At 53.6% G+C, this 461,373-nt stretch carries 384 protein-coding genes, 2 tRNA genes, 1 other RNA gene and 6 pseudogenes; 297 read left to right on the forward strand and 96 right to left on the reverse strand.

Going from position 1 to position 461,373, the window contains the following annotated elements; translation table 11 throughout:
• Positions 1 to 121 precede the first annotated feature (121 nt).
• From MHI24_RS27085 to MHI24_RS27095, 3 genes are all read left to right on the forward strand, one after another.
• Complete coding sequence (locus MHI24_RS27085; RefSeq protein WP_340022644.1) at positions 122 to 985, forward strand: DUF624 domain-containing protein; 864 nt, start codon at positions 122 to 124, stop codon at positions 983 to 985.
• 104 nt (positions 986 to 1,089) lie between these two features.
• Positions 1,090 to 1,281, forward strand: a non-coding RNA gene (gene ssrS, locus MHI24_RS27090) — 6S RNA.
• Between the two features lie 175 nt (positions 1,282 to 1,456).
• Positions 1,457 to 1,846 (forward strand): DUF1499 domain-containing protein, encoded by a 390-nt coding sequence (locus tag MHI24_RS27095; protein WP_340022645.1) that lies wholly within the window; start codon positions 1,457 to 1,459, stop codon positions 1,844 to 1,846.
• A gap of 66 nt (positions 1,847 to 1,912) precedes the next feature.
• Here MHI24_RS27095 and tpx read toward each other — a convergent pair whose 3' ends face one another.
• Positions 1,913 to 2,431 (reverse strand): thiol peroxidase, encoded by a 519-nt coding sequence (gene tpx / locus MHI24_RS27100; protein ID WP_340022646.1) that lies wholly within the window; start codon positions 2,429 to 2,431, stop codon positions 1,913 to 1,915.
• A 112-nt stretch (positions 2,432 to 2,543) separates the two neighbouring features.
• Here tpx and MHI24_RS27105 point away from each other — a divergent pair, with 112 nt between their 5' ends.
• Positions 2,544 to 3,164, forward strand: coding sequence for a rhomboid family intramembrane serine protease (locus MHI24_RS27105; RefSeq protein WP_340022647.1), 621 nt, complete (start codon positions 2,544 to 2,546; stop codon positions 3,162 to 3,164).
• A 14-nt stretch (positions 3,165 to 3,178) separates the two neighbouring features.
• Entirely contained in the window at positions 3,179 to 4,096 is a 918-nt protein-coding gene (locus tag MHI24_RS27110; protein ID WP_340022648.1) for a LysR family transcriptional regulator, read from the forward strand.
• A gap of 34 nt (positions 4,097 to 4,130) precedes the next feature.
• Here the strand turns inward: MHI24_RS27110 and MHI24_RS27115 are convergent, their stop codons facing one another.
• Together MHI24_RS27115 and MHI24_RS27120 are read right to left on the reverse strand one after the other, a co-directional pair.
• Positions 4,131 to 4,805 carry a zinc metallopeptidase gene (locus MHI24_RS27115; RefSeq protein WP_340026811.1) on the reverse strand — a complete coding sequence of 225 codons (675 nt, stop codon included), beginning with the start codon at positions 4,803 to 4,805 and terminating at the stop codon, positions 4,131 to 4,133.
• Between the two features lie 37 nt (positions 4,806 to 4,842).
• On the reverse strand, positions 4,843 to 5,274 hold the full coding sequence (locus MHI24_RS27120; RefSeq protein WP_340022649.1) for a MerR family transcriptional regulator: 432 nt from the start codon (positions 5,272 to 5,274) through the stop codon (positions 4,843 to 4,845).
• 498 nt (positions 5,275 to 5,772) lie between these two features.
• On the opposite strand from MHI24_RS27120, the gene MHI24_RS27125 reads away from it, so the two are divergent.
• The 4 genes from MHI24_RS27125 to MHI24_RS27140 all read left to right on the forward strand — a co-directional run bounded on the left by MHI24_RS27125 (position 5,773) and on the right by MHI24_RS27140 (position 9,950).
• Positions 5,773 to 7,167 carry an ammonium transporter gene (locus MHI24_RS27125; RefSeq protein WP_340022650.1) on the forward strand — a complete coding sequence of 465 codons (1,395 nt, stop codon included), beginning with the start codon at positions 5,773 to 5,775 and terminating at the stop codon, positions 7,165 to 7,167.
• A gap of 35 nt (positions 7,168 to 7,202) precedes the next feature.
• Complete coding sequence (locus MHI24_RS27130) at positions 7,203 to 8,294, forward strand: DUF294 nucleotidyltransferase-like domain-containing protein (protein ID WP_340022651.1); 1,092 nt, start codon at positions 7,203 to 7,205, stop codon at positions 8,292 to 8,294.
• Entirely contained in the window at positions 8,291 to 9,040 is a 750-nt protein-coding gene (locus MHI24_RS27135) for an exonuclease domain-containing protein (protein ID WP_340022652.1), read from the forward strand. Before MHI24_RS27130 ends, MHI24_RS27135 begins: the two co-directional genes overlap by 4 nt.
• Before the next feature lie 346 nt (positions 9,041 to 9,386).
• A complete protein-coding gene (locus tag MHI24_RS27140) occupies positions 9,387 to 9,950 on the forward strand; it encodes a TlpA disulfide reductase family protein (RefSeq protein ID WP_340022653.1) in 564 nt (187 codons plus the stop codon).
• A gap of 97 nt (positions 9,951 to 10,047) precedes the next feature.
• On the opposite strand, the gene cimA is transcribed toward MHI24_RS27140, so the two are convergent.
• Positions 10,048 to 11,667 (reverse strand): citramalate synthase, encoded by a 1,620-nt coding sequence (gene cimA, locus MHI24_RS27145; RefSeq protein WP_340022654.1) that lies wholly within the window; start codon positions 11,665 to 11,667, stop codon positions 10,048 to 10,050.
• A 213-nt stretch (positions 11,668 to 11,880) separates the two neighbouring features.
• Here cimA and MHI24_RS27150 point away from each other — a divergent pair, with 213 nt between their 5' ends.
• From MHI24_RS27150 to MHI24_RS27160, 3 genes are all read left to right on the forward strand, one after another.
• Positions 11,881 to 13,176, forward strand: a complete 1,296-nt coding sequence (locus MHI24_RS27150; RefSeq protein WP_340022655.1) for a DNA polymerase IV — start codon at positions 11,881 to 11,883, stop codon at positions 13,174 to 13,176.
• A 118-nt stretch (positions 13,177 to 13,294) separates the two neighbouring features.
• Positions 13,295 to 13,537 carry a ferredoxin gene (locus MHI24_RS27155; RefSeq protein WP_238649370.1) on the forward strand — a complete coding sequence of 81 codons (243 nt, stop codon included), beginning with the start codon at positions 13,295 to 13,297 and terminating at the stop codon, positions 13,535 to 13,537.
• A 193-nt stretch (positions 13,538 to 13,730) separates the two neighbouring features.
• Positions 13,731 to 15,164, forward strand: a complete 1,434-nt coding sequence (locus MHI24_RS27160; RefSeq protein WP_340022656.1) for a L,D-transpeptidase — start codon at positions 13,731 to 13,733, stop codon at positions 15,162 to 15,164.
• Here MHI24_RS27160 and MHI24_RS27165 read toward each other — a convergent pair.
• On the reverse strand, positions 15,161 to 15,298 hold the full coding sequence (locus MHI24_RS27165; RefSeq protein WP_238649372.1) for a hypothetical protein: 138 nt from the start codon (positions 15,296 to 15,298) through the stop codon (positions 15,161 to 15,163). The two genes, MHI24_RS27160 and MHI24_RS27165, sit on opposite strands and share 4 nt — an antisense overlap.
• A gap of 138 nt (positions 15,299 to 15,436) precedes the next feature.
• Between MHI24_RS27165 and MHI24_RS27170 the strand changes: the two genes are divergently transcribed.
• The 7 genes from MHI24_RS27170 to MHI24_RS27200 all read left to right on the forward strand — a co-directional run bounded on the left by MHI24_RS27170 (position 15,437) and on the right by MHI24_RS27200 (position 21,630).
• Positions 15,437 to 15,841 carry a hypothetical protein gene (locus tag MHI24_RS27170; protein WP_340022657.1) on the forward strand — a complete coding sequence of 135 codons (405 nt, stop codon included), beginning with the start codon at positions 15,437 to 15,439 and terminating at the stop codon, positions 15,839 to 15,841.
• 107 nt (positions 15,842 to 15,948) lie between these two features.
• Positions 15,949 to 17,043: a quinone-dependent dihydroorotate dehydrogenase gene (locus MHI24_RS27175; protein ID WP_340026812.1), complete on the forward strand. Its 1,095-nt coding sequence runs from the start codon at positions 15,949 to 15,951 to the stop codon at positions 17,041 to 17,043.
• 27 nt (positions 17,044 to 17,070) lie between these two features.
• On the forward strand, positions 17,071 to 17,883 hold the full coding sequence (locus tag MHI24_RS27180; RefSeq protein WP_238649374.1) for a GTP pyrophosphokinase family protein: 813 nt from the start codon (positions 17,071 to 17,073) through the stop codon (positions 17,881 to 17,883).
• A complete protein-coding gene (locus MHI24_RS27185; protein ID WP_340022658.1) occupies positions 17,873 to 18,322 on the forward strand; it encodes a DUF309 domain-containing protein in 450 nt (149 codons plus the stop codon). Before MHI24_RS27180 ends, MHI24_RS27185 begins: the two co-directional genes overlap by 11 nt.
• A gap of 74 nt (positions 18,323 to 18,396) precedes the next feature.
• Complete coding sequence (locus MHI24_RS27190) at positions 18,397 to 20,001, forward strand: RsmB/NOP family class I SAM-dependent RNA methyltransferase (protein ID WP_340022659.1); 1,605 nt, start codon at positions 18,397 to 18,399, stop codon at positions 19,999 to 20,001.
• 3 nt (positions 20,002 to 20,004) lie between these two features.
• Positions 20,005 to 20,766, forward strand: a complete 762-nt coding sequence (locus MHI24_RS27195; RefSeq protein WP_340022660.1) for a pseudouridine synthase — start codon at positions 20,005 to 20,007, stop codon at positions 20,764 to 20,766.
• A 63-nt stretch (positions 20,767 to 20,829) separates the two neighbouring features.
• Complete coding sequence (locus MHI24_RS27200) at positions 20,830 to 21,630, forward strand: Cof-type HAD-IIB family hydrolase (protein ID WP_340022661.1); 801 nt, start codon at positions 20,830 to 20,832, stop codon at positions 21,628 to 21,630.
• 525 nt (positions 21,631 to 22,155) lie between these two features.
• Here the strand turns inward: MHI24_RS27200 and MHI24_RS27205 are convergent.
• Entirely contained in the window at positions 22,156 to 22,245 is a 90-nt protein-coding gene (locus MHI24_RS27205; RefSeq protein WP_143803672.1) for a sporulation protein YjcZ, read from the reverse strand.
• Between the two features lie 116 nt (positions 22,246 to 22,361).
• Entirely contained in the window at positions 22,362 to 23,762 is a 1,401-nt protein-coding gene (locus tag MHI24_RS27210) for an RsmF rRNA methyltransferase first C-terminal domain-containing protein (RefSeq protein ID WP_340022662.1), read from the reverse strand.
• Between the two features lie 198 nt (positions 23,763 to 23,960).
• Here MHI24_RS27210 and MHI24_RS27215 point away from each other — a divergent pair, with 198 nt between their 5' ends.
• Genes MHI24_RS27215 through MHI24_RS27225 form a run of 3 tightly spaced genes read left to right on the forward strand, consistent with a single transcriptional unit; the run spans position 23,961 to position 29,919 of the window.
• On the forward strand, positions 23,961 to 25,097 hold the full coding sequence (locus MHI24_RS27215; protein ID WP_340022663.1) for a glycosyltransferase family 4 protein: 1,137 nt from the start codon (positions 23,961 to 23,963) through the stop codon (positions 25,095 to 25,097).
• A 5-nt stretch (positions 25,098 to 25,102) separates the two neighbouring features.
• Entirely contained in the window at positions 25,103 to 26,494 is a 1,392-nt protein-coding gene (locus MHI24_RS27220) for a DNA repair exonuclease (protein ID WP_340022664.1), read from the forward strand.
• Positions 26,491 to 29,919 carry an AAA family ATPase gene (locus MHI24_RS27225; protein WP_340022665.1) on the forward strand — a complete coding sequence of 1,143 codons (3,429 nt, stop codon included), beginning with the start codon at positions 26,491 to 26,493 and terminating at the stop codon, positions 29,917 to 29,919. The genes MHI24_RS27220 and MHI24_RS27225 overlap by 4 nt, the downstream gene beginning before the upstream one ends.
• Here MHI24_RS27225 and MHI24_RS27230 read toward each other — a convergent pair.
• Positions 29,906 to 31,039 carry a hypothetical protein gene (locus MHI24_RS27230; protein WP_340022666.1) on the reverse strand — a complete coding sequence of 378 codons (1,134 nt, stop codon included), beginning with the start codon at positions 31,037 to 31,039 and terminating at the stop codon, positions 29,906 to 29,908. The two genes, MHI24_RS27225 and MHI24_RS27230, sit on opposite strands and share 14 nt — an antisense overlap.
• Before the next feature lie 178 nt (positions 31,040 to 31,217).
• On the opposite strand from MHI24_RS27230, the gene MHI24_RS27235 reads away from it, so the two are divergent.
• From MHI24_RS27235 to MHI24_RS27260, 6 genes are all read left to right on the forward strand, one after another.
• Positions 31,218 to 31,787 (forward strand): xanthine phosphoribosyltransferase, encoded by a 570-nt coding sequence (locus MHI24_RS27235; protein WP_340022667.1) that lies wholly within the window; start codon positions 31,218 to 31,220, stop codon positions 31,785 to 31,787.
• 89 nt (positions 31,788 to 31,876) lie between these two features.
• Positions 31,877 to 32,194, forward strand: a complete 318-nt coding sequence (locus MHI24_RS27240) for a hypothetical protein (protein WP_340022668.1) — start codon at positions 31,877 to 31,879, stop codon at positions 32,192 to 32,194.
• Positions 32,195 to 32,306: 112 nt separating this feature from the next.
• Entirely contained in the window at positions 32,307 to 32,528 is a 222-nt protein-coding gene (locus MHI24_RS27245) for a hypothetical protein (protein ID WP_036725081.1), read from the forward strand.
• 19 nt (positions 32,529 to 32,547) lie between these two features.
• Entirely contained in the window at positions 32,548 to 33,339 is a 792-nt protein-coding gene (locus MHI24_RS27250; protein ID WP_340022669.1) for an SDR family oxidoreductase, read from the forward strand.
• Positions 33,336 to 33,770, forward strand: coding sequence for a hypothetical protein (locus tag MHI24_RS27255; protein WP_340022670.1), 435 nt, complete (start codon positions 33,336 to 33,338; stop codon positions 33,768 to 33,770). The genes MHI24_RS27250 and MHI24_RS27255 overlap by 4 nt, the downstream gene beginning before the upstream one ends.
• Positions 33,771 to 33,772: 2 nt before the next feature.
• Positions 33,773 to 34,012, forward strand: a complete 240-nt coding sequence (locus tag MHI24_RS27260; RefSeq protein ID WP_340022671.1) for a hypothetical protein — start codon at positions 33,773 to 33,775, stop codon at positions 34,010 to 34,012.
• 256 nt (positions 34,013 to 34,268) lie between these two features.
• Here MHI24_RS27260 and MHI24_RS27265 read toward each other — a convergent pair.
• Both MHI24_RS27265 and MHI24_RS27270 read right to left on the reverse strand, forming a co-directional pair.
• Positions 34,269 to 35,460, reverse strand: a pseudogene (locus MHI24_RS27265) (IS256 family transposase).
• 555 nt (positions 35,461 to 36,015) lie between these two features.
• Positions 36,016 to 36,474, reverse strand: coding sequence for a hypothetical protein (locus MHI24_RS27270; RefSeq protein ID WP_340022672.1), 459 nt, complete (start codon positions 36,472 to 36,474; stop codon positions 36,016 to 36,018).
• A gap of 180 nt (positions 36,475 to 36,654) precedes the next feature.
• Here MHI24_RS27270 and MHI24_RS27275 point away from each other — a divergent pair.
• From MHI24_RS27275 to MHI24_RS27330, 12 genes are all read left to right on the forward strand, one after another.
• Positions 36,655 to 36,738, forward strand: a tRNA-Leu gene (locus MHI24_RS27275).
• A 185-nt stretch (positions 36,739 to 36,923) separates the two neighbouring features.
• Positions 36,924 to 37,787, forward strand: coding sequence for a MurR/RpiR family transcriptional regulator (locus tag MHI24_RS27280; protein WP_340022673.1), 864 nt, complete (start codon positions 36,924 to 36,926; stop codon positions 37,785 to 37,787).
• A gap of 389 nt (positions 37,788 to 38,176) precedes the next feature.
• Positions 38,177 to 39,082 carry an N-acetylmuramic acid 6-phosphate etherase gene (gene murQ / locus MHI24_RS27285; protein ID WP_340022674.1) on the forward strand — a complete coding sequence of 302 codons (906 nt, stop codon included), beginning with the start codon at positions 38,177 to 38,179 and terminating at the stop codon, positions 39,080 to 39,082.
• 58 nt (positions 39,083 to 39,140) lie between these two features.
• On the forward strand, positions 39,141 to 40,580 hold the full coding sequence (locus MHI24_RS27290) for an extracellular solute-binding protein (RefSeq protein WP_340022675.1): 1,440 nt from the start codon (positions 39,141 to 39,143) through the stop codon (positions 40,578 to 40,580).
• 116 nt (positions 40,581 to 40,696) lie between these two features.
• Complete coding sequence (locus tag MHI24_RS27295; protein ID WP_340022676.1) at positions 40,697 to 41,599, forward strand: sugar ABC transporter permease; 903 nt, start codon at positions 40,697 to 40,699, stop codon at positions 41,597 to 41,599.
• A 17-nt stretch (positions 41,600 to 41,616) separates the two neighbouring features.
• Positions 41,617 to 42,477, forward strand: a complete 861-nt coding sequence (locus tag MHI24_RS27300; RefSeq protein ID WP_340022677.1) for a carbohydrate ABC transporter permease — start codon at positions 41,617 to 41,619, stop codon at positions 42,475 to 42,477.
• The gene (locus MHI24_RS27305; RefSeq protein WP_340022678.1) at positions 42,477 to 43,697 is read left to right on the forward strand and encodes an anhydro-N-acetylmuramic acid kinase; all 1,221 of its coding nucleotides are present in this window, start codon (positions 42,477 to 42,479) and stop codon (positions 43,695 to 43,697) included. The genes MHI24_RS27300 and MHI24_RS27305 overlap by 1 nt, the downstream gene beginning before the upstream one ends.
• A complete protein-coding gene (locus MHI24_RS27310; protein ID WP_340022679.1) occupies positions 43,694 to 44,665 on the forward strand; it encodes a GNAT family N-acetyltransferase in 972 nt (323 codons plus the stop codon). Before MHI24_RS27305 ends, MHI24_RS27310 begins: the two co-directional genes overlap by 4 nt.
• Positions 44,666 to 44,667: 2 nt before the next feature.
• Positions 44,668 to 45,372, forward strand: coding sequence for a PIG-L family deacetylase (locus tag MHI24_RS27315; protein ID WP_340022680.1), 705 nt, complete (start codon positions 44,668 to 44,670; stop codon positions 45,370 to 45,372).
• A gap of 1 nt (position 45,373) precedes the next feature.
• The gene (locus MHI24_RS27320; protein ID WP_340022681.1) at positions 45,374 to 46,516 is read left to right on the forward strand and encodes a DUF1343 domain-containing protein; all 1,143 of its coding nucleotides are present in this window, start codon (positions 45,374 to 45,376) and stop codon (positions 46,514 to 46,516) included.
• Positions 46,517 to 46,533: 17 nt separating this feature from the next.
• A complete protein-coding gene (locus tag MHI24_RS27325) occupies positions 46,534 to 48,096 on the forward strand; it encodes a glycoside hydrolase family 3 protein (RefSeq protein ID WP_340022682.1) in 1,563 nt (520 codons plus the stop codon).
• Between the two features lie 12 nt (positions 48,097 to 48,108).
• Positions 48,109 to 49,029, forward strand: a complete 921-nt coding sequence (locus MHI24_RS27330; protein ID WP_340022683.1) for a BadF/BadG/BcrA/BcrD ATPase family protein — start codon at positions 48,109 to 48,111, stop codon at positions 49,027 to 49,029.
• Positions 49,030 to 49,096: 67 nt separating this feature from the next.
• Here the strand turns inward: MHI24_RS27330 and MHI24_RS27335 are convergent, their stop codons facing one another.
• A complete protein-coding gene (locus tag MHI24_RS27335) occupies positions 49,097 to 50,311 on the reverse strand; it encodes a GNAT family N-acetyltransferase (protein WP_340022684.1) in 1,215 nt (404 codons plus the stop codon).
• A gap of 222 nt (positions 50,312 to 50,533) precedes the next feature.
• On the opposite strand from MHI24_RS27335, the gene MHI24_RS27340 reads away from it, so the two are divergent.
• From MHI24_RS27340 to MHI24_RS27365, 6 genes are all read left to right on the forward strand, one after another.
• On the forward strand, positions 50,534 to 51,424 hold the full coding sequence (locus MHI24_RS27340; RefSeq protein WP_340022685.1) for a 2-dehydropantoate 2-reductase N-terminal domain-containing protein: 891 nt from the start codon (positions 50,534 to 50,536) through the stop codon (positions 51,422 to 51,424).
• Positions 51,425 to 51,518: 94 nt separating this feature from the next.
• Positions 51,519 to 52,127 carry a hypothetical protein gene (locus MHI24_RS27345; RefSeq protein ID WP_340022686.1) on the forward strand — a complete coding sequence of 203 codons (609 nt, stop codon included), beginning with the start codon at positions 51,519 to 51,521 and terminating at the stop codon, positions 52,125 to 52,127.
• A 260-nt stretch (positions 52,128 to 52,387) separates the two neighbouring features.
• Positions 52,388 to 53,734, forward strand: a complete 1,347-nt coding sequence (locus tag MHI24_RS27350) for a citrate transporter (RefSeq protein WP_340022687.1) — start codon at positions 52,388 to 52,390, stop codon at positions 53,732 to 53,734.
• 33 nt (positions 53,735 to 53,767) lie between these two features.
• The gene (locus MHI24_RS27355) at positions 53,768 to 55,900 is read left to right on the forward strand and encodes a hydantoinase/oxoprolinase family protein (RefSeq protein WP_340022688.1); all 2,133 of its coding nucleotides are present in this window, start codon (positions 53,768 to 53,770) and stop codon (positions 55,898 to 55,900) included.
• A 41-nt stretch (positions 55,901 to 55,941) separates the two neighbouring features.
• On the forward strand, positions 55,942 to 56,619 hold the full coding sequence (locus MHI24_RS27360) for a hypothetical protein (RefSeq protein ID WP_340022689.1): 678 nt from the start codon (positions 55,942 to 55,944) through the stop codon (positions 56,617 to 56,619).
• A gap of 80 nt (positions 56,620 to 56,699) precedes the next feature.
• On the forward strand, positions 56,700 to 57,296 hold the full coding sequence (locus MHI24_RS27365) for a GntR family transcriptional regulator (RefSeq protein ID WP_340022690.1): 597 nt from the start codon (positions 56,700 to 56,702) through the stop codon (positions 57,294 to 57,296).
• Positions 57,297 to 57,384: 88 nt separating this feature from the next.
• On the opposite strand, the gene MHI24_RS27370 is transcribed toward MHI24_RS27365, so the two are convergent.
• The 4 genes from MHI24_RS27370 to MHI24_RS27385 form a co-directional block, all read right to left on the reverse strand.
• The gene (locus tag MHI24_RS27370) at positions 57,385 to 58,542 is read right to left on the reverse strand and encodes a DUF2812 domain-containing protein (RefSeq protein ID WP_340022691.1); all 1,158 of its coding nucleotides are present in this window, start codon (positions 58,540 to 58,542) and stop codon (positions 57,385 to 57,387) included.
• Positions 58,539 to 58,832: a helix-turn-helix transcriptional regulator gene (locus tag MHI24_RS27375; protein WP_340026813.1), complete on the reverse strand. Its 294-nt coding sequence runs from the start codon at positions 58,830 to 58,832 to the stop codon at positions 58,539 to 58,541. Before MHI24_RS27375 ends, MHI24_RS27370 begins: the two co-directional genes overlap by 4 nt.
• A 144-nt stretch (positions 58,833 to 58,976) precedes the next feature.
• On the reverse strand, positions 58,977 to 59,663 hold the full coding sequence (locus tag MHI24_RS27380; protein WP_340022692.1) for a hypothetical protein: 687 nt from the start codon (positions 59,661 to 59,663) through the stop codon (positions 58,977 to 58,979).
• Entirely contained in the window at positions 59,660 to 60,538 is an 879-nt protein-coding gene (locus MHI24_RS27385) for a YihY/virulence factor BrkB family protein (RefSeq protein WP_340022694.1), read from the reverse strand. Before MHI24_RS27385 ends, MHI24_RS27380 begins: the two co-directional genes overlap by 4 nt.
• A 196-nt stretch (positions 60,539 to 60,734) precedes the next feature.
• Between MHI24_RS27385 and MHI24_RS27390 the strand changes: the two genes are divergently transcribed.
• The 10 genes from MHI24_RS27390 (at position 60,735) to MHI24_RS27435 (ending at position 77,471) form a co-directional block, all read left to right on the forward strand.
• The gene (locus tag MHI24_RS27390; protein WP_340022695.1) at positions 60,735 to 63,200 is read left to right on the forward strand and encodes an ATP-binding protein; all 2,466 of its coding nucleotides are present in this window, start codon (positions 60,735 to 60,737) and stop codon (positions 63,198 to 63,200) included.
• Between the two features lie 289 nt (positions 63,201 to 63,489).
• Entirely contained in the window at positions 63,490 to 64,647 is a 1,158-nt protein-coding gene (locus MHI24_RS27395) for a cellulase family glycosylhydrolase (protein ID WP_340022696.1), read from the forward strand.
• 61 nt (positions 64,648 to 64,708) lie between these two features.
• Positions 64,709 to 65,629: a sugar ABC transporter permease gene (locus MHI24_RS27400; RefSeq protein WP_340026814.1), complete on the forward strand. Its 921-nt coding sequence runs from the start codon at positions 64,709 to 64,711 to the stop codon at positions 65,627 to 65,629.
• A gap of 27 nt (positions 65,630 to 65,656) precedes the next feature.
• Positions 65,657 to 66,538, forward strand: coding sequence for a carbohydrate ABC transporter permease (locus MHI24_RS27405; protein WP_340022697.1), 882 nt, complete (start codon positions 65,657 to 65,659; stop codon positions 66,536 to 66,538).
• Positions 66,539 to 66,979: 441 nt separating this feature from the next.
• Complete coding sequence (locus MHI24_RS27410) at positions 66,980 to 68,509, forward strand: extracellular solute-binding protein (RefSeq protein ID WP_340022698.1); 1,530 nt, start codon at positions 66,980 to 66,982, stop codon at positions 68,507 to 68,509.
• 65 nt (positions 68,510 to 68,574) lie between these two features.
• Positions 68,575 to 70,869, forward strand: coding sequence for an AraC family transcriptional regulator (locus MHI24_RS27415; RefSeq protein ID WP_340022699.1), 2,295 nt, complete (start codon positions 68,575 to 68,577; stop codon positions 70,867 to 70,869).
• Positions 70,870 to 70,919: 50 nt separating this feature from the next.
• Positions 70,920 to 73,244 carry a hypothetical protein gene (locus MHI24_RS27420; RefSeq protein ID WP_340022700.1) on the forward strand — a complete coding sequence of 775 codons (2,325 nt, stop codon included), beginning with the start codon at positions 70,920 to 70,922 and terminating at the stop codon, positions 73,242 to 73,244.
• Between the two features lie 81 nt (positions 73,245 to 73,325).
• A complete protein-coding gene (gene uidA / locus MHI24_RS27425) occupies positions 73,326 to 75,116 on the forward strand; it encodes a beta-glucuronidase (protein ID WP_340022701.1) in 1,791 nt (596 codons plus the stop codon).
• Positions 75,117 to 75,581: 465 nt separating this feature from the next.
• Positions 75,582 to 76,460 (forward strand): PhzF family phenazine biosynthesis protein, encoded by an 879-nt coding sequence (locus MHI24_RS27430; RefSeq protein WP_340022702.1) that lies wholly within the window; start codon positions 75,582 to 75,584, stop codon positions 76,458 to 76,460.
• A gap of 75 nt (positions 76,461 to 76,535) precedes the next feature.
• Positions 76,536 to 77,471 (forward strand): hypothetical protein, encoded by a 936-nt coding sequence (locus MHI24_RS27435; RefSeq protein ID WP_340022703.1) that lies wholly within the window; start codon positions 76,536 to 76,538, stop codon positions 77,469 to 77,471.
• Positions 77,472 to 77,572: 101 nt separating this feature from the next.
• Here the strand turns inward: MHI24_RS27435 and MHI24_RS27440 are convergent, their stop codons facing one another.
• Entirely contained in the window at positions 77,573 to 78,433 is an 861-nt protein-coding gene (locus MHI24_RS27440; RefSeq protein WP_340022704.1) for an SDR family NAD(P)-dependent oxidoreductase, read from the reverse strand.
• Between the two features lie 160 nt (positions 78,434 to 78,593).
• On the opposite strand from MHI24_RS27440, the gene MHI24_RS27445 reads away from it, so the two are divergent.
• The 3 genes from MHI24_RS27445 (at position 78,594) to MHI24_RS27455 (ending at position 81,166) form a co-directional block, all read left to right on the forward strand.
• The gene (locus MHI24_RS27445; RefSeq protein WP_340022705.1) at positions 78,594 to 79,046 is read left to right on the forward strand and encodes a MerR family transcriptional regulator; all 453 of its coding nucleotides are present in this window, start codon (positions 78,594 to 78,596) and stop codon (positions 79,044 to 79,046) included.
• A 30-nt stretch (positions 79,047 to 79,076) separates the two neighbouring features.
• Positions 79,077 to 80,180: a glycerol dehydrogenase gene (locus tag MHI24_RS27450; protein WP_340022706.1), complete on the forward strand. Its 1,104-nt coding sequence runs from the start codon at positions 79,077 to 79,079 to the stop codon at positions 80,178 to 80,180.
• A 122-nt stretch (positions 80,181 to 80,302) separates the two neighbouring features.
• A complete protein-coding gene (locus MHI24_RS27455; RefSeq protein ID WP_340022707.1) occupies positions 80,303 to 81,166 on the forward strand; it encodes a divergent polysaccharide deacetylase family protein in 864 nt (287 codons plus the stop codon).
• On the opposite strand, the gene MHI24_RS27460 is transcribed toward MHI24_RS27455, so the two are convergent.
• A complete protein-coding gene (locus MHI24_RS27460) occupies positions 81,153 to 81,971 on the reverse strand; it encodes an N-acetylmuramoyl-L-alanine amidase (protein WP_340022708.1) in 819 nt (272 codons plus the stop codon). The two genes, MHI24_RS27455 and MHI24_RS27460, sit on opposite strands and share 14 nt — an antisense overlap.
• 235 nt (positions 81,972 to 82,206) lie before the next feature.
• On the opposite strand from MHI24_RS27460, the gene MHI24_RS27465 reads away from it, so the two are divergent.
• The gene (locus MHI24_RS27465; protein ID WP_340022709.1) at positions 82,207 to 82,401 is read left to right on the forward strand and encodes a YqzE family protein; all 195 of its coding nucleotides are present in this window, start codon (positions 82,207 to 82,209) and stop codon (positions 82,399 to 82,401) included.
• 143 nt (positions 82,402 to 82,544) lie between these two features.
• Here MHI24_RS27465 and MHI24_RS27470 read toward each other — a convergent pair whose 3' ends face one another.
• The 3 genes from MHI24_RS27470 to MHI24_RS27480 all read right to left on the reverse strand — a co-directional run bounded on the left by MHI24_RS27470 (position 82,545) and on the right by MHI24_RS27480 (position 86,599).
• Positions 82,545 to 83,624, reverse strand: coding sequence for a hypothetical protein (locus tag MHI24_RS27470; protein WP_340022710.1), 1,080 nt, complete (start codon positions 83,622 to 83,624; stop codon positions 82,545 to 82,547).
• Positions 83,625 to 83,822: 198 nt separating this feature from the next.
• A complete protein-coding gene (locus MHI24_RS27475; RefSeq protein WP_340026815.1) occupies positions 83,823 to 84,857 on the reverse strand; it encodes a YqhG family protein in 1,035 nt (344 codons plus the stop codon).
• Complete coding sequence (locus MHI24_RS27480) at positions 84,854 to 86,599, reverse strand: SNF2-related protein (protein ID WP_340022711.1); 1,746 nt, start codon at positions 86,597 to 86,599, stop codon at positions 84,854 to 84,856. The genes MHI24_RS27475 and MHI24_RS27480 overlap by 4 nt, the downstream gene beginning before the upstream one ends.
• Positions 86,600 to 86,971: 372 nt before the next feature.
• Between MHI24_RS27480 and MHI24_RS27485 the strand changes: the two genes are divergently transcribed.
• Complete coding sequence (locus tag MHI24_RS27485) at positions 86,972 to 90,514, forward strand: LAGLIDADG family homing endonuclease (RefSeq protein ID WP_340022712.1); 3,543 nt, start codon at positions 86,972 to 86,974, stop codon at positions 90,512 to 90,514.
• Positions 90,515 to 90,737: 223 nt separating this feature from the next.
• Entirely contained in the window at positions 90,738 to 91,124 is a 387-nt protein-coding gene (locus MHI24_RS27490) for a class I SAM-dependent methyltransferase (protein ID WP_340022713.1), read from the forward strand.
• A 239-nt stretch (positions 91,125 to 91,363) separates the two neighbouring features.
• Here MHI24_RS27490 and MHI24_RS27495 read toward each other — a convergent pair whose 3' ends face one another.
• The 3 genes from MHI24_RS27495 to MHI24_RS27505 all read right to left on the reverse strand — a co-directional run bounded on the left by MHI24_RS27495 (position 91,364) and on the right by MHI24_RS27505 (position 93,212).
• A complete protein-coding gene (locus MHI24_RS27495; RefSeq protein ID WP_340026816.1) occupies positions 91,364 to 91,858 on the reverse strand; it encodes an arsinothricin resistance N-acetyltransferase ArsN1 family A in 495 nt (164 codons plus the stop codon).
• Positions 91,859 to 91,880: 22 nt separating this feature from the next.
• Positions 91,881 to 92,687: an arsenite methyltransferase gene (locus MHI24_RS27500; RefSeq protein WP_340022714.1), complete on the reverse strand. Its 807-nt coding sequence runs from the start codon at positions 92,685 to 92,687 to the stop codon at positions 91,881 to 91,883.
• 75 nt (positions 92,688 to 92,762) lie between these two features.
• Positions 92,763 to 93,212, reverse strand: a complete 450-nt coding sequence (locus tag MHI24_RS27505) for a MarR family winged helix-turn-helix transcriptional regulator (RefSeq protein WP_340022716.1) — start codon at positions 93,210 to 93,212, stop codon at positions 92,763 to 92,765.
• A gap of 224 nt (positions 93,213 to 93,436) precedes the next feature.
• Between MHI24_RS27505 and MHI24_RS27510 the strand changes: the two genes are divergently transcribed.
• Entirely contained in the window at positions 93,437 to 94,726 is a 1,290-nt protein-coding gene (locus MHI24_RS27510) for an arsenic transporter (protein ID WP_340022717.1), read from the forward strand.
• A gap of 21 nt (positions 94,727 to 94,747) precedes the next feature.
• The gene (arsC, locus tag MHI24_RS27515; RefSeq protein WP_340022718.1) at positions 94,748 to 95,167 is read left to right on the forward strand and encodes an arsenate reductase (thioredoxin); all 420 of its coding nucleotides are present in this window, start codon (positions 94,748 to 94,750) and stop codon (positions 95,165 to 95,167) included.
• 214 nt (positions 95,168 to 95,381) lie between these two features.
• On the opposite strand, the gene MHI24_RS27520 is transcribed toward arsC, so the two are convergent.
• From MHI24_RS27520 to MHI24_RS27535, 4 genes are all read right to left on the reverse strand, one after another.
• Positions 95,382 to 96,761: a sugar porter family MFS transporter gene (locus MHI24_RS27520; protein WP_340022719.1), complete on the reverse strand. Its 1,380-nt coding sequence runs from the start codon at positions 96,759 to 96,761 to the stop codon at positions 95,382 to 95,384.
• Positions 96,762 to 96,972: 211 nt separating this feature from the next.
• Positions 96,973 to 98,310 carry an AraC family transcriptional regulator gene (locus MHI24_RS27525; protein WP_340022720.1) on the reverse strand — a complete coding sequence of 446 codons (1,338 nt, stop codon included), beginning with the start codon at positions 98,308 to 98,310 and terminating at the stop codon, positions 96,973 to 96,975.
• Positions 98,285 to 99,751 carry a sensor histidine kinase gene (locus MHI24_RS27530; RefSeq protein ID WP_340022721.1) on the reverse strand — a complete coding sequence of 489 codons (1,467 nt, stop codon included), beginning with the start codon at positions 99,749 to 99,751 and terminating at the stop codon, positions 98,285 to 98,287. The genes MHI24_RS27525 and MHI24_RS27530 overlap by 26 nt, the downstream gene beginning before the upstream one ends.
• Positions 99,748 to 100,743 (reverse strand): substrate-binding domain-containing protein, encoded by a 996-nt coding sequence (locus tag MHI24_RS27535; protein WP_340022722.1) that lies wholly within the window; start codon positions 100,741 to 100,743, stop codon positions 99,748 to 99,750. The genes MHI24_RS27530 and MHI24_RS27535 overlap by 4 nt, the downstream gene beginning before the upstream one ends.
• Before the next feature lie 287 nt (positions 100,744 to 101,030).
• On the opposite strand from MHI24_RS27535, the gene MHI24_RS27540 reads away from it, so the two are divergent.
• Genes MHI24_RS27540 through cydC form a run of 4 tightly spaced genes read left to right on the forward strand, consistent with a single transcriptional unit; the run spans position 101,031 to position 106,878 of the window.
• Complete coding sequence (locus MHI24_RS27540) at positions 101,031 to 102,398, forward strand: cytochrome ubiquinol oxidase subunit I (RefSeq protein WP_340022723.1); 1,368 nt, start codon at positions 101,031 to 101,033, stop codon at positions 102,396 to 102,398.
• A complete protein-coding gene (locus MHI24_RS27545) occupies positions 102,395 to 103,408 on the forward strand; it encodes a cytochrome d ubiquinol oxidase subunit II (RefSeq protein WP_340022724.1) in 1,014 nt (337 codons plus the stop codon). Before MHI24_RS27540 ends, MHI24_RS27545 begins: the two co-directional genes overlap by 4 nt.
• A complete protein-coding gene (gene cydD / locus MHI24_RS27550; protein ID WP_340022725.1) occupies positions 103,409 to 105,169 on the forward strand; it encodes a thiol reductant ABC exporter subunit CydD in 1,761 nt (586 codons plus the stop codon).
• Complete coding sequence (cydC, locus tag MHI24_RS27555; RefSeq protein WP_340022726.1) at positions 105,166 to 106,878, forward strand: thiol reductant ABC exporter subunit CydC; 1,713 nt, start codon at positions 105,166 to 105,168, stop codon at positions 106,876 to 106,878. The genes cydD and cydC overlap by 4 nt, the downstream gene beginning before the upstream one ends.
• A gap of 157 nt (positions 106,879 to 107,035) precedes the next feature.
• On the opposite strand, the gene MHI24_RS27560 is transcribed toward cydC, so the two are convergent.
• Positions 107,036 to 108,025: a hypothetical protein gene (locus MHI24_RS27560; RefSeq protein ID WP_340022727.1), complete on the reverse strand. Its 990-nt coding sequence runs from the start codon at positions 108,023 to 108,025 to the stop codon at positions 107,036 to 107,038.
• A 292-nt stretch (positions 108,026 to 108,317) separates the two neighbouring features.
• On the opposite strand from MHI24_RS27560, the gene MHI24_RS27565 reads away from it, so the two are divergent.
• The 21 genes and pseudogenes from MHI24_RS27565 to MHI24_RS27665 all read left to right on the forward strand — a co-directional run bounded on the left by MHI24_RS27565 (position 108,318) and on the right by MHI24_RS27665 (position 133,819).
• Complete coding sequence (locus MHI24_RS27565; RefSeq protein ID WP_340022728.1) at positions 108,318 to 109,217, forward strand: glycosyltransferase; 900 nt, start codon at positions 108,318 to 108,320, stop codon at positions 109,215 to 109,217.
• Positions 109,218 to 109,251: 34 nt separating this feature from the next.
• Complete coding sequence (locus MHI24_RS27570) at positions 109,252 to 110,385, forward strand: radical SAM protein (RefSeq protein WP_340022729.1); 1,134 nt, start codon at positions 109,252 to 109,254, stop codon at positions 110,383 to 110,385.
• 22 nt (positions 110,386 to 110,407) lie between these two features.
• The gene (locus MHI24_RS27575; RefSeq protein ID WP_340022730.1) at positions 110,408 to 111,145 is read left to right on the forward strand and encodes a PIG-L family deacetylase; all 738 of its coding nucleotides are present in this window, start codon (positions 110,408 to 110,410) and stop codon (positions 111,143 to 111,145) included.
• Between the two features lie 26 nt (positions 111,146 to 111,171).
• Positions 111,172 to 113,046 carry a radical SAM protein gene (locus MHI24_RS27580; RefSeq protein WP_340022731.1) on the forward strand — a complete coding sequence of 625 codons (1,875 nt, stop codon included), beginning with the start codon at positions 111,172 to 111,174 and terminating at the stop codon, positions 113,044 to 113,046.
• Positions 113,047 to 113,107: 61 nt separating this feature from the next.
• Positions 113,108 to 114,052, forward strand: coding sequence for a hypothetical protein (locus MHI24_RS27585; protein ID WP_340022732.1), 945 nt, complete (start codon positions 113,108 to 113,110; stop codon positions 114,050 to 114,052).
• Positions 114,045 to 115,019 (forward strand): ATP-binding cassette domain-containing protein, encoded by a 975-nt coding sequence (locus MHI24_RS27590; RefSeq protein ID WP_340022733.1) that lies wholly within the window; start codon positions 114,045 to 114,047, stop codon positions 115,017 to 115,019. Before MHI24_RS27585 ends, MHI24_RS27590 begins: the two co-directional genes overlap by 8 nt.
• Positions 115,020 to 115,035: 16 nt before the next feature.
• Positions 115,036 to 115,839 (forward strand): ABC-2 family transporter protein, encoded by an 804-nt coding sequence (locus MHI24_RS27595; RefSeq protein WP_340022734.1) that lies wholly within the window; start codon positions 115,036 to 115,038, stop codon positions 115,837 to 115,839.
• 43 nt (positions 115,840 to 115,882) lie between these two features.
• The gene (locus tag MHI24_RS27600; protein ID WP_340022735.1) at positions 115,883 to 116,668 is read left to right on the forward strand and encodes an ABC-2 family transporter protein; all 786 of its coding nucleotides are present in this window, start codon (positions 115,883 to 115,885) and stop codon (positions 116,666 to 116,668) included.
• A 16-nt stretch (positions 116,669 to 116,684) separates the two neighbouring features.
• The gene (locus MHI24_RS27605; RefSeq protein WP_340022737.1) at positions 116,685 to 118,316 is read left to right on the forward strand and encodes a radical SAM protein; all 1,632 of its coding nucleotides are present in this window, start codon (positions 116,685 to 116,687) and stop codon (positions 118,314 to 118,316) included.
• A gap of 9 nt (positions 118,317 to 118,325) precedes the next feature.
• Entirely contained in the window at positions 118,326 to 119,534 is a 1,209-nt protein-coding gene (locus MHI24_RS27610) for a glycosyltransferase family 4 protein (RefSeq protein ID WP_340022738.1), read from the forward strand.
• Positions 119,535 to 119,548: 14 nt separating this feature from the next.
• The gene (locus MHI24_RS27615) at positions 119,549 to 120,472 is read left to right on the forward strand and encodes a glycosyltransferase (RefSeq protein ID WP_340022739.1); all 924 of its coding nucleotides are present in this window, start codon (positions 119,549 to 119,551) and stop codon (positions 120,470 to 120,472) included.
• 30 nt (positions 120,473 to 120,502) lie between these two features.
• Positions 120,503 to 120,760, forward strand: coding sequence for an acyl carrier protein (locus tag MHI24_RS27620; RefSeq protein ID WP_340022740.1), 258 nt, complete (start codon positions 120,503 to 120,505; stop codon positions 120,758 to 120,760).
• A 21-nt stretch (positions 120,761 to 120,781) separates the two neighbouring features.
• Positions 120,782 to 121,841, forward strand: a pseudogene (locus MHI24_RS27625) (GDP-mannose 4,6-dehydratase).
• Positions 121,834 to 122,574: an SDR family oxidoreductase gene (locus tag MHI24_RS27630; RefSeq protein WP_340022741.1), complete on the forward strand. Its 741-nt coding sequence runs from the start codon at positions 121,834 to 121,836 to the stop codon at positions 122,572 to 122,574. Before MHI24_RS27625 ends, MHI24_RS27630 begins: the two are co-directional and overlap by 8 nt.
• Before the next feature lie 92 nt (positions 122,575 to 122,666).
• Positions 122,667 to 124,025 (forward strand): aspartate aminotransferase family protein, encoded by a 1,359-nt coding sequence (locus tag MHI24_RS27635; protein ID WP_340022742.1) that lies wholly within the window; start codon positions 122,667 to 122,669, stop codon positions 124,023 to 124,025.
• A 30-nt stretch (positions 124,026 to 124,055) separates the two neighbouring features.
• Positions 124,056 to 125,543, forward strand: coding sequence for a class I adenylate-forming enzyme family protein (locus tag MHI24_RS27640; RefSeq protein WP_340022743.1), 1,488 nt, complete (start codon positions 124,056 to 124,058; stop codon positions 125,541 to 125,543).
• 365 nt (positions 125,544 to 125,908) lie between these two features.
• Entirely contained in the window at positions 125,909 to 127,573 is a 1,665-nt protein-coding gene (locus MHI24_RS27645; protein ID WP_340022744.1) for a cobalamin-dependent protein, read from the forward strand.
• Positions 127,574 to 128,671: 1,098 nt separating this feature from the next.
• Positions 128,672 to 129,427, forward strand: a complete 756-nt coding sequence (locus MHI24_RS27650; RefSeq protein ID WP_340026817.1) for a radical SAM protein — start codon at positions 128,672 to 128,674, stop codon at positions 129,425 to 129,427.
• Positions 129,428 to 129,790: 363 nt separating this feature from the next.
• A pseudogene (locus MHI24_RS27655) lies at positions 129,791 to 130,117 on the forward strand (ATP-binding cassette domain-containing protein); the annotation flags it as partial.
• Between the two features lie 143 nt (positions 130,118 to 130,260).
• Positions 130,261 to 132,060 (forward strand): ABC transporter ATP-binding protein, encoded by a 1,800-nt coding sequence (locus MHI24_RS27660; RefSeq protein ID WP_340022745.1) that lies wholly within the window; start codon positions 130,261 to 130,263, stop codon positions 132,058 to 132,060.
• Complete coding sequence (locus MHI24_RS27665) at positions 131,999 to 133,819, forward strand: ABC transporter ATP-binding protein (protein ID WP_340022746.1); 1,821 nt, start codon at positions 131,999 to 132,001, stop codon at positions 133,817 to 133,819. Before MHI24_RS27660 ends, MHI24_RS27665 begins: the two co-directional genes overlap by 62 nt.
• On the opposite strand, the gene MHI24_RS27670 is transcribed toward MHI24_RS27665, so the two are convergent.
• Positions 133,816 to 134,700, reverse strand: coding sequence for an AraC family transcriptional regulator (locus tag MHI24_RS27670; RefSeq protein ID WP_340022748.1), 885 nt, complete (start codon positions 134,698 to 134,700; stop codon positions 133,816 to 133,818). The genes MHI24_RS27665 and MHI24_RS27670 overlap by 4 nt on opposite strands.
• Before the next feature lie 155 nt (positions 134,701 to 134,855).
• On the opposite strand from MHI24_RS27670, the gene MHI24_RS27675 reads away from it, so the two are divergent.
• The 3 genes from MHI24_RS27675 (at position 134,856) to MHI24_RS27685 (ending at position 138,616) form a co-directional block, all read left to right on the forward strand.
• The gene (locus MHI24_RS27675; protein WP_340022749.1) at positions 134,856 to 137,573 is read left to right on the forward strand and encodes a glycoside hydrolase N-terminal domain-containing protein; all 2,718 of its coding nucleotides are present in this window, start codon (positions 134,856 to 134,858) and stop codon (positions 137,571 to 137,573) included.
• Between the two features lie 41 nt (positions 137,574 to 137,614).
• Positions 137,615 to 138,052, forward strand: coding sequence for an oxidoreductase (locus tag MHI24_RS27680; RefSeq protein ID WP_340022750.1), 438 nt, complete (start codon positions 137,615 to 137,617; stop codon positions 138,050 to 138,052).
• Between the two features lie 75 nt (positions 138,053 to 138,127).
• Positions 138,128 to 138,616, forward strand: coding sequence for an LURP-one-related family protein (locus MHI24_RS27685; protein ID WP_340022751.1), 489 nt, complete (start codon positions 138,128 to 138,130; stop codon positions 138,614 to 138,616).
• 3 nt (positions 138,617 to 138,619) lie between these two features.
• Here the strand turns inward: MHI24_RS27685 and MHI24_RS27690 are convergent, their stop codons facing one another.
• Genes MHI24_RS27690 through MHI24_RS27700 form a run of 3 tightly spaced genes read right to left on the reverse strand, consistent with a single transcriptional unit; the run spans position 138,620 to position 140,898 of the window.
• Complete coding sequence (locus MHI24_RS27690; RefSeq protein WP_340022752.1) at positions 138,620 to 139,660, reverse strand: M56 family metallopeptidase; 1,041 nt, start codon at positions 139,658 to 139,660, stop codon at positions 138,620 to 138,622.
• Positions 139,661 to 140,032 carry a BlaI/MecI/CopY family transcriptional regulator gene (locus MHI24_RS27695; RefSeq protein WP_340022753.1) on the reverse strand — a complete coding sequence of 124 codons (372 nt, stop codon included), beginning with the start codon at positions 140,030 to 140,032 and terminating at the stop codon, positions 139,661 to 139,663. It lies immediately after the preceding gene.
• A gap of 38 nt (positions 140,033 to 140,070) precedes the next feature.
• Positions 140,071 to 140,898, reverse strand: coding sequence for a TraX family protein (locus MHI24_RS27700; RefSeq protein WP_340022754.1), 828 nt, complete (start codon positions 140,896 to 140,898; stop codon positions 140,071 to 140,073).
• Between the two features lie 173 nt (positions 140,899 to 141,071).
• On the opposite strand from MHI24_RS27700, the gene MHI24_RS27705 reads away from it, so the two are divergent.
• Complete coding sequence (locus tag MHI24_RS27705; protein WP_340022756.1) at positions 141,072 to 142,583, forward strand: WG repeat-containing protein; 1,512 nt, start codon at positions 141,072 to 141,074, stop codon at positions 142,581 to 142,583.
• Positions 142,584 to 142,779: 196 nt separating this feature from the next.
• Positions 142,780 to 144,318 carry a carboxylesterase family protein gene (locus tag MHI24_RS27710; protein ID WP_340022757.1) on the forward strand — a complete coding sequence of 513 codons (1,539 nt, stop codon included), beginning with the start codon at positions 142,780 to 142,782 and terminating at the stop codon, positions 144,316 to 144,318.
• A gap of 66 nt (positions 144,319 to 144,384) precedes the next feature.
• On the opposite strand, the gene MHI24_RS27715 is transcribed toward MHI24_RS27710, so the two are convergent.
• Positions 144,385 to 145,158, reverse strand: coding sequence for an AraC family transcriptional regulator (locus MHI24_RS27715; RefSeq protein WP_340022759.1), 774 nt, complete (start codon positions 145,156 to 145,158; stop codon positions 144,385 to 144,387).
• Between the two features lie 41 nt (positions 145,159 to 145,199).
• Positions 145,200 to 145,931 (reverse strand): helix-turn-helix domain-containing protein, encoded by a 732-nt coding sequence (locus tag MHI24_RS27720; RefSeq protein WP_340022760.1) that lies wholly within the window; start codon positions 145,929 to 145,931, stop codon positions 145,200 to 145,202.
• A 322-nt stretch (positions 145,932 to 146,253) separates the two neighbouring features.
• Between MHI24_RS27720 and MHI24_RS27725 the strand changes: the two genes are divergently transcribed.
• The 10 genes from MHI24_RS27725 (at position 146,254) to MHI24_RS27770 (ending at position 160,270) form a co-directional block, all read left to right on the forward strand.
• The gene (locus MHI24_RS27725; protein ID WP_340022761.1) at positions 146,254 to 147,228 is read left to right on the forward strand and encodes an ABC transporter permease subunit; all 975 of its coding nucleotides are present in this window, start codon (positions 146,254 to 146,256) and stop codon (positions 147,226 to 147,228) included.
• 50 nt (positions 147,229 to 147,278) lie between these two features.
• A complete protein-coding gene (locus MHI24_RS27730) occupies positions 147,279 to 148,127 on the forward strand; it encodes a carbohydrate ABC transporter permease (protein ID WP_340026818.1) in 849 nt (282 codons plus the stop codon).
• A gap of 36 nt (positions 148,128 to 148,163) precedes the next feature.
• Positions 148,164 to 150,605 carry a glycoside hydrolase family 2 TIM barrel-domain containing protein gene (locus tag MHI24_RS27735; RefSeq protein WP_340022762.1) on the forward strand — a complete coding sequence of 814 codons (2,442 nt, stop codon included), beginning with the start codon at positions 148,164 to 148,166 and terminating at the stop codon, positions 150,603 to 150,605.
• A gap of 18 nt (positions 150,606 to 150,623) precedes the next feature.
• Complete coding sequence (locus MHI24_RS27740) at positions 150,624 to 152,180, forward strand: ABC transporter substrate-binding protein (protein ID WP_340022763.1); 1,557 nt, start codon at positions 150,624 to 150,626, stop codon at positions 152,178 to 152,180.
• Positions 152,181 to 152,262: 82 nt separating this feature from the next.
• Complete coding sequence (locus MHI24_RS27745) at positions 152,263 to 153,009, forward strand: helix-turn-helix domain-containing protein (RefSeq protein ID WP_340022764.1); 747 nt, start codon at positions 152,263 to 152,265, stop codon at positions 153,007 to 153,009.
• Between the two features lie 133 nt (positions 153,010 to 153,142).
• Complete coding sequence (locus tag MHI24_RS27750; protein ID WP_340022766.1) at positions 153,143 to 154,873, forward strand: extracellular solute-binding protein; 1,731 nt, start codon at positions 153,143 to 153,145, stop codon at positions 154,871 to 154,873.
• 72 nt (positions 154,874 to 154,945) lie between these two features.
• A complete protein-coding gene (locus MHI24_RS27755) occupies positions 154,946 to 155,845 on the forward strand; it encodes an ABC transporter permease subunit (protein WP_340022768.1) in 900 nt (299 codons plus the stop codon).
• Positions 155,846 to 155,859: 14 nt separating this feature from the next.
• Positions 155,860 to 156,780, forward strand: a complete 921-nt coding sequence (locus tag MHI24_RS27760; protein WP_340022769.1) for a carbohydrate ABC transporter permease — start codon at positions 155,860 to 155,862, stop codon at positions 156,778 to 156,780.
• 81 nt (positions 156,781 to 156,861) lie between these two features.
• Positions 156,862 to 158,628, forward strand: coding sequence for a histidine kinase (locus MHI24_RS27765; RefSeq protein WP_340022770.1), 1,767 nt, complete (start codon positions 156,862 to 156,864; stop codon positions 158,626 to 158,628).
• A complete protein-coding gene (locus tag MHI24_RS27770; protein ID WP_340022771.1) occupies positions 158,606 to 160,270 on the forward strand; it encodes a response regulator in 1,665 nt (554 codons plus the stop codon). Before MHI24_RS27765 ends, MHI24_RS27770 begins: the two co-directional genes overlap by 23 nt.
• Positions 160,271 to 160,378: 108 nt before the next feature.
• Here the strand turns inward: MHI24_RS27770 and MHI24_RS27775 are convergent, their stop codons facing one another.
• The gene (locus MHI24_RS27775) at positions 160,379 to 161,527 is read right to left on the reverse strand and encodes a glycosyl hydrolase family 8 (protein WP_340022772.1); all 1,149 of its coding nucleotides are present in this window, start codon (positions 161,525 to 161,527) and stop codon (positions 160,379 to 160,381) included.
• 223 nt (positions 161,528 to 161,750) lie between these two features.
• On the opposite strand from MHI24_RS27775, the gene MHI24_RS27780 reads away from it, so the two are divergent.
• Together MHI24_RS27780 and MHI24_RS27785 are read left to right on the forward strand one after the other, a co-directional pair.
• Entirely contained in the window at positions 161,751 to 163,607 is a 1,857-nt protein-coding gene (locus MHI24_RS27780) for a family 43 glycosylhydrolase (protein WP_340022773.1), read from the forward strand.
• 15 nt (positions 163,608 to 163,622) lie between these two features.
• Complete coding sequence (locus MHI24_RS27785) at positions 163,623 to 165,050, forward strand: family 43 glycosylhydrolase (RefSeq protein WP_340022774.1); 1,428 nt, start codon at positions 163,623 to 163,625, stop codon at positions 165,048 to 165,050.
• A gap of 71 nt (positions 165,051 to 165,121) precedes the next feature.
• On the opposite strand, the gene MHI24_RS27790 is transcribed toward MHI24_RS27785, so the two are convergent.
• Positions 165,122 to 166,015: an AraC family transcriptional regulator gene (locus MHI24_RS27790; protein WP_340022775.1), complete on the reverse strand. Its 894-nt coding sequence runs from the start codon at positions 166,013 to 166,015 to the stop codon at positions 165,122 to 165,124.
• Positions 166,016 to 166,134: 119 nt separating this feature from the next.
• Between MHI24_RS27790 and MHI24_RS27795 the strand changes: the two genes are divergently transcribed.
• The gene (locus MHI24_RS27795; RefSeq protein ID WP_340022777.1) at positions 166,135 to 168,561 is read left to right on the forward strand and encodes a TIM-barrel domain-containing protein; all 2,427 of its coding nucleotides are present in this window, start codon (positions 166,135 to 166,137) and stop codon (positions 168,559 to 168,561) included.
• Positions 168,562 to 168,590: 29 nt separating this feature from the next.
• Here the strand turns inward: MHI24_RS27795 and MHI24_RS27800 are convergent, their stop codons facing one another.
• Positions 168,591 to 169,505, reverse strand: coding sequence for an AraC family transcriptional regulator (locus tag MHI24_RS27800; RefSeq protein ID WP_340022778.1), 915 nt, complete (start codon positions 169,503 to 169,505; stop codon positions 168,591 to 168,593).
• An 87-nt stretch (positions 169,506 to 169,592) separates the two neighbouring features.
• Between MHI24_RS27800 and MHI24_RS27805 the strand changes: the two genes are divergently transcribed.
• The 13 genes from MHI24_RS27805 to MHI24_RS27865 all read left to right on the forward strand — a co-directional run bounded on the left by MHI24_RS27805 (position 169,593) and on the right by MHI24_RS27865 (position 187,896).
• Positions 169,593 to 170,429, forward strand: a complete 837-nt coding sequence (locus MHI24_RS27805; RefSeq protein WP_340022779.1) for an amidohydrolase family protein — start codon at positions 169,593 to 169,595, stop codon at positions 170,427 to 170,429.
• A 20-nt stretch (positions 170,430 to 170,449) separates the two neighbouring features.
• Positions 170,450 to 171,409 carry an aldo/keto reductase gene (locus tag MHI24_RS27810; RefSeq protein ID WP_340022780.1) on the forward strand — a complete coding sequence of 320 codons (960 nt, stop codon included), beginning with the start codon at positions 170,450 to 170,452 and terminating at the stop codon, positions 171,407 to 171,409.
• Positions 171,409 to 172,428 (forward strand): zinc-binding alcohol dehydrogenase family protein, encoded by a 1,020-nt coding sequence (locus tag MHI24_RS27815; RefSeq protein ID WP_340022781.1) that lies wholly within the window; start codon positions 171,409 to 171,411, stop codon positions 172,426 to 172,428. Before MHI24_RS27810 ends, MHI24_RS27815 begins: the two co-directional genes overlap by 1 nt.
• Before the next feature lie 21 nt (positions 172,429 to 172,449).
• Positions 172,450 to 174,702: a glycoside hydrolase family 95 protein gene (locus MHI24_RS27820; protein ID WP_340022782.1), complete on the forward strand. Its 2,253-nt coding sequence runs from the start codon at positions 172,450 to 172,452 to the stop codon at positions 174,700 to 174,702.
• Positions 174,703 to 175,027: 325 nt separating this feature from the next.
• A complete protein-coding gene (locus MHI24_RS27825; protein ID WP_340022783.1) occupies positions 175,028 to 176,722 on the forward strand; it encodes an extracellular solute-binding protein in 1,695 nt (564 codons plus the stop codon).
• A gap of 92 nt (positions 176,723 to 176,814) precedes the next feature.
• A complete protein-coding gene (locus MHI24_RS27830; protein WP_340022784.1) occupies positions 176,815 to 177,801 on the forward strand; it encodes an ABC transporter permease subunit in 987 nt (328 codons plus the stop codon).
• A 16-nt stretch (positions 177,802 to 177,817) separates the two neighbouring features.
• Positions 177,818 to 178,729, forward strand: a complete 912-nt coding sequence (locus MHI24_RS27835; RefSeq protein ID WP_340022785.1) for a carbohydrate ABC transporter permease — start codon at positions 177,818 to 177,820, stop codon at positions 178,727 to 178,729.
• A 147-nt stretch (positions 178,730 to 178,876) separates the two neighbouring features.
• Entirely contained in the window at positions 178,877 to 180,418 is a 1,542-nt protein-coding gene (locus MHI24_RS27840; RefSeq protein ID WP_340022786.1) for a response regulator transcription factor, read from the forward strand.
• A gap of 20 nt (positions 180,419 to 180,438) precedes the next feature.
• On the forward strand, positions 180,439 to 182,247 hold the full coding sequence (locus tag MHI24_RS27845; RefSeq protein ID WP_340022787.1) for a sensor histidine kinase: 1,809 nt from the start codon (positions 180,439 to 180,441) through the stop codon (positions 182,245 to 182,247).
• A complete protein-coding gene (locus MHI24_RS27850) occupies positions 182,240 to 183,760 on the forward strand; it encodes a response regulator (RefSeq protein ID WP_340022788.1) in 1,521 nt (506 codons plus the stop codon). Before MHI24_RS27845 ends, MHI24_RS27850 begins: the two co-directional genes overlap by 8 nt.
• Positions 183,761 to 183,876: 116 nt before the next feature.
• The gene (locus tag MHI24_RS27855) at positions 183,877 to 184,896 is read left to right on the forward strand and encodes an endo-1,4-beta-xylanase (protein ID WP_340022790.1); all 1,020 of its coding nucleotides are present in this window, start codon (positions 183,877 to 183,879) and stop codon (positions 184,894 to 184,896) included.
• A 36-nt stretch (positions 184,897 to 184,932) separates the two neighbouring features.
• Positions 184,933 to 186,366 (forward strand): glycoside hydrolase family 43 protein, encoded by a 1,434-nt coding sequence (locus MHI24_RS27860; RefSeq protein WP_340022791.1) that lies wholly within the window; start codon positions 184,933 to 184,935, stop codon positions 186,364 to 186,366.
• An 18-nt stretch (positions 186,367 to 186,384) separates the two neighbouring features.
• On the forward strand, positions 186,385 to 187,896 hold the full coding sequence (locus tag MHI24_RS27865) for a glycoside hydrolase 43 family protein (RefSeq protein ID WP_340022792.1): 1,512 nt from the start codon (positions 186,385 to 186,387) through the stop codon (positions 187,894 to 187,896).
• On the opposite strand, the gene MHI24_RS27870 is transcribed toward MHI24_RS27865, so the two are convergent.
• Positions 187,893 to 188,783 carry an AraC family transcriptional regulator gene (locus MHI24_RS27870; RefSeq protein WP_340022793.1) on the reverse strand — a complete coding sequence of 297 codons (891 nt, stop codon included), beginning with the start codon at positions 188,781 to 188,783 and terminating at the stop codon, positions 187,893 to 187,895. The two genes, MHI24_RS27865 and MHI24_RS27870, sit on opposite strands and share 4 nt — an antisense overlap.
• A gap of 125 nt (positions 188,784 to 188,908) precedes the next feature.
• Here MHI24_RS27870 and MHI24_RS27875 point away from each other — a divergent pair, with 125 nt between their 5' ends.
• Complete coding sequence (locus MHI24_RS27875) at positions 188,909 to 190,891, forward strand: glycoside hydrolase family 31 protein (RefSeq protein ID WP_340022794.1); 1,983 nt, start codon at positions 188,909 to 188,911, stop codon at positions 190,889 to 190,891.
• A gap of 500 nt (positions 190,892 to 191,391) precedes the next feature.
• Here the strand turns inward: MHI24_RS27875 and MHI24_RS27880 are convergent, their stop codons facing one another.
• Complete coding sequence (locus MHI24_RS27880) at positions 191,392 to 192,183, reverse strand: AraC family transcriptional regulator (RefSeq protein WP_340022795.1); 792 nt, start codon at positions 192,181 to 192,183, stop codon at positions 191,392 to 191,394.
• A 171-nt stretch (positions 192,184 to 192,354) separates the two neighbouring features.
• Between MHI24_RS27880 and MHI24_RS27885 the strand changes: the two genes are divergently transcribed.
• The 9 genes from MHI24_RS27885 to MHI24_RS27925 all read left to right on the forward strand — a co-directional run bounded on the left by MHI24_RS27885 (position 192,355) and on the right by MHI24_RS27925 (position 205,773).
• Positions 192,355 to 194,169, forward strand: coding sequence for a family 43 glycosylhydrolase (locus tag MHI24_RS27885; RefSeq protein ID WP_340022796.1), 1,815 nt, complete (start codon positions 192,355 to 192,357; stop codon positions 194,167 to 194,169).
• A gap of 167 nt (positions 194,170 to 194,336) precedes the next feature.
• Positions 194,337 to 195,902 (forward strand): response regulator, encoded by a 1,566-nt coding sequence (locus MHI24_RS27890; protein WP_340022797.1) that lies wholly within the window; start codon positions 194,337 to 194,339, stop codon positions 195,900 to 195,902.
• An 18-nt stretch (positions 195,903 to 195,920) separates the two neighbouring features.
• Entirely contained in the window at positions 195,921 to 197,663 is a 1,743-nt protein-coding gene (locus MHI24_RS27895; RefSeq protein ID WP_340022798.1) for a sensor histidine kinase, read from the forward strand.
• A 101-nt stretch (positions 197,664 to 197,764) separates the two neighbouring features.
• The gene (locus MHI24_RS27900) at positions 197,765 to 199,483 is read left to right on the forward strand and encodes an ABC transporter substrate-binding protein (RefSeq protein ID WP_340022799.1); all 1,719 of its coding nucleotides are present in this window, start codon (positions 197,765 to 197,767) and stop codon (positions 199,481 to 199,483) included.
• Positions 199,484 to 199,600: 117 nt separating this feature from the next.
• Positions 199,601 to 200,554 carry an ABC transporter permease subunit gene (locus tag MHI24_RS27905; RefSeq protein ID WP_340026819.1) on the forward strand — a complete coding sequence of 318 codons (954 nt, stop codon included), beginning with the start codon at positions 199,601 to 199,603 and terminating at the stop codon, positions 200,552 to 200,554.
• A gap of 16 nt (positions 200,555 to 200,570) precedes the next feature.
• Complete coding sequence (locus MHI24_RS27910) at positions 200,571 to 201,479, forward strand: carbohydrate ABC transporter permease (protein ID WP_340022800.1); 909 nt, start codon at positions 200,571 to 200,573, stop codon at positions 201,477 to 201,479.
• Positions 201,480 to 201,658: 179 nt separating this feature from the next.
• Positions 201,659 to 203,683, forward strand: a complete 2,025-nt coding sequence (locus MHI24_RS27915; protein WP_340022801.1) for a right-handed parallel beta-helix repeat-containing protein — start codon at positions 201,659 to 201,661, stop codon at positions 203,681 to 203,683.
• A 261-nt stretch (positions 203,684 to 203,944) separates the two neighbouring features.
• Entirely contained in the window at positions 203,945 to 204,850 is a 906-nt protein-coding gene (locus MHI24_RS27920) for a GNAT family N-acetyltransferase (protein ID WP_340022802.1), read from the forward strand.
• 140 nt (positions 204,851 to 204,990) lie between these two features.
• A complete protein-coding gene (locus MHI24_RS27925) occupies positions 204,991 to 205,773 on the forward strand; it encodes an alpha/beta hydrolase-fold protein (protein ID WP_340022803.1) in 783 nt (260 codons plus the stop codon).
• 438 nt (positions 205,774 to 206,211) lie between these two features.
• On the opposite strand, the gene MHI24_RS27930 is transcribed toward MHI24_RS27925, so the two are convergent.
• The 4 genes from MHI24_RS27930 to MHI24_RS27945 all read right to left on the reverse strand — a co-directional run bounded on the left by MHI24_RS27930 (position 206,212) and on the right by MHI24_RS27945 (position 211,230).
• The gene (locus tag MHI24_RS27930; protein ID WP_340022804.1) at positions 206,212 to 208,008 is read right to left on the reverse strand and encodes a hypothetical protein; all 1,797 of its coding nucleotides are present in this window, start codon (positions 208,006 to 208,008) and stop codon (positions 206,212 to 206,214) included.
• Between the two features lie 46 nt (positions 208,009 to 208,054).
• Positions 208,055 to 209,020 carry a carbohydrate ABC transporter permease gene (locus tag MHI24_RS27935; protein ID WP_340022805.1) on the reverse strand — a complete coding sequence of 322 codons (966 nt, stop codon included), beginning with the start codon at positions 209,018 to 209,020 and terminating at the stop codon, positions 208,055 to 208,057.
• On the reverse strand, positions 209,017 to 209,856 hold the full coding sequence (locus MHI24_RS27940) for an ABC transporter permease subunit (RefSeq protein ID WP_340022806.1): 840 nt from the start codon (positions 209,854 to 209,856) through the stop codon (positions 209,017 to 209,019). The genes MHI24_RS27935 and MHI24_RS27940 overlap by 4 nt, the downstream gene beginning before the upstream one ends.
• Positions 209,857 to 210,459: 603 nt before the next feature.
• Positions 210,460 to 211,230, reverse strand: coding sequence for a helix-turn-helix domain-containing protein (locus MHI24_RS27945; RefSeq protein ID WP_340022807.1), 771 nt, complete (start codon positions 211,228 to 211,230; stop codon positions 210,460 to 210,462).
• A gap of 253 nt (positions 211,231 to 211,483) precedes the next feature.
• On the opposite strand from MHI24_RS27945, the gene MHI24_RS27950 reads away from it, so the two are divergent.
• The 14 genes from MHI24_RS27950 (at position 211,484) to MHI24_RS28015 (ending at position 232,686) form a co-directional block, all read left to right on the forward strand.
• The gene (locus tag MHI24_RS27950; RefSeq protein WP_340022808.1) at positions 211,484 to 212,875 is read left to right on the forward strand and encodes an extracellular solute-binding protein; all 1,392 of its coding nucleotides are present in this window, start codon (positions 211,484 to 211,486) and stop codon (positions 212,873 to 212,875) included.
• 103 nt (positions 212,876 to 212,978) lie between these two features.
• Positions 212,979 to 215,873, forward strand: a complete 2,895-nt coding sequence (locus MHI24_RS27955; RefSeq protein WP_340022809.1) for an extracellular solute-binding protein — start codon at positions 212,979 to 212,981, stop codon at positions 215,871 to 215,873.
• Positions 215,874 to 215,891: 18 nt separating this feature from the next.
• Entirely contained in the window at positions 215,892 to 216,857 is a 966-nt protein-coding gene (locus MHI24_RS27960) for a sugar ABC transporter permease (RefSeq protein WP_340022810.1), read from the forward strand.
• Positions 216,854 to 217,735 (forward strand): carbohydrate ABC transporter permease, encoded by an 882-nt coding sequence (locus MHI24_RS27965; RefSeq protein WP_340022811.1) that lies wholly within the window; start codon positions 216,854 to 216,856, stop codon positions 217,733 to 217,735. Before MHI24_RS27960 ends, MHI24_RS27965 begins: the two co-directional genes overlap by 4 nt.
• A gap of 18 nt (positions 217,736 to 217,753) precedes the next feature.
• Positions 217,754 to 219,214, forward strand: a complete 1,461-nt coding sequence (locus MHI24_RS27970) for an NHL repeat-containing protein (RefSeq protein ID WP_340022812.1) — start codon at positions 217,754 to 217,756, stop codon at positions 219,212 to 219,214.
• On the forward strand, positions 219,211 to 219,837 hold the full coding sequence (locus MHI24_RS27975; protein WP_340022813.1) for a YIP1 family protein: 627 nt from the start codon (positions 219,211 to 219,213) through the stop codon (positions 219,835 to 219,837). The genes MHI24_RS27970 and MHI24_RS27975 overlap by 4 nt, the downstream gene beginning before the upstream one ends.
• Before the next feature lie 15 nt (positions 219,838 to 219,852).
• Positions 219,853 to 222,417, forward strand: coding sequence for a DUF5696 domain-containing protein (locus tag MHI24_RS27980; RefSeq protein WP_340022814.1), 2,565 nt, complete (start codon positions 219,853 to 219,855; stop codon positions 222,415 to 222,417).
• Entirely contained in the window at positions 222,414 to 223,319 is a 906-nt protein-coding gene (locus tag MHI24_RS27985; RefSeq protein ID WP_340022815.1) for a sugar ABC transporter permease, read from the forward strand. Before MHI24_RS27980 ends, MHI24_RS27985 begins: the two co-directional genes overlap by 4 nt.
• A 16-nt stretch (positions 223,320 to 223,335) precedes the next feature.
• Positions 223,336 to 224,286: a carbohydrate ABC transporter permease gene (locus MHI24_RS27990; RefSeq protein ID WP_340022816.1), complete on the forward strand. Its 951-nt coding sequence runs from the start codon at positions 223,336 to 223,338 to the stop codon at positions 224,284 to 224,286.
• A 33-nt stretch (positions 224,287 to 224,319) separates the two neighbouring features.
• Entirely contained in the window at positions 224,320 to 225,585 is a 1,266-nt protein-coding gene (locus MHI24_RS27995; RefSeq protein WP_340022817.1) for an endo-1,4-beta-xylanase, read from the forward strand.
• A gap of 172 nt (positions 225,586 to 225,757) precedes the next feature.
• A complete protein-coding gene (locus MHI24_RS28000; protein WP_340022819.1) occupies positions 225,758 to 227,455 on the forward strand; it encodes an extracellular solute-binding protein in 1,698 nt (565 codons plus the stop codon).
• A gap of 33 nt (positions 227,456 to 227,488) precedes the next feature.
• A complete protein-coding gene (locus MHI24_RS28005; RefSeq protein WP_340022820.1) occupies positions 227,489 to 229,231 on the forward strand; it encodes a histidine kinase in 1,743 nt (580 codons plus the stop codon).
• Positions 229,224 to 230,864 carry a response regulator gene (locus MHI24_RS28010; protein ID WP_340022821.1) on the forward strand — a complete coding sequence of 547 codons (1,641 nt, stop codon included), beginning with the start codon at positions 229,224 to 229,226 and terminating at the stop codon, positions 230,862 to 230,864. Before MHI24_RS28005 ends, MHI24_RS28010 begins: the two co-directional genes overlap by 8 nt.
• 115 nt (positions 230,865 to 230,979) lie before the next feature.
• Complete coding sequence (locus MHI24_RS28015) at positions 230,980 to 232,686, forward strand: RICIN domain-containing protein (RefSeq protein WP_340022823.1); 1,707 nt, start codon at positions 230,980 to 230,982, stop codon at positions 232,684 to 232,686.
• A 571-nt stretch (positions 232,687 to 233,257) separates the two neighbouring features.
• Here MHI24_RS28015 and MHI24_RS28020 read toward each other — a convergent pair.
• Positions 233,258 to 234,451: an IS256 family transposase gene (locus MHI24_RS28020; protein WP_340022824.1), complete on the reverse strand. Its 1,194-nt coding sequence runs from the start codon at positions 234,449 to 234,451 to the stop codon at positions 233,258 to 233,260.
• A 423-nt stretch (positions 234,452 to 234,874) separates the two neighbouring features.
• On the opposite strand from MHI24_RS28020, the gene MHI24_RS28025 reads away from it, so the two are divergent.
• Both MHI24_RS28025 and MHI24_RS28030 read left to right on the forward strand, forming a co-directional pair.
• On the forward strand, positions 234,875 to 236,038 hold the full coding sequence (locus MHI24_RS28025) for a glycoside hydrolase family 27 protein (protein ID WP_340022825.1): 1,164 nt from the start codon (positions 234,875 to 234,877) through the stop codon (positions 236,036 to 236,038).
• A gap of 14 nt (positions 236,039 to 236,052) precedes the next feature.
• Positions 236,053 to 236,250, forward strand: a complete 198-nt coding sequence (locus MHI24_RS28030; protein WP_340022826.1) for a hypothetical protein — start codon at positions 236,053 to 236,055, stop codon at positions 236,248 to 236,250.
• 57 nt (positions 236,251 to 236,307) lie between these two features.
• Here MHI24_RS28030 and MHI24_RS28035 read toward each other — a convergent pair whose 3' ends face one another.
• Positions 236,308 to 236,907, reverse strand: a complete 600-nt coding sequence (locus tag MHI24_RS28035; RefSeq protein WP_340022827.1) for a TetR-like C-terminal domain-containing protein — start codon at positions 236,905 to 236,907, stop codon at positions 236,308 to 236,310.
• A gap of 211 nt (positions 236,908 to 237,118) precedes the next feature.
• Here MHI24_RS28035 and MHI24_RS28040 point away from each other — a divergent pair, with 211 nt between their 5' ends.
• The gene (locus tag MHI24_RS28040) at positions 237,119 to 238,147 is read left to right on the forward strand and encodes an aldo/keto reductase (RefSeq protein ID WP_340022828.1); all 1,029 of its coding nucleotides are present in this window, start codon (positions 237,119 to 237,121) and stop codon (positions 238,145 to 238,147) included.
• A gap of 100 nt (positions 238,148 to 238,247) precedes the next feature.
• Here the strand turns inward: MHI24_RS28040 and MHI24_RS28045 are convergent, their stop codons facing one another.
• Complete coding sequence (locus tag MHI24_RS28045) at positions 238,248 to 243,491, reverse strand: S-layer homology domain-containing protein (protein WP_340022829.1); 5,244 nt, start codon at positions 243,489 to 243,491, stop codon at positions 238,248 to 238,250.
• Between the two features lie 488 nt (positions 243,492 to 243,979).
• On the opposite strand from MHI24_RS28045, the gene MHI24_RS28050 reads away from it, so the two are divergent.
• From MHI24_RS28050 to MHI24_RS28075, 6 genes are all read left to right on the forward strand, one after another.
• Positions 243,980 to 245,800, forward strand: a complete 1,821-nt coding sequence (locus tag MHI24_RS28050) for a sensor histidine kinase (RefSeq protein WP_340022830.1) — start codon at positions 243,980 to 243,982, stop codon at positions 245,798 to 245,800.
• 4 nt (positions 245,801 to 245,804) lie between these two features.
• Positions 245,805 to 247,391, forward strand: a complete 1,587-nt coding sequence (locus MHI24_RS28055; RefSeq protein ID WP_340022831.1) for a response regulator — start codon at positions 245,805 to 245,807, stop codon at positions 247,389 to 247,391.
• A gap of 199 nt (positions 247,392 to 247,590) precedes the next feature.
• Complete coding sequence (locus MHI24_RS28060; RefSeq protein ID WP_340022832.1) at positions 247,591 to 248,910, forward strand: sugar ABC transporter substrate-binding protein; 1,320 nt, start codon at positions 247,591 to 247,593, stop codon at positions 248,908 to 248,910.
• 59 nt (positions 248,911 to 248,969) lie between these two features.
• Complete coding sequence (locus tag MHI24_RS28065; RefSeq protein WP_340022833.1) at positions 248,970 to 249,881, forward strand: sugar ABC transporter permease; 912 nt, start codon at positions 248,970 to 248,972, stop codon at positions 249,879 to 249,881.
• A gap of 11 nt (positions 249,882 to 249,892) precedes the next feature.
• Positions 249,893 to 250,723, forward strand: a complete 831-nt coding sequence (locus tag MHI24_RS28070) for a carbohydrate ABC transporter permease (protein ID WP_340022834.1) — start codon at positions 249,893 to 249,895, stop codon at positions 250,721 to 250,723.
• A 69-nt stretch (positions 250,724 to 250,792) separates the two neighbouring features.
• Entirely contained in the window at positions 250,793 to 252,094 is a 1,302-nt protein-coding gene (locus tag MHI24_RS28075) for a sugar ABC transporter substrate-binding protein (RefSeq protein ID WP_340022835.1), read from the forward strand.
• A 468-nt stretch (positions 252,095 to 252,562) separates the two neighbouring features.
• Here MHI24_RS28075 and MHI24_RS28080 read toward each other — a convergent pair whose 3' ends face one another.
• Together MHI24_RS28080 and MHI24_RS28085 are read right to left on the reverse strand one after the other, a co-directional pair.
• Positions 252,563 to 254,170, reverse strand: coding sequence for a helix-turn-helix domain-containing protein (locus MHI24_RS28080; RefSeq protein WP_340022836.1), 1,608 nt, complete (start codon positions 254,168 to 254,170; stop codon positions 252,563 to 252,565).
• Positions 254,160 to 255,962: a histidine kinase gene (locus tag MHI24_RS28085; protein ID WP_340022837.1), complete on the reverse strand. Its 1,803-nt coding sequence runs from the start codon at positions 255,960 to 255,962 to the stop codon at positions 254,160 to 254,162. Before MHI24_RS28085 ends, MHI24_RS28080 begins: the two co-directional genes overlap by 11 nt.
• Positions 255,963 to 256,153: 191 nt before the next feature.
• On the opposite strand from MHI24_RS28085, the gene MHI24_RS28090 reads away from it, so the two are divergent.
• From MHI24_RS28090 to uidA (MHI24_RS28105), 4 genes are read left to right on the forward strand one after another with little or no spacing between them, the layout of a single operon-like run.
• Positions 256,154 to 257,098 carry a sugar ABC transporter permease gene (locus tag MHI24_RS28090; protein WP_340022838.1) on the forward strand — a complete coding sequence of 315 codons (945 nt, stop codon included), beginning with the start codon at positions 256,154 to 256,156 and terminating at the stop codon, positions 257,096 to 257,098.
• A gap of 11 nt (positions 257,099 to 257,109) precedes the next feature.
• Complete coding sequence (locus MHI24_RS28095; protein ID WP_340022839.1) at positions 257,110 to 257,940, forward strand: carbohydrate ABC transporter permease; 831 nt, start codon at positions 257,110 to 257,112, stop codon at positions 257,938 to 257,940.
• A 27-nt stretch (positions 257,941 to 257,967) separates the two neighbouring features.
• Positions 257,968 to 259,317 carry a sugar ABC transporter substrate-binding protein gene (locus tag MHI24_RS28100; RefSeq protein ID WP_340022841.1) on the forward strand — a complete coding sequence of 450 codons (1,350 nt, stop codon included), beginning with the start codon at positions 257,968 to 257,970 and terminating at the stop codon, positions 259,315 to 259,317.
• 33 nt (positions 259,318 to 259,350) lie between these two features.
• Entirely contained in the window at positions 259,351 to 261,147 is a 1,797-nt protein-coding gene (uidA, locus tag MHI24_RS28105) for a beta-glucuronidase (RefSeq protein ID WP_340022842.1), read from the forward strand.
• Positions 261,148 to 261,897: 750 nt separating this feature from the next.
• Here the strand turns inward: uidA (MHI24_RS28105) and MHI24_RS28110 are convergent.
• Complete coding sequence (locus MHI24_RS28110) at positions 261,898 to 262,410, reverse strand: GNAT family N-acetyltransferase (RefSeq protein WP_340022843.1); 513 nt, start codon at positions 262,408 to 262,410, stop codon at positions 261,898 to 261,900.
• 100 nt (positions 262,411 to 262,510) lie between these two features.
• Positions 262,511 to 263,368, reverse strand: coding sequence for an AraC family transcriptional regulator (locus MHI24_RS28115; protein ID WP_340022844.1), 858 nt, complete (start codon positions 263,366 to 263,368; stop codon positions 262,511 to 262,513).
• Positions 263,369 to 263,616: 248 nt separating this feature from the next.
• On the opposite strand from MHI24_RS28115, the gene MHI24_RS28120 reads away from it, so the two are divergent.
• Together MHI24_RS28120 and MHI24_RS28125 are read left to right on the forward strand one after the other, a co-directional pair.
• A complete protein-coding gene (locus MHI24_RS28120) occupies positions 263,617 to 265,293 on the forward strand; it encodes a carbohydrate-binding protein (protein WP_340022845.1) in 1,677 nt (558 codons plus the stop codon).
• Positions 265,294 to 265,574: 281 nt separating this feature from the next.
• Positions 265,575 to 271,325 (forward strand): S-layer homology domain-containing protein, encoded by a 5,751-nt coding sequence (locus MHI24_RS28125; protein ID WP_340022846.1) that lies wholly within the window; start codon positions 265,575 to 265,577, stop codon positions 271,323 to 271,325.
• Between the two features lie 410 nt (positions 271,326 to 271,735).
• Here MHI24_RS28125 and MHI24_RS28130 read toward each other — a convergent pair whose 3' ends face one another.
• Both MHI24_RS28130 and MHI24_RS28135 read right to left on the reverse strand, forming a co-directional pair.
• A complete protein-coding gene (locus MHI24_RS28130) occupies positions 271,736 to 272,722 on the reverse strand; it encodes an IS3 family transposase (RefSeq protein WP_340026820.1) in 987 nt (328 codons plus the stop codon).
• Positions 272,608 to 272,925, reverse strand: coding sequence for a transposase (locus tag MHI24_RS28135; protein ID WP_340022847.1), 318 nt, complete (start codon positions 272,923 to 272,925; stop codon positions 272,608 to 272,610). The genes MHI24_RS28130 and MHI24_RS28135 overlap by 115 nt, the downstream gene beginning before the upstream one ends.
• Positions 272,926 to 273,327: 402 nt before the next feature.
• Between MHI24_RS28135 and MHI24_RS28140 the strand changes: the two genes are divergently transcribed.
• Complete coding sequence (locus MHI24_RS28140; protein WP_340020563.1) at positions 273,328 to 274,431, forward strand: IS4 family transposase; 1,104 nt, start codon at positions 273,328 to 273,330, stop codon at positions 274,429 to 274,431.
• A 155-nt stretch (positions 274,432 to 274,586) separates the two neighbouring features.
• Here the strand turns inward: MHI24_RS28140 and MHI24_RS28145 are convergent, their stop codons facing one another.
• Genes MHI24_RS28145 through MHI24_RS28155 form a run of 3 tightly spaced genes read right to left on the reverse strand, consistent with a single transcriptional unit; the run spans position 274,587 to position 278,954 of the window.
• Positions 274,587 to 275,555, reverse strand: coding sequence for a substrate-binding domain-containing protein (locus MHI24_RS28145; RefSeq protein WP_340022849.1), 969 nt, complete (start codon positions 275,553 to 275,555; stop codon positions 274,587 to 274,589).
• Positions 275,552 to 277,150, reverse strand: coding sequence for a response regulator (locus MHI24_RS28150; RefSeq protein WP_340022850.1), 1,599 nt, complete (start codon positions 277,148 to 277,150; stop codon positions 275,552 to 275,554). Before MHI24_RS28150 ends, MHI24_RS28145 begins: the two co-directional genes overlap by 4 nt.
• The gene (locus MHI24_RS28155) at positions 277,125 to 278,954 is read right to left on the reverse strand and encodes a sensor histidine kinase (protein WP_340022851.1); all 1,830 of its coding nucleotides are present in this window, start codon (positions 278,952 to 278,954) and stop codon (positions 277,125 to 277,127) included. The genes MHI24_RS28150 and MHI24_RS28155 overlap by 26 nt, the downstream gene beginning before the upstream one ends.
• A 273-nt stretch (positions 278,955 to 279,227) precedes the next feature.
• Between MHI24_RS28155 and MHI24_RS28160 the strand changes: the two genes are divergently transcribed.
• The 10 genes and pseudogenes from MHI24_RS28160 to MHI24_RS28205 all read left to right on the forward strand — a co-directional run bounded on the left by MHI24_RS28160 (position 279,228) and on the right by MHI24_RS28205 (position 291,159).
• A complete protein-coding gene (locus tag MHI24_RS28160) occupies positions 279,228 to 280,274 on the forward strand; it encodes an ABC transporter substrate-binding protein (RefSeq protein WP_340022852.1) in 1,047 nt (348 codons plus the stop codon).
• An 84-nt stretch (positions 280,275 to 280,358) separates the two neighbouring features.
• Positions 280,359 to 281,870: a sugar ABC transporter ATP-binding protein gene (locus MHI24_RS28165; RefSeq protein ID WP_340022853.1), complete on the forward strand. Its 1,512-nt coding sequence runs from the start codon at positions 280,359 to 280,361 to the stop codon at positions 281,868 to 281,870.
• A 3-nt stretch (positions 281,871 to 281,873) separates the two neighbouring features.
• A complete protein-coding gene (locus MHI24_RS28170) occupies positions 281,874 to 282,917 on the forward strand; it encodes an ABC transporter permease (protein ID WP_340022855.1) in 1,044 nt (347 codons plus the stop codon).
• Positions 282,907 to 283,875 carry a galactofuranose ABC transporter, permease protein YjfF gene (gene yjfF, locus MHI24_RS28175; protein WP_340022857.1) on the forward strand — a complete coding sequence of 323 codons (969 nt, stop codon included), beginning with the start codon at positions 282,907 to 282,909 and terminating at the stop codon, positions 283,873 to 283,875. Before MHI24_RS28170 ends, yjfF begins: the two co-directional genes overlap by 11 nt.
• Before the next feature lie 106 nt (positions 283,876 to 283,981).
• Complete coding sequence (locus tag MHI24_RS28180; RefSeq protein WP_340022859.1) at positions 283,982 to 285,049, forward strand: ABC transporter substrate-binding protein; 1,068 nt, start codon at positions 283,982 to 283,984, stop codon at positions 285,047 to 285,049.
• A gap of 204 nt (positions 285,050 to 285,253) precedes the next feature.
• Positions 285,254 to 286,777, forward strand: a pseudogene (locus tag MHI24_RS28185) (glycoside hydrolase family 43 protein); the annotation flags it as partial.
• Positions 286,778 to 286,834: 57 nt separating this feature from the next.
• Positions 286,835 to 287,173 carry a hypothetical protein gene (locus MHI24_RS28190; protein WP_340026821.1) on the forward strand — a complete coding sequence of 113 codons (339 nt, stop codon included), beginning with the start codon at positions 286,835 to 286,837 and terminating at the stop codon, positions 287,171 to 287,173.
• A 28-nt stretch (positions 287,174 to 287,201) separates the two neighbouring features.
• On the forward strand, positions 287,202 to 288,764 hold the full coding sequence (locus MHI24_RS28195; RefSeq protein ID WP_340022860.1) for a glycoside hydrolase 43 family protein: 1,563 nt from the start codon (positions 287,202 to 287,204) through the stop codon (positions 288,762 to 288,764).
• 45 nt (positions 288,765 to 288,809) lie between these two features.
• The gene (locus MHI24_RS28200; protein ID WP_340022861.1) at positions 288,810 to 289,871 is read left to right on the forward strand and encodes an endo-1,4-beta-xylanase; all 1,062 of its coding nucleotides are present in this window, start codon (positions 288,810 to 288,812) and stop codon (positions 289,869 to 289,871) included.
• Positions 289,872 to 290,478: 607 nt separating this feature from the next.
• On the forward strand, positions 290,479 to 291,159 hold the full coding sequence (locus MHI24_RS28205; protein ID WP_340022862.1) for a hypothetical protein: 681 nt from the start codon (positions 290,479 to 290,481) through the stop codon (positions 291,157 to 291,159).
• 484 nt (positions 291,160 to 291,643) lie between these two features.
• Here the strand turns inward: MHI24_RS28205 and MHI24_RS28210 are convergent, their stop codons facing one another.
• Positions 291,644 to 292,477: an AraC family transcriptional regulator gene (locus MHI24_RS28210; protein ID WP_340022863.1), complete on the reverse strand. Its 834-nt coding sequence runs from the start codon at positions 292,475 to 292,477 to the stop codon at positions 291,644 to 291,646.
• 163 nt (positions 292,478 to 292,640) lie between these two features.
• Between MHI24_RS28210 and MHI24_RS28215 the strand changes: the two genes are divergently transcribed.
• The 9 genes from MHI24_RS28215 (at position 292,641) to MHI24_RS28255 (ending at position 302,784) form a co-directional block, all read left to right on the forward strand.
• Entirely contained in the window at positions 292,641 to 293,624 is a 984-nt protein-coding gene (locus MHI24_RS28215) for an ABC transporter permease subunit (protein ID WP_340022864.1), read from the forward strand.
• 17 nt (positions 293,625 to 293,641) lie between these two features.
• Positions 293,642 to 294,523: a carbohydrate ABC transporter permease gene (locus tag MHI24_RS28220; RefSeq protein ID WP_340022865.1), complete on the forward strand. Its 882-nt coding sequence runs from the start codon at positions 293,642 to 293,644 to the stop codon at positions 294,521 to 294,523.
• Positions 294,524 to 294,562: 39 nt separating this feature from the next.
• Entirely contained in the window at positions 294,563 to 296,134 is a 1,572-nt protein-coding gene (locus MHI24_RS28225) for an extracellular solute-binding protein (RefSeq protein ID WP_340022866.1), read from the forward strand.
• A 111-nt stretch (positions 296,135 to 296,245) separates the two neighbouring features.
• Entirely contained in the window at positions 296,246 to 297,988 is a 1,743-nt protein-coding gene (locus MHI24_RS28230; protein WP_340022867.1) for a histidine kinase, read from the forward strand.
• On the forward strand, positions 297,988 to 298,758 hold the full coding sequence (locus tag MHI24_RS28235) for a response regulator (protein ID WP_340022868.1): 771 nt from the start codon (positions 297,988 to 297,990) through the stop codon (positions 298,756 to 298,758). Before MHI24_RS28230 ends, MHI24_RS28235 begins: the two co-directional genes overlap by 1 nt.
• 60 nt (positions 298,759 to 298,818) lie before the next feature.
• A complete protein-coding gene (locus MHI24_RS28240; RefSeq protein ID WP_340022869.1) occupies positions 298,819 to 300,045 on the forward strand; it encodes an MFS transporter in 1,227 nt (408 codons plus the stop codon).
• Positions 300,046 to 300,264: 219 nt separating this feature from the next.
• Positions 300,265 to 301,008 carry a metal ABC transporter ATP-binding protein gene (locus tag MHI24_RS28245; RefSeq protein ID WP_340026822.1) on the forward strand — a complete coding sequence of 248 codons (744 nt, stop codon included), beginning with the start codon at positions 300,265 to 300,267 and terminating at the stop codon, positions 301,006 to 301,008.
• Positions 301,001 to 301,843, forward strand: coding sequence for a metal ABC transporter permease (locus MHI24_RS28250; RefSeq protein WP_340022870.1), 843 nt, complete (start codon positions 301,001 to 301,003; stop codon positions 301,841 to 301,843). Before MHI24_RS28245 ends, MHI24_RS28250 begins: the two co-directional genes overlap by 8 nt.
• A 20-nt stretch (positions 301,844 to 301,863) precedes the next feature.
• Positions 301,864 to 302,784, forward strand: coding sequence for a metal ABC transporter substrate-binding protein (locus tag MHI24_RS28255; RefSeq protein ID WP_340026823.1), 921 nt, complete (start codon positions 301,864 to 301,866; stop codon positions 302,782 to 302,784).
• A gap of 77 nt (positions 302,785 to 302,861) precedes the next feature.
• Here the strand turns inward: MHI24_RS28255 and MHI24_RS28260 are convergent, their stop codons facing one another.
• Positions 302,862 to 303,533 carry an O-methyltransferase gene (locus MHI24_RS28260; RefSeq protein ID WP_340022872.1) on the reverse strand — a complete coding sequence of 224 codons (672 nt, stop codon included), beginning with the start codon at positions 303,531 to 303,533 and terminating at the stop codon, positions 302,862 to 302,864.
• A gap of 125 nt (positions 303,534 to 303,658) precedes the next feature.
• Between MHI24_RS28260 and MHI24_RS28265 the strand changes: the two genes are divergently transcribed.
• The 4 genes and pseudogenes from MHI24_RS28265 (at position 303,659) to MHI24_RS28280 (ending at position 305,854) form a co-directional block, all read left to right on the forward strand.
• Positions 303,659 to 304,543 (forward strand): LysR family transcriptional regulator, encoded by an 885-nt coding sequence (locus tag MHI24_RS28265; RefSeq protein WP_340022873.1) that lies wholly within the window; start codon positions 303,659 to 303,661, stop codon positions 304,541 to 304,543.
• Positions 304,544 to 304,637: 94 nt separating this feature from the next.
• Complete coding sequence (locus MHI24_RS28270; RefSeq protein WP_340022874.1) at positions 304,638 to 305,126, forward strand: DUF2975 domain-containing protein; 489 nt, start codon at positions 304,638 to 304,640, stop codon at positions 305,124 to 305,126.
• Positions 305,127 to 305,136: 10 nt separating this feature from the next.
• Entirely contained in the window at positions 305,137 to 305,385 is a 249-nt protein-coding gene (locus MHI24_RS28275; RefSeq protein WP_340022875.1) for a helix-turn-helix transcriptional regulator, read from the forward strand.
• A pseudogene (locus tag MHI24_RS28280) lies at positions 305,382 to 305,854 on the forward strand (DUF817 family protein). The gene MHI24_RS28275 and the pseudogene MHI24_RS28280 overlap by 4 nt, the downstream one beginning before the upstream one ends.
• Here the strand turns inward: MHI24_RS28280 and MHI24_RS28285 are convergent.
• Positions 305,826 to 306,953 (reverse strand): saccharopine dehydrogenase NADP-binding domain-containing protein, encoded by a 1,128-nt coding sequence (locus MHI24_RS28285; RefSeq protein ID WP_340022876.1) that lies wholly within the window; start codon positions 306,951 to 306,953, stop codon positions 305,826 to 305,828. The pseudogene MHI24_RS28280 and the gene MHI24_RS28285 sit on opposite strands and share 29 nt — an antisense overlap.
• Positions 306,954 to 307,164: 211 nt before the next feature.
• Between MHI24_RS28285 and MHI24_RS28290 the strand changes: the two genes are divergently transcribed.
• A complete protein-coding gene (locus tag MHI24_RS28290; protein WP_340022878.1) occupies positions 307,165 to 308,232 on the forward strand; it encodes a helix-turn-helix transcriptional regulator in 1,068 nt (355 codons plus the stop codon).
• Between the two features lie 92 nt (positions 308,233 to 308,324).
• Here the strand turns inward: MHI24_RS28290 and MHI24_RS28295 are convergent, their stop codons facing one another.
• On the reverse strand, positions 308,325 to 308,867 hold the full coding sequence (locus MHI24_RS28295) for an NADPH-dependent FMN reductase (RefSeq protein WP_340022879.1): 543 nt from the start codon (positions 308,865 to 308,867) through the stop codon (positions 308,325 to 308,327).
• A gap of 688 nt (positions 308,868 to 309,555) precedes the next feature.
• Between MHI24_RS28295 and MHI24_RS28300 the strand changes: the two genes are divergently transcribed.
• A complete protein-coding gene (locus tag MHI24_RS28300) occupies positions 309,556 to 310,602 on the forward strand; it encodes an aromatic ring-hydroxylating dioxygenase subunit alpha (RefSeq protein WP_340022880.1) in 1,047 nt (348 codons plus the stop codon).
• A 535-nt stretch (positions 310,603 to 311,137) separates the two neighbouring features.
• On the opposite strand, the gene MHI24_RS28305 is transcribed toward MHI24_RS28300, so the two are convergent.
• On the reverse strand, positions 311,138 to 311,743 hold the full coding sequence (locus MHI24_RS28305; protein WP_340022881.1) for a histidine phosphatase family protein: 606 nt from the start codon (positions 311,741 to 311,743) through the stop codon (positions 311,138 to 311,140).
• A gap of 209 nt (positions 311,744 to 311,952) precedes the next feature.
• Between MHI24_RS28305 and MHI24_RS28310 the strand changes: the two genes are divergently transcribed.
• The 17 genes from MHI24_RS28310 to MHI24_RS28390 all read left to right on the forward strand — a co-directional run bounded on the left by MHI24_RS28310 (position 311,953) and on the right by MHI24_RS28390 (position 329,932).
• Complete coding sequence (locus MHI24_RS28310) at positions 311,953 to 312,621, forward strand: TetR/AcrR family transcriptional regulator (RefSeq protein ID WP_340022882.1); 669 nt, start codon at positions 311,953 to 311,955, stop codon at positions 312,619 to 312,621.
• Positions 312,614 to 313,912 (forward strand): MFS transporter, encoded by a 1,299-nt coding sequence (locus MHI24_RS28315; protein ID WP_340022884.1) that lies wholly within the window; start codon positions 312,614 to 312,616, stop codon positions 313,910 to 313,912. The genes MHI24_RS28310 and MHI24_RS28315 overlap by 8 nt, the downstream gene beginning before the upstream one ends.
• Positions 313,897 to 316,215 carry an ABC transporter permease gene (locus MHI24_RS28320; RefSeq protein WP_340022886.1) on the forward strand — a complete coding sequence of 773 codons (2,319 nt, stop codon included), beginning with the start codon at positions 313,897 to 313,899 and terminating at the stop codon, positions 316,213 to 316,215. The genes MHI24_RS28315 and MHI24_RS28320 overlap by 16 nt, the downstream gene beginning before the upstream one ends.
• A gap of 9 nt (positions 316,216 to 316,224) precedes the next feature.
• Complete coding sequence (locus tag MHI24_RS28325; RefSeq protein WP_340022888.1) at positions 316,225 to 316,977, forward strand: ABC transporter ATP-binding protein; 753 nt, start codon at positions 316,225 to 316,227, stop codon at positions 316,975 to 316,977.
• Between the two features lie 72 nt (positions 316,978 to 317,049).
• Complete coding sequence (locus MHI24_RS28330; RefSeq protein ID WP_340022889.1) at positions 317,050 to 317,763, forward strand: ABC transporter ATP-binding protein; 714 nt, start codon at positions 317,050 to 317,052, stop codon at positions 317,761 to 317,763.
• Complete coding sequence (locus MHI24_RS28335; RefSeq protein ID WP_340022890.1) at positions 317,756 to 319,354, forward strand: hypothetical protein; 1,599 nt, start codon at positions 317,756 to 317,758, stop codon at positions 319,352 to 319,354. The genes MHI24_RS28330 and MHI24_RS28335 overlap by 8 nt, the downstream gene beginning before the upstream one ends.
• Before the next feature lie 36 nt (positions 319,355 to 319,390).
• Entirely contained in the window at positions 319,391 to 320,656 is a 1,266-nt protein-coding gene (locus tag MHI24_RS28340; protein WP_340022891.1) for a serine hydrolase domain-containing protein, read from the forward strand.
• Positions 320,657 to 320,710: 54 nt separating this feature from the next.
• Positions 320,711 to 321,589, forward strand: coding sequence for a MerR family transcriptional regulator (locus tag MHI24_RS28345; RefSeq protein WP_340022892.1), 879 nt, complete (start codon positions 320,711 to 320,713; stop codon positions 321,587 to 321,589).
• Between the two features lie 93 nt (positions 321,590 to 321,682).
• The gene (locus tag MHI24_RS28350; RefSeq protein WP_340022894.1) at positions 321,683 to 322,165 is read left to right on the forward strand and encodes a GNAT family N-acetyltransferase; all 483 of its coding nucleotides are present in this window, start codon (positions 321,683 to 321,685) and stop codon (positions 322,163 to 322,165) included.
• A gap of 2 nt (positions 322,166 to 322,167) precedes the next feature.
• Positions 322,168 to 322,764: a hypothetical protein gene (locus tag MHI24_RS28355; RefSeq protein WP_340022895.1), complete on the forward strand. Its 597-nt coding sequence runs from the start codon at positions 322,168 to 322,170 to the stop codon at positions 322,762 to 322,764.
• A 220-nt stretch (positions 322,765 to 322,984) separates the two neighbouring features.
• Positions 322,985 to 323,923, forward strand: a complete 939-nt coding sequence (locus MHI24_RS28360) for a ring-cleaving dioxygenase (protein ID WP_340022896.1) — start codon at positions 322,985 to 322,987, stop codon at positions 323,921 to 323,923.
• Between the two features lie 30 nt (positions 323,924 to 323,953).
• Positions 323,954 to 324,547: a flavin reductase family protein gene (locus tag MHI24_RS28365; protein ID WP_340022897.1), complete on the forward strand. Its 594-nt coding sequence runs from the start codon at positions 323,954 to 323,956 to the stop codon at positions 324,545 to 324,547.
• A gap of 500 nt (positions 324,548 to 325,047) precedes the next feature.
• Positions 325,048 to 327,474: an RNA polymerase recycling motor HelD gene (gene helD, locus MHI24_RS28370; protein ID WP_340022898.1), complete on the forward strand. Its 2,427-nt coding sequence runs from the start codon at positions 325,048 to 325,050 to the stop codon at positions 327,472 to 327,474.
• 10 nt (positions 327,475 to 327,484) lie between these two features.
• Positions 327,485 to 328,234: a hypothetical protein gene (locus MHI24_RS28375; protein WP_340022900.1), complete on the forward strand. Its 750-nt coding sequence runs from the start codon at positions 327,485 to 327,487 to the stop codon at positions 328,232 to 328,234.
• A gap of 79 nt (positions 328,235 to 328,313) precedes the next feature.
• Entirely contained in the window at positions 328,314 to 328,733 is a 420-nt protein-coding gene (locus MHI24_RS28380; protein WP_340022901.1) for a MerR family transcriptional regulator, read from the forward strand.
• Positions 328,730 to 329,263: a hypothetical protein gene (locus MHI24_RS28385; protein WP_340022902.1), complete on the forward strand. Its 534-nt coding sequence runs from the start codon at positions 328,730 to 328,732 to the stop codon at positions 329,261 to 329,263. The genes MHI24_RS28380 and MHI24_RS28385 overlap by 4 nt, the downstream gene beginning before the upstream one ends.
• Positions 329,264 to 329,383: 120 nt before the next feature.
• Positions 329,384 to 329,932: an AAA family ATPase gene (locus MHI24_RS28390; RefSeq protein ID WP_340022903.1), complete on the forward strand. Its 549-nt coding sequence runs from the start codon at positions 329,384 to 329,386 to the stop codon at positions 329,930 to 329,932.
• Positions 329,933 to 330,204: 272 nt separating this feature from the next.
• Here MHI24_RS28390 and MHI24_RS28395 read toward each other — a convergent pair whose 3' ends face one another.
• From MHI24_RS28395 to MHI24_RS28430, 8 genes are all read right to left on the reverse strand, one after another.
• Positions 330,205 to 331,170, reverse strand: a complete 966-nt coding sequence (locus MHI24_RS28395) for a hypothetical protein (protein WP_340022905.1) — start codon at positions 331,168 to 331,170, stop codon at positions 330,205 to 330,207.
• A complete protein-coding gene (locus MHI24_RS28400; RefSeq protein WP_340022906.1) occupies positions 331,167 to 331,664 on the reverse strand; it encodes an RNA polymerase sigma factor in 498 nt (165 codons plus the stop codon). Before MHI24_RS28400 ends, MHI24_RS28395 begins: the two co-directional genes overlap by 4 nt.
• A 167-nt stretch (positions 331,665 to 331,831) precedes the next feature.
• Complete coding sequence (locus tag MHI24_RS28405; protein ID WP_340022908.1) at positions 331,832 to 334,483, reverse strand: family 16 glycosylhydrolase; 2,652 nt, start codon at positions 334,481 to 334,483, stop codon at positions 331,832 to 331,834.
• Positions 334,484 to 334,622: 139 nt separating this feature from the next.
• Positions 334,623 to 336,200 carry a response regulator gene (locus tag MHI24_RS28410; protein ID WP_340022909.1) on the reverse strand — a complete coding sequence of 526 codons (1,578 nt, stop codon included), beginning with the start codon at positions 336,198 to 336,200 and terminating at the stop codon, positions 334,623 to 334,625.
• 1 nt (position 336,201) lies between these two features.
• Complete coding sequence (locus MHI24_RS28415; RefSeq protein ID WP_340022910.1) at positions 336,202 to 338,040, reverse strand: histidine kinase; 1,839 nt, start codon at positions 338,038 to 338,040, stop codon at positions 336,202 to 336,204.
• A gap of 110 nt (positions 338,041 to 338,150) precedes the next feature.
• Positions 338,151 to 339,821 (reverse strand): extracellular solute-binding protein, encoded by a 1,671-nt coding sequence (locus MHI24_RS28420; protein WP_340022912.1) that lies wholly within the window; start codon positions 339,819 to 339,821, stop codon positions 338,151 to 338,153.
• Between the two features lie 44 nt (positions 339,822 to 339,865).
• Positions 339,866 to 340,750, reverse strand: coding sequence for a carbohydrate ABC transporter permease (locus MHI24_RS28425; RefSeq protein ID WP_340022913.1), 885 nt, complete (start codon positions 340,748 to 340,750; stop codon positions 339,866 to 339,868).
• 43 nt (positions 340,751 to 340,793) lie between these two features.
• Positions 340,794 to 341,714: an ABC transporter permease subunit gene (locus MHI24_RS28430; RefSeq protein WP_340022914.1), complete on the reverse strand. Its 921-nt coding sequence runs from the start codon at positions 341,712 to 341,714 to the stop codon at positions 340,794 to 340,796.
• Positions 341,715 to 341,862: 148 nt separating this feature from the next.
• Here MHI24_RS28430 and MHI24_RS28435 point away from each other — a divergent pair, with 148 nt between their 5' ends.
• Positions 341,863 to 342,606, forward strand: coding sequence for a glycoside hydrolase family 16 protein (locus MHI24_RS28435; protein WP_340022915.1), 744 nt, complete (start codon positions 341,863 to 341,865; stop codon positions 342,604 to 342,606).
• A 67-nt stretch (positions 342,607 to 342,673) separates the two neighbouring features.
• Here the strand turns inward: MHI24_RS28435 and MHI24_RS28440 are convergent, their stop codons facing one another.
• Positions 342,674 to 345,787, reverse strand: a complete 3,114-nt coding sequence (locus MHI24_RS28440; protein WP_340022916.1) for a glycoside hydrolase family 2 TIM barrel-domain containing protein — start codon at positions 345,785 to 345,787, stop codon at positions 342,674 to 342,676.
• A gap of 134 nt (positions 345,788 to 345,921) precedes the next feature.
• On the opposite strand from MHI24_RS28440, the gene MHI24_RS28445 reads away from it, so the two are divergent.
• The 3 genes from MHI24_RS28445 to MHI24_RS28455 all read left to right on the forward strand — a co-directional run bounded on the left by MHI24_RS28445 (position 345,922) and on the right by MHI24_RS28455 (position 348,303).
• Positions 345,922 to 346,743 carry an AraC family transcriptional regulator gene (locus tag MHI24_RS28445; protein WP_340022918.1) on the forward strand — a complete coding sequence of 274 codons (822 nt, stop codon included), beginning with the start codon at positions 345,922 to 345,924 and terminating at the stop codon, positions 346,741 to 346,743.
• A 49-nt stretch (positions 346,744 to 346,792) separates the two neighbouring features.
• On the forward strand, positions 346,793 to 347,323 hold the full coding sequence (locus MHI24_RS28450; protein WP_340022920.1) for a GNAT family N-acetyltransferase: 531 nt from the start codon (positions 346,793 to 346,795) through the stop codon (positions 347,321 to 347,323).
• Positions 347,324 to 347,397: 74 nt separating this feature from the next.
• On the forward strand, positions 347,398 to 348,303 hold the full coding sequence (locus tag MHI24_RS28455; protein ID WP_340022922.1) for a hypothetical protein: 906 nt from the start codon (positions 347,398 to 347,400) through the stop codon (positions 348,301 to 348,303).
• A 401-nt stretch (positions 348,304 to 348,704) separates the two neighbouring features.
• On the opposite strand, the gene thiD is transcribed toward MHI24_RS28455, so the two are convergent.
• Positions 348,705 to 349,517, reverse strand: coding sequence for a bifunctional hydroxymethylpyrimidine kinase/phosphomethylpyrimidine kinase (gene thiD, locus MHI24_RS28460; protein WP_340022923.1), 813 nt, complete (start codon positions 349,515 to 349,517; stop codon positions 348,705 to 348,707).
• Between the two features lie 182 nt (positions 349,518 to 349,699).
• On the opposite strand from thiD, the gene MHI24_RS28465 reads away from it, so the two are divergent.
• Entirely contained in the window at positions 349,700 to 350,794 is a 1,095-nt protein-coding gene (locus tag MHI24_RS28465; protein ID WP_340022924.1) for a glycosyltransferase family 2 protein, read from the forward strand.
• On the opposite strand, the gene MHI24_RS28470 is transcribed toward MHI24_RS28465, so the two are convergent.
• The gene (locus tag MHI24_RS28470; protein ID WP_340022925.1) at positions 350,785 to 351,546 is read right to left on the reverse strand and encodes an SGNH/GDSL hydrolase family protein; all 762 of its coding nucleotides are present in this window, start codon (positions 351,544 to 351,546) and stop codon (positions 350,785 to 350,787) included. The genes MHI24_RS28465 and MHI24_RS28470 overlap by 10 nt on opposite strands.
• 192 nt (positions 351,547 to 351,738) lie before the next feature.
• Here MHI24_RS28470 and MHI24_RS28475 point away from each other — a divergent pair, with 192 nt between their 5' ends.
• From MHI24_RS28475 to MHI24_RS28490, 4 genes are all read left to right on the forward strand, one after another.
• Positions 351,739 to 352,143, forward strand: a complete 405-nt coding sequence (locus MHI24_RS28475) for a hypothetical protein (protein ID WP_340022926.1) — start codon at positions 351,739 to 351,741, stop codon at positions 352,141 to 352,143.
• 3 nt (positions 352,144 to 352,146) lie between these two features.
• A complete protein-coding gene (locus MHI24_RS28480; protein ID WP_340022927.1) occupies positions 352,147 to 352,548 on the forward strand; it encodes a hypothetical protein in 402 nt (133 codons plus the stop codon).
• Positions 352,549 to 352,734: 186 nt separating this feature from the next.
• Positions 352,735 to 353,106 carry a hypothetical protein gene (locus MHI24_RS28485; RefSeq protein WP_340022929.1) on the forward strand — a complete coding sequence of 124 codons (372 nt, stop codon included), beginning with the start codon at positions 352,735 to 352,737 and terminating at the stop codon, positions 353,104 to 353,106.
• 16 nt (positions 353,107 to 353,122) lie between these two features.
• Positions 353,123 to 354,358, forward strand: coding sequence for an exo-alpha-sialidase (locus tag MHI24_RS28490; RefSeq protein WP_340022930.1), 1,236 nt, complete (start codon positions 353,123 to 353,125; stop codon positions 354,356 to 354,358).
• A gap of 91 nt (positions 354,359 to 354,449) precedes the next feature.
• Here MHI24_RS28490 and MHI24_RS28495 read toward each other — a convergent pair whose 3' ends face one another.
• Positions 354,450 to 355,550: a glycosyltransferase family 4 protein gene (locus MHI24_RS28495; RefSeq protein ID WP_340022932.1), complete on the reverse strand. Its 1,101-nt coding sequence runs from the start codon at positions 355,548 to 355,550 to the stop codon at positions 354,450 to 354,452.
• Positions 355,551 to 355,747: 197 nt separating this feature from the next.
• Between MHI24_RS28495 and MHI24_RS28500 the strand changes: the two genes are divergently transcribed.
• Together MHI24_RS28500 and MHI24_RS28505 are read left to right on the forward strand one after the other, a co-directional pair.
• Positions 355,748 to 356,713 (forward strand): acetylxylan esterase, encoded by a 966-nt coding sequence (locus MHI24_RS28500; RefSeq protein ID WP_340022934.1) that lies wholly within the window; start codon positions 355,748 to 355,750, stop codon positions 356,711 to 356,713.
• Positions 356,714 to 356,807: 94 nt separating this feature from the next.
• On the forward strand, positions 356,808 to 357,182 hold the full coding sequence (locus MHI24_RS28505; RefSeq protein ID WP_340022935.1) for a YkvA family protein: 375 nt from the start codon (positions 356,808 to 356,810) through the stop codon (positions 357,180 to 357,182).
• Between the two features lie 59 nt (positions 357,183 to 357,241).
• Here MHI24_RS28505 and MHI24_RS28510 read toward each other — a convergent pair whose 3' ends face one another.
• Positions 357,242 to 357,628: a helix-turn-helix domain-containing protein gene (locus MHI24_RS28510; RefSeq protein ID WP_340022936.1), complete on the reverse strand. Its 387-nt coding sequence runs from the start codon at positions 357,626 to 357,628 to the stop codon at positions 357,242 to 357,244.
• 148 nt (positions 357,629 to 357,776) lie between these two features.
• Between MHI24_RS28510 and MHI24_RS28515 the strand changes: the two genes are divergently transcribed.
• The 3 genes from MHI24_RS28515 to MHI24_RS28525 all read left to right on the forward strand — a co-directional run bounded on the left by MHI24_RS28515 (position 357,777) and on the right by MHI24_RS28525 (position 359,726).
• Positions 357,777 to 358,472 carry an NAD(P)H-dependent oxidoreductase gene (locus MHI24_RS28515; RefSeq protein ID WP_340022937.1) on the forward strand — a complete coding sequence of 232 codons (696 nt, stop codon included), beginning with the start codon at positions 357,777 to 357,779 and terminating at the stop codon, positions 358,470 to 358,472.
• 151 nt (positions 358,473 to 358,623) lie between these two features.
• Positions 358,624 to 359,040, forward strand: a complete 417-nt coding sequence (locus MHI24_RS28520; RefSeq protein ID WP_340022938.1) for a CidA/LrgA family holin-like protein — start codon at positions 358,624 to 358,626, stop codon at positions 359,038 to 359,040.
• The gene (locus tag MHI24_RS28525) at positions 359,037 to 359,726 is read left to right on the forward strand and encodes an LrgB family protein (RefSeq protein ID WP_340022939.1); all 690 of its coding nucleotides are present in this window, start codon (positions 359,037 to 359,039) and stop codon (positions 359,724 to 359,726) included. Before MHI24_RS28520 ends, MHI24_RS28525 begins: the two co-directional genes overlap by 4 nt.
• Positions 359,727 to 359,740: 14 nt before the next feature.
• On the opposite strand, the gene MHI24_RS28530 is transcribed toward MHI24_RS28525, so the two are convergent.
• A complete protein-coding gene (locus MHI24_RS28530) occupies positions 359,741 to 361,249 on the reverse strand; it encodes an alpha-N-arabinofuranosidase (RefSeq protein ID WP_340022940.1) in 1,509 nt (502 codons plus the stop codon).
• 149 nt (positions 361,250 to 361,398) lie between these two features.
• Between MHI24_RS28530 and MHI24_RS28535 the strand changes: the two genes are divergently transcribed.
• The 3 genes from MHI24_RS28535 (at position 361,399) to MHI24_RS28545 (ending at position 364,048) form a co-directional block, all read left to right on the forward strand.
• Positions 361,399 to 362,301 (forward strand): ArsR family transcriptional regulator, encoded by a 903-nt coding sequence (locus tag MHI24_RS28535; protein ID WP_340022941.1) that lies wholly within the window; start codon positions 361,399 to 361,401, stop codon positions 362,299 to 362,301.
• 94 nt (positions 362,302 to 362,395) lie between these two features.
• Positions 362,396 to 362,569 carry a hypothetical protein gene (locus tag MHI24_RS28540; protein WP_340022942.1) on the forward strand — a complete coding sequence of 58 codons (174 nt, stop codon included), beginning with the start codon at positions 362,396 to 362,398 and terminating at the stop codon, positions 362,567 to 362,569.
• A 909-nt stretch (positions 362,570 to 363,478) separates the two neighbouring features.
• Entirely contained in the window at positions 363,479 to 364,048 is a 570-nt protein-coding gene (locus tag MHI24_RS28545; RefSeq protein ID WP_340022943.1) for a putative ABC transporter permease, read from the forward strand.
• Positions 364,049 to 364,068: 20 nt separating this feature from the next.
• On the opposite strand, the gene MHI24_RS28550 is transcribed toward MHI24_RS28545, so the two are convergent.
• Entirely contained in the window at positions 364,069 to 364,857 is a 789-nt protein-coding gene (locus MHI24_RS28550; protein WP_340022944.1) for an SDR family oxidoreductase, read from the reverse strand.
• 203 nt (positions 364,858 to 365,060) lie between these two features.
• Here MHI24_RS28550 and MHI24_RS28555 point away from each other — a divergent pair, with 203 nt between their 5' ends.
• The 4 genes from MHI24_RS28555 to MHI24_RS28570 all read left to right on the forward strand — a co-directional run bounded on the left by MHI24_RS28555 (position 365,061) and on the right by MHI24_RS28570 (position 368,068).
• Entirely contained in the window at positions 365,061 to 365,963 is a 903-nt protein-coding gene (locus tag MHI24_RS28555; RefSeq protein ID WP_340022945.1) for an AraC family transcriptional regulator, read from the forward strand.
• 279 nt (positions 365,964 to 366,242) lie between these two features.
• Positions 366,243 to 366,719: an NUDIX domain-containing protein gene (locus tag MHI24_RS28560; RefSeq protein WP_340022946.1), complete on the forward strand. Its 477-nt coding sequence runs from the start codon at positions 366,243 to 366,245 to the stop codon at positions 366,717 to 366,719.
• Between the two features lie 45 nt (positions 366,720 to 366,764).
• Positions 366,765 to 367,154 carry a DUF2809 domain-containing protein gene (locus MHI24_RS28565; RefSeq protein WP_340026824.1) on the forward strand — a complete coding sequence of 130 codons (390 nt, stop codon included), beginning with the start codon at positions 366,765 to 366,767 and terminating at the stop codon, positions 367,152 to 367,154.
• 122 nt (positions 367,155 to 367,276) lie between these two features.
• Positions 367,277 to 368,068, forward strand: coding sequence for a lipid II flippase Amj family protein (locus tag MHI24_RS28570; protein WP_340022947.1), 792 nt, complete (start codon positions 367,277 to 367,279; stop codon positions 368,066 to 368,068).
• A 13-nt stretch (positions 368,069 to 368,081) separates the two neighbouring features.
• Here the strand turns inward: MHI24_RS28570 and MHI24_RS28575 are convergent, their stop codons facing one another.
• Positions 368,082 to 368,822: a hypothetical protein gene (locus tag MHI24_RS28575; protein WP_340022948.1), complete on the reverse strand. Its 741-nt coding sequence runs from the start codon at positions 368,820 to 368,822 to the stop codon at positions 368,082 to 368,084.
• Between the two features lie 672 nt (positions 368,823 to 369,494).
• Between MHI24_RS28575 and MHI24_RS28580 the strand changes: the two genes are divergently transcribed.
• The 10 genes from MHI24_RS28580 to lepB all read left to right on the forward strand — a co-directional run bounded on the left by MHI24_RS28580 (position 369,495) and on the right by lepB (position 378,469).
• The gene (locus MHI24_RS28580; protein ID WP_340022949.1) at positions 369,495 to 370,496 is read left to right on the forward strand and encodes a beta-ketoacyl-ACP synthase III; all 1,002 of its coding nucleotides are present in this window, start codon (positions 369,495 to 369,497) and stop codon (positions 370,494 to 370,496) included.
• Positions 370,486 to 371,664, forward strand: a complete 1,179-nt coding sequence (locus MHI24_RS28585) for an ATP-grasp domain-containing protein (RefSeq protein WP_340022950.1) — start codon at positions 370,486 to 370,488, stop codon at positions 371,662 to 371,664. Before MHI24_RS28580 ends, MHI24_RS28585 begins: the two co-directional genes overlap by 11 nt.
• Entirely contained in the window at positions 371,661 to 372,653 is a 993-nt protein-coding gene (locus tag MHI24_RS28590; protein ID WP_340022951.1) for an NAD(P)-dependent oxidoreductase, read from the forward strand. Before MHI24_RS28585 ends, MHI24_RS28590 begins: the two co-directional genes overlap by 4 nt.
• On the forward strand, positions 372,650 to 373,504 hold the full coding sequence (locus tag MHI24_RS28595) for an MBL fold metallo-hydrolase (protein WP_340022952.1): 855 nt from the start codon (positions 372,650 to 372,652) through the stop codon (positions 373,502 to 373,504). The genes MHI24_RS28590 and MHI24_RS28595 overlap by 4 nt, the downstream gene beginning before the upstream one ends.
• Complete coding sequence (locus MHI24_RS28600) at positions 373,501 to 374,817, forward strand: F390 synthetase-related protein (protein WP_340022953.1); 1,317 nt, start codon at positions 373,501 to 373,503, stop codon at positions 374,815 to 374,817. Before MHI24_RS28595 ends, MHI24_RS28600 begins: the two co-directional genes overlap by 4 nt.
• Positions 374,814 to 375,959, forward strand: coding sequence for a GNAT family N-acetyltransferase (locus MHI24_RS28605; protein WP_340022954.1), 1,146 nt, complete (start codon positions 374,814 to 374,816; stop codon positions 375,957 to 375,959). The genes MHI24_RS28600 and MHI24_RS28605 overlap by 4 nt, the downstream gene beginning before the upstream one ends.
• Positions 375,960 to 375,992: 33 nt before the next feature.
• Entirely contained in the window at positions 375,993 to 376,595 is a 603-nt protein-coding gene (gene pgsA / locus MHI24_RS28610; protein WP_340022955.1) for a CDP-diacylglycerol--glycerol-3-phosphate 3-phosphatidyltransferase, read from the forward strand.
• 15 nt (positions 376,596 to 376,610) lie between these two features.
• Positions 376,611 to 377,483 (forward strand): SDR family oxidoreductase, encoded by an 873-nt coding sequence (locus MHI24_RS28615; RefSeq protein WP_340022956.1) that lies wholly within the window; start codon positions 376,611 to 376,613, stop codon positions 377,481 to 377,483.
• A 61-nt stretch (positions 377,484 to 377,544) separates the two neighbouring features.
• Entirely contained in the window at positions 377,545 to 377,946 is a 402-nt protein-coding gene (locus MHI24_RS28620; RefSeq protein WP_340022957.1) for a DUF4265 domain-containing protein, read from the forward strand.
• Between the two features lie 25 nt (positions 377,947 to 377,971).
• The gene (gene lepB / locus MHI24_RS28625) at positions 377,972 to 378,469 is read left to right on the forward strand and encodes a signal peptidase I (protein WP_340022958.1); all 498 of its coding nucleotides are present in this window, start codon (positions 377,972 to 377,974) and stop codon (positions 378,467 to 378,469) included.
• On the opposite strand, the gene MHI24_RS28630 is transcribed toward lepB, so the two are convergent.
• Positions 378,466 to 378,765: a Dabb family protein gene (locus tag MHI24_RS28630; RefSeq protein ID WP_340022959.1), complete on the reverse strand. Its 300-nt coding sequence runs from the start codon at positions 378,763 to 378,765 to the stop codon at positions 378,466 to 378,468. The genes lepB and MHI24_RS28630 overlap by 4 nt on opposite strands.
• Before the next feature lie 503 nt (positions 378,766 to 379,268).
• Here MHI24_RS28630 and MHI24_RS28635 point away from each other — a divergent pair.
• From MHI24_RS28635 to MHI24_RS28655, 5 genes are all read left to right on the forward strand, one after another.
• The gene (locus MHI24_RS28635) at positions 379,269 to 380,303 is read left to right on the forward strand and encodes an HD domain-containing phosphohydrolase (protein WP_340022960.1); all 1,035 of its coding nucleotides are present in this window, start codon (positions 379,269 to 379,271) and stop codon (positions 380,301 to 380,303) included.
• 185 nt (positions 380,304 to 380,488) lie between these two features.
• On the forward strand, positions 380,489 to 381,229 hold the full coding sequence (locus MHI24_RS28640; RefSeq protein ID WP_340022961.1) for a GTP pyrophosphokinase family protein: 741 nt from the start codon (positions 380,489 to 380,491) through the stop codon (positions 381,227 to 381,229).
• Between the two features lie 30 nt (positions 381,230 to 381,259).
• Complete coding sequence (locus MHI24_RS28645) at positions 381,260 to 381,958, forward strand: HAD family hydrolase (RefSeq protein WP_340022962.1); 699 nt, start codon at positions 381,260 to 381,262, stop codon at positions 381,956 to 381,958.
• A gap of 26 nt (positions 381,959 to 381,984) precedes the next feature.
• A complete protein-coding gene (locus MHI24_RS28650; protein WP_340026825.1) occupies positions 381,985 to 382,548 on the forward strand; it encodes a YfiT family bacillithiol transferase in 564 nt (187 codons plus the stop codon).
• 166 nt (positions 382,549 to 382,714) lie between these two features.
• Positions 382,715 to 383,500: a cupin domain-containing protein gene (locus MHI24_RS28655; protein ID WP_340026826.1), complete on the forward strand. Its 786-nt coding sequence runs from the start codon at positions 382,715 to 382,717 to the stop codon at positions 383,498 to 383,500.
• 85 nt (positions 383,501 to 383,585) lie between these two features.
• Here the strand turns inward: MHI24_RS28655 and MHI24_RS28660 are convergent, their stop codons facing one another.
• The 3 genes from MHI24_RS28660 to MHI24_RS28670 form a co-directional block, all read right to left on the reverse strand.
• Positions 383,586 to 383,993 (reverse strand): MerR family transcriptional regulator, encoded by a 408-nt coding sequence (locus MHI24_RS28660; protein ID WP_340022963.1) that lies wholly within the window; start codon positions 383,991 to 383,993, stop codon positions 383,586 to 383,588.
• Positions 383,994 to 384,029: 36 nt separating this feature from the next.
• On the reverse strand, positions 384,030 to 385,478 hold the full coding sequence (locus MHI24_RS28665; RefSeq protein ID WP_340022964.1) for a prolyl oligopeptidase family serine peptidase: 1,449 nt from the start codon (positions 385,476 to 385,478) through the stop codon (positions 384,030 to 384,032).
• 155 nt (positions 385,479 to 385,633) lie between these two features.
• The gene (locus MHI24_RS28670; protein ID WP_340022965.1) at positions 385,634 to 386,626 is read right to left on the reverse strand and encodes an acryloyl-CoA reductase; all 993 of its coding nucleotides are present in this window, start codon (positions 386,624 to 386,626) and stop codon (positions 385,634 to 385,636) included.
• Positions 386,627 to 386,760: 134 nt separating this feature from the next.
• On the opposite strand from MHI24_RS28670, the gene MHI24_RS28675 reads away from it, so the two are divergent.
• The 12 genes from MHI24_RS28675 to MHI24_RS28730 all read left to right on the forward strand — a co-directional run bounded on the left by MHI24_RS28675 (position 386,761) and on the right by MHI24_RS28730 (position 399,533).
• The gene (locus MHI24_RS28675; RefSeq protein ID WP_340022966.1) at positions 386,761 to 387,252 is read left to right on the forward strand and encodes a hypothetical protein; all 492 of its coding nucleotides are present in this window, start codon (positions 386,761 to 386,763) and stop codon (positions 387,250 to 387,252) included.
• Between the two features lie 79 nt (positions 387,253 to 387,331).
• On the forward strand, positions 387,332 to 388,738 hold the full coding sequence (locus MHI24_RS28680) for an NAD-dependent malic enzyme (RefSeq protein ID WP_340022967.1): 1,407 nt from the start codon (positions 387,332 to 387,334) through the stop codon (positions 388,736 to 388,738).
• Between the two features lie 153 nt (positions 388,739 to 388,891).
• The gene (locus MHI24_RS28685) at positions 388,892 to 389,425 is read left to right on the forward strand and encodes an AAA family ATPase (RefSeq protein WP_340022968.1); all 534 of its coding nucleotides are present in this window, start codon (positions 388,892 to 388,894) and stop codon (positions 389,423 to 389,425) included.
• 35 nt (positions 389,426 to 389,460) lie between these two features.
• Positions 389,461 to 389,898 carry a hypothetical protein gene (locus MHI24_RS28690; RefSeq protein WP_340022969.1) on the forward strand — a complete coding sequence of 146 codons (438 nt, stop codon included), beginning with the start codon at positions 389,461 to 389,463 and terminating at the stop codon, positions 389,896 to 389,898.
• Between the two features lie 12 nt (positions 389,899 to 389,910).
• Positions 389,911 to 390,354 (forward strand): GNAT family N-acetyltransferase, encoded by a 444-nt coding sequence (locus MHI24_RS28695; protein WP_340022970.1) that lies wholly within the window; start codon positions 389,911 to 389,913, stop codon positions 390,352 to 390,354.
• A 404-nt stretch (positions 390,355 to 390,758) separates the two neighbouring features.
• A complete protein-coding gene (locus MHI24_RS28700; protein ID WP_340022971.1) occupies positions 390,759 to 392,303 on the forward strand; it encodes a response regulator transcription factor in 1,545 nt (514 codons plus the stop codon).
• A 5-nt stretch (positions 392,304 to 392,308) separates the two neighbouring features.
• Positions 392,309 to 394,084: a sensor histidine kinase gene (locus MHI24_RS28705; protein WP_340022972.1), complete on the forward strand. Its 1,776-nt coding sequence runs from the start codon at positions 392,309 to 392,311 to the stop codon at positions 394,082 to 394,084.
• Between the two features lie 191 nt (positions 394,085 to 394,275).
• Positions 394,276 to 395,601 carry an extracellular solute-binding protein gene (locus MHI24_RS28710; protein WP_340022973.1) on the forward strand — a complete coding sequence of 442 codons (1,326 nt, stop codon included), beginning with the start codon at positions 394,276 to 394,278 and terminating at the stop codon, positions 395,599 to 395,601.
• Between the two features lie 110 nt (positions 395,602 to 395,711).
• On the forward strand, positions 395,712 to 396,608 hold the full coding sequence (locus tag MHI24_RS28715; protein WP_340022974.1) for a sugar ABC transporter permease: 897 nt from the start codon (positions 395,712 to 395,714) through the stop codon (positions 396,606 to 396,608).
• A complete protein-coding gene (locus MHI24_RS28720; protein ID WP_340022975.1) occupies positions 396,601 to 397,425 on the forward strand; it encodes a carbohydrate ABC transporter permease in 825 nt (274 codons plus the stop codon). Before MHI24_RS28715 ends, MHI24_RS28720 begins: the two co-directional genes overlap by 8 nt.
• 493 nt (positions 397,426 to 397,918) lie before the next feature.
• Positions 397,919 to 398,221: a metalloregulator ArsR/SmtB family transcription factor gene (locus MHI24_RS28725; protein WP_340026827.1), complete on the forward strand. Its 303-nt coding sequence runs from the start codon at positions 397,919 to 397,921 to the stop codon at positions 398,219 to 398,221.
• Between the two features lie 142 nt (positions 398,222 to 398,363).
• Positions 398,364 to 399,533: an MFS transporter gene (locus MHI24_RS28730; RefSeq protein ID WP_340022976.1), complete on the forward strand. Its 1,170-nt coding sequence runs from the start codon at positions 398,364 to 398,366 to the stop codon at positions 399,531 to 399,533.
• Positions 399,534 to 399,587: 54 nt separating this feature from the next.
• Here the strand turns inward: MHI24_RS28730 and MHI24_RS28735 are convergent, their stop codons facing one another.
• Together MHI24_RS28735 and MHI24_RS28740 are read right to left on the reverse strand one after the other, a co-directional pair.
• Positions 399,588 to 400,493 carry a helix-turn-helix domain-containing protein gene (locus tag MHI24_RS28735; protein ID WP_340022977.1) on the reverse strand — a complete coding sequence of 302 codons (906 nt, stop codon included), beginning with the start codon at positions 400,491 to 400,493 and terminating at the stop codon, positions 399,588 to 399,590.
• Positions 400,494 to 400,575: 82 nt separating this feature from the next.
• Positions 400,576 to 400,884, reverse strand: a complete 309-nt coding sequence (locus MHI24_RS28740; protein ID WP_340022978.1) for a DUF4440 domain-containing protein — start codon at positions 400,882 to 400,884, stop codon at positions 400,576 to 400,578.
• 116 nt (positions 400,885 to 401,000) lie between these two features.
• Here MHI24_RS28740 and MHI24_RS28745 point away from each other — a divergent pair, with 116 nt between their 5' ends.
• Positions 401,001 to 402,065, forward strand: a complete 1,065-nt coding sequence (locus MHI24_RS28745) for a DUF1835 domain-containing protein (RefSeq protein WP_340026828.1) — start codon at positions 401,001 to 401,003, stop codon at positions 402,063 to 402,065.
• Positions 402,066 to 402,091: 26 nt separating this feature from the next.
• Entirely contained in the window at positions 402,092 to 402,583 is a 492-nt protein-coding gene (locus tag MHI24_RS28750) for a DinB family protein (protein ID WP_340022979.1), read from the forward strand.
• Between the two features lie 52 nt (positions 402,584 to 402,635).
• On the opposite strand, the gene MHI24_RS28755 is transcribed toward MHI24_RS28750, so the two are convergent.
• Complete coding sequence (locus MHI24_RS28755) at positions 402,636 to 404,321, reverse strand: ABC transporter substrate-binding protein (RefSeq protein ID WP_340022980.1); 1,686 nt, start codon at positions 404,319 to 404,321, stop codon at positions 402,636 to 402,638.
• 114 nt (positions 404,322 to 404,435) lie between these two features.
• Here MHI24_RS28755 and MHI24_RS28760 point away from each other — a divergent pair, with 114 nt between their 5' ends.
• On the forward strand, positions 404,436 to 405,953 hold the full coding sequence (locus tag MHI24_RS28760; protein ID WP_340022981.1) for a DUF4173 domain-containing protein: 1,518 nt from the start codon (positions 404,436 to 404,438) through the stop codon (positions 405,951 to 405,953).
• A 77-nt stretch (positions 405,954 to 406,030) separates the two neighbouring features.
• A complete protein-coding gene (locus MHI24_RS28765; RefSeq protein WP_340022982.1) occupies positions 406,031 to 406,729 on the forward strand; it encodes a cyclic nucleotide-binding domain-containing protein in 699 nt (232 codons plus the stop codon).
• Between the two features lie 9 nt (positions 406,730 to 406,738).
• Here MHI24_RS28765 and MHI24_RS28770 read toward each other — a convergent pair whose 3' ends face one another.
• Positions 406,739 to 407,821 (reverse strand): nucleotidyltransferase domain-containing protein, encoded by a 1,083-nt coding sequence (locus tag MHI24_RS28770; RefSeq protein ID WP_340022983.1) that lies wholly within the window; start codon positions 407,819 to 407,821, stop codon positions 406,739 to 406,741.
• A 187-nt stretch (positions 407,822 to 408,008) separates the two neighbouring features.
• Here MHI24_RS28770 and cysK point away from each other — a divergent pair, with 187 nt between their 5' ends.
• Positions 408,009 to 408,932, forward strand: coding sequence for a cysteine synthase A (gene cysK / locus MHI24_RS28775; RefSeq protein WP_340022984.1), 924 nt, complete (start codon positions 408,009 to 408,011; stop codon positions 408,930 to 408,932).
• 7 nt (positions 408,933 to 408,939) lie between these two features.
• Here cysK and MHI24_RS28780 read toward each other — a convergent pair whose 3' ends face one another.
• From MHI24_RS28780 to MHI24_RS28795, 4 genes are all read right to left on the reverse strand, one after another.
• Positions 408,940 to 409,476, reverse strand: a complete 537-nt coding sequence (locus tag MHI24_RS28780) for a VanZ family protein (protein ID WP_340022985.1) — start codon at positions 409,474 to 409,476, stop codon at positions 408,940 to 408,942.
• Positions 409,473 to 410,345: a M15 family metallopeptidase gene (locus tag MHI24_RS28785; RefSeq protein ID WP_340022986.1), complete on the reverse strand. Its 873-nt coding sequence runs from the start codon at positions 410,343 to 410,345 to the stop codon at positions 409,473 to 409,475. The genes MHI24_RS28780 and MHI24_RS28785 overlap by 4 nt, the downstream gene beginning before the upstream one ends.
• A 146-nt stretch (positions 410,346 to 410,491) precedes the next feature.
• Positions 410,492 to 411,598: a HAMP domain-containing sensor histidine kinase gene (locus MHI24_RS28790; protein WP_340022987.1), complete on the reverse strand. Its 1,107-nt coding sequence runs from the start codon at positions 411,596 to 411,598 to the stop codon at positions 410,492 to 410,494.
• The gene (locus MHI24_RS28795; protein ID WP_340022988.1) at positions 411,591 to 412,286 is read right to left on the reverse strand and encodes a response regulator transcription factor; all 696 of its coding nucleotides are present in this window, start codon (positions 412,284 to 412,286) and stop codon (positions 411,591 to 411,593) included. The genes MHI24_RS28790 and MHI24_RS28795 overlap by 8 nt, the downstream gene beginning before the upstream one ends.
• A gap of 307 nt (positions 412,287 to 412,593) precedes the next feature.
• On the opposite strand from MHI24_RS28795, the gene MHI24_RS28800 reads away from it, so the two are divergent.
• From MHI24_RS28800 to MHI24_RS28840, 9 genes are all read left to right on the forward strand, one after another.
• Complete coding sequence (locus MHI24_RS28800) at positions 412,594 to 413,445, forward strand: histidine kinase (protein ID WP_340022989.1); 852 nt, start codon at positions 412,594 to 412,596, stop codon at positions 413,443 to 413,445.
• The gene (locus MHI24_RS28805) at positions 413,414 to 414,082 is read left to right on the forward strand and encodes a response regulator transcription factor (protein WP_340022990.1); all 669 of its coding nucleotides are present in this window, start codon (positions 413,414 to 413,416) and stop codon (positions 414,080 to 414,082) included. Before MHI24_RS28800 ends, MHI24_RS28805 begins: the two co-directional genes overlap by 32 nt.
• A 104-nt stretch (positions 414,083 to 414,186) precedes the next feature.
• Positions 414,187 to 414,843 (forward strand): DUF1775 domain-containing protein, encoded by a 657-nt coding sequence (locus MHI24_RS28810; protein WP_340022991.1) that lies wholly within the window; start codon positions 414,187 to 414,189, stop codon positions 414,841 to 414,843.
• Between the two features lie 697 nt (positions 414,844 to 415,540).
• Entirely contained in the window at positions 415,541 to 415,891 is a 351-nt protein-coding gene (locus MHI24_RS28815; protein WP_340022992.1) for a hypothetical protein, read from the forward strand.
• A 40-nt stretch (positions 415,892 to 415,931) separates the two neighbouring features.
• A complete protein-coding gene (locus tag MHI24_RS28820) occupies positions 415,932 to 416,159 on the forward strand; it encodes a bacteriocin immunity protein (RefSeq protein ID WP_340022993.1) in 228 nt (75 codons plus the stop codon).
• A 195-nt stretch (positions 416,160 to 416,354) separates the two neighbouring features.
• Positions 416,355 to 419,732 carry a X2-like carbohydrate binding domain-containing protein gene (locus MHI24_RS28825; RefSeq protein WP_340026829.1) on the forward strand — a complete coding sequence of 1,126 codons (3,378 nt, stop codon included), beginning with the start codon at positions 416,355 to 416,357 and terminating at the stop codon, positions 419,730 to 419,732.
• Between the two features lie 157 nt (positions 419,733 to 419,889).
• The gene (locus tag MHI24_RS28830) at positions 419,890 to 420,483 is read left to right on the forward strand and encodes a sigma-70 family RNA polymerase sigma factor (RefSeq protein WP_340022994.1); all 594 of its coding nucleotides are present in this window, start codon (positions 419,890 to 419,892) and stop codon (positions 420,481 to 420,483) included.
• Positions 420,462 to 421,448, forward strand: a complete 987-nt coding sequence (locus tag MHI24_RS28835) for a hypothetical protein (protein ID WP_340022995.1) — start codon at positions 420,462 to 420,464, stop codon at positions 421,446 to 421,448. The genes MHI24_RS28830 and MHI24_RS28835 overlap by 22 nt, the downstream gene beginning before the upstream one ends.
• Positions 421,449 to 422,055: 607 nt before the next feature.
• Complete coding sequence (locus tag MHI24_RS28840) at positions 422,056 to 422,685, forward strand: hypothetical protein (RefSeq protein WP_340022996.1); 630 nt, start codon at positions 422,056 to 422,058, stop codon at positions 422,683 to 422,685.
• A 68-nt stretch (positions 422,686 to 422,753) separates the two neighbouring features.
• Here MHI24_RS28840 and MHI24_RS28845 read toward each other — a convergent pair whose 3' ends face one another.
• Positions 422,754 to 423,371, reverse strand: a complete 618-nt coding sequence (locus MHI24_RS28845) for a nitroreductase family protein (RefSeq protein ID WP_340022997.1) — start codon at positions 423,369 to 423,371, stop codon at positions 422,754 to 422,756.
• Between the two features lie 326 nt (positions 423,372 to 423,697).
• Here MHI24_RS28845 and MHI24_RS28850 point away from each other — a divergent pair, with 326 nt between their 5' ends.
• The 12 genes from MHI24_RS28850 (at position 423,698) to MHI24_RS28905 (ending at position 434,580) form a co-directional block, all read left to right on the forward strand.
• A complete protein-coding gene (locus tag MHI24_RS28850) occupies positions 423,698 to 424,141 on the forward strand; it encodes a DUF1641 domain-containing protein (protein ID WP_340022998.1) in 444 nt (147 codons plus the stop codon).
• Between the two features lie 39 nt (positions 424,142 to 424,180).
• Complete coding sequence (locus tag MHI24_RS28855; RefSeq protein WP_340022999.1) at positions 424,181 to 425,359, forward strand: NAD(P)/FAD-dependent oxidoreductase; 1,179 nt, start codon at positions 424,181 to 424,183, stop codon at positions 425,357 to 425,359.
• Between the two features lie 168 nt (positions 425,360 to 425,527).
• Entirely contained in the window at positions 425,528 to 426,157 is a 630-nt protein-coding gene (locus tag MHI24_RS28860; protein ID WP_340023000.1) for an SGNH/GDSL hydrolase family protein, read from the forward strand.
• Between the two features lie 158 nt (positions 426,158 to 426,315).
• Positions 426,316 to 427,341 carry a hypothetical protein gene (locus MHI24_RS28865; RefSeq protein WP_340023001.1) on the forward strand — a complete coding sequence of 342 codons (1,026 nt, stop codon included), beginning with the start codon at positions 426,316 to 426,318 and terminating at the stop codon, positions 427,339 to 427,341.
• Between the two features lie 128 nt (positions 427,342 to 427,469).
• Positions 427,470 to 428,216: a type I methionyl aminopeptidase gene (gene map / locus MHI24_RS28870; protein WP_340023002.1), complete on the forward strand. Its 747-nt coding sequence runs from the start codon at positions 427,470 to 427,472 to the stop codon at positions 428,214 to 428,216.
• Positions 428,217 to 428,345: 129 nt separating this feature from the next.
• Positions 428,346 to 428,666, forward strand: coding sequence for a carboxymuconolactone decarboxylase family protein (locus MHI24_RS28875; RefSeq protein ID WP_340023003.1), 321 nt, complete (start codon positions 428,346 to 428,348; stop codon positions 428,664 to 428,666).
• Positions 428,667 to 428,780: 114 nt separating this feature from the next.
• A complete protein-coding gene (locus tag MHI24_RS28880; RefSeq protein ID WP_340023004.1) occupies positions 428,781 to 429,203 on the forward strand; it encodes an Rrf2 family transcriptional regulator in 423 nt (140 codons plus the stop codon).
• 418 nt (positions 429,204 to 429,621) lie between these two features.
• A complete protein-coding gene (locus MHI24_RS28885) occupies positions 429,622 to 430,167 on the forward strand; it encodes a GNAT family N-acetyltransferase (RefSeq protein WP_340023005.1) in 546 nt (181 codons plus the stop codon).
• Between the two features lie 35 nt (positions 430,168 to 430,202).
• Entirely contained in the window at positions 430,203 to 430,571 is a 369-nt protein-coding gene (locus tag MHI24_RS28890) for a hypothetical protein (RefSeq protein ID WP_340023006.1), read from the forward strand.
• Positions 430,572 to 430,598: 27 nt separating this feature from the next.
• On the forward strand, positions 430,599 to 431,279 hold the full coding sequence (locus MHI24_RS28895; protein WP_340023007.1) for a DUF4085 family protein: 681 nt from the start codon (positions 430,599 to 430,601) through the stop codon (positions 431,277 to 431,279).
• 243 nt (positions 431,280 to 431,522) lie between these two features.
• Positions 431,523 to 432,389 carry a VOC family protein gene (locus MHI24_RS28900; RefSeq protein ID WP_340023008.1) on the forward strand — a complete coding sequence of 289 codons (867 nt, stop codon included), beginning with the start codon at positions 431,523 to 431,525 and terminating at the stop codon, positions 432,387 to 432,389.
• A gap of 148 nt (positions 432,390 to 432,537) precedes the next feature.
• Positions 432,538 to 434,580: a Na+/H+ antiporter gene (locus MHI24_RS28905; RefSeq protein ID WP_340023009.1), complete on the forward strand. Its 2,043-nt coding sequence runs from the start codon at positions 432,538 to 432,540 to the stop codon at positions 434,578 to 434,580.
• 116 nt (positions 434,581 to 434,696) lie between these two features.
• On the opposite strand, the gene MHI24_RS28910 is transcribed toward MHI24_RS28905, so the two are convergent.
• The 4 genes from MHI24_RS28910 to MHI24_RS28925 form a co-directional block, all read right to left on the reverse strand.
• Positions 434,697 to 435,137: a threonine/serine exporter family protein gene (locus tag MHI24_RS28910; protein WP_340023010.1), complete on the reverse strand. Its 441-nt coding sequence runs from the start codon at positions 435,135 to 435,137 to the stop codon at positions 434,697 to 434,699.
• Between the two features lie 27 nt (positions 435,138 to 435,164).
• The gene (locus tag MHI24_RS28915) at positions 435,165 to 435,932 is read right to left on the reverse strand and encodes a threonine/serine exporter family protein (RefSeq protein WP_340023011.1); all 768 of its coding nucleotides are present in this window, start codon (positions 435,930 to 435,932) and stop codon (positions 435,165 to 435,167) included.
• Between the two features lie 111 nt (positions 435,933 to 436,043).
• Entirely contained in the window at positions 436,044 to 436,625 is a 582-nt protein-coding gene (locus tag MHI24_RS28920; RefSeq protein WP_340023012.1) for a YitT family protein, read from the reverse strand.
• Positions 436,626 to 436,698: 73 nt separating this feature from the next.
• Positions 436,699 to 437,571, reverse strand: a complete 873-nt coding sequence (locus MHI24_RS28925; protein ID WP_340023013.1) for an AraC family transcriptional regulator — start codon at positions 437,569 to 437,571, stop codon at positions 436,699 to 436,701.
• A 157-nt stretch (positions 437,572 to 437,728) separates the two neighbouring features.
• Here MHI24_RS28925 and MHI24_RS28930 point away from each other — a divergent pair, with 157 nt between their 5' ends.
• Positions 437,729 to 439,669 (forward strand): beta-L-arabinofuranosidase domain-containing protein, encoded by a 1,941-nt coding sequence (locus tag MHI24_RS28930; RefSeq protein WP_340023014.1) that lies wholly within the window; start codon positions 437,729 to 437,731, stop codon positions 439,667 to 439,669.
• A gap of 92 nt (positions 439,670 to 439,761) precedes the next feature.
• Here the strand turns inward: MHI24_RS28930 and MHI24_RS28935 are convergent, their stop codons facing one another.
• Complete coding sequence (locus tag MHI24_RS28935; RefSeq protein ID WP_340023015.1) at positions 439,762 to 442,197, reverse strand: glycosyl transferase; 2,436 nt, start codon at positions 442,195 to 442,197, stop codon at positions 439,762 to 439,764.
• A 113-nt stretch (positions 442,198 to 442,310) separates the two neighbouring features.
• Positions 442,311 to 443,366, reverse strand: coding sequence for a LacI family DNA-binding transcriptional regulator (locus MHI24_RS28940; protein ID WP_340023016.1), 1,056 nt, complete (start codon positions 443,364 to 443,366; stop codon positions 442,311 to 442,313).
• A 231-nt stretch (positions 443,367 to 443,597) separates the two neighbouring features.
• On the opposite strand from MHI24_RS28940, the gene MHI24_RS28945 reads away from it, so the two are divergent.
• The 15 genes from MHI24_RS28945 (at position 443,598) to MHI24_RS29015 (ending at position 457,487) form a co-directional block, all read left to right on the forward strand.
• On the forward strand, positions 443,598 to 445,424 hold the full coding sequence (locus tag MHI24_RS28945) for a sensor histidine kinase (protein WP_340023017.1): 1,827 nt from the start codon (positions 443,598 to 443,600) through the stop codon (positions 445,422 to 445,424).
• Positions 445,399 to 447,039 carry a response regulator gene (locus MHI24_RS28950; RefSeq protein WP_340023018.1) on the forward strand — a complete coding sequence of 547 codons (1,641 nt, stop codon included), beginning with the start codon at positions 445,399 to 445,401 and terminating at the stop codon, positions 447,037 to 447,039. The genes MHI24_RS28945 and MHI24_RS28950 overlap by 26 nt, the downstream gene beginning before the upstream one ends.
• 64 nt (positions 447,040 to 447,103) lie before the next feature.
• Complete coding sequence (locus MHI24_RS28955; protein ID WP_340023019.1) at positions 447,104 to 448,018, forward strand: sugar ABC transporter permease; 915 nt, start codon at positions 447,104 to 447,106, stop codon at positions 448,016 to 448,018.
• A gap of 3 nt (positions 448,019 to 448,021) precedes the next feature.
• Complete coding sequence (locus tag MHI24_RS28960; RefSeq protein ID WP_340023020.1) at positions 448,022 to 448,861, forward strand: carbohydrate ABC transporter permease; 840 nt, start codon at positions 448,022 to 448,024, stop codon at positions 448,859 to 448,861.
• A gap of 53 nt (positions 448,862 to 448,914) precedes the next feature.
• A complete protein-coding gene (locus MHI24_RS28965; RefSeq protein WP_340023021.1) occupies positions 448,915 to 450,231 on the forward strand; it encodes an extracellular solute-binding protein in 1,317 nt (438 codons plus the stop codon).
• Between the two features lie 79 nt (positions 450,232 to 450,310).
• Positions 450,311 to 451,987, forward strand: coding sequence for a hypothetical protein (locus tag MHI24_RS28970; protein ID WP_340023022.1), 1,677 nt, complete (start codon positions 450,311 to 450,313; stop codon positions 451,985 to 451,987).
• A 56-nt stretch (positions 451,988 to 452,043) separates the two neighbouring features.
• Positions 452,044 to 452,961 (forward strand): glycoside hydrolase family 43 protein, encoded by a 918-nt coding sequence (locus MHI24_RS28975; RefSeq protein ID WP_340023023.1) that lies wholly within the window; start codon positions 452,044 to 452,046, stop codon positions 452,959 to 452,961.
• Positions 452,962 to 453,377: 416 nt separating this feature from the next.
• Positions 453,378 to 453,812, forward strand: coding sequence for a VOC family protein (locus MHI24_RS28980; protein WP_340023024.1), 435 nt, complete (start codon positions 453,378 to 453,380; stop codon positions 453,810 to 453,812).
• A 116-nt stretch (positions 453,813 to 453,928) separates the two neighbouring features.
• On the forward strand, positions 453,929 to 454,120 hold the full coding sequence (locus tag MHI24_RS28985; protein WP_340023025.1) for a hypothetical protein: 192 nt from the start codon (positions 453,929 to 453,931) through the stop codon (positions 454,118 to 454,120).
• Between the two features lie 82 nt (positions 454,121 to 454,202).
• Positions 454,203 to 454,874, forward strand: coding sequence for a stalk domain-containing protein (locus MHI24_RS28990; protein ID WP_340023026.1), 672 nt, complete (start codon positions 454,203 to 454,205; stop codon positions 454,872 to 454,874).
• Positions 454,875 to 455,033: 159 nt separating this feature from the next.
• Entirely contained in the window at positions 455,034 to 455,612 is a 579-nt protein-coding gene (locus MHI24_RS28995; protein ID WP_340023027.1) for a hypothetical protein, read from the forward strand.
• Positions 455,613 to 455,793: 181 nt separating this feature from the next.
• Positions 455,794 to 456,417, forward strand: coding sequence for a hypothetical protein (locus MHI24_RS29000; RefSeq protein WP_340023028.1), 624 nt, complete (start codon positions 455,794 to 455,796; stop codon positions 456,415 to 456,417).
• Positions 456,410 to 456,937, forward strand: coding sequence for an accessory gene regulator B family protein (locus MHI24_RS29005; protein ID WP_340023029.1), 528 nt, complete (start codon positions 456,410 to 456,412; stop codon positions 456,935 to 456,937). The genes MHI24_RS29000 and MHI24_RS29005 overlap by 8 nt, the downstream gene beginning before the upstream one ends.
• Positions 456,937 to 457,074: a cyclic lactone autoinducer peptide gene (locus MHI24_RS29010; protein WP_083677765.1), complete on the forward strand. Its 138-nt coding sequence runs from the start codon at positions 456,937 to 456,939 to the stop codon at positions 457,072 to 457,074. The genes MHI24_RS29005 and MHI24_RS29010 overlap by 1 nt, the downstream gene beginning before the upstream one ends.
• Before the next feature lie 17 nt (positions 457,075 to 457,091).
• On the forward strand, positions 457,092 to 457,487 hold the full coding sequence (locus MHI24_RS29015; RefSeq protein ID WP_340023030.1) for a LytTR family transcriptional regulator DNA-binding domain-containing protein: 396 nt from the start codon (positions 457,092 to 457,094) through the stop codon (positions 457,485 to 457,487).
• A gap of 91 nt (positions 457,488 to 457,578) precedes the next feature.
• On the opposite strand, the gene MHI24_RS29020 is transcribed toward MHI24_RS29015, so the two are convergent.
• A complete protein-coding gene (locus MHI24_RS29020; RefSeq protein ID WP_340023031.1) occupies positions 457,579 to 458,121 on the reverse strand; it encodes a GNAT family protein in 543 nt (180 codons plus the stop codon).
• A 245-nt stretch (positions 458,122 to 458,366) separates the two neighbouring features.
• Here MHI24_RS29020 and MHI24_RS29025 point away from each other — a divergent pair, with 245 nt between their 5' ends.
• The 5 genes and pseudogenes from MHI24_RS29025 (at position 458,367) to MHI24_RS29045 (ending at position 461,348) form a co-directional block, all read left to right on the forward strand.
• On the forward strand, positions 458,367 to 458,909 hold the full coding sequence (locus MHI24_RS29025) for a lipoprotein (RefSeq protein WP_340023032.1): 543 nt from the start codon (positions 458,367 to 458,369) through the stop codon (positions 458,907 to 458,909).
• A 34-nt stretch (positions 458,910 to 458,943) separates the two neighbouring features.
• Positions 458,944 to 459,681, forward strand: a pseudogene (locus tag MHI24_RS29030) (Rpn family recombination-promoting nuclease/putative transposase); the annotation flags it as partial.
• Between the two features lie 88 nt (positions 459,682 to 459,769).
• Positions 459,770 to 459,841 (forward strand) — tRNA-Val (locus MHI24_RS29035).
• A 247-nt stretch (positions 459,842 to 460,088) separates the two neighbouring features.
• Complete coding sequence (locus MHI24_RS29040) at positions 460,089 to 460,514, forward strand: NUDIX domain-containing protein (protein ID WP_340023033.1); 426 nt, start codon at positions 460,089 to 460,091, stop codon at positions 460,512 to 460,514.
• 15 nt (positions 460,515 to 460,529) lie between these two features.
• Positions 460,530 to 461,348: a helix-turn-helix transcriptional regulator gene (locus tag MHI24_RS29045; RefSeq protein WP_340023034.1), complete on the forward strand. Its 819-nt coding sequence runs from the start codon at positions 460,530 to 460,532 to the stop codon at positions 461,346 to 461,348.
• Positions 461,349 to 461,373 lie beyond the last annotated feature (25 nt).

The following is a 461,373-nucleotide window of genomic DNA, read 5'->3' on the forward strand; positions in this document are numbered from 1 at the left end:
GGATAACGGAGCTTGCGTAGACACTAACCTAGAAGCTGTAAACTTGGGCGCTGGAAAAGTCCGGACCAAACAGGTATAGTTAAGATATGCATAATGCACCAGATAGACAGGAGGAAGGGAATTGGAGTTTAAAGGAGCAATGGGCGGTTTATACCGCATCACAGAATGGATCTCACGCATCGCCTTCAGCAATATTTTGTGGGCGCTGTGTTCGATTCCGTTCCTGTTCGCGGGAATTTTGAAGATTATTATGCTGGGGTCTGAGGTAGGCGGTGCGAACGAGCAGATTATGCTGAACTGGATCCTTGGCGTATTCGCACCCTTCACGGTATTTCCCGCAACATCGGCACTATTTACCGTAGTCCGCAAATGGGTAATGGGCAATACGGATGTAAGCACATTCCGCACTTTTTTTCAGGGGTACAAAGAGAATTATCTCAAAAGCATGATAGGAGGGCTGATCTACACCCTGCTATTTGTCGTTATGTACGTTGATGTGACCGTATACATGACACAAATGCCCAATTTCAAAATCGTCGGCATCCTGATGCTTGTGCTGATGATTATTCTGTTTGTGTCCATGTTTAATTTCTTCTCCATTGTGGTTCATTACCAGATGACCTTCAAGGAAGTGATGACCAATTCCATTCTGCTCACTATTGCCCGGCCGATCCGTGTGTTCTCCACATTAATCGGGGCAGGTGTGCTTCTCTATATCGGTCTGCGGTACCCGGTGCTCTACGTGCTGTGTATTCCTACGCTGATTGCGATGCTCGCGTTCTTCAACTTCTTCGCAACGTATAATAAGCTGCAGCTCCAGGTGGAGAAGAAGAAGCTGGCGGAGGAGCAGGCAGCTCTTGAAGCGGCTGAGCAGGAAGATGATGACTACGATGATGACGATTATGATGACGACGATGAGGAAGAAGACGAGAAAAAGAAGGTTAATCTGGACAAGCAAGAGGATACAGACCCGAAACGCTTTTAACAATGCCATTACAGTTGGCAGCTAAGTGAACACGAATTAGAACTCCAGTATGAATTAAAGCGTATACAGGTTTACTTTTTCGTCAAAACGCAATATAATGTTAATAAATCCTGCGATGTACGTTATGGTTGCTCGTTGTTTTGAACCAATGATAATGTCTTGGGAGATCTACATGAAGCGCAGCTGAACAGCCCTGTCTATACGACTTGGGGAATTCAAAAACGACTTCTGCGGTCACCCACCTGCTCTAGCAGGTTCAGAAGACACTGCAGCCGGACGGCATAGGCGGGTTTTCCAATGTTATCGACAAGGCACCCTGTATACTGCTTAGCGGCAGGCACAGGGTGCCTTTTTGAATAGAGCCTCAAATTGAGTAATTGCCCGGTGAAAGTGAGCAATGCCCTTTTGTTCCGGGGACAAGAGTGTTACACTTAAGGTAGTGAACTTGGGATTTGAAGAGGGGGAAGAATTTTGTCGTTGAAAAGAACCTTGGTCGGTTTATTCCGCAGCCATGACGGGACAAGCGACCGCGCAAAAGATCCGGCACTGAAAACGCGTTACTACAGCCTTTCCAAAGACAAGGCGTGGGATGAAGTTTCCGCAACGCTGAAGAAGATTCCTGGGTACAAGGTCTTACACGAAGTGCAGTCTGTGGGAGAGATCACCCTGGAGAAACGGACCGGACTTGGGCGGACGCTGGATATTACAGTATCCGTGCTGAGCACCACGCCTGTACGCTGTGCCGTAGACATATATTCAGCATCCAGAGGCTCGCTTGGCGACCTGGGCGCTAATTACCGCGTCATTCAGCGTTTATATCAGTCCCTGGACAAGAAACTCGGCAAATATAAGGTGGATTAGACATACAAAAAGCGGAGAAGGATGACCTTCTGCCGCTTTTTTCAAAATATAAGCCGGGATAATACCCTAGAGCAGCGCCTTCACTGCTGCAATGGCAGCTTCGTAATCCGGGTGCTCAGCCATCTCGCTGAGATATTCCACATAAGCCAGCTTGTCGTTCTTGTCCACCACGAAGATGGAGCGCATATCAAGACGGAATTCCTTGATCAGCACGCCATAGGCTTGTCCGAAAGAGGCTGCTTTGTGATCGGACAACGTAATGACACTGTCAATGCCGGCGGCGCCGCACCAGCGGGCCTGGGCGAAAGGCAGGTCCATGCTGATCGTGAGGATCACCACATTGTCGCCGAGCCCGGCGGCTTCGCTGTTGAAGCGGCGGGTCTGGGCATCGCACACACCGGTGTCCAGAGAAGGTACAACGCTGATGAGCTTGATTTTGCCGGCGTAATCGGCTAGCGTAGCTTCTTCCAGCAGATTCTTGCTTACTGTGAATGGCGGTGCGGAATCTCCGGCCTTAAGTTCCGGTCCTAAGAGAGTAATGGGGCTGCCCTTAAACGTAGCTGCGCCTGTTCGTTCTTGCGTCATGTCCTTGTATCCTCCTTGAATTGCAATATTGGCGAATTGGTGCCAGAATAAATTATAAAGCTTTTGCAAGCTCCATGTCGAGCCGGACAACATACATAAAAGGATGGGTGTTATGATTTTCATACGATATGAGAAGTGGAGAAGCTACCTCCGGTATTACCCGGTAACCTGTGCGCTGATCCTGGCCAATGTGATCATGTTCATCGTGCTGACGTTCAACGGCGGCTCCACGAATCTGTACACGCTTGTTGATTACGGAGCAACGGTCAATGTCGGTCCTGAGAAAGAGGAGCTGTGGCGTTATGCCACCGCTATGTTCCTGCATAACGGCTTCGCCCATCTATTCTTCAACTGCTTCGCCCTGCTGGTATTCGCCCCTCCGCTCGAGAGGTTGATGGGCTGGTGGCGTTATGCGCTGCTATACCTGGCTGGAGGCTTCCTGGCGAATCTGCTTGGTGTAGCGGTCAGCAGCCGCGGGGACCTTGGAATTGTCTCTGTAGGGGCCTCTGGAGCGATTTACGCCGTATATGGAGCCTTCTTCTATATTGCTGTGCTGCAAAGAGAGATGATGGATGAGAGTTCGCGCAAGACGCTCTACGGGGTTCTGGTTATGGGGATTATTATGTCCTTTGCCACGCCGCATGTAGATTATGTCGTCCATATTGGCGGCCTGATCGCCGGATTCTTCCTGTATGGGCTGATGATCCGTGTATTCAAAAGAAACAGACGATAAGGAAGGGTGTAGACGTGGAGCTTAGACAGCTGCAGTATTTTCTCAAGGTTGCCCAGAAAGAGCATGTCACCAAAGCCGCAGAGGAGCTGCATGTTGCCCAATCTGCTGTCAGCCGCCAGATCCATCAGCTTGAGCAGGAGCTGGGTGTGGAGCTGTTCATGCAGAAAGGAAGGAATCTGCAGCTGACCCCGGTCGGACAATTGTTCTGCAAAAGAGTGGAGTCGCTGCTTAACGAGCTGGACCGTTCGGTGGCAGAGGTACATGAATTCCTTGATCCGGAGCGCGGCGAGATCCGCATCGGCTTCCCGCACAGTCTGGGAACGCATCTTATTCCTTCGATCGTTGCGGAATTCCGCCGCCATTATCCCCATGTACGCTTCCGGTTCAAGCAGGGGACCTACCCCTCCTTAATCAAGGATGTGATCTCAGGAGAGGTGGATCTGGCGTTCATCTCCCCGTTCCCGGAGAATGTCGGCCATGTAGCCGGAGATGTTGTAATGACGGAAGAGCTGTTCGCGATTCTTCCTCAGAATCATCCGCTGGCGGATGAGGAAGTGATCCGTCTCGCACAGCTGCGGGATGAGAAATTCGTGTTATTCAGCCAGGGCTACTCGCTCCGGCCGATTGTGTGGCAGGCCTGCCAGCAGGCCGGATTCAAGCCGCAGATTGCCTTCGAGGGCGGCGAGACCGATACGATCCGCGGCCTGGTTGCCGCCGGAATGGGCGTCAGCCTGCTGCCGGAGATGGCGCTGTACCAGACCAATCCGATGCAGCCGGCCCAGGTCAGGGTCGTGGAGCCGAAGGTTACCCGGACCGTCGGACTGATTCACCGGGCAGAAGGGAAGCTTCCGCTGGTAGCCCAGTCATTCCGCAACTTCCTGCTTACCTATTTCAAAGACAGACACACAGAGAATACCCCGGTCGGCTCATAGCCAACCGGGGTATTCTCTGTGATGATATCTTCGGTTAGTCGCGGTTACCCACGAACATCAGGATCAGACGGATCAGCTCAAGCAGCGAGACGAGTGCTGCTGCCACGTAAGTGAGGGCGGCGGCATTCAGTACCTTGGCGACCCCGCGTTCCTCTTCATGGCGGATGAAGCCCTGCTGAACCATAACCTTGCGTGCGCGGCTGCTGGCATTGAACTCAACCGGCAGGGTGACCAGCTGGAAGGCCACGGCTGCGGAGAAGAAGATGATTCCCAGCCCGATCAGGTTAAATGAACTGAAGATGAAGCCGGCCAGCAGCATGAAAGGCGCGACGCCGGAGGCGAAGTTGACCGCCGGGAACATCCGGTGGCGGAGCGTCAGCATCGGGTAATGCTCCTTGTGCTGGATGGCGTGGCCAATCTCATGACAAGCTACAGATACTGCTGCAATCGAGCTGTCATAATAGACGGGCTCGGACAGGCGGACTACCCGGTTAATCGGGTCGTAGTGATCGGTAAGTGTGCCCTGCACCGGTTCGATCGGGACATCATAGAGTCCGTTCGCATCCAGCATCCGGCGGGCGGCTTCATAACCGGTCAGCCCGTTCAGGTTCGGCACCTTCGACCATTTCTTGAAGTTGCCTTTGACCCTGAACTGGGCCCATACAGATAAGATGAAAGCGGCAGCTAACAGTACATACATTAAGGCCATCATATACTCTCATTCCTCCATTATTAGATACAAGCTGTTACATTGGCGGCCCCTGCATCAGCAGGAGGCGGATCGCTTCCATGCAGGCAACGCCCTGGGGAAGCAGCGCGGCCAGCGCCCGGTTGGCCTGTCCCGGCTTCAGCCTGTGGATCACAGGCTCCAGCGCCCGGACCTCCCGCTCAAGCTGCTGCATCTGCAGCTCCAGCTGGACCAGCTTGCCGGAGACTTCCGCTTCGGGTGTGGCTGAATTCCATTTGCCCATCAGGGATTTGATTTCTTCCAATGTATATTTCTCTTGCTTAAGCTGATTAATACGTTCCAGAGTGGCTAAGGTTTCATGACTGTACAGACGATAATTCTTCATGCTTCTGGATTCGGGCGAGATCAGCCCGAGCTTCGTATAATAATCAATTGTGCGCTCACTGATGCCGGCCGCTTTGGCCAGCTCTCCGATCCGGTATAGGGTCATATCTCCAAGTTGCCTCACCTCGCTACATAAGTCTGGCTGAACTACTGGCCGCTTACTATTATTAAGGATATAACTAATGATAGCAAATCGGAAACCGTACAGTCAAACGTCACACTTACTTAAAGTATATGTTGGGAATTCTGAAAAGATGCGGTATGGTGCTTCGAATTACTACATGACATATCGTGTTATGTATTTCTCCGGAATTCATCATTTGGTAAAGAGTGGAGTGCGGAAACGCTAGGTGAAAAGATTATGGTTAACGATAGCATGTTTACTAAGCCGGATTAATAAAAATACAATAAACCGTGATTAACCAGGCTGTATTCGCTGTATGCGCTTGCATAAGCAGGACGAAACCGGCTGGAAAGCCCACACAGAATATAAATTGAAATATTCAAAAAAATAGTCTTGTCAATTTACCTGACTTCTGATTATAATGACATTAAGAGTTTCACGCTTTGTTAGAAAATATAACATTGGGGAGTGGGGTACAATATGAAAAAAAAGATGTTGATGATGTTCCTGGCCATGATTACGCTCATGATCTATCCGGTCAGCGCCTTCGCAGCTGAGGGCCCGGCCGCACCGGATCTGCAAATCGGACTTGACACTGCGTTCACGTTCCTGGCATTTATCCTTGTATTCTTCATGCAGTCCGGCTTCGCCTTGCTGGAAGCAGGCTCGGTCCGGATGAAGAATGCCGGCCACGTTGCCGGTAAGACAGTACTGACACTGGCAATTGCGAGCTTATGCTTCTGGGCCATTGGCTTCGGTCTTGGCTTCGGTAACGGCAACGGCTTCATCGGAACGACTGGCTTCTTCTACGGCGGTGATTCAACAGCCTCCGCCTTTGAATCCCTGGCCTTCTCCGATGTAACGCTGAATACGAAATTCCTGTTCCAGATGGCGTTTGCCGCTGTATCCCTGGCGATTGTATCCGGCGGTATGGCAGAACGTGCTAAACTAAGTGTATACATTATCTTCGGTATTCTCTTCTCGGTTGTGATTTATCCGGTTGTAGCTCACTGGGTATGGGGCGGCGGCTGGCTGGCTGAGCTGAGCATGCAGGATTATGCAGGTTCGACGGTAGTCCATCTCACCGGTGCGACGGCGGCAGTCGTGGCGACCATCCTATTGAAGCCTCGTCTTGGCAAGTTCAACAAAGAAGGCAAGCCGGTCATTATTCCTGGTCATAACCAGGTGTTCACGGTACTCGGTGTAATCATTCTCTGGTTTGGCTGGTTCGGCTTCAACCCGGGCAGTGCGCTCTCTCCGATGGGCGGATTCTTCGGACACGTCGCACTCACTACGAACATTGCAGCAGCAGCAGGTGGTCTGGCAGCGCTGGTAGCTTCCTGGCTGTACTTCGGCAAATCGGATATTCCCGCTATGCTTAACGGCGTACTGGCAGCACTCGTAGCCATTACCGGTGCCTGCGCATTCGTAGAGCCTTGGGCAGCAATCATTATCGGTCTTGTTGCCGGTGCCTTCACCTTCATGACTTCCCAGTGGCTGGAGCGTGCAGGACTGGATGATCCGATCTATGCCTTCTCCGTACACGGTATCGCCGGGATGTGGGGAGCATTGTCAACAGGTCTCTTCGCAGCACCGGATCTGATCGAGCAAGGCGGACTTGTAGGTGAAGCCGGTCTGTTCTACGGCGGCGGCTTCCATCAGCTCGGCGTTCAGGCGCTTGGTGTAGTCGGAACCTTTGTCTTCGTGGCTGTGGCCTCCTTCATCATCCTGTATGTCATGAAGCTGGTTATCGGTATCCGCGTAACAGAGGAAGAAGAATTGATGGGTCTGGATATCAGTGAGCACGGTACGTACGGCTATCCTGAGCAGATGAAGCTGATCACGGATTCCGAATCCAAAACCCTGAAACAATAATAATCATCGTTCATACAGGTTGGGAGGCGGACCGAGTGGCTTCGTTGGAGACAGCAGATTGGAACGAAGAGGAAGCATATCAATCCATCGTAACAGCCGGTTCGCCAGAGGAGCTTAAAGCGAGGCGTACCGCCTGCCAGCAGGTGCTTCTGAAGCAGTTGAATGTAATCCCGGTGGAGGAATGGATGTACCGGGTGAACGCAATGCACGATCAGCTGGCAAGAACGGCGGTACGCATATGTGAAGCGCAGATGAAGGAGGCAGGCTACGGCCTGCCTCCCTGTGCTTATTCCTTCATCGTATTCGGCAGCGCAGGCCGGCAGGAGGCGACGCTGTGGAGTGATCAGGATAACGGGCTGATTACACAGGAGGAGCTTGAAGGGGACCGGCAGGTTTATTTTGAGGAGTTTGGCACCAGGCTCTCCGGGATGCTTGAAGTCATCGGGTATGAGAAATGTGACGGCAGGGTGATGTGCTCCGAGCCTATGTGGCGGAAGTCGCTGGCTGAGTGGAAGCGGCAGCTGGCGGATTGGGGAGAACAGCTGGAGTGGGAGCCTGTGCGTTACCTGATTATCGCCTCGGATATGCGTCATGTGGCAGGAAGTACAGAGCTGTCTATGGAGTGGAAGAAGGCGCTGCACGCCGGATTTGCAGGCAGCAGCCAGCTCATGACGGCAGTGCTGCGCAATACGGTCCGCCATAAGGCGACGCTTAATCTGCTTGGACAGGTGCTCACGGAGCGCTTCGGCGATAATGCCGGCGGCTTCGATGTGAAATACGGGCTCTATATTCCGCTGGTGAATATTGTGCGGCACTGGTCGCTGCTCCACGGAATCGGGGATACATCAACCTTGAAACGGCTTGAGCAGCTTGAACGGCTCGCTGAGCCGGGCCAATACAAGCATCTGGAGGAGATCAGGCAGGCCTGTCTGACCGCCTTAAGAATGCGGGTGAATACGCCGTACACCTGGACGGACGGCTTATTGTCGAGCAGTGATTACTATGCCGAGCAAGACCTGAAGAACAAGCAGCTCAGAGCCGAGCTGCGGGAGAGTCTGCTGCTGATCAGACGTCTGCATAAGGCGCTGCAGCGTCAGCTCCGGTCAGCGGAAAGGAGACAGCCATGAAGGAGCCGAACAAGGGCGGAGGATTCTGGAACAATCTGAGACAAGGCGGAATGCCGTCTGCCATTGCCTCGATAAGGGGCGGGGAATCGGCGCAGCAGACTGCCCAGCAGATGGCCTTCATCCGTTCGCTGATGCGCGAGAAGCGGCGCCCGGAAGTGCTGCATACTCCGCTCTCGGAGCTTGAGACGGTGATCTTCGATCTGGAGACCACCGGCTTCTCCCATCAGGGCGGCGATGAGATTATGTCCTTCGGAGCGGTCCGGGTGGTCGGGGAAGAGATCAAGGAAGAGGAATGCTTCTATACGCTGGTGAACTGCGCGGCCGCCATTCCCGATCATATTACCCGGCTGACCGGGATTTCGGCAGAGATGACCTCGGCGGCACCGCCGCTCATGGATGGACTTCATAACTTCATGTCTTTTGTCGGCCAGCGGGTGCTGGTGGCCCACGGCAGCGCTCATGACAAGGCCTTCCTGAATGCAGCCTTATGGAAGACCTCGAAGGTCCAGTTGACCCACCGGGTGCTGGATACGATGATGCTGGCCCGCTGGCTGGAGCCGCACCGCAGCAATTACACGCTGGATGAGCTGCTGGCCATCCATGAGATTCCGATTGTCGGCCGTCACCATGCGCTGGAGGATGCCAAAATGACCGCGAAGCTGTGGGTGGCGTATATCCGCCAGATCCTGCAGAAGGGCCAGGTAGATACGCTTGGAGACTTATATGCTTACCTGAGCAGAACATAAAGAAGGGTGTAAAGGCAGCGGGTCAGGCGCTACGTTGTGCGTTGGCCTTAGGGACAAAGCAATGCCGCCCGCTGCGGCAGCGCCAGCAGTGATTCGCAGGACAACCTGCGGGTACTGGTGGGCAGAGGCTTCCCCAGCTTCTGCTGCATGGAGCTCTCCAGGTTAACCGGCCGGGTGATTTCCCTGGTATGCTGTCAGCTTTACCCCTCTCTCTTCATGGGATTTCGTCTATGACGGAATCCTCTTTTTTTTGCTCCAAGCTGAATGTCTGTAAATCGAACGTTTGAAACTGGAGGCGGCGGGGGTACAATAGAGAGAAATCCCCCAAGCAAAGGAACTGACTCCGATGAAAGCAGTCCATACAAGGAACATAGTTGTCCTGGTCCTGATTGCCGGTCTGGCCGTCTTCGCTATAGCGCATGCAATCAAGTCTGAGCCGCAGGCCGTACCTGTGATGCAGCAGCAGTCGGCAGAATTGCAGAGCGGGGCTTATACAGGCCAGCAGGCTCCGTCCTTCACGCTGGCGGAAGGCGGCAAAGAGTATAAGGTGGATGGGCCGAGGGAGAAGGCGGTCATCCTCAATTTCTGGGCCTCCTGGTGTGACCCCTGCAAGCAGGAAGCGCCGGAGCTGAACAAGCTGGCGATGAAATACAGCGAGGTGCTGGAGATCTACGGAATCAATGTGACCAGCCAGGATTACAAGCCCAATGCAGAACGGTTCGTGAAGAAGTATATGCTGACTTTTCCGGTGATGTATGACCTGAAGGGCCAGATCTTCGACAAGTATAACGGAGCCGTATTTCCGACTAACGTCCTGATTGATAAGAACGGCGTGGTCAGCGAGGTTATTCTGGGTGTTCTAAGCAGCGAGGAGCTGGAGAAAAAGATCATCGCCCTGACCGGCTCTTAGCCGGGAGCCATGGGCCATGACAAGCTAAAAGCCCTCCAAAGGCGGATCACGTCCGCTTCTGGAGGGCTTTCATTATTATCTAAGGGGCACAATACGCTTAATGATTCACCAGTCCTCTTGGTTCATTGCTGGTGTCGCTCTCCTGATCCAGTGAGATCTGCCCGAGCAGGGCATACCGCATGGAATCAACCAGGGCCTCCCAGCTCGCTTCAATTACATTGCTGGATACGCCGACCGTATTCCAGGTATCGCCGTAGTCCTTGGATTCAATCAGCACGCGGACCTTCGCTGCGGTCTGATCCTGCTCGTCAAGGACACGGACCTTATAGTCGGAGAGATGCATGTCTTTGAGCTGCGGAAAATAGGTCTGGAGCGCCTTGCGCAGCGCATTATCCAGAGCGTTGACCGGTCCGTTGCCTTCTGCCGCCGTGTAGAGGCTCTGGCCGCCGACCTTCAGCTTGACGAAGGCTTCGGAGACTACGGAGCGGCCGGCGGTTTTCTCCACCAGCATCTTGAAGGACTCGAAGGTGAACAATTCGTTCATCTCCCCGGTCGCTTCCCGCAGCAGCAGTTCAAGTGAAGCGTCTGCACCCTCGAACTGGTAGCCCTGATGCTCAAGATCCTTGATCTTGTCGATCACCTTGCGGGCCTGCTCGCTGCTCGGATCAAGATTCAGCCCCATTTCCTGGGCCTTGGACAGCACATTGCTCTGTCCGGCCAGCTCGGAGACCAGCACGCGCTGCTTGTTGCCGACCAGCTCAGGGACGATGTGCTCATAGGTGCGCGAATCGCGCAGGATGGCCGAGACATGGATGCCGCCCTTATGGGCGAAGGCTGCCGCTCCGACATAAGGCTGATTCACCGGCATGTTTACATTGGCAACCTCACTGATGTAGCGGGCTGTGTTGGTGAGCTGCGGCAAGGAATCGCCCGGGATACAGTGGTAGCCCATCTTAAGCTGCAGCGTCGGGATGATGGAGCACAGGTTGGCATTGCCGCAGCGCTCGCCGTAGCCGTTGATCGTTCCCTGAACCTGGCGGGCACCGGCCCCGATCGCGCTCAGGGTGTTGGCGACCGCAAGCTCGCAATCGTTGTGGGTATGAATGCCAAGGGCTGCTCCCGGCAGGGCGACGCCCACCGCCGATACGATGTCATGGATCTCCTGCGGCAGGGTTCCGCCGTTCGTATCACACATGACGAGCCAGTCTGCCCCTGCTTCACGCGCACGGGTGAGTACAGCAGCCGCATAATCGGGGTTGTTCTTGAAGCCGTCGAAGAAATGCTCCGCGTCAAAGATAACCTCAAGTCCCTTACGCTTCAGGAAAGCTATCGAGTCGCCGATCATGGCGAGGTTCTCCTCCAGCGTGGTTTGCAGTGCGGTATGCACATGGAAGTCCCAGGACTTGCCGACCAGCGTAGCCGCCGGGACACCGGCAGCGATCAGCCGCTGCAGTCCCTCGTCATGCTCGGTCACCGTGTTCTTGCGCCGGGTGCTGCCGAAGGCGGTGATTTTGGCGTTCAGATGGAGCTCCTGGACTCTTGAGAAGAATTCGATGTCCTTGTTATTGCTTCCCGGATTGCCGCCTTCAATATAATGGACACCCAGATCATCCAGTTTCCTGGCAATCTTCAGCTTGTCATCCGCCGACAGACTGATCCCTTCGCCTTGAGTGCCGTCGCGCAGGGTAGTATCGAAGATAGAGATAGACTTAGACATGAGTGTCCTCCTAAAAAAGTTTGTGGTTACACGTATATGAAATTAATTTTTATATTATAGCATTTTTGCGCGGGAAAGTAACAAAGAACTTTTCGGCCCGTTTCCTGCCTGTTCCCCTGGAGCCGGTTGACCGTCTGCGCGGAGAGAGGTATGCTGAAAATAATCATGGATGAAACCAGGGGCTGAAGCCCTCAAGATAAGAAGGTAAATACCATGCAGAATGTGGATCAATATTATCCGGCAAGCGGCAGGGTGATCCTGCATGTGGACATGAATGCGTTCTACTGCTCGGTGCACGAAGCGGAAGATCCGGAGCAGTATAAAGGCAAGGCGACAGCCGTAGCAGGCAGCGTGGAAGCCAGGCGGGGAATCATTGTAACCTGCTCCTATGCAGCGCGGAGGCTGGGTATCTCGACCGGGATGCAGGTGCAGAGGGCGCTGCGGATCTGCCCGGATTTAATTGTGATTAAGCCGGACTTCAATCTGTACCGCAAGTACTCGAAGGCCTTCATGCAGATCGCCTACAGTTATACTCCGCAGCTTGAAGCGGTCTCGATTGACGAATGTTATCTGGACATCACCGGTTCCCGCCAGTTCGGAACACCTCTTGAGATTGCCGAGGCGATACAGAGGCGGATCATGGAGGAATTGGGCCTGCCCTGCTCCATCGGTATCGCACCTAACAAGCTGCTCGCGAAGATCGCTTCCGATCTGAAGAAGCCGAGCGGCATCTCGGTGCTGCGGCTGCGCGATGTACCGTCCGTTCTATGGGAGAAGCCCTGCAATGAGATGTTCGGCATCGGGGCCAAGACGGCGGAGAAGCTGCGGAAGCTTGGCATCTACAGCATCGGGCAGCTTGCAGCCGCGGATGAGGCCATGCTGACCGGGCACTTCGGGGTGCTGGGCTCCTGGCTGAAACGGGCGGGCAACGGGATCGACCACGGGGCAGTGAACCCTGAGCGCGAACAGAGCAAATCCATAGGCCATACGACCACGCTGCCGCATGATGTGGTGGGGCTGGCGGAGGCGCGTCCGATCCTGCTGAATCTGAGCGATCAGGTGGCCCGGCGGCTGCGGAAGCAGGGATTGGTTGCTGCAGGGGTGCAGCTGACCATCCGCACCCCTGATATGAAGACGATCACCCGCTCCCGCCAGCTGAAGGCGCCTACCGAGAGCGCGGAGGACATCTACAAGGCGGCCTGCGACCAGTTCGCGCGCCACTGGAGAGGCGATAAGCCGGTGCGGCTGCTGGGAGTTACGCTCCAGGGGCTGACCCCCAAGGAGGATTCCGCGATCCAGCTCGATCTGTTCGACTATGAGCGGCAGCCGAAGAAGGAATCGCTGAATAAGGCGATGGACATGCTGCGCAACAAGTTCGGCGAGAATGCAGTGCTGACCGCCGGCATGCTCAGTGACAGCCATTCGGCACGGCTGCGGAATCATAAGGAGCGGGGCACCTCGCTGCAGAAGGACAATCTTGGCGGCGCTGACCAGGGGGACTTAGATTAAGGCAATAATGTCAACACATTCAAAATGCATTGAAATTGTGCTCTATTTATATTAATATGAGACAAATAACAGGCTGCTGGTGCAGGCTGTATTGTTCAAGCGGGAGGCAAAGATAATAATGGCTAAGTACACCTGGGTCGAGAAGGACACTTGCATCGCATGTGGTGCCTGTGGCGCGACGGCCCCTGATATTTTTGATTACGATGATGAAGGTTTGGCTGAAGTGATCTATGAGAATGACTGCAACCACGGCAATGTAGCGATCCCGGACGATCTGTTCGACGACCTGCAGGATTCGGCTGACGGCTGCCCGACAGACTCGATCAAGATTGCAGATACGCCGTTCAACAAAGAAGGGTAACACCAGCTTCCAATCATCCGAACCGGAATGCCAGGATCGTGCATAGGCTCGTTTCAAGCTGTGCAGGTTCCTTGCATCTACATAAAGACATCTCCTGACCGCAAGAAATGCGGCTTGAGGTGTCTTTTTTTGCCGCTTGTGCCGATATAAAATAGGAATGAATCCGAATCATAATTCCATTGTGGAGGCCAATGTGAAAAATTCTCAGCATCTCAAAGCCTATGTACAGATGCATCCGGACAATAAGATGGCATGGTACTTGCTGGGCAAGGAATATTATAAGAACGGCCAGTTCGGAAAAGCGAACTACTGCTTTAATCAGGCAGGCGAAGTGTACGAGGCCTTCGAGCGCAGCAAGGTGCCTGCGGAGATGCTGCGTGAGTATGAGGACGGACTGCTGGAATCCGCCCGGGAACGGCAGCAGTCCGGACTCAGGCGGCGGCGCGTGCTGCTGGCCCTGATGGTGCTGCTCCTGATGCTGATTCCCGCCGCTGTAGCACCGGGCTTCGGGCAGGGCAGCACCGCGCAGCCTGCTGCTGAGGAGGCGGCTTCGCGCCCGGAGGGACTGCCGCAGGCTGCCGGAGAGCAGCAGGAGAGTCCGCCGGAGCCGGCAAGTCTGGCCTTTACTGCGGTCGGCGCGGACACTGTGGCCGGGGGGCAGGGACTGGCAGCACTGCTGCGCGGAGAGAAGACGCCCTCGGCTACCGCGCTGCTCGGCATGAAGCGCGCAGGCAAGTGGCTGCTCTGGAACAAGAGACTTCCTCTGGCAGCCACGGTATCCAGACAGGGTAACGGGCGGGCCGTCTACCAGTCGTATGATCCCGCAGCCTGTGAATGTCAGCCGCCGGATGCGGCAGACATTCAGAAGGAAGCCGGCAGGTGGCAGGATCGGCAGGAGGAGCTGGCGGTGCTCTGGAGCGCACTGCGTGCGTACAAGAGCGCCAAGGGGACGCTTCCGGGCTCGCCGGCGGACCTTGTCAAGCCGTTCCCGGCGAACGTGCTGGGCGGGGTGACACCACGGATGAAGGAGGCGTTCCCTGCGCTGCGCGCAGCCGCTTTGGCGGGAACGGCGCAGCCCGCTGCGTCCCCGCCGCCGTCTGCGGCTCCGGGAAGCGGTGCTCCGGGCCAAGGGGCCAGCGGCGGCGGTGCGGGGGCTGACGGGGCGGAGCTGCCTTTTTTCCGGGAGCCGCTCGTAATTATTGTGGATAAACAAAAACACCGCCTGGCGTTGGCCAGCGGCAATATCATCCTGCGGAACTATGCGGTAGGGCTTGGCGGAGACAAGACCCCAGAGGGTGAATTCGCGATTAGTGACAAGGTGGTGAACCCGAACGGGCGCGATAACGGGGAGTTCGGCAGCCGCGGGATGCAGCTCTCGGACAGCAATTATGCGATTCACGGGACAAATGAACCGGATAGTATAGGCAAGGATGAGTCGCTGGGGTGCATACGGATGAGCCGGAAGGATATCGAGGAGCTGTTCGCTATGGTGCCCATGGGCACGAAGGTGACGATTACCGGGAAAGGGAGTCTGCCTGAGGAGCTGATCGTACCGGAGGAACGTTATCCTTCGGATTCACCCCGGAATCAGACCAACCCCCATAAAGTGTACCATTGGCTTAACTAATTCCCGGCGAAGATAAATAATACGACGATGAGCGCAATCAGCAGCACCAGACTGACACTGATCCACAGGATGGCTTTGCGGTTCACTTCTTCCTTCTTCTGCTGGAGTGTGGGAGGCTTGCGTTTCGTTGACATCTTGGTCACCCTACTTTCTCTCTTTATCTTCATTGCAGCACGCATCTCTATTTTAGTCTGGATGAAAAGACAAGTCTAGCAGCAATCTCCCGCATGCCGGGGGAATGGAATACATAACATGGAAGGGAAGCGATTCTTATGTCCAGAAAATCTAAAAGTGCGGTTCCGGTGCTCCGCTACAGGTATGATGGCCCGCAGCGGAATATTGGCTTCACCTTCTCGCCGCTGTATTTGAATGAAGCAAAGAGCGGAGGTAAGCCGGAAGAGATGCTGTTCATCTATGACGAGGACTTCGTGTACATCCGTCCTGCCGTCAGCAGAGCCTTCCCTTTCAGAGATCCTGTAACCGGAGAAGAGCTGGATGCCCTGGACCCGTGCTGGGAGAATCCGATTCCCAAGGGCCGGTGGGGAGCGGTTCTGGCTGAACTGGACCAGCTGGGGGGAGCAGATTCTGAGCTGCGGAGGTTCGTACAGCAATTCACAGACTGGGCAAGGCATCAGCTTGAGCATGCGGACGGTATCGAAATTACAGGCAATCTGTAATCGCCAAAAAACTTTTCTTTTCCCCCGGAAACGGATAAAATTAAAAAGAAACCTATAGCTACGGGAGTCGTTATGTGAATTGTGCTTCCCTTGAAGGAGTGAGAATGGTGCTGTATCGGCATTTAGGCAAACCAATTTTCTTCAAAATGGACCCGGAGACAGCGCACCATCTCGTCATAAGCGGACTAAATAAGGCGGACCTGGTTCCCGGCGGAAGCGCGGCCATGCGCCTGATGTATGGTGTACCTGAGACGGCGGACCTGGCCGTTGACCTGTTCGGGGTGCATTTCCCTACACCGGTCGGCCTGGCGGCCGGGCTTGATAAGAACGCCGCAGCGGTTGGCGGCTTCTCTTCCATCGGCTTCGGCTTCATGGAAGTCGGTACGGTGACACCGGTCGGCCAGCCCGGCAATGACAGCCCCCGGCTGTTCCGGCTGCTGCCGGACAAGGCGCTCATCAACCGGATGGGCTTCAATAATGAAGGCGCCGAGGCGATGGCGCAGCGGCTGAAGAAGCTGAAGAAGCGCAGAATCCCGGTTGCGGTCAATATCGGGCGCAACAAGGTGACTCCCAATGAATTGGCGCATGAGGATTACCGCCAGTGTATCCGTACGCTATATCCGTACGGTGATTTTTTTGTGGTCAATATCAGCTCGCCCAATACCCCGGACCTCCGCAGCCTCCAGCATGGCAGCGAGCTTGCCCATCTGCTGGCTCAGGTGAAGGAAGAAATGGGACTGCAGCGTGAGAAGACCGGCGTGGCGAAGGGGCTGCTGGTCAAGATTGCCCCCGATGTCAGTGACGCCGAGCTGGAATATATGGTACATACCATTACGGAAGCCGGCATGGACGGCATTATTGCGACCAATACGACCCTCTCCCGTGAAGGGCTGCAGAGCGATAAGGCCGGGGAGACGGGCGGACTGAGCGGCCAGCCGCTGCGCGAGCGTTCGACGGAGATTATCCGCAGCATCTACAGACAGACCGGCGGCAAGCTGCCGATTATCGGGTCTGGCGGTATTTTTACAGCCCAGGAGGCTTATGACAAAATACGGGCCGGCGCCAGCCTGGTCGAAATTTATACAGCACTCATCTATGAAGGGCCGGAGGTTAACCGCAGAATTCATGCCGGATTACGGCAGCTGCTGCGGCGGGACGGCTTCCGTCATCTCCTGGAAGCGGTGGGCGCTGATCATCATTGAAGGATGAATGGACAGGAGGACAAGGCGATGGACGTGAGAGATTGGGGAACTTTTCTGCTTCCTTATGAACAAACGGTGGAGGAACTGAAGGTCAAATTTAAAACGATGCGCTCGGAACTGAAAAAAAGGGAAGAATATACTCCGATTGAGTTCGTCACCGGACGTGTAAAGCGGCTGTCGAGCATACTCGAAAAGGCCAAACGCCTGAACGTGAAGATGGAGGACCTGGAGACGGGCATAGAGGACATCGCCGGCATCCGCATTATGTGCCAGTTCGTGGAGGATATCCGCAGAGTGGCGGAATATATCCGCGCCCGCAAGGACCTTGAAGTGCTGTATGAGAAGGACTACATCACCAATTATAAGGAGAGCGGCTACCGCAGCTTCCATATGATTATCAGATACCCGGTGCAGACCGCGCTCGGCCAAAAGATTGTATTGGCTGAAATCCAGATCCGTACTCTGGCCATGAACTTCTGGGCTACCATCGAGCATTCGCTGAACTATAAATACCGCGAGAGCCTGCCGGATGAAATGCGGCTGCGGCTGAAGACGGCGGCTGAAGCGGCGGCGATTCTGGACAGTGAGATGTCGAGTATCCGCGATGAGATTCTGGATGCCCAGAAGACCTTCGAGGAGAACTCGAATATGACCACGCAATTGCTGAAGGCGATCCACCAGCTGTACTTCTATCATCTGGTCAATGAGGCGATCGAGAGCCAGGAGCGGTTCAATGCGATCTGGCAGGCACAGGATATGGATGCGATGAAAGAGCTGCTGGACCATGTGCGCGAGCTGCTCTCGAAGGCGAAGAAGGGCAGCGAGCCGGATGGCTTATGAGCCGCTGTATGTGGCGTACCTCATTTATTTTAACCGGGACCGGGATTATTTTGAGTGCCACGAAGTGCTTGAGGAATTATGGCTGAAGCTGGACCGTGATCCGCTCTACAAGGCGCTGCTGCAGGTGGCGGTGGGGCTGTATCATTTCCGTAATGGTAATGTACGCGGCGGCCGGATCATGCTGATGCAGTCCGGTGAAGTGCTGGGCCGGTATCCGGCGGATACGCTGGGCATCGATTTGGCGAAGCTGGCCCGGGAGGCGGCGGAATACGCTGAGCGGCTTGAAGGCTATGACCTTCAGCCGTTTGCCTATTATGATCTGACGATCCGCATCACAGACCCCGGACTGGAGGAGGAGATTCTTGCGGCCGCGCAGTCTCTTCCGCCGAATGTTCCCCAGCGGCGCGGACCGCAGCGGCCGGACCAGGCCAGGCATTAGAGGGAAAGCAATCTATTAGTGAACAACAGGAGCACCCGCAGGGGTGTTCCTTCATTTGAGCAGGGGGACGATATATGGCGGCACAACTGCCCGGAGTATTCATGGAACGCATGAAGGAACTGCTGGGACCCGAATATGAGCAATTTGTTGAGACTTATAAGCAGCATCCCTACGGCGGCATCCGAGCCAACACGTTAAAAATTACGGTAGACGAGCTTCAGCAGCGCATCCCGTTTGAGCTTGAGCCGATTCCCTGGTGCCCGTCCGGGTTCTACACCGGGGAAGGGGCCCGGCCCGGCAAGCATCCGTATTATCATGCCGGGCTGTACTATATTCAGGAGCCGAGCGCCATGGCCCCGGTTGAGCTGCTGGACGTTCAGCCGGGGGACCGCGTGCTTGATCTATGCGCAGCACCGGGCGGCAAGTCTACGCAGATTGCCGCTAAGCTGCAAGGCGAAGGCCTGCTGGTGACCAACGACCTGCATCCCGAGCGGACGAAGGCGCTCGCCAAGAATCTGGAGCTGTACGGCGTGCGTAACGGCATCGTTCTGAATGAGAGCCCGGAACGGATTGCAGCGGCCTTCCCCCGGTTCTTCGACCGGATTCTGATCGATGCGCCATGTTCGGGCGAAGGCATGTTCCGCAAGGACGAGGATATGGTCAGACAGTGGGAGCCGGAAACCCCGGACAAATATGCGGAGATGCAGCGGGAGATTCTGCAGACGGCCGCCACGGCGCTGAAGCCGGGCGGAACGATGGTCTACTCGACGTGCACCTTCGCGCCCGAGGAGGACGAGGAGCTGGTGGCCGGATTCCTGGCCAGCCATCCGCAGTTCACGCTCGTTCCCGTAGGCGGAACCGGACCGTTCGCCGCCGGGCTTGCCCCGCTTACAGGGGCTGCCCGGCTGTGGCCGCATAAGGTCAAGGGAGAAGGGCATTTCATGGCGGTGCTGCGCCATGTTGGAAGTGCAGGAGCGGAAAGAGAGGCAGAGACTTATGAGACAGGGGCAGCAGAGAATGTAGAGGTACGAAATGACCTGCGAGAGAGAAGTTTGTCTGTCTCGCCCCGCAGCAAGTCAGCCAAAACAGACTTTCCCGGTAAGACAGCTCCCGGCAGGGCGGATCACGGCCGGGGAGGCAAAGGAGGACGCGGATCTGGACACGGCTCCGGCTCTGGCTCTGGCAGAGCCGGAACGGGTCCAGGTTCGCCGTCACAGCGAACCGGCGGGGGCGGGGAAGCAACAGCGTTCGCGGTCTATGCGGACTTCATTCAGGAGCTGCTGGGGACGCAGCCGCCCGGATATCCGGTATGGTTCGGGGATCATCTGTATCTCTCCCCGCTGCCCCGGGAAGCGCTGAATGGACTGAAGACCATTCGTCCCGGCTGGTACATCGGACAGCTGAAGAGCGGACGGTTCGTTCCCGGCCATCCGCTGGCGACTGCCCTGCAGCCTGCTGAATGCAGCCGCTCTGTGTCCCTGTCCAGCACCAGTGGTGAAGCCGTCTCCTACCTGAAGGGGGAGACGTTATCGCTCCCGCTGGAACGCCTGTCCATTAAGGACGGACATTCCGCCAAGGGTTATACGCTCGTCTGCATTGACGGCTTCAGTGCGGGCTGGGGCAAATGGCAGGACGGGATGCTGAAGAATGAATATCCCGCAGGCTGGAGGTGGACTTAAGTTATGAGTACCGCAGGACAAGAGAATAAGAAGCAGCGCCTGGATAAGGTGCTGTCCCATATGGGAGTCGGCTCCCGCAGCGAGATCCGCAAGCAGGCTAAGCAAGGGTTAATTACTGTGAACGGTGCTGTCGTTAAGGACAGCGGGGCGCATGTTGATCCGGTGCAGGACAGGATTGAAGTGGGCGGTGAGCCGGTCCTCTACCGGGAGCATATCTACCTGATGCTGAACAAGCCGCCGGGCGTTCTGTCGGCAACGGAGGATAAGCGGGACCGGACGGTGCTGGATCTGCTGAAGCAGGAGCACGCGCTGTTCGAGCCGTTCCCGGTGGGCCGGCTGGATAAGGATACGGTCGGGCTGCTATTGCTGACGAATGACGGCCAGCTGGCCCATGAGCTGCTGTCCCCGCGTAAGCATGTGCCCAAGACCTACGAGGCTACCGTCGAGGGTGAGGTGGATGCGGCGGATGTGGCTGCTTTTGCCGCGGGAGTGAAGCTGGAGGACGGCTATGTCACGCTGCCCGCAGAGCTGCGCATTCTGAGCCGGGAGCGGGGCCGCCAGGTACTGTCATATATCTCACTCACCATCACGGAAGGGAAGTTCCATCAGGTGAAGCGGATGTTCCTGGCTGTCGGGAAGAAGGTGGTGTTCCTGAAGCGGGTGGCGATGGGCGGACTTAAGCTGGACGAGAGCCTGCCGCAGGGGGCTTGCCGCGAGCTGACCGCCAGGGAGCTGGAGCTGCTGCAAGGCAGTAGCGTTGAGTAGGCGGATACGACTGATTATAGGGGATCATCTGAGAGTATGATACAGAGAGAAGGACGGTGGGGTATGAAATTCAGACTGATAGCATTGGATGTAGACGGGACGCTATTGAATGACGATCATCAGTTAAGTGAAGAGAACAAAGCGGCGGTGGCCGAGGTTACACGCCAGGGCGGGCAAATCGTATTATGCACAGGACGCAGCCCGCAGAATTCGATTCCGTTCATGGAAGAGATGGGCTTGTCCGGTTATGTGCTGGGCCACAATGGGGCGGCCACGGTCAGTGTCCAGGACCGTAAGGTGCTGCATCAGTACGGGCTGGACGCGAGAGGTCTCGACCCGTATATTGATTATTGCCGCAAGCACGGGATTCATTTCGATGTGAATACGGCATTTGATATGTATGTGGACAATGTGGAGAATCTGACCGAGGAAGCGCACTTCATGTATGAGCATTTCCGCATTATGCCGGTGACGCTGCCGGCGTGGGAGGATTTCCGTGAGCCGATTGTGAAGTTCACCGTATTCTCCAAGGCGGATATTCTGGATGAAGCCCAGCGCGAGTGGGCGACCTGGGGAGAGCAATACAACATTCTGCGCAGCGGGGAGTTCTTCGTGGACTTCATGCACCCGGAAGCCTCCAAGGGCAACGCCCTGAAGCATCTGGCCACAGAGCTGGGCATCCCGCAGGAGCAGGTGCTGTCCATCGGCAATTATTATAATGATATTTCCATGCTGACTTACGCCGGGCTTGGGGTAGCGATGGACAATTCCCCGCTGGAGGTCAAAGCTGCGGCAGATGCCGTCACCGGCACCAATAACGGGAACGGTGTGCGCGATGCGCTGGTGAAGTATTGCCTGTCCTGATTGCGGGCTGAGGGATGGGGCATAAGGGATGGAGTAAAAGTATAAAACATAGATATATTGAGCATAGAGTGGAAGCTGAAGATAGGGGCATAATTATGAAGCATAGCTCGGGGCCTATGGCCTCCGGGGTATGCTTTTTTGTGTTGTAACAGGTGCAAACTACCTTAACAGGTAAGGCTTACTCTGCTTGAAGTGCGGCTGTACAATGTGATCGTTTTTTCGATTACATTGGGTTCGCGCGCCTCCGTCACGCCGAATGTGATCGTTTTTTCGATTACATTTGGTCCGCACGCCCACACACCGCCGAATGTGATCGGTTTTTCGACTACATTGGGTTCGCACGCCTCCGCCACGCTGAATGTGATCGGTTTTTCAACTACATTCGGAGCATTGAGTCCGCACGCCTCCGTCACGCCGAATGTGATCGTTTTTTCGCGTGCGAAGCTTCTGAAATAGTGAAAAAGCGGCCGGCCCCCCGGATGGGGAGCAGGCCGCAAGATGCCCGTGTGTGTTGCTAAAGCGGAATTAGACAAACAGCGAACGGGAAATGATGACGAGCAATATGAAAAGTACCAAGATCGCACCGGTCGAAGTGAAGCCTACACCTGCACCCATGTCTGATTCCTCCCTCGATTCATGTCTGTTCCCACCTGCCGCCGCTTAAGTCCGGCGGACCTCCATGGGATAATGACATCATATGCTTATGAAGGATTCGTGAACTGGTCAGCAGCCTAAACCTCGTCAATATGGGCAACTCTGATCCGCAGGCCTTTGGGCAGATGGTTCTTAAGCTGGCCGGAGCTGGCTTTGCCCCAGCCTACAGGCAAGCCGTCCACAGTGACCAGTGTCCAGCCGTGCAGGCTGGCCGGGACAGGCAGGCTCCCGCCGCGCAGCCAGTTCTGAATGTCCGGCCCGTCCGCAGGCATGTCATAGGTTCGCGCAGCCTGGTCCGGCCGGAGGGCCATGGCGAGGGCGTGGGCGGGCTCGATCCGGTTTTTTTTGAGCTGGGCAATATGGAGTCCGGCCCGGGGAACCCGGAGGCCGTCAAGCAGCCCGGTATGCAGCCGGTCCTGGAAGGCCTCAGGCAGCAGATACAGGGACTCCCCGAAGAGCAGCGGCACGCCCTCAGCTGCCAATCCGGGAAGCTCCGCCGCCGCCCAGCTGGTGAACTGCTGGTAAGCCTCGCGGAGCTGGGCGCTGGTCTTCGGGCCGCTGCTGCGTCCGCGTTTGCTGCGCCCCCGGCGCGGATCGGAAGCGCCCCCTTCCCCGGACGCCGCCTTCTGCAGCAGAGCTACGAAGTGCCCTTCGCCCTTCTCCAAATGCGGCCACAGCCGCTTCGTGGCGATCAGCTCCATATCGGGGTACTCCAGGGTAAAGCGCTGGATCGTCTCCTCGTTCTCCCGGCGGTTGAAGGTACAGGTCGAATAGACCATGCTGCCGCCCGGCTTCAGCATCAGATACGCATCCTGGAGAATATCCCACTGTCTGGATGCACACATCTCTACATGCTTCGGCGACCATTCGTCTACTGCCGCAGGGTCTTTGCGGAACATGCCTTCCCCGGAGCAGGGGGCATCCAGCATAATGCGGTCGAAGACTTCCGGGAATCTGGCTGAGAGCTCCCCCGGGCTTGCCGAGGTGACCAGGGTGTTGGCGAGGCCGAGGCGTTCTACATTTTCTGCCAGAATCTTGGCCCGTTCCGGGTGAATTTCGTTGGAGACCAGCAGCCCCTGCCCCTGCATCAGCGCGGCAATATGGGTCGTCTTGCCGCCGGGAGCGGCGGCGAGATCGAGCACCGTCTCTCCGGGAAGCGGCTGAAGCAATTCTGCTGCGGACATTGCGGAGGGCTCCTGAATATAATATAGTCCGGCGGCATGATAAGGATGCCTTCCCGGCCGGGCAGGCTCTTCGTGGTAGAAGCCGTCCGGGCACCAGGGCACCGGCGTCAGGCTGAATTGTGTAATGGCTTGGTCCGCTGCGCTGCGTCCGGGCCCCGTAAGGCTTTTTAAAGTATTGAACCGCAGACCCTGGGTCCGCCTTGCCTCATAGCTGTGCAGAAAAGCGTCCGCCGTCTCTCCCAGCATCTCTCTGATCTGTGCGGTGTAAGCGGCAGGCAGCCGTTCTTCATTCATACAACATTCTCCTCTGGCTAGAAATTCAAGATAAGTAAAACTGTCATGCCGGTTGCTGTTTCTGGCGGATACCGATAAAATTAAGGTATGGAACCTTAGCGTACCTGAACCTGCATCTGTAATCGTACATATATACAACTATATCATAATTGCCGGGCTTCACCGTAAACGGGGCAATTGTAAAGGGAGATGTACCTTATGAACTTGCTGCAAGCGCTATTCTTCCCGCCGGAGCAGCCCGGTGGTGTATCTTCTATGGTTCCTTATCTCCAGGAGCGCTTCCGGTCCAGCCGCTGGGAGATGGATTTGTTCTGGCTGCCCAAGCGCATCCGGGGAAAGGGCCGGGAGGACATCGTCTTCAAGACCTTCGACTGGACACCGTACGGCGAAAGTCCGGTTGTGCAAAAATACATTCAGACCTACCGGGATTACATCTGGTGGACCAAGCTGCGCATGAGCAAAAATTATGATCTGATCCATGCCCATCATCCGATTGCGGGGCTGGCCATGAAGAATATCTATCCTGACATTCCCTTAATTCAGACGCTGCATTCCAGCTATGAACGCGAATTAATTCTGAACGGGGTGATCCGCGAAGGGGGGCTGGAGCATCAGTTCCTGGTCTCCATCTACCGCGAGCTGGAGCTGGTGAGCGACCGTCTGATGACGGTGTCGCGGGCTTTTGCCGATTACCTGGTCCCTTATATTGACCGTCCGGCCGACGTCGGCGTAATTCCCAACGGCTTCGATGAGAAAAGATTCAAGCCGGTGCCCCACGAGAATGACATTCCGCAGCTGGTGACGGTCACCCGTCTGGTGCCGGCCAAAGGCCTGGATACTCTTTTCAAATCCTGTGCTGAGCTGAAAAAGCGGGGCCATGAATATGTGCTGCATATCATCGGCGACGGACCGAGCCGCGGAGAGCTGGAGCGGCTGGCGCAGGAGCTGGGCATCTATAATGAGACGATTTTTTACGGATATACGCTGCATCCTGAGGAATTCATGCCCTTCTTCGATATCTTTGTCCTGCCTTCGCGGGCCGAAGCGTTCGGGTCGGTATTCGCGGAGGCGGCTCTCAGCTGCCTGGCGCTGGTCGGGACCAATGTCGGCGGTATTCCCGAGCAGATTGAGGACGGGGTGAACGGGCTGCTGGTCAATCCCGATGATGAGCTGGCGCTGGCGGATGCGCTGGAGAAGGTTATCAGTGATCCCGGCTACCGCTATGAGCTGTCGCGCTCCGCTTGGGACAAAGCCAAAAGCAGCTACTCGCTGACCCGGGTGGCGAATGAGCTGAAGAAGACCTACCTGCAGTTTCAGCCGGGAGTGAAGGGGTGAGCAGGGTGATTCCGTTTCGTTTCCTTCATGCTGCGGATCTGCATCTGGACAGCCGGTTTGCCGGGCTTGCCCATCTTCCGCAGGATATACGCTCCTATCTCCGGGAGTCCACCTTCGCCGCCCTCGGGCGGCTTGTTGGCGTAGCTATAGCGCAGCAGGTTGATTTTGTCGTCATCAGCGGTGATGTCTATGATGTCGCGGATGCCTCGCTCCAGGCTCAGCTCCGTTTCCGCGAGGCACTGGAGGAGCTGGGAAGCCAAGGGATTCAGGTGTTCGTGATCCACGGCAATCATGATCCGCTGGACGGGCCGCGCTTAGCCTCCGCGCCGCCTGAGCATGTTACAGTGTTCGGCGGCAGCGGGCCGGGATTCGGCATGGCCCGCCGCAGATCAGACGGGCAGGAGGTGGCTGTGGTCAGCGGCATCTCCTATCCGACCGCGAAGGTGACGGAGAATACAGCCTTGACCTTCAGCCGCCAGCCGGGAAGCCAATTGTTCCATATCGCGATGCTGCACGGGAATGTGGACGGGGATCTCCAGCATGAGACGTACTCGCCCTGTACCCGCAGGGATCTCATCGGCAGAGGCTTTGATTACTGGGCACTCGGACATATCCACAAGCGCAGTATTCTGCATGAGCAGCCCCCGGTCGTCTATCCGGGCAATATTCAAGGAAGAAGCATTAAGGAGACCGGGGCCAAAGGCTGTTATATCGCAGATGTCAATGAGGATGGTGCGGTGGCGCTTCACTTCCACGAGCTGGATGGTATCCGGTGGCAGGTCTGTGAGCTGCCCATTGACGGGCTGGCCGATGAAGCGGCATGGACGAGGGCTGTAGAACTTGCGGTGGAAGAGATCCGCGAGAGTACTCCGCAGCTGATGTCGGTGGTCCGGTTCCGTCTGACCGGGCGGGGCGACGTACATAAGGTGCTGGCGGAGAAGGGGGCTGCAGACGATCTGCTCTCCGAGCTGCAGCGGCGGGAAGCGGTCCGCGCAGCGCGTAAGGAGTATGCGGGTCTGGTCTGGACAGAGGGCTTCTCAGTCGAGACCGGGCTTGCGGTTGACCGGGAACGCCTGCTGCTGGAGGACAGCTTCCTGGGCGAACTGCTGCGGCTGGCCGGACGGTCTATGGAGAACGCCGATGAGCTGGACGGGCTGATGTCAGCAGCCCTGCGGCCGCTGCTGGAGAACCAGGAGCTGCGCCGCCTGCTCGCGGCAACCGGCAGCGGGGAGAAGCTGGAGTGGCTGAGAGCAGCAGCAGAGCTGGGCATTACGCTGCTTAGCGGAATGGAGGAACCGGAGGGCAGCCAAGAGAGAGCAATGCCGGGTACACCGCCGGTGATTGACGATATAGCGGCCGGAGAGAACCGCCGGCTGGAGCGGGGGGACGCCGGATGAAGATTGAAGCGGTACGGATCGGCGGGTATGGCCGTCTGGCCCGGCGGGAGCTTGAGCTGAATGAAGGGGTGACCGTGCTGTTCGGGCGCAATGAGGCCGGAAAGAGTACGACCCTGCAGTTCATCCGGGCCATGCTGTATGGTATTCCCGGCAGAGCGAATTCTGCCGAGCGGTATGAGCCGCTGCAAGGGGGAACCCATGGCGGGGTGCTAACGGCCCGTGATGATAACGGTGCACTATGGACGATCCGCCGGTATGCTTCGGGCGGTGAGGGGCCGGGCCGGGTGGAGAAGCTGCATATCGCGGTCAGCCATGCGGATGGCAAGGCGGAGGAGCTGAATCAGGCGGAGTTGGAACGCCGTCTGCTGGGCGGGCTCTCCGCCGGCATGTTCCGCCAGCTGTTTGCCGTCTCCCTGGACGAGCTGCAGGAGCTGGGGGCGCTGCAGTCCGGGGAGATGAGCAGCTATCTGTTCCATGCCGGCATGGGCGGCGGCGGAGAGATTATGCGGGCCGAGAAGCGCCTGCAGCAGGAGGCGGAGAAGCTCTACAAGCCGCGCGGCAGGGTGCAGGAGGCCGCCAGAATTCTGCAATCGATCGAGAAGCTGGAGGGTGAGGTCGCGGAGAGCCGCTCCTACCTGCCCCGCTATAATGCGAATACGCTGGCGCTGGAGACGGTGGAGCAGAAGCTGTCGCAGATGAAGGCAGCGGGTGAGCTTGCCGCAGCGAGGCTCTCGAAGCTGCGCAAGGCGCAGGAGATCCGGGAGCTGTGGCTGAAGTGGTCTGAAGGCCGGCTGGAGCTTAAGGAGCTGCCGGTGATCCCGGCGTTCCCCGAGAATGGTGCGGAACGCTGGAGGGCGCTGGAAGCGGAGCGGCACAGCCTGCAGAGCACGGTGTTCCGCTTGGAACGGCTGCAGGCGGAGCTGGAAGCCGGGCTGTCCGCGAATCCGCCGGACCCCTTGCTGATGCAGCAGGGACCGCTGCTTGAAGCGCTGGATCGCAGGCGGAGCAGCTATGAGGACAAGCGTGCCGAGCGGCAGCAGATCCAGGCGGAGCTGGCAGCGCTGCATGGGCAGCTGGAGCGCGTCCTGCGCGGCATCGGCGCCGGCTGGAACCGTGCGAAGCTGGCCGGCTTCACCGCAGCGGCGGCGGACCGGGAGGCCGCGCGCCGCTATGCGGCTTCTTTTGCCGGGTATGACCGGCAAATGGAGACCCGGGGCGCGGAGCTGCTGAGCCTCCGCGCGCGTGCCGCCGCCGCCGATGCTGCGCTGCAGGCGGCGGAGCGCCAGCTTGCGCGTGAGCACGCAAGCGGCGAAGCGGACTTCGCGGGCCTGGCGCCGCGAAGCCCGCGTGAACTGCTGCAGCTGTGGGACGAGCTGCAGCAGGCTGCCGAGCGGTGGCGCGAGGCGCTGCTCGGCACGGGAGGCGGCGCGTCAGCCCCGCGCCGCAGTGATACCGCCGGGGGCAGCCGCCCCGGCGGGGACCAGCGCCGGGCGGCACGCTACCGGCGCCTCCTGCAGGCGGGCGCAGCGCTGACGCTGCTGCTGCCTCCTGCGCTGTGGCTGACCGGTGCGCCGCCGGTCAGCGTATGGTCCGCGCTCGGCCTGCTGGCCGCCGCGGACCTGTGGCTGTGGTCCGCCCTGCGCGCCGCAGGGGCGGACCAGGCCCCGCCGCCTGCGCCAAGCGGCGGGGAAGCGGGCAAGGCCGCAGCGGAGATGCTGCGGCTGCGCGGGCTGCTGCTCTCCGGCGCGGAGCGGGAGAGCGGGGGCCGGGCGGCCAGCCCTGACGCCGGCGGGCTGGAGGCGGGCATGAAGGAGCTGCGCCGCCTGATGGAGGGCTGGAACGCCTGGCGTCAGCGCCTGGAGCGGAGCAGCGCCGAGGTTGAGAGCTGCCGGACCGCACTAGCTGTGCTGACCGGGCAGGAGCGGGTGCTGGCCGGGGAGATGGAGCAGGCGGAAGCCGGCTTCACGGAGCTGGCCGCGCGTTACGAAGAATGGCTGCGCGGGCGGGGACTGCCTGAAGGGCTGTCGCCGGACAGCCTGCCGGATCTTTTCGCGCTGGCTGAGCAAGGCCATGAGCTGCTGCGCCAGGAGAGCAAATGGACGCAGCGGCTGCGCGGGCTGGAGGCGGAATGCACCGCCTATGAGCAGGAAGGCATGAAGCTGCTGGCAGAGGCTGAGGCTGCCCGGGCGGAACAGGAAGTTTCAGCGGACGCGGCTGATTCCAACGGAAGGCTAAGCCAACCGGTAGCCGATTCCCCCGTGCCTCTGCCTGATCCCGCAAACGCCGTTTCAGCAATTTCCTCCGCCGTTCCGGCTAATCCCGCAAACGCCGTTTCAGCCGATTCCTCCGCCGTCCCAGCTGATCCCGCAAACGCCGTTTCAGCAATTTCCTCCGCCGTCCCGGCTAATCCCGCAAACGCCGTTTCAGCCGATTCCTCCGAATCTCTCCTAACGCGGCTTGCGCTGCGCAAGCGGGAGTGGGAGGAGCTGAAGGCGGAGCTGCTTCGCAGGGAGAGCATGGAGGCGCGGCTGGCAGAGGTCCGGGAGGAGCTTGCAGCGGCCCGCAGAGAACAAGCGGACTGGAACGAACGCTCGGTTAAGCTGCTGGAGGAGGGCGGTGCGGAGGATGGCGAAGACTTCCTGCGCCGTTCTGCCGCCTGGCTGAGGCGGGCTGAACTGACGCGGTCTATCCGCCAGTGGGAGCTGGCGATGTTCGGCGGATGGGAGGAGCAGGGCAGAGCGGAGCTGCTGGACTTGCTTGCGCATCACGATGCCCGCGGGCTGGCCCAGGAGCATCTTGCCGCAGAAGAAGCGGCGGCCGATCTTGAGGAAGAACGCAGCGCCCTGCTCCAGCAGCGCGGCAAGCTGCTTCAGGAGCGGGAAGAGCTGGCTGAACGCTGCAGGGAGGACATGGCGCTCCAGCAGCTGGAGGAGCAGCGGGCGGCGCTGCGCCAGCTGGCCGGGCAGTATGCGGTAACTGCGCTGGCGGCGGAGCTGATCGGACGGACGCGGCGGATCTATGAGCAGGAGAAGCAGCCGCAGGTACTGCAGCTGGCTTCTGTTTATTTTGCCAAGCTGACCCATGGGGAATACCGCCGGATCGTCATGACTCTGGGCCACAAGGAGCTGAAGGCCGAGCATAAGGATGCCGGACTGCTGGACAGCGGTCTGCTCAGCCGGGGGACGGCGGAGCAGCTATATCTGGCGATCCGTCTGGCTCTGGCCGAGACGATGGGCAGCAAGGTGAAGCTGCCGCTGTTCTTCGATGACCTGTTCGTCAACTTCGACGAACACCGGCTGCGCGCCGCGCTTGCCCTGCTGGGTGAGCTGTCGGCAACCCGGCAGATCGTCATGATGACCTGCCACCGGCATGTGGCGGAGGCCGTGGCGAATATTCTTCCGGCGGCTGATATTATTTCCGTGTAGTCCGGATCACCGGCTTCACACTGACGATTGTAATTCCGTGCTTCTTGCCGCCTGCGCCTCCTGCGGGCGGTTTGCCGTGCCCAGGCGGCGCAGATACGGGCGTGCGCAGCAGCATGACCACCCAGACCATACACAGGGCGCCGAAGATCGGGTAGAAGGTCCCCAGCAATGAGCTGAAGCCGAATTGGCTGACCACATAGCAGATCAGCATCAGCAGCGGGGAGACCAGGACCGGAGCCACCGGGAGGCGCTGCTGCAGCTGTACGCTGACTCCGTAGATTCCGGCGATGAAGGTGCTGAAGATCTCCATGAAGATCAGCACCAGGAAAATCATCTGCACGGTAGGACCAAGCCGGAAAGCGATGCTGCCCATCGGGATCTCATATTGCAGAATGCCCGGCATTTGCGAGCTCATGGCGAAATGGGCCGCCAGCAGCATGAAGCCGATGCCGGCTCCGCCCAGAATGCCGCCGCGGATCAGCGCGCGCTCATCATCGGTATGCCGGGCCAGCGGAACCAGCACCGCCTGGGCCATGCCGAGGTTGAAGGAAGTATAGAGCAGCGGAGACATCCAGGCGGTGAAGGCGGTGTGATCCGTCGGCAGGAACAGGAAGCGCTCGGCCCCCGGCACGCCCACTGTATTGAAGACAAGAATCAGGGACAGCGTAAGCATCAGAGGCACCACCAGGCTGTTAAGCTGCAGGATGCCGGAGATGCCGCGTCTCAGCAGTACATAAGAGCCCATTATCGTCAGGAGCAGTCCTAACTGGTAGGGCAGGCCGAGATGCTCCTTAAAGATAGCTCCCGCCCCTGCGAGCATAATGCTGTTGACCCCGATCAGAATAATCATGGTGAACAGGCTGATGGCGGACCCGGTCCGCGCACCGAACAGATGGCGGTTGAAATCCTCGAAGGAGTCCGCAGTGATCCGCCGGGCGATGAGCATCATTTTGGTGCCGAGCCATATGAACAGGATGGCAGAGAACAGAATCGTCAGCAGGGCCCAGTGCCCGTATCTGGTGAAAAAACGGAGGATTTCCTGGCCGGTGGCGAATCCGGCGCCAACAATCGTGCCAATATAAGTGAAAGCGATCTGCAATGTGCGGACATGTGACTTCATGCTTACCCTCCTCTGAATGCTGCGAAGATTAAATCGCGGGGTCTGTAGGTCAAGAGCCTTGTGCAGTCCGCATAGTACAGGTTATGATGGGGAACAGAGGGACATGACTTCCGCCTGTGGGAATAGGAGTTATTCATGTGGAACGTCTGCAATAATAAGGTAATGGAGGCTCAAAGTCATGGAATTATTGAAACAGCGGATTTTGGAGGAAGGGGTCGTCGTTTCGGATCAGGTGCTGAAGCTGGACGGTCTGCTCAATCACCAGGTCGATCCGGCGCTGACGATGGAAATGGGACGGGAGTTTGCCCGCAGATTTGCTGAGGCCGGGGTTACGCGTGTAGTAACCGTGGAATCCTCGGGAATTGCCGTGGCATTTGCCACCGCATATGAGATGAACGTGCCGCTGGTGTTTGCCCGCCGCAAAAAAACGCTGCTAGCCGATCCCGACGCTTTATGCGAACGGGTGCCTTCTTTTACCAAAGGGATTGTTACGGACATTATGCTGTCCCGCCAGTACATCTCTGCGGATGACCGCGTTCTGTTCATTGATGATATCATCGCCAACGGCGACGCTGCCCGCGGCCTGATCAAGATCATTCAGCGCTCCGGCGCCGAGCTGGTGGGCCTTGGTGTAGTTGTCGAAAAAAGCTTCCAGGCCGGCGCACGCACCATCCGCGAACAGGGAATCCGGCTGGAGTCACTGGTCAATATTACCTCGCTCAGCGAGGGAACGATTGTATTTGGATAAGACTGGCGCGCCTAATTTGAAACATCTGCTTTTCACCCTATAAGTTTTCCTTTATAATAAAAGTCAGACATGAGAGAGGAGGCGTCACAATGGGGAAAGAACCGGTGACAGAGCAATTTTTTATTGATAAACTAGCCGAGGCTAAGGATCATTTCGAACGTGCGCTGGATTGCAAACACACGGAGTTCGACGATTTGTATCCCTATATGATCGAACATCCTCAGTTTTTCTGGTACAAACGTTACGTCGCTTGGTCGGAGCTTCTGACAATCACAAGTTTGTGTGAGGAACTGTCGTTTAACTGGAGACAGACCTTCACTGAGCATCAGGTAGAATATCTGGAAGAACGAGTGATGTCCGCTAAAGTTCTTGACTTCTGGTTTGAGAAGAATGAGGCGCTGATATAATACAGGTTGAACTGGCAGTACCGGACCCGGATGATTATCATTTGGGTCTTTTTTTTGACCGGATGTCTGCATAATCGGACAAGCTAATAACAGAGAGGGGAGCAGTATACTTATGATCAGTGATGAGCAACTGGATGCCTACCGGATTTCCGGTGAGCGGATCAGAGTCGTGCGCGACGGACTGGCGAGCAATGATATCAGGGGAATCGTGCTGGCCTGGGACGAGACCCAGGTGATGATCCGGCGTCCGAACAAGCATGTGGTGAAGCTGGACCGGAGATACCTGTATCAGCCGGTGAGCGAGCCCAGACCGGAAGCCTATACCCCGGAATGAGCGGAGAATGGAGGTCAAGATGAGTCATCATAATCAAATAGCGATAGTCACCGGCGGTGCGGGCGGAATCGGGCGCTGTATTACCGAAGAGTTCCTGAAGGCCGGGGCCACGGTTGCCTGTATCGATACGGATGCCGCAGCCGGACGCTGGCTGGAGGAACGGCACGGGATCGAGAAGCTGTTCTTCTATGCCGGAGACATCGCGGAGCAGTCTGTGCTGGACGAATTCACTGCACAGGTGGTCAGCCGGTTCGGACAGGTGAATTATCTTATAAACAATGCCTGTATCAGCAAAAAAGGCCTGCAATCAGAATGCAGCTATGAGGACTTCGAGTACGTGCAGCGGATCGGGGTTACTGCGCCGTATTATCTGACGCTGCGGCTGAAGCCGCACTTTGCCCAGGGGGCTGCAATCGTCAACATTTCCTCCAGCAGACAGTTTATGTCCCAGGCGGATACGGAGAGTTATACGGCAGCCAAAGGCGGCATCGGCGCCTTGACCCACAGCTTGAGCGTAAGCCTGGCCGGTAAGGTCCGCGTAAATGCGGTCAGCCCGGGCTGGATCGATACGACAGCCTACCACGGCACGGAAGAGGTTGCGGAGCCGGTTCATTCTCTGCCGGACCGCCTGCAGCATCCGGCCGGGCGGGTCGGAACCCCGCAGGATATTGCGGCGATGGTGCTGTTCCTCTGCAGCGATGCAGCAGGCTTCATCACCGGGGAGAATATAAGCATTGACGGCGGGATGGGCCGGCTGATGATCTACCACGGGGACGAGGGCTGGACCTATAATCCTGGAGGTCAATCATGAAGCTGCCTGTTATTAAGAATGCGCAGCAATTAGCTGAACTGGTGAGGGAGATCGGCTTCCTGCCTATGTTCCGCTCTGAGATTGCAGGCTTTTCTCTGGAGGAATGCACTCCTGCGGGCTACTGGTTTGTCAAAGGGGTAGCGGGACCGTGGGAATGGCGCGAGGAGATTGCCGCAGCGGGCGAGATCGCGTATGCGAAGCTCTTCAACCGCAAGGCCGGATTCATCAGCAGAGCATGGTACCCGGACTTCGCCAATTACCGACGGGACGGATATGACTTCGATGCCAGATATGATGACGGGCTGGCCTCGATGCCAAGCAAACGGATCATGGACGTGCTTCTGGAGCATGAGCAGGGTCTGCTCACTACTGAGCTGAAGGGACTCGCCGGCTTCGGCGGCCGGGGGCTAAGGGCTTCGATACAGCCCTGACATTGCTGCAGATGCAGACGTACATTACAGCCAGTAAATTCGAGTATAAGCTGGACAAGCATGGCCATCCCTACGGCTGGGGTATCGGGCGTTATGCCGTCAGCGAGCATGTATTCGGAGCAGACTGGGTGACTTCGCGATACAGCGATCAGCCTGAGGCCTCGAAGGCGCGGATTGTGGAGCATACGGCCAAGCTGTTCCCGGAGGCCGGAACGAAGCAGCTGGAGAAGGTCTTGAAGTAAGGTTAGTCGTCACAAAACCCAAACACCATCGCTCACACGCAGGCCCCTGGGCCAAATGTATGCGAAAAACCGATTACAATCGCTCACGCGCAGGCCCCTGGACCAAATGTATGCGAAAAACCGAACACAATCGTTCACACAGGTAGCGTCAAGAAGTTTGTGTAAGAGAGTAGAAGTACCTCACCGGGGTTACGGGTTGGGGTGTAGTGTTTCTGGGGGAGGGGGAACCCCGACCCCCAGAAACTGGATTTCTCTGCTACGCCTCTTCCGGTGCGGGCAAAGAAGGGTAGCGTGTTTCAAATAGCTCTTTTAGCTTCTTTTTAACGGCATCCACGCCAAAGCCTTGGGTGACCCGCCCTGCATGACGTTCATTGTATTCCAGCATCTCCAGGTACACGATTTTCTCTGCCGCATCCATGTTCGTCAGACTGTTCATCGGTTTCAGACGCTTGCGGATTTCCTTGTTCATGCGCTCGATAGGGTTCGACGTGTAGATCGCTTTACGGATCGACTCCGGATACTTGTAGAACGTCAGGAGTGTGGATAACTGTTCCTCCCAGGACCTCATTTCCTTCGGATACAGCTTGTTCCACTTCGCTTTGACCGTATCAAAGTTCGCCCGGGCGACCACTTCATCCGGTGCGGTATATACGGTTTTCAACGCTTCAATGACATCGGTTTTGTGCTCCATCCGGATTTTAGGGAACGTGGCCCGCACTTTGTGCACTACGCAATGCTGTACATCGGCCTGAGGATAGGTCTCTTTAAACGCCGCATCCAGACCTGGTAGCCCGTCAAACACACCCAGCAGGACTTCCTGCGCTCCGCGGTCGTACAGGTCTTTGAGTACCTCCCGCCAGCCATTCACTCTCTTGGCCGCCGACGTAGAACCCGAGAATTTGACGCTGTCCCTCCTCGTCAATTCCCATCGCAAAGTAGACCACTTCGCCACGAACCGTACCCCGTTTCAGCTTCACGTACAGCCCATCCAAGTAGATGACGGAGTACCGTTTGCTCAGGGGACGTTTCTGCCACTGGTGGATATCGTCCAGCACCGTAGCCGTAATATTGCTGACCGTGGTGGGGGAGTAGTGGCTGCCAAACATACTTTCAATGAACCGGGCCACATCCCGCGTACCCATGCCTGATTTGTACATTTGGATGACGGCCTCTTCTAACCATCCGTCCCGCCGCTGGTACGGCTCAAACAGCTGCGTCTGGAAAAGGCTTTGGCGGTCCCGGGGCACCTGAAGATCCTCAATATGGCCGTATCTCGTGTGCAGATCCCGTGTATAGTATCCGTTACGACTATTATTGGCACCGGCTTCTTCACTGTCCATAAACCCCTGAATTTCGGCACGCAGGAGTGATTCCATGTTCTCTTTCATGAAGTCTTTAACAAGTTTTTCAAATAGATTATTCAGAGAACTTTCGGGTAAAATATTCATTGGTAGGGTTCCTCCTTGGTGGTTTCGCAATCCCGAGGATACCCTACTTTTTTGGTGCCTGACTAGGCTCCAAATTCTGGTACACAACTTACTTTACGCCATCTTCACACATAGGCACCTGAGCCAAATGTATGCGAAAAAGCGAACACAATCGCTCACACGAAGGCCCCTGGACCAAATGTATGCGAAAAACCGAACACAATCGCTCACCCGCAGGCACCTGGGCCCAATGTATGCGAAAAACCGAACACAATCGCTCACACGCAGGCACCTGAGCCAAATGTATGCGAAAAACCGAATACAATCGTTCACGCGAAGGCACCTGAGCCAAATGTATGCGAAAAACCGAATACAATCGTTCACACGCAGGCATCTGGGCCCAATGAATGTATGCGAAAAACCGAACACAATCGCTCACGCGCAGGCACCTGAGCCAGATGTATGCGAAAAACCGAACACATTCGCTCACACCGCCACCACCGTATCATAAATTGACCTGCACTCGCACCAAGAGCCTCGTCCGCAAAAGGACGAGGCTCTTCATGTCAGCAATACTTAAATGGACATCGCCATCTGTTCAGCATGTTCCTCGCCGGGAAGTACGGAGGCGAGCTCGGCGCCCAATCCGAGATAAGCGCGCATACGCTGCATCATCTCAGCCCGGAAGCCGGGCCACAGGATGTGAATCTCGCCTACGTATCCGCGGCAGTTATACTCAGCGGTCACGCCGCGCTGGTCCTGGCGCACGGTGTTGATCTTCAACTGGCTCACGGTCAGCTCGCGGGTAACCTCCTTAAGCATCAGGGACGTCTTCTTCGTGGCGCTGGATACCAGCTCCATGTAGAGCTGAGGAGTCTTGAACAGGCCGCTCTTGCCGATCGCACGGCAGTCACGCTCGAAGACTTTATGAATAAACGTTAGCAGCAGATAGCTTCTCACCAGGGACAATTCATCTTTGGTTATATTCTCAGGAAGTGTTGGTATAGTTAGGGGAGTTCTCTTGGTAATCGCCATTATAAATCACCTCATTTATAGTATGCGAACCTTTGTTCTCATTATACATCGAACAGTCCATGAAATGCAATATTTAACATGAAATTTATGGATTGCAGCAAAAAATAAATTATTCTTGACTCATTCTTAGCGGCATGGTAAGATCTATCTTGTGGCTGCGGAAGTTAGCCAACTGAATATGCGGTCATGGCGGAATTGGCAGACGCGCTGGCTTCAGGTGCCAGTGGTAGCAATATCGTGGAGGTTCGAGTCCTCTTGACCGCATTATCCTAAAATGAATCAGCTCTTGAATCAGTCCTTTTGACGGTTCAGGAGCTTTTTGTTTGATTGGTTAGATCTGATTGATAATAGGAATTAAGTGTGCCAATATAGTTTTGCTATTGAAATAGGCCGCCTGTATTGTTTATGATAATATCTATGATATTCAATAAATCTTGAGTAGGTAGATTATGAATTTAAATGACAATATATTAATTAAGATTCGTGAAATGAGGGAAAGCTTTACTCCGGTTGAACGGCTCGTCGGAGATTATATTCTGGAGAACAAAGAAGAGATCCCCCATTTATCCATTAAGGAATTGGCCCAATCGAGTAAGACTAGTGATGCCTCGGTCCTGCGGTTCTGTAAAACAATGGGCTACAGCGGATACCGCAATTTTATTGTGAGTATATCAGCTTCTTTGGGTTCCCGTGATGAGGATGCAAAGGCCCAATATACAGATATTCAGCCGGGTGATGATCTCCCGACCATTATTTCAAACATTTCGCTCAACAACATGAAATCCATTGAGGACACACTTAGTGTGGTTGACCGGAAAGAGATCGCAAGAGCAGTAGAAGTGCTGTGTCATAGCAAAAGAATTGTTTTCTTTGGCATAGGGGCATCCGGAATCGTGTGTATGGACGGGGAACAGAAATTCTCACGCATTAACAAGATGTGTCATGCTTATACGGATGGTCATAGCCAGCTTACTGCAGCAACCTTACTCGGACAAGATGATGTTGCCATTTTTATTTCTAACTCTGGTGCAACCAGTGACATTATTGACGCTCTGATCATTGCCCAGAAGAATAAAGCGACATGTATTGCGGTTACCCGGTACAACAAAAGTGAGCTTGCGGTGCGGGCAGATATTGTTCTTAGCATATCTACCCCTGAAATAACGATCCGCAGTGGTGCCATGGGCTCGCGTATTGCTATGCTGACAATCGTCGACATCCTGTTTGCCGGTGTGGCAAGTGCAGAATACGAGCAGGTAAAAACCTCTTTAACCAATACCCATAATATTTTGAAGAAAAAGCTCAGATATTAAGTACTCGAAATGGATTTGGAGAAGCATTGATCGGTCATCGGTCAATGCTTTTTTTATTTCTTCTTAGCGATGTCAGATTATCTACACCATAAAATGTTTGATTGTGGCGAATCTAATGATTCGTTTTTCGAGAATACGGCAGAAGAAGTGACAGAAACGTTTGACAAAAGTGAGAATTGTTTATTGTAAGCGCTTTATAAATGTGGTATAACTGATTATACGAGATACTGAAATAAAAAATCGGAATAATACTCATAAATAAAATTTTATTTCAAAATCTATTGACGGCTTTGGGGATATAGATTAGTATAAAAATTAATAAATGTATGATATTCTAACATGAATTGTTAGATATACGTAATTTATATTTAACAAGAAGGAGGATGACTATGAATGACTACCTTGCGGGATTAACCACAGAAGCCGTGAATCCGGACACCCTGATGATTGATGAATGTACCACTGAACAAATGGTTCAGTTAATGAATCAGCAGGATGCTCTGGTCTCCGCAGCCATCGCTAACGAAATCCCGCAGATTGCAAGAGCGGTAGATATTCTGCACCACAGGCTGTCTGCTGGCGGGAGAATGTTTTATATAGGAGCCGGCACATCCGGAAGATTGGGTGTTTTGGACGCTTCTGAATGTCCTCCTACCTTTGGTACAGATCCTTCCATGGTACAAGGATATATCGCTGGGGGTGATATTGCTTTACGGAGTGCGGTTGAAGGCTGTGAAGACGATGAGGAGGCAGGGATCGCATTAGTCGATAGCATCGGGGTGACAGACCGGGATGTAGTGATCGGCATTTCGGCAAGCGGGAGTGCCAAGTTTGTGATTGCAGCTTTAGTGAAGGCGAAGGAGCTTGGGGCAGCTACCATCGGTGTATGCAACAACAAGGGCTCGAAGTTTGAACCCATTGCAGATATTTGTATATCACCTGTTGTAGGGCCGGAGGTCATTAGCGGCTCGACCCGGTTAAAGGCGGGAACGGCTCAAAAGCTGGTGCTTAATATGCTGACAACATGTACTATGGTCAAGTTAGGGAAAACCTATAACAACTTAATGGTTGATCTCAGAGCCAGTAATTTCAAGCTGGTCGACCGCTCCCTCCGCATTATTATGAGTACGACGGGTGTTGACACCCAGACCGCCTCAGAGACACTTGAGCAGGCAGGAATGAATTGTAAGCTGGCCATCATGATGATTAAAACGGGGTTAGATGTAGTGGCGGCAGAAGAAGCGCTTGAAGCAAATGGAGGACGCCTGAAGCAAGCGATCCTGTCAGTGAATTAAGACGCAGGAACAGGAATCGCCGGATGGATGCTTGTGAAAATTAAGGAGGCTGCTATCGATGAAAAAAAGAAAAGGTTTAACGCTGTTGTTGTCGGCAATCATGATGATGTCGCTGTTATCCGCCTGTGGAGGGAAAGGAAATAACACTGCGGGTTCTGCAAATTCCGGAAACACAGGCAGCAGCGGTGCGGGAAAAGATACGATAACCGCATTATTGCCTCCGGTATCAGCTAATTACCAGGCCCGTTTTGCGGATATGGAAAAAGAATTTAATGCACTGCATCCTAATTTGACACTGAAAATCGAACCGGCGAGCTGGGAGGATATGACACAAAAGCTGGATACACAAGTCAATGCAGGCTCCCCTCCGGATATTGCCTGGATCGGTGCCTCCGGACTTTCGAAATATGCGGCACTGGATGTACTAATCGACCTGAACACCGTCCTGTCTGACGAAGTTAAGGCGGATTATGACGAAGTTCCAATGAAGTATTTTCAATTGGGTGACGCCCAGTACGGCCTGCCGGCGTATATGGAAATCCACACGATCGGCGGTAATAAACAATTCCTCGAAGAAGCCGGAATTGACTGGAAGAGTATTCAGCAAAACGGCTGGACCTATGATGAGTTCCGGAAAGCTATTTCCAAGGGTGTAGTCAAAAATGATAAAGGTGAAACCAGCCGTTACGGTTTCGTATTCGCGACCTCCGGTGTAGCTTCTAAGGACTACCTGGCTATTCTTGCGAAAACAGCAGGTCTGCCGGATTACTTCGATAAAGACCTCAAGTACACGTATACCAGCAAAAAATTCCTGGGTCTGCTGACAGCGATCCGTGAAATGATCGACGATGGTTCGATGCCTAAAGAGTTAAGCTCCATCGATGCCGGCAAACGCTGGAATATGTTCCTGACCGGCCAAACGATGATCACGGGTAAAGGCTTGTCAGCATTTGAAAACTCCGCCCGTCTGAACAATGAGAAAATTAAAGCGAACGATGGATCAGCGGTTGCGGATTCGATCGAAGTGGATTACATTTCCCTTCCGGTTCCAACCTTCAACGGTGCCGATTATATCCCTACTTCTATTGTGGATGGTTATATCGCACTCCGTGGTAAGAAAGAGCCTTCAGAAGAGCATATCAAAAATATTGCCCTGGCGATGAACTTCCTGTCTTCCGGTTCGATTGCTGCCAACTATAGTAATGAGCTGTTCTTAACACCAATTACCGAGTCTGCACGGAATGCAGAAGTGCTTGAACAGTTCCCGCGTAATGAAGACAACGTTGCTGCAGGTCAAGCTATGATGGCCAAAGCACTCCCGGCCCGTACAGATATTCCTACGGAGCAGGCTGCTGAAGCGCTGAAAATCGAAACAGAAGTGATCATTCCTAAACTGCAGGCATTGCTTGCCAATGAGATCTCCCCGCAAGAGATGTACGATGCAGTGAAAGCAGCCGCCGTCAAATCCTTCGGTGAAGATGGTGTGGTCGCTGACTAGATTGTCATATAGGCCGGCATGTGAAGTGAAAGCTGTACGAGGCTTAAACGTACAGCTTTCCTTCTGAATTTTGGCAAGCAGAAGGTACTTTTTTTGAAGAAGAGAGGTGCGGCCCAATGAATCAAATGTTGACCAAACGAAAAAAGCTGAAGCTCGAAAGTGACACCGGTTGGGGATACGCGTTTATCGCAGTAGCACTTATTGCATTTTCTTTATTTACTGCCTATCCGGTAATCAATGCTTTTATAATCAGCCTGCAGAAATATCGTCCGCTAGGGTCCACTTATGTCGGCCTGGAGAACTTCGTCAATTCCTTTTCGGATGAGCTGTTCTGGAAAGCACTGAAGAATACATTAGTCTATACGCTGTTAACTGTCCCGTTTAATATTTTTCTGTCCTTCCTTGTGGCCATTCTGATTATGCCTTTTAAGAAAAGAACACAAACGATATTTAAAGCGGTCTATTATTTGCCGGCTGTAGCTTCAGGTGTATCGCTTGCTGTCGTATGGCTGTGGATCTTTGATCCGTTAAAATCAGGTATTGCCAATCAGGTGGTTGGTTTGTTTGGAATCAGCAATCAGAACTGGCTTGGTTCCAGTGCAACGGCCATGTTCTCACTTGTATTAATGTCCTGGCTGTCAAGTCATGGTACAGCGATCATTATCTATCTGGCTGCATTGCTTAGTATTGATAACAGTTATTATGAAGCAGCTGACATTGATGGAGCGACTTTTTTGCAAAAGCTGCGGTATATTGTCATCCCTTTCCTTAAGCCAACAACGCTATTCCTGCTGGTTACAGGGGTCATTGGTTCCTTCCAGGTGTTCCAGAACGCTTATCTGATGACAGGCGGCGGACCGGACCATGCCACAACCATGGTAGGATTGTTAATCTTTAACAATGCGTTCACATACTTCGAGTTTGGTGAGGCAGCGGCCCAATCCTTACTTCTGGCAGCGGTAATTGCCTTGATCTCATTCTTCCAATTTAAATTTTTAGGTAAAGACATAGAATACTAGGAAAGGGGCAGAAGCATATGGGGTTGTTCAACAATAGTATCAAAAGCAAAGGGTCTGTGTTCGCCCGTAATGGTCTGATCATTACATGTCTGCTCCTGTTTGCTGCAGCGACCATTTTCCCGATCTACTTTATGATCATTTCCTCGTTCGGTGATCCGGTAGAAGCGGGCGCAATGAGCTATTCGCTGATCCCGGCGAAGATTTCCTTTGAGTCTTATAAATTCTTTTTTAACTTCAGCGCCCATTCCTGGGATTGGTTAATAAATTCTTTTATAGTAGCAGCCTGTGTTACGGTATCGAACGTATTTTTCGCCACGCTTGCAGGATACGCTTTTGCCAAAATGAAATTTAGAGGAAAAGGCATCCTGTTCGCGATTTTGCTGGGGTCCATGATGATCCCTACTCAAGTCACCCAGGTTCCGCTGTATATATTGATCGTAAATATTTTTGAACTGCAAAATACGTATACAGCGCTGATTATGCCAAGCATTGTCACGGTGTATAACATTTTCTTGGTCAAGCAGTTCATGTCCTCCATTCCGGTTGAAATTATTGAAGCTGCCAAAATTGAAGGCTGCTCCCAGCCTAAAATCTTCTGGTATATCATTATGCCGCTGTCCAAAACGGTGATGGCGGTACTGGCGATCCTGACGTTTATGGCAGCATGGAATGACTTCTTCTGGCCGTTCCTGGTGACCAACACCATGGATATGCAGACGATTCAGGTGGGGCTCAAAAACTTCCGTTTTGCGAATACCACTTACTTTGCACCTATGATGGCCGGCGCAACCATTTCTGCGGTTCCGATGTTTATTTTGTTCTTCAGCTTACAAAAGTATTTCCTTGAAGGCGTAGCCGTCGGAGCGGTGAAAGGCTAATGGGCGGCCCATCGGAAGTAAATGTTACCTATCTGGTTGGCTTGATGTCCGGCACATCGGTAGACGGTATTGATGCCGCGGTAATTAAACTTTCTTCTACGCCGGATAAAGAGTACGGAATAGAGACGGAATTACTGGCTTTTGAGAACACTCCGTTTCCAGTGCATGTCAGAAGCTCGATATTCGAGCTGTTTGATCCTTCCAAGGCTACGGTGGATAAAGTAGGCGCAATGAACATGTGGCTGGGGGAATTATACGCCCGGGCTGCCATGTCGGTGATCCGCAAAAGCGGACTTATGCCTTCCCAAATACTCGCGATAGGATCACACGGCCAAACGATCTATCATGCACCGGAGGAGAAGAGGATGGACGGCTATAACCTGCACTGTACGGTGCAGATCGGGGAAGGTGCAGTGATAGCCAACCGGACGGGCATTCCCTGCATATCCGATTTTCGGGTTGCTGACCTGGCAATGGATGGACAGGGGGCGCCACTCGTGCCTTTTACTGAATATTTATTGTTTAACCATCCGGAGACAACCTCACTTCTGCAGAACATTGGAGGAATAGGGAATGTAACGGTTCTTCCGGCAGATGCTTCTCCCGAAGAGGTGTATGCTTTCGATACAGGGCCCGGAAATATGATTATTGATGGTCTTGTAGCCCATTTATTTGCGCCAATGACGATGGATGCCGGGGGGGCAATTGCTGCGGGCGGTGAGGTGATTGATCAGCTTTTGAAGTGGATGCAGCAGGATGAATATTATACGCTGCCTTTACCGAAATCGACGGGCAGAGAGCGGTTCGGACAACCATATGTTGCACGAATACTTCAGATGATGGAGGAGCATCACTGGAAGGCTGAGGATGTGATTGCCACAGCTACACGCTTGACAGCATGGAGTATTGTGGACAGCTATGAACGGTATATTGCACCCCGGCATCAGGCTCAGCAATTGCTGATTGGCGGCGGGGGGAGTTATAACCTGACGTTAATGCGTGAGTTGCAGCAGTTATTTGCCCCCTTTGGAGTGCAGGTGCTGACACAGGAGGATATTGGCGGCAATAGCGATGCCAAGGAAGCCGTCGCATTTGCTGTGCTGGCTTATTATACGATGAACCGTCTGCCGAATAATATCCCCCAGGTAACCGAAGCTTCCCGGCCGGTAGTTATGGGCAAAATTTCTTGGCCCCATCCGGAATTTAGGAGGGTTGAATGATGCAAATCAGACTCTTCTCCATGGAGGATCTTTCTGCAGTGGTGGCACTCTGGAACCGGGAGGCTACCAAATATGACTACAAGCCGTTTACGGAGCAGGAATTTCAGGACACCTTCATCAATCATGCTTATTTCGATGCGGAGTGTATGTGGGTAGGCTGTAATGAACAAGGGATTGCCGGTTTTGCAGCCGGCTGCAGCGGGGATGATCTTCCGCTCGGCGATGTGGCCGGCTATATTACGTGCGTAATTATCGATCCGGGAGCCGCTTCTTTAGAGCTGTATGATGCCTTTGTGCTGCGCATGGAAACAAGATTCCGGCAGCTTGGCAAAAGTCAGGCAGAGGTGTTGTTCTTCAACCCTGTTAAGCTGAAATGGACGATTCCAAGCGCACCGCAACATGAACACAATAATGCACCGGGAATTAGTAAAGACCAGCCGTTATATGATGCTTTAATCGCCAGAGGGTATGCGGACCGGGCGACACAATGCGGCATGTACCTGAGGCTGGGCAGCTTTAGTGTGCCTGAAGATATTGCAGTCAAAGAATATAAGGCCAACCGTAAAGGCTATCAGGTTACTCATTATGCCCCCGCTGTTCATACAGGGCTTGAAGCCATGCTTGCTGCCCTGCAGAATCCGCAGTGGGAGAAGGATGTCGCTGCGCATGTAAAGAATGGTGAGCCTCTTGTGGTGGCTGTTCATGGCAGTGAGGTTGTGGGTTTTGCAGGGCCAATTATGACAGAACCGGATGGCCGGGCATTTTTTTGCGGGATCGGGGTACACCCGGAGTATGAGGGGCATGGTCTCGGCAGTGTCCTATTTTTCCGGATGGTTGAAACTTTTCAGCAGGCAGGCTGTCAATATATTTCTTTGTTCACTGGCAGCAATAACCCGGCTCTTCAAATCTACCATAAAGCAGGATTTCAGAATGAAAAACAATTTTCTATATTGCGGAGGGAGCTGTAAGGATGAGCGGAAAGTTGACAGTTTTAGCGATTGGAGCGCATGTTGGGGATGTGGAATTGGCGTCCGGCGGTGTACTGGCCAGCCATAGCTTAAAAGGAGACCGGATCGTAACCCTGGCTTTAACTCCAGGTGAAAGAGGCGTGCCGGCCGGGCAGGAGTTGCAGGAGTACCGTCAGCAAAAAATCAAAGAGGCGGGAGTATTTGCTGATATGCTGGGCGGTGAAGCCGTTGTTTTTGATTATTGTGACGGAGAGCTGCCTGATAATCAGCAGATCCGGCTGGAGGTCTGCGATGTGATCCGCCGCGTGAAGCCGGACATTATCATCACCCATTGGAAGAACAGCATGCATAAGGATCATGCACTGACCCATTATATCGTGAACGATGCAAGGTTTTTTGCAAGTCTGTCTTCTTTCGAGCGTGAGCTTCCTGCTCATTTTGCGGCAAAGCTGTATTATTCGGAAAACTGGGAAGATGCTGTGGACTATGTTCCTTACGTATACGTGGATTTTGATCAGGCAGCCTTTGATTTATGGATTGAGGCTTTGAGCCAGCATTGGTTTGTGACGAACAGCAAGTCTTTTAAATACATGGATTACTATAAAGCGTTGGCCGTTGTCCGGGGCTGTGAAGCAAGAAAGACCTATGCCGAAGCCTTCATGGTACCTGCCGAGACGATGAAGCTCAGACAATCGGGTCTTGCGTGATATGGTGTTGAACGGAATTGACTCTATCGCAAAGTATATTCATCTGTTTAAAGGTAAACGTGTGGGGTTAATTACAGCGCCGACAGGGCTTGCCAAAGATTTCAGATCAACCATTACGATCTTACACGAACATTGTAATCTTACGGCTATGTTCTCGCCGGAGCATGGTGTCCGCGGAGATTTGGATGCCGGGGCATTAGTGGAGACGTATACGGACCCCTACACCAATGTTCCGGTCTACAGCCTGTACCGCAAAGATTCCAAGCGTTTAACAAAGGAAATGCTGGAGAAGGTAGATATCCTTGTGTATGACATCCAGGATGTTGGTGTACGGTATTATACCTTCATTTATACGATGCTGTATGCTCTTGAGGATTGTGCGGCGGCGGGGGTGGAATTTGTTGTTCTCGACCGGGTGAATCCGCTGAACGGGGTGAACGTGGAAGGGAATATCTTACAGCCCGGCTTCAAATCCTTTGTCGGGAATTATGAGCTGGCTGTCCGGTACGGCCTGACCGCAGGTGAAGTGGCTGTCATGGCCAATGATCAAATGAACTGGAAGGCAGCGCTTCATGTCGTCCGTCTGGAAGGCTGGGAACGGAGCATGTCCTTCCCGGATACTGGCTTAACCTGGGTTCATCCTTCACTGGGCATCCCCCGGTATGAGACAGCGTTGTTATATACAGGCACCTGTTTATTTGAGGGAACCAACTGCTCCGAAGGAAGGGGCACAACCTTCCCCTTTGAAATGATTGGTGCTCCCTTTATTGAGGCGCAGCAGCTGGCAGATGAGATGAACGCATTGCGGCTTCCAGGCGTGTATTTCCGTCCCGTTCATTTCAAGCCAACGGCATCCAAGCATGCTGGAGAGCTGTGCGGCGGCGTTCAACTATATATTACAGACCGCCAGGTGATCAAGCCGTTAGAGGTTGGCGTAACCTTATTATTTACGATAAGAGATTTGTTTGAGCTCTTTGCCTTTCTGCCTCCCGTGAAGGAGGGCTCACGTCCTTTTATTGATTTGCTGGGCGGAAGCAGCATCTACCGTACGAAGGATATTCAGGCCAAGCAGCTGCTCGAACAGTTTGCAGAGGATAGCAGGCAATTTGCAGAAATGAAACAGCAGTATCACTTATATCACTAGCGGATGGTGAATAGCGGATGAGAACGATAGAACAAATGAGCTTGCGTGAGAAAATCGGGCAAATGTTCGTAACAGGCTTTCCCTCAACGGAGATGTCCCCGGAGCTGAAGGAGGTCATTGAGCAGTACAAGATCGGGAATATTATTTTATTCTCCCATAATATCAGCAATAAATATCAATTAGGCGGGCTTGTAACAGAGCTGCAGCAATGGTTCACCACCCATACAGGCATTCCGGGCTTTATTACCATTGACCAGGAAGGCGGCCGGGTGACCCGAATGCCCAAGGACGCGACGAATGTAGCCGGAGCCATGGCCATTGCCTCTTCTGGACGCCCTGAAAATGCTTATGCAGCAGGCAGAATAACGGCCCGGGAGCTACAAGCATTAGGCATTAATTTCAACCTGGCGCCCGTGATGGACGTTAATAGTAATGCACTCAATCCGGTAATCAACGTCCGCTCTTACGGCGATTCCGTTGAGACAGTATCGCAGTACGGGATTCAAATGATGAAGGGCCTGCTTGATGGCGGCGTAATGTCCTCGCTGAAGCATTTTCCCGGTCATGGGGATACGGATGTCGACTCACATGTTGGCTTGCCTGTCATTAACAAAACGGTGGAAGAGTTAGAACAGCTTGAGCTGCTGCCCTTTAAGGCTGCCATCGGGCAGGGTGCCCAGGCCATCATGAGCGCACATATTTTATTCCCGCAAATTGAAACGTCCGGTGTGCCGGGAACGATGTCTTATACGATTATTACAGAGCTGCTCAAAGAGAAATTGGGATTTACCGGGCTGGTTGTATCCGATTGCTTGGAAATGGATGCGATCAAGCGCTATTACGGGACGGCCAAAGGTGCATTGGAAGCCATTAAAGCAGGGATCGATCTGGTGTTCATCAGTCACACGCCTGCAACGGTTAAAGAAGCGGTTCATTTAATAGAAGAAGCTGTAGCAGCCGGTGATCTGGATGAAGCGGTTATTGATGCAGCCGTCGCCAAAATTTTAGCCTACAAAGCCCGCTATGCGGATATTGGGGAACCGGATTACGGGATCGTGGGCTGCGGGGTACACCGCCGGGCGAACGAGCTGATGCGTACGGAAACGATCTGTCTGATTAAAGGTGAGATCGAGCCCGTTCAGGCAGGTGACGGGGAGGTGTTGTTTATGGGCTCCTATGCCTACCGGACCGATCTGGCCGCCAGCAGTGTAAATCAGGAGCTTAGCTTCCCGCAGTATATGGGTGAGCATTTCACTGCAGCGTACGAGCTGATCAGCATTGATCCGGACGAGGAGCAGATTAACGCAGTGCTGCAAAAGGCTGAAGGGTACAAGCATGTGGTTATCGGGCTGTTTAATGCGCGTGAAAATACAGGCCAGCTGGCGCTTGTGCAGAAGCTTGTGGCGGCAAACTGTAAAGTAACGGCAATTGCACTCGGCCGGCCTTATGATTTAGCTTTAATCGAAGGCGAATATTGCGGCATTGCCGCCTTTGAATATACACCGGATGCGTTCAAGTCCCTTATTCCCATCCTGAATGGTGAGGTCACACCAGCTGCCAGCATTACGATTCAGCTATAGGGGGACATAAGCATGGCATTTATTGTTGGCATTGACGGGGGCGGTACCAAGACAGCTGTCATTGTTACTCATGATGATCAGGAAGAGCCTTTACTCTCCTTTACCGTAGGGCCTATTAATTATAACGGCGGTGATGCCGGGGCTATTGCTGCCGCTTTCGGGGAGGTTTTTGATCAGATCAGGTCCTGCTGCACAAGCCTCGCGGAAGTTACTCATGTATGTATAGGAGCGGCAGGCGTAAGCAATCCGGCAGTAGCCCGTTTTTTGGAGGAGCAGGTGAGAGCTAACGGTTATAAGGGGCCGCTAACGATTACCGGTGATCAGGAAACCGCACTATATGGGGCCCAGAATGCGATGCAGGGCATTATTCTCATTGCCGGTACAGGCTCCATTTGCTTCGGGGTTAATGAACAGAGAGAGCGGCACCGCACAGGAGGCTTCGGCCATCTGATTGATGATGAGGGAAGCGGCTATTATATCGGGCGTGAGCTCTTGTCTGTGCTGGTTCAGGCAGAGGACGGAAGAATAGCGGATACAGTTATTCCTGCGCTGGTATATAAGCAGCTTGGACTTAGTACGGTGCAAGAGGTGATAGGTTTTGTCTACGACAAAAACACAACGAAGAAAGAGATTGCAGCGCTCGCCCCGGTCATGACGGCAGCATGCGGGCTCGGGGACGCCCGGGCGCTACAACTGGCGGAGCAATGTGCAGCCGGTCTGTTTGAGCTTGTGGTGCCTGTTATTGAGCGGCTGAAATTATATGAGAGCAAGGTTGCAGCTGCGGGAAGTGTGCTGCAGAAATCCCGTTTTGTAAGAGAGGCCTTAGAGCGGAAGCTTGCCCGCAGCTACCCGCAGACCAAGCTGATTATGCCTGTTCATAATGCAGCCTACGGTGCTGTACTGCTCGGAAAATCAAAAATGGGTAACGGGTAATCCTATGAAGGAAGCAAAAGAAGGGTGTGCCATAAGTCCGGCAGTTGTGGACTTGCGGCACACCCTTTTAAAATTTGTCGGTCAAATAAAACACGGACTGCTGTTTCGGGAACAGGGCCTGCAGAATATCAGCATGTTCTACAGGGGCTTTAGCTTCAACTGCGCCTTCCGCAGAATAGCCGAAGATGATATAAGAGATCAGATCCCGCTCATCCACTTCTATGGTTATCCGGGACCCGGCCTGACTGCTCCCGGAAACGGAAAGCCGCTTCTGACGGTAGTCGAGGTAGATGATGTCCTCCCCGCATTGCAGCGTTAGGAACAGCTCCTGATCTGCCATCAAGTCATTGCCGTTAAGGCGATGCTCCAATTCAGGCTGAAGCTTGTGGAAGGTAGAATACAGGTTGATCATTTTCCACATCGCCATATGGATGGGAACGGGCTCTGCCTGATGCTGCTGATAATAGGAATATAACTTGTGATCCTCAGGAAGCATCGCCATGATTTGCTTGGCATTCGGCCGGAGACGGCATAATTCATGAAATAAGTACTGGACGCCGTCCGCTGCCTCATCCAGATAGTTGAGTTCGTTGATAAATACCTGTTCGGTGTCCTTTTTTTCGATAATGCCATAAGCGACAATTTTATGATTGTGCTGAAGCAGCAGACAGTCCGATTTCTTCCATTCCGGCCAGCGGATCAGATCCTTCCAGTAGGTTTCATTACGGACTACGGTATAGGTGCGGTTCTGATTGAATTGTTCATAAATACGACGGATATCATCCAGATAACGGGGCTCAAAAGGTATGATCTCATAACCGTCCGGCTGCCCGCTCCACACCTGATTCTCAACAGCGTAAGCGGTCTCGGGAATCAGTCTCCAGCCGGCCTTCTCATAGAAGGCATGCTTGCTGGCCAGAAGTACACTTATATCATAATCGGCTTCTCTCATGTAGTCTGTTTGTGCAGCAAGAATTTTGTGGGTCAGCCCCATGCCGCGATAATGGGGATCTGCAGCGACGCTGCCCATGGCACCTGTGTGCAAGACCGCTTGGCCGACTCTGATGGAAAGCGGAAAGATTTGAACATTGGCAGCAACCTGGCCGCCGACCGTCGCAAACCAGGTCGTATCCGGGTCATAGGAGGTGTCGAGGTCTAATCTTTCCTGGAAATACTCCCGGCCTACAGAGAAACATTCATCTAAAATATCGTAAATCTGTTCAAGCTGTTCTCTGTCCGGCCGGTTGGTTACGCTGATATTTTGTTCTGGTGTTGTCGTCATCTGTTCTTTCCTCCCGGGTCGCCAATCTGAAAATTATTGTCATAGTTAGATCTTAATATTGAAAATAATTTTCGTCAATACATCTGCTGGAGTATAGGGCTATCATCCGACACTTCGCAAGATATTGATGATTGATCAGGGAATCCTGAAGCTTTATGATCATATCATGCAACACGCTGTTGGATGATTTAAAGGAAATATGAGGAGCCAGGGGGAATTGGAATGGCAGCACAACCCGTCAGGATTTTAATTTTCGGTGCAGGTGTCATCGGGAGTATCTATGCAATGAAGCTTATGGAAGCAGGTATTGATGTGACCCTGTTGGCACGCTCAGACAGATTTAGATCTTTACAAGACAAAGGTCTGCAATATAATGACAAAGGTATCGTCCGATCCGTTCCGGTGAAGGTCATTGATTCGCTCGAAAATGATGATGTATACGATTATATTTTCGTTACCGTCCGTTACGACAAGGCCGAATCCGCGTTGTTAGCGCTGAAGGATAATCAAAGTCCGAATATCGTTACGATGACCAATAGCTCCAATGGATTTTCTTCTTGGCGGGATATTGTCGGGGATCGGCTGCTACCGGCTTTTCCCGGCTTCGGCGGACAGATTAAAGAGGGGGTCCTGTACGCCCGGTTCATGCCCAAGTTTCTAGTGGCCACCTCATTTGGCGAAGTGAACGGCGCAGTAACGCAGCGCGTTTTAAAGCTCGCACAAGTATTTCAAGCCGCCAAGCTTCCCTACGTTATCAAAAAGGATATGCAGGCGTTTCTAATCACTCACTCCATATCCGACATTGCTCTGCTGGGCAGTTTGTACGGCGGAAACGCAGACCCGGCCCGAACCCGAAGGACGGCGCGCCACATCACAGTCACTCTTAAAGCGTACCTCAGGAAAATTAAACAAGCGGATGTTGCCGTTGATCCGCCACTTTTCACAATAGTCTCAAAGCTCCCAAGCTTCATGCTGGATGTTCTCTTCATTGCTTGGCTGCGCACGAAAATGGTTAAAGATATGCTGCTGCCGGATTATGCAAGTGCTGCGAATCAGGAGGTAGTGCAGCTGGAGAAGGATCTGACGAAATTTTTATCTGTGCAGAGCGGCTGATGAATCGATTGTTCCGGTATTGTAACCTGTCTGTTTATTCTTCACTTCCAGCGGATGGTAAGGTTGAAGGACTGAAGCAGGCAGGAGGCTTACCATGAAGACAAGAATAGGAATGCTACTGAATATAACCATATTAGCGGGCAGCCTGGCCGGATGCAGTCAGGCCACAGAGCCGGCAGGCGCACAGCACATCCCGGTCACTCCAGCACCAGAACAGGCAGCGCAAGAGGAGAATCTGATTCCGCGCAACACCTCCGAACCTTTTATCGGGCGAATGGAGCTGGATCAGGCGACGGAGGAATTCATCTATGGAACCTGGAAGGTGGACAAGCTGCTGGGCTTCGCGAATTCCTATAATGACGCATCTGAATATCCGACAGGTCAGGACATCATTGGTGATGAGCTTGTGATTCATCAGGATTACTTCTCCTCGATGGGGCTAGAGGGCTATGAAGCATACCAATACGAGTTAACCAATCCCCGCTACAGCATAACCCAGAGACATTATAACAGGGATTCCTTTTACAGAGTGAATAAACTGGATCTGCCCATGATCGGGACCAACGATATAACGACCGGCATAGACGTAACTGAGCCTTCGCCGGGGCTGGGTGTACCGCTGAGCTTCATCGATGTGAATCATAACAAGCTGATCCTGTGGATCGAAGCCGCAACGTTTGAGTTGATAAGAGTGGACGAATAGGGTAATAAGTAGTGTGACCAAGTGTTGAATCAGGACAACTGAAGAGTTTGGAAAAGAACAGAGGCGCAGGATGGATTCCATCGGCACCTCTGTTTTTGATTTTTAGCCCCTTTCCAAATCCCCTGAAATAACGTGCAGAATGGTATTGACGCCTGGAGAATGAACATGTTAATATTTTCCCGTAACATACTAACATGTCAGTTAGGCTATATAGCATGTTAGCATGTTAACTCATTGATCCTATTTCAGGAGGTTATTTTGTGGATGTGGCTAATGTTGTAATCGGTTTCATTATGGTTTTATCATTTTTTGGACTGGTATGGTATTGCGTCAAGGGGTATAACCTCATGGTCGGCTTCTTCGTGATGTCGGTGCTATGGACTACCATTGCCCTGATCGGCAATAGCATTCATCCCACCTCAGTGATGGAGGGCAAGACGTTCATTGACGTCCTGACGAATGTGTTCCAGACGGGGCCGGAGAACTATGGTAAGGCGATATTGGTTAACATTTTCTTCGGCGCCTTCTTCGGCAGAGTCCTGATCGACACCGGCATTGCCGCCACTCTGATCCGCAAGGTCGTTGAGCTTGGGGGAGACAAACCACGCATCACCATGTCCCTGCTATGTATTGTCACCGCTGTCATCTTCACCTCCATGACCGGTATTGGCCCGGTAATCTCCATTGCGGTCATCGTGCTGCCGATTATGCTGTCGCTCGGAATTCCTTCACCGATCGCCTTGTTCTCCTTCATGGGCTCGATCATGGCCGGAATCTTCGGGAATATCGTGAATTTTACGCAATATCAGGCGATTTTTGCAACAGCCAATGAAAGCTATGCCAGCTATGACTATAATACATATTTCAAATTCGGCATGATTGCGATGGCTGTGTCACTGATCGTGGTGCTGGTGGTATCCAACCTGATGATGAACCGCAAGCTGTCCCGGGCCTGGGCGGCCACGCCGGATAGCGGAGCTACTGTAGATGCACCTGCCATCTCGTGGATTTCCATTATTCTGCCGGTCATCGGTGTAGTGCTGTTCAAGGTTCCGATTATTTTCGGATTTATCTTCGCAGCCCTGTTCGCCTTGTTGACCTGCGGCAAGCTGAAGGGCGGTTTTGCAAGCGTTTGCAGAATGGTGTCGAAGCAGTTCGCGGACGGAGCGATCGATGTAGCGCCGATGATCGGCTTCCTGCTCACGCTGTCGATGTTCAACAATGCGGCGACCTATGCTTCCCCTTATTTCAAAACCCTGCTGGACGGCGCAATGCCTCAGACCGCGCTGCTCCTGTGTATTGTCTTTGCCATCCTGACACCGCTCGGCTTCTTCCGCGGCCCGATGAACCTTGTCGGTTCGGGTTCGGCCATCCTGGCCGTCGTGGTGGCAACCGCAGCCTGGCCGGTGCAATTCCTCTACCCGCTGTTCGCCATCACTACTGTTGCACCGCAGCATTTGGACGTTACACAGTCCTGGGTTGCCTGGGGCTTCGGCTACACGAAGGTTCCGGCTAAGGAATATATGAAGATGTCGATTCCCACCGGCTGGATCATCGGGATTATCCTCTGTGCGGTTGTGTTCTTTATGTACGGAAATCTGGTGTAGTCCACTATTAATGAAGAGAAACGGAGAAATCATATGAGTAAAATGGTTAGAATGGGTATCGACGTGGGGGGAACCCATACCAAGGCAGTTGCCATTGATAATGCGACACATGAGATTATCGGGAAATCATCTGTGAAGACGACGCATGACCATCCCACCGGTGTAGCCGCAGGGGTAGTGAAATGCTTCCAGAACTGCCTGGAGGAGAATAACATCCGGCCGGAGGACGTTGTGTTCGTAGCCCACAGTACCACGCAGGCTACCAATGCGCTGATCGAGGGCGATATTGCCCAGGTGGGCATCATCGGTCTGGCGAAGGGCGGTCTGGAGGGCTGGCTGGCCAAGCGGCAGACCAGGCTTCAGAATATCGATCTGGGCAACAGCAAGGAGATCAAGATCTACAACAGCTTCCTGAATGTGCGCAAAATGTCCGAAGCCTCCGTGGTGACGGTCATCGACGAGCTGAAGCGCCAGGGGGCACAGGTGATTGTGCCTTCGATGGCTTTTGGCGTAGATAACGGGCGGCCGGAGGAGCTGGTTTATATCGAAGCGGAGAAAAAAGGCATGCCGACCACGATGGCCTCCGACATTACGAAGCTGTACGGACTGACCCGGAGAACGCGGACGGCCGCAATCAATGCAAGCATTCTGCCGAAGATGCTGGATACCGCCAATTCCACCGAGAACTCCGTGCGCGATGCCGGGGTCCATGTTCCGCTGATGATTATGAGAGGCGACGGCGGCGTCATGGAGATCAGTGAGATGAAGAAGCGGCCGGTGCTGACGATGCTGTCGGGTCCGGCGGCATCCGTCATGGGCTCGCTGATGTATCTCAGAGCGTCGAACGGGGTGTACTTCGAGGTCGGCGGCACAACTACCAATATCGGGGTGATCAAAAATGGCCGTCCGGCCATCGACTATTCCATCGTCGGCGGTCATCCGACCTATGTCAATTCACTGGATGTCCGGGTGCTCGGTGTGGCCGGCGGGTCGATGATCCGGGCGAACAAAAGCGGAGTGGTCGATGTCGGACCGAGATCGGCGCATATCGGCGGTCTGGATTACTCCGTATTCACCGACCCGGACAAGATCAAGGGAGCGCAGGTCGAATTCTTCTCGCCGAAGCCCGGTGATCCGGATGATTATGTAGCGATCCGGCTGGATAGCGGGGAGCGGGTGACGATTACGAACTCCTGCGCGGCGAATGTGCTGGGACTGGTGAAGCCGGAGCATTTCTCCTACGGAAATGTGGAGGCGGCTCGAAGAGCGATGCAGGCGCTGGCGGATTACTGCGGAACGACCGTGGAGGATATCGCCAAGCAAATTATGGAGAAGGCCTATGCCAAGATCGAGCCGATCATTCTGGCGCTGGCCGAGAAATACAAGCTGGAGAAGGATCAGATCTCGCTGGTCGGCGTGGGCGGCGGAGCGGCTTCGCTGATTGTCTATTTCTCCGAGAAAATGGGCCTCAAATACAGCATCCCGGAGAATGCGGAGGTTATCTCTTCGATTGGAGTTGCCTTGTCGATGGTCCGCGATGTTGTAGAGCGGATTATTCCGTCCCCGTCCAAGGAGGTAATCGCAGCGCTCAAAATGGAAGCCATGAACAAGGCCATCCAGAGCGGGGCCACACCGGAGAGCATCGAAATTCATATCGATATTGACCCGCAGACCTCCAAGGTGACGGCAATCGCTACCGGTTCGACCGAGGTGAAGACGACCGAGCTGCTGAAGGAATGCGATGAGGCGGAGCTGCGTGAGCTGGCTGCCCAGGATATGCGCATCCCTGTAGAGCGGACGGAGCTGCTGCAGAAGACGCGGTATGTCAGTATTTTCGGCGAGAAAATGGATAAAGCCGGAGAAGCCGGTGCAGTCCGCATCCTCGACACCAAGGGCTTCATCAAGGTGCAGAGAGGCCGGGCCATGGCGCTGAAGACCACAGCCGGGGACTATCTCAGCGCGGTCAAGCAGCTATGGGAGGCTATGGCGGTCTATCAGACGGAGCTGATCGCAAGGCCCGACTTCTACCTATGCATCGGCGCGCGGGTCATGGATTTTACCGCCTCGGATTTCGAACAGCTGGAGCTGCTGATGGACATTGAAGTATCCACGTTCGAGCCGGACACGGAGGTTATTGTGGTGGCGGCCAATATTAAGCAGAGCTAAGGGCCATGCGGGAGAAAGCATAGACAGGAGGACGTATGCAAGTGGGGTCGAAGCTTGGAGAGCTGCTGTATCCATTGCTGGAGGTTGAGCATGAGGCTTGGGGAATGTATGCCTTCCGGAGAGACATTCTGAACCGGCGGATTCCGCCGGAGACGAAGCGGGAGATGCTGAAGCGGGCCAGGGCCTGCGGCACAGCATATGCACAGCGGATGATGCTTGAATATGGAACCCGTGATGCCCGGGAGCTTGCCGGGAGGATGAATCTGAAGGTCGAAATGAAGGGTGCGCTCATGACCGGCAAGCGTGTGCTGTTCGCCTCCTACACCCCTCCGGACCGGATCGAAATCATGGAAGAACCCTTGCGCAGAGCGGCGGAGCAGGTGCGGGAGGCGGGGGCTGGTCTAGTTGAACTTTTTCCGCAAGCTGGTATAATGAATACTATCCTTGGCCACGAAATTTATCATTTTGTAGAAGACAGGTTTGCACAGGAAATATACACCCGGACCGAGCGCATTCTGTTATGGAAGCTGCTGGGTCTGAAGAATTATTCTACAATACGCACCTTAAGTGAAGTTGGAGCCATGGCTTTTACACAGGAGCTGAACAGACTGCGGTATTCGCCGTTTATTCTGGATGTTCTGTTGTATTACGTCTACGACTCTGCCAGTGCGGAGACAATAACCCGTGATGTACTAGGAGTGAGTTCAGGGAAGGTGTAGGGAAGCCGTTGAAGATTATGAATAACAGTAATTCATTGAATGATGTAACTTATAATCGAATAAAAGAAGACATCATGAATATGACGCTTGAGCCAGGAATGGATGTCAGTGTACAGAAGCTCTCTGAACGCTATGGCGTCAGCCGCACACCGGTGCGGGAAGCTGTCGTCCGTCTTCAACAATCAGGACTGGTGGAAATATATCCTCAGCGCAAAACTGTAGTCTCTAAGATCGATCTGCAGCGAGTCCGTGAGGAGTGGTTCATCCGCACCTCGCTTGAGTCAGCAGTCATCGATGAGTTCATCCGCAAGTGCAGTGAGCTGGTAGCAGATACGATGCAGGAACTGATTAATAAGCAGAAGAAATACATGGACAAGAAATACTTCCGGGAATTCTATATTAAGGACAACCGCTTCCATCAGCTGATCTTCCAGACGGCCGGGGAGGAATTATCCTGGTTCACCATCGAAGAGGTGGCGTCCCATTACAACCGTATCCGTCTGCTTTACGGCAAGATGGAGGGGGTACAGCCGTCTGACATCGATAAGCATGTGAAGATGGTAGCGGTTACCCGCAAGCGCGATGTCGAAGGAATGCGCAAGGTGGTCATGGAGCATTCCAATACGCTGCTGGACCGCGTGCAGAGCATGTCCAAGCAATACCCGCAATTCTTCTAATTAAACACATGATTAAAGGCGTATCCGAAAGCTCCTCTCTATGGGGAATTCCGGGATACGCCTTTTTGTTTGCCATATAATCAGGCTCTTATTGCTTCTTGAGCCGGCGGTAATAGAGCCAGGATCTTCCGGTCAGCAGGCCGAAGAGCAGAATACAGAGGAACAGAAGGGACGTGTTCCATACCCGGAATGAGGTGAGACCGTCACGCACCAGCCCGTCCACAAAGGCCATTATATTCACACTATAGAGCAGCATAAGGGGTAGGAACAGCGCGGTATAGCTCACGGCAATCTTCCGGGCGTGCTTCAGGCGGTGGAACGGGTCACTGTAGATTTCCGGCTGCTCCGGGTGTCCGGCGGGATTCTCAGCCTCCCGGCCCCACAAGGTCCACTTTTGCAAGGAGAAGGGAGAGCTGTAGAGCTTGGTCCAGCCCGCCTCCTGATGCAGCTCGGCATATCCTTCGCCCGCAATGACCTGATAATCCGCGTGATAGTGCATGGTCCGCGAACGGCCTTTGCTGAAGTGGAACAGCGCACCTCCCAGGCTCACCTTGTAGAGATTCCAGCCCAGCAGCTCCTGCTCCTCCAGCCATTGCTCCAGCCGGTCAGGGGCATACATCCAGCCTAATTTCATGCGCGCCATTGTAGTGCCTGTAGGCTTATGTGATGCAGGGGACTTCTTCATGTCCGTGTGCCCATGGAGTAGTACCTTATTGGCCGCTCTGAGCTTGTTAAGCGAATAGACGGCAAGCACCAGCAGTAGTACTGCTAAGGCAGCGGCTGTCCAGGTTACCGCCCACATCGGGCTTGGCTGCATGCGGACAGGAGCATCGTTGGCGTAGGTTAGGCCTAGAGCAATCAGGGGAATCAGTGCAATGAGCAGCAGATACACTAGGATTCCCGTGAAAACGTAGGAGATGATGCGGTTCCGCCGCAGGATATCCTTGCGGGAAGGATAGACCTTAATCTGTGATAGCGGCTGAGTGTTCTCAAAGAGAGACCACTTTCCCTGCGGGAGCCGCTTGCTCCAGCCCTCAGCGGCGAGGGAGGATGCGAGCGGGGAGCGGGAGGACGGGCCGTAATCCAGTTGATACGTCAGCCGGACCGGCTCAGCCTGCTGGAACGTAAAGCGCCGGAGCAGCAAGCTCCATTCCTCCAGACGCCACCCCTTGCCGGCCATATCGGTTAGCCATGCCTCAGTTCCCGGCAGGTCGTAGCTCCAGAAGGGCCGAAATACAGTCTTCATTGAAATTCCTCCTCACTGGCGGCAGCATTGCGGTGAAGCTCCTTTAATCTGCCGATTTCTGCGCGCATGACGACCTTACCCAGATCAGATACCTCGTATACCGTCTTCCGCTCTTCATCGGCAAAAACAGTAATCAGTCCATCCTTGTTCATCTTGGTCAAGGTTCCATAGACCGTACCGGAGCCCAGCCGGAGCCGTCCCTCCGACAGCTCCTCCACATGCTTGATAATTCCATACCCGTGGCGCGGCTTCGTTAAGGACAGCAGAATATAGAAGGCCGTCTCGGTCATAGGGACATACTTGTTTAGAACCTTTTGCGTAAGGGACACTGTGTTCACCTGCTTCGATATTCATATGTCATGCTGCGACTATGTCATGCTGCGACTATGTCATGGTGTGACTATATCACGATGCGACATATTAATCAAGGTGAACTACACCGGTGGTAGAATCAGAGGCTGACCTATCGGCTGCCAGAGCTTGGGCACAAGCTGGGGCTGTGAACAGTAGACGGTCTGTAAATAACGGCTGATAGGGGCCAGACTGTCCTCAACCAGCACCTCCTTAATCTCTGAAGGTTTGGCGGGTATAGCTTGTCCGGTGGCGGACATGAATTGGGCGAGGGGAAGCAGCATGGCGCAGCTTTTGCGGTACAGCATCCGGTGCGGGAATCTGGGCGAGCTGCCGGAATCATATTTGGACAGCCTGATGCGGGAGAAGTGGGCAGCCAGCACCTGGCGGGCATCGAGCTTGAGCACGGCGAAGGGTTCGCCCGGTTCCCGGCGCGAATACATCGCAGCCATCGCCAGGCAGTCGCGCCAGGTCGGCCACAGGAACACATGGCGGTCCAGGCAGCGGCGGAACTCCTCTACGGTTGTACCGGGTGCCATCGCTTCAGGCCTGATGCGCAGATGGGAATTCAGCACCGCGCTTTGCCCGGCATAGCTTATCCGGTGCGCGGCCGTCCGGCGCTCCCCGTCTGCATGGGCAGGACTGAGCGCCGCAGAGGAATAAATGGCGTCAAGGGCAGCCATGGCGGGCAGATTCACTGCCCGGGTGAAGTGATAGAGGGAGGTGCGCAGCGGGCTTTTGGTTATGGCGTCAATCAGGGACGGGTTCATGGCAGCTTCTTGCCTTTGAGCGAGCTGAGGGGCATAGTCTTCACCTTGCGGTTCAGCAGCACCGCATTGATCTCGCCTCCGGCCAGGATGATGAACGAGCTGATATACAGCCAGATGAGCAGCACCGTCACGCCGCCGAGACTGCCGTAGGTTTTAGAGAAGTCGCTGAACTGATTGACATAGACGGAGAACAGGATGGAGGTCGTAATCCAGCCGATGGTGGTGAACAGCGCGCCGGGCATAACCTCGCGCAAGGCCAGTCTGCGGCTGGGAGCGATCCAGTAGAGCAGGGTGAAGACGATGAACAACACCAGCAGCGGAATCAGATATTGCAGCAGGTCCCATAGCCTCTGGAAGCCGTAAGGAAGGTCAAACAGCAGGAAGACCTGCGTCTTAAGCCAGGTTCCAAGCACAAGCAGCAGAATGCTGAGCAGCACGACTAAGCCGATCGTCAAAGTGGCGAGCAGGGCGATCCCGCGGATTTTCCAGAAGACTCTGCTCTCATCGATCTCATAGGCACGGTTCAGCCCCTTGATGATGGCATTGATCCCCTTAGAGGCGGCCCACAGTGTAGCCAGCATCCCAAAGGACAACAGCGTCTGGCTGCGCCCGGCGGATACATCGTGCAGAATCTCTTCTATGATAGAGATGGCTTCAGCGGGCATAATCTGTTCGAGCTGATGGATCTTATCCTCCAGGGAGATGTTCGCATACCCGATCAGGGTCATGACGAAGATCAGAAAAGGAAACAGGGACAGAATCAGATAATAAGTCAGCTGCGCGGCAATTCCCTGGACATCGTCGGCATTGATTTTGACCCATAGCTGCTTGATAAAAGTGTAAGTGCCTCTGGCACCGGCGGAGCTGCTGTTCATAGAATCCTCCTTGAGCGATAGATGAGTAGGCTACCATGTTAGCCAAATCCTTCAATATATATGTATACCCGGCAAAATATCCTTCCACCCGCTAACCTGTACATTTGGCAGCACACTGAAAATTTCCGGTATCGTGTCTGTACAGATTCTGTTATTCTAGCTTCAGTCAGATTATAAATGCCGGGAGAGTGCTGGAGTGCCGCTGCTATATTATGTTCAGACCGCTACGATCGGGTTAGTGATTACCCTCATTATCAGCTTCCATATGTTCATCCGCAACAAGCAGAAATCGGAGCTGAGAAGTATCTTCCTCGGCCTGTTATTGGCCAATACGCTGCTATTGCTGCTGGAGATGACCATTAACATCGTTACCGGCACGGAATCGGCCGTTACCGGCAGGCTGCTGCCTTATATCATCTGTCTATTCTATATTCTCAACCCGCTCCCGGAGGCGTTATGGATCTTCTATCTGGATGCGGTCATCCGCAGGAATGAACAGCGGGGGATGAGCCGGATTACCGCTGTATTAGTCTGCCTGCCGCTGGCGGTGAATACGCTGCTGTCCGTTGCCAGCTTATCCGGGGGTTATCTATTCTATGTAGACGGGGACCATGTGTATCACCGCGGGGATTATTTTCTGCTGATGCCCGGGATGTGTTATATCTATCTGCTGTATTATCTGGTGCTGATCGTGCTGAAGCGCAAGCATATCTCGCCGCAGGAATTCCGCGCCCTGCTGTTCGCAGCGCTTCCGGCCATTGTCGCCGGTCTGCTGCAGAGCATGTTCTACGGCATAAGCGTGGTGTGGATCGCCCTGGCGTTCTCCCTGCTGATTGTCTATATTAACCTGCAGAACGAGCAGGTCTACAAAGAGCTGGTTGAGCTGGACCGGCTGAAGGATCAGCTGCTGGCGAATACCTCGCATGAGCTGCGGACGCCGCTGAACGGTATAATTAATATTACCAGCTCCGTACTGGACAGCGGCGAGGATGAGCTGGATGAGGCCCGGCGGTATAATCTTCAGACGGTTGTGTCTGAAGCGAGGAGACTTGACAGTCTAATCAATGATATTCTCGATGCGGCTGTCATGAGAAGCGGCAAGCTGAAGCTGAAGCAGCGTCCGATCGACCTGCACTCCGTTGCCGAGGCCTCCCTGAATATGATCCGGCAGCTTCATAACGGCGGAGAGATTGCCTTCCGTAATCAGATCCCCGAATCTCTGCCGCCCGTCTATGCTGACGAGGACCGGCTGTACCAAATTATGTACAATCTGATCGGCAATGCCGCCAAGTTCACCCGGCAGGGCTCAATTACGACTGGAGCTGTGCTGGGGCAGAACCGGATCGAAATCTGGGTAGAGGATACGGGCAGCGGGATTGCGGAGAATCGGCTGGAGGACATCTTCAAGCCCTTCTACCAGATTGATTCCACCGAGACCCGGGAAGCCGGAGGCACAGGACTTGGACTGTCTGTCACCAGGACACTGATTGAGCTTCACGGCGGAGAGATAAGTGCCAGCTCGGAGCAGGGCAAGGGCAGCCGGTTCAGCTTCACCCTTCCGGTCAGCAGGCTGCCTGCTGAGAAGGGCCGCAGAAAGGGGATAGCAGCTCTGCCGGTCCTGTCCCGCAGGAATGCGCCTATAGCGGAGAACGGGGGCGGGAGCGGTCCGGCCCGTTCGATTCTGGCCGTGGAGGATGATCCGGCGAGCCTGGCGGCGTTAACCGGTATTTTGAAGCATGACGGATATTCAGTAACCGCCGTCACGGACGGGGTATCGGCACTGGAAGCGCTGGAGCAGCACGGCCGGTATGATCTGATTATTCTGGATGTGATGATGCCGCGAATGTCCGGTTATGAGGTACTCAGGAGGCTGCGGGCCAGATACGGAATGCTGGACATGCCGGTGCTGATGCTGACCGCCAAGGCCCGGCCGGAGGATCTGCAGGCAGGATTTGCGGCGGGAGCGAATGATTATCTGGCGAAGCCATTTGAGGCGCTGGAGCTGAAGTCACGGGTCAAGACACTCGTACAGCTGAAGGAGTCGGTCAGTAACCGGATTGCAGCGGAGCTGTCTTTTTTGCAGGCACAGATTAAGCCGCATTTCCTGTTCAATTCCCTTAGTACGATTATTGCCCTCAGCACGAAGCAGCCCCAGCGCTCCAAGGAGCTGCTGTACCATCTGTCCGATTATTTGCGCGGCAGCTTCAATTTCGAGCAGAGTGACGGGCTTACGCCGCTGGCCAGCGAGCTGTCCACGGTAAGAGCTTATGTGGCGATTGAGCAGGAGCGGTTCAGGGACAGGCTGCGTGTGGAATATGAGATTGATGAGCGGATAGAGCTGATGGTGCCGGTGCTCGTCATCCAGCCGCTGGTGGAGAATGCGATCCGTCATGGCCTTATGTGCAAGATGGAGGGCGGAACCGTCCGCCTAAGCATTAAGCAGGACAGTGGCCAGGCAGTCATCCGTGTGGAGGATAACGGAGCCGGCATAGTGCCTGAGCAGCTATCCGGTCTCTTGGAGCAGCAGGGTCCGCAGACCGGCGTCGGGCTGGCTAATATTCAGCGGCGGCTGATGATCCATTACGGGTATGGGCTGCAGGTAGAGAGTGTGCCGGATCAGGGGACAGCCGTCACGCTGGCCATTCCGCTGACCAATATATAAGAAGTGAGAAGCGTCTTCCGGGCTGTTTGCGGCCGGGAGGCGCTTTTTGCGCTGCTGGTGAGAGGGCAGATCATGACTAGGGCGAGGTTGCGGAATGAATGAGCGGAGCTGCTAAACCCAGCAGCAGCAAGGTTTTGCACAGTGGTACTAAGATGACTATAGACGGCAATTCGCGGACTCCTCTATATTGGGGGCAGAGCAAGCAGCTGCTGCCTTACCCTGCTGTGCCGGAGCAGAAGCTCCCAGGCCGGCAGTGAAATGAATACGCTTTCCAGAGGAGGCAAGAGATTTGAACACGAAAAAAATGGGAACGGTGAACCGGATGAAACTGGTGCGGATGAGAGCGGTATGGCTCTGTGCGTTGTGTATCCTGCTATGTGTTCCATTGCTGGCAGGCGGAGGCTATGCCAAGGCTGATCCTGCTGAAACGGGCGGACCTGCCGGGCCTGCTCCGCTCACCGCGAAGCAAATGGCCGCTCTAATGGGCAGAGGCACGAACCTCGGCAACACCTTCGAAGGGAACTGGAACAGCCAGAGCTTCACGGATGTGAAGGCAGCGGTGGATGCTTACATCGCGGCAGGCTTCACCAGCATCCGCATTCCGGTCAACTGGGGCGGACGGGGTAGCAAATATGCTTCGACTGCCGATGCAGCCGGTAATTTCTCAGCCAGCGCACCGAATGTGGCGACTGTGAAGCAACTGGTGGACTATGTGCTGGAGGATGTGAATGTCCAGCGGGCCTGTGAAGGCAAGCCCCCGGTCATCCTGATTATCAATACTCATCATGAGGAATGGGCGATGAATGCGGTGCAGGGGGAGCCGGCTTTTGAAGCGAATATGCAGCGGCTGGAGACGATCTGGTCGGGCATTGCCGCCTTATTCAAGGACGCGCCGGACACGCTGGTGTTCGAGCTGTTCAATGAGCCGCATCTGAGCCTGAACACGGGTGCTGCCGCCAAGGCGAGTGTGATTGAGCTGAACAAAAGGGCCTACGCCGCCATCCGCAGCTACACCTGGAACGGCAGCCAGCCTCATGCCAGCCGTGTGGTGATCTTCGGCGGGTACAATTACAACAGCGGCTGGGGCCTGTACGACACGTACCGTAATCCGCTGGATCTGCCGGGCGAAGGCAACGATCCGTATGTGATGGGCACCTACCATTCGTATTTTCAGAATCTGGCCGATCATCTGAAGCGGGTGGACGATGTGAAGCGGGAATTCGCAGATGTGCATGACATTCCTGTATATCTGGGTGAATTCGGGTACGAGCACCGGGGCGTGATTACGGATACACTGCTTGACGCTTACCGCCAGATTCCGAATAAAGCGATATCGGCACAGTTTGCTGTATCGGTATGGGATGATAATGGCTGGTATCAGGTCTACAACCGGGCGACCGGGCAATTCAATGCACTTAAGGATCAGGTCCTAGACATAGATAACTGATCTCAGGTGCCGGAAATGGGGAAGGAAGATGGGAAATCCGTTAGCGGCCTCCCGGCCGTCAATGTCTGCTGTCCACCGGAAGCAGAGACTGAAGCGTCTGGTCCGCAACCGCTGGCTGTATATCATGCTGCTGCCCGGACTGCTGTACTTTATTATTTTCAAATATATCCCGATGTACGGGGTACTGCTCGCCTTCAAGAACTACCAGCCGTTCCTCGGCTTTCTGGATAGCGAATGGGTCGGGATGAAGCATTTCGACCGCTTCTTCGGCGACCCGCTATTCTGGAAGCTGCTGAAGAATACGTTCGTGCTGGCGGCCTACAATATTCTGTTCTTTTTTCCGCTGCCGATTATTCTGGCCCTGATGCTTAATGAGCTCAGATCGCAGGCGTACAAGAAGACGATTCAGACGCTGGTCTACATCCCGCACTTCATGTCTTGGGTCGTCATTGTCTCGATTGCCTACCTGTTCTTCACCACCGAGGGCGGGCTGGTCAATGAAGCGATTGCGTCCATGGGCGGCGAGAAAATCCAGTTCCTGCTCAGTCCAAGCTGGTTCCGCACCTTCATTACCGGTGAAGTGATGTGGAAGGAGACCGGCTGGGGAACGATTATCTTCCTGGCGGCGCTGGCCGGCGTAGACACACAGCTCTATGAGGCTGCCAAAATCGACGGGGCCGGGCGGGCGCGCCAGCTATGGCATATTACGCTCCCGGCTATCCGTTCCACCATCGTTATTCTGCTGATCCTGCGGCTGGGCAACTTCCTGGATACCGGGTTCGAGCAAATCTTCCTGATGCTGAATCCGCTCAACCGGGAGGTCGGGGAAGTCTTCGACACCTATGTCTACACCACCGGGATCTCCCAGGGAGAGTATAGCTACAGTACCGCTGTCGGATTGTTCAAGTCCGTGGTCGGGCTGGTGCTGGTGTTCGGCTCGAACTTCCTGGCCAAGCGCTTCGGTGAGGAAGGCATTCTCTAAGGCTCACAGCGAAAGGAGGAAGTACCCGTGTTAAAAGAAACATCAATCCCCAGCCGGCTATTCGATCTGTTCAATATCATCGTGCTGGCGGTCATTGCAATCATTACGATTGTTCCGTTCATCTATGTCGTGGCCGGCTCGTTCGCGACCCAGCGGGAGCTGCTGGAAAAAGGGTTTATTCTCTTCCCTACAGAATTCTCACTGGACGCGTACCAATATATTTTCTCCACCAGCACACTGATGCGGAGTCTGGGTATCACTATCTTCATCACTGTGACTGGTACACTGATCAATATTGTCTTGACCTGCCTGATGGCCTATCCGTTATCGCGCAGGGATATGGATTTCCGCTCGCCGATTCAGCTGCTGGTGATCTTCACCATGCTGTTCAGCGGCGGGATGATCCCGACCTTCCTGGTCGTCAAGGAGCTGGGCATGATCGATACGTACTGGTCGCTTCTGCTCCCCGGCGCGATCAGCGCCTTTAATCTGATTATCGTGCGCAGCTTCTTCCAGCAGCTTCCGCCGGATCTGGAGGAGTCGGCCAAAATCGACGGCGCCAGCGACCCCGGCATCCTCATGCGGATCGTCATTCCGCTGTCGCTGCCGGTGCTGGCTACGTTCTCGCTGTTCTACGCGGTCGGACACTGGAACACCTATTTCAGCTCGATTCTCTATATTAATGATTCCACGATGTGGCCTATTCAGGTGCTGCTGCGCCAGATCGTGATGCTGTCACAGGGCGGCAGCCTGGGCGACACCTCTTCGCTGGAGAGCAACTTCGTCCCGCCGGACCAGGCGGTGAAGATGGCTGTGATCGTCGTATCCACCATTCCGATTCTGATCGTCTACCCGTTCCTGCAGAAGCATTTCGCCAAAGGCGCGCTGCTGGGATCGGTGAAGGGCTGAGGTGTGGGAGCTTTAGCACAGCTAAATTGGCTAGGCCTTGGGCTTGAGCTTGAACTTGGGTGAAATGTTGCAATTTTTGCAAAGTTGACTCCTGGACAGTCAGGCGTATAGCAGGAATGTTGCACAAAAGACAACATTATTCCCGCGAAACCGCCGGATAGAGGTGAGATGTTGCCTTTTATGCAACAAATTTGGATTTAGCACGATCTTGTGTGTGAAATGTTGCATTTTGAGCAGGATTTCAAGAAAGTTACTAATTCACAATCAAAGAAGGAGAACTTGAGAAAAACTATAAAAGGCCAGCGTGCGGAGGGGAATTTTGGAACTGTAGGAGCGGTAGCGGCCGGAAGTCCAAACATTCTCTGGAGTCACGCCCTCGCCTTTTATCAGACTCCCAAGTTCGACGTACTCACACCACCACATAGAAGGAGAACAACAAACATGACAACAACCAAAGGGGCAAAAAGCTTCAACAGACTGGCAGCTGCTGCGCTCTCCACAGCGCTGGTGCTGGGCGTATTAGCCGGATGCGGCAGCAACAACAAGGCGGCGGAGAGCGCCACGGGAACAGACAGTGCCGCAGCGCCTGCCGGACCCTACAAAATGTCCATGATGCTGACCAGCTACAACCCGGAGCCGATGGACCCGGAAGGTGAAATCTATAAGAAGCTCGAAGAGCGGACGAACACCGATCTCAAAATCACCTGGGTCCCTTCCACGACCTATTCCGATAAACTCAGCGCGACCATTGCCTCCGGCGAGATGCCAAGTGCGGTGCTTGTGCTGGACCAGAAGCTGCCCTATATCGTCAATTCGGTCCGCTCCGGCATGTTCTGGGAGCTGGGACCTTACCTGAAGGATTATCCGAACCTGAGCCGGATGAACGAGGTTGCGCTGAACGCCATCTCCATTGACGGCAAGGTGTACGGCATCTACAGGGCCCGCGATCTGGCCCGCGACGGTCTGATGCTGCGCAAGGACTGGCTGGACAATCTGGGGCTGCAGGAGCCGAAGACTGTGGATGACTTTTACAAGGTGCTTCAGGCCTTCGTGAAGGATGACCCGGACAAAAACGGCAAGGCGGATACCATCGGTCTGGCCGAGCAGCAGGTGGCTGCGGGCTGGCGGGCGATGCTGACCTGGATGGGCGGGCCGGCGGACTGGGAGATCAAGGACGGCAAGGCGAGCCCGGCGCATCTGAACCCGGCTTTTCTGGAGACGATGAAGTTCTATAAGAAGCTGTACGATGAGAAGCTGATTAACCTCGATTTCGCGGTGGTCAAGGACGGCAAGCAGATGATCAACGCAGGTAAGGCCGGAGCATGGATCGCCAACCTCAATGATGCCAACGGGATTGAAGAAAGTGTACAGAAGGTGACGCCAACCGGTTCAATTACGATGGTTAACGCGCTGGAAGGCCCGGAAGGGCTGCGCAGTCCCGGCGGCTCCGGCTCCTACGGTCTCTTCATGATTCCCAAGACTTCCGTGAAGACGGAGGAGGAACTGAAGGCGGTGCTGAACTTTTTTGACAAGGTGTCGGATGAAGATATGCAGAATATGCTGGTCAACGGTCTGGAAGGCCGCCAGTTCACGCTGGAGAACGGAAATTATGTCAAAACAGCCGATCCCAAGCTGCTGGCGGAATACGGGATGGGCGACTCCTCGCAGCTCGCTGTTCTGAGGGATAAAGTGGTGACCTACGGCAAGCCGCTGGTGCATCTGCGTGATGAGATGTGGACAAAGAATGCGGAGATCGCCGTGGTGAATCCGGTGCAGCCTTTCATTTCCGATACGTACAGCGAACGTGGCTCTGAGCTTAGCAAAATCATTGACGACGCCCGGGTCCGCTTCATTATGGGCGATCTGGACGAGAACGGCTGGAACCAGGCCGTGGCAAAATGGGAGCAGGACGGCGGCGCCAAGGTGATTGAAGAATACACAGCGGCTTACAACAACGCCAACGCCAAATAAGCAGGAATGGAATTCCCCATATGCTAGAATAAAATCAACAACGCAGATTGCGGGGGGAGTTAGTGATGCGGATACGGATATCCAGCTATTTATTGAAGTTAATCCTGTTTACTCTGGTGATCGGTGCCTTTCCGGTGCTGATCCTGGGATGGTATTCCTATCACTACTCCTCCCGGTCAGTGCTGCAGCAGGTGGAGGAACGCAACTCCCAGGTGCTCAGGCAGAGCCAGCTGCGGGTGGAGCAGACGCTGAAGATGATCGATTTCTCCACCACGCAGCTGCTGGGGCTGCCCACGGTAACCAAGGCGATTGCTACGAAGCTGGATATTAAGGATATGGACATGATTCATGAGCTGTACAAAAATCTCTCCTCGATCCAGACCTTCGAGCTCGGCATTAAGGATGTCTATCTGTTCAGTCTGGAACAGGATTGGCTGATTACCAACTCCGGCATGGATGCTTACAGCCAGCCGGGGCTGAAGGAGAAGCTGCGCCCGTTCGCCGGCATGCCAAGCGGCTCGATGTGGCTCAGCGGCAATTCAGCCAGCATCCAGGGAGCGGACGGAATGGTTGAACTGAATCACGCCGTGATGAATATCAAAAAATGGCCGATCAACGCCAGCCGCCCGCGCGGCTTAATCGCGGTGGTGCTGTCGTCCCAGCAGCTCGCTGACCTGATCGGCAATGAGCCCGGGCCGGGCAGTGTGTTCATTCTGGATGAGGATGGCCGGGCGATCACCCATTCCAATCCTTCGCTGCTGGGCAGAGACCTGTCGGCTGAAGGGTATATTGCTGCGATCCGGGAGCGGGAGGACACAGCCGGTGTGTTCAACGGGATGGCCGGGGAGCGTAAAGCCTCCATCTCCTTCCGCAAGTCTGCCTATAACGGCTGGACCTATGTGTCGGTGATTCCGACAGAAGCCGTGACCCGCCAGGCCACCGCCATCGGCCGGACCTCGATCCTGATCAGCCTCGGGGTGCTGGCTGCTACGATGCTGGCGGCGCTGGTCGGCTCACGCCGGATGTACAGTCCGGTGCGACATATCTACCGTTCCCTGCTGCCTGACACCAAAGACCCGCGTCCCAAAAAAGATGAATTCATTGCCATCTCCGACCGCATTCAAGGCATTCTGTCCGACCAGTCCAAGCTCCAGGTGGAGCTGGCGGGCCAGCAGCAGCAGCTGGCAGAGTTCCTGGTCCGCAAGCTGATGCTGGGGGAAGCCAGATTTCAGGGCCTCCCGGAACGCCTGCAGGATTACGGCTACGGGTTCACCGGCCAATGGAGTGTGATGCGGGTACTGCTGGTACAGATAGACCGGCTGGATCACGGCAGGTTTACGGAAGAGGACCGCGATCTGCTGCTGTTCGCGATCAGCAATATTGCCCAGGAGGTCATCCCGGAAGGAGACCGGCTGCCGCCGATTGTCATCCGTGAATCAGTGGTTCTGCTGACCGGCACCAGCTCGCAGTCCGAGGAAGCCTTCAAGGAGGCTGTGTATGCCCGGGCCGCTGAGGTGCAGGCCTCTGTCAAGAGCTATCTGCAATTGCAGACGAGTATCGGCATCAGCCGTTCCTGCCGGGCCTGGACTGAGGTGGGGCGGGGCTATGAGGAGGGCGGGAATGCGCTGAAGTACCGGGCCCGGCTCGGGGAAGAGGTCATTCTGTTCATAGAGGATGTGCAGCCTGCCAGCCGCAAGGAGATCGTCTATCCCAAGCAGCTCGAAGATGAGCTGTCCGAAGCGATCAAGTCGCATGACCGGGAGCAGGCCGGGGTGCTGCTGTCGAGGATCATGAATGCGCTGGCCGGCGAGGAGGCGGACCACCAGGAATATCAGATGTCGCTGGTCCGCTTGCTGATGGACCTGATCCGGCTGCTCCAGGATGCAGGCATCTCCCATCATCTGCTGAATGCCGGGGAGAACTCGCTGTTCGAGGAGCTGCTGGCGATGCACAGCCCCGGCGATATTGAGGCCTGGTTCGGGGAGACCATGGTGTATCCGGCCATAGAGCTGTTGAAGCAGCGGCAGGAGACCCAGTTCACCAGCATCTCGGAAGAGGTGAAGCAATTGATTGCCGAAGCGTTCGATACGGATCTGACGCTGGAGAAATGCTCGGCCCGGCTGAACTATCATCCGCAGTATATCGGCCGGGTGTTCCGCCAGGAGACCGGGATCAGCTTCACCGATTATCTGGCGCAATACCGGCTTACCGTAGCCAAGAGATGGCTGAAGGATACCGATCTGACGATTACCGAAATTGCCATGAAGCTGAAATATAATAACCCGGCGAACTTCATCCGTTATTTCCGCAAAATGGAGGGGATGACACCAGGCCAGTACCGGGCGGGTCTGACGGAATAAAGGGACGGCCGCTGGTAGCGGAAGCCGAACAGGAAAGGTGTGCTTTTCACTTGAATTCAATTACTGCAAGTCAGGACAAGTCTTATGGTGCGTTCCGAAACGGGGGCAGGCAGTATGTCATTACAACGCCCCGGACACCGGCAAGATGGTTTAATTATCTGTTCAACGACACGTATTACACGGAGGTATCCCAGACCGGCCAGGGAGACAGTGTGGCCTTCCGGCCCCGTCACCGTACGATAACAAGGGGCTTCCGCTACTTTTATCTGAAGGATCAGGTTACAGGTGAGGTCTGGTCTCCGCTATATCAGCCGCTTAGGACAGAGCCTGAATTCTATGAATGTATTCATAGTCTGGGAACGACCGAGATCCTCTCGGAAGCGCAGGGGATCAGGTCGTCTGTGCATGTGTTTGTCCCGCGCACAGGACAGCAGGAGATTTGGACGGTTACGCTGCGCAATACCGGCACTGCTCCGAGAGAGCTGTCGCTGTTCAGTGCGTTTGCACTGGAGAATGGGGGTGTGATGGGCAGCCGCTGCCACTTCGATGAAGCCTCGCAGACGGTCTCCAGCTATTCCTTCCCTTATCACGTAACCTATGAGCAGAAAGCCGGATGCGACGACCATACGCACACGGTCTATGTCTACCCGGATGCTCCTGCGGCTTCCTATGATTGCAGCCAGCGGGCCTTCTTCGGCGGCGATGATCTGAATGAGCTGCCCGAAGCAGTGCGCAGGGAAGTGTGCTCGGGCCGGGTGGCCGAGGCGGAGCATCCGCTGGGTGCGTTCCAGCATGCGATGATTCTCCAGCCCGGGGAACAGGCAGTGCGCCATTTCGTGCTGGGCTGTGCCCATTCACTGGAGGATGTCCGCCGCAGCAAGGAGGAGCTTATGAATCAAGGGATTGCGTCCCTGCTCCAGGAGACGGAAGACTATTGGGAGCAGACCTGTGGCAGCTTCCGGGTGGAGACGCCGGATGCGGATGTGAATGCTTTTATGAACCGCTGGCTGCAAAAACAGATCATCATGCAGACCCGCACCAACCGCATGTCCAATTACTGCCCGGTCCGCAACCAGCTTCAGGATGCGCTGGGTTATGCCCTGGTTGATCCGCAAGGCGCGGCCGGGTACATGATCTCGGTGCTGGAAGGGCAGGAGAAGAGCGGCTTCATTCAGCAGTGGATTATGACGGACGGCTCGCCGCCCAAGAATCTGTGTCTGCTGAAGCATACGGACGGGCCGGTGTGGCTGATTATCTGTTTCACCGCACTGCTGAACCAGTCCGGTGACCCGGAGCTGCTGCATCGTAAGATCGGCTTCAAGGACTCTGATGATAGCGCTACCATCTATAAGCATCTGCTGCTGGCTGCGGATTACATGGCCGGTGCAACCGGCGCCCACGGGCTGTGCCTGATGGGTGACGGGGATTGGAATGACCCGATCAACGGGCCGGGCCGGCTGGGACGCGGGGAATCTGCCTGGAATACGATGGCGCTGGTCTACGCGATCCGGGCATTGCTTCCGTTCTGTGAACGGCTGGCCGATACGGCGGCCGTGCAGCGGCTGAATGCCGCCGCTGAGCGGTTGACGGCAGCGGTGAACAGCACCTGCTGGGACGGCGGCTGGTATGTCGCCGGCTTCGACGATGAAGGCCGGGCGTTCGGCACTGCCCGGGATGAAGAGGGCAAGCTGTTCCTGAACACCCAGACCTGGGCGATTATGAGCGGCATTGCCGAGGGGGAGCGGCTGGAGCAGTGTCTGGCGGCCATTGATAGCCTGAACACGCCGTTCGGACCCCGGCTGCTGGAGCCACCGCTTCGCGGCTGGAACCCGCGTTGGGGCCGGATCAGCCTCAAGCTGGCCGGAACGACCGAGAATGGCTCCGTCTATTGCCATGCCTCGATGTTCAAGGCGTTCGCCGACTGCATCGCCGGGCGCGGGCAGGAAGCCTGGGAGACGCTCCGCCGCACGCTGCCGACGAACCCGGATAACCCGCCGGAGCAGAATGGCCAGGTGCCGATTTACGTGCCGAATTATTATTTCGGCCTCGCCGATTCCCCGAACTACGGCAAATCCAGCCATCATGTATCCACCGGAACGGTAGGCTGGATGCTCTGGACCACGCTCGAATATGCGCTGGGGATTCGCGCAACTTTAGACGGACTGGTCATCGATCCCTGCATTCCTGCGGAGTGGCCGGAGTACCGGGTCGAGCGCCGGTTCCGGGAGGCCGTCTACCGGGTTCATGTGCTGAACCCTGAACGGATCAGGCGCGGGACGGTGAAGCTCACGGTAAATGGAGAGGAATGGACCGGGCCAGCGCTTCCTTATGAGGCGGGGAGGGTGTATGAGGTTACGGCTTGCCTGGGGGCATAACGGAGCAGCGGCCGGAAGTCCAAATGTTCACCGGAGTGACGATTGCGCTTTAAGAATACTAGAGATCGGAGTGGAGAAGACATGCTGTTCCCCAAAGATACATTAACGCGCGAAATCAAGGACCTGTCCGGCATCTGGCGCTTCAAGCCGGACCCGGACAACCGGGGCAGGGAGGAGAACTGGCAGACGCAGCCGCTCCGGGACACGATCCCGATGCCGGTTCCGGCCAGCTATAACGATATCACCCAGGATGCGGCGCTGCGTGACCATATCGGTGACGTCTGGTATGAGCAGACGTTTATCGTGCCGCGCTCCTGGTCCGGGGAGCGGATCATGCTTTGGACCGGCAGCGCCTGCCACCATGCCGTGATCTGGGTGAATGGGGAGAAGGTAGCCGCTCATAAGGGCGGGTTCCTGCCTTTTGAAGCAGATATAACTGATAACGTACTGCCCGGACAGGAGAACCGGGTGACGATGGTGGTCAACAATGTGCTGGACTGGCAGACCCTGCCGCCGGGGCGTATCCGCACCTTTGACGATGAGAAGCATCCTGAGGGGTATCGGGTGCAGGAGTATTTCCATGATTTTTTCAACTATGCAGGGATTCACCGGCCTGTGAAGCTGTACCGGACCGCTGCAGCGTATATCCAGGACATTACTGTTACTCCAGATGTGCAGGGGCAGACGGGACTCCTCGGCTATGCAGTTGAAGTCTCTGCGGCTGAAGGTGAGGTCCGGGTGCGGCTGGTGGATGAAGAGGGAATGGAGGTTGCCGCCGGGACGGGACGCTCGGGCACCTTGCGGGTGGAGAATGCGAGATTGTGGAAGCCGCTGAATGCTTATCTGTATACCTTGCATGTCGAGCTTGTTGATGCGGACGGGCAGCTTACGGACCATTATCCGCTCCAGACCGGAATACGCACCGTGAAGGTGGAAGGGACACGGTTCCTGATCAACGGCGAGCCGTTCTACTTCAAGGGGTTCGGGAAGCACGAAGACAGCGATATCCGCGGCAAAGGGCTGGACCATGCGGTCAACGTGAAGGATTTCAACCTGCTCCGCTGGATCAACGCCAACTCCTTCCGCACCTCCCACTATCCGTATGCCGAAGAGCTGCTGGAACTGGCGGACCGTGAGGGCATCGTGGTCATTGGGGAAGTACCCGCCGTGGGCTTCACGTTCTTCAATTATAACGACAAGGTGTATACGCCGGATCAGGCGAATGACGAGACACTGGCTCATCATCAGGATGTTCTCAGTGACCTGATTGCCCGGGACAAAAACCATCCTTCCGTGGTCATGTGGAGCCTGGCCAATGAAGCATCCACCTTCCAGGACGAGGCGGTGCCGTATTTCCGGCAGTTAGCCGACACCACCCGCCGGCTGGACCCGCAGCGCCCGATCACCATCGTGCAGTGGCCGCTGCCGGACAAGTGTAAGGTGGCGCAGTTTTTTGACGTCATCTGTGTGAACCGTTATTACTCCTGGTATCAGGACCCGGGTGCGCTGGAGCTGGTGGAGCATCAGGTGGAGTGGGAGCTGACGAACTGGTACCGCCGCTTCGGCAAGCCGGTAATCATGACGGAGTACGGGGCGGACGCCATCGCCGGCTTCCATCAGGACCCGCCGGTCATGTTCACCGAGGAGTATCAGCAGGAGCTGCTGACCCGGTATCACAATGTGTTTGACCGGCTGGATTTTGTGATTGGGGAGCATGTATGGGCCTTTGCCGATTTTGCCACCAAGCAGGGGATTACCCGCATTAACGGTAACAAAAAAGGCGTATTCACCCGCCAACGCCAGCCCAAAGCCGCCGCCCGGATGCTCCGCAGCCGCTGGGGAGCGATGGGGGAGTATCCGGGGAAGGGATGAGACAGTACCCGCCAGGGGGGCTGGGTGAGACGCATACTAGAACTCCCGGGAGCCAAGGAAATGGCGGGAAGCTTGGTGCTAAGGAATTGTGCGTTGGAAGGTAAGAGTTGGATTTTGGGCACTTGCTGATGAACGAACGCCCCTTACAGGAACAGTAGTTGGATAAACAACACTTAAATTAGCTCATATTGCCAAAAGGAGCGAGAAGTAATAGTAGTAGTTGCTCTTTTTCCACTTGCTTCGGGAGATTCCCGGGTATGTGAGAAATTAAGATACGTTTGTCCAATTGTTTGTTGCAGTGGGGGTTATCACCTGCTGTCTCCTTTTCGCGAGAGCAACCTGACAGAATCATTCAGGTTGCTCTCTTTTTATATTATGGAGAGAATAATAGTAATAGACTGGAAATACTTTATTAAGCTAACATATGGATAAAAGGAAGATCGTGGAGACATGGAGGAGTGGAACATGAATGTGGAAGTGTATACGCTAAATGCGTTTGCCAAAGGGGAGCGTGGCGGTAATCCGGCAGGCGTTGTTTTGGAGGATGGCCTTTCTCTGGATGCTGCCCAAATGCAGCTCATAGCGAAGGAATTGGGCTTTTCGGAGACAGCCTTTATGGAAAAATCCCTGCTTGCGGATTACAAAATCCGTTATTTCACCCCCGCGAGCGAGGTTGATCTGTGTGGTCACGCCACGATTGCTGCGTTTGGACTACTGCATTCGCTGGGTTTTTCAAAAGAAGGGACCTCCTATTCAATAGAAACCAAGGCAGGGATTCTGGATGTCGAGATTAGCTCCGGGGGTCTGGTGTACTTGTCACAGGCTTTACCACAATTTCTTGATAAGTTATCCTGTGAGGAAATCGCCCCATCTTTGAGGCTGGATGCCGGGGAACTACAAACCGGGTTGCCCATCCAGATTGTTTCGACAGGCCTGCGGGACATTATGATCCCGATCCGCAGCAGGAAGCTCTTGAATGAGATTCAGCCGGATTTTGAGGCCATAACCGCCATCAGCGAAAAATATGCTGTGGTTGGATATCATCTGTTCACGATGGATACTCCAGACGATGCTGCTGCGGAATGCCGGAATTTTGCGCCGCTGTACGATATTCCCGAGGAGAGCGCGACAGGAACATCCAACGGTGCCCTGCTCAGCTATCTGTACCAACACGGCCAACGATCTTTGCGCGAAGTAGAGAATGTTGTGTTCAGGCAAGGGTATTCGATGGATTGTCCCTCAGAAATTAAGGCAGGATTGCGCCTCAGCGAGAGCGGTGAAATCAATCAGGTTCGGGTCGGTGGTGCAGTGGCTGGAATCGAACGAAGACTTATCCTGATATAAACGGAATCCAAAACTTATTAGCCAGCAATTTGTGTTTATCATGACTATCAAATCTACTCTAAAAGGAGATTACCCATGAAGCTGCTGCTGGAGGATTACGAGGGAATCAGACGCTGGATGTACCGCAATGCCCGTCCGCTGGACCTGGCGCGGTGGAGATTTCATTTGGAGGGCGGCGAGGCTGCGCCGGTACTGGAAGCGCTATCCGCTTACCAGAATGAGGACGGCGGCTTCGGCCATGCGCTGGAGGCGGACGCCTGGAATCCGCATTCCACGCCCATCCAGACCGCTACGGCGGTGGAGCGGCTGCTGGAGCTGGAATTCACAGATGCTGAGCATCCGCTGGTGCAGGGAATCCTGACCTACCTGGATAGCGGGGCGGATATGGATGGCCGCACGTGGAGGAATGTCGTAGCTTCCAATAACGATTACCCCCATGCACCCTGGTGGCATACGGAGGCGGATAGTACGTCCCGCAGCATATACAATCCGACAGCCATTCTGGCCGGATTCATCCTGAAGTATGCTCAGAGAGATAGCGGACTGTATGGGGCCGGGATGGGGATTGCCCGTGAGCTGACGGAGCTTTTCCTGCATGATCCTAATCTTGAGATGCATCCGCTGAAATGCGTGGCCACCCTGCTGGAATGTATCGCCTGGGCGAAATTGCAGGAGGAGTTCCCTTATGCTGCGCTGAGAGAAGCGCTTAAGGTACAGAGTGTGCAGTTAATCAGCCGGGATGCGGGAGCATGGAACGGGTATAGCTGCAGGCCGTCCGTGTTCATTCATTCGCCGCACAGTCCCGAATACGCGGAGCTTGGCGGGCTGCTGCATCAGGAGCTGGATTATCTGCTGGAGACCCGGAATTCCGCTGGAATCTGGAACCTGACCTGGAGCTGGGCGGGGTTTGAACAGGAATTTGCCGTCAGTGAGAACTGGTGGAAAGCGCATATTGTCATTGAGAACCTGCGTCTGCTGCGGGCGTTCGGGCGGATGGCGGAGCTGTCATAGGAACGATTTTACCGTTACAAAAGCTGATGCAGCGCATAGTCAAGCCACAGCTCTCCGGATAGAGGGGCTGTGGCTTGATTGCGTGCACCCGGCTGAGGCCGTTACTGTGCGCTGTCCTTCTGAATGTATTCCCGTTCATATATCGTCCGGACATTCTTCAGAATGGTGCTGCTGTGCTCAGAGAACTTGAGCGGCGTGACCCGGTTCTTGTGCAGGAACACCCCGGATTTGCCGCTGTGTTCACCGAGGGCCGCCTGATACAGCAAGCCTGCACCATGGGCAGGACCCGGGAAGAACATGCGTGTAATCGGCCGCAGCCAGAAGGGGATGCCCGATTTTTTGCCGCTGCGCAGGGTGTTATTGCCTCCGGGATCGGCACTTCGGATCAGAATGCCTTCGGCTGCAAGCGCCGGGGCCACCGCCTCCGTCCACAGGGACATGGCGCGCTTGGTGTCGGCATACGGGCCGGTCAGCATCTGGAATTTCGCCGGGTGCTCCAGAGAAGCCGGGTCGAAGCTGCGCTTCATCATAAACGCGTTGGAGGACGTATTCACCACCGTGCGCAGAGTACCGTTCAGCAGCAGCGGCTTCAGCTCCAGTGTAATGATGTATGGAACAACCGTCTGCAGCTCATAATGCAGCTCACGCCCTTGCTTGGACAGGAGCAGCTCGGGGAAGCTGCCGCCGGCATTATTAAACAGGATGTCAAGCTGCGCTTCATGGCTCTTGATGTCCCGCAGGGCACTCCTTAATTGGCCAAAATCGCTTAAATCCGCCTTATAGATCCGCAGCTGTCGGCTGCCGAGCGCCTTATGGACGAGCGAATCATCTTCAGCAAAAGCAGAGCGGATCAGGGCAATAACCTCCCAGCCTTCGTCCAGAAGTCTATGGGTCAGGGCCAGCCCAATGCCGTGATTGGCTCCGGTGATTAGCGCGGTGTGCGGGGGATGTGACAGTTTCATTTGGATAGCTCCTTTACATATGAATGTGTGAATGGTGCTCATTGTATAACTTGGAGCCGACTCCAAGTCAAGTGCTGAAATGTGTCATTGACTTGGAGCTGGCTCCAAGTTGTACAATGGAATGGAGGATATTGATGAGACAATCAAAGGGAGTGATTCTATGAGTCTGGCGGAAGCGGATCTCCAGCAGGGATATTCGATCAAGGAAACGGCGGAGCGGACCGGTATGTCGGAGGATACGATACGGTATTACGAGAAGATCGGGCTGCTGCCCCGGGCGAAGCGCAAGGGAAACAGCCACCGCATCTATAGCGATTCGGACTTGAACCGGATGCTGCTGATTACATGCCTCAAAAAAACAGGAATGTCACTGGACGACATGCGGCCGTATTTGCACTTGTCCATGGATGCTGATCTGTCGGATTATCCAGAGCTGCAAGAGATGATTCTGAATCACCGGAAGAAGATTATCGAGCAGATCGCTTCGCTGCAGCAGATTGTTGACTTCATAGATGTCAAAATCGATCAGGGTAATCTGGGCCCGCAGGCCTGTGAGCTGACCGGAGACCGCAAGCAGATGCCAAAGGGACGTAAAGTCAAAGCTACAGTGTGAGATTCAATGAGAGGCAGGGGGAATTCAGCTATGCCGCAGATCATTTATTCACCGTCCAAATATATCCAAGGCAACGGAGAGATCGCGAGACTGGGCGCTTATTGCCGGGAGACGGGTGCCAGAGGGGCCTATGTTCTGGTAGACCCGTATATTCTCTCCAACTATGAGCAGGAGATCAGAAGCAGCTTCGAAGCGGAGCAGGTTATGCTGAGTCTGCGGGAATTCCGGGGCGAATGCACTCAGGTGCAGGCGGAGCAGATAGCGGCGGAGATGGACCGGGCCGGCACCGACATGATTGTAGGCATCGGCGGCGGCAAAACACTGGATATGGCTAAGGCGGCCAGCCATTTCAGCAGCCTGCCGGTGATGCTAGTGCCGACCGTTGCTTCAACAGACGCCCCGTGCAGCGCTCTGGCCGTTCTCTATCAGGATTCGGGCAGCTTCGACCGGTATTTGCTGCTGCGGCGCAGCCCGGATCTGGTCGTCGCCGATGTGGCGGTGATTGCCGGTGCGCCGGTAAGATTGCTGGCTGCCGGAATGGGCGACGCCCTGTCCACCTATTATGAGGCGCGGGCCTGCCGCAGAGCGGGAGCGGTGACTAGCAGCGGAGGGACGGGAACGCTGGCCGCCCTGGCCTTGGCCCGCACTTGCCTGGATACGCTGCTGACGGACGGTCAGCAGGCGCTGGAGGATGTCAGGGCAGGGCGTGTCACCGCCGCCGTGGAGCATATCGTTGAAGCCAATATCTATCTCAGCGGCATCGGCTTCGAGAGCGGTGGTCTGGCGGCGGCCCACGCCATTCACAACGGCCTGACGCTGCTGGAGGAATGCCGGGGTGTGCTGCACGGGGAGAAGGTGGCTTTTGCCACAATGGTGCAGTTGATTCTGGAAGGCGCGCCAGAGGAGGAGATCTGTGAAGCGGCGGAATTCTGCCGGATGGCCGGACTTCCGGTGACACTGGGAGAGCTGGGGCTGGACGGTGCGGATCATCAGCGGCTGATGGTTGCCGCCGAAGCCAGCTGCACCCTGGATGACACTCCCATGAATAATATGCCGTTTCCGGTGACACCGCAGCAGGTGCTGGCGGCCATGCTTGAAGCGGACCGCCGGGGAGCCGGGCTGGCTTCCTGCTAAGAATGGCGGGCGAAGCCGCTCTGCCCGTCATTGTTAATTTTTGAGAAACCACATCGTACATATTTCACCTTCGGGAGCCAAACAATGAGAACAATTGTTGAATCGCGAAGGAGGTCCTATAAATGGAGAGACGTAGTCCCAGATGGAAGCTTATACTTCTGTATCCGCTAACGGCGATGATAATGCTTACTGTGCTGATCCCGTCAGCCCCGCAAACGGTTCATGCCGTACCTGCGGACGGCAACGGTCCGGTCACCCGGGAAGAAGGGGAGCAGAAGCAGCCCGCCCGTGTGGCGGTCATTATCGATGATTTCGGCAATGACATGCGCGGGACCGATGAGATGTTCAAGCTGCCGGTCAAGATTACCGTGGCGGTGATGCCGTTCCTGCGCTCCAGCGAGCAGGATGCCCGGCGTGCGCATGAGCTTGGCTTCGATGTGCTGGTCCATCTGCCGATGGAGCCGCGGCAGGGCAAGCCGGAATGGCTGGGACCGGGCGCGGTGCTGACGAGTATGAGTGATGCCGAGATCCGCAAGCGGGTAGAGGAAGCGCTGGATAACGTGCCTTTCGCGATCGGGATCAACAATCACATGGGCTCGAAGGTGACCGGTGACGAGCGTGTTATGGGCATTGTGCTTACCGTCTGTAAGGAGCGCGGGCTGTTCTTTGTAGACAGCCACACCAACTACCGATCAGTTGCTGGCCGGATGGCCCGGGAGCTGGGTCTGCCGCCGGTGGAGAACCATATTTTCCTGGATGATGTGCATTCGGCTGGCCATGTCGCCAAGCAGATGAAGCTGGTGCAGGAACGCGCGCTGAACCAGCGGTATTGCGTAACCATCGGCCATGTCGGCATCCAGGGCAAAGAGACCGCAGCGGGTATCCGCAGCGGCATTGCCGGAATGAAGGACAAGGTGCAATTTGTCGGCATCTCTGACCTGGTAAGGGACGAATGGAAATGGAACTCCCGGCTTACACTTCCATAAGATAAGCGGCAATGCCGTTCGCCACCGCTTCGGCAATCTCCTCCTGGCCCTTCGGTGTACAGAGCTTCGCCCGGTCAGCCGGACTGCTGATGAATCCCGCCTCAACGATTACTGTTGTGGCGGTTATTTTGTTGAGCAGATAGAAGGGCTTGCCCGGCACCGGAGCGGTCTTCATCCCGTAGAGCCGGTTCAACTGGTCCTGAATCGTCTTCGCCAGCAGGAAGCTGCGTCCTTCCTGGCGGTACAGGACGAGCGGACCATGCTTGGCCGGGGACTTCGCCCAATTGATATGAATGCTGACCACGACATTCGCCGGAAGCGTCTCGGCCAGCTCCTTGCGCTGGGCCAGATCGCGCAGATGCCGTGATCTGCTGCGCAGCCACAGGTTCTCATCGCTGGGCGCATAGTCGCCGGTCCGGTTCAGGATCGCGTCGAAGCCGTCAGCACGCAGCAGCAGAAAGAGGCGGCGGGAGATGGCCAGGGTGATGTCCTTCTCCAGAATATCCCCGTATGACGTCCCGCCGTCAATGCCCCCGTGTCCGGCATCGATCAGAATAATCCGCTGGTCATGTCCGAGCATATGCTGGCGGTCATGGGGCTGACCTGCGGGTAAGTTTGCTCCTGGTGTGGCTGCGTAACTGTTCCCGGCGGCACCTGTCAGCAACAGGAGAATCAGTGCTGACGAGGCAATAATCCGCTGTGCTCGGGGCAGCCTCTGCCGGAGAAGGGCTCTGGTCTGCCCGCTTGGGCCGGGCTGCTCTAAGCGTTCTGCAATATGCTGATCTGATATATCCATGGTTCTCATGTGAAATCCTCCCTGGCAGTTGTCAACAGCTTCTTATTAGGGGTGGCCTGCACTCCGTTGGCAGCATAGCAATGACCGCCCATCGGATACGGGTAATCTCTGTTAGATTGTGCCTTAACAGCCAAACCTATACGAAGGGTAGGGCAACGGTTTAGAGAATGGGAGTTTGGCACACACTATAGGCATAAGGGCAGCAGCGGGAGCCCGCTGTACGCTGACATGGGAGGTGTTCATTATGGCATCCGGCGGAGATGATCTGGTGAAGTACATTACGGAGAAGGTTGTCGTGTATATTGAGAACCCGCGTGCTGTGCACGCCAGACGGAAGGCAGAGAAGCAGCCATGGGCGGAAAAATGGTTCGGCACCCTGCCGCTCGCCTGGTCCGTCTGGCGCAGCAAGTGGAGCCGGGACGGAGACAGCAAGGAGTGAGCAGGGCTTCAGTTTCACTAAACAGCAAACAGCCTTCCCAAGCGCCGATTAAACGGCACCCGGGAAGGCTGTTTCAGTATGCGGCGGTTCAACTTGCCAATCTGCCGGCTGGCCGCTGGCCGGAGAGCGGCAACCCTGCGCGTCTACCGGCTTGAACCGGGCGAAGGAGCCGAGCCCAGCACGGCTTCTCCCGGCAGCGGCGCAGGCGGTTCATGGAAGGTTCCGGCGTGCTGGAGTGCGCCCAGCGGCAGGAAGCGCAGCCCGCCTGGACCGGCGGCGGCATAGACCACGGCGGGTTCATTGCCGGCTGAGCCTCCGGCCGCATCGGCCTTCAGCCAGCGCTGGCTGCCGGTAATCATGAACGGTGCACCCAGCGCATCGTTGTGTCCGGCTGACTGGAAGGCGAGGCTGCCCCGCTGCTGAAGCAAGGCGGTCAGGCTTGCTTCATTTATATTCTTCAGTGCAGGTGCAGTCAGCCACAGCAGATCGGCATACGGATCATCCTGTCCGCCGCCGAGAAGGGCGGGCAGGGGAGCGCGTAACTGATCCGCCTTGGAGGATAGTACGGCTGTGCTGTCGGGCAGCACGCTCAGAATCCGTTCAGCCTCCTTGGAGGTCCAGGGCAGCACCTCCGGGACAGAGGCATTAAGATACACTGTTTGGTGCCCAATTGTCAGTTCCCAGACCGGCAACAATGGAGCATAGAGCGCTTTAAGCTTGATTGTACCTGAAGAAGTAGCTGGAATAAGTCCTTGCTGCACCAGATACTGGCGCAGTTCGTTCATACTGTAGGGAAGGCCGTCTGTTCCGGCTCCATATTCACTGAGCAGATAGCTGCCATTGTCCGCCGCAGAAATAATGAGATAGCCGATCCGTTGTCCGCCGTCCATCACATTAACCAGCCAGCTGCGCGTCCCCGGACCCAGCGGATAGACCTCGGTTGCGGCATCCTTCCATTCCTTAAAAGGAGCATTAGCCGACAACTGCCCGATCATCTGCTGTGTAAAAGCCTTCAGCGTCTCCGGCGCCGGAACCGGCTTCATGGCCAGTGCCGGAAGCGCCTCCTGCATGACAGCCTGGGTCACAGTAGCACGGCCTGCCTGAGAGGCGTGCACAGCGGGAGAGGCGGTGCTTGCAGCCAGCAGAGACAGTGCGGGCGCCAGGCAGAGGAGCAGGCGGCCCAGCCGCCGGAGCGCCCTCTGCTGCCTTGCATAGTTCTTCATAGATTCGTTCACCTTTCCTGTTCCAAAGGTTAGCGGAAAGCGCCAAGCCCGGAGTTCCCTGCTGCAGAATCCGGCCCGGCTTCCGTTTCATACTGTAATTGTAGGGGACAAGCCCTGAAAAGGCTGTTGCTTGCTGTCGCGGCGGGCGGCGGGAATTTCCTTGTTTTTTTGCCTGCTTTTAGCGGACGGGGTCGCATTCTATGTGCTGCGCAGATGGAACAGTCCGTACGTGACGGCAGAAACTGCAATCTGCGGCTCGTACTGCCACGCAGTCTCCTGACGGCGGCGGTTGTATTGCTCCTCTATGCTGAGCCGCTTCTCCTCGTCCTGCTCTTTGAGCAGCTCCGCATAATAAAGATCCACGATGCTAAGCTCCAGCTCCAGCCGCTCGCGGGCTTCTTCAGCCCAGGTATAATCCATCAGCGCCAGCTTGGAGGTGAGATACCCTTCCAGCCTGTCGGCTCCGGCGGCAAGGCTCAGCTCCGAGGGCTGGACATGGATATTCTCCGGCAGGCGCGGCGTAAGCTCCCTGGACTCCAGCCGGGCGTGGAAATCCGGCACGATCAGGCCGGAGGTCAGCGACACACCGATGAAATGCAGCTCCTCGCGCTTCAGATCACAGGTCATCTCCACCTTGTAGCAGACCGCCAGCCACGGCTCGTAAGCTGCCGAGAACAGCGTGGTCCGCTGCCGCTGCCCCGGGTCCTCGAACAGCTGCAGACATCTGCCTTCTTCCCGCGCCGCCGACCAAATCTGGCGCAGACGCTTGCTGCCGTAGGTCACATCCTCCCGGCGGATCATGCCGGGCCCGAGGCGCGGCAGCGCCGGAACGATGCCGAAGTACCGGGCCAGAATGCTGTCCTCCGGGGCCGCGGACACCCCGGGCGGCAGTGCGCCGCCAGCAGGCTGGGCTGTGCCTGGCTCCGCACCGGCTTCGGCCTCCGCAGCACGGCGGACGGCCGTGCTGCGCTGGCGGGCCGCAGGTGCAGCGGCCTGCGCTGCCAAGGCATCGTACTTCTCCGGGTCGAAGACGAAGCTGAAGCTCAGCGTCTCCGGCTCCGCGCCGGTACGCTCCACGAAGCCCCAATAATAGGGGCGGTCTGTCAGCATCCGGTCGGCGCGGGGGGAGAGCTTCACCGTCACATGCAGCGGGGAGGCCTCCAGAATGGTGCATTCAGTCACCTCCAGATAATCCATGACCTGCTTACGTATTTCCGCAGGGGACAGCATCAGGAGTTCACCCCGCTCTCATCCAGTCCGGACTGGGCCAGTCCGCTGAGCGTATCGCCGATGCCGTCCAGCCCGCTGCGCAGCTCCTCGTCGCTGCGGGCTTCGAGGACGATTTTGTACAGGCTTTTCTCCAGCGACCCGTTCTGCTCGAAGCGCTCCAGGATTACGTCCAGCCCGCCGATGACCATCTCGAACATGTTGATTTTCTCATGCAGCAGGTGGAGGATATGCTCTTCGATAGTCCCATGTGTGGAGAGGTTGTAAATCACTACATCATTCTCCTGGCCCAGCCGGTGCACCCGGCCGATCCGCTGCTCGACCCGCATCGGGTTCCAGGGCAGATCGAAATTGATCATATGGTGGCAGAACTGCAGGTTAATGCCCTCGCCGCCCGCTTCCGTAGCAATCATCACCTGGGCGCGGCCGCGGAAGAGGTCCATCATCCAGTCTTTTTTGCCGCGGTTCATCCCGCCCGAGTAGGTCACACACTGCAGCCCGTGGTCACGGAAATATTGCAGCAGATACTCCTGTGTGGCGCGGTATTCGGTGAACACAATGACCTTCTCGTCCATCTCCCGGATCAGTTCAATCGTTTTCTCGGCCTTCGTATTGGTCTTGACCGTGCGGATTGTCTGGAGCAGCCCCATCATCCGCTCGCGCTTAGGCGAGTCCTCCGGCAGCTTCTTGATCAGATTAACCAGCGTGACGAACACGGCATCGCGGCTGCTGCACACCTCGCGCTGAAGCGTAACCAGGGAGAGCATGCTGCTGAGATTGCCGCCCGCCTCCTGATACTGGTCCTTGACGAAGGCGGTCACGCCGTCATACAGAGCCTTCTCCTCCGCAGAGAGGGTGAGCGGGATGTTGCGCACCTTGCGCTTGGTGAAATTCACCGGACCCTCGCCCCGGCGGTTGCGGATCATCACCTTGGACAGCTCGCCCCGGAGCTGGACCTCATTCTTAGGCTGGCGTTTATCCACAACGAAATTGGCGGCAAAATCCCCCTGATTCCCAAGCTGCCCCGGCTTCAGAATGGTAATCAGATTGAACAGCTCGCCGAGGTCGTTCTGCACGGGGGTGGCGGTGAGCAGGAGGCAGTATTTTTTGCGCAGCTGCTGGACGAACTGGTAATTGGTCGATTTCTTGTTCTTCAGCTTATGGGCTTCATCGATGATCAGCATGTCGTACTCCTGGCTCAGCAGCATCTCCTTGTGCGGGTCGCGCTTGGCGGTATCCATCGAGGCGACCACGATATCGTTGCCCCAGGAGTAGGTCTTCTTCTGCGCCACGGCAGCAATGCCGAATTTGGTATTCAGCTCGCGCACCCACTGCAGGACGAGCGAAGCGGGCACCAGAATCAGCACCCGGCTGACGAGGCCGCGCACCAGGTATTCTTTTAACACCAGTCCGGCTTCAATTGTCTTGCCCAGGCCTACTTCATCGGCGAGAATCGCCCGTCCCGACATCTCGAACAGCACCTTATGCGCGGTATCAAGCTGATGCGGCAGCGGCGACAGCCCGGACAGATGCTTCATGCACTGCAGCTCATCGAAGCTCGTGACCAGGCCCGACTGCTCTCCCTGAACGGCCAGACGGGATAACCGCCAGTCTCCCCAGGGGCCGCCTTTGTCGAGTCTGGATTCCAGATCCTGCAGCCAATTTCGCTCAAAAGAAAGAGGAACAGGCAGCAGCGGCGCAGCCGTTACGGTCTCATGGGGCAGGGAATTGCGGAATAATTGCGTCATGATGCAGCCTCCTCCGGTGCGGTTTCATATCGAATGCGTACCAGTAGTATGCGCGTTTCAGAGAGATTTCATAACCCCGCTTCACCGGGCTGACGCCTGCGGGACCTGCATTTTCCCTGTAAAGCTTTCAGGATCACCGCCGGCAAAAAAACGAGAAAGACGGAGGAAACAAGCGTTCTTTTCCTGATTTCTGGGCATTCCCGCCCGGGGCTGGTTTTTTCAAAAAAGACCTTAAGGCACAATATGTGGTATAGTTTTGAAGTTAAAGTACACCATATATTGTTACAGAAGTGTGAAGTGTGGTCCGTCCGCGGGCCTCTCACCTCAAGTGTCCGGAAGCATCACCTATTAATCAACCGGGAGGTTTTGCTATTGAGTACAGTAGAGCGTGGCAATCGTCTGGAAGGTCTGAGCGAGAAAATTTTCCTGGACCGTTATGCCTGGAAGGATGCAGACAGCAATCATGCGAAGGTGGGCGATGTCGTCCTTGTGCTGACGAAGGATGATCCGAAGTTCCCGACCAAGGAGGTCGGTGAGATTGTCGAGCGTACCGGCCGGACCGTTACGGTCAGGACCCGCAGCGGCGAGCTGGTGCAGTCCGATGTGGAGAAGCTGACGCTGAATATAGAGAAGACACCGGAGGAGATGTGGGACCGCCTCGCCGCCGCGATGGCCTCTGTGGAGAAGACACCTGAGCTTCAGGAGGAGTGGACAAGCCGGTTCCGCTCGATTCTGGATGACTGGAAGCTGGTTCCGGGCGGACGGATTGCGGCAGGCGCCGGGGCGAGCGAAGAGCTTACGCTGTTCAACTGCTATGTCATTCCATCGCCAAAAGACAGCCGGGGCGGCATCATGGAGACCCTCTCCGAGATGACCGAGATTATGGCCCGCGGCGGCGGGGTCGGCATTAACCTGTCCTCGCTGCGTCCGCGCCGCGCTATTGTGCGTGGGGTGAACGGTTCCTCCAGCGGCTCCGTGTCCTGGGGCGGCCTGTTCAGCTATACGACCGGACTGATTGAACAAGGCGGCAGCCGCCGCGGTGCGCTGATGCTGATGATCAACGACTGGCACCCGGATGTGCTGGACTTCATCACCGTGAAGCAGACGATGGGCCAGGTCACGAACGCCAACCTGTCGGTATGCGTCAGCAACGGCTTCATGAAGGCAGTGAAGGAGGATCTGGACTGGGAGCTGGTCTTCCCCGACACCACCGATCCGGATTACGACACGCTCTGGGACGGCGATCTGGATAAATGGAAGGCCGACAACCGCCGCGTCATCCCGTACCGCACCGTCAAAGCCCGCGATGTCTGGCACACGATTATCGAATCGGCCTGGAAATCAGCGGAGCCGGGCGTTGTTTTCATGGAATATTATAATCAGATGTCGAATAGCTGGTATTTCAATCCGATTATTTGTACTAATCCGTGCTTCCACCCGGACACCAGAATTGCCACGGAATACGGCCTTTTAACCATCGAGGAGCTATATAAGAAGGTCGGAACGGAATCCTTCCTGGTTGGAACCGATCTGAGACTAGTGGAGCAGGCCAAAGTGGTCGGCGGCAGAAGCTATGAAATTCCGGGCCTGCAGATGAGACGGGCTACAGTATTCCCGACCGGGACGAGAGAGACCCTGAAGATCTCTCTGCAAAATGGAGTCGAGCTGTCCGTAACCCCTGAGCACCGCCTATTTACCGATTCCGGCTGGAAAGAGGCCCGGAACCTGAGTGCTGAAGATAGTGTGTACCTGCAGTCCGGTGAGGGCGGCTTTGCGGCTGAGGATGAGCTTGGTGAGGATTGGGTCAAAGAAGAGCTGGAGAAACTCGGAGTCAATGATGTTAGAGCCGCCGAGAAAGAGATTCCGGCTGCGCTATATACCGCTTCACGCGAGAAAGTCGTAGCCTTCCTGCAAGGATTATTCTCGGCAGATGGAACTGTGTATGACCGTGACGAAATGCGCTCTACTGTAGGGCTGACCTCAGCGTCCAAGAAGCTGCTCCAAGGCGTTCAATTGCTGCTGCTTAATTTCGGAATTAATAGCTCCATTAATAACGATGAACACAGTGGATTCTATGAGCTGATCTTAAGCGGCAACAACATCCTGGAGTTCAAGAATAAGATCGGCTTCAAGCTGCTTACCAGAAAACAAGAGGCGCTGGAGCGCATTGCCAGACCTTCCCGCAAAAATGAAAAGTTTATCTCCAAAGTCGTTGGCATCGAAGCAGGCGAGGTAGTGACAGTATACGATATTACCGAGCCTGTAACGCATTCGCTGATCGCTGGCGGTGTTGTAGCTCATAACTGTGGTGAACAAGGACTGCCCGGCTGGGGCGTGTGCAACCTGTCCGCCGTCAATCTTTCCAAGTTCTACGATGCCGAGAAGCATGATGTGGACTGGGCAGACCTGGCGAGAACCACCCGGTATTCCGTGCGCTTCCTGGACAATGTTATCGACAAGACACCGTATCATTTCCCGGAAAATGAAGCCAACCAGAAGCTTGAACGCCGCGTAGGATTAGGCACAATGGGACTGGCTGAGCTGATGATCAAGCTGAATATCCGCTATGGCAGCCCGGAATCGCTGGAGTTCCTGGACAAGCTCTACGGCTTCATGGCCCGCGAGGCCTATCTGGCTTCGGCCGAGATTGCCGGAGAGAAGGGCTCGTTCCAGGCGTTCGACACCGACAAATATTTGCAGAGCGGATTTATGCGGAATATCACTGAGGTCTACCCGGAGGTCGGCGAAGCCATCCGCAAGCAGGGAATGCGCAACGTCACTGTAATCACCCAGGCTCCTACGGGCAGCACAGGAACTATGGTTGGTACATCTACAGGAATCGAGCCGTATTTCGCCTTCAAATATTTCCGCCAGAGCCGTCTCGGCTATGACGAGCAATTCGTGCCAATTGCCCAGGAATGGTTGGAAGCTCATCCGGGAGAAGAACTGCCGGACTACTTCGTCACCTCGATGGACCTGTCCGCCAAGGATCATATCCGCGCACAGGCCGCCATCCAGCGCTGGGTGGACAGCTCGATCTCCAAGACTGCGAACTGCCCGTCTGACTTCACGGTGGAGGAGACCGCCGAGCTGTATGAAATGGCCTTCGATCTGGGCTGCAAAGGCGTGACCATCTACCGTGACGGCAGCCGTGACGTGCAAGTACTGGAAACGGCGAAGAAGGAAGACAAGAAGGACGCTGCGGCAAAAGTCGAACCGGTGGAAGCAAAAGCTACTGAACCAGCAGCTCCTCATAATTATACTGTAGTTGCAGAGCCAATCACTATGAAAGCATCGGAGGGTCTGCCGGGGACCGGCGGAGTGGACAAGCAATACAAGAAGCGCCCGCAGGTGCTGCGCGGAGCAACCTATAAGATCAACACGCCGTTCGGCATGGCGTATATCACGATCAACGATCTAGACGGAATCCCGGCCGAAATCTTCCTGAACGTCGGTAAGGCTGGCTCTGACGTCTTCGCCATGGCCGAAGCCCTCGGCCGCGTCTGCTCGCTATTCCTGCGCTACGGCGACCACGGCGAGAAGGTCGGCCTGCTGATCAAGCATCTTAAGGGCATCGGCGGCTCCGGCGCCATCGGTTTTGGCGCAAACCGCGTCGAGTCCATTGCCGACGCAGTAGCCAAGGCTCTGGAGACCCATGTGCAGACCAACGCCCATGACGACCACATCCCGGCGCCCATCGCCGCAACACTGGAGCTTGATTTCAACGAGGCGCTGAGCGCCGAGCTGAAATCCAACGTCCCAGCCGCATCCGCGGATGATGGTCACGGCAGCCACGGCGCGCATAATCACGCTACCGCCTCGCGCGACCTCTGCCCTTCCTGCGGCAGCGCCTCGCTGATTAATATTGAGGGTTGTAAGACTTGCGGAAATTGCGGGTATAGCCGGTGCGGGTGAGGGGAGATAACAAACAAGTTTTGTTCTAAAATGTAAAATAACGTGGGAAGCGATAGTTGCTCCCACGTTATTTTTTTATTATAAAAGTAAATTGTCAACGTTTCATTAAGCTAACGGGCAGGTTAGTAATAAAAGAACTATACATTGATAATACAATTTGTTCCAGCTACAATCATAGAGAATATAGCTTGTTTTCTTTTAACAGCTTCTTGTTAATGGACAGATGGTTTTCGTTTATGTTTATCCCGATCTTATGAACCAAAACTGCGATTATATTTACGATTGGGATAAACAGTTACTATTTGAACTTGCAGATTTTACGGATAAGGTAGTTCTCGACCTGGGAAGCGGTACAGGAAGGCTTGCATTTGCCGCAGCAGAAAAGGCGAAAAGGGTTTATGCGTGCGAACCCACCGATATGCTAAGGGAGTACATGCGCGATAAAATCAAACGTGAGAATATTAATAATGTTGTAGTCGTAGACGATACGATCGAGAACATCCCTTATGAGGATAATTCCTTCGATATTGTGATGTCGGGGCATGTAGTGGGCGACAATTATGACGCTCAGATTGCTGAACTGTCCAGGGCTGTTAAAAACGGTGGTTGATTGCATCGGGGAAGATAATAGGAAGAGGGAACACGATGAAGAATTAATAAAAAGAGGTTTTGAGTCGTTTTAGTTCGTAAATAAATGCGTGTCATTAATAACGTGTTAGAAGGCTCTGTATATATTGACAGAGCCTGTGTTAGTTGAACGACAACAGCGGCAGCCTAAGACAGTATTCATCCAGTCTTGGCTCGCCGCTGTTTTTAGTTCATTATTTTCGCCAAACATCTATACTAAACTCAAAGCAACTTCTCCATAATCATCACATCTATAAATTCTCCATCCATAACCCCTTGTTTCTCAAATACTCCGACTTGCCGATACCCCATCTTCCGGTACAGCCCTTGACCGTTTTCATTGAATGGAAAGGTAAAGAGAACGATTTTATAAAAGCTGTTTTCTTTTGCCACCTTGTGTAAGGACTCCAGGAGAGAGCTGCCTGCACCCTGCCCACGAAAGCTGCGGTCAATGTAGACTGATAGGTCTGCGACCCCATTATAAGCGCAGCGGTGGGAGTAAGGATTCAAAGAGGCCCAGCCAATAACTTTACCTTCGGTTTCTGCCACCAAAACACTAAAGCGGCCTTGGCGATCGTTGAACCATGCTTCCATATAGGAGGAGTCTTTTGTCTCTGTTTCAAGTGTAGCGATCCGGTCCTCGATCCCCTGATTGTAGATGCGAAGGATACTTTCGATATCCTCTGGACTAGCCTGTCGAACAGTTAACGTAGTAATCATATAACAATCCCCCTATAGCTTACTTTTTAGCTTTAATCACAGCTGAAACAATGTATTGGTCAACGTTCGCACCAGGAACCCAATCTTTGATAAATGTTCTGGATTCGTCTTTTGGTTCAATACGGATCTCTGTAAAGCCACTTTCCCGAAGCATCTGCTCTACATCAGCGATGGAAGAGGCTCCGGAGATACAACCGGAATACAATTCGTCCAGGTCATTTTTGATCTCAGGGGGAAGCTCAGCTGTAGTTACGATGTCAGATATGGCCAGACGGCCACCAGATTGAAGAACACGGTAGGCTTCGCGGAATACTTGTTGTTTATCCGGTGAAAGGTTAATTACGCAGTTGGAGATAATGACATTAACCGAATTGTCAGCAACGGGAAGATATTCAATTTCGCCCAATCTGAATTCGGTGTTGTTGAACTTTCCTTTTATAGCATTATCCCTTGCACGGCTGATCATCTCAGGCGTCATATCCACTCCAATTACACGGCCCTGGTTACCTACCTGACGGGAGGCCAGGAAGCAATCAAATCCCCCGCCGCTCCCGAGGTCCAGAACATGTTCACCAGCTTGCAGTTCAGCGATTGCCTGGGGATTGCCGCAACCAAGCCCTAAGTTGGCGCCTACAGGAGCTGCGGCCAGATCCTCACTGGAATATCCCAACTTAGCGGAGATAGCATCGAAATCAGTTGGGGAGTCACAGCAACTGCTGTCAGCAGGTGTGCAGCAGGAAGAAGAGGTTTCGACCTTTTTAACAGCAATTTTTTGATAGCGCCCCCGTACATTTTGGCGGATTTGATCATTTGTAAGTTTGCTCATAATTAAACACTCCTCTTTTAACATTTGTTTTGGCAAAAGGATAACTTGCAAAATGCAAGTGTTGGTGAAGAGAAATCACCCTTTTACAGGTGCACAGCAGTTGCTGGATTTCCCCATGGCTTCGTTGAAAAGCTTAATGGACCGTAGTAAAGTTTCCACTTCAAACTCACTCATATGCGAGAAGGCTTCATTCAGGTATTCATTCATTTGCTGATCAATAGTTGTAGCCACCATTTTTCCTTGAGGCGTAAGTGACAGGTTATAAATTCTTCGGTCTGTAGGATCAGGGGTCTTCTTAACCAAGTTCAATTTGACCAAAGACTGGACTTGTCTGCTGAAGGTTGTAATATCAGTGCCAAGTGTTTCTGCGACTTGTTGCATGGAAGGGTTACGGCTCCGGTCTATCTCATATAGCAGGTGGCTTTGGGTCGCGGAAAGATTACATCCTCCTACGCTGCAGCAGTCCTTATTGAGCAATCCTAAACGCCGGGTCATGATTTGGAGTAGTTCTCGTGGGGTTTCCATTATTCTCACCTCTTGACTTAGTTATACCGTAATTAATTGCAATATGCAAATAATAAATTTACTTGTCTTATATAGTTTGACATCTCTCAGCCAGCCGTTAGCCATAATATTTTGGCGTTGAATATATAATCTTATAATTATATAATGATGTACGAGGTTGAACTTAATCTTTGGAGGGAGTGCATGGGATACGTAGTATTTTGGCATAAAATGGGGGAATACAATTGGTAGCTCCGGCAAGTCTAATATTTATAGTCACATTGATTTTTGTCATTTGGCAACCTAAAAATCTGTCTATTGGATGGTCTGCCTGCGGCGGAGCGTTAATCGCTTTACTCGCCGGTGTAGTCAGCTTCCATGATGTTCTGGATGTTACGCTGATTGTGTGGAATGCTACACTTGCATTTGTTGCCATCATCCTGATCTCCCTGATCCTCGATAAAATTGGATACTTCGAATGGGCAGCTCTACATATGGCCAAGGCTGCCAGAGGGAATGGAGCCCGGATGTTTATCTATGTCATCATTCTTGGTGCCGTAGTAGCGGCATTTTTTGCTAATGACGGAGCAGCACTCATTCTAACACCAATTGTGCTGGCTATGGTCCGCGCGCTCAATTTTGATGAGAAAAGGGTTTTTCCATTCATCATTGCCAGCGGGTTTATAGCAGATACTACTTCTTTACCACTGGTTGTCAGCAACTTAGTAAATATCGTGTCAGCTGACTTTTTTGGACTTACCTTTATGGAATATGCCGGACGGATGCTGATGCCTACCTTATTTTCCTTAGGGGCAAGTATTCTTGTACTCTACTTCTTCTTCCGTAAAAGTATTCCAAGAAACTTTGATAGCTCCCAGCTAAAAAAACCTGAAGAGGCTATTAAAGATAAGCAAATGTTCAAGCTGTCCTGGTTTGTTCTTGCAGTTCTGCTAATAGGATATTTTGTCAGTGAGTTCCTGAACATTCCGGTATCTGTAGTGGCAGGTATCATCGCGGTCTTTTTCCTGCTCATGGCAAGAAAAAGTCCTGCTGTACCGATCATGGAAGTAGTGAAGGGTGCACCTTGGGCGATCGTATTCTTTTCCATTGGTATGTATGTTGTGGTGTACGGTCTGAGAAATGCCGGACTTACGAATGTATTAGCTGATGTCATTCAGGCGGTTGCAGATCAAGGGCTGTTCGCAGCAACGATGGGGATGGGCTTTATTGCCGCGGTGATCTCCTCCATAATGAATAACATGCCTACCGTAATGATTGATGCACTAGCCATTGATGCTACTCACACCTCTGGATTGATTAAGGAAGCCCTGATTTATGCGAATGTCATTGGTTCTGATTTAGGACCTAAGATTACACCGATTGGTTCACTGGCTACCTTACTGTGGCTGCATGTGCTTTCCACCAAAGGTGTGAAAATATCCTGGGGAACGTATTTCAAAACAGGCATTATTTTGACGATCCCTACGCTGTTCATCACCCTGCTTGGTCTGTATATAACATTTAACTTATTTTAAACTCAAAGGAGATAGCGACTCATGGATAAGAAGACCATTTACTTTTTGTGTACAGGAAACTCCTGCCGGAGCCAGATGGCGGAAGGCTGGGCCAAGAAATATTTGAGCAATGAATGGAACGTATATAGTGCGGGCATTGAGGCTCACGGATTGAACCCGAAAGCTGTTCAGGCAATGAGCGAAGTAGGGATAGATATCTCAGGTCAAACATCAGATATTATTGATCCGCAGCTGCTGAACAGCTCCGATCTGGTCATTACATTGTGCGGAGATGCAGCAGATAAATGCCCCGTTACTCCGCCTCAGGTGAAACGTGAACATTGGGGATTCGACGATCCCGCAAAAGCCCAAGGAACGGATGAGGAGAAGTGGGCGGTCTTCCAGCGGGTTCGTGATCAAGTGGGCGAACGGATCAAACATTTTGCTGAAACAGGAAGATAATGAAGAACAACAAAGAGAACTATAATAGCAAATTATCATAAATCCTCATTTGATTGCCGACTATCAGAACCCAAACCTTTGGCAAGGTTTCGCCCTAAATTTGGTGGCACAGAAAATTTCGGAAGATTTGTATTAAAACAAGGCTGACCAAGCCGCCAGAGGTTGCTCCAGCTCTTGGTCAGCCTTTATGACGATACGCTTTAACCTTCCATCTTTAACCTTCCGTCTGCAGCCGGTGCTTTAGCTGTTTTTGTTCCGAATGAAGGGCCATCTCGGTCTCGATCTGCTCCAGGGTGCGGCCTTTGGTCTCGATGACCACGAAGCGGACGAAGAGGAGACCCAGGACACAGATGAAGCCAAAGGCCGAGAAGATGACGCCGAAGCTGAACCGGTCGGCAAGAATAGGGAAGATCAGACCAACAGCGAGCGAACCGGTCCAGTTGAAGGCGGAGGAGATGCCGCCGCCAATGCCGCGGACGGAGAGCGGGAAGATTTCCCCGACAATAATCCAGGTCAGCGGCGCCCAGGAAAAGGCATAACACAGGATGAAGCTGCAAAGCGCGATTAAGGTCACCCAATTGAGCACGCCGGCTTCAACACCGAATCCGCCGAGCAGAGCCGGGGTGAAGAAGGATAACGCCATCCCTGCACTGCCCACGGTAAGGATGGTCCGGCGGTTGAATCTATCCACAAACTGCAGGAACAGGATTGTTGTTAACACGAAGATAACCCCAACGATGACGGTGAATCCGGCAGCCAGCTGAGGGGACAAGCCGACGTTGCGGGCAATGCTTGTGGCGTAGTAGACAATGGAGTTGGCGCCCTGGATCTGCTGGAAGGTGGCCATGCCGACCCCGATGATTAAGGCCATCCGGAACTTGGAATGGAAGAGCTGAGCGATGCCGGATTGCTCATGCTCGGCAACGCCCTCGATCTCGGCGATTTCGGCATTGATCTCTTCCGTAGAGGTGCGCAGCGCGCTTAGTACTTCACGGGCTTTGCTGCTCATGCCGTTCTTAATCAGGTATCTTGGCGATTCCGGCAGCTTCAGCATACCCAGGAACAGGATAATGGCGAACAAGGCGGCGCTGCCCAGCATTAACCGCCAGCTGCCCGTAACCGGTTCAAAGAGGAAGGCCACGATATAGCTAAGCAGCATGCCGATGACAATCATCAGCTGGTTTAACCCGGAGAGCTTGCCGCGCATGTGAGCTGGCGCAATCTCAGACATATAGGCGGGAACGAGGGAAGACGCTGTTCCGACCGCAATTCCCAGGAAGATCCGGGCCACAGTCAGGGTTGTTTCGTCCGGCGCAACGGCGGAGCCGATGGCCCCAATGAAGAAGATCAGGGAAGAGATCAGAATCAGCTTCCGGCGGCCGAACTTATCCCCCAGCAAGCCGCTTAGTATGGAGCCGATAATCGCTCCGCCCATCAGCGAAGAGACGACAATCCCGATCCAGAGGGAGCTCAGGCTGAAATCGCTTTTGATATGTCCTTCCGCACCGGCAATAATGCCGATATCATAGCCAAACAGAATCCCCGCAAACGAGCCGAAGAAAAATATAAATTTGCTCGATACTTTGTTCATCATGTACCATTCCCTTCTTTATGCAGACCGTATCTCTTAAGGATTTGCGATCTTCAGAAAGAAGTATAGCACGCGTCTTCCGGCGCAGGGCCTGGAATCGTCTTCACTAATTCGGGCCGTTCCCGCACTATTTTAAGCTGTCAGAAGCGGGGGATGGGGCAAGAGCCAAGTCTAGCATTATCTTGTTTGATGATCTCAAAATAATCCATAACAGCTACGGCTGATCCTTGTAAGCGGTGGGAGAAACACCGGTGATTTTTTTGAACACACGGCTGAAATAGTTCGGGTCCTTGTAGCCGACCTCGAAGCAGACCTCCTTCAAGGAGAGCGGGGTGGAGCGTATTAAGGCAATAGCCTTCTCAATCCGCAGCCGGGTGACATAATCGATGAACGTCTCGCCGCACTGCTGCTTGAAGATTTTACTGAAATAATGAGGGTTCAGATGGACAACATCCGCCACATCCTCCAGTGACAAGTCCTCCGTAAAGTTCTCCGTAATATATTGCTTGGCCCGGTCCAGCACGCTTAAGGTCTGTTCCTCGCGCTGTTCACGCATCTGGCGGAGGGCGGAGACCACGTAGGATTGCTGAACAGCTGCACCGGTCCATTCTGTGTTCCCTGAGGCGGAGGAAGGCTGGCCGCTCTGCTGCTTCAGCTCATCGAAATGGCAGACCGTCCCCGTCCGCTCCGGCAGCGTAGAGGCAAATACGGCCTCATAATAGGAGGTGCGGAATCCGTCCGCTCCGCTGTGCAGCGATCCGATCCCGATGGACGCCTTCAGGCCAAGCGTCTGTTCACTGACCTGACTAAGCTGCTCCGCCAGCTGCTTCGTCTGCCGCCGCCAGTCCTGTTCACTGATTGCAGGCTTATGCAGAAAAATGGCCATATGCCGGTCGATCAGGGGGCTGACCACCGAGCCGGGTCCATGCGATTTGATAAAGCTGCGGAGATGGTCGTAAATCTTGTTTTTCATCGGGGCGTATGCCTCACCGTTATAGGCAATAACGATCGCACTCCCCTGCTTAAGAGGCGTCCCCAGCCAATCGGCGAGCTGTCCGGTGCTTGCATCGGCGCTGTGGTCCAGCATCAGCATCAGAGCCAGCTCGTTCTCGGCAACCGGCAGAAGCTGCGAGACCTTGTCGCGGAGCTCCAGCTCCCGCGCTCTGGACTCGCTCTCTTGTTCAATCTCCAGGACCAGCCGCTGGAATACAGCAATAAGCTGCTCCCGTTTGGCGGGCTTTAAGATGTACTCCTTCGCCCCAAGGGACAGCGCTTCCTGAGCATACGCAAAATAATCATAAGCAGTCACGACAATGAAGCGGGTGCCGGGCAGCCGCTCCTTCATCTCGCGTAACGCCTCCAGCCCGCCGATGCCAGGCATGTTAATATCCATCATGGCAATATGCGGCCGGTATTTCTCTGCATATTCAATGGCCATCCGTCCGTTTGCGGCATGGATGAACTCAAAAGTATCCGGCAGGTAGCGCTCCACCATACATTCAAGGCCTTCGCGTTCAATCGGTTCATCATCCGCGATCAATATCCGGTACATCTGAAGCCCCTCCTTCTTCTGCTGTATTAGGAATTTCGATTTGGATAGTCGTGCCTTGTCCCGGACTGCTGGTGATTTCAATCAGATCATCCCGGTTATAGAAAAGCTGGAGCCGTCTGAATACATTACGGGTCCCGATCCCGGTGGATGCCTTGTCCTCCTGTCCTTCCCGTTCTTCGTCGAGGCGCAGCAGTGACAGCCGGGTCTCCTCTGTCATCCCGGCACCGTTATCCGTCACTGTAATGCGGATGCCCTCCGTCCTCCGCTGGACGATGAGGGAGATCCGTCCTCCGGTCTCCATCCTGGATACCCCGTGCTGAAATGCATTCTCCAGCAAGGGCTGGAGGCTTAGTGCCGGAATCGTCACCTGCAAAGCGGAGGGATCTACCTCCAGCCCGAACCTGATCCGGTCACGGAACCGGGTCTGCTGGATCGCGGCATATTCCCGGATATGGGTCAGCTCCTCCTGCAGGGTGACGGGCTGGTCCAGCTTCTGCAGGCTGTATCGCAGCAGGTTGGACAAGGAGATCGTCAGATCACTGGTCTGCTCCGCGCCTTCCAGGAAGGCCAGCTTGGAGAGAACATTTAACGTATTGAACAGAAAATGAGGGTTGATCTGGCTCTGCAGCGCCTGAAGCTCCAGCTCCTTTACGATGCGCTGCATTTCCAGGCTTTTTTTGTCCTTCTCCATCAGCACGCCAAGATCGGCAGACATGTGCTGAATGGCCTTTGACAAAAGGCCCAGCTCATCCTCCTTCTGCCATTGCAGCTCCGGCTTGATCCGTAAGTCCCCTTTGGCGATTTGCTTCGCCATTTGCACCAGCTTGCGGACAGGAACGGTGATGCTGCGGGAGGCCCAGACGGCCAGCAGAACGCCCATGAGTGTATTCATCACGAACAGAGCGGTTCCGCGCTGATTCATCCGTTCGTTCTCCGTGCGGATGCTCTCGATAATGGGGCGGTAGAAGGCCAGCTCGGAATGGACCAGCTGCTGGCCGTCTTCGCGGATGAAGCCGGCGAGTTTCTCTGTCTCCATATAAGACTGGAAAGCGGACTGGAGATCTCCGTGATCTGCTGACGCCATGGCGAGGCGCTGCTGCTCCAGCAGCGTGGACACCAGGTTGAGATAGCTCTCCGGATCGAAGGCGTGGGTGGGGGAATTGAGCTTGGGCAACGCCTTGATCTCATGCTGCAGCGCCTGCAGCTCCTTCCCGGCGGACTGGACCTCCGGGGTCTCCGCAGGGTTGGCTACATAAGCATAGAGTAAGCGGAGATTGCTCTCCGCCGACTCGGTTGTCTTCTCAATCAGCAGAATCCGCTCCATCATTTCGTCATAGCTGGTCTGAACAATTTTGCCGCTCTGGAACACGAAGTAGGCCACGGAATTGGCGAGCACGACGAGCAGCGGAATGAAGATCAGCAGCTTCATGCGTATAGTCATGGTGTTGTCCCCCCAGCGGCAGACTCTGGTCCGCCGGCCTTCAACACATAGGTGTCGGTATAGGTTACAGATGGGGGAATGCTCCCTTGCCAATAGCCGTGCAGCAGCTCAACCGCCTGACTGCCCATTTCTACCGGCTGCTGAACAATCGTTAGCCTGATGTTCCCGGCATGGACGGCCTCTACTGTCTCGGTCTTGTCGTCAAAAGCGAAGATCTGCACCCCATCCGGCCTTACGCGCCGTGCCGCATCCAGGATGCCCAGACCGTCGGAGGAGCTGAACCCGACCATATAGTTCATTTGCGGATACCGGGCAAGCATGGTCTGGGCTTTCTGGGCGGCCTGGAGCATTGAGATATCGGATGCCGCGACTTCAGTGATATGAAGTCCGGGGTGCTGCTCAATGACCGAACGGAAGCCCTTAAGCCGCAGGCGCTGATTCTCTGCCTGCTCATTGCTGATTAGCACGCCGATGCTGCCCTGCTGCCCGGAAGCCTTGGCCACCAATTCACCCATTTGCCGGCCGGCTCGCAGGTTATCGGTGCCGACATAGGCCAGCCGCTCCGAACCGGGCTCGTCCGTGTCCACAGCAATCACCGGAATACCGAGACCGGCGGCTTTGCTGATTAACCGGCGGTATTCGGCGTTATCGATTCCCTGAAACAGAATAGCATCGGCCTTAGCGGAGATGGCCTTGTCCAGCAAGCGGATTTGTTCTTCCGGATTAATCCGGTCCGGCCCGATATATTCCAGCTCCATGCCGTAGGCTGCGGCCGCTTCCCTGGCCCCTTGCTCAATCGCCCGCCAGGAATAATTGTCCAGCTCCTGAGCAATCAGTACGATGTGAACCGGATCAGTGCCGGAAGCGGGCTGTGTCTGCAAAGGCTTCACGAGCGTATGAATTTGGATGAACGAACTGCTGAATTGAAACAGCAATCCGACAAACATGGCTATGATCAGGACCATGGCGATGGTCCATTTCCGGTTTGGCATTCCAATCTCCCTCAATCCTCATTTTGGTATTGCCCATTATACATGAAATGGACAGGGGCGGGATATGAAACTGTGACCGGCGGGGATCTGCAGAACCCGTACCATGTTATTCCCTATCAAACAATAGCCCGAAAGAGTAGTTTCGCTCCTTTTCACCAAGATGTTAAAAAGAGTTGATGCTTTCATGAACGTTTAAAGGCAAAAAGGTGACCGTAACCGATTTACTTAAAATTAAAGATATAATAATTCAAAATATCTAACCGCTTGGATAAGGAGGCACTAACGTAATGGGCATCGATACCGTGCTATGGAGCAGACTGGTGACAGGCTTAACACTGGGGTTCCACGTTATTTTCGCAACAATTGGCGTTGGGGTTCCGCTAATGATCGCAATCGCCGAATTCATGGGCATACGCAAAAAAGACCCTCACTACACGCTGATGGCCAAGAGATGGGCCCGCGGTTTTGTCATTTCTGTGGCCGTGGGCGTGGTGACAGGCACAGCGATTTCACTCCAGCTGGCCTTGGTCTGGCCGAATTTCATGAAGCTGGCCGGTAACGTGATTGCGCTCCCGTTATTTATGGAGGTGTTCGCGTTCTTTTTCGAAGCGATCTTCCTGGGCATTTACCTCTATACCTGGGACCGGTTCAAAAAGCCGTATATCCACTGGCTCCTTACGATCCCGATTGTGGCCGGTGCGGGGATGTCCGCTGTATTTATCACGACCGTGAACGGGTTCATGAATCAGCCGGAGGGCTTTGCTATGGCCGGAGGGCAATTCACAGCTGTGAATCCGGTGGAGGCGATGCTGAATACCGCGACGTTCTCGAAGGTGTTCCATGTCTTAAGCTCGGCCTACCTGACTGGAGCCGCACTGCTGGCGGGTATAGCTGCGTTTGCACTTCTGAGGAAGGGCGCGTCGGATTACCATAAAAAAGCGCTGAAGCTGATGATGGCCGTGGTGATGGTGTTTGGACTGCTGAACTCACTTGCTGGAGATACGTCGGCGAAATTTTTGGCGGAGCATCAGCCGGAGAAGCTGGCTGCGGCAGAGTGGCATTTTGAAACGGAAAGCGGAGCCGATCTGATTCTGCTGGGGTGGCTTAACGCAGAGCATGAGGTGCTGGGCGCACTGCACATTCCCAAATTTCTCAGCTTCCTCGCCTTTGGCGATTTCAATGCAGAGGTGACCGGTCTGAATGAATTCCCTGCGGATGAGCAGCCGCCGCTCCTGGTTCACTATTTATTCGATCTGATGGTCGGTGTCGGGTTCGCCCTATTAGGCATTTCATTCCTGTACTTCCTGTTTGTCTTCTGGAAGAAACGCAATGAGCATAACAAATGGCTGCTTCGCGCGATCGCGTTAGGCGCACCGCTTGCCTTTTTGGGAGTCGAGCTAGGCTGGTTTTACGCTGAAATTGGCCGGCAGCCTTGGATCTTAAGGGGATACATGCGTGTAGAAGAGGGGGCTACGACATCACCGAGCGTGAGAACCCTGTTCTTTGTGTTCCTGCTGCTGTACATCCTGTTAGGCACGGTATGTGTGCTTGTGCTGCGGCGCATGTTCAAGGACAATCCGGCGGAAACCGAGATGGAGAAGTGGAATCAGCCTCCCGGCGATACATCAACAGTAAGGGGTGAGCACGCAAAATGAGTTATGAGCTGATTGGAATTTCAGTGCTCTGGCTGTTTTTATACGGCTATTTAATTGTGGCCTCTATTGATTTTGGAGCCGGGTTCTTTGCCTTTTATGCCCGGCTGACGAAACAGGATCATCTGATTAACCGTCTGATCTCCCGCTACTTATCGCCTGTCTGGGAGATTACGAATGTGTTTTTCGTCTTTTTTTACATTGGACTGGTCGGATTCTTCCCGGATACCGCTTATTATTACGGCTCGGCGCTGCTTGTTCCGGGCAGCATTGCGCTTATCCTGATCGCGATCCGCGGCTCGTTCTATGCGTTCGAGAATTACGGCTCCAAAAATAACATCGTATATCTGTTCCTATACGGCGCTTCGGGGCTGCTGATTCCCGCGTCCTTGTCCGTGGCGCTCACCCTGTCGGAAGGCGGCTTTATCTTTAAGCAGGGTGAGACCGTGTCGCTGGATTACTGGGCCTTGTTCACCAACCCGTTATCCTGGAGCATTGTCGGCCTGGCGATTGTATCCGTGCTGTTCATCAGCAGCTCCTTCCTGGCCTTTTATGCTTCCCGGGCAGAGGATCAACCCGCGCTGAAGCTGATGCGTACCTATGCGCTGTTCTGGAGTACGCCGACCATTGTTGTCGCACTGACAGCCTTTATTTATCTGGGCCAGCACAATGAGCGGCATTTTCAAAATATGATGGATTTATGGTGGCTGCTTGCGCTGTCCGTTGCTTTCTTCATGCTTGCCATGTGGCTGCTCTACAGCGGCCGCCGTTACGGCTTGGCGTTCATAAGCATCATGCTGCAATTTCTATGTGCCTTCTTCGCTTACGGAATCGGGCAGTACCCTTATATTCTGGACCCGTTCATTACGCTGGAGAACAGCATCACCTCACCGGCCATGGGCCTGGCGCTGGTTATTGTGTTCATCGGCGGGATGTGCCTGCTGGTTCCTTCCCTGATTCTGGTGTTCAAGCTGTTCCTCTTTGACGCAGATTATGTGAAAGGAAAGAAATAAATGAACAACACAACAAGCTTGATCGCTGAGCAGATGTCAGGGCAACGAAAACGGCTTGTTATGCTGACCCTCTTGTCGCTCCTGCTTGGCATTGCGATTGTAAGTCAGGCCGGGCTGCTGGCGGAAGCGGTCCAGCGGGTGTTCGTGGAGAAGGCTTCCTTATCTTCGGTTGCCTTGCTGCTCGCTCTGCTGCTGTCAGTGATGGCGATCCGCACTCTGCTGTTGTACGCAAACGGAAGAATCGGCCTGGCTATGGCGGCCGCCGCTAAGGCAAATATGCGTGCAGCCGTGCTGCAGAGGCTTACCCGTACCTCCATGCCTTCAACGCTGCGGGGGCAGACGGGGGAGAAGGTCAGTGTGGCGCTGGATGCAGTGGACGAAGCCGACAGCTATTTCAGCCAGTACATGCCGCGGATGGTGGAAGCAGCGATCATTCCGGTTCTGATTCTGGTAGCTACGTTTATCTTGCATGCGAATACCGGCTTCATTCTGCTGTTTACGGCACCGTTCATTCCGCTGTTTATGATTCTGGTGGGACTGCAAACGAAAAACAAATCCGAAGAAAAATATGCGCAGCTTGCCGAATTCTCCGGTACGTTCCTGGATTCGCTGCAAGGGCTGGTGACCTTGAAAATATTTGGGCAATCCCGCCGCCAGCAGCAGCAGATTGAGCGCAGCAGCCTGGGGTACCGTGACGCGACTATGGATATTCTGAAGGTTGCCTTTACGAATACGTTTATGCTGGAATCGATCGTTATGCTGAGCATCGGGATTGTTGCCCTTGAATTGGCTATTCAACTGCTCGTGTTCAAATCCATGCCATTCCACACGGCCTTTCTGGTGCTGCTGCTTGTTCCTGAGTTCTTTAATCTGCTAAAAAATACAGGCACCGCTTTTCACAGCGGGCGGACCAGTATGGGGGCCGTCCGTAAGGTGGAGCAAATGCTTGCGGAAATGGGCGGCGGCACCGGCACACAGCCGGAAGGGGGCCAAGAGTCCTCAGCCAAGCTGCTGCGGATGCCGCCATCTATAGAGCTGAAGGATGTTCATTTCCATTATGCACCCGGTTCATTTGAGCTTAAGGCTGGACCCGTCTCCATAGGACCGGGAGAGCATGTTGCCATTGTCGGCCAGAGCGGCTCGGGCAAAACAACCCTGCTCCATCTCATTGCCGGGCTGCTGAAGCCGGTATCAGGGACAGTGATGGTGAACGGCAGCCCGCTGACGGAGTGGGAGGAGGACTCATGGTTCGAGCAGGTCAGCTACATTACACAGCACCCCTATATTTTTGCCGGCACCTTCGCTGACAATATCGCCATCGGCGCCGGACGTAAGGTCTCCAGGGAAGAAATCAGGCAGGCGGCAGAGGAAGCGGGACTTGCACCGCTGGTTGCCGGGCTGGAGCAGGGACTGGACACTAATGTCGGGGAAGGCGGCAGGGGACTGTCGGGCGGGGAAAAGCAGCGTCTTGCTTTAGCGCGGGCCTTTTTGAAGCGTCCGGCCCTGATCCTGTTCGATGAACCTACGGTAGGCCTGGACCTTCAGACCGAACAAATTCTGCAAAGCTCCATAACTGCGCTGGCCAAAAATGCAACGATGATCACAGTCGCACACCGGTTATATACGATCCGGCAAGCGGATCACATTTTGTTTATGGACCATGGAGTATTGGCGGCGGCAGGATCTCACGATGAGCTGCTTGAACTTATGCCTCAATATGCCGAGATGGTTAATATTCAGCGAAAAGGAGGGTCAGCATGAACGAGCTGGCGATTTTGTCCAAAGCCATGATAGCAGAGAGGAAGGATATTCTCCTGTCGATTCTGGGAGGATTTATTGCCGGCGCAGCCGGTGTGGCTCTCTTCTCCGCGAGCGGGTATCTGATTTCACAGACGGTCTTTATGCCGCCGCTCTATACCCTGATCGTCCTTACCGCGCTGGTCAAGCTGCTTGGTCTGCTCCGGGCGGCAAGCCGTTACGGGGAACGCCTGTATTCGCACAGAGCAACCTTTTCGATGCTTAGCCGTTTGCGCACCGGATTTTTTGCCCGGCTGATCCCCCTAACGCCCGGTATCTTGAACAAGAACCGTAGCGGAGATCTGCTTGCGCGGATTGTCGGAGATATAGAGAGCCTGCAAAATTATTTTTTGCGTGTCGCGTATCCGCCGGTTATCGTCATCACGGTCTTTCTGGCAACGATGGTGTTTAGCGCCTCTTATTCATTCTGGATCGCCTGCTTGTTTGTAGCAGGAATGCTGCTGACCGCAGTGGTTGTGCCGGGCATTGTATTGCTGGGCCAGCGGCCGATACACGGCCGGGTCCGTAATCAGCGGGCGCAGCTGTCAACGGAAGTGACAGAGGTCTTGTACGGCTTCCGCGATCTGAAGGTGTACGGGCAATTGCCGCAGCGGGAACAGCAGCTTAAGAAGGCTTCGGCAGCACTGACCATAGAGCAGCAGCGTGCAGCCAGCCATCTGCTGCGCGGACAGGCGATGCACACCTTTGTCACCTTTTTTGTATCGTGGGGTGTACTGACGTTAGGGGCCTATCTAATTATGAAAGGTGAGCTGGCTGGCGTATTTCTGGCGATGCTGGTCATGGCTTCACAGACGGTGTTTGAAGAAGCTGCGGCCATGGCTACTTTACCGGCCTATAAGCAAGACAGTGAGCACGCGGCCACAAGGTTGACCGAAACCGTATTGACTGCCGGTGATGCACCGGTGCAGCCGGGCCGTCCTCTGCCGGAGGGAGAAGCTGTGTCGGTGGAGCTGTCCGGTGTTACGTTCCAATATGAAGATGAATGGCGTCCCGCGCTGACAGAGGTATCGCTGCACCTCCCGGCAGGCTCCAGAACGGCAGTGGTTGGGCCGAGCGGGTCCGGCAAATCCACGCTGATCGATCTGCTGCTCAAGCTGCGCACGCCTGTAGCCGGTGACATACGTTTGGGCGGCATTCCGGTGCAGGAGCTGGATGAGACAAGCATTTGGGCATCCTCTAATGTCGTCTTACAGCAAAGTCATTTTTTCCGCGGAACGGTCCGTGATAACCTGCTGCTGGATGGAGACGAACAGTCTGATGAAGTATTGTTAGAGGCTCTCGCGAAGGCCCAACTGCCGGATGTGGCATTAACCGATATGGTATTCGAAAAAGGAGAGAACCTGTCTGACGGCGAGAAGCAGCGTCTGGCTTTGGCCCGGGTCATGCTCCGCAAAGGGCGGTTATGGCTGCTGGATGAACCAACCTCTTCGCTGGATTACGTAACGGAAGAGCGGGTGTTGACCCATCTCCACGAACAGGCCGCCGGAGATACCTTACTGCTCATTTGCCACCGGCTTACCGGCCTGGAAGGCATGGACAAGATTATCGTCATGGAGCAGGGCAGGGTCATCGAAACAGGTTCATATGCGGAGCTGATGGAGCAAAGGGGCTATTTGTACCGGATGAAGCAGATTGAGCTATCTATGATATAAATTACAGAGACTAATGCTAAAATATATCGAGCAGCAGCAATGTCTGGAGAATGCCGGGAAATCCAAATAACCTTTTAACCTAAAGATGGCTAATGCAGCCGTCTTTTTTATTTGGGGGCTTACCGACCATTCCCTTAGGCCTAATCTGATAATAATATCACTTTATTGAGCTTAATAAATCAATCATGAAAGCGTAGTCAACATTTTTAATATAATTACATCTATCAATGATTTTATGTATTAAGCCGCCTTCATTGGTAATGTTATATTTTATAGCCATATTTCGTAAGGTAAGAGCTTCGCTGATGATTACATTATTTCTTTCCTTTAATTTAAGGATCAGACTATTATCAAATATATTTAATTTATATAAATAATCTAACCGTACTCCCATCATGACCTTGTGATCATATAGTATGTGAAATGGCCTTATATCAAGTGTTCTTTCTCTACAAAAAACATCAATAATATATTTGTAAAAATTTAATCCGTATAGATTGTCTCTATTATAATCTGCATAAGAAAATTCGAATTTTCGTAAACTATCCTTACAATTTATATAATCTTCTATAAATAATTTTAATTGATTAATATTTAAAGCATAATTGAAATCTTGATATTTATAAAGATTAATTAAATAATCAATGCCTTTAATACTTTTATTAATTTCTTCGTAGGTTGCTGTTTTTCTTGCATATTTACCATTCTCATAAAAATCCGATATATAAATCAAATTGTTAGCCCGGTCAAAGCCATATATAAAGGTTGTATGTATAAAATGCTCTTTTTTATAACTTGCGGAACATTTCAAATAATAATTATCAAGACAAGCATCTAAATAATACCCTTGATTGATCTGATATTCTATATAATCTGTAAGTTTATTGAAGTTTGCTGTGGTTTGATTATTTCTTAACCAGCCCAAAAACGGACAGGAGTTCGCAGGAATAATGTAATTGTCTGTATCTGCTTGCTCGTAAAAATCTGCTCTTGTCATTGAATGATGTGGTCTAATTATCAATTGTAAATACCGGTCACTCAGCCATGGAAGTACCTGAGCATTATTAATCCATAAAAACGACAAAGTATTTGCAATATAAGGAAATGATGTTATAGGGGGATTTACAACTGGAAGTATAGTTTTCATAATGGCATCGTCCTTTGACCACAGTAGTTTTAGAGGAATATGTAAAATGTAAATAGCAAATAATAAAACATTTATTTAAATTATACCTACAATAGATTATTGATCAATATTTTTATTTTGTGTAATTTATTGTTTCAGATTTTTAAAAATTTCCTAAGATGTAGTTCAAAAAATGACATATTATGTACATATGTGTATTATTCTTTTATCCCATAAAAAGGTTTATACTGTTAGAAACAATGATTTTCCTTAAAAGGGGATAAATGCAATCCAATCAAATATGGGGTGGAAAATGTATAATGGTGTAAGCGTTATTATTCCAACATACAACAAAAAAGAACGTTTAAAGTATACGCTTGATTCTTTAAATAATCAGGTACTTGTTGATCCAACTCATATTGAAATCATTATTGTTGATGACGGTTCGTCTGATGGAACTCAAGAACTAATCAATCAATTCAATTTTAAATATCCCGTGAAATATATATATCAAATCAATACCGGGAGATCTAGTGCCAGAAATGTTGGGATTAGAAATGCTGAATTTTCAGTTTTGCTTTTCTGTGATGATGATATGCTTATGCCTGGAAATTTTGTCGCTAATCACCTGTCTATACAGAATACATGCCGCAAACCGACGCTTGTTCATGGGGAAATATACAACTTAAGCCTTTTGAAGTTTTTTCAGGATCCCGGCACCGGATATTTATTTGACAAACTTATAACTCACAGTAATTTGGAGAAAGTCAAAGAGTATTTATTAGTTAATAATTATGAAGAGAATTTACGTATTGCCGTTACTCAGAAAAAAACAACTCTGTTTGAAAAGCAAATACAAGAAATCTTCAATAAATGTTTATCTTCTTTATATTGGTTATGTTGCACGGGGGGGAATATATCCTGTTCTTACGGTTCTTTGGATGACTTATACTTTGATGAAGATTTAGATAAATGTTGGGGATGTGAAGATTTAGAACTTGGATATAGATTGCACTTGGCTAACTATGATTTTATCTATAGTCATGATGCTTTTTCTTTTCATATTGACCACTATAGAAAAAACTACAAAGACAACCTGGAGAAAGCCTTTGAAATGTTTTACTCCAAGCACAAGCTTGAACTTGTGAAAAAATTACCAAAGTTATTATTAGGTGAAATAAGAGAAATTGATGAATTTATAGAGCATTTATAAATTTACAAAGAAACGGAATAAAAGGAGTAATTAAATGGAACTCTTAATGAACGAAGGCAAAATATTACAACTGCTAAATGATTTTGTAGCCTGTGAAGAGTTCTGCAATTTGAGTTGTGATTACTGTCTGGCCGAAGGTGCGAACCTGAAGGAAAAGCATCAATTTAACAGGATCGATGGAAAACTGAATTATTCAAAAGATTATAAAGGATTGGTATATTCTGATGGATACAAGATAAAAGAAAAAATAGATGAAACACTTAAAACCTATCGTGAAAAGTTTAATGCTCCAATACTAAAGCTTAGTGGCGGAGAGATTATGCTCATCAGAAATCTGGAAGAGTTGATTGAGCGGGAATCTCAATATTATGAATGTGTTCAGTTACTAACGAATGGCTTGTTGCTAAATAAGCAAAACATTGCAAGATTAGCAACAGTAAAAAATTTAAATGTTCAGCTTTCAATGGACGGGCATACTTTGGAGATGAATCAATGCCGTCTAAAATCAGAAACGCTAAATGAAAAGTTACTTCAAAATCTTGATATGTTAATTAACAATAATATAGTAACTGAGATATATTGTGTTTTAAGTAAAGTGAACATTGAGAAATTTGATATTTTTTTAGATTATATAATGAGTAATTATGGGAATAAAATACACGTAATACCCTTTCCTGTGAGATTCCTTGGCGCAAAGAAATATTTTCCTGAACAAGATCAATTGAAAAGTTTGAAAAAAGTAATTTATAACTTTGATAAATATAGTGAAGTACTTCCACCGCTGAAATATATCAATGAAATGATTTCTTTTATCGAAAATGGTTTCAGACAGTCACAGTGTTCTGTTCCGAAAATTATGAGTCAAATATTTGATGACGGCATCATTACACCTTGTCCAAACTGTTGGACTGTTCAGATTGGAAATATTAATTCATCGTTTGATACTGTTACTGAAAATATGCACAATCATAGAATTTATGAACTGATGACAGCAAAGAAACCTAGAGCACCTTTCTGTACGCAATGCTTTACGGATTACCATTTGTTTAATCTATATTTCAATAACGAATTAACTTTAGAAGAGATAGCCCAAAATCGCCCGTTGTTACAAGGAAAAAGAGTTCAAGAGCGGTTAGAATTGCTGAAATTATTCTCATCAAAAGAATAGACTGTTTAAAGGAAGTGGGAAAATGAGTGAATGCTCCGTAATTGACACAGTAATAAAAGGTTTAGGGAAGAGGCTTAACGGTATTGGGAAAATTATAAAAGCAGCAAAAGTGCTTGTACTTTCACCACATCATGATGACGAAGTTATAGGCTGTGGCGGAACATTATTGACATACTTAGATGACGATACAGAAATTGTTATCGTTTATATGACAGATGGCAGATTTGGAATAAAACCTGAAGATGCTTGGATACGTAAAGAAGAAGCGCAGAAAGTATGGGACAAATATGATCGGGTGAAGCAGATTTTTCTGGATTTTGAGGATACAAAATTAACTGAGAACTCCTTAGAGGCTAGAGGGATTTTAACTGACTTGTTGAATGACTTCAAGCCGGATATGATTTTTACCCCTTGGATTTTAGATCTGCATGTTGATCACAGATCAACATCAATAATTTTACGAGAATCTCTATGCCAAGCAGAACTAAGTAACTGTACTGTTTCAAGTTATGAGGTGATGTGTCCTGCCTATTCAAACCATTCGGTAAACATAACCAAAAAAATGGAAGCGAAAATGTCCTTTCTTGAGTTATATAAAAGTCAACATACATACTTAAATATTAAAAATACTACATTATCTTTAAATGAATTTCGGGGGCATTTATTTAGGTTAAAGTCAATTACCTATGCTGAAGGGTTTTGTGTTTTAGAACAGGATAATTATTGTGAATTTATAGACAAATTATCAAATGTACAGTGAGACCTTTCAAGTTAGGAGTGTTTTTATTGGATGTATTATTTATAATTCCTCCAGTGGCAAATAATTATATTTTGGATATAAAATGGGAAGATCACTTTGAGTTTCTTGGAGTGGGATATATTTTATCGGTTCTGAGAAAAGATGGGGTTGAGGCTGAGGTCTTGGACGCCGAAAACTTATCCTTTCATTCAGATCACATAATCAATATTATATTGGAAATTAAACCGGAAATTTTAGCGTTTTCTGTAGCGAAAAGTCAGGCTAAAATTACAAAAAGTATGATTAAGCAAATTAGAAATAAGGGGTTTGACAAACCCATTATTCTAGGCGGTTATTATCCGACGCTAGCACCGGAAGAGATGTTGGATGGTTGTAATGGATTGAATCTTATTGTAAGAGGTGAGGGGGAGCATGTCGTCAGTAAATTGATACAATCATTACTTCGAAACGAGGAGTTCAAACAAATAGATGGCATTTCTTATTTAGAGAATGGATCTTGCATTCATAATCCTCCTTCAAATGCTATAACAGATTTAGATTCTTTACCATTCCCTTCACGTGATACTTTACCTCTGATCATGGCAATAGGTGGAGATCCTTATTTGATTTCCTCCCGAGGATGTTACGCTTCTTGTTCTTTCTGTTCTATAAAAGCATTTTATAAAAATAATAATAGCATTCAGTGCAGAATAAGAAGTGTGGAAAATATTGTGAATGAGATGGAAATGCTAATTAATAAATTTAACATACAAAGATGCAGGATATTTGATGATAATCTGTTCATGGCCAAAAAGATTGGAAGAAAACGGGTAATTCAACTTGCTGATGAAATATTAATGAGAAAAATAAAAATCGATTTTGAGATTGTTTGCAGAGCAGATGATGTCGATGAAGAAGTTTTTACATATTTGGTGAAGGCTGGTCTTAAGAGAGTGGTTATTGGTCTTGAGAGCTTTAATGATAATTCATTAAAGTACTATGGCAAAAAACTTAAAGCTGAAGATAATTATAAAGCTATGAAAGTGTTAGATAGTCTTGGGGTTGAGTGTGTTGGCAGTTATATATTATTTAATCCGGAAAGTACATTTGAAGAAATTGAAATTGATTTAAATTACTTTTACACAAGACTTGAGATTGATAAGGGAATTAACCTAATAAATTGTATACTTTCCACCTCGACAGTTTTATCTATTGATGAAGGAACAGTTTTATTTCAAAATGCTGATGGCAATTATATAAACGATGAATATGTGTTAAAGGATTTGCAATTAAATAAGTTAAAGAAAATATCTGTGTACATATCTATTTCCTTAGAAACAAATCTATTGAAATTAGTAGAAATAGAAAAATATTACAAAGTATATATAAAAAATAAAAATGAGACCAGAATCCGAGAGCAGCTTAATGAACTCTGGTATGAGCTGGCAAAACTTAATCTTGATGTATTCCGTATGTTTTTTGATCAACTGGCTGGACTTAGTGCAACTGGGGAATTCAGTATAGAGATGACAGATGAAATTACCTCTTATTTCTATAAAAACCTTAATCATCATTACAATAGAATTATGCAATTTATTGAGAGGTATAAAATTGAGAGGAACATTTTTCCGAGAGTGTGGTTTTACTATTTCAAAAAAGCAAATAAACAATATGTATACGAACCAGTAAGTGCGACATTTCACAAGATCGGTGAGGATGTTATTAGAGTATTAGAGCTTTTATATCAAGAACCTATTCCTTCAGTTGAAGAGAGGGTTTTATCGGAGGATAATGCTGCAATACAAGCATTGGACTGGGTAAAAAAACAGATTGATGATGGCGGTTTTATAAAAGAACCAAAAACATACAGAATGCCAAATGAAAATATTATGAAACGTACAATTAGGCAAATCATCAGGTAATGAATCAAGATCCTAAAGAGTATTAAATGAATAGGCTATGAATAGAATAAAGGGGGATTATATGTATGATTCATTTTGTTTTACTGATAATATAAGCCACTATCTGAACTTGATGGGAATCCCTGTCCCTCCCGTTGTACTGTTTGGGTTAGCAGAGGTCATGGGAACAACCTGTAATCGCAATAAAGAACAAAAATTCGAAAGATTCAACGGCCGTAACGGTTCCCACCAGGAGATGTTAAAAAGATATTCTGAAGCAAGCGGAATTGCTTTTTCTGTTTGTAACAGTGCAAAGCCTACCAAAGAGATTCCTTGCCTCATTGAAATGGATGATTATTACATAGACTACCATCCGTTTTATATGAAAAATCACTATCTGAGATTAGTCGTGCTCCTGTGCATTCATGACGATTATTACGAAATTTATGACACTCATCACAGAAAAATTAGCAAGACAACATATGCTCCTGCATTATTAAAAAATTCTATAAAGTATATAGCAAGTGAAGGAGCGGATTACGAAAAAACAGGACTGACTCAACATTTAACTGCTATTCAAAACACCTGTACTTTTAATCTGAACAATCAATGCAAAGACCAAATTTATACAGGCTATAAGGGAGTTCAATTATTTCTAGAAGATTTGGAACAAGAATTAAAGGAAAATGAATTGGAGTTTAGTCAAGTTACCTATGACCTGTTCTTTCAAATCCTTCGGCCCGGAGGGATGAGGGATAGCAGGGAAATGTTTGCAAGATATTTGCATTGGGTCAATCAACAATATTCCTTACCTGAATTAGATCAGAATGCGAATGGTATTGCGGGCCTTGCAACAAAATGGGAGACCGTTGCTAATTTGTTTTATAAAGCAAGTATAGTGGGGGACACAAATTATCTAACAAATAAAGTCTTTAAACTTATTAACCAAGTTGTAGACGAAGAAAAGGAACAGGTGGAAAAACTTCTCTTATATATTATGAGTCAGAGGCGGAGAGCATATGAATGAAATAATTGCAGTGAAAAATGTTTTTAAAGTCTACGATATTGCCAAAAAAGATCCTGGATTACTTGCAAGTATTAAAAGTCTATTCGTTAAAAAAACTGAAAAGAAAATTGCTGTTGACAACATTAATTTTTCTATCAATGAGGGCGACTTTATTGGATTCATAGGGCCGAATGGAGCAGGAAAGACAACGACCATTAAAATGCTATCCGGCATAATACATCCTACCGAAGGTTCTATTAACGTAATGGGGTATGTACCGCATCAGCTGCAGAATGCATTTAAAAAGAACTTTTCTATTACTATGGGACAAAAAAATCAATTATGGTGGGACATTCCAGCATTAGACTCTTTTCAGTTAATTAAAGAAATATATGAAATTTCAAATGATAATTATAACCGTACCCTTCAAGAATTAACGGAGTTATTAGATGTAAAGCATATTATTAATACTCCCTTGAGAAATTTATCCTTGGGGGAAAGAATGAAATGTGAACTGATTGGCGCTCTCCTTCATGAGCCTAAGGTATTATTTTTGGACGAACCGACGATTGGTTTGGATGTTTCTTCTAGAAGAAGAATAAGAGAATTTTTGAAATACATAAACAAAGAAAAAAAAGTTACAGTGATTTTGACAAGCCATTATTTAGAGGATATAGAGGAGCTTTGTAATCGCATCATTGCTATTTCAGAGGGGAAAATTGTTTACGACGGATCCCTAAAGCTTATAAATAAAGATTTATTGAACTATAGGTATGTATCATTTGGTTATGACCATGCGGAGACTTTAGAAAGCGTTGAGAAATATGGAAAAATAATTGAGAAGAATGATGCACATGTTAGGATGATGGTCGATAAAAAGGATTTGAAAGAATTGGGAAAAGCCATTTTTTCAAATGATAACATCTTTGATATGACGATTGAGGAAGTTCCCCTTAATGATATCTTTGAGAGTTTATTCAATAAATAATGGAAGGGTATAACATATGAAGAAGTATCTTCAGGTCTTGAAGTTGAATTTGCAAACGTCCTTCGCCTACAAAGGGAATTTTATATTAACTTCATTCATTGATATTTTCAGAGTTGTAGCTGAGGTTGCATTTTGGAGAATTTTATTTAATAACGTGAAGGATGGAGAAATTAATGGATACAATTTTGACTCCATCATAGTTTATTACATTTTCATGTTTATCATCAGTTCGTTTACTAATGTTGGAAGTATGGGCTATAAAGTAGCGAATGAAATTAAAGAAGGCGCTCTAAATAATCTGTTAGTCAGACCAATAAATTACATCGGATACTGCTTCATGGAAACTATATCCCAGAAAGTGATAAATCTAATAATTGCGGTGTTAATGTTTATACCTTTTGTAATTTTCAGGTTTGGGAATCTTTCATTTGCAGTTACTGCAGAACAGCTGTATCTTCTTCCCGTTGTAATCATTTTCTCTTTTACTTTAAGTTTTTTTATAAATATATTAATTAGTTTATTAGTTTTCTGGATAACGGAGGTAACCTCCTTTTTCTTCTTAAAGGATATTGTTCTTGATCTTGCATCCGGAAGAGTATTTCCGTTAGATTTATTTCCCGCATTTTTATTTAGTGCCTTTTCAATCCTTCCTTTTATGTATTGTACGTTTTTTCCAGTCGTTATACTTACGAAAGGGATATCATCCTTTGGATTATATCAAGGTCTATTAATTCAGCTCACATGGATAATCTTGCTTTATTTATTAATCAGAGTTCTTTGGAGGTTTGGATTAAAAAAATATGTTGGGACCGGTGCATAAGCGTTAAGCCTTTGTTTTAAATTGTTATCTTTTAGGAGGACATATGAGATATCTGAAGTTGTACCGCTTATTTATTGTGCAGAGTTTCATCAAAATGGTTACTTATAGAATTAACTTTTTTATGGTATTCATTACAAACCTGTCCTTCTTCTCTGTGCAGCTTCTATTTATGCAGTTGATATATTCAAACGTAGACTCATTGGCCGGGTGGACAAAATATGAGATGTTTTTTTACATAGGTACGTTTAATATTATTGATTCTCTTTGGGTCTTCGGTCCATTTTTTAACCTGATGCATATTCCGGGCATGATAAGAAGTGGATCGCTGGATTACTACATTACAAAACCTGTAAATTCACAGTTTCTCATAAGTTTACGAAATGCAGATATGGGTTCAATTATAAGTGCTTTGGCAGGGGTGGGCATGATTGCATTTGCAATAATACAAGGGGGATTAGAGATAACATTTGCAAGTAGTTTATTGTACATCGTTTCAATCCTGCATGCTTTACTAATTCAATACTCTGTATATTTTATCTTTACTTGTCTATCCTTTTGGTTGGTCAAAGCGGATTTTGTAGACTCCATACATGGAATTTTGTGTTACTTTTCAACCCGGCCCTTAGATATATATAAAGGAGTTATCCGTTTTGTGCTCACTTATATATTGCCGTATGGATTAGCCTTAACAGTTGCCTCAAAATCTGCGATTAAAGCAATTCAATTTCATGAGTATATTATCTTTCTTGTAATTAGTTGGGCTATTTTTGGAGTTTCAATCATTGTTTGGAAGTTTTCATTAAAACATTATAGCTCAGCAAGTTCATAAGGCACTGGAGGGAATTATGAAAAGATACAGAATTGTATTGATTTTCATTGAGCAGATAGGGTCCGAAGCCTGGGATAACTGGGAAGCACTTGGAATAGGCTATTTAGCTTCAATGCTTCGACAAAGAGAGAATTATGTGGAAATTGTAAAGATCCCATCCATTATTAAGGATTGCCACGTGAATGAAATTCTTGATAAGAAACCAGATGTAGTGGGTTTTACATTGCCTTGTGCTTTTGAAGAACGGTTTAAACAGTTAGGCTCAAAACTGAAAGAACAAAATCCCCAGCTACATATTACATGTGGAAACCGTTATGCAACCGATAATGCGAACTATTTACTTACAAGCAACAGCTGGTTGGACTCGGTAATTAGAGGCGAAGGGGAATATACTATAGTTGAATTAGTGGAAACCTTAGAAGAAGATGGGAGCCTGTCCGGGGTGCTAGGGGTCCACTACAAAGAAAACGGGAAGATTATTCAAAACCCGGATCGCCCGTTACCAGAGAATTTAGATTTACTGCCATTTCCGGCCAGAGACATGATTAAAGATATGAAAGGTGAAAAGCACGCCTGGTTGATAACGGCAAGAGGATGTGTAAATAAATGTTCATTTTGCAACTCAAGCTTTAAGGGGATACAGCGAGGTAAGGTATGGCGTGGAAGAAGTCCGGAGAACATTGTCGATGAAATGAAATACGTCATTAATGAAACAGGATGTACCAATTTTTTTATTGTTGACTCCAGTTATGAATCTCCCGGTAATTTCGGGAAAAAGAGAATACAAGAGATAGCAAGCGAAATCTTAAAAAGTAATATTGATGTGAATTATGGGGTCTATTTTTGTGCGAACACGTGGAACGATAATGATTTACCGTTACTGGAGCTCTTACGTAAGTCAGGACTTGAATATGCTTTTATTGGAATCGAAGCCGGTACTGAGAAGGGCATTGAACTCTATAACAAAAAAGCTACCATTGAAGACAATTACCGGATCTTAGATCTATTTAGGAGAGCTCAGCTTGGTACAAAGGTCGGTTTTATTCTTTGGCATCCTTACTTATCCTATGATGAATTAAAAGAGAATATTGAATTCTTATATAAATCTAATATTGGATATTCGTTTAGAAATTATGCTTGCATGCTTTACCCCTATAAAGGGACTGCAATTTATGAACAAATTAAAAAAGACGGTTTGCTGATTGGTGATTACGATACAGAATTAGGTCATTATAATTGGAAGTTTGCGGACGAACGCTTAGAACCGCTGAAGAATTTTCTTTGTGACTTTCTTGATCATACTGCATGCTTTATGAAGGCAGCCAGTTTAGAATACAAAATCCTATCATTAATCAATAGAACAACCAATTACTTGCTCAGACATGAATTATCCACTGAACTAATCGATCGTTTTAGGGAACAGGTTGATTTAATTTATAAACAGCTAAATGAACAAAACCATAAATTTATACTTAGCATTATTAGTTGTTTTGAACTGAATAAATCTGAAGGAGAACTTTCTTCCATTAAAAAAGAGATGATTATGAAGACAACCGAATTGGTAGATACACTTGAGAAGGAAGAGATGCTATATATCAAACGCTCGATTAGGGCAAATCTTATCAGGGAACGGATAAATGTGAATTGAGGTGAGATTGTGAAAATATTACATATAAGCTATGAGATATATCCTGTAGTTGGAGGAACCTCTACGCTGCTGCAGTATTTAATGGAGGGACTTGAAGGGAGTGATTGTGAAATCCATCTAGTTACCAAAACCATAGATCCAAATCATAATCATGTGATAAAACATGGCAGCTCAAAAATATATACTATATTCTGCGCAGATGCTGAGCAAATGAATCCGGCAGTTGAGTTTAAGACCCAAATGAGTTTCATGCGCTGTATAAGGAAGATTGTGGAGGATGGAGTGAGATTTGATCTAATTCACATTCATGATGCCTTACCGATTGATTTAGTTCCAAACTTAAAGAAAGCATTTAATATTCCTGTAGTAATGAGCTATCACATTACACACCATATTTTGAAGGAACAGGCTGCTCTTACTCAAGATCCCGATATCGCGAAAAATACTGTTGCATTAAGACTTGAAGAAAAGGGTGCGCAATTAGCGGATTTTTATATCGCAGCCAGTAAAGCGACTAAGCAATGGCTGGTAGAATACTATAAAATACCGGAAACTAAAATTTCTTTGATTCCTTACGGGATTAATTTAGATGAGTATCCCGAAGAGATAGAATACCTGCAATTGAAAAGAGAACTGGGAGGCGAAGATAAGAAGATCATCTTATATGCTGGCAGATTTACTCTACAGAAAGGACTGGATTATCTTATTGAAGCATTTAAGAAAACTATACTCAGAATACCAAATATAAAACTTGTTCTGATCGGTGAGGGGAGGAAGGAGAACGAGATCAGAGAGAAGCTGTCCCAACTAGGGGAAGATTGTTATGAGATTATCCCTAAGATTCCGTTTACGAAATTGCCGCCCTATTACAGATGTGCAGATGTGGTTGTGATGCCTTCAATCTTCGAGCCGTTTGGTATGGTATCCATCGAAGGAATGGCTTCGCAGGCTATGATGATTATATCAAATATCGATGGATTGAGTGAGATTGTAAAAGATCAGTTCAATGGACTAGCTCTGCAGGTGGAGGAGAATAGCAGCGGGCAAAGGCAGATTGATGCTGAACTATTGAGTCAACTTATTGTAGAAGCGCTTACAGATGAAGAAATGAATATGCGGCTAAGAGTAAACGCGAGAAAATTTGTTATGAATAGATACTCAAAAGAATTATTTGCAGAGAATATGTATCGTTATTACCGGAACATCATTAAGCAATAAGTGGGGTTTCTGAGATGAACAATTCATTTATTATAGCTACTTATAATAAAGCCGAATGGCTTCATATTGTTTTACATTCGTTTCAGCAGCTAAAAACTAAAGAAGAATATGAAATTGTAATTGTCAATGATGGGAGCAGCGATCATACAGAGCTTGTTGTAAGTCAGTTCAAAAATAAACTGAACATTAACTATGTCTACCAGGAAAATAGGGGACTTGCTTCAGCAAGAAATCGAGCGATTGAAGCGGCAAAGGGAGATATTCTACTCTTTATTGACGATGATCGGATGTTACCCTATGACTTTTTAGATGAGCATCTCAAAGTTCATGTTATGTTAAATGATCCTAAGCTTATAGTGATAGGGGAGAGACTTCAGCTATACGTATCAAATCTTGAGTTGAAGTCAGAGGAAATTATAAAAGATCTTAATCAGGATATGAAATTCTACAAAAGATTATCACGTTCAGATGACTACCATAAGGCTATAAAAAGAATGTTCAATAATGCTCCATCAAATTATGAAATCCAATGGATTGCTGCTGTTTTTTCAAACTTATCTGTCAGAAAATCAGTGATTAATGAAATTGGCGGATTTGACCCGAACTTTAAAGGATGGGGCTGCGAAGATATTGAGTTAGGGTATAGGTTATGTCAGAATGGCTCAAGCATTTACTTAAATGAAAATGCAAAAAATTATCATCTGGAACACCCGCGGTCATCTGAGATTCCCAAACAGTTTATGGATAATTTCACGTATATGTACAATAAGCATAACCGTTGTTATGCCATGGAGCTATATTTAGAATTTGAGCAAGGAAGGCTTAGTTTGGAAGACTATAACCTTTCAGTTAAGAATGATAAGTTGACGCACTCACCGACTGGAGAACAAACGTATTTTAAAGATACAAATGTATTTCGGGTAAAAGGAATGAATTAAACATAAATAATAAATAGGAGGAATTTAATTATGGAAAAAGCACTTGTTTTGGAAGCGGTAAAGGAAATCTATGGGCAATCTTTAAGAGATAAATTTGACCCGAAAGCTATTGATGAAGATACGGATTTGGTAGAGGCTATTGGTCTAAATTCAATAGAAAGCATTGAGATTCTAGTAAGAGTTGAGGAAAAGTTCGGAATAGAGGTTTCCGATGAAGACTTGAACGTGGAGTTGGTAAAATACTTGTCAAGTATTACTGAATATATTGAAAAGAAATTAAATGATTGAATTAATGTTAAGGAGGGAATTATGCCTAAAAAAAAGGTTGTTATAACTGGCGGTGCTGGTTTTGTCGGGGTCAATTTAGCCATTTATCTTTATAAGCATGGTTATGAAATTGTGTTGGTTGACATTGCTGATCAATTTCGGAGACTGGAACTAATTAGACAAGACATTCATTTCGAATCGATATTTATAGATTTATCCAAAGATTTAATTAAGCTTCCCGAAGACACGGATTGTATTATTCATCTTGCTGCATTACCCCATGTGGATTATTCCTACTACTATCCTGAGAACACTTTACGAAACAACATATTAAGTCTAACACGGATATTAGATACCGCAGTTAAGATGAAGCTACCTGTTTTTTTTAGCCTCATCTGTAGAGGTATACGGGGGGGAAAGCAACGAAGACTATGATGAAACTGATCGGATTAAGCCCGTCTCTCCCTATGGCGCTTCGAAAGAAGCTTGTGAAGCAATTGTTTATTCATACCAAAGGTGCTTCAATTTGAAGGCTAGTGTGTTTAGATTAACTAATTTGTATGGGCCGTTTCAGTTACCTGACAGAATTATTCCTAGAGTAATTACCCGATTAATTAGCGAGTATGATCTGGATATCGAAGGAAATTATATTAGAGATTTTGTTTATGTTGAAGATGCTGTACAAGCAATTAAAATGATTATGGAGAATAAATGTTTTGATCAGATTCATAATATATCCTCTGGAATTGGAAGCTCGATCTCAGAAATAGCGGAAAAGCTGATCAGTATTAATCGAAAAAATTCAACTATTGAACAAGTTTTGAGCAGGGAAAATAATCAAAGAGGTAAAAGATTGGTTATCAATGCAGGTAAGATTAAGGAAAATTTAGGCTGGTTTCCTGCTACTTCAATGGAAAAGGGACTTGAGCTAACCTACCAATGGTTTAAAAGCAATAAAGAATGGCAGAACCAATTCGAATACTGTTACCAAAGTGACAGGCATTCAATGAATTTTGTAGTGGATTGTATCTTTAATAAACCAGCAAAGGCCGTAGTTAGGTCTGAAGAGGATTATGGGAAGGATGCAGACGATAATGATTAAGCCTAAGGTTGCTTTAATTACAGGATCGGCCAAAGGTATTGGAAGAGCAATCGTGAGAAAATTAGCGATGGATGGTTTTGATATAGGGCTCAATTATCATACAAGTGCATCCGAAGCAGCAATATTAGCTGAAGAGATAGAGTCCATGGGGAATAGAGTGAAACTTATAAAGGCAGATATTACAAAAATAAATGAAGTGAAATTTATGTTTGAAGAAGTAATAAATACGTTTGGTGGAATAGACTTGCTTATAAATAATTCAGGAGTTTTTTATGAATCCATCTTGCCTATGCAGAATCTCGAGAAAGTCGAGGAAATGCTGGATGTGAATTTAAAAGGATATATTTATTGTACTAAAATAGCTTTGGGAAAGATGATTAGATACCGAAAGGGGAAAATTATTAATATTTCCTCTGTAAGTTCAATAAAAGCTTTATATGCCCAAAGTGTATACAGCGCCACCAAAGGAGCAATTAACTCACTGACCAAGACTATAGCTTTGGAAGCTGCACCCTATGGTATTCAAGTGAATGCAATAGCACCGGGTTTCATAGAGACAGGGATGTTAGATTCATTACCTGAAAAAGAACGGAACCGTTATCTGGAGACGATTCCCTTAAACCGCTTTGGTTCACCTGAGGAGGTAGCGGAAACAGTAAGCTTTCTTGCAAATGATAAAGTAACGTATATTACCGGACAAGTGATCGTCATTGATGGAGGTATAAGTATTTAAAATACCAGTTGAGCTGAAGAGTGAGTCTTCAAGCTTTTGTCTTTGCGATATGTATACCAATTTTAATGAAATAATGATTAGGAGGACTCGAAATGATTTCAAAACTCAATAAAGTATTAATTGATACCGCAAAAGAGAATGTTGCTGGTGGTACTGACAGTACGATGAGACTTTTACCTTATCAGCTCCCATTAGTAATAAGTAAATCAGAAGGGATCCGTGTATGGGATGTGGAAGGCAAAGAATTAATTGATATGAACATGGGATATGGTCCTTTGCTATTTGGTCACCGCTCTAGAATAGTAACAGACGCAATAAAAAAAGAGCTTGAATTAAGAGGAACTGTTTTAGGTTTTATCCATGAATTATCTTCCGAAGTTGCATTGTTAATCAAAAAATCTTTCCCTTCTATCGACCTCATCCGATTCTCTTCTTCAGGGACTGAAGTGGCCCAAACTGCTGTGCGGTTAGCTCGTGCCTACACCAATAGAACTAATATTGTAGTTTTTGAAGGTCATTATCATGGTTCATCTAATGCTGTATTTCATAAATATCATGCTGAGATAGCGGATATAGAAAGTCAACCGTCATATAATGCTATTCCAGGTACAGAGGGAATGGGTGGAGAACCGCAAAACATTTTTGTGCTTCCATGGAATAATTTAAACCTGTTAAAGACATTTTTCGAGGAAAAAGGAGAGACAATTGCTGCAGTTATTATGGAGCCTGTGATGGGCAATGCAGGTGTCATTGCTCCAAAGGATGGATATCTTCAAGGTGTCCGCAAACTGACACAAGATTATGGATCATTGCTTATTTTCGATGAAATCATTAGCGGATATAGGGTTGCACGCGGAGGTGCCCAAGAAAGATATGGTGTTCAAAGTGATATCACACTTTTATCTAAAGCCATGAACGGGGGAGTTCCCATTTCAGCCATCGGCGGCCGCAGAGAAGTCATGAATTTACTCGTTGAAGGGAGAGTGTTCCATGGCGGTGTGTACTCGGGAAATCCTATGTGCCTTGCAGCAACATTAGCAGTACAGCAGGAATATGACACTAATGGAGAGTGGATATATAGCACTCTAGAAGATAATAGCCGATATTTGTGTACAGAATTACTGCAGATCTTTAAGACGGCGGGCATTCCTGTTTCAGTGCAAAATGTAGGAGCTATGATCAGTCTATCATTTGTAGAAGAAGGTTTTACCCAAAGATTTGAAGATTACAGAGAAATTAAAAAATTCACAAATAAGGATAAGTATATAAAATTTCAAAACGAGCTTCAAATAGAAGGCGTGTACATCCATCCAAATCAGTTTGAGCCATGGTATCTATCCACATTACATACAACAGAGCAATTGGATATAGTTCTTGAGAAAATGGACAAGGTTATTCGCAGAATAAATTGGAGTTCCATGGATTCAGTTAAATTGCATTCAAGAGTGTAAGGTAATAGCTGAAAGCTGGAGATGAGGAATATGATAAATGATTTGATGACTAAGAAAAATAATGATGAAGTAATAATGAATTGGGAACGGTTCTCCGGCGCTATTGATTGCGGAGCAAGCGGTAGAGTATGGAATTCGGATGAACTTATAAAATTATCGAAGTCTGTTGCGGATAGTTTTATGGATAAGGGTTTAGAAAAAGGAGATATCGTCGCTGTTCTATTAACTAATACCGTCTCCTTTCCAATTGTCTTAATGGCACTGCTCTATCTGCAATGTAACCCTTTGTTGCTGCATGGCTCCAGCACTAACGCTGAGTTTGACCGGGGAATAAGTGGAGCTCCCGTAAGATTTGTGGTTCATGAAAGCATGGAAAATGTATCTAAATATATACCACGTTCAAATGAGGAAACGTTATTAGAATACACAATTGGAAAGGTCTCATTTCAACTTTCTGAGGTAGGCTCCTATACCGGCACAAGTTCCGGATTACAAGGCTCAATTTTACATCTAACATCCGGAACTAATAATCACCCTAGAATCTGTATCAGAAATCAGAGGGTTGCCATTGCAGAGGCGATAAATTATACCTCCACTATTGATATCTACTCAGAGGCTCGAGTTAATGTCACCACGCCTTTAAGCCATGCATTTGCGTATGGATTTGGGTTAATGTCTTCAATTATCACGAACAGCACTATGGTAATTGACCCTGTTTTTAATCCTAAAAAGGTGATTCGTGGTCTGATAAATAATCCTTGTGATATTTTAACTGTAGTTCCACCGATGGTGGGCATTTTCACCCGTCTGAAGCAAAATAATGAAGACATCAAACTGGCCCGGGCTGCTTTCTATGCTGGTACAGTTTGTGATCCCCAGACAACGGCTAATTTCGAGGAAAGCTTCAGAATTAATCTTTATTCTATTTACGGCAGTACTGAGACTGGAGCGATATCTACTAACTATCATTGCGGAACAAAGGTAGACGGAGTTGGCTACCCGTTACTCAACACGGGAATTAGAATTGATAATAGCTTGAATTACAAGGGGTTAGGGAATGGAGTAGGAGAAATTTACGTGAAATCAGACTCTATGATGCAAGGATATTATTTGCAGGATGATGATAACCCAAGAGAAATTGAGTATTTTCCGACTGGTGATGTGGGTAGACATTCAAATCAAGTGATCTCAATTTTGGGAAGAGTGACTGATTTCATAAATATTAATGGATTTAAGATAGATCCTAATGAAATTGAAGAAGTAGTGTTAAGTTATGAGGGAATACTAGATGCAGCAGTGTATCCAGGCAGGTCAAGTAAAGGTGATGAAGTGGTATTATGTGCTATCTGCACCGACAAAAATATCAACATTGAAATTATTGAATTGAAGCAACACTGTGAAGCCAAGTTAAGTAACTATAAATTGCCGAAATATTTCTGGATTCTAGATAACTTGCCACGTACTGGATCAGGAAAATGCCTTAAACGAGAACTTCCAGGCCATTTCAGCCGTTATTAAAATGAAGATGGGTGATTGTAATAGACAAAGAACAAGTCATAGAACGCTTGAAAGAATTGTTAATAGAGATTGGTGAGTTGGATGTTCAGCCCGAAATGATTAATACGCATACTAGCAACATAGCGCTTGAATATAGTCTGAATTCCATCCTTATCATGGAGTATCTTTTGAGAATAGAGGAAGTATTTGATATTGAGATCGGTGATGATGATTTAAACGGTAGGCTACTTAATAACTTTGAAGACCTATCAACTTATATAATGAAGAAACTCTAATGATGATAACAAGCATTCCAAGCCCGAAGTCCTTGTAATTATTCCATTATTAGTATGACATTTCTAAGTTAAAAGAAGGTGGTGATTAGAATGGCTAAATTAGCGTTTGTTATTCTTTACACAAAACGGTATTCCATGGCGCAAGAACATCTGGGAGTAAATTATTTGGCAGCCAGTTTAAGAAGAGATGGCATTGAAGAAAGATCATTCCATTTTTTAGAAGGAGATGACCTTGAAAATATAATAGAAATGTCCGAATACAAGCCAGACATTATCGCTTTAACTCTTAATTATATGCCTATAAGTAGAATTATAAATATTACTCGCCAAATAAAAAAGAAACTTCCTGATTGTCATATTACTTCAGGAGGTTCAGCTGTCAATTTCAATGAAATTGAGCTATTGAAGAAATTTATTCATCTGGACTCGGTAATCAGTGGGGAAGCAGAATCAATAATAAGCGCTTTTACTTATACTTTGATAAATGGAAAAACTTTGGAAAATATCCCGAGTGTTACTTGGAGGGATAAAGATGGGATATTGCATAAAAACCCTTACGCTGAGGCAATCAAAGATTTAGATCAAATCCCATTTCCTCTGAGAAGAAATATTCGAAATGATAGCGGTACACTTACATTTAATTTTACCGGAGCAAGGGGATGTACGGGTAAATGTAGTTTTTGTGTGACTACAGCTTTACGCAATTGTGGAAAACAAGGATTTTGGAGGGGGAGATCGGTTGAGAATATAGTAGATGAACTGGAACAGATTGTGCTTCAGTTCCCAACTGAAATACCACCTGTGTTTGACTTTACAGATCCTACCTTTGAAGATCCGGGTGTGAGAGGAAAGAAAAGAATAAGGCAGCTTACAAAAGAAATTATCAAAAGAAAACTTAATATCAGACTAAGAGTCTTTTTACGTGCGGAAAACTGGAGCGATGAAGATAATGAATTAATTCAACTTTTAGTGGATGCAGGTGTTGAAGATATTTGTACCGGAACGGAAGCAGCTAGTGCACATGACATAGGACTTTATCGGAAATATAAGAAAATGGAAGACACTCATAGAATAATTGAAAGGTTTAAAGAAGCAGGTATCTACATTGTGCATGGATTTATTATGTATAATCCCTACAGTACCTTCGAAGACCTTCGTGTTAACGCTAAGTTTCTCTATGAAGAAGCTCTAGGAGACAATTTGCTTAAATATACATATTATTTGCAACTCTTTAGCGGGACAGAAGCATTTAACCAAGTGAAGCGGGACGGATTACTGATTTCCGAAGATTTTGTTGATCAGGAAGGCATAATTGATTGTATGGGAATGTATGAATATACATTCAAAGATCGAAAGGTTGAGTACTTAGCGAAAAGAATTTATAAGCTACGGGAAGATTATCTTGAACTGTTGGAAGCTTACGAACATGAACATTTTTTTTTCACAAAAGTTTACTATAGACTAAAACGTATATTTCCTGAGATTTTGCATATTCCCGTAATCCAAGAACTTTATGAGCTGCTACAAGTTTTACGAAATGATTTGAATGAGCTGAATTACAGTAATTATATTGAGATAATAACTTTTGTTGAAAAAGATGATGTGGAGATCTCAGATAACTATCTGAACAATTGGATTAATCAAATGGTTGTATACTTTGATGAAATTAAAGGTATTCAGCATAAATTGATATTTCAATTAAAGAAAATAGATATTAAAAGAAAAATCGGTGAGAAGCTTCCTCTCTATATTTAAATCTGTCTATTAGTTTACAAGCATTATGATACAACTGTTCAGGACTTCCAGATGAATATTTAGGAGGAATTGGGAATTATGTTGATAGTGGTAATTACCGGGGGGCATGACATATGGAAACAATGGTGAGTAACCAATGATTTCTGATCTGGCTGATGGATACTACCTTTCTGTGTATTGTTGTATTTCACCGTTTTGCAATATTATGACGGACTCCCACAGACACGACCAAAATATTTCATTATGGAGAAAAGATGCCCCAACAATTCGCTTAATCCATCTTTGGGAATTAGAAAGGATTACAGGAAATAAACATCATGCAGTCTCTTTTTTTCAAAAAAAGATTTATTGCATTTATTCAGAAATTGCATGGAACATACTCTCTTATCCTTGAGGATATGAATGCTATATTCGGTGCCCTAGAATGTTCTAGGGTTGGTGATTACCATTATGTTTTAGTTATTCCTAAATATTAATATAATTCCATAGCTCATTTGTTTTCATCGATGATTCTGGACACAGATATTTTCTACAATCAAAAAATCATTGTAATATCGTTGGATGATGAATCAGATATTGTAACAGATCCGTTTGCAAGTCAGAAATATATGTTCATTGGAGCATATTCAGAACGGGGAGTTGTTTCTTATGTTCCTGTGTATTCACTAAGACTATAATGGTCTACCGCCCGCGGAATATTCAATCTTGAAGAGGGAAGTCTCATGGCATTAGCCCTATGCATCCAAAAGTAAATCACTTGAAGATTTCGCTGGTTAACAAGAAGAATTAATATTTCCGGGAATGATGACCGATTTGATGTCATCACTTATATTTCATTCATCGCAGAAACGATTTTTTCTTATACCTGCATAGCCTTTCGATAAAAGATTACTTTTTTTATAAAAAAACACCTAGTGTATCAAGCCTTAACATAAAAATGGAGACATGTGTTTAATCAATCAAAAAAATAAATAAAACGGTAAAAAAAATATTAAAAGCTCCCCTTCACAATAATAGACAATTGAAGCTGAGTTTATTTTTAGTGTTGATCTTGTGCCTGCGAAGCTGCAGTATGAATAAGGAGGTTCTTGGTTGTTTATGAAAACACTTACGCCTAATATCTACAAATTAGAGATTGATATTACTTTTAAGTGTACATTAAAGTGTTTCAACTGCAATCGTGGATTATCGATTGTAGACGGTAGGGAGGAAGAAAATATGTCTTTAACCCAATTCTCGAAGTTTATAGCTCAATCTATTGAAAACCAACATTTATGGAAACAGATAAGAATAATGGGAGGGGAGCCTACCATTCATCCCCATTTCGATGAAATTGTTGAAAGACTATATCTATATAAGACAAAGTTTAACAGAAATCTAGATTTAATAGTAAGTACGAATGGTAAATCTAAACACACCAAACAAAAAATAGAATATATAAAAAATCGTTTTCCTGACATATTAATAGAAAATACAGCAAAAGAGAACAAATACATTGATAATTTCACCTTATTTCACGTGGCTCCTAAAGATTTGGATATGTATGATAACCATACCTACGCAGGTTGTTGGGCAACAATGAAAAACGGGCTGGGACTTAACTTTTCAGGGTTCTATCCTTGTAGTGTTGGCGGCTCCATTGCCAGATTGTTTAATTATGATATAGGAATTAAAAATATTAATGAAATAAATATAAATAACCTGGTTAGGATGTACGAACAATTATGTTCCCTGTGTGGCATGTATCACAATATTAAAGTGGATCCCGATCGTATTGAGTCAGTTATTTCCCCTTCATGGGAAAAACTAATAGAACTTTTGAAAAAGGATAAGTTAGTTATAAATAGATTTTGACAAAAGTTTTTGATTGATAGCGGCTGTACGTTGAAGATTGATTATGAAATAACCCAATGTACTAGAGGGTAGAAGGATTTACCTTCGAAAGTGTGAGCATATAAAAATAATCTCTGTAAAAATAAGGATGGAATATAAACTGAATATTGCTCCACATTTTGGTAAGTCTTTGTTATTAAACTCTTTATACTTCTGCTTACAGACGATGTTTCAGCTGTTTTTGTTCCGAATGAAGGGCCATCTCGGTCTCAATCTGCTCTAAGGCGCGGTCTTTGGTCTCGATGACTACGAAGCGGACGAAGAAGAGACTCAGGAACAGATAAAGCCAAGACCGAGAAGATGACTCCGAAGGTCAACTGGTGAGAGAACCTGTCCGACGGCGAGAAGCAGCGTCTGGCGCTGGCCCGGGTGTTGCTCCGCAAAGGGCGGTTATGGCTGCTGGATGAACCTACCTCTTCGCTGGATTATGTAACGGAAGAGCGCGTGTTGACCCATCTCCACGAACAGTCCGCCGGAGACACTTTACTGCTCATATGCCACCGGCTTACTGGACTGGAGGGGATGGACAAGATTATCGTCATGGAGCAGGGCAGGGTGATCGAAACAGGTTCATATGCGGAGCTGATGGAGCAAGAGGGCTATTTGTACCGGATGAAGCAGATTGAGCTGCAAATGGTTGGCGGGCAGTAGGCTATAGAATTTCAATTCTAGAACAATCCCGATATGACACCAAGCATATCAGGATTGTTTTTTTGTCTGGTTAAACCTTTAATTTGACGGGTTGTAGATTTACAGGAATATAGTTATATTTTAGAAAATACAGGAAGGAGAAAATGAATGAAATTATGCCCAAGCAAGCCATAAAATCCATCGCCATTTTATTCAAATATGCGCCTTATGTAATCATCTTGAAGTTATTACAGATCCTGCTGCTTGCTCTGACCACTCCGCTGACGCTATACATAACACAGCATCTGATTGATTCTTTACAAGGTTATATGAATAATAGTATTCCGCTGAATCAGCTTGTCCAATGGGGAGCAGCTTTGGTAGCTACCTTGCTCTTGACAGCGAATAGCACCTTCATTGATAGCATGATTACCCTACGCTTAAGGAGTAAGCTGAACAAGGATTTTATGGAAGAGATTGTGCAGAAATTTGACCGGATAGAATACTCCTGTTTTGAGGATTCGAAGGTACAGGATCATTTGAATAAGATCGGGAATCACCCGGATGAAAAGATTCTGGAGGTACTGATTCAGACCTTAACGATGATATCGCAGCTTGTCAGCTTAGTGAGCTTGATGGCTATCTTTTTACAGGTGTCGGTCTGGTTTACTGTGGCATTCCTGGCAATCTTCACACTAATGGTGGTACTGAACTTCAAAGCAATGAAAATGATGAACGGGCTGTTTACCAGCCAATCCCGGGATGAGCGTGAATTATCCTATCTGGGGGGACTGCTAAGTGACAAAAGACCCTTGCTAGAACTCAAGGTATTTGGTGCGGTCAAATATATCCAGAGTAAATGGAAACAAAAATCAGAAAAGGTGCTAAGAGAGCGGTTGTTGACTACGATAAAGTCTCATCGCTATTTTGCTGGCAGCAGCTTCTTGCTTCTGATGTGGATAGGATTAGTAATCTTTGAGCTGATCCATGGAGTCATGGAACGGCGGGTTTCTGTGGGGTTGTTCGTTTCTTTGGTTGGAGCATCCGGCAGTATTTTGGGAATTGCAGATGACCTGTCATTGCTATTCTCCCGGCTGTCTCATCGTTGTATGGAGATTATGCATTATGAAATGTTCATGCAGCTTCCAGAGCGGAAAATGGCAACTGTATCCGAGCATCCGGCATCTGCCGACTCTGAACCTTATCCATTCATAGAATTTAGAGATGTCTGTTTTACATATCCGGGGACTGCAGAGCAGGTGCTGAAGAAGGTCTCCTTCACCATTCATCAGCATGAACATATTGCTTTGGTCGGAGGGAATGGGGCCGGTAAATCGACAATTGTAAAGCTGTTAATGAAGCTATATGTTCCAGATCGCGGAGAAATATTGATATATGGTGTACCTTTGAACCGGATCAGTCAAGAAAACCTTAGAAACAGTATGGGAATTATCTTTCAGGATTATGGCAAGTATTCATTGACTCTTCGGGAGAATATCGCTTTTGGTAACATAGCCAAAATAGGAAATGACAATGACCTTAGAGTTGCTCTGACCAAGGCAGCACCAGATGGATTTCTATCTGATTTGGATACGGCTTTAGGGAAGATTGCAGAGAATGGTATAGATCTGTCCGGAGGACAATGGCAGAAGATAGCCATGGCCCGTGCCTATTTGGCAGATTGCCCCTTCATGATTATGGATGAACCGACGGCGGCATTAGATCCGGTGGCTGAAAGTGAATTGTACGCAACTTTTAGAGATATGATGGGTGAAAAGGGTTGTTTATTTATCTCTCATCGATTGGCGAGCGCCAGATTCTCTGACCGTATCTTAGTGCTACAAGACGGTGCTATTGCGGAAGACGGAACTCACGAACACTTAATCAGTCAGAAGGGTATGTATGCAAATCTATGGAGCAAGCAAAGCTCTTGGTATAGGGACAGTGATGACTATGAAGGATAAATACACACCGCTGGTGATTGTGTTAAGAGTGTACAAACAAACCTTAAAGGCTGCTCCCTGGTCAGGGATTTTGTCTCCGCTGTATTATTTGCTTGAGAGCATTTTTCCTGTGTTTATAACTATTATATCAGCCAGACTTTTTAATGGAATTTACGCTTACTCCCAAGGCAGAACGGAGGCGGAGCCTCTTTTTTTCTACGGGGGAGCTCTGCTGGCAGGCTATGTAGTGAAGCAGATCCTTCAGTTTATATCTAATATCACAATCAATGCCGGAGTTTATGAACGGTGCACGGATTATCACAAACAGGCCATTGCTCATAAGAGTTCCCGGTTACCGCTAATCCTGTATGAGGACTCCGAGACTATGAACATCAAAGCTAGAGCTACGGACTGTGTAAACCGTGAAATTTTAAGTCAAATTTATATGTCATCTGCGGTATTTGCTACAAGCGCTATCAGTATTATTTCATTGGTGTCTGTGCTGGCCAGCTACAATCTGCTGTTTATTCTGTTGTCTTTGTTGACAGTCATCCCCTACTTTATCGCTAGAAGGCTGCGTGGTAAGGATTTCTATGCACTAAAGAAGAGACAAACCACACGAGTCCGCTATAGGGATTACTTGTGGGAAATGTTCAATGATAAGACAGCAGTGAAAGAAATGCGAACCATGGGGTTCGACCAGTACTTAAGAGAGCGATTTAAAGAAACGAGAGTTGAGATCGATAAGGAGTTATGGGAATTCAGTAAAAAGGATGCCTTATCTTTGCTATTCTGCGATACGATTCGTGTCATTGGTTATACGGCGAGTGTTGTTCTCGCACTGGTCCTAACCATATCAGGTAAGATTAACATAGGCTTGTTCGGAGCAAGCATTGGGGCTTTCTTATCTGTGCAGAATGAAACGAAGAAGTTCTTAATGGATCTGGGCAGCCTTCCTGAGAAAATAGCTTTTGCCAAAGACTACTATACTTTTTTGGACTTAACAGAAGAACAGAAAGGCTCTGTGCAAAAAAAGGGACTGAGCAACAGCATAAGACTGGAGCAGCTTGAATTTACTTATCCCAATGCAGCTGCCAAAATGATTAAAGGCATTAATCTGGAAATTCATAAAGGTGAGAAGATAGCGGTTATAGGAGAAAATGGAAGCGGGAAAACCACGCTCTCGAAGTTGATTTTGGGGTTATACCCCGTTCAGCACGGAACAGTTACTTATGATGGAGAAGCGCTAACGGGGCTTGATCAGGAGGCGCTCTTCCAAATGATCTCTATCATTCCACAGGATTTCATGAGATATTCACTAACTCTTAGAGAGAATATCTGTATCTCGGATCTGGGCAGAACTAATGTTGACCGTGATATCTTGGATGTGCTGGCAATGGTTGATCTGGATATTGACCCCGCCGGGCTCGATCGTACACTAGGGAGAGAATTCGATGGACTGGAGCTTTCAGGCGGACAATGGCAGAAGCTCTCCATTGCGAGGGGGTTATTCAAGAAGAGTGAGATTATCGTGATGGATGAGCCGACTAGCGCACTGGACCCGCTGATTGAGAATCAGATCCTGATGAATTTCCTTACAGTAGCTCAAGGTAAGACTGCAATTATCGTCTCCCACCGCACAGGTTTGTGCCGTCATGTGGACAGAATTGTAGTGATGAAGGCCGGTGAGATCGTCGAAGTCGGCAGCCACAGCGAGCTGATTCAGAGAGACGGCGAGTATACAAGGCTGTATACAACGCAAGAGCAGTGGTACGTCTAGGTTTGGACAGAACGAGACAACCGATACCTGCCCGCAGGCATGCCATAGTGTGTCTTAAAAGCGGAGCAAAATTGCTCAAGCGATGAGTAGCCGACCGATTCTGCGATATGGCTGATGGTCATGGCGGTCATGGTCAGGTAATGAGCCGCTGCATTTAACCGGGCTATGGTACGCTTCTGAGTAAACGTCATGCCGTAGAATTGCCTGATCGTTCTTTCCGTCTGTCTGACGCTCAAGCCCAAGGTGTCCGCCAGTGCCTGTACAGTAATGAAGCGGTATTGGTACAGAAAGCTGTGTTCGATGGTAGTCAGCCGGGTGTCGTCGAGCGTCTGCAGCGGTGCCCGTGAGACGGAGCCGGCCGGCTGGTCACCCGTATAATTCCGGATGAGCTTGATGACAATCTGTTCAAGAATCGTGCTTATATACCGGTGATAGCCGATGAATCTGCGGGTAGTTTCCATGGATAGCTGCTCGAACAGCGGCATCAGGTTTTGGGTATCCTGGCCGATCCAGAAGGGTGTCTGTACGAATGCTCCGGTAATGAGATCAAGCTCCTGATCCCGGGCAGGCTTGTGTTCAAGCAGCTCGAAGCAGACACAATACTCCGACATAGGGTCCGAGGGATTCGTAATCTGCTCATGGACGACATCAGGTCCTGTCATGAACAAGGTGCCGGGGACAATCGGATAACTGTGCCCGTTTGCGATCAGCGTACCCTGCCCCTCGGGGATATAATGCAGCTCATAGCTTCGTTTGCTGTGGATATGCTCGGGAAAAGAACGGTGAAATGTGCCGGATAGCATATATGCCACATTCAATGCCAGCTCTCCGACAGTAACCTTAAGATTCATATTCTCCAGGTGGATCGGCGGTAAATTCATGCGCTATCCGCTCCTCATTCAAGGCTGTGCACCCATTATAACAGATCTGCGAAATTGCGACATGCGAAGCGGGAATCTGTCGTTCCTGTGAATGCCGCTTGAAGCCAGGTCTTCTTTATAATAATAGTCACATGAAGGGGAGGGAGAACATTAGCATGAAGAAAGAGCTGCAATCTGTACGCCTCTATGAAAAAGGAAATTACGTCCGCACTTATACGGAGATTCCGGCGTCCGATCCCGGCCGGGCGTGGCGGGACGGAATGGTCAGCGGAAACGGGGAGAACGGATATGTCACGTCGGGAGCGCCGTATGCGGACAGCTTTATTTTTCAAAATATGTGGTTCAACTATCCGTCCGGCGACCCGCGGGTGATCCCGGAAGAATTGACAGGACAGCTTGCCGAGGCCAGGAGGAATGTCTTCCAGCTTAATGATCAATGGAAGATTACGTTTGCGGACGGGACCACCAGGGCAAGAACCTTTCTCTACAGCTATCATCCGGGGCACCAGCTCCGGTTAAGCATCATGAATAAGGGAACCATGTCCGGCTATGAAAGATGGACAAACTATGAGACGGCGGAAACGGGCGTGCGTTATTCCGATGAAGGCGGCGAGTGGATTCGAACCTCTTTTACGTCCAGGGAAGACAATTTATCGATTACGAAGATCTCACAATCGTCTACAGGCAGCAAGATCAACATGATCCTTTCAATAGATGACATTTCGGGGATGTACAAAGCGCAGGATGGGGCGACCGAGGTGACGGCACTCCAATATAAGAAGCTGGTTGATCCGAATGCGAACTATATCGCACAGGTGGCCCATTACCCGTCTTATCCGGGCAGCGAGCTGGCCGATGGCGGGTACGCCGGACTGACTCAGGTTGTGGTCGTTAACGGAACCCGGAAAAGAGTGCTGCTTGCGGACACGAATGAACCGATGAATGTTGGAGAAGAACAGAATCCGGCGATTCAAGTGACCGGTGCAGAAGCCGTGTATTTAATTACCCAATCGGACCGGACCTTTGATCTGGGGAAGATAAGTGATTTTGCAGGCCAGACACGCTACGCAATTGTTGACGGTCTCTATCAGAATACGAATGCTATTGCGGTAAAATATCAGGACGTATCGGGCGTATTCGATTACGATGCGGCTCTTGCGCCTCATACCCGGAAGCACGCCGCAGAATTTAACGCTGTACGTTTCTCTCTTGCAGGCGATGAGGAGGACAAGTCCGCAGACAATGTGACGTTGATCAGCGCGCAGAAGGCATCCCGAACGGGAATCCATCATGCTTTTATGGAGCAGGTGTACAATCAGGGGCGATATGCCTTGATCTGCTGTAGCGGGTCAAGCGCGCCTCGGCTGTACGGCATGTGGACCGGAGAATGGAATCCGGGCTGGCGCGCCATCTACACCCTTGACGCCAACGTAAATTTGCAGGTCTCTCCGATGAATACAGGCCATTTGACGCTTGCCCAGCCCGGGTATATCACTTTCTTTTTGCGGAATACGCCCGATTTCGAATACAATGCGCGGATGGCCTACGGGATGCATGATGCGCTTCAGGTATCGGTCAATTCGGACATCGACCGCGGGATGCATGTGGAGTATGACAACGACTATCCGTTTCAATATTGGAATGCCGGGGCAAGCTGGTGTCTGCTTCCTATTTTCGAATATTGGCAGTGCTACGGCAACCAGCAGATCCCAATCAATGCTTACATGAGAATCCATGAACTGAATCCGATTCTGAGCGTACGCGACGGGGGGCTGACGGATGAAGAATTCGCAGAGCTGCTCGGCAGGGGGTATTTGGATTTAGAGCAAGATATCCTGCTTCCGCTGTTGACCAAGCAGGCTAATTTCTGGGAGCAGCTCTGTACGCCGGAGTACTATACGGATGTTAACGGCACAGCGTGCTATGAGCAAGGGAAGACGGAGCTGCATCCGGGCGAGAAGTATCTGCTCATCCCTACTTATTCGCCGGAGAATCATCCGGTCGGTTATAACAGCACGCTCACGGCCAATGCCAGTATGGACATTTCAGCAGCAAGGGACGGACTGGGTATGGTCATCACCCTGGAGCGGGCGGTTAAGCGTAACGGATATGAAGCGGCGGTCGCCAGGTGGGAAGCGTTGCTTGCGCTGCTGCCGGATTACAAGGTGGACAAGGACGGCGCTTTGCGCGAATGGGCGATGAACGAATATACGGAGAACAACGACCACCGCCATTTGAGCCATCTCTACCCGGCCTGGCCGGCCTATGAGACGCAGAACGATGCAGAGCTTGCGAGAGCTGCTGTTACCGCGATGGAGAACCGCAACAAATACAATACGTCAGACGCCACGGCGGGGCACGGCTGGATGCACAAGGCGCTGGTCTGCGCGCGGTTAAAGGACGGGAACGAAGTGGCCGCTTCGCTTTTGCCGATGATGACGGATTCCGGTTACTATGCCTCGCTGATGACGGACCACGATACGAACGGGAGAAATGACTGTTATTGCACGGATACCTTATTCGGTACGGTGGGAGCTGTAAATGAGGCGTTGCTGTTCTCCAATACGGGTGAAATTGAGGTGCTTCCGGCCCTGCCCTCCGAATGGCAAGCAGGCTCCATACACGGATTGATGGCCAGAACCCGGCTGGAGGTCAGCGCTTTAACATGGGATCTTGTAGCCAAAACGGTGAGCGTTACCCTGGAATCCCTGACCGATGCCAACGATATCATATTGAAATCGGGCATTCCTTGGACTAAAGCAACGGTCAACGGGGAAAAGGCCATGGCGCATGGAGAGGGAGCGGGGAAATATCTCCGCTTGACGTTGAGTTCGGGTGTTGCTGTTACTGTTGAATTTACGTTGTGTGGTTAAGGTCGAGGGGGCGTATACTATTACTGGAGGGGAGTAGCAATATGATCAATACGATAGAGGCAAAGCCTGCCAGACGCTCGGATTATCATTCCTTAGAGGAAGGCCAGAAAAACATCAAGTTTGCCGATCTAATAATAGATGGGAGATCGCTATACCAAAGGCTGATGAAGCACGATATGGTTCCTTCCCTAGGCTGGATGAGCACAGAGTGCCAGCGAGAGATGATTGATTATTTTCTGCTTAGAAAACCGCATGATACGATGGGATGCCGCTACCCCCTCATGGTATGCTCGTGGTGCGGCGATGAGGAGTGCGGATTTATCTCTGTCAGGATAGACAAGGTGAATGATATTGTTAGCTGGAGTGACTTTCGCCTGGAGCACGGGATGACCAAAATAAATATCGGTCCATTTCATTTTGAGTGGGACCGTTATGAAAAAGTAATTAATAGTACCTTTGGAGTGGCGGGCATCCAATAACCGGGAGATGAAACTGTGACGGGCAGGGATACGTATCTGAGGTAGGTCAGACTTATTATACGGAGGATATGAATCATGAAACAGCTCTACATCAAACAAAAAGTATTCAGCATAGGCGAGAAGTTCACGGTGAAGAACGAGCGGGAGCAGGATGTGTACTACGTGGAGGGCAGCTTCATGCGGATTCCCAAGACGTTCTCGATTATGAATGCAGGCGGAAGGGAAGTCGCGTTAATAACGAAGAAGGTGTTCAGCTTGCTGCCCCGGTTCTTTGTGGAAGTGGGTGGCCGTGAGGTGCTGACGATTCAGAAGGAGCTGTCGTTCTTCAAGGCGCGCTATTCGATTGATTCGGCGGATATTGAGGTGCACGGGAACTGGTGGGACATGGATTTCCAGGTCTTGCAGCGCGGGGCGGTCGTAGGAGAAGTCAGCAAAAAGTGGTTCACCTGGGGTGACAGCTACAGCGTGCAGGTGCTGAATGAGGAGCTGGAGGCGGTCATCGTTGCGATTGTGGTCGCCATTGATTGCGTGAAGGCGGACCACCGTGCCGCTGCTTCTAATTAGTAGTTATTCTTCCGTAGACGTCCCGGACAGGTAAATATAGGTAGAAGCGGTGTCGCCTTCACTTGGTGAGATAAAGACGTCTATGGTGGTCTTCGTCTCTATCGAGCGTTCATCAGGTCCGCAGACGCTGACCGTAGCCAAGATGAGTGAGATGCCTGTTATGACAAGCAGGGCTAATTGCTTATTGGCTGCGGTATTCGGCTTGTGCCTCATGATGGACAGGATGCGCTCTTCCATAGCCTTAGCGGTAAAAGAGTTGCTTAACGGTGACCCGGAAACGCGCTTCTCTGCCATGTGAAGCAGGGCTCTGGCATAGTGCGGCTTATGCGCTGTGCCGAATGTGTTGACAACCGTCTCGTCACAGGATAGTTCAATGTCGCGGTTCAGCCGCCCGTACATATACCATACCAGCGGATTAAACCAATGCAGACAGCAGGCGGCGGCCAACAGGTATTTCAATAAGGTATCGAAACGCCGGACATGAGTGTATTCATGGGCAAGAACATAGCGGAGCTGGGCGGTATCCGACCAGTCAGTGCCGGAAGGCAGCAGAATGACTGGCTTCCATAGGCCATAGGTCAGCGGACCGGGAATTTGATCAGATTGCCGGATGGTAAGAGATCTAAGTGTCTTGTGAGAAGCTAACCAGTGCTGGATGTACTCCTGATGGACTGGCAGTGAGACTTTATATTTTTGCCGCCAGCGCCAGTGTGTACCGCAAAAATAGAAGGCTCCCGCGATTACCCCGCATAGCCAGATGCCGGTAATCAGGCGGTGGATGCCGTCCGGCAGAGCAGTCTCTGATCCTATACCAGCTATGATACCCGCTCCAGCTCCATTGATGGCAGCCGGGCCGGGCCAGCCCATAAGGGAGAACAGGCTGTACTGAAAAGGAAGCGAATACGGTACCAGCAGCCGCACCAGGACAAGGGTCCAGAGGATGACAAAAGTGAGCTTCGGCAATGTGTTACGGCCTATTGCCCGGACTCCGGCAACCGCAAGAATCAGCAGGGAAGCAGAAGCGCTCATCGCGGCGATGCCCATCTAGTTCTCCTCCTGTTCCAACAGATCCACCAGTTGCTTCAAGCGGCGGATCTCTTCTGCGGATAATATCCGGCGGTCGAGCAGAGAAGCTACCAGCTTGTCGGCGGCACCGCCGTACATTTTATCGATTAGCTCCAGCGTTTCCTGCTCCTGTGCCTGCTCCCGGGTGATCAGCGGCCGGCAGACGAAATTAGGATCTGCGCGCTGAACGGCCTCTTTCTCAATACACTTCTTGATGACGGTATAGGTGGTCGTCTTGCTCCAGCCGGTCTCCTGCTTCAGAATCTCAGCAATCCGCTTCGCCGTGGTTTCCCCGAGTTCCCATAAGATTTCCATAACCTTCAGTTCAGAATCGAACAGCTTCACAGCCATCTCCGCACACTCCTCTTTCCTTAATCAAGATTACACAATCAGATTGAGATAAACCATCCGATCGTTCCTATTACAAGCAAATGAATTGGATAAAACCAATAGAAGCCATACTGCAGCCATCGGGGAATCTCCCCCTTGGTTCCGTTATAAGTGAGGCTAAGCAGAATCCCCAGATAAATACCTACAAGGTTGATAATTACCGTTAACCGGACAGAGAGATCATTGAAGTCTTCGATTAGCCAGGAGGTAAGGCCCCAGCGGGCAAGCGGCAGCATGATAATCCATAGTGCAGCCTGATGTAACTTTGGCAACCTTCTCAGCCAGTATAACAGGAATATAATCAGAACAGCGCCTTTGCCCCCTTCAATGGGCAGCAGCCAGCCAACAGCAACTAATCCGGCCACAGCCAGTTGCCCCCATACCGTGTGAAATCTGCATAGATATTCATAAGTCCATAGTGTGAACAGCCCAAGGCATAAGGTGAACAGTATGTTCAATGGTTGTCCCCAAGGGTCTGGCTCCAGGCTATATATCCGGGGCTCAGCTATACCGAACAGCAACACATAAGGAAGCTGGGAGATCAGCGCGAAACCCAGCAATCTGGCCATGTATCTCTGTACATTACGGGTATGTATGAATCCCAGCACGATACAGTACATAAAGATCGGAGCGGCTAGTCTGCCAATCAGGCTTGAGCCGAATGAGAGAATGATGTACAAGACCGACCAGACCTCAGATTGCCCGGGAAATGTGCGGGTTAATACATCCTGTATAGCTAAAAATAGATCGTCCGGTGAAAAAATACGTGACAAATGATCATACAGCATTGTTAAAACAGCAATCATTTTCAATGTTCTGTTACTCATACAATAGTGCCTCCAGGTTACGGCGCGCCTTTCGTTCTATTGCAATAGAATGATTAAGAACATTCTATTCCAGTAGAATGCTGTTGTCAATATTGTGCAACTAATCGTTCCTCCAAGCGTCTAAAACAATAATTTCAGTTTCACCCACATGACTCAAGAGGAGGATTCCTACGATGTACGCATCTCATTCATGGCTTCATAGACGCAAGCACACGGGAAAGCTGGCCGCAGGCCTCATCGCGCTGGCTGCTTGCTTCGGACTCGGCAGCGGCACGGCCCATGCGGACCGCTGGGAGATTTTTGACCAAGGCGAGCATTTATTTTTGCCGGAGGGGCCTATAGAGGTGGGGGAGGTGGTGATGCTGCCGCTTCGCCCGGTCGCCGAGCGGTTTGGATATACGTTCACCTCAGTGACGAATAAGGAGATTGTCCTGACCGGTAAGGACGGGCGTAAGGCAGTGATCCGCCTGGGTACCAAGACGGCCTTGCTGGAATATGAAGGCGGTGCCAAAGTACAGCTCATGGCACAGATTCCGCGCAATTTTAACGGAGCTTGGTTTATTGATCTGGCATTAGCTGGAGCTATGGGCGGGCAAGGCCACTCTACCGTTCCCGGCACCAACTTCATTCAGCTTCGTCCCGTATCAGGGGATGCGAAGGAGCAGCTCGAACGCCAATATTGGTTCAGCTTCAAGGATAAGGGCCAGACGGTATTCGTGAATAACCAAGGGCAAGAGCAGCTCCAGACGGTTTATACTTCTCCTCTGGACTTTGGTTATGATGACCTGCTTCCGGTGAAGAAGTCCGGTTATACAGCCGGGTACATGAACCGTGCAGGGGAGCTTGCCATTGATGCGCCGCACTACCAGCTTGGACTGTTCAGTGAAGGGCTGGCCTGGTTCAAGGATCTCGTCAATACGGAGAACGGCGGGGTTACGGTAAGAATGGGATATATGAACCGGGCGGGGAAGGTTATTATTCCGGGGATTTACAACCGGGCTTATGATTTCTCGGATGGGCTGGCGAAGGTGACCAGAGCAGGCAAGACCTATTATATTAACCACAACGGCCAGATGGTGATCCCGCCGATCCCCGGGCTGCAGAACAGCGAGTCCTTCTCGGATGGTCTGGCGGCTGTGACCGTACGAACCACAGCAGGCGGCAAAAGCGTCCTCCGGACAGGCTTCATCGACACCGCAGGCAAGTGGGCGATCAAGCCCATCTATGAGTCGGCCACCCCGTTCTCGGAGGGAATTGCTACGGCAACGGTGAACGGCAAAAGCGGCCTCATCAACACTGCTGGCAAGTGGATTGTGAAGCCGCAGTATAGCGGCGGAAGTACTTTTCTCGGACAGTTTCGTGACGGGCATATTCTGCTTACGCTGAGCGGCAAGCATGATTATACGCAGCGGCTTGTCGATACCAAGGGCAAGATCATCACCGTTCCGGGAACCGGCCAGCTTACAGGATTCGGAGATGACATCGTCTCGTATAATGATACGGGCGGATATGGCTTCAAGACGTTCGCGGGAGCAGTCATCGTCAAACCAATGTACTCTTATATGTCGGACTTCAAAGCAGGCGCGGGCAAAGGATTCATTGATTACAATGATGTCTACGAAGCTCATCTGATCAATAAAGCTGGTAAAGTGGTGTGGAGTACCGGCTCTCCGGCTTCAGAGTGATCAAGGTCTGGGAAGCTTAACGAACCCCCTCCGCTGGCAGCGCAAGAACAGCGCTTGCCGGTCCGGAGGGGGGCTTTTGGCATGCGCCAGCATGTGAGGATACATCAATTATGATCCTGCTTAGATCATTGTTTTGGGGAAGGGGGTTGATTAGAATTTGGGGTGTAGGCTATGTAAACGTAAAGGAGACGGTAATATGCTTAGATTGGTGAAGGTTGAGAACGGTATGGTCAAAGGCCTGCCCGCAGCCGATCCCCGGATTACGAGCTTCAAGGGAATTCCGTTCGCGGCGCCGCCTGTCGGCGAGAACCGCTGGCGGGCGCCGCAGCCTGCCGAAGACTGGGAAGGCGTGCTGCAGGCCCACGAGTTCGCGCCGGTCTCCATGCAGGTCAGACAGGAAATCGACGACAACAACATCTATACCCGTGAGTGGGCGGTAGAGCCGGACATTGCAATGAGCGAGGATTGTCTATACCTGAACGTATGGACCCCGGCCAAGCAAGCGGACGAGAAGCTTCCGGTCTATGTATGGTATTTCGGCGGCGGGCTGCAGGTGGGTCACCCGGCAGAGATGGAATTTGACGGTGAACGGATTGCCCGCCGGGGCATCGTGGTGGTGACGATCAACTACCGGCTGAATATCTTCGGCTTCCTGTGCCACCCTGAGATTACAGCGGAATCGCCGGAGGCGCCCGCCAACTTCGGTAACCTTGACCAGCAGGCGGCAACCCGCTGGGTGAAGCGCAATATCGCGGCCTTTGGCGGCGACCCGGACAATATCACCATTGGCGGGCAATCAGCGGGCGGCGGCAGTGTCATGAGCCAGCTTACCTCCCCGCAGAATGAGGGCCTGTTTCAGCGGGCGATTGTTGAAAGCGGTATCTATACGAATCTGTACCCGGGAACCCTGCTGCCGCCGCTTCGGGGCACGCTGCAGGAGGCCGAGCAGGATGGCATCGAGTTCTTCAAATATCTTGGCGTATCTACTCTTGCGGAAGCGCGGAAGCTGGATGCGGTCTATCTGCGGGACAAGGCCGTAGCGCTTGGCGGGTTCTGGGGCACGGTTACCGACCAGAAGTTCCAGGTGGGCAATCCGTTTGATTTATTCATCCAAAATAAACGCTGGCAGGTGCCGGTCATGCTCGGCCATACCTCCTCCGAGTTCTTCAGCACCCCGAAGGTACAGTCATATGAGGAGTTCGAGCAGCTTGCAGCGGATATGTTCGGGGAAGATGCAGAGACCTTCCTGGAGCTAAGCGGCGCGCAGCCGGATGCGGTCCAGGAAGCGGCAGAGCGGGCCGCAGTAAGCGGGATCGAATACGCGATCCGGATCGCCGGACAGGCAAATGCCGATAACGGAGGCGGGGCGCCGCTCTATTACTATAATTTCGATGCCGAGATTCCGGGCTGGGATAACCCGGGCACCTTCCACTCGGTGGATCTGTGGTTCTTCTTCGAGACACTGGCCAAGTGCTGGCGGCCGTTTGTCGGCAAGCATTACGATCTGGCCCGTCAGATGTGCAATTATACCGCGCATTTCATCCGCACCGGAGACCCGAACGGCCCGGATTCCACCGGCGAAGCATTGCCGCACTGGGAGCCGTATACCCCGGAAGCTCCTTACGGGATGCTGTTCGCTGACAAGTCGGAGTTCTTGAGACAGCCGCCCGGAGCGGTAATGGATTTTCTGGTGAAGCAATATTTCAAGAACGCCAAGAAGCCGGTCCAGAGCTGATAAGCTTAGGAGCATGCCCCTTGCAGAGCAAGGATTTCGTCCATGCAGCAAGTTAGATTCTTAAGTTCACTCTATGTAACCTTTGGTCTGCTTCTGGTAATTTCGCGGTGTATATCCGGTCATCTGCTTGAATTGCCGGCAAAAGTGCTCCACATTGGGATACCCGCACCGTGCGGCGACCCCGGCAATGCTCTCGGTGCTGTGGATCAGGTATTCCTTGGCCATGCGGACCCGGCTGTTGATGACATCCTCCATGCAGGAGAGGCCAAAGGTTTTTTTGTAAATATTCTGGAGATAGCCTGGACTGATCTCAAGCACATCGGCCATTCTGGAGACCGTCCAGTACTCTCCGGGATTGCTCTGAATTAACGTGCGCAGCCTCAGCAGCTTGTAATATTGCGGGGTAATATTGCCCTGGAAATAAGATTCCCATAGCTTGTTGAACAAGGCCCGCAGCAACAGGTCAATCGAAGAGGCCTTGCAGTCCCGGTCGAAATGATGCTCACTGACCAGCAGCTCCACCAGCTTCCGGCAGGAGTCGGGATCACTCAGGGCAAAGGGAATGCCGGAGGGCAGCGGCGATTCTGTAATATACGGCTCATCCGCCTCAAAGCGAATCCAGTCATTGGCGAAGGACTCGCCGCACGCCCGGTAATAGACCTTCTGCCGGGGTCGGTAGAGGACTGCCGTGTGCGCAGGGTACAGCTTAAGCCCGCCGTGCACCCAGAACTGGGCCGGGGTCTTGGTCATGACCAGGAGCCACTGCGAGCCTGCCGGCACATCCACGACGAAATTGGCTTCGTGTGTCGTATTGCACTCTACATAATGAATAAGGGCCATTCGCACTCTCCTCCAGAAGGGTATAGTCAATCCTACCGGGGTTAATGAATTTCACGGAATTCACCTGGCGTAATTCCTTCGGATTCCATGAATTTCTTGTTGAAATAGCTAATTCCCGGATATCCTGAGAGGATGGCAACCTCTTTAATGGACATAGAGGGTTGGCTCAGCAATAATTGCTTGCTCTTTTGAATCCGGCATTTGGTGACATAAGAGACAGGCGTCATTTTCGTTGCTTTTTTGAATAGGCTGCAGAAATAATTTGGTGTCAGCCCTACTTGACCTGCCCACCATTCCAGCTCAAATGGAAGGTGGGCTTTTTGTTGCATTTCGGGTAATAGAGCAGTTATTTTATCCAGGTGATTGGTGCTGCGGTAGGATGAATAGGGAAGCGAATTACTTACAAATTCAATGATTACGCTATAGGTTAAGGTTGAGATCCGCGAGGGGCGGAGGAAGTTATAGTGTTCAAGCTCATGGAATAAATCCTCGAAAGCCGACTGCAGCAGAGAAGCGTTCTTCAGCGTCCAGATCGAAGAACCGGAATACCGGTTATCCAGAAAGTAAGCCTGGAGTGCATTGCCGTTGAACTGAATCCAGAAGATATTCCACGGGTCCGACTCCGAGCAGTAATAACGCATACGGTCGTTCGGGAAATGGAGAAAAGCATCTCCTGCGCCTAAAGTGAAGGTCTTATCCCCGATTTCAATATCCCCGCTTCCGCTGGCGATATAATGCAAGCTGAAATCTCTGACACCGTTCGGCCGGTTCACATTATGATCGTCCGGCCGGATGAAATTTCCAATAGAATGCGGAAAGCAAAAAAAACAGAATTCTGAAAAATTAGGTAAATAGTAAGTCTTCATGCGGCTGCCACCCCATCCTTCTTCTGCCAGACAAATTCTTAATATAGTTTCATTAATAGTATAATATTATTATTTCGTCAAGGAATATTGATCCTTATAATGAGAAGAATAAACTATTTTTGTTGTAGAAAGCGGTCGCGGATATATATAAATGACAACGCTTTCTAGAAAATGTTAGCTTACGCCGCTGTCCTCAGGGCGATAAACTACAGATAAAGGAGGAACGAATATGCAACTCGAAACAAACGTAACCGGCACAGAGATTCCCCGGGGCCAGCTATGGAAGCGTTTCAAAAAGCAAAGGGTGCTCCATTTATTTGTCGGGCTTGGCATGATATTTCTGGTGATTTTTTCTTATACGCCGATGTTCGGGATTCTGATGGCGTTTAAGGACTACAGCATCTCAGACGGAATCAAGGGGATTTTTACAAGTGATTGGGTGGGACTAAGGTATTTCGACGAATTTGTCCATGATTATCAGTTCGGTAAGATCGTCAGGAATACACTTGTGCTCAGCTTCCTGAAGGTGATCTTTGCGTTTCCTGCGCCTATTGTGCTGGCCATTCTGCTTAACGAAGTCAAAAGTATGCCATTTAAGCGGTTCGTTCAGACGATCAGCTATTTGCCCCATTTTATTTCATGGGTAGTGGTGGTCGGAGTCTCCTATGCGTTTCTGTCCGCAGATATCGGTCTAGTGAACAGAGCGCTGCTGGAAGCCGGGTTCATCGACCAGCCGCTTAATATTCTGACGAGTCCGAATTATTTCTGGGGCCTCGCTGTAGGGAGTGCCGTGTGGAAAGAGATGGGCTGGTGGACAATTATTTTTCTGGCAGCGATTACAGGCATTAATCCTTCACTGTATGAAGCTGCTGAGATTGACGGGGCTGGCAGGCTGGCCCGCATCCGCCATATCACACTTCCGGGAATGAAGGGGACCATCGTTGTCGTGCTGGTTCTGACCATCGGCAGCATTCTTGGAGGCGGGCTGGTAGGCTCTAACTTTGAGCAGGCCTATCTCCTGGGGAACAGCATTAATAATCCGACCTCGGAAATTGTGCAGACCTATGCGTTCAAGGTGGGGTTAAGCGACGGGCGGTTCTCTTATGCAAGTGCGATTGATTTAATCCAGTCTGTCATCTCGGTTATTCTAATCTTCTCCAGTAACTTCATTGCGAAGCGCGTCTCCGGCTCAAGTCTATTCTAGGGAAAGGAGCGGTAAATGTGCTCAAGAGTCAAAAACAAAAAGATCTGGTTATGGACAGTACTGTTTATTTGCTTCTTTCCATTATTGCCCTAACCATGCTATATCCCTTTTATTATGTATTGATTGCTTCGTTTAACAAGGGTTCAGACACACTTTTAGGCGGGATGTATTTATGGCCGCGCAGCGTAACCTTTGAGAATTACAGGATTTTTCTGGAGGACCCCAAATGGATGAAGGCGTTCCTGGTTACTGTGGCCCGCACGGTCTCCGGTACCGCGCTCGGGCTTCTGCTTACCAGTCTCGTTGCCTACGCGCTGTCTCACCGGGATCTGCTGTTCAGTAAATTTTATTTCACGATGATTATCTTCGCGATGTACTTCTCCGGCGGTCTGATTCCGTATTACGTGGTATTGCGTTCATTGGGACTGCTGAATACGTTTGGCGTCTACATTGTACCCTCTATGCTGAATACGTTTTTCTTGCTCATCGCCATCTCGTTTTTCCGCGAGATTCCCGGCGAATTGAAGGAATCCGCTCATATGGATGGAGCCGGAGAGTTCGTGATTTACTTCCGTATCATCCTGCCGGTGTCGATGCCGCTGCTTGCTACAATGGCACTGTTCATGGGTGTAGGCCAATGGAATTCCTGGCTGGACTCCGCGTATTTCGTTCAGTCCGAGAATCTGCGGACGCTTACATTCCGCATGATGGAGATCATCAACCAGAGCAACGCCCCGATGGATTCGGTAGCTGTGGCCAACCGGCCGGGCGGCGGAGTTACCAGCTTTTCCTTGCAGGTCACCTCGATGGTCGTCTCCATCCTGCCGATCATCTGCGTGTATCCGTTCCTGCAGAAGTATTTTGTACACGGGATTATGTTAGGTTCTGTCAAAGGTTAATCAGGATGCTGAGAACGAAACAGGGAGAGATAAACATTGCTTAGAGAGAATCTGGACCGGAATTGGGAGTTTGAACACGGAAAGCCGTTTCACATTCAAAGCAAGGAAAACGGGCAGGCGAGGATCGTTCATCTGCCGCACGACTTCACCATTGAAACAGATACCTGGGCGGAGGCTCCCGGCGGGAGAGCAACGGGGTATTACGGCGGAGGGATCGGCACTTACACCAAGATGCTGGATGTCCCGGCTGAGGCTGAGGGCAAGAGAGTTCTGGTCGAATTCGACGGCGCTTATATGAACACCACGGTGGTGCTTAACGGGCATACTGTAGCCCGGCATCATTACGGTTATACGCCATTTCATGCGGATCTCACGCCTTATATCAAGCCTGGCAAGCCGAACCGGCTCGCGGTGACGGTGAATAATGCCGCACAGCCCAATTCCCGCTGGTATACAGGCTCAGGCCTATACCGTCATGTCGATCTGTTAACCAGCCCGATGCTGCATATCGTTCCATGGGGAATCTATGCCCGCACGTCGCATATCGCGGGCGGCACAGCCTTCATCATTGTGGAGACAACGGTAGCGAATCATACGGATACTCCCGCCAGTGTATGGGTGGATCTCAAGCTGGAGAAGGAAGCCGGAGGGGGTGAGGCGGGAAGCGGAAGAGTGCAGGTCTATGTACCTGCGGCCGGAAAAGCCGTAGGCCGGGTGACAGTCGCCGTTGACCATGCCGAATTATGGGACGTTGATTCCCCGTATCTATACCGTATTACCGCATCTCTGAATGGAAGCGATAAGCATTATGACAGTGACAGCACGCTGTTTGGCATCCGTACGCTCACTGTTGATGTGAAGAACGGTCTGATGCTGAACGGGCGCACGGTCAAACTGAAGGGCGGCTGTGTGCACCATGATCACGGGCTTCTTGGCGCCGCTTCTTACAGAGACAGCGAGTACCGCAAAATGAAGCTGCACAAGGATAACGGATACAATGCCATCCGCTGCGCCCATAATCCGCCGTCCAGGGATATGCTGGATGCCTGTGACCGGCTGGGGCTGCTTGTGATGAACGAAGCCTTCGATATGTGGACGATGGACAAAAACCCGCATGATTACAGCTTGTATTTTGCAGAGAACTGGAAGTCTGACATTGAAGCATTTATCCGGCGTGACCGCAATCATCCCAGCATCATCATGTGGTCAACAGGCAATGAAGTGAATGAACGCGGAGGATTGTCCGGCGGATATGAGTGGGCGGCCCGATTGGCGGCATGGGTCAGAGAGCTGGACCCGACCCGTCCGGTTACCAATGCAGAGTGCACATTCTTCAGCGGGCTGGAGGATGAGGATCAGGAGCGGTTCTATGATGATCTCAAGAATCCGCCCAAGGAGTCGGCTGGCTTCGTCAACTTTGACACGGAGTTCGGCAAGCAGGTGTGGGACAGCTATACCGAAGCCTTCTGCGCTCCGCTCGATATTGTGGGCTACAATTATCTGATTCATCAATTCGATGCCGCTGCCTATAAATACCCTAGCCGGGTGATCTGCTCGACCGAGAGCATAGCCAGAGATATGGATAAATATTGGGAAGGTGTAGAGCGTCATCCTTATATTATCGGCGACTTCAACTGGACCAGCTTTGATTACATCGGCGAGGCCGGACTGGGCAAAACATTATACGTGGAACCGCAGGAGGCCGACGAACAGCGTAAAACGTTACATGAGTCCCCATACCCTTGGCGTCTGTCCTATGATGCGGATTTCGATCTGTGCGGCTTCGCCCGCCCCCAGCTGGCTTACCGGCGGATTGTCTGGGGTTCTAACGAGACCTTCATTGCTTCCCATCATCCCCAAAACTTCGGCAAAGCCGAGTTGATTAGCGGGTGGGGCTGGCCGGAATGCGATCATGCCTGGACCTGGAGCGGGTACGAGGGAGAATCCGTCACGGTCGATGTCTACTCGGCGGCTGAGGAAGTTGAGCTTATTCTGAACGGCGTAAGCCTCGGCAGGCAACCGGCCGGGAAGTCCAACCGTTTCAAGGCGCGATTTGTTGTCGCCTATACGCCGGGCACCCTGGAGGCTGTTAGTTATACGGGCGGCAGCAGAGGTTCGAGTGATGTGCTCCATTCGGCCGGGGAGCCGGCGGGCATCCGGATTGTTCCGGAGAAAAAGGAGCTTGCTGCAGACGGGCAGTCGCTCTGTTACGCGGTCGTTGAGATTATCGACGCAGCCGGCCATTGTGTGCCGGAAGCTTCGCTGCCGGCGGTTGCGCGGGTAGAAGGCGCGGCGTCTCTGGCTGGCTTCGGTACCGGCAGGCCACAGACGACCGAGAATTATACGACTGGCCGGTTCACTTCCTTCAAAGGCAGACTGCTGGCCGTTGTCCGCGCAGGGGTTGAGCAGGGCATCTCCACGCTGACAGTCAGCGTTGACGGGCTTGAACCGGTTAGTCTGGATATTCCTGTGAATTAATAATATGGAGGGATTACATTGACAAAGAGAACGAGCCGTAAAATGCTTGCGGCAACCATGGCAGTTACCTTGACGCTGGGACTATTGTCCGCCTGCGGCGGAAACAATGAAGGAAGCAAGCCGGAGGATGCCGCTGCAACGGCCGGAGCCGGCGAAGTGAAGGAATTATCCTTATTCATTGATTTTCCCTGGTGGGCAACCAAGGAGTGGAAAGGGCCGATCGCGGAGAAAATCACCGAGAAGACTGGCGTTAAGCTGAATGTAACTGTAGCCACAGATGACAAGCAGCTCCCGCTGATGATTGCATCAGGCGATTTGCCGGATCTGGTGCTCACCTCCAGCAATGTAGGCCGGATGTCAGATTCCAAGCTGTCGTATTCGTGGAATGAGCTGATTGAGAAATATGCGCCGGACTTCAAGCTGGACCCCACACGAATTGCCATCAATACGATGGATGACGGCAACTTCTATACGGTGCGCAATGCCTTTGCCACCCAGGAAGAGATGGCCCAGAATAAATTTGCGCTTGGCGGGGACGGCAATCCGGGGATTGCAGTGCGCGAAGATATCCTGAAGGAGCTGGGAAATCCGCCGATCAAGACCCTGGATGATTTCGTGAAGGTGCTGGGCATGGTCAAGGAGAAGTATCCTGACATGGTGCCGCTGGTGCTGGATAAAAACTGGATCGAGCAGTATTTCCTCCAGCAGTTCGGTGCCGAGGCTCTGTTTGACAATTGGTATGAACAAGACGGGAAAGTGGATTATTTCATCAGACAGCCGCAAATGCTGGAGTTCTTCAAATTCATGAACAGCCTGTACCGGGGGGGCTACATTCTGGCCGAGAACTTTGCCTTTGCCAATGATCAGATCGACGAGCAGTATGCAATAAGCGGCAAAGCGTTCGCCCACGGCCACACCGTAGGCACTGCGGATACGGACAACAGCGCCATTCAGAAAAACAACGGTACATTTACCTTCAAGATGCTGCCGAGCGCATTGACGAAGGAAGCCAAGAAGGTCAGCACAGGACTGGGCTTCGCCGGCACCTTCATCACGAAGAAGAATAAGGACCCGGAGGCTTCCATCAAGCTCCTGCAGTATCTGGCGAGCGATGAAGGGAAGAAGCTGACGATGTTCGGGGTAGAGGGCGAGCATTGGACGTGGAATGAAGAAGGGCACCCGGATCTGAAGTATGATTCGTCTGATCAGGACTTCATGAATGCCAACGGCATAGGCTGGTGGGTGCTCTACAATGACGGAGTCATGGAAGGCCTGAGAGGATATGTCCCCGGTAAGCAGAAGACACAGGCACTGATGGAGACGAAGGCGATCACAACCTATAAGCCGGCGCTTGGCCTGATTCAGACCCAGCCGGATTCTGCGGAGAAAACGCTCAAGACCAAGATTGACGAGATGATCAAGAATGAAAAGGTCAAGATCTACCTGGCAGGCTCTGAAGCGGAGGCAGCAGCCAATTACGAGAACCTGGTGAAAACTGCCGAAAGCCTGGGCTTGCAGCAGTTGGTGGACTGGGCCAACGACACCTATCAGAAGAAAAAGGAACTGTTCAAGTAAATCAGGGACAACCGGTAGAGGCGCCAAGCCTCTACCTTATTTTTCGTCATACGATAATCATTCCAACAGGAGGCAGGCAAACATGAGAGTATTGATTGTGGATGATGAACCGCTGATCCTGAACGGGCTGGTGAAAATTATCGGGGAGGCGGCTCCGCTCGGGACAGAGATTTTCCGGGCAGACAATGCGTTTGAGGCCTTGGAGCTGATGACAGACTGTATGCCGGACGTGACCATTACAGATCTTCATATGCCGGAGAAAAATGGCTTCGAGCTTATCGAGGCGGCCAGGGAGGGCGGACTGTGCGACCGTTTCATTATCCTGACAGGCTATGATGAATTTGAATATGTACGCAGAGCACTACGCACAGGAGTAGTGGATTATCTGCTGAAGCCGCTCGGCAAGGACGAGATTGCCGCTCTGCTGGAGCGGATTGAACAGGAGCTTCCCTCTGAAGCCGATCCGGAGTACTCCAACCATGCGAAGCGCATTCTGGCCTATACCAAAACCCATTATATGAACGATTTGTCGCTCAACCATCTGGCCGAATTAATGAATCTTCATCCCAAATATATCAGCAGTCTGTTTAAAAGAGTGACCGGCGATACATTTGTCAATTATCTGAACGGATATCGCATCAAGGAGGCCCAGAGGCTGCTCCGGTCGCATGGCCGGTTATCCGCGAACGCTATCGGCAGGAAGGTCGGGTTCGAGGACAAGCATTATTTCACCAAAGTCTTCAAGAAGTATACAGGAATGACGCCCGGCGCTTACCGCGAAGAGGCTAAAGCCACTGAAGGAGAGGGGCTTCCAGATAAGCGCAGTTAAAGCGCCCCATCCGGTTTTATGTCAATGCCGGAGAAGCGAAGTAAAAATGTGAGCGTTGTCAATAAATAGGTGGCTCCCCCATAATGAAAGCGTAACCAATTAAAGACCACAAAACATGAACTGGGGGTTGACCATGAACACAGGTACTGGAAAAGGCCCGGTGTGGCTGAAGAAGGCTTCAATTCTGCTGTTGTCTGCACTGCTGTTGTCCGCTTGCTCAGGGAAGCTGGAATCCGGCAACGGCAAGCAGGAAGCGGCGGCAAGCAATGATCCGCAGGCAAGCCCGGCGGCCATCGATGAGAGTCCGCTCGGCAAATACGATCCTCCGATTGAGTTGTCGTTCGTCAGGGACCTTAGCGATGTGGTAGAGAATAACGTGCTTGGCGTGCTGAAGGATGAGACGATTGACAACAACCGCTGGACGAAGCTGTATGAGGACCAGCTCGGGATCAAGATTAAGTATAACTGGATCGTGAAGGGCAGCCAGACCTCGGATCAGTATCTCCAGAAGATTAATGTGACGCTGGCCTCCGGCGATCTGCCGGATGTGACGCCTGTTAATGCGACCCAGCTCAAGCAGCTGGCCGATTCCGGCCAGATTGAGGATATGACGGCACTGTACGAGAAATATGCTTCCCCGTTCACCAAGAAGGTGCTGTCGGGAGAAGGCACAAGTGTATTCGATGCTGCGACCTTCGATGGCAAGCTGATGGCGATTCCAGCCCTGGAGTCCTCCATCGAACGCTCGATGTACATCTGGATTCGAACAGATTGGCTGGAGAAGCTGGGCCTGCAGCCGCCGAAGACGATGGCGGACGTCCTGGCCATCTCCGAAGCATTCGCCGAGAAGGACCCTGACGGGAACGGGAAGAAGGATACCTACGGTCTTGGTATTACCAAGGATCTGTGGGGCGGAGCAATGGGGCTGGAGGGCTTCATGGCCGGGTATAATGCGTACCCGAATATCTGGCTGGAGGATGGGAACGGCAAGCTGGTGTATGGAAGCATTCAGCCGGAAGTGAAGAAGGCGCTCCAGGTGCTGCAGGATATGGCCAAGAAGGGCCAGCTGGATCAGGAGTTCGGTGTCAAGGACGGAGGCAAGGTGTCCGAGCTGATCTCTGCCGGCAAGATCGGGATGGAGTACGGTGAACAGTGGAACTCCATCTGGCCGCTCCAGCTGAACCGCGACAATGATCCCAAGGCGCAGTGGCAGGCCTTCCCGATTGTCTCCGAATCGGGCGATACGCCGAAGGTGCCGCTGAAATTCAGCACCACCCGCTTCTTCGCTGTGAAGAAGGGGGCGGCTCATCCGGAAGCCGTGATCAAATTGTTCAATCTCCATCTGGAGAAGAACTGGGGCGAGACGGCCGAATTCGATAAGTACTATGCACCGCCGGAAGCGGAGAGTGTCTGGCAGCTGTCCCCGGTTACCCCGTATCCGGTAACGAAGAACGTAGACGCGTTCCGCGAGATCGATGCTGCCCGCAAGGCCGGGGACTTCTCGACCCTGAAAGGTGAAGCCAAGACGATCCAGGAGAAGCTGGAGTCCTATGCTTCAGGTTCGACAGAAGGCTTCTCCCTATGGGGCTGGGAGCGGATCTACGGCGAGCAGGGCTCCATGGGCATAGCTGACCAGTATATCAAGAATGACCAGTTCATTCAGGAGAAATTTGTCGGTGCTCCGACGCCGACCATGGTCGAACGCAAAACGACGCTTGAGAAGCAGCAGAATGAAATTTTCGTCAAAATTATTCTGGGTGAGCCGATTGAGAAGTTCGACCAGTTCGTGAAGGATTGGAAGAAGCTGGGCGGAGATCAAATTACGCAAGAGGTCAATGAATGGTACGCAGCGACTAAGAAATAATGCGCGGATGGAGGAAGAAAGCTCCCTTTTCTTCCTCCATTCCATTCTAGCCTGCAGATGTGGAGGATAACGATGAGATCGAAATTGCGCAAGGAACTGCCGCTTCATCTGATGCTGCTGCCGGGACTGATTATGATCATCCTGTTCTCTTATGTTCCGATGGCCGGTGTCATGATAGCGTTCCAGAAGTTTATTCCCGCCAAGGGCCTGTTCGGGGACCAGAAGTGGGTGGGCTTCGATAACTTTGATTATGTGATGAGCCTGCCGAACTTCACCCAGGTGCTGTGGAATACACTGTTTATTTCCAGCCTGAAGCTGATTCTCGGCCTGATTGTCCCGCTTGTCTTCGCGATATTATTGAATGAGCTGGCGAGCAATGTCATCAAGAGAACGGTGCAAACCGCGATCTATCTGCCTTATTTCCTGTCCTGGGTGGTGCTTGGGGGGATTCTGATTGATATTCTGTCCCCGTCAGGCGGGATCGTCAATGAATTCCTCGGCCTGTTCGGCGTCTCCAAAATCTTCTTCCTCGGCGATAACGACTGGTTCCCTTTTACCCTGATTGCTTCGGATGTCTGGAAGAACTTCGGGTACGGCACGATTGTCTACCTGGCAGCCATTACGGGCATTGACCCCGGGCTGTACGAAGCCGCTACGATTGACGGGGCAAACCGCTGGCACAAAACCTGGCATATTACCATCCCTGGCATCCGCATGGTCATCGTCCTGCTGTCGGTGCTCAGTCTCGGGCAGCTGTTGAACGCCGGCTTCGACCAGGTCTTTAACCTGTACAGCCCGCAGGTCTATGAGAGCGGAGATATTCTGGATACCTTCGTCTACCGGATTGGGCTATTGGATGCGCAATATGGCGTGGCGACGGCTGTAGGCTTCTTTAAGTCGATCATCTCGCTCACCTTGATTTCCAGCTCGTATTTCCTGGCTTACCGTTTTGCCAAGTACCGGATTTTTTAGAGGAGGGAGATCCCTTGCAGCAACCGCTGACGCCTAACCAGGCAGACCTAACTACTGTTCACCGTAAAAAAAAGTTCGACGGGATATCGGTGCTGAACGCCACCTTTCTCATTCTGGTCTCACTGCTCTGTATCCTGCCGCTCATTCATATTGTCGCTGTGTCCTTCAGTTCAAGTGCAGCGGCATCCGCCGGATATGTCCGGCTCTGGCCGGTAGATTTCACGTTCGCTTCCTATATGTATACGATGAGCCGTACGGAATTCTGGCAGTCGATGATTGTATCCCTGACCCGGATCGGGATCGGGACGCCGCTGAACCTGCTGCTGACGATCCTCGTGGCCTACCCGTTATCCAAAGAATCACATGCGCTGCGGTTCCGCAGCGTGTATGCCTGGGCTTTTTTCATCACCATGCTGTTCAACGGGGGCTTGATTCCCTGGTATACCACGCTCAAGGAGTACGGTCTGCTCGACTCAATCTGGGCGCTGGTGCTGCCCGGTGCGGTTCCGGTGTTCAGCGTAGTGCTGCTGCTTAACTTCTTCCGGGAGATTCCGAAGGAGCTGGAGGAAGCGGCGCTGATTGACGGGGCCGGACACTTCCGCACGGTCTGGTCGATCTTCGTGCCCATCTCCAAGCCTGCGCTGGCCACACTGGCCCTGTTCTCTATGGTAGAGCATTGGAACAGCTGGTTCGACGGCCTGCTGCTGATGGGGAACCCGGCGAACTATCCGCTGCAGAGCTATATTCAGACGATTGTTATCCAGCAGAACCTGTCCAATATGTCGCGCGATGCGATGCTGGACCTGGCGCTGATCTCGGACCGGACGCTGAAATCGTCCCAGATCTTCCTCGGCTCCCTGCCGATTATTCTGGCCTATCCGTTCCTGCAGAAGTATTTCGTGAAGGGGATTGTACTCGGCAGTGTCAAAGGATAAGCTCAGGGAAGTTATGCATCAGCCTGCGCTTCTCCCGCCAATCAGGCTATAATGGTGAAAATGATTCTGGGAGGCCTGGCATTGTTGTTCCAAAAGGACTTTTCCCTGCGCAATACGATTTTTCTGCGCCTGATTGTTACCTTTCTGCTCATCATGCTGCCGATTATTGTCTTCGCAGTCTATCTGTATCAATGGATTCTGCACACGGCCAGCGCTGACATCCGCACCTCGGCTACGGCCCAGACGGCGTTCTACCTCAGCGATATGGAGAATGAGATCGAGCGGATGAAGCTGCTGCAGTACAGTCTGCTGGAGGATGAAGACCTGAACAAGCTGGCGCTGACCTGGGAGACGCTGGCGGTGATTGACCGCACGGAGAATCTGAATTCGCTGATGAAGCGGCTGTTCATCGTACAGAACAGCAGCACATACATTAAGGATGTGCGGGTGCATATCATGACCATCGGGAGGACGATCTCCTCGGTCGGGGGCGTGCGCGAGCTGGAGATGAAGCGCTTCCGCGAGATCCGCTCGGTGTTCGGCGACCGGCGCTCCCAGGTGATCGAATGGGACGGAGGCCTCTACCTCAGCGCCATGAAGCAGCGGGGGGTCAAAGGGGCGGAGCCGCTGTTCACGGTGGAGATTGAGCTGGATGCGCAGGAGCTGCGGGCGGCGCTGGGCCAATTCAACACCTATCCGGGCAGCGGAACGCTGCTGCTGTCGGACAGCTCCAGTGTGGCCTTGTCCAGTGTGACCGGGGAGCTGGCGCAGGCGGATAAGTCGCAGTACGTCCGGGAGATCCGCGATGTAGCTTCGGGAGAGCGGCTGAGAATTGCCGGTGCGCCCTATTATATTGTCCAGGCCAGCTCCCGGGAGCTGGGGCTGTCAATCTACCGCATGATTCCGGAGGCAATCATCAAGACTCCGCTGAGCAAATTCTATACCTGGGCCTGGGTGTTTGCCGTGGCCGGTCTGGGGATCATTGTTGCTTTTGCCCTGTCTACCTATAAGTTCATTCACAAGCCGATGCTGACCCTGGTCAAAAGCTTCCGCCGAATGGAGCAGGGAGATCTGGACATTTACATCAAGCATGAGTCGAGGGATGAGTTCCGTTATCTGTACAGCCGCTTCAATCAGATGGTCAGCAATCTGCACTCTCTGATCGATCAGGTCTATAAGCAGAAGATCATGGCCCAGCGGGCCGAGCTGAAGCAATTGCAGTCGCAGATTAACCCGCATTTTCTCTATAACAGCTTCTTTATTCTGAACACAATGGCCAAGACCGGCGACACGGAGCGGATTGAACAGCTTACGACGCTGCTTGGCGAGTACTTCCAGTTCGTGACCCGCAATGCCTCTGATCTGGTGACGATGGAGCAGGAGATTCATCATGCGCGGATGTATACCGAGATTCAGGCCATGCGGTTCTCGCGGCGGATTACGGTCCGGTTCGATCCCCTGTCGGAGACGCTGAAGCCGGTGCAGGTCCCGCGGCTGATCGTGCAGCCGATTGTCGAGAATGCCTTCAAGCACAGCCTGGAAAAAAAGGCGATGGAGGGCCTGATCGTTGTGCGTTTTGAGCAGGAGGAGGCTTACATCCGCATTATTGTGGAGGATAACGGGGACCGGCTGACCGATGACACGCTGGCGCAATTGAAGAAATCGCTGAATGCCTGCCAGGAGCAGGCGGAGACCACCGGGCTGGTGAATATTCACCGGCGCATCCGCATCACCTTCGGGGAAGAGAGCGGCCTGCTGGTGGACCGGAGCGGACTGGGGGGGCTTAGAGTAACCATCCTGCTGACAACCGGAGGTGAGGGTGCAGATGTACCGGATGCTTATCGTTGACGATGAAGAGATTATTACAGACGGGCTGGCGGTGGTTTTTGGCAAAATGGACCTGGGCCTCGACCTCTACAAGGCCTACTCGGGCCAGGAAGCACTGGAGCTGCTGGACCGTACCCGGGTCGATATTGTCCTGTCCGATATCTGTATGCCCGAGATGGATGGGCTGGAGCTGATGGAGCATATCCGCCGCCGGTGGCCGCAGTGCAAGCTGGTGTTCCTGACCGGACACAGTGACTTCAATTATGTCTATCAGGCGATTCAGGCTCCGGGCGTCCAGTATGTGCTGAAGAACGAAGGCTATCCCAAGCTGATTGAGGCGGTCAAGCGTGCGCTGCAGGAATTGCAGGAGACGATGCAGGCCAACGACCTGATCCGTGAGGCCAAGGAGCAGCTCAATACGCTGGAGACGCTGGCGCAGGGCGGATATTTCCGCCACCTGATCCATAGTGTGAAGGTGGAGCAGGATGTGGCGGAAGACTTCGAGCGTCTGCACATTCCGCTGGATGCGTCTATGCCTGTGCTGCTCGCTCTGGGCAGCCTGACCGACTCTGATACTGCAAGGTCGTATTCCGAACGTCAGGAGACGGCGCTTGCCGTCAAGCTCCTGGCGGAGAAGCTGCTGAAGGAGAGGACGGTCAGCCTGGGAGTCATCGACCGCTACGGCGATCTGATCTGGCTGATTCAGCCTGACAGGTCATGGGCGGGGGACGGAGCGGGGGCGGTGGGGCAGATAGAGCAAGTAGAGCAAATGGGCCAGATGGAACAGATTGGTAAGTTTCTCGAAGGCACCTTCGAGCTGATTCAGCAGACCTGCCAGGAATCGCTGGGGGTTACGGTGGCTATTACGTTCAGCGCCGAGAAGGCTAGGTGGGCGATGCTCCCGAACCTGTACGACAAGGTGCGGCAGGTCCAGCACTACCGGGCGGGCGACGGGGAGCGGATGGTACAGCGGGTGCAGCTGCATGAGGCTGCGGTGCCGGATCAGGTCCGCGACCGGTTCCTGCAGGGCAAAGCCGAGACGCTGGCTGCCCATTTGGAGGCGGGGCGCAAGGAGGATTTCCTCCGCTTGTTCAGAGAGATGGCCGAGCCGGCGGGCCAGGAATGCGCGCGGGGTAATCCTTATCTCACTGAGCTATATTACACCATTGCCCTGATGCTGCTGTCGTACATCAACCGGTGGGAAGCGGATGAAGGGATCGCCACCGGCGGACTGATGAATCTGGAAGTCCACCGGACCTGGTGCGAAGCCTTCCGCTATCTGGAGGACACGGCCGGGAATCTGTTCTCGGTGCGCAGGAGCGGCGAGCAGAAGCGTGCGGCCAGCGTGATCGACCGGATCTGCTTATATATAGAAGAGAATCTCGACCAGGACCTGTCGCTGGTGCGTCTGGCCGATGTGATCCACTTCAATCCCTCCTACCTGTCCCGCCTATTCAAGCAGGAACGGGGCATCAACCTGTCCGAGTATATCGAGGAGCTGCGCGTCCGCCAGGCCAAGGAGCTGCTGCGCAGAGGGGAGCTGAAGGTAGCCGAGGTCGGTTCCCTGATTGGCTACGTCACCCCGCAATCCTTCACACGTGTATTCAAAAAGTGGACCGGAACCACGCCGCAGGAATACCGCACGGATGTGGTTGGCGGGTGAGGGAACAGAGAGGAAGGGAGCTGTCCACAAGCTATGAAATGGCTGATTGGGGCAGCTCCTTTTTTCAATCCCGCCGTAGCTGGGCGGATCGCCTAAAACAGCTAATGGTTACTTATAAATCCGGTAGTTCCCGCTGAGCGCCAGCAGGCTGAAGAAGTACAGGCAGTTGTCGTAATACCGCCGGTCACCGGTGCGCAGCGGGGTGTTCCAGAACAGCTTGACGAAGTGACCGGCGTCCGGGCCGTCAGCGGCCAGCGAGGCCATGGCGAGGGTAGCCAGCAGGCCGACCGGGTGCAGAGACGGCTCGTCGAACGGCTGCCCGTCAATCGTATACCGGCGGTAATCGGCCGGATCGATATCGCGGAAGAATGCCTGAATCCGGTTCGACTGTTCCACCTGCCAAGGGTCGCAGCGGAACCATTCGTAGTCGAGGCCGATGTTGGCGGCTACCCGGTAGGCATCGCTGAAGAAGTGGCGGAAGTCGCCGTGTGGCTGCGGTTCCGCCGGTGTACCGTCATAGTTGGCGTATTCCGGAGACAGTCCGGTGACCGGGTGGCAAGCCAGGTGCAGATAAGCCCGGCTCCGGGCGGCTGCGTCCTTCCAGAAATCCCGGTCCGCCTCATCCGCCCAGAGTGCAAACAAATCATAGAAATGCGGCAAATGGTAGGATGGATCACTGAACGGGGTTTCCGGGATGAACTTGATCAGCCGGGTCTCCGGGTCCCACATCGGATCGCCTTCTTCGCCGTCCTCTCCCTTGTGCACACAAGCACGAAGAATAATCCTGGCCTGCTCTGAATAGTTGAACGGCTCCGCACCATCCCCCCAGCGGCTAGAGGCAAAGAACAGTGCCATCGCGAAGAACTCCTCCCCGTCCGGGGCCGGGCCTTGCGACAGCCGGGTGCCGTCCAGCTTGCAGTGCCAGGCGAAATAGTCCTTATACCGTCCCTCTGTATGCTGCATGAATACTTTGGCGAATTTCCAGAGCCGGTCGAACTCCTCTTTTTTGTCCAGTTGAACCGCCATCATCATGCCATAGGACATACCCTCGGTGCGCACATCGGTATTCCCGGTGTCCACCATATACCCCTTATCGTCATCCATAGGATGATAGATCCGCACCTCCGGCGCACCGTAGAACAGCTCGTTCCAGGTATCCTCCAGCCGCTGCCGGATGGCTTCTTCGCTGATTCCATTTTCAAGAAACAAATTTCTGTATTCTCCTGTATGATAGGAGCCTGCTGCGTTAGTATTCATAACCATCCTCCATGTGGATAATATTCCGCCCCAGTATACCATAAGCCGCGCTGTAGAGATTAAAGCGTTTTCCTGAAAATTTATAGAGGATTCCGCCTTCCCTCCGCCGATCTAAGGATAGATCAATGTTCAGTGTCTATATGTCATGGACTTGCCTTCCGCCTGTTCACTATACTGATAGGGACGTATAGTAAGACCACTACACAGTAAAGGTGATAGTCTTATGAATAGAGTGCAGGATCAGCAGGATCAGCAGGATCAGCAGGATCAGTTAAAGCTTACCGTGTACACACGCATTCCAGATCAGGATTATACGGCGTCTCTCGCAAATAGCGTTCATCTCGCTTATATGGACGGGCAGCAGAAATGGCAGCCGCTGAACCGGAATTATGGCATTTTGTTTGCCGCGGGAACCGTAGATGAGAACAATGTGATTCATGAAAAAGGACTGAAGAACCCCTATATCTTCCGCACAGCGGACGGTTCCTTCGGTATCGCGGCCATAAGAGTAAACGCTTCCGGGGAGGACGATGAGGAGAGCAAAGGACAGATTCTGCTGTGGACCTCGCCGGATCTGGTCACCTTCGACAGTCTGGGGCTGGTGCAGCTCCACAAGGAGCTGTATGTCCAGGAGGCTGTCTGCATACCGGACGGGACAGGCGCAGGCTGCGAGCTGCGCTGGCAGGACGACAGCGGGAACGTATATGTGAACCGGCTTGCGGATCTGCGGCAGCCTCACTTGATCTCGCCGCCGGAGCGGGCGGAAGCCTATACAGTAGAACGGCCGGAGCAGCCGTTTCCCGGAACCGCTCCGGGCAATGTGATCTCGCTGGACGAAGTGACCGGCAGCCAGATCCTGGCGGCCTGGACACCGGTGTATAACACCGGCATCCGCGTGGCGGAGCAGATCAGTGCCAGCTCGGCGGATGAGCTGTCTGCGGTTACCGCGACGGCGGTCTACTCAGACGGGTCCACCGCAGACAAGCGCGTAGCCTGGGATACGCGGGAGATCGACTTTAGCGTGCCCGGAACGTATACCGTACAAGGCCAGGTGGTTACGCATAACTATCCGTTCCCTTTGGCAAGCGGGTATGCCGACCCGGTCCTCCTCCCGTGGAACGGGAAGTATTATTTCCTGGCTACCAATGACAATGTCAATAATATCGGCATCTTTGTCCGGGAAGCGGACACCATAGACGGCTTATTCGCTCCCGGATTCCGGGAAGCGGTCATTCTGGATCTGGATGAGGAGCGCAGCTTCATCCAGACCTTCTGGGCGCCGGAATTCCATCTGATCGGCGGAGAATTATACATTCTATTCGCCGTAGGCGGCAAGGTCTGGGGTCCGCAGTGCCATATCATGAAGCTCAAATCCGGCGGAGATATTATGCAGGCGGCTGACTGGAACGAGCCGGTCCGCGTGAAGCGGATGGACGGCACGCCGCTGGCCGGAGAGGGAATTACGCTGGACATGACCTATTTCAAGGCAGACGAAACGTCCTGTGTGCTCTGGTCTTACCGCAAGGGGATCGGCACGCCGCTGGATACCGGCTCCATGATCTATATCGCAACCGTCGATGAAGCGAACCCTGCGGTACTCACCAGCGAGCCGGTGCTGCTCACCCGCCCGCTGCTGGGCTGGGAGAATGTGCAGGGCACGATCAACAACGAAGGCCCGTACCCGCTGATCACGGAGGATAAGGTGTATATCGCGTACTCCGGCGGGGCGGCAACAGGGTACACCTATGCGGTAGGGCTGTTAAGCATTCCGCGGGGCAGCGATGTTCTCGATGCCGCTGCATGGCACAAGGCGAGCACACCGGCCTTGTCCTATTATTCGCTGGAAGGCGTCTACGGGCCGGGGCACAATTCCTTCTGCCGTGATGTGGATGGCACGCTGCTGATCCTGTACCACGGGGAAGAGCAGCTGGTGAAGCATGGAACGCGGTGCTCGGCGATGCACCGGGTGCATTTTGACGCTAAGGGTGTGCCTGTGCTTGATGTCGCCGGAGACAGGGATGTTCACCCGGATTACGCCAGCTGCACTATACAATTAACAGTACCAGTATCTAACTCATAATCAGGAGGAACAATCATGGCTAAGCAGCAAGGAATCAACCCGTATCTACCTTCTTGGGAGTATATCCCGGACGGGGAGCCGTATGTATATGAAGGAAGAGTGTATGTCTATGGCTCGCATGACCGCTTCAACGGACACGCCTTCTGTCTGAACGACTATGCCTGCTGGTCAGCGCCGGAGGACAATCTGGGGGATTGGCGGTATGAAGGGATCATGTACCGGGCCACGGATGACCCGCTGAACCCGGATGGCCGCATGTGCCTGTACGCACCGGATGTGACGCAGGGACCGGATGGCCGCTATTATCTATACTACGTGCTGGACAAGGTTCCGGTGGTATCGGTCGCAGTCTGTGACAAGCCGGGCGGCAAATATGAATTCTACGGCTATGTCACCTATCAGGACGGCACGCGTCTGGGCGAACGGGCAGGCGATGAGCCGCAGTTTGACCCGGGGGTATTGACTGAAGGCGACACCACCTACCTGTACACCGGCTTCTGCGGATACGGCGACAAGTCCAGACACGGGGCGATGGCCACCGTACTGGGTCCAGATATGCTTACCATTATCGAAGAGCCTGTGTTTGTGGCGCCGAGCCAGCCGTATAGCCAGGGGACTGGTTTTGAGGGTTTTGAGTTCTTCGAGGCCCCTTCCATCCGCAAAAGAGGCGATCTCTACTACCTGATCTACTCCTCAATCTCGATGCATGAGCTGTGTTATGCGACCAGCACTCATCCGACCCGTGACTTCGTCTACCAGGGAGTCATTGTCAGCAACTGTGATCTGCATATCGATACGTATAAGCCTGCGGAGCGGACGATGTATTACGGCGGGAACAACCACGGCAGTATCGTGGAGATTCAGGGGCAGTGGTATATTTTCTATCACCGGCATACCAACGGGACCGCGTTCTCGCGTCAGGGCTGTATCGAGCCGATTACCTTCCGTGAGGACGGCACGATTCCGCAGGTGGAGATTACGACCTCCGGCCCGAACGGCGGACCACTGGAAGGACGCGGGGAATATCCGGCTTATCTGGCCTGCCATCTGTTCACCAAGGACCAGGAGATGTACACCGGGGGCTTCGGCAAGGTGGGAGCCTGGATGGACAGCCGGTTTCCGAAGATTACCCAGGACGGGGGCGACGGCGATGAGGAGATTGGCTATATTGCCAATATGACCGATTCGGCCACGGCCGGCTTCAAATACTTCGATTGTAAGGGAGTCAGCCGGGTGTCCATCAAGGTGCGCGGCTACTGCCATGGCGAATTCCAGGTGAAGACGGCCTGGGACGGACCGGCGCTGGCTTCAATTCCCGTAGGCTTCACGAATGTGTGGACTGAATATACTACAGACGTAGCTATTCCTGACGGAGTACAGTCCTTGTACTTCACTTATACCGGCGGCGGCGGAGCGCAGCTGGGTTCTTTTACACTGGCATAGGCCTGATTAAAAAAAGACAGCAGGACCGCAGCATTCGCTGCCGGTGCTGCTGTCTTGTTGTCTAGAGGCTATTACAGGCCGGAGGCGTACCGGGCCTTATATTCTGAGGGCGTCATGTCCATATAATGCTTGAACCATTTGGTGAAGTAGCTGACATGCTGGAACCCGGACTCCAGAGCAGCCTCCAGCACATTGTAAGCGCCGCTGCGCAGCAGGCTGGCCGCCTGGCTGATGCGGATATAGTTGAGATATTCCATCGGGCGCATGCCGGTCCGGTCCTTGAAAAACTTACAGAAATGCGAGCGGCTCAGCGACACCACCGCCGCAAGCTGGTCCAGCTCCAGCTTCTCGCGTGAGTGCTCCTCCATATAGCTTAGCACCCGCCGGATCTGCCGGTTGTCCTCGCGTGCCCGGCGGGCTCCCGGATCAGGTTCCATCCCCGTCTGTGCGAGCGGGCAGCTGTCGGCAATGAGCAGCAGCAGCAGCGCCTTCAGGCTCATCTCATAGGCAGGAGCCTTCCGGTCATAACGCGCAAGCAGCTCTCTGACCAGCCGCAGCAGCGGAATATGGGCGCTGTCCGCTGCGGACAGCTGGACCGGGAGCCGGGCCGTCTCCTGGAGGAGCGGGTCCAGGTACAACTCCTGCACCCGGTCGGGCTGTGCAGAGGACAGCCAGGAGATGCGGAAGACAATCGAGTAGTAGCAGGTGCCGCCGGAGCCCGTGTCCGTGCCGGAATGGAGCTCCCCGGGATGAACGATCAGGGCATCCCCTGCCTGAAGGGGGTACTCCCGGCTCTCAATATGGAATACGGCCTGCCCGGCAGCCATATAGATAATCTCCATCTCATTATGCCAATGCACCGGCAGGATGGTATGCACCCCGGCCGGATGCTCGACCTTATAGATATGCAGCGGGAATTCCGGCTGGCCGTGCAGCTTGTGCTCACGGTAACGGTGTTCGTACATGCTTTCCTCCTGTGAATCGCAATATTGTGCTGATGAACCGCAAATATCTGGTAGAGTATCCGCTACCAATAATAATATCATTATAACTAATCGGAGTCATAATGAAAGGTGGATGCATAGTGGGAGTGAAGAATGTACAGTCCGGTGCAAACGGGATCAGGCTGGAGACGGAAGAGGGACTGATGCAGATTGACTGGTGTACGCCGGGCATTGCCAGAATCCGTTATACGCTGAATGCGGAGCTTAGCAGCAAAGAGAGCCTGATGGTGGTAAGCCGCCCAGAGGCTGAGGCTGTCCAATATAAGGTGACCGACCAAGACGGTTACCTGGAAATCGCAACTGCTCGGCTGACCATTCAGGTGGATAAAGAGACCTGTGCGTTTAGCTACAGGGACGCGGACGGCAGGCTGCTGGCCCGTGAGCCGCGCAGAGGCGGCAAGACACTGGAGCGGACGGAAATCTACCACACTGTATTCGATGCGGATGCGGATGCGGTCGAGACCGGGCAGGGAGCGGACGGGCTGCGGGCCAGGGCCGAAGGTGTAAGCCGGAGGCTTGCGCGGGAGGCTTTTCATACGAAGCTGGAATTTGAATGGCAGAAGGATGAAGCGCTGTATGGCCTCGGCTCCCATGAAGAGGGGATGATGAACCTCCGGGGCAAGCATCAGTACCTGTACCAGCAGAATATGAAGGCGGTTGTACCGGTCCTCGTCTCTACACGCGGCTATGGAATTCTCGTTGATTCGGGGTCTTACATGACCTTCCATGATGATGCCTTCGGCTCGTATCTCTGGACCGATGCGGATGAGGAGATGGATTACTACTTCATTCATGGGCCGGAATTCGATGAGATTACAGCGGGCATCCGCTACCTGACCGGAGAAGCGCCGATGCTGCCGAAGTGGTCCTTCGGATATGTGCAGTCCAAGGAACGTTACGTCTCCCAGCAGGAATTGATTGACATCGTGCAGGGGTACCGTGAACGCTCGCTTCCGCTAGATTGTATTGTGCTTGACTGGCAGTCCTGGACGGGCAACCTGTGGGGGCAAAAAACATTCGATCCCGGACGCTTCCCTGACCCAACGCAGATGATGGAACGCCTCCATGCCATGAATGCCAAGCTTATGGTCTCCATCTGGCCGATTATGGGCGCGGGCGGGGACAATCACGAAGAGATGAAGGCGCGCGGCTTCCTGCTCGGCAATCAGGCAACCTATGATGCCTTCTCGGAAGAGGCCCGGGCGCTGTACTGGAAGCAGGCGAATGAAGGGCTGTTCGCCCACGGCATCGATGCGTGGTGGTGTGACTGCACCGAGCCGTTCGAGGCTGACTGGAAGGGTGCGGTGAAGCCGGAGCCGGAGCAGCGCATGCTGATTAATACGGCGGAATCGAAGCGGTATCTGGACCCGGGGCTGATCAATGCCTATTCGATGCAGCATTCCAAAGGCATCTATGAAGGCCAGCGTGCGGTAACCTCAGACAAGCGGGTCGTCAATCTGACGCGCTCCGCTTATGCCGGACAGCACCGGTATGCCACGATCACCTGGTCAGGAGATACCGCCGCCAACTGGGAGACGCTGCGTAAGCAGATTGCCGACGGCTTGAACTTCTGTGTGACCGGCTCTCCGTACTGGACGCTGGACATCGGCGCCTTCTTCGTGCAGAAGCGCAAGGAGCAATGGTTCTGGAACGGAGATTATGACGAAGGCGTTGCCGATCTTGGCTACCGCGAGCTGTACGTCCGCTGGTTCCAGCTTGGCGCGTTCCTGCCGATGTTCCGTTCCCACGGAACCGATACGCCACGGGAGATCTGGCAGTTCGGCCAGGAGGGTGAGCTGATGTACGACACCCTGGTGAAATACCTGAAGCTGCGTTACCGGCTGATGCCCTATATCTACTCACTGGCCGGTGCGGTTGCCCACCGAAGTTATACCATGTTCCGTGCCCTGGCCTTCGACTACCGGGAGGATACCCGGGTCCATGACATCGGCGACCAGTTCATGTTCGGGCCGGCCTTCATGGTGGCTCCGGTCACGGAAGCCATGTATTACGGCCCCGGCTCCCGTGAGCTTCAAGGGGTGTCCAAGCAGCGCAGCGTCTACCTTCCTGAAGGGGAATGGTACGATTACTGGACCGGGGAACGGCTTGCCGGCGGCCGGGTGATTGAAGCCGGAGCGGATCTTGCGACGCTGCCGCTCTTCGTCCGTGCCGGGTCGATTGTGCCGGAAGGGCCTGAGACACAATATACGGATGAGCAGCCGGAGGCTATAGTCCGTCTCAAGGTGTACAGCGGCAAGGATGCAGCCTTCACTCTCTACGAGGATGAAGGGGATAACTATAATTATGAGCACGGCTCCTGCTCCATGATTACGCTGAACTGGTGTGAGGCGGACCGCAGTCTGACCATCGGGAAGCGGGAAGGGCGTTATGAGGGAATGCCGGAGGTACGGCAATTTGCCGTGGAGATCACCGGTCAGGCCGGAAGCTGCACAGTGACCTACAGCGGGGAAGCGGTAACCGTCCGGGAGAATGACCTGGCTTTCTAAAGCGGGGGGACTTCCCCACAGGGCATGACTTAAAGCGTGCGGCTGTTCCTCCGGTAGGCGGCGGGGGTCATCCGGGTGATTTTTTTGAAGGTGCGGTAGAAGTGGGGCATACTCTCGAAGCCGCAGGCCATCGCGATCTGTTCGATGGTGGCACCGGATTGCAGCAGGCTGTCCTTGGCGGCAAAAATCCGCTTCGTCGCAATATAGTCCGTCACATTCATCCCGAGACGCTGCTTGAAGACCCGGCTGAAGTGGGCCGGAGAGATATTTGCCCGCCCTGCAAGCAGAGCCAGCTCCAGCGGCTGTTGCAGATGGCCGTCAATATAGGCCAGCGCCTCGCGGAACCAGTCCGGCAGCGACAGATTGGTGTCCACCGGACCGGCGGCCTGCGGCAGACAGTAGCGGTTCAGATGCAGCAGCGTGAGCTGGAGCAGCAGGGTCAGGGCTTGCCCGCCGTCCGGGCGGTTCTCCCCGCGTTCTGCGTGAAGGGCGTCGATATCCTTTTGTATAATTGAGGCATGCTCGGGCGGCAGGGTATACTTGTATTGCTTACGCCTCTTGGCGGTGTCGAACAGCTTCAGGTAAGCATAAGGCTCGCCGTAGGATTGATGATGAAGCAGACCCGGGCTGAAAAAGACCGCAGAAGAGGTCACCGGCTCCTCACTATCCGGGAACCCGCGGTGCACCGTATTGCCGGGAACGACAATAATATCGCCCTGGCGCATCTCATAGAAGGTCTGGTCGATGAAGAAGCTCCCTTTGCCCCCGTACACATAGATGAATTCGTACCAGTCATGCTGATGGTCGGGAAGCTCGCGCTGCGGGCTTTTCGTCTCCTTATAGTCCAGCAGCAGGGAGAAGGGCCCTTGATTGTCAAAATGCTTGGTGATCGGTCCGATGATGTTCTCCTCCTTGGGCAGAGCTGTGATTCCTCTCTGTATCATATCAAAATAAGGTATAGATTTGTTTGTTTTCGCTATTTTTATTCCTTTATCGGATGTTTACAATAAGATGGAATGGAGGCGGTATCATTGTATATTGATGCTCATCAGCATTACTGGAAGATTGAGAGGGATGATTACGGCTGGATTACGCCGGAGATTCCGGTGCTGTTCCGGGATTATCTGCCCGCTGATCTGGAGCCGGAGCTAATGAAGCACGGGATCAGCCGGACGGTTGTTGTACAGGCTGCGCCTACAGTAGAGGAGACCGAATATATTCTGGGACTCAGCGAGCAGGCAGACTCCGTTGCAGGCGTCATCGGCTGGCTGGATCTTGCAAGCCCTTCCTTCCAGGCTGAATTCGAACGGCTCAGCAGACATCCGAAGTTCACCGGGCTGCGCGTAATGATTCAGGAGATGGCGGACCCTGGTGTGCTTTTGACCCGGCCTTATATAGAAGCGCTCTCATTTCTTGCGGAGCGGGATGTGCCGGTGGATCTGCTGGTGCTTGACCATCAGCTTCCACAGCTCATTGAGATGCTGGAGAGGGTTCCGGGACTGCGCGGGGTCATTGACCATCTGGCCAAGCCTCCGATTGCCTCGGGCAGCCTGGAGCCGTGGAGAAGCCGGATGGCAGAGGTTGCAGGTCACCCGGGAATCTATTGCAAGCTGTCCGGGATGGTGACCGAGGCTGATCCGCAGGGCTGGACGCAGGAGGATTTCACCGCTTACGTTCATGCTGTGCTGGAGCTGTTCGGACCGGAGCGGGTAATGTTCGGCAGTGATTGGCCGGTGTGCCTGATGGCGGCAACCTATGATGAGGTGGTTGGGATTCTGCGCAATGCCTTACAGGACCGTTTGTCAGCGGAAGAGATGGAGCCGGTGTTTGGAGCGAATGCGGCCAGATTTTATAAGTTAGATTCATAAACCATAGGAGGTTGTGCACGATGAAATACAGACAGCTGGGCAATACGGGACTGGAAGTCTCGGCATTAAGCTTCGGGGCCTCTTCGCTGGGGAGCGTGTTCCGGGAGGTTCCGAAGGATGAGGCGATTCTAACGGTTCATACGGCAATTGATCTGGGAATCAACCTCATTGACGTCTCCCCATACTACGGCCTGATGAAAGCGGAGACAGTGCTGGGTGAGGCGCTGCAGACGGTGCCGCGTGACAAGTATATCCTAAGCACCAAGGCTGGACGTTACGGGTCAGATGAATTCGACTTCTCCAGAGAGCGGATCATCCGCAGCGCGGAAGAGAGCATGGGCCGCCTGGGTACGGATTATCTGGATATTCTGCTGTTGCATGATGTTGAATTCGGCTCCATGCAGCAGGTGCTGGAGGAGGGGATTCCGGCGCTGGAAGAGCTGAAGCAGGCGGGCAAAATCCGTTACTCCGGCGTCAGCGGCCTGCCTCTGAGTGTGTTCGAGAAGGTGCTGCCGCAGACCAGGCTGGATGTCATTCTATCGTATTGCCATTATTCGCTGAACGATACCACACTGCTCCGGCTTCTTCCGCTGCTGGAGGAGAGCGGCACAGGGCTGATCAACGCATCGCCGATCTCGATGGGGCTGCTCAGCAACCGCAAGGTGCCGGACTGGCATCCGGCCAGTGCCGAGATTCAGGCTGCGTGTCAGCGCGCCGCTGAATATTGCAGGGACAAGGGCGAAGACATTGTCAAGCTGGCGGTTCAGTTCTCCACGGCGAACGAGCAGATTCCAACCACCTTGGTCAGCACGGCGACACCGGCTAATATCCGCAACAATATTAAGTGGACCGAAGAGCCGATGGACGAACAATTATTGGCAGAAGTGCGCGATATTCTGAAGCCGATTGACGGGGCTACCTGGCTGAGCGGCCGGGCGGAATGGAACGGGGATTCGGTCCGGAACGGGGGGCATATATAATGAAGGGAATTATTTGTGAGGAAGTTGGAAAGTTCATATTCCGCGAGGATCTGCCGGAGCCGGAGCTGCTGGACGGGGAAGCCATTGTCAGCATCCGCCGCATCGGGATCTGCGGTACAGACCTGCACGCCTACCGGGGGAACCAGCCTTATTTCACTTATCCGCGTGTGCTGGGACATGAGCTGTCCGGGATCATTGAACGTATCGGCGACAATCCGCAGGGGCTTCGCGCCGGGGATCAGGTCAGTGTTATCCCTTATCTGCATTGCGGGGAGTGCCGGGCCTGCCTGAGCGGTAAAACTAATTGCTGCCAGAAAATGAGAGTGTTCGGTGTTCACCTGGATGGAGGAATGCGGGAGCGGGTGAGCTTGCCTGTAGGCAACCTGCTGAAGACAGACGGCCTGTCGCTGGATCAGGCAGCCATGCTGGAGCCGCTGGCGATTGGCGCCCATGCGGTGCGGCGCTCAGGCGTCAATGCGGGGGATCAGGTGCTGGTGATCGGGGCTGGGCCGATCGGACTTGGCGTGATGGCCATGGCCCGATACGCCGGAGCGAAGGTCATTGCGATGGATGTCAACGATGAACGCCTGGCCTTCTGCAAGGGCTGGGCGCAGGCGGAGTATACGGTAAGCGCCTTGCGCGAGCCGAAGGAGCATCTGTCAGCGCTGACAGATGGCAACTTCCTGCCGCATGTCATTGATTCCACCGGCAATGTCTCCTCTATGGAAGGGGCTTTCGGACTGGTGGGCCATGGCGGCACATTGACCTATGTCGGCTTGGTCAAAGGCAACATTACCTTCAGTGACCCCGATTTCCATGCCCGCGAGATGACGGTACAGGGCAGCAGAAATGCGACACGCGAGGATTTTGAACGGGTGATCAGCGCCATTAGGGACGGTTACATTGATGTGGACCGTTATATTTCCCACCGCAGCCCGTTCGGGGAGATGATCGGACAGTTTGAGAGCTGGCTGAATCCCGAAACCAAGGTGATCAAGGCACTGGTTGAGCTGAATTAACTGCGAAGGAGCGAAGCAACGATGACAAGCAAGGAACACAGCCAGCGGTTATGGTACGATGAGCCGGCACAGAACTGGAATGAGGCACTGCCGATCGGCAACGGGCGGCTTGGGGCGATGATTTTTGGACGGGCGGCTGAGGAGAAGCTCCAGCTCAATGAGGATTCTGTCTGGTACGGTGGTCCGCGTGACCGCAACAACGAAGATGCGCTGCCTAACCTGCCGAAGCTCCGCCAGCTGATTCTGGAAGGCAAGCTGCGGGAGGCGGAGGAGCTGGCGGCGCTGACGATGGCCGGGCTGCCGGAAGCGCAGCGCCATTATCTGCCGCTTGGCGATCTGCTGCTGTCGTTCGGCGGCCATGAGCAGCCAGTGGAAGACTACAGCCGGGAGCTGGATCTGGAACGCGGCGTATCCCGGGTGAGCTATGTGACCGGCGGGGTGCGGTATACCCGCGAGCTGTTTGCCAGCTATCCGGATCAGGCCATCGTGGTGCGGATTACCTCTGACCGCAAGCAAGGTATCTCCCTAAAGGCGAGGTTCAACCGCCAGAACTGGAGAATGCTGGAGAAGACAGAGAAGTGGCAGGACAGCGGACTGGTAATGAACGGCGTGTGCGGGGGCCAAGGCGGCAGTACATTTGCTGCCGTCCTCCGGGCGGTTACCGGAGATGGAACCGCCCGCACGCTTGGCGAGCATCTGCTGGTGGAGGGAGCAAGCTCGGTAACGCTGCTGCTGGCGGCGGGAACTACCTTCCGCCAGCCTGATCCGGCACTCCATGGCAAGCGGCAGCTGGAGGCGCTGAGTAAGGTTCCTTATGAGGAACTGCTGGCCCGCCATATCACAGACTACCGCAGCCTGTACGCCCGGGTTGCGCTGACGCTGCCGGAGAACCCGGAGCTGAGCGGACTGCCGACCGGCGAACGGCTGGAGCGGTTCCGTCAGGGGGAAGAGGATCACGGACTGATCTCGACCTATTTCCAGTATGGCCGTTACCTGCTGATCGCCTCCAGCCGTCCCGGCTCGCTCCCTGCGAATCTGCAGGGCATCTGGAATGACAGCTTCACCCCGGCTTGGGACAGCAAATTTACCATCAATATCAATGCGCAGATGAACTATTGGCCTGCCGAAATCTGCAACCTGGCCGAATGCCATGAGCCGCTGTTCGATCTGATCGAGCGGCTGCGCGAGCCGGGCCGGGTGACGGCTAAGGTGATGTACGGCTGCGGCGGCTTCACGGCTCATCATAATACGGATATCTGGGCAGATACCGCTCCGCAGGATACTTGTCTGTCGGCCTCCTTCTGGCCGCTCGGCGCAGCCTGGCTGTGCCTCCATCTGTGGGAGCATTACCGGTTCAGCCAGGACCGCTACTATTTGGCCCAGGTGTACGATACGATGAAGGAGGCTGCACAGTTCCTGCTGGACTATCTCATTGAAGATGAAGCGGGCCAGCTGATTACCTGCCCGTCCATCTCGCCGGAGAACACCTATCAGCTTCCGGGCGGAGAATCCGGCGTGCTGTGCGCCGGGGCCTCGATGGACTTCCAGATCATTGAAGCCCTGTTCAAGGCCTGTGTCCAGAGCTCGGAGATTATCGGCCGGGATGAGGCATTCCGCGAAGAGCTTCGCGCGGCACTGGACCGGCTGCCGGAACCGAAGATCGGCAAATACGGCCAGATTCAGGAGTGGATGGAGGATTATGAGGAGGTCGAGCCGGGACACCGCCATATCTCCCATCTCTTTGCCTTGTACCCCGGAGACGCGTTCACGGTACAGGGTACGCCTGAGCTGGCAGCAGCGGCCCGGACGACACTGGAGCGCAGACTGGCGAGCGGTGGCGGACATACCGGCTGGAGCCGGGCCTGGATTATTAACTTCTGGGCGCGTTTGCAGGATGAAGACAAGGCCTATACGAACGTGCGGGCGCTGCTGGAGCACTCCACCCTGCCGAATCTGTTCGACAACCATCCGCCGTTCCAGATCGACGGCAACTTCGGCGGCACCGCAGGCATCGCCGAGATGCTGCTGCAGAGTCACACCGAAGGAATTCAGCTGCTGCCAGCCCTGCCGTCAAGCTGGAACGAAGGCAGCGTCCGCGGCTTACGGGCCAGAGGCGGGTATACGCTTGATTTCGTTTGGGCAGGCGGACTCGTTACGGAAGTGAAAGTTACCTGTACGGTCCCTGGCCCATGCCGCCTGGAAGGCCCGGGGCTGTCTCCGGTATCCTTCACAGGAGAAGCGGGCAGTTCGTATACTTTCACCGGGCAGAGGTAGTTGACAAATATATTATGATAGTACTGTGGGATTGGCGTATCGTGCGCCAATCCTTTTTGGTGTGGTTAGCTAGAGCGTCGAGTGTGGCCGGATGTATGCGGAAAACCGAACATAATTGGCAGGTAAGCTGGTGCGCACTGAACCCCTGCCCACAACGGCAATTCCGCTGCCGGTTGCCCAGGTAACCGTTTTCTTTTATCGATTTTTCAGGGGGGAAGACCTATAGTTTATGAATTGTAAGCGTATTCTGAAAACGTATAATTAAAGATGTCACCAGGAGATGTTATAAGCATAAGCATTAGCCAAAAAGGGGAGGCATATCAACATGCACAAATCTGCAAAACGTTCCGCCCAGGCCGCAGCAGCCGGTGTACTGGCACTCACACTGGCACTTACAGGCTGCGGTTCCGGCAGCAACAACACCAACACCGGCGGTGACGCCGGCGGCAAAAACGCCGCAAGCGGGGGCAACGCCACTCCGGCCGCAGCCGGAGACGACAACGCACCGGTAACATTCTCCGTATTCATGAACGGTCCCGGGCAGCAGCCTACACCGGACAACAAGATCCTCAAGCTAATCAAAGACGAGACCGGCATAACCTTCAACCAGGAATTCCTGGTCGGCGACCTGCAGCAGAAGCTGGGCGTTATGATCGCCGGGGGCGACTATCCGGATATTATGTCCGGGGATGACAAGCTGATCAATGCTAAGGCATATATCCCGCTTGAAGATCTGATTGAGAAGTACGCACCGAACCTGAAGAAGCATTACGGGGCGGTGTGGAACCAGATCAAGGATGAGAGTGACGGCCACATCTACGTGCTGCCAAGCTACGGCGTCTACCAAGGTAAAATCACTGAACCGACTTACCAGGGACCAGGCTTCTGGCTGCAAAAGAAGGTCCTGGAGGAAATGGGCTATCCAACGCCTAAGACCCTGGATGAGTATTTCGATATTATTGCCAAATATAAAGAAAAACACCCGGATGTGATCGGGTTCGAATCCCTCAACTTCGACTGGCGTGTATTCCCGCTGCAGAATGCGCCTGAGCATCTGTCAGGACATCCGAATGACGGAGCGGTGATTGTAGACAACAACAAAGCTCAGATTTTTGCCGATAAGGATATCTCCAAGACCTACTACAAGAAGCTGAACGAGATCAACGCCCAGGGCCTGATGGACAAGGAAGCCTTCGTACAGAACTATGACCAGTATCTGGCCAAGGTGGCGAGCGGCAAGGTAGTCGGGATGTTCGACCAGCACTGGAACTTCCAGGACGGCGAGAAATCCCTGATCTCCCAGGGCAAGCTTGAAGATACCTACATCGGCTTCCCGCTGCTGTATCCGGGCTATGAGGAATGGTACCGTGACCGTGGAGCAGTCGGAACAAACCGCGGCTTCGGGATTTCGATCAAGGCTAAGGACCCTGTCCGCATTATCAAATTCTGGGATAAGATGATTACCGAGGATTGGCAGAAGACACTGCAATGGGGCGTTAAAGGCGAGGACTATGAAGTGAATGCCGACGGCTCCTTCTACCGTACACCGGAGCAACGGGCCAATGCCGACCAGACCAGCTGGCAGGTAGCTAACAAAATCTCGGGGATGTTCGGATATATGCCTAAGATTCAAGGTACGTACAGCGACGGAAACGCAGCAGATGCAGGAACACAGCCGCAGGAATTCTTCGACAGCCTGAAGCCTTACGACCAGAAGATCCTGAAGGCCTACAACAAGAAATCATGGTCTGAATTCTTCAAAGAACCGAAAGAGAACAACATCTACTTCCCGGCTTACTCCATCGTGCTGAAGGATGGTTCGCCGGCACAGCTTGCGCAGTCCAAACTGAATGACCTCCAGGTGAAATATCTGCCTAAGGCCATCATGGCAAGTCCGGCAGAGTTCGACTCCGTATGGCAGGACTATGTAGACAAAATCCACAAGCTGGACATCAAGGCTTATGAAGACCGTATTAATGAAGGCATCCAGCAGCGCATCGAAAAGTGGAGTGTCAAATAAACGGACTTATGTCTTGAAGCAGAGCGGGAAACGAGCTTTCCCGCTCTTCCTAAATAGAGTGGAGAGAACGATTACACAGGAGGGAATACTACATGTCTGATGCCGTACTGGACAAACAGGTCAAGAAACAGAAGACCCGCAAACGTAAAGTCGATCCGGAAATCGGTGTGAGCCTCAGCTGGAAGACGCTTAAGGTACAGAAACAGCTCATTTTCATGTCGGTACCGATTGCAATTTATTTAATTATTTTCAACTATGTTCCGATCTGGGGCTGGGTTATGGCCTTCCAGAATTATCACCCGGCGCTGCCTTTCGGCCAGCAGGAATGGGTAGGCTTCGATCAGTTCAAATTCTTGTTCTCCGATGATACCTTCTTGCTTGTGCTGCGCAACACGATTGCGATGAGCTTCATCAACCTGGTGCTCGGCACGGTTACGGCGATTGGCCTGGCCCTGCTGCTCAATGAGATCCGGGTCAAATTCTTCAAGCGTATTGTACAGTCCATTTCTTACCTGCCGCACTTCCTGTCCTGGGTTATTGCAGCGGGAATCGTGGCTACCTCCCTGTCCATTGACGACGGGATTATCAACGTCATTCTAATGAAGCTTCATCTGATCAAGGACCCGATTATGTGGCTCAGCGAAGGCAAATACTTCTGGGGCATTGTAGGGGCTTCCAACGTGTGGAAAGAGGTAGGCTGGGGCACCATTATCTATCTGGCCGCGATTACCTCCATTGACCCTTCCCTGTATGAGGCAGCATCGATCGACGGTGCAACACGGATGCAGAAAATGCGTTATGTCACCCTGCCGGGAATTAAAGCAACCTTCGTGATCCTGCTGATTATGAATATCGGACATATTCTGGATGCCGGCTTTGAGCTTCAGTATCTGCTGGGCAACGGACTCACTATAGACTATTCGCAGACCATCGACATCTTCGTCATCAAGTACGGGATCTCAATGGGGAACTATTCACTGGCTACGGCAGCAGGGATCTTCAAGACCATCGTCAGTGTCATACTCGTATTCATGGCCAACTACACTGCCAAACGTCTCGGCGAAGAGCGGTTAATCTAGAAGGAGGAAATGCCCTATGAAAGCTGTAGCAAAAGGATCAAGCCGCGTAGAGCCGGTTGTATTTCATACACTGAACACGCTGTTTATGCTCTTTGTGGTTGCTGTCACCCTGTATCCATTCCTCCACACGCTGGCTGTCTCGCTCAATGACGGCAGTGATACGCTGGCCGGTGGAATCTATCTCTGGCCCCGTGCGTGGACGATGGAGAATTACAAAGCGGTGTTCGTATCGGGAACGATCTATCATGCCGCCTTTATCTCGGTCTCACGCACCATCATATCGACGCTGGTCGGTGTGTTCCTGACCACTATGCTGGCGTATGCGCTGGCCCAGCCGCAATATGTTTTCCGCAAAAAAATCGGCCTGCTGTTCATCCTGACCATGTATTTCAACGCCGGCCTGATTCCGAACTATTTCCTGATCAAGAACATGGGCCTCCTGCACAACTTCATGGTCTATATCCTGCCGAGTCTGGTCAGCGCGTTCAACCTGATCATCATGCGGACCTATATCCGCGGCCTTCCTTACAGTCTTACCGAATCGGCAAAGATTGACGGTGCAGGGGACTTCCGGATTTTCTGGAAAATCATCTTCCCGCTCTGTACGCCTGTACTGGCGACAGTCGCACTGTTCATCGCCGTAGGCTCGTGGAATGCCTGGTTCGATACGTTCCTGTATGCTTCCTCGGATATTAAGCTGAGCACCCTGCAATATGAAATGATGAAGCTCCTCGGCTCCACGATGAGCACGAATAACGATCCGTCCATGCTTGCCGGAGGACAGAACAATCAGACGCAGGCTATGGTCACACCGGCTTCCATCCGTTCTGCGATCACCATCGTTACCGCGGTGCCGATCCTGTTCGTCTATCCTTTCTTGCAGAAGTATTTCGTGGTAGGATTGAACCTGGGCAGTGTGAAGGAATAATTGCCCAGTAAGGAATCCCATCAGGAATGATATAAGCCGAATAGGTATACCATAACCGCTTACGGGTACAGCCGGAGCGGTTTCTCCTGTTCCATACCGCGGGGGACGGGCAACAGCTTGATTACTTGATTGAAGGTGGTGAATCCTATGCTGAAAGTACTGTTTGCCGATGACGAGCCGCTCATGCTGGAAGGGCTGCGGTTCCTGGTGGACTGGGAGGAATTAGACTTTGAGATCTGCGGCGAAGCGCTGGACGGCGAGGATGCGCTGCAGCTTATTCAGAGCCGGCATCCTGATCTGGTCATCACCGATGTGCGGATGCCGGTCATCGACGGCCTTGAGCTTATAAGGAGATCCTCCGAATTGGGGAGCGGTCTGCATCCTAAGTTTATTATCTTCAGCGGCTATGCCGATTTCGAATATGCCAAGCGGGCGCTCAAATACGGGGTGTCCAATTATCTGACCAAGCCGCTGGATGAGCGGGAGCTGACGGAGGCGCTGCAGACGGTCAGTGAGCAGATCCTCCAGGAACGCAGAAGCTCAGCGCGGCGCGAAGCCCTGGCGGCGCTGATGCAGGCGGATACAGTAGCCAGGCTGCTGATGCGGGAGAACACAGCGGAAGAGCTGGCGGACGGGCTGAAGACGCTCGGCATCGATCCCCGGTCAAGGGTATGCTGTGTCCTGGTTCATGGGGCGCAGGCTGACAGTGCCCGGATGCGCAGCCGTCTTACCGGCGTAAGCGGCCAGGAAGCGCTGCGCGGTATCGCCGCCTATCCGTTCAACGCCGGCAGCCGCAAGCACGGATATCTGCTCGTATCCCCGCCGGCAGGGCCGGTGCTTGATCCGGCTGCGGTGAACCGCTGGATCGATGACATGCGCCCGCTCTACGATTCGCCGGTCCAGTTCACAGCCAGCAGACAGCATCAGGGCGCGGATTCGCTGAATACAGCCTATCATGAAGCACTGGCAGCCGAATGCTGCCGGAAGGAGGAGGGCGGCGGTGCAGCTGCCTGCTTCTTCCAGGAGCCGGAGATGAGCCGGATAGCGAGACTTCCGGCGGAGCTGAGAAGCTCGCTGCTTGCCGCCGTTACCGGGGGCAACCCTGAAGATCTAAGCGCGAGGCTCCGCGATGTATTCAACATTTTCGCGGCAGAGGTAGCCTCAAGCGCCTGGATCGACGGCTTCCTGGCCAACATCAAGGCCGAGCTGCTCCGCGAGATCGCTGCCCGGGGAGGAGACTCCGCCGTATGGGCGGAGAAGTGGTTCCCGCCCCGCTACACCGCCTCCTGTCTGCCGCATCTGGAGCGGCAGACAGAGGAGGAGCTGGGCGAAGCGGCGGCATGGTTCGCTGCTGCTGCTGAGGCCGGCGGCGGGGAGGACCGGATGATGTCTGCGGTCACCGGCTATGTCCGGGAGCATTATCAGGAGAAGCTGAAGCTGCAGGATATTGCGAAGGCGCTGCATGTCAATCCGGCTTATCTGGGACAGCGGTTCAGGAAGCATTACGGCAGCTCTTTTAACGACTTCCTGCATGAATTCCGCATTGAAGAAGCCAAGAAGCTGCTGCGCCGCACCGATATGGGGATCACGGAAATTGCCAGCAGGGTCGGATATTCGGACGCCGATGTGTTCACTGCCAAGTTCAAGGCGCTGAACGGGGTTACGCCTTCAGGATATAAGAAGAGTTAGACTTTAGGGGAGGGAACTGCATGAAGGAACCAAGGAAGCCCTCTGCCTTCATCAACGATATTCCGCTGAAATACAAGTTTCTGTTCATCTATTTAATGTGTGTGCTCCTGCCGATTCTCGTCATTAATGCCCTGTTCTACGTACAGATCAGCCGCAGTGTGGAGGTGCGGGAGCGGGAGAATCTGGTGATCTCCGTGGACCGTGTTGCCTATGACCTGATGCAGATTGTGAACGAATGCGTAGCGATCAGCAATACGGTTGCGGCAGACCGTCCATTCATGGATATGCTGGATTATCCTTACCCGGATAACGAGGCTTACTATGACACTTACAATGATTATCTCAGAGACAAGCTGCGGCAGTACAGCAACCTGCATTCCTATATTTATTACATGGGAATCTACACGTCCAATCCAACTATCCAGAACGGCAGCAGTTACTTCAGTCTGTCAGAGGAAGACAAGAACAGTGAATGGTACCGCCGAATCTCCGGCAGCCCCGACAACGTGCTGCTGACCTCTTATCAGGGGACGAACCCGCTGAATCCGCCTCAGCAGGAGGTATTTGTCAGCCTGATCCGCAGGCTCGATAACTTTACGGGGCAGCCCTACTCCAAATATTTGCGGATCGACCTGCGGCTGAGCAGCCTGCAGGAGCTGTTCGCGAAGGAACGCAATTATCTCGGGTTCAAGCTGCTGGATGAGCAGAACCGCGTGGTGCTGGCCTCCGACCGCTCTTACTCTTCTCTGGATGCCAACGCCTTGCTGAAGGTGGATAACAGTCTGGATCAGCCTTCCGGTCAGATTGTCCATACGCTGAGCAGCGCGTCCTTTACTGAAGGCTGGCGGCTGGTCGGAACGCCGGAGGGCCGGGAGACGAATCAGGAGATGAGCCGGGCGCTGCGGCTGTCGCTGATTCTGGCCCTGTGCACGATCATTATCCCCACCCTGCTGATGATGGTGGTTATCCGCTCCTACAATCTGCGGATAAGATTGCTCTACAAGCATATGAAGCTGGTCAAATATGAACAGTTCGAGAGCATCGATATGTATGAAGGGAAGGACGAAATCGGCGGGCTGATCCGCAGCTTCAATCTGATGACCGGCAAAATCCGCAATCTGATCAATGACGTCTACAAGCTGGAAATCCAGAAGAAGGACCTGGATCTGGAGCGCGTGCGGGCGGAGCTGAAATATCTGGAGAGCCAGGTGGACCCTCATTTCCTGTTCAATACGCTGAATGCCATCCTCGTCATATGCAAGAAATACAAGTATGAAGAGGTGACGGATGTCATCCGCAATCTGGCGCTGATTATGCGCAGGCTGCTGAGCTGGAAGGACGATCTGATCACGGTGGAGGAGGAGATTTCATTCATCGAGATGTATCTGCAGATCGAGAAATTCCGCTTCCAGAGCCGGTTCTCCTATGAGCTTGCGGTTGACCCTGCGGTGCTGAAATACCGGATTCCCAAGATGAGCATACAGGCGCTGGTGGAGAATTCCTGTAAGCATGGCCTGCAGTCGGTCAAATGGGCCAGAACCATCCATGTCTCTGCTACAAGGGTGGACACGGGGCTGTTAATTACAGTGGCTGACAACGGCAAGGGGATCGAGAAAGAGAAGCTGGAATGGATCTTAAATCATCTGGACACGGAACAGGATTCAGGTAAAAATGTCGGTCTGCGCAATGTATACAAACGCTTGAAGCTGTATTATAACGGCAGAGCCACCTTCAGCATTGAGAGCACCGAGTACGAACGGACTGTGATAACCATCCATATCCCGGATGACCTGAGCCTGGTTCCTGAAGTGGAGGAATCTCATGTATAAAGTGGTGCTGGCGGACGATGAGACGCTTGCGTTAGAGGGGCTCCGGACACTGACAGACTGGGAGGAGCTGGGCTTCGAAATCTGCGGAGCCTGTGAGAACGGGGAGGAGGCACTGGCTGCCATTGTGCAGCATTCCCCTGACCTCGTAATAACCGATATCCGTATGCCGGAGATTGACGGGCTGGAGCTGATCCGGCGTGTACGCGCGCTTGAGATGGAGCAGCCGCTGTTCATCGTGCTTAGCGGCTACGGTGAATTTGAATATGCCAGAACAGCGATCCGCTACGGCGTCAGACACTATCTGCTGAAGCCGGTGCTGGATGCGGAATGGGATAAGGTGCTGGCGGACATTACGGATGAGCTGGAGATGAGCCTGAGACAGAAGCTGCAGCAGAGTATGCTTGCCAGCCGTCTGTTGCCGCTTGTCATTGCCCGGATGCTTGAAGGCCATCTGGCCGAGCCGGAGGAGGAGGCAGCGGAGCAGATGGACCGCCTGGATGAAGCCGCGGCCGGCTGGACCTACCTGCATGTGGAGGGTCCGTGCGGCTATGTGTCCGCGCTGTGCCGCGAGCTGGCAGGTCCGGCCGGGGCGCTGTTCATTGACCTGTCCGGCGATCAGGCCGGGCTGGTCGTGGAGAGCACGGCAGATACGGCCGGACTGGCAGAGCAGATCTATGCGAGGCTGAACCGGGAGGGCGTGAAGGGCTCGGTCAGCATCGGGCCAGGCGTGCGTTCCCTGCGCGAGCTGCCTGTGTCCTACCGGGAGGCGGCCGGGGCCGCAGCCCGCCAGTATTTCTATGCGGAGAGCAGCGGTCCGGTGGATACAGCCAGCGTTAGCAGCGGCCCGCAGGGCTATACCATGCCCTCCACGGAGCAGGTGGGGGAACTGATCGGCGGGGTGGAGCGGCTGCATGAGCAGAAGGCGCTGGAGCTCTTAAGCGGGATGTTCCGGGAATTCCGGGAGAACCGGACGGCGCCCGGCGTGGTCCAGATGACCAGTATGGATATTATGCTGAGAAGCATGGAGCTGCTGAAGGAATTCGGGGGAGCGGACGATCAGTGGATCGCTTCGCTGGATTTTTTCAGAACCGAGCCCAAATCGCTTGAAGCCCTGCAGGCGGCGGTCGAGGCTGTGCTGATTAACTGCATGAACTTCATCCGGCAGCAGAAGGAGCGCAGCTCAGAGCATCCGCTGACCCGGGTCGAATGGTTCCTGAAGGACAATTATGCCAAGCATCTCACGGTAAAAGAAATTGCCGAGCAGTTCTACATCAATCCGGTGTATCTGGGCCAGGCCTTCATCAAGAAGCATGGTGTCAGCATCCTGGAGTACATCCATAATCTCCGCATTGAAGCGGCCAAGAAGCGGCTGACGGAGACCGGCGATACCGTGAGAAGTATCATGGAGAGTGTGGGTTATGTGCACTATCATCATTTCTTAAGAGAGTTCGAGAAGCGGACGGCAATGAAGCCGGTGGCCTTCCGCGAACAAGCCCAGGCCGGGCAAGAATAGTGTCCATTTATTTATTGAGGGTCCATTTGTTTACTTTGGTGATGGTAAACGCCTTCAAATGCGTTATGATAGAACTAGCTGTCCCAAATATTAGTATTCACAGGAGGTTAGAGAGAATGAATCAGAACCGCAGCGAAATTCCTGCCTTGCATGACATGTTCCGGGATGCTTTCAAGATTGGAGCCGCCGTCAGCACCCCTATTATTTCCGCACAGGGCCCTTTCATTGCGAAGCATTACAACAGCATCACCGCCGAGAATGAGATGAAGCCGGCCCTTGTGCAGCCGCAGGAAGGGGAATATACCTTCGAGTCGGCGGACCGGATCTTTGAATTCGCGGAGGCGCACGGGATCGGCGTCCGGGGGCATACGCTTCTGTGGCATAATCAGACCGGGGACTGGATGTTCCAGAATGCGGAAGGCGGGCCTGCCACCAGAGAGCAATTGCTTGCCCGTCTGCAGACCCACATCAATACGGTCGCAGGACGTTACCGGGGGCGGGCCTATGCCTGGGATGTGGTTAATGAAGCGATTGAGGACAAGTCGGACCAGTACCTGCGCGATACGAAGTGGCTGCAGATTATCGGCGAGGATTATCTGCGCCAGGCGTTCGAGATGGCTCATCAGGCGGACCCTGACGCGCTTCTGTTCTACAATGACTATAATGAGACCGATCCTGTCAAAAGCCAAAAGATCTATAAGCTGGTCCGCAGCCTGCTGGACCAGAATACGCCGATCCACGGCATCGGGATGCAGGGACACTGGAATATCTACGGCCCGTCCATTGACGAGATCCGCAGCGCGCTTGAGCTGTACGCTTCGCTGGGGCTGAAAATCCACATTACCGAGCTGGATCTCTCCGTGTTCAACCATGACGATAAACGCACGGATTTGAAAGCGCCAACAGCAGAAATGCTGAAGCTGCAGGAGGAGCGTTATGCTGAGATTTTTGCCGCGCTGCTTGAATACAAGCAGGCGATTGATTGTGTAACCTTCTGGGGCGTGGCTGACGATTACACCTGGCTGGACGGCTTCCCGGTCCGCGGCCGCAAGAACTGGCCGTTCCTGTTCGATGAGCAGAAGCAGCCCAAGGCTTCCTTCGGCCGCCTGGCCGCTCTGACGGCTACGCAATTATAATCAATCCACTACTAATCCTGACCTGGAGGAAATCATATGACATACCAACTGAAGCAAGCAGCCGGTAAGGTTCCGCCGCACGGCAATCCGCTGGTGGCACACAGATACGGAGCCGATCCTTATGCCCTGGTGTACGGGGACAGAGTCTACCTGTACATGACCAATGATGCGCTGGAGTACGATGAGAACGGCGCGGTGAAGGAGAATTCTTACAGCAGTATCAATACGATTACCGTTATCTCCTCGGCCGACCTGGTCAACTGGACCGATCACGGCCCGATTGCTGTGGCTGGCCCGCAGGGCGCGGCCAAATGGGCGACCCAGTCCTGGGCACCGGCAGCGGTCCACAAGGTAATTGACGGACAGGATAAATTCTTCCTGTACTTCGCCAACAATGCCAGCGGCATCGGCGTACTGTCCAGTGACAGTCCGGTGGGGCCATGGGTGGACCCGATCGGGGAAGCCCTGATCCTGCGCTCGACCCCTGGAGTCGAGGATGTAACCTGGCTGTTCGATCCTGCAGTGCTGGTTGATGATGACGGGAAGGGGTATATCTATTTTGGCGGCGGGGTGCCGGAAGGACAGTTCGCCGAGCCGGGCACCGCGCGGGTGATGCCGCTTGGCGACGATATGACCAGTGTAATCGGAACGGCGCAAGTCATTCCTGCTCCGTTCATGTTCGAGGATGCCGGCATTCATAAATGGAACGGCACGTATTACTATACTTACTGCTCGAACTTCTATGACGGGGAACGCCCGGAGGGCAGCCCTCCAGCCGGTGAGATTGCTTATATGACAAGCAGCAGTCCCATGGGACCATGGACATACCATACGACGATTCTCAAGAATCCGGGACATTTCTTCGGCGTATCCGGGAACAATCACCATGCCATTTTCCAGTTCCGGGACAGCTGGTACATTGCCTACCATGCCCAGACCTTATCCAAGGCCCAGGGGATTGCGAACGGCTACCGCTCCACGCATCTTAACCGCCTGGCCCACAATGAGGACGGGTCCATTCAGGAGATTCACGCGGACTACGAGGGCGTGCCGCAGCTTGGCAGCCTGAATCCGTATGAACGCATCCCGGCGGCAACAATGGGCTGGAGCGCAGGCGTGAAGACCGGATACCTGGGTGAGGGCGGAGTCCAGGCCGTTACGGATACGGAGAGCGGCGGATGGATTGGCTTGTCCGGGGTAGACTTCGGCAGCGGAGCAGACGCATTCCAGGCTACGGTCCTGGGACTGGAGGCAGGCGGCGTGCTGGAGCTGCATCTGGATGACCCGGCCGGCCCGCTGATCGGCAAGCTGCCGGTTCCGGCGGCAGACGGGCCGCAGGAATGGGTTGAGCTGAAGACGGAGATTCAGGGAGCGGCGGGAGTCCATGCTCTCTATCTGGTATTTGCAGGAGAGAGCGGCAAGAGCTTGTTCAAGCTGGCTGACTGGCAATTCACTGCACAGCAGAACTAACATCAAGGAGGCGGCATATTGAATACAGCCATCATTACCAATCCCGTGATATGGGCAGATGTACCGGATGTGGATGTGATCCGGGTCGGCCCGGTATTCTATATGGTCAGCACCAGCATGCACTCCATGCCGGGCTGTCCGATTATGAAATCGGTGAACCTGAAGGACTGGGAGATTGTAAGTTATGTCTTTGATACCTTCGAGGATGATCCGGCCTTCCGGCTGGAGGACGGTGAAGACATCTATGGAGGCGGCTCCTGGGCTGCCTCGCTGCGATACAAGAACGGAATCTATTACGTATGCTTCTCCTCCAATAATACGGACCGGTTCTACATCTACCAGACCCGGGATATTGAGCATGGACCGTGGGAGCGTGCGGTCTTCCCGGACCTGTACCATGATCCGGCCCTGCTGCTGGATGAGGACGGCCGCAATTATGTGATCTACGGGAACGGGGATATCCGCATCCGGGAGCTGAACGAGGACCTGACCGGATGGATGCCCCGCGGAACGAAGCAGCTGCTGCTGGAAGGCGAGCGGGAGGGGATCATGCTGCGGATGGAAGGCTGTCATGCCCATAAGCGCGGCGGGTATTATTACCTGTTCTTCATTGAATGGCCGTCAGAGGGCAACATGCGCAGACGCCAGCTGTGCTACCGGTCGCGGGAGCTGCTGGGTCCTTACGAGCGCCGGGTCATCCTGGACGATAACATCGGCTACCAGAATCGCGGTGTAGCGCAAGGCGGGCTGGTGGATACAGAGGACGGTGACTGGTATGCTGTGCTGTTCCAGGATCACGGGGCGGTTGGACGCGTTCCCTGCATATTCCCTGTCAGCTGGGAGAACGACTGGCCGGTAATCGGGGATGGCGGCAAGGCTCCGGTGACCTTCGGGACGAAGCTGCCTGCCGGGGAGCCGAAGGAGCTTGTAATCAGCGATGAGTTCGACTATTCGGAGAACCGGCTGGCGCTTCAGTGGCAGTGGAACCATAACCCCGACAACACGCTATGGTCGGTTACGGAGCAGCCGGGCTGCCTGCGGCTGCGCACAGGGCGGACCGCAGACAGTGTCGTAGCCGCGCGCAATACGCTGACCCAGCGGACCTTCGGTCCGGCATGCAGCGTAGAGACGATGCTGTACCTGGAGGGGATGAACGAGGGAGACCACGCGGGCTTGGTTGCTCTTCAATCCGGGTACGGCACGGTTGAGATTATCGCCGGAGAGCAGGAACAGTTCTCTGTGAATATGTGTGTCACCGGTGACAACGGCCCTGGCGTAGTAGAGAGTATCCCGTTCACAGGCCAGCGGATCTGCCTGCGGATTGACTTCAACTTCAGGGATGGTGTGGACGAAGCCACGTTCTTTTATTCCGGGGACGGGGAGGTCTGGCACCCCATCGGACAGACGCTGCATATGGAATATTCGCTGGATCATTTCATGGGCTACCGGATCGGCTTGTTCAATTATGCGACCCGGAAGCCCGGCGGCTATGCCGATTTCGGTTATTTCCATTTCAGCAGGCAGGATTAGGCCCGGGGCTGGAAGCGGGAAGCATATTCGCTAGGTGTCATGGATGTATTCTGCTTGAAGATACGTCCGAAATAGGTCAGGCTCTCGAAGCCGACCCGGAAGGCGATCTCCTGAATCGGATACCGGCGAAGCTGGAGCAGGCGGCTGGCCTCATGCACCCGCAGCATATTGATATATTCAATTAGGGTTTTGCCGGTATTCTTCTTGAACAGATGGCAGAAATAGTTGGGCGTCACGCAGCAGATCCGGGCGGCAGCCTCCACACTCAGCGGTTCATGGAAATGGTTGCTGAGGTGGACCAGCAGCGGCTCGATGCCGGTCTCCGGACGGTCTTTCTTGGCAGGCAGGGCTTTGAACTCCGCCATGGGATAAGCAAGACCCATGGCGGAGAACAAGCCGCCCTTAATACATAATTCATATCCGAAGCTTTTGCTCTGATAGCTGTGTACAATATGTTCAATAGCTGCTCTGATCTGTGGGGTCACCGGCTGGTCTGCAGAATAGAAGGCCGGCAGCCGGAGCTCGCCGCTGAGAAGCGGCCGGATATGCTGAATTTCAGTATGATCTCTCATCCCGTTCAGCAGCGCCTCGTTATAGACCACGGCATACAGCTCGCTGCCGTCCTCTGTCGGATAAGCCGCATGAATCTGCGGCCGGCTGACGAAGGCCAGCTCCCCCTCTGCCAGAACTCTGGAATGAGGGCCGACCTGGACGCGGAAGCTGCCCCGGGTCACGAGAATCCACTCCAGGTGCTCATGCCAGTGGGGCGGGATAATGCTGCGGTCGGGAAAGCAGATATGAAACACATTCACCGGAAACAGCTCTTCCGGCATTTCGGTATGCTCTTTTTTCCACGGATAAGGCTTGTCCTCGAAGGTTGCTTCCATCGTAATCCCTCCACAAAAACGTAATATCGTATGATAGATGCGTATTTTTATGTGTAGTAACGCGGCTTGGCACTCTTTATACTGTGGTTGCAACCTTATTATAGAACTGTTGGAGGGATCGCGCTATGTTTCTTGAACAGAACGGCCGGCTGATCAGAGAATATGACCATGAGAGGGTCTGGATAGAGCCGTGGGGTGCGAATTCGCTGCGAATCCGCGCATCCTATGCGGAGATTACCGATGAAGCGTGGGCGCTGCTGCCTGCACCGCAGACTCCCGGCAAGATAACGGTCACTAAAGAGCGGGCAACCATCGTGAATGGAAAGATCCGGGCGGAGATTACGGAGAAGGGGCAGATCTTCTTTTACAACCAGCATGGCAAGCTCTTGCTCAACGAGACCGAAGATACGTATCAGTTGAAATATGGCGGCAGAGAGCTGGCTGCGGTGCCGGGGAGCAGTGATTTCTCCGTGAAGCTGCGTCTGGAGGCGGACCCTAACGAGAAACTGTTCGGGATGGGGCAGTACCAGCATTCCTTCCTCAACCTGAAGGGCTGCTCCCTGGAGCTGACTCACCGCAACAGCCAAATCAGTGTACCTTTTGTGCTGTCCAGCAGCGGTTACGGATTCTTATGGCATAATCCGGCGGTCGGACAGGCGCATTTCAGTCTGAATGTGACCGAATGGACCGCCCCTTCGTCCAAGCAGCTGGATTACTGGATCACCGCCGGGGATACTCCTGCCGAGATCGAAGAAGCATACGCCAAGGCGACGGGAACCGTGCCGATGATGCCGGATTACGGCATGGGCTTCTGGCAATGCAAGCTCCGCTACCGCACCCAGGAGGAATTGCTGGAGGTAGCGAGAGAGCATAAGCGGCGGAAGCTGCCGATCGATGTTATCGTCGTTGATTTCTTCCACTGGACAAATCAGGGGGACTGGCGGTTCGACCCCGAATATTGGCCTGACCCTGAGGCGATGGTGCGGGAGCTGCAGGAGATGGGCATTGAGCTGATGGTCTCGGTATGGCCGACGGTGCAGACGGAGAGCGAGAATTACCGGGAGATGCTGGAGAAGGGGTATCTGCTCCGCTCCGACCGGGGGGTCCGCACGCAGTTCCAGTTCCTGGGGCAGAATGCGATTTTCGATGCGACCAATCCTGCGGCCCGCCAGTTCCTGTGGGGACTGATCAAGCAGAATTATTATGACAAGGGGATCAAAATCTTCTGGCTGGATGAGGCAGAGCCGGAGCTGACGGTCTACGACCATGATATTTACCGCTACCACATCGGCTCCAGCAAGCAGATTGGGAACCTCTATCCGATGCGGTACAGCCAGACCTTCTATGACGGAATGACCGCTGCCGGACAGGAGAATATCATCAACCTGGTCCGCACCGCCTGGGCAGGCAGCCAGCGTTACGGGGCGCTCGTCTGGTCCGGGGATATCCACTCCAGCTTCAAGGTGCTGGCGATTCAGGTGCGGGCCGGGCTGAACATGGCAATTGCCGGTATTCCCTGGTGGACAACCGACATTGGCGGCTTCCATGGCGGCAACCCGGCCGACCCGTCCTTCCGCGAGCTGATGGTCCGCTGGTTCCAGTACGGCGCGTTCTCGCCGGTGTTCCGGCTGCACGGAGACCGGCAGCCGTTTGTGCCGCCGACCGGTACAAGAGGGGGCGGTGTATGCGGCAGCGGCTCGGATAATGAGGTGTGGAGCTACGGGGATGAGGCTTACGCCATCTTCAAGGAATTCATGCAGATCCGGGAGCGGCTGAAGCCGTATATCCGTGGGCTGATGCAGGCGGCCCATGAGCAGGGGACCCCGCCGATGCGCCCGCTCTTCTATGATTTCCCGCAGGACCCGGACGCCTGGAATGTCGAGGACCAGTACATGTTCGGTCCGGATCTGCTGGTCGCCCCGGTACTGGCCGAAGGGGAGCGGACCCGCAGCGTATACCTGCCGTCCGGCGCACAGTGGACTCATGTCTACTCGGGCGATACCTATACCGGCGGACAGGCCATCGTGGTCGATGCGCCGCTGGAGCAGCTTCCGCTCTTCGTGCGGGATGGCGCCCCGCTGCCGATTCTCGGCGGAGCTGAAGAATAAGGGTAGTGTGAACAAGAGCAGCGATTCTCCGGCGGAGGGTCGCTGCTCTTGGTATTGGAGCCACGTGTATGCGGGAAAGCGAGCTATAGGGGCGTGTGCGGGAGGCAGATGTGTGCTGAAAGGCGAACACATTGGACGTGGCGAAGGTGCGAGGGGCGAATGTATGCGAAAAAGCGAACACATTGGAAGTGGCAGAGGCGCGAGGGCCGAATGTATGCGAAAAAGCGAACACATTTGGCGTAGCGGAGGCGCGAGGGCCGAATGTATGCGAAAAAGCGAACACATTTGGCGCAGCAGAGGCGCGAGGGCCGAATGTATGCGAAAAAGCGAACACATTCGGCGCAGCGGAGGCGCGAGGGCCGGATGTATGCGAAAAAGCGAACATATTGGGCGTGGCGGAGGCGTGTGGTTCAATTGGCCCATCCGGTGAGTGGGATCAGCCCCCGCGGAGCCCCCAACTATTCACATCGCCCGGCCTACGCCTACGCCCTAACCCGCCCCTACTCCCCCTCCCGCCCCTGCGGCTCCCGGGAGTTCAGCTTCTCCCGGTAGGCCCGGGGGGAGAAGCCGGTCAGCTGCCGGAACTGGCGGCAGAAATGCTCGACATTCGCGTAGCCGCAGAGTGCGGCGATCTCGGCGATCTTGTGCTGGCCGTAGCCCAGCTTCTCCTTGGCCAGGCGGATGCGGCAGTGAATGACATCCTCCATGCAGGAGATGCCGAAGGTGGATTTGTAGATGGTCTGCAGATAGCCTGCGCTGATATGCAGATATTCGGCCATGGAGGACACGGTCCAGGGATGGCCGGGATTGCTGTATAAGGTCTTGCGCAGCTCCAGCAGGTTGTAGTACTGCGGCGTCAGCTTATCCTGGGTCGCCTCCGAGAGCTTGTTGAACAGGATGCGGAACAGGTAGTCGATGGACAGCTCGCGGTAATCGTTCTGGAAGGAATTCTCCAGGGTCAGCAGCTGAAAAAGCTGATGGCAATAGCCGGGGTCAGGCAGCGAGAACGGCTTGGCGATCGGCACAACGCTTTCCGTGATGTATGATTCATCCGCATCGAAGCGGACCCAGTCGTTGACGTACTTTTTGGCGCAGGCCCGGTAATAGATGTTATGTCCAGGCGGGTACAGGACTGCCGAGTGTGCCGGATATTCCTTAAGCTCTCCGTTCACCTCAAATTGCGCCGGGGTCTGGGTCAGCACAAGAAGCCAGGCTTCCAGTCCCTCGGGTATGCTGTAGACGAAGTTCGCAGTATGCGCAGCATCGTATTCCACGTAGTGTATTGTGGGCATTGGCTTCTCCTTTCTTTGGATAGATCAAGTAATGGTCAGTAAACATCATTGTTAGAATTTCGCTGAATCTCTATAATTTGTAGTGAACATGAAGATACATCCTGAAATATAACAGAATATTAAGAATTTATGGTTATGAGAAATTATCAATAGGAGAAAGGTTGTTGCTTAATGATACCACAACAGGGCGAAGAGCGGAATGATATCCTCTGCTATACCCGGCTGCCGCAGGAGGATATCGTGTATGCTCCGAAGCTCGCGCACAGTATGCATCTGGCCTACAGTGAAGACGGCCTAAACTATCAGGCACTGAACCATAACTCTGGAGTTCTGTTCGCCAAGGCAACCGAGAATGAAGACGGGACACTCCGGGCCAAAAGCCTGAAGCAGCCGTATCTCTTCCACACAGCGGACGGGTGCTTCGGCGTCGTAGCCGTGCGGACCGAAGCCGCAGGCGAACCCGATGAAGAGAGCAAGGGGAAGGTGCTGGTATTCTCGTCCCGGGACCTGCTGCAATATACGGAGCTTGGACTGCTGGAGCTGAGGGCCGATACGCATGTGAGCGATGTTGCCTGCACCTATGACTTCGAGCGTAAGGTGTACCGGATTCACTGGACTGATGAGTCGGGCCAAGCCTATGAAAATACAATTGCCGATATTCTAAGCCTGACGGGCATTTCTGCCCCGGAACAAGCACAGCCGCTCACGGCAAATACAATATCTGCAGATATCGAAGGCATCCTGCCGCGCAATGTAATCTCTGTACCCGAAGAGATTGGCCGCAGACTCCGCTTCAAGCTGACGGTTCCTGAGAACGTGGCCGTGGTTGTGCCGGACCGTGTAAGCGCAGCTTCGCCAGAAGAACTGAAGGCAGTCCGGGCGACTGCACTATACAGTGACGGCACTCAGGCCACTAAACGGGTGAACTGGAATACGGACGCCATTGATTGGGACAAGGCTGGCACTTACAAGATTACAGGTGAAATTCATCAGGACCACTACCCGTTCCCGATTGCCCTGAACCGGGCAGACCCTTGCATTGCGAAATGGAAGGGGAAATATTATTTCATCGCGACTAATGATGCCGATAAGGAACATACGCTGTATATGAGGGAAGCGGATACGATTCCCGGGCTGGTTACCGCTGAGGAAGCGCTGATCCTGGACTCCTCCACGTATGAAGGGATTGGCGGCCTGCTGTGGGCGCCGGAGCTCCATATCATAGAAGATGAGCTGTACATTTTCCATGCCGCTACACCCGGCGAATTCTTCCATGAGGAATCGCATGTGATGAAGCTGAGTCCGGGCGGGAACCCCATGAATGCTGCCGACTGGTCGAGGCCCTGCCGGGTAGTGAAGAAGGATGGCAGTTATCTGTGTGAAGCAGGCAAAACCATCTCGCTGGATATGACCGTCATCCGCTGGAATGGTCAGCTCTACGCCGCCTGGTCGGAGCGCCAATTCCTGCCGGTAGATCTTGGAGCCTGGGTCTATATCGCAACGATTGATCCCAAGGAGCCGTGGAAGCTGACCAGTGATCCGGTGCTGCTGACCCGCCCGGATTACGGCTGGGCCAATAACCATACCTTCGTGGATGAAGGTCCGTTCGCCCTGTACACCGATGAGAAGCTGTACCTGACCTTTGCCAGCGCGGCGGTGGATGCCACCTATGTCGTCGGCCTGCTGACCGCTGACAAGGGTGCTGACCTGCTGGATATCCGCAGCTGGACCAAGGGCAACTATCCGCTGCTGACCTCCAGAAGCGTTCCGGGGGAATACGGGCCTGGCCATAATTCCTACGTGACGGATGATGACGGGGTGATCTGGAACGCCTATCATGCGAGACCGGGGATTCAAGGCCCGCGCAGCTCCGGCCTGCGCCGTGTGCATTTCGACATTGACGGAGCACCAGTTCTGGATCTCACCGAGGAGAAGGATTTGAACCCTCAGCTGAAGCAGGTATCCATGGAAGTGAACGTAGGCTAGACCAGCCGGCCGGACCGGCCTTATAATCTATATTGAGATATACACCAAGAACCCTTGACCCGTGATTATACAGGCCGGGGGTTTTTTGTTTCACTTGCATTGTCTTTTCGCCATACGGGACTGCCTGGAAGGGCAGCCGACTACCATCACAGGGGAGTGAATCCGGCATGTACGGGATAATCATTGTTGACGATGAAGTGTTTGTCCGTAAGGGCCTGATCGAGATGATTGACTGGGCGGCCAGCGGCTTCGAGATTATCGGTGAGGCGGATGACGGGGAGGATGCGCTGGAGCTGATCCGCGCCAAGCGGCCGCAGCTGGTGATTACCGATATCCGTATGCCGATTCTGGACGGCATCGGGCTGATTGAAGCGGTGACGCAGGAGCAGCTTTGCACCAAATTCATTATTATCAGCGGATATAATGATTTCCGGTATGCCCAGCAGGCCGTGCGGTTCGGGGTGCTGGATTATGTACTGAAGCCGATTGATGAGCAGGAGATTGTGAAAGCGCTTAACAAATTCCGCGAGGAATTCACTGCCCGGCAGCAGCTCCAGGACCGGCTACAGCTGCATGAGGGGGAGAAAAGGATGGAGGCGCTGCTCCGGGGCGAACCCATGGACCCTGTGCTGGAGGCCTGGGAGCAGCAGTGGACGGCGGCCGGGGCAAGCCAGTTCACCTATGTCCTGCTGGAGATCAATAATGTGTTCCCCTGGAGCGGGAAGCAGCTTCCAGGGAAGGCGGAGATGAAGGAAGCCATCCGCCAGATGGTTCGTGATATCACTTCAGAGTCACCCCTGGTCTATGAACACCGGCGTTTCTTCGGCTACATTGTGCCGGACCATTATCTGCGGCAGCATAACGGGGAGCTTCGCAGCTTCCTGGCGGAGTGCCTCAGCCGGCTCTGTGGACGCTTGGACATAAAGGCCGCAGCCTATGCGGGTCGTCCCGTCAGCACGCTTAAGGAAATGAAGCACTCCTACACCTGCGCCAAGGAGACGGCAGAATTCAAATACGCCATGCCTGATCATCCGGTTCTCCTATTCCCGGACATTGCCGGGCTTGAGCTGAAGTACATTCATCCCGGCCCTGAGGGTTCCCGCGCCTGGGTGGAGGCCATTGAAGAGAACAACACCGGGAAGCTGCTGGAGGCGATTGACCGGCTGTTCGCGGATTTCCGGGAGCATATGGTCTCGAAGGAAGCGATGAAGGCGGTTGCCGTCCAATGCGTCCACAGTGTACTGCACACCATCCGCAGTATGGAGGGCGATGAGAAGCAGCTCGCAAGCCTGGTTCCGATGATGAACTGGTATGATCACAATATCACCCTGGATGAGCTGCGCTCTTTGTTCGAAGCCTTCTCGCTGGAGGCGGCAGAGCTGATCCAAGGTCTATACCAGAGCTATGGAACCGGCGGCTTGCACAGAATCAAGTCTTATGTAGACCGGAACTTTCATGAGAATCTGAACCTGAAGCAGATTGCGGGCCAGTTCTACATGAATTCGGCCTATCTGGGCCAGGTGTTCAGGAAGAACTATGGCATGTATTTCAACGAATATCTGCTTCAGCTGCGGATCACGGAAGCCAAGAAGCTGCTGCGGCAGACTGATCTGCGGATCTATGAGATTGCCGAGCAGGTCGGCTTCAGGAATGCCGATTATTTCGTCACCCAGTTCGAGAAGCTGGAGCAGAGAACACCTACCGAATACAGAAACCGGATGGGCCACCGTTAAGGCCAGGAGGGCTGCTGCATGAAGCTGTTAAATAACATCCGGCTCAGGGACAAAATGTTTCTGATCTATTTCCTCGGTGTCATCGCCCCGATCCTTGTCACCAATATCATCTTCTACAACATCATCACCGGCAATGTGCGGGAGCAGCGGATCAAGGACATCGACCTGGCGGTCGAGCAGATCAAGAACGAGTTCCGGCTGATGGTTGACCAGGCGGTCGGGCTGTCCTCCTATTTCTATGCCGACTACAAAACCAATGAAGTGCTCAATATTGATTTTACGAACACAGAAGATTATGTGGAGGCCTATGACCTCTATTTGCGCTCCACGCTGAACAACTACTCCCCGTTCTCTTCCTCGCTGCAGAACAAGACTCTCTATGTGGATAATCCCACCCTGCTGAATTCGGGGAACATCGGCCTCCTGTCCAGTGAGGTCCGCGAGACCGGCTGGTATAAGCAATGGATGCAGGAGGCTTCGTCCCAGCCGATGTTCGTGCGGATTGATGATGCAGACGGCCGTTTCCAATCTTTTTCGGTGCTGAGGAGGATGGATTACTTCGCGGACCGGATGGACAAGGAGAAGCTGGTGAAAATTGACTTCAAGACGATCGATCTGATGGAGGTGTTCGCCAATCTGAATGTGCAGGGAGATATGTACCTGGTGGGTCCGGAGGGCCGGATTGAATATACAACGAATCCTTCCGTGAATTGGAAAGGGGGAGACAAGCAGCTCTATTCCGCCCTGAAGACAGACCGGGTGATCCGGTTCGAGAAGGAGTACGGGAGCATCAGCTATCTGTCCGGCTGGAAGGTTGCGGGTACGATTAACGAGAACGAGATTATCAAGGAGGTGCTGAAATCCCGCCATTTCATCCTCTGGTCAGCCTGCCTGATGCTGATTATCCCCACGATCATCATTCTGTTTATCACCCGGTCGGTGAATCTGAGAATTATCGAAATCCTGAAGCATATGAAAAAGGTAAAAACCCAACAGTTCCAGACCATCATGCACGGCGAGTCACGCGATGAGATCGGCCAGCTGACCCTGGAATTCAACAGTATGATTATGCAGATCAAGACCCTGATCCAGGATGTGTATCTGACGGAGATTCAGAAGAAGTCGCTCGAGCTGGAGCGGCGGAAGGCACAGCTCAATGCACTGCAGAGCCAGATTAACCCCCACTTCCTGTTCAACGCGCTGGAGACCATACGTATGCGCAGCCTGCTTAAGCATGAGCACGAGACCGCCAAAATCATCCAGAGCATGGCGATGATCCTGCGCAGCTCGCTGACCTGGAATAAGGAGTGGGTGAGCGTGGAGGAGGAGCTGGGCTTCATTCTGTGCTTCCTGGACATCCAGAAGTACCGGTTCGAAGACAAGCTCAGCGTTCAGATTGAGGTGCAGCCGGAAGCGCGCACATGTGTCGTGCCCAAGATGGTGTTCCTCCCCTTCGTGGAGAATGCCAGTATACATGGTATCGAGCCGCTCAAAAAGGGCGGAAGCATGGACATCCGCATTGCGGTGGAAGGGCCGGAGATCGTATTCACGGTGCAGGACAACGGGGTGGGCATGAGCAGCGGGCAGGTGGATAAGCTGTACAGCTACCTGAAGCTGGACGGAATTATCGGCGAGCGGATCGGCATCCAGAACGTCATCTACAGGGTTAAAATGCTGTACGGCGAGCAGGTCACCTTCAAGGTGGACAGCAGCCCGGGCAAAGGAACGAGGATCGAGCTGAGGATTCCGCCGAAACCATAGTTTTCAAAGGAGAAGCCATAATTTCATGGGTAACGGAGGATTGAAAACGCTTTTATACTGGGAAAGTAATACATCAGCATACAAAAGGGGGAGTAACAGCAATGCGCAAAACCAAGAGATTCTGGCTTCTCAGTCTCACGGCAATCCTCTCATTATCAATGATTACTGCATGCTCCGGCACGAATAACAAGGCCAAGGAGACCACGGGGAAGACGGAGCCGTCCAGCTCGGCCGCTGCCACGGCCACGGCGGAAGCCAAGCAGGATAAGGTGACCTTCAAAATCTTCAACGGGGTAGCCGGCTCCAAGGACGGAAATACGAACCAGACCACCATCGGCAAAATCCTTGAGGATCAGACCGGGGTGAATTTCAAGCTGGAATTCGTCGTAGGCGACCTGAACACCAAGATCGGGACGATGATTGCCGCCAACGATTACCCGGATGTGCTGATCCCGGATGCCGCGATCGAGGAAGTGCTGAACGCAGGCGCGTTCATTCCGCTGGATGACCTGATTGAGGAGCATGGCCCGAATATCAAGCGGGTATATGGCAAATCGCTGAACCAGATGCGCTCCAAGGACGGTAAAATCTACTTCCTGCCGATTGCCGCGCAGGTGAATGACTTCATCCCTGAGCCGGAGGCGGGAGCGGGCTTCTGGGTCCAGCGCCGGGTGCTGGAGGAAGCCGGCTATCCGAAGATCAAAACTCTGGATCAATATATAGAGCTGATCAAGAATTACCGCGACAAGCACAAGGATGAGAATCTGACCGGGATGGTCTCCCTGACGCATGACTGGAGATTTTTCGCCACCTCGAACCCGCCGATGCACCTGATGGGCTACCCTAACGATGGTAATGTTACGGTCGATACGAACACCTGGGAAGCCAAAACCTATGCCGGTGCAGACTCCACCAAAAGGTGGCTGAAGGCGCTGAATGACCTCAACGCCGCCGGTCTGTTCGACAAAGCCTCCTTCGTCGATAACTATGATCAGTATATCGCCAAATTAACGTCCCACAAGGTGCTCGGCTTCTTCGATTACCGCTGGCAGGTAGACAATGCGCTGAATGTGCTGAAGGATGCCGCCCGCAAGGACCCTTCACTGGACGGCTACAATTACTTCCCGCTGCCGGTAACTTTTGACGAAGGAACACCGGATGCCTATCTTGATCCTCCAGGTGGCCTCGTCACCAACCGCGGAATCGGGATTACGGTCAGCGCCAAAGATCCGGTCCGCATCATCCAGTTCTTCGACAACATGCTGACCGAAGAGAACCAGACGCTGATGTCCTGGGGCATCAAGGGCGAGACGTATGAAGTGAATGAAGAAGGCCGCTACTACCGGACACAGGAGCAAATCGACAAAATTGATGAGCCGTTCAGAGAGAGCTTCGGCTTCAAGTATTTCAGCTGGAACTGGCCGATGTACAACGCCACCTCCACCCTGGCCGACGGCAATGCCAAGAATGTAGCCAGCCAGCCGGAAGTATTCCAGATGACGCTCACGGACAAGGATAAGTTCATACTCGACAAATATGGCGTGCAGACCTACAGCCAGCTGTTCGCTGAGCCGGTGCCGCGTCCGTACTTCCCGGCCTGGGGCTTCACCAAGGAGCAGAATTCCCCGGAACAGCTGTGGGAAGCCAGCAAGGATGAGCTGACGAAGAAGTATTTCCCTAAGCTTGTGCTGACCACCCCGGACAAATTCGATTCCGTCTGGGAGGAATATATGAAGGAATTCGGCAAGCTGGATACGGCCGGATATGAGAAATGGACGACAGAGCAGGTCAAAGCGAAGGTTGAACTGGCGAACCAATAAGAGGAGGACGGGAGAGGCCGGACCTGCACCGCCGGTGCCGGTCTTTCCCGGTTGCCGCCTGGCCCGCCCGGTGTTTGGAAGGAGAGAACACGGATGAATAACAATACAGTACCAGCCATGCCCCGCCCGGCGGAGAACAAGCAGCAATCCGGCCGGATGAGGCTGTTCTTCAGGAAGCTGTACCAGCAGCGCGCGCTCGCTGTGATGTCTGTCCCTTTTCTGATCTGGCTGATTATCTTCAAATATTTGCCGCTATGGGGCTGGAGCATCGCCTTCCAGGATTACAAGCCGGCCAAGAAATTCATGGAGCAGACCTGGATTGGCTTCGAGCATTTCAAATTCCTGTTCGGGGATGACCGGTTCCTGCGGGTACTGCGCAATACACTGGCGATGAGCTCGATTAATCTGTTTTTTGGTTTCGTCACTGCGATTACCCTGGCCCTGCTGCTGAACGAGGTGCGCAATATCGCCTTCAAGCGGGTCGTACAGACCGTCAGCTATCTGCCGCACTTCATCTCCTGGGTGGTTGCGGCCAGCATTATTCAGACCACATTGTCACCGGATGGTACGATCAACCAGCTGCTGGTGGGACTTGGCTTCATTGACCGCGGCAATGAGATTCTTTTTCTGGGCATCCCGGAGTACTTCTGGACGATCTTCGGCGCCAGCTCGGTCTGGAAGGATATCGGCTGGAATACGATTGTGTATCTGGCGGCCATGACAACGATTGACCCTACGCAGTATGAAGCTGCCGAAATCGACGGGGCGAACCGCTTCAAGAAAATGATCTACGTCACGCTCCCGGGCATCAAATCAGTTGTGATTGTCCTGCTGATTATGAATATCGGCTATCTGCTGGAATCGGGATTCGAGCCGCAGTATCTGCTGGGCAACGGCATGAATGTGGACTATTCCGAGAACATTGACATATTCGTCCTGAAATACGGTATTGCCCAGAGCAACTTCTCTCTATCCATCGCAGCGGGCATGTTCAAGACGGTGGTCAGCTTCATTCTGCTGTTCCTGGCGAACAATGCTGCGAAGCGCATGGGCGAAGCGAGACTGTACTAGAAAAGGAGGCACAGGTATGCCCAGGATCAGCTCTTCCATCGGCGACCGCTTGTTTGTCATCTGCAATTACACCTTCATGGTTATACTCATGATTGTGACGCTCTATCCGTTCATTAATGTGCTGGCCGTTTCGCTTAACAGCGCGCAGGATTCGATCAAGGGCGGCATCTATTTGCTCCCGAGAGAATGGACGCTGGCGAATTACAATTACATTTTCAAGGAAGCTACGATCTTTCATGCCACGTTCATCTCTGTGCTGCGGACCGTGATCGGCACGGTAGTGACTGTCTTCTGCTCGGCGATGCTCGCGTATACACTCAGCAGGCAGGATTATGTGCTGCGCAAGTTCATCACGATTGCCTTCATTATGACGATGTACTTCAACGGCGGCCTGATTCCGAACTATCTGCTGATCCGCGATCTGGGCATGGTGGGCAGCTTCTGGGTCTACATTCTCCCGGGAATCATCGGTGTGTTCAACCTGATCATTATCCGTTCCTTCATTGAAAATCTGCCGGAGAGCATTATCGAATCGGCGAAGATTGACGGGGCGGGCGACTTCAGAACCTTTTTCAGCCTCATTCTGCCGCTGACGGTGCCCGTGCTGGCTACGGTGGCGCTGTTCTCGGGAGTGTTCCAGTGGAATTCTTGGTTCGATGTGTTCCTCTACAATTCCTCGGATGAGAAGCTAAGCACTCTGCAATATGAGCTGCAGAAGATTCTGCAGAACTCTAACACTACCACCGGCACCTCGTCGCTGGACGGGATGATCCAGGGGGCAACCGGAGGGCAGCAGAACGCGGTCACGCCGATGTCTGTCCGGGCCACGATGACGATTGTCGCCTCGGTGCCGATTATTATGGTCTATCCGTTCCTGCAGAAGTATTTCGTGAAGGGTATGATGGTCGGCGGGGTAAAAGGTTAGCTTGTCTATATTGTATACAACCGTGTTTCACATAGCAGGAATTACTTTAAGGGGATCGTATGCCGGGTGTACTTGGTATGCGGTCTTTTCTATTAGGTTTGTATACATGGTTATAGCAATATAGAGCAGATTCATTTAAAATGTCCATATGACATACAAGAAAGAGGAGGATTTCTCATATGGAATATCATGTTGCAATGCAAGGGAGCGATCAGGCTCCCGGTACGGCGGATAAGCCCTTCCGCTCCATCTCCCGCGCCGCGGCGCTGGCGGAGCCGGGAGATACGGTAACCGTTCATGCGGGTACATACAGGGAATGGGTTAGCCCGGCTAACGGGGGGACAGAGGAGCAGAGGATTGTATATCAGGCTGCCGGGGACGGGGAAGTGGTCATCACAGGCGCTGAGCCTGTAGCAGACTGGCAGGATGAAGGCGACGGGGTCTGGAGTACAGCGGTGCCGAACAGCCTGTTTGCGGTGCGTAATCCTTTTAAGGAGAAATTGTATGGCGACTGGCTGTTTGAAGGGGCGTTCGAGCCGCATCTGGGCGACGTCTATCTGGACGGCAAATCGCTGTATGAATGTGATAGCGTTACCAAGCTGCATGATCCCCAGGTATGGCCGCAGGCCAAATACGCGGAGGATTCTCTCCTGCAGTGGTATGCGGAGGTCAGCTCCAATGCTACTAAAATCTGGGCGAACTTCGGGGGCAAGGACCCCCGGCGGGAGAATGTGGAGATCAGCGTGCGCCCTTATTGCTTCTGGCCGGAGCAGACCGGACGGGGTTATATAACCGTCAAGGGCTTCACGCTCCGCCAGGCGGCTCCGCAGTGGGCACCGCCAACGGCATTGCAGGAAGGGCTGATCGGCCCCCATTGGAGCAAAGGCTGGATCATTGAAGACAACCACATCTGCGAGTCCAAATGCACAGGGGTGAGCCTGGGCAAAGAAATCTCAACCGGGCACAACGAATGGTCAAAGGGCCGGATGAAGGGCGGGACGCAGCGGGAGCAGGAGGTTATTTTCCGCGCACTCCGTAAGGATTGGCATAAGGACAACATCGGCTGCCATATCGTCCGCAATAATGTGATCCATGACTGTGAGCAGGCCGGAGTCGTCGGCCATTTGGGCGGGGCCTTCAGCCAGATTGTCCAGAACCGGATTTATAACATCCATCATAAACGGATTTTTCATGGGGCAGAGGTTGGCGGAATCAAGCTTCATGCGTCGCTGGATACCCAGATTAGCGGGAATGTGATTTATAGCTCCTACCGGGCGTTGTGGCTGGACTGGCAGGCGCAGGGCACCCGGATTAGCCGGAATGTGTTCTACGACAATCTGTCCGAGGACTTCTTCATGGAGGTCTGCCACGGTCCTTATATGGTCGATCACAACCTGTTCCTGTCGCCGATGAACTTCCGCAATATGGCCCAGGGCGGCGCGTTCGTCCATAATCTGTTTGCCGGCCGGTTCGTGGTGCGTCCCGAGCTTACCCGCTATACACCGTACCATATGCCGCATGAGACGGCGGTCGCCGGGTACAGCAATATCGCGGGCGGGGATGACCGGTATTATAACAATATCTTCCTGCGTGATGAGGACACGGACAATGAGGTCGTGCCGATGACGTTCTTCGAGCATCTGCCGCTTGCCCCGCGGGAGCAGCTTAACGATAACGGTGAACGGGTGATGGACGGGATTCCTGACAACTCCCGCTGTTATCTCCATCCGGTAGGATTGGGCGGCTACAATGAGCACCCGAATGCGCTGGATAAGCAGTGGTGGGAATTCACCAAGGAAGAGATCAAGGCGCTGATTGATTCCGGGAAGCCGTTCCATCCCGAGCAGATGCCTCTTCCTGTAGCTGTACAGGGCAATCTGTATCTGAAAGAGGCGGTGCCGGGTACACATGAGCCGAATGCGAAGATCTATGCCGACCAAGGCATTGAGATTGAGGTGGATCCGGCCTCCGGCAAGGTGCAGGTGCATATTGTGAACCCTGAGCTGCTGCGGGCCGCAGCGCCTACGGTAGTGACTACGGATCTGCTGGGCCGAAGCTATCACGCCGAGATGCGCTATGAGGAGCCGGATGGCTCGCCGTACCGGTTCGACCGCGACTTCTTCGGTAAGCAGCGCCCGGACTCAAATGTGACACCAGGACCATTTGAGCTGACGGAGGATAGTCCGGTGAAGATTGTGTTGTAGAGGTTGGAGGAAAGCCTGTCCCTGGGGACAGGCTTTTGTGTTTTTTAAGGAAGGATACTCTCTCCACGAAGGCGGGGAACCGGATGTGTGCGGGGCCGAGCGGACCGAATGTATGCTGAAAACAGTATTCAATGGGCTGTGCGTGGGCGAGTGGGCCGAATGTATGAAATGATCCTAACAGATCTCTGCCTATAAAGGGATGGGAGACTTCCATATAATAGAAGAAGCTTGAAATGATTAGAGTCGAATGGAGTTGAGGAGATGAAGGCAGTTCATGAGAAGTATACAGACACCCCGGAGAATTTCAACACCGTTCATGCCTTTTTAAGAAAAATGGTAACTTTGACGGGGAAGCTTCAGACTTGGGAATTTGTCAGATTCGAGTTCTGGAAACGGCACGAAGCGTCCAAGAGTGCAGACCCTGATTTCATGGAAAATAATGCACACCTATGGAGGAATGAAGCCGGTGAGATTACAGGCCTGTTCATTTCCGAATCCGGGGGCAGCTTCTTCAGCATAATGGTCCACCCGGGTTACCCGCATCTGGCGGACGAGATGGTCGCATGGACCCGGAAGGTATGGGGCGAGGGGAAAAAGAAACTCAACACGGATTGCTATCCCTATGGTGTGGAGGTTCAGGCTCTATTAGACCAGGGATTCGTTCAGGATTCCCATATCGGGAATACAAGAAGATACGATCTTGTGCATACTGAGTACACTTTGAACCTGGAAGAAGGCTTCTACATCAGGTGCATGGCGGAAGGGGCAGACGATGAAGCCAAAAGCGAATTAATAGAACAGGTTTTCTCTCCGGCTGATCCTATCCCGGTAAAAACTGAGTACTGGAGAAAACATTTGCCCTCCTATGATGCGGAGCTGGATTTTTCGGTAGTGGATGATAAAGGGAGTCCTATTGCCTTCTGTTTCGGATTCGTGGATCAGGATAACGGGATCGCGGTTATTGAGACGATTGGGACTCACCCGGATTACCGGCAACGCGGCTTCGGCAAATCTGTCATTTCAGCATGCTTCAACCGCCTGAAGGAGCAAGGTGTGACAACGGCATATATTACGGGGTTCTCTCCCGAGGCTAATGCACTCTATCAATCTCTGCACCCGGTGGAGATCATTCCAATTCATTCGTATGTGTATGAACGTCAAATCTAGTCCGTGCAGGCGCTAAAGATACATTTCCATGCTCCATATATATTTTTCTGCAACAGTTTCCTCAGCAGGATTTCGCACTTAGTTTATCGAATAAACAAAGTGTAGAGATATACATATAATCTATGAGAGGAATGAGCAGCATGGACACGAATCAGCAGAAGTATACAACACAAGCAGCGGGGTATGATCAGAAGAGAGAAGGGATTGAGCACGGGAAGATCCGCATGATTGAATACCCCTCTGCCACAGTAGGCAACACCCGGAAGGCCAGAGTCTATACGCCGCCTGGATACTCTAGCACAGAGAAATATAGTGTCTTGTATCTGCTGCACGGCATTGGCGGAGATGAAGACGAATGGTACACTCACGGCACGCCACAGATTATTCTGGACAACCTTTATGCTGATCACAAGCTGAAGCCCATGATTGTTGTATTGCCGAACGGGCGGGCGATGTTAAATGACCGGGCGGAGGGCGACATCTTCGCTCCTGATAAGCTGGAAGCCTTTGCAACCTTTGAGTCTGATCTGCTGAACGATCTCATCCCTTATATTGAAGCGAACTATTCTGTCCTGACGGACCGGGAGCACCGTGCGCTGGCCGGGTTGTCCATGGGCGGAGGGCAATCGCTCAACATGGGTCTGAACAACCTGGACCATTTTGCCTGGGTGGGGGCGTTCTCTCCGGCCCCGAACACGAAGGAGCCTGAGCTGCTGGTCCCTGATCCGCAAAAGGTAGCGGACGCGCTTAACCTGCTCTGGTTATCCTGCGGAGACCGGGACAACCTCAAATATGTCAGCGACCGCACCCATGCTTACTTCTTGGAACACAACGTGCCGCATATCTGGGTGGAAGAGCAGGGCGACCACGACTGGCCGGTCTGGAAGAACGGGCTGTATCAGTTCGCTCAGCTTATTTTTTAATTGGTGTAGGGGGCGCCCAGAGGGGGGCGTCCTATTCTGGCGTCTGCTTACGTCCACGGGTCGCACAAGAATGCACTGTACGAGGCTAAGGAGACGTTGCGGGGAAGCAGATGGATTTTATACACTTGCTAATGAAATAATTTCCCTTACGGGAACAGGAGTTGGATAAACAGCACTTAATTCATCGTAATTCACCTGAAGTGGGTGAAATCTATAAATTAGATGCGCTTTTTCCACTTGTTGCGCGGTATTTCTCAGGAATCGGGAAATTAAGATACGTTATCCAATTGTTTGCCCGTGAGGCATTCGAACGGCTGGAGATGTTGGTTAGTTGGCCTGGATAGGGTGCTGGAAGTCGCGAAAAAGGCAGCCCCAAGCCATTGACATGGCTCCAGGGCTGCCTCTTCTTTTACAGTTTACGCAGTAACGCTCATTTGCTTATTTATTCGCAATGGCGTCGGCGCGCATTTTCACGATTTTCTCAGCTCTTTCTTTGTCTACTGCGAAGACGTCGTTCCAGCCGAGACCTTCCACGTCGCTCTTCAGCTTAGTCCAGAGCTGGTCGAATTCCGCCTGGTCCTTAGCGAAGATCATTTTCCAGGAGGTGTTCTTCACATAATCCGAGATCTGGCTGCGTTTGTTCTTGATGTCCGAGGAATCGGAGCCCAGACTGGTGTTGATGTTAGGCACGATGTCGATCATGTTGTTCTTCTGGTAGTACTCGGTCGGAGTGGTGGCTCCATAGGTGTTCTGCCAGTCGGTGGTCAGCTTGGTTTTGTTCGCTTCGATGGTGGAAGCCCAGTACGTGCTGTTGTAGAACTCGTTGGTATCCGGGTCAACCACGAAGTCACTCATAATCATCGAGTTCACCTTGCTCTGGCCGTCCTGGTAACCGCCGCCGCCGTATTCAGCCGGGACAGGGGTATTCTCCTGGAATGCGGTCTGACCGACTTCGGTCAGCTTGAATTTGCCGTCCGCTGTCTTTTCATAGTTGAAGCCTTCAAAGCCGTTGGTGTAGTAGCGCAGGCCTTCCGGTGAAGACATCCAGTCCATCAGTTCCATAATTCTTTCCGGTTCTTTCGCCTTGGAGCCAATGGCAAAGACTCTGCCGTTCCCGAAGTAAGCATCACTGTTCTGGATCAGGTGGGTGTCGCCAATCGGAACCGCTACGTTGCCGTCGCCCTGGTTGCCGCGTTCAATCGTGTTGTAGAAGCCTCTCTGCCAGGAGTACCACAGGAGCAGTACCTGCTTGTTGGTCAGCTTCTCGGAGACCTTGTTCCAGTCTTGAGAAGGGGAGTCCGGGTCCACCAGACCCATCTTGTTGGCATCATAGTAGAATTGCAGAATCTTCTTGTACATGCTGTTGTCGTCTACAATCGGCACAATGTCGCCCTTGGCATTCAGCTGGATGGTAGTTGTGCCGTTCGGCTGTTCATAGCCATACCAGTTGCTCAGCCAGCGCACGTTCTCCATGCTGCCGCCGTCCCAGTCCTTCCAGAGCGTAATCGGAACAATCGGCTTGCCGTCCGGAGTCTTCGGATACTTGGCCTGCATATCCTTCAGCGCGGTCATCAGATCGTTCAGGTTGTTCAGCTTCGGTGCACCGATACCCTTGTAATAATCCCAAGGCAGAATCGGGCTGGAGTAAGGCAGCTCTTCCGAGAAGGTGGTTGGTGAAGTATCAGCGGTGAAGGCCGGCAGGGCGTAGATTTTACCATCCGGGTTCTGCTTCTCGAAGGCCACATTGAACGGCTTGAAGTGATTGTCTACATATTTGGACAGATGCTCTGTATTCTTGATCATGTCGGTCAGATCCATAATCATGCCTGCCGGAATCAGTTCCTCCAGCTGGCTGTTCTCAATAATCAGGAGGTCGCCGAGATCGCCGGATGCAGAGCGGGTCTTGTAGAGCTGGTCGCCCGCTACCTGCGGAGCGAGAATGTTCAGCGTGATATTGAATTTGTCTTTGAGCAGCTTGCCGTACCACCCGGTCTGTTCACCCTGATAGTTAGCCGCGTTGTCGAATACCGTAATGGTTAGCGGTTTGCTGTGATCAATGCCTTTGCTTGTGCCCGGATCGGATGACTCCGTGGGTGTTCCTGGTTCAGCCGTACCTGCTGCATTGCCTCCGTTATTGGAGTTCCCACTGCAGCCGCTTAGTGCGGTTGTTACCAGCAGAATGGTCGTCCCTAGCAGGAGTGCGGACTTTCTTCCCAGCTTATGATGTGTTCTCATGTGTAGCCCCCCGAATGTTTAATGTATCATAAATGGCGCTGGCGGCTTAGCCTTTGACCGCACCAATTATAATTCCTTTGACGAAGAATCTCTGGAAAATCGGATATACCAGCAAAATTGGCGCGACTACGATAATGGTAACGGTCATGCGGATGGAGGTAGAGGTCTGCTTGGTCGCCAGAGTTGCCATTGCGGTTGATCCTGAATTCTGCAGATTGACCATGGTCGACAAAGAGCTCGCCTGATTGATGTAGTTATACAGAATGAACTGTAAGCTGTACAGCTTACTGTCCGTCACCAGCAGCAGCGTATCCTGGAAGGAGTTCCACTGGTTGACCGCCGAGAAAATGGCAACGGTTGCAAGGATCGGCTTGCTGATCGGCAGAATGACTTTGTAAAAGATGGTGAAGATGCCTGCGCCGTCAATACTGGCCGCCTGCTGCAGCTCCTTCGGTGTCGCTTCTACGAAGGTTTTGACCAGGATAATGAAGAACGGAGCGACCACGGACGGAAGAACATAAGCCAGGAAGTTGTCCGTCAGATGCAGCGATCTCATGGTCAGATACCAGGGGATGATCCCGGCATTGAAGAACATGGTGATGATAGTGAAGCGGTACCAGAACTTTTTGCCCCACATATCCTCCTGGGCGAACATGAATCCAAGGAAGGCTGAGGCGCCGACTGTGAGCAGCGTACCGATCACGGTTCTGGCGAGGGAGATCATGAACGCATTGCCGAGCCCCGGGATTTTGAACACATCGATATAGTTCTGGAAATGAATCCCCTTAGGCCAGAAGATAATTTCGCCCTTCGCACTGAGATCATTCGCGCTGATCGTATTGATAATGATCGAATAGAACGGATAGACGCAGAGGAAGGCGAACAGGGAGAACAGGATATAAATGACGGTGGAAATGATTTTGTCGGTGGTGCTGACCCGCATTTTGACCGTTTTTTTGGTGATGTCGATCTCCCGGGTGTTTGGCGTAAGACTGGTCTGGTTGTCACTCATACAATGCCCTCTCCTCTCAGCATTTTGGACAGCCCGTTCACCGAAAAGAGAAGCACCACGCTGATCACACTCTTCAGCATACTGATCGCAACGGAGACGGAATAGCTGCCGCCGCCCATGGCGAGATTATACACATACAGATCGAGAACCTGAATTGTGTCCTTGTTAAACGCATTCTGGAAGACAAAATACTGCTCCAGCCCGTTGTTCAGGAAGCTGGCAATCTGAAGCATCAGCAGGACGAAGTAGGTTGGCATCATGCTTGGCAAAACGACATGGCGGATCACCTGCATCCGGGTAGCACCGTCCACATAAGCCGCTTCATACAGCGATTCGTCGATGCCCATGATAGCCGCGATATACAGGATGGCCGACCAGCCAAGTGTCTTCCAGGTAGCCCAGGCCCACATCGTCCACCAGACATGCTCCGAGCTCTGCAGGAACATTGTTGGAGAATCGGACAGACCTGTCATATGCAGGAAGCCGTTGACCATTCCCTCACTGGAGAACATGGAGAAGGCGAGGGAGTACACAAGCACCCAGCTGATGAAGTTCGGCAGCGTGGTGACAGTCTGAATGAATTTGCGGAACCGTACCGCCTTGATCTCGGTCAGGAAGATGGCGAAGATCATCGGGAGCCAGGAGAACAGGATACCCAGCCCGCTGATGCCGAAGGTATTCCAGATGACCTGCATCAGCTGGTCAATCTTGACCTGATTCTCAACCAGGGAATGGAACCATTGGAAGCCGACGAACTCGGATTTGGATAACGGGATAGGCGGGGTGTAATCAAAGAAGGCATATACCCATCCATAGAGCGGATAGTAGGCAAACACAGCAAGTAAAATCATAAAGGGAGAAATGTAAAGGAATTTCCGGAAAGAATTGCTTCTCATGCTCTGGCTGCGCATTGTTTCACTCCTCATCTTATTCTCTTTGTGTAATTGCTTCCTTGAAGCTAAGCCGAGGCTAGCAATTCCTTAGATCTAGGCTGTCCTGTCATCCCCCTTCTTGCAAAAGCAATGTCAATTCCCTGACGGGTCTGCTGCTTGAATATCCCCGGGCCCCTCTTTATTGATAACGCTTTCATGTATGAAACTATAATAAATTATCGGTTATCTTCTAACAATGACCGATCCTCATCAAATATTGATCTATTGTCAGGTCAAATCTGCATTTGACCTTCGGCTAACAGGCCGGGAGGGGGAAGGGGTAGGGACAGACAACGCAGTTTGAAAAAGGATAAATCCATGGGAGGGGAATGCGGAGAGTAAGGGGGCACGTGAGGGCGATGAAGGGATTAGGCAAATGTGGGCGGTTGGGCCGGATGTTGAGGCGGATGAGCGGCCCGGTGCGCAACAGTAGTGGAACGTTACAAATATCGCACCCGCCACCCCTGCCGTCTCCGTCATTTCCGCCACCCCCTCGGCTCCCACGCCTCAGGCCGTGACGAAGCACTGCTTGCGGTATTCGTTCGCGCTGGTTCCCGTGTAGGCTCTGAACTTCTTATAGAACCAGTCAATTTCGGTATAGCCGACCGCGTCGGCAATCTCGTAGATCCTCATATCGGTTGTCGCAAGCAAGCGCTTGGCCTTCTCCATACGCTGCTGCAGCAGATAATCGTTGAAGGACATCTGCTCCTGCTGCTTGAATTTCTGCCCGAGATAGGCGCAATTGAATTTCAGGGAATCGGCAATTTGCTTAAGCGTAATATTGCGATGGAGCTGTTCCTCCACGAACTCCTTGATGGTGCTGACGATCGGGCAGGGGGAGGCAGGCTCTCTGTGAATCACCGTCCGGTGAACCGCTTGTACCGGTGAAGAGGCTTTTCCCGTGGCAAGCAGCCCCTTCTTTACCGCCTCCAGGCTTCTGCCCAGCTCTGCCGGATCAACCGGATCAGTCAGGTAATCGCTTACATTATACAAAAGCGCTTGGCGCGCCAGCCCGAAATCCCCGCTACCTCCAAGAAGAATTACCGGGACGGCGCTCTCCTTCCTAATCTGTGCGCACACATTCATCCCCGCCGTATGGGCACCTCTGATATTCAGTAGCACCAGTGAGATGTTCTCCCTGCGGATCAGCCGCGGAATATCGGACGAATAATCAGCTTCCGCCTGTACGATGAAATCCGTGAACCGGTTTTCTGCTATATAAGAAGCGGTCTCCCGCACTTGGGCGTTCCGCTCTACACACAAGATTCTGTACAACATCAAGACCCCGCTTTCCTGAGAAGTTAAGGCTGCCTGTATTCATTATGTGCAAGAAAAGGAAGCGCTACAATGTGCAATTCTTGCGCCAGGCTCCATTTGTTTACCTCATCGGTTTGCAGTTTCCCGGCGGATAAAGGCTTCCGGCCCCGACCTATAATTTGACAGGTGAACACCTGAAATCAGACGGGTTGCTGCCTGAAAATGTAAGCGCTAAACTTTCGAGGTAAGTCAATCAAACTTGGGGGGACACAAAATGCGGGCAAAAAAAAGCAAAGTAATGTCAGTATTCATCAGCTTGTTGTTAGTGGCTGCAACGACGGCATGTGGCGGAGGCGGAAACAGCGGGAACGCCGGAGGCGGGGCTACGGCCGCGCCGGCGGCTACAGAGGCGCCAGTAGCTGAAGCAACACCGGAAGCTACTCCGACTGCAGAGCCAAGCAACGCTACGCCGGAGATGGATTTCGATATGGGCGGCCGGACGATCAAGATTGTCTCCTGGTGGGATATGACCATTCCCGAGGACAACCCGGACAATATCCAGCGCGCGAAGAATCTGAAGGAGCTGATGGCGAAGCATAACTTTAAGGTGGAATATGTGGCGCTTGACTACGGCGAATACCAGAAGAAGGTTGTCGCTTCCCTGGTTGCCGGCGAGCCCCTTGGAGATATCGTGCGGATGGGCAAGGGCTATATGATTCCGGTGCTGACCAAGCAGGATCTGTTCTGGCCGGTGGACGAGTACACGAAGAATGAGAATGCCTTCAACCAGCGGATGACCACCGAATTCTCGCAATACAACGGCCGCGGCTACGGCTTCTCGGAGAATTCGGGCAACCTGATCAGCGGGATTTTCTACAACCGTACCCTGATGAAGAAGCTGGGCATGAAGCCGTTGCAGGAGTATGTGAACGAGGACAACTGGAACTGGGAGACCTTCACCCAAGTGGCCAAAGAAGCGAACAAGGATACAGATAACAACGGGAAACTTGATGTCTGGGGTCTGGCCTCCGGCGGCTTCCTGGAAATGGCGATGGCCTCCAACGAGACCGATCTGACCATTGAAGACAAACAAAACCTCGATGATCCCAAGCTGCTGGAGGTATTCAAGTTCATCTCCAAGCTGGGTGCAGAGAAGGTAGCCCGGCCGACCGAAGGCGGGGACTGGCAGGAACCGGCGCAGTTCTTCCGCCAGGGGAACACGCTGATGTATGCGGGAGCAGATTATGAGGCAAGCGGCTTCAAGACGGATATGAAGGATTATGATATCGGCTTTGTTCCTTTTCCCAAAGGGCCTAATGCTACCGAATACCACAGTGTGGAATCCGCTGTCCAGTTCCTGACTATCCCGAAGAAGGCCGAGAATCCGGAGCAGCTGATGTATATCTGGGAGAAAATCAACGACATCGAGTCGATCTACGATTATCCGAAGCAGGCTTCGCTGGAGAGCACCTACGACAACGAGGATGATATCAACAACGCGAAGATGGTAGAGGGCGGAATGCTGCTCACGAACCACAATACCTTCTCGACCATGCCGTACTACGAGATGATTGACGAGCTGAAGAAGGGAACCTCAGCCTCTACGGTGATTGAGAAGTACAAGGCTAAGGTTCAGGCATCGGTAGACGCAGTCTACAAAAATTAACCGGATACCCGGTATGGTCAACAGTCCCCGGCTGGCTGCAGGTGCGAGCCCGGCGGACTGTTGTTCCATTAACCATGATCCATCGCTTAAGGGGAGGAGAACGTTGAATATTCGACACAGGAACATAGCGGTTATATTGGTGGTCATCCTGCTGGCCGGGGCAGTGTGGCTATATACTTCCTCAGGGCAGCCAGTCCATTCCGATTCTCCGGGGACCGGCACATTTACCGCCGTCTCCAGCGACCCGGCGGAAGGCAGCTATGAAGCTTATCTGCAGCAGCATGGGGACGCCAGCCGCCCGGACCGGGTGATCCGCATTGAGGGTGAGGATTATGCGGGAACCGAAGGTGAGGGCTTTGAGGTGAAGGCACAGCTGGAAGGGCTGGACGGTTCGGCTGTTATTACTCCGGAAGCAGGAACGATTTCCTGGGAGGTGCCGGTAACGGATGCCGGACTATATAACATCCGGGTTCACTACTACCCGGTAGAAGGCAAAAGCTCGGCAATCGAGCGTTCCCTTGCCATTAACCGGCAGACCCCGTTCAAAGGCGCGGACACGCTGCTGTTCGACCGGGTCTGGGGCAACCGCGAGGCTGAGATCAAGCGGGATGACCGCGGCAATGACCTCCGTCCCCGGCAGGTCGAGCAGCCGGTATGGCAGACTACGGTGGTCAAGGACAGTGAAGGCTTCTATGAGGAGCCTTACGCCTTCTATCTGGAGCAGGGGACGCAGACCTTGTCGCTGACCGCGCTGCGTGAGCCGATGGCGATTGATTACATCGAGCTGTTCCAGGACCGCAAGGTACGGTCTTATGCGGAGGCCAGACAGGAATATGAAGCCAAAGGGCTGCAGCCGGTAACGGAGCCTTATGTGGAGGTCCAGGCTGAAGCGGCGTCCGCCAAATCCTCGCCTACCTTATATCCGTTAGCCGACCGCTCCAGTCCGGCGGTGGTGCCTTACCATGTCTCGAACCTCAGAATCAACACGATCGGCGGGGTGAACTGGAAGCTGCCCGGCCAATGGATTGAATGGGAGATTGAGGTTCCCGAGGACGGCTTGTACCACATTGCGCTGAAGGAGCAGCAGAACCAGCTCCGGGGTGTATATGCGAACCGCAGTCTGACGATCGACGGTGAATACCCGTTCACAGAGATGAAGCAGATCCGCTTCAATTACAGTCCCGGCTGGCAGATGAATGTGCTGGGCGGAGAGGAGCCTTATCTGTTCCACCTTACGCAAGGGAAGCACAAGCTGAGACTGACGGTCACGCTGGGCGATATTGCCCCGCTGGTCCGTACGATCCAGTCCAGCGTCCTGACGTTGAATGAGATGTACCGCAATATTCTGGCGATCACCTCCAACAACCCGGACAAATTCCGCGATTACCAGCTGGAGAAGCGGCTGCCGGAGATGACCAAGGTCTTCCGCGAGCAGGCGGAGACGATCCGCAGTGTAGGCGAATATCTGGAGCAGGCAACCGGAGAACGCAGCGACAAGGTGTCGATTCTGTACTCTATGGTAACCCAACTGGAGGATATGGCAGAACATCCCGATACGGTCGCCAAGCGGCTCGTGGCCTTCAAGACGAATGTCGGCGGACTCGGCACATGGATTCTGACCGTGCAGGAGCAGCCGCTGACACTGGATTCCCTGATTGTATCGGCGCCTGGCAAGAAGCTTCCGCGCGCGCAGGCTACCTGGTTCCAGAAGATCAAGCATGAGCTGGGTGCGTATACGGCATCCTATTCTGCCGATTACGACAGCATCGGCAACGTGACGAAGAGCCAGAAGGCGATAGAGGTCTGGATCTCCACCGGGCGGGATCAGGCCCAGGTAATGAAGAGCATGATCGACGACACATTTACGCCGGATACGGGGATCTCTGTCTCGCTGAGGCTGGTGCCTCCGAACATTCTGCTGCCCGCCACTCTGGCCGGCGAAGGGCCGGATGTCGCGATGCAGATCGGTGAGGACCTTCCCGTCAACTACGCGATGCGCAAAGCCTCGGCCGACCTGTCCCAATTCCCTGGCTTCGGGGAGGTGGCTAACCGGTTCCGGGACAGTGCGCTGACGCCTTACAAGTACAACGGAAGCGTCTACGGGCTGCCGGAGCAGCAGATCTTCCCGATGCTGTTCTACCGGAAGGATATTCTCCAGGAGCTTGGCCTGGAGCCGCCAACCACCTGGGAGGAGGTCTACAATGTCGTCTCTGTGCTGCAGCGGCATAACCTGGAGTTCTATCTTCCGCTGGAGGATACGTTGAACAATGCAACGCTGGTGCCGAATGCGGCCTTCACCATGCTCCTCTACCAGAACGGCGGCCAGCTCTATACGGATGACCAGAAGCGGAGCGCGCTGAACTCGGAGACCTCCATGAGTGAATTTAACAAGTGGACCCAGTTCTATACCAATTACAAGTTCCCGGTGAAGGTGGACTTTCCGAACCGCTTCCGTACAGGCGAGATCCCGATCGGAATCGCCGATTACACCATCTATAACAGCCTGACGGTGATGGCGCCCGAAATCCGCAACCTGTGGGAATTCGCGGTGGTGCCGGGAACACCGAAGGCGGACGGCACCGTGGATCACAGTGTAGCCAGCCATACGACCGGTGTCATGATGCTGGAGAATGCCAAGGATAAGGATTCGTCCTGGGAATTCATGAAGTGGTGGACGGATAAGGATACCCAGGTCCAGTACGGCCGGGAAATGGAAGGTCTGATGGGTGCAGCAGCACGTTATCCGACCGCCAATATTGCCGCCCTGGAGGAATTGCCGTGGCCGGTGAAGGATTACAAGCAGCTGGAGAGCCAGTGGGAGTGGGTGAAGGGCAATCCGCAGGTGCCGGGCGGCTACTTCACAGGCAGACATCTGGATAATGCGTTCCGCAAGGTGATCAACGGGAACGTTAATCCGCGCGAGGCCCTGTCGGATTATCTGATCTACATTAACGATGAAATTCAGATCAAACGGAAGGAATTCAAACTTCCTTATTAGGTTGGAGGCTGTAAGCTGATGGTACAAATCCAGAATACCACTGAACCAGCCTTACAAGGGCTGGCCGGCGGACCCCGGAGGGAGTCCCGCCTGGCGCTTTTATGGAAAGATATCAAGAAGAGCAAGCATTACTATATCATGATGAGTCCCTATATGATCATCTTCTTCCTGTTCACGGTGATCCCGGTGGTTATCTCCTTCGGGCTGAGCTTCTTCTACTTCAACATGCTGGAGACGCCGCGGTTCGTTGGCTGGGAGAACTATTCCCGGCTGCTGCTGGGCGATGATGTGTTCATGATTGCGCTGAAGAACACCTTCCTGTTCGCAGTCATCACAGGTCCGCTGAGCTATATCGCCTGCTTCCTGTTCGCCTGGCTGATCAATGAATTATCGCCCTTTGTCCGGGCGCTGATGACGCTGGTCTTCTATGCGCCTTCGATCTCAGGCAATGTGTTCTTCATCTGGCTGATCGTCTTCTCGGGCGACAGCTACGGCTACCTCAACGGCTTCCTGATGAAGATCGGGGTGCTGCTGGAGCCGATTATATGGCTGCAGAATGAGAAGTATATCCTGGCGATTATCATCATCGTTCAGCTCTGGCTGAGTCTTGGCACCAGCTTCCTGGCGTTCATCGCCGGACTGCAGACCGTGGACCAGTCGCTGTTTGAGGCGGCGGCGATGGACGGGATCAAGAACCGCTGGCAGGAGCTGTGGTTCGTCACGCTGCCGTCCATGCGCCCGCAGCTCATGTTCGGCGCGGTGATGCAGATTACGGCATCGTTCGCGGTCGCGGAGGTCTCGATCGCGCTGGCCGGGTTCCCGAGCGTCAACTACGCGGGACATACCGTTGTCACCCATCTGATGGACTACGGGACGCTCCGCTTCGAGATGGGCTATGCCTCAGCCATCGCGACCATTCTCTTCGGCATCATGCTCGGCACGAATATGATGACCCAGAAGCTGCTGCGAAAGGTGGGTGAATGACCCTGTATACAAGAGTAATCGGGGCACTTCGACCCCCCAAAAGACTGAACCGTTCCTTCGCCGTCAGCTTCATGCTGTTCGCCCTGCTGCTGGCCTTCGGCTCGTTCATGATTCTGCCGCTGGTCTACGCGGTGAACAATGCCTTCAAGCCGCTGGATGAGCTGTTCATCTTCCCGCCGAGATTCTTCGTGCGCAACCCGACGCTGGAGAACTTCACCGATCTGGCGGTCATCATGGGCAATTCATGGGTGCCGTTCACCCGATATGTGGCGAACACTCTGCTGATCACCCTGGTGGGAACGGCCGGGCATATCCTGCTCGCCTCGGCTGCGGCTTATCCGCTGGCCAAGTTCCGGTTCCCGGGCTCCGGGATGCTGTTCAAAATCGTCGTGCTCTCGCTGATGTTCTCGCCGCATGTAACGGCGATTCCCAACTATCTGGTCATGTCACAGCTTGGCTGGATCAATACCCAGGCGGCGATTATCGTGCCTTCGCTGGCGTTCTCGCTGGGCCTGTTCCTGATGAAGCAGTTCATGGAGCAGATTCCGGATGCGCTGATTGAAGCAGCTAAGATCGACGGGGCGAATGAGTACCGTGTGTTCTGGCAGATCGTAATGCCCAATGTGAAGCCGGCCTGGCTTACGCTCATGATCCTGCAATTTCCGGCGCTGTGGGGTACAGATGGCGGGAACTTCATCTACAGCGAGAACCTGAAGACACTGCACTATGCGCTCAGCCAGATTATCCAGGGCGGGATTGCCCGGGCCGGGGTTGGGGCAGCGGTTGCGCTGCTGCTGATGACTGTGCCGATCCTGTTGTTCATTATTTCACAGAGCAGCGTCATCCAGACGATGGCTACATCCGGGATGAAAGAGTAGAGAGGGGGAACAGTGACAATGGTCGCAAGGAAAAATAAGCTGAAAGCCGGCCTGCTGGCCTTGTGCTGCCTGGTCAGCCTGGGCCTTGGCTCAGAGCCGGCCTCGGCGGAGAGCGCAGCCCCCTCCTACAATTATTCCTACTGGGGGGATAATGTGGCGGCTCCTTCCGCTTACGAGGCAGTGACGCTGATCACGGGGGTAAGCTCCGGTGCAGGCGGGTTCAATAACCCGCAGGATCTTCAGGTTACGCCGGATAAAGAGACCTATGTGCTGGATACGGGCAATAACCGGTTTGTGGTGCTGGACCAGAATTATCAGGCGTTCCAAACGGTGGATTCCTTCCAGCTGAACGGTAAGACGGAGCAGTTCAATAATCCGCAAGGGATCTATGTGACGAAGCAGAAGGAGGTCTATGTTGCGGATACGGGCAACAAGCGGATCATCCATTTCGATAGCAAGTATAACGTAGCAGGGGTGATTGAGGCCCCGAAATCCGAGCTCCTGCCGGCGAACTTTGAATTCCAGCCGGTCCGCATAGCTGTAGATCAGGCAGACCGCATCTATGTAATGTCTGCCGGCGTGTTCGACGGCTTCATGGAATTCAGCGCCGACGGCGTGTTCAAATCGTTCACCGGGGCGAACCGGGTGCGTGTCGATGCGGTGGAATACTTCTGGAAATCCATCTCCACCAAGGCGCAGCGGGAGCAGATGGTCATGTATACCCCGACTGAATTTACCAATCTGGATATCAATGATGAAGGCTTCCTGTACGCTACGAACGGTGACGAATTCGGCGATCCGATCAAGAAGCTGAATGCACAGGGGGCAGACATTCTGCGGCGGGAGGGCTACTTCAAGCCCATCGGCGACCTGATGTATAACACGCGCTCGGGCGGCGCTCCGCGCCTGATCGATATCGATGTGAGCGACAGCGAGATTTATTCGGTGCTGGATGCCAGCCGGGGCCGCATTTTCACGTACAACGGGGACGGTTATCTGATGTACATCTTCGGCGGCATCGGCAACCGTCTCGGCGAATTCAACACGCCGGTGGCGATTGAACACAATGGTGACGATGTTCTGGTGCTGGATCAGGCGCTGGGCGAGATCACGTTATTCCAGACCACCGAATACGGCAGACTGCTGAACAGTGCGGTCAGAAGCTACTACAGCGGCGATGAGGAAGAGGCCTACCGGCAATTCAGCGAGGTGGTGAATCTGAACGCCAACATGGAATACGCCTATTCGGGCATCGGCAAGGCTTATCTGCGCAAGGGAGAATACAAGGAGGCGGCCGCTTATTTCAAGCGCAGCATGGACCGCATCAATTATTCCAAGGCCTTTCTGCTGTACCGGAAGGAAGTGCTGCGCGGGCAGTTCTCCACGATCATGACCGCGGCGATTACGCTGGTAATCCTGTGGCTGGGCCTGAGAGTGTACAGGTCAATGAAGGCCAGAAAGAAGGTTGAGCTCCATTGAACAGAGAAGTGCTGCAACATCCGCTGTACGTGATGGTTCATCCTTTTAACGGATACTGGGACCTCAAATATGTACGCAGTCAAAAAACAAGCCTGATGCTGTCCTTCGGCATCCTGTTTATGCTGATTCTCACCAATATCCTGGGCAGCCAATACAGCGGCTTCCTGGTGAATATGAATAATCCCAGATATCTGAACAGCCTGCTGGAAGCGGTCTATGTGCTGGTTCCGGTGCTCTTCTGGTGTGTAGCGAACTGGTCGCTGACTACGCTGATGGACGGAGAGGGGAAGTTTGCGGAGATTTTCATCACCACCTGCTTCGCGCTGCTTCCGATCGTGCTGATCAATTTCCCGTGGATCTGGATCAGTAATTTCATCTCTGCGCAGGAGAGCTCGTTCTATTACTTTTTCAAAAATTTCGCCGTGATCTGGTCGGGTCTGCTGCTGTTCGTGGGCATTATGACGGTGCACCAGTTCACGCCGGGGAAGACGGTAGGGACGATCCTGCTTACTGTAGTGGCCATGGCATTCATGGCGTTCCTGACCCTGCTGTTCTTCAGTCTGTTACAGCAGATGATTGTATTCGTCTCAACCATATACCAAGAAATTGTCTTGAGGAGATAGGAAGGAGGACCGGGAATGAGGAAGCCGTTAACCATGCTGCTCTCGATTCTCTTGAGTATAAGTGTGCTGGCGGGCTGCTCATCATCAAGCCCGAGCAGCGGAGCCGCCGGACATGAGCCGGATCTGGAGCTAACCTTCACGGACGGCAGCAGCCTGACCTCTGCCTTCACGGACCCGCTGGCCGGCGGCATGAAGGGGGTGCTTGCGAATGGGCAGCTCCGGCTGTTCATGGATGAAGCGACAGGAGGCATCGCGGTACAGAACCAGGCGGACGGAGAGCTGTGGTACAGCAATCCGCCTGAGCGTGAAGCCGATGCCCAGGCCACCGGGGATAACAAGGACCTGCTGTCCGCACAGCTTAAGCTGGATTTCTACAATAATCTGGGACAGGTCAGCTCTGTCAATTCGTATACAGACAGCGTAGCCCACAAGCAAATGAAGTTCGAACAGACGCCGGAGGGCGTCAAGGTCCTCTACCAGTTCGGAACCACCGCCAGAACAGCGGAGGATCTGCCGCAGGTGATGGGCAAGGACCGGTTCGAGGAGAAAATTATGAGCAAGATGGATAAGACCGGTCAGCGGACGATGAAGATTGCCTACACCTTCGATGAGGAGAAGGGGGTCTATAAGCGCAACGATGAAGCGCTGAAGGGGCTTCAACTGGAACGGACGCTGAAGGGCTTCGAGGAAGCGGGCTACACGGACGAGGATCTGCAGCAGGATATCACCGAGAACAGCCTGAGCCAGACGAAGCCGGTGCCGCGCATTTTCCAGCTCGCCATCGAATATTCCCTTGACGGGGATCAATTGGTCGTTAAGGTTCCGACTGCGGATATCCGCTATCCCGCAGATTATCCGGTGAATGATATCTCTGTCCTAAGCTTCATGGGCGCAGGGGGGAACAAGGAGTCCGGCTCGATCCTGGTGCCGGACGGCTCCGGCGCGCTGATTCACTTCAATAACGGCAAGACCCGGTATCCGGCCTACAAGCAGGCCGTGTACGGCAAAGACGGGACCACCGAAACAACGGATGCTTATGCCCAGCAGCAGGAGGCCAAGCTGCCGGTGTTCGGCCTGATCCGGGAGAAGGGCGCAATGCTGGGGATTATTGAGCAGGGAGCCCCGTTCGCTACGATCAACGCCGATATCAGCGGCAGATTGAACGGCTATAACTACGTATATCCAAGCTTCACGCTGCTGGCCAAAGGGGATGTTACCCTGTCGTCAAGCGAGCAGAACCGCTCCCTGCCGAGATTCCAGCAGGAGCCGCCCAAGACGGACTATGTGATCCGTTACGCCTTCCTGAGCGGAGAAGAGGCGTCTTATCCGGGCATGGCGCGTTATTACCAGAAGTATCTGGTGGAACGCGGCGGTCTGCCGGAAGCGCAAGCAGCAGAGGGCCAGGATTCCCCGGGAAATACTCCCTTCTATCTGGAGCTGGTAGGCGGAATTACGAAGACCAAGCATGTGCTGGGCATTCCGTATCAATCTCTGGAGCCGCTGACCACCTTCGATGAAGCGCAGCAGATTCTAGGGCAGATGAAGGAGCAGGGCATTGACAATATCCGGCTGAAATATGCCGGCTGGTTCAACCGGGGATTGGATCATAAGGTCCCGGACCGCCTCTCTGTGGACAAAGCGCTGGGCGGCAGCAAAGGGCTGGAGAAGCTGGCGGCATTCGCCAGAGAGCAGGGCATCCAGCTGTATCCCGATGTAGCGCTGCTGCGGGCGAACCAGCCATCAGGCTTCAAGATTAACAAGGAGGCTTCCCGGATGCTCAGTGAGATTCCGGCGGCCGTCTATCCGTACAATATGGCTCTGAACCGGCGGGACCGCTCCTACACGCCTGCCTATATTATTTCGCCCTCCCGAGTGGGCGGGTATGTCGATGATACGCTGAAGGGAATCGCACCTTACCAGACCGGCGGGATCTCCCTGAGAGACATGGCCGACCAGCTGAACAGCGATTTCCGCAAGAATCATGAGATCGACCGTGCCGCCTCCGAGCAGATCTCGGTGCAGTCGCTGGAGAAGATCGCCGGGCAGTCCCTGCGCATTCTCGCGGACGGCGGCAATGCCTATGCGCTGCCGTACCTCTCTGACATTACGGAGGCTCCGGTATCGAGCAGCCGCTTCAAGCTGGAGGATGAGGAGATTCCGTTCTATCCGATGGTGGTGCGGGGGTATGTGAATTACACCGGCAAGCCCTTTAACCTGTCTACGTTCACCAGCCCAAGGCAGTATGTCCTGAAGAGCCTGGAATACGGTTCCGGCCTGTATTATGAATGGATTCATGCGCCGAACCACAAGGTGAAGGACACGGACTTCGATTACCTGTATGCGGTCAACTATGAGCAGTGGCTGAGCCAGGCTGCCGGGATGTATAAGGAAGTGAACGGGGTAATGAAGCAGGTCCAGAACCAGCGGCTGACCGGGCATGAGAAGCTGGCAGAGGGTGTCTACAAAAGCACCTATGAGGGCGGCATGTCCGTCATCGTCAATTACAACCGGACCCCTGTCACTGCCGAAGGCCGGACGGTTGAAGCCGAAAGCTATATTACGGGTGGTGAGCAATCTTGAAATCCCTACTGAGACTGGACCGCAGATCTTATAACCAGCAGAAAGCGTTAATGGGCTTCTTCTATGTGCTGCCCTGGCTGCTGGGCTTCATCTTCTTCTTCCTGGTCCCGCTGCTGTCCTCTCTGCGCTACAGCCTAAGCTCGGTGCAGGCGAATTCCGACGGTCTGATTATTCATTTCAGCGGGCTGAAGAACTACATTGAGGCGCTTACGGTGAACACCGAATTCAACCGCACGCTGGCCGATGCCATCTTGAATATGGTCATCAATGTGCCGCTGATCGTCATCTTCAGCCTGTTCCTGGCGGTGCTGCTGAACCAGAAGTTCATCGGCAGATCACTGGCCCGCTCGATCTTTTTCCTGCCGGTTATTCTGGCATCGGGCGTCATTCTGAGTCTGGAGAGCACCAGCCTGATCCAGGCCGTCAACGAACAGAATGCTGGAGCCGGGGCCATCCGGGGATTGGGTACCTTCGAGCTGGAGGGGCTGATGCTGGATGCGGGCTTAAGCGAATGGGTGGTTAATTATCTGACCAGCGCCGTAAGCCGCATCTACAGCATTGTCAGCCAGTCGGGTGTGCAGATTCTCATCTTCCTGGCCGGCATTCAGACGATCTCGCCGCAGCTCTATGAAGCTTCCAAGATGGAGGGGGCGACCGGCTATGAAGCGTTCTGGAAGATCACCTTTCCCATGGTCAGTCCGCTGATTCTGGTGAACACGATCTATACCATTATCGATTCCTTCTCCAACAACACTATGACCGACCTGATCCGGGAGACCGGCTTCACCCAGTTCAATTTCGGTCTCAGCTCGGCGATGGCCTGGCTGTATTTCGCAGCGGTTGCGCTGATTCTGGCCGTCAGCAGCTATCTGATCTCAAGGAAGGTCTTCTACTATGATTAAAAGGGGGATGGGACTATTGCATGCGAACCGCCTGGTGTCGCTGGAACGCTGGAAGAAATGGATATGGTCCTTCGTGCGGCTGACGCTGATTGCCGGCCTGTCGTTCGTCATTCTCTATCCGGTGCTTCAGAAGATCTCCACAGCCTTCAAGGATAAAAGCGATCTGTATTCGCCCATCGTTGTCTGGCTTCCCGAGCATTATACGCTCGATAATTTCATCAAAGCGATCGGGATTATGGATTACTGGCAGGCTCTGCTGAACACGTTCACCCTGTCGGCGCTGACCACACTGCTGACCGCCATGTCCTGCGCCCTCGCCGGATACGGCTTCGCCCGGCTGAAGTTCAAGGGCAGCCAGCTGCTGTTCGCCTGCGTCATCCTGACGATCCTGGTTCCGCCGATTACGATTCTGATTCCGGTCTACCTGAACCTGAAGGACTTCAGCCTGATGGGGCTGATTCCGCTCTTGACCGGCGGCAAATCAGTGAATCTGCTGAACACCTACTGGCCGTTCATCCTGACGTCGGCGACCGCCAACTCGCTGAAGGCCGGGCTGTATATCTTCATCTTCCGGCAATTCTTCAGGGGGATACCGAAGGAGGTGGAGGAAGCGGCTTATATCGACGGAGCGGGCGTGGGCAAGACCTTCTTCCGCATTATGCTGCCGAACGCGATTCCTTCCATCGTTACCGTACTGCTCTTCTCGTTCGTGTGGCAGTGGAACGACAGCTTCTTCACCACCACCTACCTGACCTCAAGCAAGGTTATGGCGACCCAACTGGGCTCGCTACCGTATAACCTGCAGATTATGCTGGAGGACGGTGCCAATTCCAAGGCCGATCCGTTCTACCTGAGCATGGTGCAGGATACCGGGATTCTGCTGGCGATTCTGCCGCTGATGATCATCTACCTGTTCGTGCAGCGGTACTTCGTGGAGAGCATTGAGCGTACCGGCATTGTCGGTTAACCATATCATTAAGTTCATCAAGAGAGGGAGAGGATGACTGTGACCCATAACGGCAGACACAGGCTCCCGGCCAGGCTGGCCCGGAGCCTGGTCTTCGCCGCAGCGCTGCTGTGGCTGTCCGGCTGCTCGGGTCCGGGGGCTGCGGAGGTTCCCGCGTCCCCCGGGCCGCAGGAGAGCGCAGCCGGGGGGACGATGGCACCGGCTGCCACTGCTGCCACTGCGGAGGCTTCCCCCGCTGCTTCAGCAGAACCGGCGGCGGAGCCTGCGGTGCAGGCTGATCTTAAGCCGCTGGCGGCGGCCTATGCCGGTTACTTCCCGGTCGGCGCTGCGATTGAGCCGGAGCAGACGGAGGGCCAGACGGCAGAGCTGCTGAAGCAGCAGGTCAACTGGCTGGTGGCCGAGAATGCCATGAAGCCGGATGCGCTCGCGCCTGCGGAGGGGAGCTACACCTGGGAGCGGGCGGACCGCATTGTGGCTTTTGCGAAGGAGAACGGCATGGGGCTGCGCTTCCATACGCTGGTGTGGCACAGCCAGACGCCGGAGTGGTTCTTCCGGGATGAAGCGGGCGGCGCGATGGCGGAGGAGACCGATCCGGCGAGACGGGAGGCCAACAAGAAGCTGCTGCTGAAGCGGCTGGACCGCTATGTCACCGCTGTGGTCAGCCGTTACAAGCAGGATATCACCTCCTGGGATGTCGTGAACGAGGTCATTGAGCCGGGGGACCCGGACGGGATGCGGGCCAGCAGCTGGTACAAGATTACCGGCACCGGCTTCATCGAGACAGCCTTCAAGGCAGCCCGCAAGGCCGGGGGGCCGGATATTAAGCTGTACATCAATGATTACGGCACTGACAACCCGGAGAAGCGGGACCGGCTATACGAGCTGGTCAAGGAGCTGCTGGAGAAGGGGGTGCCGATTGACGGCGTCGGACATCAGACCCATATCAATCTGGAGTATCCTCCGGTAGAGAGCATTATAGAATCCATGGACAAGTTCCATACCCTTGGACTCGACAATCAGATTACGGAGCTCGATATGAGCCTCTACGTCTATAACGATCTTAGCGATGTAGGCCCGGAGGTTCCCGCCGATATTCTGCAGCGGCAGGCCGAGCGGTACGGAGAATTATTCACTGCGCTGCGGGCGCGCAAGGAGCTGCTCAGCGGGGTGATGTTCTGGGGCATTGCCGATGACCATACCTGGCTGAGCACCTTCCCGGTGGCCCGTACCGAGGCGCCGCTGCTGTTCGACAAGCAGCATCAGGCCAAGCCGGCGTTCCGTGCAGTTACGGAGTTCTAATCAGATTCCTGAACGGATGATTGCCCCTATTAATAACCATATTTATAACCATATTCCCAAGAAGTAAAGAACGGGTAAGCCAATCAAGAGATGGACCTTACAATTCCTTTTGCTTTGCCTGAATAATATAATATTCCGGTATTTATATTCCTGCAAAGTGAGGTTGCAACTGGTGCCCATAACAATCAAGAACCGAATGGTCTGGACTGCCGCAGTATGTCTGGCTGTACAACTGCTGACCGCTTGTGAGAGGAGTGACGGCCTTGCCGCGCCTTCTCCGTTCCCGGATGCCGGGAGCGGAGGAGCGCCGCTCTACGGTGAGCCTGGGCTGAGCAAGTACGATCCGCCGATCGGGCTCTCGTTCGTGCGGGAGAATAATGATGCCCTTGAAGAGCTGCTGAAGGAATTGCCGGGGGAGACGCTGGAGCATAACCGCTGGACCGACCTGTATGAAGAGGTGCTGGGCATCCGCATCACCTATGACTGGACCGAATGGAGCTCTATTTACTCCCGCAAGCTGGGGGTCTCTCTGGCTTCGCGTGAAATCCCGGATATTGTGCGGGTCAACGCTGCACAGCTTCGGGTGCTCAGCAATGAAGGGCTGATTCAGGATTTAACCAGTGTCTACGACAACTATGCTACTCCATTAACCCGCAAGGTGCTGGGCGAAGAAGGCAGCGGTCCCTTCGATACAGCGACAATTGGCGGCAAGCTGATGGCGATTCCTGAGACCACTTCATCGATTGAGGGGGCGATGTTCCTATGGATTCGCACGGACTGGCTGGAGCGGCTGGGCCTGAAGCCGCCGCAGACCATGGCTGATGTGCTGGAAATTTCGAAAGCGTTTACGGAGCGTGATCCCGACGGCAACGGCAAGCAGGATACCTTCGGGCTGGCGGCAACCAAATATTTGTGGGACCCGGTAATGGGACTTACCGGGTTTATGGCCGGTTATGGCGCTTATCCGGGGATCTGGATCAAGGACGGAACCGGCAAGCTGGTCTATGGAGGCATCCAGCCGGAGGTCAAGCAGGCCTTGCTTGTGCTTCAGGAGATGTACCGCACCGGCCAGATTGACCGGGAATTCGCCTTCAAAGACGGGGTCAAGGCCGGCGATTCGATTGCCCGGGAGCAGGTCGGGATGTTTTACGGTGAGCAATGGGGCTCCTTCACGGCCCAGCTTAGCCGCGTGACCAATCCGCAGGCGCAGTGGCAGGCCTTCCCGCTGGTATCGGAATCCGGGGAGCCGCCGAAGATTCCGCTTCCGTTCAGCACCAACCAGTTCCTGGCGGTCCGGAAGGGGGCAGCGCATCCTGAAGCACTGGTCAAGCTGTTCAACCTGCATCTGGAGAAGAACTGGGGAGCAACCAGCGAGGTGGAGAAGTATTATAACGCTCCCCAGGCGGTATGGAAGCTGTCGCCGGTAACGCCATATCCGGTGCGGAAGAATCTGGATGCGTTCCGGCAGCTTGAGACTTACCGGCGGACCGGCGATGCTTCCGTGCTGCAGGATGAAGCGAAGACGATCCAGAAGCGGATCGCCGCCTATGAAGCCGGAGGCGAAGACAGTGAGACCGGCTGGGGCTGGAAGCTGACCTACGGGCCTGAGGGCGCTTTTTCCATCCTGGACCGGTATGAAAAGAATGGTCAGCTTCTCTATGAAAGCTTTGTCGGTGCGCCTACGGAGACGATGATTGAGAAGGAGAAGATATTGTACAATCTTCAGATTGATACCTTTTTGGATATCATTCAGGGCAGGCCGATCGAAGAGTTTGACGGCTTCGTTGACGAGTGGAAGAAGCTGGGCGGCGAGCAGATCACCGCTGAGGTCAATGAGTGGTACCGGGAGAAGGGCGGAAGCGGCAAATGATCCTGCCTGACTACAGCAACGGAGGCGGTACAATTGCTTAAATTTCCTGCGGTGTCCATGCGCCACACGATTTTCATCCGGATGGTGGTTACGTATCTTGCTATTATTTTACCGATTCTGCTGCTTGGCCTCTATCTGTACAACTGGAGCTACAGGAATGCGAGCCAAGACCTGTCCAGGGCTACGATGTCCCAGCTAACCTATTATCTGGAGGATCTGAACCGCGAAGTGGAATGGATGGAGATCCAGCAGTATGATCTGGCCCAGGATACCGAGCTGAACAAGATTGCCGTGACCTGGAGCTATATGGACGATGTTCAGCGGCGGGAGGGCGTAAATTATGTGATGCAGCGGCTGACCTCCCTCAAAAACAGCAGCGCGTATATCAGCGATGTGTCCGTCCATATCCGCACGATTGACAAGTCGCTGTCAGCCATGAACGGCATTGATGAGCTGGACAGGGGCAGGTATGACTTCTTCCGGTCCGTTAACCTGAGCAAGGAGGGCCGGCTCATCAACTGGAACAACCACCTGGAGCTAAGTGTGACCCAGTCCAGCGGAAGAATGGGCGAGCCGCCGCTGTTCATCGTACAGATTGAGCTCGACAACGAGAAGCTGAAGGATTCCCTTCGGGCAATTAATGCCTATGCACAGAGCGGCTCGCTGCTGGTGTCGCGGAAGACGGACTATGCCCTGGGCACTGAGAACAGCTCCCCGGAGCTGATCCAGAGCTATCTGCAGGCCGTCGAAGAAGGGAACCTGTACAACTGGGAGCTGGGCGGAACGCGTTATCATATTGACAGCTTCACCTCCGACAAGCTGGGGATGTCGGTGGCCACCTACCTGCCGGAGAAGGCGGTGAAGCGCCCGCTGACCAAGTTCGTCGTCTGGGCATGGCTGTTCGCGGCAGCGTCCTTCCTGGCGGTGCTGATCTATTCCTATGCTACGTTCAAGTTCGTGCAAAAGCCGCTGCTGGTGCTGATCCGCAGCTTCAAGAAGATGGAGAGCGGGTCGCTCGATATTCAGATTGACCACACCCGCAAGGATGAATTCGGGTATCTGTATCTCCGCTTCAACCAGATGCTCAGCCGGCTGCGGATGCTGATTGACCAGGATTATACGCGCAAGCTGATGATGCAGCGGGCGGAGCTGAAGCAGCTGCAGTCGCAGATTAATCCGCATTTTCTGTATAACAGCTTCTTCATTCTCAGCGCGCTGGCCAAGCAGGGGGATGTTACCCGGATAGAGGAGTTCTCCGGGATGCTGGGTGAATATTTCAGGTTCATCACCCGCAACGGGGAGGATAATGTGCGGCTGGCGGAGGAGACAAGGCATTCCCGGATGTACACGGAGATCCAGAAAATGCGGTTCTCCAGGCGGATTCAGGTGCAGTTCGGTGAATTGCCCAAGGACATGGAGGAGCTGCGCGTGCCCCGTCTAATTCTGCAGCCGCTCATCGAGAATGCGTATGAGCATTGCCTGGAGAAGCAGGCGGAGGATGGGGAGCTGCGGGTATCTTTTGAACAGGAGGAGCAGGAGATCCGGCTCATTGTCGAGGACAATGGCAACGGGCTTACCGATGAGGCGATTGAAGCGCTGCGGCAACGGCTGAATCAGAATGGCGGCTCGCATGAAATTACGGGGATGAGCAATATTCACCGCCGTATCCAGTTAATCTATGGGGAGGACAGCGGATTGCTCTTGGATCGAAGCGCCCTGAACGGGCTGCGTGTGATGATTCGTATCAGGCTGACAGGAGGCGAGAGTCTTGTATAGACTATTGATAGTTGACGATGAAGAGATTATTACAGACGGCTTATATGAAGCTTTCAGCCGGCTGATTCCCGACAAGCTGGATGTGTACAAGGTCTATTCCGCCAAAGCGGCGCTGGACTGGCTCTCCCGCACGCGGATCGATATTGTGCTGACGGATATCCGGATGCCCGGTATGAGCGGGCTGGAAATGTCGGAGCAGATCCGCGAGTTCTGGCCGCGGTCGAAGATTGTGTTCCTGACCGGCTACAGTGAGTTCGACTATGCGTATAAGGCGCTGCAAATTCCCGGTGCCCGGTACTTGCTCAAGACCGAAGGCTTCGACAAAATCATCGAGACAGTAATGGAGGTTCTGCAGGAGATTGAGCAAGGCAACAAATTGAATGAGCTGCTGGAGCAGTCCAGGGAGCAGCGTGATTCGGCAGAGATGGCGGCGCAGGGAGATTATCTCCGCCATCTGCTTCAGGACAGCAGCGCCTGGTGTGCGGACGCTCACAGGCTGAGCATGGATTTCAGCAAGCTTGGCATCTGTCTGGATGCAGAGTCCCCGGTGATGCTGGTCCTTGGACGGCTGGCTTACCCGGACGGCATCTCTTATATGGAGCAGCGCGAGCTGCTGGATGCTTCCCGGCTGATCTGGAATTCCTACCTGGAGCAGAAGGCCCGTTGTGCCTGGATGCTCGACCGTCACGGGGATCTCCTGTGGCTGCTTCAGCCACAGGAGCAGGCGGAGGCTGGTGCCGGAGCGGACGGGCACTTCCCGCGCTATCTGGAAGGCACGCTGGAGCTGATCCAGGATGCCTGCCGGCAGACGCTTGAATTGCCGGTTGCTTTCACCGTCAGCGGCTCAGCCTGTACCTGGACCGGGCTGAGCGGGCAATACGGGCGGCTGCACCGGCTGCAGCAGGTGAAGATAGGCGACGGCATTCCGATGGTGCAGATGGACCGCAGCGGCAGGCCGGAAGCCGATGGGCTGCGTGAGGCGGGCGTACGGCTCCACCAGCGGGTGGAGAATCTTGCGGCCCATCTCGATGCAGGGCGGCAGGAGCGCTTCTTCGAGACGCTTGAAGAGATTAGGGACGGCATCCATTCGGGGATGTCGGCGGAGGAGGCCACAGAGCTGTATTACACTGTTGCCCTGGTTCTTTTGTCCCATATGAACCGCTCCGAGCAATATAGCCTTGTCCACGAGCACGGCAAGCTGATGCGGCTCGACGAGCATTCCTCGCTGAAGGAGGGCATTCGTTATCTGGAGAATGTTGCTGGAAGCTTATTCGAGCTGAGAAGCTCAGCTGAGAAAGCACGCTCTTCTGAGGTGATCGGGCGGATCTGCGATTATATCCACAGCCATCTGGGCGAGGATCTGTCCCTGGTGCGGCTGGCGGAGCTGCATTATTTCAATCCGTCGTATCTCTCCCGGTTCTTCAAGCAGGAGCAAGGCATCAATCTGTCGGAGTACATCGACCAGTGCCGGGCGGCGAAGGCGAAGGAGCTGCTGGGGAACGAGGCGCTGAAGATCCGCGATGTCGCCCTGTACGTCGGCTATGAGGCCCACCATTCCTTCACCCGCTTCTTCAAGAAGAATACCGGTATGACACCGCAGGAATACAGGGAATCGATTCATATTCATCTATAATATGTAAGTCTATCAGCTATAATCTCACAGGTTGTTCCCCCCTCTCCACGCAGAGTACAATTCATGTGTATTCGCTTTCATTAGTGAATCTACCAAAAGAAGGAGATGGGTATCTGTGAGAAAAAGGAAGTTGAATTGGTCCGTGAAGCTGCTGGTTCTGCTGGCCCTGCTGCTGGCCCCGATGCAGTCCGGCGGCGGCACCGCCAATGCTTGGGAAGGGTCGCCAGTGTCTAAGCTTCATGTCAGCGGCAACCAGCTGGTGAACAGCAGCGGGCAGCCGGTACTGCTCAGCGGCTGGCATCAGCCCACCGGAGCGTACTGGACGTATCAGAACAGCAACTATTATCTGAACCGCAACGGAGGGAACCGGCATAAGGCTACGCTGGAGTATCTGAAGGAAATCACGGATACGTTCACCAGCACTTCGGCCAAATACGGCAACAGCCATGGCTGGTATTCCAACCAGGTCCGGTTGTTCATCGACCGGGAGGATATGGGCGATGTAGCTGCAGGGACGTATAACTTCGCAGGCCTTCAGGCAGCCACCCAGAATCTGATCATTCCATATGTGGAATACGCGAAGACGAAGGGACTGTATGTCACGCTTGGCCTTGACTTCACCCTGCTGGACAACAAGGCGACCACCCAGGCCAATCTCGACAAGTTCAATCAGATCTGGGGTTACCTTGCTTCCCAGCCGGCGCTCAAGAGTGCCGACCATGTGATGTTCGAGCTGGTCAACGAGCCGGTGCTGAGCGATGTGAACGGACAATGGGGCGGCAATCCTTCCCAGCCGAACTTCGCGGCTTTCTGGAATTCGCTGAAGAACTTCCAGAACTCCATGATCTCTACCATCCGCAGCAAGGGTGCAGACAACGTAATCTGGGCGGCGGGACTCGGCTGGGACCAGCACTATCAGCTGACGGCGTCCAATCCGCTGACGGACCCGCTTAACAATTACGGCTATGCCGTACACTGGTATCCGGGCTACGGAGCCTATGATGATTACAACGCGCTTCAGCAGATCTGGGATACCAGCATCAAGCCTGCGGCCGATAAGTACCCGATCAACATTACCGAAACCACCTGGTTCAAGAATCAGCCGGGCGACTCCTCGTATTGGGATCTGTTCAACGGTACGAACGCAGGCTTCGGCAAGAATACCAAAGCGATCTTCACCGCAGCCGGCAATGTCAGCATTGCGGTCCATATGAACGGATTCCTGCTGCAGCCGGGTCCCAAAAGCTCCTTCGCTGATCCGGACGGCGGACTGCTCTATGACGGCAATGCCGCCCGCGACGGGATGGCCCGGTTCATCTTCGAATGGTATTACGAGCGGGCCCAGTTCAATCCCTGGAACGGGATCTGGAACGGGGTGACGAATGGCGCGAAGTACAAGATTATCAACCGGGCCTCGGGCAAGGCAATTGATGTGCCGAACGGGCAGAACACGAACTCCCTTCAGCTCCAGCAATGGCCGGATAACGGTGCACTGGCCCAGCAATGGACAGCTACTGATCTGGGCACCTACAATAACATCTACCGGCTGCGCAGTGTGAATTCCTCCGACAATAAGGTAATGGATGTACGTAACGGAACGAAGAACAACGGTGAAGCGATCCAGCTCATGCAGGACTTGAGCAACACCGCCCAGCAGTTCCGGCTGATCAAGCTCAGCAACGGCTACTGGAGCATCCTCAATGTCAACAGCAACCGGGCGGTTGAAGTGACCGGTGCCTCCAGCGCCGACGGCGCGAAGCTGCAGCAGAACCTGTACCGCGGCGACGCGCACCAGCAATGGAAGCTGGTACAGGTGAACTAAAAAGGTTAGACGAGGGAGCCCCCTCCATACCCAACGGGCGGTCCGGTACAATGCCGGATTGCCGCGCGGGGGAAGGGGGCTTTTTGCGGTGGTGCGGGGGTGCGAGCGCAAATGTATGTAAAAAACCGAATACATTCGGCGGGCGCGGGAACGTGAGAGCAAATGTATGTGAAAAACCGAATACATTCGGCGGGCGTGCGGGGGTACGAGAGTAAATGTATGTGGAAAACCGAATACATTCGGCGCGTGCGGGGCTGCCAGAGTAAATGTGTGTGAAAAACCGAATACATTCGGCACGTGCGGGGCTGCGAGAGCAAATGTGTGTGAAAAACCGAATACATTCGGCGCGTGCGGGGCTGCCAGAGTAAATGTGTGCGAAAAACCGAATACATTCGGCGTGCGCGGGGATGTGAGAGCAAATGTATGTGAAAAACCGAATACATTCGGCGTGCGCGGGTAGCGTCAAGAAGTTTGTGTAAGAGAGTAGAAATACCTCACCGGGGTTACGGGTTGGGGTGTAGTGTTTCTGGGGGGAGGGGGAACCCCGACCCCCAGAAACTGGATTTCTCTGCTACGCCTCTTCCGGTGCGGGCAAAGAGGGGTAGCGTGTTTCAAATAGCTCTTTTAGCTTCTTTTTAACGGCATCCACGCCAAAGCCTTGGGTGACCCGCCCTGCATGACGTTCATTGTATTCCAGCATCTCCAGGTACACGATTTTCTCTGCCGCATCCATGTTCGTCAGACTGTTCATCGGTTTCAGGCGCTTGCGGATTTCCTTGTTCATGCGCTCGATAGGGTTGGACGTGTAGATCGCTTTACGGATCGACTCCGGATACTTGTAGAACGTCAGGAGGGTGGATAACTGTTCCTCCCAGGACCTCATTTCCTTCGGATACAGCTTGTTCCACTTCGCTTTGACCGTATCAAAGTTCGCCCGGGCGACCACTTCATCCGGTGCGGTATATACGGTTTTCAACGCTTCAATGACATCGGTTTTGTGCTCCATCCGGATTTTAGGGAACGTGGCCCGCACTTTGTGCACTACGCAATGCTGTACATCGGCCTGAGGATAGGTCTCTTTAAACGCCGCATCCAGACCTGGTAGCCCGTCAAACACACCCAGCAGGACTTCCTGCGCTCCGCGGTCGTACAGGTCTTTGAGTACCTCCCGCCAGCCATTCGAACTCTCTTGGCCGCCGACGTAGAACCCGAGAATTTGACGCTGTCCCTCCTCGTCAATTCCCATCGCAAAGTAGACCACTTCGCCACGAACCGTACCCCGTTTCAGCTTCACGTACAGCCCATCCAAGTAGATGACGGAGTACCGTTTGCTCAGGGGACGTTTCTGCCACTGGTGGATATCGTCCAGCACCGTAGCCGTAATATTGCTGACCGTGGTGGGGGAGTAGTGGCTGCCAAACATACTTTCAATGAACCGGGCCACATCCCGCGTACCCATGCCTGATTTGTACATTTGGATGACGGCCTCTTCTAACCATCCGTCCCGCCGCTGGTACGGCTCAAACAGCTGCGTCTGGAAAAGGCTTTGGCGGTCCCGGGGCACCTGAAGATCCTCAATATGGCCGTATCTCGTGTGCAGATCCCGTGTATAGTATCCGTTACGACTATTATTGGCACCGGCTTCTTCACTGTCCATAAACCCCTGAATTTCGGCACGCAGGAGTGATTCCATGTTCTCTTTCATGAAGTCTTTAACAAGTTTTTCAAATAGATTATTCAGAGAACTTTCGGGTAAAATATTCATTGGTAGGGTTCCTCCTTGGTGGTTTCGCAATCCCGAGGATACCCTACTTTTTTGGTGCCTGACTAGGCTCCAAATTCTGGTACACAACTTACTTTACGCCATCCGTGCGCGGGGCTGCCAGAGTAAATGTGTGCGAAAAACCGAATACATTCGGCGCGTGCGGGGATGTGAGAGTAAATGTATGTGAAAAACCGAATACATTCGGCGCGTGCGGGGCTGCCAGAGTAAATGTATGCGAAAAACCGAATACATTCGGCGTGCGCGGGGAGGCAAATAACCACCACACAGAAAAGCATCATCCGTCCATATGAAAGCAACGTTAAACTATAGATCACAAAGGTTTTGTGTGATTAAATACATAAAGAATACAGCATTTGCCCAGGTACTAACTCCTGTCAGAATGCGAAAGGATGAATGCAGATTATGGACAAACAGCAACAGCTTGGGTTGACTCCGCCGATGGGGTGGAATTCGTGGAATACTTTTACTTGGGACATTAATGAACAGCTGATCCGGGAAGCCGCTGACACGCTCGTAGCTGACGGATACAAGGATGCGGGGTACGAATACATTGTTATTGACGATTGCTGGAGCCTGAAGGAGCGTGACGAGCAGGGCAGACTGGTCGCCGATCCGGAGAAATTCCCCAGCGGAATGAAGGCGCTTGCAGATTACATCCATTCCAAGGGCCTGAAGTTCGGGATGTACTCCTGTGTGGGGACGCATACCTGCGCAGGTTATCCGGGCAGCTTCGAGCATGAGTTCCAGGATGCTGCGTCGCTGGCGGAATGGGGCGTCGACTTCCTGAAATATGACTACTGCTTCAAGCCCAGACATATGTCGGGGGAGCTGCTGTACAAACGGATGAGTCTTGCACTGAAGAACTGTGGACGGGACATTCTTTTCTCCGCATGTAACTGGGGTGAAGATAACGTCTATCAGTGGATTCGTGAATCCGGCGCGCATATGTACCGGTCTACCGGCGATATTCAGGACAGCTGGGAATCGATCAAGAACCTGGCCCTGTCGCAGCTCGATAAAGCCGCCTACACCGGAGCCTACTGCCATAATGACCTGGATATGCTCGTCGTGGGCATGTACGGGGGCAGCAACAGCGATTTCATCGGAAGCCAGATCGGCGGCTGCACGGATGTGGAGTACAAGACGCATTTCTCGCTGTGGAGCCTGATGGGGTCTCCGCTGATGATCGGCAGTGATATCCGCAAAGCCAATGAGGCCACCAAGAACATTCTGCTCAACCCGGATCTGATTGCGATCAACCAGGATATCGAGGGCCGCGGAGCTTACCGCATTAAGCCGGAGCCGCAGTGGTTCCACACCAATGAAGTGTTCATGCTGGTAAAAGTGCTGGCAGACGGTGATCTGGCGATCGGCTTCTTCAACCTGAGTGATGGTCAGAGAGAGATGTCGCTGCAATTCTGGGATTTCGGGCTTCCGTATGCCTCCGGCAAATCGCTGTCCCTGTATGACTGCTGGGAGCACAAGGAGCTTGGGGTGTTCAGAGAACGGTTCGCGCCGGTTGTGCCGGCCCATGACTGTCTGATTGTACGGGCCAAGATCGTCTAACAGGCGGCCAAAAGATGAGCAGAACCTGCAGAAAATGCGGCGTCCCCTTAATGACCGATGATGTGGCGATTTACCTGAAGCTGGTCACGCGTAATGCCCAGGACTTCCTGTGCATCGACTGCCTGGGGGAACAGCTGAAATGCGGCCGTGAGCCGATTGAGCGGCTGATCAAGTATTTCCGGGAATCCGGCAAATGCGTGCTGTTCCGTTAATGTACTGACAAGGCCAGAGCAGCGGTCTCTATAATGGAGAATCGCTGCTCTGTTTTACTATTGCGGGTGATCTAGACAAGGGGTGTTACGTATATATACGGTTAACATTCTGGCTATCTCTTCGGGAGGCATAGCACGGTCGCTCATAAACCAGTGGTGGATAAGCCCAAATTGGGCGTTACCCAAATAAGCTATGGCGTATTCCGTAAACAGGCGGCTTTCGTCATCCATCTCCGGCTGATTTTGCTTCAGATTATTATATAGGCGTGTACCCGTCAGATAACGCAGCCGATCCTGGATCTCTGCCGGAGCATCCGGATGGAACAGTGCCTTGAAGAAACTGGCATGCTGCTGCATATATTCAAATGCCTTAGTAATAGGAGGGAAAGCGGCTTGCGGATCAGGATAGTCCATTAACTCTTGCATCTGGATGGGCGCAAATACCTCTAGTAATCCTTGAATAAATGAAGTTTCCTCAATCAGATGAAAAATATCTTTATAGTGCAAGTAGAAGGTACCCCGGTTAATCCCTGCTTTTTCACAAAGATTCTTGACCTTCAGTCCTTTAATGCCTTCCTTCTCCAAAATAGAAAATAAGGCGTTCTCCATTAAGGTACGGCTGCGGACGACTCTCATGTCTGTACTGCCTTCAATCATGGGCTGACCTCCTTAAACGATACCGTCCTTAAAAAAGGACGGCAAAGCCGTTTCTGCTTGTCAACACTTTTGACATTGTATCTATTAATATACACTTCGCCTGGAATGTTCATTGATCCTCTGATTATGCCTGAGTATAATGGGTCCTACAGCTGAAATCAACACGAGTTCATTATCTTTGCCGCGGCAGGAGCCTATCAGGAGGATTAACATGGAATATCGTTTGCTTGGAACAACCGGTACTAAGGTCAGCAGCTTTGCGCTCGGCGGGTCTGGTTTTGGAACCCGGACAAGTGAAGCAGAGAGCCGGCAAATCATAGATAAGGCTTTGGATTACGGGATTAATCTCGTGGATACCTCTAATATTTACGGAAAGGGAGAATCGGAACGTGTGATAGGCCAAGCGATTAAGCACAGACGGGAGCAAGTTCTGCTGGCTTCTAAGTTTGGTGCGGAGTCTCCTGAGCAAATCAATCAGAGCGGCGGGTCACGCCGCTGGATCAGGACGGCCGTCGAGCAAAGTCTGTTACGTCTGCAAACCGACTATATAGACCTTTATCAGCTGCATCTTCCGCTGGAATGGATAGGCTATGAAGAAATCCTGCTCACTTTAAACGATTTGGTGAGGGAGGGGAAAATTCAGCACATCTGCACCTCCAATCACCTCGGCGGACAGCTTGTACAAGCACAGGCGATTAGTGACCGTTATCATATTCAACGTTTTGTTAGTGAACAGACAACCTATTCGCTGATTAACCGGCGGATGGAATATGAGCTTGCCGGAATCGCCAGGCAGTACCATTTGTCTCTATTGGTGTACAGTCCTTTGTCCGGGGGCTTGCTGACCGGTAAATATAAACCGGGCCAGCCCGCACAGAGCGGCACACGCGCTTCCGAATTAAAAGGCTATATGGATGCTCTGGACCCGGAGCTGGCCGAAAATGAACACAAATTCAGGATTATTGCCCGGTTGCAGCAGCTGGCCAATGAATCGGGGATGCCGCTGGCGGATATGGCCACCGCTTTTACACAAAGCCATCCGGCCGTCACCTCTACGATATGGGGGCCACGCACCTTGGAGCAGTTGGGTGACTATATCTCCGGTGCGGAGACGAGGCTTAGTACAGATGTGCTGGATGCGATTGATGTGATTGTTCCGCCGGGCAAACGGGTAGATGACAAAGAGCAAACCTGGACGCCGGAGTGGATGAAGCCGGAACAGCGCAGGCGGCATATGTAGCTGAACTTAAGTATAAAAAATAACAGCGGCAGAATAAGACGGGTATCCGTCTTGTTCTGCCGCTGTGTCATTTATTTGCACCGTTGAAGTTCCGCAGGTGTCAGTTCACGAAACCCGCCTGCTCCAGCAATCGCAGAATCACCGTAGCGGCTTCCGCGCGGGTGGCGGAATCGGACGGGTGGAATTGTCCGCCGGGTGTTCCGGTAATCAGGCCGGCCTGGACCGCCTTGGCGACATCCTGCTTCGCCCAGCCGGCAATCTCGCCTGCGTCCTTAAACGTTGCTGCCTGTGCTTCGGAAGCTGGAAGCGGCGCACCAGCAAGTGCCATCGCCTTAACCAGGATAACCGTCATCTCCTGGCGGGTCACCTTGTCATTGGGACGGAAGGTATTGTCCGTCCCGCCCTGGACGAGCCCGAGCTGAACAGCCGTCCCGATGCTTCCGGCGTACCACGCACTGGAAGGAGTGTCGCTGAACGGAACCGCTGCCGGAGCAGAGGAGGAGAAGCCGAGTGCACGGACGATCATCGCTGCGAATTCAGCACGCGTAGTGGTAGCGTTCGGTGCGAATTGGCTGTCCGTAAGGCCGGTCAGGATATATTTGGAGGCCAGCTTGTGGACGGCTTCCTTGGCCCAGTGGCCGTTCATGTCGGCAAAAGTCTTATCATTTGCAACCACCGCAAATGTACCGCTATATGGACTGAAGAAGGACACTTCGTTTCCGCTAAAGGTTGCCGGAACGAAGGTGAAGCTGCCGTTATCCTCTATCCGCACTATTGTCGTATTGCGGCTGTTCACTGAAGTACTGAGCGGCAGGGTATGCCGGGCATAGCTGCTGCCGAAGCCCGGGATCTCCACCGACCGGCCGCCGGCTTCCGCCTTCACGGTGTATTCTACCGCCTGGCCGATAAGCTGGCCTTGGGCCGTGAGAAGGGCCTGGCGGATTGCCTGCTGCCGCTCTTCCGGCAGCGCCGTGACGCTGACGGTAAGCGTCCAGTCTTCGCTGCCCAATTGCTGCGTCAGCGCTGCCGGATCAAGAGCCTTCACAGGGAACTGGACAGAGCCGAGCGGAGAAGTGACCGTGATCTGCTCTGCGGCCTGTACCTGCTTGGCATCCAGAGTTGCGGCTGCTGAATTGCCGTTCACCGTTGCTTCAACGCTCAGCTGGCTGCTGCCCGGTGCCGCCGGCTGGACCGAACCAACGGTAGCGCTGCCGCTGCTAGTGTTCCCGCCGACCGCGCCGCCGCCATTGTTAGCGCCGCCGTTATTGCTGCCGCCATTGTCGCCGCCGCCGTTGTTACCGCCGCCATTATCGCCGCCGCCATTATCGCCGCCGCCGTTGTTACCGCCGCCATTATCGCCGCCGCCATTGTCGCCGCCGCCGTTATCACCGCCGCCGTTATCACCGCCGCCGTTATCACCACCGCCGTTATCGCCGCCGCCATTATCACCGCCGCCGTCTACCTCCAGCGTGTGGCGGGCATACAGATCGAACCGGTCGAACGCCGGTGTGTACTGGCGCGGAACCGCCGTGTAAGGCGTGAAGCCTTGCGCGCCGCTTCCTCCATAAGGATTGGAGCCGCCGTCATACGTATTGTTATTGGAGAAGCGGATCGTGTTAACGCCTGCCTTCAGCTCCACATCCAGTGTCTGCGTGGCGAACTGCTGCCAGGAGATGGTGTTCTTGAAGTAGACCGTCTGCGGTTCTCCGCCGTTGACGCTTACTTGCGCATACCGTTCAACGACATCGTTGTTGTAGGCATGGGTTCCGGCACTCTCACCGTTGGCATAGGTAACCACCAGCTTGTAGGTGCCTGCCTTGGGCACAGTGATGTTCGGAAGCTCCAGATACCGCTCTGCCCCGTCATAAGAGGTGATGCCGTTCACATATTTGCCGCCGGAGGCATATTTGGCAAAAGCATCCTCCCGGATGAGCGGCAGCTCCGAACCGGCCGGTGTTCCCACAACCACAGCTTCCTCAGCCTCCACAGCATATACTGGAGTATTGCTTACATAAGCTGCATTAATGTAATCCAGGCTAAGCGCTGCACTGGAGCGCACATCGATCAGGTTAATTCCCTTCCGCAGGAAGACCGGAGCCTTGGCCTCCTGCCATTGCCCGTTCGTATTCACCACAGGAAGGTCAACCAGTGGCTTGCGGTCATGGGCCAGCTGCAGCTTGCCGCTGTCCGCAGAGGCGTAACGTGCCGTCAGCTCATACATTCCGTCCTCCAGCACACTGACCACGAACCGGGTGTTGGCCTTCTGGCTGCCGCCGTAGCCGCTCACATATCCGGCACCCTCGAAGCCTTCCAGGCTGCCGGCCCGGGACAAGCCCTGCTCTGAGTCATAGTCGGCGAATTCCGCCTGCACCCGGTAATTCGGCAGTGCACCCGGCAGGCCGTTATACGTCAGCTCGATAGCATCCAGAGTGGATTCGCCCTGGCCTGCTTCTCCCGTATCCGGGTTGTATCTGCTGATGCCGATGGTATGAGTGCCTTCCGTCAGATCGGCGAAGAAGGTGCTGCCGCCGAGCAACTGCATATTGTAATCGGCGCGGAGCACGATTTTGGCTGCCGGCTGATCGTCGATCTTGACGAACCATTCTGAATTGATGCGCTGATTCGCATCGCCGGTGTTGGATTGATTACGCATCGAAGCGGTCGCGCCGCTGCCGCCAATCAGATCCAGCCGGTAATTCCCGTCCGCAGGAACGGTGACCGAGGTCCATTGTACAAGACTGTCCGCCGCCTTGATTCCGGCAACATACTGTCCGTTCGATGCCGAGCGCCCCGTGCTCTTACGTGGGTATTGATCCACCGTGGACACATTCGTCTGCACCTCCGCATTCTCCGCCTCGTAGCGCTTGACGAAGGTCTCCTTAGGAGCATGGCTGGCTGCCGGTGTAATAACAGCATAGTAAGCCGAGGTATAATCATTCAGGTTCACGTCCAGCGTAACCGAGCCGTTCTTAACCGGAAGATTGCGGTCCAGAATCTGCGTTGGCTCCACCAGGAAGCCAGTCAGGCCGGTATAACCCGCATAGAATACAGTGACATGCACCTCTTCCGCCCCGTCCAGGAAGGCAGGGCTGTTCCCGTTGCCGGTGACGTTATTAAACACGATCTTCCCGTCACCCTGCGTGCCGCCGAAGGCGATGCTGACCTGCTGCTTCCCGTCCTGAATGGAGGTTAACCCGTATAACCCGGGACCGTAGGCGTCAAGCTCATGGCGCGGATTATCCACCTTGACCTTGGCCATGTCGCCGCCCATCATGTCGGCATACCATTTGTAGAGCCACCATGCGCCGTTCGGCTCATTCTGCCCGGCCAGCAGGGACCCGTACGAGTTGGCGGTGTTCCAGTAAGGCAGCATACTGTTCATCTTCAGCTCGTCATAGCGGGCGATGTACTGGACAAGCGATCCGCCGACGGCAATCTCTGAAGTTGCTGCATATTCATTAATATCCACCTGGATCGGAAAAGGAACCGGGCGGTCCGGATACAGCTCTTTATAACGCTGCAGTGACTTCGCTTCGAGCGCCCGGTAGGTGGCTACGTTGGAGGACGCCTGGTTGAAGGCTTTGTCCCACAGCATATGCCAGCTGATGATGTCCGGCAGGCAATCGTTCTCCACACAGAACGGAATGAAGTCCTCGAACACCTTCGCCCCGTACTGGGTCAGGTTCATTCCTGAGATGACCGCGCCGGGATCAATCTCCTTGATCTTCTTCACGACGGCGAGCCAGTCGGCATTGAACACGGCTCGGGAGTTCTTCCCCGTCGGGGTGTCAGACAACAGCTGGGGATAACGGGTGTTATTCTGTTCAGGCTCATTGAACGGAATATAGATGAACCTGGAATTGACATCCCGGCCCGGATTGGCCGCCGCCCATTGATCCTTGTAGGCCTTGACCGCTGTTGTAATCGGAATGACCGCTTCCTGAATATATTCATCCGCCGTTCTGGACGGATAATACCAGTGCTGGTAATAATCCTGCATCACGATGTTAACGGCTTCCCCGCCGGCCTCGAAGAAATAGTCCGAGACTCTGAGCGCATCGCCTGTCGGATGCTGGATGCCATTCGGCGGCTTCTGGGAGATATGCGAAGGCTTGATCGGAATCAGGGTGTTGATATCCGGCACATTCGGCTCACTGATAGCATAGAGCGCGCCGGAAGCGCCATGGTATACCGGTCCGAGCGAGCGGTCGGCGAGATCGACCGTTATTTTGGCCGGATGGGTCACCACAACTTCTTCATGCTTAGTTGCCGCATATAGTGCGCTGACCTGGCTGGCTGTGAGCTGGACATTGTAGATCCGCAGGTCATCGAATTTCCCCTTGATATCTCCATCCGAGGTATAGAGCGATCTGCCGAACGCATTGAACTTCAGGGCGTCCAGATAGTCGCGCGCAAAAAAGTGCTGAAGTACGGAAGGCACCGTTGCACCGGAGGAGCTTTTGCTCTGATCCAGCCCCTTGATGCCGACCGGAGCACCGTTCAGATAGACCTCGTAGGCTCCGCTGCTGTTCATAGTGACAACCACCTGCTGCCACTTGCCCTTAGCCGGATTACGGTTCCAGACAATGTCGCCTTTGTAGCTGGCAATCTGGTTAGGATTCGTCCCGGTGTAGATCCGGTTGCTGAAGGTGCCGTCGCCGGCAATCATGATGAACTCAGAGTCCTGCCAGCCGCTGACCCCGGCATTGCTCAGCCCCTTCTCGGCGATCGTGGAGGACAGCAGGCGGTTATAGGCATTAGCCGAAGAATCGATGTTGGCCCAGAAGGCGACAGACAGCTCATCCGTGATCCCGCTATACAGCTGGTCGGGCAGCTTCAGCCAGGCCGTTCCGTTAGCGCCGCCGGGCAGGGAGAGGACGTCCCCGCGCTGATCGTCATAGACAACTGCGGCTACACCCTTCAGCTCGGCGCGGTCAGCAGCTGCTTCGGGGTAGACGCTGTTTACCACAGTTGTACGGTCAAGCACCTGTCCTGGGTGGAAGCTCCACTGGAACAGCGGGGCCGCTTCGGCAGCGGTCTTCATCTGCACCTGCTCCGGCGCAGGCTCCTGTGCAGGAGCAGCCTCCGGCACTACAGCCTCATCCGGCTCTGGCGAGGCCGCAGGAGCTACAGCAGCCTCCGGCTCCGCCGGGGATTCAGGCACTACATCGGAATCAGGCGCCGTAACCGGATCGGTCACTAACACCGGATCAGTCAGCCATACAGAATCCGCAACAGGAACCGGGTCTGCGGGCGGAGCTGTGGAAGCGCTTGCTAAACTGGAGGGCAGGAGAGTCAGGATTGCCAGTATAGTAATCAGTGAACGTTTAAGATGCAGCCTCAATAGATACTCACCTCTTTTGATTTTTGGGGATAACTGTACCTAATTGTCCTTATATCCTTCGGGTGTTCATCATCTGCATGGTCTGCCGGAAGAGGCTCCTGCAGCACCTGAATCGTTTCTATCCTTCATCTCCGTCAACTTGGCATAGGCACCCTAACCTCCCTGTCATCGCTGTTTCGCTTCACCGAGAATGTTAAGATAATGGGCCGCACTATAACATCAAGCATTTTTACTGTTTTTGTTCCTTTCTTTACGTCTCTGGGCTGCCGCCTGAAGCCATCAGCCGGGGAAGCTTAGGCGGGCACCGCCGATTCCTGCAGCCCGTTCCCCCGCTAGTCCCCTCACAGGTAAAAAAGGGAACGAAAAGAGTAAAAAAAAGACATGCCGCAACGGGTGGCAAGATCGCAGCCGGAAGTCTATCATTAAAGGTATTCCGCAAAGGTTTCCGATAAAGCTGTTACACCAACTCTGCCGCCGGAGGTTATAACTTGAAAGCGCCTTTCACCTTGAACCGCAGCCGCCGTTTTGTGAGTGTGAAGAACAAGATGCTGTTCTTTTTCCTGCTGGCGATCCTGATCCCGGTTGTGATCCTGTTCATCAACTCCTATATCTCCTCGCAGCAGATGCTTGAGCGCAAATATACGGACCTGCTGGCCGATGTGACGAGACAGTCCAATATCCGCATCGAGGAATTCCTGGAGGATATGAAGCAGATTTCCCTCATCGCCAGCTACGGAATCAACAGCTATATCTCAGCCGTCTCCCAGGAGAATTATCCCGTGCAGAACTATCTGCATGACAGCTCCGTGACGAACGAGCTGCAGGCCACGCAATTGCTGATGAACTACATAACCATGAAGGACCGCGCCATCTCCATCTATGTCTACAATCTGGTGAACGGCAGCGACCTCTATGTGGCCCCGAACAAGCCTGTCGATTATACCTATAACCCCCGCAAGGAGGACTGGTTCAGCGATTTCCTGCGTTCCGATGATATTACGCGCGATTTGCCGACCATGCTGGACCGGCAGACCAAGGCCGACAACAACTGGGCCATCTACAATCTGCGCAAAATATTCGATATGGAGAACGGCAAGCTGCTTGGCGTCATGGCGGTAAGCGTAGACATTGACTTCATCAACCGGCTGAACAAGCGGATGGAGGCGGGCAACCGTTCAGCCTTCACCGTTACCGATGACAGCGGTATGATTATATTCAACAATAATTATGAATTGATTGGCAAGCCTTTTAACACCACACTGTTTCCGGTCCGGGAAGGGGAACTTGCCTCCGGCTCGGACCGGCAGATTGTCCGCGTATCCGGCAAGGATTATATTCTGATTCAGTCGCCGTTCGAGGTTCATAGCTGGAAGACTTATATGTATATGCCCGTGGAAGAATTAGCGGTTGAAGGCGATATTCTGAAGCGCAACCTGTGGACGATTGCCGTTGTGCTTATCCTGTTTGCCCTGGCCAGCTCAGTGTATATGTCGAATCTCATCACCCGCCCGATCAAGCAGCTGATCCGCAATATGACGCTGGTCGAGCAAGGGAAATTCGATAACCTGCCGGCGGTGCGCTCCAATGACGAGATCGGTGTTATGGCCGGCCGGTTCGAGCAGATGTCGGCGGAGCTTAAGCAGCTGGTGGAGCGGATCTATGTGGAGCAGGAGCAGAAGGTTGAGGCCGAAATCCGGGCGCTGCAGGCCCAGATCAGCCCGCATTTCCTGTACAATACGCTGAATTCGGTCAAATGGATTGCAACCATGCAGCAGTCGGAGAAGATTGTGGAGATGACCGGGGCGCTAATCTCCATGCTCCGTTATACCGCCAAGACGGATAACCGGCTGGTCCCTATACGCGAGGAGCTGGAGCATATCGGGCATTATATCGTTATCCAGAAGGTGCGTTATTTCAACCGGATCGAGTTCCATTCGGAGGTGGAGGAGGGGCTTGCGGAGCAGGAGATTCCGAAGCTGAGCATTCAGCCGCTGGTCGAGAATGCGATCTTCCACGGAATCGCCGACCAGGAGGACGGACTGCTGTCCATTGAGGTCCGGCACGCCGGGTCTGCCGAGCTGACGATCACAATCAGAGACAACGGGGCAGGCATGAGCGCCGAGGCGGCAGCGAAGCTGCGCAGCAGGCTGGACGGCGCGGAGGACAACGGCGGCATCGGCATTATTAATGTGCATCAGCGGGTACGCCGGTTGTACGGCGACCCGTACGGGGTATCGTTCGTGAGCAGCCCCGGACAGGGTGCGGTGTTCGTGATCACCATTCCTATACAGAACAAGAAGGGGGCGTGACGGGATGCTGGGTGTGCTTATCGTGGATGACGAGCTGCTGATGCGGATCGGTCTGAAGTCGATTATCCATTGGGAGGATGAGGGCTTCACGATTCTGGGGGAGGCGGCGAACGGACGCGAGGCGCTGGAGCTGGCCGGAACCCACCGGCCGGATCTCATTATCACGGACATCAAGATGCCGGTGATGGACGGCCTGGAGCTGATCCGCGAGGCCCGGCGGCTGGATTTAAGCGGGGAGTTCGTCATTCTGAGCTGCCTGGAGGAATTCCAGTATGCCCAGGAGGCGCTCCGGCTCGGGGCGGCTGATTATCTGATCAAAAGCGACATGAAGCCGCAGCAGCTTATCCATGTGCTGGAGACGGTCAAGAAGCGGATGGTGCGTCTTCAGGCCGGCCGCTCCGGCGGGATACCTCCAGGCTCCTACAAGGAGAGCATCGAGCATCTCAAGGAGACGCTGTTCAAGGAGGTGCTGAGCGGCTTCAAGGGAGCCGGGGACGTGCTGGCCCGCCGGGAAGCGCTGCATATCCGCCTGGCGGATCAGCCGATGGTGCTGATGAAGCTGCGGATCAACCAGTTCGATCAGCTCCGGCGAAAGTATGTGGAGCAGGATGAGAAGCTGTTGCGCTATTCGGTGGCGAATATTCTGGAGGAGATCCTGCCGCGCAAGCGGGCGAAGGAGATCATCGTCATGAATTCCGCAGAATATGTACTGCTGCTCGATCTCGGCGAGGAAGGACGGATTGTCCGCGCGGAGATCGAGCGCGCCGCCGCCAAGATTCAAGCGGCGATGAAGGACTTCCTGAAGCTGAGCCTGTCCATCGGCGTCAGCGGTCCGGCCTCCGGCTTCGACCGGCTGAAGCGGGCGTACCAGGAGGCGGATCTGGCGCTGGAGGCGCTGTTCCTGGAGAACGGAAGCGGCCTCAGCTTCTATGACCAGGCCAGGAACCGGCCGCGGAGCGGCCAGCGCCTGGCCATCGACAAGGCTGCCCTGCGCAGATTCAGGCAGGATACCGAGAGCGGGAGCGTGGAGGCCGTGGCCTTCCTGAACGGTCTGAAGGAGGCCATGCTGCGGGAGGGCTGCACGAAGCAGGCGGCGCGTTCGGTCTATCTGCGGATGCTGGCGGTGATTCAGTCGTGCTTCCCGGCACTGCCCGAGCCGAATGAGGCCGGGATGACGCTGTACGAGAGCATTCTCGGGGAGGAGAGCCTGGAGGGTCTGCACCGGCTGGTCACCGGTTACCTGGAGCAGTGCAGAGCGCAGATGTCCGAAGGCCAATCGTCCCGGAGCTATGCGGAGCAGGCCAGCGAGCTGATGATGCAGCTCTATGCGGAGGATATCTCGCTGCAGTCGGTGGCGGAGCGGATTAACGTGAATGCCTCCTATCTCAGCCGGGTATTCAAGCAGGAGACCGGCGAGAACTTCGTCAGCTTCCTGACCCGGCTGCGCATGGAGAAGGCCAAGAGCCTGCTCCGGGACAGGAATGTCAAGGTGTATGAGGTAGCCGAGCGGGTAGGGTATCCGAATACCGCTTACTTCAGCAAGCTGTTCAAGAAGCTGAACGGCATGAGTCCGGAGGAATACCGGGGCTAGAAGGGCAATTGTCAAAAAAAGAACATAGCCTGTAAAAGAAGTGCATCCGCTGCGGGTGCACTTTTTGCCGCTTCTGCCGATTGGTCAAAAAAGGGAACGTTTCCGTAAAAAACGGCCATTCCGGGAGCAGCGCGGTTCGCCTACTATTGGAGATGCAGCAGATGCAGCATATCCTAAATGGAAGTTGGGGGTAATTCTAGTGAAGAAAAAAAGTCTGGCCGCCGTCTTGTCCATCGCGCTTACAGCATTCGCCTTGTCGGCCTGCGGGAACGGCAATAGCAGCAGCAACAGCAGCAACAGTACCGCTGCACCATCGCCAACCACGGCCGCTGAAGCGGCAGCTACCCAGCCGGCAAGCGGCGAGAAGGTCGAGCTGACCTATGCGATCTGGGATTCCAATCAGGAGAAGGGCCTGCGGACCATTGCCGATGAATTCGAGGCCAAGAACCCGGATATCAAGGTCAACATCGAGGTGACGGGCTGGTCTGATTACTGGACGATGCTGGAGGCGGGAGCTACCGGAGGCTCGCTGCCGGATGTCTTCTGGATGCATTCGAACGAGATCTACCGCTATGCCAGCAACGGCATGCTGCTTGATCTTACGGACCGCATCAGCAAGAGCTCCGAGGTCAAGCTGGAGAATTATCCGGAGGGTCTGAATCAGATCTATAATCTCGATGGCAAGCAGTACGCGGTTCCCAAGGATTTCGATACGATCGGGCTGTGGTACAACAAGACGCTGTTCGATCAGGCAGGCCTGACCTACCCGGATGAGAGCTGGACCTGGGACAATCTGAAGCAGGCGGCCGAGAAGCTCACGAAGGACGGAGTGTACGGCATCCTTGCCCCGCTGCACAACCAGGAGGGGTATTACAACTTCGTCTATCAGAACGGCGGCACCATTATTACAGCGGACAAAAAATCAGGCTACGATGATCCGAAGACAATCGAAGCGCTTGAATTCTATATCGGCCTGGTGCGCGATGGGCTGTCTCCCGAGGTCTACGGCGATGCCGAGCGTGCCGATCTGCTGAAGAACGGCAAGGCGGCGATGGGCCTGTTCGGCTCCTGGAACCTGAGCGGCTTCACAGAGAATGAGTATATGGCGAAGAATTTCGATGTCGCCGTCCTGCCGAAGAAGGAGAAACAAGCCTCTATCTATAACGGCCTGGGCAATGCCATTGATGCCAAGACGAAGCATCCCGAGGAAGCCTGGAAGTTCGTGGAATACCTGAGCTCCAAGGCCGGGCAGGAACGCCAGGCAGAGCTGGGTGTAGCGATCTCCGCGTATAAAGGCGCGGCTGACCTGTGGATCAGCTCCAACAAGACCTTTAACATCAAAGCCTTCGTCGATATGGTGGACTATGGCGTCATCCGTCCGTACTCCAATACAACAGCGGTCTGGGAAGACAAGGCGTATGAAGCGCTCAAGCCTGCATTCTCCGGCAAGGAGACGGTGGCCGAGGCGGCCAAGAAGGCGGCAACCGTTATGAATGAGAGTCTTGCGGAAGAGAAATAAGCCTTATATCCCTGCGGCAGCCCTGTGGCTGCCGCAGGCCGGATAGGAGAGGTAAGCAGATGAATCATACCGTGAAGAGAAGAATAGGAGCCGCTGCCCGGAACGAATGGTACTGGGGCTGGCTGCTGATTGCGCCAACCATGCTCGGGCTGCTGGTGCTGAATTTTATCCCGATTATCCAGACCGCCTACCTCAGCTTCTTCAAGAGCGGGGACTTCGGCAAAGGCAATATCTATGTCGGGTGGGACAACTACAATAAGCTGATTCATGATCCGCAGGTGTGGCATGCGGTCGGCAATACCCTGCTCTATACCCTGCTGGTCGTGCCTGCCAGTGTAGCGATTGCTATGCTGGTAGCTGTCCTGCTCAACGGCAAGCTGGCCGGCCGCTCGCTGTACCGCACCATCTATTTCATCCCGATGGTCGCTGCTCCCGCAGCGGTCACCATGGTCTGGCGGTGGATGTACAACCAGCATTACGGCCTGATGAATTACGGGCTGTCTAAGCTGGGTGTGTCGGCGGTGAACTGGACGACAGATCCGCGCATTGCGCTAATGTCCATTGCGATTATCGGCATCTGGAGCGTGATCGGCTACAATATGGTGCTGCTGCTCGCCGGTCTGCAGGAGATCCCGAAGGATTTTTATGAAGCCTCTGATATTGACGGGGCCAGCCGGTTGCGTCAATTCTTCATGATTACACTGCCGCTGGTTTCGCCTACCCTGTTCTTTGTGGTGGTGACCTCGGTCATTCAGGCCATGCAGGTGTTCGACGTGATCTATATGATGATTGATGTAACCAACCCGGCCTATGACCGGACCGTATCGCTGGTATACCTGTTCTACAATAACTCGTTCAAATACTCGAACAAGGGCTATGGCTCGGCGATTGTACTGGTGCTGCTCACGCTGATTATGATCATTACGTTCTTCCAGATGCGGGCGCAGAAGAAATGGGTCAACTACATGTAGGAGGGTGGACAATGGACAAATCAAAACGCTTCAACCGCATTCTGGCCCACGCTGTGCTGCTCCTGGGAGCGGCCGCGATGATTCTGCCCTTCGCCTGGATGCTGCTGACTTCATTCAAGACGGTGACGGAATCGACCTCAATGAACCCGTTTGTGTTCATCCCGCACACCTGGAGATGGGAGAATTACATAGAGGTATGGCGCCAGAACAATTTTCTGATCCTGTACTGGAATACGTTTGCGATGATGGCCCTGCGGGTGCTGTGCGCGGTTCTGTTCAGCGCGATGGCGGCGTACGCTTTTGCCAGGCTGAACTTCCCGGGAAGGGACATCTGCTTCAGTCTGGTGCTGTTCCAGATGATGGTGCCGACCCAGATCTTCATCATCCCGCAATATCTGATGGTGGACGCGCTGGGGATGCGCAATACGATCTTCGCCCTGCTGTTCCCCGGGCTGGTCAGCGCTTTCGGCACGTTCCTGCTGCGGCAGTTCTTCATGGGGCTGCCGAAGGAGCTGGAGGAGGCCGCCAAGATCGACGGCTGCAATATCGGACAGACCTTCGCCCGGATCATGCTGCCGCTGGTCCGCTCCGGTCTGGTGGCGCTCGGTATCTTCACCGCGCTATTCTCCTTCAAGGATCTGATGTGGCCGATGATCGTCAATACCAGCTCAGATGCGGCTACCCTCTCCTCGGCGCTGGCGAAGATCCAGAGCGCCTTCTCGGTGGACTATCCCGAGCTGATGGCCGCCTCGGTGCTGGCCATCTGGCCGATGCTGCTGGTCTATATCCTGTTCCAGCGGCAGTTCATTGAGGGCATTGCCACCTCGGGCGGCAAGCTCTGACCGTCCGTTGACGGAGACGGCTGCGTCCGCCAGAATAGAGAGAGAATTGCTGAAGGAGGGGAAGCGGTTATGCATCTAAGAAGACCCGGGAGGCTGTGTGCCGCTGTGCTGCTGCTCTTCGCGCTGGCCGGCTGTGATACACAGCAACGTGCGGACATATCCCTGCTGTCCAGCCCGCTGCCCGGTGAACACGAGCCTGTAACTCTCCGCTACTCCAGCTATCTGCTCGATACGGCACAGGCGGGCAAGGTGTATTTCGATGCGATTGCCGAATTTGAACGGCTGCATCCCGGAATCAAGATTGAGGCCGACTTCATCCAGAACAACAATTATACGGCCGGGATCAAGATCAGGCTGCTGGGCGGCGAGAGGGTGGATGTGTTCGATACGTGGTCGCCCAGCCTGTTCGAGGAATTCCGCGCCCTGCGGAGCGATATGTACCTTGATCTGACCGGGGCTGAGTTCCTCAAGGAATTCTATCCCAATTCGCTCCTGCCGGTCACCATTGACGGCAGGGTGTACGGTGCGCCGGAGGTCATGCACAGCGACGGGCTGCTCTACAACAAGACCCTGTTCGATTCGCTGGGACTGGCCGTTCCGCGCACCTGGGATGAGTTCCTGGCGCTATGCCTGAAGCTGAAGGAGGCCGGGGTCATTCCGGTGGCGATGGATGCGGAATGGTCTACAGCCCAGTTCTTCTGGGGCTCGATCATGTCCGATAACGGGGCCGATGCCGCCTGGACGAAGAAGCTGGAGAGCGGGGAGATTCCGGTGGATAACCCGGTGTTCACCGATGCCATCAAGAAGCACAAGGAGTTGATTGACCGGGGGCTGGTGCCGCCGAACTGGAAAAGCCTGAAGCATGAGCAGGCGAAGGATCTGGTCGGGTCGGGACAAGCGGCGATGATCATTACCGGAACCTGGGATATCCCCAGCATCAAGGAGCGGAATCCGGCGCAGGATATCCGCTTCATGATGGTGCCGGGCAGTGTGCGGACGGTGCCGAACATCAATGTCGGCACATACCGGGTAATCAGCTCGCGGACAGAGCATCCCGAGGAGGCCAAGCAGTTCGTGGCCTTCATGAACGGCAGGGCCACGCAGGAGAAGCTGGCCGCTGGCGCTCTGGCCGTGCCGTCCGTCATCTCAGCGCCGACCGACCGGAGCGATTCGGTGTCGTCCATTGCCGCTGCGGTGACGCGCGAGGATGCCACGCTCTACTGGCCGCATACCGTATCCACCGAATCGCTGCAGGTGAAGATTCTGGAGGGGGTCAACCAGTATCTGGCCGGGCAGCCGCTGGAGACCGCCCTGGCCGGCATCCAGCAGGCCATTGATGAAGCTGCGGCGAAGCGCCGGGCCGCCAGATGACCGGCAGATTTTTGGGGGAGGGCAAACAGTTGGATGCTCTCCACTAGTTGAGGAACGAACGATCACTTTCGCCGGACCCTAAAGGATGAAGCTGTGTTCATAGCGAAAAAACAGGGATAAGTGTATTCTGTGCAACTAAAAACAGTGAAAAGGAAGGCATTCCTCTCCTAACTGTATTCCATACAACTAAATTTGCTGGAATGGGCGAAAATCCAGATATAGAGGTATTTTAATTGCACGAACTACATCTAAACAGAAATTTGGCGGCACATCTGACGATTTAGTTGTACGAACTGCAATTAAGCCCACCATTGCACCCTAAATGAGGTGAGGCAGCCCCACAGCAATACTGATCCCCCGGAATTGCTTCGCTGCCTATCGGGTACTCCTGCAGAGCTCCCTTTCCCTTGTCGTCTAGCCAGTGCTCCCTGCATCACCCCGATGCCCCTACCTTCCTGCCGTTCCCGCCTAGATCGACTTACGGAATTCGGCCGGAGTCATGCCCGCGAAGTTGCGGAACAGCTTGATGAAATAGCTCACATTATCATAGCTTAGCTGCTCAGCGATCTCCACGACCGTCAGGTTGGTCTGGTTCAGGAGGTCGCGGGCTTGTTCCATTTTCAGCCTCGTTACATATTCAATGAAGGTCAGCCCGGTCTCGGTCTTGAACATCCGGCTGAAATGGGTGGGATTCAGGCCGAGCCGCCGGGCCATCTCATCCATGCCGACCTTCTCGTGGGTATGATTCATCACATAACGCTTCGCTTCGGCCACTTCCTTGCGGACACTCTGCTTCCACATGGAGCGCAGCATCAGAATCTTATCCTTCAGGAATTCCTCCAGCCATTCCATCAGCTGATCCAGCGTTTCGAACTCCTGGATGGAGCGCTGATGCCGCTCACTGCTGAAGTTGCTGACGAAGTTCTGCATGACTACGTATTTCAGCTCCAGCTCCATGACCATTTTGAGCAGCCAGCTCTTGACGCTCTCCACCGGATATTTCCGGTCCCCGATATACTGCTTGACCTCTCTGACCTTCGCCGTAATCTGCGTGCTGTCCTCCTGCTGGATACAGTCCCTTAACTGCTGCAGAATCTCCGCGTAATGAACGAACAGGTCCTCGCTGCTGGTCTTGACCGGCGCCAGCTTCATAATTGCTCCCTCGGCCGTATAGAAGCGCAGGGCATCGGCATCCAGCAGCGCCTGAAGTTGCTTCTTCAGCTCGATCAGACTTGGCGTGGCCTCCCCGTAAAAGAAAGAAATGCCCATCCGCAGATGCAGCTTCGACATCCGCTGGACATGCAGGAGCTGGTTGCGGTATTCCTCATAGAGATTGCGGACCAGCAGGTGCGGCAGGGGAAGGAACAGAATGAACTCCCGACCGTTCAGCGCGAACTGGATCATGCCGTCAATCTCCAGGAATTCCTGGAGCACATTATCCATGACGAACTGCAGATTCACTGCCCCGCCGAACCGCCGTTCCAGCTCATAGGAGCGCTCCGGGAGCGCCAGCACCGGCAGGTACGGAATGCCCCGCTCAAGCTTAATTCCCATCACTTCGGCTTGCCCGAACCACTCGGCCTCATCCCATACCGGCTGCTCCATGAACATGCGGATGAACCGCGTCCGGATGGCTGAGTGGTTCTGGCTGACCAGCTTCTCCATCTGCAGGTAATGGTCGCGGGATTTGACCTTGGCCTCCAGGCGGCTGACCGCCTCGGTCAGCACCGCAATCACCTGGTCAATCTGCAGGCTCTCCTTCAGGATATATTCAGCCACATTCAGCTTCACCGCCTTCTGGGCATATTCGAACTCTCCGTGGCAGGACAGGATAATCGTCTGGAGCTGGGGGTTCAGCTCCCGCGCCTTGCCGATCAGCTCCAGCCCGTCCATCGCCGGCATTCCGATATCGGTCAACAGAATATCGGGCCGGCAGCGCTGGCAGGCCTCCCAGGCCTCGCGGCCGTCCGAGCAGGCGGCCGATAATTCCAGGCCGAGGGTGTCCCAAGGAATGGAGGCGCTTAAGTATTCCAGCACCGGATAATGATCGTCAGCCAATACTACTTTATAGGTCATTCTTATCCGCTCCTATCCGCTTCACAGGCATGATTAATTGTACGGTGGTATGATGTCCGCGAACACTGCTGATCTCCATCTCGAAGCGGTCTCCGCAGATGAGCTTCAGCCGCTGGTAGACGTTGATTAATCCAATGCCGCGGCGTGAAGTCTCTGCTGCCGGCATCCCGGCCGCTCCGATGGCCTCAATCTCCTCATCCTTCTGCCGCAGATGCCGGATTAATGCAGCCAGCGTAGGCTCCTCCATACCCGCTCCGTTGTCTTCTACTGTAATCGTAAGTGTGGTCTGCTGCCGCCTGATCGCAATTCTAATCCTGCCCCCGCCCTGCAGGAAGCCGTGCTTGTAGGCATTCTCAATGATCGGCTGGAGGATGAACCTCGGCACCGTCTCCAGCAGCAGCTCTTTGTCCGCATCAATAACATAATCTGTTGGGTATCTCATGGTGAACCGCATCAGCTCCATATACTGCTTCGTGAAATCAAGCTCACTGGCAATGGACACGAATTCCTCCCTGCTGGTGAAGCTGGTCCGCAGCATGGAGGAGAGCGAGCCAAGAATACGGGCATTCTCCTCATCCTGCTTCAGCAGCAGCTTCATGCGGATTGAGCTGAGCACATTGAACAGAAAGTGCGGGTTAATCTGGGCTTGAAGCATCGCAATCTCCGCCTGGCGCTTCAATGCCTGCTCAGTCTCCACCTGCTGTAGCATCTGCTGCACCTGGTCCAGCATGTTGTCGAAGGAGAGGCCCAGGCTGCCGATCTCGTCCGCTCCCCGGATGCCCGTGCGCACGGCCAGATCCCCGTCCTCTACACGGCGGGCCGCCTTGCCCAGGACCAGCACCGGCTTGGTGAATCTCCGCAGCAGAACGGTCAGGGCGAACAGGAAGCTGACGGCAAATATCGTCTGAATGAGCAGGCCGGTACGGTTAATCCCGTTCAGCTTCTCGGTCAATTGCTCATACGGGGCCACGCTGATGAGCCTCCATCTGGCATATTTCAGCGGCAGGGAGAGGAGGAGCTGGTTCTCACCCTTGAACTTGACGATGTCAGGGAACGCCAGCTCATCCACAGGCAGCAGCCGGTTAAAGCTTGTGCCGATCAGCGCCGGGCTGCGGTTGGACAGAATCCGCTCCTTATCGTCCAGCAGATACACATCCTCTTCTAATGAAGCGAACCGCTCGCGGATCGAGGCTTCACTGCGGCTGACAATCAGGTAGGCATAAGGGGGAGCCGTTGCTTCTTCCCGTAATGCACGCGCTGTCAGGAAGACATACGGCTGCTCCTCCTGCAGGGAGGTCAGGTAATTGGCTTCCGCCCCCATGAATAAGGTGTCATACGGCGGGAGCTGCTCCAGCTCCTGGAACCAGGGCTGCCGGAGGAACTGCCGCGGATCATAGTCATAGAAGGAATAATCGGAGTAAGCATGTCCCTTCCTGTCCAGCAGCGTAATTCTGAGATCAATGGTCTCTCCGGCCACCTGCTCCAGACGGCTGGTCAGCGTTCTTGCTGCCACCGGGTTGGTCTTGGCCTCCTCCAGCAGGTTTTTGATCTCCGGGTCGAAGTGAACGAAGTTCGAGACCGACACCATCTCCTCGAAGATCACATCAATCTGCGATTGGACGATTCTCAGGGACTGCGTGGCTTTTTCCAGGGAATGCTCCCGGATAATGAGCTTGGAATAGACATTCGTAATGTAGAGCATCCCCAGCGCGGGAATCACCAGGCAGGCGATTGAGGTAAGAATAAGCTTTTGCCGGAAGGATAGCTGACTGAGCCTGAATTTCCCTTTCATGAATTCCCCTCCAGTGAGTGACCTGTACAAGCTTATCGTACTTGATTCTGGCATACGCCTCATCCAACAATTTTTTCATTTTAGAAAAAATAATGCTATACAAACTTTTCATCTTAGATAAATTCGTTGCATGTTCCTGAAAGCGCTCCCTTCTATAATGAGGACATACAAAAATAAACGAGGTGGACAAAGTGGAGGTTATCTCTGAACAAGCAGCGGAGCAGCGGCTTCACAGCCCGGGAAAAGGCAAAATGCGCAAGCAGGCCTTTTACGACAATATTGCCGGGTATTTATTCATTGCCCCTATGCTCATTCTGACCGTAACGCTGGTCATTATTCCGATTCTGTTATCCGGCGTAATCAGCTTCTCGAACTGGAACTTTGTTTCCGGGCTGGACGGGTTCCAGCTTGTCGGGCTGGACAATTACACACGGCTCATGCAGGACGAATCCTTTCACCGCTCGCTCTACAACAACCTGATCATGATTGCTGTTGTGCCGGTCGCGATGTTCCTGGCGCTGGTGCTGGCGGTGCTGATTAACAAGGCGACGTATTTCAAAACCTTTTTCAAAGTGATCTATTTCATGCCCTTCATCTCCAGCTTCGTGGCCATCGCCCTGCTGTGGAGAGTGCTCTATCATCCGAACAACGGTCCGATCAACGGCTTCCTGAGATCCATCGGGGTGGAGCATCCGCCCATGTGGCTGGCCGATCCCAAGTTCGCGCTGATCTCGGTCATGATTATTATGGTCTGGACTTCGCTGGGCTTCAATATGGTCATCTATCTGGCCGGCCTCCAGAACATATCACGCGATCTGTATGAAGCTGCCGATGTGGACGGCGCCTCGCCGCTGAGACAATTCTTCCGCATTACGCTGCCGATGCTGTCACCGACCTCCTTCTTCCTGCTCATTACCGGGATTGTCGGCTCATTCAAGGTCTTCGATCTGATCATGGTCTTAACGGGCGGCGGCCCGGCTGGCTCTACCTCGGTCATTGTCTACTATCTGTATGAGGTGGCCTTCGTGAATCTGGAGTCGGGGTACGCTTCCGCCATGGGGATTATTCTGCTGATCCTCATCCTGCTGGTGACCTTGATTCAATGGGTCGGACAAAAGAAATGGGTCAATTACTAGGAGGTTAATCTATGCGATCACTCAAGCTAAACCGCGTTATCGTCACCATCTTCATGGCGGTTGCGGGCATCCTGTTCATCATGCCGTTCCTATGGATGCTCTCCGCATCCTTCAAGCCGGAGCTGGATGTCATGAAATATCCGATAGAGTGGATTCCTTCGAAATGGAACGCGGTGGAGAACTATAAGCAGGTATGGGCGGGAGCCGTGCCGTTCACACTCTATTACTGGAACACGGTGAAGGTTACCCTGATGTCCACAGCGCTGTCCCTGACCATCTCGGCAATGGCAGCCTATGGCTTCTCCAAAATCATCTTCAAAGGCCGGGATACCCTCTTCCTGATTGTCCTTGCCACCTTCATGATTCCGACCCAGGCCATTCTGGTGCCGCAGTTCATTATGTACCGCTGGCTGGGACTGTTCGACAGTCATATCGGGCTGGTGCTGCTGGCTGCCTCCGGCGTGCTGGGCACGTTCCTGCTCCGGCAGTTCTTCCTGGGCATTCATGATGAGATTATTGAATCGGCACGGATTGATGCAGCAGGCCATTGGACGATCTTCAGCCGGATCGCCCTGCCTCTGGTGCAGCCAGCCCTTGCTACCTATATGATTCTCCGCTTCATCTGGACCTGGAATGATTACCAGAATCCGCTGATCTTCCTCCGTTCCGATTCTTTGTTTACCCTGCAGCTGGGAATACGGAAATTCGCTGATTTCAGCGGAGAGTTCTATTCCTTAATGATGGCAGGTGCAGTATCCGCCATTCTGCCGCTGCTGATCATCTTCATCATCGGCCAGAAGCAGGTGATTGAGGGAGTTGCGATGGGCAGTGTCAAAGGCTAGACTAATTACACAACAGGGGGTTATATCATGTCGAGAGTCAAACGCAATTTATTCATCGCTGTACCATTGTTATCGCTGCTGGTCTCCGGGTGCGGAGGCGCTGGCAATGCCGGGAAGGAGCCTGCGGCTTCTGATGCCGGGAAGGGCAGCAATGCGCCGGTAACAATCAAGCTGAGCAACTGGTATGCCAAAAAAATGGACAACTGGGATGTCGTCATCGCCGAATTCGAGAAGCAGCATCCGGACATCAAGGTGGAATTCGCCTCTGCCGAGGATAACAATTCCAATGAATATTATAAGAAGCTGGATTTGGCGGTAGCTGGCGGCGATGATCTGGATGTCATTATGTTCAGCAACATGACCTTCCTGTCCCAGCGGGCGGGGCTGGGCATGATCCAGCCGCTGGATGATTATCTGGCCAAGGACGGCATTACGATGAAGGATGAATACACGGCCGATACGAGCATTGACGGCAAGGTCTATGGCCTGCCCGGCAAGTCCTCGCAGGGGCTGGTCATTATCAACGAGGAGCATCTGAAGGAGGCCGGACTTGAGCTGCCGAAGGACTGGACCTGGGATCAGTACATGGAATACGCCAAGGCGATGACGAAGAAGAATGGCGATAAGACGCGATACGGCACTTACTTCCACAGCTGGATTCAATATGGCTATCTGACGCAGAATTTCGGCCAGGCGGTGAACTCGAATCTGACGACCGATGACGGCAAGACCGCCAATATTGACAATCCGTCCATGCGCAAGTCGTTTGAACTGCGGCTTCAGGGAGAGCAGGAAGGCTCCGCCACCCCCTATTCCGAGGTAGTCAGCCAGAAGCTGAACTACAGACCGCAATATTTCAACCAGGATACCAGTATGCTAGTTACGGGTTCGTTCCTGATCCCGGAAACCGGGGGAACGGATACCATTCCGGCCAGCTTCAAGACCGTGTTCGCGCCGTTGCCGAAGATGAAGGCGGAAGACCCGATGACCTCGAACGTGACCGGCGATGTCCTGAGCATCTACAGCAAGTCCAAACATAAAGACGAAGCCTACACCTTTATCCGCTGGTTCTCCACCGAAGGGATCGTGCTGCAAGGGAAGAATATCCCGTCATGGAAAAAAGCTGACCTGAATGATGTGGTTGACCGGATCATCGCCGGCAGCAAGACCCCGGAAATGATCGACAAAGCTTCCCTGCTCTATGTCCTGGAGAATACAACAACAACTACAACGGCTACAGCCGTGCCTTATCATGCTGAGCTGGAGAAGGTGCTGCTGGAGGAATTCGATAAAATGATGCTGGCCGGCCAAAGCATTGATGACACCATCCAGAATGCACAGACCAAAATCCAGAAAATTATTGATTCCAAATCCTAAGCAGATAATACAGATTAGATAGGAGTGTTGTCCGTGCTGTATCCAATAATGACGGAAACCCGCAGTCTGTATGATCTGGGCGGGATATGGAGCTTCAAGCTGGACCACGGCGCGGGATGGGAGGAGCGCTGGTATGAATCCAGGCTCCTGGACACCATCCCGATGGCGGTGCCGTCCGCTTATAATGATCTTGGCGTAAGCCCGGAGATCCGTAATCATGTCGGCTGGGTGTGGTACGAGCGGGAGCTGACGCTCCCGGCGAAGATTCTGGACGAGCGCCTGGTTCTCCGCTTTGGCTCGGCCACCCACAAGGCCAAGGTGTTCATCAACGGAAGCCTGGTAATGGAGCATTCCGGTGGCTTCCTGCCCTTCGAGGGCGTGATTAATGACTTTATCCGGCCCGGCGCGAACCGGTTGACTGTGGCGGTGCATAATGTGGTGGATTACACTACATTGCCGGTTGGCCTGTATACGGAGACCGAAGGTCCGGACGGGAAAAAGAAAGTGAAGAACCAGCCGAACTTCGATTTCTTCAACTTTGCCGGACTGCAGCGGCCGGTGCGGATCTATTCTACGCCGCGAACCTTCGTAGAGGACGTAACGGTGGTTACGGATTACACTGACGGGAACGGAATCGTACGGTATAGCGTGGACATTAACGGCGAAGCCGATGTCCGGGTTACAGTGCTGGATGAGGAAGGGAATGAGGTCTGCTCAGGGACGGAACCCTCCGGGCTAATGGATATTCCCTCCGTCAGGTTATGGCAGCCGCTGAACGCCTACTTGTATACCTTGAGAATCGAGCTGCTGCAATCGGGGCAATTGGCGGATGTCTATGAGCAGCCGTTCGGCGTGCGGACGGTTGAGGTGAAAGAAGGGCAGTTTCTGATTAATGGCGAGCCCTTCTACTTCAAGGGGTACGGCAAGCATGAGGATACCCCGTTCCATGGCCGGGGGCTGGATGAAGCCGCGAATATTATGGATTTCAACCTGATGAAATGGTCAGGCGCCAATTCCTTCCGCACCGCGCATTATCCTTATGCCGAGGAAGTGATGCGGCTGGCCGACCGTGAAGGCTTCGTCGTTATCGATGAGACGCCTGCGGTAGGGCTGGACCTTAATTTCCTCGTCATGCTGTCAGGGGGAGCGAAGAAGGAGACCTGGGCTGAGGTGCAGACCTTCGGGCATCACCAGCAGGTGATCCGGGAGCTGATCAGCCGGGACAAGAACCATGCCTGCGTGGTCATGTGGAATGTCGCCAATGAACCGGCTTCCTATGAGGATGGGGCTTACGAATACTTCAAGCCGCTGATCGAACAGCTGCGGGAGGAAGATCCGCAGCACCGTCCGGTCACCCTGGTGACCCATATTGAAGCCACGCCTGCCGATGACCGGATCTCCGAGCTGATCGATGTGCTTGCCTTCAACCGTTATTACGGCTGGTATGTGGACGGGGGAGACCTGGAGTCAGCGAAGATTAAGCTGCGGCAGGAGCTGGAAGCCTGGACCAGACGCTGCCCCGGCAAGCCGATGATGATGACCGAATACGGTACCGATACCGTGGCCGGGCTTCATGATGTGGAGCCGGTTATGTTCACGGAGGAATATCAGGTGGCCTTCTACCGGGCCAATCATGAAGTCTTCGACGAGTTCCAGGAATTTGTGGGCGAGCAGGTCTGGAATTTCGCCGACTTTGCCACCGGACAGGGAATTATCCGCGTACAGGGCAACAAGAAAGGCATCTTCACCCGTGACCGCAAGCCGAAGGCGGCCGCTCATGAGCTGCGCCGGAGATGGACCGGGATACCAGATTTCGGCTATAAGAAATAAGTTAGCTACAGTGCAAGCGCAAGCCTCTATTTCAGGAGGCTTGCGCTTTTTTGGGTTTATTTAGGAAACGTAGTGAGGCTTTAATGCTGAATGTATGTGAAAAACAGCATACATTGCGTTCGCAAGCAGGCACACGGCCTGAATGTATGTGAAAAACAGCATACATTGCGTTCGCAAGCAGGCACACGGCCTGAATGTATGTGAAAAACAGCATACATTGTGCTCCCAAGCAGACGTATGGACCAAATGTATGTGAAAAACAGTATACATTGTGCTCGCAAGCAGGCACACGGACCAAACGTATGTGAAAAACAGCATACATTGTGTTCGCAAGCAGGCATACGGACCGAACGTATGTGAAAAACAGCATACATTGCGTTCGCAAGCAGGCACACGGCCTGAATGTATGTGGAAAACAGCATACATTGTGCTCGCGTGCAGCCATATGGACCAAATGTATGTGAAAAACAGCATACATTGTATTCGTAAGCAGGCACACGGTCTGAATGTATGTGAAAAACAGCATACATACATTGCGTTCGCAAGCAGGCACACGGCCTGAATGTATGTGAAAAACAGCATACATTGTGCTCCCAAGCAGACGTATGGACCAAATGTATGTGAAAAACAGTATACATTGTGCTCGCAAGCAGGCACACGGACCAAACGTATGTGAAAAACAGCATACATTGCGTTCGTGCCAACGTAATCTTATTCAACCTTTAGGGTGATTTTGTTCCAAACAGACCCTCAGGATACCGTAAATTTCATACCCATCGTCTGCACTACATTTCCTTGAATTTCAGTGACCCCATCTTCTATGGAGACTGGAATTTGAAGTGCTGCTACCAACTTTGTCCAGAACTTAACCGCCTTTACATTGGATTTGAACATCCCTACTTCGTAGCGGCCCGAATGCAGGGTGAAGATTTGCATGACAGCATCTTTGGCTATATTTGTACCTCTGTATTTGGGCAATACAAACAGTTCCTGCACTGAATAGTCCACTTCCCTGGCAACATAAGGAGGAGAGGTAATCAGAATAAAACCAACGATTCTGTCATTAAATGTGATGAAGTAAGGATACAACCGTTCGTCCCTATAATATGGCGAGATATCTTCCATTTCGAATGTACCTTCTGTTCCGATATCCTCCTGCGAGTAAGCAGAAAGCTCATAGAGATAATAGTTAAATAAGTTCTCAAATAGTTCTTTGTTTGCATCTGTTATTTGCTGAATAGTCGCCTTCATTTTAACCTCCATAATATTATTCTCCTAACCTACTGTATCAGCACATTACAGCGAACGTAAGGGAAAAGACACCTATAATGAACCTTACCTTTTTCAAAAGAATGCCGAGCACTTACGGCAGCATACCAGTCCGGTATCTGCCTGGTGACACACCGGCCACCTTGGTGAAGCTGCGGATGAAGTTGGCATAATCGCTGAAGCCGGACAGCTCGCAGGCGGCCGCGACACTTTTGCCGGCGGTTAGGTGGCTCATGGCCAGGGAGACACGCTTATTGACGATGTAGGAGCGGATCGTAAGTCCCGTGTGCTCCTTGAACTGCTGGCTTATATATTTGCCGCTGTAATGAAACTCCTGCTCAAGCTGGGCGGAGTAGATCGGTTCAAGCAGATGCTCTTCAATGTAAGCCATCGTCTGGCGGACCAGCTCCGGCATGAGATTGTGCGGCAGGGCGGCGGAGGACTGCTGCAGGGTGTTGATGAACACAAGCAGCCGGGTTGCATAGGAATCGGCCAGCAGGTCCTGGCCGTAGTCCTCTGAGTGGAGGCTGTGAATCAATTGGTCGGCCAGCCGCGAATAGAAGGCGCACTGGTCCCGGGAGAGCCGGATCAGCGTATTCAGCCCGGAGGGAGAGGCCTCGAAGCAGGCGAGCAGATTCGTGCGGCGGCTGGACAGCCGCTGCAGGGCGGATTTTCGGAGATTCAGCCCGATCCGCTCATAGATCTGGTTGTCGGCACAGACGCAGCGGTGCATCTCGCCGGGCCGGATCAGCAGCAGGTCGCCGGGGGAGAGCTTGTAGCAGGACTGCTCCACATACATATAGGTGTTGCCTCTCAGGAAGAGATAGATTTCGTAGGCATCGTGCTGGTGATAGGGGTGAGCCGGGTTGAGCTGCTCCGTGGTGGTGGCCTTGTGGAAACAGATCATCTCTTCCGGGATCGGGTTGAACACATACTTGATATTCTGCTCCATGGCACACATTCCTTTAAATGGATATATTAGGATTATCGGTATCCGCGCAATATATTCTCTCAGATGTGCAACGACTAGACTGGCAACTATTTAATATAATACAGGAAAAGGAAGCGCTTGCAAGTGCTGCAAGAACTATGGACAAGCCTGTATGGTGTTCAGCTGCCGCTTCTAGCAGACAGGAGGTGTAACGGGAGAAGGTCCGGCAGAAAGGATAGAAACCAATCATGTGAAGAGGAGCTGAAGCAATGAAATCAAAATTCAAAAAAACACTGCTGACCCTATTGGCTAGTGTGACCATGCTGTCTGCAATGGTGATTCCGCCGCCGCCCAAAGTAAATGCGGCCAGCGATGTGACCGTCAATCTGTCTGACCAGAAGCAGGTGATCCGCGGATTCGGGGGCATCAACCATCCGGTCTGGATCGGCGATCTGACAGCCGCGCAGCGGGAGACCGCCTTCGGCAACGGGGCGAACCAGCTGGGATTCTCGATTCTGAGAATCTCTGTAGACGAGAACCCGAACAACTGGTATAGGGAACTGGATACGGCCAAGGCAGCCATTGCCAAGGGAGCAATCGTCTTTGCATCGCCGTGGAATCCGCCCAGCAGCATGACAGAGACCTTCAACCGCAACGGGAATCCCTCGGCCAAGCGTCTCAGATATGACAAGTACGGCGCATATGCCCAGCATCTGAATGATTTCGTGACGTACATGAAGAATAACGGGGTGGATCTGTATGCCATCTCGGTGCAGAATGAGCCGGACTATGCCGAGACCTGGACCTGGTGGACGCCTGCCGAAATGCTGAACTTCATGAAGAATTATGCCGGTGCGATTAATTGCCGGGTTATTGCTCCGGAATCTTTTCAATATCTGAAGAATATGTCTGACCCGATCCTGAATGACTCCCAGGCGCTGGCCAATATGGACATTCTGGGGGCGCACTTGTATGGAACTCAGGTGAACAACTTTGCCTATCCGCTCTTCAAGCAGAAGGGTGCAGGCAAAGATCTGTGGATGACCGAGGTCTATTACCCGAACAGCAATAACAACTCGGCCAACCTGTGGCCGGAGGCGCTGGAGGTGGCATACCATATGCACAATGCGCTGGTGGAAGGGGATTTCCAGGCCTATGTATGGTGGTATATCCGCCGTCAATACAGCCCGATGAATGAGGACGGTACCATCAGCAAGCGCGGGGACAGCATGGCCCAGTTCTCCAAGTTTATCCGCCCGGGTTATGTAAGAGTGGACGCCACGAAGAACCCGAATACCAATGTCTATGTCTCCGCCTACAAGGGTGATAACAAGGCAGTCATTGTCGCTATTAACAAAAGCACATCGGCCGTAAGCCAGAAGTTTGTCCTGCAGAACGGGACGGCCTCCAGTGCCTCGGCATGGATCACGGATGCGAGCCGGAAGGTTGCTGCGGGAGCATCCATCAATGTATCGAATGGTTCCTTTACAGCCCAGCTTCCGGCGCAAAGTGTAACGACCTTTGTAGCGGAGCTTGGAAGCGGGGGCGGCACCGGCTCGGGAACGACTTATGAAGCTGAGACTGACACCACATTGACGAATGCGGTCGTAGAGACAATCAATGCCGGTTATACGGGCAGCGGCTACGTCAATTTTAATGCGGCAACGGATGCTGCGATCCAGTGGAACAGTGTGTACTGTGCCGTGGCCGGGACCAAGAATCTGAAATTCCGCTATGCCCTGGAGAGCGGCACAAGAAATCTGGATGTGTATGTGAACGGCAGCAAGGTCATCAGCAATGCCGCGTTTACCGCAACGGGGGCCTGGTCCTCCTGGGGAGAGAAGACGGTTCAGGTCCCTATGAATGTCGGCAACAATACGGTTAAAGTGGTGACTACCGGTACGGAAGGACCGAATGTGGACAGCATTAATGTGACCGCCCAGTAAGCCCTGGAGACTCATCGGACAATTCCTCAGGAAATTCCTGAAGAAGTTCATCAGGGCGTTCAATAGGCTGAAAATCAATCCTGGCTTGTAGACAGCAGCTTGCACAGTGCGTTTACGGGCCGGGATTTTTGGCGTCTCTGGGGCAAACGTTTAAATTTGAAAGAGAATAGTGTTATTTTATAATCAATCGTGCATCCGTCTGCTACAAATGTCCAAGTTCAATTGTTAAGATATTACCAGGCAAAACCATGAAAGCGCATACAAGAGGAGGAATCTCTAGGATGAGTAAAAAGATCAGGAGAAAGGCACTCACGGCTTCAATGGCTGGCGTGCTGCTGCTGTCCGTCATTACCCCTATGCCATTCTCTAACCCGCTTCAAGCTGCTCCGGCGGCTGCCGCTCAGGCCGCTACTGCTCCGGCACAGGTAACCGCCGATTGGTACAAGACGTACCAGACCATGGACGGCGTGGGCGCCGCTTATGCTTATACGGACTCCGTGCATATGCTGCAGCTCGCTTCCGCCGGCCATCAGGATACCGTCAGGCATCTGCTCGATCTGACCTTCAGTGAACAGAAGGGTACAGGCCACGACATTGTGAGAGTGATCATCGGCGACAACGGCGGTCTGACCGCTTCCGGGGCAACGGCGGCCAGCCCGGGCTTCAACCCGCTTACCAGTCTCCTGGCCGATGTGAACAATCCCGGCTTCGACATTGAAGGAAATGCCATTCCCATGCGCGGGACAGCGGGACAATACGGCTACAAGATCGAAGCGGAGAACCGTTATTACGATGGCAATACCGACAGCATCTGGCCGGTGGAACCGGAGCACGCTCCCGGAACCCTTGTACCTGTGCAAGACTTCATCTGGGACTATCCCTCCTGGAATCAGCCGATCGGCAATGACGACGGCGGTCCGACCAATCTTCTCAGCAAGCCCGGTGAACAGCCGGTAGTCATCAAGAACTCCCCGCGTACCCGCAAAGAGCTGTTCGATATCGATCAGGTCTGGACCATGCTTCAGGCCCAGCAGTATGGCGTCAAGCAATTCTACGCCTGCACCTGGACCGTACCTTACTGGATGAGCCAATCCAACACCAATTCTCCCAGCAAAATTATCCGCAGCGACACCGCCACCATTAACGGACAACCGGTCAAAATATATTATCAGGCCTATGCAGATTATCTTGTCAATTATATCCGCGGCATGTGGGAGCAGTGGGGGATTCCGATTACTCACATCAATCCTTTTAACGAAGTCGATCTGGCGAACGGCTCCGCCGCTTACGTTACTGAACTGATTAACGGCTATATCGGGCCTGCCTTGAAGAAATCGATGCAGCCCGGCGGCGCTCTTTATGATATCCGTAACCCGGAAGGCAAGCTCATCGACTTCATCCCCCAGCTTGCCGCAGTGGACGGCACGAATCTGGGCGCTTCCTTAAGCAGAGGCGGTGAAGTGTTCTCGCAGACGGACCCGGACAATGCGCTTGACAAGAATCCGTACCTCGATGTATTCACCACCCATCTCTACGGTACGGTCGGCATCGGTACGGATGAGAACAAGCTGTACCACACCGGTGATTTCTCTAAGAGTCCTCTGGATTACACCAGGGATGGCAGCAAATATCCCGAATGGCTGAACAAGTATAAGCTCTGGCAGGCAGAATTCATGAACCAGGACACCGGTGACGGGTCGGCCGGCGCATACACCCAGCGGTACGGCAATCAGAATATCAATGACGCCGTGCGCTGGTCCAATCTGATGACGAATATGTTCACCAGCAATCCGGGCTTTAACGGCTTTGTCTGGTGGAGCATGTGGGACAGCAACGGCGCGGACGGCTCTGACCTGATCCGCTTCGTGAGTACCAATTCCCAGCAGGAGCCGGGACGGATCAGTACACTGACGGGTGAATACCGGTTGTTCAAGCGCTTTTACGGCTACGGCCATTTCTCCCGGTTCATGAATCCCGGCGATGTGCGCTTTGATGTTACACGCGTACCCGCGCCCGATCTGAATGTGGTCGGCTTCAAGAATCCGGTTACCAGTGATTTCTCCATCACAGTATCGAATGCGAACAACGATGACAGCGTTCAGCCGCTGGAATTCAATCTGAAGGACTTCCCGGACGGAACGGACAGTGTGACCGTGTTCCGCACCTCGGGAAGCGAGAATCAGAAGAAGCTGGGCACCATTCCGGTAAGCGGCGGCAAGTTCGTTATTGACATTCCGTCCGCCAGCATCGTGACGATTGTTCCGTCCAAGGGCACCTTTGCCACCTATCACGGACTTGACGGGGAACGCGACATTTTCTCCACGCTGGAAGGAGAGGCTAATGACAACCATGTGCCCGGTGACAGCGCAGGCCAGGCGGGCCGGGCCAACGAGGCAGTGACCCTGGGCGACGGCGGAGTTCTTGCATACAAGAATGTGAACTTCGCAGACGGCTCGGCGAACGGCGGAGTAGTCCGCAGACACTTGCTGTACCTTACCGCCCAGACGAAATCGGCCCAGGGGGGCAAGCTTGCCGCTTATGTGCTTCCGGTGGGGACTGCTGTCAGCAGCACTGCCGATATTCTGTCCGAAGGTACGCGGGTTGCAGCGATTCCGGTACCGGCCAACGACAGCTACGGCAAATTCCAGGCTATGGTCGATACCGGTGATCTCAGTGCTTACGGGCACAAGGACCTCTATATTGTGGCTGAGCTGAGCGGAGCTGACGGTACCATTACCGTTGACCGCTTCCTGTTCGGCGCAGGCGATTCAGACTGGAGTGCAGCCGCCAATAACTCGGTCGTGACGATTCCGGGGAACCTGCTGCTGAATGGTGATTTCGATACAGCCACAAGCGTAAGCACCGATCACTGGTCGGCAGGCCGTTACAATAACGGCAGCTTCGAGCCTGCTGTCACAGGACCAGTACTCACAGCTGATACGATACAGAGCTACTCGGGACTCTCCCGCTACCTGAAGAACAGCTCCACCTCCAAGGTAGCCGGGTCCGGCAAGCTTGCAGGCCGCATCAGTGCTGCGGAGCAGTATGACGGTATCTGGCAGGATGTGACCGGCAAGCTAAGCCCGGGAGAGAGCTATAATTTCAAGGGCTATTTCCTCTCGATGATGAGCCGTCCGGACAGCTATGATGTCGCAGCAGAGCATCCCGGAGATGTGGAAGTGGCGCTGGTGTATTACGACAAGGACGGAGTTCAGCTTGGCATTGAGCCGGTCAACGGACGCGATATGCCGGAACCTTATGCTGCCCGTGAGGCCGGAGATCCGGCATACTGGCAGAACGGCAAATTGATTGGACGTATTCTTGAAGGCGGCCCGCTGGGTCTCAGCTCCTTCCAGCCTGTGGATGTGAAGGTGGCGGATTGGCATGAGACGCCTAATCAGCCGTTTACGTACGACGAACCCGCAGGGACAGCGAAGGTAGTGCTGGCGGTGTATGCGAAGGATGCCAACATCCTGTATGCCGACCAAATGTCGCTTACCCCTGAGGTTATTGTCTCGCGCAACCTCTTTATCGATGGTGTTCAGCCGTCTGATTTTGACCAGGCGAAGCTGGAATATACATTTACGGTGACCGGAAACGCCATTCCGAAGGTAACGGCGGTGACCAGCGATCCGGCTGAGCTTGTGAGTGTCTCGCAGGCGAACAGTGCGCAAGGCACGGCAGTGGTTCGTTTTATCAAAGGCGGGCAAGTGAAGACCTACAAAATCTTCTTCCGTACGAACGAGGCGGTTGATTTCTCGAATGGCCTTCCGGCAGGCTGGGAGGTGGTGAACCCGGCTGATCCGCAGACTGCACTCCGTTATAGCGCAGACGGGGCGGAGCTTCAGACCTTGAAGAGCGATACGGACTATCCGGGCAGCCATAATATGCTGCAGCTTCCGGGCTCCGCTGAAGGCAACTGGACGCTGACGGCGAAGCTCACCGTTGACAAACCGCTGAATGATCCGTCCATGGGCGAGAATGCCCAGGTTGGGCTTGGCATCAGCGGCAGTTCAAGCGGAGAATTTTACCGGATCAATGCCAGAAAGGTCAGCAGCAATATCAAAGTCAATAATTCAGGCAAAACCGGCACCCAGTCCTTCACCAACAATACGAATCAGACCAACCTGAGCGGGACTAATTATTACTTGCGGATTGTAAAAGAAGGCAATGTGGTGCAAGGCTATTTCTCGACCAACAGCGGTTCCTTCTGGACCACAATGGGCAATCCGTCCACGTATACCCCGGAATTCTTCAAGGCTGCCAGGGTGCAATTGTATGGAACCAATACAAGCGCTGTTACGGACTTCAAAGTCACCTTCTCAGGAGTTACCCTGGCGAAGACCCTGGGCGAGACGGGAGAGATCTGGCCGGAGGGAAGCAAGCTTGAGGCTACCAGTGTTACGCGCACCGGGGTTACCTTATCGTGGCCCGCGGCAATGGATAATCTGGGCGTTACCGGCTACCGCATCTACAACGGGATCGATGCCGAGCCGCTGCTTGTAACCGGCATTGAGCCGGTGGAGACCCCAGCCGGAGCCGTATACCGTTATGAGATATCCGGGCTGCTGCCGAACACGCAGTATACCTTCAAAGTGGAGGCAAGAGATGCTGCGGGTAACTGGAGTAAGGACGGACCTTCCACTATGGTGACCACCCTGCCGGGTGAAGACATCACACCGCCGGTCTGGGCGGAAGGAAGCAAGCTTGAAGCTTCCGGCATCATGAGTGACGGGTTGACGCTGACCTGGTCGGCTACGGCCACAGATGACAGCGGCATTTACGGGTACCGGATTACGAACGGAACCGGAGACCAGCCGATTACGGTTACAGATGCTGTGTACACGGAGACCGTAACCGGAGCCGTATATAGCTATCAGGTCACGGGATTGCAGCCGGGTACTACGTATAGCTTCAAAGTGGAGGCAGGAGATACGGGCGGCAATTGGAGTGCCGATGGGCCTTCGGTGTCAGCAACCACGCTGCCTGCTGAAGATACCACACCTCCGGTCTGGCCGGAGGAGAGCATGCTTGAAGCTTCACGGATTACGGCATCCGGCCTTGTGTTAACCTGGACGCAGGCTGCTGACGATACGGGAGTGACAGACTACAAAGTCTATAGGGGATCAGAGGAAATTGCTGCGTTGTCTGGAACAGAGCTGCGGTACGAGGTTACCGGGCTTGCTGCGGGAACAGCGTATCATTTCTCGGTGCAGGCCGGGGATGAGGCCGGGAATTGGAGCAAGAATGGTCCCGCTCTCTCTGTGACTACGCTAAAAGACAGCGGAGGTCCGTCTGAGCCGACGCCAGCACCAACGCTGAAACCGACGCCAACACCAACACCAGCATCTACACCAGCGCCGACATCTGCGCCTGGATCTATGACGTCATCTGCACCAACGCCAACCCCAGTGCCTGGAACAGTGGTTTCGCCAACACCGTCACCGGCTGTAACTCCGGCACCTTCTCCGGTGCCTGTCAGCCCATTCCGGGATGTGCAGGCCAAGTATAGCTGGGCATCCGAGGCGATTGACACCCTATACGGGCTGGGTATTATCACAGGAACCTCCGGTACGACGTTTAACCCGGAGAAGAACATTACGAGAGCAGACTTTGTGCTGATGCTGGTGCGGGCATTGGGACTTGAAGCGGAGGCAGAGGCAGATTCCAGCTTCGCGGATGTCAATCAGGGAACCTATTATTATGAAGCACTGGGCATCGCCAAGAAGCTGGGCATCATCCAGGGAGTTGACGGCAGCAGGTTTAATCCGAAGAGTGAAATCACCCGACAGGACATGATGGTTATTGCTTCCAGGGCGCTGAAGGCGGTGAGCAAGTTACCGGTCAGCGGCAGCGCCGGAGATTTAAGCAGCTATGTGGACCGGAATGAAGTGGCGGAGTATGCCGTGGATAGTGTTGCAGCTCTGGTAAGAGCAGGCATTGTGCAGGGAGACGGCACATCCATTCACCCTGAAGCGGCTACCACGAGGGCGGAAGCCGCTGTCATGATCTTCCGTATACTGAAGAGGTAGGGAAGTCCCTCCGAAGGTAGAAGGTTAGAACCACAGAACCACAGAACCATATAACCATATAACCATATAACCATAGAACCATAGCATCACAGCACCGCAGCATCACAGCATCACAGCATATAACCCTCATGTCCGCGAGCGCCCCCCATCGTAAGATGGGCCGGATGCTGGCCGGCCGGAGGGTTATTTGGCTATTTGGATGGAGATTTCCATCCATAAAGTTTAATTGAAGCAAACTTTCGGTGATAGTTGTATTCTGCGCAATTAAAAACAGTGAAAAGACAGCCTTTGCTCTCCTAACTGTAGTCTGTACAACTAAATCTGCCCAAACTGGCGAGAACCCCGGTACAACTGGAATTTTTAATGTACGAATGGACCTCCGTCAAGAAAGTGGACACAAAAAAAGTGAATTATGCATGTTTTCTCTTTTTAAACTGCGCAGCAAACTGAACAGGGGAAACATAACCCAGCGCACTATGGATTCGCTTGCGATTATAAAAAAATTCAATGTACTGGAAGATCTCGTGCTTCGCCTGCTCCTTCGTTTTGAACTTCGTGCAGTAGACGAACTCTTTCTTTAGGAGGCTATGAAAGGATTCGATGCAGGCATTGTCATAGCAATTTCCCTTGCGGCTCATGCTGGCCTTCATGTGGTACTTCTCTAGGCGTTTACGGTACTCTACAGAGGCATATTGCGAACCCCGATCCGAGTGATGGGTGAGCCCCTTCTTTGGCCGTTTAGCCTGGTAGGCGTCCTCCAGTGCGCCTAGCACCAGTTCGGTCGTCATTCGGTCATCTACCTTAAAACCCACAATCTCTCTCGTACAGAGGTCCAGCACGCTGGCCAGATACAACCGGCCTTCCCGGCAGGGAATGTAGGTGATGTCCGTGACCCAGACTCGGTTGGGTTCGTCCGTTTTAAACTCTTGGTTCAGCAGGTTCGGAGCAATGGGCAAATCGTGATGAGAGTCGGTCGTCTTCACGTGAAAACGCTTGGCGACACAGGAGCGTAAACCTAGCTCTTGCATGTATTTCCCCACCGTCCGCTCGCTAACCGTGTAGCCTTCTTTCTGTAGAAGCTTGGTGATTTTGGGACTGCCGTAACGTCTCTGGTTATCCTTGAAATGATAGGTGATTCGTTGGAGCAACTTTGCCTTACGCTCCGCTTGGGGGCTGGTTTTCTTCTCGCGCCACTTGTAAAATCCGCTCCGGGAAACCTTGAGCATGCTGCACATCTTCTCCACTCGAAACTCAGAGCGATGGGTTTCGATGAACTGAAATCTCAGTTCTTTGGTTTGCTGAAGATGTGCACCGCTTTTTTTACGATGGCAAGCTCCTCTTCGACGTCTGCAATGCGCTGCGCTCTTGCTCGTAGTTCCTTTTCCTGTTCTGCCAATCGCTGCTCCAGTTCGCGAACCTTTTCCGCACTATTTAGAGGTTCGTTGCTGAATTCCCGATACTTCGCCAGCCAGTTGTGCAGCACGCCAGGGGAGATCCCCAGTTCCTCCCCAATCTCCACCACTGACTTTGTTTGTTCCTGAATGTACTTCACCGTTTCTCTTTTAAAGGTTTCATTGTATCGCTGCCGTTGTTCACCCATGGGAACACCTCCTCGTTAAGTTCATTATTCGTGCTTTCTTAACGGGTGTCCACTTTTAATTCTAACTGCAGAAATGCAGCTAAACGGAAATTTAGCGGTAAATCCGACGATCCAGTTGTACAAAGTGCAGTTAAGTCTCCTTTCATGTGCGCCTAAATCGAGTGGATGACAGCAGAACCTTAATAAGCCAGCGCCTCATTCCCGCAACAGTCATTTGGATGCTGTAGGCGCTGGAATAACAGTAACTGCATTTTATACAATGGAATGCTGTAAAAAAGGCTTCAAAATAGATTCTATTGTATTCGGTACAGGCCTGTTGATTAGCCAAAAAAAGGTAGCAAAAAGGCCACTCATTCGGTAAAGTGTTTGTACCCCTACAAACATCCGAAACGAGGCGACCTCATGAAAAAGTCTACTTCAATCTCGAACATTCTGCAATTAGTGATTCCTGAAGAGAAACTCTCACCGTTTCTTCAAGAACTTGAATATGTCGATACAGCAAGAAAGTTTACCGTCTATGACCTCTTTTTATTCTTGGCGGAGGCTTCGTTCCAGCAGTGGGAGGGATATCGGGATGGTGAAGTACGCATGGATTCCAGCGGCCTTAGACCCGTAGACCATTCAACGCTTTCCAAAAAAGCGAAAGATGTTCCCTTCGAGCTTTTTAAGCAATTGCTGAACCTCATGATTGATCTGTGTAATCGCTCGACCCGAAGACATTTAGGGATTCCCAAAGCCTTACTTCTCGTCGATTCCACCAAAATTACCGTCGGGAAAGAACGGCTTCCTTGGGCTCCGCTGAAAGGCGAACGCGCAGGAATCAAATTACACGTGTCGGTGGTGGCCGATGAAGGCCGGCTCTTTAAGGTGACCGAGACCACAGGGAATTCCCATGATTTTAAAAGCTGTCCCGAGCTGATCGACAAACGGTTTATTATCGTAGCCGATCGGGCGTATGGCAGTCACAAACGATTCGATGAGTATCTGGAGCAGCACCAATGCTTTGTCATTCGGCTTCGGGACAACACGCTCTTTCAGTCCCCGGTTGCCCGGATACGAAGCGAACCCTTCACAGGAACTCTCGAACAAGATTTCACCTGCCAATTAGGAAAAGGACAACGGCTTTCCAAGAACCGTTTTCGCGTAGTAATTCTAAGAGACCCACAAGGCAACCCGGTGATTCTTGCTACGAATCTGCACTGGCACTCCGCTGAGCGGATTGCAGAAATTTACAAGAAGCGGTGGCAGATCGAAGTGTTTTTTCGCTGGATTAAGCAGCATTTAAACATTCCAACCTTATTTGGGACCACACCCAATGCTGTGTACGGACAGTTGTATACCGCTTTACTGGTTTATGTGTTATTGAAATTCCTCTTTGACAAAGGAAATGCAGTGGTTCATTGGAGCGCCAAACTAACGTTTGCCGATTTTGACCGCTTATTTACGCTGCAACGATTACCCGTAGAATGGATTACTTTTTTGACTAATAATCTTACATTCCCATAATTTAGCTAATCAACAGGCGTGTATTCGGTACAATTGAATATTGAAAAAAGCCCTTTTTTCACCCAAAACCCAACATTCTACTGTATAGAATACAATAGAATCTCCTTTTACGATCAGTTATGCGTATTCTATTGCAGGATATACAATCAGCTGTACTAGTCCCCCATAATCCTAATCTCCGTATCCACCCGCTTCGCTGCTTCAAGACCATTGGCTCTCAGGAGCAGCGCATTGATAATCTCCTCGCCCCAGTTCTGCTCGTTCTGGGAGATGATCCGGGTAATCTGCCCGTTGTCCATGGCCTGCTTCAGGGCAGGGGTGAGGCCCAGCGCAAAGTTATAGCGCTTCAGCCCCTTGGCCTTCCAGACCAGGACGGAGCTTGCGCTGGAGACGAAATCCAGATTGACCAGCGCGCTGAAATGGGGATGGTCGGAGATCATCTGCTCCAGCTGCCGGGCGGCCAGCTCTTCGCTGCCGTCATTGTGCCGCACCTCCAGAACATCGATCTCCGTATACCGGTTCAGGTAATTCTGCAAGCCGTGCAACCGCTCCCGCGTGCTCTGCATCCGGGACATCCCCGACTCGACCAGAATCATCCCTTTGCCGCTGAGCAGCCGGGCCACTGTCTGTCCGATAACCTCGCCGGTGGCCCGGTTGTCTGCTCCGATATAGGCGTCCCGCTTGCTGCCGGGCGAATCCGACTCGAAGCAGACCACGGGAATGCCCTGGGCGGCGGCCTTATTGATAACCCCCGCGATCGCCTGCGAATCAACCGGCGCTATGGCGATGCCGTCTACGCCGCGTTTAATCATCATCTCCATCATGCGGATCTGCTGCTCCAGATTGGCTTCGTCCGGTGCCTGAACCAGCAGGCTGACGTTATGCCTGGCCGCCGCTTCTTCGGCCCGCTCTGTGATCATCTCATAGGAATCATTCACCATCGGGTAGAGAATACCGAAGGTCAGCGGCGGCTCTCGGTCCGGAGTTGACGGGGAGCCGCCGCCGTCTGTAAGCGGGGCGTCCGGCATCCCGTCCGGCCCCGAGCATCCGCCAAGGCCCAGGCCCGCCGCCAGCAGCAGGAGCAGCAGCCGGACCAGCAGGCTGCGCTTTCGGGAGGGGCTCACGAACGCTCCGCTCCTCTGCGGACGGGCTGCAGCCGTTCCTCCGTGCTGCCCTGTCTGCGGTATTCCATCGGGGTCATGCCTGTGACTTTTTTGAACAGATTGGAGAAGTAATGCTGGTCGTTGTAGCCTACCCTGTAGGCGATCTCGAAGGTCTTGTGACCCGTGGACTTCAGCAGCTCCTTGGCTTTATCCATCCGGGTGGCGGTCAGAAATTCGGTAATCGTCTGCCCGGTCGCCTGGCTGAAGGTCTTGCTCAGATGGCTGGGGCTGACCCGGACCACGCTGGCGATATCGTTCAGGGAGAGCTGCTCCTTGCCGTATTGCTCCCCGATATATTGCTTCACCTTGTCAATCAGCTCCCGGTGTTTATCCGCCCCCTCGGACCGCCACGCCCACAGCCGCCTGTATAGCTGCTGCAGATATTGAAGGGCTTCATCCGCAGAGGACACCGCGGTGAGCTCCGGCTGCAATTCACTGAGCAGCCCGGCCTGGCTGCCGGCTGCCCGGAAGCTGAGCTTCGCCGTCTGCACCAGCTCCAGCGTAATGTCGTTCATCAGATAGCAGGCATAGCCGGAATTCCAGTTCACCTGCGCAAGCCCGGCGGATAGCTCCTGCAGGAAGGCGGGCATCTGCTGCTGATCCCCCAGCTTCAGGAACTGGATCAGCCGGCTGCGGTCCAGCAGAACCTCCCGGGCGGCGGACGGGTCCAGATAATCATCCAGCATCGCTGCGGAATGCATCCGGGACATCTTCTTCAGCATCCGGTCATTCTCGGCTTCGAGATAGGAGAGGTGGATGCCCTGAAGGCGCTCATGCGCCTTGCCCTTGCTGAAAGCAAGCTCCGCACCGCAGGCCGCCTTAAGTTGCTGCTTCAGCGTAAGGTACAGCTCATCCAGACTGCGGGCCATCTGTACCGGCTGGCTGCCCTTGCGGATCAGGACCGTCTCGGTTCGGCTGCGCTTATAGGTGAAGCCGCCCGCATGCTCCTTCAGCAGCTGGGCGAACAGCTCCTCCGCATCCGGCGGAGGCTCTAGAGCTTTTACCGCTCCGTCATCCGGGGCATTCAGCGTAAATATCGCTGCGGCATAATAAGGAGCGGTCAATTGCAGCTCTAACTGCTGCGCTGCCTCGATGGCGGCTGCTGTGCTGATCAGGCCCCCGCACAGGTCGGCGAACAGATTCTCGGCGGTATAGGCATATTTTTGCTGCATCCGCAGCTCTTCATCAATTCTGGCACTGACGTTATGCAGCAGCTCCAGCAGATCGGCAGCGCTGAACGGCTTCAGGCAATAATCCTCCACACCGAGCCGCAGCGCAGCCTGGGCATATTGGAAGTCATCGTGGCCGCTCAGAATGATAATCTTCATCTTCGGAAATTGCTGGCGCACAACCGAGCTCAGCTCCAGGCCGTTCATGAACGGCATGCGGATATCGGTAATCAGAATGTCAGGAAGCTGGTCTTCAATGATCGGGAGCGCCAGCTCGCCGTCGGGGGCGTCGCCGCAATAGAGGAAGCCTTCCTTCTCCCAGTCTATACATTGCCGGATATTCTCACGGATCAGAATCTCATCATCCACCAGCATAATCTTCTTCATCCTTGGACCCCCTGTTCTTGGGTATACGAACCGTAATATGTGTGCCGTAGCCTTCCGTACTGTCCAGCCGTATTCCATATTCCGCCCCGAAGTACAGCCGCAGCCGCTGATGCACATTCTGCAGGCCGAAGCCGCTCTGCTCCGCATCTGTATCTCCCGCTTGGACGGGCTGCTCGATGGAGGCTCTGAGGGCTTCGAGCCGTTCTCCGGGAATTCCGATGCCGTTGTCTGATACGGTAAGCATGATGGTGCCCCCGTCACTGTAGCCGCCAATACGGATCAATCCCTTGCCCCGCTTATTCTTGATTCCGTGGTACAGGGCATTCTCAATCAGCGGCTGCAGCGTCATATTCAGAATCGGATATTCCTGCAGCTCCTCGTCAATCTCAATCCTGAACTCCAGAATGTCGCGGTAGCGCATCTGCTGGATGATCAGATAGCTGCGCGCGTGATCCAGCTCCGAGCGGATCTGTACCCAGTCGCGCCCTTTGTTCAGACTCAGCCGGAAGAAGCCTGAGAGCGCCTTCACCAGCCGGATCACGCCATCGTGATTGCCGGCTTCCGCCATCCAGACAATCGAATCCAGCGTGTTGTACAGAAAATGCGGGTTGATCTGCGCCTGAAGCGTCCGCAGCTCCGCCTTCTGGAGCTGCTGCTGCCTGCGGATGCTCTGCGCCAGCAGCTCCTTGATCTGCTCAACCATAATGTTGAAGCTCTGCCCCAGATCGGCGATCTCATCGCGGCCGTCCGGCTTCACTTTGGCTTCCAGATAGCCGCTTGCGGTCAGGCGCATCTTGTGCTGAAGCAGCTGGATGGGCCGGGTCAGCCGCCGGGTGAGCAGATAATGGAGAGTGATGGCGAACAGGATGCTTAAGCCTACACTGATGATAATCAGCTGCCTGATCCGGTTGGCCTCGGCCACAATCTCCTGGAGCGGGGCAGTACCGATAATCGTCCAGTCCGTCGCTTGAGAAGAGGTGTGGACGATGAACCGGGGCGGACCGGTGGTCTGCTGCACGAAGCTCCCGCTGCGCTCCAGCTCCCGTGCGGGAAGCCGGGTCGCCTGAACCAGAGCAAGCTCCGCCGCCGAGACAGGCGGCACATAAATGGGATTGCTCTGCGCATCGGTCAGGTAGAAGAACCCGGTGGTCCCGATTGTGACCCTGTCGCAGAAGTCTTTAATGAAGGAATCGCTGAGATCCACAATGATGAAGCCGATAACCTCATGTGTGATCCGCTGCTTGACCGCTGTCATGATCGAGATGACGCCCTGGCTCCCGTACGTGAAGCCGTCGACCCGGTCATAGCTTGACATCAGGGACGGCGGAATCCTGAGAATCAGCTCCGGGCTGCGGGCCAGCTCCTGAAAATGCGGGCTACGCAGCGGATTGCTGCCTGACTGGAAGATGCCCCTGCGCTCGCTGATGCCTTTGCCGTATAGATTAATCAGGCTGATATTGAGTACATTGTCATATTTGTAGGTATCCCGGTAGAGTGTGAAGGTCTGAAGAATATCCTTGGCCTCCTGGTAGGTCTCAGATTGGGAGAACAGGAAGTGAATCACCTGCGGATTATTGCTTAGCTCCAGGAGGCGCTCGGTATCCTTGAACAGGTTATCGATATTCGTCCCCAGCAGATCGGCCTGCAGCATACTTGAAGCCTTGCTGTGGCTGGAAATGGACTGGTAGGATTTCTGGTACGAGATGAGGCCGACGGCAATCAGCGGTATTGTGGACAGCACAATGAACAGAGCCAGCAGTTTGGCTCTCAGACTGGAGGAGATCCAGCGTGTGATCCGCATCATCGGAGTTCCCTTTCACAAGTAGAGTAGAGAATAGAGTAGGTTCACTCTCTAGTTTATAACAAATATTGGAATGCTGGAACAAAAAAGAAAGCGTAAACAAAATTCCCACCTTTTGAATAAAAAAATACACCTGAGCCTCCCGCCCGGAGAAACAAAGCCAAAAATAGAAAGCAAACGCCAAAGGCTGCCCATATAAAACCCCGCCTGTAAGCGTTTAAAATGGGCACAACACCGCAAAACAAGGTGAACACCCCAGGGGGAGGAAAAAAACGTATGAAGAAGTTCGGGAAAATGGGGGCAGCGCTGCTGCTGACCCTGTCCATGACCATGCTTGGCGCTTGCGGCAACAGCAATGGCGGGAATACGGCGGCGAATGCGGGGAAAAACGGAAATGCAGCCACGGAAGCCCCGGCGGCGGATAACGGAGGCAAGACGGCGGGCAAAAGCATAACGCTCGGATTCTCCCAGGTCGGTGCGGAGAGCGGCTGGCGCAGCGCGAATACGAAGTCGATTCAGGATTCTGCCAAGGAGGCAGGCTATACGCTGAAGTTCTCCGATGCGCAGCAGAAGCAGGAGAATCAGATCAAGGCGCTGCGTTCGTTCATCCAGCAGAAGGTGGATGTCATCTCGTTCTCGCCGGTGGTGGAATCAGGCTGGGATACGGTGCTGAAGGAGGCAAAGGCTGCCGGTATACCCGTGGTGCTGACAGACCGGGCGGTAGACTCCAAGGACACCTCGCTGTATGTCACGTTCCTGGGCTCTGACTTCGTAGAGGAAGGCCGCAAGGCGGGGCAATGGCTGACCGAGCAATATAAGGATGCTGCCGAGGACGTTAATATTGTGGAGCTGCAGGGAACTACTGGCTCTGCACCGGCCAATGACCGGATGGCAGGCTTCGCCGAGGTGATTAAGGGCAATCCCCATCTGAAGATCATCGCTTCGCAGACGGGCGACTTCACCCGGGCCAAGGGCAAGGAGGTTATGCAGGCCTTCCTGAAGGCCAACAAGGATATTGATGTGCTGTATGCCCATAACGATGACATGGCGCTTGGAGCCATTCAGGCGATTGAAGCCGCGGGACTCAAGCCCGGTCAGGATATCAAGATTATCTCGGTCGATGCGGTGAAGGACGGAATGCAGGCCGCCAGTGAGGGCAAAATCAACTTCATCGTCGAATGCAACCCGCTGCTCGGCCCGCAGCTCATGCAGGTGGTCCAGGATATCGTGGACGGCAAAACGGTAGAGCCGCGGATCGTCACCGAGGAGACGACGTTTACCTCCGAGCAGGCCAAGGAAGCTTTGCCCAGCCGCGAGTACTAATCAGCAGACCCTAACCGAATCCGGCTCCGGCGGTGCAGCAGCTGCCGGAGCGGTTCGCTATGGAGAGAAGGAGTGGAGGGAATCATGAACACGCAGATGCCCATTCTGCAAATGACCGGAATCCACAAGCGGTTTCCGGGCGTCAAGGCGCTGAGCGGTGTGAATCTCCGCCTGTTCCCGGGCGAGGTTCATGCCTTGATGGGGGAGAACGGCGCCGGCAAGTCCACACTGATCAAGGTGCTGACCGGCGTCTATTCCATTGATGAAGGCAGCGTGGATATGGAGGGGCGGTCCATTGCTATGCACAGCCCGCAGGAATCACAGGCGGCGGGAATCAGCACCGTGTACCAGGAGGTGAATCTGTGTCCCAATCTGAGCGTTGCCGAGAATATCTTCATCGGCAGAGAGCCGCGGCGGCTGGGACGCATCCATTGGAAGGAGATGAACCGCAGGGCGGCGGAGCTGCTCCGGGAACGGATGAACCTGCAGATTGACGTCACGCTTCCCCTGCAGAGCTACTCCGTTGCGGTCCAGCAGCTTGTGGCGATTGCCCGGGCGCTGAATATCTCCGCCAGGGTGCTGATTCTGGATGAGCCGACCTCAAGCCTGGACCAGAACGAAGTGGAGCAGCTGTTCCGCATCATGCGGAAGCTGAAGCAGGACGGATTGGCGATTCTGTTCGTCACGCATTTTCTGGATCAGATGTATGAAATCTCAGACCGGGTGACCATTCTCCGGGGCGGTGAGCCGGCCGGTGAATACATGGTCTCCGAGCTAAGCCGCCTGGATCTGGTGCTGAAAATGATCGGCAAGGAGCTTGATCTGCTGGAGGAGCTGCCGCAGCTGGCAGCGGAGGACAAGAACAGCCTGGGCGGTGAGCTGATCCGGGCGGAGGGGCTCGGCCGCCGGGGCGGCATCGAGCCGTTCGACCTGTCCATCCGCAAGGGCGAGGTGGTTGGACTGGCAGGGCTGCTCGGGTCAGGGAGGACGGAGGCGGCCCGCCTGTTCTTCGGCGCCGATAAGCCGGATTCCGGGCAAGTCACGCTGGCGGCTTCGGGCGGCGGTATCCGCTCGCCCCGGGAAGCGATCGGGCGGCGGATTGCCTTCTGCTCGGAGAACCGCAAGACCGAGGGCATTATCGGCGATCTGACGGTCAGGGAGAACATCATTCTGGCGCTCCAGGCCAAGAACGGGATGTTCCGCACGATCTCCCGCAAGCGGCAGGAGGAGCTGGCCGAAGAATACATCCGTCTGCTGAATATTAACCCTCCAAGCCCGGAGCAGCTAATCCGGAACCTGAGCGGCGGCAATCAGCAGAAGGTGCTGCTGGCCCGCTGGCTGCTGACCGAGCCGGAGCTGTTCATCCTCGATGAGCCGACACGCGGTATTGACATCGGGGCCAAGGCAGAGATTCAGAAGCTGGTGCTGACGCTGTCGCGGCAGGGCATGTCCTTCCTGTTCATCTCCTCGGAGCTGGAGGAGGTGCTGCGCGTCAGCGACCGGATCGCCATCCTGCGCGACCGCCGCAAGGTGAAGGAAATCTCGGACAAGGACATGAGCCAGCAGCAGATGATGCAGGCGATTGCAGGAGGCTAATCTATGAAGAACCGAATGGTCAAGCATCACTTATTTTGGCCGCTGTGCGTGCTGGCTGCACTGCTGCTGTTCAATCTGTGCTACTCGCCGGACTTCTTCGCGATTACGGTCCATGACGGACATCTGTATGGCAGCCTGATTGATATTCTGAACTTCGGCGCACCGCTTATGCTGGTCGCCATCGGAATGACCCTGGTGGTGGCCACCAAGGGAATCGACCTGTCAGTCGGCTCGATCGTTGCGATCTCCGGGGCTGTTGCCTGCCTGGGCATCAGCAAGGGGGCGGACCAGAACAGCATGGGTCTGATCCTCACCTCGGTGCTGCTGGCTGTAGTGCTCTCGCTGGTGCTCGGCGCCTGGAACGGCCTGCTGGTCTCCGGGGCCGGGATTCAGCCGATTATCGCTACGCTTATATTGATGGTGGCAGGCAGGGGAATCGCCCAGCTGATCACCGGCGGGCAGATCATTACGGTGACCAGCGCGAACTATGCCTATATCGGGTCCGGCTCGCTGGCTGCGCTGCCCTTCTCGATCTTCGTTGTCGCCCTGATGCTGGTGATCGCCCTGCTGCTTACCCGCCGGACGGCCCTCGGCCTGTTCATCGAGTCGGCCGGCTGCAACCCCGCCGCCAGCCTGATGTCCGGCATCCGCGCCCGGTACGTGATTCTGGCCGTGTACGTATTCTGCGGCCTATGCGCCGGCATCGCCGGCCTGCTGCTCAGCTCGAATGTCTCCAGCGCTGACGGCAACAATGCCGGACTCTGGTATGAGCTGGATGCCATCCTGGCCGTGGTCATCGGCGGAACCTCGCTTAGCGGCGGCCGGTTCTATCTCACCGGGACCGTCATCGGCGCGCTGATTATCCAGACGCTGACCACAACCATCTACATGATCGGGGTTCCGCCGGAAATAACACTGGTCGTCAAGGCCTTCGTCGTCCTGGCGGTCTGCCTGATCCAGTCCAGCGCCTTCCGCGCTGCGGTTGCCGCCCGCTGGAAGACGCGGCATTATCCCGCAGAGAAGGAGGTGCGCCGCCATGTCTCTTAACCGCAAGTATATTCCGATTCTCGTCACCATCCTGCTCTTCATCGTCATGTTCGCCGCCGGCTCCTTCCGGTATACCGGCTTCTTCTCGCTTCAGGTGCTGATGAATCTGCTGGTCGACAATGCCTTCCTGCTGATCACGGCAGTAGGCATGTCCTTCGTTATCCTGTCCGGCGGCATTGACCTCTCGGTCGGCTCGGTTATTGCCTTATCGACCATGGTCTCCGCCAGCCTGGTGCAGCAGCACGGCTGGCCGCCTGCAGTTGTCATTCCGCTGGTGCTGCTGATGGGCGCTGTATTCGGCAGCCTGATGGGTGCCATCATCCATTACTTCGACATCCAGCCGTTCATCGTTACGCTGGCCGGCATGTTCCTCGCCCGGGGCTTATGTTATGTCATCAGCATTGATACCATTACTATAGACAATGCCTTCTACACGGCAGTGGCCCAGACGAGAATTCCGCTGCCCGGCGGCAGCTTCCTGTCGATCAGCGCCGTGATCGCCCTGCTGGTCGTGGCCGGGGCAATCTTCACCGCCCACTATACCCGGTTCGGGCGCAATGTGTACGCGCTGGGGGGCAGCGAGCAGTCGGCCCTGCTGATGGGCCTGCCGGTGGCCCGGACCAAGGTGCTGGTCTATACGCTCAGCGGACTGTGCTCGGCGCTGGCGGGAGTGGTCTTCACCTTCTATATGCTGTCCGGGTACGGACTGCATGCGGTCGGCTTCGAGCTGGATACCATCGCGGCCGTCGTCATCGGCGGCACCTTGCTGACTGGTGGCGTAGGTTATGTGCTGGGGACCTTCTTCGGCGTACTGATCCAGGGCGTGATCCAGACGATTATCAGCTTCGAGGGGACCCTAAGCTCCTGGTGGACTAAGATTGTCATCGGCTTGCTGCTGTTTATCTTCATCCTGCTGCAGCGTGTATTAAGCTCCAGGCGGCTGACGCTCAAAGAATAAAGAAGCCGCTGGAAGCGGCCAAACCAATAGGGGAGACAAATTGTACTTGTCTCCCCTATTTTTTGCTATATAATTGTAACCGCATCCAATTCTATCGAGTCAAGGAGTGATTACCCTGCGAACGGTTCTTAGACGTCTGACCCTGCTGCTCCTGGTGGGGCTGCTGCTTCTGCTGCTGGGCGGCTGCTCGGAGAGCGCGAACTCCGGCGTACAACAGGCTGTGCCCACGCCGCAGCATTCTCCAGCGGTTCTTACCGGCCTGCTGCCTTCAGGGGATACTGCCGCCGCTAAACAGGTGGTGCTGGGCTTCTCGCAGCTCGGATCGGAGAGCACCTGGCGGGAGGCGAACACCGCTTCGATCCGCGAGGCCGCCGCAGAGGCAGGGATTACGCTGCTGCTAAGTAATGCAGAACAGGATCAGCAGAAGCAGTTCGAGGCGATCCGTTCTTTTATCAGACGCAAGGTGGATGTAATCGCGGTGGCCCCGGTGGTGCAGACCGGCTGGGAGCCGGTTCTGCTGGAGATCCGGCAGGCCGGGATTCCGGTGATTATTGTGGACCGTTCCGTGAATGTGGAGGACCGCTCGCTGTATGTGACTTTTATCGGCTCTGACTTCTATCAGGAAGGGGTCAAGGCAGCCAAGTATGTGATTGACAAGCTGCGCCATCACCCTGAGGCGATCCGCATTGCCGAGCTGCAGGGCACGGTAGGCTCCACGCCGTCCATTGACCGCGGGCGCGGTTTCCGCAAGCTGATTGAGGAGCGGCCGAACCTTGAGATTACGATGAGTGCTCCTGCGGATTTTACACAGAGCGGGGGACGCGAGGTCATGCGGACGTTTTTGCAGCAGCCGAGGGAGAAGTGGCCCCGGGTGCTCTTTTCCCATAATGATGATATGGCGATTGGTGCGGTAGACGCGATCCGTGAGGCGGGGCTTGTGCCGGGTGAGGATATGATTATCGTGTCGGTGGATGGTACGCGCCGGGCGTTCGAGCAGATGACGGCGGGCAATATTAACGCGGTGGTGGAGTGCAATCCGCTGCTGGGGCCGCTGCTGATGCAGGCGGTCGCCGAGATTATGGCCGGGCGGACGCTGCCCAAGCGGATGGTGACGCCGGAGGATATCTATACACAGGAGCTGGCGGCGATGGAAGTGGAGAACCGCAAATATTGAGAGACAAAATACCAAAAAATTTCAACTTTTCAAACAAAAATCTACATTGTTCCCGGGCGGGAACTGGTTTAAGATGATCACGAATAACAAATATTAGTAGATTCATTCAAAGAATACAAGGGAAGGGAGGCTGTCAGGAATCCGGCATTTGTAACGCATCCGATTGAAAGGGTTTACAACACTTTGTAATGGAGGTGCATGTTAATGTTCAAAAAGCTCTCGGTGCTGGCCATGACCTTCGTGCTGCTGCTGGGCTGTCTGCCTATGCTCCCGGCACATGCGGCGGGCAATGCTACGGCTAAGCAGCCCGGCAATTCTAACCCGCTGATGGATCACAAGCTGGGTGCCGACCCCTTCGCGCTCACGTATAACGGCAGAGTCTACATCTACATGTCCAGCGATGCCTATGTCTACAACAGCAATGGAACAGTAAAGGACAATGATTTCAGCGCACTGAACAAAATTAATGTCATCTCGTCGGCAGATATGGTGAACTGGACCGATCACGGCGCGATCCCGGTAGCCGGAGCCAACAATGTGAACGGCTCTGCCGGGATTGCCAAATGGGCCTCGCTCTCCTGGGCGCCTTCGGCAGCCGTGAAGAAGATTAACGGGCAGGACAAGTTCTTCCTGTACTTCGCCAACGGCGCGTCCGGCATCGGTGTATTAACCGCCAACTCTCCGCTCGGCCCGTGGACTGATCCGCTGGGCAAGGCGCTGGTGACTGGCAGCACACCCGGAATGTCCGGCGTAACCTGGCTGTTCGATCCGGCGGTGCTGGTTGACGATGACGGCAGCGGATACCTGTATGCCGGCGGCGGCATCCCGAACACCTCCGATCCGGCATCCATTGCGAATCCCAAGACTGCGCGTGTTCTCCGCCTGGGCGCGGATATGACGAGCATTGTTGGAAGCGCATCCACCATTGATGCCCCTTACATGTTCGAGGATTCCGGCATCCACAAGTACGGCGGCAAATATTATTATTCCTATTGCATCAACTTCTCGGGCACTCACCCGGCGGCCTATCCGGCAGGTGAAATCGGCTATATGGTGAGCAACAGCCCGATGGGCCCGTTCACCTATACCGGTCATTTCCTGAAGAATCCGTATACCTTCTTCGGGGTAGGCGGCAACAACCACCATGCGGTGTTCAACTTCAATAACGAGTGGTATGTGGTGTACCATGCCCAGACTGTGGCGAAGGCTGTACTCGGCGACGGCAAGGGCTACCGCTCCCCGCATATCAATAAGCTGTTCCATAATTCCAACGGGACCATTCAGGAGGTTCAGGGTAATATGGCGGGCGTCGCCCAGATTGCCAATCTGAACCCGTATAACCGGGTCGAAGCCGAGACGATTGGCTGGAACGCGGGCATCACCACTGAACGCTCCCAGGCTTCCGGCGGTCCGGTAGGCAATATGAATGTGACCAGTATTAACAATGGAGACTGGGTTGCTGTCGGCAATGCCGATTTCGGCAACGGTGCGTCCAGCTTCAAGGCGAACGTGGCGTCAGCCACAGGCGGCGGCAAAATCGAAATCCGGCTCGACAGCGCAACCGGCCCGCTGGTCGGTACGCTCAACGTTCCTGCTACAGGAGGAGCGCAGTCCTGGCAGGAGGTACAGACTTCAGTCAGCAACGCGACCGGGGTGCACCGACTCTATCTTGTCTTCACCGGATCAGGCTCCGGTAACCTGTTCAACTTCGATTACTGGCAGTTCTCATCCGGCGGCGATGGCGGCACGACTCCTCCTCCGGTGAGCAAGGTGGAAGCGGAGGATATGACGCTAAGCGGGACCTATGCGGGCACCATCACTTCCCCGTTCAACGGAGTGGCGCTATACGCCAATAATGATGCGGCCTCGTTCAATCAATATTATGCCTTCGGCACGCATAACTTCTCGGTGCGGGGAGCTTCTAACAATTCGTCTACGGCCAGAGTCGATCTTTTGATCGGCGGCGTGAACGTTGGCTCGTTTTATTTCACGGGAACAACACCTACCGTACAGACGCTGACGAATGTGGCCCATGCCACCGGCAGTCAGGAGGTCAAGCTGGTCGTTACCACGGATAATGGAAGCTGGGATGCCTATGTGGATTACATTGAATGGAGCCAGTGACGGGACAAGCAGGGGGAGGGCAGGCGTTATGGCGAAAAAAACAGGGATGTACCTGCTGGCAATTTCACTTTTGCTCGGCATCCTGTTCAATGGTTCGGCGGTTAGCGCAGCGACTTTTAATAACCCGTTCATCTATGCCGATGCCCCGGACAATGATGTCATCCGGGTGGGCAATGTCTATTATATGACCAGCACCACCATGCATATGAATCCCGGCGTCCCCATCATGAAATCTTATGATCTGGTCAACTGGGAGATTGTGAACTATGTCTACGATACCTATGCGAACGGGGATGCCCAGAATTTGAACAACGGGCAGAACGAATACGGCAAAGGCTCGTGGGCCAGCAGCCTCCGGTACAATAACGGTATCTACTATGTGTCCTTCGGGTCCAATGCTACCGGCCGGACCTATATCTATCAGACGACGAACATCGAGAGCGGCCCGTGGACCTCGTCGGTCCTGGGCAGCTACTATCACGATGCCTCGCTGCTGTTCGATAACGGCCGGGTCTTCCTGGTGTATGGTGTGGATAACATCAGCCTGATTGAGCTGACGGCAGATGCCAAGGCGATCAAGTCCGGCGGACTGAATCAGGTCATTATTCCAAATTCCAGTAATATTGCGGGTTCAAGCTTCATCGTGAAGGCGGAAGGCGCACATATCCAGAAGATCAACGGGTATTATTATGTCTTCCTGATCTGCTGGCCCTCGGGAAGCGGGCGCACCCAGCTAACCTACCGTTCGGCTAACTTAACCGGCGGTTATACAGGCCAGGTGTCGCTTAACGATTCAGGCATTGCCCAGGGCGGCATTGTGGACACGCCGTCCGGCTCCTGGTATGCCATGCTCTTCAGAGACAGCGGGGCGGTCGGGCGTATGCCGTACCTGATTCCCGTGACCTGGTCTAACAACTGGCCGGTCTTCGGAACCGGCGGCAAAGCGCCGCGGACGCTGAACCTGCCGGTGGAAGGGTATCCGGTGAAGAAGGTGTATGCGTCTGACGAGTTCAATGCGGGTTCGTCAGGGACAGGGCTGGCCAAGGTATGGCAGTGGAACCACAATCCCGATAACTCGAAGTGGTCGCTGACCCAGCGCTCCGGGTTCATGCGGCTGACGACCGGCAAGGTGAGTACAAGCATACTGGATGCCCGCAACACGCTGACCCAGCGGACATTCGGACCGAAGAGCACGGCCGCCACCGCCCTGGAGACAGGCGGAATGAAGGACGGGGATGTTGCCGGACTGGCTGCTTTTCAGGCTAAATACGGCTTCGTTGGTGTGAAAGTATCGGGCAGCTCTAAGTCAATTGTCATGGTCAACGCCAGCTCTGGAGCTATGGCTGAAGTGGCGAATGTGCCGCTCAGCCAGAATAGAGTCTATCTGAAGGTAGTCTGCGACTTCACCAATCAGACGGACAAGGCTTATTTCTACTATAGTCCGGATGGAAACAGCTGGACGGCAGTAGGGAATACGCTGCAAATGTCTTATACTATGCCTCATTTCATGGGCTACCGCTTTGCCTTGTTCAACTATGCCACGAAGGCTGCGGGCGGCTATGCGGATTTCGATTATCTGCGGCTGGAATAGCTTGTTTGCTTTTGAAACCAATTATGAAGAAGGAGATGTATTCAATTGAAGAACAGAATTAAGAAGGTTGTGGGCGGGCTGGCCTTAGCCAGTGTTCTGCTCACATCGGTGATGGCAGGGAGTGCCAGCGCGGCCATTACCAACGGCTCCAAGTTCCTGGGGAACATCATTGCCGGAAGCGCACCAAGCAATTTCACTACCTACTGGAATCAGGTAACGCCAGAGAATGGCACCAAATGGGGCTCCATCGAAGGCAACCGCAACCAGATGAACTGGGGCAACGCGGATATGATCTATAACTATGCGATTAGCAAGAACATCCCGTTCAAATTCCATACCCTGGTCTGGGGAAGCCAGGAGCCAAACTGGGTGGCCGGCTTGTCGGCAGCGGAGCAGAAGGCGGAGATCAGCTCCTTCATTGCGCAGGCAGGCCAGCGTTATTCCGCGAAGACTGCTTACGTGGATGTCGTCAATGAGCCGCTGCATGCCAAGCCTTCGTACCGCAATGCTATTGGCGGCGATGGAAGCACCGGCTGGGACTGGGTGATCTGGTCCTTCCAGCAGGCCAGAGCCGCATTCCCGAACGCCAAGCTGCACCTCAATGACTACGGCATTATCGGTGATCCCAGCGCGGCTGACAAATATGTGAATATTATTAATATCCTGAAGTCCAGAGGTCTGATCGACGGCATCGGCATTCAGTGCCACTACTTCAATATGGATAATGTCAGTGTGAGCACGATGAATACGGTGCTGAACAAGCTCGCGGCGACCGGCCTGCCGATCTATGTCTCTGAGCTGGACATCACCGGCGATGACAATACGCAGCTTGCCAGATACCAAACGAAGTTCCCGGTACTGTGGAACCATCCTTCGGTCAAGGGCATTACCCTGTGGGGCTACATCCAGAATCAGACCTGGGCATCGGGCACCCACCTGGTGAACTCCAACGGTACAGAACGTCCGGCGCTGAAATGGCTGAAGCAATACCTGGGCGGCTCGTCAGCCCTGATGGAAACCACCGGCAGCCAGGACCTCACTGACGCTAGTGTGCCTCAACCGGACAGCGTAGTCCAACCGGAGCTTGAGGCAGTTCCGGGCGAGTAAGCTCGTAGGCGTTGCTTGAGGCCGTTCCGGCTGAGTAAGCTCGTAGGCGTTGCTGGAGACCGTTCGGCTGAGTAGGCTCATAAGCGTTGCTGGAGGCAGTTCCGGCTGAGTAGGCTCATAAGCATGATAAAGGCTGTTCCCCATGCGCTGCAAGTCGCGCCGGGAGCAGTCTTTTTTGAGGCGCGTGGACGGAATGTAATCGAAAAACCGAACACATTCGGCGTAGCGAATGCGCGTGGGTAGAATGTACGCGAAAAACGGAACACATTGGGTGTGGCGGAGGCGAGTGGACGGAATGTATGCGAAAAACCGAACACATTGGGTGTGGCGTAGGCGCGTGGGCGGAATGTATGCGAAAAAGCGAACATATTGGACGTGACGTAGGCGAATGGGCAGAATGTATGCGAAAAAGCGAACACATTTTGCTTCTGGAGCTGGCCCGTACAGCAGTTTTCTATCTGCATCTTGCGTTCTATGACCAAAAGTGGCACACTAAAATTAGTTATACTAAACGTGGCAAAGAATGCCCCGCTCCCTTCTATCTTTAGAAGGCGGCGGGGCTTTGTGCGTTCAGACATTAATTTCATTGTAGAGCGAGGGGATTGAAGTGGGATTTACTGAAGAACATGACCAATGGTTAAACCATCATTTGAAACGAAGAAAGGGGGAGCGGCTTGATGCGCTCAAGCGGGGACACAGCTACGGTAACCGCTTATTCGTAGAATGTGTGTGGTGGCCGCTTGTTGGACATTTTCACGGACTCCATCCGGAATATGAAGTTAAGGACTGGCGCGGGAGATCCTATTTTATTGATTTACTGTGGAAGGTTGGTTCCTCACGTATTGCATTCGAGATTATGGATTATGGTTCGCATGGCACCGACCGGAGCAAATACCGGATGGACTTGAATCGCGGTCTCTTCCTGCAGTCTCAGGACTATATGGTGCTCTATATCTCGCTGGATGAGATGAAAGAAAATCCGTCCTTTGTCCTCTCCACACTGCGGAACCTGCTGTTTCCCTATTTGTCAGCAGCAGCTGCTAATGGAAGCACAGAGAAACCCTATTCCAGAATTGAACGGGATTTGATGCGGTTAGCCATTCGTAACCACCGTGTCCTCCGTCCGGGTGATGCAGCGAGAGAGCTTGAGCTTCATACCATGACAATTATTAAGTACAGCCGTATGCTGGTGGATAAGGGAAAATTTCGCCCTGTAGCGAGAGGGACATCTCCACGGGTTACATACTACGAGTACATAGGTACAATTCAAAGTCCTGATCTGGTCTGAAGACTGGAAAGGCGCCCGGTCGGAGTGTAATTGAAAACCGAACACATTGGGCGTGGCGGAGGCGTGGGGGCCAAATGTATGCGAAAAACCGAACACATTGGGCGTGGCGGAGGTGCGTGGAGCAAATATATGCGAAAAACCGAACACATTCGGCGCTGAGGAGGCGCGTGGACCAAATGTATGTGAAAAACCGAACACATTGGACGTGGCGGATGAGCGTGGAGCAAATATATGCGAAAAACTGAACACATTCGGCGCTGAGGAGGCGCGTGGAGCAAATGTATGCGAAAAAACGAACACATTCGGCGTGGCGGAGGCACATGGACCAAATGTATGCGAAAAACCGAACACATTGGGCGTGGCGGAGGCGCGTGGGCCAAATGTATGCGAAAAACCGAACACATTGGACGTGGCGGAGGCGTGGTGGCCAAATGTATGCGAAAAACCGAACACATTGGACGCTGCGGAGCCCCCGCCATCCCCCTCACCCCCTGTCCACCCCAGCAAGCGCCACCTTCCCTTCCTTATAAGCCTTCCGGTACTGCGACGGCGTGTACGTGGTCACCTTCTTGAAGATCTTCGAGAAGTACAGCGGGTCGTGGTAGCCGACCGAGTACGACAATGACTTGACCGACAGGCGCGATTCGCCGAGCAGCTCGCAGGCGCGCCGGACCCGGAAGGCGGTCAGATAGCCGGAGATGGACATGCCGGTCGCTTTCTTGAACAGCCGGAACAGGTAGCTGCGCTCGATTTTGACATATTCGACGACATCCAGCACCGACAGCGAGGACTTCCAGTAGTTACTCTCGATGTAGGCCTTGGCGGAACCGGCATAATCCTTCTTGGCCGCCGCCTGCTCACTCGGATAATACTCCATGTAGTACGACAGCAGCAGATGGAGTCCCGCCTCCGCACGCTCCCGCGCATACGGCTCCAGCTCATTCGCCTTCACCCGGCCGAACAGGGGACTCAGATCCTGCGGCGCAGGCAGCACGGCAACGGGCTGTTCCGGGGTCAGGTGAATCATGTCCAGCAGCCGCAAGGCTTCGGACCCGCTGAATTCTATCCAGCAATACGCCCACGGGTCCTGCGGATCAGGATAATAATACACCTCCATCTGCGGAAAAATCATAAAGCTGCCGCCCGCCTCCACCGGAAATATCCCCTGCCCGGTCTCCAGAAAGCCCCTGCCGCTTACGATATAATGCAGCGCATAGACATCGCGTACGCCCGGTCCCCACCGGTGCAGATTGGCAGGCTTATATCCGTTTCCTTTCACCATAGGCCCCTCGCTGAGCCCGTGTTCTCTTGAATTCATCGTCAGCACCGTATCCTTTACGCTAAGCTTAGTACTCTTACTATAAGCCGAATCCGGCAAATACACAAAGACCCGCCTGTAAAAATGACAACGCTTTCTTAAGAATGTTGGCTTACGCCGCACCTCACGCCGCAGGTAAACTGAATGTAAAGGAGGAGCGAATATGGAACTGGATACACAGCCAAGAACTCCCGGAACCGGGGGCGGCCGCGGGCCGCTTTTATGGAAACGCTTCAAAAAACAGAAGATCCTGCATTTGTTCGTCGGACTCGGCATGATCTATCTGCTGATCTTCGCCTACACTCCGATGTTTGGTATTCTGATGGCCTTCAAGGACTACAGCATCTCCAGCGGCATCAAGGGGATCTTCACCAGCGACTGGGTCGGCCTGAAGTATTTCGATGAATTCGTACATGACTATCAGTTCGGCAAGCTGGTCCGCAACACGCTGGTCCTTAGCCTGCTGAAGGTGATCTTCGCCTTCCCGGCGCCGATTCTGCTGGCGATTCTGCTCAATGAAGTAAGGCATATGGCCTTCAAAAGATTCGTGCAGACGATCAGCTACCTGCCGCATTTCATCTCATGGGTGGTAGTGGTCGGTGTCTCCTACGCCTTCCTGTCCGCAGATGTCGGGGTAGTCAATAAGGCGCTGATAGGGATGGGCTTCATCGATGAGCCGCTCGGCTTCCTGACCAGTCCGAATTACTTCTGGGGGCTGGCGGTAGGGAGCGCGGTGTGGAAGGAGATGGGCTGGTGGACGATTATTTTTCTGGCGGCGATCTCGGGCATCAGCCCGTCGCTCTATGAAGCTGCGCAGATTGACGGAGCCGGAAGGCTGGCGCGCATCCGCTATATCACCCTGCCGGGGATGAAGGGAACAATCGTAGTCGTGCTGGTCCTGACCATCGGCAGCATCCTCGGCGGCGGGCTGGTCGGCTCCAACTTCGAGCAGGCGTACCTGTTCGGCAACAGCATCAATAACCCGACCTCGGAAATTGTCCAGACCTACGCCTTCAGGGTGGGCCTCAGTGACGGACGGTTCTCCTATGCGGCGGCGATCGATCTCATCCAATCTGTTATTTCGGTCATACTGATCTTCAGCAGTAACTTTATAGCCAAACGGGTGTCAGGCTCAAGTCTGTTCTAGAGAGAGGAGGTTAAACTATGCTCAAGAGCCAGCGACAGAAGGATCTCATCTTCGACAGTATCATCTATGCGGTCTTGTTCATCATCATGCTCACCATGCTCTATCCGTTCTATTACGTGCTGATTGCCTCCTTCAACAAAGGCTCTGACTCGCTGCTGGGCGGCATGTATCTGTGGCCCCGGAACTTCACACTGGAGAACTACCGGATGTTTATCGATGATCCCAAATGGTTAAAAGCCTTTCTGGTCAGCGTGCTGCGGACCGTATCAGGAACTCTGCTTGGACTGCTGCTCACCAGTATCGTTGCTTACGGGCTGTCACACAGGGATTTGCTGTTCAGCAAGGTCTATTTTACAGTGATCGTATTCGCGATGTACTTCTCCGGCGGCCTGATTCCTTACTATGTGGTGCTGCGTTCACTGGGTCTGCTTAATTCCTTTGCAGTCTACATTATCCCTTCAATGCTCAGCACGTTCTTCCTGCTCATCGCCATCTCGTTCTTCCGCGAGATTCCCGGCGAGCTTAAGGAGTCGGCACATATCGATGGGGCCGGGGAGCTTACGATTTTCTTCCGCATTATTCTGCCGGTCTCCACACCGGTGCTGGCTACCATGGCCTTGTTCATGGGGGTCGGGCAGTGGAACTCCTGGCTCGATTCGGCATATTTCGTCCAGTCCGAGGAGCTGCGCACGATGGCCTTCCGCATGATGGAGGTCATCAACAAGAGCAATTCCCCGATGGATTCCATCGCGGTGGCGAACAGTGCCTCGGCCGGAGTGACCAGCTTCTCGCTGCAGGTGACTTCAATGGTAGTATCCATTGTGCCGATTATCTGTGTGTACCCGTTCCTGCAAAAGTACTTCGTACACGGAATCATGCTGGGTTCAGTCAAAGGCTAGACTGCAGCTTACAAATCATTCAATCATGGAGGGATTAGCTTGAACAACAGCAGAAGAATCAAGAGTTTAGCGGCCGTACTCGCCATTGCCGTATTATCGGCCTGCGGCAACGGAGGAAATGCCGGCCAGAGCACTCCATCCGGCAGCCCGGACACCGCCGCAGGCGGGAACGCATCGGCCCAGCCGGGGCAGGTGAAGGAGCTAAGCCTGTTCATCGATGCGCCTTGGTATCCGATCAACGAATGGAAGGGGCCGGTTGCCGACAAAATCACAGAGAAGACGGGCGTGAAGCTGAAGGTCACGGTGGCTACCGATGACAAGCAGCTGCCGCTGATGATCGCCTCGGGCGACCTGCCCGATCTGGTCTTCACCTACTCGAACGTGGACCGCTTATCCGACTCGAAGCTGTCCTATTCCTGGAATGAGCTGATTGAGAAGTATGCGCCGGATTTCAAAATCGACAAGACCCGTATTGCCATCCATACGATGGATGACGGCAAATTCTATACCGTCCGCAACTCCTTCGCGACCGAGGAGGAGATGAAGAACAGTAAATATTCCCTGGGCAGCGACGGCAACCCGGGCATCGCGGTCCGCGAGGATATTATGAAGGAGCTGGGCAATCCGCCAATCAAGACGCTGGACGACTTCGTTAAGGTGCTGGGGATGGTCAAGGAGAAGTATCCCGACATGGTCCCGCTGATTATGGACAAAGACTGGATCGAGCAGTATTTCCTGGCCCAGTTCGGCACAGAGACGCTGCTGGACGGATGGTATGAAAAAGACGGTAAGGTGGAATATGCGATCAAGCAGCCGAGGATGCTCGACTTCTTCAAGTTTATGAACAGTCTGTACCGTAACGGCTACATCCTGGCCGAGAATTTTGCTCTGGCCAATGACCAGATCGATGACCAGTATGCCATCAACGGCAAGGCCTTCGCCCACAGCTACACAGTAACCGTGGCGGATTCCGATAACATCAAGGTCAAGAACAATCAAGGCAACTTCACCTTCAAAATGCTGCCAAGCGTGCTCTCCAAGGATGCCAAGGTGGTTAGCTCAGGGCTTGGCTTCGCCGGAACGTTCATTACGAAGAAGAACAAGGACCCGGAGACCTCGATCAAGTTCATCCAGTATCTGGCGAGCGATGAGGGCAAGAAGCTGACGATGTTCGGGGTCGAAGGGGAGCACTGGACCTGGAATGAAGAGGGCCACCCGGACTTTAAGTACAATCCGTCTGATGGCGATTTCGTCAACACCAACGGCCTTAAGTGGTGGTATCTCTATAATGACGGGGTCACCGAGGGCATGCTGTCCTATGTGCCTGATCTGCAGAAGACCCAGGCGCTGATGGAACTCAAGTCGGTGCGCATCTACAAGCCGGAGCTGGGCCTGATCCAGACCCAGCCGGATTCGCAGGAGAAGACGATCAAGACGAAGATCGACGAAATGGTCAAGAATGAGAAGGTTAAAATCTATCTGGCCGAGTCCGAAGAGGAAGCGGTAGCCGCTTATGAGAATATGGTGAAGAACGCCGAGAGCATCGGCCTCCAGAAGCTGACCGATTGGGCGAATGCCACCTACCAGAAGAAGAAGGATTTATTCAAATAAGCTTAAGCGTAAGCGGATTCTTACCGGTAGAGACCTGGTCTCTACCGGGTTTTGCTTGTTCGTGGTACGATTAGGGAATCAAAAAAACGGGCACCGGGGGGACAGCCTGACGTGAGCATTGTACGCAAAATGATACTGGGATACATCCTGCTGATCTTCATACCGGTTGTCACCTTCGGATACTATTATTACAACAAAATTTATGAAAGCGTAAGCAGCCAGTTCGTCGGGAGCCGGCAGAAAATTCTGGAGCAGGCCTATGCCAACATGAAGGCGGATCTGGCCCGGATCGATTCGACTCAGCGTATGCTCCAGTACAATCCGTATGTCATGGATTATCTGGACGGAAGCTATGCGTCGGATTCGGAGAGTATCTATGCCTATAACCGGTATATCAATCCCGTGATTATGCAGTCGCTGAATATCAGCCCTGAAATTGAGGCCTTCCGCATCTATGTAACCAAGCCGGGCGTGCTGCCTATTACTGACAGGCTGCTGGAGATGTCGGCACTGGATGCCCAAGGGGCGCTGGACTCCCGCGGGCTGCTGCCCGGACAGGGCAAATGGGTGCTGCCGGACCCGGCGATGGAAGCGCCTCCGCTGGTGTTCTATCAGAATATCTATAATCCGGATTTCACCGAGATTATCGGCCTGCTGGAGCTGCGGGTCAGCAGTGAGCTGATCCGCAAGTTCTATAGAGCGACCGGCGGGGGCGACTGGAACGCGCTGCTGCTGCCGCCGGAAGGGATGCCGCAGGGCCGGGAGGATATCCTCGCCGGGCTGGACGAGGCGTCCCGGGCCAGATTGGCCTCGCTGGACCGGGAGCCGTATTTCATGAACCGCCAGGTGATTGTGAATCAGCTGTATATTCAGGAGCTGGGGGTCCGGGTCGCGGTGATCGGCAAGGTGTCCGAGGTGTTCCGCTCCATCCGCACCCAGGAGATGGTGATGATTGCCACGCTCGCCATTCTGCTGGCGCTGTTATCCTTGGCATACTATAATCTGGCTTCGACCATTACGAAGCGCGTCCTCCGGCTGGCCCGGCATATGCGTAATCTGAACGACGATAACCTGAAGCAGTCGGTCAGCAAGGAGGATAAGCCGGGGAGGAAGGATGAGATCAGCTTCCTGACCGATACCTATAATTCGATGCTGCTGCGGATGGATGAGCTGATTAACAATGTCCACCGGGCCGAGCTGCGCAATAAGGAAGCCGCTTACAAGGTGCTTCAGGCCCAGATCAAGCCGCATTTTCTCTATAATACGCTGGAGACCATCCGCATGCTGGCCGAGTCCAACAACGATACTGAGGTGGCTGAAATCTCTTACTGGTTCGGCAAGCTGATGCGGTACAGCCTGTCGGCGCAGGAGGATCATACGCTCCTCTCACAGGAGATAGAGACGGTGGTCTTCTATCTGAAGATTCACCAGATGCGGCTGCAAAAAAGACTGACCTATGACGTGGATATCGCCGTCGCTGCCGGAACCCTGAGCTGTCCGAGATTCATTCTGCAGCCGCTGGTCGAGAATAGTATTATCCACGGGGCAGCGGTGACGCTCCGGCCGGTCCACATTAAGATTCAGGCGGCGGAGACGGCCGAAGAGATCCGGATCAGTGTGGTGGACAGCGGGAACGGGATTCCTGAGGCCCAGCTTCAGAGAATTAATGCCCGGTTAACTGGCGCAGCAGAGCTGAAGTCCGGAGAAGAGGCCGGTGGAGGCGTGGGCCTGTACAATGTCAGTGAGCGGATTAAGTCGTTCTACGGCGGGACTTCCCGGCTGGTGCTGGAGAGCACGGAGGGCCAGGGGACCACGATAACCATCATCATACCGAAAGGGGCGGCGGAGCACTAATGCGCATATTGATAGTAGACGATGAGCCGATCATCCTTGGAGGCCTGGTCAAAATCATCCGGGAGGCCGCGCCGGCCGGCACCGAAATCCGGGAGGCGGGCGACGCGTTCGAGGCGCTTCAGATCATGCGGGAGTACCTGCCGGATGTGACGGTGACCGATCTTCATATGCCGGAGAAGGACGGGTTCGCAATGATGGAGGAGGCCCGGGAGGGCAGCTTGTGCGAACGCTTCATTATTCTGACGGGGTATGATGATTTCGAGTATGCCCGCAGGGCGCTGCGCTCCGGGGTGGTGGATTATCTGCTGAAGCCGGTGGATAAACAGGAGATGGCCGCGCTGCTGGGCCGGATTCACAGCGATCTGCCAGCTGAAGGGTCTTCAGAGGCCACGCCTCATGCCCGGCGGATTCTGGCCTATACCCAGGCAAATTATATGAACGATCTGTCGCTCGACCATCTGGCGGAGCTGATGCAGCTTCATCCCAATTACGTCAGCAATCTGTTCAAGAAGCTGACCGGCGATACCTTCGTGAATTATCTGAATACGACCCGCATCCGGGAAGCGCAGACGCTGCTCCGCACCCGCCGGGACCTGCCGGTGAGCGAGATCGGCCGCCGGGTAGGGTACGAGAATAAGCACTATTTCAACAAGGTGTTCAAAAAATATACCGGCAGCACTCCCGGAGCTTACCGGGATTCAGACGAAGCCTGTTGCTCTGCTGCATCCGCCGGACCGGTTCAATCCGGCAATGATTTTACATCCGATTAACATGCTTCATATGTTCGCGTGATATAACTGAACCAACCGGTTATAAGAGGAGAAGATCAGATGAAGCTAACCAAAGAGGAGAAATCGTGGATTCTATATGACTGCGGGAATTCCGCCTATTCGATGGCTGTGACCACGGCGCTGCTGCCGATTATCTTCGGGATGTTCGAGAATGTGGGCAGCAGCATGGATCTGGGGTACTTCAACTCCATTGCCAGTATTCTGGTTGCCGTGTTGAGTCCGGTCTTAGGGACCATTGCCGATTACAAGGACCGGAAGAAGCGATTCTTCCTGTTCTTCGCAGCGCTCGGCGTGCTGTCCACCGCATCCCTGGCCTTCGTGCCGCCGGACAGCGGGCAGTGGCAGCTGTTAATGGTGTTCTACATCCTGTCGGCCATCGGCTTTGCCGGGTCCAATATCTTCTACGATTCCTTCCTGGTCGATGTCAGCGCCGATGAGCGGATGGACAGGGTATCCACCAGAGGGTTCGCCTACGGGTATATCTTCAGCTGTATTCCGTTCGGCATCAGCCTGCTGCTGATCTTCCTGCTGGGGATGGACAAGGCCATCGGCTACCAGCTCGGGTTCATCATTACCGCGCTGTGGTGGGGGCTGCTCACAGTTCCGATGCTGCGCGATGTGAAGCAGAGATATTATATCGAGCCCGAGCCGAAGCCTGTGGCGAACAGCTTCAAGCGCCTCGCTGCGACCTTCAGGAATATCCGCCAGCACAAGCTGGTCTTTGTCTTCCTGCTGGCCTATTTCTTCTACATTGACGGAGTAGACACGATTATCAAAATGGTCGTGCCCTACGCAACCTCCGTCCTCGGCACAGACGCCCTAGATACCTTCACGCTGCTGGGGATTCTGCTCATCATCCAGATTATCGCTTTTCCCTGCGCTATTCTATACGGCAATCTGGCCAAAACCTACTCTGCGCGGACGATGATCATTGCCGGAATCTTTACCTATATCATCTCTTGTATCGCCGCTTTCTTCATTACCTCGGTGTGGCATATCTTTCTGCTGGGGGCGCTGATCGGCTCGGCACAGGGCGGAATCCAGGCGCTGAGCCGCTCCTATTTCGCCAAAATCATCCCGAAGGAGAATTCCAATGAATTCTTCGGGTTTTACAATATTTTCGGCAAGTTCGCGGCGATTCTCGGGCCTGCCTTAATGTCGCTGACCACCACGCTGACCGGGCATGCCAGCTATAGCATTCTGTCGATTATTCCGTTGTTTCTGATCGGTTTCTTTATCTTCATCACGCTGCCCAAGGGGAATTAAAGGGTCCCCGCCGAAGGATTTCATCAGCCTAATCAGGATGTCCGCATGAAGCGGCCGCCCGGTTGGGCTTTTTTGCCGTGACCCGTTGACAATTTGCCTATGATCAAATATATTATCCATAAGAATAAAAGTTTCCTTGAGGAAACATATATGCATCCAAGAAACAATAGATATATGAACAGGCCAGACAGGCCTGAGCGGAGAGGGGTGTTAGAGATGATTCAGATCAAAGGGCTACATGTTGACTATTTCGGGCATACCGCGCTGGAGGGGGTAACGCTGGATATTCCCTTCGGGCATTCGGTGGGCATCATCGGGCCTAACGGCGCCGGTAAATCCACATTCATCAAGGCGCTGCTGGACGTCATCAAGAAGCGGAGCGGTACGGTGAAGGCAGAGGGGCAGGACATCGCCCGCTACAGACGGAAGATCGCTTATGTGCCGCAGAAGAACGATATCGACCTGACTTTTCCCATCACCGTCAAGGACACGGTGTTAACCGGAACCTATCCGAACCTGAAGCTGTTCCGGCGGCCGGGGAAGAGGGAGCGGGAGATCGCGGAGCGCAGCATGGCGATGGTGGAGATCAGTGACCTTGCCGAGAAGAGAATCAGTAACTTGTCCGGAGGACAGCTTCAGCGGGTGTTTATCGCCCGGGCGCTGGCCCAGGAGGCCAGTGTGTTCTTCCTCGATGAGCCGTTTGTCGGCATTGACATGCTCAGTGAGCGCATCATTGTGAACCTGTTCAAGCAGCTCCGCGAGGAAGGGAAGACGATTCTGGTGGTCCACCATGACCTGCATGAGGTAGAGGAGTATTTTGACAAAATCATTCTGCTCAACAAGCAGCTGATCGCCTTCGGAGATGTGCAGGATACGTTCACCACGGAGAATATCCGCCGGGCCTACGGTACATCCCTGGGCAATGTGATGATTCAGGGCGCGGGAGGTGCCGCTCATGCTTGAGTCCTTATCAGGTCTCTTGAACATTCCGGTATACGCGATGAACGCCGGCTTATCGGCCATTATCCTGGGGATTGTGTCGGGGGCGCTGGGCAGCTTCATCGTTCTGCGCAAAATGTCGCTGATGGGTGACGCCCTATCCCACGCGGTGCTTCCGGGGGTGGCCCTGTCTTATATCCTGGGGATCAACATGCTGTTAGGTGCTTCCTTGTTCGGCCTGATCGCCGCGATTCTCATTCAATTCATCACCAGCCGCAGCAATATCAAGAGCGATACGTCGATCGGTATTATTCTCAGCTCCTTTTTCGCGCTCGGCATTGTCCTGATTACGTTTGCCCGCAGCGGGCTGGATCTCACCCATATTCTGTTCGGCAACATTCTGGCCGTTCCGCAATCCGAGCTGCTGCAATCCTTCATCATTATGCTGGTGGTGATCGCTGTCATTGCCCTGCTGTACAAGGAGCTGCTGATCAGCTCGTTCGACCCGGTCGTGGCGAAGGCTTACGGGCTGAAGACCGGCTTCTATCATTATCTGCTGATGATGCTGCTCTCGGTCGTGACTGTCTCTTCCCTGTCCCAGGTCGGCATCGTGCTGGTAATCGCCATGCTGGTCATTCCGGCAGCCACCTCGTATCTGTGGTCGAATACCTTGCTGCATATGATTATTATGGCCTCTGCGGCCGGAGCGGTATCCGGTGTAGCCGGTGTGTATGTGAGCTTCCGCTTCAATCTGCCGACAAGCGCCACGATCGTGCTGGTGGGCATGGCCCTGTTCATCATTTCATTCATTGTATCGCCTAAGAATAATTTCCTGCGGAGAGGATTGAAGCAAGCATGAAGCTTACAAACCGGATTCATATCGTCAAAATCATAACCGTATCCCTGCTCCTTCTGCTGCTCGCGGCCTGTGCTGACAGCAGTACCAGCAAGGGGGAAGCTGAGGATGACGGAAAACTGCAGATTGTAGCCACCTATTCCATTCTCGCGGATATGACCCGGAATATTACCGGAGACAAGGCGGATGTCTACAGCATGGTTCCCATCGGCACAGACCCGCATATGTATGATCCGCTGCCTGCGGACACCGGGAAGGTGTCCGGTGCGGACCTGATTTTCTATAACGGTCTGAATCTGGAGACCGGCAAGGGCTGGTTCCAGGATCTGCTTAAGGTAACGAAGAAGGAGGAAGCCGCGTTCGCCGTCTCCGAAGGGGTAGAACCGATGTACTTAACCGAGAAGGGGAAGGAGTCCCAGGTGGACCCTCATGCCTGGCTGGACATCCGGAATGCAGTCAAGTATGTGGAGGTCATCACCGCACGGGTGATTGAACGGGACCCGGACAATAAGCAGTATTATCTGGATAACCAGACTGCCTATGTGAAGGAACTGACGGAGCTGGACCAGTATGCCAAGGAAGCTGTGAGCAGGGTCCCGCAGGAGAAGCGCGTCCTGGTGACCAGTGAAGGGGCCTTCAAATACTTCTCCAAGGCTTACGGCTTCGAGTCCGCCTTCATCTGGGAGATTAACACCGACAGCCAGGGGACTCCCGAGCAGATGAACCGGATCATCGGCATCATCAAGGAAAAGCAGATTCCGGCGTTATTCCTGGAGACGAGCGTCAATCCCAAGACGATGGAGACGGTCTCCACGGAGACCGGGGTGCCGGTTCACTCCAGGATTTTCACAGACTCCTTAGCCAAAGAAGGCGAGGACGGCGATACCTATCTGAAGATGATTAAATGGAATATCGACAAGGTTGTTGAGGGCTTGTCCCAATAGACCCCAACAAATAACCCGCCAGCGTGGATGAATGGCTTATCCAGTCTTGGCGGGTTCATTCCGTTATTGTTCATTGTTCAAGCGGTGACAATTCCGAGGACGAAGCCGTCATAGCCCTTGCTGCCTACTGTCTGCAGGGCAGTAGCATCTATGCGCGGCTCCTCCGCGAGCAGGTCCAAGAAACGGCGGATGCCCTGCACCCGGTCATCTGTACTGTCCGGGTTAATCACTTCGCCGTTGCGCACCACGTTATCGGCTACAATGACCGCTCCCGGCCGGGCCAGCTTCAGCGCCCATTTCAGGTAATGGGGATTGTTCGGCTTGTCGGCATCAATGAAGATGAAGTCGAACGGCTCTGTTCCCCGGGCCTCCAGCAGCGCCAGCGACTCCAGTGCCGGACCTTCCATGACCTCCACCTTACCGGACACCCCCGCCAATCTCAGATTATCCTCAGCGACAACAACGTGCTTATGCTCGAATTCCAGTGTGACCAGCCTGCCGGTCTCCGGCAAAGCCCGTGCCAGCCAGATGGTGCTGTATCCGCCCAGCGTACCTATTTCCAGAATGTTGGCGGCCCCCTTCATCTTGGCGAGCAGGTGCAGCAGCTTCCCCTGGTTGGGAGCGACGTCAATATTCGGCAGCCCGGCTCCGGCATTGGCATCCAGTACGGCGTCCAGCACCGGATCTGCGGTCAGCAGCCTGTCAACGAAATAGCTATCTACCTTACTCCATTTGCTCTGTTCGTTCATTTGAATCCCTCCATTTAGTAATATTGATGTATTGGAACTGTCTTAAATATAAGGTAAAATCATTCATAATACTAATATATGTTTGTGCGGTTAACATACATTTAGATTATGAATGGAGAATGCTCATGAATCTTCATGCTCTGAGGTTATTCTATTATGTTGCCAAGACGGGAAGCGTTACGAAGGCGTCAGCCATGCTTAACATCAGCCAGCCGGCGGTGACCAGCCAGATCAAGAAATTCGAGAAGGAGCTGGGGCTGACGCTGTTCAACCCCAGCGGCCGGGGGATCTCGCTGACCCCCTTCGGGACAGAGCTGGCGGAGCAGGCAGGCAATCTGTTCACCTATGAGGAACGGATCGAGGAATTCGTCGAGGATTACCGCCAGGGCAGGAAGGGGAAGCTGCGCATTGCCGCTACCTATCTTCCGGCGAATTTCCTCGTTCCCGGCTGGGCGGCCCGCTTCAAGGCGGGGCAGCCGGAGATGGAGATTGAGATTACGACAACCAACTCCCAGCAGGCCTTTGAACAGTTGCAGCATCATGAAGCGGATGTCGCCTTCTATGGTGGCGGAGCCAAGGAGAAGCCGGAGGATGTGGACTGGCTGGAGCTTTTTGAGGATGAGCTGTGGTTTGTAGTAGCGCCTTCGCATCCCTTCGCCGGGCGTACCGTATCCTTGCCGGAGATGATGCAGGAGCCGTTCGTGATGCGTGAGGAAGGCAGCTCCACCCGGGCGCGCCTGGTCTCGCTATGTGCAACCTACGGCCTGAAGCCGCCGCGTGTGACCCTGCAGTTCAGCGGGCTGGGCGAGGTAATCCGTTCGGTGATGGCCGGCTATGGCGCCAACTTCATCTCCTCACTGGCTGTGCGGGACTATGTGGAATGGAAGCAGCTGGCCCGGGTGCAGGTGGAGGGCATCCAGCTAAGCAACCATATTGCCGTCTGCACTCGCAAGAATGAGACTCTGTCTGCTTCGCAACAGCGGTTCATTGAGATCTGCCGGCAGGTATAAACAATAATAATATATTATATATCGATTAAAATATATTGAATAACGATAAAAAATGTGTTAAATTAAACTCACTTTAACAAGTGAGGTGTTTGTGATGAACCGTAAGCCGGGATCAACCACGTTTCTGAAGGCGGTTATTATATTGTTTGCGCTGGCGGCGCTGGCACTGTGTATCTTTGCCGTACCGGCTATCGCAGAGTTTGCGGTGGAGCTGTATCCGGGTCACCGTTACCTTATGGTGCTGGTGATGATCGATCTGTACGGGGCGGCGCTGCCGTTCTTCATTGCCCTGTTCCAGGCCTACAGGCTGTTAGGCTTCATCGACCGGAATGCGGCTTTCTCGGAGGATTCGGTACGGGTGCTGAAGCATATCAAGCATTCGGCGGTATCCATCAGCGGGATGTTCACCTTGGGGCTGCCGCTGTTCTATCTGATGGCGGAGAAGGACGATGCCCCGGGCATTATTGTGATCGGGCTGATCCTGATCTTCGCTTCAATGGTCATTGCCGTATTCGCGGCGGTACTCCAGAAGCTCCTGAATGAGGCGATAGCATTGAAATCTGAGAATGATCTGACAGTCTGAGGTGATGACTATGGCGATTATAGTGAATATTGATGTGATGCTGGCGAAGCGGAAAATGAGTGTGACCGAGCTTACAGATCGGGTTGGCATCACCATGGCGAACCTGTCAGTCCTTAAGAACGGCAAGGCGAAGGCGATCCGCTTCTCAACGCTGTCCGCCATTTGCAAGGCGCTCGACTGCCAGCCGGGGGATCTGCTGGAATACATACCGGATGCTTGTGAACCGGAGGAGCCGGGAGCGGGAGGCGGGCTGGAGTGAATCCCATATTACGGCTGCTGCATTTCGGGTATCATCAGGCGATGAGCTGTATTTTTCCGGTGGCGATCTTCGGAACTTTAATTCTTACAGATATGTTCCGGCTGCCGTTCATCCACCGCTATGATCTGATCCTGCTTGCTTCTTCACCCACCACTTCATTCCTGATTTCAGATGGTGGCTGACAGCCCTGGTAGTACTCGTATTCTGGCGTACCTGGATCATCTACCGGGTGCAGGGCAAGACGTACCGGATGCCGCTGGTTCTGGCTTTTGCGATTGTCGGCTTCTTCATCTGGCTGGCTGAGAATATCGCCACCTTCCTGGGGGCGTGGCAATACCCGGACCAGCACGGGCGGTGGGAGCTGGTAGGCTCCGGCAAGATCAGCTCCTGGTTTCTGCTTGTGATTATCAGCGTAATCATTGTCGCCCAGCTTAAGCATGTTAAGGCCGGGAGGACCGGGACCAGATAGCCAGTCCGTCCAGCGGGTAACGGAACGAGGGATCGCTCCCGCCGGGAACTGCCGGAATCAGCGCACACGCTTCTCCTTCTGCATGGAGAGCGAATAGCTGCTCGATGTGATAAACTCCGGGCTCCGGGGCCGATTCATACAGCCTTAGCGCAACCCCGGCAGCGGTGACAGCGGTTATGGCCGCTTCATGAACGCCTGCAATTCCGTATTCTACCTTAGCAGGTTTGCCGTCCAGTGACCCGTAAGCGTCTACCTTGACGGCGTAGCCTTCCGAGCCGAAGCGGATGCGGCTGAGCGCCTTGACCGCGAGATTGCGGACCGTCCGGTTACGGAGCAGGCGGGTCAGGCCGGTGCGGCGCAACAGGGCTGCGGCGGAGGTGGCGCTGCGGGAATCGAAGCAGAGCCGGGTGGAGACCGAAGGGACATCCAGGGTCAGCGGCAGGGTCACCTGATCCGAGAAAGGAAAGCGGTAGACCCGGTGCTGCCGCAGATCAAAGCCGAAATCAGCAGTCTTGGCTTCTGTGAAGCTGGAGATGGAACGCGGTCTGCCGTGTTCCGTAATTGTGAAATCCGCTGTGAGGTTGTCCACCGTCCACTCCAGTGCCGCCTGTCCATGGCTGTCACCCAGCCCCAGCATAATGGAGATATCAATCGACTCCGTATGTGCAAGCTCCCGGGCCGCCTGCGCGGCGAGCAGATTGGTCAAGCCGGGAGCGAGACCGACGCTGAGCAGGGCGGCGGCCTTGAAGCCGTGCTTCACCGGGTCCAGCTCCTGGAGCCGGGTCAGGAACTCTCCGTTCGCCGAGACATCCACATAGTGGGTCCCGCTCTGAAGGCAGGCTTCGGCCAGCCGGGTGTCCTCCTGGTCCAGACACATGATGACCAGCCTCGTCCGCTCCAGCAGCCCCCGGTCCAGCGGCTGATCCGCTGCCAGGCGCAGCGGCTTCACTTTTCCTTCTGTACTGCGGGAGAATGCCTCGGCGCTCTGCAGATTTCTGCCTGCGGCGTAGACCCTGCCGGGGTACGCCGCTCCAAGAATACGGCTGATCTGTGACCCGACATGTCCGTAACCGCCGATGACTATAATATCTGTTTTCATAATAGAATCCCGTCCTTTATGGTATCACGCAGTATCTGCGGTATAATTAGATTTGAAATATAAGAATCTATATGTTTTGGGGTCCCCGCAAAGTACCTGAGTCACCACCTACGCTAAAGCCCCGCTTTGTGGGGGTGCTTTGTGTATTATTATCCGGATATCACGGGCAACAGACTATCCCACATTTGTGGGATTTCGGAGAGGATAGAAGATGAACGAGGCGTTACGAAGTATAGCCCAGCTTGATCCGGCGCGGGGCGGGCCGGACCTGGATTCGATGCAGTACCGGGAAGCGGTGATTGCGCGGCTCCGCCAACTGGTTCCATTTGCTGCGGCCTGCTGTACGACAGTAGACCCGCATACGCTTTTAACGACGGGAGCAGTGACGGAGCAGGGACTCGAAGCAGTGCATGCCGTGCTGCTGGAATATGAATATCTGCGTGAGGATGAGATGAACTACGCGCAGCTGGCCGGGGCGGATATGCCGGTGGTCTGCTTAAGCGCCGCTACAGGCGGGAAGCCTGAACGGAGCAGGCGCTACCGCAAGGTGCTGCAGCCAGCCGGATTCGGCGATGAGCTGCGGGCCGCGCTGCGGACCGGCGGGGTCTGCTGGGGGTTTCTGACCCTGTTCAGGCCGCTTGGACATCCGCCGTTCGGGGAGCAGGAATGCGCCCTGATCGCAGCCGCCGGGCCATTGATCGCCGAACGTCTGCGCGGCTATGCCTCTGTGCCGCCGGTCACCGCAGCGGATAACGGAGTGCCGGAGGACAACGGCATCCTGGTGCTGGATGAAGAGCTGGCTCCGCGAAGCGCGAATGCGGCGGCGGACTATTGGCTGGCCCAGCTCCGGCAGAAGGAGAAGCTGGCGGATGGAGCGCTGCCCGGACCGGTACGCGCAGCCTGTCTGCGGGTACTTGCGGAGCAGCAGAAGAAGCCCGCGGGGGCTGAGCCTTCACCGGCAAGAATCTGCCTCCAGACCGGCGACGGAGCTTATCTGACGGTAACAGCAAGCCTGCTTGGCGGACCGGAGCGGCAGCTGGCGGTGTCATTTGTCAGCGCCCGTGCTGCGGATGTCTTCAGGCTGCTGGCTGAGGCTTTTGCCTTCACCGCGCGGGAGAAGCAGCTTGCCGAGATGCTGTCGCTGGGGTTATCGACCAAGGAGCTGGCCGAGTCGCTGCATATCTCTGCGTATACCGTGCAGGACCACCTGAAATCGATCTTCGCCAAGGCCGGCGTATCCAGCCGCCGGGAGCTGATCAGCAGGCTGCTGCCGCGTTAGACATTATACTGAAACAGGGGAAGACCCGGAAGCCATGAAGCGGCTCCGGGTCTTCCCCTGTTTGCTAATCTATAGTGAACTGCCGGTGTGCCTTACTGGCGCAGAGTCTTCAGTGCACCGCTCCAGGCCAGAAGCTGATCCAGCATCGCATTGACATTAGCGGTATGCAGGTCAGCAGGCTTGAACACCGAGCCGTTCTCGAAGTCGGTGAACAGCGAGAGCAGCGGGTGGACACGCACATCGGCAACGGACAGCTCGCCGAGAATACCGCGCAGATGCTCAGCGGCACGGGCACCGCCGGCGGAGCCGTAGCTTACGATACCGGCAGCCTTGTTGTTCCACTCTTCACGGGCAGAGTCCAGTGCGTTCTTCAGCGCCCCGGAGAGGCTGTGGTTGTATTCCTGAACGATGAATACGAATCCGTCCAGAGTAGCCAGCTTGGCGGCCCAGGCCTGGGCTTCAGCATAGCTGTCGCTCTCCCCGAGCAGCGGCAGCTTGAAATCGGCAATATCTACGATCTCATAATTTGCATCGCCGCGGGCGTCAGCAATGCCCTTAACCCATTCGCCTACCTGTGGGCTTACGCGGCCCTGGCGTGTGCTTCCGAGAATAATTCCGATGTTAAGTGTTGACATGGTAATTCCTCCTTGGTTTTGTTTTCCGTAATTTGTCTTGCTGATATGTCTTTATTATATCTAATAACAAAAATAAAGCAAGTTATTTTTTGAAAGTATTTTAACCTTTTGCGGGAATGAAAACAGTCCATAGCCGACCCGTATCCGGGAAAGGCAATGGACCACAACTATTGGCGCTGCTCAGTTAATGTCTGGAGCCGGCAGAATTCATCTCTCCGGCCAGCCGTTTAACCACATAAGGTACAGCCGTCATAGTGGCTGCCACGCGCTGGTGGACGCAGGCTCTCGTTGAACGTCACCCAATACTTTACTATACCTCAGCAGTGCTTAAATAATACTTCGCAATCCACCAGCTTGCGGTTATAGCATCAGCACGATGGGTATATCGAAATGGCTACCGCTACAACGGCAATACCTTCGTCCATAGGCTCTTGGAAGAAAGGCTGTTCCAATACCTCGGATAAAGGCTTAATTTCACCGGTCATCGGCTGACGATCCTTTTTCTGTATCTGATCAGGCGGCTAATATGTCATGATGCATAACATATGTAGAGTGGATTTAGGCAGAGATACAAATTGTAAGGGGGATTAATTGATTTGAAAGGTGAAAACCGCTTAAAATACACTCAACAAGTCAGTTATCCTGACATATAATTAACTATTCTTAAACATAAAGGGGTGGGGGAGCCATGATAGAGGAAAAGAAGCAGCAGGCAGAGCTGGAACTCCCGCGTGATTGCACCTTCTCGCCGGAGGACTGGCGGATTCTGGCCCAATACTGGTATCCGGTCGCGGCTGCGGAGGAGGTGCATGACCAGCCGGTGGCCGTGAAGCTGCTGGATATGAAGCTGGTCTGCTACCGGAGCGGGGGCAAGGTGGTGGTGGCCCGGGATCTTTGTTTTCACCGCGGGGCCCCCTTGAGCAAAGGCTGGGTCGAGAACGGCGAGATTGTATGCCCGTACCACGGCTTCCGCTATAACTGTGAAGGCAAGTGCACGGCCGTACCGGCGCATCCCAATGCCAAAATCTCACCCCGCCTGAAGCTGATCGTCTATCCTGCGGTCGAGCGCTATGGCCTGATCTGGACCTGCCTGGGCGGCGCCCCGGAGCAGATTCCCGCCTTCCCGGCCTGGGATGATCCGGACTATATCAATATCCTTATTCCAAGCTTTGATATTGCCGGCTCCTCAGGACGGCAGATGGAGGGGTTCCTTGATGTATCCCACTTCGCGTATGTGCATACGGCAACCTTCGGGGACCGCAACAATACGGAGGTTCCCCAGTACAAGGTATGGCGCGAAGGGGAGACGGAGCTGGTGGCTGAATATTGGAGCACGGTCAGCAACTATGGCAAGGGACAGGAGAATCCCGCACCGGAGGGCTTCCAGTGGCTGCGCGAATTCCGCGTCTTTGCCCCGTTCGCCGCTTCGCTGACCGTCTACTTCCCCGATGAGGGCCGGCTGAAGATTCTGAACTGCGCTTCACCGGTGTCCGCCCGCTATACCCGGCTGTTCTGCCCGATCTCGCGGAACTTCGACAAGAACGCTCCGGTCGAGGATACCATCAAGTTCAACCTCCAGGTGTTCCAGGAGGATGCGGATATGGTGGAGGCGCAGACGCCGGAGGATCTGCCGCTGGATCTCCAGGCCGAAGCCCACATTCCGGCAGACCGGACCTCCATTGCCTACCGTCAGCTGCTCAGCAGCCTCGGGCTGGGACGGAATTATACCTCGTAAGAGGCTAACAGGTTGGCCCGGCTGAAGAGAGCAGACTCTCGTTGGCCGGGCCAAATGTATGCGAAAAAGCGAACATATTCGGCGCTGCGTAGGCCCGTGGACCAAATGTAATCGAAAAACCGAACACATTCGGCGCTGCGTGGGCCCGTGGGCCAAATGTAATCGAAAAACCGAACACATTCGGCGCTGCGTGGGCCCGTGGGCCAAATGTAATCGAAAAACCGAACACATTCGGCGCTGCGTGGACCCGTGGGCCAAATGTAATCGAAAAACCGAACACATTCGGCGTTGCATAGGCGCGTGGGTCAAATGAAATCGGAAAACCGATTACAATGCGCACGTCGAGGGTGTACGGACCGAATGTAATCGGAAAACCGATTACAGTGCGCACGTCGAGGGTGTACGGACCGAATGTAATCGGAAAACCGATTACAATGGGCGCGTTAACAGGTAGGCGAAGAAATTTGAGTCACCGCCTGCGGCCTGGTAAATAGCACTGGCATCCTTCACCTTCCGGGCCTATGTGTGTCCTGTCCTACACCGTGTAGTTCTCCAAGGTTAGGCTCCATTTCCCATCTAGATGCTCGATTCTGTGCAGGCTGGTATAGTCTGCAGGGAACGGGGTGGTCAGGTTATTCCAGTCCAGTTCTTTGATGAGGTAATAAATATTGTCGATCACTCCGCCATGGGTCACAAGGATGAGATTATCGTCCGGATCACGCCCGGCCTGCTCTCCGCACAAGCGGGTGAATGCTTCCCGGATACGCGAGAAGAACTCCTGCGGGCTCTCGCCGCCGGGATAACGCTCGTCCATCCGCAGGCTGCTGAAATACAGGCCCGGATACCGTTCATTCACAATCTCGTTGGGCATTCCGGCGATTACGCCATTGTTCATTTCTCTCCAATCTATACTCCGCTCAACAGGTAACTCGAGTTCCCTTGCCAGCTCCCCGGCTGTATCCAGCGCCCGCGCCAGATCGCTGCTGATGATACGTTTGATCTTGTATAAATCCTGATTCTCCTTCAGATAGCGGCCCAGCTTCTCGGACTGTCTGTACCCTTCAGTGTTCAGCCCACGTGTGCTCCATCCCCCGCGGTACCCTTCATCATCCGCGCCGTGCCTTACCAGATAAATCGTCAACTTTCCATCGCCTCCTGTCTGTAGAACGTTACCATAATTCTCTAGTAGAGCATCCTGTTAAGTCTATCATTCCTCTTCCAGAATGTTCAAGAACGGAAGCAGCCACTACCATATTCCAATTAATTACAAGACATTTCCGGAAAAACGTGATACGCTGTAACCACTTACCGACAGACAGTCGGTCGATGGGGTTGGGGGGAGACATGACAATGAGAGTTGTAAAAGAAGCCGAGGAACGCAGAAACGAGATTCTTGACGCGGCGGCGGAGCTGTTTGGCCAGAAGGGCTTTGACGGCACCAGTACAAACGATATTCTGGGCAAGGTGGGCATAGCGCGGGGGACGCTGTATTACCACTTCAAGTCCAAGGAAGATATTATGGATGCGCTGATTGAGCGGACGAATGCCGGGATGCTGGAAGCAGCGAAGCAGATTGCAGGAGATCGGAGCATTCCGGTCATCGACCGGATGCTGCGGGTGGTGATGGCGCTGAATATCAGCAACGGGGGAGGCAGCGGCAGCAGCGAGATTATGGAGCATATTCACCAGCCGCAGAATGCGCTGATGCACCAGAAGGTGCAGAAGGCGGTCATTGCCGGTGTTCCGCCCATTTTGGCGCCGATCATCAGTGAAGGGATAGAACAGGGACTGTTCAATACAGAGTATCCCTATGAATGCATGGAGATGGTGGTGGTGTATGCCACTACGATTTTTGATAATGACATGATAGAGATGACGGAAGAGATGCGCATGTCCCGTATCCTGGCGTTCATTGCCAACGTGGAGCGGCTGCTCGGTGCGAAGAGCGGAAGCCTGATGAGTGTAATGCAGATGTTCGGCAGCGCGGGCGAAGCAGGGCAGGGAGCTGGCCATGAATAAAGCAGGCAGCAGCTTCGGGAAATTTCTCTTCTTATGGTCGGGGCAATTCATCTCGGCGATCGGCAGCGGGCTGACCTCGTTCGGTCTGGGGATATACGTCCTGCAGATGACCGGACAGACCTCCGCCATGGCGCTGGTGACGCTGCTGGCCTTCATGCCTTCGCTGCTGCTCAGTCCGGTGGCCGGCGTGCTTGCTGACCGCTATGACCGCAGACTGCTGATGGTGCTGGGCGACAGCCTGTCAGCGACCGGCCTGATCTACATTCTGATCTGTATGCTGAACGGAGGCGCACAGCTATGGCAGATCTGCATCGGAGTGACCGTCAGCTCGGTGTTCTCCTCGCTGCTTGATCCGGCCTACAAGGCGACGATTACCGATATGCTCACCGAGGAGCAGTACACGAAGGCCAGCGGGTTCGTCCAGATTGCAGGCTCCGCCAAATATCTGATCTCTCCCCTCATCGCCGGTCTGCTGCTGGCGGTAGCGGATGTGGAGCTGCTGCTGATCATCGATATCTGTACCTTTTTCGTGACAATGCCTGCCACACTTGTGGTGCGCAGCGGGCTTGTCTCCAAGAAATCAGAACAGCCCCAGGCCTTCATTCAGGAATTCAAAGAGGGCTGGAAGGCGGTCTCCGGCAGACGGGGCGTGCTTATCCTGGTCATCATGACCTCGGTCATGACCTTCTTCATCGGCTTCATCGAGACATTAGCTATGCCGATGATTCTGGCTTTCTCGAACAGCACGGTTCTGGGGACACTGGAGACAGTGATGGCTTCGGGGATGCTCGTATCCAGTGCAATTATTGGAGCGCTGTCCATCCGCAGAAATTTCGTCCGGATGCTGGCCGTGTCGCTGTTCTGCTCAGGCCTCAGCATTGCCGCCTTCGGACTGCGTGAGAATGTGATACTGATCGGGCTGTCGGGCTTTTTGTTTTTTGCGATGCTGCCTTTCACGAATACTGCCCTGGATTATCTTGTCCGCACCAACATCGACAATTCCGTTCAGGGAAGAGCCTGGTCTCTGATCGGGCTGCTCTCCCAGTTTGGATTCGTTGCAGCATATATGCTGGCCGGGGTGCTGGCAGACTATGTATTTACTCCTCTGCTGGTGCAGGGCGGGGTGCTGGCGGACAGTGTCGGACGAATTATCGGCACAGGCAGCGGCCGCGGAATGGGCCTGCTCATCATTATTGCCGGACTGCTGCTGAGTGCCGCTTCAATCATTATTTCGCGCTTGAAATCAATTCATAGTCTAGAGAACAGGGGTGGCCCATGTATTACCGAATAATACGTAACGATATCCGCAACAGCAAAGCTTCTACATTGACTACCATGATCTTCGTCGCCGCTGCCGCGATGCTGGTCTCCCTGTCGGCGATTCTGATCGTCAATCTGACCGGAGCGATTGATACGCTGATGACGCGCGCCAAGACGCCGCATTTCGTGCAGATGCATTCCGGTGAGCTGGACCGGGAACGGCTGAAGGCTTTTGCGGAGCAGAATGATAAGGTTTCGGCTTGGCAGATCCTCGAATTCCTCAATGTGGAGGGGGCACGGATTGCGATTGACGGCCGCCCGCTCACGGACAGTGTTCAGGATAACGGCTTCAGTATGCAGAGTGCACAGTTCGATTATCTGCTTGATCTGGACGGGAAGGTAATCACGGTGCGGGACGGGGAGATTTATGTTCCGGTCAGCTACCTGAAGGATGGTTCTGCGAAGGTGGGCAGCATCGTCCAGGTGGAGGGCACCAGTCTGACGGTAGCGGGGTTCCTGCGGGATTCCCAGATGAATTCCTTGCTTGCCTCATCCAAAAGATTCCTCGTCAGCCCGCACGATTATGTAGCCATCCTACCCTTCGGCAGCACGGAATACCTCATTGAGTTCCGGCTTAAGGACCTGTCCACACTCAGTGCTTTTGAGGCCGATTATACCGCAGCAGGTCTTGAAGCCAACGGGCCGGCAATTACCTATACGCTGTTCCGCATCCTGAATGCGATCTCCGACGGGCTGATGATTGGGGTGATTCTGCTGGCAAGCGTGCTGGTTGTGATCATTGCTTTTCTGTGCATCCGCTTCACTCTGTTGGCCACGATGGAGAGCGATTACCGCGAGATTGGGGTGATGAAGGCCATTGGCTTAAGGGTCTCTGATCTGCGTAAAATCTACCTGGCCAAATACGCCGCAATCGCAGCGGTAGGCAGTCTGCTTGGCTATGCGCTGTCGTTCGTGTTCCGTGGCCTGCTGCTGGAGAACATCAGGCTGTATATGGGCGAGAGCGGGCATGCGCTGCTGGCCCCGGTCTGCGGAATGATCGGCATCGCGCTCGTCTTCCTGACCATTGTCGCTTATGTGAACCGGGTGCTGAAGCGCTTCCGCAGAATCTCTGCGGTAGAAGCGATCCGCTTCGGCGTATCGCAGGACCGCCCGGCAGGGGCAGGGCGCTGGACGCTGAGCGGGAACCGGCTGCTGAACACGAATGTGCTGCTGGGCATCAAGGATGTCCTCGCCAGAAAGGGACTGTACATAACCCTGCTAGTTGTTCTAATCCTCTCTTCCTTCATTATGATTGTTCCCCAGAATCTCTATAATACAATCTCCTCGCGGAGCTTCATCACCTACATGGGAATCGGAGACAGCGATCTGCGCCTGGACATTCAGCAGACCTCCGGTATTCCGCACAAGGCGGCAGAGATTGCCCGGGCCATGGAGCAGGATGCTGCGGTCACCCGCCAGGCCGTGCTGACTACCCGGGCGCTGAAGGTGAGGCTGGACAATGGGCTGGAGGAACGGATCAAGGTCGAGCTTGGCGATCATTCGGTCTTCCCGGTGGCCTACTCGGAGGGGCGCGGGCCGCAGCATGCGGATGAAATCGCCCTGTCCGCAGTGAATGCCAAGGAGCTGGCTCTGAAGTCCGGCGACACGATGACGCTGGTGGTGGACGGGGAAGCGCGGAAGCTTACGGTATGCGGCATCTACTCGGATGTGACCAATGGCGGCAAAACGGCCAAGGCCGTGTTCACCACGGATTCAGCGGAGGCGATGTGGTCCACGATCTATGCGAAGCTTGCCGATTCGTCTCTGACCGGCAGCAAGGTCAGCGAATATGCAGAACGGTTCAGCTATGCCAAGGTGTCGGATATTCATGAATATGTCAGACAGACCTTCGGCTCGACCATCAGCGCCGCCGGCAAGGCTGCATGGACTGCCATCGCCGTGGTGCTGGTCATTAACATTCTGATTACACTGCTGTTCATGCGGATGCTGGTTGCTAAGGACCGCTATTCAATCGCAGTCCTGAAATCGCTGGGCTTCAGGAATTCAGATCTGACCGCCCAATATTACACGCGTTCTATCGTTATTCTCCTGGCGGGGACCCTGCTAGGCACGCTGCTGGCGAATACACTGGGGCAGAGCCTGGCCGGGGCCGTGATCTCTTCCTTCGGGGCATCAACGTTCAGATTTGTGGTCAATCCGCTGTCGGCATATGTGCTATGCCCGCTAATGATGCTTGGCTCCGTGCTGATTGCCACCATTATCGGCGCTTCGGGCATCGGACGCATCCAAATATCCGGGAATATTAAGGAGTAGATGATAGAGATGAAGACCATCATTACAGGTGACAATATATTGAAAAGATACGGAACCGGGGAGCGGAACGTTCTGGACGGGGTATCTGCCGAGATCAGGGAAGGCGAGTTCGTCTCGGTGATGGGACCTTCCGGCTCAGGCAAGTCTACACTGATGTTCGCCCTGAGCGGAATGGACCGGATTGACGGGGGGCAGGTTACTTTTGAGGGCAAGGATCTGGCTCTGATGAATGACGACGAGCTTGCTGACCTGCGCAGAACCGCCATGGGCTTCGTATTCCAGCAGCCGACGCTGATGAAGAATCTGAACATTCTGGATAATATCATCCTGCCTGCGCTGCGGGATAACCCGCGGGGAGCAGCGGCAATTACGAATAAGGCCAGATGGCTGATGCAGAAGGTAGGCATCGCGGAGCTTGCCAAGCGGGAGATCACTCAGGCTTCGGGCGGGCAGCTGCAGCGGGCGGGCATCTGCCGGGCGCTGATGAACAGCCCGAGAATTATTTTCGGGGATGAGCCGACCGGGGCGCTGAATCAGAAGTCAGCCGAAGAGATTATGGACCTGCTGTCTGCGGTCAATAAGGAAGGAACAGCGGTCATGCTGGTCACGCATGATGTTACTGTTGCGGCCAGAACGGAGCGGATTATGTTCATGTGCGACGGCAGAATCGTCAGCGATCTGTGGCTGCCGAAATACAGCGGCGAAGCGCTGGAAGCCCGCATGAACAAAATCGCGGCAAAGATGCGGGAGATTGGGATTTAATTGAAATGAACGATTCGCCCGGACTGTTCGTATTATAGTTATTTGCTGACACCAATGAAGAGGTGAGAGGAAATGCTGACAATCCGAAATTTTACCAAAAGCTACAAAGGCGGCAAGAAGGCTGTCGATGATTTGAGTCTGAAGGTGGAGCCGGGCGATATCTACGGCTTCATCGGGCATAACGGCGCCGGCAAAACAACCACCCTCCGCGCCGTGGTAGGCGTGCTTGATTTTGAACAGGGGGAAATTGAAATTGACGGCCTCTCGATCAGGAAGGACCCGGTCGCCTGCAAGGCGAAGATGGCTTACATACCGGATAACCCCGATCTGTACGATCATCTTACCGGCATCCAGTATCTGAATTTCATCGGCGATCTGTTTGGGGTATCAAAGGCTGACCGGGAGCGGCTGATCCAGAAATACAGTGATGCCTTTCAGCTCACTCCCCATCTGGGCGATATGATCTCCTCGTATTCCCACGGCATGAAGCAGAAGCTGGCGATTATCTCCGCACTGATTCATGAGCCGAAGCTGTTCGTGCTGGATGAGCCGTTTGTGGGTCTTGATCCGAAGGCTGCGCATACGCTGAAGACGATTATGGCCGAGGTATGCAGCCGGGGCGGGGCCATTTTCTTCTCGACACATGTGCTGGATACGGCGGAGAAGCTCTGCAACAAGATAGCGATTATTAAGGGCGGCCGGCTGATGGCCCACGGCAAGACTGAAGAGGTCAGGGGCGAGAACAGCCTGGAGGACGTATTCATGGAGCTGATTGACAATGATTAACATCTGGCGGTTAACCAGGCTGCAGCTATTGTCCTCCTTCGGCCTCAACAAAGCGCTCCATACCAAAGAACCGGCGGAGAGACGGAAGGCGCTGCTGGTCAGCCTGTCCATGCTCCTCGGATTGCTCCTGGCAGGGGTGCTGTCATTCAGCTACAGCTTCATGATGGCGAAGACGTTCGAAGCGCTGGACCGGATGGACCTGCTGCTGGCGGTGATGATGGCGGCGGCTTCACTGGTCGGATTCTTCACAACCGTCTATAAGGCGGGCGGAGTATTGTTCAGCTTCAAGGACTTCGATATGATCATGTCGCTGCCGGTGAAGACCAGCCATGTGGTGGCCAGCCGGGTGCTCCAGCTCTACGTGATGAACCTGTTCTTTACGCTGCTGATCATGCTTCCAGCGGGTGCAGTGTACGCGATCTATGTGAAGCCGGGCGTGCTGTATTATCTGTTTTTTGTGCTGAGCCTCTTCTTTATCAGCCTGGTGCCGATTATTGCGGCTACGATTGTTGGCGCGCTGATCAGCTTCATATCCTCCCGTTTCAGGGCGAGCAAATTGCTGAGCATTCTTTTTACCTTCGTATTCATTATTGTGCTTATGTCAAGCTCATTCCTTCTGGGTGGCGGTAATCAGCAGCTTGCCGATATAGGGGAAGCCATAGGCGACAGGATCTATAAGCTGTACCCGCTGGCGTCTATATATGTAGATGCTGTCTGCTCGTATAAGGTCAGTGCGCTAATCTTCTTTATTGCCCTGTCCTTGCTGGCCTTCGTGCTCTTCTCTGCCCTGCTGGCTACCCGGTACAAGGCGATTCACACAGGACTTACAACCAGCCGTGCCGGCCGCCGGTACACCATGAAGCCGCTCCAGGCCAACTCGGCCTTCAAAGCCTTGTATCAGAAGGAGCTGCGGCGTTACTTCAGCTCTGTCAACTATGTGCTGAACACAGGCATTGGCATGGTGATGCTGCTGGTGATGTCGGTCTCCCTGTTATTCGTCAGCGCAGAGAAGCTCGGGGCGATCCTGGATATTCCGCAGCTTGCCGAGGTGCTTAATACCCTCAGTCCGCTGGCGGTGTCACTGTTTGTTGTGCTGAGCTGCACTAGTGCAAGCTCGGTCTCGATGGAAGGGAAGCACCTGTGGATCTTAACCAGCTCTCCCGTATCCAAGCCCGCCATCATCCTCAGCAAGGCTGCCGTGAACCTTACGATCACCTTGCCGGTTATTGTAATAAGCGCCGGGCTGCTGATCTATACGCTGCGGGCCGGATGGGTGGAGAGCCTTTTCCTGCTGGCGGTTCCGGTCATCTATGCCTGTTATTCCGCCCTGCTGGGTGTAATCGTGAACCTGAAGCTGCCCAAGCTGGAGTGGACCAGTGAGGTTGCGGTAGTCAAGCAGAGTGCGGCGGTGCTGGTATCGATGCTGCTGGGCGTCGTCAGCCTGGCGGTTCCGTTCCTCCTGCTATTCTTGCTTCCAGATGTAAACGGAAATCTCATACTCCTGGGATACAGCGTGCTTCTGGCGGCGGTCTGCGGCGGAATGTACAGGTATATCCAGATTAGCGGGGAACGGTTGTTTCAGAAGCTATAGCTGCCGCTGATTCCAATAAGTAAGGAAGTGAATTCTATGAACAACATCCGTGCGAAGCTTGAAAATTATGTAAATGATTATTTGCAGCTGTGGGAGATGTACGGCGTGATTCAGGTGATCAGACAGGGTGAGGTGCTGTTCGAGAAGGCATGCGGTTATGCAAGTATAGAATTCGGAGTGCCTAACCGCTTGGATTCACGCTTCTCGCTCGCCTCAATGTCGAAGCAATTCACGGCGTTCGCCGTTATGCTGCTGCATGACAAGGGGCTGCTTCATATCGACCGGCCCGCGCAGCTGTATTTGCCTGATGAGCTGAAGATCGATGAGTCAGTTACGGTGCATCATTTACTGTCGCATACCTCCGGTCTATACAACTTTTATAACTTTGAGAATGATTTCTTTGGCGGTGATTACCGGCTTGACTATTCCCGCACAAGGTTCTTCCGGCAATATATTAACAAGCAGCCCGTCAAGCCGGCGGGAACGGCGTACGATTACAATAACTCCAACTACAATCTGCTGGCCTGGATCATTGAGCATGTATCGGGCGAACCGTTCGGGGAGTTCCTGGAGCATCATCTCTTCCTGCCCCTTGGGATGAACAGCACCACCGTAGATGACGGCTGCGCGGTGATTATGAACAGGTCCAGCAATTATATTAAAGACTTCGCGGCAACCGTCAAATGTCCCTACTACAACGAGAAGTTCAGCATTGGTGCAGCCGGAATTGTATCGGACTGTGCGGATTTGTACAAATGGTATACTTGCCTGCGCGACCGGAAGCTGCTCTCGCCTGAGGGCTATGAACGATTTTTCCAGGAAAATGATAACAGCTATTGCTATGGTCTGGAGCATCACACCCTCTATGGGCAAGAACGGTATTCCCATGGGGGCGATCAATTGGGGATTTGCACGTATATGCAGAATTTTTTCGCGGAGGATCTGTGCATTATCATTCTCTCAAACAACGAAGCGATCAATCAATACAGACTGGGCGGTGCCCTTGCAGATATTCTGCATCATATTGAGGCAGAGCCTCCGGCCCGGCATCCTGAGCTTCAGCTCAGAGAGGATCGCCTAAGAACCTACTGCGGGACCTATCTCGAAGACAAAATTCAAATTGAGCTAATCGGCGGGAAGCTGTATTTCACCAGATTCACCGGCAATGTACATATTGAGCTATACCCGGTAGGCGACGGAGAGTTTGTCCAGCGGTACTATGACCAGCGCCAGCCCTATCGTATTACTGAGAATGCGCAGGGGGAGAATGTTTTTTTCGGATATGCCCGATTGGCCCCTTGAAGTTGCCGCTGCGTCAAGTGATAGGATAAGAATAAGATCAGGAAGGAGGGCAAAATGAGCAAAACGGTGACCATACATGAAATATCAGAGCAGCTGGGGCTGACGAGCCGCACCTTGCGGCACTGGGAAGCGGAAGGGTTGTTTCAGAGCCGCAGAGAGGTGTCTTCAGGATGGCGTACTTACGATGAGCAGGCGGTTCAATGTATCCGGATCACAGCGCTGCTGCGCAGAATGGATATTCCTATCCGGGAGATACAGCCTATTCTCGACAAGCAATCCGTGCCTGGGCTAAAGCGGGCGATTCAGAACCGGACAACAGCTCTTCAGGTGCACCAGGAAGGGCTGGAACGGGCCGGGCAGCAACTACATCAGGTACTCGATTACCTGAACAATTCCAATAAGAGGACCTCCGCGCTGGAGGAACTGCTTACCGAAATGGAGAATGTATGGATGAAGAGCGTTGAGGCTGTACCGCAAACCTTCAAAGTGATTACACTCCCGGTAATGAGAGTTGCTTATCATATCGTGGTGGACGTATCCCCGGAAGATCAGGCTATGGAACCGGTCATGGACTGGCTGAAGTCAGCGAATCTTCTGGGCACTGCGCGGTTGTTCGGCGGGAATATGAAGCCTATGCCAGGCAAGGCAGGCAAGCCCTACGGCTACGGCATCTGTGCGTCAATCCCGGAGGGGATCACCGTACCTGAGCCCTTCAAGGAAATGATGCTGCCCGGCGGTCTGTATGCTAAGCTGGACAGCAGTGACGATATTGGCACCTCCTGGAAAACGCTAATGAACCAGTTATCCCGGAGCAAAAAGTACCGCTCTGACCGCAGCAGACTCTGTCTGGAAGAGCATATCCGCAATGATTATCCAGAGGGCAGCGGGAATCTATATGATTTGAGCCTGCTGGAACCTGTAATGGTGAAATAAATGTAACTATACCTTGGAGGAGAGGAGGAGTACATTATATAAGACGAATTTGAAAAATACTGAGAGGGAAAAGTGGCGGAGGGGGTACATACAATGACAAGTTCAGGGGTTACATTAAGCAAAGCTACACTGGAGGATGCGGCGGCGATTTATGCCATGCAGCTGGAAGCCTTCATGCCACTCCTGGAGAAATATCAGGATTATGAGACCAATCCGGCTAATGAAACGATGGAGAGACTCTTAGAACGGATGAATCAGGAATTTGTGGATTACTATATTATCCGAAACGCCGGAAATGCGGTAGGCAGCATCAGAGTCAAGAAGACAGGTGAACATGAATACTGGCTCGGCCAAATATGCGTATTGCCGCAATGTCAAGGCCAAGGCATCGCTCAGCAGGCCTTCGCCCTGATTGAAGAGATCTATGCGGATGCGAAAACGTGGGGGCTGGCGACCGTGTTGCAGGAGGAGCGTAATTGCTATTTGTATGAGAAGCTGGGCTACAAAAGGACGAATGAAACCCGGGAAATCAATGATAAGATGACCTTGTGTTTCTATGAGAAGTCGGAGGGATGAGGATGAAACGAATGTCTTTACCACGTCCAGCGGTTGATTATGATGATAACTTAACAGAAATTGATGAGCAGATATGTGCTCTGATCAGGCAGAGAAAAGACATTTTAAATAACAAGCAGGCGTTGCCTACAGAAGAGCTTGTGGCTAAATGGTCTGCCCGCTACGGGCTTTATGAGGGGTTAATAGATTCTCTGTTCATGACCATGATGAACGAAGAGCATTTCAAGCCTATGGCTGAACCTGCAGGATTCAGACGGCATATTCAGATCCTGCAGGCGATCGAACAAGGAGACTATGTCTTTAGCCTAACCTCCATGAGACAGTACAGCAATGCGAGCGTTATTGTGATAAATATCGATTGGGAAGCGCCGGAGGATCAGCATTACAATCACGAGACGATGATCCGCTTGGAGCTCTCCATAGGTGAAGACTATGACTGCCGGATGATCAATGGGTCAAGCAATTCGGACCATGCCGCTTATAAATATGTTGTATCGCCCCCGTTGCCTGATGATCTGTCTGGAATGGAGTTCAGGTTCAAAAAACTTGGGGGGTTAAACACCGGTGCGGCAGAGGATGACATTGTGTTTAAACTATAGCTGCTTGCACGTATATTCCAGCCTCTTCAACAGAAGGGGCTATTTCGTTTAAAAGCTGCTGCAATCAACCGCTTGACAACCGGAGCCAGAACAAGTAAAGTATGAATATAAAATATCTTAACTTAAAGATAATTTTCAGACAAATATCTTAAGATAAAGATAAAATCAATTGATAACTAACTGTCCGTCTACCCAAAATAAAATCAAGGAGGAATTTCAAATGAACAAACAAACCACAGGTATTCATCATATCACCGCAATTGTCGGGCATCCGCAGGAAAATATGGATTTTTATGCAGGGGTGCTGGGGCTGCGGCTGGTGAAGAAAACGGTGAATTTCGATGATCCGGGAACGTATCATTTCTATTTCGGTAACCAAGGCGGGAAGCCGGGGACGATCATTACCTTCTTCCCTTGGGCAGGCGCCTATCAGGGGAAGCTCGGCGGGGGACAGGTTGGTGTCACTTCGTATGTGATTCCTGTAGGAGCAATGACGTTCTGGAGAGAGCGGCTGACGAAGTTCAAGGTTGCCTACACGGAGATGGAACGGTTCGGGGAGCAGTATCTCGAATTCGATGATCCGCATGGCCTGCATCTGGAGCTGGTGGAACGGGAGGCCGGCGAGCGGAATGAATGGACCTTCGGCGGGGTGACCCCGGAGGTGGCGATCAAGGGCTTCGGCGGCGCAACGCTGCTGTCCACACAGCCTGAACAAACCGCAGAGCTGCTGGAGAAGGTGATGGGCCTCACCTATGTAGGCCAGGAAGGCGATGTCGCCCGTTACCAGTCTTCGGCGGATCTGGGCAACGTCGTTGAGCTGAAGCTGACGGCTGTACCGCGCGGGGAGATGGGAGTCGGCACCGTACATCACATCGCCTGGAGAGCGAAGGATGATCAGGATCAGCTTGAATGGCAGAAGTATGTGCATGATAATGGATATGGAGTGACACCGGTGCAGGACCGGAATTATTTCAACGCTATTTACTTCAGAGAGCGTGGCGAGATTCTGTTCGAGATTGCCACTGATCCTCCAGGCTTCGCCCATGATGAAACGCCGGAGACGATGGGCAGCAGCCTGAAGCTGCCGGAACAATACGAGCCGCACAGAGCGCAGCTTGAACAAGTCCTGATTCCAGTGACGGTAAGAGAGCTTGATTAATTTGCTTGTAACCAAAGAGGAGGCACGCCCATGATTGCCATTGATCCGCTGCAGGTCACCGAACGGGACAATTATAAGCTGCTGATCGGGAGCATAATCCCGCGTCCGATAGCTTTTGTCACCACATTGTCGGAAAAAGGGGTCTTGAACGGTGCGCCGTTCAGCTACTTCAATATCGTCTCCTCCAATCCGCCGATGATCTCTGTATCCATTCAGCATGCTGCGGGCCAGTCCAAGGATACAGCGCGGAATATTAAGCAGACGAAGGAATTCGTCATTCACATTGTAGACGGGCAGAATGTAGGGCAGGTGAACATGACTGCTGCACCCTTGCCGCCGGACCAGAGTGAGGTTGCATTAGCCGGACTGACACCTGTAGACAGCCTGCAGATTGCCGTTCCAGGCGTTCAAGAGGCGAAGGTGCGGATGGAATGTGTCCTGGAGCAATGCGTAGAGCTGCCGAATAATGATCTGATCATCGGCCGGATTGTGCAGTTTCATATCGATGAGGCGATCTACGGGCAGGGACGCATTGATCCGGTGAAGCTGGGCGCGGTTAGCCGGCTGGCCGGGAACAGCTATGCGGGGATTGGAGAGATTTTTGAGATTGAGCGGCCGGTGTAACCGTGAACCTTGGCAAGGGCAGGACACTAGTTGGATAAACGTATCTTAATTTGGCCAATCAGCAACATTAGGGGAGATTAGTTGGATAAATGCTACTTCATTTGCGAGCAAAGCTAACTAATCGGGGTGTGGCGGTATAACAGATGTCATTTTTCCAACTATTGTTCTTAAGTTCGATTATCGTTCCTAAGCAAGTGTAGAAAATCCAACTGTTACCCCGGCACATCCGCGAACAGTGCTAATAGGCAATTTAGGCCAAGTAGATACTTTGGTCTTATACCACAACAAAACCCTGGCGGAAGCGCCAGGGTTATTTATATAAGAAATAAAGATTGCATCCCTCATGGAGATATGTTACTGTTAATAAACTGTCGGCCATTTTTATATAAATGGTCAGAAGTATGACATCTTATTTATATATTAAGTATAGCAAAGGGACAGCCGGTTTGTCAACCCGCCAGTTTGGAACAATTTCATGAGCGAAAAGGAGTGTTCAGAGGATGGAGAAGACAAAGATCTGGGAGCAGGAGCAGGAGCGGCTGGAGCAGGTGAAGGAAAAGCTGAAGGCAGGGATCACCAAGCTGGAGCCGGAGGTCGGGCAGTTGAACGAACAGGCCAGGGACCTCCGCCGGGGATTCTGGGAAGAGGTCACAGTCGATACGAACTCGCAGGAGGATTTCGAAGAGAGCTTCTTCACCATCACCCAGCAGGAAGCTGTTCTATCTGAACGGGAACGCAGTCATGCGCGCAAGCTCCGGCAATGGAAAAGTATGCAGCGGCTGCTGCCGTCCCCTTACTTCGGGCGGATTGATTTCCTAGAGGAGGGGCAGCAGGCGGTAGAACAGGTATATATCGGGGTCTCCTCCTTCGCGGAGGCGGACGGCCTGAGCTTCCTCATCTATGACTGGCGTACTCCGATTGCAAGCCTATATTACGATTATCCGCCGGGCCAGGCGGCCTTCGAGACACCGGGAGGAGGACAGATTGAGGGAACGATGGAGCTGAAACGCCAGTACCAGATTCGCGGCGGCCAGCTTCAGCATCTGTTCGATTCAAGCGTGACGATTGGCGATGAATTGTTGCAGCAGGTGCTCGGCAAAGGTGCTGATTCACAGATGCGCAGCATTGTCGCTACGATTCAGGCGGAGCAGAATGCCATTATCCGCAACGATAGCAGCCGGATGCTTATCGTACAAGGAGCGGCAGGCAGCGGCAAAACTTCGGCAGCGCTCCAGCGCGTCGCCTACCTGCTGTACAAACACCGGGGACGGCTTACGGCGGACCAGATCGTACTTTTTTCGCCTAATCCGATGTTCAACAGCTATGTCTCTACTGTGCTTCCTGAGCTGGGCGAAGAGAACATGCAGCAGACGACCTTCCAGGAGTATCTGGATCTGTGGCTCGGGCAGCAATTCCAGGTTGAAGATCCGTTCGATCAGATGGAGGTTGTGCTGGCGGACCGGCAGGATGACGGTTATCAAGCGCGCCTTGAGGCGATGGCATACAAAGCATCGGGAGCATTCCTCCGCGCGCTTCAAGGGTATGCCCAGTGGCTGAAGGGGGAGGGGATGCTGTTCAATGATATCTGCTTCCGGGACCGGGTGTTAATCTCCGGGGAGCAGATCCGGGCCAAGCTCTACAGCTACGATCCGTCCATTCGGCTGCCCAACCGTATAGAGCTGGTGCAGAAATGGCTGCTCACTGAGCTGGCGAGGCTCCAGAAGGAGGAGCAGGGGGCGGCATGGGTTGAGGAAGAAATGAACTACCTCGATAATGAGCAATACGCCGAAGCTCATGGTAAGCTGCACAGAGATAAGGGCGTGTTTGACTTTGCTGAGAAATACCTCCGCTTGCAGGAGCAGCTGGTGCACAAGCGGGAGCTGGATGAAGGGGACTTCGATTATGCCGAACGGGAGGAGCAGCTGCTCAGTGAGATGATCGTGAAGGAGCAGTTCAAGCCACTGAGACGGGGGATTAAGCGGTTCACTTTTATCGATATGGCCGGGATCTACCGTCAATTGTTCAGCGATGAAGCGGCTTACAGGGAGATGACAAGGGGGGCGGCAGTGCCGGAGCATTGGCCGGAGATTTGTGCACAGACCCGGGAGAAGCTCGACGGCAAGGCACTGTTGTATGAGGATGCGACTCCGTATCTGTATCTCAAAGAGCTGATTGAAGGCACCCGGACGAATACGCAGGTGCGGCATATTTTCGTAGATGAGGGCCAGGATTATTCCATGTTCCAGTACGAGTTCCTCAAAAAGCTGTTCCCCCGCGCCCGCATGACTGTGCTGGGAGACTTCGGGCAGGCCATCTTCACGCAGGCGACGAATCTGTATGGTGACGGCTCGCCGCTGCTGCATCTTTACGGGGAAGAAGAGACCCGCCAGTTCCTGCTGGTCCGCAGCTACCGCTCGACCTATGAGATTGTGGAGTTCACCAAGCGGCTGCTGCCCGGGGGCGAGGCGATTGTGCCTTTTGAGCGTAGAGGCCGGAAGCCGGTCCTGGCTAAGCTTGCGGACGATGAGCGTAAGGCGGAACGCATCGTGAAAAACCTGGCGGAGCTTCAGGCGGAGGGCTATGGTTCCATTGCGGTAATTACGAAGACGGCTGCCGGAAGCAGGGAGGCTTATGAGCGCTTAAGCGCTGTGGGCGGGACGGAAATGTTGCGGCTGGTTACGAAGGATACGCCAACGTTTGCCCAGGGAATACAGGTGATTCCCGCTTATCTGGCCAAAGGCGTCGAATTCGACGCTGTGCTGATCTATGATGCATCCCCGCAGGCGTACCGGAGGGAGAGCGAGCGGAAGCTTTTTTATACGGCGTGTACACGGGCTATGCACCGGCTGCAATTGTATACGGCAGGGGAATGGACGCCATTCGTTGAGGGGATTGACCGGGAGCTGTGTGAATGGGTGGAGGAATGAGGGGTTAGCTATGATGTTAATTTCCAATCACTTGAGCAAGTATAGAGAGACGATTCTGGGACTCACGCAGGAAGCCCTGCGGTCCAGGGAGGAGGTGCTGTCCAGCAATCTGCTGATGGCCCGGAGCGGGGAGCAGGAGATGTTCTACGCACCGCATAACGAGGTGGTTAATCCGGCGGCGAAGGTGGTCATTATTGGAATTACACCCGGATGGACGCAGATGAGCATCGCACTGGAGGCTGCGCGCAAAGGGCTTCAGGCAGGGCTGACCGATGAGACGGTGTGCTGGCAGGCCAAGGAGGCGGCAGGCTTCGCGGGAACGATGAGAGCCCATCTGATCGCTATGCTGGATGCGCTTGAACTGCATCATTACCTGGGCATCGGGACATGCGCAGACCTGTTCGGGGAATGCCGGGAATGGCTGAATACGACGTCGCTGCTGCGGTTTCCTGTGTTTAGCGGGGGAAGGAATTATAACGGGAGTCATCCTGATTTGCCTGCTCATCCTTTTCTGGACCAGACGGCCCTAAGCCTGCTGCAAGCAGAACTCAGTCTGATGAACCGGCCGCTGCTGATCCCTCTTGGCAGAAAAGTAGAGCAGGTGCTTCAGCGGCTGGCGGCGGACGGACTATTGGATGGGGAACGCTGTCTGTGGGGCTTCCCTCATCCTTCCGGTGCTAACGGACACAGACTTGTTCAGTTCGCCCGCCATAAGGAAGGGATGCGGAAGCAGATACAGGCCTTGGCGGGCAGAGGTTGACATCCCTCTATAGTTACACTAAACTGTAACTAATACAGTTGACTGTAATATAAGATCGTGAGGAAGGAGAGTCAGTCCTATGAATACCTACACCGCGAAGCAAGTGGCGGAGGTCCTGCAGCTTGAAGATCCGCAGATGAACCTGCGGACCGTCAGATACTACACGCAGATCGGGGTGCTGCCGCCGCTTGAGCTGGCCGGGAACAAAAGGGTCTACACCGACAACCATCTGCATTATCTGCGCGCAATTCTGGTCTTGTCCAAGAGCGGGGAGACGCTGGCCTCAGCCCAGGAGAAGTTAGCGGGGCTGCCGCTGGAGGAAGTGATTAAGATCGGGGATAATCTGCGGCTGTTCCAGCCGGATCAGCTCCTGCATAATGAGACGCATGTGGTCAGTGAGGATGTGGTGTTGTCGGTGAGTTCAAGGATTTCCCCGGCACTGAAAGAGAAAATGATCGCGGCCGTCACCCGGTTGCTTCAAGAGGAGGGGCAGAAATGATTCAGGTCCGTTATGCCAAATCGCTGCTGGAGAATGAAGAGGGGATCAATGTTCTCTGGATTCAGCTTGCCCCGCTGCCTCATGCCCGGAAGGCCCGTATGCAGCTTCATTTGCCGCCAGGCATTCACCGTTCGCGTAATCTGAATGATGTTGAGGAGGACAGCTCCGGCATAATATCATTACCTGAGCCGCAGGCTCCGGCCGATCTGTTCATTGAAATTTACACCCGTGAGCCTATCGCTTGCGGAATGTACAATGTTACCATTGAATTATCTTACACGGACGAAGCCGGTGCAGCTACCAGCGTGAAGCATGGTATGCAGCTTAAGGTCGTGTCTGAAGAGGAGGCAGAGGAGCTTGTGACTGACCCGGAGGTGGTGCGCAGAGTGAAAGAGCTGCACCGGCGGGCAGACACGCTCACACCGGAGTCATACATCGAATACCCGCCTGCGAAGCTGATCCGGCTGGACGCCAGCCAGGTTTCAGAGTGGGAGAAGAAGTACCGTGTGGACGGGGTTATGGATATGTAATCGTCTATGGCACAAATAACTTAATTTGTTCCCGGTATAGGATGGAGCTGCACTCCCGGGTATGATGAAGCTATCCCGCAAGGAAAGGGAGATGTTGAAACAAGAGAGGGATGTGAACGAATGAGTACCTCATTGCCATTATTTATTATCACCGGGGCCAGCGGCGTAGGGAAGACAACGGTGATGCATGAGCTTCGGAAGCAAATGCCTGAATTTGTAGTATTTAGTACGGATGACGATAATTTCGGGACAACGGGCCGGAAGCTGGAGTATCAGGACCGGTATAATGTGCTGCTGCATTGTGCGCGTGCGGTTGCGCTATCGGGAAGAGGGACGATTATATGCGGGACGATGATGCCCTGGGACGCCAAGAAATGCGATGTGTACGATGCCTTCAGTGAAGTGCACTTTATTAACCTGCATTGTGACGATGCCACCCGAAATGCCCGCCTGCGGGGCCGGGAGGATGCAGCGACCTGGACAGAGGAGATGCTCAGGCAGCATGAGGAATTCGCGCAGTGGCTGCTGGAGCATGCCGATACGGACTATGACCCGCCAATGCCTACGTATGACTCAACCTCTACACCTCCGGCCCGTCTGGCGGAGCAGATTAAGGAATATATCGGTTCTAAATGGAAGCAGGGAGCGGGAATTGTCACAAGTAGGTGATTGTATTTCCTGCAATAGAAAATGATTTACTGACCGTAAAATGAGAATCTACTGTATTTCATACAGTAGAATGTTGGGTTTTGGGTGAAAACGGGCCTTTATTCAACATTCCATTGTACGGAATACAGTAGATTCTATTTCGCAGTCTTTTTTACAGCAATCCATTGTACAAAATGCAGTTACTCTGGTTCCAGCGCCTATAGCATGCGAATGACTGCTGTAAAAATTAGTCGACTGTTAGTCCTCTCACCGCCCGTTGCCCCAAGCCCCGCTTAAGGCTCCATACTGCTCCACAGCGCCTGGAATGCGCCGGGTTCAACCTCGAAGAATACCGGCGCATTGCCGTAGCGCACAAGTCCCCGGCCAAACAGAGTCAGCTCTACCCGGGCCTTGTCATTCAACTGGAGATAGAGTATTTTGCGGTCTTCATTATCGTAGATTCCCTGCGCCATGAGCGTGTCTGCGGCCAGCGGCTTGGCGGCGTTCAGCGCGCTCAGGAAGCTGTCCAGCGCTGCGCCTTCCGGCAGCGGCAGGTATTGCTGCTTGCCGTTGTTCCAGCTGTCGAAGCTCTCCCATTGGGCGGAGGCAACACGGCCTTCCAGGTTCAGCTTGCCGATCAGATCGGCCCCGCTGTTCACGGTAATTCCGTTCGTATGCTCGTACAGCTCCGCGAACACCTGGCCGTCCATCTCAGTGTAGGACATGATCAGGAAGCCGGAATCATATCCTTTGACCGCATAAATATCTGTCTCGCCGATGTTCGAGGCCAGCTCGGTATAGGCATCCTTGCCGCTCCATTCATCAATCCCGCTGGTCGTGCGGCCCAGCTTATCACCGCGCAGGGCGGCGGCATCGGCTGCTTCGATCCGGGTCGCTGCTTGCGTATAGACATTGCCCTGGTAGACGACCAGCCCGATCATATCTGCCTGCACGCCGGGTTTCTTATCCGGCAGCTTAATCTTGGGAATGACGACTCCGGCGGCATTGCCCGCAGACGGTGTGCCCGGATCAACCTGGGCCACTTGATTCGGTGAACCTGTTCCGTTCAACTGCTTCATTACACTGGGGCCGGCCAGGCCGATCCCGGCGGCGACCAGTACGCTTGCTACGATATAGATTATTTTACGCGGACGGCGCTTCTGCTGCATTTTATCGGCTAATCCTTGCTTCATCTCATGACTTGCACTCATGGTATCCACCACTTTCTTGTATTGTGTGCGAAACTCTTCTTCCTTCACTCTGAATCCGCTCCTTCCAGCTCCAGTCTTAACAGCTGCCGTCCCCGCTGAAGTCTCATCTTCACAGCCGACTCGCTGATCTGCAGAATGCTGCTGATCTCCTGGACAGGATAATCCTCGTAATAATACAGATGAATCACAGTCTTAACCTTCAACGGCAATGCCATCACCAGCTGCAAAATAGCCAAAGCTTCAGGGTTATCGTCTGCCGTCACCGGCTCCGCGCCATCCAGCTTGACCTCGCGCCTGCGCCAGCCTCTGCCCAGCAGATTCTTGCAATGGTTGGTGATCACGCGGATCAGCCAGGCCTTCTGGTGTTCGTCATCCTTGAATACAGGCCCCTTCTCCATCAGCTTGATGAAGGTATCCTGCGTAGCCTCCTCAGCATCCTGGCGGCTGCCCAGATGAACCAGGGCAATTCGGTACAGCATATCTGCGTATTTTTCATAGCTTCTCATCACATGATGGCCCGGCCGGGTCATGGGTTGCTGCATGAGGTTATGCCCTCCTTTACCTATAACACCCCTTAGGACGGCTTTTGGTCACATTATGTTTCCGGCAATCTTGCGCTTGCATCCAAAAGAGGGGGCAGAGAAGTCCTGAGACTTCCCTGCCCCCTCTGTTAGAGGCTGTATGAACGGCTGCCGGTCCGGCCGCTTGATTAATCGGGGGTTCCCTGGGTTACCCCGTGCACATAGGTCTGCCAGGGCGTATCCAGCGCCCCTTGACCCGGATTATAAGTGAAGAAATATTCCACGGTATCGCCTTGCTGCACATTATTTACTGCGTAGGTATAATTGCCGTTGCCCGCAGAGGTCATGGCCACATTCAGCTGGCCGTCGCCATTGATCTTGTAATGCAGATCCGCGAAGGTAGCACCGTTCACATAGAAAAGCAGGTTATTGCCTGTTTTCTTCAAGCCGCGGACCTGATCGCCAATCACGACGGTTGCCGGCGGCGGGGAGACTACAGTGATGGTGCTGCTGGAGGTTTTGCTGCCATCTGCAGTGGTTGCTGTAACAGTAGTTGTGCCTGTGGCCAGTCCGGTGACGAGACCACTCTGGCTAACTGAGGCGGTGCTGCTGTTCGCCACGCTCCAGGTTACCTGCTTGTTGGAGGCATTGGACGGCGACACGTTAGCCGTTAACTGGACGCTCTGTCCAACCTGTACCTCAGAGGCTGATGGAGTAACAGCAACACCACTGACCGGAACGCTGCCCGGATTGCCCGGATTTCCGCCGCTGCCGTTGCCTTCCTTATACACCCGTACATAATCGACCAGCATCGTTGCCGGAATGTCGGATGGATCAGGGGTGAGCCCGCCGTCGAAGTGTCCGCCCACTGCCAGGTTCATAATGAGGTAGAAGGGCTTGTCGAAGGGAGCATTCGGATTATTAGGTGCTGCTACGGAATACCACTGCTCTCTGTTAACCTTGAAAAAGAACTTGCCGTCCACATACCACTTCACGTTATCCTCTTCCCAGACCATGGAATAGACGTGATAGTCATTCGAGAAGGTCTGCCCTTGCGGGAAATGATACTCACCGGCAATGTACTTATTCACCGGCCATTGTCCGCCGAAGTGAACCGCGCCGCTGGTGGTGCCGGGCAGCCGTCCCTTGGCTTCCATGATGTCAATCTCGCCGGATGCCGCCCAGGCTCCATAAGCCGCATCCTGCGGAAGCATCCACAGCGCGGGCCAGATGCCGTTGCCTGTCGGCAGCTTGGCGCGGATGTCCACCCGGCCGTATTGGAAGGACAGATGGTCTTTGGTGTTGATTTTGCCGGAGGAGTATTGTGCATAGCGGTCCGGGTCCTGCGGGAAGGACTTCGGATCGTTCTTGGCTCTGATGTTCAGCTGGCCATTCTGCACAAAAACATTCTCCGTACTGTTCGTATAATGCTGCAGCTCGTTATTCCCCCAGCCCCAGCTGTTAGGGTCATTAGAAATATAGTAGCCCTGCTCGTAATTCCACTTGCTGGTATCCAGCGTTGTTCCGCTGAACTCATCCTGCCAGATCAGGTTCATGCCCGCTACGGCCGGGTCTGATGGAGTTCCCAGCTCAATGTCCTCCTGGTCGCTCTCATCGGGGCGCGGAGCATTCGGGTTACCGGTGAAGGTATAATACACATAATTGCTGCCGATATTTCCGCCCTGCTGGCCGTTCAGCGGATAGCCGATGCGGAGCTCCATATTCTCCTGGATCGGCTGGAACCACAGTCCGTAGACATAATCGGCCCAATAGCCCCACTGGTTGGCAGCGGACATATTGTTGTAGCCGTTGCCTGCATAGACGAAGCCGCTCTGGGCGGAATTGCTCAGATCGACCCACTGGCCGCCGATTTTGATCTGATACACATATTTGCCCAGCTCACTGCCGATCGGTGCGCCCCCGTCAATCTTAGGCAGAGGGAACCCGATTGATCCGTTGTTATCCGCAGTGAAAGCTGTGCCTTCATAAGCAGTGAGAACGTAGGAATTTCTGACCGGCTGATTGAAGGTAAGGGTGTAGATCAGACTGGCGGAAGAGGTCTTGGATTCCAGCTTCACATTGATCGATTCCGTGATGGTGAACCAGTACCCGCCGCCGCCTTCGGTGAACTGGCCGAAGTTGCTGTCGTAGATCCAGCCGCTGGCTGCATTGTTGTCAATATCAATCCAGGTACTGCTGTTCACCGGCTTCACATATACCTTCAAATCATCTGCCACAGCTTCATAGGTGAGCGCCGGATCATTATTGAAGGTAGGGTAGGTGAAGCCTGCACCGCCCGTAAAGCCTGCTGTGATCTGCGGGCCTTGGGTCGGTGTCATTGCGGTGATGGTTGTCTTGTTCAGGTTCTGAAAAGCCAGCGTATAATTCAGCATAACCCCGCTGTTCGCCTTGGAGTAGAGCTGGATCTCGGTTGTAGCCGAGAGCGTGAACCAGTAGCCGTTCTGGCCGCCGTCGCTCCAATGTCCCCAGTTCTGGTTATAAACAAAGCCGCTAACGCTGTCGATGTCTACCCAGTTGCCACTCACTTTCACTTTGACGCCCACATCATCCGACACATCGCTCCAGGCTGCAGCTCCTCCGTTGAATACCGGCATAACAAACCCGTAGCTCGCCTGCCCGACGCCTGATTTGGAGATTACCGGCCCGTCTGCCGCCGAGAAATAAGCCATTGAGCTAACCGTGACACCTGCGGCCTCTGCCTTCGGAATGCCTGAAGCAGGGAGCTGGCCGATACCGGACAACAATAGCAGGACCAGGAGCAGACTGAGCACCTTTTGCTTGAAACCGGGTGGCGTTGGCGTAACATAAAGTCGCTTCATACTTGCCCTCCTTTAATTAAATGGTAGTGAAGGTAACCGCTTACATGTGAGAGAACATCTTTATTCTATCGAATGTTGTCACCTGCTAAAAGGGACAATCCTTTTTGTTGTGACCCAATTTTTTGGGTTCTGCTGCCGCTTATTTGCGCAGCATAGTGTCCCGCACATCCTCTTCGCCCGCAGGCTTCCGGCGGATCAGCAGGCGGTATTCGGTGGGCTGCATATCCATGGCCTCGCGGAAGGCGCGGGTGAAGCTTTTGTAGCTCTCGTAGCCGACCATGCCGGCGATGTCGATAATCTTGTGATCGGTCTCGGCCAGCAGGCGGCGGGCTTTGTCGAGGCGCACATCACGCAGGTATTCAGCGAAGCCCTTCCCGATATTCTTCTTGAACTGGTTCGAGAAGTAGGCATAGTTCAGCGACACATGATTGGACACCATCGCCAGGTCCAGCGGCTTGTGGTAATTCTCATGGATGAAGCGGATCGCCTCATTCAGATCCTGCGAGTTGCGGTAGCTGCATTTATACTCATAGTAGAACTGGTCGAGCCGCAGAAGCTGCTGCTGCAGAGCCTGCAGATATTCGCGGATGCCGGGGTAATCGAACAGATTGCGCAGACTGTCGAGATCGAGCGCTTCTTCGCCCAGATAAGGACGGATGACGCGCTCGTATTCCTCCATCATCTGGACGACGGCGCGGCATAGCTGCCGGGTATACCGGATATGGTAACGCTGCAGCACATCTTTATGGAAGAGGGCGGAGATCCCTTGGGCAATTCGGCTGCCGTTCCCGGTGCCGGTTAACTGGAACAGGGCATACAGCTCATCATGGGGAAGCTCCCACTGCTGCTCCAGGCGTCCGATATGCCGGGGCAGAATACAGCGTATATCCGGAAAAAGAAAGCTGTGGCGGTATAGCTCCAGCCCCTGCACATAGCTGCCCGGCAGGCTGCTTAATCCCTGCTGCGGATCAGTCATGGCCGTGATCACTTCAATTTGTTCGGCTTGGAGCGCAGCGGGGAAGGCTTCCGGGTCCATGTCGCCATCTACCGCCAGAACCAGGTACGGACGGTGCTGAAGACAGAGACAGCCCTGTCTGCCGAATACACGGTAGGCGACCGATTCGATGCTATGGCTGCTGCCCGCGCCAGGCTGGTGAATCCAGAGCTCCTCGCGCAGCAGGCAGAGGCGGTAGCTGCGCCACAGCTCCGGGTTCTGCTGCTCGGTTGCGGCTATCCACGTCTCGTCTCCGGCAGCGCCCTGCATATACATCCGCAGCTCCTTACGCTCCGTCTCCCGGGCGCGCCGGGAGAGCTGCTCTATATTGCTGGAGAGCGACATCCGCGTCTCAATCTCCTGCCAGACATGCTCCACCGAGACCTGCAGGTCCTCACGCTTTACAGGCTTGAGCAGATAGCCTTTGGCCCCCAGCTCAATGGCCTTCTGGGCATAAGAGAAATCGCTGTATCCGCTGATAATGAGGTAATCCGCCATCAGGCCCTCCTGCCGGCTCTGCGCCATCAGCGCAAGGCCATCCATATCCGGCATACGGATATCGGTGATAACGAGCTGGATGCTGTGTGCCCGGAGCAGCTCCAAGGCTTCAAGCCCGTTAGCGGCGCTGTAAATAGTCCCGGGCTGCTGAGGGAATTGGCGGAGCATCGCCTGCAGCCCGTCGCGGATATGCTTCTGATCGTCCACAACCAGAATATTGATCATGCTACCATCCTCCAAGATTCTCATTTTCCCAGGGCAGCCTCAGGGTTACACAGGTGTATCTGCCGTGAACGCTGTCTATCCACAGGCCGCAATCGGTGCCGTAATGAAGCTGCAGGCGCTGATGGACATTGGCCAGCCCCAGGCCGCTGCTGCCGGTGATGACCGGCGGTTCGGAATCGCCCCGCAGCACAGACTGGAGACCGGAGAGCCTCTGCGGGTCAATTCCGGCTCCGTCATCGCGGATCTCGATCAGCAGCAGGCTGTCATCCTGTACCCGGACCGAGATTTCAATATGTACACTGCCCCCGGCAGGCGTTCCATGATGTATAGCGTTCTCGACGATGGGCTGCATACACATTTTGGGGATGCGGTAGCGCTGTACCTCCGGCGGAAGATCTGCCGAGAGCTCAATGCTCCCGCCTTCCATGAAGTTGATGAAGCGGATGTAGCTGCGGATGTTGGCCAGCTCCTCGCTGAGGGCCACCGTGTCGCTGCGCCACTGCATGCTGTACCGAAGCAGAGAGCCTAACGAGACCAGAGCGCCTGCAATGGCAGGCTGCTGCTCTACCTCGGCACGCATCCGGATCGACTCCAGTGCATTGTACAGAAAATGGGAGTTGATCTGCGAGTGCAGCGAGTGGAGCTGGGCATTCTTCGCGATGAGCTGCTTATCCACCACCTGTGTCATTAAGCTCCGGATTTCGTCCAGCATGTTATTGTAGCTGACCGCCACATAGTCAATCTCGTCACCGGTTTCGTTCTCTCTAAGCCCGGTCTCAATCTTCGCATCCAGCTGGCCGCGGCGCACCTTGCGCATCGACCCCAGCACCTTCTCCAGCCGGCGGAAGATGCGCCGGGTCATTCTCGATACCAGCAGCAGCATGAGCAGCAGGACGGAGGAGGTGATCGCAATGACCAGCAGGTAGCCGTCACGCGGACCTTTTGTCAGCTCATGACGGGAGGCGATGTCTACCACATAAGCGTTCAGGGGAGCGATGTAACGGTACAGCGCATAGTAGGACTGATCGCCGGACTGGATTTTGACCGGGGTATTCTGCTCCAGTACGTCCAATTGTCCGTGAATCCGGCTAAGGATGTCGTCCAGCCTCGCCCCGGCCTTCTGCGGCAGCTCATGTCCCGGAAGATAGACATTGCGGGAAGCATCCGCACCGTCCATGATCACCGTGAAGAAGTCGCGCCCGCTGTCCTCCAGCAGGTCGTTGAACAGAACATTGTACTTCGCCCGGACCTCCATAATGGTGGGCAGCTTCTGCTGCTGGCCCTGAAGCCGCACCAGCCGGTAATAGGACAGCGTATCCGCGCCATCCTTGAAGGCGGACAGCCGGAACGCCGCGCCGCCCTCATCCCGCAGCGTCATCCAGTAGTCCTGCGGCCAGAACTTGGAGTAATGATAGATTTCCGGCCAGATCTCATAGACCTCAGGGTTATCGACATAGAAGCTCAGACTGCTGATCATCTCATGGCTCTGAATGATGTTATGCATCTGCTCGTACTGGTTCTGCTTGAACTTCACAAGCCTCAGACCGTCTGCACGCATATTGGAGTGGATGAAATCCACGAAGCCCTTCTGGGTCAGTGCCGTCGCGGAAGCGTTCTCAAGAATGTCGAGCCGGCTGCGCAGCCGTTCGTTCAGCCGGGCCACATGGTTGCTGCCCTCAGCCATGGCCTGCTTGAACAGCTGGCTCTCCTGGCTGCGGATGAACAGGAAGGAGACCACAACGGCCGGGACGGCGATCATCAGGCTGAAGGCCAGGAACAGCTTCTGCGAGATAGGGGCATTGCGGTATAGTCTTCGTATCGTTGTCATCAGCCTGTTCATTGGTAACCCCTCCCGTCCCTGTAATCTAGCATAGCGTACAAACCGGCTCCTTCCAAGCAGGAATACCGGCCGCCTCTGGGGCAGCCGGTACAGAAATAAGGGACTTAAGGTTATTCCGCCATCTTGGCCTTGCGGGCATCCAGCTCGCTCTGGCGGTATTCCATCACCTGCGCGAACCCGTAGCCGTCACGGCGGGACAGGAAGCTCTCGAACACTTTGTCAAAAGCTGCCTCATCCTTAGCCGTAATCAGCTCCGGCAGCACCTCTTCCCAGTTCTGGGAGATCCGCGACCAGGCTACCGCCACATCGGAATCGCCGAGCGGGTCCAGCCCTTTATAGATTCCGCTGTCGATATCGGCCTGCGCATTTGCGAAGTCCTCCATCTGCTTGATGACCGGGGCTTTCTCCGGTCTCCACTGGTTAACGATAACCGGATTGCGCATCATCCAGTAGGTGTCCAGAATGCCGTATTCCTTCTCCAGCTTCTCAATATTGCTGCCGAGCATCTCGACGAATTCGGATTTCAGCTGCGGCTTGCCGCCCGCCGAATCCCAGGTCTCGCCTTCCTTGCCGAGGAACAGGTCGCGCTGGCCCTCCTCGCTGGCGAGGTAGGTCAGGAAGCGGATCGCCCGCTCCGGGTTCTCGGCGGATTTGCTGATCATGGTCACCATCCAGCCGTCCATATTGCCGGGGAACAGCTTGGCGCTTTCACCCTTGCTGTTCTGCGGCCCGTCAACCGCAATGTAATAAGAGTCCGGGTTGGCCCCGGCAGCTAGCATCGGGTTCACCGCCGTCATGCCGGTCCATTCACGGATCATCATGAAGTAGCGGGCGTTGTTCGTTTTCTCCTCCACCTGGGTGTCGGAATCGACCAGGAAATCAACGTTAATCAGGCCGCGCTCATAGGCGGTGCGGAAGGTTTTGAGCCAGGCGACATAATCGGGATCGGTAATACGGTCATATACTTTGCCGTCCTTCTCATGCGGAACCGCCAGCAGATTCTGGAGGTATTCCGTCATCCCGTAAGGCACATTCCCCTGGGCGAAAAAGGGGCTGATCGGCTGGCCCTTATATTCCGGGTACTTATCCTTCAGCAGTTGCAGCGCACCCAGGAAGCCCTCCGGGGTACTGAGGTCCGGCTTGCCCATCTCCTCGTACAGATCCTTGCGGACCAGGAAGGTCTGGTTGGCTGCCGTCATGCCGGTCTCGTGCATCAGGTTGGGGCTGTAGGAGTCATTCGGCACCCCGTAGGTATTGCCGTTCTCCTGCCGGTACCACTTCAGTGTGCCGTCACCGGCGACCTTGAAGAAGTAAGGATCATACTTGTCGGCGAGCTCGTTGAGCGCATAGACATGATCGCCTTCCCACAGCTTTTTGACGGCGGTCTCCCAGGAGCCCATGCTGATCAGATCGGGCAGCTTGCCGGAGGTCATCATCAGCGTAACCTGCTCGTTCGCTTCCCCCGAGGGAACCTCCAGCTTGACATTGACGCCCGTCTTCTCCGTAACGTATTTGGAGGCCAGACTCTCGCCCCAGGTATGGGCATACCAGTTCGCGCCAACGAACCAGGTGAGATCCACCGGACTGGTATCGAGCTTCCAGGCGGGTTCATCTGCATTCAGCTTGGCTTCGGTCTGCGGAGCTGCTGTGGCTTCAGCCTGCGGCGCAGCCGTCGGCGTGTTCTCCTTCGTGGCGGAATTGCTGCTGCAGGCGGCTGTGCTGAGTGCCAGGGTTACGGCCATTATGGCGGTAAGTAAGGGGCGTACGGGTTTACTTTTCACGCGTAATCATCCTTTCGGTTTAGGTGTGGATAAGTCCGCTGACGTTAGCCTTTAATTGCGCCAATCATCACGCCCTTGACCAGATAACGCTGGATGAAGGGGTAGAAAATCAGGATCGGCAGTGTGGCTACCATCATCGAGGCGAATTTGATCGAGTTGCCGGGCAGTCTCGCGCCGAATTGGGCCATCGCCTGCTGCTGCATGAAGGACATGGAGTTCTCGGCGATGATTTTGTAGAGCATGGTCTGCAGCGGAAGCAGCTCCTGGGAATGGATGTAGATGACACCCTGGTAATAATCGTTCCAGTGATAGACGGCGGAGAAGAGGGCGATGGTCGCAATGACCGCCATGCTGTTGGGCAGCACAATCCGGAACAGCACACCGTAATCCGAAGCACCGTCAACCTTGGCTGATTCCTCCAGACTGTCCGGGATAGTGCGGAAGAAGCTCATAAAGATGACCATATTGAAGAATGTATACATCGACGGAATAATGAACACCCAGAAGCTGTCATACAGGCCGAGCTTGGTCATGAGAATGAAGGAAGGGATCAGGCCGCCTGAGAAGAGCATGGTGATGAGTGAGATTTTGAGATAGAGCTTGCGGCCGATCAGGTGGGTCTTGCTGATTCCGTAGGCGATGATGGCCGTGAACAGCACATGCACCACCGTTCCGATCACTGTCCGCAGCGTCGTAATGTAGAACCCGTTCATTAGCGTCTTATCGTTAAAAGCCACACTGTAGCTGGCCAGCGACCATTCTGCCGGCAGCCAGTTGACGGTTCCCAGCGAGGCCTGCTCCGGCGAATTCAGCGAGTTGACGAGCACGAACCACATCGGGTACAGCGTCAGGAAGCAGACGGCCAGCATCAGCAGCGTATTAACGATCTCGAACATGCCGATCCGCCGGAATCTTCCGTGCTTTGCCATGAATCGGTTGCCTCCTTTCCAGGTGAGTTTGTGTTCAAAAAATTCAAAAAATGCTGTCCCCCGTAAGCTTCTTGGACGTCTGATTAGCTAACAGCAGCAGCCCCAGCGCTACGATCGAGCGGGCGAACAGGACGGCGGTGGAGAACGAATGACGCCCGGAGACCAGCCCCATGTTATAGATGTAGAGGTCCAGACTCTCGGCCATCTTCATGTTCATATTGTTCTTGAGCATGAAGATCTGCTCGAAGTTGCTGCCGAGAATGCCGCTGACGGCGAGGATGAACAGAATCGCAATCGTGGGGCGGATGCTCTGAACGGTAATATGCCACATCCGCTGCCAGCGGTTCGCCCCGTCCAGCTCCGCGGCCTCGTACAGCCCGGGATCAATGCCGGCAATGGCGGCTATGTAGATGATGGCGCTCCAGCCGGTCTCCTTCAGCGTATCGGTGAAGAAGGTGATCCACCAGAAGTACCCAGGCTCGCTGTTAAAAAGAATGTCCCGGTCCTGCAGTCCCAGCGCCATCATGAGCTGGTTCACCACACCGCCCTCGCCCAGCCAGTTCAGCGCGATGCCGCCGAAGATCGTCCAGGCAATGAAATGCGGCAGATAGGAGATCGTCTGCACCGTGCGCTTGAACCGCAGGCTGCGGATCTCATTAAGCAGCAGGGCGAACAGGATCGGAATCGGGAATCCAAGGATCAGCTTGATGCTGCTCATGCCGAGCGTATTGCGGATCGAGCGCCAGAACCGGTCATCCGTCAGGAATTCCCGGAAATGCTTCAGCCCGACGAACGGCGATTCCAGCATGGGCTTTGCGATACTGAAGTCCATAAAGGCAATAATCAGCCAGAGCATGGGGATGTAGCAAAAGATAAACATCCAGAGAATGCCGGGGATGACCATGCTTTGCAGCTGCCATTGCCGCATAAGCGCTTTCATTTGTCCCGTCTTGTATTGGAACATGTACTGTGCCCCCTTCCTCCTTCATGGTATGAAAAAGCCCGGAGGAAAAAAAGGCCAGGATTATTGGCGGTATCCCATTTTTTTGGATTCGGCCCACCCGTCCAGAAAATTAAGTATGCTGTGATTACATGAAGGGAGTGTGCTGCAAATGAACAGACTGATGTGGGAGCAGGATTTCCAAGGGGGAGCTGCGGATCTGAAGCTCTGGAACATCCGCTTAGGCAATGATCTGCTGGACAATGACGGGAATGCCGTCTTCCCGGGCTGGGGCAACGGGGAGCAGCAGTTCTATACAGGACGGCCGGAGAATCTGTCTATCGGCGAGGAGGGACTGCGGCTATGCGCGCACCGTGAGGTCACGGAGCAGGAGGGGCGGAGCTTCGCGTATACCTCGGCCCGGATTGATACAAGAGATCACTTCGCGTTCTGCTACGGCAAGCTGACTGTGCGCGCCAAGCTGCCGGCCGGACAGGGAGTCTGGCCGGCCATCTGGCTGCTTCCGCAGGATCAGGCGTATGGTCCCTGGCCGGCTTCCGGCGAGATTGATATTCTGGAGGCGAAGGGGCGTCTGCCCCGGCAGATAGCCGGAACGCTGCATTACGGTGCAGACATCGAGCGGAAGGTTGTCGAAGAATTCACTTACGAGCTGGAGCGCGGAACGATTGAAGTATTCCGGGATTACGCGCTGGAATGGGAGGAAGGGGTCATGAGATGGCTGGTAGACGGGCATTGCTACGCCGAGCGGCAGCTTGTGCCGGAGATGCCGTTCAATCAGCCCTTCTACCTGCTGCTTAACCTTGCCGTTGGCGGCTGGTATGATCCTGTGCCGGTGGACGAGGCTGCATTACCGGCAGTGATGACCATAGCCAGCATCCGGCTGTACCAGAGCTGAACATTGTTGGCTCAAAAAAAGAGCGATCCCCCGCCTAAGGAGGATCGCTCTTGTGCTGTGTGCTGATCTATATCAGAGTCAGCTTGAATTGGAAGGTGTACGGACGGTTGGCCGGCAGGGTGAACTGCTCATGCACAGGCGCACCCCAGCTGTCGTCGCCGCCGACACCCATCTGCTTGTAATTGACGCGCAGCATGGTGCAGGTGGACACCGGCAGCTTGTAGCCGTGGTCACTGGCTTCAAGCTCGGCAGGAGTCCAAGGCAGCGCATTAACTTCAACCGGCACTGCACCTTCAATGGACAATCCGTGTCCATCTCCTGCTGCGGTTACAGAGGCGAAGCGGACATCCGTCTTGTTGCCGCATTCCTGAGGACGGAGGTAATTCGTGAATTGCTCGCTTACCTTGCCCGAGTAGCGTCCCAGCGGAGCGCCGCTCTGCCGGTCCCAGTAGTTCTCATGCGGACCGCGGCCATACCAGAGAATCGTATCCAGGCTGCTGTCCAGCTCGAAGGCCATCCCGAATTCCGGGATCTCCGGCAGACTGCTGCTGCCCGGGTTAAGCTGCTGGACAATGCCGACAGATCCGTCGGTACGAAGCTCATACTGAACCCGCAGGGTGGACTGCGGCTGTGTGTCCAGCAGGTAGTCGGCGGTCACGAAGCCGATACTGCCTTCAACCCGGCCGCTGAAGCGGACCAATTGTCGCTGGTAAGAGACATCCTTCCAGACGGCGCAGCGCTCATGATGCTTGTTGCCGAGATCATTGTCCGTAACAGCTCTCCAGAAGTTCGGCCGGGCCGGTGCCAGCAGAAGCTCCTTGCCGGAGGATTGCATGGAGACAATAGCGCCGGTTGCAGTCTCGAAGCTCAGCGCGAAGCCGCTGCCTGCGAAGGTCAGGAGGCCATTCTGCTCCTGAAGCTCTAGCTTGCTTCCATCTGTATCCGGAGTGGCAGACGGAATATAAGGGGAGAGGATGAACTGCTCCCAGGCGATCTCATGGGCTGCTGCAGACCATGAGGTTGCTGCCTCTTGCACGAACGAAACCGTAAGCACTGCTTCTTTGCCGGTTCCCAGCAGACTGGAATCCAGCGGCACGGTGAAGCCGGCAGCTTCGCCGGGTGCTGCGGAGAGCGGCAATTGTCCTTCCTGGGCGGTCTCGCCGTTCAGCGCCAGCTTCCATTTCAGCTGATAGTCTGCAAGATCCGTGAACAGGAAGTTGTTGCGGGCCTCGAAGCGGCCATTCTTCAGATCGGCTGCGGTGATGGTGATATTCTGGTAGCATTTCTTCACCTCGTAGAGCTTCGGCGTAACGCTGCGGTCTGCGAACAGCAGGCCGTTGCCGCTGAAGTTGCCGTCATGCGGCTGCTCCCCGAAATCCCCGCCGTAGGCCAGATAAGACACACCTTCTGGAGTCGTGGTGCGGATCGCCTGATCCACCCAGTCCCAGATGAAGCCGCCCTGAATAACGTCATATTTGTCGAACAGCTCAGTGTACAGATGCAGACCGCCGCAGGAGTTGCCCATGGCATGACTGTATTCACACAGAATGTACGGCTTCTCAGGATTGCTTAGCGCGTACTGCACAACATCATCGGGCTTGATATACATTGTCGATTCGATATCACTGGCTGCATCCGAAGGTCTGTAATGATAAGTACCTTCATAATGCACCGGACGGGTCGGGTCGGCTTCCCGCAGGTAGTCGTGCATCGCCAGGAAGTTGTCGCCGCCGAAGGATTCGTTGCCGAGCGACCAGATGATGACAGACGGATGGTTCTTGTCGCGCTGCATCATGGAGTTACAGCGGTCAATGACGTTCGCGCGCCATTCCGGACGGCTGCCGGGAACGTTGCCTTCGTGCAGCTCTTTCTGTCCGTATTGCCAGGAGCCATGGGTCTCCAGGTTCGTCTCGTCAATGACATACAGGCCGTATTCGTCACACAGCTCGTACCACACGGACTGATTCGGATAGTGGGAGGTCCGCACAGCGTTGATGTTATGCAGCTTCATCAGCTTGATGTCGGTAATCATGTCTTCCTTGGAGAGGGCGCGCCCCGTATCGCAGGAGAATTCATGGCGGTTCGTTCCCTTGAACACAATCCGCTTGCCGTTGATCTTCATCAGGCCATCCTGAATCTCGAAGGTACGGAAGCCCACCTTACAGCTGAGCGCTTCCAGCACCTGACCCTGATCATTCAGTACCGTGATCACCAGGGTGTAGAGATTAGGCTTCTCTGCGCTCCATTTCTGCGGATTCGTTACAGGTGCGGCCAGCTTCAGCTGCTGTGTCCCATCCTGTTCAAAAGCAAATCCGGCAGAGACCGGAGCCGCCCATACCGCCTGCTGCGCACTGTCGAAGAGCTGTATCTCTACCGAATGACCCCGGGTGACCCGGTTATAATAATTTTCCACCGTCAGGTCGACCTGGAGCTCCGCATCAGTGAAGCTCTTGTCCAGTTCAGTACGGACGAAGAAGTCAGCTACCCGCACAGCAGGTGCAGTATACAGGTATACATCACGGTAGATGCCGCTCAGGCGCCAGAAGTCCTGGTCCTCCAGCCAGCTTGCATCGCACCAGCGGTAGACTTCCACCGCCAGCTTGTTCTCGCCGGGCTGCAGATAAGCCGTGATGTCGAATTCTGATGCCGTGAAGGTATCCTCGCAGTAGCCTGCCAGTTCGCCGTTCACCCAGACATAGAAGGCGGATTCCACGCCCTGGAAGCTGAGGAATACCGGCTGTCCGTTCCAATCCTGAGGCACAGTGAAGGAACGGAGATAGGAGCCTACCGGATTATAGACGGTTGGAGCAAACGGCGGCTTCAGGTCCGGCTCGGAGACCTCCCAAGGGTAACGCACATTCGTATATTGGGGATAGTCATATCCCTGGAATTGCCAGTGGGATGGGACGGCAATCTCGGCCCAGCCGCTGGAGTCATAATCGGACTGGTAGAATTCCTTGATCCGGGCATCCGGGGTTTCGGCGAAAGCGAATTTCCACGTTCCGTTCAGCGACTGGTAACGGGAAGAAGCTTCCTTGTCCCCTTTCAGGGCCTCGGCTGCCGCCGGGAAGGACATCATGGAGGCATGCGCGTCTATACGGTTCAATTGAAAAATCTCAGGATTATTGTTCCATTCAGGATATCCGTTGGCGGGTGGCTGGTATGAGAGCTTGTTGCGCAAGTTAACATCTCCTTATATCGTTATATTCATATTATAGGATGGGAAATGTTCCGGGTATATATAATGATTTTCTTCAAGTATAATAAAATATGAAACTTGTTGATGAATCTGAAACAGAACAGGGGGAGTCTGCTGTGGAGAGTAAAATGATCTTTTGCGAAATGGAGGATATGCATCTGCTGCCGCTCTATGCCACCACGCTCGGGTATTGGGAGCATCAGGAGGAGATGACCCGGACGGCGGGCTTCCCGGATTATCAGCTGCACCAGGTCCTCAGCGGCAAGGGTGAGGTGAAGATCAGGGGCAAGTCCTATATTGCCGGAGCGGGCGACCTGTTCTTCCTCTACCCGGATATTCCCCATTCGTATTCCCCGCTCAGCCGGGAATGGGAGCTGGCCTGGATCTCCTTCAACGGCAGGGAAGCCGCCCAGATGCTGCTCTATGCGGGCATCCGCGAATCCGGGGTAGGCCGCCTCAGAGCGGAACCGATTATGGGTCCGCTGGCGGAGATGCTGAACCTCTCCTACGGCAATGAGCATCAGGACAACCTGGAGCGCTCCAAGCTGCTGTATGCGCTCTTGCTTGATCTGAAGCGCAGCCTGCTGCCCGCCTCGAATGAGGATAACGACCTGGAGCGGATGAAGCCTGTGCTGCAATATATTGAGCTGCACCTGCACCGCCCGCTGCTCCTGAAGGAGCTGGCCGAGGTGGCCGCGGTCTCCCCGCAGTACCTGTGCCGCCTGTTCCAGCGGACCGTCCGCGAACGGCCGATGGCCTATATCAACAGGCAGCGGGTCAGCCGGAGCAAGCAGCTCATGTTCAGCAGCCGGGGACAGCGGATCTATGAGATCGCCCAGCGGACCGGGTTCGAGAACGTCAGCTATTTCTGCGCCGTGTTCAAGCGGATCACCGGGATGCAGCCGGAAGAGTGGCGGGGGCTGCACGGGCTGGATTGAGGCTGACGGATACTTTGTTCGGGAAACAGTAAACAGGAGGTATTATGAAATGGGAAACAGTAATGAGGATGTCTATCGAATCGGGCTTATGGATGAGTCTGCGGCCAAAGAAATTATCCGTTGGCAATACGAACCGCCGTATTCCTTTTACAATATGATGGAGACTGCTGATGCAGATGAGGATATTGAAGAGCTGCTGGATGGCTCCTACTTCAGTGTATCTATTTCAGGTGAAGGCTTGGCCGGTTTCTTCTGTTACGGGCAGAATGCCCAGGTTGGGGATGGAAGAGAACGCGGACTCTACCTGGATGGAACCGCACTGGATATCGGCCTCGGCTTAAGACCGGATCTGACCGGGAAGGGCAACGGGCTGGTCTTTTTACAGGCAGGTATGAAGTTCGCAGAACAAATCTATCATGCGGAGAGATTCAGATTGTCGGTTGCAGCCTTTAACCAGAGAGCTATCAGCTTGTACACAAAGGCGGGATTCCTGCCAATTCAGAGCTTTGTGCACCAGCGCGGAGAGACGGAAACGCAGTTCCTACTGATGGAAACCAGGGGGTTTAAGGTCCATCCCTAGCGCGAGTGGAGAACACAAGGCGAAGTCTGTTAATATAGAACTACGGCATCATACATATCAAAGGAGAATTCAATGTGAACGAGAACCTGAAGCAAGCGTATGAGCGGTTGGGATTACCGGAAAGCGTAACCAGAGAGGAGCTGAACAAGCGGTTCGATCTGCTCTTGAAGCGGAGACGGTCCCTCTCCACCGAACAAGAGATTGCAGATTATGAGGCGGATTTCCAGGCGTACAAGCAGATTCTTGATACCTGGGATGAAGAGGAGATTCAGAAGGCAGAGGAGGAGCGGCTGGCCAAATACGGGCGGTTCTCCGGGACAGCCGGCAAATGGGAGACCTTCTTCCGCCTGTACAAAACGCATGTGATCCTCAGCATTATCGGGCTGCTGGTGGTGATCTTTGGCGGGAAGGCACTCTACGACAACTACCAGCACCGGCAGTATCTTGCTTCGCTGCCGCCGGTGGATGCGAAGATTATGTTCGTGGGCAATTTCGGCGTCAAGGATACCAGCGGCAAGACGGAGGAGCTGGAGCAAGCGATTGTCGCCGCCTACCCGGAATGGAAGCGGGTGGAGGTTGCCGTCACCTACCTTCCCAAAGCGGGCAACGGCTCAGAGGAGCTGGATATGAACTACCTGCAGAAGGCAGTAGTGGAAATGGCTGCTACCCGGCCGGATATCCTCGTGATGGATGAGACTACTATCGACTGGATCGGCAAGCAGGCCACCCTGCAGAATCTGGAGCCGGTAATGGCTGACGGGAAGCTGGCCACAGACGATCCGCAGATGAAATGGGCCGCCAATCCGGAGACCGGCCAGAACGAGCTGGTCGGGGTCGATATTCTGAATTCTCCGTTCCTGGCTGCACTGCCGCTTAACTATAACGCGAAGTCCGTCATTATAGGTGTGGTGGGCTTAGACAATAATGAGAAGATGACCGCCTTCGTGAAGCATATCGCAGAAGGAATGGCTGCCAAATAGTACAAATAAAAGAGAGAAACCTCTCTTCGGATGGTTGTAGATACAGCCAATGAAGAGAGGTTTCTTTGTGTAAATAGAAAATTTATATACATTGTACTCACACGCAGGCACAAGGCCCGAATGTATGCGGAAAACAGCATACATTATGCTCGCACGCAGGCACATGACCCGAATGTATGTGGAAAACAGCATACATTCTGCTCACACGCAGGCACAAGGCCCGAATGTATGCGGAAAACAGCATACATTCTGCTCGCACGCACGCACAAGGCCCGAATGTATGCGGAAAACAGCATACATTGTGCTCACACGCAGGCACAAGGCCCGAATGTATGCGGAAAACAGCATACATTATGCTGGCGTGAAGTCTGCAGGCGGGTCTGCCTGTTAACGGATAGTTGTTACTGCTCCAGACGGTAGCCGCCGTGGAATACAGGGCCGACATACTCGTTGAACGCATAGCCGTTACGGATTGCGGCGGAGACGAAATCCTTCGCCTTCACCACAGCGTCCTTCACCGATAAGCCGTTCGCCAGACCGCCGGTGATGGCAGCCGCAAAGGTACAGCCGGCTCCGTGGTTATGGGCGGGCTCAATCTTGGCTGTCTCCAGGACGAGGTATTCGCTGCCGTCGTAGAAGATATCAATCGCCATGTCGCCGCCGAGCGCCTTGCCGCCCTTGACGACCACATTCTGTGTGCCGAGCTGATGAATCAGGCGGGCCGCTTCCTTCATCTCGTCCAGGGTAGTCAGCTTGCCGAGGCCGGAGAGAACCCCTGCTTCGAACAGATTCGGTGTAGCCACCGTAGCCAGCGGCAGCAGCAGATCGCGGATCGCATTGGCGCTCTCCGGGTTCAGCACTTCATCCTCGCCCTTGCACACCATCACCGGGTCAATGACCACATTGGTCTGCCGGTTGTTCTTAAGCGCTGCTTCAACCACCTGCACGATCTCCACGCTGCCCAGCATCCCGGTCTTCATAGCGTCTACGGGGCCGCCGGCGAAGACGGTCTTAAGCTGGTCGGCAACGATGGCTGCATCTACCGGATAGACATTGTGGTGCCAGCCCTGGTCAGGGTCCATCGTCACGATGGTGGTCAGTGCGCTGAAGCCGTAAGTACCGTATTCCTCAAAGGTCTTGAGGTCTGCCTGAATGCCTGCGCCTCCGCTGGAGTCACTGCCGGCAATGGTTAGAGTCTTAATGATTTTTGACAAAGGTAACGTCCCCTTCTCTCTATAACAATAGTATGGAGCCTATTATAACAAAAATCACGGCCGGAGTCCGCAAAAAAAGTACAGGCCTGCGAAGGCCGCCCAAACTGGGCTGGAGCAGGTGTTTCCCGCCGGCTTTCCTGCATATCATGGTAGCACAACGGATACGGATTCAGGAGGCTGCCATGATTGAGATCAGTTTATGCATGATTGTCCGCAATGAGGAGCACAGCCTGCCGCGCTGCCTGTCGTCCATAGGCAGTCTGGCCGATGAGCTGATCCTGGTGGACACGGGGTCAACCGACCGGACCAAGGAGATCGCTGCTTCTTTTGGAGCTGTCATCTATGATTTCACCTGGATCGACGATTTCGCGGCGGCCCGTAACTTCGCCTTCAGCAAGGCGACCCGGGAGTATATCTTCTGGCTGGACGCGGATGACTATCTGACGGAAGAGGACCAGGAACGGTTCAAGCTGCTGAAGCAGTCGCTGCCGGGAAATGTGGACAGTGTGAATATGCAGTATAATCTTGCTTTTGACGGGGAGGGGAAGGTGGTGACCTCCTTGCGGCGCAACCGGCTGGTCCGCCGTTCCTGCGGGTTCAGGTGGATCGGTCCGGTGCATGAGTATCTGGAGGTGTACGGCCCGTCACTCAGCAGTGACGTCTGTGTTACCCACCACAAGGATAAAGAATACACAGACCGCAATCTGCGCATCTACCGCAAACGGGCGGAAGCCGGAGAGCGCTTCTCTCCGCGGGATCAATTTTATTATGCGAATGAGCTGCGCGACCATGGACTCCATGCGGAGGCCTGCGAATATTATGAGCAGTTCCTTGGCGGGGGGCAGGGCTGGGTGGAAGATAATATTCAGGCCTGCCTGCGCCTCGCGGAATGCCGGGAGGCCATGGGCGATCCGGAGGCCGCATACACAGCCTTCACCCGGACTCTGCAGTATGACGCGCCGCGTGCCGAGTTCTGCTGCCGGATGGGAGCCTGGCTGGTGGAGAAGGGCCAGCTTCAACCGGCGGTCTACTGGTATGAGCTGGCACTGAAGCTGCCTGCACCGAACGAATCCATGGGCATGAAGAATGAGGCCTTCTCCACCTGGATTCCGAATCTGCAGCTCGCCCTCTGCTATGACCGGCTGGGCCAGCATGAGCGGGCGAATTGGCATAATGAGACCGCCTTGCTTCAGCAGCCGGGCCATCCCAGTATGCTGTATAACCGGAAGTACTTCCAGAAGCTGCTGGGCGCGAGATATGTCTCCCTTCAGCCCTGAGCCGCAGGCCCGGCCAGCAGGCCGGGCTCGCTGGTGCGGATGAACTCCAGGATTTTGTCATAAATAATCCGGTGACCCTCGCGGTTGGGGTGGATGCCGTCCCGGCAGATGAACCGGGTGTAATCCGGCTGCTGCAGGAATGCGCCGCGCACATCGATGATCTTCGTCCGGGTAACCTCGGCCACCTTGAGAATAGCGGAGTTGTAGCGCTCCTGCCACCAGTAGATCTTGGTCACACTGCCCAAGAACTTCATAATGTTCGCCTCAGCCTCAGGCTGGTTGCCGCTGACCCATTTGAAGTAGTTGTCCGCATTCAGCGGAGGCAGACTCATCAGAACAGGGGTAATGCCCTGGTTCTTCAGGAAATGAATCATATCAAGCAGCATCTGCTCAAAAGCCGGAAAATCGGTCTTGGGCCGGTGATCGGCCTCAGGGTTACTCGCAATCTCGCCCCAGTGATAGTCACAGTCATTGCCGCCGTATTCAATCAGCACCACATCCGGCTTCTCCTTCAGGACATCCCGCTTCAGATTGCCGAACCCCTTCATCAGCGTATTGCCGAATCTCGCCGTATTGCGCATAGCCCCCTTAAGCTTGCCCTGAAGCATAGAGACATAGTTATCTTCAAGAATGACGTATTTGCTTCTGGACTCATCATAGACTACTCCCTTGGAAATAGAGTCGCCGCTGACCATGTAGTTGAACCCGGACCCTGTCTCAGGGCCTTCCTTGTGTTGCTCACCCGTATTCATTGAACCGCCTCCGATAACCCTAGTGTAGATAATTCAAGTGTAAACCATACGCCGGGCCGTGCCTATGTACAGATGTCATGGATTCATGTGATGCGGTGATGCCTTTTGCAGCAGCATGCTGTTAGTCCAGTCAGCAGGAAAAATTCTCCATACAATAGAGGAGAGTGAATTTTGTTACTGGGAGGTAGTAGAATGCCCCAAATTATTGATTTCAGCAAAAGCGCCATCACCAGCTTCAGCCAATCGATATCCACAGCGATTCCCGCCGCTCCCGCCAGCTATGCGCTGACTGAATTCGGGCTTGCGACAGCAGTGGGGGGAAATGTTCTGCTGAGTGCTACGGTTGGCGTTCAGACTACACTTGGCACACCCAATCTGCTGCTCACGATTCTGCGCTCCGGCACACCGGTGTTCACGCTGCTGGCCACAGCGCCGGTCACAGGCCAGTTTGACCCCCTGAGTCTCTCTTATGTGGATTCCAATTTTCCGGCCGGGTACTTCGCTTACACGTTAACGATCTCGCAAGTGAATTCCATTGCCTCTAACTCCGCGATCCTGGTAGGTCCTGTAGGTTTCTCGGGCCTCTCGCTGGTGTAAGCCATGGCAAATATCATCGATTTCGGCAAAAGTGTTCCTACCAGCTTCAGCCAAACGGCTTCACTTCCCGTCAGGAGGCTGCCAAACAGTACGATCCTGGGCCAGTTCGGAGTGTCGGTTGGAACGAATGGTCTAGTCCTGCTTGAAGCAACGCTTGGCCTGGACAGCAATACGGCAAATGCAGCGGATGTTATTTTTACCATTGCGCGCAATGGTGTACAGGTCTACACAGCAAGATACAGTTCATCGGGCACGGTTAACTATGGAGCGGTACAACTAACGTTTACAGACAGCGGGATTGCGGCCGGGTATTATGGTTACGCTCTTGTCGCCTCAGCCACCGGCAGCGGGAATTCGCCGCTGATCATTGGACCGCTGGTCTTCTCGGGGCTGTCCATTTCCTGATGTCTTTGCCGGGGAATTTTTGATTCCCCGGTTATTTTTCATGCAGTAATAGTGTATGCTCATTGGACAAAGAAAGTTATACATATAATGGGAATTGGAGAGGTCTGCGGCGAGGAAAGGAGGAGAGAAGGAGAACCAGTCAAGAAGGAGCTATCTTCCAAAAAACAGGGGAGGAGTATGGAGCTTATGCCCTATACCACGGGAGCGGTCTTCAATCCGCCCGCCGGAAGCACGCATATCGACCGGATTCAGATTTCCTGCCTGAATGATTCCATTGTGGTCGCGATTAATGTCAATCTGCAGATTTTTCATTTTCTCGGCAGTACGTTTACACGGGTCGCTGTAGGAGAGGCGTTATTTCAAGTCAATCCGCAGCAGCTGGTGGTGCAGACCTACTCGGTTAATGCGGCGAACTTCTATGAAGCCCAAATTAACTTTTACAGTGCGGTCAATACGATTGTGAATGTGTTTGCCCTTGATGCCGCAGGCAATATCATCGCACAAATTCTTCAGCCAGAGCTTACATACATTGACCGGGTAACCGTTCTTAACTCTTGAAGCGGGGGGATATTTATTGGCGGCGAATGTCAACATTACAGCCGGATTGCCGGGCAATCATTTCGAGCCTTCAATCGCAGTGAATGAGCTGGACCCCAATATTCTGTGCGCTGTGGCGGTTGATTCCAGCACCGGAACTGCATTGACCGGCTTCTACCGGTCGGTTGACGGCGGGGCCACCTGGTCTTCTACGATTCTGCCGCAGGCGCCGGGATTCATGAGTGCGGAAGCACCGACTATTGATTATACGTTTCCGAATACATTTATTATAGCTGTCCATTATTTTAACGACTTCAATGACGGGACTATCGCCACCTACACTACGTTTGACAATGGAGTGACGGTTAATCCGCCTGTTATCGTCCAGCGGGGATACGGACTATATGTCCATAATGACGAACCTTTCCTGGCGGTGGACCGTTCTCCTTCCAGCCCTTACCGGGGCAATGCATACGTGGGATATACGCCGCTGTATTATCTCGGAACCAACGCTGCGATCTTCTTCCAGCGTTCGCTCGACCAGGGACTGACCTGGGAATCGCCGCAGCGCATATCCGATCCCAGAGGAGATCTGGAGCGGGCGGCACTGATTGTCGGACTGGCGGGCGAGGTCTACGTGGGCTATATCCAGCTCGGGCCGGGCCCGAAATATGCGTATATCCGGGTCTCCCAGGACGGCGGGGTTACCTTCAATCCCCCGGTCACGCGGGGAGCCACCTTCCTGGCCAGTACCGTGCCGGTGCCAAGCCCGCTGCCTGTACCGAATTACAACTTCCGGGTCCAGACCAATCTGGCGCTTGGGGCAGACATCTCCAATGGTCCTTTTGCAGGGTTTGTCTATGCAGTGTGGAATGACTTCCGGCTCGGTTATGCCGATATCTTCTTCTCGCGCTCCCCGGATGGCCTGCTGTGGTCCCAGCCGGTAAGCATCACCGGCGCTCCGGCCGGGTCACAGAATTTCTCACCCTCCATCACCGTTGCTCCCGCAACGGGTACGATACGGGTGATCTATTATACGAACCGGCTGGACGGGTTCCTGCTGGATGTGTTCGTGGCAGAATCCAGCGACAGCGGCTTGTCCTTCGCGAACCGGAGAGTCTCGGATGTATCCACCAATCCTAACGGCACTTCCCCGACTCCTACCGACCTGATCGGCGATTACATTACAGCGGCTACCATCTTCCCGGATACGCTGGCTGCGGTATGGAATGACACCCGTCTCGGCAAGCAGGATATCATCTTCGGGAATTGAGCTTGGGTTATACAGGCACAGACATAGAGAAGAGGTCAGCCCGATCCGTAATCAGGCCAGACCTCTTCTTTCGTTCCTCTTGAACCGCAGATTATGGCTTGCGTCCTCTGGATTTCATTCGCTGCAGCAGCGCGGTTGAGGATGAAGCCTTTGCGGGAGCGCCCTTAAAGAAGGTGGCTGTCACCTCTTCCATCATGTTGACACTGTTCTCCCAGGTCCACTCCAGCGAATCCGCCTCTCCCTGTGCCGCCAGCCGGTTCCGCAGCGCCGGCTCTTGAATAAGCCGGATCACATCGGCTGCAAGCCGGTTTTCGTGCCGGTAGGACAGCAGGCAGTTCTCTTCATGGCGGGCGTACTCCAGATTGCCTCCAGAGTAGACGGACACCAGAGCAGCCCCGCAGCGCATAGCCTCAAGTCCCGGCAGCGAGCCTGTATCGAATATGCTGGAGCTGACGAAGATATCGGCACAGTTGTAGTGATAGCACAGCTCCTCGTCATTGGACGGGGTGAAGAAACGGTATTTGCCGCTGGCCTTCATCTCCTGCAGCCAGTCAGAGGTATAGAATTCATCCGGCGGGCTGATGAAGTTGATGTTCACCCACGGGAGATTCTGCTTCACGATTTCGAGCTGCTGGATCAGGTAATCCTGGTCGCGGTGCCAGGAGAAGCCATACTCTACTTTGCGCAGAATGGCGGTTATATTCAGCGGCTCCTGCAGCCTATGGCGGATCTGCATGTTTCTGAAGGACGAGCTGATGCCTACGGGGACAATGCGGCCGCTGATGCCATGTCCCAGCTCTATCAATTCCTGCTGCCACCGGGAGAGGACGATCAGCTTGTCAGTGCTATGATAGGTGGGAAAAGAGACCTCGCTGCGCGGCAGAAACATCGGCTCATAGCAGAGGGACAGACGTACATGGAGGCCTTTGCCGTTCTGGCTTGCCGCCTGGGATACCGGAACCGTTGTGAAGAAGTTGGAAACGATCATATCGCTGACCGGAAAATCGGATTCACGAAGCATCGTATAGTCAGTAATCAGCAGGGTGGAGTGTACATTATAGGATACCTGCCCTCCCAGCGGCATGACGATCACCACCTGGTGGCCCCGCGCGGTGAGGCCATTCGTCAGCTCTACGAGCATCCGCTGTGCGCCGCCATGGCTTAAGGTGAGAATGGGGAAAGTGAACCGCACTTATGATCCCTTCCTTTCTATCGAAATCCTAGCTTGATTAGCACGCCGGATATGCTATTTTATTCCATTTTCAGTGAAAAGGACTGGGGGAAACGGGACTTTTATCTGCCTTCACGCCTCAGCCTTTGGAATTCTATGAATTAGTCTCTATAATGAATAATGACGCTTACATAGACATGCACACAGGAGGAATAAAGATGAACGCAATAGAGCAACGCAAGCTGGAGCTTCTGCAATGCCTCACCAATCCTACGCTGGACCGGGAGACGGTGGATGAATTCTGGAATGACCGCCTGGCTGAAGATGAACAGCACCCGCTCGATATTACCGTGACTCCGGAGCCAGTGCCCTATCCCGGTATGAAGGTCAGCAAGGTCAGCTTCATGGGGTATGCAGAGACGGTGATCCATGCCTGGTATATTCAGCCTGCTTCAGATGCTGGAGAAGGGGAGGGACTGCCATGCATTGTCACTTTCCCCGGCTACACCGGAGACCGGGGGTATCCGGAACGGTACGCCCATTTCGTGCTGCTGGGATATGCAGTGCTGGCTGTAGATGTGCGGGGACAGCTTGGCGAGACCGGCAATCTGCTGCCGCAGGAGCATGGTGTAACCAAAGGCTGGATCACCCAGGGACTGCTGGACAAGGAGCAATCCTATTACCTGGCGCTCGCCATGGACACTGTGCGGGCGATAGAGACTGCCGCCCAGCTTCCGGGCGTGGATGCCGCGCGCATTGCCATTACCGGGGCCAGCCAGGGCGGAGGCATTGCCCTTCTGGCCGGTGCGCTCAGCAGCTGCGTAGCCGCCGTTGCGGCTGATATTCCTAATCTGTGCCGGCTGGACTACGGCGTGCTGAATTCAACCAGCTCGCTCACCGAGATTGCCGATTATCTTAAGCGTTATCCCGAGCATCTGGAGCTTGCCCTGGAGAACCTGGCCTATTTCGATATTGTAAACCTGGCTCACCGGTTCACGGTGCCAGTGATGATGTCCGCCGGGTGGAAGGACACGGTCTGTATGCCCGAGGCCATATACGCCGCCTATAACCGGATAGAATCCCCTAAGCAGATGCGGGACTATCCGTTCTCGGGGCATGAGGTGAGCGAGTATCAGCGCAGGGAGACGGCACTCTTTTTCCAGGAACATCTGGGCTCCCGGTAGAAGCCATTAAGCCGTGAAGCTGATTAGCTGCCGGTGAATGGTGTGAAGATGATAGTAGGACTGCTTGGCGGTCTAAGCTCGGGGAGGAATGAAGATGGACGAACATACGGATAAGCTTCCGGCAGCCCTGCTGGTGGAGAACTTCGAATATGACCGGAAGAATGAGGAGCTGGTGAAGAAGAGCTTTTGGAGCAAAACCAGGAAATTCGCCGGCAAAATTCCGTTCACCAGAGAAGCGGTAGCCATGTACTATTGTGCACTGGATGCCAAGACCCCGTTATGGGCCAAAGGCATTGCTTTCGGCGCGCTGGCCTATTTCATATCACCCATTGATGCCATTCCCGATGCACTGGTCGGACTGGGCTTCACGGATGATGCCGCTGTTATCGCGGCGGGGATCAAGGCTATCGCAGGACAGGTCAAGGAAGAGCATAAGCAGAAGGCGGAGGAATTCTTCAAGGATTCTTAGAAAATGCGATAAGGCGCAGGGATGCAGCGGGGTGCTGCATCCCTGTTCTGTGTCGGCTGCTACACCTCGGCATCCACGGCACGGCTGCCAACAGATTGCTGCTTCGCCTGGTATTCTATGCCCCAATCCCGCATCAGCCGGATGATCGGAATCAGTGTGCGGCCAAAGTCAGTCAATGAATATTCAACCTTCGGCGGGACCTGGTGGTAGACCTCGCGGTGAACAACGCCGTCCTCCTCCAGCTCGCGGAGCTGCAGAGTCAGCATCCGCTGGGTAATGCCGGGGCAAATCCGGCGGAACTCATTGAACCGGACAGGGGAGTCCATCATATGGTACAGCAGCACGCCCTTCCATTTGCCGCCGATAACGTCAAGGGTAAATTCAACAGGACAGGCGTGTGCCTGGCCGTCCGGGCATTCACCGAAGCCCCCTTTGCGGTTGCGCATAAGGAACACGCTCCTTAGTATCATTTGGTATACTACATCACAAAAATGTGCGTACTTCTAAATGTGTTGTATATCCATTACTATAAGCATAAGAGCAGGATATCGTCAATTCCTCACTATCAAGGAAACACAGAAAGGGAGAATAAATATGGATACGATCAGCACATCTAACACAACTGCGGCTATTACCAAAGAAAGCATTCTGGCCGCATATCAGTACAGACATGCCACCAAAGAATTCGACAGCAGCCGGAAGATCAGCGCAGAGGACTTCAACTTCATTCTGGAGACGGGGCGGCTGTCGCCCAGCTCCTTCGGCTTCGAGCCCTGGAAATTCGTGGTGCTTCAGAGCCCGGAGATCCGCGAGAAGCTGCGGCCTCATGCCTGGGGCGCTCAGAAGCAGCTCCCGACGGCAAGCCATTTCGTGCTGATTCTGGCCAGACAGCCCCGTGATATGGCCGCAGGCTCGGATTACACTGAAGCAATAATACAGGATGTACAGAAGCTGCCGTCTGAGGTTGCTGAAGGTAAGCGCAAGGTCTACGGCGCGTTCCTGAAGACCGATTTCGGGCTGGAAGGCAACGAGCGGGCAATATTCGAGTGGGGAGCCCGTCAGACTTATCTGCCACTGGGCAATATGATGACTGCCGCCGCGCTGATCGGCATCGACTCCTGTCCGATTGAAGGCTTCGACAAGGTGAAGACCGAGCAGATTCTGGCAGCTGAGGGCATTATGGACCCTGAGCACTTCGGACTGGCCTGCATGGTGGCCTTCGGCTACCGGACCAATGAGCCGCGTCCCAAAACCCGCCGGACCGCTGACCAGGTCGTAGAGTGGGTCTAATCGCAGAATACAAAAACGGATGCAGCCCGCGGGCGTCATCCGTTTCTTTTTTGTGAATGTACATAGAAGAGTCGAAAAAGTATTGAAAATTTGCTGAAAATTCTGATACGCTTAGGAGGTCGTTAATCAAGCCTGAAGGGATTCCTGCACAATGAAAATCATCCGCATTATCGCTGAAGTCGGTCTGCTGTATGTGTTCTTCCTGGCTGGAGATTATTTGCAGCGTGCGCTGCATCTGCCGATTCCGGGCAGCATCGTCGGACTGCTCTTGCTCTTCGTGCTGCTGCTGCTCAAGATTGTCCCGGTGAAGCTGATCGAGAACGGTTCGACCTTCATTCTGGCCTATCTGCCCATGTTCTTCATTCCGGCCACCGCCGGTATTATGAATCATCTGGATATCTTCAGCGGAAGAGGGCTGCTCCTGATCTGCGTACTTGTAATCAGCAGCGTGCTGACCATGGTGGTTGCCGCCCATTCCAGCCAGTGGATTGCCGGCCGCAGCGCTCTGCGGCTCACACGCCGGACGTACCGCGCCCGCAGCGTGCAAGGGAAGGGGAAGGAAGCATGAGAATTCTGCTGGCCCTTGGCTTCGTGCTGATGAATGTGGTGATCTATCTGATCATGTCCATGCTGTACAGGCGTTACCGTCTTCCCGTCCTCCTGCCCGCGCTGACCGCAACGTTCACGGTGGTTGTGCTGCTTATGGGCTTCCATATTCCTTATGAGACTTATATGATCGGCGGCGACTGGATTAACCGGCTGCTTGGTCCGGCGGTAGTCTCTCTGGCCTATCCCTTATACAAACAGCGGCATGTGCTGTGGAAGAATCTGCCTGCCGTGCTTGGCGGAACCGTCACCGGGCTGCTCGTCGGCATGTTCAGCGGTTTGCTGATGGCATCAGCCCTCGGCTTCTCCAAGCTGTATGTGCTGTCCATCCTGCCGAAGTCAATTACAACCGCTGTAGCGATCCAGATCTCCAGCAATCTGGGCGGAGATGCCTCGCTGACCTCCGTCTTCGTGATGATTGCCGGATTCACCGGAGCGATTGGCGGGCCATATATCATCAAGCTGTTCCGCATCCGCAGCGAGTCAGGCATCGGCATCGGTCTGGGTACGGCCTCCCATGCTCTTGGAACGGCGAAGGCGCTGGAATACGGTGAGCAGTCCGTGTCTATGAGCTCCGTGGCAATGACCGTATGCGCCATTGTCGGCTCAATCTGCGGACCGCTCGCCGCCTGGATCATGTACCATTAAGCCCGGGCAGAAGCTCAGCCGTTCACGCGCAGGCGGATCACATTCCAGGACGCTGCCGGAAGCTGGGCGCTGACCCGGCCGCCGTCTGCGGCAGCCGTTCCGCGGTTATGCGGCAGAACGGTTGCCGGACTTGTACGGGTATTGGCGGCTTGAAGGTCTTCATGCTCAAGAACCGTATGCTGAATGACTTCCACGCCGCCGAAGCTGCGCAGATCTACAGCCAGCTCCATGCCTTCTTTCAGATGGCGGTTCACCGCAAACACAGTAACCTCGTTCTGCTCCTCATTATAGACACTGACTGCCTCCAGATAAGGAACGTCGGTGAAATCCCGCGAATCGTATTTCGGGCTGGTAATCAGCGGGTGAAGCACCGTTCCCCGGCCGTACACGGATGCGTGCATATACGGATAATAGGTGGTCTGGAGCCACAGCGGACCGCCATTCTCCGTCATAATCGGTGCAATCACATTGATCAGCTGGGCGATGCAGGCCATTTTGACCCGGTCGGCATGCTTCAGGAGACTGATCAGGCAGCAGCCGACCACCAGCGCATCCTCCAGCGTATAGACATCCTCGAACTCAGGGGGTGCAATCTGCCAGTGCTGCTCCGCACGGCTCGACCCCTGCGATTTCCACACATTCCACTCATCAAGCGACAGATAAATCTTTTTCTTGCTTTTCTTCTTGGCCTTGATATAATCACATACTGCCGCTACGCTGTCGATGAACTGATCCATGTCGAGCGACTGGGCCAGGAAATTCGGCGTGTCTCCATCATTGTTGTTGTAATAGGTATGCAGGGAGAGGAAATCAACGTTCTCATAGGTGAGATCCAGGACGGTAGCCTCCCATTCGGCAAAAGTACTCATGTTGCTGCCCGAGCTGCCGCAGGCCACCAGCTCCAGGGAAGGATCGACCCAGCGCATCGCTTTGGCGGTCTCGTTAGCGAGCCGGCCGTATTCAACGGCGGTCTTGGCACCAATCTGCCACGGGCCGTCCATTTCGTTGCCCAGGCACCAGGTACGGAAATTATGCGGAGCCTTATAGCCATGCGAGATGCGCAGGTCGCTCCAGTAAGAGCCGGAGGGGTGATTGCAGTACTCCACCAGATTCCGGGCGGCATCGATGCCGCGTGTGCCCAGGTTAACGGCCATCATCACTTCGGCACCGGCCAGCTTGGCCCAATCGGCGAATTCATTCGTGCCTACCTGGTTCGTCTCTGTTGTCCACCACGCGAGCTCAAGAGAGCGCTTCCGCTGTTCTTTGGGGCCAACGCCATCCTCCCAGTTGTAGCCGGAGACGAAGTTGCCGCCAGGATAACGGATAATCGGCACACGCAGCGCCTTGATGGCCTCAAGCGCATCGGCGCGGAAGCCGTTCTCATCGGCAGTGGGATGCCCCGGCTCATAGATTCCGCCGTAGACGGCCCGTCCCAGGTGTTCGATGAATGATCCGTATAGTCTCGGGTCTACCTCGGCCAGCTTGAAGTCCTTATCGACAATCATTTTGGATTGAATGCTCATAGTAGAAAGCTCCTTTGTCTAAGATTAAGGTATTGGTTAATTGATTAAGCTTGTTTATGGTTACATGATACGGATTACGTGATATGCTAGGCAATATCTATTTTCAGGATTAATAAAATAACTAATTCTAAGACCGCGGAGGGGTAGTCATGTATCTAACAACAGATTCCGAATCGCTGAAGGTCTATGAAGCGCTCGCCAGTGAGGTCCGGCTAAGGATTATCGATCTGCTGAGTGTCGAGGAGATGCATATCAAGGAGATAGCCGCCCGCCTGTATCTCAGCAGCGCCATTGTCAGCTCCCATGTAGCCAAGCTGCAGAAGGCCGGTATCGTCAGCTCGCAGATGAAGCGGATTGATGGGGGAACGTATAAATTTTGCTCACTATCTGCTAATTTCTTGCAGGTTAAATTATCCGGGGCAAATTCGATTGCCCGTAAGGTGGTTGAGGTGTCAGTCCCTGTGGGGCACTACACCGATCTTGAGGCTTCTCCGACCTGCGGCATCGCTACCACGGAGAGAATGATCGGGTATTATGATGACCCGCGGTACTTTCTCGACCCGCAGCGGGTGGATGCCGGCATTCTCTGGTTCGCCAAAGGCTACGCGGAGTACAAGGTGCCGAATTATCTGTTCATGGACCAGAAGGTGCAGGAGATTGAGATCTCGATGGAGATCGGCTCGGAAGCGCCTAGTGTCAATGAGAAGTGGCCTTCGGACATCGCTTTTGCGATGAACGGCATACCGCTCGGCAAGTGGACAAGCCCCGGCGACTTCGGCGTGATGCGGGGCCGGCTGACTCCGGCCTGGTGGAGACCGGATGTGAACCAGTACGGCCTGCTGAAGGTGCTGCGGATAAATGCCGGCGGGACTTATATTGACGGCCAGCAGATTTCTGCAGTAACGATCGATGAGGTGGGCTGGCAGCAGGATCAGTGGAGCTTCCGGTTCACGGCGGAAGACAGCACCCGAAGGCGGGGCGGCTTAACCTTGTTCGGGCGCGGCTTCGGCAATTACGATCAGGATATAGTCGTTCGCGTCTATTATGAGTAGCGGTTCAAATTGAATGTTTGCAAAAGCAGTCTGCGGGTAACTATAACTAAGTAATCCAAAAACGTGCACACTTGCATAACAAGGAGGAGTTCACATGTCCAATCATTCCCACGATGAAGCAGACCTCCGCAACCGGGAGAACAAAGACGGGGATTCCCTCGCGGAACGCAAAAAAATGGAGAACGGCGTAGATATCGAACCCGAAGCCGATGACTGGGAGGCCAAACCGGCCGAGACCGCCCATCCCGACCCGCTTCCGAAGAATTAGGAAGCAAGGGTAGCGGCGGCCCGGCGGCGGGCAGCTATAAGATGGAAGAGCGTTGGGGCTGAGTGTAGTGTGCTCAGCCCCTTTACGCGCTATCTGGCACCTGTACTAGTAGAGCATCAACTTTGAACTGTAAGAATGAACCTGAGGGGTGTTAAAGGCTGAGTATGAACATCGAACTAGATATTGGGCTGATCCTGCACCTGTTACCGTTTTCTGCTCTTACATTCAAGTAGGTGATTGTATTTCCTGCAATAGAAAATGGATTACTGACCGTAAAATGAGACTCTATTGTATTTCATACAGTAGAATGTCGGGTTTTGGGTGAAAACTGGCCTTTGTTCAACATTCCATTGTACGAATCTATTTCCAAGCCTTTTTAACAGCATTCCATTGTACAAAATGCAGTTACTATTGTTCCAGCGTCTTATTCGCGCAGCATCCGAATGACTGCTGTGCGAATAAGACACTGGCTCGTTCCCGCACATCCCACAGCCCACCCCGTATACCGCACCACACCCTGCACCTCACACCGGACCCCGCACCCCGGTCAGCCCAACACCATCCCACCCGGCACCCATTGATTAGAGGTCGCAGTTAATCCATTAGTTACAACAGTTGGATTATTGACACTTGCTGATGAGAAGATGAGCTTGACGGGGGAAGCAGTTGGAAATAGTCCACTCAAATAAACGTTCTTTATACATAAACAGTAAATTGGCTCGGATTAGATGCTGTTTTTCCACTTGTTTCCCTGTAAATGGATGGATTTAAGCTACGTTTATCCACTTGTTACCTGGGGGCGTATTACTGACTAGGGCGTTTCGCAAAGATGATCTATAATAACCTCCGCCTCTAAGTGGCATACTAGCCCAAAATGAAAAATTATTGGGGCTGGAGGCGGGAACAACTGTGACACCGTTACTAATCCAGAACAGTTATAGTGTGCTGGCCGCTGTTAGCCCCTATCTGTTCTATTTTACCGTTTACTCGTTTCTGGGCTGGGTACTGGAGGGTAGTTATAATCTCTATAGTGCAGGAACCTTCCGCAAGGAAGGCTTCCTGAAGGGCCCGTTTAAGCCTATGTATGGCTGTGCGCCGCTGCTGTTGCTTGCAGCGCGTGAGCTGGCGGTTCCCTTCCCGGTCTTCCTGCTGCTGGCCCTGATCGTTCCGTCGGCTGTAGAGTTTGTCAGCGGCTGGCTGCTGAAGGGATTGTTCCACAGACAGTGGTGGGATTACTCAGGAATGCCGTTCCAGCTGAAGGGGCATATCTGCCTGAAATTCTCACTCTATTGGTGGGGGCTGTCCATAGCTTGCATCTATGCCCTGCAGCCGCTGGTCCGCATGCTGTATCTGCAAGTTCATCAGGTATGGCTGCCGCTGCTTCCCGCCGTTCTGCTGCTATTCGCGGCCGATCTGCTGTGGACCTGCCGGACCCGGCGCCGCAATGTGATGTCCAGTGAAAATAAAGTTTTAGACTGAGAAGCCTGACTTAACGGGGATTATGAGATGGAGAACAGCGGTGGGCTAAGATTTGAAAATAAAAGTCTTAGACTACCGCTGTTGTCATTGCAAATGGCTGAATAATGCTTATTTAAAATCAGTCCGGAAACTGATATCCTTGTTCGCTTCCAGTTGTTCATGCAATTGAACCAGCTTCTCGGATGCTCTCCGGTAAGCATCACTTCCCAAGAACAATTGGACAAAACTAATGTATCAGCCTTATTGAACTGGGTTCTAAATCCCCCGGGTGCTACTGCCGTAACTTTGATCCCCAGAGATGCCACATCCTGAGCGAGCACCTCGGTCAATCCCATTAGAGAGAACTTCGTGGCCGCATACACACTCCAGCCCATATGGGGAGCGAAGCCGGCAATTGAAGCAATATTGAAGATATGCCCTGAACGCTCCTTCCGCATATAGGGAAGTACACTTTGAATGACATGAATCGGACCAAATACATTGACTTCAAAATTGGATATAATTTCTTTCTGTGACAACTCCTCAACCGCACCGCCGATGCCATAGCCTGCATTATTGACGGCTACATCTATTTGCCCGAACTGCTCATACGCCTTGCTCACGGATGACTGAACCGAAACGGCCTGGGTTAGGTCAACCGCGAGCGGCAGGAATTGTCCTTCTGGTACCTCTCCCACAGCTTGCTTTAAATCTTCTATATTACGTGAAGTTGCAGCGACTCTATACCCGCGCTTAATCAATTTTCTAACCAAGGACAATCCCAACCCTTTCGAAGCACCGGTCACGTACCATACTTTAGTTTGTTGCATATTTTCCCCTCCAATGGATAATCGCTGTTGTGTAACGGGCAATGACTACAGTTCTGCCGGTACAAACCTATTATGTTCCACCCAGGCAAAATTCCGTTAGAGTATTACTCCTACATTCTTGCCTATTATTCTCATCCGCTTAACAAATACTGTGCAAGAACTTATTATGATTAAAATAGAACACTATAACGGGAGGGATGCACATGCTGGATGAAGTTCAAAAAATGTACTTTAAACAGCTGGAGCTTGCGCAGCTCGTTGAGAAGTTCTCTGGTGCAGATGGCGACCACGCTACCCCGATCTCCTCATTGCATCTGGTCCGTGACTCTCACTCCGAGGTTCCGATATGCAGAATTCAAAAACCTTCGCTATGCATTGTAGCTCAAGGTGAGAAGGTTATCATGCTCGCAGATGAGCGTTACCAATACGGGGTATCCGACTACCTGGCGGTGTCGCTGGATGTACCGATAACCGGCCGGGCTACTCAGCCCTCACCGGAACACCCCTACTTGGCGATTCGTCTGGATTTAGAGGCCACCCAAATCTTTCAGATCATGAAGGAGACGGAATTACTTCCCGGCAGCACCAATAGATATCACAGAGGGCTATTCGTAGGTAAAATGAATAATGCCCTCCTTGATGCAGCCGTCAGACTCGTAGGCCTGTTGGAGACGCCGAAGGACATTCCGGCACTTGCCCCCCTCGTGATTCATGAGATAATTTACAGACTCCTTTGCGATGATCAAGGGGATGTGTTCATGCAGATTGCCATGGCTGGAAGCAACTACGCCTCCATTGCAAAGGTGGTCGAGCGGATCAAGAGAGATTACAACCGGCCGCTGCGCATCGAAGAATTAGCTGAACTGGCGAGCATGAGCTCTTCCTCGTTATATCGTCACTTTAAAGAAGTGACCGCCATGACTCCGGTACAGTATCAGAAGCAAATCCGCCTGCAGGAAGCACGCCGCCGCCTGTTAACCGAATCTACTCATGTGGCAAATATCGCGTTTGAGGTAGGCTATGAGAGCCCCTCCCAATTCAGCCGGGAATATACGCGCCTGTTCGGCTTCTCTCCGGTAAGTGATATCAAGCGGTTCATCCAATAAGATCAATTTGCCCGTTAATTTAACGCCAGAGCCAGTCTACAACTTTATTTGCAAGGACATCTGAAGCCGCGACCTTATCGGTCCGTTGAGGCTTGGCGAAGGTTGAGGACATGGAAGCATTACTAAGAAGGCATCAATAACAGGCACTACTATGAAGGCATCTCTGGCTGTTGGCAGAAGGTGTCTTTTTCACATAGACAAGGAATACTTTGCAAAGGTGTCAAATATAAAGAATCACGGAAGATTGAAGATTGTGAATAGATACTAGGAGGAAGCTTCATGCCAATGTCTGAGTATTACCGGGAGCTGCGTGCCAAGACGGGCCCCGGGCTGCTGCTGATGCCGTCGGTAGCTGCCGTTGTCAGGGATGAACAGGACAGCATCCTGCTGATCCGTAAGAAAGATGAGACCGCATGGGGCCTGCCGGCGGGGGCTATTGAACCCGGAGAGACCCCATCGAGAGCGCTGCGCAGAGAGGTGTTTGAAGAGACGGGACTCATGGTGACGCCTGAGCAGATTCTCGCCGTATTCGGCGGCTGGAAATACCGGTATGAATACAGTAATGGCGATCAGGTTGAATACGCCGTCATAGTATTTGAATGCAGCATTGTCAAAGGTCAGCTTAGAAGTATGGACGGGGAGGCGGAGGAGCTAAGGTTCTTCAAAGAAGACGAGCTGCCTGAGCTAACCATTCCGTATCCCGCCAAGCTGTTTGTGAAGGAAGCTCCTTCTGCCCGGAAGGCGATTTTTGATTAAACGTAGAAGCATATGAAGGAGAAGGTATATTTGCATAATCAGGTGATGAGATCAAGGCTTATAAAATACAGACTGATCTACAGCGGTGCGGTAGTGCTGGCCATTGGGCTGGGCCTCGGGACCAGGGCTTACAGCAATGAGCTGCCGCCATTTATCAGCGCTCACTTCGGTGATGCCCTGTGGGCAGGGATGATCTATCTGGCCTGCCGGGTGCTGTTCATCCGGCAGCCGCTGTGGCTGGCGCTATTGCTAAGCCTGGGCTTCAGCTTCGGCATCGAGTTCAGCCAGCTCTACCAGGCTGAATGGATCGTGCAGATCCGCGCGACCACTGCCGGCGGACTGGTGCTGGGCCAGGGATTCCTCTGGGTGGATCTGGTCCGTTATACGGCCGGAATTCTATTCTGCTATGTTGTGGACCAAATCTTACAAAATTGATTCTGGAATATACCGGAGGAACAATATATATTAAGTGAGGCAAGCCCGGTATGTCATAATCTGGAATGAGACTGCCGGTCATTGGCCCAAACGCTGCCTGAGCTGGAGATGAATAACTGCAAATGACAAACAGTCTATGGATCGTATGCCTGCTGACCCTGATCATTCACACCTCAGAGACATTATCGTATTCCGTACGGTTTGCCGGAGTGAAGCTGAACAAGATTGCCATCGCTTTATCCCTGACCGGAATTATTGTACTGGTCTCCAGAACCGCCAATATGGTCCAAGCGCCATTAACGGCCAAATTCGTAGATTATGCCAAACTGGACAACAGCTTCCCGCTGCTCAACTATCTGCGGATTATTATGCTGGCCTCCTCGCTGGGAACGCTGATTGCCATCGCCTTGTTTCCGACCTTCGTGGGATTATTCTCCAGAGTCATCGCCAAGCTGGAGATTCAAGGCTCTATTCCGAAGCTTCTGACCAGTGTCACCGTCAGCCAGCTCAAGAATACGCGCAAGTATATCCGCCGGCCGAAGGTGGGGCTGAGCGGCTTCCGCTACCTGGGAATTCCCAAACGGTTCATTATCATGAACATCTTCGTGACAGCCTTCTATACCGTAGGTGTATTATCCTCTATGTATGCAGCCAAGCTGGTACCCGAGTTCAGCACGACCGCATCCCAGGCATCCGGCCTGATCAACGGGGTGGCGACAATTCTGCTCACCGTGTTCATCGATCCCCAGCTCGGAATCATCACTCATAAAGCAACGGAGAATGTGGAATACCGCGACCAGCTCGGCAAAATCTATGTGCTGCTGATGTTCTCACGCTTCCTCGGTTCACTGCTCGGCCAAGTCTTGCTGGTGCCGGGTGCTTATATTATCTGCTCGCTGGTGAAGCTGATCTGATCCTTGGGGCAGGTCACTTCGGCAGCTTCTGCTCGGCGGAACGGAGAGCTGTACTGATCTGCTGCTCCCAGCTGTACAACTGCCCGGCCATGGCCCGAAGCTCAACCATACGGTTATAGGACTGCTTCATGGCAGTTGCCGCCTTGGCGGCATCCCCGGCCTGAACAGCGGCTTTATAGCGTTTGTCAGCGTCGCTTCTCTCAGCTTGCGCTGCGGCGAACAGCTTGTTCTGAGCGGCGATCTGCTTCTTAAGCTGTACGATGGGGGCGAGGGCAGTCTTAGCCGGCTTGTTCTTTGCTGCGGCCTCAGCTCTGGCTGCGGCCAGTGCCGAAGCAGCGCTCTTCACTTCAGCCCGCGCTGCTGTGGCGGCAGGCTTAAGCTTATTCCGCTTAAGCTCAAGCAAGGTAGCATTCTTCAGATTGCTGGCCTTGCGGGCTGCGGTAATTTGTTTGCCGAGAGAAGTATACTGCTCCAGCAGCGGGGCGTGCTTCTTCTGTACCGACTCTGCCGTGGCCCGGAGCTTGGAGATCTGGGCTGCGTTCGTCGCTTGGAGCTGCTTATTCACAGCGGCAAGCGCCACACTGTTCTGCTTGCGCAATGTCTGGTTGCGCTGAAGCTCCGACTTCAGCGTGGTCTGGAGTGACGTATAGTCCGTGTACAGATTATGAATCTCGTCCAGCGCAGTATCCCACTCCGATGCGGCCATGGCTCTGGCACCGGGAGCCATCCACAGCGACAGCAGCACCAGTAACACTACAATTCTGCTCAGAGATGCCCTGGTAAAGCCTCGCAACTCTCTTGATCCTGCACATTCCTTAACTGTGAACATTCTGACTTCAACTCCTGTAATCGTCAATTTACAATAAACACAAAGAAGCACCTCCAAGAAAGGCATGAATGCCTATCCTGCGAGGTGCTTCTCCCGCTTACTGCGTTTATTGTTCCTCAACTATAACCTTGATTAGCTGGTTAGTCAAGGAAAAAGTAGAACGCAGGTTCCTATATTGGTGATAGTTTCAAATGTATGCGGGAAACAGCATACAATGGGCTCGTGAAGGTGGCGTGGAGCGAATGTAATCGAAAAACCGACCACATTGGCAGCAGCGGAGGCAAATGGAGCGAATGTAATCGAAAAACCGACCACATTGGCAGCAGCGGAGGCAAATGAACCAAATGTAATCGAAAAACCGACCACATTGGCAGCAGCGGAGGCAAATGAACCAAATGTAATCGAAAAACCGACCACATTACGCAGCAGCGGAGGCATGTAGACCAAACGCAGTCAAAAAACCGAACACATCAGGCAGCCGCAGGTTTGTGTTATGTTTCTTTGGATTTGGTCTATAAATCTAGTAGAATAAGTCTATGGTTTACAATATTGTATAATGTTCGACATCCAGTTACTCATAAGGATAGGGGATGCCAGATGCAGCTTAGACATGTGAGAATCAAAGGGACAGGCAAATATCTGCCGGAACGCACGGTAAGCGATGCAGAGCTTGACGATATCCTCGGCACGCCGCCGGGCTGGGTTAACAGAATCACCGGTGTCGGCACCCGCCGCTATGCCGGCCCGGAGGAAACCGCCTCCTTCATGGGCGCCAGGGCAGCCGAAGCGGCGCTTGCCGATGCAGGCTTAAGGTTCGAGGATATCGACTGTCTGGTCTGCACCAGCGGGACCAAGGAGCAGCCGCTTCCGAGCACCGCAGTATTCATACAGCAGGCGATGGGACAGGCGGACTCGGGAGTGCCGGCTTTTGACGTGGATGCGACCTGCCTCAGCTTTCTTGTCGGTCTTGACCTCATGTCGTACATGGTTGATGCAGGAAGGTATAAGAATGTTCTGCTGGTCGCCACTGAGATTGCATCGGTGGGGCTGAACTGGCAGGACAAAGAGAGCTCGGCGCTATTCGGGGACGGGGCGGCTGCGGTGGTCATCGGCCCCTCTGGGGAGGGGGATTCCTCACGGATCATTCACGCCTCACTCAAAACCTACAGCAGCGGAGCGCGGTATTCGGAGATTGCCGGGGGCGGGACCAGACTGCATCCCCAGAAGTATACAGCAGAGAATGCGCTACCTTACTTGTTCCATATGGATGGGCAGGCCATTTTCCGTAAAGCCTCCAAGCTGCTGCCGGATTTCATTGCTCAGATGCTGAGTGCCACCGGAAACAAGATGGACGATTTCACGCTTGTCATTCCCCATCAGGGAAGTGCCATGGCCATGCGGCTTCTGCGCAAAAAGCTGGGAATTGCCGAGGACCGCTTCCTCGACAATACAGCCGGCCACGGCAATACCATTGCCGCGTCGATACCGATGGGCCTCCACGAAGCCATCCGGCAGGGCCGGATTACGCGCGGGGACCGGATCATGCTGATCGGTACAGCGGCCGGCTTGTCTCTGGGAGGCATGATTATTGATTACTGAGCCCCGGAACATCCTGATTACCGGGGGACGCGCTCCGGTGGCGCTGGAGCTGGCCCGGCTGTTCAAGGCCGCAGGTCACCGTGTATACGCCGCTGAGAGCGCCAAGTATCACCTGTGCCGGGTATCCTCCGCCGTTGAGGCCAGCTTCCGGGTGCCGTCCCCCCGGCATCAGCCCCAGGCTTATGTCCGGCGGCTGGCTGCACTTGCGGCGGAACTGAAGATTGACTGCCTGATTCCGACCTGTGAAGAGATCTTTTATATTGCAGCAGGCCTGGATTATTTCCAAGGCTGCCGGGTGCTGTCCGCAGAGCGCAGGGTATTGGCAGGATTGCACCATAAGGGAGAATTTATTGCCATGGCCCGCTCCTTCGGACTGGCCGTCCCGGATACGGAGCTGTTAAGCAGCGCCAGTGAGTGGCAGCACGCCGTGGAACGGGCAGCCGTGAACGGAGAGCAGCGTGTCTACAAGCCTGCCTATTCACGTTTTGCTTCCCAGGTGATACTGCCCGGCATGAAGGCGCTACCTCCTGCCAGCATATCGGCCGCTACCCCCTGGGTGTCGCAGGAGTACATCCGGGGCACAGCCCTGTGCACGTACAGTGTTGTACACGAAGGCACAGTGGTGGCCCACGCTGCCTATGACAGCAGGTATCGGACCGGCCGCAGCGGCGCAAGCGTATATTTCGAGCAGCTTGAGCATCCGGGCGCGCTGGAATGGGTCCGGCGGTTCGCCGGGGCTTCCGGCTTCAGCGGGCAGATCAGCTTCGATTTCATTGAGGCGGATAACGGCACGCTGTATCCGATTGAATGCAATCCGCGCGCGACCAGCGGTATTCACCTGTTCACACCGGAGGAAGGGCTGACCGACGCTCTGCTTAATCCCGGCAGGCTGGTACAGAAGGGAGAGCTTGTGCGTCCGCGGACATCCCGCACGGCCATGCTGACGCTGCCCATGCTGGGCTGCGGGCTGAAGCCGGGACCCGGGGGCCTCCGCAGCTGGCGGAAGGCTATGGCAGGTGCTACTGATGTAGTCTTCCGCAAGGATGACCTTCGTCCGGCTCTGGAGCAGTTTCGCGTGGTGTACTCTGCACTCAGGACAGCGCGGCAGCACCGCATATCCCTTACAGAGGCGCTGACTGAAGATATAGAATGGAATGGTGAAGCATGACCAGAGCACTGGTAACCGGCGCGACCGGATTTCTTGGACGGCATACCGCCCGCAGGCTGGCCCGGATGGGCTGGGAGGTGTATGCACAGGGACGCAACGCAGAGGCAGGGCGGCAACTGGAACAGGAGGGCTCTGTATTCCTCCCCGGCGATTTGCGTGATTCCGAACGGGCAAAGGAGTTTTGCCGGGGAATGGATGTCGTGTTCCATTGTGCGGCATTGTCCTCGCCCTGGGGCAAGTATAAGGACTTCTATACAAGCAATGTGGACGCAACAAGCTATATTGTGGAAGGGTGCAGGCAGCACAGTGTCGGGCGGCTGATTCATATCTCTACGCCCAGCCTGTATTCCACCCGCAAGGAGCGCTTAGGTATCCGGGAGAGTGATCCGCTTCCCGGGCGGTCCGCCAATGCGTATGCGGCAACGAAGCTTATCGCCGAGCGGGTGGTCGGGGAGGCCGCGAGAGAGGGGCTTACCGCCTTCATGCTCCGGCCGCGGGCCATCTTCGGCCCGATGGACAATGCCCTGTTCCCCCGGCTGCTGGCGGCGAATCAGAGCAAAGGGGTTCCGCTGCTGGACGGCGGCAGAGCCAGTATAGACGTCACCTGTGTAGACAATGTAATCGATGCTATGCTGCTCTGCTGGGAGGCGCCGCTCTCCGCCGCAGGGAGAGCCTACAATATAAGCAACGGTGAGCCGATCATGTTCAAAGAGCTGGTCACCCGGCTGTTCGCCCTGCTGGAGCTGCCGCTGCGCACCCGAAGCCTGCCTTATGCGGCAGCGGATGCTATAGCAGCGGTAATGGAAGGTATCCACCGGATGCTGCCGCTGCTGGGCGAGCCGCTGCTTACCCGCTATTCGGCCGCTGCGCTCGGCGTATCCCAGACGCTGGATATCTCGCTTGCGAAGGAACAGCTTGGCTATCACCCGCGGGTAACAACAGACGAAGGGCTCCGCGCCTTCGCAGAATGGTGGAGGGAACAGCAATGATTACAGAGATTCCGGTAGAGTTATCCATCCTCTCTGCAGGGTACTGCCTGCATCCCGAGCGGCTGACGCTGCGGGGCGGCTCACTGAAGCCGGTGGCCTTCCCGGCCGGCTATGCCCTGATCCGGCACCCGGAGCACGGGCCGATTCTGTTCGATACCGGCTACAGCGCGCGTTTCTTCCAGGAGACCGCCCGCCTTCCGGCCTCGCTATACCGCAGAATTACCCCGGTGGTGTACAGGGAGGAAGAGAGTGCGGTGCGGCGGCTGCAGGAAGGCGGCATCGCCCCGGGAGATGTGCGTTATGTGGTGCTGTCGCATTTTCATGCCGACCATATCGGAGGTGTGCGCGATTTCCCGCAGGCGCAGTTTATTTATCTGCAGAAGTCCTATGATGCTGTGAGCGGGCTGGGACCGGTCCGGGCGACGAAGGCCGGGTTCCTGCCGGGGCTGCTTCCGGAGGACTTCAGCCTCCGCTCACTGCCTGTAGATCAAGCATCAGCCAAGTGCCCGCTGCCGGAGGGGCTGCCCTTCACCGAGGCTTATGATCTGCTGGGGGACGGCAGTCTGCTGGCGGTAGAGCTGTCGGGCCATGCTGCCGGCATGATCGGGCTGTTCGTGTCTACCGCAATGCATGACTATCTGCTCTGCGCCGATACCGTCTGGTCCAGCCGGGCGTTCCGGGAGAACCGCAGGCCGCATCCGGCAGCGGGGATCATTATGTCCAGCCGCGCAGAATACCGGCTCAATTTCGAACGGCTGTGCCGGATTCATGAAGAGCTTCCGGCATTGCGGATTGTGCCCAGCCATTGCCGGGAGGCGCTGGCGCTCTGGGGGACGGGGCGTGTGAAATGAAGCGGATCAGACTGATTATTACCCATTATGTGCTTACCCGCTGGAGCAGACGCTGGAAGAACCGGGCAGCGCTGGAGCAGTGGCAGGAGAAGCGTATCCGGCGTCATGTAGATAAGGTGCGGCAGCGCTCGAAGTTCTACCGGGAGCTGTGGGCCGGCATTCCAGCTGAAGAATGGCGCAGCTTCCCGATCATCGGAAAAACACAGATGATGGACAACTTCGATCAGCTGAATACGGCAGGCATCACGAAGGAGCAGGCCTTTGCTGAGGCCTATGCTGCCGAGAACAGCAGAAACTTCAAGCCTACGCTGCAAGGCGTTACCGTCGGGTTGTCCTCGGGAACCTCCGGCAACCGGGGGATTTTTCTGGTTGATGAAGGAGAGCAGGCAGCCTGGACGGGGACCGTGCTGGCCAAGCTTCTGCCGGGCGGGCTGTGGCAGCGGGCGAGAATCGCCTTCTTCCTGCGGGCCAACAGTAATCTGTACGAATCTGTGAAGCAGGGACGGCTGCAGTTCCGGTATTTCGATCTGCTGGAGCCGCTGCCGCAGCTGCTGGCCCGCATGAATGAATATCAGCCGGATATTTGGATTGCACCGCCGTCCATGCTGCGTCTGCTCGCTGAGGCGCACAATTCAGGCACACTGAAGCTGCGGCCCCGCAGAATGATTGCGGTCGCGGAGGTGCTGGACCCGCTTGACCGGCAGCAGATTGAGCAGACCTTCGGGCAGAAGGTGCATCAGGCCTACCAGTGCACGGAGGGCTTCCTCGGTGCAACCTGCAGCCACGGGACGCTGCACTTGAATGAAGACATTGTACATATCGATAAAGAGCCGCTGGACGAAGCGTCACGCCGGTTCGTGCCGGTCATCACCGACTTCTCCAGAACGGTACAGCCGATCATCCGCTACCGGCTGAATGACATCCTGACCGAGGCGGCGGAGCCGTGTCCGTGCGGCTCGCTGTTCACCGCCATTGAACGGATCGAGGGCCGCTGCGATGATATCCTGTATCTGCCCCATACGGCAGACGGCACGCTGGTTACAGTATTTCCCGATTTCATTACCCGGGCTGTGCTGGCCGCTTCCGCCGACATCGAGCATTACAGGGTCATCCAGCATAGCCCGGAGGAGCTGGAGGTCTCATACCGCACCCGGACCGGCACTGACGAAGCTACGGAGCAACAGATAACCAGGGAACTGGAACGCTTGTTCACCAGGCTGTCCTGTACGCCTCCGCAGTTGACTTTTACCGCCTATAGCTTCGAACCGGGCAGCCGGAAGCTGCGCCGGGTGGAGAGGGGCTGGAAGCCGTGAGCAGCAGAGTCGTACAGTATGACCGTGATTCACTTGCCCGGCTGGAGTGGCCGGATACTGCTTATGGGCGATACGCCCGGGAGTATCTTACACCTCTGCTGGAGCGCGGAGCGCAACCTTTTATTGCCAATGTGAGTACAAAGATTAAGGTGCTGACCGTTGACGGGCTGCCTGTTCCAATAACCATTAACGACACAGAATATGATAATTCCTATGTATGCTCACCCTATACTCACTATGTCAGCTATGCCCGCGAGGAGCTGGCCTTGCTGAATAACCGGCTGCTGGAAGGGGGCTTGTCGCTTCTGCTTAAGGGGATGGGCTGGCTTCTGAGGCGGGCCCGGTTCAACAAGGTGATTCAGATCAACAACTGGCTGCTGTCCACCAATCTCTATCCGGCGCTAAGCGGAGAGCAGCTGACGGCAATTCTGGAGTTCCTCCGGCGCGAGTATCCGGGCTATACTCTGATCTGCCGTTCATTAAGCCGGGAGACTTCAGGTAAGCTTATAGACAGCCTAATTAATTACCGTTGCAAGCTGGTCCCCAGCCGGCAGATCTACCTGCTCTACCCGGACAGCTCAGGCTCAAAGGCCAGATGGCTGCTCAAACGCGATATGGGCCTAATAGCGAAGCAGGACTACACCGAAGTGAGTCCGGATGAGATCACCCTGGAGGATATCCCCCGGATTGTGGAGCTGTATAAGCTGCTGTATATCGATAAATACTCAGCCCATAATCCGCAGTTCACCGAAGCCTTCATTGCGCTCGCGCTGGAGCGGCGGACCTTACAGGTCTACGGGCTGCGCAAGGAGGGCAGGCTGGATGCGGTGCTGGGCTTCTATGAGCGGGAGGGTGCAATGACGGCGCCTCTGTTCGGGTACGATACCGGCTTGCCCCAGTCCGTGGGGCTGTACCGGATGCTGTCCGCTGTCCTGATCAGGCTTGCCGGAAGCGGAGGGCTCCTGCTGCATGAGAGCTCTGGGGTAGGCCAATTCAAGCGGAACCGGGGGGCAGCCGGCGCGACGGAATTTTCGTCGGTGTATGACCGGGGTACTTCTCTGCTGAACCGCTGCGGCTGGTCCTTCCTGGAGCTGCTGCTCCGGCGGATCGGGATGCCGCTGATTCAGAAGCTGAAGCTGTAGGTTGTAGCAATGACAGTAGTCAGGAGGCAGAAGATGAATTTAGCTAACCGTATCACTTTATTCAGAATATTGCTGATTCCCCTGTTCATTGCCTTGTTTCCCATTTATCCGGAAGCATGGGTCAACCAGTTCTCAATCCTCGCGTATTTGCAGGTACACGGTGTCTTCTATGCAGCAATGGTTTTTATTGTGGCTTCTATAACGGATAAACTGGATGGATATATTGCGAGAAAATATAATCAGACTACCAATTTAGGGAAGCTTCTTGATCCGCTCGCAGACAAATTGCTTGTTGCCGCCGCGTTGATTTTAATGGTTAGTCTGCATATGATTCCATCTTGGATTGCTTTTTTGATATTGGCGAGGGAAGTTATAATGATGGGCGTCCGTATCGCCGCTTCAGCGCAGAAGGTAGCTTTGGCAGCCGACAAATACGGGAAATGGAAAATGGTAATGCAAGTTGTTGCTATCTCTGCTATTCTTTTGAATAATGTCCCGTTCAGTTTGTTCACCTCCTTTCCTGTGGACCTGACCCTGATGTATGGTGCATTAGCCATAACCGTATACTCAGGCTACAATTATATTAATAATAACTATCATCTGCTAAAGCTAGAGCATCATTCATCAGATCGTTAAAGAAGGAGGCGCAACATGTACTCTAATCCGGGCCCGTCCCATGGGCATGATCCGGTCGCACTCATCACCGGCACCTCCAGCGGCTTCGGGCTGTTGACCGCACTGACGCTGGCCCGCAGAGGCTACCGGGTCTTTGCCACGATGCGCGATCTGGAGCGCAAAAATGAGCTTGTTCAGCAAGCTGAACAGGCCGGTATTCGGGAGCGTCTGCATCTGCTGGCACTGGATGTCACAGATGAAGCTTCGGTTGCGTCAGCTGTTCAATCGGCTATTAAACTGGCCGGCAGAATTGATGTCCTGGTGAACAACGCCGGCTTTGCCGTGGGCGGCTTCGTGGAGGAAGTGAGCATGGAGACCTGGCGCCGGCAGATGGAGACCAACTTCTTCGGCCTCATTGCCGTAACGAAGGCGGTGCTCCCCTTCATGCGGGCACAGAGAAGCGGCCTGATTATTAACGTGAGCAGTGTCAGCGGTCTGACCGGCTTCCCCGGGTATGCTCCCTATGCCGCCTCCAAGTTCGCGGTGGAGGGCTTCAGCGAGAGTCTGCGGCAGGAGATGCTGTCTTACGGTGTGCGGGTTGTGCTTGTTGAACCGGGCTCCTTCCGGACGCCGATCTGGGGCAAGGGCATTGCCGGTATCCATAGCCCTGAAGGGTCACCCTACCGGGCCAGGCTGGAAGAGGTGCTGCGCTATTCGCGCCGCTCGGCAGAGACAGCTCCCGATCCGCAGGAGGTGGCTGATCTGATTGCACGTATTACAGCGAAGCGTGCGCCGAGGCTGCGGTATCCTGTAGGCAAGGGCTCGCGGGTGCTGATGATCGGCAAGGCTCTGATTCCCTGGAAGGTGCTGGAGGGCATCATCTCGAAATCACTGCGGGCAATGAAGTGAGCATAGGGCTATGAGGTATTGAGCCGGAATAAGAACCATGAAATGAACAGGAGGTATGTTTTTGCCGGGGACGGTTGATTTACATATATGCTTCGATGAGCAAGGCCGGGAGATTGAGGTTCTGGATGTGACCCGGATCGCTACGGATACCTACCGGATTGAGGAGACGCCGATTTTTAACCCGGGGATAGCGCTGGGTGACATTATCCGGGTTAGAGAACACCAAGGCATTAACTATTACATTGAAACGGTGAAAAAATCCGGGCTTGTCCGCCATGCCTGGCTGCTCAGCAAAGAGGCGGCGGCTTCCGGCGAGATCCGCAGCTTCACGAAGCGGGTGGAAGAGCATGAGGGCAGATGGGAGCAGATCTTCGGCGGTCTATTGGTGATTCATCTGCCGAAGCACTCGGCTGTGGATGCGGAGCAGGAAATGTCGCGGATCATAGAGCATTTTGAAGGCTAATTATATGAACCTGAGGTGAAGGAAATTGAAGAAATTCTTGAAGCAATGGGTGCCTAGTATTGCCATTGGTATTATTCTGTCCTTATTTATCCGGACCTACGTTGCAGAAGCGATGCGGGTGCCTACCGGCTCGATGATTCCGACTATAGCGATTAACGACCGGCTCGTAGTAGACAAAATGCTCTGGAATACCTCGCTCAAGCACGGAGACATCGTGGTGTTCCATCCGCCGGTAGCCGAAGATGCGCAAAAGCGCTATGTGAAACGGCTGATCGGACTGCCGGGCGATGTGATTGAGATCAAGGATGGCACCCTGTACCGTAACCATGAGGCGGTCGATGAGCCATACCTGCAGGAAAAGATGACCTACACCTTCGGGCCGGTCACCGTTCCCGCAGAGCATTATTTTTTCCTGGGTGACAACCGCAATATAAGCTATGACGGCCATCTGTGGAGCACTCCGTTTGTTGCAAAGGACCAGCTGATCGGCAAAGTACTGTTCGATGTGAACCAGTTGTTCTAAATCGGGTAGTCTACCACCACAACGTTCTCCAGGATTCCCTCCAGCAAGGACACGAACTTCTGATGGGCCGGATGCGGCCCGTAGGCACGCAGGGCTTCCTGATTCTCAAAGGTCACGCGGAGCCCCAGCGTATAGCCGTGGACATTCTCCTGCTCCTCGGTCACATTAACGCCTGCCGTTAGTTCAACAATGCCGGGGATTTGCTTTTTCAGCGCCAGCAGTGCTTGTACCAGGTCCTGCTCCCGGCTTGGTTCATATTGCTCATTGAAGCGGAAGACGACGAGATGCTCATACATATTGGATCAGATCCTCCTTCAAAAGGTGTTGGACTGCATTAGCGATTATACTACAAATTGGACGGAGGGAGAAAAACATGATGACCGGAAATTCCATAGCGATCACCAGCTTGAGTGGGGGACAGATTCGCTTATTATTCGCAAAAATCGTATCGCTGCGTCAGAGATCAAGGTCATTTGCATAGATGGTTCAATAGTAGGAATATTGCCTGCCGGCAAGCGGATTGTCCCGGTTCATCTCTGCTTCAGGTTCACAGAAGACCCGGCAGCGGCGATGAAGAGACTGATAATCTGGGCGGAAGAGAACGGAATCAGGCTGAAATACAAGAAATTTGTCAGATGGCTCTGAACAGAATATGGAAAGGCGTCTAAAGGCAGGGATTCTCTGGAACTAGATTGCACGCAGTTTGTGACTTTCACCGGATTGTGGCCGGGCGGGTCTGTTGAATATGATCAAGTGGAGCATATTGGAATATTCCTATAAATTAAAGGGGTGCTGAAACTTGAAGGTACATGTCACAGATCTTAAGCACGGCGATTGTCTTATGGCAGACACTTTCAACGGTGTAGGGCTGCATGTTCTCCCCAAGGGAACACAGGTGCAGCGGGAAGAGATCAGTATCCTGATCCGGCATAAAATCGATTACGTGGATATCGAGCCGCGCAGCAGGCAGCATACAGACGCTGAACCGGAGCCCAGCCACGGGCTGCATGATGATTTTGACGTGGCGATTCTGAATTATGAGGCTATTTTTCTGGAAGCGTTGACGAAGGGCAGCTTCACCCGGTCCGCCGTGGATGACACGCTGAAGCCGCTTCTGGACACCTTGGCCGGGCAAAAGGACGTCGTCTCCCTGCTCCTTCTGCTGGACCGGGATGACATCGATACATATCACCACTCTTTGCAGGTGGGCTTATTATCCTATTATATTGCCGCGTGGATGGGTTACTCCAAGGAGGAGCGTTACCAGATCAGCCGTGCAGGCTACCTGCATGATATCGGCAAAAGCCGGGTGCCCCTGTCCATTCTCAACAAGCAGGGTCTGCTGACGGAAGCTGAGACGGAGGAGCTGGCGCGCCACACCTCCTATGGCTATGATCTGATCCGCGGCTCCGGGCTGGATGAGGTTACTGCACTGGTAGCCCTTCAGCACCATGAATATGAGGATGGCACGGGGTATCCGAAGCAGCTGCACAAGCAGGAGATTCATCCGTATGCCCAGATCGTTTCGGTCGCCAACATCTATATGTCGCTTACCACCTCAACCCAGAACCGTCCCAAGCAGGGGCTGGTCACGGTGCTGCGTAAGGTGCATGAGATGGGCTTCGGCAAGCTGAACGAGCGGGTGGTGCAGGCGCTTACCGGACATCTGCTGCCAAGCTTCGTGGGCAAGAATGTCCAGCTCAGCAACGGAGAAGTGGGCCAGATTATCATGAATAACCCGCTGGATCTGTTCAAGCCGCTCGTCAAAGTGGGCGAGGGCTTCCGGGATTTGTCGCGTGAGCGCAGCTTGTCTATAGAAGAGGTTTTGAATTAAGAGACAGCCGTAAGAAGCAGTATAAGCATTACCGGTATCCAGGTTTACGGAAACGGCCAGATTGTCCTCAGCGGATGGTCTGGTCTTTTTGCGCGAACAGGAAAGGTGTGCTGGAGAGTTTGAATTCACGTGATAGATTGGCTATGATTAATGATAGACAGCAGATGGCAGAAGGAGAAATGCAGATGAATACCGATAACCAATTGGAGAAGTTGAAGCAGATCAAGCATGAGATCACCCGCTTCATGATGATCTACAAGTTCGCCCTTGCAGAGATGGAGACCAAGATTGATATCCTCAAAGAGGAATTCCAGCTCCTCCATGACTATAGCCCGATAGAGCATACCAAGTCCCGCCTCAAGTCCCCCGAGAGCATTATGAATAAAATGCTGCGCAAAAACAGCGAGCTCTCCCTCCCGCAGATCCGCTCCAGCATTAAGGACATTGCCGGGCTCCGCATTACGTGCTCGTTTATTTCCGATATCTATCAGGTTAGCGCCATGCTGCAGAAGCAGGATGATCTCAAGGTGCTGGCCGTTAAGGATTACATTAAGAACCCGAAGCCGAACGGCTATCAGAGCCTGCATCTGCTGGTGGAGGTTCCCGTCTTCATGTCGGACTGCCAGGAGCATGTCTGTGTCGAGGTGCAGATCCGTACGATTGCTATGGATTTCTGGGCCAGTCTGGAGCATAAAATTTTCTATAAATACAGCCAGGCGGTCCCCGAGCATCTGACCCGTGAGCTGAAGAATGCAGCGGACAGGGCGTATGAGCTTGACCTGCAGATGGAGCGGCTGCACCGTGAGATCCAGCAGATCAAAGACTCTCAGGAGGAAGAGGATACACTCTCAGGTCTGAAGGAGATTATTCTGAACAATCAGCAGATGAAACTGCCGGCTAATTTTGTGAAGCTGTTGACGGAATAGCGGCGGCGGATAGGAGAAGGGGATAGGGCTATGCAGCCATTCAGGATCATTAGTCTGGACATGTTCCAGACTCTGGTGAATATTCAGGGCAGAAGGGCTGAAGTCTGGAAGCCGCTTCTGAAGCAGGAGTTCAGTGAAGCACGGTCGCTGGAGCTGGGCAGCCAATTGCTGAAGGGTTACTATACCGCAGCATCGGCTGCCCGGGAGGCCGGTACTTTTATCAGCAGCCGGGAGATTTATTACATAGGGTTTCAGAGTATTTCACAAAAATATGGCCTGGATTATGATAGCACGCAGGCTGTGGATAACCTGTTCGCCCAGCACCGGCTGTCTGAGATGTACGCCGATACCTTGGCCTTCTTGGAGCGGATTTGCGGGGAGTATCAGGTGTGCATTGTCAGTGATACAGATGAGCTTATGCTCCCTGAATTCTACCGGAATTATCCGATTACCCTGTTCACCTCTGAGGCCTATCAGTCCTACAAGAATGACAGCCAGAACCGGATGTTCACTGAGGTGATTGCCCATTATGGAGTGGAGCCGGGGCAGATTCTCCATATCGGAGACTCGGCTGCAGATATTCTGGGTGCGGCCAGAGCAGGCATCCGTTCCTGCTGGCTTAACCGGGACGGGCAGCAATGGCAGCATGAGGTCAAGCCGGATTACACAGCGGAGACGCTGGATGAAGTCTATACATTGTTGTGCGGCAAGCAGTCCGGGACCAATTAATCATTGTAAAGGGGACGTGAGTGAAGATGACCGAAGTGAACCATAATTCCGACGAGCAGGAACTGGAGCTGTTGAAGTATCCGATTGGCCGATTTGCGGCTTCTCAAGAGAAGCCTACGGCAGAGGCGCGGAGAGAATCGATAGCGGTTATTGAGCAGCTGGCAGCCGGGTTAAGGGCAGCGGTAGAGCCGCTGACGGCGGAGCAATTGGAGACATCTTACCGGCCGGGCGGCTGGACCGTGAAGCAGGTGGTGCATCATCTTGCCGATACCGGCATGTATGGCTACCTGCGCTTCAAACGGGGGCTGACCGAGGATGCGCCGCAGGTGCCAAGCTACAGGCAGGATCTGTGGGCGGAGCAGAGCGATTATTCAGAAGAGCCGGCGTCCACCTCACTTGAACTGATCGAGCTGTTGAATCAGCGGTTCGCACGCCTGCTGCACTCCCTGACGCCTGCGGATTATGACCGTACCTTTGTCAGCGGAGGACTGGGGGCGATGACACTGGATACCGCCGTAGAGCGGTACATCTGGCACAGCCGCCATCATACCGCGCAGATTACAGCATTAATCCGGCGCAGCGGCTGGTAATTGAATGGTGAACAGACGGACGGGGGTTCCCGCCGTCTTATTTTGTAGCTTTTTATTAGGCGTGGGCTGCATTTCATCGTCACCTGGGCATGGGCGGATACATATCTTATCGCGAAGGATAAAATATGGCCTCTCGGAGAAGGGAAGGATTAGCGTGACCTCTTATATGGACTATACGTCACCCGATACACAGTTTACGTTTGATCTCAATTGCAATACGTTATTCAAGAAGGATGAATGCAACTACATCAACCTGCTGGGCGTCAAAAATCTGAACACCCTGGAGAATACGTCGCTGCTTGATATTTTTCTCAGCAAGTCCAATGTAGTGGAGCCGCATTACCATCAGAATGCCGCTGAGCTGGTCTATTGCATCTCCGGCGAAGCCGTAGTATCACTGATCAACCCGTTCACGAATGAGCTGCTGCATTTCCCGATCACTCCGGGGCAGGTGGCCAATGTGCCGCAGGGCTGGTGGCATTATGAGATAGCGACGGTGGACTGCACCCACCTGCTGGCTATCTTCGATGCGCCTACACCTGAAGTGATCCTCGGCTCGGATCTGCTGAGCTTGACACCAGCCAATGTGCTGGCCCATACGTACTGTCTGAATGAAGCACTGGTCAAGGAAGCGCTGGCTCCGGTGAAGCCGAAGACCTTCATTGGCCCGCCTGCGGATTGCTGTCCGCCCATGCCGAATGCCGCCGGGACAATGGTCAATGCCAATCTGGTTCCCGCCTCCATGGCCCCAATGATGCCAAATGCCAATCTGGCTCCCATGATGGCCAATGCCAACATGTCACCCTACATGTATTCGCAGCCCTCCCCGCAGTCCTTCGGGTATCAGCCGATGCCTGTACACGGTTATTATGCGCAGCCGTATGCCCAGCCCTACCGCCAGCCTGTTCCCCCTGCATATTCACAAGCCGTCAATGAGGCCGGAACAGAATAGAAGCATCTGGGAGAAAAAAGAGACAGCGGTGTAATCATGCGAAGGCATGCTTAAACGCCGCTGTCCTTTTTACAGGCTTAAGGAATTAGTTGTCTGCACCCTTGCTGCCGGTGGACTGGAAAGATTTCAGATAGTTCCGGATCTCATCCTGAGGCGTCAGCAGCAGACCCGCCAGCATGTCCTGGATCGAGCGCAGAGAGGCAATCTTCTCATCGATTTCGCTGATTTTGCCGCGGACAAGCTCCTTCAGATGCTCTTCATCCATCCTGGAGCCGAGTAGGGCGAGCGCTGCCTGGATTTCCTTCAGTGAATATCCAAGCGACTTGGCGTCCTTGATGAACTTCAGCTTCACCAGATCATCGGCAGAGTAGAGCCGGTAGCCGTTTGCGCTCCGCTCCGGAACAGGCAGGACGCCGCTGTCTTCATAGTACCGGATGGCTGCCGGGCTCAGTCCGGCCTGCCGGGCCAGCTCGCCGCGGGTCATTCCTTCCATTTGGCCGTTCCTCCTTTGCTTGCAAGTGGTCTAAGGCTATTGTCTCTTGTGCGTATAGGCCGGGTCAAATGTCACTTCCGGGTACGCTGCCGCCGGACCTGCCAGCAGCGCTTGCGGCTCATCCTTCAGATACTGGTCGAAAAAGGCCCGTACATACGATCTGCTAATATCTACAGCATGCACCGGATCAAGGCCGTTGGCGAATAATGAAGGCGACAGCAGGGCAATGTCCGTGAAGCTCTGATGAATATAGTGATCGACCGTCAGAAAATAGGTGTCTGCCGTGCTTCGCGCCATAACGGACTTCAGGTCCGGAGTGAATTCTTCGAAGAGCAGCGGGTCCGTCTGCGGGCCGGTCTGGGCCAGCTTCTGTGCGATATCGCCGGACATCATATACATGAACGGCTGCTTCAGCCCGGTCTTGGCAACCTTACCCCAGAAGGCTCCCTCCAGACTGACGCCTGCCTTGAACCTCGGGTCTTGGGCAAGAGCTTCAGCAGTGGTTGCTCCGCCGTAAGAATGTCCGAATATCCCTGCCCGGCTGAGGTCCAGTCTGCCCTGGAACAGGCCATCGGGGTCCTGGGCATTCCAGGCCTCCAGGGTATCCATTACAAAGCTGGCATCCGCCGCACGGATGGCGATTCCCTTCACATTATGGTTGTACAGTTCGGCTGACGTACCGAACTCGGGGTCAGGCTCATAATAGGCCGAATCTCCATCCGTATAGGTGACCTTGGCTGAGGTGTAGGGATGATCGATCCCCACCACGACATAGCCATTGCTGACTAATTCTTCAATGACAGACATGCTCTGAAACCGGGTGGAGCGGATGCCCGGCGAGAACAGCAGCACCGGATAGCTGGCCTCTTCAGCAGATAGCTCTACGTTACCAGTGACATGGGTAGGGATGCCGGTGACATGGCTGAACAGCTGCTTGGGCAGTCCGAATACCAGGCTGATTGCTTCCCCAAGGGCGGAAGGGTAATGCTCCTTCGGCTTCCCTAATGTCTGGGCAGGATCGGCCGGATACCAGACATTGATCATCAGCTTCCGTTTGCCGCCCGGACCCTTAGTTTCGTCGTGGTTCTCATCGGTAAGCTCCCGGGCAACCGTTCCTATAGCATAGTGTCCGGTCGGCTCAGGCAGGGTGAACACGGGCAACAGCCTGCTTGCGTATACGGATATACCGGACAGGAGTAGAACTGCGGCCAGCAGCAGGCTTGTCCATAGCCGCTTGGACTTCCTGGGGCGGCTGCGCCGGTTCTGCCTCAAAAGTCTGAAGCCCAGAAGCATGAGCAGCCCCAGTGCGGCGGCATAGGCCGGAGCCATCTGGATGCGGACATGCTCCAATCCGCCATGCAATCCCAGGGCTGTCAGCAGAATCAAGAGCATCCCTGCATCAAGCCGCCGCTGCGGCTTCATGCCTATTATTCCCGCTGTAACGGCAAGAATCACAGCTATAACTACGATCTCGAAAGTTCTCATAGGTTAATCTCCACCTTATTCATTTGGAATAAGGCAAGTATAGAGGTTGAAGTATACTTCAAGGTCAAGTCTTAACTATCTGCGGCCCAGACCAAAAAAAACGGCAGCCCATTCTGAAATCCAGAACGGGCTGCCGTGAGCAGTACAAGGTTAGTCTATGACAGGCGGACCAGCACGCGGCCCCGGGTGTTCGAACGGAGAATATCCGCCAGCGCGGCAGGCAGCGCATCGAGCGTAATCTCGCGGTCCACCAGCAGGTCAAGCGATTCAGGCTTCATATCGCCAGCCATACGCTGCCAGAGCGGCGTCCGCTTCTCCATAGGGAAGTTCACAGAATCAATGCCCAGCAGGCTGACCCCGCGCAGAATAAACGGCAATACGGTCGCAGGCACGGCGGTGCCTGCGGTTAAGCCGCTTGCCGCTACCGCACCGCCATAGGCGATTCTGCTCAGCACAGCGGCCAGCGGAGCGCCGCCGACAGAATCCACGGCGGCCTGCCAGAGCTGCTTATCCAGCGGCTTCCCGCTGCTGCTGCCCGCCTCCTCGCGGGAGATGACCTCCGCTGCGCCCAGCTTTTGCAGATAACCGGCTTCTTCGGTTCGGCCTGTACTGGCAGTGACCGCATAGCCCAGCTTCGCCAGGATGGCGGTAGCCGCGCCGCCGACACCGCCGGTGGCTCCGGTGACGAGCACTTTGCCTTTACCTGGAGCCAACCCCTGCGCTTCCAGCGCCTGGACAGACATGGCGGCCGTGAAGCCGGCTGTGCCGTAGATCATCGCTTCCCGCAGGGTCAGGCCCTCCGGCAGAGGAACGATCCAGTCTGCAGGAATACGCGCATATTCGCTGAAGCCGCCGAAATGGGAGACGCCGATGCCGTAGCTGGTAGCTATGACAGGCTGTCCTTCCTTGAAGCGGCTGTCGGCTGAGGACACTACTGTTCCTGACAGGTCAATTCCAGGGACAAAAGGGTAAGTCCGCACAATATTACCATTCGGAATGCTTGCCAATCCGTCTTTATAGTTTACACTGGAATAAGCGACCTTGATTAGCACCTCTCCGGCAGGCAGTTCCTCCAGGGACAGCGGCTTGACCTCTACAGAGAACGGTTCGGTGTTGTTTACTACGAGAGCTTGAAATTGGTTAGTCATGGATAATCTCCTTATCTGTACTTGACTTGTACATCAGTTATTCGGTTATACCCTATTTATTCTGACCGGTCAACTTCAGGACGGCAATGATATCCTACACATTACATAGCGCTGGAAAGGAGAAAAGCAAGCATATGAGAAACAATTGGCGTAAAATCGTCCTGGCACTTGTGGTCTGTCTGCTACTGGGCGGCGGAGTGCTCTACGGGAATATGGGATCAGAGGCTGAGCCCGCCGCGCAGCGGCTGCGGCTAAGCGGGGAAGAGCCTGTGCGCTATCTGCAGGGGCCGGATACAGTAACTGTGGATCAGCTGGAGCTGACCCTTGGCCAGCAGAACCTCCCCGATAAGCATATCAGCATCCCTAACCACACGGAGGTATTGTGGAGGAAGCCGGTAACGGCTCCAGCCGGAGAAGGGGAGCTGATCAAGTTCATACAGGAGGGCAGCGCCGCTCTTCCTGCGCCTGCGGTGACTTATTATTGGCTGTGTGTTCAGCGTCCGGACAAGCATGAGCAGGACCTCACCGTCACCTATTACATTGAGGCCAAGGTGCTTGGAGAGGATGACGGAACTGCTGAAGCCAAGCTGCTGAAGCTGGCAGAGCATTGGGAAATTCTGGACTAAAGCAGGTATAATTATGTACATCGTGTGAACTGTAGTATAGTGATAGAGAAAGATCCGTCACTCGAAGGAGGTTCATGCTATGTCCATTGCAACAACGATGATTATCCGGCTCGAAATCCGTAAGTCCGAGGCTTCTTTTGGAGATGTGGCGTCCAGGCTGGCCGCTGCCGGCGGTGATATTGTCGCGATCGACGTTATACGCGGCGGCCAGGATGTGACCACCCGTGACCTGACCGTGAATGTGCAGGATGCGGCGAATGAAGAGATCATTAACGTGCTCAAGAATATGCCGGGGATCAGGGTGATTAACGTCTCTGACCGTACCTTCCTGGCCCATCTCGGCGGCAAAATCGAGGTAACTCCGAAGATGCCGATCAAGAACCGCGAGGATCTGTCCCGGGTCTATACTCCTGGTGTGGCCCGCGTCTGCACTGCGATTGCTGAAGATCCGGGCAAGGCCTACTCCCTGACGATGAAAAGAAATACCGTAGCGGTGGTCTCCGACGGCACCGCTGTGCTTGGACTGGGCGATATCGGGCCGGAGGCGGCGATGCCGGTGATGGAAGGCAAGGCGATGCTGTTCAAGCAGCTTGCGGGCATTGATGCTTTTCCGCTATGTCTGGACACCAAGGACCCGGAAGAAATCATCCGGATTGTGAAAGCGGTTGCGCCCGGCTTCGGCGGCATCAACCTGGAGGATATCAGCTCCCCGCGCTGCTTCGAGATTGAGCGGCGGCTGGAGGAGGAGCTGGATATTCCGGTCTTCCACGATGACCAGCATGGGACCTCGGTTGTTGCGCTGGCTGGCTTGCTGAATGCGCTCCAGGTGGTGGGCAAGACGCTGGAGGACTCCAGAATCGTGGTTGTCGGCATCGGGGCGGCTGGCGTGTCGGTCTGCCGTCTGCTGCTGGCGGCGGGTGCGAAGCAGCTCTATGCGGTGGACCGGGAAGGGATACTGAACCGGAACGAGAGCTACGACAATTCCGAATGGAGCTGGCTGGCCGAAGCCACGAATCCCGAGAATCTGAGCGGCGGGCTGGATGAGGCGGTGCGCGGAGCAGATGTGTTCATCGGAGTGTCCAGAGGCGGAATTCTGCAGGTGAGTCACCTGGAAAGTATGGCCCCGGACCGCATCGTTTTTGCCATGGCCAATCCTACCCCGGAGATCGATCCGGAGCTGGCCGAGCCTTATGTGCGGGTGCTGGCGACCGGAAGAAGCGATTACCCGAACCAGATCAATAATGTGCTGTGCTTCCCGGGAATCTTCCGCGGCGCGCTGGACTGCCGGGCGAAGACGGTGAATCAGGAGATGAAGCTGGCAGCGGCACAGGCTATTGCCGCCGTGGTTCACCCGGATGAACGGAATGAGCAGTACATTATTCCGAGTATTTTCAATGAGAAGGTAGTGGAGCAGGTGCGTCTTGCTGTGATCCAGGCCGCGATTGCCACCGGCATCGCCCGGCGCATTCCGCCGGATGTGGGCTGAGGGACAGGCAACTATCTGGAAGGTGAACAAGCTGCGGCCTGGAGGCTGCGGCTTGGTTTGCTTGGGCGGAATCAGGCTGTTTGGTTCACAACCCAAGGTTAGCATGGTAAAATATACAAACGAAACCAAAGATCTAACAACACAGGAGGGGCTATGTACCGCAGAATTCATATCATGGGAGCTTCCGGGGTGGGAACGACTACCTTGGGCCAGGCGCTGGCCGCGAGGCTTCCGCATGTTCAATTGGACAGTGACGACTACTACTGGGAACAGAAATACAGCATCAAGAGCGATGTTGCCGCACGTCTGAGCAGAATACAGGCGGACTTGAAGCGGAATGAGCCGTGGATTCTGTCCGGTGCACTCTGCGGCTGGGGTGATCCGCTGCGGGACACTTTTGACCTGGTGATATTCTTGTGGATTCCGGAGGAGCTTCGCCTGCAGCGGCTGCGGGCGCGGGAGTATGAACGTTACGGGGATGAGGGTCTGCCGGGCGGCGCTAAATATGAGGATGTTGAGAGCTTCATTGATTGGGCGGCGCAGTACGATACGGGCGGAATGGAGGTCCGCAGCCGGATGCTGCATGAGGAGTGGATGGCTGGTCTAAGCTGTGATCTGCTGCGGCTGGAAGAGGATCTTACGGTGGAGGAACGGGTAGAGGCCGTACTGCAATACATGTCACGTTAACGCCTGACTCAATCGATGGGAAAAGGGGGCTGACCATGAGAAAGATGCTGCATGCGCTGTTGCTACCCGTAATTCTGCTTCTGCTGCTTACGTCCTGCAATACGGAAACGACTCATTACAATTATACCTTCAAGGGTGAGGGGGAGATCTGGTCGGGGGTATATAAGCAGGAGGCCAGCCGGAAGCTGATTACGAAGAAAGAGAAAGTGAAAAGCGAAACCTCCAACAGATACACGTTTGACCTCCACTACAAAGGTAAACAGTCGGATCTGGGAGAAATCAAGCAGTTCAAATATGGCTTCAAAGGTATGGGCAGAAGCAGCAGCCGGATGGAGGAAGGTCCTGTGCGCATAAATATGCTGCATATGGAGGGATATGGAAATGCTGCTTTTGAATATGAGGATTCCGTCATTAAAGTCACTGTCGAATGGGACGGGCAGAAAGAGGAGTTTGAGCTGAAGAATGAGAAGTAGGAGGCACCGGCCATGATAACCATCGAACCAATCGGATTTGAATCGCTGGAAGCATTGAACACACTCTACCATGAATTAATGGGCGCGCCGACGGACCCGGTGAAGCTGGAAAGCGCTTTTCGGAAGATCCGGGAGGATGACCGTTATGTGCTGCTGGGTGCTTTTGTAGACGGGGAATTGCTGGGCTCGTTGATGGGGATTGTCTGCCAGGACCTGGTCGGCGATTGCCGCCCGTTCATGGTCATTGAGAATGTGGTCGTGTCATCACGCGCCCGGCGGCAGGGTCTCGGCAAGAAGCTGATGACCGCCATTGAAGCGGTTGCGCATGAGCGGGACTGCTATTACATCATTTTCGTGTCCGGGGAGAAGCGGAAGGAAGCACATATTTTCTATGAGGCAATGGGGTACAGGGAGGAGAAGGTCGAGGGGTACCGGAAGCATCTTAGCTCGCATTAGCATTAGAGCCCGTTACCTTGGCTAAGACTCCTATTGCATTTTGTACAACCAAAAGCCAAGAAACCATCGTGTTTACACCTTCTGTTGTACTTCATACATTAGAATGTTGGGATTCGGCCTGAAATGAGCAGGTTTGAGAAAATCTGTTGCAGCAAATACATTAGAATGTGTTCTGAGGGGCGTATGCTCCTATTCTGTTGTACATAATACACTCAGGAAAGAGACCGGGATAGCTTCCCCGCTTATATGTTTTGGGGTCCCCGCAAAGTATCTGAGTGATCATCTACGCTAAAGCCCCCACTTTGTGGGGTTATTTTGTTTGACCAGCCTTATGATAGCGCTTTATAATCCGTTCATATGTGGGCCGGTCAGAGGTCACAACTACTACGGGAGGCAGAGGGAGAATGTTGAAGCCAATATGCAAGGTGCTGATTGTGGACGATGAAGTCCTGGTGCGGCAAGGGATTAAATATGTGCTGGACTGGGAGCAGGAAGGATTCCAGATTGTGGGCGAAGCGGCTAACGGGCGGGAAGCGCTGGATTCGCTGCCGACCCTGCAGCCGCATATCATCCTTACGGATATTGTCATGCCGGTGATGGATGGCGAGGAGTTCACCCGGCTGGTGAAGCGCGATTATCCGGCTACCCAGGTAATTGTGTTAAGCAGCTTCAGCGAGTTCCATTATGTGCGCTCGACGTTCCAGCATGGGGTGGCGGATTATATTCTGAAGCCGAAGCTGGAAGCCGGAGCCTTATTGCAGGTGTTAAAAATGACCCGGGAACGCATCCCGGAACTGAGTGAAGCCGGAGGACAAACGGAGGCAGCCGCGCAGCCGCTGGATAGCCTGCTCGGCCGGATGCTGTCCGGTTACCGGCTGCCGCCGGAGGGCGAAGCGGAGGTGAAGCGGCAGCTTCCGTATGAAGGCTTCGCGCTGCTGGGCTGGGAGCTGGCACAGCAAGCCGCCGCCATCACTACCATTAGCGGAGAACTACGCAAGCGTGTTCCGGGACTGGTGCCCTGCGTTCTTCCAGGCACAGAGCCACCGGGGACTACTTACATGCTGCTTAATCTGCCGGAGGCCCATTGGCCGCAGCTGCTGGAGGCTGTAAACCACTTGGCCGATACACTGGCCGGGCAAGAAACAGAAATTAGGCTGACATTAAGCCGGAGATTCAGTTCGCTCAGCGAACTGGCGGCCGTCCAGCAGGAGAGCAATGCGAGACTACAGCAGTGCCGGTTCTTCAGGCCGGATCAGATCCTGCTCGTCCAAGGAGAACAGTCAGTTCAGGAGACTCCACTGCCCAAGTTCAATCTTACGCAGTTCACAGACCAGTTGAAGCGGCAGCAACTGGCGGAAGCATTCGGTGACCTGCATCAGCATGTGGCTGCGCTCAGCCGCCGGGATGACGGGGATGTGTATCAGTTCAAGTCCTTCCTGGGCAATATCATCTTCAATATTACGAATCAATTCAGCCATCTGCCGGAGCTGGAGGATGGCAAATACGGCCTGTTCCGGGCCGTCGATGAAGCGGTTACGGCAGAGCAGGCCATGCAGATACTGGATGATTACCTGGCCCGGATTATGGAGCTGACTTCATCGGCAGCGGCTGCACCGGGCGGCAATACCAATATGACGAGGCTGCTTCAGTACATAGAAGAGCATTATACTGAGCCGCTGACCCTAACGGAGCTGGCCCGTCATTTTCATTTCAATCCTTCGTATCTGTCGAGCCTGTTCACGACCTATAATCACGAAGGCTTCAAGGAGCATCTGAACACGGTCCGCACAGGCAAGGCGGCAGAGCTGCTGCGGGCCGGGGAGGCGCCTATAGCGGAGATTAGCAGTATGGTCGGGTACGGGGACCACAGCTATTTTTGCAAAGTGTTCAAGAAGTATTACGGCTTATCCCCCAGCGGCTACCGGCGTCAGTATTACGGGCAGGAGTAGAGTATATGCGCAGATACTGGGAGCGGTTCAAATTCCACAGCCTGTTTATCAAAATCTTCATCGTCATGCTGTTCAGCATCATCGCCGTAGCCATCGCCTCCTCCTGGACGACTGTCCGTATGTCGGAAAAGCTGTTCATGAATACGTTCAGCATTACGAATTCCAAGGTGATCAGCCAGATTAAGGCGAGCTTTGAAGCTTTTCATTACTCGGTCGTAACGGCCACCAACAATACCCAGCTAAGCGGCACCATCCGCTCCTTCCTGAGTGAGGAGGACTCGGACTCCCTGCGGATGCTGCGGACCTATTACAACATGACCACGCAGATGAAGAAGATCCAATCTACGCTCGATGCCTACCAGGTTGGGATCAAAATCCTGGGCAAAAACGGCCGCAGCTACTCCACCAACACGAACAATCTGCTGATGAGTGACCGCGAGCTTGAGCAGCATGAGCTGACACGGAATACGCTGGCTGAGCCGAAACGGCTGATGTACCAGTTCTATGAGGAGACGGTGCAGGATTCGCCGCAGAAGCAGGCGATGATCGTGGGCAGCAAGGCGCTGATGGACCGGACGAGCGGCGATATATACGGGACGCTGTATTTTACCATTCATGAACAGGATTTCCGCTCCTTCTACGGGAGCTTTGTCAGTAACGGGAACGATGTGGCAATTCTCAATAAGCAGGGAGTTATTGTATCCAGTAACCGAAGTGAGCTGATGGGCCGGCAGGCAGTGGATCTGTTGCAGGTGGCGAGGGAGATTGAGGAGCAGCAGCTTGCTTACCAGAACATTGATTTCCAGGGGACCGATTCGATTCTGATTGCGGATTACCTGCCGTCTTATGATTTCTATATTGTGAACCTGATCGATAAGCAGACGGCCCTCGGCCAGATGGTTAACGGTAAAATGGTCGTGCTGTTCTGCTCAGCCATCGTGGCCGTGGCCCTGATCGTAGTGTTCCTAATCTTCAGAAGGCTGACCCGGTCGCTCACGCTGCTTACCCGGCAGATGTCCAAAATCACCGAGCGTAACTTCCACAATTACATTACGGTTACGGGCAGCTTTGAAGTTCAGGAGCTGGGCCATGCCTATAACTATATGCTGGATGAGCTAAATGAATATGTCGAGAAGCTGGTGGAGACGCAGAAGGAGCAGCGGAATGCCGAGCTTGCGGCCTTGCAGCATCAGATTAACCCGCATTTTCTGTACAATACGCTGGCCTCGGTGAAATTCCTGGTGCAGCAGGGCAGTCAGGAGAAGGCGGTGCAGACGATTCATGCGCTGATCTCGATGCTGCAGAACGCACTGAGCAATGTCAGTGAGAGCATTACCGTGGCGCAGGAGCTGGAGAATCTGAAGTCTTATGTGTTCATCAACCATGTGCGGTACGGCGAACGGATCAGGGTGAATTTCTTCGTCTCCCCGGATTGTATGGAATACCACCTGCCGAAGCTGATTATTCAGCCGTTTATTGAGAATGCCTTCTTCCATGCGTTCACGCGCAAAAGCGGCGGATATATCCATATCCTCATCTCCCGGGATGCCGGATCTCTGCTCTGTGAGGTGGTTGACAACGGGGACGGGATGGACACCGGAGCAGCAGATCTGCCCATGTCCGGCCTGGCGGCGAAGCGCCAGCTGTTCACCGGAATCGGTATCCGCAATGTGCATGACCGGCTGGTGCTGATGTACGGCGAAGAGTATGGAGTCACTATTAAGAGTACCCCAGACGAGGGGACCGCGATCCGAATCCGCCTGCCCCTGATGAAGGAGTGAGATTATTACCATTTTCCAAAAAAAGAACAAACGGCAGACAGGGTAGCGCTTACAATCAGGCGAAATAATGACCAATCCCCATAAAGTAAGTTCTAACGGGTCCCCGGGGGCGGGTGATAAGATTATTTATGTAAATAAGCGCTTACATTCAAGCGGGAGACAGTAAAGCGCATCAAAGGGGAGGCTTACCAATGAAAAAAGGCTTTGCGTTAGTCCTGATTTGCCTGCTTCTGCTTACGGCCTGCAGCTCGAACTCCGGCTCCAAGAACACCGGCAGCGGAGCGGATGCTGGAAAGACAGAGAATACAGCAGCTTCAGAGCCTGCACAGGCGAAGGAAATTACGATTTGGGCTTGGGACCCTGCTTTTAACATTGCTGCATTAGAAGTAGCCAAGGCCGAATATGCCAAGACGAACCCGGATGTGAACATTAACATTGTGGAATACGCCCAGGCGGATATTATCCAGAAGCTGAACACGGGGTTGAATTCCGGGACCACCAAGGGTCTGCCGAACATCGTGCTGATTGAGGATTACCGTTCCCAGAGCTTCCTCCAGTCCTACAAGGATTCCTTCTACGATCTGAGCAGCTCGATCAAGGGCGCTGACTTCGCAGATTACAAAAGCGGGCCGACCAGTCTGGACGGGAAGCAGTACGGGGTTCCTTTTGACTCTGGCGTCACCGGACTCTATGTCAGAACGGACTATCTGGAGCAGGCAGGCTACAAGCTGGCTGATCTGCAGGATATTGACTGGAAGCAATATATTGAAATTGGCAAAGCCGTGAAAGAGAAAACGGGCAAGGCGCTGATTACGCTGGACCCGAACGACCTCGGGCTGATCCGGGTGATGATTCAATCCGCAGGCGAGTGGTATCTGAAGGAAGACGGCAAGACGCCGAATCTGGCGGGTAATGCGCCGCTTAAGGAAGCTTTTGAAATCTATAAGGAGCTGACTGAATCTAACGTAGCCAAGGTGCATGCGGACTGGAGCCAATTCGTGGCCGCTCTGAACAGCGGCGATGTAGCCTCCGTGCCGACAGGCAACTGGATCACCCCTTCGATTACGGCGGAAGCGTCCCAATCCGGCAAGTGGGGCATTGCACCGCTTCCTAAGCTGACTGCGAACGAATCTGTTCATGCGTCGAACTTAGGCGGCAGCTCCTGGTATGTCATGAATGTGGACGGCAAGGAGACGGCAGCGGACTTCATGGCGAAGACCTTCGGCTCGAATGTGGAAATGTACCAGAAGCTGCTCACGGACATCGGTGTTATTGGTACCTTCAAAGCGGCTGCGGGCGGAGAGGCTTACAGCCAGGGTAATGAATTCTTCAGCGGCCAAAAGGTGGTAGCGGATTTCGCGGCCTGGACGGAGCAGATCCCCAGCGTCAATTACGGAATCAACACGTATGCGATTGAAGACATCCTGATTGTAGAGATGCAGAATTATCTGAACGGCAAGGATATTGACAGCGTGCTGAACGATGCTCAGGCTCAAGCCGAGTCACAGATTAAATAGTCAGGTTCTGAACACAGTGGGCCTTGGGCGTGTCCGGCAGCTTCCGGGAGTTCGGGAGGCGGGCGCGTCCGGGGTTTATTTTATAATAATCAGGAAGGGACTGGGCGGCTGTGCAGCATACCCATTCAAAACTTAAGCTCCGCACCAAAAGCGTGTTAACCGGATGGTCCTTCGTCCTGCTTGCGGTCATTCTGATCTTCGTCTTCTATTTCTATCCGATGCTTCAGGCACTTATTCTGTCGTTCCAGACGGGAACGGGCGGCAATCTTACCTTCACCGGCTTCGACAACTATTCACGGCTTCTGTCCGACCAGACGTTCCTTGTCTCCGTTAAGAACACCTTCATCTATCTGCTGGTTCAAGTGCCGCTGATGATCATCCTCGCGCTGTTTATCTCGGTGCTGCTGAATGACAGCAAGCTGAGATTCAAGGGATTTTACCGGACGGCGATCTTCTTGCCTTGTGTCACTTCGCTGGTTGCGTATTCCGTGGTCTTCAAATATCTGTTCGCCGGCAATGGGCTGGTCAATACGCTGCTGCTGAAGCTCCATCTGGTCAGTGCCCCGATTGAATGGATCACCGATCCGTTCTGGGCTAAAATCACCATTATCATTGCAATTACCTGGCGCTGGACGGGTTATAATATGATCTTTTACCTGTCAGCCCTGCAAAATATCGATCACTCCATCTACGAGGCCGCCAGAATTGACGGAGCATCGGCTTCCCGCCAGTTCTTCGGAATTACGGTCCCGCTGCTGAAGCCGATCATCCTGTTCACCTCAATCACCTCAACCATCGGCACGCTGCAATTGTTCGACGAGGTTATGAATATTACGAAGGGCGGCCCGGGCAACGCGACCCAGACGATCTCCCAGTATATCTACAATTTGTCGTTCAAGTATTCAGCGGACTTCGGGTATGCAGCCACCGTATCGTATTCCATCGTGATTATGATTGCACTGCTCTCGGTGATCCAGTTCAAAGTGGCAGGTGATAAGAATGGCTAAAAGTAAACGTTTCTTCATGTACCTGTTCCTGAGCATCGCAGCCATCGTCTCCATCTTTCCGTTCCTGTGGATGGTGGTCAGCTCGACGAACCAGTCGGTGGATGTCACCCGCGGGCGGCTGCTGCCGGGGAACTACCTGCTGGAGAATCTGCGCAAGCTGCTGGACACCACGGACCTGCAGTTATCTCTGATGAATTCAGCGAAAATCTCGGTAACCACCACATTGCTGGCGCTGCTGATAGCCTCGCTGGCCGGTTACGGCTTCGAGGTGTTCCGCAGCCGTTCGAAGGATATCGTATTCAACATTCTGCTGCTGTCGATGATGATTCCGTTCGCTGCGCTGATGATCCCGCTCTACCGGATGTTTGGGCAGATCTCGAGTGTATTCCCGTGGATGGGCATCGATACGATGACCTCCGTCATTCTGCCTACCGTGACTACCGCGTTCCTGATTTTCTTTTTCCGGCAGAGCACGAAGATGTTTCCGAAGGAGCTGCTGGAGGCCGGCCGGATGGATGGGCTTAGCGAGCTAGGCATCTTCCTGCGTATCTATCTGCCGACGATGAAGACGACTTATGCTGCCGGAGCCATCATCACGTTCATGTCGAGCTGGAACAACTATCTCTGGCCGCTGATCGTACTGCAAACGCCGCAGACCAAAACGATGCCGCTGCTCATCTCCACTCTCGGCTCAGGCTACGCCCCGGACTACGGGATGATTATGATCGCAATTGTAATCGGCACGATTCCGACCGCGCTGGTGTTCTTCGTAATGCAGAAGCAGTTTGTGGCGGGGATGATTGGGTCGGTGAAGTAATGTGAACAGGATGCTCGTTGTTATTTGGGAATAGTCGTGGCTCCAGGGATTGTTTGGACTTTCGGACGCTATCGCTCCTACAGTTCCAAACATCCCCTCCGCCACTCCTCCCAAATGGAGGGAAGCTCAAGTTCACTTGCTGTGGGGGGAGGGCAGGGGGAAAGACAAGAGCAAAAGCAAGAGCAAGAGCAAAAGCAAGAGCTCCTATGCTTAGTTGCACTCTGTACATCTATATCGTCTGATATAACGCCGATTATTGGTTTAGGTGTATTTGGTACAATTAAACTGCCGCTATATCAAGGGTTCTCATCCATTCGGGCAAATTTAGTTGTACAGACTGCATCTAGAGGTAGAAAGCCTTCCTTTTCACGGTTTTTAAGTGTACAGAATGCAACTATCACTAATCGCTGAATGTTCGCTTCGAACGCAGCATCACACATTAGCTGATGACTACCGTATTGACATATCGCAAATCATCAATATAATAAAATTTATGAATCCAATTGATGTATTTAAGGCTTTGTCGAACGAATCCAGGTTACAGATCTTACAATGGCTCAAAGAGCCATATGTTCATTTTAAACCCCATGAAGGAGTGGATATGGAAGAGATCGGGGTTTGTGTAAGTCAAATAACCGACAAGCTCAACATGACTCAGTCCACGGCCTCCCAATATCTTGCGATGTTGCAGCGGGCAGGGCTGATCACTACAAAACGTATAGGCAAATTTACGTATTATCAGAGAGACGAGGAAGCCATACGCCAGTTAGCCCAGTATACGATGAGTGAGATGTAAGAGAGATAAAACTGAGTTCGTACTTGGAATTCAGCTTTATTTCAGTGCAACAATTTGACAATTCGCGATATGTCTTTTGGTTTATCATATCGACATTTCGCGATTTATAAATAAAATAAAATCAAAGGAGTTGGATCATTCTATGTCTGTAAGCTGGAAGGTGTATATTTTAGCCATTGTGAGTTTTTTAGTAGGGACGTCCGAGTATATTCTCTCTGGTATTTTAGATAAGGTATCTGTTTCTTTAGGTGTTTCGGTGTCTGCCGCCGGGCAATTAATTACGATTTTTTCGCTAGTCTACGCTATATTCACTCCCATTCTTATGGCGCTAACCGCAAGTATGGACAGACGGAAATTAATTATGACGGGGCTGGGGTTGTTTGTGATCTCTAACATTCTCGCCGTTATTCTTCCCGGGTACGGATTGTTTGTGGTGGCCCGCATTATTATGGCCATGGGTGCAGGTGTAGTGGTGGTTACCGCCTTAAACATCGCAGCAAAAATTGCCCCTGAGGGTAAACAGGCAAGTGCGATTGCAACCGTCGTAATGGGCTTTACCGCATCGTTAATCATTGGCGTACCTCTTGGGCGCATTGCAGCGGATACGCTTGGCTGGAAGTCTGTGTTTGGGGCAATTGCCCTTCTAGGTATTGTTGCTATGGTCATCCTTTCATTCGCCATCCCGCGTGTGAAGGGAGATGAACCGATTCCATTACGGCAACAACTAAGTTTACTCAAAAAGCCTAAGGTCGCATTGGGACTCGCGATTACCTTCTTTTGGCTCGGTGGATATTCGGTTACCTATACGTATCTTTCACCGTATCTGCTTGGAGTATCGGGCATAAGCGATAAATATCTCAGCGGAGCTCTGCTTATATTCGGTATAGCCAGCATGATCGGCTCCAAAATAGGTGGCCTCAGCACGGACCGCTGGGGGGTTAATCGAACATTGTCCAGCGGGTTGATACTGCATATTGTAATGCTGATTCTGTTGTCTATGGTGACGAATACGTTCATTGGTGTCATGGTTGTGCTATTGTTGTGGTCGTTCTCCGCATGGTCCTCTGGTCCAACCCAGCAATATCATTTAACAACAATTGAACCCGAAGCCTCAGGAGTGATGCTTGGTCTTAATCAGTCGATGATGCAGCTGTCTATGGCCGCAGGTGCTGGTATAGGCGGGGTAGCGATTCAAAAGGTCTCGCTTGCATCGATTACATGGATTGGTGCTGCAGGAGTTGCGATTGCTATAATCGCTATGTTCCTTTTATATAGAATGAATTCAAGAACAGAGATGAGTATTCAATATTAAGTTCTGACAAAAAAGCGCGGTGACCGGTAATACGGACACCACGCTTTTTTCATACTATTCCCCGACTCTATACCAGAGCTCACAATATTCATAGCCGTCTGCGCTTGTACCATACATTTCGAAATTACCGCCGTCCAGTATCGTGTAGGTTGAGGTTGGCAGCCATTCCGAGAAGATCCGGTTCTTCAATGACTGCAGATCGTACTTGCCGCTGCCGTTCCCGTCATGGAGTGTTGAGAACACGGCCCACGCAGATGCTGGAACATCAACAACAGTGTATCCGTTCACTTGGCTGCCTGGCGATCTGTAGCACCCGATTAGATAAGGGAAGGTCGAGTTGCTTGTGAAGGTGTAGGCATCGAAGGCAAAGACGGTTCCAAGTTCCTTGCTGAAATTGCCTTCGTTTCTCCAAGCCTCGCTTACGGACTGGGCTAAACGTCCGAACTCTCCATTCTTGCAGATATTTTGCCAAACCTCCGGGATCGATACGCCCGCCTCATTCGCAATAGTGTCGTAGTGGTATACATCCTCTAGTCCATACACTTGAAAAGCATCCCGCTTCTCAATACGGTAATTCATTCCGGCCACTCCCTTTAAGATGATTTGAAAGGAGATGCGGGGATAGGCTCGTAACTCACTTCCGGCATTACGCGCTAATGTAGGCGTCATTCCATGCAGATTATGAAATGCCCGTGAGAAGGCTTCAGGTGATTCATACCTGTATTTCAAGGCTATATCCATGACAGTGTTCTTTCTGTCCTTTAGATCAAATGCAGCCAGTGTCAGTCTTCTGCGCCTGATATATTCGGACAAGGGGACATTAAGGACAAATGAGAACATGCGTTGAAACTGGTAAACTGAACATAAGGCGATTTTAGCGATTTGATCGTAATCAATATCTTGTTCCAGGTTATCTTCAATATAGCTGATCGCCCGGTTCATTCGCTCCAGCCACTCCACGGCAATCCCTCCTTTCGTAAGAAGCATATCATCCGGTGGTTTTCACAGCCTGATTATCGGTGCAGCATATTGTCAGGTGGTCTTAGCCGGCTGGTGTTCCTTGATGGAACACCATCTTCCATTTCGCATGTTCATATTTCCATATGGAACTACGCAGAGAATGCTGCTGTTTGTCTTCATTAAATATTTTATATGTAGTCAAAATAATATTTTCAGATAATGGATGAATCTCAAAATCACTCAGCTGCATTCTAACAACACCAATGCCACTCACGTCTATCCCATCTCGTATGCGCCAAATCTGCCCCGAGCTGCCAATTTCGAAGAAATCCTCTGCCAGCAGGTTCGAGAGTTCAGTAACTGATGTTCGGATCTCTGGCGTTAGTAGCAATTCTAGACCCCCATCATATAGTCCTCCTAGAAATGAACGCGGCTTGCCTCTTTGGATTACTAAATTTACTATAAAGATAGAAAACAACAATCCAGAGGTGAATCCGTTTGAGGGACATGCTGACGATTAAAAAGGCTGTAAGTACATTACAAGATGAGGAAATAAAGTCGTATTTGACGCTGATTCTGGCCGGGATCGGTGAGTTAAAAGAGCAGTACGGGCAGTTGGAGCGGCCGCTGGAGGAACATATAGCAAAGCCGGTTGCCGGATTGATTGAACAGTACTCCTCGCTGATGAGTCTACCGGCGCAGCGGGCGTTCTGGGACCCTGCGCCGGACAGCACCCATATCCACATCCTCTGCGGCGACTCCTTCGGAGGCAGTGTGAAGCAGGTGCTTAAAGAATTTGGCTGGACCGGCGCCCATAAGCTGATTATCCTGCGGGAGAATTATGCGGTAGGACCGCTTGGCCGGTTGGACACGCCAGTGGGGCGGAAGCTCCGCAGCGACTGGTTCCGCCGGCATATTAACGAATACTTTACGGTCTCGGATGAATGTGAAAGAGAGTACACGGAGCTGCTGGACAATCTGGAGCAGATTCCCGAACAGGCCAAGATTATACTTTGGACCGGCGGCAATGCTTGTGAGCAGACCGGGCTGCGTCTTATCGCTCATCTGCTGGGCAACAGACCAAGCGAGATCATCGTGTGTGATGCCTGTGCCATCTGCGAGGAGCAGTACAACCGGCCGGATGCCCTCATCAATTACGTTCATTCCGGTGAGATTCCTACAGACAAGCTTAGGGAAGCGCTTCTGCGGATCAATGAAGGGCGCAGGCTGAGTGCTGCGGATATCATGCAGCTGAGCCGGGAGTGGCAGCAGATTGCAGAGCAGTCCGGGGTTCTGCGGATCTGGCAGGATGATGCAGTGCTTGAGGTGCCAGCCGATTATTATGACAATTATCTGCTGGAGAAGCTGGACTCGCTTCAGCCACCGCCTGGAGATGACGGATTCCTGAAATCTGCCCGGCTGGTCGGAGAGGCACTCGGATATTGTGAGCAGTATGTCGGTGATGCTTACTTTGAGCACAGAATCAGAGAGCTGATCTACAGCGGGGTGCTTGAGATCAAGGGCGTTCCCACAGCCATGAGATTCTATAGTATCCGCCGTAAGCAAGGGTAGACAGACAACAAACAAGGAGGCCAATCATGCAAACATTATTCCGTTATAACTGGCAGGTCCGCGAGGAATGGTACAGATGGTGTGAGGAACTGCCGGAGGAGGAGCTGGTGAAGCCGCGCACCGGCGGGATGGGCGGAATCCTGCAGACACTTGTGCATATTGTGGATGTGGAATTAAGCTGGGTCCGGGGGATGGAAGGTAAGCCGGATATTCCGGCAGGCTTCACGGAGTATAACACGCTGCCGAAGATCCGGGAGTTCGATGCACGCTTCCGTCCGGAGGTCGAGGCCTTCGTCATGGCCTGGCATGAGGGGCTGGAGCGGAGGATTCTCCGGGAGGAACGGCCGGATGGGCGGGTGATTGAAGATGCCTGGGGTGAGATTATGCGCCATATTATTGCGCATGAGATTCATCACTGCGGCCAGCTCTCCGTCTGGTCCAGGGAGCTGGGCAGGAAGCCGGTATCCGCTAATCTGATCGGCAGGGGGCTTGCGGAGGATTTGCCCGGCAGAACTTAGGACTTGTCCAATCCTATGTGCTGCCGGAAGTGTCCGCTATCGTCCCGCCCGGCTACACCTCCGGCGGAAACCAGAGGCGGCGCAGATCGACCCAGCCCTGGCTGTTGAAGGTGACTCCGCGTACGGAGGGCAGGTAAGCAGTCTCAACCGGGCGCTCGTACAGGATATGAAGCTGATGATTCCGGGTCAGGATGTCCTCAATGTCTCTGAAGCCTTCAGCCCGCAGCACCGGGTCAGGCTCGCGGGCAATGCTCTGCAGCCGGCCTTCCACGCTGGCGCGGATGCCGGGTTCAATATGCTGGGCAAGGGTCAGATACAGGTCGTACAGCCGGAGCTGCTCGTCCTGGTCGCGGAGCAGCGAGAAGACGATCAGGTCGGATTCGAGGCGGACCGGACCTTTGAATTCCTCAGGCGATACCGGCAACACTTTGCAGGAATAGCCGTGCTCCGTCAGCCTGGCGGCAATGAATTCGGCATCCTTGATATACTGCGGAATCGTGGCAATCTGCAGTGTATCGGCAGGAGGCTCTGAAGATTGCTGAACCGGCTCCAGCGGGGTCTTTTCCTGCAGACAAGACAATAGCGCGGCACGCAGCAGGGGATCACTTAGCATCCCCTGCTTCTTGGTGTTGCAGGTGACAAACTTGCAGACCGAGGAGGCGGAATGAATCCGGCTTAAAGAATCAGTGCCGGCAGCGGACGGATTCGGAATCACATGGAAGGCCGAGCCGGTATCCGGCTCCGGAGGCGACGGGTCAAGTCTCCAGGGCACATAGATGATCTCGACCCGGTCCAGATGGGCCCGCCCCTGAAAATAATAAGGGAACACCTCCAGCACGCAGGTATCCTCATTCATCTCCACGACCTTGAACGGGCCGGTTCCCGCCGGTCTGCGTCCGAAACCATGCTCCCCGATCGACGGCAGGTCCCGGGGCACCACAGCTGCCCGGCTGGTGCTAAGGAACGGAAGGAACAGCTCGTTCGGCTTCTTCAGCAGAATCCGCACAGTTGTAGCATTCAGCGCCTTGACCTCGCGGATTTCCTTGAAAATATAGTTATACAGCGTTCGCTGCGAGGTAGCCATCATCCGCTCGAACGAGTAGACGACATCCTCTGCGGTCAGTACTTTGCCGTGATGAAACAGCACTTCCTTGCGCAGATGGAAGGTCCAGACGGTGCGGTCCGCGTCGGTCTCCCAGGCATGGGCCAGGGCGGGAACGATCTGGCCGTGTTCTCCGCTGCGGCCGATCAGGCCGTCGAAGACATGGCTGGAGACAAAAGACTCTGCCAGCAGATTCATATACAGCGGATCGAATGTATGGAGCTGCTGAGTGACCGGCAGCCGCAGCGTATCAATCCGTTTGTCGCTGTGCATCTCGGCATGATGCCCGAAGTAGGCGAGCAGCCAGCCCTGGAGGGTATCCTGAAGCGCCGATGTGCGGGCATGTCCACGGATGCCTTCCAGCGCACTGCCGATATCCTTGCTGCTGATCGCCTGCTTCATGGATTCCAAGGCAATCTCCTCGGCATCGGCGAGGAAGCTCAGACTTGAACGCCGGCCGCGCCCCCGGCTGGGGGTCCAGGTGATCCAGCCCAGATCCACCATTTTGCGGATGACATGCAGCGCATTGCGGTGGGTGCAGCCTAGCGTCATAGCCAGCTCATCCAAGGTTACCCGGATCTCTGCCGGTCCTCCATGGCGGGAATGCAGCTTGAGGAATTGGCTGTGTAGCTTCATCGATAAGAATCTCCCTTCACAAAATAGGAAATGAATAAGTTTATCTTTCTCTTTTTCTTCTTATTTTATCAGGTAGAATCAGGATAGGATAGTCAAAAGATGGAGGGATTTACCATGGATGATCAGACGGCACGTCACACAGGAGCCGGGCGCATGGCACTGCTGGCTGCATTTCTGCTGGCGCTGGTGCATCAGTATTTGTTCTACGGCAAGCTGCCCGGGGTTTCCTACCCGATTTTTGTTGCATTGTTCTACGGGTTTATGCTCTATTTCGCCAAGGAGCGGCTGCGCAGACAGACCTGGTTCAGCTATGTATGGACGGGCGCTATTTTCCTGTTGTCCCTGACGTATGCGCTGTTTGGCAACTGGTTTTTCTTCGGGCTTAATATCCTTGTAATTCCTGTGCTTATTCTATTACATATGACGTATATGCTCAGTTACCGCCAGCCGGCCTGGAGCAGCATCGGGCTGATCGGGGCAGCGCTGGAGCATCTGTTCCCGCAGACCCTGCGCAACTGGGGCACGGCGGTGAAGCTGCTGCGCAGGGGCAAGCACATGCCCAATGAGCGCAAGCAGGTGCTGCTGCGGATTATGATCGGGCTGCTGATCTCTGTTCCGCTGCTGCTGATCGTGATTTCACTGCTCTCTTCGGCGGATGGGGTGTTCAGCAAGCTGCTGCAAGGACTACCCGATTATATATATACTGTATCCTTGGGAGACTGGATTTTCAGAGCCTTGTGGATTCTGCTGGTGGGCCTCGGCCTGTTCGGCTTGGTCTGGGGGTTCGTGGCCAGCAAATCTTATATTCGGACGGAAACGGTCAGCGAATTCGGCGCCATGGGGCAGAAGCTCCAGGCAACAGAATCAGGGGATGAGGGGATCGGTCTTGATGATCCGGTGATTATTACGACGGTACTCGCTGCGATCAATGCAGTATATATGCTGTTTGTGAGCGTGCAATTCTCTTACCTGTTCGGGGCCTGGGAGGGAATTCTTCCAGAAAATAGTACTTATGCGGATTATGCGCGGAGCGGCTTTTTCGAGCTGGTGCTGGTGACATCGATTAACTTCGGAATTCTGCTGCTGTCACTGCTGGCTGTGCGTAAAGCGGGCGGCCGACTGAAGCGGGGAATCCAGCTCCTGCTGTACGTTCTGGTGCTCTGCTCTATGGTGATGCTGTATTCCGCTTATTCCCGGCTCACTCTGTATGAAGAGGCATACGGGTACACGTATATCCGCTTTCTGGTTCATGCCTTTATGATCTTCCTTGGTCTGCTGCTGGTGCTGGCGGCGGTACGGATTAGCCGGGAACAGTTCCCGCTGCTCAAAAGCTACATCGTACTCGGCCTGCTCTCCTATGTGCTGATGAACTACATCGGCATGGACCACATCATTGCGAAGCAGAATATCCAGCGTTATGCCGCAAGCGGTACCCTGGATGAGAGTTATCTCACCCGGCTCTCGGCTGACGTGGTGCCGCTGCTGATTAATTTCAGCAAGAAAGAGAACGGAGTACTGGATGAGGCGCTGCGCAGCAGGCTGTCTGACCGTTCGCAGCTGCAGCAGAGCTGGCCTTCCTTTAATCTGGCGAACTATCGGGAGCGCACGGCGCTGGAGGAGTATTTTGAATAAGCAGCCTTTGTAGCTTCCCTGCCGTGCCTTGTGTTACAGTGATGGCATTGGCATTACATATGGAAAGGAAGAGCTTCATGCAATCGATCTTGAACCCTGAAATGCTGCGCGGACTAACGGAACAGAATGGCCTCACCGCCATGTTCAGCCCCGGTGCAATTGCTCAAATGGAGCAGCGGCGCTACGGCGGCGGAGAGGCTGTCTGCTCGGTCGGCGATAAGCTTGAGCATATGTTCTTCCTGGTGCAGGGCAAGCTGAAGATCCATACCCTGCAGCCGAACGGCAAGTCGATGCTGGTCCGGTTCGCCCGGCCGATGTCCGTGATCGGGGACGTGGAGCTGCTGCGCCAGTATCCCGTGAAGAACGAGGTGGTCTCGGTAGGCAGCAGCCTGCTGCTGGTAGCCGGAAGGAAGCTGCTGCTCCGGGAGATGGAGAGCAATACGGCGCTGCTGCGGTTCCTGGTCGGCGAGCTGAGCCACAAAATGTACACGCTCGGTCAGACCTCAGCAATGAATGTGCTGTATCCGGTGGAGAACCGTTTTGCCAGCTACCTGATGTCCCTGTTCTCGGATAATACGGGCACGCAGCGGATCGAGGAGATTCGTACCTCCAGCCTGACCGAGACGGCAGATCTGCTGGGCACCAGCTACCGGCACTTGAACCGGGTGGTCCGCCGCCTGATTGATACGGGTATCATTGAACGCCGCAAGGGCCGGCTAATCGTGCTGGATGAAGCCAGACTGGCGGAATTGGCGAATGGGAATTTGTATGATTGAGAGGCCGGATTACTGCTTCATATAGCTGGCGTACAGCTCCTCAAAAGTATTGAATTGCTGGACCTTGCGGCCGGCCCGGTGGTATTCCTCCAGGTAGTCATCCATCGCCTGCAGGAACTTATCCTTGAACAAATCGAGATGATCCGCATCAAAATACTGCATAAGATCAAATTTCCGTGTCCCCCGCGATTCGGTCATCTCATCCAGCAGATCCTGCGCTCCCATTGCGGCATAGAAGGCGTAGGAGGCATCTTTCTTGTCAGCGCTGGCAATGACCTTGTTGCGGCAGTTACACCATAGCTCCTCATAGGTTCCGGTCAGATTATCGTACGTTGGGACAGGCTGGTCCGTGTATTTCTGATGCAAGTCATTGTACAGCTCAAGGATACTCTGCAAAAGAAGATGGGATGCGCTTCTGATCTCATCTACACTTTTGGCGCGAATCACCTTCCAGTAGCTCGTCTCGAAATCTCCGGGAAGATGCCGGAAGGTCTTGGCCTCCTCCAGATACCGCTTCAGTCCTCTCCGGAAATACGTGTTATTCATATGTGACAAGGCAATCATCAGATTATACACCAGCTCGGCAGAGGCTAGCCTGACCGCTCCGGGATCTCCGGTAAGCAAAGCATTTGCGTATTCCTGCTTCGCCAGATCAAGCCACTTCTTCGCCCGTTCCAGACAATCGCGTCCTATGGGCTTCGCCAGTGCATTCAGCGCCCGCTGCTGGTAGGCCCTCAGCTTCTCCAGATCCTCAGGTTTGGCATAATAGAGCACCTGCAGATCAATGAGACTGGAGATCATCGGGTTCTCAAGCGCCGCCTGATCTTCAATCCGGGTTTCCCAGGGCGTGCAGTAGATATCATATCCGATATCCCCAAGAATGAAGCAGGACGAGATGCCCCAGCCTTCACTATTATTATTGATGATGATCAGATCAAGATCGCTTTTGTCATGGAAATCCCCGGTTCGAAAAGAACCCGTCAGCCCGATCACCGCAATCTCCTCCGCAAAATCCCGTTTAGCCCGTTCGATCACCATGCTGATCAGTTGTTCATTCCTGGATAGTAATTCTTGCTTGGTCGTATCATTCATGTGTAGTTCCTCCTGTGCTGTGTCTTGTTGTATCTATTGTATGGGGAGCGGATTGCCGGGCATATGCCAAGTTTAGCTAGGGTTGTTCTCTCCCAAGGTTGCATTGGGATGATTTCACGATACAATGGAGGTTACATGAGCTGCAAGAAGATGCAGGATTCAATGCAGGAACAAGGGAGGCAGGCAAATGACGAAGCAGGTAGTGGACAATATTACGGAGCTGATCGGCGGCACGCCGGTGGTCCGCTTGAACCGGGTGACCGGGCCGGAGGATGCGGAGCTGTATGTGAAGCTGGAGATGTTCAATCCCAGCGGCAGCGTCAAGGACCGGGCAGCCTATAATCTGATCCGGCAGGCGGAGCTGGACGGACGGCTGCAGCCGGGCGGGACGATCATCGAGCCGACGAGCGGCAACACCGGGATCGGATTGGCAATGAATGCCGCTGCCAAAGGGTATCAGGCCATCCTGGTTATGCCGGATAATATGACGAAGGAGCGGATCAATCTGCTGAAGGCCTACGGGGCGGAGGTGGTGCTGACTCCGGCGGAGCAGCGGATGCCCGGTGCGATTGCCAAGGCGGTGGAGCTGGGACAGAACATTCCCGGCAGCTTCATCCCGCAGCAGTTCGAGAATCCGGCGAACCCCGACATCCACCGGCTCACTACCGCTCCTGAGATTCTGGAGCAGATGGAGGGCAGGCTGGATGTCTTCGTGGCCACAGCCGGAACTGGCGGCACGATCACCGGAACCGGGGAAGCGCTGCGTGAGCAGCTCCCGGAGCTGCGGGTGGTGGTCGTGGAGCCGCAGGGCTCACCGGTGCTGTCCGGCGGCCAGCCGGGACCGCATAAGCTGGTGGGGACCAGCCCCGGCTTCGTACCGGCCATTCTGAATACTTCTGTCTACGATGAGATTGTTCAGGTGGCGGACGATGATGCACTGGAGATGGTGAGAGTACTTACAAGAGAAGAGGGACTTCTGATCGGACCCTCCGGCGGGGCCGCCGTGTGGACGGCACTCCGGGAAGCCCGGCGTCTGGGCCGGGGCAAGCGGGTACTCTGTATAGCACCTGATACGGGGGAGCGGTATTTGAGTATGGGGATTTTTGACTAACAGTATTTCAAGGCCCTTGATATTGAGTATGGGCGTTACATTTCTCCTCTGTAGACCTTGATGGACAGAGCTGCATGACCGGACGCAGCAGCAGATATCCGAGCAGCCCGCCTATTGTGTTCAGCAGAAGATCGTCAACATCGAAGGTTCCGATATAGAAAAGTGCCTGCGAGCCTTCCAGCGCGGCGCTTAAAGCGAAAGACCATAGCAGCACTCCGGTGAAGGAGCCGCTGCTTTTGCCATGGGGAGACAGCAAGACCAGAAACAGGCCATAAGGGATGAACAACGCGATATTCCCTGTCAGGTTCAACAGATTGTGCGGGGTGGGATGATCATACGTATCGGACAGTGTGGCCAAGGGGATCAGGTTCCCCGTATGCAGGCTGCTGATCAGATTGTGCGGGCCCTGCTGCAACTGGTGCCAGAGGAAGACCGGATCAATCGTGCCGAATTTGAACAAAATGATTTTGACTAAGATATAAAGGTATACGATAAACAGTACCTGCACACCGTACATCATTCTCCGCTGCTGCTTCGGATTCATTCCGCCTCACCGCCTTCCTTAGAATATGACGTCATAATAACGCCTGATTTATTGTCGCCGGAGAACTCCACATGCTTTTCCTTAGGGGTAGGCACCGGGGTGTTGCCGTTCACTTCAATATAAGAGATATGATACTCGGTCCCGTTCACGGTCACAGTTATTGCCTGCTGCTCCTTAAGGAACTCCAGGTATTCTTCCAGTGTGAAATTCTTATCCCGCATAATAATGCTGTGCGGCAGGCCGACATAGCGGAAATGCCAGGGTTCATACTGGATGCCGGTAATCGCGGTTTTATCCTCGGGATAGCGGAGAATGAAGCCATAATCCCAGGCATGCTCCCGCAGCCACTTTCCTTCGGGAGCGTGGCTCATCGCCATCTGGGAGGAGCCAATGTCCAGCGACAGGCCGAGATTATGCTCACTGTAGCCGGGCGGAAGGGCGTAGTCGCTGCCTTTTTCCTCATAGAGCTGCTGTTGCTTCTCATTGCTGCGGTAGCCGCTGCTGATCAGGAAGCTATTAGCCCCTGCCCCGGAGGCGACCTGAACCATCTCCACAAACTTCTCCGCCACAGCCTTGGAGAGCATCGTCTTGTTGTCCATCAGCGCGTACCCGCGAATCAGCTCATCGTGATCTGCCAGTGTAACAATATCCTTGCTGACTCCTGATTCATGCACCGGGTAATCCTTGTTGACCAGCAGCAGGTTGCCTTGATAGATCTGGCCCTTGGGGATAATGGTAAGATTCTTTGTCCCTTCATTCGTCATCAGCTGTCCGCTCTCAATCTGCAACGAAGTCTCCTCACGAGTCCGTTCCAGCCACTCATATCCGATCAGTCCAACAATGACTAACACCAATAACCACTTCTTCATGTTCTCGTCCTCCTTGACTCTATGACTTAAGAATAGGCCGGGGTGTTTAAAAAGAAGTGGGGGAAAGATAAAGTTTTTCTTAAAATATCTGCACACGCCAAAAATACCGCCCTTCGCGAAGGACGGTACAGTGGTACATCTGTGGCCTAGCTATGCTGCTTGATCAGACCCGGCAGACGGACCTCGAAGAGAGTGCGGATCACATCACTCTGTACGGAGATTGTCCCCTGATGCTGTTCGACGATATTTTTGGCAATGAACAGGCCGAGTCCGGTACTGCCCTCCTGATGGGTCCGCGCCCGGTCGCCGGTAAAGAACATATCGAACAGGAACGGGAGATCCTCCTCAGGAATCCGGTCTCCGTAGTTAATAATCTGGACCACCGCCTGATCCCCGTCCGGCTGGCAGCGGATATCGACATATCTGCCTTCTTTGCCGTAGCGTACCGCATTGGTCAGCAGGTTCTCGAACACCCGGGCCAGCAGTTCACCGTCTCCGGGGAGCTTCAGCTGCGGAACAATCTCCAGCCGGGCGGTCAGCCCGTTGTTCTCCAGCACCGGATACAGCTCCTCGTTCAGCTGAACCAGCAGCTCGCTCAGGTCGAGAGGAAGCTTCTCCACGGTGAGCAGCCCGTAATTCACCCGGGTAATCTCAAACAGCTCATCGATCAGCTTCTCCAGCCGCTGCGACTTCGTGTAAGCAATCATGGTGTAGTGCCTGACCTGTTCGGCGGTGAGCTGACTATCCTTCAGCACCAGATCCAGATAACCGAGGACCGAGGTGAGCGGCGTCCGCAGATCATGGGCCAGGTTCAGCACCAGCTTATCCTTGCTGTTCTCGGCGAAATCCCCGCGTTCCACCGCCTCCTGCAGCTTCTCCTTAGCGAGATTGAGATCGGCGGCAATATCCTCGAATTCGTCATTGGAGTGGAGGTCGATGCGGCTCTTAAAGTCCCCGTTCGCCAGCAGGCGGATATGGTGCGAGATTTCCTTGAAATACCGCGCATACGGCTTGGTGAGCAGGAAGAAGAACAGCACCGCCAGCGGAATGAAGAAGATCAGGAAGAAGTTGAGATCGCCGAAGTCCCTGATCAAATACCGCAAGCGGGTTAAATTGTCCTCATACCTGACCTGAGAGGTGTAATAGAGCTGCAGGCTTTTATAGAGAATATAGGTCACTGTGCCGGAGAGCAGCATACTCATCAGCAGCAGGAAGATCATCTTGAAGCGGAAGCTGCGGAACAGGTTAGCCATTGAATGTATACCCTACCCCCCAGATCGTCTTGATCCATGAATTCTTGCTCTGCTCGTCGCCAAGCTTCTTGCGCAGGGTGCGGATATGCACCATCACGGTATTCCCGCCTTCATAATAAGCCTCACCCCAGATGTTCTGGAACAGCTGCTCTGCACTGAATACCTTCTTCGGGTAGCTGGCCAGCAGGTAGAGGATGTCGAACTCCTTCGGCGTCAGCTCAATGGGGTTCCCGTACAGCGTGACAGAACGGCGGTCCGGGTCAATGGTCAGTCCTCCGGCCTCCACGACCGCCTTCTGCTCGGCCACCGGCTGATTCAGCCGCATGGAACGCCGGAGCTGGGCATTTACTCTTGCCACCAGCTCCATCGGATTGAACGGCTTGGTCATATAATCGTCGGCCCCGATGACCAGTCCGGTGATTTTATCCAGATCCGAGGTCTTAGCGCTTAAGAAAATAATCGGCAGCCCATGCCGCTCCCGGATCTGCCGGGTCACCTCATACCCGTCCAGGCCGGGCATCATAATATCCAGAATCGCCAGGTCAATATGCCTGGACTGGATCTCCTGCACCGCCGCCGGTCCGTTCGTGACCTTGACGGGATAATAGCCCTCCTTCTCCAGATGCAGTCCGATCAGATCGGCAATCTCGGCGTCGTCATCGGCGACCAGAATCGTAATTCGCTTCATGTTTTAATCTCTCCTGTAGGGTGAATATGAAATCATGCTTGATTGCGCTTCATTCCTAGTGTACCCTATCGAATAATGTTTGGCTAACTGTTAAGATAGTACATTGAGTAGTAAAAAGCGGACATGGTGCAGGCAGGCGTATCGGGGGAATGTGACAATTCGGCCCAGGGATTGATTTAACTTTGAAATACTTAATTCTGTAACAAATTCTTGCCGGTGTAGCCCGAAAGGGTCATGCCAGGTTACGCCTGGAATGATAAAGTAAAATAATGCTTAGGAGGGGACTGCAACGTATAACGTAATCAAAGTGCTGATCCTGCTGATTCCCACCGTGATGGTCGGCATCTGGGAGTGGGTGCGGCATCAGCTCCTGATGCCCTACCTCTCGATGGACGCGGGCAATTACCTGACCCCTGTACTGGTGTTCCTGTCCAGTATTGTTCTGCTGCTGCCGCTCTTCCGCCTCATGGAGCGGAATCAGCGGGAGCTGGAGCAGAAGCGGGCGGCCACAAGTGCCATGGAAGCACGGGAGGCGCTGGCCAAGGAGCTGCATGACGGGATGGCCCAGTCCCTGTTCCTGCTGTCCGTGCGGATCGACCGCCTGGAGCAGAGCCGCACGGAAGGAAGCGTCAGCGCAGAGCATGTGGACCAGATCAAAAAGACCGTTCACGAGGTCAACCGTTATGTCCGCCAGGCGATTGCCAGCCTGAAGGTGCCGGTTAGCGGCGATGCTGACTTCTCGCTGGAGCGCTCGATCCAGGAGCAGCTTGCCGGGCTGGCCGGTGAGGTCATGATTGAGGTGTCGCTGGACTGGCGGCTGGACGGGCAGGCGTTAACCCCAGCGGAGCAGGCCGAGCTGCTGTCCTGCATCCGCGAAGCGATGATTAACGTGCGCAAGCATACACGGGCAGGCAAGGTAGCTGTATCTGGTCAGGGCAATGAGCAGAGCTGGCGTGTAACTGTTACCGATGACGGTGCCGGGATTCAGCATGAGGATCCTTTTGCGGTGAGCGGCAGCTATGGCCTGCAGATTATGCGGGAGCGGTCCCGCAGCATGGGCTGGCAGCTTCATGTCCAGTCAGATGCCGCCGGAACAACGGTAGAAATTGCAAAAGGGGGTGCGCTGGATGGAACGCTGCCGGGTGCTGATCGTCGATGACCATGCCCATGCCCGCGAGGCCATGAGCGAGATTCTGGCACTGGACGAACGCTTCGAGGTCATCGGCGCAGTGGCGAGCGGAGCGGAGGCGATCGTCTGGACCGGGCAATGGATGCCCGACCTGATCCTGATCGATATCGAGATGCCGGGCATGGACGGCCTGGAGACGACGCGGCGCATTAAGCTGGAATATCCGTATGTGAGAATTGTCATCGTGACCGTATCGGATGAGATCTCACACCTGTTCGAAGCGCTGAAGCAGGGAGCGCAGGGGTATCTCCTGAAGAACCTGGCCCCCTCCACCTGGATTGAATACTTGCAGGCAATTGTCAGTGAGGAGGTGCCGCTGAGCCGGGAGCTGGCCTTCCAGATTCTGAAGGAGTTCGCCGTCCCTTCCGTCAAGGAGGAGCGCGAGGCATTAACGGCGCGGGAGAAGGAAATACTGGGCTGTGTATCCTCCGGGTCGACGAATAAAGAAATTGCCGCCACCCTCGGTATATCCGAGCATACGGTGAAGAACCATCTGAAGAATATCCTGCAGAAGCTGCAGCTCCAGAACCGCACCCAGCTCACCCGCTACGCGTTCGAGCAGGGGCTGGCTTCGCGGCGGGAACGGGATTTTCCGGGGAAGAGATAGAACTGGAGCTGTCCCGGCAGAGGACAAGTTCAGAGAGAGGAAGCCGGGAGGGCGTTAGCGCGCAGGTCCATTATCCATGATATAGAGAGAAGGGGAGATTGAAGATGAGCAGATTATTCCGCAAAATCGCAGCATTGACCGCACCAGCCGCCGCAGCCTTGATGCTGTTCGCCGCCGCGGCGAGTGCGCATGTAACGGTAAGTCCCGCAGAGTCCGGTACAGGGGCTTGGGAGACCTATACACTGAAGGTTCCGTCAGAGAAGGACATCGCCACCGTGCAGGTGGATCTGCGGATTCCGGCTGGCGCGGAATTCAAGCAATACGAGGCCACGCCCGGCTGGGAGGTAACCGTTGAAGGGAATAAGGTGAGCTGGATTGCGAAGGACGGGGGCATTGCCGCCGGTCAGTTCCAGCGCTTCTACTTCACGGCGAAGAACCCGGATACCGCCGGCGATATCGCCTGGGATGCCTACCAGCATTATGCCGACGGCAGCCTGGTGCAATGGTCCGGCGAACCCGGCACCGACTCGCCGCACTCCATCACCTCCATCGTGGAGGCTTCCGGCAGCAGCGGCGGCCACAGCCACGGCGCCTCCGGCACCTCCGCCAGCGGCACCATGACCATGGACGAGCACCAGGCTATTGTGGCTGAGGAGAACAGCAAAGCCAGCGTCTCGCCGCTGCTCTATATCACCCTGGGCATCTCGCTCGTCTCCTTCCTGCTGTCCGCAGTGGCTCTGCTGCGGGGCCGGAAGGAGTAGCTGGACAGGAGTAGCTGAATCTTTGTAATAGGTGGAGCCCGTAACAGAAAGAACCCCGTACCCAATGTGGTGAGCATTCATCACCGGGTGCGGGGTTTTTTGTGATTTTGTGGGGGAGGATGGGTTAGGGGGCTTGTGGGATACAAGTGTGAGACGCTAAGTGGAAAAACGGCACCTAATTTCAGCGAATCCGTCTCAATCCGGACAACAGTTGGAAAAACAGCACCTCCTCAAGCCGTAAGCAGGTAAAGTGCCGGTTTAGTCTGTATTTAAGCGCCTTAAATCCAACTGCTATAGCTGATGTGCTTGAGATGGGAGGAAGAGGTGTTATTTATCCAATTGTTGTAATATAAGAAGCAGTAAACTATGATGGTGAGGAAGCCATTGGGTATGTGGGAGCCGAGGAAATCTAAAGGAAAATCAAGGTTGGGATATTAATTCTTGCTGAGCCCAATTACGTAGATCTGGACTTAATGGTGTAAAATGGGATATTTGAAAAGTGGTGACAAGATGAGGGATTCATTAAAAGTTGTTATGTCAATTGTAGCTTTGCTATGGATCACAGCATGTGACGTTGAAGAGAAAAACGTTGCACAGACCACAGTCCATGCTACCAAAACACGGATCATTCTAAGTCTAAACTGATAAAAGTTTTGATTGGAAAATGGAAAATAGACAGTGAATAAGAGGTGAATATATGACGTTTGGCAATGTCCCGGTTAAACTCCAATCTCTAAGGATACCCTCAAGTTGGGAAGTATCTTATAATACATTATTAGAACTTAATCCAGCAGAGCTAGGCTCTGAAGCAGGTGAATGGTTTAACTTTACCGAAGATTTATTACAATTAAAGCATAGCAATTACAATATATTATTGGATGTGGGATGGTACCCTGAAGCAGATCCAAATGGAAAGTACGGTTTGGAGCTTATCAAAGACTATAACTGGAGTACTCCACTAATAAGTTTCGATACTATTGATAAGACAGAATTAGTAGAAAAAATAGAACTGTTAGTTTGGCAGGTAGGTGAAGGCTATTTTAATTAATTTTCGTGAAATGGATATCCACACCAAAGGAGGCCCCATAATGTCCCTATCCCGACAAGAGCTAATCGCACTCGTAACCAAAATTGTAAACGCTGAAGGAACGGAGGAGGAGCTGGATCAATGGCTGGAGACGGTGATAAGACAGGTGCCGCATCCGCAGGTCAGTGACCTGATTTATTGGCATGAGCCGGAGCTGACGCCGGACGAGATTGTGGATGCTGCGCTTAGTTATCAGCCAATTATACTTCCGCCTCCCTCAGAGAATTAACCCGCTACTTACCTTGCGATAAATAATCGCGGGGTTTTTTCATATTCAACGCTCAATCCCAACCGTCAAGTGTGAAAATGGTCTACTGTTTGCGCACCATTTTCCCGCATAATCAACCGTTTTCTCTCATGGCAGTGTCGGTTCGTGTCTTATAATGGAAGCGTTACCAAAGTATGCTCATGGGAGGCTGAGATGATGATTGGCAAGCGTATCCGAAGAATGGGAGTACTTGCACTAACGGCTGTGATGTCTGGCTCTTTGTTGACCGCCGCTCCCGCTGTAACCGATGCCGCAGCCAGCGAGGAGTATAGCTGGAACAGTGTCGCTACCGGTGCGGGGGGCGGGTTTGTGCCGGGGATTATTTTCAACCAGACGGAACCGAATCTGATCTATGCGCGGACGGATATTGGCGGGGCTTACCGCTGGAATGAGACGACGGGGAGCTGGATTCCGCTGACGGACAGTGTCGGCTGGGTGGATTGGAACAAGAATGGTGTCGATGCGCTGGCTACCGATCCGGTTGATCCTGACAAGGTGTATATGGCGACCGGAACCTACACGAATTCCTGGGACGGGAACGGGCAGATCATGCGCTCTAACGACCGGGGGAATACCTGGCAGTCCTCGCCGCTTCCCTTCAAGGTTGGGGGCAATATGCCGGGACGTTCGGCCGGAGAACGGCTGGTCATCGATCCCAATAAGAACAGTATCCTGTTCTTCGGGGCGCGGAGCGGGAACGGGCTGTGGAAGAGTACGGATTCCGGGGTAACCTGGACGAAGGTCACCTCTTTTACGAACGTAGGGACTTATATCCAAGATCCGGGGAATGAGTATCAGAGTGATATCGTGGGCTTGTCCTGGATTACTTTTGATAAAAGCACCGGCTCTGCCGGACAAGCCACCCAGACGATCTATGTCGGCGTGGCGGATACGGCCAAAAGTGTGTTCCGCAGTACGGACGGAGGAGCCACCTGGTCTGCACTGCCCGGCCAGCCCGTAGGCCTGCTTCCGCATCATGGGGAGCTGTCCGCCACCGGCGATCTGTACATTACTTACAGTGACGGGGTGGGACCATATGACGGACGCAAGGGCGAGGTCTGGAAATATAACACAACCAGCGGAATCTGGAAAAACATCAGCCCGACTACAGGGTCGGACAACTTCTACGGCTTCGGGGGGCTTGCGCTGGATGCCCAGCATCCGAATACGCTGATGGTTGCCAGCTTCAATGCCTGGTGGCCGGACGAGGTGATCTTCCGCAGTAAGGACGGCGGGGAGACCTGGAGCCGGATCTGGGATTGGGGCTTCTATCCGGAGCGCAATTACAAGTTCGAGATGGACATCACGGCGGCTCCGTGGCTGAATCTCGGGCTGACTTCAAGCTCACTTGATCCTGCGCCGAAGCTGGGCTGGATGATGGGCGATCTTGAGATTGACCCGTTCAACTCGGACCGGATGATGTATGGCACCGGCGCAACGATCTACGGTACGAATAATCTTGGCGACTGGGATACCGGCGGCAAGGTCAAAATCTCCGTCATGGCCAAGGGCGTTGAAGAGACAGCCGTACTCGGGCTGATCAGCCCGCCGGCGGGTGCTCATCTGATTACCGCGCTGGGGGATGTGTCGGGCTTCCGGTATGAAGATGTAACCGCGGTGCCGGTGAACTACCAGACGAGTCCCATCTGGGCGAGCACAAGTAGCATCGATTATGCGGAGCTGGACCCGGCCTATGTCGTTCGTGTCGGTGGTGCGGACAAAGAGAAATATCCGAACAGCAAGTCGGTCGGCATCTCGAATGACAACGGCAAGAACTGGTATATGCCGAATGCCGAGCCTGTAAAAGGAGGCAGCACCACGACAGGCAAGGGCCAGATCGCTGTCTCTGCAAACGGCAACGCGCTGCTGTGGAGCACTTCGGATATCGGGGTCTTTTATTCCAAGACGGGCGGTAATTCCTGGACGGCGAGCAGCGGTGTGCCTGCCGGAGCGAAGATTGCCTCGGACCGGGTGAATCCGAATAAATTCTATGGCTTCTATGAAGGCAAGCTCTATCTCAGTACAGATGGCGGAGCCACGTTCGCGGCAACAGCGGCAACAGGGCTGCCTGCCAATAACGTGAACGGCCTGCAGCCGGACCAGGCTCAGGTCAGTCTGAAGGCTATGCCGGGAATCGAAGGGGATATCTGGTTTGCCGGCGGACATCCGCTGGACAAGTATGGTATCTGGCATTCCACCAACTCGGGAGCAAGCTTCACCAAGCTTGTTAATGTGGAAGAAGCTGACCTGATCGGGTTCGGCAAGGCCGCGCCGGGTGAGAGCTATATGGCACTCTATACGGTAGCCCAGATTGATGGAGTCAGAGGCGTGTTCCGCTCGGATGACGCCGGGGCAAGCTGGGTGCGGATTAACGATGATGCCCACCAATATGCCAGAATCAACATGGCGATTACAGGCGATCCGCGGATCTATGGACGCGTGTATCTGGGATCCAACGGACGCGGCACCTTGTATGCTGATCCGGTGAATCCTCCGGCAGCAGGCTCTGTCATTACGCCGGTGACGGCCAGCTTCGACAAGAAGACGGAGAATCAGAACGATATTGATGTGACGCTGACCCTGAACGGGAATACCCTGGATTCGATCACGAACGGGGCTGCAGCGTTAACCGCCGGAACGGATTATACGGTGAGCGGTTCAACCGTGACGATTCATAAGGCCTATCTGGCGGCGCAGCCGGTGGGAACGACGGCGCTGAGCTTCCATTTCAGTGCCGGAGCTGCGAAGACCCTGACGATTACCATAGCAGATACAACGAATGCGGCTACGGATTCTGACATTACGCCGGTGACAGCGGGCTTCGATAAGAAGGCTGCGAATCAGAGTGACATTGAAGTGACGCTGACCCTGAACGGGAATACCCTGGATTCGATCACGAACAGGGCTACAGTGTTAACCGCCGGAACAGATTATACAGTTAGCGGTTCAACCGTGACGATTCACAAGGCTTATCTGGCAGCACAGCCGGTGGGGACAACAACGTTGAGCTTCCAGTTCAGTGCCGGAGCGGCAAAGACACTGGCCGTTACTATAGCTGATACGACTGCGCCAACAGGTGGCGGTCTCAAAGTCCAGATGTACAACAACACCACGGCTGCTGCATCGAATGCGCTGAGTCCGCGGATCAAGCTGGTGAATACCGGAACAGCTGCGGTATCCCTCGCCGATGTGAAGCTTAAGTACTATTACACCAGTGACGGTGAACAGGCCCAGAACTTCTTCTGTGACTGGTCGCAGATCGGAAGCGCCAATGTGACCGGAACGTTCGTGAAGCTTCCGGCGGCGGTGACCGGGGCAGATCATTATCTGGAGCTGGGCTTCACCGCAGCTGCAGGGTCGCTTGCTCCGGGAGCCAGCATCGATATCCAGCTGCGGGCCTCTAAGGTGGACTGGACAAACTATAACCAGGCTGATGATTATTCCTTTAATCCCACAGGCACAGCCTATGCTGATTGGGCTAAGCTTCCGGCGTATATCTCCGGCAGTCTGGTATGGGGAAATGAACCTTTGTAACTGTTAGAGCAGGATAATAAACCGGCTGTTCATGATGAAATTCATGGGCAGCCGGTTTTTGGTATGCCAGGATGAAATAAATGGGACATCGAGGGAACCTTTCTATGGAAGCGGACCAATATAGAGTGTAAACAAGACAGAGAGGAGTGGAGGAGCGATGACGGAAGAGGAGCTTCACGATTGTCTGCAAAGGATGAGCAAGGGAGAGCAAGAAGCCTTTGTCTTGCTGCATAACCGGATCAGGAAGCAGGTGTACGGGACCGTCAGCCTGCTGGTGAACCGGCAGGCTGACGTAGCGGATGTAGTCAATGAAATCTACATCGAGCTGTTCCGCTGTCTGCCGCATTATGACCGCCAGCGGCCGTTCGGGGCTTGGCTGAACGGAATGATCGTCCGGCAGTGCAGCAGCTGGAACCGCCGAAGCTGGCGCAGGCTGCGTCTGATGATCCGCAGCCGGGAGAATGCTTCAGAGGTGTTGTATCCTGGGGCAGATGCAGAGCTTCTGGCGGAGGAGCAGCGGGGGGAGCTGATGCAGCTGGTCAGCGGGCTGCCGCCCAAGCTGCGCAGTGTCATTGTGCTGCGCTACTATGGGGAGTGCAGCTATGACGAAATTGCCTCGGCGCTGGACATCCCACTGGGAACAGCCAAATCCCGGCACCACAAGGCGCTGCGCAAGCTGCGGCAGCAGGCGGCTTTTACCGGAGAAGATGAGATGAAGGGGGACTGGACATGTCTGTCGAGAGTCAACTGAAGCGGAGATTCGATAGTTATAGACAACATACAACGGTGCCGGAGCAGCTGGATCAGCGGTTAGCGGCGAGCTTTGAGCAATTTCATCAGCGGCAGCAGCGGGGAAATGCCGGAAGACCCTTTCGTGTGCGCGGGACCGCCCGGATCGCTCTGGTTCTCTGCGGCCTGATGCTCTTCGGAGGGGTGGTCTATGGCGCGGAGCGGTTATGGAAGGTTACCTATGGAGCCACCGGCCTGGAAGTGAACATTCAACAGGATGCTAATGAGTCGGCGGCTTTTGCCAACAAGACCCGTCAGATGATTGCAGATGTTCAGTCTCAGCTTGCGGTGAATGAATCGGCTATGCTATTAATTTCCAGGTCGAACGGGATGACGGAGCTCCGTATGATTAACCGCCCGCAGATATTTACAGATATCGGGAGCTGGAAGAAGGCTGTTGAGCCTGTCACTGGTAAGCTGAGTGTGCCGGGCAGATTACCGGAAGGATATCGTTTTGCCGAAGGAAGATCCGACAGTACAGTGGGTATTACCGATGGCTCCTGGGTTAAAAAATACACCAATGTCCTCACCAAGCGGCTAAAGCCCGGGGAACATTACGCCTGGATCAAGAGCTTCAATGTGCCCAACCAACTGGCCGGTACGGTGAGTCCTAACCTGATATATCAAGGTCCTAAGGGAGAGAATGATTTCATCTCCGTTACCTATTCTCCGCTTACGCCGTGGGCACAGCTTACCTCTGATGTTTGGGCGGATACCAAGGTTGAGCATCTGAAGGTAAATTCTGAGAAGGCCTTGTATGTGGAGAGCCGCCAAGCCTATGAGTATAACAGCAATGGCTATTATGCTTACATCCGCTGGATTGAACTGCGGGAGAAGGAGGACAGAAATATAATGCATGAGGTAGGCACTGCCTCACCTGAAGTTACGAAGCAGATGCTGCTGAAGGTTGCGGAGAGCCTGCGATAAGTGTAGAACCCTAAGAACACATATAAACCTCTATCGTTGAAGAAATTCATCATCAACAATAGAGGTTTATACTGTTGCCACTATACCCATGTTAGTCTCAGACTCCTTATCCTATCCTTGTACTCAGCCGGGTAGAAATCGTCCGAGCGGCAGTATATTTGCCTATCCTGCACATTCAAACAGCTGTAATGCATCCGCTGACCACGATTGGAGGGGTGTAAAGCTTGTGAGCTTTAAGAAGCTCATACCGTTTCGCGCAGGGATGGATCAAGTCAGGAATGCCAGGATCAAAGATATAGTCTCAGTCACAAGGAAAAGGCTGCTTAAGACGGATGCCCGTAAGTATCGGTCCCGGTCTATGGTCTTGCCGCAGTGTCTTAATCCTTGAGCTGATACCTGAATTATACCGTCCGCTCCGGGATTAGTAAAAAAGCAAAATTTTTAAATATAGACCCTCTGTTTGCCGAATGGTTATGAAAGCGCTATTATCCTGGAGTTTGCTTAGATTCTTAAGCATTCAAATGGCGCGGGATTTCCTGTATAATGGAAAAGATGGTGTCAATGCTGCTTATGCTCGGGCGGTCTGCCTGAGGGGAAGGATGCGGAAATGAGCTTGTATGGAGTGAATCTGGAGCTGCTTGGCAGCGGGCTGCTGAAGCCGTTTCTGGAGGATAATTATATATGTGCAGGTTATCCCGGCCTGGGTGACCTGGAGAATGCCGGCAGGGAAGAGATCGGGCGGAGACTCCGGGCGGCCGGCTATCAGGGGCAGGCGTTGGATGAAGCCGAGGCCAGTCTGGATACCTTCGTGAATGTGATGCAGGACGGGGATTATGTGCTGATCGCGGATGAAGAGTGGGTTTACCTAGGGGATCTGGGAGATTACTTCTATGATGATCTGCATGACGGGATCGGGGACGGGACAGCGCACCGGCGGGGAGTAACTTGGCTGAAGAGCATACCCCGGGATGCGGTGAATCTCTCGGTAAAAGAATTGCTCGCGGCAGACCGCAGAGTCACGGCGTATCCGGGAGTGCTCCCGGCAGCCCGAATCGAGCTGTGGCTGGGCGATGACTCTGCCGGCAGCGGCGAATTGGCCGGGGCTTCTCCGGTTCAGGTCGATGAGGCGACTATTGCCAAAGCATTGGCGGTGCTGAAGGCAGCCCTGGACAGTGCGGATGCCGAGCGGCAGGAGCGCGCAGCTGTGGCTATTCTGCAGTATGCCAAGAGAATATAAGAGTCTTCCGGTGTAATAGCCGGAAGACTCTTTTTTTAGAACAAAGAATTAATATGTCGTGGGGGATGTCAGATAAATTCAACGAACTCATTCACCGGCTTGCGGTAGCCGCGCGGTCTGATCTTGTGCTGGTTGTCCTTGCCGATCGTAATCAGCATCACCGGAACCAGATTGTCGCTGAGGCCGAGGACCTTCTTCACTTCTTCGGGGTCGAAGCCGATCATCGGGCAGGTATCCCAGCCCTTATCCTTGGCAATCAGCATGAACTGCATCGCGGACAGCGACGCATTGCGGATCGCCTCATCCCGCTGGAATGCATCGTTCCCTGTATAAGAGTCATTGATCGATTGAATAACCTGATCATAAGCCTCCTCGCTCATCGCTCCCAGCAGCTTCAGCCCGCTATAGATCTCAGGGGCCTGCAAATAGGCATTCTTGTCACCCAGAACTACAATGACAGCGGAGGCGGTGTGAATCTTGTACTGGCCGTAAGCGGCGCTGCGGATCTGCTCCTTCACCGTATCATTGCTGATGACCTTGTAGTGGGCGTGCTGCAGATTGAAGGCCGAAGGCGCCAGGCGGGCCAGCGAGAACATCTCTTCCAGCTCGTTTTGCGGGATTTTGACGCCTTCCACGAAATTGTTGGCGGATCTGCGGGATTGAACCAATTCGGAAAAAGTACTCATTAATCATTACCTCCATCAAATATGTATAATTGGTTAGTAAAAATCAATTGCTGTTATTAATAAATGAACTTACATTTAGTTACTTGCTTAAGATATCACGACTCCCTCTATCCGTCAATGAGAAAAAACGCAAACCGCCGCAATTTATATGGTAAATTTCTTGTTGTTCTCAAAGTTTTCAGAATAAAAGTGATTATAATCACAAAATTATGCTATAAAACCAAAAAGATTGTGACATTATTAACAAATAGAGTGTTATAATAGTCACATAGTTTCATAGGTTGAGTATGAAGCAGCGCAAACATCATTATAAAGGAGACATTGATATGTCAGAAACAGTTACTCAGTCCCCATCGCAGCAAGAAGTACCGGCTGCAGCCCAGTCGCTTCCCGGAGGCGATGTTCTGAATGAGCTGATGAAGCCGGAGGTTCAGCAATCGCTGATGCTGCTGATCGAACAGCTTCCGCAGATTAACCAATTGGTGGGTGCATTAGGCAAATCGATGGATTTCGTGCAGTCGGTTGCCACCGATGAAGTTTTGAAGAATGACACGGTCGGTGCGATCAAGGAAATCGCGGAGCCTGTGGTCGACACGGTCAAGAATCTGGCAGCCACAGCCATTGAAGCGAAGGACCGCGCAGAGGCCAGCAATGAGACGATCAGCCTGTTCGGCATGATGAAAATGATTAAGGACCCGCAGGTACAGAAGGCGCTCCGGTTCATGAATGCCTATCTGCAGGTCAGCGGCGAACGCCAGTCTGCGAAATAGAACCTTAAACTTTGAATTGCAAGGATGGAGGAAAATAAGATGTCCAAACATATCGTTATTCTAGGTGCAGGCTACGGCGGCCTGCTGAGTGCGTTAACTGTGCGTAAATATATGAGCAAGGCCGAAGCCAAAGTTACTGTAGTCAATCAATTTCCTACGCACCAGATTATTACCGAGCTGCACCGGCTGGCCGCAGGCAGCGCATCGGAGCAGGCTGTTGCCATGCCGCTTGCGAAGCTGTTCGCCGGCAAGGATATTGATCTGAAGATTGCTAAGGTCAATTCATTCTCGGTGGAGAACAAGCAGGTTATCCTCTCCGACGGCGTTATGCTGACCTATGATGCCCTTGTTGTCGGTCTCGGCAGCACTACAGCCTATTTCGGTATTCCAGGGCTTGAACAGTACAGCATGGTGCTGAAATCCGCAGCGGATGCGCTTAAGATTCACGCACACATTGAGGACCGGATCAGAGCGTATGCCAAATCCGGAAATGCGGCGGACGCAACGATTCTGATCGGCGGCGGCGGACTGACCGGGGTAGAACTGGTAGGCGAAATTGCTGACATTCTGCCTAAGCTGACGAAGCAGTACGGCGTGAACCCTGCGGAGATTCAACTGCTGCTCGTGGAAGCCGGTCCGAAGATTCTTCCGGTCCTGCCGGACCCGCTGATCGAGCGGGCGACGGCCAGTCTGGAGAAGCGGGGCGTCCAATTCCTGACCGGCCTTCCGGTTACGAAGGTAGAAGGCAATACGGTAGATCTGAAGGACGGCCGGCAGATTGTGGCCAATACCTTCGTCTGGACCGGTGGTGTACAGGGGAATCCGCTGGTTGGTGAATCCGGGCTGGAAGTGAACCGCGGCCGGGCTACCGTCAATGAGTTCCTGCAGTCTACCTCCCATAAGGATGTATTTGTGGCCGGTGACAGCGCTGTGGTCTTCGCACCGGATGGCCGTCCATATCCGCCGACGGCACAAATCGCCTGGCAGATGGGCGAGCTGATCGGCTACAATCTGTTCGCTCATCTTACGAATGCAGCCCCTGCGACCTTCAGTCCGGTGAATTCCGGTACGTTGGCCAGCCTGGGCCGCAAGGACGGGGTAGCCATTATCGGCGGTAACAACACTCCGCTGAAGGGGCTGCCGGCTACACTGATGAAGGAAGCCAGCAATATCCGTTATCTGACCCATATCCACGGGCTATTCAGCCTGGCTTATTAATTCTCAATACTACTAACCTTATGATCCCCTTCCGCTGCTATAGAGGCAGTTGAGGGGGATTTCGTTTTGAAGGCAGATTTTGCAATGAAAACGTGTTCGCAGGAAGTCTATTTGCTATAATGGTCATGTTCTTACTATATTAGAGGCTTACATAGGAGGATTCCAGACATGCCATTTCAAAAAAATGATATCATCCTGTTCCAGGGGGACAGCATCACAGATTGCGGACGTAATTACGCCGAGGCTTCATCGCTTGGAGTCGGCTATGCGCTAATGGCGGGTGCGCGTCTCGGAATGCAGTATCCCGAGAAGAACCTGACCTTCTTCAACCGCGGGATCAGCGGCAACCGGGCCGTGGATTTGCAGGCGCGCTGGGACAGAGATTGTCTCGAACTGAAGCCCACCTGGGTATCGATCTACATCGGCATCAATGATACATGGCGGCGGTATGATTCCGGGCAGGAGACTTCGGCGGCTGAATTCGAGGCCTCCTACCGCGACCTGATTGAACGTACCAAGCAGAATCTGGAGGCCAAGCTGGTGCTGGTTGAACCGTTCGTCCTGCCGGTGCCGGAGGACCGCAAGAACTGGCGTCAGGATCTCGATCCCAAAATCCATGTAGTACGTGAGCTGGCCCGTGAATACGGCGCGATTCTCGTACCCTTGGACGGCTTGTTCGCTGCGGCAGCGGCGAAGGCGGAGCCGGCCTTCTGGGCAGGCGATGGGGTCCATCCTTCCCCTGCCGGACATGCGCTGATCGCCGATGCCTGGCTGAAGGCGGTAGGCGCTATAAGCTAACAGGGTGGGGAGCAAGATCAGCACTGGATCATTGCTGCGCAAGCCGGTTTCTGCATTGCAGGAGCCGGCTTTTGACGTTGAGGCGGGCGGGCTTGTCTGTGCCCGTTTCACTCCGCAGAAGAAGGCTGTTATACTTGTATTATACATAAGGTTTGGAGGTGGGGCCCATCAGACGGCGGCTGCTGATTGTGTCTGTTGTGTCTGTATGGATGGCTGTGCTGTTGAGCGGGTGCCAGAACGCTTTTGGGTATATTAATGCAAGATGGATATCTGAGATTGAGTTGACTTACAATGCTTCGGAAGGCAGGGCGGATGCGGCTCCTTTCGAGTCGAAAAGCTTCAGCGATGAAGAATTCATTAAGACGGTGGCGTCTGCAATGAACTCAAGCAAGCGCATCCCGGGTGATCTGGATTACGATGCGGATTTCCGCATGAAGCTGGTCTACGCCGACGGGGATGCGGAGGATTATATCCTGGGCTTGAGCCGGAAAACAGGGAACAGCGGCTTGCTGCTGTCCGCTGAACGCAGCGCGACGGGCTATACGGTGTCTGCGGAGAATGCCGATGCGCTGCGCCGGATGATCTTCAGCGGAGGAAGCGGAGCGGTTGCGCGCGATGAAGCAGCCCGTTCCCGGGTGGAAACGAAGGGACCGGTAACGGTCTCGCGTAATGACCTGATCCCGGTTACAGGCAACAAGGAATTCCTGAATCTGCAGCTGCTGCAAGGCAGCTACAGCGAGGATTGGTCCACGGCATCCCCGCTGGCCGGAAGAAGCTGGAGCGGACAGTTCCGGCTGGAGCTTACCGATGAGCAGGGGGAAGCGCTGGGCACCTTTGCGCTGAGCCGGCATTTCAGCGAAGAGCTGCGCTTCGGCGACCTGTTCCAGATCCGGTTCGCCGATTACAACGGGGATGGTAACCCCGATTTCACCATCGGGCAATACGGCTCAAGCAATGGTTCTCTCTTCAAGCTGTTCACCCTGCTGCCGGACCATACGATCCGCGAGCTGCCGGTTAAGGGCGCTGCTTCAGGGCTGTTAATCAGCAGTGTTGACCGGTATTCGGTCAAGCTGGATCAGGTGGAGGGCGGGTTCCGGGCCCGCCATTATGACAATGCTTCAGGCAATGAAGCGGAGACTGTGTACCGCTGGGACGGGGCGGCTTTTCAGGAAGCTGCCGATTAATATGCAGGAACCCTTAGCGGCAGGGCTGCACAGGATGAAAGAGGGGCGGGCCGCTGCGGAAGCTGCTGGTCATCCCTGCAAGGACCGCTGAACGGAGCATCAGCGTACAAGAGAGGAATGTGACAGGAATGACGAGCGAGACACTCCAGGATCTGCAAGGGCTGAAAGCGGCCGGCAAGGTGGTAGGCCACACGATCGCCGAGATGAAGAAAAGAGTGGTCCCCGGGATGACAACTGCGGAGCTGGATGAAGTGGGGGCGGCGGTTTTGCGGCGTTATGGTGCGAAGTCGGCTCCTATGCTGGCGTATAATTTTCCCGGAACGACTTGCATCAGCGTCAATGAAGAGGTAGCGCATGGTATTCCGGGGCAACGGGTGATTCAGGCCGGGGACCTGATCAATATTGATGTGTCTGCCGAGTTGAACGGTTATTATGGCGACGCCGGGGTATCTTTTCAACTGCCGCCTTATCATAAGAAGCTGGTTCATCTCTGTGAGAGCACGGAAGCCACGATGATGAGTGTGATCCAGCATCTGAGAGCGGGAATGAGAGTGAATGAGATCGGGCGGGTTATGGAAGCGGAGGCGCACAAGCACGGGTATAAAGTGGTACGCAATCTGTGCAGCCACGGGATCGGCCGGTCTCTGCATGAGAAGCCGTTCGAGATTCTTCCCTTCTACCATCCGCGCGCAACTACTGTACTGAAGGAAGGGCAGGTCATTACGATCGAACCGTTCCTCTCGACAGGGTCCGACTTTGCGGAGCAGCAGTCTGACGGTTGGACGCTTAGTGTCAGAGACAACAGCCGTGTTGCCCAGTTCGAGCATACGATTGTGGTGACCAAGGGCCAGCCCATCATTCTGACCAGCGCCTGACAGCAAGTGGCCGGGGGGCTTCAGACTGCAAACGTATGCCGTGCGGAATTCATACCTATAATAGATACCAGCGGGGAAATTATAGCAGAGCTGTGATTGCCTCTAACCTGGAATCGGAGGGTAATGAAGATGGACAGTGTACCGCAAGTCAGCCAATCTTTTATGGCATTTATGAAGGAGGCGCCGGACCAGCAGAAGGCCTGGGGGGAAGCCGTGCAGAAGCTGGACGCAGCCAGCGCCCTTGATCCCCGGACTGAGGAAATCGCCTATATCTCCGTGCTGGCAGCAGCCAGACTGGATAGCGGGCTATCCTTCCATGTCAAGCATGCCAAAGCGCTCGGCGTGACCCGGGAAGAAATTATCAGCGCCGTGCTTCTCCCTCTACCGGCGGTGGGCAACGGGGTCATTCAGGCGCTCCCGGCGGCTTTGCAGGCCTATGACGGCGAATAGAGGGCAATATGGGGCAGCCGCAGATCATTCTGCGGGATTGACAACTGCCGCTAATGTAACTATTATAGTTGCATCTAGCCGGAAGCAGTCCGGTTAGCGGAAGGAGAGATTGTCATGAACATCAGCACCCGGTTTGCGGTGGCTATTCATATTCTAACTTTAATCGACAGCAACAAGGACGGTAAAAGCACCTCCGAATGGATTGCAAGCAGCGTGAATACGAATCCGGTGGTGATCCGCCGCCTCACAGGGATGCTCAGCAAGGCTGGCCTGGTGGAGGTCCGTCCCGGTGTGGCCGGGGCGAAGCTTACCCGCAGCGCTGCCGATATCACCTTGCTTCAGATATATAAAGCTGTGAATGCCGTAGAAGAGAACTCATTGTTCGCGGTGCATGAGCATCCGAATCCGGAGTGTCCGGTGGGGAAGAACATCGCCGGAGCCATCGTTCCTGTATTCTCGCAGGCACAGAAGGCGATGGAGGATGAATTGCAGAAAGTTACGCTGCATCAGATCGTCCATCAGATTCCGGCAGGCTGAGACCGCCGCGTTAATTTTAAGCAAATCTTCAGCCTTGCTTTATATGTTTTTAAGGTTCGGGGAGTATAGTTAAGATCTCCACCCCCCAGTGGAACCATTGTTGTCAGACTCTGCCGTGCCTCGGCGGGGTCTTTCGCTGTGTATAGGGGGATTTTCTTATTTTTCATCAAACCTTTAGGTGCTTTTCATCTGGCGTTAAGCTTCGGCTGTTATATTAATCACATGACCCCTTACAATAGACATTGGCCCTGCCGGTTCCCGGCAGGGCCCCTTTTTTGGGACAATGCACATTTCCTGCGGTGTTCTTTACACAGGTTAGCCGATCGTATAGACTGACACAAGGGTGATTGGAGCCGGCAAGAAGCAGCAGCACTAATATAGTTGATGTCCAGTGAATAAACCGGGGAGTGATCTCGTAATGGTTATATTTTGCAACGGGGACCTGAGTGTCCGCAGACTGGAACGGGAAGATGCACCACTGCTGGTCCGGTGGCTTTCAGACCCGGCTGTGCTGGAGTATTACGGCGGCCGGGACTGTCCGCATGATATGGAGAAGGTGCAGGCGGAGTTTTATAGCAGGGAAGAGGAAGAGATTCATCGCGGGATTGTTCAGTTTAAGGGCCGGGATATAGGCTATATCCAGTTCTATCCTGTTGGCAGTGAAGAGAAGGATGTGTATGGATACGCAGATTATACAGGCAGAATCTATGGCATGGATCAGTTTATCGGCGAACCCCAATTATGGAACCAGGGCATCGGATCGCTGCTTGTCGGCGGCATGGTACAGCATCTGGTCGAAGTGGAACAGGCTGACCTTATTGTCATGGACCCGCAATGCCGGAACCACAGGGCGCTAAGAGTGTATGAGAAAAACGGGTTTGTCCGCGGCAAGCTTTTACCGGAGCGCGAATGGCATGAAGGCGAGCGGAGAGACTGCTGGCTTTTATCATATACGCCTACATAAATCTGTACGGAATGATTAATAAGGAGATGTAGATCATGAAGAATCAATATACCCTCCTGGGAGCTGCCCTGATTCTGGGACTTAGCCTGGTTGGAGGCAGTTACGTAATTAGTCATGGGCTGCAGATGCAGCCGCAGGCGCAGGTGGATACGCAAGATGAGCACCCGTTGATGACGCTTGCAGAGACCGCACGCTTCCTGCGGCTGAGTGAGGATCAGGTGAAGAATATAATGAAGGCAGAGAATGCCATGCTGCGCAATGACGGCCCTTTCGAGGGGATGAAGCTCCCTTATCTCAAGGTGGATAACGAGTTTTTGTTCAATAAGCAGCAGGTAATGCTCTGGATTCAGGCGGCTTCGCAGGAGAAAAGGGTGTATATGGGAGAGAAGCTGATCAGTAAATAGAGAGGGGCTGAGTGGAGGGAGCGCGTAATGAAATTTTTCACTATACCATGGTATGAGGAGATGCAGGTGCGCGGGTTCATGGTCTTCCCGGAGACGGAGCAGGACTGGCTGGAGGATGTCGCCTGGCATGTGGCGGAAGGCATCAGCTATGAGGAGCGGGCGCAGGATGCGCTGGACTATCACAAGGCAGACTTGCTGAAGTATCTTCCTGAATATTTCCATGCTTCCATCCATGAGGGAACGCTCAAAGCGGTTTATCCGGCTCCTGAATTCAGGGAACGCGCAGAACAATGGTGCCGGGAGGCGGATGAGCGGATACAGGCGAAGTTCATCGAATACCGCCGAGGCTACGAAGCTATTAAAAACAAGCTCCCCGCACAAGCGGTCCAGTTAGCCGAGGGTTCTCTGCATGACGCCCGCGTCATCTCCTGCTCTGAGCCTGAGGAGGGCATCGTGGAGTTAGTGCTGGATTGCAGCGGAGCTATGCATTATCAGTGTGATGTGCTGCTCAGATTCACCGGGGTGAGCGGACTTAGCCTGCCGGATCGAATCGCGGGAAAGGTCTGGTTGTATGATGAAATCTGTGCAGTGGAGCAGGGGTTCGAGCTGGGGGTCCTGATGGATTCCCCGCTTTGGGAGTTCAGCATTACTGCGCAGGATGTATCGATTGAGCTGCCGGGTTCACCCCCGTTTGAAGCGTTATTATAGGATATGTTTGTTCAGAAGTCCTGCCGGTTGGCAGGGCTATTTGTATTTTCCAAAAGTAATTGACAAACATATATAGTGCTACTATACTTAAGTTAGTTAATGTGTAACGGAAATAGTTACAGGGCATGAATGGGTTTGAATAGGCTGGAATGACAGAGGAATAAACAGCTAACACTAAGCGGTATGAAGCAGGAAATGGAACCAGTGGCATTAATCCATCAATATTAATCAGGAGGGATTCAGATGACAGCAACAGCAGTATTACCGCAAGAATTGGAGATTGGACGGGTACAGATCCGGGTAAGCAACCTGGAGCGGTCGCTTGACTTTTATCAGAATGTGGTAGGCTTGAAGATTCTGCGGCAGGAAGGGCGCGAGGCGCAGATGACTGCTGACGGCAAGCAGGTGCTGCTTGTACTGCGCGAGATTGAGCAGGCCCGGATTCTGCGGCGGAATTCAGCTGCGGGCTTGTATCATTTTGCGATTCTGCTGCCGGACCGCCCGAGTCTGGGCCTGGTGCTCCGCAATCTGATCGCTTCGGGCATCCAAGTCGGCCAGGGAGATCACCTGGTCAGTGAAGCCCTGTATATCGAGGACCCGGACAACAATGGCATTGAGCTATACCGCGACCGGCCCCGCGATACCTGGAAATATGAAGCCGGCGGACATGTGGTGATGACCACTGATCCGGTCGATGTAGACGGCCTGCTGGCTGCTTCAGAGGGACTGAGCTGGAGCGGATTGCCTGCCGGTACCGTAATCGGCCATGTTCACTTCCATGTCGGTGATCTGGCAGAGGCCAAGCGGTTCTATGTGGATGCGCTGGGATTCGAGGTTACAGCCAACTACGGAGCGGCGGCCTTGTTCATCTCCGCAGGCGGATACCACCATCATATGGGGCTGAATATCTGGGCAGGCCAGGGAGCGCCCGCTGCTCCTGCCAATGCGGCTGGTATCGACTACTTCACGCTGCTGCTCCCTGACAGCGGGGCCGTGCAGCAGGTGGCTGAACGTGTGAAGCAGGCCGGCTACGCGGTGGAAGAAGCTGATGGGATCGTTACATTGAAGGACCCCTGGAATATAGGGATCAAGCTTCTAGTTAGTCGCTAATGTGACCGGTAACGTTAACGGGAGGTACAAGCGGAGGATATTGATCTCCGCCGTGCCTTCCGTTTCTTGGCGTCTAATCAGGCCTGTAGCCGTCTGTACAGAGGTCTGGTGTATAGGTTATTATTATGTTCAGACTTAGGACCGGGAGATGATAGGCTTGGAGACTTTTCTTGCTGTACTGCTGCTGCTGGGCTTGATCGCAGTATCGAATATCGTGAACCGGTTCATTCCGTTTGTTCCGGTTCCGCTGATTCAGATTGGACTTGGCATTATTGCCGCACTGATTCCGACGGGAATACATATGCATTTTGAACCAGAGCTGTTTTTCGTGCTGTTCATTGCTCCGCTGCTCTTCAATGACGGGCGGCGGACGCCGCGCGATGAGCTGTGGAATCTGCGGGCGCCGATTCTGCTGCTGGCGCTTGGGCTCGTATTCGTCACCGTCTTTGTCGCAGGCTATGCGATCAACTGGATGATTCCTTCCATTCCGCTGGCTGCTTCCTTCGCGCTGGCGGCGATCCTGTCTCCTACGGATGCGGTAGCGGTTGGCGCGCTGGCAGGCAGAGTGCATCTGCCGAAGAGCATCCACCGGATTCTTGAAGGGGAATCGCTGATGAACGACGCCTCCGGCCTGGTGGCCTTCAAATTTGCGATTGCGGCCATGGTTACCGGTGTCTTTTCCCTGCCTAAGGCTTCGCTCAGCTTCGTGCTAATCGCCGCCGGAGGGCTGTTGCTTGGCGCAGTACTGTCATTCCTGCTGATCCGGGTCAGTGTGTTCATCCGCAGGTTCGGGATGGAGGATGTGACGATCCATGTGCTGCTGCAGATTCTTACGCCGTTCATCATCTACCTGATCAGTGAAGAGGTCGGGGTATCCGGCATTCTCGCTGTGGTGGCCGGCGGCATCATGTTCGCTATTGAGAAGGACCGCACGGTGTCCCCGCAATATAAGCTGCAGCTTGTATCCGCCAGTACCTGGTCTGTATTGCTGATGGTCCTGAACGGTCTGGTATTCCTGATTCTGGGCGTATCTGTACCGGATGTGGTTGGGGTCATCTACAAAGACCCGGCGCTCAACAACTTCATGGTTGCCGGGTATGTCCTGGCGATTACTGCGCTGCTTATTGTCGTACGTTTCCTGTGGGTCTATGGTTATTCCTTATATGAGAGCAAGCGCCGGAAGGCGGAGAAGGCGCCGCTCCGCTCGCAGATTATTACGTCGATCTCCGGTGTCCGGGGAGCGGTGACCCTGGCAGGGGCCTTCTCTATTCCGCTGGTGCTGGGTGACGGCGTCACCCCGTTCCCGGAACGTGATCTGATCATCGCGCTGGCTGCAGGCGTGATTCTGGTGTCGCTGGTCATCGCCAGCATCTTCCTGCCGCTGCTTGCCAGCCGGGAGGAGACAATAGTCCAGCCAGCCGCAGCCGGCAGCCCGGCCAGCACAGAGCTGGCCGCGAGAAATGTAGTCATTGACGCCGGTATGTCGATGCTGCGCAGTCTGGTCTCTGAGAGCCCTGAACAGGCGAGGCAGCCTGTCCTGCTGGAGTTCACGGACAAGATTGACAGAATCTGCGCGGCAAGGGCGGATCACGATCCGGCCGATGAGGAGCTGCGCCGCAAGGCAGTTGAAGCCCGGATGAATGCGCTGGAGGCAGAGCGCACAGAGCTGCGGCGGATTATGGAGAATGGGGCGATTCCGGAGCCTGTCGCCGTGAAGATGGAGGAGCTGCTGGATCATACGGAATCCCTGCTGTGCCAGCGGCTGAATACACAGCTCCGCTTCTCCTTAACGGAAATTCAGCGGCTGTTCTCCGGCTTGTTCAGCGGTAAGCTGGGGGGCGGGGAGAGCCGCGCCGCGCTGCAGAATGCTGAGGCGGCCCGGACGGCCAAGATGGCGATGTGCAGGGCGGCAATCTCAGCCGTAAGCGACAACATGAGTGAGGAGAACCGGGAAGCGTCGCAGAAGATCATCGGCAAGTATCAGCAGATGGAGGCCCGGCTGGCTCAAGGAGAGGGCTGGATCAAGGATGGTGTAGTGGATGACGGGAAGCTGGAGCTGAAGCTGCAGGCTATCCAGGAGCAGCGTAATACCGTGCAGGAAATGTATCAGAACGGGGCGATTAATCTGAAGGTAGCCGGCAGGCTGCGGCGGTTCGTGGATCAGCTGGAGACCTCCATCTGGGAGGATTAGACCGCAAGAGCGCCTGTGCTGCAACATAGTGTAACCTGATTAAATGTACAAAGCCCGCTTGCGCAGGGACCCCTGGGTCCTTGCTGCAAGCGGGCTTATTGGTGCTGCCTGGGTGATCAGGCGGACCTTTTTGGAAGTTTCTTGAGGCGCATAAAGACCTGGCCCAGCACCTCGCTCAGCACCAGCCCGGCAGCAATGGCTCCGGACAGCAGGAGCGCCTGAACCCCAAACTGGATGCCAAGGTTATTATCATTCTCCACGAACTTGCGCATGGCATCATACGCAAGACCGCCCGGCACAAGCGGGATGATGCCGCCGACACTGAAGATAATGACCGGCATCTTGAAGGAACGCGCAAAAAACTGGCTGATCAGTCCGACCACAACGGTAGCGCCAAAGGTGGCGACGACCGTATCGGAGCTGTAATCCAGCAGCAGGTACAGCATCCAGCCAATCATTCCGGCGAAGCCGCATTGCAGCAGTGCGCGCACCGGTGCATTGAACAGAATGCAGAAGGTTGAGGCAGCGATGAAGCTGGTGATCAATTGCAAAATCATGGCAGGACGACCTCTTTCAAATGGGTGTTAAAAAATGGACAGGACCAGCCCGATGCCGGTCCCGATGGCAAACGCGGTCAGGAAGGCGTCCGCCCCTTTGGAGATGCCGGATACCAGATGCCCGGCCATCAGATCACGGACGGCGTTGGTGATAAGCAGCCCCGGCACAAGCGGCATCACGCAGCCGATGATAATCTTGTCCATTTCCCGCCCGATTCCCAGCCTGACGGAGAAGAATGCCAGCAGTCCGATGATGAAGGAGGCGATGAATTCCGCGAAGAAGCGGATCTGCACCAGGCGGTGAAGATAAGTGGCCGCTGCGAAGCCTGCACCGGAGATCAGCAGCGACGGCAGGGCATCCTGCAGGCTGCCCTTGAACATGACGGTGAAGCAGGCTCCGGTCAAGGCTGCCGCTCCGATCTGTACCCATACCGGGTAAGCATGGGCTGCATCATCAACCACGCCCAGGCGTTCGCGGGCTTCAGCAGCTGTGAGCTGGCGTTCGCTCAGCCGCCGGGAGATGTCGTTGACCTCGGATACCTTCTGCAGGTCGGTTGTCCGCTCGGCGATGCGGAACAGCTTCACCGGCTCGGTCCGGCTGGTGGTGAACATAATGACCGTCGGGGTGACGTAGCTATGCGCACCGGGGAAGCCGAGCGCTGCAGCCATCCGGCTCATGGTGTCCTCCACGCGGTAGGTCTCTGCCCCGCTCTGCAGCATGATCTTGCCCGCCAGCAGGCACAGGTCGATAATGTCATGCGTGGAAGTGTTGCTATTGTTGCTTGTGCTATCCAACTTCGTCGATCCTCCCCGGGAATGTTATATATTCGATTGTCGCCGGAAAGTGTGAAAATTACAACCTTTATTGCAAATAATCTGAAAAATGCTGAACGAGCGCTGGAGCTACTACTCATCGAGCGTGCATAATCCTGTGGCCACCCCGCCGGCGAGGATGGTCAGGATGGAATGAAAGAAGGTTTCCTTGGAGATCAGAATCCCTCCTGCGCCGATAATCATGAAGTCCGTCAGGAATATGATGAGGCCGACATTCAGCGGAACATAACGCCTGATGTATTTGGCCAGCAGGTCAGTTCCGCCTGTACTGGCCTTGAAGCGCAGCATCAGCCCTAACCCGGTGCCCATGAGGAAGCCGCCGAGAATAGCGCTTGATATGGAGCCCAGCTCGATATAATACAGGAAGTAATACTGAAGCGGGTAGAGAAGCTCAATCAGGAAGGAGGAGGCCAGCAGGCCCAGAATGCTGGTATAGAAGATGTCCCGTTCCCGGAACCAGGCCAGCAGGAAGATCGGCAGACTGCAGAGCATGATGCAGACGCCGATTGCCGTGCCGGAGAGATAATTAATGATCAGGGCGATGCCGATAATTCCTCCGTCGAGGATTTTGTAGGGGACCAGGAAGAAGTTGGTTCCGGTGGCAATCAGCAGGCTGGCCAGCAGAATAATAACATAGCTTGGATAGGATCGCATATTCAACATCTCCGGATTAAGGCATGTCTTAATACATATGCGGGCAATTGGAAAAAATATCTAAAATCCATGCTCACCGTGAATAAAGCTTCCGGAAGCGCAGCGGAGAGATCCCGACCTTGCGGCTGAAGCGCCGGGAGAAGTAAGCCGTACTCTCGAAGCCGGTGCGCTCTGCGATTCCCCCGACCGGAATCTCTGTCTTAAGCAGAAGCAGCTTGGCTTGCTCCAGCCGGTAATCGGTCAGATACTCCATGGGTGTTAGCCCGTAGACGCGCTTCATGCAGCGGGCTAAGTAATTGTAGTGAAAATGTAAGGCATCCGCCAGCGAGGCATTCGTAATCTGCTCCGCATAATGATTACGCAGATAAGCCTCGGTCTGCTCGGCAATCTCCGCCGCCTGGCTTCCGGCCGCGTCCCGCCGGGCCAGATCCATCGTCCGCAGCATCTCCTCGAAGATGCGCTGCTGCTGCCACACGGCGCTTGAGCGCCTGCCCTGGTTCAGCTGCAGCAGCTGTCCGGCCTGGCCGCTCCGTGCGAAGGGGACGGGGAGCGGAGCGAACTGGGGGATACGGATGGTATAGGGGTGGGTAAGGAACTTACGGAAATGCTCCTCCCGGTCTGCATATACCGGCTCACCCGCAGATACCGTCCATTCTCCCACCGTGTGAAAATGAACCCAGTTGAAGATGGTCTCTGTCTCACAAGGACGGACTGAATAATGGTAGCGGTCAGGCAGCAGCACCAGGATGTGCCCGGCGTCCACTGCCCATTCTGTATCCTCTTCTCCAATGTGCAGGCATCCCTGCTCCACGAGAATCAGATCGAATTTGCCCATACGACTGCGGTTCGGATGCTGGTCTCCGGGCAAATAGACGGTGCGGCCGCATTCCAGGAAATAGGGGAAGGGCGGCGCGGCAAGATGAATATAGGAAGAATTAAATGTCATTAGCGGCTCCTTGTATAGGGATGTGTTCTGCGCTTACTTGGCATGATGGTTGTGTGAAATCGTACAAAAACAGGGTTGCTTATGATTCTGTTTTTGTTACATTGTACCGTCTATAATGGCAATAAGCGAGGAAGAAATGCTGAGGAGGAGATAGGCGATGAGTGAATTAAAAGGTGCGGAGGTACGGGCAACCGTTCAGGATGAGTTCTGGGGCCGTTACATCCGGCTGGTGCAGGATACGGTCATACCTTATCAATATGAGGTGCTTCATGACCGCGTGGCGGGGGCTGAGCCGAGTCATGCTATTGCCAATTTTGAAATCGCTGCCGGAAGAAAAAAGGGGACGTTCGGAGGTATGGTCTTCCAGGACAGCGATGTAGCCAAGTGGCTGGAGGCGGCGGGATATTCCCTCAGCATCCGGCGTGACCCGGAGCTCGAGCGCCAGGCGGATGAGGTAATCGATCTGGTGGGAGAAGCGCAGCAAGCCGATGGATACCTGAATACGTATTTCACCGTCAAGGAGCCGGGCAAGCGCTGGACGAACCTCCAGGATTGCCATGAGCTGTATTGCGCCGGGCATTTCATCGAAGCGGCGGTGGCTTATTATGAAGCGACCGGCAAGGACAAGCTGCTGAATATTATGCGCCGGGTGGCCGACCATATTGATTCCGTCTTCGGACCGGAGGAAGGGAAGCTGAAGGGCTATGACGGTCATCAGGAGATTGAGCTGGCGCTGGTGAAGCTGTACCGGCTGACAGGGGAGGAGAAGTACCTGAAGCTCAGCCTCTTCTTCATTGACCAGCGGGGCCAGGAGCCGAACTTCCTGCAACAGGAGTGGGAGAGCCGGGGCAGGGCTACGCATTGGGGAGGCAAGACGGAACACATCGATACGGCCTATAACCAGGCTCATATTCCGGTCCGCGAGCAGACGGTAGCCGTAGGCCACTCCGTCCGCGCCGTCTATATGTATACGGCCATGGCCGATTTGGCCCGCCTGACCGGAGATGAAGCTCTGCGCGGGGCTTGCCTGCGCCTGTGGAACAATATGACGGAAAGACAGATGTATATCACAGGCGGAATCGGTTCCACGCATCATGGCGAAGCGTTCACCTTTGATTACGATCTGCCCAACGATACGGTTTATGCGGAGACTTGTGCTTCAATCGGGCTGATCTTTTTTGCCAAAAGAATGCTGGAATTGACTCCTGATAGCCGCTATGCCGATGTGATGGAGCGGGCGCTCTATAATAATGTTCTCGGCTCGATGGCGCAGGACGGCAAGCATTATTTCTACGTCAATCCATTGGAGGTCTGGCCGCAGGCCTGCACCTGTAATCCCGGCAAACGGCATGTGAAGGCGCAGCGCCAGGGCTGGTTCGGCTGTGCCTGCTGCCCGCCGAATGTGGCGCGTCTGCTGACTTCATTGAACCAATATATCTACACTGTGCACAGCAATACGCTCTATACGAACCTGTATATCGGAAGTGAGCTTAATACGACACTGGGCGGAACACAGGTGAAGATCACTCAGCACAGTAAGCTTCCATGGGAGGGGATTGTCACGCTGAAGGTTGATCCTGCAGAAGCAGGGGTGTTCGGTATCGCCCTGCGTATTCCCTCGTGGAGCCCAGCGGGGAAAATCCGTGTGAATGGCGAAGCCATTCCCGTACCTGAAGCTCTGGAGCAGGGCTACGCGGTAATCCGCAGGGAGTGGCAGCCCGGTGATACCGTAGAGCTGATTCTTCAGGTGGACGCGCACCGTATATATGCCCACCCGGAGCTGCGGGCGAATGCCGGGAAGACGGCGGTTCAGCGCGGGCCGCTGGTCTATTGTCTGGAATCCGCGGATAACCGCGAGCCGTTAAGCTCTGTATCGCTAAGCAGAGAAGGAACGTTTACGGAAGCTTACGATGAAGATCTGCTTGGCGGAGCGGTAGTGATCAGAGCTGCGGGCTGCCGGGTGGAGGAGCAGAGCTGGAGCGGCGGACTCTACAGCGCCACCAGAGCGGCGGTACAGCCGGTGGAAGTGACGGCAATTCCGTATTATCTGTGGGGCAACCGCGGCAGCGGAGAGATGAAGGTATGGATACCGGAGTAATTCCGGCGGCTGTCTGCCCGTAAACAAACAACCCGGCTGTACCGTTTTGGCGGACAACCGGGTTGTTAAGCTTTTATAGGAGTGATAGATAATTACCCGAGTGTAACTACAACCTGATGAACTGCACCGTCGCCTACAGGACTGATGATGTTGCCTTCTACTGCAGCGCCGTCCAGGGTCAGGCTGGCCACGCCCTTGGAGACATGGTTCGGATTCTGGATCGAGATGACATACGTATCGCCGCGGAAGACGCGGGTAATCTCGAAGCCGTCCCACTCTGCAGGGATACAAGGGTCGACCTTGAGTCCGGCGAAGTCGGCCTGAATGCCCAGGATCGACTGTGTAATCGCTACATAGTTCCATGCCGCCGTACCGGTCAGCCAGGAGTTCTTCGCTTCCCCGTGGCGTACCGCATCTTTACCGGCGATCATCTGCGAATAGACGTAAGGCTCCATCCGGTGAATTTCGCTGATGTCCTCCAGGTAGGCCGGAGCGATTTTGCGGTAGATGTCAAAAGCTCTGTTCCCATTCCCGAGTACCGTCTCAGCAATCATGATCCACGGGTTGTTGTGGCAGAAGATCCCGGCATTCTCTTTGTAGCCTGGAGGATAGGTCGAGATCTCACCCAGGTTCAGATAGTACTTAGAATAAGGGGGCTGCTGCAAGACGATACCATATTCCGTATCCAGATGCTCCTCCACGGAAGCAAGAGCGCGTGCGGCTTCGCCGTTCTCCACACCGATTCCCGCCATAACACAGATCCCCTGCGGCTCGATGAAGATACGGCCTTCTTCGTTCTCCTTGCTGCCGATCTTGTCGCCATAGTGGTCGTAAGCTCTGAGGAACCAGTCGCCGTCGAAGCCATGCGACAGGGTGATGGCCCGCATGTTCTCGATCTTCGCTACAGCGTCGGCTGCCACATCATCGAGTCCGCGCATCCGGCAGATTTCGGCATAGTCCGGTCCGACGAAGACGAACAGGCCGGCGATGAACACGGATTCCGCTACTCCGCCTGCGATGTTCTCTGTGGTCTGGAACGATTCGCCCGGCTCTGTGGAGAAGCAGTTGAGGTTGAGACAGTCATTCCAGTCGGCGCGGCCGATCAGCGGCAGGCCATGAGGTCCGAGATTGTTCGTCACATGCTCGAAGGAGACCTTCAAGTGCTCGAACAGGGTAGCCGTGTGATCCGGATTGCTGTCGAACGGAACCTGCTCATCCAGAATCGAGGTATCTCCAGTTTCCTTAATATAAGCAGCCGTACCCAGGATCAGCCACAGCGGATCATCGTTGAAGCCGGAGCCGACTTCGTTATTGCCCTTCTTGGTAAGCGGCTGGTACTGGTGATACGCGCTGCCGTCAGGGAACTGGGTCGCTGCGATATCCAGAATACGTTCTCTGGCACGCTCAGGAATCTGGTGGACGAAGCCGAGCAAGTCCTGATTGGAGTCGCGGAAGCCCATGCCGCGGCCGATCCCGGATTCAAAGTAAGAGGCCGAACGGGACATATTGAAGGTAACCATACACTGATACGGATTCCAGATGTTGACCATACGGTTCAGCTTGTCGTCCCCGCTCTGAATCTGGTATTTGGACAGCAGGTTATCCCAGTGAGCAGCCAGCACGGCCAGGGCAGCATCGACTTGGGCATCTGTAGCGAACTGGTCGATGACAGCCTGGGCAGGCTTCTTGTTAATGACGTTCAGCGCTTCCCATTTCTCATCCTCCGGATTCTCAATATAGCCGAGGACGAAGATGAAGCTTTGCTCTTCACCCGGTTCCAGCGTGATGTCCAGAGCGTGGGAGCCGATCGGCGACCAGCCGCTGGCCATGGAATTGGTAGCTTCACCGGCAGCAACAGCCTGCGGAGCATCCAGACCATTGTACATGCCCACGAACGATTCGCGGTCGGTATCGAAGCCGGCAATTTCCTTGTTTACAGAATAGAAGGCGTAGTGGTTTCTGCGTTCACGGTACTCGGTTTTGTGATAGATGACGGAATCCTTCACTTCAACCTCGCCGGTGCTGAGGTTACGCTGGAAGTTGGTCATATCGTCATTGGCATTCCACAGGCAGAACTCGGCAAAAGAGAACAGCTTCACACTCTTCTTGGCATCGCTGGTGTTCTTCACGATCAGACGGTGCACTTCAGCATTGTGGCCCATCGGTACAAAAGCAAGCTGGTTCACGGAAATTCCGTTCCGCTCCCCGGTAATGGAAGTATAGCCGAGACCGTGGCGGCATTCGTAGAAGTCGAGATCGCGCTTCACCGGCATCCAGCCCGGCGTCCAGAAATCCCCGCCATCATACAGATAATAGTAACGTCCGCCGGTGTCCAGCGGAATATTGTTATACCGGTAACGGGTAAGTCTTCTCATGCGCGCATCGCGGTAGAAGGTATAACCCCCGGCAGTATTAGAGATGAGGCCGAAGAACTGCTCGTTGCCGAGGTAGTTAATCCAAGGGTAAGGCGTCTTAGGGGTATTGATTACATACTCCTTGCGGGTGTCGTCAAAGGTTCCGAATTTCATGAGAGACAAGTCTCCTTTCGATTGTGAACGCGCGTTTACAGTACGGAGAAAAAATTCCCTCCGGGCAAGGGATTTTTCTGCAGCTATCTTGTTGAGTAGGGTGGTTCCTGGCTCTAGGCCTTCGGCGGCTGGCAGGAATCTCTGGCAACCAGGCGTGCCGGGAAGCTGATGGTGCTGAAGGTCGGCTGCCGGGAATCGCACAGCTCCATGACCTTCTCCACAGCGGCCTTCGACATCTCATAGATCGGCAGACGGACGGAGGTCAGCTTGGGATGAATCCGCGCGGCCAGCTGCACATCGTCGAACCCGGCAATGGAGATATCATCCGGTACAGTGATGCCATGCTCCGAGAACGCTTCCATCGCCGAAATGGCCATGTCATCATTCGAAGAGAAGAACGCGGTCGGCAGCGGGCCGCCGGAATCCAGCAGCTTCTTGACTTGTTCATAGGCGGTTTCCTTCAGAAAATCACCCTGCAGCACAAATTCCTCATTCAGCGTAAGGCCATGGCGGTTCAACGTATCCACGTAAGCCATGTAGCGCTCCCGCCCGGAGTAGGTGTTCATCCGCCCGCAGATGATGCCAATCTCCGTATGCCCGAGACCGATCAGGTACTCAATGGCTTCAGCCGTGCCTTCATAATCCTTGGAATTGACAACCGCCAGATGATTGCGGTCCAGATGCTCAGCCATAATCTCCGAGATGTCATAATCAATCAGCACCAGCGGCGATTCCAGGCCCACCATCTCCCGCACAATCCCGATGTCCTTCTGGGTGCCGACGATGATGCCGCCGTCAATCCGCTTCTGCAGGAAGGCCTGCTTGACCTTCAGGAAGTCGTCGGGAGAGTAGACGGTGTGAATCAGAACATAGCAGCCGCGGGCGTTCGCTGTGTCCACCACAGCATCGACGAACGGGGCGAAGTAGTTGTTCTGATAGATCCGCGTCGCATTCTCCTTCTCGTTCATGCTGATGGCAAACAGCCCGATTGTGTCGGTCTTCTTGCCGGCCAGCGCCCGGGCGAAGCTGTTCGGCTCATATTGATGCTGTTCAATCACCTTCAGCACCTTGGCCCGGGTCTCTTCAGGGACATTGGAATAGTTGTTGATCACACGGGATACGGTGCTTCGCGAAACCCCGGCTAGCTTGGCGATATCTTCGCTTCGCATAATGTACCCCCTCTATTGTAAACGCGCGTTTATGCACTCATTGTAGAATAAATCATTGCCCAGGTCAATCGCCTTCGGCAATATTTTCCCCCTGTAATTCAAGCGTTGTCCACTTGCCGGATTCTCCAATCTGCGTTACAACTAAATGCAGCAAGCAAAATGTGCTACTGGAAGGCAGGAACAGATCATGATACAGGCATCCGCTGCGCAGTTATGCAAGGATAAGGAGGGATGGCTATCTTTTATTCGCTGAAAAACCGTTTGATCGCATTCTTCGTGGTGCTGCTGGTATTATCCTTTGGCACTATGTCACTGCTGCTGTTCAATCAGTCTCGCTCCATTATCCGCTCCTACATTGAATCGTCGGCACTGGAAAAGATGGACGAATACGGGTCTTTTATTCATATGGCGCTCCAGCAGAGCTATGACTTGTCCTCTCTGGTCTACAACAGCGACATTACCCAGAAGTGGGATGCGATGCTCACTAATTCCGCTTCCACTGAAGGGCAGAGGATGCTGGCCAATATTAACATGAGCAAGTTCCTGACCCAGACGACGAATAATTATTCCATTGTCTCCTCAGTCAGCATCTACCGCAAGGAGGGACTGCAGGTCGGTGCCGAGAATCAGGTGGCGGCAGATACTTCGTTCTTGCTGGAGGCCTGGTACCGCAACTTCATCGGCCATAGTATTCACTGGGTTCCGGCCCATACGGATGAGGCGGAGATCAACGGGGCCAAGCCGTACGAGGTGGTGAGCCTGCTGCTGCCCATCGGAATCTTCGAGCCGTCGCTGGCTAAGAATGTGATGAAGGTCAACATCAAGGCGGACTACCTGCTGGAGCCGCTGAATCGTATACACCTTGGTGAAAGCGGTACCATATTCCTGCTGAACGAGCAGGGCAGCCCCATTCTATCCCAGCAGGAGTACAATACACATCCGGAGGCGGCGAAGGAAGTGGAGCGGGTGCGGGCCGGGCGGGAGGCACAGGGGGTAGTCTACTTGAAGGATCAGCAGGGCGGCTCCCGCATTCTGGTCTACAAAAAGCTGGCGATCACCAACTGGCTGCTGGTCGGCTTCGTCTCGGAGCAGGACCTGTACGCCAATCTGTTCAAGCTCCGCAACAGCATAATTGTATTCGCTTCGCTGATGCTGGCGGCCGCCTTTGCGCTGGCGTACTGGATCTCATCGGGCATTACCAAGCCGCTCTCGCGGCTGGTCTCGGCTATGCGCCATGTACAGAAGGGCGACTTCGCCCAAGCCGAGCGGCTGACCCTGCCGGAGCGCAGAATCCAGAACGAGGTGGATTATGCCACCGTCACCTTCCGCAACATGGTCAAGCAGCTATCGCATCTGATCCGTACTGAATTTGAACAGAAGCTTCTGCGTCAACAGGCGGAATATAAGGCACTGCTGATGCAGATCAATCCGCATTTCCTGTTCAATACGCTGGAGCTGATGAGCAGCCTGGCGATCCAGCAGCGGACGAAGGAGACGGTTACCGTTATTGAGTCGCTGGGCAAAATGCTCCGGTTCTCGCTAAGGATCAGCGAGGATCTGATTCCGCTGCGCGAGGAGCTGAAGGTTGTGCGCTATTACATGTCCATCCTGGAGGTGCGCTTCGGTGCGGGCCTGGATCTGCGGCTGGACGCGGAGGAGGCGCCTGATGATCCGGAAGTCGTCAAGTTCCTGCTTCAGCCGCTGATTGAGAATGCGGTCAAGTACAGCTTCATTCACCAGGCCAAAGCCAAGGTACGGATTACCGTCAGAGCGGACAAGGACCGCCTGATGCTGTCCGTTGCCGACAACGGCATCGGAATGGACCCGGTGCTGCTGCGCGAGCTGAAGGATCAGGCGATGCGACAGCAGCCGGAGCAGTTGCTGCAGAGCATGACTCATCAGATTGGACTGCGCAATGTGCTGGCCAGATGCCGGCTGTATTACGGTGAACGGTTCACCTTGAACATAGATTCAGACAAGGAGACGGGCACCTGTATCACGCTGGGCCTGCCCCTTCAGAGGAGGAATGACCATGTACCGCGTATTGATCGTGGATGACGAACCGGAGATCCGCCTGGGCCTGCGGCTCAAGGCTGACTTTGCCGCGCTGGGCCTCCGTGTAACCGGCGAGGCGGGCAACGGCATGGAGGCGATGGAACGGCTGGCAAGCCAGGCGGCCGATATTGTCATTACGGATATGAACATGCCGGTGATGAACGGCGTATCTTTCCTGGACGAATGCCGCAGGCTCTACCCGGAGCTGAAGCTGGTGGTCATTACAGGCTATGAGGATTTCCATTACGCCCGGGCAGCAATCCGCAATCAGGCGCGGGATTATCTGCTCAAGCCGGTGGCCGCAGATGAGCTGACGGCCATGCTCCGGAAGCTGAAGAACGAGCTGGATCAGGAGCGTAATGACCGTGACCGGCAGGCCGTGAATGAGTGGCGGTTGTCCCAGTATTACGGGGAGATGAAAGAACATTTCCTGGTGCAGCTTGTCAAAGGGGAAGCGGAGCCGGTCCATGCGCTTAAGGAGCGTGCCGCGCTGTTCGAGCTGGACGGGTGGGACTTGACGGAGGTACGGTTCGTAACGGCCGGCCTCCGCGAACGGACAGGGGCGGAGGCACAGATACCGGAGCCTGGGCAAGGTAAGGGCGGAGCACTGCCGGGCCGTGCACCGGGCAAGCTGCGGCTGCCGTTCGAGCTGTTGGGCAGGGAATTCGCGGGCAGCTCCGGGATGCACTGCCAGGTGCTGCGGGACCCTAGCTATCCGGGGCTGGTCCATTTCATCCTCCAGGACCCGCTGACTGATATGGAGCGCTTCTGTGCAGAGCTGACGGAATGCATCGCCGCCCATCTGGGCTTCAAGCCGGTGGTCGGCTGCAGCGGCGGCAAGCTTGGCTTCCTCCGCTGGAAGGAAGGCTACCTGGAATCGCTTCTGGCCTGGAACCTCTCGGAGAATGCCGAACATCCCTTAGCCGAAGGAAGAAGCGAGCCGGGAATGGTACTTACGGAGGAGCTGACACGGACCTTGCGCAGGCTTCTGATTCAGGGGGATTGGAACGCCTTCGGGCAGAGCATCCGCCAGGAGCTGCAGCAGGCGTTCTCCCATTCCCGCTCCTGTATGGTGAAGCTGATTTTCCAGCTCTGTCTGCTTGTAGACGGCGCGGCCGCAGAGGCCGCAGACGGTGACATCCAGGCCCAGGAGCTATGGCTCTATCCTGAAACGGTCCACAAGCTGGATTCGGTGGACAAGGCCGCACAATTCCTGCTGGAGCGGGCGGCCTCTGTGTACGATGCGATGCAGGAAGCCGGTGATGCCGAGGATTCGGTGATCCGCACAGCGACGCAATATATCGACAGCAACTATATGTATGATCTTAACCTGACTCAGCTTGCCGCACGGTTCAATTACAATTCCTCCTATTTCTCGGAGCTGTTCAAGGCCAGGGTGGGCCGGAGCTTCATGGTCTATCTGACCGGCCGCCGCATGGCCCAGGCCATGCATTTGCTGCTCACTACAACGCTTAGCCTCTCGGATATTGCCGAGCTGACCGGGTTCTCGAATGCCAGCTATTTCAGCTCCAAGTTCAAAAAAATGTACGGAACCGCCCCGTCGGACTTCCGCCGGCACCCACCTGAAAAATTCAGTAGTCAACAGCCGAAGAAATAGCATTCAAGCGGGCTGCGCTCCTCCCTATAATGAGCCTATATCCATGAAGAAGGAGAAGGCGCATATGAAGACAGCACCCAAATCGGCAATGTGGAGAAGAAGCGGTACCGCTTATCTGTTCCTGCTCCCCTGGCTGATCGGCTTTGCCGGACTGACACTCGGACCCATGCTGGGCTCCTTGTATCTGTCCCTGACCAAGTATAACCTGCTCAATGCCCCGCAGTGGCTGGGCCTGGACAATTACAGGCACATCTTCACGGCAGACGATTACTTCTATAAGTCTCTTACCGTGACGTTCAAGTACGTGCTATTCTCGGTTCCGCTCAAAATGGCCTTTGCCCTGCTGGTCGCGATTGCGCTGAACAAAGGTATCCGGGCATTGGGCATCTACAGAACCGTGTATTACATTCCGTCCCTGCTGGGAGGAAGTGTAGCGATTGCCATCGTCTGGCGGCAGCTTTTCGACGGGGAAGGGCTCATTAATCACTTCCTGGCCTGGTTCGGAATCGAAGGCCCGGCCTGGATTGCCCACCCTAGCTATATTCTCTCGACGATCGTTACGTTGTCCGTCTGGCAGTTCGGCTCCGCGATGGTCATCTTCCTGGCCGGAATTAAGCAGATTCCTGCCGATCTGTACGAAGCGGCGCAGGTGGACGGAGCCGGGAAGCTGCGCCAATTCGGCCGGATTACACTGCCGATGCTCTCACCGGTCATCTTTTTCAATCTGGTCATGGGGATCATCAATTCCTTTCAGGTATTCACTCCGGGATATGTCATTGGGGACGGGCGCGGCGGTCCGGTGAATTCCACCCTGTTCTACACGCTGTATCTATATCTCAAAGGCTTCTCCTTCTTCGATATGGGGTATGCTGCCGCTCTGGCCTGGATCATGCTGATCATCATCGGCCTGTTCACCTCCCTCGTGTTCGTGACCTCCAGGTTCTGGGTGTTCTACGGTGACGGAAAGGACGGGCGATAATTCATGACAGATGACAAAATGATCTTCAGGCTCGGCAGGCATGGCGTCATTATTCTGTTCGGGCTGCTGATGCTGTATCCGGTGCTGTGGCTGCTGTCCAGCTCCTTCAAGCCGAATGCGCTGATCTTCTCGGACCCGGGGCTATGGCCGGGACAATTCACGCTGGAGAACTACGTGAACGGGTGGAAGGGGCTGCAGGGCATCTCATTCAGCCGCTTTTTCCTCAATTCTGCCACGATCTCTGTACTGTCGGTCATCGGGAACATACTGACCTGCTCGCTGGCGGCTTACGCGTTCGCCCGGCTGGAGTTCCGCTTCAAGGGTGTCCTGTTTGCCTGCATGCTGGTGACGATTATGCTGCCTTACCATGTTGTGCTGATTCCGCAATATGTTATTTTCAGCAAGCTGGACTGGGTGAACACCTACTTGCCGCTGATCGTGCCGAAATGGCTGGCGCATGATTCGTTCTTCATTCTGCTGATGATCCAGTTCATCCGCGGCATCCCGAAGGAGCTGGATGAGAGTGCCACGATTGACGGCTGCGGCCAGGGCCAGCTGTACTTCCGGATCATTATTCCGCTGCTGGCTCCCGCACTGATAACAACGGCGATCTTCACCTTCATCTGGTCATGGGATGACTTCTTCAGCCAGATGATCTACCTCAGCCGGATCAATCTGTTCACTGTCCAACTGGGCATACGTTCGCTCTATGATCCTTCAGGTTCTTCCGACTGGGGCGCGCTGCTGGCGATGTCAGTGCTGTCGCTGGTGCCGATTATGACGATCTTCATGCTGTTCCAAAAGCATTTCCTGGAGGGCATTGCCACAACCGGTCTGAAATGATGGGCGTTCTGTTAAAGGGAAGCGATTACAACTATTCTTGGGGGGATATGTTTATGAAGAAAAGCTTAGGTTTTACGCTGAGTGTCCTGCTGCTGGCAGCTACAACTGCCTGCTCGGGCGGCAATAACGGCAAGCCTGCTGCGGGCAACTCCGGCGGGACACAGACATCGGCGGATCAGGTGGAGCTGCGGATCATGTGGTGGGGCGATCAGAAGCGGGCGGACAAGACGAATGAAGCGCTGCGCGCCTTCGAGGCGAAGCACCCGAATATTAAGGTGGTCGGGGAGTTCGCTCCGAACTCCGGGTATTTCGACAAGCTGAACACCCAGCTCGCTTCGGGCACAGCGCCCGATGTGTTTTTTCTGGGAGGAAACGTAACTGATTATGCTGCTAAAGGTGTCCTGCTGGACTTACAGCCCTATGTCGGCCATGAGCTGGATCTGAGTGATATGGATCAGACGATGGTCGAATACGGAACGCTGGGCGGCAAGCTGGTGCATATCTCGGCCGGGGCGAACGCCCGGGGGATGGTGCTCAACACAGAGCTGTTCAAGAAGGCCGGAATGGAGCTTCCGGCAGACGGCTGGAGCTGGGAGGATTATGCGGGCATCAGCAAGGAAATCTCCGAAAGACTGGGCAAAGGCTTTTACGGTACCTATAATTTCACGGTTGAGGGCATGGACATCTATATGAAGCAGCGCGGCAAGCAGGTCTATGATATGGAGAAGGATGCGCTTGGATTCGGACAGCAGGACGCAGAGGACTGGTTCAACTACTGGTACGGACTGGCGAAGAACGGAGGGATGGTTACTCCTTCCATGCAGGTATCCAATCCGCCGGGAGACACGAGCAAATCTCTGATTGTTACGGGAAAAGTGGCGATGAGCCTTATTCCGTCCAACCAGTTCGCCGCTCATCAGAATCTGACGCAGGATACGCTGACCATGCTTCAGATGCCGCGCGGGCCGAAGGGAACGGGGGTTGTTTTTGAATCCAGCCAAGGCTTGTCCGGGTATGCGAAGACCAAACACCCGAAGGAAGTCGCGGAGCTGATGAACTTCTGGATCAATGATCCCGATGCCGCCCGGATTCTGGGCAGTGACCGCGGCGTGCCGGTGACCTCCAAGATGCGCGACCTGCTCATGAAGGATGCGACGCCGCTGGAGCAGACCGTATACGACTTCACCAGCCGGGTATCGGAAGCGACGAAGAAGGAGCCGTTTGCTGTGAGCTATAATCCGCCGAATTTCACCGAGTTCACGAAGCTGGTGGAGACCGCTGTGCAGGAGATCGGCTTTGAGCAAAAGGATGTCAAGCAAGGGGTGGAGGATTTCTATAAGGGTGCGACGCAGTTATTCGGTGCCAAGTAAGCATATCCCGGAAGCAGGCTGCCCCCGGCAGTCTGCTTCTCTGTCTGGAGAGCAACTAATGTTACAGGAGGGGAAGAGAATGACGGGGAGTGCACTGGAGAAACTGCGGAGAATAACGGTGGATGACCGGATTGGAGTGCTGAAAAAAACGGCGGACCGGGATGCGCTTGAGGAGTGGAAGCAATCGGGCGTGGCCTTTGCGGCCTCATCCGGGACTGTGGAGAATGTCTATTACTCTGCGCTGCATAAGCTGCTGGACTGCATCGTGCCGATGGACGGAGGCGGGCTTGTGCTGCATGAAGGCGGGGTCTATCTTGGAAGCTGGCTGGAGAGCACGGGCACGATCAGCGCCGAACGGCTGTCGCGCTTCATGCCGGAGGTGGCGGAAGCGACCTTCCGGCTGTTCGCAGACCAGCAGCGGCAGGATGGGCTGATGCCCTACAAAGTGACGCCTGCCGGACCGGCCTACCGGCAGATTCAGATGGTGACTCCGCTGGCCCGGAGTGTCTGGAACCATTATCTGGAGAACGGGCGGGACAAGGACTTCCTTAGCACAATGTATCACGCGATGAGCCGGTTTGACCATTGGCTGGACACGCACCGCAATACTAGGGGGACAGGCTGCGTCGAAGCCTTCTGTACGTTCGATACCGGGCATGATCTCTCCCCGCGTTTCTGGCATGTTCCCGATACGCCCCATCTGGAGGATGCGGCGCAGGTGAACCCGGATTCGCCGCTGCTGCCTTTTCTGGCCCCGGATTTAACGGCCAACGTCTACTGCCAGCGGCTCTATCTGTCTAGGATGGCAGAGGAGCTTGGCGGGAGCGGGGAGGAGTGGCTGGCCAGAGCAGCGGCCAGCAGCCACAGCCTGTTCACTTATTGTTATGACGACAAGGATGAGTTCTTCTATGACCTTGACCGCGGAGACAGGTTTGTACGGGTGCAATCGGATGTCCTGCTGCGGGTGCTGGCCTGTGAGGTGGGCGACGGGGAGTTTTTTGCTGCGGCCCTGCGCCGTTACCTGCTGAATACCGGCAAGTTCTTCGCCAAATACCCCTTCACCTCCATTGCGATGGATGATCCCAGATTCGATCCCTTCTCCAGCTATAACACCTGGGGAGGCTCGTCCAACTTCCTTAGCCTCATCCGTGCACCTCATGCCTTCGAGCAGCACGGGCGTTATGTCGAGCTGACCTGGGTTATCCAGCCGATCCTGGCGGCGTTCTGGCGGATGACCCGGTTCGGGCAGACCTTAAGCCCATGGACCGGGGAAGAAGGCTATACGGAAACCTATTCACCCGCCATTCTCTGCCTGCTGGATTATATGGAGCGGCTATGCGGGATTATGCCGGTAGACGGGGAGAAGCTATGGTTCACCGGCCTGCTTCCCTATGACATGGATCATAGCCGGGAGGCGGCCCATGAGACCGGATACCGCCGGACCGTGGACGGTACGGTTTTTGAGCTGACCGTTACACGGGAGCAAGCAGTCATATACCGCAACGGGCAGGAGTATATGACCTTTCCGTTTGGCGTGCGTGTGGTCCTGAACCGGGGCGGACAACTGCTGAGGCTGATCGGCATGAGTGTCCGCCGGATCGAAGGAGAGCTCAGGTATCGGGGAGAAGGCATTCCGTTTAAGGTCAAGGGCAACGAACAATTGGAGTATACGGACGGCGGATTCGCCAGCATCAGCGATATCGGAGTGATATTGCCGGAGTATGGAGAGATCAGGAAGAACAGATCGAACAGGTAGAACAGGTAGAACGGGAAATCAAGGAGATTACAGGAGTGAAGTGAGGAGAGGGCTAAATGAGCCGTCATGTGAGAACGATAGCGAATAGCGAGCTGCAAATCAGAGATCCGTACGTGCTTCCGCTGGCCGGAGCGGGACAGGAGGCGGGCACCTACTATTTATATGGCAGCACGGACAGTAATATCTGGGGGAAGGGCACAGGCTTCAACGTTTACACAGGCAAGGATCTGAAGCACTGGGAGGGTCCTTTTCCGGTCTTCCGGCCGGAGGCGGACTTCTTCGCGGAGCGGAATTTCTGGGCACCAGAGGTCTATGAATACGGCGGCAGCTACATGATGTTCGCCACCTTCCGGCGCAAGGACAATGATCTGTTAGGCACCGCTGTGCTAACGTCGCCGCATCCTCTAGGTCCGTTCACCCCGCACAGTGAGGGGCCGGTGACTCCGCAGGATTGGAGTTCCCTGGACGGAACGCTGTATGTGGACCGGCAGGGCCAGCCGTGGATGGTCTTCTGCCATGAGTGGCAGCAGACCGGGGACGGCGAGGTCTGCGCCATGCGGTTAACGGAGGACCTGCGGAATGCCGCAGGAGAACCGGCTGTTCTGTTCCGGGCATCCGAAACTCCGTGGACCACACCGTTTGTATCTGCGCGTTATGCGGACCAGCTCAATTATGTAACCGACGGGCCGTTTCTGTTCAGGTCTGGCGGCGGTACGCTGTATCTGCTGTGGGCCAGCTTTATTAACAAAACCTACGCACTGGGTATCGCCCGTTCCGGGAGCGGTGAGATTACCGGACCGTGGATTCATCAGGAAGAGCCGCTCTATCAGCAGGATGGCGGACATGCCATGGTCTTCCGCACCTTCAGCCAGCAGCTGATGCTGGCCATCCACACGCCGAATCAGACACCGCATGAACGGCCGGTGTTTGTGGAGCTTGCGGAGAGCGATGGCGAGCTGAGGGTGAAGGCGTAGGCGCTCACTTGGATAGGAAGAAGGCTAGTGTGGTGATAAGGGGAGGCTACTCTAAGGAACGGCGAGGAATCAGTAATGAAGCAGCAATGCGGCAGGGATACCACTGTTGCCTAGGATTCAGGTTCTATGTGTATTTTGTACAACTAAAATGGCCAACTAGTATGTAACAGCAGCTTTAGTTGCACTCGATACACTTAAAAGTCGCTCAGGCGGCGGGAAAGGGCACTTTTCTCAAATCCAGCTGTACAGAATACAACTATTCCTGCTTTTCTGCGAATTCTCCGTCATTTAGCTGTATAGAATACACTTATCTTCCAAATGTACAGTATGCTATGTGTAAAATCTCGCTTTAAAACGAACGTGTGTTTGCTATAGTGAACTTATGAAACGTAATTTTACTATAGACGAGGAGATGCATGGCTATTCAACTAGGGTGCACGTATCTAATTGTTCGCAATATGAAAGCATCAATTGCCTTTTATGAATCGTTGTTAAATATGAGAGCAGATTTCAGAAATCCTGACCGTTGGGTAGAGTTTCACTGCGGGAATACCCTGGCCTTGTGGAATCCCGAGTTTGACAAGGAACTGATAAGGAAGAAGCAGGATGTGTCGGATCATTTTAATGAAGCCTATTTAAAATACAAGCAGGAGGGAGAGCTTAGGTACGGCAACAATGTAATCCTTAACTTCAACGTTATTGATCTGAATGCAGAGTATGAGAGAGTGAAATCTCTGGGAATCGGTGCAGTTTCAGAGATTTTTTATATCAATGTTGTCCTTCCGTATCACTGCTTCATGCTGGAAGATCCGGATGGTAATTTAATTGAGATCACTGGTGAATATTCATAGAACTTTGCAATCCATCTGACTAATATGTAAAACTTATAGAGCATTGGATGAAAGTACCTGAACGACTGAAAAAGAAAGGGGATGCGAACGAATTGTACTATAGGGGATTTGGGTCTATGCTTGCTGATGGGTTCGGTATGTTTGCTATTCTGATCTGGTTAACCTGCTTTGCGTTGGGCATTTATCTGTTCATTCTGGTGGTGAAGCTGCTGCGCAGGGGGATCGTCGCGCTGGACTTGTACAACCACTCTAAGAATCTGGAAATCCGCGAGCGTTATGAATCCGTTCACCGGAGAGAAGAACTCTGAAGATTGCATCTGATGGCAGGATTGATTATACTCCCAATATGGAATATTCAAATTTGTCATATCTGGAGAGGAGTTTGAGCGAATGAAGAAGAAGATGGCTGCTTCATTGACTGCATTTGCCATATTGGGAGCGATGGGTACGGGTGTGTATGCCGGAGCCAACCTGCAGGAGATCAAGGCTTATCTGAATCCAAGCATCAAATTCAAGATGAACGGCCAGCCGGTACAGCTTAAGAATGGCAGCGGTGCAGTGGTTTCACCAATTTCCTATAAGGACACAACGTATCTGCCAGTCCGGTCCGTATCCGATCTGCTGGGGGTTACTGTTAAGTTCGATGCTGCAACCAACACCATTTCTCTGGGAGAGCAGACGGCGGGTGTGCCGATTGCTACTGGCTTTGACAATATGTATCACACCAAAGACCCGGATAAGACCGTTTACAAGGATAAGGATTACAAGGATGTGTTCTTCGATAACGCCAGCGGCGACCGCGGCAGCTCCTTTATGCTGAAACCGGACAAAAAGTACCAGAAGCTCTATCTCCAGATCGCTGCAATCGGCGGGGATATCAAAGACTTTACGGTTGAAGACACGGATACCAACACGGTGCTGAAGAAGCAGACGATTGACCCGGCCAGCGGGCTCACGACCATCGAAGTGGATATTGCCGGAGTCAGCAGCTTGTATCTCACTGGCGACGTGAAGAATGGAACATCAGTGTTTGTTCCGCTTACGACATCTTACTATAAATAATTCGAGGATTACCCTGAAACCCGGAAGCTCTGCTTCTGGGTTTCTTAGTGTCCGCATATAGCGGCTGTTTGGGGAATGGGAAAAATGGGTATTATCCGGTAAGCCATTGAATCTAACTGGCAATGTCATTGTTCAATGAAATTCATGAGGAGTGAGCAGATGTATACTAAAAAGCTGATAATGGCCTTATCCTTAACATTGTCCCTATTGGTCTTGAGCGCGTGCAGCAACTCAGCGGATGCGCCGTCTGCCGAACCGTCACCGGACTCTGCACCGGCAACTGAAGCGGAGGCAACCCCAACCGCCTCTACCGAGCCGGAGCAGACAACCGAACCATCGGCTGAGCCGGAGCAGACGCCAGAGCCGTCCCCTGAACAGTCAGACGGCGGCGGCAGTACGGCTTCCGGTAGTTTAGATATGCCGGAAGAGCTGCCGAAGGATTTTCCGATGCCGGAGAATGTAACAGAGACTGTGCTGTCCACAACAGCGAAGAACGAAGGCAAAACATCGGTGATGCTGATTTATAGAACGTCCGATAGTATGGAAGCTGTAACGAAGCTCTATGATGATTATCTGTCTGCCCAAATGGGGGACCAATCTGTGAAGACCATTGATGCCAAGAATCTGATCATTCAGGGCAAGACCAAAGACAACAAACACAGCTGGTCTGTAATTGGCGGCCCGCTTGCTTCCCAGGAGGGCATTGTCGAGGTCAATGTGATCTGGTCTGAAATCTGATAGGCACAGCGAAGCTGCTATGTAAGATGAACATCCGCTCACACCCGTTTTTCGGGTAGTCAGCGGATGTTTTTTTGGCGCGCGGCAAAAAGTGTCGAAATTTGTAATTAAGTAGTATACGCCAGGTGCGGCGGGGATATATAATTAATGTGAACGAAAATTAGTCAGGCGGTGTTATGGTTTGTCGTGGGAACCTGTAGGTTTTATGTTTTTCTCTACAATAGAGACGCTTGCGCTCTATTATCTGATTATGTCGCTTTTCCGGTTCAAATGGAGATGGTATATCTGGCAGGCTTTATTCGTTATCTTGCTGAACAACCTCCAGAGCTATCTGCTGAGAAATGAACTGGGAATGTCGAATGTCGCACCACTGTTATTAATTCTGATCTTTATATTCTTTTTCAATGCTGTAGTTAGGATGCCCCTGGTCCTGTCAGTCATTGCAACCATATCAGGTTATGCCATGTTTGCTGTAATTCAGACGATAATCGTAATCCTATTCTTTGGCTCCATTTCAAGTATCAACAGTGTGATGGAAGGATATTTTCTTCAGCTTATGACAGCGGTAGTAGTCTTTGTGGCCTTCAGCTATTTTTACCGGAAAGGAAAAGGATTCACATTCGATCTCAATAAGCTGCGGTTTAAATTAGAGGATATCCTTCTGGCTGTGCTGATTGTTTGTTTCGTGATAGGGGTTTCCGTCCTGCTCTATTTCAATGATACCCTGCTAAATGTCGTGATCTTTCTAGTGATGTCTGTATTCCTTCTATATTATTCTAACCGGAAGGAGCGGGAAGATGCTTGAATTCATGTCCGGGAAGCTGGCACTCACGATTAAAAATATCGTCCCAGAGCACCCTGCCTCCTATGCTGTCCTGAAGTTTGCTATTAGCGTAGCGCTTAATATTGTGTTTATTATAGGTTTGACACTGGCGGTATCCCTTTTGACAGACAGGACGAGTGAAGCGCTGCAGATTCTGATCTCTTTTGCCTTGTTGCGCCAGGTATCCGGCGGAGCACATCTTAAATCGGGTATGGCCTGTATCCTGTTTACGGTAAGCTTGTTCACGATTCTGTCATTTGTGGAGGTCAGCTCCCTATACGTTATGCTAATGAATGCAGTTAGTCTGTTAGTAGTTCTATGGCTTGCACCCATTGGGATAGAACGTCAGACCCGGATTCCCAGGAAGCACTGGCCTAAGCTCAAGATCATAGCGCTGCTGCTGGTGGCTGCGAATATCCTTGTAGGATCTCCTGTTATAGCAGCCAGCTTTATGGCACAATCTCTTAGTCTGATTATAGCTAGAAGGGAGGTGAACACCTGATGATGAAATCCTTGCAGCGTAAAGCAGTGTACAAACTTGCTTCCGGACTATCTGCCATGGCAGCTATTCTTGTGCTGGTTACAGCCAGTGTACTTTACATTAACCAACCAGAAGTTCCAGAAGAGTTACTTAAATAACATTGGAGTTGATCCCTTTGAGTGCTATATCTGTTACTAGAGACACAGAGGGAAACACTGGTGTATTCTTACTCGATATTGGAAAAATAACGTTTATGGAATTTGAACGGTCTATCTATCGGATTATTGTCCATACGTACGATCAAACCTTTTATACAGTAGGTACGCTGAAATATTGGCTGAATACGCTGGCCAGTTCAGGATATCATTTCGTTCTAGCGGATAGAAACACGTTAATTCAGGTTTCTAATATTATCCAGTTGGATAAGACATTTCATATTGCTTATTTTGGGGAAGACCATAAGGGAATCAGGCAGAAGTGTTTCCTATCAGACAAAGGTTATAAAGAGATTCTCAAATACGTAAGAACATCCGAATCGGATATTCAATTATTGGAGCTGCCCCAGGGGTAGCTTTATTTTTTTGCATGTTTAGATCTCGGATATATAACAAGGCTGACCCTGCACAGTTGATGTGCCCCGGGCCAGCCTTGTTCAGGTTAGCTTAATCTGCAGCTAATTTGGAATACATACAGAGATCAATGAACGTACCTTTGGAGCGCTCGCATTGCCGCAGAGTTCCTTCCAGCGTAAAATGTAGCTTTTGCAGCACTTTGATGGAATTGAGGTTAGCAGGCTCGACCTTTGCTTCGATACGATTGAAGCCAAGGGTATTAAACGCATACTTGGTTAAAGCATTAATGGCTTCAGATGCATACCCTTGTCCCCAGAATTCCCGTCCGAGGTCATATCCGATTTCGGTTCTGGCGTTGTCGTAATCCAGCATATTGTAACCGCATGAGCCGATAATCCGGCCCGACTTGGATTCAATGATGGAATAACGAATGGCTTGATTCTCTTTAGCTAAACTACTCAGCAGCTCAATCATCTCCACGGCCTGACTTTCGTCAGAGAAGCTGCTGATATTCATGAACCGGGTCACTTCAGGATCGGACCAGATGGAGAACAGGCTGGCCGCATCGGCGGTGCTCATCTTTTTTAATACTAATCTCCCGGTTTGCAGTTCGGTTTGTAATTCAGTAATCATCAATGTGTTACCTCCATTTAAATGTATATGGTGTGAGGTACAACTATTGATATCTGCGCATAGTTCAGTCCTTTCGCGGCAATATGATTCTATTATACAGGATATAATCCGGGACTTGACCTAATTCTGAGCGGCTTCAAAAAACTTCACAAAGAAGCAGGCAGGCTGCTCCTGTCCAGGGTTGTGTCCTGTTTCTTATTGCGCTTTACATGGTAAACTTTAGGTAAAACATCAGGGAGGCCATTATGAGAAAAATCGTATTCGTATTCTTGTTCTTATTCGTATTAACGGCTTGTGGAGATTCAAAGGATGGGGTTACCACCAAAGACTTGGCGATCCAAAAGGTGAATGACAGTAAAGCTGTAGTTCAATATGGAATGAGCCGGACGGAAGCAGAAGAGGTGCTTGGCAAGGGAGAGGATAAGGGGATCGCTAATGCAGTGAATTATGACTCCGGCGTAAGCATAATGTACCGTGAGGATAAGGTGGCAGGCATTACGCTGGGGAAGGAATCCAAAGATGCGTATGAAACCGCCGGCGGCTTCAAAATTGGCATGTCCAAAGATGATTTCAAACAAGTCTATGGGGATCAATATCTGAAGGATATGGAGAGCAACCTGGATTACGCATACGATTCAAGGAACAAGCGCTATTTGCAGGAAAAAGAGTGGGCAGCGAAATCCGAAGACGATACCAAAATATATGTGATATCAGCCATGTTCGACGGTAAGGGGGTTGCAAACGGCATTGTATTGGTGGATAAGCGGATGACGATGACGTTTAGGTAAATGGTAGGTGATAATGGTATAAAAGGAATAAAATGGAAAACCTCCGCTAAGTGATATTATTCTCCTAAACCCTTATACAGACAAGGATTCACCTCGCGATAAGCAGTCTATTCTTGATATTCGGGCCAAAACGACCGAGGGCGAAATTATTAATATTGAGATGCAGTTGTTTAATAAATACGATACGGAGAAAAGAACGCTCTATTATTGGAGCAAACAGTATTCGACTCAGTTGCAGGAGAGTCAGCCATACAGCCAGTTAAAACGGTGTGTGACCATCAATATTATTAACTTTGCTCTATTGGCGAATACTCTTTATCACAATGTCTTTCATTTGCGGGAGGACCGCACGGGAATTCCTCTGCTTGACGACATTGAGATTCACTTCCTGGAGTTGCCGAAGCTGGATGAACAAGCGGTATCCCTGGAACAAGGTGGACTGGTAAATTGGCTGTTATTCCTTAAGGGAGTTGACCAAACCAAATGGGAGGTGCTGACGATGAACGAACCTGTGTTGAAAAAAGCCATGAATACGTTGGAGTTTCTGAGTCAGAACGAAGAGGCCCGCAGACAATACGAGGCGCGTCAACGCTATTTGCACGACGAGGCCTCCATGTATGAGGCAGCTAAAGTGGCGGAAGCCAAGGGGAAGGAAAAAGCTCAAAAAGAAATAGCTCAAAAATTACTTGCTTTAGGCATAGAGCTATCTGTTATTTCTGAGGCGTCTGGTCTCACGGTAGAAGAGATTGGGAGGTTAACACCGTTGCAATAAAAACTAGTAAGGGATAACGCTGTTTCCGCGATATTATAAAAATAACTTGCCTTCCCCTTACGTCCTGTGTTATTATAAATTTCGTTGCAGGACGGTAGCTCAGCGGGAGAGCACTATCTTGACAGGGTAGGGGTCATGGGTTCGAACCCCATCCGTCCTATACGCGAAGAAAGCCTTGCTTTATAAGGCTTTCTTTTTTTGTTTTTTGAATTTTATTTTACATCTGACTGTAGAACTTTATACCAAATAAAATTTTACGCTCCTCTTGGCTAAGGCTTTATACTCTGACTAATAGTAGTGAGAAAATAGCACGACACCACCTTAATACTATAATACAATCATAACGGTTGACTGGAAGAACCTCTCATTCAATCCATTATACATATTGAAAAAAAGGGTGGAATCCGATGATGATTGTAACGCTGCACGAGGCGAAACCTTCTGAGGTTAGCCTCAAATATGTGGTAATCTTTATGAAGCAAGGTGAGGATTGGGTGCTGGTGCGGCACCGGGAGCGTACAACCTGGGAATGTGCCGGCGGGCATATTGAGCCCGGGGAGACCCCTGATGAAGCTGCGGTAAGAGAGCTGTATGAAGAGACGGGTGCTGAAGAATATACGCTGCAACCGTTGTGCGTCTATTCGGTTAGTAGTGCAGAGCTGCCAGAGAGCTATGGGATGTTATATTTTGCGGCTGTGGAGAAGTTTGGACCCTTGCCGGAGTATGAAATGGAAGAGATCCGAAGCTTCAGCGAGCTGCCGCAGGCGGTGACGTATCCGGGAATATACCCTGTCTTATTAGGCAGAGTGAACGAATATATCAGCAAGCTTTGAGAGGAGACCAGGCTCATGACTCAAGAGATTACGAGGTTTAAGCGCCTTGGCGAATACCTTAGATCCCGCCGGGACCGCCTCCAGCCTGAGGCGGTGGGGATCAGGGAAACGGGCAGTCAGCGCAGAACACCGGGGCTGCGGCGGGAGGAGGTTGCGGTGCTGGCGGGTCTTAGCAGCACTTATTATACCTGGCTCGAACAAGGCAGGGAGGTTACCGCTTCCAGAGAGGTCATGGAGAGTCTGAGTCAGGCCCTGCGGTTGTCGGCAGATGAGCGGAAGCATCTGTTTGAGTTGTGGAATCCGGGCTTGCCGGATACTCTTGCTTCTATTAATGAAGCTAATGAGCGGAATCAGGAGCTGAATCCGCAGTGGCGGGACATTATCCGTCAACTGTCATATCCTTCTTTTATTACGAATGAGCGGTCTGAGATTCTGGCCTGGAATGACCAGGCGTGTGAAGTCCTCTGTGATTTCGGGAGCCGGCCTGCTTCAGAGCGTGTTATGATGCGCCAGCTGTTCCTTGATCCGGAGCTGCGGCGGCGGATGCTGAACTGGGAGGAATTCGCTCTCCATTCAGTGGCGGTATACCGGACCTATTATGACTTGAACCTGCATGATCCCTGGTATAAGGAGATGGTCGGGCAGCTCTGTAAGGAGAGCGCAGACTTCGCCGCGATGTGGAAGCAGCACGATATCCAGCATAAGAGGGTGAACCGTGTAGTCATCCTGGGTTCTGGTACGAATCAGCCGGTCACTTATGATATCAATTCTATGGCGAATCTGGCGGATCATCCGGGTGTGCATGTATGTATCTACACGCCTGTCTCCGTCTAAGAGACTAGAATCTGGTGACGCTGGG

Source organism: Paenibacillus sp. FSL K6-1096, from assembly GCF_037977055.1.
Taxonomy (GTDB): Bacteria; Bacillota; Bacilli; order Paenibacillales; family Paenibacillaceae; genus Paenibacillus_AQ.

Excerpts from the sequence above, each read along its gene's own strand:
- MHI24_RS27520 (WP_340022719.1), bottom strand. The coding sequence starts at position 96,761 with ATGATGAACAAAGTATCGAGCAAATTTATATTTTTCTTCGGCTCGTTT.
- MHI24_RS28925 (WP_340023013.1), bottom strand. The coding sequence starts at position 437,571 with ATGACATTTAATTCTTCCTATATTCATCTTGCCGCGCCGCCCTTCCCC.
- MHI24_RS27770 (WP_340022771.1), top strand. The coding sequence starts at position 158,606 with ATGTACCGGATGCTTATCGTTGACGATGAAGAGATTATTACAGACGGG.
- MHI24_RS28815 (WP_340022992.1), top strand. The coding sequence starts at position 415,541 with ATGACGTTTGGCAATGTCCCGGTTAAACTCCAATCTCTAAGGATACCC.
- yjfF (WP_340022857.1), top strand. The coding sequence starts at position 282,907 with ATGTCTCTTAACCGCAAGTATATTCCGATTCTCGTCACCATCCTGCTC.
- MHI24_RS27500 (WP_340022714.1), bottom strand. The coding sequence starts at position 92,687 with ATGAGCAAACTTACAAATGATCAAATCCGCCAAAATGTACGGGGGCGC.
- MHI24_RS27215 (WP_340022663.1), top strand. The coding sequence starts at position 23,961 with ATGAACTTGCTGCAAGCGCTATTCTTCCCGCCGGAGCAGCCCGGTGGT.
- MHI24_RS28475 (WP_340022926.1), top strand. The coding sequence starts at position 351,739 with ATGCCCCAAATTATTGATTTCAGCAAAAGCGCCATCACCAGCTTCAGC.
- MHI24_RS27210 (WP_340022662.1), bottom strand. The coding sequence starts at position 23,762 with ATGAATGAAGAACGGCTGCCTGCCGCTTACACCGCACAGATCAGAGAG.
- MHI24_RS28745 (WP_340026828.1), top strand. The coding sequence starts at position 401,001 with ATGCTGACGATTAAAAAGGCTGTAAGTACATTACAAGATGAGGAAATA.
- cimA (WP_340022654.1), bottom strand. The coding sequence starts at position 11,667 with ATGTCTAAGTCTATCTCTATCTTCGATACTACCCTGCGCGACGGCACT.
- MHI24_RS27830 (WP_340022784.1), top strand. The coding sequence starts at position 176,815 with ATGTCTGATGCCGTACTGGACAAACAGGTCAAGAAACAGAAGACCCGC.
- MHI24_RS28910 (WP_340023010.1), bottom strand. The coding sequence starts at position 435,137 with ATGATTTTGCAATTGATCACCAGCTTCATCGCTGCCTCAACCTTCTGC.
- MHI24_RS27995 (WP_340022817.1), top strand. The coding sequence starts at position 224,320 with ATGACTGTGACCCATAACGGCAGACACAGGCTCCCGGCCAGGCTGGCC.
- MHI24_RS28275 (WP_340022875.1), top strand. The coding sequence starts at position 305,137 with ATGGCGATTATAGTGAATATTGATGTGATGCTGGCGAAGCGGAAAATG.
- MHI24_RS28970 (WP_340023022.1), top strand. The coding sequence starts at position 450,311 with ATGACGGGGAGTGCACTGGAGAAACTGCGGAGAATAACGGTGGATGAC.
- MHI24_RS28250 (WP_340022870.1), top strand. The coding sequence starts at position 301,001 with ATGCTTGAGTCCTTATCAGGTCTCTTGAACATTCCGGTATACGCGATG.
- MHI24_RS28535 (WP_340022941.1), top strand. The coding sequence starts at position 361,399 with ATGTATCTAACAACAGATTCCGAATCGCTGAAGGTCTATGAAGCGCTC.
- MHI24_RS27730 (WP_340026818.1), top strand. The coding sequence starts at position 147,279 with ATGGACAGTACTGTTTATTTGCTTCTTTCCATTATTGCCCTAACCATG.
- MHI24_RS29020 (WP_340023031.1), bottom strand. The coding sequence starts at position 458,121 with ATGATTACTGAATTACAAACCGAACTGCAAACCGGGAGATTAGTATTA.
- MHI24_RS28840 (WP_340022996.1), top strand. The coding sequence starts at position 422,056 with ATGAGCTTGTATGGAGTGAATCTGGAGCTGCTTGGCAGCGGGCTGCTG.
- MHI24_RS27455 (WP_340022707.1), top strand. The coding sequence starts at position 80,303 with ATGGAGAGACGTAGTCCCAGATGGAAGCTTATACTTCTGTATCCGCTA.
- MHI24_RS27900 (WP_340022799.1), top strand. The coding sequence starts at position 197,765 with ATGCGCAAAACCAAGAGATTCTGGCTTCTCAGTCTCACGGCAATCCTC.
- MHI24_RS28160 (WP_340022852.1), top strand. The coding sequence starts at position 279,228 with ATGAAGAAGTTCGGGAAAATGGGGGCAGCGCTGCTGCTGACCCTGTCC.
- MHI24_RS28685 (WP_340022968.1), top strand. The coding sequence starts at position 388,892 with ATGTACCGCAGAATTCATATCATGGGAGCTTCCGGGGTGGGAACGACT.
- MHI24_RS28240 (WP_340022869.1), top strand. The coding sequence starts at position 298,819 with ATGAAGCTAACCAAAGAGGAGAAATCGTGGATTCTATATGACTGCGGG.
- MHI24_RS27810 (WP_340022780.1), top strand. The coding sequence starts at position 170,450 with ATGAAATACAGACAGCTGGGCAATACGGGACTGGAAGTCTCGGCATTA.
- MHI24_RS28705 (WP_340022972.1), top strand. The coding sequence starts at position 392,309 with ATGCGCAGATACTGGGAGCGGTTCAAATTCCACAGCCTGTTTATCAAA.
- MHI24_RS28780 (WP_340022985.1), bottom strand. The coding sequence starts at position 409,476 with ATGAATCCGAAGCAGCAGCGGAGAATGATGTACGGTGTGCAGGTACTG.
- MHI24_RS27675 (WP_340022749.1), top strand. The coding sequence starts at position 134,856 with ATGAAGAAAGAGCTGCAATCTGTACGCCTCTATGAAAAAGGAAATTAC.
- cydD (WP_340022725.1), top strand. The coding sequence starts at position 103,409 with ATGAACAACACAACAAGCTTGATCGCTGAGCAGATGTCAGGGCAACGA.
- MHI24_RS28400 (WP_340022906.1), bottom strand. The coding sequence starts at position 331,664 with ATGCAGCAACCCATGACCCGGCCGGGCCATCATGTGATGAGAAGCTAT.
- MHI24_RS27585 (WP_340022732.1), top strand. The coding sequence starts at position 113,108 with ATGTATGATTCATTTTGTTTTACTGATAATATAAGCCACTATCTGAAC.
- MHI24_RS27950 (WP_340022808.1), top strand. The coding sequence starts at position 211,484 with ATGCGGGCAAAAAAAAGCAAAGTAATGTCAGTATTCATCAGCTTGTTG.
- MHI24_RS27700 (WP_340022754.1), bottom strand. The coding sequence starts at position 140,898 with ATGAGTAACAGAACATTGAAAATGATTGCTGTTTTAACAATGCTGTAT.
- MHI24_RS28825 (WP_340026829.1), top strand. The coding sequence starts at position 416,355 with ATGATTGGCAAGCGTATCCGAAGAATGGGAGTACTTGCACTAACGGCT.
- MHI24_RS28235 (WP_340022868.1), top strand. The coding sequence starts at position 297,988 with ATGCGCATATTGATAGTAGACGATGAGCCGATCATCCTTGGAGGCCTG.
- MHI24_RS28600 (WP_340022953.1), top strand. The coding sequence starts at position 373,501 with ATGAAGCGGATCAGACTGATTATTACCCATTATGTGCTTACCCGCTGG.
- cysK (WP_340022984.1), top strand. The coding sequence starts at position 408,009 with ATGACGAAGCAGGTAGTGGACAATATTACGGAGCTGATCGGCGGCACG.
- MHI24_RS27705 (WP_340022756.1), top strand. The coding sequence starts at position 141,072 with ATGTACGCATCTCATTCATGGCTTCATAGACGCAAGCACACGGGAAAG.
- MHI24_RS28310 (WP_340022882.1), top strand. The coding sequence starts at position 311,953 with ATGAGAGTTGTAAAAGAAGCCGAGGAACGCAGAAACGAGATTCTTGAC.
- MHI24_RS28415 (WP_340022910.1), bottom strand. The coding sequence starts at position 338,040 with ATGAACAGGCTGATGACAACGATACGAAGACTATACCGCAATGCCCCT.
- MHI24_RS28980 (WP_340023024.1), top strand. The coding sequence starts at position 453,378 with ATGGCTATTCAACTAGGGTGCACGTATCTAATTGTTCGCAATATGAAA.
- MHI24_RS28300 (WP_340022880.1), top strand. The coding sequence starts at position 309,556 with ATGATAGAGGAAAAGAAGCAGCAGGCAGAGCTGGAACTCCCGCGTGAT.
- MHI24_RS27125 (WP_340022650.1), top strand. The coding sequence starts at position 5,773 with ATGAAAAAAAAGATGTTGATGATGTTCCTGGCCATGATTACGCTCATG.
- MHI24_RS27565 (WP_340022728.1), top strand. The coding sequence starts at position 108,318 with ATGTATAATGGTGTAAGCGTTATTATTCCAACATACAACAAAAAAGAA.
- MHI24_RS28215 (WP_340022864.1), top strand. The coding sequence starts at position 292,641 with ATGGAACTGGATACACAGCCAAGAACTCCCGGAACCGGGGGCGGCCGC.
- MHI24_RS27575 (WP_340022730.1), top strand. The coding sequence starts at position 110,408 with ATGAGTGAATGCTCCGTAATTGACACAGTAATAAAAGGTTTAGGGAAG.
- MHI24_RS28435 (WP_340022915.1), top strand. The coding sequence starts at position 341,863 with ATGAACAGACTGATGTGGGAGCAGGATTTCCAAGGGGGAGCTGCGGAT.
- MHI24_RS27545 (WP_340022724.1), top strand. The coding sequence starts at position 102,395 with ATGAGTTATGAGCTGATTGGAATTTCAGTGCTCTGGCTGTTTTTATAC.
- MHI24_RS28830 (WP_340022994.1), top strand. The coding sequence starts at position 419,890 with ATGACGGAAGAGGAGCTTCACGATTGTCTGCAAAGGATGAGCAAGGGA.
- MHI24_RS27320 (WP_340022681.1), top strand. The coding sequence starts at position 45,374 with ATGGTGTTGAACGGAATTGACTCTATCGCAAAGTATATTCATCTGTTT.
- MHI24_RS28640 (WP_340022961.1), top strand. The coding sequence starts at position 380,489 with ATGAATACCGATAACCAATTGGAGAAGTTGAAGCAGATCAAGCATGAG.
- MHI24_RS28325 (WP_340022888.1), top strand. The coding sequence starts at position 316,225 with ATGAAGACCATCATTACAGGTGACAATATATTGAAAAGATACGGAACC.
- MHI24_RS27365 (WP_340022690.1), top strand. The coding sequence starts at position 56,700 with ATGACGCTTGAGCCAGGAATGGATGTCAGTGTACAGAAGCTCTCTGAA.
- MHI24_RS28935 (WP_340023015.1), bottom strand. The coding sequence starts at position 442,197 with ATGAAATTCGGAACCTTTGACGACACCCGCAAGGAGTATGTAATCAAT.
- MHI24_RS28905 (WP_340023009.1), top strand. The coding sequence starts at position 432,538 with ATGATAGGCTTGGAGACTTTTCTTGCTGTACTGCTGCTGCTGGGCTTG.
- MHI24_RS28285 (WP_340022876.1), bottom strand. The coding sequence starts at position 306,953 with ATGAAAACAGATATTATAGTCATCGGCGGTTACGGACATGTCGGGTCA.
- MHI24_RS28520 (WP_340022938.1), top strand. The coding sequence starts at position 358,624 with ATGAAAATCATCCGCATTATCGCTGAAGTCGGTCTGCTGTATGTGTTC.
- MHI24_RS28340 (WP_340022891.1), top strand. The coding sequence starts at position 319,391 with ATGAACAACATCCGTGCGAAGCTTGAAAATTATGTAAATGATTATTTG.
- MHI24_RS28100 (WP_340022841.1), top strand. The coding sequence starts at position 257,968 with ATGTCGAGAGTCAAACGCAATTTATTCATCGCTGTACCATTGTTATCG.
- MHI24_RS27245 (WP_036725081.1), top strand. The coding sequence starts at position 32,307 with ATGATCAGTGATGAGCAACTGGATGCCTACCGGATTTCCGGTGAGCGG.
- MHI24_RS28765 (WP_340022982.1), top strand. The coding sequence starts at position 406,031 with ATGCAATCGATCTTGAACCCTGAAATGCTGCGCGGACTAACGGAACAG.
- MHI24_RS28115 (WP_340022844.1), bottom strand. The coding sequence starts at position 263,368 with ATGGAGCAGAATATCAAGTATGTGTTCAACCCGATCCCGGAAGAGATG.
- MHI24_RS27460 (WP_340022708.1), bottom strand. The coding sequence starts at position 81,971 with ATGAGAACCATGGATATATCAGATCAGCATATTGCAGAACGCTTAGAG.
- MHI24_RS28030 (WP_340022826.1), top strand. The coding sequence starts at position 236,053 with ATGAGCAGAACCTGCAGAAAATGCGGCGTCCCCTTAATGACCGATGAT.
- MHI24_RS28470 (WP_340022925.1), bottom strand. The coding sequence starts at position 351,546 with ATGAATACGGGTGAGCAACACAAGGAAGGCCCTGAGACAGGGTCCGGG.
- MHI24_RS27600 (WP_340022735.1), top strand. The coding sequence starts at position 115,883 with ATGAGATATCTGAAGTTGTACCGCTTATTTATTGTGCAGAGTTTCATC.
- MHI24_RS27505 (WP_340022716.1), bottom strand. The coding sequence starts at position 93,212 with ATGGAAACCCCACGAGAACTACTCCAAATCATGACCCGGCGTTTAGGA.
- MHI24_RS27775 (WP_340022772.1), bottom strand. The coding sequence starts at position 161,527 with ATGAATACTAACGCAGCAGGCTCCTATCATACAGGAGAATACAGAAAT.
- MHI24_RS27370 (WP_340022691.1), bottom strand. The coding sequence starts at position 58,542 with ATGAAGACTGTATTTCGGCCCTTCTGGAGCTACGACCTGCCGGGAACT.
- MHI24_RS28055 (WP_340022831.1), top strand. The coding sequence starts at position 245,805 with ATGCTGGGTGTGCTTATCGTGGATGACGAGCTGCTGATGCGGATCGGT.
- MHI24_RS27665 (WP_340022746.1), top strand. The coding sequence starts at position 131,999 with ATGCAAATCTATGGAGCAAGCAAAGCTCTTGGTATAGGGACAGTGATG.
- MHI24_RS27305 (WP_340022678.1), top strand. The coding sequence starts at position 42,477 with ATGGGCGGCCCATCGGAAGTAAATGTTACCTATCTGGTTGGCTTGATG.
- MHI24_RS27835 (WP_340022785.1), top strand. The coding sequence starts at position 177,818 with ATGAAAGCTGTAGCAAAAGGATCAAGCCGCGTAGAGCCGGTTGTATTT.
- MHI24_RS27910 (WP_340022800.1), top strand. The coding sequence starts at position 200,571 with ATGCCCAGGATCAGCTCTTCCATCGGCGACCGCTTGTTTGTCATCTGC.
- uidA (WP_340022701.1), top strand. The coding sequence starts at position 73,326 with ATGCTGTTCCCCAAAGATACATTAACGCGCGAAATCAAGGACCTGTCC.
- MHI24_RS28120 (WP_340022845.1), top strand. The coding sequence starts at position 263,617 with ATGAAATCAAAATTCAAAAAAACACTGCTGACCCTATTGGCTAGTGTG.
- MHI24_RS27660 (WP_340022745.1), top strand. The coding sequence starts at position 130,261 with ATGAATGAAATTATGCCCAAGCAAGCCATAAAATCCATCGCCATTTTA.
- MHI24_RS27205 (WP_143803672.1), bottom strand. The coding sequence starts at position 22,245 with ATGGGTGCAGGTGTAGGCTTCACTTCGACCGGTGCGATCTTGGTACTT.
- MHI24_RS28035 (WP_340022827.1), bottom strand. The coding sequence starts at position 236,907 with ATGATTGAAGGCAGTACAGACATGAGAGTCGTCCGCAGCCGTACCTTA.
- MHI24_RS27650 (WP_340026817.1), top strand. The coding sequence starts at position 128,672 with ATGAAAACACTTACGCCTAATATCTACAAATTAGAGATTGATATTACT.
- MHI24_RS27430 (WP_340022702.1), top strand. The coding sequence starts at position 75,582 with ATGAATGTGGAAGTGTATACGCTAAATGCGTTTGCCAAAGGGGAGCGT.
- MHI24_RS27615 (WP_340022739.1), top strand. The coding sequence starts at position 119,549 with ATGAACAATTCATTTATTATAGCTACTTATAATAAAGCCGAATGGCTT.
- MHI24_RS28020 (WP_340022824.1), bottom strand. The coding sequence starts at position 234,451 with ATGAATATTTTACCCGAAAGTTCTCTGAATAATCTATTTGAAAAACTT.
- MHI24_RS28085 (WP_340022837.1), bottom strand. The coding sequence starts at position 255,962 with ATGAAAGGGAAATTCAGGCTCAGTCAGCTATCCTTCCGGCAAAAGCTT.
- MHI24_RS27690 (WP_340022752.1), bottom strand. The coding sequence starts at position 139,660 with ATGGGCATCGCCGCGATGAGCGCTTCTGCTTCCCTGCTGATTCTTGCG.
- MHI24_RS27680 (WP_340022750.1), top strand. The coding sequence starts at position 137,615 with ATGATCAATACGATAGAGGCAAAGCCTGCCAGACGCTCGGATTATCAT.
- MHI24_RS28880 (WP_340023004.1), top strand. The coding sequence starts at position 428,781 with ATGAACATCAGCACCCGGTTTGCGGTGGCTATTCATATTCTAACTTTA.
- MHI24_RS27470 (WP_340022710.1), bottom strand. The coding sequence starts at position 83,624 with ATGAAGAACTATGCAAGGCAGCAGAGGGCGCTCCGGCGGCTGGGCCGC.
- MHI24_RS28790 (WP_340022987.1), bottom strand. The coding sequence starts at position 411,598 with ATGGCTAACCTGTTCCGCAGCTTCCGCTTCAAGATGATCTTCCTGCTG.
- MHI24_RS28670 (WP_340022965.1), bottom strand. The coding sequence starts at position 386,626 with ATGACTAACCAATTTCAAGCTCTCGTAGTAAACAACACCGAACCGTTC.
- MHI24_RS28995 (WP_340023027.1), top strand. The coding sequence starts at position 455,034 with ATGTATACTAAAAAGCTGATAATGGCCTTATCCTTAACATTGTCCCTA.
- MHI24_RS28860 (WP_340023000.1), top strand. The coding sequence starts at position 425,528 with ATGCCATTTCAAAAAAATGATATCATCCTGTTCCAGGGGGACAGCATC.
- MHI24_RS28290 (WP_340022878.1), top strand. The coding sequence starts at position 307,165 with ATGAACGAGGCGTTACGAAGTATAGCCCAGCTTGATCCGGCGCGGGGC.
- MHI24_RS27195 (WP_340022660.1), top strand. The coding sequence starts at position 20,005 with ATGAGTACCGCAGGACAAGAGAATAAGAAGCAGCGCCTGGATAAGGTG.
- MHI24_RS27850 (WP_340022788.1), top strand. The coding sequence starts at position 182,240 with ATGTATAAAGTGGTGCTGGCGGACGATGAGACGCTTGCGTTAGAGGGG.
- MHI24_RS29040 (WP_340023033.1), top strand. The coding sequence starts at position 460,089 with ATGATGATTGTAACGCTGCACGAGGCGAAACCTTCTGAGGTTAGCCTC.
- MHI24_RS27525 (WP_340022720.1), bottom strand. The coding sequence starts at position 98,310 with ATGTACCGGATATTGATCGCGGATGATGAACCGATTGAACGCGAAGGC.
- MHI24_RS28295 (WP_340022879.1), bottom strand. The coding sequence starts at position 308,867 with ATGTCAACACTTAACATCGGAATTATTCTCGGAAGCACACGCCAGGGC.
- MHI24_RS28330 (WP_340022889.1), top strand. The coding sequence starts at position 317,050 with ATGCTGACAATCCGAAATTTTACCAAAAGCTACAAAGGCGGCAAGAAG.
- MHI24_RS28320 (WP_340022886.1), top strand. The coding sequence starts at position 313,897 with ATGTATTACCGAATAATACGTAACGATATCCGCAACAGCAAAGCTTCT.
- MHI24_RS27930 (WP_340022804.1), bottom strand. The coding sequence starts at position 208,008 with ATGAGAACACATCATAAGCTGGGAAGAAAGTCCGCACTCCTGCTAGGG.
- MHI24_RS28945 (WP_340023017.1), top strand. The coding sequence starts at position 443,598 with ATGGCTATCTTTTATTCGCTGAAAAACCGTTTGATCGCATTCTTCGTG.
- MHI24_RS28570 (WP_340022947.1), top strand. The coding sequence starts at position 367,277 with ATGACAAACAGTCTATGGATCGTATGCCTGCTGACCCTGATCATTCAC.
- MHI24_RS27315 (WP_340022680.1), top strand. The coding sequence starts at position 44,668 with ATGAGCGGAAAGTTGACAGTTTTAGCGATTGGAGCGCATGTTGGGGAT.
- MHI24_RS27935 (WP_340022805.1), bottom strand. The coding sequence starts at position 209,020 with ATGAGTGACAACCAGACCAGTCTTACGCCAAACACCCGGGAGATCGAC.
- MHI24_RS28500 (WP_340022934.1), top strand. The coding sequence starts at position 355,748 with ATGAACGCAATAGAGCAACGCAAGCTGGAGCTTCTGCAATGCCTCACC.
- MHI24_RS27670 (WP_340022748.1), bottom strand. The coding sequence starts at position 134,700 with ATGAATTTACCGCCGATCCACCTGGAGAATATGAATCTTAAGGTTACT.
- MHI24_RS27535 (WP_340022722.1), bottom strand. The coding sequence starts at position 100,743 with ATGCCAAACCGGAAATGGACCATCGCCATGGTCCTGATCATAGCCATG.
- MHI24_RS28820 (WP_340022993.1), top strand. The coding sequence starts at position 415,932 with ATGTCCCTATCCCGACAAGAGCTAATCGCACTCGTAACCAAAATTGTA.
- MHI24_RS28660 (WP_340022963.1), bottom strand. The coding sequence starts at position 383,993 with ATGGAAGGAATGACCCGCGGCGAGCTGGCCCGGCAGGCCGGACTGAGC.
- MHI24_RS28655 (WP_340026826.1), top strand. The coding sequence starts at position 382,715 with ATGGACTATACGTCACCCGATACACAGTTTACGTTTGATCTCAATTGC.
- MHI24_RS28075 (WP_340022835.1), top strand. The coding sequence starts at position 250,793 with ATGCATCTAAGAAGACCCGGGAGGCTGTGTGCCGCTGTGCTGCTGCTC.
- MHI24_RS27695 (WP_340022753.1), bottom strand. The coding sequence starts at position 140,032 with ATGGCTGTGAAGCTGTTCGATTCTGAACTGAAGGTTATGGAAATCTTA.
- MHI24_RS28750 (WP_340022979.1), top strand. The coding sequence starts at position 402,092 with ATGCAAACATTATTCCGTTATAACTGGCAGGTCCGCGAGGAATGGTAC.
- MHI24_RS27400 (WP_340026814.1), top strand. The coding sequence starts at position 64,709 with ATGTCTGCTGTCCACCGGAAGCAGAGACTGAAGCGTCTGGTCCGCAAC.
- MHI24_RS27255 (WP_340022670.1), top strand. The coding sequence starts at position 33,336 with ATGAAGCTGCCTGTTATTAAGAATGCGCAGCAATTAGCTGAACTGGTG.
- MHI24_RS27435 (WP_340022703.1), top strand. The coding sequence starts at position 76,536 with ATGAAGCTGCTGCTGGAGGATTACGAGGGAATCAGACGCTGGATGTAC.
- MHI24_RS28885 (WP_340023005.1), top strand. The coding sequence starts at position 429,622 with ATGGTTATATTTTGCAACGGGGACCTGAGTGTCCGCAGACTGGAACGG.
- MHI24_RS27325 (WP_340022682.1), top strand. The coding sequence starts at position 46,534 with ATGAGAACGATAGAACAAATGAGCTTGCGTGAGAAAATCGGGCAAATG.
- MHI24_RS28730 (WP_340022976.1), top strand. The coding sequence starts at position 398,364 with ATGTCTGTAAGCTGGAAGGTGTATATTTTAGCCATTGTGAGTTTTTTA.
- MHI24_RS28165 (WP_340022853.1), top strand. The coding sequence starts at position 280,359 with ATGAACACGCAGATGCCCATTCTGCAAATGACCGGAATCCACAAGCGG.
- arsC (WP_340022718.1), top strand. The coding sequence starts at position 94,748 with ATGGATAAGAAGACCATTTACTTTTTGTGTACAGGAAACTCCTGCCGG.
- MHI24_RS28065 (WP_340022833.1), top strand. The coding sequence starts at position 248,970 with ATGAATCATACCGTGAAGAGAAGAATAGGAGCCGCTGCCCGGAACGAA.
- MHI24_RS28690 (WP_340022969.1), top strand. The coding sequence starts at position 389,461 with ATGAGAAAGATGCTGCATGCGCTGTTGCTACCCGTAATTCTGCTTCTG.
- MHI24_RS28360 (WP_340022896.1), top strand. The coding sequence starts at position 322,985 with ATGAACAAACAAACCACAGGTATTCATCATATCACCGCAATTGTCGGG.
- MHI24_RS27590 (WP_340022733.1), top strand. The coding sequence starts at position 114,045 with ATGAATGAAATAATTGCAGTGAAAAATGTTTTTAAAGTCTACGATATT.
- MHI24_RS28975 (WP_340023023.1), top strand. The coding sequence starts at position 452,044 with ATGAGCCGTCATGTGAGAACGATAGCGAATAGCGAGCTGCAAATCAGA.
- MHI24_RS27355 (WP_340022688.1), top strand. The coding sequence starts at position 53,768 with ATGAGTAAAATGGTTAGAATGGGTATCGACGTGGGGGGAACCCATACC.
- MHI24_RS27225 (WP_340022665.1), top strand. The coding sequence starts at position 26,491 with ATGAAGATTGAAGCGGTACGGATCGGCGGGTATGGCCGTCTGGCCCGG.
- MHI24_RS27855 (WP_340022790.1), top strand. The coding sequence starts at position 183,877 with ATGAATCAGAACCGCAGCGAAATTCCTGCCTTGCATGACATGTTCCGG.
- MHI24_RS28025 (WP_340022825.1), top strand. The coding sequence starts at position 234,875 with ATGGACAAACAGCAACAGCTTGGGTTGACTCCGCCGATGGGGTGGAAT.
- MHI24_RS27450 (WP_340022706.1), top strand. The coding sequence starts at position 79,077 with ATGCCGCAGATCATTTATTCACCGTCCAAATATATCCAAGGCAACGGA.
- MHI24_RS28645 (WP_340022962.1), top strand. The coding sequence starts at position 381,260 with ATGCAGCCATTCAGGATCATTAGTCTGGACATGTTCCAGACTCTGGTG.
- MHI24_RS27790 (WP_340022775.1), bottom strand. The coding sequence starts at position 166,015 with ATGTACGAACACCGTTACCGTGAGCACAAGCTGCACGGCCAGCCGGAA.
- MHI24_RS28425 (WP_340022913.1), bottom strand. The coding sequence starts at position 340,750 with ATGGCAAAGCACGGAAGATTCCGGCGGATCGGCATGTTCGAGATCGTT.
- MHI24_RS27875 (WP_340022794.1), top strand. The coding sequence starts at position 188,909 with ATGTTTCTTGAACAGAACGGCCGGCTGATCAGAGAATATGACCATGAG.
- MHI24_RS29010 (WP_083677765.1), top strand. The coding sequence starts at position 456,937 with ATGATGAAATCCTTGCAGCGTAAAGCAGTGTACAAACTTGCTTCCGGA.
- MHI24_RS27820 (WP_340022782.1), top strand. The coding sequence starts at position 172,450 with ATGACAAGCAAGGAACACAGCCAGCGGTTATGGTACGATGAGCCGGCA.
- MHI24_RS28315 (WP_340022884.1), top strand. The coding sequence starts at position 312,614 with ATGAATAAAGCAGGCAGCAGCTTCGGGAAATTTCTCTTCTTATGGTCG.
- MHI24_RS28930 (WP_340023014.1), top strand. The coding sequence starts at position 437,729 with ATGAGTGAATTAAAAGGTGCGGAGGTACGGGCAACCGTTCAGGATGAG.
- MHI24_RS27250 (WP_340022669.1), top strand. The coding sequence starts at position 32,548 with ATGAGTCATCATAATCAAATAGCGATAGTCACCGGCGGTGCGGGCGGA.
- cydC (WP_340022726.1), top strand. The coding sequence starts at position 105,166 with ATGAACGAGCTGGCGATTTTGTCCAAAGCCATGATAGCAGAGAGGAAG.
- MHI24_RS27280 (WP_340022673.1), top strand. The coding sequence starts at position 36,924 with ATGAATTTAAATGACAATATATTAATTAAGATTCGTGAAATGAGGGAA.
- MHI24_RS28805 (WP_340022990.1), top strand. The coding sequence starts at position 413,414 with ATGGAACGCTGCCGGGTGCTGATCGTCGATGACCATGCCCATGCCCGC.
- MHI24_RS27340 (WP_340022685.1), top strand. The coding sequence starts at position 50,534 with ATGGCAGCACAACCCGTCAGGATTTTAATTTTCGGTGCAGGTGTCATC.
- MHI24_RS28850 (WP_340022998.1), top strand. The coding sequence starts at position 423,698 with ATGTCAGAAACAGTTACTCAGTCCCCATCGCAGCAAGAAGTACCGGCT.
- MHI24_RS28675 (WP_340022966.1), top strand. The coding sequence starts at position 386,761 with ATGAGAAACAATTGGCGTAAAATCGTCCTGGCACTTGTGGTCTGTCTG.
- MHI24_RS27230 (WP_340022666.1), bottom strand. The coding sequence starts at position 31,039 with ATGAAGTCACATGTCCGCACATTGCAGATCGCTTTCACTTATATTGGC.
- MHI24_RS27755 (WP_340022768.1), top strand. The coding sequence starts at position 154,946 with ATGAGATCGAAATTGCGCAAGGAACTGCCGCTTCATCTGATGCTGCTG.
- MHI24_RS28190 (WP_340026821.1), top strand. The coding sequence starts at position 286,835 with ATGACGCTAAGCGGGACCTATGCGGGCACCATCACTTCCCCGTTCAAC.
- MHI24_RS27415 (WP_340022699.1), top strand. The coding sequence starts at position 68,575 with ATGCGGATACGGATATCCAGCTATTTATTGAAGTTAATCCTGTTTACT.
- MHI24_RS28875 (WP_340023003.1), top strand. The coding sequence starts at position 428,346 with ATGGACAGTGTACCGCAAGTCAGCCAATCTTTTATGGCATTTATGAAG.
- MHI24_RS29045 (WP_340023034.1), top strand. The coding sequence starts at position 460,530 with ATGACTCAAGAGATTACGAGGTTTAAGCGCCTTGGCGAATACCTTAGA.
- MHI24_RS28040 (WP_340022828.1), top strand. The coding sequence starts at position 237,119 with ATGGAATATCGTTTGCTTGGAACAACCGGTACTAAGGTCAGCAGCTTT.
- MHI24_RS27595 (WP_340022734.1), top strand. The coding sequence starts at position 115,036 with ATGAAGAAGTATCTTCAGGTCTTGAAGTTGAATTTGCAAACGTCCTTC.
- MHI24_RS27800 (WP_340022778.1), bottom strand. The coding sequence starts at position 169,505 with ATGATACAGAGAGGAATCACAGCTCTGCCCAAGGAGGAGAACATCATC.
- MHI24_RS29025 (WP_340023032.1), top strand. The coding sequence starts at position 458,367 with ATGAGAAAAATCGTATTCGTATTCTTGTTCTTATTCGTATTAACGGCT.
- MHI24_RS27870 (WP_340022793.1), bottom strand. The coding sequence starts at position 188,783 with ATGGAAGCAACCTTCGAGGACAAGCCTTATCCGTGGAAAAAAGAGCAT.
- MHI24_RS28390 (WP_340022903.1), top strand. The coding sequence starts at position 329,384 with ATGAGTACCTCATTGCCATTATTTATTATCACCGGGGCCAGCGGCGTA.
- MHI24_RS28195 (WP_340022860.1), top strand. The coding sequence starts at position 287,202 with ATGGCGAAAAAAACAGGGATGTACCTGCTGGCAATTTCACTTTTGCTC.
- MHI24_RS27380 (WP_340022692.1), bottom strand. The coding sequence starts at position 59,663 with ATGAACCCGTCCCTGATTGACGCCATAACCAAAAGCCCGCTGCGCACC.
- MHI24_RS28430 (WP_340022914.1), bottom strand. The coding sequence starts at position 341,714 with ATGTTCCAATACAAGACGGGACAAATGAAAGCGCTTATGCGGCAATGG.
- MHI24_RS27965 (WP_340022811.1), top strand. The coding sequence starts at position 216,854 with ATGACCCTGTATACAAGAGTAATCGGGGCACTTCGACCCCCCAAAAGA.
- MHI24_RS28125 (WP_340022846.1), top strand. The coding sequence starts at position 265,575 with ATGAGTAAAAAGATCAGGAGAAAGGCACTCACGGCTTCAATGGCTGGC.
- MHI24_RS28710 (WP_340022973.1), top strand. The coding sequence starts at position 394,276 with ATGAAAAAAGGCTTTGCGTTAGTCCTGATTTGCCTGCTTCTGCTTACG.
- MHI24_RS28140 (WP_340020563.1), top strand. The coding sequence starts at position 273,328 with ATGAAAAAGTCTACTTCAATCTCGAACATTCTGCAATTAGTGATTCCT.
- MHI24_RS28405 (WP_340022908.1), bottom strand. The coding sequence starts at position 334,483 with ATGAAGCGACTTTATGTTACGCCAACGCCACCCGGTTTCAAGCAAAAG.
- MHI24_RS27620 (WP_340022740.1), top strand. The coding sequence starts at position 120,503 with ATGGAAAAAGCACTTGTTTTGGAAGCGGTAAAGGAAATCTATGGGCAA.
- MHI24_RS27895 (WP_340022798.1), top strand. The coding sequence starts at position 195,921 with ATGAAGCTGTTAAATAACATCCGGCTCAGGGACAAAATGTTTCTGATC.
- MHI24_RS27155 (WP_238649370.1), top strand. The coding sequence starts at position 13,295 with ATGGCTAAGTACACCTGGGTCGAGAAGGACACTTGCATCGCATGTGGT.
- MHI24_RS28955 (WP_340023019.1), top strand. The coding sequence starts at position 447,104 with ATGAAGACAGCACCCAAATCGGCAATGTGGAGAAGAAGCGGTACCGCT.
- MHI24_RS27980 (WP_340022814.1), top strand. The coding sequence starts at position 219,853 with ATGAGGAAGCCGTTAACCATGCTGCTCTCGATTCTCTTGAGTATAAGT.
- MHI24_RS28380 (WP_340022901.1), top strand. The coding sequence starts at position 328,314 with ATGAATACCTACACCGCGAAGCAAGTGGCGGAGGTCCTGCAGCTTGAA.
- MHI24_RS27540 (WP_340022723.1), top strand. The coding sequence starts at position 101,031 with ATGGGCATCGATACCGTGCTATGGAGCAGACTGGTGACAGGCTTAACA.
- MHI24_RS27295 (WP_340022676.1), top strand. The coding sequence starts at position 40,697 with ATGAATCAAATGTTGACCAAACGAAAAAAGCTGAAGCTCGAAAGTGAC.
- MHI24_RS27945 (WP_340022807.1), bottom strand. The coding sequence starts at position 211,230 with ATGTTGTACAGAATCTTGTGTGTAGAGCGGAACGCCCAAGTGCGGGAG.
- MHI24_RS27970 (WP_340022812.1), top strand. The coding sequence starts at position 217,754 with ATGGTCGCAAGGAAAAATAAGCTGAAAGCCGGCCTGCTGGCCTTGTGC.
- MHI24_RS27290 (WP_340022675.1), top strand. The coding sequence starts at position 39,141 with ATGAAAAAAAGAAAAGGTTTAACGCTGTTGTTGTCGGCAATCATGATG.
- MHI24_RS28505 (WP_340022935.1), top strand. The coding sequence starts at position 356,808 with ATGGACGAACATACGGATAAGCTTCCGGCAGCCCTGCTGGTGGAGAAC.
- MHI24_RS27190 (WP_340022659.1), top strand. The coding sequence starts at position 18,397 with ATGGCGGCACAACTGCCCGGAGTATTCATGGAACGCATGAAGGAACTG.
- MHI24_RS27150 (WP_340022655.1), top strand. The coding sequence starts at position 11,881 with ATGCAGAATGTGGATCAATATTATCCGGCAAGCGGCAGGGTGATCCTG.
- murQ (WP_340022674.1), top strand. The coding sequence starts at position 38,177 with ATGAATGACTACCTTGCGGGATTAACCACAGAAGCCGTGAATCCGGAC.
- MHI24_RS28695 (WP_340022970.1), top strand. The coding sequence starts at position 389,911 with ATGATAACCATCGAACCAATCGGATTTGAATCGCTGGAAGCATTGAAC.
- MHI24_RS27815 (WP_340022781.1), top strand. The coding sequence starts at position 171,409 with ATGAAGGGAATTATTTGTGAGGAAGTTGGAAAGTTCATATTCCGCGAG.
- MHI24_RS28855 (WP_340022999.1), top strand. The coding sequence starts at position 424,181 with ATGTCCAAACATATCGTTATTCTAGGTGCAGGCTACGGCGGCCTGCTG.
- MHI24_RS28785 (WP_340022986.1), bottom strand. The coding sequence starts at position 410,345 with ATGAAGAAGTGGTTATTGGTGTTAGTCATTGTTGGACTGATCGGATAT.
- MHI24_RS28410 (WP_340022909.1), bottom strand. The coding sequence starts at position 336,200 with ATGATCAATATTCTGGTTGTGGACGATCAGAAGCATATCCGCGACGGG.
- MHI24_RS27445 (WP_340022705.1), top strand. The coding sequence starts at position 78,594 with ATGAGTCTGGCGGAAGCGGATCTCCAGCAGGGATATTCGATCAAGGAA.
- MHI24_RS27640 (WP_340022743.1), top strand. The coding sequence starts at position 124,056 with ATGATAAATGATTTGATGACTAAGAAAAATAATGATGAAGTAATAATG.
- MHI24_RS28465 (WP_340022924.1), top strand. The coding sequence starts at position 349,700 with ATGATTGAGATCAGTTTATGCATGATTGTCCGCAATGAGGAGCACAGC.
- MHI24_RS28950 (WP_340023018.1), top strand. The coding sequence starts at position 445,399 with ATGTACCGCGTATTGATCGTGGATGACGAACCGGAGATCCGCCTGGGC.
- MHI24_RS28080 (WP_340022836.1), bottom strand. The coding sequence starts at position 254,170 with ATGACCTATAAAGTAGTATTGGCTGACGATCATTATCCGGTGCTGGAA.
- MHI24_RS27410 (WP_340022698.1), top strand. The coding sequence starts at position 66,980 with ATGACAACAACCAAAGGGGCAAAAAGCTTCAACAGACTGGCAGCTGCT.
- MHI24_RS27860 (WP_340022791.1), top strand. The coding sequence starts at position 184,933 with ATGACATACCAACTGAAGCAAGCAGCCGGTAAGGTTCCGCCGCACGGC.
- MHI24_RS27845 (WP_340022787.1), top strand. The coding sequence starts at position 180,439 with ATGAAGGAACCAAGGAAGCCCTCTGCCTTCATCAACGATATTCCGCTG.
- MHI24_RS28335 (WP_340022890.1), top strand. The coding sequence starts at position 317,756 with ATGATTAACATCTGGCGGTTAACCAGGCTGCAGCTATTGTCCTCCTTC.
- MHI24_RS27570 (WP_340022729.1), top strand. The coding sequence starts at position 109,252 with ATGGAACTCTTAATGAACGAAGGCAAAATATTACAACTGCTAAATGAT.
- MHI24_RS28895 (WP_340023007.1), top strand. The coding sequence starts at position 430,599 with ATGAAATTTTTCACTATACCATGGTATGAGGAGATGCAGGTGCGCGGG.
- MHI24_RS27165 (WP_238649372.1), bottom strand. The coding sequence starts at position 15,298 with ATGTCAACGAAACGCAAGCCTCCCACACTCCAGCAGAAGAAGGAAGAA.
- MHI24_RS27605 (WP_340022737.1), top strand. The coding sequence starts at position 116,685 with ATGAAAAGATACAGAATTGTATTGATTTTCATTGAGCAGATAGGGTCC.
- MHI24_RS27890 (WP_340022797.1), top strand. The coding sequence starts at position 194,337 with ATGTACGGGATAATCATTGTTGACGATGAAGTGTTTGTCCGTAAGGGC.
- MHI24_RS28210 (WP_340022863.1), bottom strand. The coding sequence starts at position 292,477 with ATGAATTCAAGAGAACACGGGCTCAGCGAGGGGCCTATGGTGAAAGGA.
- MHI24_RS28990 (WP_340023026.1), top strand. The coding sequence starts at position 454,203 with ATGAAGAAGAAGATGGCTGCTTCATTGACTGCATTTGCCATATTGGGA.
- MHI24_RS28385 (WP_340022902.1), top strand. The coding sequence starts at position 328,730 with ATGATTCAGGTCCGTTATGCCAAATCGCTGCTGGAGAATGAAGAGGGG.
- MHI24_RS28590 (WP_340022951.1), top strand. The coding sequence starts at position 371,661 with ATGACCAGAGCACTGGTAACCGGCGCGACCGGATTTCTTGGACGGCAT.
- MHI24_RS28480 (WP_340022927.1), top strand. The coding sequence starts at position 352,147 with ATGGCAAATATCATCGATTTCGGCAAAAGTGTTCCTACCAGCTTCAGC.
- MHI24_RS27345 (WP_340022686.1), top strand. The coding sequence starts at position 51,519 with ATGAAGACAAGAATAGGAATGCTACTGAATATAACCATATTAGCGGGC.
- MHI24_RS28720 (WP_340022975.1), top strand. The coding sequence starts at position 396,601 with ATGGCTAAAAGTAAACGTTTCTTCATGTACCTGTTCCTGAGCATCGCA.
- MHI24_RS27960 (WP_340022810.1), top strand. The coding sequence starts at position 215,892 with ATGGTACAAATCCAGAATACCACTGAACCAGCCTTACAAGGGCTGGCC.
- MHI24_RS27780 (WP_340022773.1), top strand. The coding sequence starts at position 161,751 with ATGAATAGAGTGCAGGATCAGCAGGATCAGCAGGATCAGCAGGATCAG.
- MHI24_RS27180 (WP_238649374.1), top strand. The coding sequence starts at position 17,071 with ATGGACGTGAGAGATTGGGGAACTTTTCTGCTTCCTTATGAACAAACG.
- MHI24_RS27240 (WP_340022668.1), top strand. The coding sequence starts at position 31,877 with ATGGGGAAAGAACCGGTGACAGAGCAATTTTTTATTGATAAACTAGCC.
- MHI24_RS27185 (WP_340022658.1), top strand. The coding sequence starts at position 17,873 with ATGGCTTATGAGCCGCTGTATGTGGCGTACCTCATTTATTTTAACCGG.
- MHI24_RS28835 (WP_340022995.1), top strand. The coding sequence starts at position 420,462 with ATGTCTGTCGAGAGTCAACTGAAGCGGAGATTCGATAGTTATAGACAA.
- MHI24_RS27115 (WP_340026811.1), bottom strand. The coding sequence starts at position 4,805 with ATGGCCTTAATGTATGTACTGTTAGCTGCCGCTTTCATCTTATCTGTA.
- MHI24_RS27310 (WP_340022679.1), top strand. The coding sequence starts at position 43,694 with ATGATGCAAATCAGACTCTTCTCCATGGAGGATCTTTCTGCAGTGGTG.
- MHI24_RS27745 (WP_340022764.1), top strand. The coding sequence starts at position 152,263 with ATGAGAGTATTGATTGTGGATGATGAACCGCTGATCCTGAACGGGCTG.
- MHI24_RS28770 (WP_340022983.1), bottom strand. The coding sequence starts at position 407,821 with ATGAATGATACGACCAAGCAAGAATTACTATCCAGGAATGAACAACTG.
- MHI24_RS28155 (WP_340022851.1), bottom strand. The coding sequence starts at position 278,954 with ATGATGCGGATCACACGCTGGATCTCCTCCAGTCTGAGAGCCAAACTG.
- MHI24_RS28700 (WP_340022971.1), top strand. The coding sequence starts at position 390,759 with ATGTTGAAGCCAATATGCAAGGTGCTGATTGTGGACGATGAAGTCCTG.
- helD (WP_340022898.1), top strand. The coding sequence starts at position 325,048 with ATGGAGAAGACAAAGATCTGGGAGCAGGAGCAGGAGCGGCTGGAGCAG.
- MHI24_RS28965 (WP_340023021.1), top strand. The coding sequence starts at position 448,915 with ATGAAGAAAAGCTTAGGTTTTACGCTGAGTGTCCTGCTGCTGGCAGCT.
- MHI24_RS28550 (WP_340022944.1), bottom strand. The coding sequence starts at position 364,857 with ATGCAACAAACTAAAGTATGGTACGTGACCGGTGCTTCGAAAGGGTTG.
- MHI24_RS27480 (WP_340022711.1), bottom strand. The coding sequence starts at position 86,599 with ATGACGCAATTATTCCGCAATTCCCTGCCCCATGAGACCGTAACGGCT.
- MHI24_RS27335 (WP_340022684.1), bottom strand. The coding sequence starts at position 50,311 with ATGACGACAACACCAGAACAAAATATCAGCGTAACCAACCGGCCGGAC.
- MHI24_RS28680 (WP_340022967.1), top strand. The coding sequence starts at position 387,332 with ATGTCCATTGCAACAACGATGATTATCCGGCTCGAAATCCGTAAGTCC.
- MHI24_RS28560 (WP_340022946.1), top strand. The coding sequence starts at position 366,243 with ATGCCAATGTCTGAGTATTACCGGGAGCTGCGTGCCAAGACGGGCCCC.
- MHI24_RS27235 (WP_340022667.1), top strand. The coding sequence starts at position 31,218 with ATGGAATTATTGAAACAGCGGATTTTGGAGGAAGGGGTCGTCGTTTCG.
- MHI24_RS27530 (WP_340022721.1), bottom strand. The coding sequence starts at position 99,751 with ATGACTATACGCATGAAGCTGCTGATCTTCATTCCGCTGCTCGTCGTG.
- MHI24_RS28150 (WP_340022850.1), bottom strand. The coding sequence starts at position 277,150 with ATGAAGAAGATTATGCTGGTGGATGATGAGATTCTGATCCGTGAGAAT.
- MHI24_RS28615 (WP_340022956.1), top strand. The coding sequence starts at position 376,611 with ATGTACTCTAATCCGGGCCCGTCCCATGGGCATGATCCGGTCGCACTC.
- MHI24_RS27140 (WP_340022653.1), top strand. The coding sequence starts at position 9,387 with ATGAAAGCAGTCCATACAAGGAACATAGTTGTCCTGGTCCTGATTGCC.
- MHI24_RS28485 (WP_340022929.1), top strand. The coding sequence starts at position 352,735 with ATGCCCTATACCACGGGAGCGGTCTTCAATCCGCCCGCCGGAAGCACG.
- MHI24_RS27905 (WP_340026819.1), top strand. The coding sequence starts at position 199,601 with ATGCCCCGCCCGGCGGAGAACAAGCAGCAATCCGGCCGGATGAGGCTG.
- MHI24_RS27270 (WP_340022672.1), bottom strand. The coding sequence starts at position 36,474 with ATGGCGATTACCAAGAGAACTCCCCTAACTATACCAACACTTCCTGAG.
- MHI24_RS27925 (WP_340022803.1), top strand. The coding sequence starts at position 204,991 with ATGGACACGAATCAGCAGAAGTATACAACACAAGCAGCGGGGTATGAT.
- MHI24_RS27825 (WP_340022783.1), top strand. The coding sequence starts at position 175,028 with ATGCACAAATCTGCAAAACGTTCCGCCCAGGCCGCAGCAGCCGGTGTA.
- MHI24_RS28365 (WP_340022897.1), top strand. The coding sequence starts at position 323,954 with ATGATTGCCATTGATCCGCTGCAGGTCACCGAACGGGACAATTATAAG.
- MHI24_RS28375 (WP_340022900.1), top strand. The coding sequence starts at position 327,485 with ATGATGTTAATTTCCAATCACTTGAGCAAGTATAGAGAGACGATTCTG.
- MHI24_RS28345 (WP_340022892.1), top strand. The coding sequence starts at position 320,711 with ATGAGCAAAACGGTGACCATACATGAAATATCAGAGCAGCTGGGGCTG.
- MHI24_RS27635 (WP_340022742.1), top strand. The coding sequence starts at position 122,667 with ATGATTTCAAAACTCAATAAAGTATTAATTGATACCGCAAAAGAGAAT.
- MHI24_RS28900 (WP_340023008.1), top strand. The coding sequence starts at position 431,523 with ATGACAGCAACAGCAGTATTACCGCAAGAATTGGAGATTGGACGGGTA.
- MHI24_RS28650 (WP_340026825.1), top strand. The coding sequence starts at position 381,985 with ATGACCGAAGTGAACCATAATTCCGACGAGCAGGAACTGGAGCTGTTG.
- MHI24_RS28665 (WP_340022964.1), bottom strand. The coding sequence starts at position 385,478 with ATGAGAACTTTCGAGATCGTAGTTATAGCTGTGATTCTTGCCGTTACA.
- MHI24_RS27200 (WP_340022661.1), top strand. The coding sequence starts at position 20,830 with ATGAAATTCAGACTGATAGCATTGGATGTAGACGGGACGCTATTGAAT.
- MHI24_RS27630 (WP_340022741.1), top strand. The coding sequence starts at position 121,834 with ATGATTAAGCCTAAGGTTGCTTTAATTACAGGATCGGCCAAAGGTATT.
- MHI24_RS28110 (WP_340022843.1), bottom strand. The coding sequence starts at position 262,410 with ATGGAGGTTAAAATGAAGGCGACTATTCAGCAAATAACAGATGCAAAC.
- MHI24_RS27920 (WP_340022802.1), top strand. The coding sequence starts at position 203,945 with ATGAAGGCAGTTCATGAGAAGTATACAGACACCCCGGAGAATTTCAAC.
- MHI24_RS28515 (WP_340022937.1), top strand. The coding sequence starts at position 357,777 with ATGGATACGATCAGCACATCTAACACAACTGCGGCTATTACCAAAGAA.
- MHI24_RS28940 (WP_340023016.1), bottom strand. The coding sequence starts at position 443,366 with ATGCGAAGCGAAGATATCGCCAAGCTAGCCGGGGTTTCGCGAAGCACC.
- MHI24_RS27170 (WP_340022657.1), top strand. The coding sequence starts at position 15,437 with ATGTCCAGAAAATCTAAAAGTGCGGTTCCGGTGCTCCGCTACAGGTAT.
- MHI24_RS29005 (WP_340023029.1), top strand. The coding sequence starts at position 456,410 with ATGCTTGAATTCATGTCCGGGAAGCTGGCACTCACGATTAAAAATATC.
- MHI24_RS27915 (WP_340022801.1), top strand. The coding sequence starts at position 201,659 with ATGGAATATCATGTTGCAATGCAAGGGAGCGATCAGGCTCCCGGTACG.
- MHI24_RS27465 (WP_340022709.1), top strand. The coding sequence starts at position 82,207 with ATGGCATCCGGCGGAGATGATCTGGTGAAGTACATTACGGAGAAGGTT.
- MHI24_RS28540 (WP_340022942.1), top strand. The coding sequence starts at position 362,396 with ATGTCCAATCATTCCCACGATGAAGCAGACCTCCGCAACCGGGAGAAC.
- MHI24_RS28960 (WP_340023020.1), top strand. The coding sequence starts at position 448,022 with ATGACAGATGACAAAATGATCTTCAGGCTCGGCAGGCATGGCGTCATT.
- MHI24_RS28265 (WP_340022873.1), top strand. The coding sequence starts at position 303,659 with ATGAATCTTCATGCTCTGAGGTTATTCTATTATGTTGCCAAGACGGGA.
- MHI24_RS28810 (WP_340022991.1), top strand. The coding sequence starts at position 414,187 with ATGAGCAGATTATTCCGCAAAATCGCAGCATTGACCGCACCAGCCGCC.
- MHI24_RS28555 (WP_340022945.1), top strand. The coding sequence starts at position 365,061 with ATGCTGGATGAAGTTCAAAAAATGTACTTTAAACAGCTGGAGCTTGCG.
- MHI24_RS28510 (WP_340022936.1), bottom strand. The coding sequence starts at position 357,628 with ATGCGCAACCGCAAAGGGGGCTTCGGTGAATGCCCGGACGGCCAGGCA.
- MHI24_RS28525 (WP_340022939.1), top strand. The coding sequence starts at position 359,037 with ATGAGAATTCTGCTGGCCCTTGGCTTCGTGCTGATGAATGTGGTGATC.
- MHI24_RS28260 (WP_340022872.1), bottom strand. The coding sequence starts at position 303,533 with ATGAACGAACAGAGCAAATGGAGTAAGGTAGATAGCTATTTCGTTGAC.
- MHI24_RS28755 (WP_340022980.1), bottom strand. The coding sequence starts at position 404,321 with ATGAAGCTACACAGCCAATTCCTCAAGCTGCATTCCCGCCATGGAGGA.
- MHI24_RS28220 (WP_340022865.1), top strand. The coding sequence starts at position 293,642 with ATGCTCAAGAGCCAGCGACAGAAGGATCTCATCTTCGACAGTATCATC.
- map (WP_340023002.1), top strand. The coding sequence starts at position 427,470 with ATGACGAGCGAGACACTCCAGGATCTGCAAGGGCTGAAAGCGGCCGGC.
- MHI24_RS28070 (WP_340022834.1), top strand. The coding sequence starts at position 249,893 with ATGGACAAATCAAAACGCTTCAACCGCATTCTGGCCCACGCTGTGCTG.
- MHI24_RS27490 (WP_340022713.1), top strand. The coding sequence starts at position 90,738 with ATGGTTTTCGTTTATGTTTATCCCGATCTTATGAACCAAAACTGCGAT.
- MHI24_RS27375 (WP_340026813.1), bottom strand. The coding sequence starts at position 58,832 with ATGACCGAGACGGCCTTCTATATTCTGCTGTCCTTAACGAAGCCGCGC.
- MHI24_RS27645 (WP_340022744.1), top strand. The coding sequence starts at position 125,909 with ATGGCTAAATTAGCGTTTGTTATTCTTTACACAAAACGGTATTCCATG.
- MHI24_RS28170 (WP_340022855.1), top strand. The coding sequence starts at position 281,874 with ATGAAGAACCGAATGGTCAAGCATCACTTATTTTGGCCGCTGTGCGTG.
- MHI24_RS28450 (WP_340022920.1), top strand. The coding sequence starts at position 346,793 with ATGGGAAACAGTAATGAGGATGTCTATCGAATCGGGCTTATGGATGAG.
- MHI24_RS28795 (WP_340022988.1), bottom strand. The coding sequence starts at position 412,286 with ATGAAGCGAATTACGATTCTGGTCGCCGATGACGACGCCGAGATTGCC.
- MHI24_RS28350 (WP_340022894.1), top strand. The coding sequence starts at position 321,683 with ATGACAAGTTCAGGGGTTACATTAAGCAAAGCTACACTGGAGGATGCG.
- MHI24_RS28845 (WP_340022997.1), bottom strand. The coding sequence starts at position 423,371 with ATGAGTACTTTTTCCGAATTGGTTCAATCCCGCAGATCCGCCAACAAT.
- MHI24_RS27750 (WP_340022766.1), top strand. The coding sequence starts at position 153,143 with ATGAACACAGGTACTGGAAAAGGCCCGGTGTGGCTGAAGAAGGCTTCA.
- tpx (WP_340022646.1), bottom strand. The coding sequence starts at position 2,431 with ATGACGCAAGAACGAACAGGCGCAGCTACGTTTAAGGGCAGCCCCATT.
- MHI24_RS28135 (WP_340022847.1), bottom strand. The coding sequence starts at position 272,925 with ATGGGTGAACAACGGCAGCGATACAATGAAACCTTTAAAAGAGAAACG.
- MHI24_RS27785 (WP_340022774.1), top strand. The coding sequence starts at position 163,623 with ATGGCTAAGCAGCAAGGAATCAACCCGTATCTACCTTCTTGGGAGTAT.
- MHI24_RS28890 (WP_340023006.1), top strand. The coding sequence starts at position 430,203 with ATGAAGAATCAATATACCCTCCTGGGAGCTGCCCTGATTCTGGGACTT.
- MHI24_RS28760 (WP_340022981.1), top strand. The coding sequence starts at position 404,436 with ATGGATGATCAGACGGCACGTCACACAGGAGCCGGGCGCATGGCACTG.
- MHI24_RS27885 (WP_340022796.1), top strand. The coding sequence starts at position 192,355 with ATGATACCACAACAGGGCGAAGAGCGGAATGATATCCTCTGCTATACC.
- MHI24_RS28095 (WP_340022839.1), top strand. The coding sequence starts at position 257,110 with ATGCGATCACTCAAGCTAAACCGCGTTATCGTCACCATCTTCATGGCG.
- MHI24_RS28725 (WP_340026827.1), top strand. The coding sequence starts at position 397,919 with ATGAATCCAATTGATGTATTTAAGGCTTTGTCGAACGAATCCAGGTTA.
- pgsA (WP_340022955.1), top strand. The coding sequence starts at position 375,993 with ATGAATTTAGCTAACCGTATCACTTTATTCAGAATATTGCTGATTCCC.
- MHI24_RS27725 (WP_340022761.1), top strand. The coding sequence starts at position 146,254 with ATGCAACTCGAAACAAACGTAACCGGCACAGAGATTCCCCGGGGCCAG.
- MHI24_RS28530 (WP_340022940.1), bottom strand. The coding sequence starts at position 361,249 with ATGAGCATTCAATCCAAAATGATTGTCGATAAGGACTTCAAGCTGGCC.
- MHI24_RS28595 (WP_340022952.1), top strand. The coding sequence starts at position 372,650 with ATGATTACAGAGATTCCGGTAGAGTTATCCATCCTCTCTGCAGGGTAC.
- MHI24_RS28985 (WP_340023025.1), top strand. The coding sequence starts at position 453,929 with ATGCTTGCTGATGGGTTCGGTATGTTTGCTATTCTGATCTGGTTAACC.
- MHI24_RS28580 (WP_340022949.1), top strand. The coding sequence starts at position 369,495 with ATGCAGCTTAGACATGTGAGAATCAAAGGGACAGGCAAATATCTGCCG.
- MHI24_RS27120 (WP_340022649.1), bottom strand. The coding sequence starts at position 5,274 with ATGACCCTATACCGGATCGGAGAGCTGGCCAAAGCGGCCGGCATCAGT.
- MHI24_RS27560 (WP_340022727.1), bottom strand. The coding sequence starts at position 108,025 with ATGAAAACTATACTTCCAGTTGTAAATCCCCCTATAACATCATTTCCT.
- MHI24_RS27385 (WP_340022694.1), bottom strand. The coding sequence starts at position 60,538 with ATGAACAGCAGCTCCGCCGGTGCCAGAGGCACTTACACTTTTATCAAG.
- MHI24_RS27880 (WP_340022795.1), bottom strand. The coding sequence starts at position 192,183 with ATGCCCACAATACACTACGTGGAATACGATGCTGCGCATACTGCGAAC.
- MHI24_RS27715 (WP_340022759.1), bottom strand. The coding sequence starts at position 145,158 with ATGGCCCTTATTCATTATGTAGAGTGCAATACGACACACGAAGCCAAT.
- MHI24_RS27440 (WP_340022704.1), bottom strand. The coding sequence starts at position 78,433 with ATGAAACTGTCACATCCCCCGCACACCGCGCTAATCACCGGAGCCAAT.
- MHI24_RS27135 (WP_340022652.1), top strand. The coding sequence starts at position 8,291 with ATGAAGGAGCCGAACAAGGGCGGAGGATTCTGGAACAATCTGAGACAA.
- MHI24_RS28355 (WP_340022895.1), top strand. The coding sequence starts at position 322,168 with ATGAAACGAATGTCTTTACCACGTCCAGCGGTTGATTATGATGATAAC.
- MHI24_RS27300 (WP_340022677.1), top strand. The coding sequence starts at position 41,617 with ATGGGGTTGTTCAACAATAGTATCAAAAGCAAAGGGTCTGTGTTCGCC.
- MHI24_RS28630 (WP_340022959.1), bottom strand. The coding sequence starts at position 378,765 with ATGTATGAGCATCTCGTCGTCTTCCGCTTCAATGAGCAATATGAACCA.
- MHI24_RS27685 (WP_340022751.1), top strand. The coding sequence starts at position 138,128 with ATGAAACAGCTCTACATCAAACAAAAAGTATTCAGCATAGGCGAGAAG.
- MHI24_RS27105 (WP_340022647.1), top strand. The coding sequence starts at position 2,544 with ATGATTTTCATACGATATGAGAAGTGGAGAAGCTACCTCCGGTATTAC.
- MHI24_RS27330 (WP_340022683.1), top strand. The coding sequence starts at position 48,109 with ATGGCATTTATTGTTGGCATTGACGGGGGCGGTACCAAGACAGCTGTC.
- MHI24_RS28270 (WP_340022874.1), top strand. The coding sequence starts at position 304,638 with ATGAACCGTAAGCCGGGATCAACCACGTTTCTGAAGGCGGTTATTATA.
- MHI24_RS28920 (WP_340023012.1), bottom strand. The coding sequence starts at position 436,625 with ATGCGATCCTATCCAAGCTATGTTATTATTCTGCTGGCCAGCCTGCTG.
- MHI24_RS27710 (WP_340022757.1), top strand. The coding sequence starts at position 142,780 with ATGCTTAGATTGGTGAAGGTTGAGAACGGTATGGTCAAAGGCCTGCCC.
- MHI24_RS27840 (WP_340022786.1), top strand. The coding sequence starts at position 178,877 with ATGCTGAAAGTACTGTTTGCCGATGACGAGCCGCTCATGCTGGAAGGG.
- MHI24_RS28565 (WP_340026824.1), top strand. The coding sequence starts at position 366,765 with ATGAGATCAAGGCTTATAAAATACAGACTGATCTACAGCGGTGCGGTA.